Annotated in this window: 483 protein-coding genes, 8 pseudogenes, 5 riboswitches and 2 other annotated features (2 of these 498 only partly in view); of the genes and pseudogenes, 343 read left to right on the top strand and 148 right to left on the bottom strand. The window is 44.5% G+C overall.

The window, feature by feature from the left end; all coding sequences use genetic code 11:
* From ybaK to DMO16_RS09825, 8 genes are all read left to right on the top strand, one after another.
* On the top strand, positions 1-438 hold the 3' portion of the coding sequence (ybaK, locus tag DMO16_RS09860) for a Cys-tRNA(Pro) deacylase (RefSeq protein ID WP_129477145.1). Its footprint begins 39 nt before the window's first position; the window shows 438 of its 477 coding nt (coding positions 40-477); the start codon falls outside the window, past its left edge; its stop codon occupies positions 436-438.
* A gap of 129 nt (positions 439-567) precedes the next feature.
* Positions 568-1131 (top strand): undecaprenyl-diphosphatase, encoded by a 564-nt coding sequence (locus DMO16_RS09855; RefSeq protein ID WP_061967886.1) that lies wholly within the window; start codon positions 568-570, stop codon positions 1129-1131.
* Positions 1132-1242: 111 nt separating this feature from the next.
* On the top strand, positions 1243-1665 hold the full coding sequence (locus DMO16_RS09850; RefSeq protein ID WP_129480361.1) for a GNAT family N-acetyltransferase: 423 nt from the start codon (positions 1243-1245) through the stop codon (positions 1663-1665).
* A 14-nt stretch (positions 1666-1679) separates the two neighbouring features.
* Entirely contained in the window at positions 1680-2696 is a 1017-nt protein-coding gene (locus tag DMO16_RS09845; RefSeq protein WP_129477142.1) for a S66 family peptidase, read from the top strand.
* 71 nt (positions 2697-2767) lie between these two features.
* On the top strand, positions 2768-3280 hold the full coding sequence (locus tag DMO16_RS09840) for a YbaK/EbsC family protein (RefSeq protein WP_129477140.1): 513 nt from the start codon (positions 2768-2770) through the stop codon (positions 3278-3280).
* Positions 3281-3391: 111 nt separating this feature from the next.
* Positions 3392-3943: a sigma-70 family RNA polymerase sigma factor gene (locus DMO16_RS09835; RefSeq protein WP_129477138.1), complete on the top strand. Its 552-nt coding sequence runs from the start codon at positions 3392-3394 to the stop codon at positions 3941-3943.
* A 1-nt stretch (position 3944) separates the two neighbouring features.
* Positions 3945-4598 (top strand): hypothetical protein, encoded by a 654-nt coding sequence (locus tag DMO16_RS09830; protein ID WP_129477136.1) that lies wholly within the window; start codon positions 3945-3947, stop codon positions 4596-4598.
* Positions 4595-4918 (top strand): hypothetical protein, encoded by a 324-nt coding sequence (locus DMO16_RS09825; protein ID WP_129477134.1) that lies wholly within the window; start codon positions 4595-4597, stop codon positions 4916-4918. Before DMO16_RS09830 ends, DMO16_RS09825 begins: the two co-directional genes overlap by 4 nt.
* A gap of 86 nt (positions 4919-5004) precedes the next feature.
* Here DMO16_RS09825 and DMO16_RS09820 read toward each other — a convergent pair whose 3' ends face one another.
* Positions 5005-5736, bottom strand: coding sequence for a class I SAM-dependent methyltransferase (locus tag DMO16_RS09820; RefSeq protein WP_129480360.1), 732 nt, complete (start codon positions 5734-5736; stop codon positions 5005-5007).
* Between the two features lie 333 nt (positions 5737-6069).
* Here DMO16_RS09820 and DMO16_RS09815 point away from each other — a divergent pair, with 333 nt between their 5' ends.
* The 5 genes from DMO16_RS09815 to wrbA all read left to right on the top strand — a co-directional run bounded on the left by DMO16_RS09815 (position 6070) and on the right by wrbA (position 10479).
* Complete coding sequence (locus tag DMO16_RS09815) at positions 6070-6927, top strand: alpha/beta fold hydrolase (protein ID WP_129477132.1); 858 nt, start codon at positions 6070-6072, stop codon at positions 6925-6927.
* A gap of 112 nt (positions 6928-7039) precedes the next feature.
* Positions 7040-7900, top strand: a complete 861-nt coding sequence (locus tag DMO16_RS09810) for a dimethylarginine dimethylaminohydrolase family protein (protein WP_129477130.1) — start codon at positions 7040-7042, stop codon at positions 7898-7900.
* Between the two features lie 120 nt (positions 7901-8020).
* Entirely contained in the window at positions 8021-8719 is a 699-nt protein-coding gene (locus DMO16_RS09805; RefSeq protein WP_206738173.1) for a YqcI/YcgG family protein, read from the top strand.
* A 250-nt stretch (positions 8720-8969) separates the two neighbouring features.
* Positions 8970-9731 carry a rod shape-determining protein MreC gene (gene mreC / locus DMO16_RS09800; RefSeq protein ID WP_206738086.1) on the top strand — a complete coding sequence of 254 codons (762 nt, stop codon included), beginning with the start codon at positions 8970-8972 and terminating at the stop codon, positions 9729-9731.
* A 136-nt stretch (positions 9732-9867) separates the two neighbouring features.
* Complete coding sequence (gene wrbA / locus DMO16_RS09795) at positions 9868-10479, top strand: NAD(P)H:quinone oxidoreductase (RefSeq protein WP_061967905.1); 612 nt, start codon at positions 9868-9870, stop codon at positions 10477-10479.
* A gap of 58 nt (positions 10480-10537) precedes the next feature.
* Here wrbA and DMO16_RS25410 read toward each other — a convergent pair whose 3' ends face one another.
* On the bottom strand, positions 10538-10864 hold the full coding sequence (locus tag DMO16_RS25410; RefSeq protein ID WP_425590026.1) for a hypothetical protein: 327 nt from the start codon (positions 10862-10864) through the stop codon (positions 10538-10540).
* 112 nt (positions 10865-10976) lie between these two features.
* Positions 10977-11780, bottom strand: a complete 804-nt coding sequence (modA, locus tag DMO16_RS09785) for a molybdate ABC transporter substrate-binding protein (protein ID WP_129477124.1) — start codon at positions 11778-11780, stop codon at positions 10977-10979.
* A 134-nt stretch (positions 11781-11914) separates the two neighbouring features.
* Between modA and DMO16_RS09780 the strand changes: the two genes are divergently transcribed.
* The 3 genes from DMO16_RS09780 to DMO16_RS09770 all read left to right on the top strand — a co-directional run bounded on the left by DMO16_RS09780 (position 11915) and on the right by DMO16_RS09770 (position 14763).
* Positions 11915-12820: a substrate-binding domain-containing protein gene (locus DMO16_RS09780; protein WP_129477122.1), complete on the top strand. Its 906-nt coding sequence runs from the start codon at positions 11915-11917 to the stop codon at positions 12818-12820.
* A gap of 402 nt (positions 12821-13222) precedes the next feature.
* Positions 13223-13405: an aspartyl-phosphate phosphatase Spo0E family protein gene (locus DMO16_RS24225; RefSeq protein ID WP_162264537.1), complete on the top strand. Its 183-nt coding sequence runs from the start codon at positions 13223-13225 to the stop codon at positions 13403-13405.
* Positions 13406-13512: 107 nt separating this feature from the next.
* A complete protein-coding gene (locus DMO16_RS09770) occupies positions 13513-14763 on the top strand; it encodes a helix-turn-helix transcriptional regulator (protein WP_164988889.1) in 1251 nt (416 codons plus the stop codon).
* Positions 14764-14803: 40 nt separating this feature from the next.
* Here the strand turns inward: DMO16_RS09770 and DMO16_RS09765 are convergent, their stop codons facing one another.
* Both DMO16_RS09765 and DMO16_RS09760 read right to left on the bottom strand, forming a co-directional pair.
* Entirely contained in the window at positions 14804-15454 is a 651-nt protein-coding gene (locus DMO16_RS09765) for a DUF2306 domain-containing protein (protein WP_129477118.1), read from the bottom strand.
* Between the two features lie 99 nt (positions 15455-15553).
* Entirely contained in the window at positions 15554-16000 is a 447-nt protein-coding gene (locus tag DMO16_RS09760; protein ID WP_241840520.1) for a cupredoxin domain-containing protein, read from the bottom strand.
* 153 nt (positions 16001-16153) lie between these two features.
* Between DMO16_RS09760 and DMO16_RS09755 the strand changes: the two genes are divergently transcribed.
* Positions 16154-16525, top strand: coding sequence for a DUF4440 domain-containing protein (locus DMO16_RS09755; RefSeq protein WP_241840518.1), 372 nt, complete (start codon positions 16154-16156; stop codon positions 16523-16525).
* Between the two features lie 41 nt (positions 16526-16566).
* On the opposite strand, the gene DMO16_RS09750 is transcribed toward DMO16_RS09755, so the two are convergent.
* Positions 16567-17337 carry a SurA N-terminal domain-containing protein gene (locus tag DMO16_RS09750; protein ID WP_061967923.1) on the bottom strand — a complete coding sequence of 257 codons (771 nt, stop codon included), beginning with the start codon at positions 17335-17337 and terminating at the stop codon, positions 16567-16569.
* 129 nt (positions 17338-17466) lie between these two features.
* On the bottom strand, positions 17467-18879 hold the full coding sequence (locus tag DMO16_RS09745) for a hypothetical protein (RefSeq protein WP_129477114.1): 1413 nt from the start codon (positions 18877-18879) through the stop codon (positions 17467-17469).
* A 151-nt stretch (positions 18880-19030) separates the two neighbouring features.
* Between DMO16_RS09745 and DMO16_RS09740 the strand changes: the two genes are divergently transcribed.
* The 18 genes from DMO16_RS09740 to DMO16_RS09655 all read left to right on the top strand — a co-directional run bounded on the left by DMO16_RS09740 (position 19031) and on the right by DMO16_RS09655 (position 44134).
* Complete coding sequence (locus DMO16_RS09740; protein WP_061971448.1) at positions 19031-19780, top strand: DUF2161 domain-containing phosphodiesterase; 750 nt, start codon at positions 19031-19033, stop codon at positions 19778-19780.
* Positions 19781-19906: 126 nt separating this feature from the next.
* Positions 19907-22822, top strand: coding sequence for a type I pullulanase (pulA, locus tag DMO16_RS09735; RefSeq protein WP_129477111.1), 2916 nt, complete (start codon positions 19907-19909; stop codon positions 22820-22822).
* Between the two features lie 153 nt (positions 22823-22975).
* On the top strand, positions 22976-23965 hold the full coding sequence (eutB, locus tag DMO16_RS09730) for a hydroxyectoine utilization dehydratase EutB (protein WP_061967931.1): 990 nt from the start codon (positions 22976-22978) through the stop codon (positions 23963-23965).
* Between the two features lie 83 nt (positions 23966-24048).
* Positions 24049-25749, top strand: a complete 1701-nt coding sequence (locus DMO16_RS09725) for a PucR family transcriptional regulator (RefSeq protein WP_129477109.1) — start codon at positions 24049-24051, stop codon at positions 25747-25749.
* A gap of 425 nt (positions 25750-26174) precedes the next feature.
* Positions 26175-27368, top strand: coding sequence for a M24 family metallopeptidase (locus DMO16_RS09720; protein WP_129477106.1), 1194 nt, complete (start codon positions 26175-26177; stop codon positions 27366-27368).
* 14 nt (positions 27369-27382) lie between these two features.
* The gene (locus tag DMO16_RS09715) at positions 27383-28387 is read left to right on the top strand and encodes a cyclodeaminase (RefSeq protein ID WP_061967936.1); all 1005 of its coding nucleotides are present in this window, start codon (positions 27383-27385) and stop codon (positions 28385-28387) included.
* Between the two features lie 15 nt (positions 28388-28402).
* Complete coding sequence (locus DMO16_RS09710) at positions 28403-29599, top strand: cystathionine gamma-synthase family protein (RefSeq protein WP_061967938.1); 1197 nt, start codon at positions 28403-28405, stop codon at positions 29597-29599.
* Between the two features lie 34 nt (positions 29600-29633).
* Entirely contained in the window at positions 29634-30869 is a 1236-nt protein-coding gene (locus tag DMO16_RS09705; protein WP_129477104.1) for a M20 metallopeptidase family protein, read from the top strand.
* Entirely contained in the window at positions 30859-31914 is a 1056-nt protein-coding gene (locus DMO16_RS09700) for a homoserine dehydrogenase (RefSeq protein ID WP_061967942.1), read from the top strand. Before DMO16_RS09705 ends, DMO16_RS09700 begins: the two co-directional genes overlap by 11 nt.
* Positions 31915-31933: 19 nt before the next feature.
* Entirely contained in the window at positions 31934-33373 is a 1440-nt protein-coding gene (locus DMO16_RS09695; protein ID WP_129477102.1) for an aldehyde dehydrogenase family protein, read from the top strand.
* Positions 33374-33430: 57 nt separating this feature from the next.
* Complete coding sequence (locus DMO16_RS09690; protein ID WP_241840516.1) at positions 33431-34912, top strand: MFS transporter; 1482 nt, start codon at positions 33431-33433, stop codon at positions 34910-34912.
* A 167-nt stretch (positions 34913-35079) separates the two neighbouring features.
* On the top strand, positions 35080-36531 hold the full coding sequence (locus tag DMO16_RS09685; RefSeq protein WP_241840514.1) for an MFS transporter: 1452 nt from the start codon (positions 35080-35082) through the stop codon (positions 36529-36531).
* A gap of 141 nt (positions 36532-36672) precedes the next feature.
* A complete protein-coding gene (locus DMO16_RS09680) occupies positions 36673-37137 on the top strand; it encodes a GNAT family N-acetyltransferase (protein ID WP_129477100.1) in 465 nt (154 codons plus the stop codon).
* Positions 37130-37615, top strand: coding sequence for a DinB family protein (locus tag DMO16_RS09675; protein WP_129477098.1), 486 nt, complete (start codon positions 37130-37132; stop codon positions 37613-37615). The genes DMO16_RS09680 and DMO16_RS09675 overlap by 8 nt, the downstream gene beginning before the upstream one ends.
* Before the next feature lie 151 nt (positions 37616-37766).
* Positions 37767-38291 carry a hypothetical protein gene (locus tag DMO16_RS09670; protein WP_206738085.1) on the top strand — a complete coding sequence of 175 codons (525 nt, stop codon included), beginning with the start codon at positions 37767-37769 and terminating at the stop codon, positions 38289-38291.
* Between the two features lie 225 nt (positions 38292-38516).
* On the top strand, positions 38517-41003 hold the full coding sequence (locus DMO16_RS09665) for a transglycosylase domain-containing protein (protein ID WP_164988888.1): 2487 nt from the start codon (positions 38517-38519) through the stop codon (positions 41001-41003).
* A gap of 119 nt (positions 41004-41122) precedes the next feature.
* A complete protein-coding gene (locus DMO16_RS09660; protein ID WP_129477092.1) occupies positions 41123-42781 on the top strand; it encodes an alpha-keto acid decarboxylase family protein in 1659 nt (552 codons plus the stop codon).
* 78 nt (positions 42782-42859) lie between these two features.
* Positions 42860-44134, top strand: a complete 1275-nt coding sequence (locus tag DMO16_RS09655; RefSeq protein WP_129477090.1) for a cytochrome P450 — start codon at positions 42860-42862, stop codon at positions 44132-44134.
* Between the two features lie 217 nt (positions 44135-44351).
* Here the strand turns inward: DMO16_RS09655 and pepF are convergent, their stop codons facing one another.
* Both pepF and mnmH read right to left on the bottom strand, forming a co-directional pair.
* A complete protein-coding gene (gene pepF, locus DMO16_RS09650; protein WP_129477087.1) occupies positions 44352-46139 on the bottom strand; it encodes an oligoendopeptidase F in 1788 nt (595 codons plus the stop codon).
* Between the two features lie 127 nt (positions 46140-46266).
* Positions 46267-47319, bottom strand: a complete 1053-nt coding sequence (gene mnmH, locus DMO16_RS09645; RefSeq protein ID WP_129477085.1) for a tRNA 2-selenouridine(34) synthase MnmH — start codon at positions 47317-47319, stop codon at positions 46267-46269.
* A gap of 168 nt (positions 47320-47487) precedes the next feature.
* Here mnmH and DMO16_RS09640 point away from each other — a divergent pair, with 168 nt between their 5' ends.
* The gene (locus DMO16_RS09640; protein WP_061967967.1) at positions 47488-48558 is read left to right on the top strand and encodes a permease; all 1071 of its coding nucleotides are present in this window, start codon (positions 47488-47490) and stop codon (positions 48556-48558) included.
* A gap of 455 nt (positions 48559-49013) precedes the next feature.
* Positions 49014-50741, top strand: a complete 1728-nt coding sequence (gene abc-f / locus DMO16_RS09635) for a ribosomal protection-like ABC-F family protein (protein WP_061967972.1) — start codon at positions 49014-49016, stop codon at positions 50739-50741.
* A gap of 25 nt (positions 50742-50766) precedes the next feature.
* On the opposite strand, the gene DMO16_RS09630 is transcribed toward abc-f (DMO16_RS09635), so the two are convergent.
* Positions 50767-51258 (bottom strand): hypothetical protein, encoded by a 492-nt coding sequence (locus DMO16_RS09630; RefSeq protein ID WP_129477083.1) that lies wholly within the window; start codon positions 51256-51258, stop codon positions 50767-50769.
* A 187-nt stretch (positions 51259-51445) separates the two neighbouring features.
* Here DMO16_RS09630 and DMO16_RS09625 point away from each other — a divergent pair, with 187 nt between their 5' ends.
* From DMO16_RS09625 to DMO16_RS09590, 8 genes are all read left to right on the top strand, one after another.
* Positions 51446-51997: a tyrosine-type recombinase/integrase gene (locus tag DMO16_RS09625; RefSeq protein WP_061967977.1), complete on the top strand. Its 552-nt coding sequence runs from the start codon at positions 51446-51448 to the stop codon at positions 51995-51997.
* A gap of 44 nt (positions 51998-52041) precedes the next feature.
* Positions 52042-52527 carry a cation:proton antiporter regulatory subunit gene (locus DMO16_RS09620; protein ID WP_061967979.1) on the top strand — a complete coding sequence of 162 codons (486 nt, stop codon included), beginning with the start codon at positions 52042-52044 and terminating at the stop codon, positions 52525-52527.
* 13 nt (positions 52528-52540) lie between these two features.
* Positions 52541-53767 carry a cation:proton antiporter gene (locus DMO16_RS09615; protein WP_061967982.1) on the top strand — a complete coding sequence of 409 codons (1227 nt, stop codon included), beginning with the start codon at positions 52541-52543 and terminating at the stop codon, positions 53765-53767.
* Between the two features lie 206 nt (positions 53768-53973).
* On the top strand, positions 53974-54318 hold the full coding sequence (locus DMO16_RS09610; RefSeq protein ID WP_240482193.1) for a PadR family transcriptional regulator: 345 nt from the start codon (positions 53974-53976) through the stop codon (positions 54316-54318).
* Positions 54305-55285 (top strand): HAAS signaling domain-containing protein, encoded by a 981-nt coding sequence (locus DMO16_RS09605; RefSeq protein WP_129477081.1) that lies wholly within the window; start codon positions 54305-54307, stop codon positions 55283-55285. The genes DMO16_RS09610 and DMO16_RS09605 overlap by 14 nt, the downstream gene beginning before the upstream one ends.
* A 312-nt stretch (positions 55286-55597) precedes the next feature.
* Positions 55598-56089 (top strand): DUF2243 domain-containing protein, encoded by a 492-nt coding sequence (locus DMO16_RS09600; protein WP_129477079.1) that lies wholly within the window; start codon positions 55598-55600, stop codon positions 56087-56089.
* Positions 56079-56897, top strand: a complete 819-nt coding sequence (locus DMO16_RS09595) for a cytochrome c oxidase assembly protein (RefSeq protein ID WP_129477077.1) — start codon at positions 56079-56081, stop codon at positions 56895-56897. Before DMO16_RS09600 ends, DMO16_RS09595 begins: the two co-directional genes overlap by 11 nt.
* Positions 56848-57360 carry a VOC family protein gene (locus DMO16_RS09590; protein ID WP_241840512.1) on the top strand — a complete coding sequence of 171 codons (513 nt, stop codon included), beginning with the start codon at positions 56848-56850 and terminating at the stop codon, positions 57358-57360. The genes DMO16_RS09595 and DMO16_RS09590 overlap by 50 nt, the downstream gene beginning before the upstream one ends.
* A gap of 37 nt (positions 57361-57397) precedes the next feature.
* On the opposite strand, the gene DMO16_RS09585 is transcribed toward DMO16_RS09590, so the two are convergent.
* Entirely contained in the window at positions 57398-57916 is a 519-nt protein-coding gene (locus DMO16_RS09585) for a DUF3231 family protein (protein WP_061967994.1), read from the bottom strand.
* Between the two features lie 211 nt (positions 57917-58127).
* Between DMO16_RS09585 and DMO16_RS09580 the strand changes: the two genes are divergently transcribed.
* Positions 58128-58436, top strand: coding sequence for a WGxxGxxG family protein (locus tag DMO16_RS09580; protein ID WP_129477075.1), 309 nt, complete (start codon positions 58128-58130; stop codon positions 58434-58436).
* Positions 58437-58477: 41 nt separating this feature from the next.
* Here the strand turns inward: DMO16_RS09580 and DMO16_RS09575 are convergent, their stop codons facing one another.
* The 3 genes from DMO16_RS09575 to DMO16_RS09565 form a co-directional block, all read right to left on the bottom strand.
* Positions 58478-59236, bottom strand: a complete 759-nt coding sequence (locus tag DMO16_RS09575; protein ID WP_129477073.1) for a MerR family transcriptional regulator — start codon at positions 59234-59236, stop codon at positions 58478-58480.
* 110 nt (positions 59237-59346) lie between these two features.
* Complete coding sequence (locus DMO16_RS09570; protein WP_061968001.1) at positions 59347-60294, bottom strand: nucleoside hydrolase; 948 nt, start codon at positions 60292-60294, stop codon at positions 59347-59349.
* A 339-nt stretch (positions 60295-60633) separates the two neighbouring features.
* Entirely contained in the window at positions 60634-61080 is a 447-nt protein-coding gene (locus DMO16_RS09565) for a hypothetical protein (RefSeq protein WP_129477071.1), read from the bottom strand.
* Positions 61081-61230: 150 nt separating this feature from the next.
* Between DMO16_RS09565 and DMO16_RS24220 the strand changes: the two genes are divergently transcribed.
* Positions 61231-61407, top strand: coding sequence for a hypothetical protein (locus DMO16_RS24220; RefSeq protein ID WP_156412549.1), 177 nt, complete (start codon positions 61231-61233; stop codon positions 61405-61407).
* Between the two features lie 550 nt (positions 61408-61957).
* On the opposite strand, the gene DMO16_RS09560 is transcribed toward DMO16_RS24220, so the two are convergent.
* Both DMO16_RS09560 and DMO16_RS09555 read right to left on the bottom strand, forming a co-directional pair.
* On the bottom strand, positions 61958-63478 hold the full coding sequence (locus tag DMO16_RS09560) for an FAD-dependent monooxygenase (RefSeq protein ID WP_129477069.1): 1521 nt from the start codon (positions 63476-63478) through the stop codon (positions 61958-61960).
* A gap of 41 nt (positions 63479-63519) precedes the next feature.
* On the bottom strand, positions 63520-64719 hold the full coding sequence (locus DMO16_RS09555; RefSeq protein WP_129480357.1) for a YhgE/Pip domain-containing protein: 1200 nt from the start codon (positions 64717-64719) through the stop codon (positions 63520-63522).
* A 168-nt stretch (positions 64720-64887) separates the two neighbouring features.
* Between DMO16_RS09555 and DMO16_RS09550 the strand changes: the two genes are divergently transcribed.
* The 9 genes from DMO16_RS09550 to DMO16_RS09510 all read left to right on the top strand — a co-directional run bounded on the left by DMO16_RS09550 (position 64888) and on the right by DMO16_RS09510 (position 78079).
* Entirely contained in the window at positions 64888-65526 is a 639-nt protein-coding gene (locus DMO16_RS09550) for a TetR/AcrR family transcriptional regulator (RefSeq protein WP_129477067.1), read from the top strand.
* A 432-nt stretch (positions 65527-65958) separates the two neighbouring features.
* On the top strand, positions 65959-67845 hold the full coding sequence (locus DMO16_RS09545; protein ID WP_206738084.1) for a glycoside hydrolase family 3 protein: 1887 nt from the start codon (positions 65959-65961) through the stop codon (positions 67843-67845).
* A gap of 138 nt (positions 67846-67983) precedes the next feature.
* Complete coding sequence (locus tag DMO16_RS09540) at positions 67984-68358, top strand: PaaI family thioesterase (protein ID WP_129477065.1); 375 nt, start codon at positions 67984-67986, stop codon at positions 68356-68358.
* A 231-nt stretch (positions 68359-68589) separates the two neighbouring features.
* On the top strand, positions 68590-70005 hold the full coding sequence (gene gndA, locus DMO16_RS09535; RefSeq protein ID WP_129477063.1) for an NADP-dependent phosphogluconate dehydrogenase: 1416 nt from the start codon (positions 68590-68592) through the stop codon (positions 70003-70005).
* A gap of 180 nt (positions 70006-70185) precedes the next feature.
* Positions 70186-71205: an ROK family transcriptional regulator gene (locus DMO16_RS09530; RefSeq protein WP_129477061.1), complete on the top strand. Its 1020-nt coding sequence runs from the start codon at positions 70186-70188 to the stop codon at positions 71203-71205.
* Between the two features lie 13 nt (positions 71206-71218).
* Positions 71219-72451, top strand: coding sequence for an MFS transporter (locus DMO16_RS09525; protein ID WP_129477059.1), 1233 nt, complete (start codon positions 71219-71221; stop codon positions 72449-72451).
* Positions 72452-72536: 85 nt separating this feature from the next.
* Positions 72537-75704 carry a DEAD/DEAH box helicase gene (locus tag DMO16_RS09520; RefSeq protein WP_129477057.1) on the top strand — a complete coding sequence of 1056 codons (3168 nt, stop codon included), beginning with the start codon at positions 72537-72539 and terminating at the stop codon, positions 75702-75704.
* A 272-nt stretch (positions 75705-75976) separates the two neighbouring features.
* On the top strand, positions 75977-77224 hold the full coding sequence (locus tag DMO16_RS09515) for an MDR family MFS transporter (RefSeq protein WP_206738083.1): 1248 nt from the start codon (positions 75977-75979) through the stop codon (positions 77222-77224).
* A gap of 78 nt (positions 77225-77302) precedes the next feature.
* A complete protein-coding gene (locus tag DMO16_RS09510; protein WP_129477053.1) occupies positions 77303-78079 on the top strand; it encodes an alpha/beta fold hydrolase in 777 nt (258 codons plus the stop codon).
* Positions 78080-78124: 45 nt separating this feature from the next.
* Here the strand turns inward: DMO16_RS09510 and DMO16_RS09505 are convergent, their stop codons facing one another.
* Both DMO16_RS09505 and DMO16_RS09500 read right to left on the bottom strand, forming a co-directional pair.
* The gene (locus DMO16_RS09505) at positions 78125-78304 is read right to left on the bottom strand and encodes a hypothetical protein (RefSeq protein ID WP_061968028.1); all 180 of its coding nucleotides are present in this window, start codon (positions 78302-78304) and stop codon (positions 78125-78127) included.
* 110 nt (positions 78305-78414) lie between these two features.
* Positions 78415-78666: an anti-repressor SinI family protein gene (locus DMO16_RS09500; RefSeq protein ID WP_241840666.1), complete on the bottom strand. Its 252-nt coding sequence runs from the start codon at positions 78664-78666 to the stop codon at positions 78415-78417.
* A 541-nt stretch (positions 78667-79207) separates the two neighbouring features.
* On the opposite strand from DMO16_RS09500, the gene DMO16_RS09495 reads away from it, so the two are divergent.
* Positions 79208-79870: an O-methyltransferase gene (locus DMO16_RS09495; RefSeq protein WP_129477051.1), complete on the top strand. Its 663-nt coding sequence runs from the start codon at positions 79208-79210 to the stop codon at positions 79868-79870.
* Positions 79871-79873: 3 nt separating this feature from the next.
* Here DMO16_RS09495 and DMO16_RS09490 read toward each other — a convergent pair whose 3' ends face one another.
* Positions 79874-80395: a YfiT family bacillithiol transferase gene (locus DMO16_RS09490; protein WP_061968034.1), complete on the bottom strand. Its 522-nt coding sequence runs from the start codon at positions 80393-80395 to the stop codon at positions 79874-79876.
* Positions 80396-80546: 151 nt separating this feature from the next.
* On the opposite strand from DMO16_RS09490, the gene DMO16_RS09485 reads away from it, so the two are divergent.
* Positions 80547-81143: a kinase gene (locus DMO16_RS09485; protein ID WP_129477049.1), complete on the top strand. Its 597-nt coding sequence runs from the start codon at positions 80547-80549 to the stop codon at positions 81141-81143.
* A 14-nt stretch (positions 81144-81157) separates the two neighbouring features.
* Here DMO16_RS09485 and DMO16_RS09480 read toward each other — a convergent pair whose 3' ends face one another.
* From DMO16_RS09480 to DMO16_RS09470, 3 genes and pseudogenes are all read right to left on the bottom strand, one after another.
* The gene (locus DMO16_RS09480; protein ID WP_129477046.1) at positions 81158-81901 is read right to left on the bottom strand and encodes an alpha/beta fold hydrolase; all 744 of its coding nucleotides are present in this window, start codon (positions 81899-81901) and stop codon (positions 81158-81160) included.
* 323 nt (positions 81902-82224) lie between these two features.
* A pseudogene (locus DMO16_RS25405) lies at positions 82225-82543 on the bottom strand (transposase); the annotation flags it as partial.
* 493 nt (positions 82544-83036) lie between these two features.
* The gene (locus DMO16_RS09470) at positions 83037-84362 is read right to left on the bottom strand and encodes an Nramp family divalent metal transporter (protein ID WP_129477042.1); all 1326 of its coding nucleotides are present in this window, start codon (positions 84360-84362) and stop codon (positions 83037-83039) included.
* 85 nt (positions 84363-84447) lie between these two features.
* Here DMO16_RS09470 and DMO16_RS09465 point away from each other — a divergent pair, with 85 nt between their 5' ends.
* The 6 genes from DMO16_RS09465 to DMO16_RS09440 all read left to right on the top strand — a co-directional run bounded on the left by DMO16_RS09465 (position 84448) and on the right by DMO16_RS09440 (position 90134).
* Positions 84448-84837, top strand: coding sequence for a hypothetical protein (locus tag DMO16_RS09465; protein ID WP_129477040.1), 390 nt, complete (start codon positions 84448-84450; stop codon positions 84835-84837).
* 329 nt (positions 84838-85166) lie between these two features.
* Positions 85167-85871, top strand: a complete 705-nt coding sequence (locus DMO16_RS09460; RefSeq protein WP_129477038.1) for a GntR family transcriptional regulator — start codon at positions 85167-85169, stop codon at positions 85869-85871.
* Positions 85872-85937: 66 nt separating this feature from the next.
* Positions 85938-87035, top strand: coding sequence for an amidohydrolase family protein (locus tag DMO16_RS09455; RefSeq protein WP_061968052.1), 1098 nt, complete (start codon positions 85938-85940; stop codon positions 87033-87035).
* Positions 87036-87072: 37 nt separating this feature from the next.
* The gene (locus tag DMO16_RS09450; protein WP_129477036.1) at positions 87073-88188 is read left to right on the top strand and encodes an amidohydrolase family protein; all 1116 of its coding nucleotides are present in this window, start codon (positions 87073-87075) and stop codon (positions 88186-88188) included.
* Between the two features lie 7 nt (positions 88189-88195).
* On the top strand, positions 88196-88633 hold the full coding sequence (locus DMO16_RS09445) for a Rieske (2Fe-2S) protein (protein ID WP_061968057.1): 438 nt from the start codon (positions 88196-88198) through the stop codon (positions 88631-88633).
* A 133-nt stretch (positions 88634-88766) separates the two neighbouring features.
* A complete protein-coding gene (locus tag DMO16_RS09440; protein ID WP_061968059.1) occupies positions 88767-90134 on the top strand; it encodes an FAD-dependent oxidoreductase in 1368 nt (455 codons plus the stop codon).
* 276 nt (positions 90135-90410) lie between these two features.
* On the opposite strand, the gene DMO16_RS09435 is transcribed toward DMO16_RS09440, so the two are convergent.
* From DMO16_RS09435 to DMO16_RS09395, 9 genes are all read right to left on the bottom strand, one after another.
* Positions 90411-91160 (bottom strand): haloacid dehalogenase type II, encoded by a 750-nt coding sequence (locus DMO16_RS09435; RefSeq protein WP_206738082.1) that lies wholly within the window; start codon positions 91158-91160, stop codon positions 90411-90413.
* A 37-nt stretch (positions 91161-91197) separates the two neighbouring features.
* A complete protein-coding gene (locus DMO16_RS09430; RefSeq protein ID WP_129477032.1) occupies positions 91198-92880 on the bottom strand; it encodes a thiamine pyrophosphate-dependent enzyme in 1683 nt (560 codons plus the stop codon).
* The gene (locus DMO16_RS09425; protein WP_241840510.1) at positions 92877-93569 is read right to left on the bottom strand and encodes a GntR family transcriptional regulator; all 693 of its coding nucleotides are present in this window, start codon (positions 93567-93569) and stop codon (positions 92877-92879) included. Before DMO16_RS09425 ends, DMO16_RS09430 begins: the two co-directional genes overlap by 4 nt.
* Positions 93570-94053: 484 nt before the next feature.
* Positions 94054-95208, bottom strand: a complete 1155-nt coding sequence (locus DMO16_RS09420) for a hypothetical protein (protein ID WP_206738081.1) — start codon at positions 95206-95208, stop codon at positions 94054-94056.
* A 446-nt stretch (positions 95209-95654) separates the two neighbouring features.
* Positions 95655-96080: a Rieske (2Fe-2S) protein gene (locus tag DMO16_RS09415; protein ID WP_129477028.1), complete on the bottom strand. Its 426-nt coding sequence runs from the start codon at positions 96078-96080 to the stop codon at positions 95655-95657.
* Between the two features lie 36 nt (positions 96081-96116).
* Positions 96117-97187, bottom strand: coding sequence for an amidohydrolase family protein (locus tag DMO16_RS09410; RefSeq protein WP_061968072.1), 1071 nt, complete (start codon positions 97185-97187; stop codon positions 96117-96119).
* 316 nt (positions 97188-97503) lie between these two features.
* Positions 97504-98484: a 2-hydroxyacid dehydrogenase gene (locus DMO16_RS09405; RefSeq protein ID WP_129477026.1), complete on the bottom strand. Its 981-nt coding sequence runs from the start codon at positions 98482-98484 to the stop codon at positions 97504-97506.
* Positions 98485-98744: 260 nt separating this feature from the next.
* Positions 98745-99029, bottom strand: a complete 285-nt coding sequence (locus DMO16_RS09400; protein ID WP_129477024.1) for a hypothetical protein — start codon at positions 99027-99029, stop codon at positions 98745-98747.
* Positions 99030-99054: 25 nt separating this feature from the next.
* On the bottom strand, positions 99055-99684 hold the full coding sequence (locus DMO16_RS09395; protein ID WP_129477022.1) for an FAD-dependent oxidoreductase: 630 nt from the start codon (positions 99682-99684) through the stop codon (positions 99055-99057).
* A gap of 193 nt (positions 99685-99877) precedes the next feature.
* On the opposite strand from DMO16_RS09395, the gene DMO16_RS09390 reads away from it, so the two are divergent.
* Positions 99878-100141 (top strand): hypothetical protein, encoded by a 264-nt coding sequence (locus DMO16_RS09390; RefSeq protein ID WP_061968080.1) that lies wholly within the window; start codon positions 99878-99880, stop codon positions 100139-100141.
* Positions 100142-100206: 65 nt separating this feature from the next.
* Positions 100207-101421 carry a dicarboxylate/amino acid:cation symporter gene (locus DMO16_RS09385; protein WP_205728266.1) on the top strand — a complete coding sequence of 405 codons (1215 nt, stop codon included), beginning with the start codon at positions 100207-100209 and terminating at the stop codon, positions 101419-101421.
* A gap of 60 nt (positions 101422-101481) precedes the next feature.
* On the opposite strand, the gene DMO16_RS09380 is transcribed toward DMO16_RS09385, so the two are convergent.
* Positions 101482-102078 (bottom strand): YczE/YyaS/YitT family protein, encoded by a 597-nt coding sequence (locus DMO16_RS09380; RefSeq protein WP_129477020.1) that lies wholly within the window; start codon positions 102076-102078, stop codon positions 101482-101484.
* 231 nt (positions 102079-102309) lie between these two features.
* Here DMO16_RS09380 and DMO16_RS09375 point away from each other — a divergent pair, with 231 nt between their 5' ends.
* The 6 genes from DMO16_RS09375 to DMO16_RS09355 all read left to right on the top strand — a co-directional run bounded on the left by DMO16_RS09375 (position 102310) and on the right by DMO16_RS09355 (position 106973).
* Positions 102310-103524: an MFS transporter gene (locus DMO16_RS09375; protein WP_129477018.1), complete on the top strand. Its 1215-nt coding sequence runs from the start codon at positions 102310-102312 to the stop codon at positions 103522-103524.
* Positions 103525-103966: 442 nt separating this feature from the next.
* Positions 103967-104131, top strand: a complete 165-nt coding sequence (locus DMO16_RS24215) for a hypothetical protein (RefSeq protein WP_156412550.1) — start codon at positions 103967-103969, stop codon at positions 104129-104131.
* A gap of 114 nt (positions 104132-104245) precedes the next feature.
* Entirely contained in the window at positions 104246-104674 is a 429-nt protein-coding gene (locus DMO16_RS09370) for a VOC family protein (protein ID WP_061968090.1), read from the top strand.
* Positions 104675-104831: 157 nt separating this feature from the next.
* Positions 104832-105656: a pentapeptide repeat-containing protein gene (locus tag DMO16_RS09365; RefSeq protein ID WP_129477015.1), complete on the top strand. Its 825-nt coding sequence runs from the start codon at positions 104832-104834 to the stop codon at positions 105654-105656.
* Positions 105657-105733: 77 nt separating this feature from the next.
* The gene (locus DMO16_RS09360) at positions 105734-106726 is read left to right on the top strand and encodes a DUF4003 family protein (RefSeq protein WP_129477012.1); all 993 of its coding nucleotides are present in this window, start codon (positions 105734-105736) and stop codon (positions 106724-106726) included.
* A 19-nt stretch (positions 106727-106745) separates the two neighbouring features.
* Positions 106746-106973, top strand: a complete 228-nt coding sequence (locus tag DMO16_RS09355; protein ID WP_241840508.1) for a hypothetical protein — start codon at positions 106746-106748, stop codon at positions 106971-106973.
* Between the two features lie 127 nt (positions 106974-107100).
* Here the strand turns inward: DMO16_RS09355 and DMO16_RS09350 are convergent, their stop codons facing one another.
* A complete protein-coding gene (locus tag DMO16_RS09350) occupies positions 107101-107613 on the bottom strand; it encodes a GNAT family N-acetyltransferase (RefSeq protein ID WP_129477010.1) in 513 nt (170 codons plus the stop codon).
* Between the two features lie 7 nt (positions 107614-107620).
* Positions 107621-107974, bottom strand: a pseudogene (locus DMO16_RS09345) (EamA family transporter); the annotation flags it as partial.
* A gap of 375 nt (positions 107975-108349) precedes the next feature.
* On the opposite strand from DMO16_RS09345, the gene DMO16_RS09340 reads away from it, so the two are divergent.
* From DMO16_RS09340 to DMO16_RS09290, 11 genes are all read left to right on the top strand, one after another.
* Positions 108350-109426: a hypothetical protein gene (locus DMO16_RS09340; RefSeq protein WP_129477008.1), complete on the top strand. Its 1077-nt coding sequence runs from the start codon at positions 108350-108352 to the stop codon at positions 109424-109426.
* A gap of 68 nt (positions 109427-109494) precedes the next feature.
* Complete coding sequence (locus DMO16_RS09335) at positions 109495-110184, top strand: response regulator transcription factor (protein ID WP_061968100.1); 690 nt, start codon at positions 109495-109497, stop codon at positions 110182-110184.
* Complete coding sequence (locus tag DMO16_RS09330; protein WP_129477006.1) at positions 110168-111580, top strand: HAMP domain-containing sensor histidine kinase; 1413 nt, start codon at positions 110168-110170, stop codon at positions 111578-111580. Before DMO16_RS09335 ends, DMO16_RS09330 begins: the two co-directional genes overlap by 17 nt.
* 123 nt (positions 111581-111703) lie before the next feature.
* Positions 111704-112279, top strand: coding sequence for a LysE family translocator (locus DMO16_RS09325; protein ID WP_129477004.1), 576 nt, complete (start codon positions 111704-111706; stop codon positions 112277-112279).
* 24 nt (positions 112280-112303) lie between these two features.
* Positions 112304-113080: an AraC family transcriptional regulator gene (locus DMO16_RS09320; protein WP_129477002.1), complete on the top strand. Its 777-nt coding sequence runs from the start codon at positions 112304-112306 to the stop codon at positions 113078-113080.
* Positions 113077-113298, top strand: a complete 222-nt coding sequence (locus DMO16_RS09315) for a hypothetical protein (protein ID WP_241840507.1) — start codon at positions 113077-113079, stop codon at positions 113296-113298. The genes DMO16_RS09320 and DMO16_RS09315 overlap by 4 nt, the downstream gene beginning before the upstream one ends.
* Before the next feature lie 141 nt (positions 113299-113439).
* On the top strand, positions 113440-113886 hold the full coding sequence (locus DMO16_RS09310; protein ID WP_129477000.1) for a GNAT family N-acetyltransferase: 447 nt from the start codon (positions 113440-113442) through the stop codon (positions 113884-113886).
* Between the two features lie 75 nt (positions 113887-113961).
* Positions 113962-114333, top strand: coding sequence for an iron chaperone (locus tag DMO16_RS09305; RefSeq protein ID WP_129476998.1), 372 nt, complete (start codon positions 113962-113964; stop codon positions 114331-114333).
* A 183-nt stretch (positions 114334-114516) separates the two neighbouring features.
* The gene (locus DMO16_RS09300) at positions 114517-114999 is read left to right on the top strand and encodes a DUF2975 domain-containing protein (protein WP_129476996.1); all 483 of its coding nucleotides are present in this window, start codon (positions 114517-114519) and stop codon (positions 114997-114999) included.
* A gap of 10 nt (positions 115000-115009) precedes the next feature.
* Positions 115010-115234: a helix-turn-helix domain-containing protein gene (locus DMO16_RS09295; RefSeq protein WP_129476993.1), complete on the top strand. Its 225-nt coding sequence runs from the start codon at positions 115010-115012 to the stop codon at positions 115232-115234.
* A gap of 30 nt (positions 115235-115264) precedes the next feature.
* Positions 115265-116062, top strand: coding sequence for a DUF817 domain-containing protein (locus DMO16_RS09290; protein ID WP_129476991.1), 798 nt, complete (start codon positions 115265-115267; stop codon positions 116060-116062).
* A gap of 413 nt (positions 116063-116475) precedes the next feature.
* On the opposite strand, the gene DMO16_RS09285 is transcribed toward DMO16_RS09290, so the two are convergent.
* A complete protein-coding gene (locus tag DMO16_RS09285; RefSeq protein WP_164988886.1) occupies positions 116476-117414 on the bottom strand; it encodes an aldose 1-epimerase in 939 nt (312 codons plus the stop codon).
* A 157-nt stretch (positions 117415-117571) separates the two neighbouring features.
* Complete coding sequence (locus DMO16_RS09280) at positions 117572-117907, bottom strand: YmaF family protein (protein ID WP_061968122.1); 336 nt, start codon at positions 117905-117907, stop codon at positions 117572-117574.
* Between the two features lie 334 nt (positions 117908-118241).
* On the opposite strand from DMO16_RS09280, the gene DMO16_RS09275 reads away from it, so the two are divergent.
* Positions 118242-119444, top strand: a complete 1203-nt coding sequence (locus tag DMO16_RS09275; protein WP_129476987.1) for a macrolide family glycosyltransferase — start codon at positions 118242-118244, stop codon at positions 119442-119444.
* 74 nt (positions 119445-119518) lie between these two features.
* Here the strand turns inward: DMO16_RS09275 and ppsA are convergent, their stop codons facing one another.
* Together ppsA and DMO16_RS09265 are read right to left on the bottom strand one after the other, a co-directional pair.
* The gene (gene ppsA / locus DMO16_RS09270; protein WP_129476984.1) at positions 119519-122119 is read right to left on the bottom strand and encodes a phosphoenolpyruvate synthase; all 2601 of its coding nucleotides are present in this window, start codon (positions 122117-122119) and stop codon (positions 119519-119521) included.
* 363 nt (positions 122120-122482) lie between these two features.
* Complete coding sequence (locus DMO16_RS09265) at positions 122483-122968, bottom strand: hypothetical protein (protein WP_129476982.1); 486 nt, start codon at positions 122966-122968, stop codon at positions 122483-122485.
* Between the two features lie 209 nt (positions 122969-123177).
* A riboswitch (cobalamin riboswitch) is annotated at positions 123178-123364 on the top strand.
* Between the two features lie 197 nt (positions 123365-123561).
* Here DMO16_RS09265 and DMO16_RS09260 point away from each other — a divergent pair.
* The 17 genes and pseudogenes from DMO16_RS09260 (at position 123562) to DMO16_RS25155 (ending at position 139149) form a co-directional block, all read left to right on the top strand.
* On the top strand, positions 123562-123951 hold the full coding sequence (locus DMO16_RS09260) for a (2Fe-2S) ferredoxin domain-containing protein (protein ID WP_129476980.1): 390 nt from the start codon (positions 123562-123564) through the stop codon (positions 123949-123951).
* Entirely contained in the window at positions 123951-124649 is a 699-nt protein-coding gene (locus tag DMO16_RS09255; protein ID WP_129476978.1) for a cytochrome c biogenesis protein CcdA, read from the top strand. Before DMO16_RS09260 ends, DMO16_RS09255 begins: the two co-directional genes overlap by 1 nt.
* A 1-nt stretch (position 124650) precedes the next feature.
* A complete protein-coding gene (gene cobJ / locus DMO16_RS09250) occupies positions 124651-126258 on the top strand; it encodes a precorrin-3B C(17)-methyltransferase (RefSeq protein WP_129476976.1) in 1608 nt (535 codons plus the stop codon).
* Positions 126259-126269: 11 nt separating this feature from the next.
* Entirely contained in the window at positions 126270-127169 is a 900-nt protein-coding gene (locus tag DMO16_RS09245; RefSeq protein WP_129476974.1) for a sirohydrochlorin chelatase, read from the top strand.
* Positions 127166-127942, top strand: coding sequence for a precorrin-6A reductase (cobK, locus tag DMO16_RS09240; protein ID WP_129476972.1), 777 nt, complete (start codon positions 127166-127168; stop codon positions 127940-127942). The genes DMO16_RS09245 and cobK overlap by 4 nt, the downstream gene beginning before the upstream one ends.
* Positions 127943-127947: 5 nt before the next feature.
* The gene (locus DMO16_RS09235; protein ID WP_129480351.1) at positions 127948-128595 is read left to right on the top strand and encodes a precorrin-8X methylmutase; all 648 of its coding nucleotides are present in this window, start codon (positions 127948-127950) and stop codon (positions 128593-128595) included.
* A gap of 2 nt (positions 128596-128597) precedes the next feature.
* Complete coding sequence (locus tag DMO16_RS09230; RefSeq protein ID WP_129476970.1) at positions 128598-129701, top strand: cobalt-precorrin-5B (C(1))-methyltransferase; 1104 nt, start codon at positions 128598-128600, stop codon at positions 129699-129701.
* A complete protein-coding gene (gene cbiE / locus DMO16_RS09225) occupies positions 129698-130900 on the top strand; it encodes a precorrin-6y C5,15-methyltransferase (decarboxylating) subunit CbiE (RefSeq protein ID WP_129476968.1) in 1203 nt (400 codons plus the stop codon). The genes DMO16_RS09230 and cbiE overlap by 4 nt, the downstream gene beginning before the upstream one ends.
* A gap of 1 nt (position 130901) precedes the next feature.
* Positions 130902-131603 carry a precorrin-2 C(20)-methyltransferase gene (gene cobI / locus DMO16_RS09220; RefSeq protein ID WP_129476966.1) on the top strand — a complete coding sequence of 234 codons (702 nt, stop codon included), beginning with the start codon at positions 130902-130904 and terminating at the stop codon, positions 131601-131603.
* Positions 131603-132376: a precorrin-4 C(11)-methyltransferase gene (gene cobM, locus DMO16_RS09215; protein WP_129476964.1), complete on the top strand. Its 774-nt coding sequence runs from the start codon at positions 131603-131605 to the stop codon at positions 132374-132376. Before cobI ends, cobM begins: the two co-directional genes overlap by 1 nt.
* Positions 132373-133500, top strand: coding sequence for a cobalt-precorrin 5A hydrolase (locus DMO16_RS09210; protein ID WP_129476962.1), 1128 nt, complete (start codon positions 132373-132375; stop codon positions 133498-133500). The genes cobM and DMO16_RS09210 overlap by 4 nt, the downstream gene beginning before the upstream one ends.
* Before the next feature lie 21 nt (positions 133501-133521).
* Complete coding sequence (locus tag DMO16_RS09205; protein ID WP_129476960.1) at positions 133522-134898, top strand: cobyrinate a,c-diamide synthase; 1377 nt, start codon at positions 133522-133524, stop codon at positions 134896-134898.
* Entirely contained in the window at positions 134891-136396 is a 1506-nt protein-coding gene (locus DMO16_RS09200) for a cobyric acid synthase (RefSeq protein WP_129476958.1), read from the top strand. The genes DMO16_RS09205 and DMO16_RS09200 overlap by 8 nt, the downstream gene beginning before the upstream one ends.
* A 15-nt stretch (positions 136397-136411) precedes the next feature.
* Positions 136412-137182, top strand: coding sequence for a uroporphyrinogen-III C-methyltransferase (gene cobA, locus DMO16_RS09195; protein ID WP_129476956.1), 771 nt, complete (start codon positions 136412-136414; stop codon positions 137180-137182).
* A 10-nt stretch (positions 137183-137192) separates the two neighbouring features.
* Entirely contained in the window at positions 137193-137729 is a 537-nt protein-coding gene (gene cobO, locus DMO16_RS09190; protein ID WP_129476954.1) for a cob(I)yrinic acid a,c-diamide adenosyltransferase, read from the top strand.
* Between the two features lie 202 nt (positions 137730-137931).
* Positions 137932-138189 (top strand): annotated as a pseudogene (locus DMO16_RS25160) (general stress protein); the annotation flags it as partial.
* Between the two features lie 375 nt (positions 138190-138564).
* The gene (locus tag DMO16_RS25155) at positions 138565-139149 is read left to right on the top strand and encodes a YsnF/AvaK domain-containing protein (protein ID WP_164989012.1); all 585 of its coding nucleotides are present in this window, start codon (positions 138565-138567) and stop codon (positions 139147-139149) included.
* 74 nt (positions 139150-139223) lie between these two features.
* On the opposite strand, the gene DMO16_RS09180 is transcribed toward DMO16_RS25155, so the two are convergent.
* Positions 139224-139643, bottom strand: coding sequence for an NUDIX domain-containing protein (locus DMO16_RS09180; protein ID WP_277873778.1), 420 nt, complete (start codon positions 139641-139643; stop codon positions 139224-139226).
* Between the two features lie 168 nt (positions 139644-139811).
* On the bottom strand, positions 139812-140525 hold the full coding sequence (locus tag DMO16_RS09175; RefSeq protein WP_129476948.1) for a Crp/Fnr family transcriptional regulator: 714 nt from the start codon (positions 140523-140525) through the stop codon (positions 139812-139814).
* 139 nt (positions 140526-140664) lie between these two features.
* Here DMO16_RS09175 and ric point away from each other — a divergent pair, with 139 nt between their 5' ends.
* Positions 140665-141366, top strand: a complete 702-nt coding sequence (gene ric, locus DMO16_RS09170) for an iron-sulfur cluster repair di-iron protein (RefSeq protein WP_129476946.1) — start codon at positions 140665-140667, stop codon at positions 141364-141366.
* 415 nt (positions 141367-141781) lie between these two features.
* On the opposite strand, the gene DMO16_RS09165 is transcribed toward ric, so the two are convergent.
* Entirely contained in the window at positions 141782-142351 is a 570-nt protein-coding gene (locus DMO16_RS09165) for a hypothetical protein (protein WP_129476944.1), read from the bottom strand.
* A gap of 479 nt (positions 142352-142830) precedes the next feature.
* Here DMO16_RS09165 and DMO16_RS09160 point away from each other — a divergent pair, with 479 nt between their 5' ends.
* Both DMO16_RS09160 and DMO16_RS09155 read left to right on the top strand, forming a co-directional pair.
* Positions 142831-143157 carry a nucleoside triphosphate pyrophosphohydrolase gene (locus DMO16_RS09160; protein ID WP_129476940.1) on the top strand — a complete coding sequence of 109 codons (327 nt, stop codon included), beginning with the start codon at positions 142831-142833 and terminating at the stop codon, positions 143155-143157.
* Positions 143154-145586 carry a DEAD/DEAH box helicase family protein gene (locus tag DMO16_RS09155; protein WP_129476938.1) on the top strand — a complete coding sequence of 811 codons (2433 nt, stop codon included), beginning with the start codon at positions 143154-143156 and terminating at the stop codon, positions 145584-145586. Before DMO16_RS09160 ends, DMO16_RS09155 begins: the two co-directional genes overlap by 4 nt.
* 60 nt (positions 145587-145646) lie before the next feature.
* On the opposite strand, the gene DMO16_RS09150 is transcribed toward DMO16_RS09155, so the two are convergent.
* On the bottom strand, positions 145647-146285 hold the full coding sequence (locus DMO16_RS09150) for a GntR family transcriptional regulator (protein WP_129476936.1): 639 nt from the start codon (positions 146283-146285) through the stop codon (positions 145647-145649).
* A gap of 201 nt (positions 146286-146486) precedes the next feature.
* On the opposite strand from DMO16_RS09150, the gene madL reads away from it, so the two are divergent.
* Genes madL through DMO16_RS09110 form a run of 8 tightly spaced genes read left to right on the top strand, consistent with a single transcriptional unit; the run spans position 146487 to position 153734 of the window.
* Complete coding sequence (gene madL, locus DMO16_RS09145; protein ID WP_129476934.1) at positions 146487-146894, top strand: malonate transporter subunit MadL; 408 nt, start codon at positions 146487-146489, stop codon at positions 146892-146894.
* A complete protein-coding gene (madM, locus tag DMO16_RS09140; RefSeq protein ID WP_129476932.1) occupies positions 146891-147655 on the top strand; it encodes a malonate transporter subunit MadM in 765 nt (254 codons plus the stop codon). The genes madL and madM overlap by 4 nt, the downstream gene beginning before the upstream one ends.
* A 27-nt stretch (positions 147656-147682) precedes the next feature.
* Positions 147683-148612, top strand: a complete 930-nt coding sequence (mdcH, locus tag DMO16_RS09135) for a malonate decarboxylase subunit epsilon (RefSeq protein WP_129476930.1) — start codon at positions 147683-147685, stop codon at positions 148610-148612.
* Between the two features lie 22 nt (positions 148613-148634).
* Positions 148635-150287: a malonate decarboxylase subunit alpha gene (mdcA, locus tag DMO16_RS09130; protein WP_206738080.1), complete on the top strand. Its 1653-nt coding sequence runs from the start codon at positions 148635-148637 to the stop codon at positions 150285-150287.
* On the top strand, positions 150287-151159 hold the full coding sequence (locus tag DMO16_RS09125; RefSeq protein ID WP_129476928.1) for a triphosphoribosyl-dephospho-CoA synthase: 873 nt from the start codon (positions 150287-150289) through the stop codon (positions 151157-151159). Before mdcA ends, DMO16_RS09125 begins: the two co-directional genes overlap by 1 nt.
* Positions 151140-151445, top strand: a complete 306-nt coding sequence (locus tag DMO16_RS09120) for a malonate decarboxylase subunit delta (protein WP_129476926.1) — start codon at positions 151140-151142, stop codon at positions 151443-151445. The genes DMO16_RS09125 and DMO16_RS09120 overlap by 20 nt, the downstream gene beginning before the upstream one ends.
* Positions 151432-153117 carry a biotin-independent malonate decarboxylase subunit beta gene (locus tag DMO16_RS09115; RefSeq protein ID WP_129476924.1) on the top strand — a complete coding sequence of 562 codons (1686 nt, stop codon included), beginning with the start codon at positions 151432-151434 and terminating at the stop codon, positions 153115-153117. The genes DMO16_RS09120 and DMO16_RS09115 overlap by 14 nt, the downstream gene beginning before the upstream one ends.
* Positions 153108-153734: a malonate decarboxylase holo-ACP synthase gene (locus tag DMO16_RS09110; protein ID WP_164988885.1), complete on the top strand. Its 627-nt coding sequence runs from the start codon at positions 153108-153110 to the stop codon at positions 153732-153734. The genes DMO16_RS09115 and DMO16_RS09110 overlap by 10 nt, the downstream gene beginning before the upstream one ends.
* Positions 153735-153778: 44 nt before the next feature.
* Here the strand turns inward: DMO16_RS09110 and DMO16_RS09105 are convergent, their stop codons facing one another.
* The 3 genes from DMO16_RS09105 to DMO16_RS09095 form a co-directional block, all read right to left on the bottom strand.
* Complete coding sequence (locus DMO16_RS09105) at positions 153779-153904, bottom strand: YfhE family protein (RefSeq protein ID WP_129476920.1); 126 nt, start codon at positions 153902-153904, stop codon at positions 153779-153781.
* Positions 153905-153990: 86 nt separating this feature from the next.
* Positions 153991-154458, bottom strand: coding sequence for a GNAT family N-acetyltransferase (locus DMO16_RS09100; RefSeq protein ID WP_129476918.1), 468 nt, complete (start codon positions 154456-154458; stop codon positions 153991-153993).
* A gap of 9 nt (positions 154459-154467) precedes the next feature.
* The gene (locus tag DMO16_RS09095; protein WP_129476916.1) at positions 154468-154821 is read right to left on the bottom strand and encodes a VOC family protein; all 354 of its coding nucleotides are present in this window, start codon (positions 154819-154821) and stop codon (positions 154468-154470) included.
* A gap of 124 nt (positions 154822-154945) precedes the next feature.
* Between DMO16_RS09095 and DMO16_RS09090 the strand changes: the two genes are divergently transcribed.
* Together DMO16_RS09090 and DMO16_RS09085 are read left to right on the top strand one after the other, a co-directional pair.
* The gene (locus DMO16_RS09090) at positions 154946-155593 is read left to right on the top strand and encodes a YdeI/OmpD-associated family protein (RefSeq protein WP_129476914.1); all 648 of its coding nucleotides are present in this window, start codon (positions 154946-154948) and stop codon (positions 155591-155593) included.
* A gap of 70 nt (positions 155594-155663) precedes the next feature.
* Positions 155664-156290, top strand: coding sequence for a YczE/YyaS/YitT family protein (locus tag DMO16_RS09085; protein WP_129476912.1), 627 nt, complete (start codon positions 155664-155666; stop codon positions 156288-156290).
* A 224-nt stretch (positions 156291-156514) separates the two neighbouring features.
* Here the strand turns inward: DMO16_RS09085 and DMO16_RS09080 are convergent, their stop codons facing one another.
* Both DMO16_RS09080 and DMO16_RS09075 read right to left on the bottom strand, forming a co-directional pair.
* A complete protein-coding gene (locus DMO16_RS09080) occupies positions 156515-157123 on the bottom strand; it encodes a YdeI/OmpD-associated family protein (RefSeq protein ID WP_061971475.1) in 609 nt (202 codons plus the stop codon).
* Between the two features lie 152 nt (positions 157124-157275).
* Entirely contained in the window at positions 157276-158199 is a 924-nt protein-coding gene (locus DMO16_RS09075; protein WP_129476910.1) for an ArsR/SmtB family transcription factor, read from the bottom strand.
* 361 nt (positions 158200-158560) lie between these two features.
* Between DMO16_RS09075 and DMO16_RS09070 the strand changes: the two genes are divergently transcribed.
* The 5 genes from DMO16_RS09070 (at position 158561) to DMO16_RS09050 (ending at position 163912) form a co-directional block, all read left to right on the top strand.
* Positions 158561-159829 carry an extracellular solute-binding protein gene (locus DMO16_RS09070; RefSeq protein ID WP_129476908.1) on the top strand — a complete coding sequence of 423 codons (1269 nt, stop codon included), beginning with the start codon at positions 158561-158563 and terminating at the stop codon, positions 159827-159829.
* 167 nt (positions 159830-159996) lie between these two features.
* The gene (locus DMO16_RS09065) at positions 159997-160842 is read left to right on the top strand and encodes a carbohydrate ABC transporter permease (protein WP_241840662.1); all 846 of its coding nucleotides are present in this window, start codon (positions 159997-159999) and stop codon (positions 160840-160842) included.
* A 13-nt stretch (positions 160843-160855) separates the two neighbouring features.
* Complete coding sequence (locus DMO16_RS09060) at positions 160856-161692, top strand: carbohydrate ABC transporter permease (protein WP_061968218.1); 837 nt, start codon at positions 160856-160858, stop codon at positions 161690-161692.
* Between the two features lie 12 nt (positions 161693-161704).
* On the top strand, positions 161705-162121 hold the full coding sequence (locus DMO16_RS09055; RefSeq protein ID WP_129476906.1) for a DUF4064 domain-containing protein: 417 nt from the start codon (positions 161705-161707) through the stop codon (positions 162119-162121).
* 21 nt (positions 162122-162142) lie between these two features.
* Positions 162143-163912: a glycoside hydrolase family 2 protein gene (locus tag DMO16_RS09050; protein ID WP_129476904.1), complete on the top strand. Its 1770-nt coding sequence runs from the start codon at positions 162143-162145 to the stop codon at positions 163910-163912.
* A gap of 36 nt (positions 163913-163948) precedes the next feature.
* Here the strand turns inward: DMO16_RS09050 and DMO16_RS09045 are convergent, their stop codons facing one another.
* Positions 163949-164572 (bottom strand): LysE family translocator, encoded by a 624-nt coding sequence (locus tag DMO16_RS09045; protein WP_129476902.1) that lies wholly within the window; start codon positions 164570-164572, stop codon positions 163949-163951.
* Positions 164573-164747: 175 nt separating this feature from the next.
* Between DMO16_RS09045 and DMO16_RS09040 the strand changes: the two genes are divergently transcribed.
* From DMO16_RS09040 to DMO16_RS09025, 4 genes are all read left to right on the top strand, one after another.
* Positions 164748-167183 carry an SH3 domain-containing protein gene (locus DMO16_RS09040; protein WP_129476899.1) on the top strand — a complete coding sequence of 812 codons (2436 nt, stop codon included), beginning with the start codon at positions 164748-164750 and terminating at the stop codon, positions 167181-167183.
* Between the two features lie 111 nt (positions 167184-167294).
* Positions 167295-167693 (top strand): YybH family protein, encoded by a 399-nt coding sequence (locus tag DMO16_RS09035; RefSeq protein ID WP_129476897.1) that lies wholly within the window; start codon positions 167295-167297, stop codon positions 167691-167693.
* On the top strand, positions 167690-168238 hold the full coding sequence (locus DMO16_RS09030; RefSeq protein ID WP_129476895.1) for a GNAT family N-acetyltransferase: 549 nt from the start codon (positions 167690-167692) through the stop codon (positions 168236-168238). The genes DMO16_RS09035 and DMO16_RS09030 overlap by 4 nt, the downstream gene beginning before the upstream one ends.
* 54 nt (positions 168239-168292) lie before the next feature.
* Positions 168293-168607: an alpha/beta fold hydrolase gene (locus tag DMO16_RS09025; RefSeq protein WP_206738078.1), complete on the top strand. Its 315-nt coding sequence runs from the start codon at positions 168293-168295 to the stop codon at positions 168605-168607.
* A gap of 65 nt (positions 168608-168672) precedes the next feature.
* Here the strand turns inward: DMO16_RS09025 and DMO16_RS09020 are convergent, their stop codons facing one another.
* Positions 168673-169107, bottom strand: coding sequence for a VOC family protein (locus tag DMO16_RS09020; protein ID WP_129476891.1), 435 nt, complete (start codon positions 169105-169107; stop codon positions 168673-168675).
* Between the two features lie 190 nt (positions 169108-169297).
* Here DMO16_RS09020 and ddlA point away from each other — a divergent pair, with 190 nt between their 5' ends.
* The 3 genes from ddlA to DMO16_RS09000 all read left to right on the top strand — a co-directional run bounded on the left by ddlA (position 169298) and on the right by DMO16_RS09000 (position 172473).
* On the top strand, positions 169298-170392 hold the full coding sequence (gene ddlA, locus DMO16_RS09015; RefSeq protein WP_129476889.1) for a D-alanine--D-alanine ligase: 1095 nt from the start codon (positions 169298-169300) through the stop codon (positions 170390-170392).
* Positions 170393-171171: 779 nt separating this feature from the next.
* Positions 171172-171972: an ABC transporter ATP-binding protein gene (locus DMO16_RS09005; protein WP_129476887.1), complete on the top strand. Its 801-nt coding sequence runs from the start codon at positions 171172-171174 to the stop codon at positions 171970-171972.
* Positions 171973-172218: 246 nt separating this feature from the next.
* Positions 172219-172473 (top strand): hypothetical protein, encoded by a 255-nt coding sequence (locus DMO16_RS09000; protein WP_061968245.1) that lies wholly within the window; start codon positions 172219-172221, stop codon positions 172471-172473.
* A 41-nt stretch (positions 172474-172514) separates the two neighbouring features.
* Here the strand turns inward: DMO16_RS09000 and DMO16_RS08995 are convergent, their stop codons facing one another.
* Positions 172515-173879: an amino acid permease gene (locus tag DMO16_RS08995; protein WP_129476885.1), complete on the bottom strand. Its 1365-nt coding sequence runs from the start codon at positions 173877-173879 to the stop codon at positions 172515-172517.
* Between the two features lie 75 nt (positions 173880-173954).
* Positions 173955-174186, bottom strand: a binding site (T-box leader).
* Positions 174187-174340: 154 nt separating this feature from the next.
* On the opposite strand from DMO16_RS08995, the gene DMO16_RS08990 reads away from it, so the two are divergent.
* The 4 genes and pseudogenes from DMO16_RS08990 to DMO16_RS08975 all read left to right on the top strand — a co-directional run bounded on the left by DMO16_RS08990 (position 174341) and on the right by DMO16_RS08975 (position 176340).
* Complete coding sequence (locus DMO16_RS08990; protein WP_129476883.1) at positions 174341-174889, top strand: hypothetical protein; 549 nt, start codon at positions 174341-174343, stop codon at positions 174887-174889.
* Positions 174890-175070: 181 nt separating this feature from the next.
* Entirely contained in the window at positions 175071-175319 is a 249-nt protein-coding gene (locus tag DMO16_RS08985; RefSeq protein WP_061968252.1) for a hypothetical protein, read from the top strand.
* A 32-nt stretch (positions 175320-175351) separates the two neighbouring features.
* Positions 175352-175543 (top strand): annotated as a pseudogene (locus DMO16_RS08980) (5'-methylthioadenosine nucleosidase); the annotation flags it as partial.
* 191 nt (positions 175544-175734) lie between these two features.
* Positions 175735-176340 carry a dihydrofolate reductase family protein gene (locus tag DMO16_RS08975; RefSeq protein ID WP_129476880.1) on the top strand — a complete coding sequence of 202 codons (606 nt, stop codon included), beginning with the start codon at positions 175735-175737 and terminating at the stop codon, positions 176338-176340.
* Between the two features lie 58 nt (positions 176341-176398).
* Here the strand turns inward: DMO16_RS08975 and DMO16_RS08970 are convergent, their stop codons facing one another.
* Positions 176399-176710: a hypothetical protein gene (locus DMO16_RS08970; RefSeq protein ID WP_061968258.1), complete on the bottom strand. Its 312-nt coding sequence runs from the start codon at positions 176708-176710 to the stop codon at positions 176399-176401.
* A gap of 182 nt (positions 176711-176892) precedes the next feature.
* Between DMO16_RS08970 and DMO16_RS08965 the strand changes: the two genes are divergently transcribed.
* The 11 genes from DMO16_RS08965 (at position 176893) to DMO16_RS08915 (ending at position 184779) form a co-directional block, all read left to right on the top strand.
* A complete protein-coding gene (locus tag DMO16_RS08965; protein ID WP_061968260.1) occupies positions 176893-177363 on the top strand; it encodes a DinB family protein in 471 nt (156 codons plus the stop codon).
* 106 nt (positions 177364-177469) lie between these two features.
* Entirely contained in the window at positions 177470-177850 is a 381-nt protein-coding gene (locus DMO16_RS08960) for a hypothetical protein (RefSeq protein ID WP_129476877.1), read from the top strand.
* Between the two features lie 105 nt (positions 177851-177955).
* Entirely contained in the window at positions 177956-179158 is a 1203-nt protein-coding gene (locus tag DMO16_RS08955) for an iron-containing alcohol dehydrogenase (protein WP_129476875.1), read from the top strand.
* 126 nt (positions 179159-179284) lie between these two features.
* The gene (locus DMO16_RS08950) at positions 179285-179812 is read left to right on the top strand and encodes a DinB family protein (RefSeq protein ID WP_061968269.1); all 528 of its coding nucleotides are present in this window, start codon (positions 179285-179287) and stop codon (positions 179810-179812) included.
* Between the two features lie 261 nt (positions 179813-180073).
* Complete coding sequence (locus DMO16_RS08945; RefSeq protein WP_129476873.1) at positions 180074-181267, top strand: hypothetical protein; 1194 nt, start codon at positions 180074-180076, stop codon at positions 181265-181267.
* A gap of 27 nt (positions 181268-181294) precedes the next feature.
* On the top strand, positions 181295-182095 hold the full coding sequence (locus tag DMO16_RS08940; RefSeq protein ID WP_061968274.1) for a hypothetical protein: 801 nt from the start codon (positions 181295-181297) through the stop codon (positions 182093-182095).
* A 26-nt stretch (positions 182096-182121) separates the two neighbouring features.
* Positions 182122-182583 carry a DUF5085 family protein gene (locus DMO16_RS08935; protein WP_129476871.1) on the top strand — a complete coding sequence of 154 codons (462 nt, stop codon included), beginning with the start codon at positions 182122-182124 and terminating at the stop codon, positions 182581-182583.
* On the top strand, positions 182580-183041 hold the full coding sequence (locus tag DMO16_RS08930; RefSeq protein WP_129476869.1) for a DUF5085 family protein: 462 nt from the start codon (positions 182580-182582) through the stop codon (positions 183039-183041). Before DMO16_RS08935 ends, DMO16_RS08930 begins: the two co-directional genes overlap by 4 nt.
* An 82-nt stretch (positions 183042-183123) precedes the next feature.
* Positions 183124-183543 (top strand): VOC family protein, encoded by a 420-nt coding sequence (locus DMO16_RS08925; protein ID WP_129476867.1) that lies wholly within the window; start codon positions 183124-183126, stop codon positions 183541-183543.
* Positions 183544-183557: 14 nt separating this feature from the next.
* Positions 183558-183959, top strand: coding sequence for a DUF1801 domain-containing protein (locus DMO16_RS08920; RefSeq protein WP_129476865.1), 402 nt, complete (start codon positions 183558-183560; stop codon positions 183957-183959).
* A 130-nt stretch (positions 183960-184089) separates the two neighbouring features.
* Positions 184090-184779, top strand: a complete 690-nt coding sequence (locus tag DMO16_RS08915) for an N-acetylmuramoyl-L-alanine amidase family protein (protein WP_129476863.1) — start codon at positions 184090-184092, stop codon at positions 184777-184779.
* 44 nt (positions 184780-184823) lie between these two features.
* On the opposite strand, the gene DMO16_RS08910 is transcribed toward DMO16_RS08915, so the two are convergent.
* The gene (locus DMO16_RS08910; RefSeq protein ID WP_129480348.1) at positions 184824-186026 is read right to left on the bottom strand and encodes a PLP-dependent aminotransferase family protein; all 1203 of its coding nucleotides are present in this window, start codon (positions 186024-186026) and stop codon (positions 184824-184826) included.
* Positions 186027-186225: 199 nt separating this feature from the next.
* Here DMO16_RS08910 and DMO16_RS08905 point away from each other — a divergent pair, with 199 nt between their 5' ends.
* Positions 186226-186975 (top strand): alpha/beta hydrolase, encoded by a 750-nt coding sequence (locus DMO16_RS08905; protein ID WP_129476861.1) that lies wholly within the window; start codon positions 186226-186228, stop codon positions 186973-186975.
* Here the strand turns inward: DMO16_RS08905 and DMO16_RS08900 are convergent.
* Complete coding sequence (locus DMO16_RS08900; protein WP_129476859.1) at positions 186972-188450, bottom strand: flavin monoamine oxidase family protein; 1479 nt, start codon at positions 188448-188450, stop codon at positions 186972-186974. The two genes, DMO16_RS08905 and DMO16_RS08900, sit on opposite strands and share 4 nt — an antisense overlap.
* A gap of 169 nt (positions 188451-188619) precedes the next feature.
* Between DMO16_RS08900 and DMO16_RS08895 the strand changes: the two genes are divergently transcribed.
* The 7 genes from DMO16_RS08895 to DMO16_RS08870 all read left to right on the top strand — a co-directional run bounded on the left by DMO16_RS08895 (position 188620) and on the right by DMO16_RS08870 (position 194795).
* Positions 188620-189378: a type II toxin-antitoxin system SpoIISA family toxin gene (locus DMO16_RS08895; protein ID WP_061968295.1), complete on the top strand. Its 759-nt coding sequence runs from the start codon at positions 188620-188622 to the stop codon at positions 189376-189378.
* Positions 189363-189551 (top strand): hypothetical protein, encoded by a 189-nt coding sequence (locus DMO16_RS08890; protein WP_061968297.1) that lies wholly within the window; start codon positions 189363-189365, stop codon positions 189549-189551. The genes DMO16_RS08895 and DMO16_RS08890 overlap by 16 nt, the downstream gene beginning before the upstream one ends.
* Before the next feature lie 95 nt (positions 189552-189646).
* A complete protein-coding gene (locus DMO16_RS24200; protein ID WP_156412551.1) occupies positions 189647-189796 on the top strand; it encodes a hypothetical protein in 150 nt (49 codons plus the stop codon).
* Between the two features lie 109 nt (positions 189797-189905).
* Complete coding sequence (locus DMO16_RS08885) at positions 189906-190118, top strand: DNA-directed RNA polymerase subunit alpha C-terminal domain-containing protein (RefSeq protein ID WP_420889632.1); 213 nt, start codon at positions 189906-189908, stop codon at positions 190116-190118.
* Between the two features lie 394 nt (positions 190119-190512).
* Complete coding sequence (locus DMO16_RS08880) at positions 190513-191661, top strand: iron-containing alcohol dehydrogenase (RefSeq protein WP_129476857.1); 1149 nt, start codon at positions 190513-190515, stop codon at positions 191659-191661.
* A gap of 20 nt (positions 191662-191681) precedes the next feature.
* Entirely contained in the window at positions 191682-193313 is a 1632-nt protein-coding gene (locus DMO16_RS08875) for an ATP-binding protein (RefSeq protein WP_129480347.1), read from the top strand.
* Between the two features lie 30 nt (positions 193314-193343).
* A complete protein-coding gene (locus DMO16_RS08870; RefSeq protein WP_129476855.1) occupies positions 193344-194795 on the top strand; it encodes a sigma-54-dependent transcriptional regulator in 1452 nt (483 codons plus the stop codon).
* A 44-nt stretch (positions 194796-194839) separates the two neighbouring features.
* Here the strand turns inward: DMO16_RS08870 and adhP are convergent, their stop codons facing one another.
* The gene (gene adhP / locus DMO16_RS08865; RefSeq protein ID WP_061968306.1) at positions 194840-195850 is read right to left on the bottom strand and encodes an alcohol dehydrogenase AdhP; all 1011 of its coding nucleotides are present in this window, start codon (positions 195848-195850) and stop codon (positions 194840-194842) included.
* A 292-nt stretch (positions 195851-196142) separates the two neighbouring features.
* On the opposite strand from adhP, the gene DMO16_RS08860 reads away from it, so the two are divergent.
* From DMO16_RS08860 to DMO16_RS08830, 7 genes are all read left to right on the top strand, one after another.
* Positions 196143-196700: a peptidoglycan-binding domain-containing protein gene (locus DMO16_RS08860; protein ID WP_129476853.1), complete on the top strand. Its 558-nt coding sequence runs from the start codon at positions 196143-196145 to the stop codon at positions 196698-196700.
* Between the two features lie 117 nt (positions 196701-196817).
* Positions 196818-197288, top strand: a complete 471-nt coding sequence (locus DMO16_RS08855) for a DinB family protein (RefSeq protein WP_129476851.1) — start codon at positions 196818-196820, stop codon at positions 197286-197288.
* A 127-nt stretch (positions 197289-197415) separates the two neighbouring features.
* Entirely contained in the window at positions 197416-197841 is a 426-nt protein-coding gene (locus DMO16_RS08850; protein ID WP_061968314.1) for a DMT family transporter, read from the top strand.
* Positions 197842-197868: 27 nt separating this feature from the next.
* Positions 197869-198567, top strand: coding sequence for a Crp/Fnr family transcriptional regulator (locus DMO16_RS08845; protein WP_129476849.1), 699 nt, complete (start codon positions 197869-197871; stop codon positions 198565-198567).
* Between the two features lie 20 nt (positions 198568-198587).
* Positions 198588-199055 (top strand): DMT family transporter, encoded by a 468-nt coding sequence (locus tag DMO16_RS08840; protein WP_061968319.1) that lies wholly within the window; start codon positions 198588-198590, stop codon positions 199053-199055.
* Positions 199052-199759 carry a YjjG family noncanonical pyrimidine nucleotidase gene (locus tag DMO16_RS08835; RefSeq protein ID WP_061968322.1) on the top strand — a complete coding sequence of 236 codons (708 nt, stop codon included), beginning with the start codon at positions 199052-199054 and terminating at the stop codon, positions 199757-199759. The genes DMO16_RS08840 and DMO16_RS08835 overlap by 4 nt, the downstream gene beginning before the upstream one ends.
* Positions 199760-199859: 100 nt before the next feature.
* Positions 199860-200303, top strand: coding sequence for a DUF6376 family protein (locus DMO16_RS08830; protein WP_129476847.1), 444 nt, complete (start codon positions 199860-199862; stop codon positions 200301-200303).
* Positions 200304-200356: 53 nt separating this feature from the next.
* On the opposite strand, the gene DMO16_RS08825 is transcribed toward DMO16_RS08830, so the two are convergent.
* Positions 200357-200584 (bottom strand): YozQ family protein, encoded by a 228-nt coding sequence (locus tag DMO16_RS08825; RefSeq protein ID WP_129476844.1) that lies wholly within the window; start codon positions 200582-200584, stop codon positions 200357-200359.
* Between the two features lie 161 nt (positions 200585-200745).
* On the opposite strand from DMO16_RS08825, the gene DMO16_RS08820 reads away from it, so the two are divergent.
* Both DMO16_RS08820 and DMO16_RS08815 read left to right on the top strand, forming a co-directional pair.
* Positions 200746-201588, top strand: a complete 843-nt coding sequence (locus DMO16_RS08820) for a manganese catalase family protein (RefSeq protein WP_061968330.1) — start codon at positions 200746-200748, stop codon at positions 201586-201588.
* Positions 201589-201695: 107 nt separating this feature from the next.
* Positions 201696-202130: an NUDIX hydrolase gene (locus tag DMO16_RS08815; RefSeq protein ID WP_061968332.1), complete on the top strand. Its 435-nt coding sequence runs from the start codon at positions 201696-201698 to the stop codon at positions 202128-202130.
* 58 nt (positions 202131-202188) lie between these two features.
* Here DMO16_RS08815 and DMO16_RS08810 read toward each other — a convergent pair whose 3' ends face one another.
* Positions 202189-202944 carry a YqjF family protein gene (locus DMO16_RS08810; RefSeq protein ID WP_129476842.1) on the bottom strand — a complete coding sequence of 252 codons (756 nt, stop codon included), beginning with the start codon at positions 202942-202944 and terminating at the stop codon, positions 202189-202191.
* A 159-nt stretch (positions 202945-203103) separates the two neighbouring features.
* Complete coding sequence (locus DMO16_RS08805) at positions 203104-203337, bottom strand: hypothetical protein (protein WP_129476840.1); 234 nt, start codon at positions 203335-203337, stop codon at positions 203104-203106.
* Between the two features lie 249 nt (positions 203338-203586).
* Between DMO16_RS08805 and DMO16_RS08800 the strand changes: the two genes are divergently transcribed.
* The 9 genes from DMO16_RS08800 (at position 203587) to DMO16_RS08760 (ending at position 213171) form a co-directional block, all read left to right on the top strand.
* The gene (locus DMO16_RS08800; RefSeq protein WP_061968339.1) at positions 203587-204294 is read left to right on the top strand and encodes a FadR/GntR family transcriptional regulator; all 708 of its coding nucleotides are present in this window, start codon (positions 203587-203589) and stop codon (positions 204292-204294) included.
* A gap of 29 nt (positions 204295-204323) precedes the next feature.
* The gene (locus DMO16_RS08795) at positions 204324-205730 is read left to right on the top strand and encodes an FAD-binding oxidoreductase (protein WP_129480346.1); all 1407 of its coding nucleotides are present in this window, start codon (positions 204324-204326) and stop codon (positions 205728-205730) included.
* Positions 205723-207036 (top strand): (Fe-S)-binding protein, encoded by a 1314-nt coding sequence (locus DMO16_RS08790; protein WP_129476838.1) that lies wholly within the window; start codon positions 205723-205725, stop codon positions 207034-207036. The genes DMO16_RS08795 and DMO16_RS08790 overlap by 8 nt, the downstream gene beginning before the upstream one ends.
* A 20-nt stretch (positions 207037-207056) precedes the next feature.
* Entirely contained in the window at positions 207057-207521 is a 465-nt protein-coding gene (locus tag DMO16_RS08785; RefSeq protein ID WP_061968345.1) for a DinB family protein, read from the top strand.
* Positions 207522-207734: 213 nt separating this feature from the next.
* On the top strand, positions 207735-207917 hold the full coding sequence (gene tatA, locus DMO16_RS08780; RefSeq protein WP_061968348.1) for a twin-arginine translocase TatA/TatE family subunit: 183 nt from the start codon (positions 207735-207737) through the stop codon (positions 207915-207917).
* A 59-nt stretch (positions 207918-207976) separates the two neighbouring features.
* On the top strand, positions 207977-208723 hold the full coding sequence (gene tatC, locus DMO16_RS08775; RefSeq protein WP_129476834.1) for a twin-arginine translocase subunit TatC: 747 nt from the start codon (positions 207977-207979) through the stop codon (positions 208721-208723).
* Between the two features lie 323 nt (positions 208724-209046).
* Positions 209047-210795, top strand: coding sequence for an alkaline phosphatase D family protein (locus DMO16_RS08770; RefSeq protein ID WP_129476832.1), 1749 nt, complete (start codon positions 209047-209049; stop codon positions 210793-210795).
* Positions 210796-210916: 121 nt separating this feature from the next.
* The gene (locus DMO16_RS08765; protein WP_129476829.1) at positions 210917-211960 is read left to right on the top strand and encodes an ArsR family transcriptional regulator; all 1044 of its coding nucleotides are present in this window, start codon (positions 210917-210919) and stop codon (positions 211958-211960) included.
* Positions 211957-213171, top strand: a complete 1215-nt coding sequence (locus tag DMO16_RS08760; protein ID WP_129476827.1) for an MFS transporter — start codon at positions 211957-211959, stop codon at positions 213169-213171. The genes DMO16_RS08765 and DMO16_RS08760 overlap by 4 nt, the downstream gene beginning before the upstream one ends.
* Before the next feature lie 20 nt (positions 213172-213191).
* On the opposite strand, the gene DMO16_RS08755 is transcribed toward DMO16_RS08760, so the two are convergent.
* Positions 213192-214058, bottom strand: a complete 867-nt coding sequence (locus DMO16_RS08755; protein WP_129476825.1) for an MBL fold metallo-hydrolase — start codon at positions 214056-214058, stop codon at positions 213192-213194.
* Positions 214059-214351: 293 nt separating this feature from the next.
* On the opposite strand from DMO16_RS08755, the gene DMO16_RS08750 reads away from it, so the two are divergent.
* The 4 genes from DMO16_RS08750 (at position 214352) to DMO16_RS08735 (ending at position 217820) form a co-directional block, all read left to right on the top strand.
* Positions 214352-215005 carry a futalosine hydrolase gene (locus DMO16_RS08750; protein WP_129476823.1) on the top strand — a complete coding sequence of 218 codons (654 nt, stop codon included), beginning with the start codon at positions 214352-214354 and terminating at the stop codon, positions 215003-215005.
* A gap of 10 nt (positions 215006-215015) precedes the next feature.
* On the top strand, positions 215016-215864 hold the full coding sequence (locus DMO16_RS08745) for a 1,4-dihydroxy-6-naphthoate synthase (RefSeq protein WP_129480345.1): 849 nt from the start codon (positions 215016-215018) through the stop codon (positions 215862-215864).
* A gap of 23 nt (positions 215865-215887) precedes the next feature.
* A complete protein-coding gene (locus DMO16_RS08740; RefSeq protein ID WP_129476821.1) occupies positions 215888-216448 on the top strand; it encodes an isochorismatase family protein in 561 nt (186 codons plus the stop codon).
* A gap of 139 nt (positions 216449-216587) precedes the next feature.
* On the top strand, positions 216588-217820 hold the full coding sequence (locus tag DMO16_RS08735; RefSeq protein WP_129480344.1) for an alkaline phosphatase: 1233 nt from the start codon (positions 216588-216590) through the stop codon (positions 217818-217820).
* Positions 217821-217926: 106 nt separating this feature from the next.
* On the opposite strand, the gene DMO16_RS08730 is transcribed toward DMO16_RS08735, so the two are convergent.
* Together DMO16_RS08730 and DMO16_RS08725 are read right to left on the bottom strand one after the other, a co-directional pair.
* The gene (locus DMO16_RS08730) at positions 217927-218490 is read right to left on the bottom strand and encodes a hypothetical protein (protein ID WP_129476819.1); all 564 of its coding nucleotides are present in this window, start codon (positions 218488-218490) and stop codon (positions 217927-217929) included.
* Between the two features lie 101 nt (positions 218491-218591).
* The gene (locus DMO16_RS08725; RefSeq protein ID WP_129476817.1) at positions 218592-219764 is read right to left on the bottom strand and encodes an MFS transporter; all 1173 of its coding nucleotides are present in this window, start codon (positions 219762-219764) and stop codon (positions 218592-218594) included.
* Positions 219765-219905: 141 nt separating this feature from the next.
* On the opposite strand from DMO16_RS08725, the gene DMO16_RS08720 reads away from it, so the two are divergent.
* Positions 219906-220664, top strand: coding sequence for a TrmB family transcriptional regulator (locus tag DMO16_RS08720; protein WP_061968370.1), 759 nt, complete (start codon positions 219906-219908; stop codon positions 220662-220664).
* Positions 220665-220773: 109 nt separating this feature from the next.
* Positions 220774-221529 (top strand): gamma-glutamyl-gamma-aminobutyrate hydrolase family protein, encoded by a 756-nt coding sequence (locus DMO16_RS08715; protein WP_129476815.1) that lies wholly within the window; start codon positions 220774-220776, stop codon positions 221527-221529.
* A 46-nt stretch (positions 221530-221575) separates the two neighbouring features.
* Here the strand turns inward: DMO16_RS08715 and DMO16_RS08710 are convergent, their stop codons facing one another.
* From DMO16_RS08710 to DMO16_RS08695, 4 genes are all read right to left on the bottom strand, one after another.
* Positions 221576-221848: a DUF2188 domain-containing protein gene (locus DMO16_RS08710; RefSeq protein WP_129476813.1), complete on the bottom strand. Its 273-nt coding sequence runs from the start codon at positions 221846-221848 to the stop codon at positions 221576-221578.
* A 75-nt stretch (positions 221849-221923) separates the two neighbouring features.
* A complete protein-coding gene (locus DMO16_RS08705; protein ID WP_276203850.1) occupies positions 221924-222172 on the bottom strand; it encodes an OsmC family protein in 249 nt (82 codons plus the stop codon).
* Positions 222173-222196: 24 nt separating this feature from the next.
* Positions 222197-222397, bottom strand: a complete 201-nt coding sequence (locus DMO16_RS08700; protein ID WP_061968374.1) for a hypothetical protein — start codon at positions 222395-222397, stop codon at positions 222197-222199.
* A gap of 46 nt (positions 222398-222443) precedes the next feature.
* Complete coding sequence (locus DMO16_RS08695; protein WP_129476811.1) at positions 222444-223346, bottom strand: diacylglycerol/lipid kinase family protein; 903 nt, start codon at positions 223344-223346, stop codon at positions 222444-222446.
* 317 nt (positions 223347-223663) lie between these two features.
* Here DMO16_RS08695 and DMO16_RS08690 point away from each other — a divergent pair, with 317 nt between their 5' ends.
* The 4 genes from DMO16_RS08690 (at position 223664) to DMO16_RS08675 (ending at position 225990) form a co-directional block, all read left to right on the top strand.
* The gene (locus DMO16_RS08690) at positions 223664-223873 is read left to right on the top strand and encodes a hypothetical protein (protein ID WP_129476809.1); all 210 of its coding nucleotides are present in this window, start codon (positions 223664-223666) and stop codon (positions 223871-223873) included.
* A 198-nt stretch (positions 223874-224071) separates the two neighbouring features.
* A complete protein-coding gene (locus DMO16_RS08685; protein ID WP_129476807.1) occupies positions 224072-224593 on the top strand; it encodes a competence protein ComK in 522 nt (173 codons plus the stop codon).
* 136 nt (positions 224594-224729) lie between these two features.
* Complete coding sequence (locus tag DMO16_RS08680; RefSeq protein WP_129476804.1) at positions 224730-225527, top strand: polysaccharide deacetylase family protein; 798 nt, start codon at positions 224730-224732, stop codon at positions 225525-225527.
* 103 nt (positions 225528-225630) lie between these two features.
* Positions 225631-225990, top strand: a complete 360-nt coding sequence (locus tag DMO16_RS08675; RefSeq protein ID WP_129476802.1) for an SET domain-containing protein — start codon at positions 225631-225633, stop codon at positions 225988-225990.
* A gap of 54 nt (positions 225991-226044) precedes the next feature.
* Here DMO16_RS08675 and DMO16_RS08670 read toward each other — a convergent pair whose 3' ends face one another.
* Positions 226045-227277 carry an MFS transporter gene (locus DMO16_RS08670; protein ID WP_129476800.1) on the bottom strand — a complete coding sequence of 411 codons (1233 nt, stop codon included), beginning with the start codon at positions 227275-227277 and terminating at the stop codon, positions 226045-226047.
* 77 nt (positions 227278-227354) lie between these two features.
* Positions 227355-227831, bottom strand: a complete 477-nt coding sequence (locus DMO16_RS08665; RefSeq protein WP_129476798.1) for an Lrp/AsnC family transcriptional regulator — start codon at positions 227829-227831, stop codon at positions 227355-227357.
* A gap of 162 nt (positions 227832-227993) precedes the next feature.
* Here DMO16_RS08665 and DMO16_RS08660 point away from each other — a divergent pair, with 162 nt between their 5' ends.
* The 6 genes from DMO16_RS08660 to DMO16_RS08635 all read left to right on the top strand — a co-directional run bounded on the left by DMO16_RS08660 (position 227994) and on the right by DMO16_RS08635 (position 235075).
* Positions 227994-228926, top strand: a complete 933-nt coding sequence (locus DMO16_RS08660) for a DMT family transporter (RefSeq protein ID WP_425590025.1) — start codon at positions 227994-227996, stop codon at positions 228924-228926.
* Positions 228927-229020: 94 nt separating this feature from the next.
* Positions 229021-230757 carry a helix-turn-helix domain-containing protein gene (locus DMO16_RS08655; protein WP_206738077.1) on the top strand — a complete coding sequence of 579 codons (1737 nt, stop codon included), beginning with the start codon at positions 229021-229023 and terminating at the stop codon, positions 230755-230757.
* A 108-nt stretch (positions 230758-230865) separates the two neighbouring features.
* Positions 230866-232170, top strand: a complete 1305-nt coding sequence (locus DMO16_RS08650) for a Zn-dependent hydrolase (protein WP_129476791.1) — start codon at positions 230866-230868, stop codon at positions 232168-232170.
* A 27-nt stretch (positions 232171-232197) separates the two neighbouring features.
* Positions 232198-233382 carry an amidohydrolase gene (locus tag DMO16_RS08645; RefSeq protein WP_241840506.1) on the top strand — a complete coding sequence of 395 codons (1185 nt, stop codon included), beginning with the start codon at positions 232198-232200 and terminating at the stop codon, positions 233380-233382.
* A 20-nt stretch (positions 233383-233402) separates the two neighbouring features.
* Positions 233403-233603: a DUF3311 domain-containing protein gene (locus DMO16_RS08640; RefSeq protein WP_061968401.1), complete on the top strand. Its 201-nt coding sequence runs from the start codon at positions 233403-233405 to the stop codon at positions 233601-233603.
* A complete protein-coding gene (locus DMO16_RS08635; RefSeq protein ID WP_061968403.1) occupies positions 233600-235075 on the top strand; it encodes a sodium:solute symporter family protein in 1476 nt (491 codons plus the stop codon). Before DMO16_RS08640 ends, DMO16_RS08635 begins: the two co-directional genes overlap by 4 nt.
* Here the strand turns inward: DMO16_RS08635 and DMO16_RS08630 are convergent.
* Positions 235070-235525, bottom strand: coding sequence for an SgcJ/EcaC family oxidoreductase (locus DMO16_RS08630; protein WP_129476789.1), 456 nt, complete (start codon positions 235523-235525; stop codon positions 235070-235072). The two genes, DMO16_RS08635 and DMO16_RS08630, sit on opposite strands and share 6 nt — an antisense overlap.
* Before the next feature lie 187 nt (positions 235526-235712).
* On the opposite strand from DMO16_RS08630, the gene DMO16_RS25150 reads away from it, so the two are divergent.
* The 3 genes from DMO16_RS25150 (at position 235713) to DMO16_RS08620 (ending at position 237024) form a co-directional block, all read left to right on the top strand.
* The gene (locus tag DMO16_RS25150) at positions 235713-235844 is read left to right on the top strand and encodes a hypothetical protein (protein WP_276203837.1); all 132 of its coding nucleotides are present in this window, start codon (positions 235713-235715) and stop codon (positions 235842-235844) included.
* Positions 235845-236149: 305 nt separating this feature from the next.
* A complete protein-coding gene (locus DMO16_RS08625) occupies positions 236150-236485 on the top strand; it encodes a hypothetical protein (protein ID WP_129476787.1) in 336 nt (111 codons plus the stop codon).
* Between the two features lie 128 nt (positions 236486-236613).
* On the top strand, positions 236614-237024 hold the full coding sequence (locus DMO16_RS08620) for a hypothetical protein (protein WP_129476785.1): 411 nt from the start codon (positions 236614-236616) through the stop codon (positions 237022-237024).
* Between the two features lie 46 nt (positions 237025-237070).
* On the opposite strand, the gene DMO16_RS08615 is transcribed toward DMO16_RS08620, so the two are convergent.
* Positions 237071-237499 (bottom strand): acyl-CoA thioesterase, encoded by a 429-nt coding sequence (locus tag DMO16_RS08615; protein WP_129476783.1) that lies wholly within the window; start codon positions 237497-237499, stop codon positions 237071-237073.
* A 203-nt stretch (positions 237500-237702) separates the two neighbouring features.
* Here DMO16_RS08615 and DMO16_RS08610 point away from each other — a divergent pair, with 203 nt between their 5' ends.
* The 4 genes from DMO16_RS08610 to DMO16_RS08595 all read left to right on the top strand — a co-directional run bounded on the left by DMO16_RS08610 (position 237703) and on the right by DMO16_RS08595 (position 241047).
* Positions 237703-238245, top strand: a complete 543-nt coding sequence (locus tag DMO16_RS08610; protein ID WP_129476781.1) for a helix-turn-helix domain-containing protein — start codon at positions 237703-237705, stop codon at positions 238243-238245.
* Between the two features lie 320 nt (positions 238246-238565).
* Entirely contained in the window at positions 238566-239147 is a 582-nt protein-coding gene (locus tag DMO16_RS08605) for a helix-turn-helix domain-containing protein (RefSeq protein WP_129476779.1), read from the top strand.
* Positions 239128-239541 carry a MerR family transcriptional regulator gene (locus DMO16_RS08600; RefSeq protein WP_129476776.1) on the top strand — a complete coding sequence of 138 codons (414 nt, stop codon included), beginning with the start codon at positions 239128-239130 and terminating at the stop codon, positions 239539-239541. Before DMO16_RS08605 ends, DMO16_RS08600 begins: the two co-directional genes overlap by 20 nt.
* Before the next feature lie 162 nt (positions 239542-239703).
* Positions 239704-241047 carry a glucoamylase family protein gene (locus tag DMO16_RS08595; protein ID WP_129476773.1) on the top strand — a complete coding sequence of 448 codons (1344 nt, stop codon included), beginning with the start codon at positions 239704-239706 and terminating at the stop codon, positions 241045-241047.
* Positions 241048-241092: 45 nt separating this feature from the next.
* Here DMO16_RS08595 and DMO16_RS08590 read toward each other — a convergent pair whose 3' ends face one another.
* From DMO16_RS08590 to DMO16_RS08580, 3 genes are all read right to left on the bottom strand, one after another.
* Positions 241093-241965 carry a carbohydrate ABC transporter permease gene (locus tag DMO16_RS08590; RefSeq protein ID WP_425590024.1) on the bottom strand — a complete coding sequence of 291 codons (873 nt, stop codon included), beginning with the start codon at positions 241963-241965 and terminating at the stop codon, positions 241093-241095.
* A gap of 10 nt (positions 241966-241975) precedes the next feature.
* Positions 241976-242860, bottom strand: coding sequence for a carbohydrate ABC transporter permease (locus DMO16_RS08585; protein ID WP_129476767.1), 885 nt, complete (start codon positions 242858-242860; stop codon positions 241976-241978).
* 83 nt (positions 242861-242943) lie between these two features.
* On the bottom strand, positions 242944-244203 hold the full coding sequence (locus tag DMO16_RS08580; RefSeq protein WP_129476763.1) for a sugar ABC transporter substrate-binding protein: 1260 nt from the start codon (positions 244201-244203) through the stop codon (positions 242944-242946).
* Positions 244204-244599: 396 nt separating this feature from the next.
* On the opposite strand from DMO16_RS08580, the gene DMO16_RS08575 reads away from it, so the two are divergent.
* The 3 genes from DMO16_RS08575 (at position 244600) to DMO16_RS08565 (ending at position 251193) form a co-directional block, all read left to right on the top strand.
* Complete coding sequence (locus tag DMO16_RS08575) at positions 244600-246759, top strand: glycoside hydrolase family 3 N-terminal domain-containing protein (protein WP_129476760.1); 2160 nt, start codon at positions 244600-244602, stop codon at positions 246757-246759.
* 27 nt (positions 246760-246786) lie between these two features.
* Complete coding sequence (locus DMO16_RS08570; RefSeq protein ID WP_129476757.1) at positions 246787-250134, top strand: GH36-type glycosyl hydrolase domain-containing protein; 3348 nt, start codon at positions 246787-246789, stop codon at positions 250132-250134.
* A 96-nt stretch (positions 250135-250230) separates the two neighbouring features.
* A complete protein-coding gene (locus tag DMO16_RS08565) occupies positions 250231-251193 on the top strand; it encodes a LacI family DNA-binding transcriptional regulator (RefSeq protein ID WP_129476754.1) in 963 nt (320 codons plus the stop codon).
* A gap of 61 nt (positions 251194-251254) precedes the next feature.
* Here the strand turns inward: DMO16_RS08565 and DMO16_RS08560 are convergent, their stop codons facing one another.
* Entirely contained in the window at positions 251255-251881 is a 627-nt protein-coding gene (locus DMO16_RS08560) for a glycosyltransferase (protein WP_129476751.1), read from the bottom strand.
* A 319-nt stretch (positions 251882-252200) separates the two neighbouring features.
* Here DMO16_RS08560 and DMO16_RS08555 point away from each other — a divergent pair, with 319 nt between their 5' ends.
* The 5 genes from DMO16_RS08555 (at position 252201) to DMO16_RS08535 (ending at position 256225) form a co-directional block, all read left to right on the top strand.
* Entirely contained in the window at positions 252201-253451 is a 1251-nt protein-coding gene (locus DMO16_RS08555) for an MFS transporter (protein ID WP_061968427.1), read from the top strand.
* A 71-nt stretch (positions 253452-253522) separates the two neighbouring features.
* Positions 253523-253753 (top strand): hypothetical protein, encoded by a 231-nt coding sequence (locus DMO16_RS08550; RefSeq protein ID WP_129476748.1) that lies wholly within the window; start codon positions 253523-253525, stop codon positions 253751-253753.
* A gap of 16 nt (positions 253754-253769) precedes the next feature.
* Entirely contained in the window at positions 253770-254633 is an 864-nt protein-coding gene (locus DMO16_RS08545) for an aminoglycoside 6-adenylyltransferase (RefSeq protein ID WP_241840505.1), read from the top strand.
* 49 nt (positions 254634-254682) lie between these two features.
* The gene (locus tag DMO16_RS08540) at positions 254683-255645 is read left to right on the top strand and encodes an aldo/keto reductase (protein ID WP_061968434.1); all 963 of its coding nucleotides are present in this window, start codon (positions 254683-254685) and stop codon (positions 255643-255645) included.
* A 64-nt stretch (positions 255646-255709) separates the two neighbouring features.
* Positions 255710-256225 (top strand): GNAT family N-acetyltransferase, encoded by a 516-nt coding sequence (locus tag DMO16_RS08535; protein WP_241840504.1) that lies wholly within the window; start codon positions 255710-255712, stop codon positions 256223-256225.
* Positions 256226-256358: 133 nt separating this feature from the next.
* Here the strand turns inward: DMO16_RS08535 and comJ are convergent, their stop codons facing one another.
* Together comJ and DMO16_RS08525 are read right to left on the bottom strand one after the other, a co-directional pair.
* Positions 256359-256730, bottom strand: a complete 372-nt coding sequence (gene comJ / locus DMO16_RS08530) for a competence protein ComJ (protein ID WP_129476740.1) — start codon at positions 256728-256730, stop codon at positions 256359-256361.
* Positions 256731-256771: 41 nt separating this feature from the next.
* Positions 256772-256918: pseudogene (locus tag DMO16_RS08525) on the bottom strand (NucA/NucB deoxyribonuclease domain-containing protein); the annotation flags it as partial.
* 79 nt (positions 256919-256997) lie between these two features.
* On the opposite strand from DMO16_RS08525, the gene DMO16_RS08520 reads away from it, so the two are divergent.
* Positions 256998-257501: a GNAT family N-acetyltransferase gene (locus tag DMO16_RS08520; protein WP_129480342.1), complete on the top strand. Its 504-nt coding sequence runs from the start codon at positions 256998-257000 to the stop codon at positions 257499-257501.
* Between the two features lie 22 nt (positions 257502-257523).
* Here DMO16_RS08520 and DMO16_RS08515 read toward each other — a convergent pair whose 3' ends face one another.
* Entirely contained in the window at positions 257524-258435 is a 912-nt protein-coding gene (locus DMO16_RS08515) for a DMT family transporter (RefSeq protein ID WP_061968439.1), read from the bottom strand.
* A 142-nt stretch (positions 258436-258577) separates the two neighbouring features.
* Here DMO16_RS08515 and DMO16_RS08510 point away from each other — a divergent pair, with 142 nt between their 5' ends.
* From DMO16_RS08510 to DMO16_RS08495, 4 genes are all read left to right on the top strand, one after another.
* Positions 258578-259135, top strand: a complete 558-nt coding sequence (locus DMO16_RS08510) for a GNAT family N-acetyltransferase (protein ID WP_241840503.1) — start codon at positions 258578-258580, stop codon at positions 259133-259135.
* Positions 259136-259323: 188 nt separating this feature from the next.
* On the top strand, positions 259324-260649 hold the full coding sequence (locus tag DMO16_RS08505; protein WP_061971497.1) for a GntP family permease: 1326 nt from the start codon (positions 259324-259326) through the stop codon (positions 260647-260649).
* Positions 260650-260792: 143 nt separating this feature from the next.
* On the top strand, positions 260793-261287 hold the full coding sequence (locus tag DMO16_RS08500) for an Lrp/AsnC family transcriptional regulator (protein WP_061968441.1): 495 nt from the start codon (positions 260793-260795) through the stop codon (positions 261285-261287).
* Positions 261284-262459 (top strand): aminotransferase, encoded by a 1176-nt coding sequence (locus tag DMO16_RS08495; RefSeq protein WP_061968442.1) that lies wholly within the window; start codon positions 261284-261286, stop codon positions 262457-262459. The genes DMO16_RS08500 and DMO16_RS08495 overlap by 4 nt, the downstream gene beginning before the upstream one ends.
* Before the next feature lie 45 nt (positions 262460-262504).
* On the opposite strand, the gene DMO16_RS08490 is transcribed toward DMO16_RS08495, so the two are convergent.
* The 4 genes from DMO16_RS08490 to DMO16_RS08475 form a co-directional block, all read right to left on the bottom strand.
* Positions 262505-263371 (bottom strand): NAD(P)-dependent oxidoreductase, encoded by an 867-nt coding sequence (locus tag DMO16_RS08490; RefSeq protein ID WP_129476737.1) that lies wholly within the window; start codon positions 263369-263371, stop codon positions 262505-262507.
* 101 nt (positions 263372-263472) lie between these two features.
* Positions 263473-264156, bottom strand: a complete 684-nt coding sequence (locus DMO16_RS08485; protein ID WP_240482199.1) for a DUF2642 domain-containing protein — start codon at positions 264154-264156, stop codon at positions 263473-263475.
* A gap of 16 nt (positions 264157-264172) precedes the next feature.
* Positions 264173-265501 (bottom strand): arsenic transporter, encoded by a 1329-nt coding sequence (locus tag DMO16_RS08480; RefSeq protein WP_129480340.1) that lies wholly within the window; start codon positions 265499-265501, stop codon positions 264173-264175.
* Positions 265502-265703: 202 nt separating this feature from the next.
* Positions 265704-266690 carry an NAD(P)H-dependent flavin oxidoreductase gene (locus DMO16_RS08475; protein ID WP_129476734.1) on the bottom strand — a complete coding sequence of 329 codons (987 nt, stop codon included), beginning with the start codon at positions 266688-266690 and terminating at the stop codon, positions 265704-265706.
* A gap of 209 nt (positions 266691-266899) precedes the next feature.
* Between DMO16_RS08475 and DMO16_RS24865 the strand changes: the two genes are divergently transcribed.
* From DMO16_RS24865 to DMO16_RS08450, 7 genes and pseudogenes are all read left to right on the top strand, one after another.
* Positions 266900-267151, top strand: coding sequence for a hypothetical protein (locus tag DMO16_RS24865; RefSeq protein ID WP_241840502.1), 252 nt, complete (start codon positions 266900-266902; stop codon positions 267149-267151).
* Positions 267145-267306: a hypothetical protein gene (locus DMO16_RS24860; RefSeq protein WP_241840501.1), complete on the top strand. Its 162-nt coding sequence runs from the start codon at positions 267145-267147 to the stop codon at positions 267304-267306. The genes DMO16_RS24865 and DMO16_RS24860 overlap by 7 nt, the downstream gene beginning before the upstream one ends.
* A 275-nt stretch (positions 267307-267581) precedes the next feature.
* A complete protein-coding gene (locus DMO16_RS24855; protein ID WP_241840499.1) occupies positions 267582-267779 on the top strand; it encodes a DUF1731 domain-containing protein in 198 nt (65 codons plus the stop codon).
* Between the two features lie 94 nt (positions 267780-267873).
* Complete coding sequence (locus tag DMO16_RS08465) at positions 267874-268779, top strand: ABC transporter ATP-binding protein (protein WP_129476731.1); 906 nt, start codon at positions 267874-267876, stop codon at positions 268777-268779.
* Positions 268779-269516 (top strand): ABC transporter permease, encoded by a 738-nt coding sequence (locus DMO16_RS08460; protein WP_129476728.1) that lies wholly within the window; start codon positions 268779-268781, stop codon positions 269514-269516. The genes DMO16_RS08465 and DMO16_RS08460 overlap by 1 nt, the downstream gene beginning before the upstream one ends.
* A gap of 6 nt (positions 269517-269522) precedes the next feature.
* Complete coding sequence (locus DMO16_RS08455) at positions 269523-270662, top strand: sensor histidine kinase (protein ID WP_129476724.1); 1140 nt, start codon at positions 269523-269525, stop codon at positions 270660-270662.
* Positions 270659-271138 (top strand): annotated as a pseudogene (locus DMO16_RS08450) (response regulator); the annotation flags it as partial. The gene DMO16_RS08455 and the pseudogene DMO16_RS08450, both read left to right, overlap by 4 nt.
* Positions 271139-271174: 36 nt before the next feature.
* On the opposite strand, the gene DMO16_RS08445 reads toward DMO16_RS08450, so the two are convergent.
* A protein-coding gene (locus DMO16_RS08445; RefSeq protein ID WP_129474832.1) for an IS3 family transposase occupies positions 271175-272523 on the bottom strand; the annotation gives its coding sequence in 2 pieces (ribosomal slippage) (positions 271175-272064 and positions 272064-272523; 1350 coding nt in all).
* A 53-nt stretch (positions 272524-272576) separates the two neighbouring features.
* Between DMO16_RS08445 and DMO16_RS08440 the strand changes: the two are divergent.
* Positions 272577-272702, top strand: a pseudogene (locus DMO16_RS08440) (response regulator transcription factor); the annotation flags it as partial.
* 31 nt (positions 272703-272733) lie between these two features.
* Here the strand turns inward: DMO16_RS08440 and DMO16_RS08435 are convergent.
* Together DMO16_RS08435 and DMO16_RS08430 are read right to left on the bottom strand one after the other, a co-directional pair.
* Positions 272734-273090 (bottom strand): hypothetical protein, encoded by a 357-nt coding sequence (locus DMO16_RS08435; protein ID WP_129476716.1) that lies wholly within the window; start codon positions 273088-273090, stop codon positions 272734-272736.
* Positions 273091-273181: 91 nt separating this feature from the next.
* A complete protein-coding gene (locus tag DMO16_RS08430; protein ID WP_129476713.1) occupies positions 273182-275632 on the bottom strand; it encodes a DUF6359 domain-containing protein in 2451 nt (816 codons plus the stop codon).
* A gap of 318 nt (positions 275633-275950) precedes the next feature.
* Between DMO16_RS08430 and DMO16_RS08425 the strand changes: the two are divergent.
* Positions 275951-277005 (top strand): annotated as a pseudogene (locus DMO16_RS08425) (fatty acid desaturase family protein).
* A 96-nt stretch (positions 277006-277101) separates the two neighbouring features.
* Here DMO16_RS08425 and DMO16_RS08420 read toward each other — a convergent pair.
* Entirely contained in the window at positions 277102-277638 is a 537-nt protein-coding gene (locus tag DMO16_RS08420; protein ID WP_061968453.1) for a hypothetical protein, read from the bottom strand.
* A 231-nt stretch (positions 277639-277869) separates the two neighbouring features.
* Here DMO16_RS08420 and DMO16_RS08415 point away from each other — a divergent pair, with 231 nt between their 5' ends.
* Both DMO16_RS08415 and DMO16_RS08410 read left to right on the top strand, forming a co-directional pair.
* Complete coding sequence (locus DMO16_RS08415; protein WP_061968455.1) at positions 277870-278517, top strand: C40 family peptidase; 648 nt, start codon at positions 277870-277872, stop codon at positions 278515-278517.
* Positions 278518-278728: 211 nt separating this feature from the next.
* Positions 278729-278959, top strand: coding sequence for an ATP-binding protein (locus DMO16_RS08410; protein ID WP_129476710.1), 231 nt, complete (start codon positions 278729-278731; stop codon positions 278957-278959).
* 28 nt (positions 278960-278987) lie between these two features.
* Here DMO16_RS08410 and DMO16_RS08405 read toward each other — a convergent pair whose 3' ends face one another.
* A complete protein-coding gene (locus tag DMO16_RS08405; protein ID WP_129476707.1) occupies positions 278988-280223 on the bottom strand; it encodes an aminopeptidase in 1236 nt (411 codons plus the stop codon).
* Positions 280224-280329: 106 nt separating this feature from the next.
* Between DMO16_RS08405 and DMO16_RS08400 the strand changes: the two genes are divergently transcribed.
* Positions 280330-280737 carry a VOC family protein gene (locus DMO16_RS08400; RefSeq protein WP_061968464.1) on the top strand — a complete coding sequence of 136 codons (408 nt, stop codon included), beginning with the start codon at positions 280330-280332 and terminating at the stop codon, positions 280735-280737.
* Here DMO16_RS08400 and DMO16_RS08395 read toward each other — a convergent pair.
* The 3 genes from DMO16_RS08395 to DMO16_RS08385 all read right to left on the bottom strand — a co-directional run bounded on the left by DMO16_RS08395 (position 280722) and on the right by DMO16_RS08385 (position 283815).
* Entirely contained in the window at positions 280722-282080 is a 1359-nt protein-coding gene (locus DMO16_RS08395) for an FAD-binding oxidoreductase (RefSeq protein WP_129476704.1), read from the bottom strand. The genes DMO16_RS08400 and DMO16_RS08395 overlap by 16 nt on opposite strands.
* Before the next feature lie 137 nt (positions 282081-282217).
* Positions 282218-283327 carry an AI-2E family transporter gene (locus DMO16_RS08390; RefSeq protein WP_061968469.1) on the bottom strand — a complete coding sequence of 370 codons (1110 nt, stop codon included), beginning with the start codon at positions 283325-283327 and terminating at the stop codon, positions 282218-282220.
* A 41-nt stretch (positions 283328-283368) separates the two neighbouring features.
* Positions 283369-283815 carry a DUF4385 domain-containing protein gene (locus DMO16_RS08385; protein WP_129476701.1) on the bottom strand — a complete coding sequence of 149 codons (447 nt, stop codon included), beginning with the start codon at positions 283813-283815 and terminating at the stop codon, positions 283369-283371.
* Positions 283816-284028: 213 nt separating this feature from the next.
* Between DMO16_RS08385 and DMO16_RS08380 the strand changes: the two genes are divergently transcribed.
* The 5 genes from DMO16_RS08380 (at position 284029) to DMO16_RS08360 (ending at position 287403) form a co-directional block, all read left to right on the top strand.
* On the top strand, positions 284029-284217 hold the full coding sequence (locus DMO16_RS08380) for a hypothetical protein (protein WP_061968473.1): 189 nt from the start codon (positions 284029-284031) through the stop codon (positions 284215-284217).
* A gap of 27 nt (positions 284218-284244) precedes the next feature.
* Complete coding sequence (locus tag DMO16_RS08375; RefSeq protein WP_129476697.1) at positions 284245-285180, top strand: nucleoside hydrolase; 936 nt, start codon at positions 284245-284247, stop codon at positions 285178-285180.
* 2 nt (positions 285181-285182) lie between these two features.
* Positions 285183-285620: a GNAT family N-acetyltransferase gene (locus DMO16_RS08370; protein WP_129476694.1), complete on the top strand. Its 438-nt coding sequence runs from the start codon at positions 285183-285185 to the stop codon at positions 285618-285620.
* A 185-nt stretch (positions 285621-285805) separates the two neighbouring features.
* Positions 285806-287185: an L-cystine transporter gene (locus DMO16_RS08365; protein WP_129476691.1), complete on the top strand. Its 1380-nt coding sequence runs from the start codon at positions 285806-285808 to the stop codon at positions 287183-287185.
* Positions 287185-287403, top strand: a complete 219-nt coding sequence (locus DMO16_RS08360; protein ID WP_061968483.1) for a hypothetical protein — start codon at positions 287185-287187, stop codon at positions 287401-287403. Before DMO16_RS08365 ends, DMO16_RS08360 begins: the two co-directional genes overlap by 1 nt.
* A 50-nt stretch (positions 287404-287453) precedes the next feature.
* Here the strand turns inward: DMO16_RS08360 and DMO16_RS08355 are convergent, their stop codons facing one another.
* A complete protein-coding gene (locus tag DMO16_RS08355) occupies positions 287454-287828 on the bottom strand; it encodes a hypothetical protein (RefSeq protein ID WP_061968486.1) in 375 nt (124 codons plus the stop codon).
* A gap of 194 nt (positions 287829-288022) precedes the next feature.
* Here DMO16_RS08355 and DMO16_RS08350 point away from each other — a divergent pair, with 194 nt between their 5' ends.
* Both DMO16_RS08350 and DMO16_RS08345 read left to right on the top strand, forming a co-directional pair.
* Positions 288023-290782 carry a response regulator gene (locus DMO16_RS08350; protein ID WP_129476688.1) on the top strand — a complete coding sequence of 920 codons (2760 nt, stop codon included), beginning with the start codon at positions 288023-288025 and terminating at the stop codon, positions 290780-290782.
* Between the two features lie 12 nt (positions 290783-290794).
* Positions 290795-291649, top strand: a complete 855-nt coding sequence (locus DMO16_RS08345) for a CheR family methyltransferase (protein ID WP_129476685.1) — start codon at positions 290795-290797, stop codon at positions 291647-291649.
* Between the two features lie 39 nt (positions 291650-291688).
* On the opposite strand, the gene DMO16_RS08340 is transcribed toward DMO16_RS08345, so the two are convergent.
* The gene (locus tag DMO16_RS08340) at positions 291689-292849 is read right to left on the bottom strand and encodes a SpoIIE family protein phosphatase (RefSeq protein WP_061968494.1); all 1161 of its coding nucleotides are present in this window, start codon (positions 292847-292849) and stop codon (positions 291689-291691) included.
* Positions 292850-293042: 193 nt separating this feature from the next.
* Here DMO16_RS08340 and DMO16_RS08335 point away from each other — a divergent pair, with 193 nt between their 5' ends.
* Positions 293043-293498, top strand: a complete 456-nt coding sequence (locus DMO16_RS08335; protein WP_129476682.1) for an OsmC family protein — start codon at positions 293043-293045, stop codon at positions 293496-293498.
* Between the two features lie 30 nt (positions 293499-293528).
* Here DMO16_RS08335 and DMO16_RS08330 read toward each other — a convergent pair whose 3' ends face one another.
* Positions 293529-294065 (bottom strand): GNAT family N-acetyltransferase, encoded by a 537-nt coding sequence (locus tag DMO16_RS08330; protein WP_129476678.1) that lies wholly within the window; start codon positions 294063-294065, stop codon positions 293529-293531.
* Between the two features lie 166 nt (positions 294066-294231).
* Between DMO16_RS08330 and DMO16_RS08325 the strand changes: the two genes are divergently transcribed.
* The 10 genes from DMO16_RS08325 to DMO16_RS08280 all read left to right on the top strand — a co-directional run bounded on the left by DMO16_RS08325 (position 294232) and on the right by DMO16_RS08280 (position 308946).
* Positions 294232-294759 (top strand): DinB family protein, encoded by a 528-nt coding sequence (locus tag DMO16_RS08325; RefSeq protein WP_129476675.1) that lies wholly within the window; start codon positions 294232-294234, stop codon positions 294757-294759.
* 88 nt (positions 294760-294847) lie between these two features.
* Entirely contained in the window at positions 294848-297019 is a 2172-nt protein-coding gene (locus DMO16_RS08320; RefSeq protein ID WP_129476672.1) for a type IA DNA topoisomerase, read from the top strand.
* A gap of 63 nt (positions 297020-297082) precedes the next feature.
* Positions 297083-297760, top strand: coding sequence for a ribose-5-phosphate isomerase RpiA (gene rpiA, locus DMO16_RS08315; protein ID WP_129476669.1), 678 nt, complete (start codon positions 297083-297085; stop codon positions 297758-297760).
* A 60-nt stretch (positions 297761-297820) separates the two neighbouring features.
* Positions 297821-298045 (top strand) — a binding site (T-box leader).
* A gap of 327 nt (positions 298046-298372) precedes the next feature.
* Positions 298373-300292, top strand: coding sequence for a threonine--tRNA ligase (thrS, locus tag DMO16_RS08310; RefSeq protein ID WP_129476667.1), 1920 nt, complete (start codon positions 298373-298375; stop codon positions 300290-300292).
* A gap of 314 nt (positions 300293-300606) precedes the next feature.
* Positions 300607-301959, top strand: coding sequence for an aspartate aminotransferase family protein (locus DMO16_RS08305; RefSeq protein WP_129476664.1), 1353 nt, complete (start codon positions 300607-300609; stop codon positions 301957-301959).
* Between the two features lie 7 nt (positions 301960-301966).
* Positions 301967-303472, top strand: a complete 1506-nt coding sequence (locus DMO16_RS08300) for a pyridoxal phosphate-dependent decarboxylase family protein (protein ID WP_129476661.1) — start codon at positions 301967-301969, stop codon at positions 303470-303472.
* Positions 303466-305229, top strand: coding sequence for an IucA/IucC family protein (locus tag DMO16_RS08295; RefSeq protein WP_129476659.1), 1764 nt, complete (start codon positions 303466-303468; stop codon positions 305227-305229). The genes DMO16_RS08300 and DMO16_RS08295 overlap by 7 nt, the downstream gene beginning before the upstream one ends.
* A complete protein-coding gene (locus tag DMO16_RS08290) occupies positions 305219-305812 on the top strand; it encodes a GNAT family N-acetyltransferase (RefSeq protein ID WP_129476656.1) in 594 nt (197 codons plus the stop codon). The genes DMO16_RS08295 and DMO16_RS08290 overlap by 11 nt, the downstream gene beginning before the upstream one ends.
* 37 nt (positions 305813-305849) lie before the next feature.
* Entirely contained in the window at positions 305850-307157 is a 1308-nt protein-coding gene (locus DMO16_RS08285; RefSeq protein ID WP_241840660.1) for a lysine N(6)-hydroxylase/L-ornithine N(5)-oxygenase family protein, read from the top strand.
* A complete protein-coding gene (locus tag DMO16_RS08280) occupies positions 307144-308946 on the top strand; it encodes an IucA/IucC family protein (RefSeq protein ID WP_129476650.1) in 1803 nt (600 codons plus the stop codon). The genes DMO16_RS08285 and DMO16_RS08280 overlap by 14 nt, the downstream gene beginning before the upstream one ends.
* A gap of 215 nt (positions 308947-309161) precedes the next feature.
* Here the strand turns inward: DMO16_RS08280 and DMO16_RS08275 are convergent, their stop codons facing one another.
* The gene (locus tag DMO16_RS08275) at positions 309162-309323 is read right to left on the bottom strand and encodes an AGE family epimerase/isomerase (RefSeq protein ID WP_164988884.1); all 162 of its coding nucleotides are present in this window, start codon (positions 309321-309323) and stop codon (positions 309162-309164) included.
* A gap of 236 nt (positions 309324-309559) precedes the next feature.
* Here DMO16_RS08275 and DMO16_RS24850 point away from each other — a divergent pair, with 236 nt between their 5' ends.
* Positions 309560-309730 (top strand): hypothetical protein, encoded by a 171-nt coding sequence (locus DMO16_RS24850; protein WP_241840497.1) that lies wholly within the window; start codon positions 309560-309562, stop codon positions 309728-309730.
* Between the two features lie 199 nt (positions 309731-309929).
* Here DMO16_RS24850 and DMO16_RS24195 read toward each other — a convergent pair whose 3' ends face one another.
* Genes DMO16_RS24195 through DMO16_RS08260 form a run of 3 tightly spaced genes read right to left on the bottom strand, consistent with a single transcriptional unit; the run spans position 309930 to position 311465 of the window.
* Positions 309930-310085: a hypothetical protein gene (locus tag DMO16_RS24195; RefSeq protein WP_156412552.1), complete on the bottom strand. Its 156-nt coding sequence runs from the start codon at positions 310083-310085 to the stop codon at positions 309930-309932.
* A gap of 52 nt (positions 310086-310137) precedes the next feature.
* Positions 310138-311169 carry a glycosyltransferase family 2 protein gene (locus tag DMO16_RS08265; protein ID WP_061968535.1) on the bottom strand — a complete coding sequence of 344 codons (1032 nt, stop codon included), beginning with the start codon at positions 311167-311169 and terminating at the stop codon, positions 310138-310140.
* A gap of 32 nt (positions 311170-311201) precedes the next feature.
* Positions 311202-311465: a hypothetical protein gene (locus tag DMO16_RS08260; RefSeq protein WP_129476644.1), complete on the bottom strand. Its 264-nt coding sequence runs from the start codon at positions 311463-311465 to the stop codon at positions 311202-311204.
* A gap of 153 nt (positions 311466-311618) precedes the next feature.
* On the opposite strand from DMO16_RS08260, the gene DMO16_RS08255 reads away from it, so the two are divergent.
* Both DMO16_RS08255 and DMO16_RS08250 read left to right on the top strand, forming a co-directional pair.
* Positions 311619-312245, top strand: coding sequence for a LysE family transporter (locus DMO16_RS08255; RefSeq protein WP_129476641.1), 627 nt, complete (start codon positions 311619-311621; stop codon positions 312243-312245).
* Positions 312246-312300: 55 nt separating this feature from the next.
* Positions 312301-312639: a DUF5658 family protein gene (locus DMO16_RS08250; RefSeq protein WP_206738076.1), complete on the top strand. Its 339-nt coding sequence runs from the start codon at positions 312301-312303 to the stop codon at positions 312637-312639.
* A gap of 96 nt (positions 312640-312735) precedes the next feature.
* Here the strand turns inward: DMO16_RS08250 and DMO16_RS08245 are convergent, their stop codons facing one another.
* Positions 312736-314004 (bottom strand): DHH family phosphoesterase, encoded by a 1269-nt coding sequence (locus tag DMO16_RS08245; RefSeq protein ID WP_129476638.1) that lies wholly within the window; start codon positions 314002-314004, stop codon positions 312736-312738.
* Positions 314005-314142: 138 nt separating this feature from the next.
* Here DMO16_RS08245 and DMO16_RS08240 point away from each other — a divergent pair, with 138 nt between their 5' ends.
* From DMO16_RS08240 to DMO16_RS24190, 3 genes are all read left to right on the top strand, one after another.
* Positions 314143-314982, top strand: coding sequence for a DUF4037 domain-containing protein (locus tag DMO16_RS08240; protein WP_129476635.1), 840 nt, complete (start codon positions 314143-314145; stop codon positions 314980-314982).
* Positions 314983-315221: 239 nt separating this feature from the next.
* Positions 315222-316196: a S8 family peptidase gene (locus DMO16_RS08235; protein ID WP_129476631.1), complete on the top strand. Its 975-nt coding sequence runs from the start codon at positions 315222-315224 to the stop codon at positions 316194-316196.
* A 33-nt stretch (positions 316197-316229) separates the two neighbouring features.
* Positions 316230-316367, top strand: a complete 138-nt coding sequence (locus DMO16_RS24190) for a hypothetical protein (RefSeq protein ID WP_156412553.1) — start codon at positions 316230-316232, stop codon at positions 316365-316367.
* 45 nt (positions 316368-316412) lie between these two features.
* Here the strand turns inward: DMO16_RS24190 and DMO16_RS08230 are convergent, their stop codons facing one another.
* A complete protein-coding gene (locus DMO16_RS08230) occupies positions 316413-317627 on the bottom strand; it encodes an Ig-like domain-containing protein (RefSeq protein ID WP_129476628.1) in 1215 nt (404 codons plus the stop codon).
* A 164-nt stretch (positions 317628-317791) separates the two neighbouring features.
* On the opposite strand from DMO16_RS08230, the gene DMO16_RS08225 reads away from it, so the two are divergent.
* The 7 genes from DMO16_RS08225 (at position 317792) to DMO16_RS08195 (ending at position 325466) form a co-directional block, all read left to right on the top strand.
* Positions 317792-318349, top strand: coding sequence for a cysteine hydrolase family protein (locus DMO16_RS08225; protein WP_129476624.1), 558 nt, complete (start codon positions 317792-317794; stop codon positions 318347-318349).
* A gap of 154 nt (positions 318350-318503) precedes the next feature.
* Positions 318504-319196: a response regulator transcription factor gene (locus tag DMO16_RS08220; RefSeq protein ID WP_061968555.1), complete on the top strand. Its 693-nt coding sequence runs from the start codon at positions 318504-318506 to the stop codon at positions 319194-319196.
* Positions 319174-321408 (top strand): sensor histidine kinase, encoded by a 2235-nt coding sequence (locus DMO16_RS08215; RefSeq protein ID WP_129476621.1) that lies wholly within the window; start codon positions 319174-319176, stop codon positions 321406-321408. The genes DMO16_RS08220 and DMO16_RS08215 overlap by 23 nt, the downstream gene beginning before the upstream one ends.
* A 125-nt stretch (positions 321409-321533) precedes the next feature.
* Positions 321534-322475: a magnesium transporter CorA family protein gene (locus DMO16_RS08210; protein WP_061968560.1), complete on the top strand. Its 942-nt coding sequence runs from the start codon at positions 321534-321536 to the stop codon at positions 322473-322475.
* Positions 322476-322699: 224 nt separating this feature from the next.
* The gene (gene coaA / locus DMO16_RS08205; protein WP_074440454.1) at positions 322700-323665 is read left to right on the top strand and encodes a type I pantothenate kinase; all 966 of its coding nucleotides are present in this window, start codon (positions 322700-322702) and stop codon (positions 323663-323665) included.
* A gap of 257 nt (positions 323666-323922) precedes the next feature.
* Positions 323923-324564 (top strand): methanogen output domain 1-containing protein, encoded by a 642-nt coding sequence (locus tag DMO16_RS08200; protein WP_241840495.1) that lies wholly within the window; start codon positions 323923-323925, stop codon positions 324562-324564.
* A gap of 116 nt (positions 324565-324680) precedes the next feature.
* The gene (locus tag DMO16_RS08195; protein ID WP_129476615.1) at positions 324681-325466 is read left to right on the top strand and encodes an alpha/beta fold hydrolase; all 786 of its coding nucleotides are present in this window, start codon (positions 324681-324683) and stop codon (positions 325464-325466) included.
* A gap of 43 nt (positions 325467-325509) precedes the next feature.
* Here the strand turns inward: DMO16_RS08195 and cspD (DMO16_RS08190) are convergent, their stop codons facing one another.
* Positions 325510-325707, bottom strand: coding sequence for a cold-shock protein CspD (cspD, locus tag DMO16_RS08190; RefSeq protein WP_053354963.1), 198 nt, complete (start codon positions 325705-325707; stop codon positions 325510-325512).
* 223 nt (positions 325708-325930) lie between these two features.
* Here cspD (DMO16_RS08190) and DMO16_RS24185 point away from each other — a divergent pair, with 223 nt between their 5' ends.
* Positions 325931-326299: a LapA family protein gene (locus DMO16_RS24185; RefSeq protein WP_164988883.1), complete on the top strand. Its 369-nt coding sequence runs from the start codon at positions 325931-325933 to the stop codon at positions 326297-326299.
* A gap of 52 nt (positions 326300-326351) precedes the next feature.
* Here DMO16_RS24185 and DMO16_RS08180 read toward each other — a convergent pair whose 3' ends face one another.
* The 3 genes from DMO16_RS08180 to DMO16_RS08170 all read right to left on the bottom strand — a co-directional run bounded on the left by DMO16_RS08180 (position 326352) and on the right by DMO16_RS08170 (position 328335).
* Positions 326352-327329, bottom strand: a complete 978-nt coding sequence (locus tag DMO16_RS08180) for an aldo/keto reductase (RefSeq protein WP_129476610.1) — start codon at positions 327327-327329, stop codon at positions 326352-326354.
* Between the two features lie 331 nt (positions 327330-327660).
* Positions 327661-328065, bottom strand: coding sequence for a DUF2512 family protein (locus tag DMO16_RS08175; protein ID WP_129476608.1), 405 nt, complete (start codon positions 328063-328065; stop codon positions 327661-327663).
* Positions 328066-328125: 60 nt separating this feature from the next.
* Complete coding sequence (locus tag DMO16_RS08170; protein WP_129476605.1) at positions 328126-328335, bottom strand: hypothetical protein; 210 nt, start codon at positions 328333-328335, stop codon at positions 328126-328128.
* A gap of 156 nt (positions 328336-328491) precedes the next feature.
* Here DMO16_RS08170 and DMO16_RS08165 point away from each other — a divergent pair, with 156 nt between their 5' ends.
* Complete coding sequence (locus DMO16_RS08165) at positions 328492-328734, top strand: hypothetical protein (RefSeq protein WP_061968580.1); 243 nt, start codon at positions 328492-328494, stop codon at positions 328732-328734.
* Positions 328735-328781: 47 nt separating this feature from the next.
* On the opposite strand, the gene ade (DMO16_RS08160) is transcribed toward DMO16_RS08165, so the two are convergent.
* The 8 genes from ade (DMO16_RS08160) to DMO16_RS08125 form a co-directional block, all read right to left on the bottom strand.
* Positions 328782-330521, bottom strand: a complete 1740-nt coding sequence (gene ade, locus DMO16_RS08160) for an adenine deaminase (RefSeq protein ID WP_129476602.1) — start codon at positions 330519-330521, stop codon at positions 328782-328784.
* Positions 330522-330588: 67 nt separating this feature from the next.
* The gene (locus DMO16_RS08155) at positions 330589-331938 is read right to left on the bottom strand and encodes an NCS2 family permease (protein ID WP_129476599.1); all 1350 of its coding nucleotides are present in this window, start codon (positions 331936-331938) and stop codon (positions 330589-330591) included.
* A gap of 184 nt (positions 331939-332122) precedes the next feature.
* The gene (locus tag DMO16_RS08150; protein ID WP_241840493.1) at positions 332123-332440 is read right to left on the bottom strand and encodes an XdhC family protein; all 318 of its coding nucleotides are present in this window, start codon (positions 332438-332440) and stop codon (positions 332123-332125) included.
* Positions 332422-333246 (bottom strand): XdhC family protein, encoded by an 825-nt coding sequence (locus DMO16_RS08145; RefSeq protein WP_061968588.1) that lies wholly within the window; start codon positions 333244-333246, stop codon positions 332422-332424. The genes DMO16_RS08150 and DMO16_RS08145 overlap by 19 nt, the downstream gene beginning before the upstream one ends.
* Entirely contained in the window at positions 333243-335537 is a 2295-nt protein-coding gene (locus DMO16_RS08140) for a xanthine dehydrogenase family protein molybdopterin-binding subunit (protein ID WP_129476596.1), read from the bottom strand. Before DMO16_RS08140 ends, DMO16_RS08145 begins: the two co-directional genes overlap by 4 nt.
* On the bottom strand, positions 335518-336411 hold the full coding sequence (locus tag DMO16_RS08135; RefSeq protein WP_061968593.1) for an FAD binding domain-containing protein: 894 nt from the start codon (positions 336409-336411) through the stop codon (positions 335518-335520). Before DMO16_RS08135 ends, DMO16_RS08140 begins: the two co-directional genes overlap by 20 nt.
* Positions 336411-337010, bottom strand: a complete 600-nt coding sequence (locus DMO16_RS08130; protein ID WP_129476593.1) for a nucleotidyltransferase family protein — start codon at positions 337008-337010, stop codon at positions 336411-336413. Before DMO16_RS08130 ends, DMO16_RS08135 begins: the two co-directional genes overlap by 1 nt.
* A 3-nt stretch (positions 337011-337013) precedes the next feature.
* Positions 337014-337496: a (2Fe-2S)-binding protein gene (locus tag DMO16_RS08125; protein WP_061968599.1), complete on the bottom strand. Its 483-nt coding sequence runs from the start codon at positions 337494-337496 to the stop codon at positions 337014-337016.
* Positions 337497-337672: 176 nt separating this feature from the next.
* On the opposite strand from DMO16_RS08125, the gene DMO16_RS08120 reads away from it, so the two are divergent.
* The 15 genes from DMO16_RS08120 (at position 337673) to DMO16_RS08050 (ending at position 350559) form a co-directional block, all read left to right on the top strand.
* Entirely contained in the window at positions 337673-338995 is a 1323-nt protein-coding gene (locus DMO16_RS08120) for a nucleobase:cation symporter-2 family protein (RefSeq protein ID WP_129476590.1), read from the top strand.
* A gap of 92 nt (positions 338996-339087) precedes the next feature.
* Positions 339088-340560 carry an allantoinase AllB gene (allB, locus tag DMO16_RS08115; RefSeq protein ID WP_129476587.1) on the top strand — a complete coding sequence of 491 codons (1473 nt, stop codon included), beginning with the start codon at positions 339088-339090 and terminating at the stop codon, positions 340558-340560.
* A gap of 14 nt (positions 340561-340574) precedes the next feature.
* Positions 340575-341165 carry a cysteine hydrolase family protein gene (locus DMO16_RS08110; protein WP_061968606.1) on the top strand — a complete coding sequence of 197 codons (591 nt, stop codon included), beginning with the start codon at positions 340575-340577 and terminating at the stop codon, positions 341163-341165.
* A 6-nt stretch (positions 341166-341171) separates the two neighbouring features.
* Positions 341172-341741 carry a UbiX family flavin prenyltransferase gene (locus DMO16_RS08105; protein WP_129476585.1) on the top strand — a complete coding sequence of 190 codons (570 nt, stop codon included), beginning with the start codon at positions 341172-341174 and terminating at the stop codon, positions 341739-341741.
* Complete coding sequence (locus DMO16_RS08100; RefSeq protein ID WP_129476582.1) at positions 341738-343078, top strand: UbiD family decarboxylase; 1341 nt, start codon at positions 341738-341740, stop codon at positions 343076-343078. The genes DMO16_RS08105 and DMO16_RS08100 overlap by 4 nt, the downstream gene beginning before the upstream one ends.
* 18 nt (positions 343079-343096) lie before the next feature.
* Positions 343097-343360: a BMC domain-containing protein gene (locus DMO16_RS08095; protein WP_276203838.1), complete on the top strand. Its 264-nt coding sequence runs from the start codon at positions 343097-343099 to the stop codon at positions 343358-343360.
* Between the two features lie 15 nt (positions 343361-343375).
* Entirely contained in the window at positions 343376-344242 is an 867-nt protein-coding gene (locus tag DMO16_RS08090; protein WP_129476579.1) for a hypothetical protein, read from the top strand.
* Positions 344243-344254: 12 nt separating this feature from the next.
* A complete protein-coding gene (locus tag DMO16_RS08085) occupies positions 344255-344572 on the top strand; it encodes a BMC domain-containing protein (RefSeq protein ID WP_129476577.1) in 318 nt (105 codons plus the stop codon).
* A gap of 66 nt (positions 344573-344638) precedes the next feature.
* Positions 344639-344917: a BMC domain-containing protein gene (locus tag DMO16_RS08080; RefSeq protein WP_061968615.1), complete on the top strand. Its 279-nt coding sequence runs from the start codon at positions 344639-344641 to the stop codon at positions 344915-344917.
* 2 nt (positions 344918-344919) lie between these two features.
* Positions 344920-345645 (top strand): hypothetical protein, encoded by a 726-nt coding sequence (locus DMO16_RS08075; protein WP_061968617.1) that lies wholly within the window; start codon positions 344920-344922, stop codon positions 345643-345645.
* 12 nt (positions 345646-345657) lie between these two features.
* Complete coding sequence (locus DMO16_RS08070) at positions 345658-345936, top strand: EutN/CcmL family microcompartment protein (RefSeq protein ID WP_061968619.1); 279 nt, start codon at positions 345658-345660, stop codon at positions 345934-345936.
* Between the two features lie 4 nt (positions 345937-345940).
* The gene (gene ade / locus DMO16_RS08065) at positions 345941-347761 is read left to right on the top strand and encodes an adenine deaminase (RefSeq protein ID WP_129476574.1); all 1821 of its coding nucleotides are present in this window, start codon (positions 345941-345943) and stop codon (positions 347759-347761) included.
* The gene (locus DMO16_RS08060; RefSeq protein ID WP_061968624.1) at positions 347761-348444 is read left to right on the top strand and encodes a cyclase family protein; all 684 of its coding nucleotides are present in this window, start codon (positions 347761-347763) and stop codon (positions 348442-348444) included. Before ade (DMO16_RS08065) ends, DMO16_RS08060 begins: the two co-directional genes overlap by 1 nt.
* 11 nt (positions 348445-348455) lie before the next feature.
* Positions 348456-349082, top strand: a complete 627-nt coding sequence (locus tag DMO16_RS08055; protein ID WP_129476571.1) for a DUF1989 domain-containing protein — start codon at positions 348456-348458, stop codon at positions 349080-349082.
* A 14-nt stretch (positions 349083-349096) separates the two neighbouring features.
* Positions 349097-349199: riboswitch (purine riboswitch) on the top strand.
* A 22-nt stretch (positions 349200-349221) separates the two neighbouring features.
* On the top strand, positions 349222-350559 hold the full coding sequence (locus DMO16_RS08050; RefSeq protein WP_129476568.1) for a 5'-deoxyadenosine deaminase: 1338 nt from the start codon (positions 349222-349224) through the stop codon (positions 350557-350559).
* Between the two features lie 175 nt (positions 350560-350734).
* Here the strand turns inward: DMO16_RS08050 and DMO16_RS08045 are convergent, their stop codons facing one another.
* Complete coding sequence (locus DMO16_RS08045; protein WP_129476565.1) at positions 350735-351769, bottom strand: NlpC/P60 family protein; 1035 nt, start codon at positions 351767-351769, stop codon at positions 350735-350737.
* A 171-nt stretch (positions 351770-351940) separates the two neighbouring features.
* On the bottom strand, positions 351941-352237 hold the full coding sequence (locus DMO16_RS08040) for a hypothetical protein (RefSeq protein ID WP_061968639.1): 297 nt from the start codon (positions 352235-352237) through the stop codon (positions 351941-351943).
* Between the two features lie 134 nt (positions 352238-352371).
* Between DMO16_RS08040 and DMO16_RS08035 the strand changes: the two genes are divergently transcribed.
* The gene (locus DMO16_RS08035) at positions 352372-352737 is read left to right on the top strand and encodes a winged helix-turn-helix transcriptional regulator (RefSeq protein WP_061968641.1); all 366 of its coding nucleotides are present in this window, start codon (positions 352372-352374) and stop codon (positions 352735-352737) included.
* Between the two features lie 69 nt (positions 352738-352806).
* On the top strand, positions 352807-353469 hold the full coding sequence (locus tag DMO16_RS08030) for a VOC family protein (RefSeq protein ID WP_129476562.1): 663 nt from the start codon (positions 352807-352809) through the stop codon (positions 353467-353469).
* A 39-nt stretch (positions 353470-353508) separates the two neighbouring features.
* Here DMO16_RS08030 and DMO16_RS08025 read toward each other — a convergent pair whose 3' ends face one another.
* The 3 genes from DMO16_RS08025 to DMO16_RS08015 are packed head-to-tail and all read right to left on the bottom strand — an operon-like array spanning position 353509 to position 357234.
* The gene (locus DMO16_RS08025) at positions 353509-354591 is read right to left on the bottom strand and encodes a Ger(x)C family spore germination protein (protein ID WP_129476559.1); all 1083 of its coding nucleotides are present in this window, start codon (positions 354589-354591) and stop codon (positions 353509-353511) included.
* Complete coding sequence (locus tag DMO16_RS08020; RefSeq protein WP_061968649.1) at positions 354584-355681, bottom strand: GerAB/ArcD/ProY family transporter; 1098 nt, start codon at positions 355679-355681, stop codon at positions 354584-354586. Before DMO16_RS08020 ends, DMO16_RS08025 begins: the two co-directional genes overlap by 8 nt.
* Before the next feature lie 35 nt (positions 355682-355716).
* Positions 355717-357234 carry a spore germination protein gene (locus tag DMO16_RS08015; RefSeq protein ID WP_061968651.1) on the bottom strand — a complete coding sequence of 506 codons (1518 nt, stop codon included), beginning with the start codon at positions 357232-357234 and terminating at the stop codon, positions 355717-355719.
* A 146-nt stretch (positions 357235-357380) separates the two neighbouring features.
* Here DMO16_RS08015 and DMO16_RS08010 point away from each other — a divergent pair, with 146 nt between their 5' ends.
* Complete coding sequence (locus DMO16_RS08010; protein WP_241840490.1) at positions 357381-357827, top strand: GNAT family N-acetyltransferase; 447 nt, start codon at positions 357381-357383, stop codon at positions 357825-357827.
* A 16-nt stretch (positions 357828-357843) separates the two neighbouring features.
* Here the strand turns inward: DMO16_RS08010 and trhA are convergent, their stop codons facing one another.
* The 6 genes from trhA to DMO16_RS07980 form a co-directional block, all read right to left on the bottom strand.
* The gene (trhA, locus tag DMO16_RS08005; protein ID WP_129476554.1) at positions 357844-358485 is read right to left on the bottom strand and encodes a PAQR family membrane homeostasis protein TrhA; all 642 of its coding nucleotides are present in this window, start codon (positions 358483-358485) and stop codon (positions 357844-357846) included.
* Between the two features lie 87 nt (positions 358486-358572).
* Positions 358573-359283, bottom strand: a complete 711-nt coding sequence (locus tag DMO16_RS08000; protein WP_129476551.1) for an amino acid ABC transporter permease — start codon at positions 359281-359283, stop codon at positions 358573-358575.
* Positions 359284-359297: 14 nt separating this feature from the next.
* Positions 359298-359951, bottom strand: coding sequence for an amino acid ABC transporter permease (locus DMO16_RS07995; protein WP_061968662.1), 654 nt, complete (start codon positions 359949-359951; stop codon positions 359298-359300).
* Between the two features lie 63 nt (positions 359952-360014).
* On the bottom strand, positions 360015-360770 hold the full coding sequence (locus DMO16_RS07990; protein ID WP_129480338.1) for a glutamate ABC transporter substrate-binding protein: 756 nt from the start codon (positions 360768-360770) through the stop codon (positions 360015-360017).
* A gap of 68 nt (positions 360771-360838) precedes the next feature.
* The gene (locus DMO16_RS07985) at positions 360839-361567 is read right to left on the bottom strand and encodes an amino acid ABC transporter ATP-binding protein (protein ID WP_129476548.1); all 729 of its coding nucleotides are present in this window, start codon (positions 361565-361567) and stop codon (positions 360839-360841) included.
* A gap of 233 nt (positions 361568-361800) precedes the next feature.
* Positions 361801-362223: an organic hydroperoxide resistance protein gene (locus tag DMO16_RS07980; protein WP_061968666.1), complete on the bottom strand. Its 423-nt coding sequence runs from the start codon at positions 362221-362223 to the stop codon at positions 361801-361803.
* Between the two features lie 180 nt (positions 362224-362403).
* On the opposite strand from DMO16_RS07980, the gene DMO16_RS07975 reads away from it, so the two are divergent.
* From DMO16_RS07975 to flgM, 4 genes are all read left to right on the top strand, one after another.
* Positions 362404-362643: a hypothetical protein gene (locus tag DMO16_RS07975; protein WP_061968669.1), complete on the top strand. Its 240-nt coding sequence runs from the start codon at positions 362404-362406 to the stop codon at positions 362641-362643.
* Between the two features lie 155 nt (positions 362644-362798).
* The gene (locus DMO16_RS07970; protein WP_061968671.1) at positions 362799-363140 is read left to right on the top strand and encodes a hypothetical protein; all 342 of its coding nucleotides are present in this window, start codon (positions 362799-362801) and stop codon (positions 363138-363140) included.
* A gap of 193 nt (positions 363141-363333) precedes the next feature.
* Positions 363334-363573, top strand: coding sequence for a hypothetical protein (locus DMO16_RS07965; protein WP_061968674.1), 240 nt, complete (start codon positions 363334-363336; stop codon positions 363571-363573).
* Between the two features lie 18 nt (positions 363574-363591).
* Complete coding sequence (gene flgM, locus DMO16_RS07960) at positions 363592-363852, top strand: flagellar biosynthesis anti-sigma factor FlgM (RefSeq protein WP_129476544.1); 261 nt, start codon at positions 363592-363594, stop codon at positions 363850-363852.
* A 36-nt stretch (positions 363853-363888) separates the two neighbouring features.
* Here flgM and DMO16_RS07955 read toward each other — a convergent pair whose 3' ends face one another.
* A complete protein-coding gene (locus DMO16_RS07955) occupies positions 363889-364305 on the bottom strand; it encodes a phage holin family protein (RefSeq protein WP_129476541.1) in 417 nt (138 codons plus the stop codon).
* Positions 364306-364573: 268 nt separating this feature from the next.
* Between DMO16_RS07955 and DMO16_RS07950 the strand changes: the two genes are divergently transcribed.
* The 3 genes from DMO16_RS07950 (at position 364574) to DMO16_RS07940 (ending at position 367505) form a co-directional block, all read left to right on the top strand.
* Positions 364574-364849, top strand: coding sequence for a hypothetical protein (locus DMO16_RS07950; RefSeq protein WP_061968683.1), 276 nt, complete (start codon positions 364574-364576; stop codon positions 364847-364849).
* A gap of 153 nt (positions 364850-365002) precedes the next feature.
* Positions 365003-366037 (top strand): YkvI family membrane protein, encoded by a 1035-nt coding sequence (locus tag DMO16_RS07945; RefSeq protein WP_061968685.1) that lies wholly within the window; start codon positions 365003-365005, stop codon positions 366035-366037.
* 124 nt (positions 366038-366161) lie between these two features.
* Positions 366162-367505 (top strand): APC family permease, encoded by a 1344-nt coding sequence (locus DMO16_RS07940; protein ID WP_164988881.1) that lies wholly within the window; start codon positions 366162-366164, stop codon positions 367503-367505.
* A 198-nt stretch (positions 367506-367703) separates the two neighbouring features.
* Here DMO16_RS07940 and DMO16_RS07935 read toward each other — a convergent pair whose 3' ends face one another.
* From DMO16_RS07935 to DMO16_RS07925, 3 genes are all read right to left on the bottom strand, one after another.
* Positions 367704-368645, bottom strand: coding sequence for a YecA family protein (locus DMO16_RS07935; RefSeq protein WP_129480336.1), 942 nt, complete (start codon positions 368643-368645; stop codon positions 367704-367706).
* 143 nt (positions 368646-368788) lie between these two features.
* Positions 368789-369019, bottom strand: a complete 231-nt coding sequence (locus DMO16_RS07930) for an IDEAL domain-containing protein (RefSeq protein ID WP_061968693.1) — start codon at positions 369017-369019, stop codon at positions 368789-368791.
* 129 nt (positions 369020-369148) lie between these two features.
* On the bottom strand, positions 369149-369388 hold the full coding sequence (locus DMO16_RS07925; protein WP_129476538.1) for a hypothetical protein: 240 nt from the start codon (positions 369386-369388) through the stop codon (positions 369149-369151).
* Positions 369389-369548: 160 nt separating this feature from the next.
* Positions 369549-369651, top strand: a riboswitch (TPP riboswitch).
* Between the two features lie 82 nt (positions 369652-369733).
* Between DMO16_RS07925 and thiD the strand changes: the two genes are divergently transcribed.
* The 9 genes from thiD to DMO16_RS07880 all read left to right on the top strand — a co-directional run bounded on the left by thiD (position 369734) and on the right by DMO16_RS07880 (position 376873).
* Positions 369734-370540, top strand: coding sequence for a bifunctional hydroxymethylpyrimidine kinase/phosphomethylpyrimidine kinase (gene thiD / locus DMO16_RS07920; RefSeq protein WP_129476535.1), 807 nt, complete (start codon positions 369734-369736; stop codon positions 370538-370540).
* Positions 370537-371367, top strand: coding sequence for a hydroxyethylthiazole kinase (thiM, locus tag DMO16_RS07915; RefSeq protein ID WP_129476532.1), 831 nt, complete (start codon positions 370537-370539; stop codon positions 371365-371367). The genes thiD and thiM overlap by 4 nt, the downstream gene beginning before the upstream one ends.
* The gene (thiE, locus tag DMO16_RS07910) at positions 371354-372034 is read left to right on the top strand and encodes a thiamine phosphate synthase (protein ID WP_129476529.1); all 681 of its coding nucleotides are present in this window, start codon (positions 371354-371356) and stop codon (positions 372032-372034) included. The genes thiM and thiE overlap by 14 nt, the downstream gene beginning before the upstream one ends.
* Before the next feature lie 64 nt (positions 372035-372098).
* Entirely contained in the window at positions 372099-372341 is a 243-nt protein-coding gene (locus DMO16_RS07905) for a hypothetical protein (protein WP_061968706.1), read from the top strand.
* Between the two features lie 115 nt (positions 372342-372456).
* Entirely contained in the window at positions 372457-373059 is a 603-nt protein-coding gene (locus tag DMO16_RS07900; protein WP_241840488.1) for an ArsR/SmtB family transcription factor, read from the top strand.
* Complete coding sequence (locus tag DMO16_RS07895) at positions 373056-373307, top strand: hypothetical protein (RefSeq protein ID WP_061968708.1); 252 nt, start codon at positions 373056-373058, stop codon at positions 373305-373307. Before DMO16_RS07900 ends, DMO16_RS07895 begins: the two co-directional genes overlap by 4 nt.
* Positions 373308-373331: 24 nt before the next feature.
* Entirely contained in the window at positions 373332-373913 is a 582-nt protein-coding gene (clpP, locus tag DMO16_RS07890; protein WP_061968710.1) for an ATP-dependent Clp endopeptidase proteolytic subunit ClpP, read from the top strand.
* Positions 373914-374030: 117 nt separating this feature from the next.
* A complete protein-coding gene (locus tag DMO16_RS07885) occupies positions 374031-375554 on the top strand; it encodes an MDR family MFS transporter (protein ID WP_129476526.1) in 1524 nt (507 codons plus the stop codon).
* 92 nt (positions 375555-375646) lie between these two features.
* On the top strand, positions 375647-376873 hold the full coding sequence (locus DMO16_RS07880) for an MFS transporter (RefSeq protein WP_129480334.1): 1227 nt from the start codon (positions 375647-375649) through the stop codon (positions 376871-376873).
* Between the two features lie 40 nt (positions 376874-376913).
* Here the strand turns inward: DMO16_RS07880 and DMO16_RS07875 are convergent, their stop codons facing one another.
* Positions 376914-377141 carry a hypothetical protein gene (locus DMO16_RS07875; RefSeq protein ID WP_061968715.1) on the bottom strand — a complete coding sequence of 76 codons (228 nt, stop codon included), beginning with the start codon at positions 377139-377141 and terminating at the stop codon, positions 376914-376916.
* A 203-nt stretch (positions 377142-377344) separates the two neighbouring features.
* Between DMO16_RS07875 and DMO16_RS07870 the strand changes: the two genes are divergently transcribed.
* The 4 genes from DMO16_RS07870 to DMO16_RS07855 are packed head-to-tail and all read left to right on the top strand — an operon-like array spanning position 377345 to position 381152.
* On the top strand, positions 377345-378064 hold the full coding sequence (locus DMO16_RS07870) for a ThuA domain-containing protein (protein WP_061968718.1): 720 nt from the start codon (positions 377345-377347) through the stop codon (positions 378062-378064).
* A 24-nt stretch (positions 378065-378088) separates the two neighbouring features.
* Complete coding sequence (locus DMO16_RS07865) at positions 378089-379126, top strand: Gfo/Idh/MocA family protein (protein WP_061968720.1); 1038 nt, start codon at positions 378089-378091, stop codon at positions 379124-379126.
* The gene (locus DMO16_RS07860) at positions 379123-380187 is read left to right on the top strand and encodes a Gfo/Idh/MocA family protein (RefSeq protein WP_061968722.1); all 1065 of its coding nucleotides are present in this window, start codon (positions 379123-379125) and stop codon (positions 380185-380187) included. Before DMO16_RS07865 ends, DMO16_RS07860 begins: the two co-directional genes overlap by 4 nt.
* Positions 380184-381152, top strand: coding sequence for a sugar phosphate isomerase/epimerase family protein (locus DMO16_RS07855; RefSeq protein WP_129476523.1), 969 nt, complete (start codon positions 380184-380186; stop codon positions 381150-381152). The genes DMO16_RS07860 and DMO16_RS07855 overlap by 4 nt, the downstream gene beginning before the upstream one ends.
* A 34-nt stretch (positions 381153-381186) precedes the next feature.
* Here the strand turns inward: DMO16_RS07855 and DMO16_RS07850 are convergent, their stop codons facing one another.
* From DMO16_RS07850 to sspL, 4 genes are all read right to left on the bottom strand, one after another.
* Positions 381187-381705, bottom strand: a complete 519-nt coding sequence (locus tag DMO16_RS07850; RefSeq protein WP_129476521.1) for a YtxH domain-containing protein — start codon at positions 381703-381705, stop codon at positions 381187-381189.
* Positions 381706-381720: 15 nt separating this feature from the next.
* Entirely contained in the window at positions 381721-381906 is a 186-nt protein-coding gene (locus DMO16_RS07845) for a cold-inducible protein YdjO-related protein (RefSeq protein WP_061968729.1), read from the bottom strand.
* A 69-nt stretch (positions 381907-381975) separates the two neighbouring features.
* Positions 381976-382944: a helix-turn-helix transcriptional regulator gene (locus DMO16_RS07840; RefSeq protein ID WP_129476518.1), complete on the bottom strand. Its 969-nt coding sequence runs from the start codon at positions 382942-382944 to the stop codon at positions 381976-381978.
* 154 nt (positions 382945-383098) lie between these two features.
* Positions 383099-383236: a small, acid-soluble spore protein L gene (gene sspL, locus DMO16_RS07835; RefSeq protein ID WP_061968733.1), complete on the bottom strand. Its 138-nt coding sequence runs from the start codon at positions 383234-383236 to the stop codon at positions 383099-383101.
* Positions 383237-383368: 132 nt separating this feature from the next.
* On the opposite strand from sspL, the gene gnd reads away from it, so the two are divergent.
* Positions 383369-384265, top strand: coding sequence for a phosphogluconate dehydrogenase (NAD(+)-dependent, decarboxylating) (gene gnd, locus DMO16_RS07830; protein WP_061968736.1), 897 nt, complete (start codon positions 383369-383371; stop codon positions 384263-384265).
* Positions 384266-384337: 72 nt separating this feature from the next.
* Positions 384338-384856, top strand: coding sequence for an acyl-CoA thioesterase (locus DMO16_RS07825; protein WP_061968738.1), 519 nt, complete (start codon positions 384338-384340; stop codon positions 384854-384856).
* A 156-nt stretch (positions 384857-385012) separates the two neighbouring features.
* Here the strand turns inward: DMO16_RS07825 and DMO16_RS07820 are convergent, their stop codons facing one another.
* Positions 385013-385219 (bottom strand): alpha/beta-type small acid-soluble spore protein, encoded by a 207-nt coding sequence (locus DMO16_RS07820; protein ID WP_061968741.1) that lies wholly within the window; start codon positions 385217-385219, stop codon positions 385013-385015.
* Positions 385220-385439: 220 nt separating this feature from the next.
* Here DMO16_RS07820 and DMO16_RS24175 point away from each other — a divergent pair, with 220 nt between their 5' ends.
* From DMO16_RS24175 to DMO16_RS07805, 4 genes are all read left to right on the top strand, one after another.
* The gene (locus DMO16_RS24175) at positions 385440-385868 is read left to right on the top strand and encodes a hypothetical protein (RefSeq protein ID WP_164988880.1); all 429 of its coding nucleotides are present in this window, start codon (positions 385440-385442) and stop codon (positions 385866-385868) included.
* Complete coding sequence (gene yidC, locus DMO16_RS07815) at positions 385780-386568, top strand: membrane protein insertase YidC (protein ID WP_061968743.1); 789 nt, start codon at positions 385780-385782, stop codon at positions 386566-386568. The genes DMO16_RS24175 and yidC overlap by 89 nt, the downstream gene beginning before the upstream one ends.
* Before the next feature lie 109 nt (positions 386569-386677).
* Positions 386678-387457 carry a Cof-type HAD-IIB family hydrolase gene (locus tag DMO16_RS07810; RefSeq protein WP_129476515.1) on the top strand — a complete coding sequence of 260 codons (780 nt, stop codon included), beginning with the start codon at positions 386678-386680 and terminating at the stop codon, positions 387455-387457.
* 129 nt (positions 387458-387586) lie between these two features.
* Positions 387587-388462 (top strand): patatin-like phospholipase family protein, encoded by an 876-nt coding sequence (locus DMO16_RS07805; protein ID WP_129476513.1) that lies wholly within the window; start codon positions 387587-387589, stop codon positions 388460-388462.
* Positions 388463-388500: 38 nt separating this feature from the next.
* Here the strand turns inward: DMO16_RS07805 and DMO16_RS07800 are convergent, their stop codons facing one another.
* From DMO16_RS07800 to DMO16_RS07790, 3 genes are read right to left on the bottom strand one after another with little or no spacing between them, the layout of a single operon-like run.
* Entirely contained in the window at positions 388501-389463 is a 963-nt protein-coding gene (locus tag DMO16_RS07800; protein ID WP_061968751.1) for an ABC transporter ATP-binding protein, read from the bottom strand.
* Between the two features lie 16 nt (positions 389464-389479).
* Complete coding sequence (locus DMO16_RS07795; RefSeq protein ID WP_061968753.1) at positions 389480-390268, bottom strand: ABC transporter permease; 789 nt, start codon at positions 390266-390268, stop codon at positions 389480-389482.
* Positions 390265-391044, bottom strand: coding sequence for an ABC transporter permease (locus DMO16_RS07790; protein WP_061968755.1), 780 nt, complete (start codon positions 391042-391044; stop codon positions 390265-390267). Before DMO16_RS07790 ends, DMO16_RS07795 begins: the two co-directional genes overlap by 4 nt.
* Positions 391045-391253: 209 nt before the next feature.
* Between DMO16_RS07790 and DMO16_RS07785 the strand changes: the two genes are divergently transcribed.
* Positions 391254-393314, top strand: coding sequence for a peptidoglycan D,D-transpeptidase FtsI family protein (locus DMO16_RS07785; protein WP_061968758.1), 2061 nt, complete (start codon positions 391254-391256; stop codon positions 393312-393314).
* 131 nt (positions 393315-393445) lie between these two features.
* On the opposite strand, the gene DMO16_RS07780 is transcribed toward DMO16_RS07785, so the two are convergent.
* The gene (locus tag DMO16_RS07780; protein WP_074440456.1) at positions 393446-393538 is read right to left on the bottom strand and encodes a YjcZ family sporulation protein; all 93 of its coding nucleotides are present in this window, start codon (positions 393536-393538) and stop codon (positions 393446-393448) included.
* 235 nt (positions 393539-393773) lie between these two features.
* Here DMO16_RS07780 and DMO16_RS07775 point away from each other — a divergent pair, with 235 nt between their 5' ends.
* The 12 genes from DMO16_RS07775 (at position 393774) to DMO16_RS07725 (ending at position 402578) form a co-directional block, all read left to right on the top strand.
* Entirely contained in the window at positions 393774-393869 is a 96-nt protein-coding gene (locus DMO16_RS07775) for a YjcZ family sporulation protein (protein ID WP_074440457.1), read from the top strand.
* Between the two features lie 117 nt (positions 393870-393986).
* A complete protein-coding gene (locus DMO16_RS07770; protein ID WP_061968763.1) occupies positions 393987-394529 on the top strand; it encodes a copper resistance CopC family protein in 543 nt (180 codons plus the stop codon).
* Between the two features lie 22 nt (positions 394530-394551).
* Complete coding sequence (locus DMO16_RS07765; protein ID WP_129476507.1) at positions 394552-395070, top strand: MogA/MoaB family molybdenum cofactor biosynthesis protein; 519 nt, start codon at positions 394552-394554, stop codon at positions 395068-395070.
* A gap of 144 nt (positions 395071-395214) precedes the next feature.
* Positions 395215-395388 (top strand): hypothetical protein, encoded by a 174-nt coding sequence (locus tag DMO16_RS24170; RefSeq protein WP_156412554.1) that lies wholly within the window; start codon positions 395215-395217, stop codon positions 395386-395388.
* 133 nt (positions 395389-395521) lie between these two features.
* Complete coding sequence (locus DMO16_RS07760) at positions 395522-395935, top strand: CBS domain-containing protein (RefSeq protein WP_061968768.1); 414 nt, start codon at positions 395522-395524, stop codon at positions 395933-395935.
* Between the two features lie 59 nt (positions 395936-395994).
* A riboswitch (cobalamin riboswitch) is annotated at positions 395995-396195 on the top strand.
* A 130-nt stretch (positions 396196-396325) separates the two neighbouring features.
* Entirely contained in the window at positions 396326-398593 is a 2268-nt protein-coding gene (locus DMO16_RS07755; protein WP_129476504.1) for a ribonucleoside-diphosphate reductase subunit alpha, read from the top strand.
* 10 nt (positions 398594-398603) lie between these two features.
* Complete coding sequence (locus DMO16_RS07750; protein WP_129476501.1) at positions 398604-399641, top strand: ribonucleotide-diphosphate reductase subunit beta; 1038 nt, start codon at positions 398604-398606, stop codon at positions 399639-399641.
* 131 nt (positions 399642-399772) lie between these two features.
* On the top strand, positions 399773-400168 hold the full coding sequence (gene crcB / locus DMO16_RS07745) for a fluoride efflux transporter CrcB (protein WP_061968775.1): 396 nt from the start codon (positions 399773-399775) through the stop codon (positions 400166-400168).
* Positions 400169-400173: 5 nt separating this feature from the next.
* Positions 400174-400521 carry a fluoride efflux transporter CrcB gene (gene crcB, locus DMO16_RS07740; RefSeq protein WP_425590067.1) on the top strand — a complete coding sequence of 116 codons (348 nt, stop codon included), beginning with the start codon at positions 400174-400176 and terminating at the stop codon, positions 400519-400521.
* Between the two features lie 41 nt (positions 400522-400562).
* Positions 400563-401153: a DedA family protein gene (locus DMO16_RS07735; RefSeq protein ID WP_129476493.1), complete on the top strand. Its 591-nt coding sequence runs from the start codon at positions 400563-400565 to the stop codon at positions 401151-401153.
* A 92-nt stretch (positions 401154-401245) separates the two neighbouring features.
* On the top strand, positions 401246-401428 hold the full coding sequence (locus tag DMO16_RS07730; protein ID WP_061968779.1) for a hypothetical protein: 183 nt from the start codon (positions 401246-401248) through the stop codon (positions 401426-401428).
* 82 nt (positions 401429-401510) lie between these two features.
* Positions 401511-402578 (top strand): NAD(P)H-dependent flavin oxidoreductase, encoded by a 1068-nt coding sequence (locus DMO16_RS07725; protein WP_061968781.1) that lies wholly within the window; start codon positions 401511-401513, stop codon positions 402576-402578.
* A 41-nt stretch (positions 402579-402619) separates the two neighbouring features.
* Here DMO16_RS07725 and DMO16_RS07720 read toward each other — a convergent pair whose 3' ends face one another.
* The 5 genes from DMO16_RS07720 to DMO16_RS07700 form a co-directional block, all read right to left on the bottom strand.
* Positions 402620-402916 (bottom strand): DUF948 domain-containing protein, encoded by a 297-nt coding sequence (locus DMO16_RS07720; protein ID WP_061968783.1) that lies wholly within the window; start codon positions 402914-402916, stop codon positions 402620-402622.
* Between the two features lie 84 nt (positions 402917-403000).
* On the bottom strand, positions 403001-403759 hold the full coding sequence (locus tag DMO16_RS07715) for an IucA/IucC family C-terminal-domain containing protein (RefSeq protein WP_206738075.1): 759 nt from the start codon (positions 403757-403759) through the stop codon (positions 403001-403003).
* Positions 403752-404573, bottom strand: a complete 822-nt coding sequence (locus DMO16_RS07710; protein ID WP_129476487.1) for an ABC transporter ATP-binding protein — start codon at positions 404571-404573, stop codon at positions 403752-403754. The genes DMO16_RS07715 and DMO16_RS07710 overlap by 8 nt, the downstream gene beginning before the upstream one ends.
* Positions 404574-404584: 11 nt before the next feature.
* A complete protein-coding gene (locus tag DMO16_RS07705) occupies positions 404585-405631 on the bottom strand; it encodes a FecCD family ABC transporter permease (RefSeq protein ID WP_129476485.1) in 1047 nt (348 codons plus the stop codon).
* On the bottom strand, positions 405628-406635 hold the full coding sequence (locus tag DMO16_RS07700; RefSeq protein ID WP_129476482.1) for a FecCD family ABC transporter permease: 1008 nt from the start codon (positions 406633-406635) through the stop codon (positions 405628-405630). The genes DMO16_RS07705 and DMO16_RS07700 overlap by 4 nt, the downstream gene beginning before the upstream one ends.
* A 197-nt stretch (positions 406636-406832) precedes the next feature.
* On the opposite strand from DMO16_RS07700, the gene DMO16_RS07695 reads away from it, so the two are divergent.
* From DMO16_RS07695 to DMO16_RS07680, 4 genes are all read left to right on the top strand, one after another.
* Positions 406833-407750: an ABC transporter substrate-binding protein gene (locus tag DMO16_RS07695; RefSeq protein WP_129480333.1), complete on the top strand. Its 918-nt coding sequence runs from the start codon at positions 406833-406835 to the stop codon at positions 407748-407750.
* Between the two features lie 205 nt (positions 407751-407955).
* Positions 407956-408843 carry a permease gene (locus DMO16_RS07690; RefSeq protein ID WP_129476479.1) on the top strand — a complete coding sequence of 296 codons (888 nt, stop codon included), beginning with the start codon at positions 407956-407958 and terminating at the stop codon, positions 408841-408843.
* A 14-nt stretch (positions 408844-408857) separates the two neighbouring features.
* On the top strand, positions 408858-409700 hold the full coding sequence (locus DMO16_RS07685; protein WP_061968796.1) for a TIGR03943 family putative permease subunit: 843 nt from the start codon (positions 408858-408860) through the stop codon (positions 409698-409700).
* A 100-nt stretch (positions 409701-409800) separates the two neighbouring features.
* The gene (locus DMO16_RS07680) at positions 409801-410115 is read left to right on the top strand and encodes a hypothetical protein (protein WP_129476476.1); all 315 of its coding nucleotides are present in this window, start codon (positions 409801-409803) and stop codon (positions 410113-410115) included.
* A gap of 115 nt (positions 410116-410230) precedes the next feature.
* Here the strand turns inward: DMO16_RS07680 and DMO16_RS07675 are convergent, their stop codons facing one another.
* A complete protein-coding gene (locus DMO16_RS07675) occupies positions 410231-410863 on the bottom strand; it encodes a deoxynucleoside kinase (RefSeq protein WP_164989011.1) in 633 nt (210 codons plus the stop codon).
* A gap of 208 nt (positions 410864-411071) precedes the next feature.
* Between DMO16_RS07675 and DMO16_RS07670 the strand changes: the two genes are divergently transcribed.
* Both DMO16_RS07670 and DMO16_RS07665 read left to right on the top strand, forming a co-directional pair.
* Positions 411072-411695: a DsbA family oxidoreductase gene (locus DMO16_RS07670; protein WP_129476470.1), complete on the top strand. Its 624-nt coding sequence runs from the start codon at positions 411072-411074 to the stop codon at positions 411693-411695.
* A gap of 517 nt (positions 411696-412212) precedes the next feature.
* The gene (locus DMO16_RS07665) at positions 412213-413451 is read left to right on the top strand and encodes an MDR family MFS transporter (RefSeq protein WP_074440458.1); all 1239 of its coding nucleotides are present in this window, start codon (positions 412213-412215) and stop codon (positions 413449-413451) included.
* 172 nt (positions 413452-413623) lie between these two features.
* Here DMO16_RS07665 and DMO16_RS24560 read toward each other — a convergent pair whose 3' ends face one another.
* Positions 413624-413992, bottom strand: coding sequence for a hypothetical protein (locus tag DMO16_RS24560; RefSeq protein ID WP_206738073.1), 369 nt, complete (start codon positions 413990-413992; stop codon positions 413624-413626).
* A 223-nt stretch (positions 413993-414215) separates the two neighbouring features.
* On the bottom strand, positions 414216-414785 hold the full coding sequence (locus tag DMO16_RS07655) for a hypothetical protein (RefSeq protein WP_061968806.1): 570 nt from the start codon (positions 414783-414785) through the stop codon (positions 414216-414218).
* A 413-nt stretch (positions 414786-415198) separates the two neighbouring features.
* Between DMO16_RS07655 and DMO16_RS07650 the strand changes: the two genes are divergently transcribed.
* Positions 415199-415411 (top strand): hypothetical protein, encoded by a 213-nt coding sequence (locus tag DMO16_RS07650; protein ID WP_061968808.1) that lies wholly within the window; start codon positions 415199-415201, stop codon positions 415409-415411.
* Between the two features lie 38 nt (positions 415412-415449).
* Positions 415450-416703, top strand: coding sequence for a sensor histidine kinase (locus DMO16_RS07645; protein WP_129476467.1), 1254 nt, complete (start codon positions 415450-415452; stop codon positions 416701-416703).
* A gap of 55 nt (positions 416704-416758) precedes the next feature.
* On the opposite strand, the gene cspD (DMO16_RS07640) is transcribed toward DMO16_RS07645, so the two are convergent.
* Entirely contained in the window at positions 416759-416959 is a 201-nt protein-coding gene (gene cspD, locus DMO16_RS07640) for a cold-shock protein CspD (RefSeq protein ID WP_061968810.1), read from the bottom strand.
* Between the two features lie 243 nt (positions 416960-417202).
* Between cspD (DMO16_RS07640) and DMO16_RS07635 the strand changes: the two genes are divergently transcribed.
* The 9 genes from DMO16_RS07635 to map all read left to right on the top strand — a co-directional run bounded on the left by DMO16_RS07635 (position 417203) and on the right by map (position 425785).
* On the top strand, positions 417203-417904 hold the full coding sequence (locus DMO16_RS07635; RefSeq protein WP_425590023.1) for a GntR family transcriptional regulator: 702 nt from the start codon (positions 417203-417205) through the stop codon (positions 417902-417904).
* Positions 417905-417941: 37 nt separating this feature from the next.
* On the top strand, positions 417942-418865 hold the full coding sequence (gene hpaI, locus DMO16_RS07630) for a 2,4-dihydroxyhept-2-ene-1,7-dioic acid aldolase (protein WP_240482275.1): 924 nt from the start codon (positions 417942-417944) through the stop codon (positions 418863-418865).
* Positions 418865-419656: a fumarylacetoacetate hydrolase family protein gene (locus DMO16_RS07625; protein WP_061968812.1), complete on the top strand. Its 792-nt coding sequence runs from the start codon at positions 418865-418867 to the stop codon at positions 419654-419656. The genes hpaI and DMO16_RS07625 overlap by 1 nt, the downstream gene beginning before the upstream one ends.
* Positions 419640-421154, top strand: a complete 1515-nt coding sequence (hpaE, locus tag DMO16_RS07620) for a 5-carboxymethyl-2-hydroxymuconate semialdehyde dehydrogenase (protein ID WP_129476465.1) — start codon at positions 419640-419642, stop codon at positions 421152-421154. The genes DMO16_RS07625 and hpaE overlap by 17 nt, the downstream gene beginning before the upstream one ends.
* A gap of 25 nt (positions 421155-421179) precedes the next feature.
* Positions 421180-422655, top strand: a complete 1476-nt coding sequence (hpaB, locus tag DMO16_RS07615; protein ID WP_129476462.1) for a 4-hydroxyphenylacetate 3-monooxygenase, oxygenase component — start codon at positions 421180-421182, stop codon at positions 422653-422655.
* An 11-nt stretch (positions 422656-422666) separates the two neighbouring features.
* Positions 422667-423650, top strand: coding sequence for a 3,4-dihydroxyphenylacetate 2,3-dioxygenase (hpaD, locus tag DMO16_RS07610; RefSeq protein ID WP_129476458.1), 984 nt, complete (start codon positions 422667-422669; stop codon positions 423648-423650).
* A gap of 15 nt (positions 423651-423665) precedes the next feature.
* Positions 423666-424124 (top strand): pyridoxamine 5'-phosphate oxidase family protein, encoded by a 459-nt coding sequence (locus DMO16_RS07605; protein WP_129476455.1) that lies wholly within the window; start codon positions 423666-423668, stop codon positions 424122-424124.
* Between the two features lie 194 nt (positions 424125-424318).
* Positions 424319-424921, top strand: a complete 603-nt coding sequence (locus DMO16_RS07600) for a TVP38/TMEM64 family protein (protein ID WP_061968826.1) — start codon at positions 424319-424321, stop codon at positions 424919-424921.
* Between the two features lie 117 nt (positions 424922-425038).
* Positions 425039-425785 (top strand): type I methionyl aminopeptidase, encoded by a 747-nt coding sequence (map, locus tag DMO16_RS07595; RefSeq protein WP_061968828.1) that lies wholly within the window; start codon positions 425039-425041, stop codon positions 425783-425785.
* Between the two features lie 181 nt (positions 425786-425966).
* Here the strand turns inward: map and DMO16_RS07590 are convergent, their stop codons facing one another.
* On the bottom strand, positions 425967-426815 hold the full coding sequence (locus tag DMO16_RS07590) for a bifunctional 5,10-methylenetetrahydrofolate dehydrogenase/5,10-methenyltetrahydrofolate cyclohydrolase (protein WP_129476451.1): 849 nt from the start codon (positions 426813-426815) through the stop codon (positions 425967-425969).
* A gap of 54 nt (positions 426816-426869) precedes the next feature.
* Positions 426870-426959, bottom strand: a riboswitch (ZMP/ZTP riboswitch).
* Positions 426960-427102: 143 nt separating this feature from the next.
* Here DMO16_RS07590 and mgtE point away from each other — a divergent pair.
* From mgtE to DMO16_RS07575, 3 genes are all read left to right on the top strand, one after another.
* Positions 427103-428449 carry a magnesium transporter gene (gene mgtE, locus DMO16_RS07585; RefSeq protein WP_129480330.1) on the top strand — a complete coding sequence of 449 codons (1347 nt, stop codon included), beginning with the start codon at positions 427103-427105 and terminating at the stop codon, positions 428447-428449.
* Between the two features lie 175 nt (positions 428450-428624).
* A complete protein-coding gene (locus DMO16_RS07580; RefSeq protein ID WP_206738072.1) occupies positions 428625-429203 on the top strand; it encodes an NAD(P)H-dependent oxidoreductase in 579 nt (192 codons plus the stop codon).
* A 46-nt stretch (positions 429204-429249) separates the two neighbouring features.
* Positions 429250-429513, top strand: a complete 264-nt coding sequence (locus DMO16_RS07575) for a hypothetical protein (protein WP_061968836.1) — start codon at positions 429250-429252, stop codon at positions 429511-429513.
* A gap of 62 nt (positions 429514-429575) precedes the next feature.
* On the opposite strand, the gene DMO16_RS07570 is transcribed toward DMO16_RS07575, so the two are convergent.
* Complete coding sequence (locus DMO16_RS07570; RefSeq protein WP_061968838.1) at positions 429576-429995, bottom strand: MarR family winged helix-turn-helix transcriptional regulator; 420 nt, start codon at positions 429993-429995, stop codon at positions 429576-429578.
* Positions 429996-430384: 389 nt separating this feature from the next.
* Here DMO16_RS07570 and DMO16_RS07565 point away from each other — a divergent pair, with 389 nt between their 5' ends.
* The 13 genes from DMO16_RS07565 to DMO16_RS07510 all read left to right on the top strand — a co-directional run bounded on the left by DMO16_RS07565 (position 430385) and on the right by DMO16_RS07510 (position 449435).
* Positions 430385-431029: an N-acetylmuramoyl-L-alanine amidase gene (locus tag DMO16_RS07565; RefSeq protein ID WP_129476445.1), complete on the top strand. Its 645-nt coding sequence runs from the start codon at positions 430385-430387 to the stop codon at positions 431027-431029.
* Positions 431030-431122: 93 nt separating this feature from the next.
* On the top strand, positions 431123-431245 hold the full coding sequence (locus DMO16_RS25145; protein ID WP_276203840.1) for a hypothetical protein: 123 nt from the start codon (positions 431123-431125) through the stop codon (positions 431243-431245).
* Between the two features lie 152 nt (positions 431246-431397).
* Positions 431398-433008 (top strand): ribosomal protection-like ABC-F family protein, encoded by a 1611-nt coding sequence (gene abc-f / locus DMO16_RS07560; RefSeq protein ID WP_241840486.1) that lies wholly within the window; start codon positions 431398-431400, stop codon positions 433006-433008.
* A gap of 90 nt (positions 433009-433098) precedes the next feature.
* Entirely contained in the window at positions 433099-433932 is an 834-nt protein-coding gene (locus DMO16_RS07555) for an STAS domain-containing protein (RefSeq protein WP_129476442.1), read from the top strand.
* Between the two features lie 112 nt (positions 433933-434044).
* The gene (locus DMO16_RS07550) at positions 434045-434248 is read left to right on the top strand and encodes a hypothetical protein (protein ID WP_074440460.1); all 204 of its coding nucleotides are present in this window, start codon (positions 434045-434047) and stop codon (positions 434246-434248) included.
* A 24-nt stretch (positions 434249-434272) separates the two neighbouring features.
* On the top strand, positions 434273-434641 hold the full coding sequence (locus tag DMO16_RS07545; RefSeq protein ID WP_061968846.1) for a hypothetical protein: 369 nt from the start codon (positions 434273-434275) through the stop codon (positions 434639-434641).
* A gap of 46 nt (positions 434642-434687) precedes the next feature.
* Positions 434688-435326 carry a serine/threonine protein kinase gene (locus DMO16_RS07540; RefSeq protein WP_129476439.1) on the top strand — a complete coding sequence of 213 codons (639 nt, stop codon included), beginning with the start codon at positions 434688-434690 and terminating at the stop codon, positions 435324-435326.
* Positions 435327-435442: 116 nt separating this feature from the next.
* On the top strand, positions 435443-438940 hold the full coding sequence (addB, locus tag DMO16_RS07535) for a helicase-exonuclease AddAB subunit AddB (RefSeq protein WP_129476436.1): 3498 nt from the start codon (positions 435443-435445) through the stop codon (positions 438938-438940).
* Entirely contained in the window at positions 438937-442698 is a 3762-nt protein-coding gene (gene addA, locus DMO16_RS07530) for a helicase-exonuclease AddAB subunit AddA (RefSeq protein WP_129476433.1), read from the top strand. The genes addB and addA overlap by 4 nt, the downstream gene beginning before the upstream one ends.
* A gap of 28 nt (positions 442699-442726) precedes the next feature.
* A complete protein-coding gene (locus DMO16_RS07525) occupies positions 442727-443902 on the top strand; it encodes a metallophosphoesterase family protein (RefSeq protein ID WP_129476431.1) in 1176 nt (391 codons plus the stop codon).
* Positions 443899-447297 (top strand): AAA family ATPase, encoded by a 3399-nt coding sequence (locus tag DMO16_RS07520; protein WP_129476428.1) that lies wholly within the window; start codon positions 443899-443901, stop codon positions 447295-447297. Before DMO16_RS07525 ends, DMO16_RS07520 begins: the two co-directional genes overlap by 4 nt.
* Positions 447298-447537: 240 nt before the next feature.
* Positions 447538-448251, top strand: coding sequence for a YIP1 family protein (locus DMO16_RS07515; RefSeq protein ID WP_129476425.1), 714 nt, complete (start codon positions 447538-447540; stop codon positions 448249-448251).
* Between the two features lie 14 nt (positions 448252-448265).
* Positions 448266-449435, top strand: coding sequence for an efflux RND transporter periplasmic adaptor subunit (locus tag DMO16_RS07510; protein WP_164988878.1), 1170 nt, complete (start codon positions 448266-448268; stop codon positions 449433-449435).
* Between the two features lie 146 nt (positions 449436-449581).
* On the opposite strand, the gene DMO16_RS07505 is transcribed toward DMO16_RS07510, so the two are convergent.
* Both DMO16_RS07505 and DMO16_RS07500 read right to left on the bottom strand, forming a co-directional pair.
* Positions 449582-450799 (bottom strand): IS110 family transposase, encoded by a 1218-nt coding sequence (locus tag DMO16_RS07505; protein ID WP_129476419.1) that lies wholly within the window; start codon positions 450797-450799, stop codon positions 449582-449584.
* 243 nt (positions 450800-451042) lie between these two features.
* Complete coding sequence (locus tag DMO16_RS07500; RefSeq protein ID WP_425590066.1) at positions 451043-452812, bottom strand: B12-binding domain-containing radical SAM protein; 1770 nt, start codon at positions 452810-452812, stop codon at positions 451043-451045.
* Positions 452813-452968: 156 nt separating this feature from the next.
* Here DMO16_RS07500 and DMO16_RS07495 point away from each other — a divergent pair, with 156 nt between their 5' ends.
* The 4 genes from DMO16_RS07495 to DMO16_RS07480 all read left to right on the top strand — a co-directional run bounded on the left by DMO16_RS07495 (position 452969) and on the right by DMO16_RS07480 (position 456497).
* Positions 452969-453262, top strand: coding sequence for a 4a-hydroxytetrahydrobiopterin dehydratase (locus tag DMO16_RS07495; RefSeq protein WP_061968866.1), 294 nt, complete (start codon positions 452969-452971; stop codon positions 453260-453262).
* Positions 453263-453282: 20 nt separating this feature from the next.
* Positions 453283-454179 carry a fumarylacetoacetate hydrolase family protein gene (locus tag DMO16_RS07490; RefSeq protein WP_129476413.1) on the top strand — a complete coding sequence of 299 codons (897 nt, stop codon included), beginning with the start codon at positions 453283-453285 and terminating at the stop codon, positions 454177-454179.
* Between the two features lie 68 nt (positions 454180-454247).
* Positions 454248-455672 (top strand): NAD-dependent succinate-semialdehyde dehydrogenase, encoded by a 1425-nt coding sequence (locus DMO16_RS07485; RefSeq protein WP_129476410.1) that lies wholly within the window; start codon positions 454248-454250, stop codon positions 455670-455672.
* Positions 455673-455708: 36 nt separating this feature from the next.
* Complete coding sequence (locus tag DMO16_RS07480) at positions 455709-456497, top strand: SDR family oxidoreductase (RefSeq protein ID WP_129476407.1); 789 nt, start codon at positions 455709-455711, stop codon at positions 456495-456497.
* A gap of 213 nt (positions 456498-456710) precedes the next feature.
* Here the strand turns inward: DMO16_RS07480 and DMO16_RS07475 are convergent, their stop codons facing one another.
* On the bottom strand, positions 456711-457904 hold the full coding sequence (locus tag DMO16_RS07475) for an ornithine--oxo-acid transaminase (RefSeq protein ID WP_206738071.1): 1194 nt from the start codon (positions 457902-457904) through the stop codon (positions 456711-456713).
* 147 nt (positions 457905-458051) lie between these two features.
* On the opposite strand from DMO16_RS07475, the gene DMO16_RS07470 reads away from it, so the two are divergent.
* Entirely contained in the window at positions 458052-458414 is a 363-nt protein-coding gene (locus DMO16_RS07470) for a DUF1516 family protein (RefSeq protein WP_061968878.1), read from the top strand.
* A gap of 65 nt (positions 458415-458479) precedes the next feature.
* Here DMO16_RS07470 and mtnA read toward each other — a convergent pair whose 3' ends face one another.
* A protein-coding gene (gene mtnA, locus DMO16_RS07465) for an S-methyl-5-thioribose-1-phosphate isomerase (RefSeq protein WP_129476402.1) crosses the window boundary here: on the bottom strand, positions 458480-458649 show its final stretch. It continues 877 nt past the right edge of the window; only the last 170 of its 1047 coding nucleotides appear in the window; its start codon lies beyond the right edge, outside the window — the gene reads right to left on this strand; the stop codon is at positions 458480-458482.

Raw genomic sequence — 458649 nt, 5'->3', positions numbered from 1 at the left:
AAGGAAAAAATCGACTATGAATCAATGAATTACAGTACGGATGATGGAAAAATAGATGGTGTGTCTGTCGCCCGCAAAATCGGAAGAGAGCCGGGAACCGTTTACAAGACACTGGTCGCACAAGGGGCAGGAAAAGAATATTACGTTTTTGTAATCCCAGTGGAAGCGGAGCTGGATTTGAAAAAAGCAGCAAAGGCAGCTGGCGAGAAAAAAGTAGAGATGCTGGCGGTTAAAGACCTGCTTCCTGTCACAGGATATGTTCGTGGCGGCTGTTCACCGATCGGGATGAAAAAGCTCTATTCCACAATTGTAGAAGAGCAAGCAGCCGAGCTGGAAACGGTCATTGTAAGCGCGGGAAAAATCGGTCATCAAGTAGAATTTTCTCCTCAAAATTTAATGAAGGTAACAAATGGCCGATATGCGGATGTATCTAAATAGTTGGAAAGAGGACCTTACAACATTGTGAGAAAGTTGTAAGTTGTCTCGATGTCGAATCACACACTTTTCTTATAAATTAGAAAGAGAAAAAAGAAAAAGGATATTTTAAAAAATTACAGGGGGTACTAAATGGATTTTACTCAATTTAATAATGAGACGTTTCGAAGCATTAATCAGCTTGCGGATCCTTTGTCTGCTTTAAATCCCTTTATGGTGTTTATGGCAGAGTATGTGTTGTATATTCTGGGAATCGTGTTATTCGGTTTTGTTTTGACCCGTTCCAAGCGCAATCGGGTGATGGTGGTTTTCGCAATCGTAAGCTGTCTGGTGGCAGAGATCTTCGGGAGGCTGGCAGGGCTGTTCTATTCTCATCATCAGCCGTTTTCCGTACTGCCGGATGTGAACCAGTTGATTGAACACGCCATTGATAACTCCTTTCCAAGCGACCACTCGATTATTTTTTTCTCCGTCTGTATGGTTTTGTTGCTATTCAAAAGGAAGACAGGAGCGATCTGGATGTTCATCGCGTGCTGCGTGGCTCTCTCCCGGGTCTGGGTTGGAGTGCATTACCCCGTGGATGTGGTGACAGGCGGGCTGCTAGGTATTTTTTCTGCAGTATTTGTAGTGAAAACCATGTCCGCTATGCCTTTTGCCAAAATGGATGCTTCAAAAAAGGGAGTCGAATATCTTTAAAATGTAGCGGTTCAATTAAACAACTTGACCGTTTTTTTTGCTATAATAGACGGAATATTTCGCATTGCGAAAGAGAAAGGAAGAACCAAAGTGTCGCTCACCACTGTTTTAATGACCCATGAGAATGTGGATCGCTGTGTTTCGCTTTATCAGCAGGTGTTCAACCGTGAACCCTGGAACGAGAGCTGGACAAATGAAACGGCAGGGGAAAGACTGCGCGATCTTGTGAATACCCCGAAGTTTTTCGGATTTATGTATTATGAAGGAGAAGAGCTGGTGGGATTCATTGCAGGCAACAGCAAGAGAACCTTTCAGGGACTCACGTACTATATCGCGGAATGCTGCGTGAACTCAGAGGTTCAAGGAAAAGGCTATGGATCAAGAATGTTAAAACTCCTTGAAGATGAATTAAAAGGAAGAGGAGTACGGAGTATTTATTTGTTAACCGTATCAGAGGGGCTTGCCCAAACGTTTTATGAGAAAAACGGATACCACGTGAACGAAAACCGGCTGGTCATGAATAAAAGCCTTTAAAAGGAGGAAACCACATGATTACCTATCCGTCTTTAGAAAAAGGGACAACAATTGGTGTTACCGCCCCATCCTCAGGTCTGTCTGACGAGCTTCACCCTTTGCTGAATCAGGCAATGGAGAGAATGGAAAAAGAGGGTTACAAGGTGGTTTGCGGAAAAACACCATGGACGCAGCATAAGGCAAAGTCAGCGGATGCAAAAGTAAGAGCCGCAGAATTCAATGACATGATGAAAGGACAGGACATCGATATCATTATCCCTCCCTGGGGCGGGGAGCTGTTGATCGAAATGCTGCCTTTTGTAGATTATTCCATAAAAAAACCAAAATGGATCCTCGGTTATTCTGACATAAGTGTTTTGCTGCTGGCGATTACTTTAACTACAGGAATGGCAACGGCACACGGTACAAACCTGATCGATTTGAGGGGAGAAGAAACGGATGCCACAACAGCGATGTGGGAAACGGTATTGTCCGTACCAGAAGGTGATTCGGTGCTGCAACATTCCTCTAGGAAGTATCAGGAAAAATGGGATCACGAAAATCCTTCTTCTCATGTCTATCATCTGACAGAAAAGACCGAATGGAAAACGGTATCCGGTCAGAATGAACAAATAAAAGGTCGTCTATTGGGGGGATGTATTGATGTCATCCGTCATCTGGTTGGCACTCCATTTGGCCATGTTGAAGGTTTTAAGAAAGAACATATTCCTGGCGAACCATTGATTTGGTATTTGGAAAATTGTGAGCTGAATACGGCCGATCTTCGACGCTCATTGGTGCAAATGAAGCTGGCCGGCTGGTTTGACGGGTGCTCTGGAATCTTATTTGGCCGAAGTGCTGCGAATGAACCAGTGGGCGGCTACACTGTTGAAGATGTTTATCAAGATCTCGCAAAAGAGCTGCAGATCCCGATCATCTATGACATCGACTGCGGACATATGCCGCCGCAGGTTACATTAATTAACGGTGCCTGGGCAGAAGTGGAGGTATCCGGAGGGAAAGGGACCGTCCTGCAGCACTTTAAGCCTTGATCCGCTTTTTTCGATATATTTTAATAAAAATCATAAGATGCTAGAAATATCTATTTGAAAGGATGATAGAAATGGCCATTGATAGTGTTAGACGACATTTCAAACAATTCAACCGTGAACAAGACGTAATGGAGTTTGACGCATCCAGTGCAACGGTGCAAGAGGCGGCTGATACGATAGGCGTTATTCCTGCACGGATTGCGAAAACCCTTTCGTTCAGGGGAGAGGGCGATCAGGCAATCCTTGTTGTGGCAGCAGGAGATGCCAAGATCGATAACAAGAAGTTCCGCCAGCATTTTGGATTCAAGGCCCGGATGCTTTCACCAGAAGAGGTCCTGGAACAAACCGGACATGCGATCGGAGGAGTTTGTCCTTTCGGTTTGAAAAATGATCTCGATGTGTATCTCGATGAATCCATGAAGCGCTTTAAAACGCTCTTTCCGGCATGCGGCAGCTCAAACTCTGCCATCGAGCTGACCTGTGAGGAATTGGTTACATACGCCTCAGCCAAAGAATGGGTGGATATCTGCAAAGGCTGGGAAAGCGAAGAAACCGAAGCAGAAAAAGTAAAAAGCCATTCTTAAAAGTAAGGATCCTGATCAGGGTCCTTTTTTTTGTGGGATTTATTAAAATTATCAACTTTTTCCAAGTGTTCTTCGTCTATAGTTATAGAGAGGGGTAGAGGGAGTGAAATTATGCACATACTGTCATTTGATAGAAAGCCAGACTTTACAGCAGCAATGACACAGGAAGAAATGATGGAACAAGTCATGAAGGACTATGGAAACGAAGTACTGTATCTTTGCTATACCTATGTGAAGGAATGGAATCTGGCCGAGGACCTGGCGCAGGATGTTTTTTTGAAGGTCTATGAAAAGGCAGATACGTTTAAAGGGGAGGCCAAGCTGAAAACATGGCTGTACAAGATCGCAGCCAACCACTGCAAGGATTATATTAAAAGCGCGCATCACAGGTATTCTATGGTGACGCATAAAATCCAAATGTACATAAAAGGAACATCCTCTTCTGTGGAGGAAATCACCGTATACAGAGATGAGAAGAATATGCTCTATCGGCACATTTTTAAACTGCCATTAAAGTACCGTGAAGTTATTTTTTTATACTATTATGAAGAACTGACCCTTCAGGAAATCAGCGATACACTTAATGCCAATCTAAGTACGATCAAATCCAGATTAACGAAAGCGAGATTGCTGCTGAAAGATGCGATCAAAGGAGGGAAGTAAAATGGAAGAGCTCAAAGATTTACGGAATCATATGAAAACCACGGTCTTTAACGGCCATGGTTTTGATAAAAGTAACCGGAGGATCGTCCATCAGCGATACAAAAGCATCAAGATGGAAAAAAGGACAAAACGCCGGCGTCCAGAGGTTATGACGGCTGTCAGTCTGGCTGTTTGCGCCTTGCTCTTCTTTTTATCGACCTCCATCATGACGGATCATAACGGCAAACTCGACCCTTCTTCAGGAAAAACGATAACGAAAACCGAGATGAAACAACAACAAATTGTGAAACAGGCGACTAAAAAGGGAGAAGTAGTGTCGTATTTAAATGAAAAGTGGATTCCTGACAGCAAAACCAAGAATCTTGAGTACATGCTGCGTCTCAAGAAAAAAGCAGAGCAGGGCAAGCCTTTTAAAACCACTATCCATTATTTCCTGGGAGAAAAGGTGTACCAGAATACACTTGAATACAACGGAAAACAAATCATTTACAAAAATACGGTGCCTGCTCTTGGAGAACCGAAAACGTATGAATGCAAAGCCTTCAGTGACTCCACAATACAGCTCGAAGGCTGCACGGGAGTAAAAGAAGGATATGATGTTATTGTCGTGCCTGTCACGTTATCAGATATGAGGTATGCGGAGGCGAAACAATGAAGAAACCAATCAGCGCGTTTATCGTTACGTTAATTGGGATCATCGTACTCAATTTTGTCTGTTCATGGGCGGCAAAGGTTTCATTTATTGATGTGGCGTTTATCACAGGCTTGGCATCAGCCGTCATACTGAAATTTTTTACGTCAAGCGGAGGTTTCTTCTCCAACTCGGCGAGACTTCAGGCACAGGCGCAGACAGGAATTAAAGGAGAAGAGGAGAAAAAGGCTTTTTCTCCCGGTATTTCCTTTTATACAGCAGTTGGTTATACGATCTGTTCGGTCATTGCAACGGCAATATATTATAGGGAGTATTTTTTATAGAAGAAAACTTGAAAGCACTGCGACTGCAGTGCTTTTCGTATTTTGAATTCAGAATAAAAATCTTGTGAAATGCCTGCATATCGACTTCATTTTTCATTTAATCGGGCTATAAAAACGTATTCTCGTCCTTGGCGGTCTGGAGCTTCTCTTACATCTTCAACAGACAATCCTGCATCATTCAGTGTTTTGATTATTTCCTGAAGACTTCTAAATCGCAACGTTGAATCAGAGGTGATTACCGTACCATCTCTTTCGAAAACATAGGTCCATCGAAAAGACACCAAGGAGTCACGAACTTCAGTAACATCTGCCCATCCATTTACAATGCCACAGTGAGGGACAATCAACCGCTGATAGGTTTTTTCTTTATTCCATTCTAACCATGCTTGTGACTCAGGCCTTCTTGTTTCAAACACCAATCGTCCACTTTGATGCAAAGTGTCTCGGATGGCAAGTAATGTTTCACTCCACTCTTTATCAGTAAGGAAGACTTGAGCTACATTAGCTGTCATCGTGACAAGATCAACCTTCAAGTGTGGGAGATCCAGGGCATTTCCATGAATCCATCTTACACGGTCAGCACCTTGTTTTGTTTTAGCCACATTTAATGAAGCTTCAGCAGGGTCCAGTCCAATAACCTTGATGCCTTTCACTGCCAGACGACAGGCAAACGTTCCGGTGCCGCAACCGATATCAAGTACAGTGTGAGCATCAAATTCATTAACCATAGACTCGTAAACATCTAAATCAGAACGGTCAGAGTCAAAAGGATCATAAATAGATGCGAGTCTTGGATTCTCAAATATTTCATCAGCCATCAAAAAAACCCCTCCCGTCCAAAACCAAATCCTTCTTAAAGTGCCCCGCCTATATCTATTCTTTTGAGATTATGATTAACCTTTAAGAGTAATCTCAAAATTGACCATAGAATAAAAAAAAGCAAGAAATAATTGGATTATTTTCCCGGAGACCATGATATAGTGAAAGGGGGATTTCCCCGTTAGTATTCAGTAAAAGGAGGCTGCCACGTCATGATTATCAAATGGATGAGAGTCAGATAATGATAGGTGCAGACCTGCTGCTCCGTTACGAGTAAAAGTTCTGCGCCTGATTGACCCGGCGTTGAATACCAAAAGTACGGAGGGATCGTTATGATGGAAAAAATAATTTCATGTAATGGAATAGCTATTTGTACAGAAAACGTTGGAAATCCGGAGGATCCGCCCATTTTACTGATCATGGGAGCCATGTCCTCGCTTGATTGGTGGGATGAAGATTTCTGCTCAGCATTGGCTGCGGAGGGAAGATATGTTATCCGGTACGATCACCGTGATTTGGGCAAATCTGTTGTGTATGAACCGGGGACGTCCAATTACACCATTACCGACCTTGCTGATGATGCCATCCACGTGCTGGACGCGTATGCTTTGGAAAAAGCTCATGTTGTCGGCATGTCCATGGGCGGAATGGTCGGTCAGATTCTTGCCGTTCGGAATCCAGAGCGCGTCCAATCACTGACGCTCATTGCTTCAAGTGTGTTTGGAACAGAACAGGAAAAGCTTCCGCCAATGGATCAAAAAATTCTTGATCACCATGGAAAGGGTTCTTCCTTAGACTGGTCCGACCGGGATGCGGTTATTTCGTATCTGGCAGGAGGCTGGAGAACACTGGCCGGCTCCAAGCCCTTTGAAAAAGAACGGATGTACCGGTTGGCAGGAAGAGAAATGAACCGGGCACGGCAGCTGCAAAGCAGGTTCAATCATGCGCTGCTGGGTGGTGGAGAAGAATTTTACGACCGAATGGGTGAGATTGCGGTTCCGGCAGTAGTAATCCATGGTACGGAAGATCCTGCTCTTCCTTTTGAGCACGGGAAGGCGCTTGCGAGGGCCATTCCTCATTCTCAATTGATTTCTCTTGAGGGCTCAGGCCATGAACTGCATCGTACAGATTGGGATACAATCATAGCATCCATTGTAAAAACAAGTTCTCTGATAGAAAATAATAGATAAACTGAAATAGAGCAGCTGTCACTTTTGACAGTTGCTTTTCTTTGGTCTGATGTTTAAAGCGAAGCATACAACGGGAAATAAAAAAGAAACGTTACAGAATCGGAGGAACCACATGTCTATCGCATTGAAGCCAACAGAAAGCATCAGATGCCAAAGCGAATATGATTCCCTTGCCCGTGTCATTGTATGTGAACCACAGTACATGTCCATCTCAGAGGTTATCAATGAAACCCAACGGCATTATGCTGCAGAAAATATAAACAGAAGCTTAGCCTCCGCACAGCATAAAGAGTTTGTACTCGCGCTTCGCAATCAAGGTGTGGAAGTTGTTGAATTGCCACCAGATCATCAATATCCGGAACAAGTATTTACCCGTGATATCGGATTTACCATAGATTCCACTGTTTTTCTCTCTACGATGGAAAGCTCTATTAGAAAAGGTGAAGTAGAAATATTGAAGAAATGGCTCATTTCCCAAAAGGCAACGATGCAGCCGTTGCCTGATACGAAAATTGAGGGCGGAGACGTAATCGCCGACGGGGACAATGTGTTTGTCGGGGTAAGCGGCCGGACATCAGATATTTCCATCCAGACATTACGCAACCATCTACCGGAAAAAAACATGATGGCCATTCCTTTTGATAAAAAGTATCTGCATCTGGACTGTGTCTTCAATATTCTTTCTCCCCGGAAAGCATTGATTTACCCTCCTGCTTTTCAAGAAAAAGAACTGAACATTCTATCCAAAATGTACGACACCATTGAAGTAAGCAAGGAAGAACAGTTTACCATGGGCACCAATGTTCTTTCCATTGGGAATAAGAAGGTATTCAGTTTGCCCGTTAACAAGAAGGTTAACAGCCAGCTCCGGGAAAGAGGCTATGAAGTCATTGAAGTGGATTTATCGGAAATCATTAAATCCGGAGGCTCTTTCCGCTGCTGCACATTGCCTCTGGTAAGGTATGCCAATTAGCATGCTTGCCGTTTAACTAACTGGGTATAAGGGAACGACTCCTGTGTAACGATAAATAAATTTTTACTTGGGAGTGGTAAGTTGAAAACAGCCAATCGATACCTATTAGAGAAAGACGATATGACAAAACCTGAAATCGTGCCAAAATGGGTGATTGAAGAGTATAAGAACTTTCATCAAACGGTAACAGACAAGACCTTTCCCTGCTATTTCGGGATGAGTGCCGAAAAAAAGGGTGAGCTTCGTTACGCATATGTCAGCCAGAACGATTGGTCCAACCTGCCGGGCGCTGTCGAAGAATTCATGGAACTGTTCGATGCACCGAAACTGATCCGTCACGGATTATTTGTATTTGTGGAGCCGGAAACTGAAGAGAAGTCCATTCCTTACTATAGAGAGTATTTCTGGAACCTGCTTCAATATATGCATGAAGAGGATCATGTTCCCTGGCCTGAGGATAAACCCATCGATCCCGATCACTATTTGTGGAACTTCACGTTTGCAGGAGAGCCATTCTTTGTGTTTGGAAACGCACCTGCCTACAAACAAAGAAAAACGCGGGATCTTGGAAACAGCCTTGTGCTGGGATTTCAGCCCAGACGTATCTTTGAAGGGCTGGAAGGAACGTCAAAGGGAGGAATCATGTCCCGGGAAAAGGTAAGGGAACGGGTAGAGAAATGGGACAACCTGCCAACACATCCCAATATCAGCCATTACGGAGATCCTGAACACAAAGAATGGAAGCAATATTTTATCGGCGACGATGTCAAACCCATTGAAGGCAAGTGTCCTTTTCATCATAAATCAAAAGAAAATTAAAGTGTCAGCATACGCAATGGTGCCGGATCATCGAATTTCCAAGATGGCTGGCACCATTTTTCTTATTTCATGGTACAATGGTAGAAGTTTTACCGCGGAATTTGAACGTTGTGTGTAAAATCATTCGATAATGGAGAAATTTCCCGGCGTTTTCGCTAGGATATAACGTATGTGAAGAGCGTTTTTCGTTTATGAGATTTATAGACAGATAAATGTGAAAGGTGAAGTTTCATTCATGAGATTTTTTAGTTTGCGATTTTTACTGCTGTTGGTTTGTGTCGCTGTCTTGGCAGTCATGCTGCTCTATTATTTTACGAATCTTACTATTCCGGGGCAGCGATCCGTTTCAGGTATTGTCCAAAATGTTAAAGACATGGCTTCCATTGAAAAAGAAAATAATGTGTTAAAAGCCAAACTGGAGGAACAGGAAACTCTTTCTGTACAGCAATTGGAGTTAAAGCGGGAAAATAAAAACCTTCAGGCTGTTGTAGATAAAACGAAAGAAGTGGAACAATATAATCCTATGCAGGCGAGTGTGATGCACCGGGATGCAGATCCGGCAAACTGGTATGAAACGGTTATTGTTGACAAGGGAAGCAATGATGACGTTCAGGAGAACATGGCCGTAGTGACCAAGGATGGATTGATCGGCAAGATCACACAGGTTAAACCTACATTTTCTGAAGTAAAACTGCTATCCAGCAAAGATAAGAGATACCGTATTTCCGCGACGATTCAAGGCAAAAAAAATGTAAACGGCATACTGAACGGCTTTGACCCGAGCAATAAGTATTTAATGGTCCGTGACATTCTGAATAAGAATCTTAAAAAGGGTGAAAAGGTAGTCACTTCAGGTCTGGGAGAAATATTGCCTCCGAACCTCGATATCGGAACCATTGTTAAAGTGAAGCCCGATCCTTATGGACTGACAAGCATCGCCTATATTAAGCCAACGGCGGACTTTTATGATATCAATCAGGTGATCATTCTCAGAACAGGGAAAAAGGCATAAAATCATTTCCAAATATATTAAAGGCACATACTTACAAATACTTATTAACTAAAAATAGAGGTTTAAACTATTTTTTATAGGATATGTTAAGGATAGTAAGAAAAGTAGTGTACTCTTTAATAGGGAGATGAAACGAATGGCTGCAATTAATTTGGCTGTTATCTATTACAGCTCGACAGGAACGAACTACCAACTGGCGAAGTGGGCTGCCGAAAGTGGAAAAGAAACAGGTGCTGAGGTCAAAGTATTGAAGATTCCTGAACTGGCTCCTCCTGAAGCAATTGAATCCAATGCTGCCTGGAAAGCTCATGTCGAGGAAACGAAACATGTTCCGGAAGTATCGTTAAGCGATTTAGAGTGGGCGGATGCGATTATTTTCAGTGTTCCAACCCGTTTTGGTAACGTTCCGTCACAAGTTAAGCAGTTTCTTGATACGACAGGCGGACTTTGGTTCCAGGGTAAACTGGTTAACAAGGTAGTCAGTGCAATGACTTCTGCTCAAAATCCACACGGCGGACAGGAAGCCACTATATTAGCTTTATACACCACAATGTATCATTGGGGTGCGATTGTGGCCACACCGGGATATACAGATCCTGTACTCTATGGAGCCGGAGGAAATCCTTACGGCACAAGTGTTACCGTCGATCAGAGCGGCAATATGGTTGAAGATGTTCAGGGTGCGGTGAAGCACCAGGCGAAACGTACCGTAAACGTAGCTCAGTGGGTCAAGCAGGGCAACCAATAATTGAAAATGAAAAAGGTAAAAGCTGGTCTCCTACTATGGAAACCGGCTTTTACCTTTTTTACGTTCGGGCAGGTGCACCTCCGCTGCCAGCAGAAGGTGCAGGAGGGGCGGTTCCTCCAGATGGAGGGGCTGCAGCAGGAGGAGCAGGTGTCAATGGAACGGACGCCCCTGTTTCAGGAGGTGCGGTGCTCTGACTGGCAGGCTCAAGTGTACCCTGAATGGGCACAAGAAGAGGGCCTACCACTAGAGAGGTGGGGGGAGTATCGAAGGTGGATCCGGCGGAGATGGATTCAGCATCTCCGATCAGTAAAACAGAAGATATGCTCACACCTATGATATTGAACTCATGAACAGCTAGCATCCGGTTGATAATTTTCACATTCACGGACGTCACCTCTCAAAGGAAAATCCCTATTGCCTCTATGTGTATGGAAGGGACAGAAACTTTATGTATACCGCAAAAAGCAGTTCACCCCATCGTGAACTGCTTTTTGTTCTCAGCTGTTTTTTTTGAAGCCGTAGTCTTCCAAGGTTTTTACGGTTGAAGGTTTTTGTAAGTATTGGTAAAACGCTTTTGCTTCTTTTTTGTGTTTGGTGTCTTTAATGATGCCGACGGGATAAACGATTGGACTGTGGGTCTTTGGATCAGCCGAAGCAACAATTTGTACTTTCTTTGAGATCAGGGCATCTGTTTTGTATACAACCCCGGCATCAACATTTCCGGTTTCCACATAGGAAAGAACCTGGCGAACATCTTTGGCATACACAAGCTTGGACTGTAGAGTATTCCAGAGCCTCATGTTTTTAAAGGATTCCTTGGCATAGGATCCGGCTGGCACGGCTTCAGGTGTTCCAATGGAAATCTTTTTTATGGAAGACTTCGAAAGATCGGTGAATGTCGAGATCTTTGCCTCTGAATCCTTCGGAACAACCAGTACAACATCATTACCGACAAGGTTGATGCCTTCGCTCTTTTTAATCATTCCTTCCTTCACCAGCACATCAAACTTATCTTCTGCGGCGGAAAAGAATAAATCTGCAGGAGCACCTTGAGAAATTTGCTGCTGAAGGGTGCCGGAAGCTCCGAAATTGAAACGGAGCTTAACGTTTGGATGCTCTTTTTCATACGTTTTCTGTATGTCAGTCAGGGCATCTTTAAGGCTCGCGGCAGCAGAGATCGTCAGCTCTGTCGTTTTCTTGCTGCTTGCGTTTTTGTCGTTAGACGGATTCTCTCCGCAAGCGGACAAAATTGAAAATAAAAAAAGAAAGAGAACGAGATAAACCGTTTTTTTCAAGTCCATATCCCTCATTTCAAATAAAGTAAGTTTATTATAACTTATTATAATTAGTTATAACTAGTTATAACTAAGATATTAAGGCGAAAGAGAATACATTTTCCCTAAAATTAGATACACTAATAACGTGGAGGGATCGTATGGATAAACCAGTATCATATACCATAGAAGAAGTAGCCGACCGGTTAAGAGTTTCAAAGCTTACCATCTATGATCTGATCAAAAAAGGCGAGCTGCCGGCTTATCGGGTCGGCAGGCAAATGCGAATTGATGACCAAGATCTTGAAACCTATAAAAATAGCTCAAAGACCGTGCAGAAGCCACAAAAAAGCCAGGAGCCTCCATTAAATAGAGAACAGCTGGTCATCAGCGGACAGGATATGGTGCTTGATTTTCTTGGCAAGCATTTAGAACCGAAGCTTGGCACGTCTCCTTTAAGGTGGTATACAGGCAGTCTGAACAGCTTAATGGCCATGTACCAGGGACAGTGCGATATTGTGAGCGTCCATTTATTTGATGGTGAAAGCGGGACCTATAACGTGCCTTATGTGAAGCGCATTTTAATCAGCGAACCTTTTGCCTTGATCAACCTGGTATGCAGAACTGCCGGCATTTATGTGAAAAAGGGGAATCCCCTTGGAATTAAAACCTGGAGTGATCTCGCCAAACCGGGTGTAACCATCGTTAACCGTGAAAAGGGAGCGGGTGCACGGGTGCTGCTGGATGAACAGCTGAGGCTCGCCGGGCTATCCCGTGAATATATTTCAGGATACAACACCGAGTACACCAGCCATTTTTCAATTGCCTCTGCCGTTGCAGGCGGACAGGCGGATGCCGGGGTAGGAATTGAGAATGTAGCCAAGATGGCTGAAGTGGATTTTATTCCCATGATCCAGGAACAATACGATCTGGTTGTGCTAAAAGACAACCGAAACCTCCTTAAGCTCGTGAGGGACACCATCACTTCACACGAATTTCAAACCCAGGTTAGCCAGTTAAAAGGCTATAACCTGCACCTCTCAGGAGAAATTGTATATGAAACCTAACTAAACCCAGATATCCGTTCAACGGAAATCTGGGTTTTTATTTTGTTTTACGAACTTAAGGAAGAGTTAAGCTTGCTTCTCTAAACTATCCATAACGGTGGTTCAAGCAGGAATGGTTTTTCTGGAAGTGATCCTGCACTTACGCCACAAAGCCTTGAAAAGATGGTCAAAGCAGGAGAGATTAAATATTTCTTAATTTCAGGAGGCAGCAACCGCCGAATGGGAGGCAGAGGGAATTAGGAGGACTTTTTTAATTTGGTTGAGAAACTTCCCGTGAAATCACCCTCAAAAGAGGGGGTTTTTCGCTCTATTTTCTCAACATGGAAATGTCGAATTTTGCTACTAATGGAGTATATTTTGATTTATCATGGGGGGAGAAACGATTATTTAGGAGTGAAAGACATGAGCCCGGTTTTGAATCAAGAATTAATAGAATTAATTGAACATAAGCGTGATGAAATGATTCATTCAGCCAGGGAGACGGGTTTTCAAAGTGTAGAAACGATTACTCGTGGAAATGAGCTAAATGAACTACTAAACTGCTATCAAAAGCTGCTATCCATTCCAACCCATAATAAAATGTAGCCTTCTTTTACATAGTTTTGATTTGCGAAGTGGCTGCTTGGTATAAGTTGTGGTAATATTTCTACTAGGAAAATATTATCTGCTCTGAAAATTTAAGGGGGAAGCCATTGATCGACGGCAAGAAGGTATTCTTTTACAGAATCAAAAAGGGATTAACACAAAAGGCAGCCTGTGAAGGGATTTGCTCGGTTTCTTATTTAAGTAAAATTGAAAACAACAGCATAACCCCAAGTCCGGAAATTCTGGAATTGTTATGTGAGCGTCTGGGTATTGAATATTCTTATGTTAGTGAAGAAGCCATAAATAACCTGAAGAAGGAAATGCATGTCTGGTATAAGGACATAAAATATAGAAATAAAGAAGCGGCTGACCAAAAGTTTAATCATTTTCAATCGCGTATCATGAATATGGATGACACAGGATTGATTAATCTATTCATGGCAATGTCAGCTCGCTATTATATTTTTATTAATGATATGGTGAATGCCAAAAGATTATTGGACAAATTAAATGAAGTAAGAAAAATATCGACGTCCGAAATTCAATACTACACCATTCAGTTTACAGGACATTATGAATATTTACAAAATAATTACAAAACATCATTGGATTATTTTAAACAAGCCTATCTTTTATCGAGGAAACTTGGAATACAAGATGAAGAATTATTTTATTTGATGGGAAATATTAGTACAAGACTCGGATATTTTTCCCAATCGATATATTATATTAAAACAGCGCTTGAAATTTTTAATGCAGATGCTAATTTTGCCCGCAGCATTGATTGTCATATCCTACAAGGTATGAATTATAGCCGTTTAAGGGATTTTGAAACAGCTCATTCGCATTATACTATAGCACTAAATGCATCACACTTTAATCCAGCTTTACAAGGCATGTTGTCAACCGTCCTGCATAATCTTGGTCATTCCTATTTACAGGCTGAGCAATATGAAGAAGCACTTTCGGTTTCAAAAAAAGGTCTCCGAGAGAAGAAAGGTGAAAATATAGGTAATACGATTTGTCTCATTGCTGATATATATTACCATACAAATAGATGTAAGGAAGCTATGTTGTGGGTGCGAAAGGGATACAAAGCAATCAATAATGAAGCAGTAACCCCAACGTATCTTCGGCTAAAGACGCTGGAATTCAAAATAAATGATCAAATTCATGATGAAGCTTATCAGCAGTTTATCGAAGAGGAAGCATTGCCATTTTTGGAAAAGACGCAGGACCGGCTGCATCTGATCGAAATGTATGAAGAGCTGGCTGCTTATTACTCGGCAAAGTTTTCTTATAAAAATGCCAACCACTATTATGCAAAAGTAAATCAGTTGTATAAAGAATACCTATAGAATGAAGGAGAAAAACAAACCTGTTTTTCTCCTTCATTTTTTATGCGGAAATGTTTGGCTGTATGGACCGGCTTTTCTTTCTCCGAAGGTGCCATTCCGCCCATCCGAGGTTAACCGCCATTGAAAAATAGATGGACAGTGGGAACGATAAAGAGATAGGCAGGCCAGCCAGGGTAAGCAGCGGAAGAAAAACACGGAATGTCACAAAAACGAGTGTCACAGCATAACTGCGAAGCATCCATTCCTGATGGCTGGTCACCTTTTTTTCGCGGATTCGCTTCAAGCCGACAAAAGCGGTCATAAACCAGGCCACATCCAGAACAATAAATCCGATCGAAGAGGCAAGACCGCCTGTGGCATACAACGCCAGATAAATGCCAGCCGGGACACTGACGAAAATGGATATCCCATAGATTCTGCCCATGATTCTGTGGACAGAAATCACCTTCCGGCTGGACCTTAAGAATTGAAAGGGACCTGTAAGCAAGGCGATGGATCCAGTGGCGATGTGTACAAAGAAAAAGACCTGCCACGTGCTGTAAGGAAATCCGGGAATCGAAAGTTTCCCCGAAACAATCCCTGCCTGTTTTGGCCCAAAGACCAGATATTGAACAACGATATACGCAATAAAAAGAGCAACGATTACATAACAACCTGCTACAGCATAATTCTTTCTCGTTCGCCCTGTCACAAAAGCCCTCCCTCTTTTTTGTTATAGATTACCATATAATGTATATAAATGGAATATGACAAAAAAGAAAGCATTCAGCTTCGAATGCTTTCCATTGAATCAATCAACGGCCAGATAGGCAATCATGGGACCGTTGTGGGAAATATCTGCGTGTGTTTTACAGATCAGCCGGTAGATGCCCTCCTTTTTAAAGCGAAGATGCAGGACCGTTTCCTTGCCTTTTACCACGTTGCCCTTCACATTCGTTCCCTCGATGTAAAAAGGATGTGCTTTGCCGTTTACACCATAAATGCTCAAGGTCACCGGCTGATCACGCGGGATATAAATCGTCCCTGGATCCCAGCGGTAGGCTTCAATCTCTTTTCCGTTATCCAGCGTAGATTTGAATTCCCCTGTGACCATGTTAATGGTCAGCCGCTTTGCATTGGCCGGTGATCCCGTCGTTTCAACAGCATCAGGCTTTACAACATACCACGTGCCAAGTCCGATACAAATACATAAAATAAACAATAAAATCCATTTTCTCGGAACAAACCATATTTTCAAATGTTCCACCTCCATCAGCTTGTCTTTAGACTATATGTGGACAGGATGGATTTCTTGTTAAAAAAATAGAGGGGAAGCGCAAAGGACAACCCTTTTACAAGAAGAATGGTTAAAGGAATACGGAAAAAAGGGATGAGATAAATGGAAAAGGCGATGAAAGAACAGATGAGAGAGCTGGAGGAGAGCCATTTGCGGCCCGATGTTCGAACTTCATTCGAAAAGCTGGATGAACTGCTTGCCGATGATTTCATGGAATTCGGCAGTACCGGTTCTCCCATACGAAAAGAAGATTGTTTGACAGGAGATCTTGATGTGGATGATTTTTCTCTTTTAAATTTTGAAGCTCGGCTGCTGGCGCCTGACATCGTATTAACGACGTATATCATCCGTAACCGGACAAAAGACCGAAACACATTGAGGAGTTCCTTATGGAAGCACATGGAGGGGAGATGGCAGCTTTATTTTCACCAGGGGACTGTAACTCCGTTGGATCCTTCAGATTCAGCTATTCATTTTAAACCATAAAAAAGGATGGACCTCCAGGAGGCCATCCTTTTGTAGTGCAGTTAGATTTTCACATTAATCTTGGCGTTCTTTTTCAGATCTTGAACTTTTTTAACGAGTTTTTCCTGTTGCTTTTGTTGTTCAAGCTGCTGTTTGATTTGAGGTTTTACTTCTTCTAGTTTTGGTGCTTTTTGATCTTTTCCTGTGCTTTGCTTAGCATATTTGTTGTAGTAATCCTGAATTTCCTTGTCTGACACTTTGTCAGCAGGAACTTCTTTTTTAATATATTTTTGGGAAGCAATGCCGTCCGCAATTTGTCCCTTAAGATCTGACTCGCTCAGGTTCGCTTGTTTAAGAGCGGCTGCGAATTTCTTTTCATCTTTATATTGCTTTTTGGTTTGAGACAACTGATCGTTCACTTCTTTATCTGATGCTTTGTATCCTTTTTTCTCTGCATCCTGTAGGATAAGGGATTGTCCAATCAGGCTTTCAACCGTCTGGTCTTTAATTTGCTTTGCAGCGTCTTTGGAGGAAGGGTCTTGTCCCATTTGCTGCATTTGCATTTGTGAAGAAGAAAGCGCCATGTTGTAATCCTTGCCGATGATCTTCTCATCATTTACCGTGGCTACTACTTTCTTGTCATCCACTTTTTGTGCATCCATTTTCTTCTGCATTTCTTTCATTTGCTCTTCTTGCTTTTTCTGATTTTCGGCTTGAGATGTTTTTGCCTTGTCTTTACTATCTGAAGCCTTTTTGTCTTTATCATCCGAACCGCAAGCTGTCAATGCGATGGCAAGCATTGCGATCATTAGTATTGAAATAATCTTTTTCATTATTTCACTCCTTTCAAAATTGCCCTTGGGGCGAATTATAACGGATTTGGCGCGAAAATGGAAATGAAACAGGAATTTGTTTTGCAAATGTAAAGAAGAAGACCCACTCTTGGAGCCTTCTTCTTACAGTCAGATCAAGAACATGGCGACAATAGTGGTCACCACGAGACCAATCGCAACAGGGAGCAGGTTTCTTCTGGCAAGTTCGAAAGGATCGACTCCGCAGATAGCCGCTGCGGGAATCAGGGCCCATGGCACCAGCGTGCCTCCGCCAACCCAAATGGCCGCGATTTGACCGAGGGCGGTCAAGGTAGCCGCTCCAGCACCAATAGCATGGGCAAACAGTGCAGCAATGGACCCGGCAAGCGATATACCGGAGAAGCCCGAGCCGTCGAGACCGGTGATGGCCCCAACACCCGTTAAAGTGACTGCACCGATTTCCTTAGTCATTGGAACAACTGATGCGAGTGATACACCTAGGTCGTTCACAATTCCGTGAGAGTGTTTGGGCAGAAGGTTCCCAATGATGGTGTTAAATCCGGCATCACCCAGGTAAAAGAAGGCAGCAATCGGGATAACGGGACCAAAGACTTTAAAACCGAACTGAAAGCCTTCAATAAGATAGCTTGTTGTTTTCTCCAGTCCTTTTCCTTTGTGCCCTGCCATCGAGATGAGAAGCAGAATGACAACAGAGGTTCCTCCGATCAGTGCGGTCGCATCGCCGCCCTGTAGTTGAAATAAATACATGGCGACAACATCCAGGGCAAATAAAACAGGAACGAGTAACGCGAAAAAGCGTTTTTGGCTGGAGGAAAGCAATGCAGGGTCTCCATTTTGAAGAGTGCTTTCCTTGGAGGAAGCGGCAACCGTGGCCAATCCTGTGCCGCTTGTGAGCTTGCCGTTTTTTAAATCACGCTTTAAAAAGTAGAAGGCACAAACGGTCGTTACAGCACCCATGACGATAACCAGAGGGATACTGGCATGGATGACCTGGCTGACGGGGAGGCCGGCAGCGTCTGCCGTCAGTTTGGGTGCGCCCTGAATGACAAAGTCGCCGGACAATGCAATCCCGTGTCCGAAGAGGTTCATGGCCATGGCCACACCGAGAGCAGGAAGTCCGGCCCGGATGGCAACCGGAAGCAGAACGGCTCCCATCAAAGCAACGGCGGGAGATGGCCAAAAGAAGAAGGAAATAACCATCATGAGCAGGCCGATCGTCCAATACGCGAGGGCCGGCGAGCGTATGAGCTTTGAAAAAGGCGAAATCATGACATCATTAATCCCTGTAACAGTTAGTGTTTTACTCATGGCCACAATGATTGAGATGACGAGGATCGTGGAGAGCAGCTCGGTTATGGCATAGGCGAAGCTGTTGAATATGCTGCTTACCGAGGCGCTTAAAGAGCTTGTAGCAGTAAGTGCAATCAAGAAAATCCCCAAAATGCAAATGAGGGTTGTATCTCTCCTTGCGACCATAAAGCCGATGATGAAAAAGATAAAAAGGACATAAATCCAATGAAGCGCTGTTAGCTCAACGCCCATATCTTTTCTCTCCCTTCCGATTCATGTACCGGGCCAATGGACAGCCGCCCGGTGATTACTAACAGAATATGTAGGGAATGAAAAGTGGTGAGATAAAAAGCTTTCCAAAGATATGGGAACCGATTATAATGGGCACCAAAGCGAGGTAGTTATGAAGACGAGTAAAGAAAAACGCTATGAAACTGATCTGTATATGCCTGTTAGGGACTATTTTATGGAAAAAGGATATGAAGTGTACGGTGAAGTCCATCATTGCGATATCGCCATGATGAAAGAAGACGATCTCGTGATTGTCGAACTCAAGCTCACCTTAAACGTGGACCTGCTTGTACAGGCCACAAACCGGCAACGGCTGACCGACTTTGTTTATATAGCGGTTCCAAAGCCCAAATATAAAAGGAATTCAAAAAAGTGGCATGATGTTTTGCACTTAATCAAAAGGCTGGAACTCGGGCTGCTGCATGTTTCCTTTACCAAAAAAGGCGCGACGGTGGAAACCATTCTTAATCCCGGGGCCTTTGACCGCAAGAAAAGCCAGCAGCGATATAAAAAGAGACGGACGAAGCTGCTCGAAGAAATCAAAGGCCGGAATGGGGACTACAATGTCGGCGGAAGCAGCAAGACCAAACTGATCACGGCCTACATGGAAACCTGCATTTACATCGCCTGCCTGCTTCTGGAATTCGGTCCGCTGACCCCCAAGGCACTGCGAGGGTGGGGAACGGGAGACAAGACGCTGTCCATTTTAAGCAAAAACTATTATGGATGGTTTGAAAAAATTTCCCGGGGTATCTACTCCATAAGTGAAAAAGGAAAACAGGAATTGGGAATCTATCCCGATCAGGTGTGCTATTATCAAAACAAAATAATAGAGCTGCAGGAAGAAGCTGAAAAAAGCTGATGTTCTCTTTTCGGTTTTTTTGTGCCTTTTGACCTATCTGTTATGCAAACGCTTTCAATTGTTCCTTTATCGTGGTAAAGTTGTGATAGCAATCCAAAATTTTCATGTTAAAGGGAGGACGGGAATATGAAGGGGATCAAGATCAAGCGGTTTATTTCTCTTGTTTCCATTTTTACAGTGCTGATGGGAATCTTTTTTTCATTCCATTCTGTGCAATCGTTTGCAGAAACGAATTCTTCATCAGGGAAAACAAAAGTAACCATTCATTACAAGCCATCAGAGGGAAATACGAAGGACTGGAACTTATGGGTTTTTCCTGAAGGCGGAGAAGGGAAAGCCTATCCGTTTACCGGGGAGGACAAATTTGGAAAGCTGGCTGAAATTGAGCTCGATGGTACATACAAAAAGGTAGGCTTTATTGTACGCACTGACAGCTGGGAGAAAGACGGAGGCGACCGTTTCATCGATATTGCTGGAGGTGAAGGGGAAGTCTGGGTCAAGTCAGGGGATGACAACACGTATACCGAGCCGCCTGATGGCGAGTACCGTGACTTACCTGCCTATGAAAAGTTCAATGTGAAAGTGCACTATTTCCGTTACGACAATCAATACGACGGATGGAATCTATGGACATGGCCAGAGAATGGTGAAGGAAAAGCGGTTCAGTTTACAAAGGATGATGCATTCGGCAAAGTAGCTACAATTCAAATGGAAAACCTGAAGGATGTTCATAAGCTTGGATTTATTGTAAGAAAGAGCATACCAGGCAATGATTGGGCCGAAAAAGAATTCAACGACCGTTATGTAACAAAGTTCAAGGAGGACGGTTCTGCCGAGGTATGGATTGCTCAAGGACAGGAGCGCCTTTATTACGATAAAGATTTGGTGGACCGTACACCGAAAATCGTAAAGGCATCCATCGATGGTTTTCGTGAGATTACATTTGAAACGAATTTTCCGTTTGATATAAAAGAGCATGGCATCAGCCTTACCGGCTGTGCATCCATCAAACAAGTTGTTCCCGCTGACAATCAAGGGGGAGACTTTACAAACAAGGTGAAGATCATCACTTCCAAAGATTTGGATCTCACTAAAGTGTACAAGGTTTCCAAAGAAAACTTTGGAGAGGCAGAGGTACAAACAGGCAAAGTTGTCCGCACGCCGGAATTTGACAATAAGTTCTTTTATGGTGGAGATGATTTGGGCAACAGCTATTCCAAAAAAGAAACAAAGTTCCGGCTTTGGGCACCAACCGCCAGTGAGGCAAAGCTTGTTATGTACAAATCATGGCAGGACGAAAAGGGAACCGATCTGCCTTTGAAAAAAAGCAAACGCGGAACGTGGAAATTAACACTAAAAGGCAATCATGAAGGGCTGATCTATACGTATAAGGTGAAAATCGGCAACCAATGGAGCGAGGCGGTTGATCCCTATGCCCGTGCGGTAACCGTAAACGGCCAAAAAGGAGCCGTCATCAATTTGGATAAAACCGATCCAAAGCACTTCCATAAACGGATGAAAGCTTTCACTCCGGAAGATGCCATCATTTATGAACTTCACGTCAGAGACCTTTCCATGCATCCGAAAAGCGGAATCAAGCATAAAGGAAAGTTCCTGGGAGTTGCTGAGGAAAACACAACAGGACCAGAGGGTGTCAAAACAGGATTGAACCATATCAAGGATCTTGGAGTCACGCATGTACAGCTTTTGCCGATCTATGATTATAAAACCGTAGATGAAACCAAGCTCGATCAGCCACAGTTTAACTGGGGCTATGATCCACAAAACTATAACGCACCGGAAGGATCTTACTCAACAGATCCCTATAAGCCGGCTGTGCGGATCAAAGAAATGAAGCAAATGGTAAACATCCTGCATCACAACAACCTGAGGGTGATTATGGATGTTGTGTATAACCATATGTTCTCGGCAGACGAATCGAATTTTCAAAAGCTCGTGCCGGGTTATTACTTCCGGTATAACGATGACGGAACACTGGCAAACGGAACCGGAGTCGGAAACGATACGGCTTCAGAGCGCAAGATGATGAGGAAATTCATTGTGGAATCCGTCAGCTACTGGGCCAAGGAATACAATCTGGATGGCTTCCGATTCGACCTGATGGGTATTCATGATGTAGAAACGATGAATCAAGTCAGAAAGGCATTGAATAAGATTGATCCATCGATCATCGTGCTCGGTGAAGGATGGGACCTCAATACTCCGCTTGATCCGTCATTGAAAGCCAATCAAAAGAATGCCGGAAAAATGACTGGCATCGCCCATTTTAACGATGGAATCCGTGACAGCTTAAAGGGGAGCGTATTTGAAGATACCGACAAAGGGTTCGTGAACGGAAAACCCGATACCGAAGAGGCAATCAAGGAAGGGGTTAAAGCAGGGATCGATTATTCGAGCACGATGGCGACCTATAAGGATCCGGAACAGGTGATCACGTATGTCGAAGCTCACGATAACCACACCCTGTGGGACAAGCTTCAATTGACAAATCCGGAAAGCTCGGTGGATACCCGGAAAAAGATGCATAAGCTCGCGTCATCCATCATCCTGACATCACAAGGTATCTCCTTCCTTCATGCCGGACAGGAATTCATGAGAACGAAAGGCGGCGACCATAACAGCTACAAGTCACCTGATGCGGTCAACCAGCTCGACTGGCAGCGCCGTGCCGATTTCAGAAAAGAGGTAGACTATATGAAAGGCTTGATTAAGCTTCGAAAAGGCCATCCTGCCTTTCGGATGAGAACGGCCGCTGACATCCGCAGTCATTTCAAGTTTCTGCCCGCACCAAAAAATACAGTTGCCTATGATCTGAAAGGCCATGCGAACAACGACAGGTCAAAGGATCTGGTCGTGGTTTATAACGCCAACACAAGCGTTCAAACGATCTCACTTCCAAAGATCGGACCATGGCGAGTCCTGGCGAATGGCGAAGACGCGGGGAACAAACCTCTTGGAATCGTAATGGGCAAAACCATTCAAGTACCTGCGCTCAGTACCATTGTTCTGGATGGACGATGAAAATAATGGAAGAAACCGCTGGAGGAATCCGGCGGTTTTTTATCATTCTGTAGTAAAAGTTTTACCTGTTCCTAGTCACTTTTCACAATAGATTACAGAATATTGTTACTATATAATCCGAAGTAGAGATGGTTTTAAGAGGGAGGGACAAAAATGAAAGAGCTAAAAACGAATGTGACGATACAAAACGTATGGGAAGCAAGAAAGAGGATGAGTTCAATAATCAGCAAAACACCGGCTGTTGAATCTTTTATTCTATCAGAAAAGGTGGGCCGCCCGGTCTATTTAAAACTGGAGACCGTGCATGATACAGGGGCTTTTAAGGTACGGGGTGCGGCCAATAAAATCCTCAGCTTGACTGAGGAGGAAAGAAAACGGGGTGTAGCAACGTATTCCACCGGAAATCATGGAATGGCAGTGGCCTATGTCGCTAAAAAGCTGGGAATTAAAGCGACCGTTTGCATCTCGAACCGGGTACCAAAGGCAAAAGTAGATTCATTGAAAAGGCTTGGAGCTTTCATTGAATTTTGCGGAGAGAGCCAGGATGAAGCGGGCGAACGATGTCTGGTGCTGGAAAGGAAGCATGGGTTAACCGTTATTGAGCCCTTTGATGATCCAGAGGTCATTGCCGGTCAGGGCACCATCGGCCTCGAGCTGCTGGAGGATATCCCTGCTTTGAAGGACGTTGTTGTCCCTCTCTCAGGCGGAGGACTGCTGTCAGGAATCGGTATGGCGCTGAAGACGAATGACCCTTCAATCGGGATCACTGGCGTTTCCATGGTAGAATCAGCCGTGATGTATGAAAGTTTACGAGCGGGCAAACCAATTAAGATGCCGGAAAAGGATACGCTTGCCGACAGCCTGCTCGGCGGCATTGGAATGGATAACCGTTACACCTTCGATATGGTCCAGAAATATATGGACCGGGCGGTATTGATACCTGAAGATGAAATCGCACAGAGTATGGCATTCATGATCGACCATCACCGAATGATCCTCGAGGGGGCAGCGGCGACCGGAATTGCTGCGTTGCTGGGAAATCATATTGAGTATAAGGATGGAGCTATTGCCGTTATTATCACTGGCCATAATGTGGATCTGACTGTTGTTCAGCGTATATTGAATACGTATAATCCTGCATAATGCTCCCCGCCTGCTGCAAGTTTTGGTATAGTTAACTATATGAATATTTAGAAAATAATCTTGCGGCCAGAGGGGGAGAGCGGTTGAAGTTAGCTGTGAATGATCTGTTAAGCTTGGAAATTATGGAAAATGCCAGGGTGCGTACCGGGAGCTCCCATCTTAGAGAACGGTATGTCCAGTGGATTTCTGCCATTGAAATGCCGGTGGAAAATTTTGTGCGTAAGAACGAAGTTGTCCTTAGTACGGCCATCGGCTGCGGGCATGATGTTCAATTATTTAAAAAGTTTGTGGAGGATATCATCCATTCCGAAGCCTCGGCACTGATTATTGCACTGGGGCGTTATATCTTTGACGTTCCAAAAGAAGTGGTGGAGCTGGCTGAAAAGCATCAATTTATCATTATGGAAATCCCGTGGGAAGTCAGGTTTTCCACCATTATAGAAGAAGTGCTGAGGGAGCTAAACGACATTCAGCATAAAGAACGGGAGAAATCGGAAAAAGCCCAGCAGGAACTCCTCCAGCTGATTCTCAAGGAAACGAGCCTCAGGGAGATTTCCGATTATATTCAAAATCAGATCGGCTGCCCGATCGTCATTACCGACTGTGCAGGAATCATCCAGGACCGTACGGAAGCGGGGGATCCGGATGACAAATGGAAGTACTATAACCTGAAGGATGGAATCTCCATAAAAAAAACATCATCCCTTTTGCCACAGGATCCCATGTATCAAAAGTTTCAAATGATTGAGCTCGGCGGTGAGACCATTTTGCGGCTGCCGATCCTGAACGCTTCGGGAGATGTCCAGGGATATTTATTTGTACTGTTCCCAAATGATTGCGAGCTGGAAGAATTTTTAACACAATACCGGGTGAATGTGCTTGAGCATTCGGCTACCACGATCGCGCTTTGGCTGTCGCGCCAAAATGCCATAGAAGAAACCGAAATGCGCCTTCGCAGCGATTTTATACAGGAATTAGCCAAAGGTGAATTTACTTCTGATGAACAAGAGGAGTCCAGAGCCAAACTGCTTGGATTTAATCTTAAGGTTCCTTATGTCTGTATTGCGGGTTATCCCGAGAACCTGGAGCTCTTGTTTAAAAAAAGAAAGCAGTATGACCTTTCGTACGAGCATTGGCTTGACAGCATGATCCGCTACATTGAGGAAGAAATTTACTATGCTGCCGGGTCGCTTGAGAAAGAAGTAATGATGACCTATCAGGGAGATAAATTAACCCTTTTTGTGCAGGCAAAAAACAATGAAAACCCTGCTCATCATTTTTTGGACCTGGTGGAAAGGCGGCTGCGGAATTTGCTGCCTGATGTGGTCATTTCTTGGGGAATTGGAGGGGCGCAAGAAACAATCGCAGGATTCAAAACAGGCTTTGACCATGCACAAACGGCCCTGCAAATCGGCAGAAAGAAAAAAGGGGCCGGGCACCGGGTATTGTATGAGAATACAAAGGTGGACCGGGTGCTGTTGACCCTGGCCCAAAACAAGGAAATGAAAGAAATCATCGTCTCTGCTATCGAACCGCTCATCCAATATGATCAGCAGCGCAACATGGATTTGATCGGCACCTTCAGCACCTACAACGAGTGCCACGGAAACGTCAGCCAAACCGCCCGCCTGCTTAACCTTCACAGACAGTCTCTATTGTACAGACTGCGCAAAGTTGAAACATTAACAGGCCTTTCTCTCATCGATACCGATGATTTATTTCTGCTCGACCTCAGCATTAAAACGTGGAAACTGGGCATAACTGAAACCCCGGTTCATTCATAATGAAAAAAAGACCCTGAAAAGGTCTTTTTTTCTTAGTCGTCCTCCTTCTTGTAAAAAACATCAAACTGTTCCCAAACATCTTCCAGTTTATTGAAGCGGCCCTACAAATGAATCGAAAAACGTAGGAAGATGACTGGAGGCCAGCAGGACAACATCAGCATGGGAAACAAGGGGCGAGAACGAAATCAATCGTACGCTGGAAGCTTATGATTATGCACTATCCAAAATGAGTTAAATAAATGAGCGGGGACTGTCTATCCTGTCGACGGTCTCTTTTTATGTAATATGATAATTTGGCTAAAATTTTTACAAAAACTTCATACATTTTTGCAGATGAGAGAAAACCATCTTTTCTTCTATACTAGAGTCATAGATTAATTATTCTTAAAATTCAAATAATAACTGCGTTAGAGAGGGTGGGTCCGATGTCATTCGGAACAACTGAATATCAGAAGAGAATTGTGAAAACGAAACAAAGGATGGTGGAAAAAGGAATCGAGGTCCTGCTGATCACGGATCCCGCAAATATGAATTACTTGTCCGGCTATGATGGATGGTCCTTTTATGTTCATCAAATGCTGATCGTCATTGATGATGAAGACCAGCCAATCTGGATCGGCCGGAACCAGGATACAAATGGAGCCAAAGCCACATCCTGGCTTTATCATGAGAACCTGATTCCTTATCCGGATGATTACGTTCAATCCGATACGAAGCATCCGATGGATTTTGTTGCTGATATTTTAAAGCAGATCGGACAGGACAAACGCGCGGTCGGCGTAGAGATGGACAACTACTATTTTACTGCCAAATGCTATGAACAGCTGAGAAAGGGACTTCCGAACGCTGAATTCAAGGATGCAACGCTGCTCGTCAATTGGATCCGCCTCATTAAATCCGATACCGAAATTCAATATATGAAGCGGGCTGCAACCATCGTGGAAAAAGCCATGATGGACGGAATCGGGATGATCAACGAAGGCGTAAGGGAATGTGATGTCGCGGCCAAGATTTTTCATACCCAGATCACAGGAACCAAGGAATTCGGCGGCGATTACCCAGCTATCGTACCCCTGTTGCCATCAGGGGAAAAAACATCCACTCCCCACCTGACCTGGACAGATGACAGATATAAGAAAGGCGACTCCGTCATCCTGGAGCTGGCAGGCTGCTACAAACGGTATCATTCACCTCTTGCCAGAACGGTCAATATCGGACAGCCGTCTGAACGCTTACAAAGTCTTTCCGGGATTGTGGTCGAGGGATTGAATGCGTGCCTGGATATGATCAAGCCTGGCATTGCCTGTGAAGAAATCGAAGAAACGTGGAGAAAGACCATTCATAAAAGCGGGATCGTGAAGGAATCACGCCTCGGTTATGCGATGGGGCTGAACTATCCGCCTGACTGGGGCGAGCATACAGCGAGTATCCGGAAAGGGGACAAAACGATCCTCCAGCCAAATATGACGTTCCATCTCATTCCGGGCATCTGGCTTGACCAGTATGGGTTTGAAGCGAGCGAAGCCCTTCGGGTAACAGCAACTGGCTGCGAAACGTTCGCATCCTTGCCAAGACAGCTCGTGATTAAAGAAGGTGCCCTTGAAACCAACTTCAATTAAAAGGGGAGCTGCAGATGTACATTTTTACAGAACAAGAGTTAAGGCAGCATATATCACTTAACCATGAAGCGCTATCGGTGGTGGAAGACGGATTTTCAAGCCTCGCCGAAAAGAAAGCGGTCATGCCTCCCATCATGCGGGTGGATGTTCATGACCACAATGGTGAAGTGGATGTGAAAACGGCCTATATCAAAGGCAAAGACAAGTTTGCGATCAAAGTGTCTTCCGGCTTTTTTAACAACTATCAGCTGGGTCTGCCGAGCGGAAGCGGTCTGATGATGCTCGTTAGTGCAACTACGGGAGTTCCGGAGGCGCTGTTGCTCGATAATGGATATCTCACAGACGTTCGGACGGCTGCCGCCGGGGCCATCGCATCGAAATACATGGCAAAGGAGGACATCCATACCGTCAGTGTGATTGGCTGTGGCAGCCAGGCCCGGTATCAGGTAAAAGCGCTTCAGTTGGTTCGGAATTTTAAACGGGTGATCGTCTACGGAAGATCACCGGATCGAGTAGCAGCGTATGTGAAGGAAATGACCGAAGAGCTTGGAGTGGAAGTTCAGGCGGCTGAAAGTGCAAAAGAAGCCGTCATCCAGAGCGATCTTGTCATTACAACCACACCGGCAAGCGAACCGGTAATCAAAGCAGAGTGGCTTCATCCCGGACTCCATATCACGGCGATGGGTTCGGACGCAGAGCACAAACAGGAGATTGAAGCAGATGTTTTGGCGAAAGCGGATGTTCTGGTCTGTGATACGGTCGCTCAATGTGAGCGGCTGGGCGAGCTTCATCATGCGCTCTCTCAGGGCGTGATTTCAGAAACAAGGTCGATCACTGAAATCGGTGAGCTTACCTCACGAAAGGTTGCAGGACGCCAAAATGATGAGCAGATTACGGTGTGTGATCTGACAGGCACGGGTGTTCAGGATACGGCGATTGCTCTGTTCGCTTTTCAGGAAATGGTGAACCGGGGACTGGGCCTGAAAATTGAAAATAAAAAACCAGCTCTAAAAAACTAAAGGAGGAGTCATCGTATGACACAGAATGCAAAAGCAGGAACACAATCCGTTTGGGCAGGGGAAAAAGACTATTTGGTGCACGGGGCAACTCAAGTGCCTGTAGTGTTAAGCGTAGCCTATGGCTATGACGATATGGATGAATGGTATGACGTGGCCATCGGCAAGAAAAAGGGACATATTTACGGAAGGAACACGAACCCCACCGTTCAGGCGTTTGAAGATAAGGTAAAGATTCTTGAGGGAGCGGAAGCCGCAACAAGTTTTTCAACCGGAATGGCTGCGATCAGCAACACGCTGTCCACGTTCCTTGTACCAGGGGACCGAATTGTGTCCATCAAGGATACATACGGCGGAACGAATAAAATTTTTACTGAATTCCTCCCCCGTCAGCAGGTAGAAGTGGTTCTGTGTGAAACGGGCAACCACGAGCAAATTGAAGAAGAAGTAGCCAAAGGATGCTCCATTCTTTATCTCGAGACTCCAACCAATCCGACCGTGAAGATTACTGACATCGAACGAATGGCGAAGGCCGGCCGTGAAGCTGGAGCACTCGTGGTGGTGGATAACACGTTTGGAACGCCAATTAATCAAAACCCACTTGCTCTTGGTGCAGATTTGGTCATTCACAGTGCGACCAAGTTCCTTGGCGGACATGCAGATGCACTTGGAGGTGTTGTATGCGGTTCAGATGAACTGGTGGAAAAAATCTATCATTTCCGTGAGATTAACGGAGCGACCATGGATCCGATGGCAGCCTATCTTATCCTGCGAGGAATGAAGACTCTCAAGCTTCGTGTCCGCCAGCAAAGTGAAAACGCAATGGCACTGGCCAAGTTCCTTGAAACACAAGAACTTGTCGAGGGCGTTTATTATCCTGGGCTTGAAACCCATCAAAACCATGAAATAGCGAAGAAGCAGATGAGAGGGTTTGGCGGAATGCTCAGCTTTGCAGTAAAAGGCGGAGTGGAAACGGTACGGGACCTTCTTCCAAAATTGCAATATGCCAACCGGGCGGCAAACCTTGGTGCTGTGGAAACAACAGTCGGGCCGGCACGGACCACAAGCCATGTGGAGTGTACACCGGAAGAGCGGGCAGCCATGGGCATCCCGGAAGGATTAATCCGGATCTCCTGTGGCATTGAAGATATTGAGGACATTATTGCCGATTTCGAACAAGCCTTTCAGCATGTGGAAAGCGGGTTGAAAGTTTAAGGAAATTTTCCGGGTTTGAGGAGATGAGTGATCTATGAAACATCCGGAAAGTATAGGAAGCATGAAAGAAAAGCTTATGACCTGGCGGCGGCAGATTCATCAAAGGCCGGAACTCAGTTTTCAGGAGTTTGAAACGTCAAGCTATATTGCTAATGCTTTGAGACAGATGCCGGGAATGAAGACCAAGACGGGAATAGGCTGGGCTACCGGGGTAGTGGGCACACTCTCTTACGGTGAAGGGCCCGTGATCGCGATCAGGGCAGATATCGATGCCCTGCCGATTACGGAGGAAAACAAAGTGAGTTACTCTTCCGGAAACGAAGGGGTGATGCACGCCTGTGGCCATGATGCGCATACCTCGATTGTCCTCGGCGTGGCCTCATTGCTCTCGGAACAGTTCGAGCGCGGTGATATACAGGGAACCGTGAAATTTATTTTTCAGCCGGCAGAAGAAAGTATCGATGAAAACGGGCTATCCGGCTCTCCGTATATGATCAGAGCCGGAGCGTATGATGGGGTGGATGCAGCTATTGCCCTTCACATGTGTCCGTGGCTGCCCGTCGGTTCCATGCAAGTGAACGACGGGTACAGCATGGCCAATGTCGACGTGTTTCAAGGCAAAATTAAGGGGACCGGCGGACATGGGGCCTACCCGGAGCAGGGCACAGACCCGATATGGATGCTGGGCCCGGTGCTGCAGGCTCTTCATGGCATTGTTGCAAGGAAGCTATCGGCATTGGATTCGGCTGTTGTCAGTATTGGAGAGGTACACGCGGGTTCAGCAAGCAACATCATTCCTACCGAAGTCTCCATAACTGGCACCTTGCGCAGCTATTCCCCGGAAGTGCGGGATAAGCTGGCGGTGGAACTGCAGCGGGCGTTTTCCATTGTTGAACCGCTCGGCGGAGAGTATTCCTTTCGAATCGACCGCGGCGAGCCGGCATTGAAAAACGATCCGGCGGTGAACCAGTGGTTTATTGAGGCGGCTCAACAGTGGTATCCAAAAATCAATATTACAAGAGGGCCCTTCGGAATGGGCGGGGAGGATTTTGGATACGTAACGGAACGGGTACCGGGTGCGTTGTTTTTTCTGGGATGTGCTGAACCTGGCGGTGAGCAAAGGGATTTACATACCCCGATATTTGACATTGATGAGGAGTGCCTGCCGATGGGTACGGCAATCCTGGCACAAACAGCGATCAATTATTTAAAGGGCGAGGCAGTTTTGCCAAACCGTAAAAAGGTGGAGGTCGACATTCATGGCACATAAACTCGCATTTATCGGGTTTGGGACGGTCGGTCAGGGGCTGGCTGAAATTTTAAAAAATAAGAAAGAGCAGTTAAAGATGAATGAACAATTTGAAGCTGAAATTGTCGCCATATCAGATTTTAAAAAAGGTTCCATCTATCACCCAAGAGGCCTTGATATAGAAACCGCGCTTGAAGTGCTCAAGGAAACCGGAAATCTTGAGAACTATCCTTCTTCACCGGGTCTTGTAACGGGATGGGACAGCCTGACGACCATCCGGGAATCCAATGCGGATACCATTGTGGAGGTTTCCTATACCGATGTCCAAACCGGGCAGCCTGCGATTGACCATTGCCGCACTGCCTTTCTGGCCAAAAAGAATGTGGTGATGACAAACAAGGGTCCGGTCGCACTGGCCTATCAGGAGTTATCACAGCTGGCTGAAAAGCAAGGTGTTCATTGGGGTTTTGAAGGCACGGTGATGAGCGGGACACCATCCTTGCGCATGCCAATTGCTGCTCTTGCCGGAAATGAAATCTATGAAATCCGCGGCATTTTGAACGGGACGACCAACTATATCCTGACAAAAATGGAGGATGAAGGCGTTACGTATGAGGAAGCACTGAAGGAAGCTCAGGCGCTTGGATATGCGGAAGCCGATCCGACCAGCGATGTGGAAGGATTTGACGCGCGGTACAAGATTGCCATTCTTGCAAACTATGTCATGAAAGAGCCGCTTTCTGTAGAAGAAATCTCCTGCAGAGGAATCACGAATATTACCCGGCATGATATTGAAACGGCGAAGGCCCAGGGCAAGCGGTGGAAGCTTCTTGCGAAGGTACGAAAGGAAAACGGAAGAGTCATCGCTTCCATTGCTCCTGAAAAGGTGGAGATAACGGATCCGCTCGCATCCATTAAGGGAGCGGTAAATGCCATTGCTTATGAATGTGACCTGTTAGGTACGGTAACCCTGAGCGGAGCCGGCGCAGGCAAAGTGGAAACGGGGTTCTCTCTGCTCATTGATTTGATCAACATAGACCGTGAACGGAAACTGGTAAACATCTAAACGAGAAAGGCGGGAAAATATGACCATTCAGCTTGCTGGCCAAAAGATGTTTGTAGGAGGCTCCTGGGTAAATCGCGAAAACGTCATTGAGGTAAGGGACCCGCAGGATAACACAGTGATTGATACCGTTCCCGCGGCTTCTAAGGAAGATATGCTGTCCTGTATCGAACTGGCAAAAGAAGGAGCAAAGATCGCGGCCGCCATGCCGGTATACGAACGGATGGCAGTCATTCACAGAGCGGCTGATTATATCGAAGCGAACAAGGAAAAATACGCTTCAATCATCGCTCAAGAAGGCTCGAAAACCATCCGGGAAGCGGCAAAGGAGACGGCAAGATGCATTCAGACTCTCCGGATCAGTGCCGAAGAGGCAAGACGTATCCATGGTGAGACGATTCCGTTTGACCAGATGGAAGGCAGCCAAAACCGTGTGGGCTACTATCAGCGGTTTCCCATTGGCATCATCGGAGCGATCACTCCGTTTAATGATCCTTTGAACCTGGTGGCCCATAAAGTGGGACCTGCCATCGCTTCCGGAAATGCCATCATTGTAAAACCTGCTACCGTTACGCCTCTCAGTGCGTTGCTGCTTGCCGAAGCTTTTTCACAAAGCGGCCTTCCGCCCAAGGTGCTGTCCGTGATTACTGGGCATGGAAGCGAAATTGGCGATGTATTGGTCACACACCCGGCGGTCCGCATGATTTCATTTACAGGCGGTGTAGAAGCGGGGGAAGAGATCGTCAAGAAAGCGGGATTAAAAAAGATCAGCATGGAGCTTGGCTCCAATTCCCCTGTTATTGTCCTTGAGGACGCAGATCTTGGAGAGGCCGTGGATTCAACAGTTTCGGGAGCGTTTTGGGCCGCAGGACAAAATTGCTTGAGCGTCCAGCGAATTTACGTCCAGAGGAGTGTGATGGAAAAATTTGAGGAAGAATTCGTCCAACAGACCAACCAGTACCGTGTGGGTGACAAGCTGTCAGAGCTGACAGATATGGGGCCTCTTATTACAGAAAAAGAGGCCATTCGTGTAGAGAATCTCGTAAATGAAGCCATTAAAAAAGGTGCTGAGCTGCTGACTGGCGGAGAAAGAAAGGGTGCCTTCTATTCACCAACGGTATTAAAAAACGTTCCTGAGCATTGCTCCATTGCCAGGGAAGAAATTTTTGGTCCGGTCGTTCTTCTTTTTGAAGTGGAGAACGTGGATGAGGCAATTGAAAAAGCGAATGCAGTTAGCTATGGCCTGCAGGGAGGCATCTTTACCAAGAATATGGATCAAGCCCAAAAAGCCATCGCCAACATGGAAGTCGGAGGCATCATGATCAATGACAGCAGTGATTACCGGATTGACGCTATGCCATTTGGCGGGGTGAAAAAATCGGGTCTTGGAAGGGAAGGCATCAAGTTCGCGATCCAAGAGATGACAGAGCCAAAAGTTGTTTGCTACAAATTATCAAATTGAAAAGTGAAAGAGGGTTTTGGAAAGAGGCAAAATTACGGTAATAAGAGGAGGTACAGTGTGGAAAGAGGACAAATCAATAAGCTGACCAAGGAAGATATCACGGTTGTAGATACGAAAATAGCGAAGAAATCCATATTTGGAACGTCTCTCGGCAATGCCATGGAATGGTTTGATTTTGGGATTTATTCCTATCTGGCAGTAACGATTGGCAAAGTGTTTTTCCCTGAAATCGATCCTTCTGCCCAGTTGATCTATGCTTTTGCAACGTTCGCTGTCGCATTTATTGCCCGGCCGATCGGCGGTCTGGTCTTTGGAATGCTGGGTGACCGTTTAGGCCGAAAGAAAGTCCTTGCTATCACACTGATCATGATGGCCGTTGCCACCTTGAGCATCGGCCTGATCCCCGGTTATGCCACTATTGGTGCAGCCGCTCCGGTTTTACTGCTGGCTGCCCGCCTGGTTCAGGGGTTTTCCACAGGCGGCGAGTATGCTGGTGCCATGACGTTTATTGCTGAATCCACCCCTGATAAAAAGCGGAGCTTTATGTCCAGCTTCCTTGAAGTAGGCACTCTTGTCGGCTTTATTGCCGGCTCGGGCCTTGTAACATTGCTTACTTTTCTGCTGGGATCTGAAACCATGCTGGCATGGGGCTGGAGAATTCCATTTTTCATTGCAGCTCCATTAGGCATGATTGGCTTGTATTTCCGTTCACATCTGGAGGAAACGCCTGCATTTAAAGAAATGAAGGAAACCACCAAGGAAAGAAAGGATCAAGCCTCCCTGAAGAAGATTTTTACAGAACACTGGCGGTCTCTGCTCATCTGCATTGGTGTGGTTTTCTTTTATAACACCATTAACTATATGATTCTTACGTATATGCCATCCTACTTATCAGAACAGATTGGTTTTGGAGAAATGAAAGGCCTTGTGCTCATCCTGTTTGTCATGATCGCGATGATTCCCTGTGTTTTGCTCATGGGACGCTGGGCTGACCGTATTGGCAGGAACCGGCTGATCATAACGGGATTAGTCGGCACAATCGTTCTCAGCATTCCGGCATTTTACCTGATGGATACCGGTTCAAGCGTGGCAGCATTTATTGGTCTATTGGTGTTAAGCTGTTTATTCACAGCCTTCCAGGGGACACTGCCGGCCGCACTGCCATCCTTGTTTTTTACAGAGGTCCGGTACGGTTCATTGGCACTTACCTATAATGTATCCACCTCCATTTTTGGTGGTACAACACCTCTTGTGGTCGCATGGCTTGTGAAAGCAACCGGCATAAATATGCTCCCTGCTTACTTTTTGATCGGTGTATGTGTAATTGGTCTCTTTGTTGTCACTCTGTTCGTAAAAGAAACAGGTGGCCGTTCATTGAGAGGATCCAAGCCTACAGTGGAGCACGAGAGTGAAGCAGCAGAACTCGATTCCCAATCCGGTTTCTGGTGGAAGGAAGAAGTCGCGAAAAGACAAGAACGAGCAGGAATTACCCCTGGATTATTGGGATCTCAGCAGAAAAATGTAAGCAAAATTCAATAATGGAAAAGGCTGCCGGAACATCAGGCAGCCTTTCTGTTTTATATGGTGGGTCACTAGGCTTACTGGATGATTGGAGCGTCAAGCTTGCTTAATGATTAATAAAATTTAGTTTGGGGAATTGGTTTAGTAAAGTAACTAAATTTTTAAGAAATTGAAGGAGGCACGCTGTGGGTAAAGGAGTTAAAAGGAAATTACAAAAAGGGGATATAACAGTAGTAGATAAGAAAATTGCGAAGCAGTCGATTTTGGGAACTTCCCTTGGCAACGCGATGGAATGGTTTGATTTTGGTATTTATTCTTATTTAGCAGTGACCATCGGCAAAGTGTTTTTCCCGGAAGTTGAACCTTCCGCCCAGGTCATTTATGCATTTGCGACCTTCGCGGTCGCATTTATTGCCAGGCCGATCGGCGGAATTGTATTTGGAATGCTGGGTGACCGGCTCGGCAGAAAAAAGGTGCTGGCCATTACATTGATCATGATGGCTATTGCCACTTTAGCTATCGGGCTGATTCCTGGTTATTCGTCCATTGGTATAGCGGCACCCATTCTCTTACTCGTTGCCCGGCTCGTTCAAGGATTTTCCACAGGAGGAGAATATGCGGGTGCCATGACGTTCATTGCTGAATCCACTCCTGATAAAAGGCGAAGTGTGATGTCGAGTGTCCTCGAAGTCGGAACACTGGTTGGTTATATCGCGGGCTCAGGCCTGGTGACGTTGCTAACGTTCATTCTCGGGTCAGACACCATGCTTGAATGGGGCTGGAGGATACCGTTCTTTGTTGCTGCGCCACTGGGGCTGATCGGCCTCTATTTCCGTTCCCATCTTGAAGAAACGCCAGCATTTAAAGCCATGGAGGAAGAAAAAGAGGAAAGTAAAAGCAAGTCTTCCCTCAAAGAAATATTCGTTAATCACTGGAAATCTCTATTGATCTGTGTGGGGGTTGTATTGTTTTATAATACAATCGTTTATATGGTATTAACCTATATGCCGTCTTATCTTTCGGAACAGCTCGGGTATGGGGAGACAAAAGGATTGCTGCTTATTCTTATCGTGATGGTCATCATGATTCCGTTTGTTATTGGAATGGGTTATTTGGGTGACCGGATAGGGCGGAATAAGATCCTGATTTCAGCTCTGATTTTAACGATCATTTTAAGCATCCCGGCATTTATGCTGGCAGGAAACAGCAATGGGATCAACGCCTTTTGGGGAGTACTGATCCTGGGCTGCCTGCTGACCGCCTTTCAAGGAACACTTCCCGCGACCCTGCCATCTTTATTTTTCACAAATGTACGGTATGGCTCGCTTGCATTAACCTACAATGTGTCCACTTCCATATTTGGAGGAACCACACCGCTGATTGTCGCCTGGCTTGTTAAAGAAACAAATAATAATATGGTACCCGCCTATTATTTAATGGCAGTCTGTATCATCGGAATTATTGTCGTTGCCTTTTTCGTCAAGGAGACAGCTGGCCGCTCACTCCGCGGTTCACTGCCGGTAGTGGAGGAACCGGCGGAAGTAGAAGAAGTGTTGAAAAATCCGGAAGAAGCCCTGTGGTGGGAGGAAGAAGTAACGGATAATACTCCAAGACATGTGAAAAGTATTAATCAATAATCAGTAAAGGCTGCCGAGACTGTTCAGGCAGTCTTTTTTATGAGATAGTTTTGAACCTTCACTTAAAAACAGAAAAGGATTTAAGCCTGACGAGCAGAATAAATGGCGTAGAACAACTTAAAGAGAAAGGGAACGAAATCCATGAAGCTGGAAACAAAGCGATTAACGATCATGCCGTGTACACGTCCGTATGTGGCCTCATTGTCAGAGAATGAATATCCCCTGGGCGGGCATATCACCACACACTTGAAAAAGCTGGATCAGGATCCCGAGGAATACGGCTGGGGCGTGTGGCTGATAACGGAAAAAGAAACCGGCCGAATTGTGGGAGATATCGGATTCAAAGGAAAGCCGGATGCAGAAAAAAAGGTGGAAGTCGGGTACGGGTTTGATCCATCTGCCCGCAATCAGGGATATGCCACGGAAGCAGTTGAAAGACTAATCCAATGGGCATTCACCTCCGACGGTGTCGAAAGGATTATTGCTGAATGCCTCAGTGACAATGGTCCATCGATACGCGTATTGGAGAAGCTTGAAATGAAACGTACCGGACAAGAGGGAGATATGGTGTATTGGGAGCTGAAGAAGGAGGAGAACAATGAATAAATTTGAACTGTTAGTGCGTGAGATGAGGCACGCGTATGATCAAAGAGATTGGTATGCCCCGTTAAAGCCCGCGCTCGAAGGTTTGTCAGCCCAACAGGCAAGCTGGCGGCCAGAAGGGGACGGTGTGAACACGATCTGGGAGACAGCCAATCATTTGCTGTATTACAAGCGACAGCTCCTGCATTATTTAAAAGGTGTGGAGATGTCAAATTGCTCACAAACCAACAACGAAACGTTTAAAGTAGACTATCCTCATGATGAGGAGGCCTGGCGGCAGACTGTTTCACAGATAGAAGAAGTTCAGCAGGAATTGCTCAATATCGTAGGAACCAAAAATGACGAAGATTTTGATACCCTTCTTGCTGATGGTGATCCAATGGGGAATTATATTTCGAGCCTTGTAAGGCATGATTCGTTTCATACCGGACAGATCATTCAGCTGCGAAAACTCCAGGGTTCATGGCCTTCCAAACGATAAATAGCCTGAAGAAGTCTTTCTTACAGAAAGGCTTCTTTTTTTACAATTTATAGGGAAATTTGTGGTAAAATGAGGAATGGAACAGGAGGATGAAAAAACATGGGATTTCTCTTGAATTTGTTTGGACAGGGAAGTTTAATGATGGTTGGATTTGGAAGTTGGTGTGAACTATAAATGGCTCATAATATTGCTTATTGTTTTGGCCGTTCCTTCCCTTTACTTAGCTGTTGTCCATTTCAGGTATCAGTCAAAAAGTGAGGCGCTGAAATCGGCGATTAATAAGGAAGCAGAAGAACTCAATACAAGAAACTATCAATCTGTACCTGGTGAAAACAGTCCTTATTCGCTCGCCATCACAGATACTCCTCACCAAATTTATGTTTTTAAAATAACAAAACATTTCAGCAGATATCATGCTGACCTGGCTCAAGTGAATAACCTGTATGAAAGCACCACTAAAGATTCGATGGTTTACGATAAAAATAGGCTGGCATTTGGTTTTGACAATGAGAAGCCGAGGGATAAGGATATTTGGATAGAAGGCGAGAAAATGAAAACGATCCCGCTGAATTCTTTTTTTAAGAAAAGCCGTTATGCCTGGAACTATCGCAATCTATCATTTTATTATCCTGTACACCCGCTGCGGGCCACTGCGGACCAGCCGGAATATCATTAAAGCACAAACGGAACATGACCTCATCCGTTCTTGTTCTTTTTTTAAACGCATATTATGTAAGCAGTTGGATAAATCTAGTGCTTCTTACCTGTTTGTAATAAAGTTGTAACATTTCCGGGTGATATTCGTATGATTTTCTATGAAAATAGTATAAAATTGGTGTTCAGGATAATATTAACTATTTCAGCATAGGGAATAACATGGAACAATTTAAGGAGAGTTATGATGGAAAAGAATAATTCAGCTTCAAGAATGGAAAGAAGAAAACAGAACAAAAAGCCACCCAAGCGTTTTCGAAAATTCCTAACATACACTGCAGTAACTTTTCTTGTTCTCTTTCTTGTCATAGTCGTTGGCGGCGGCATCACAGTCTTCTCAATGATCAAAAATGCCCCGGAATTGAATGCACAAAACTTAAAGTATGCAAGCTCTTCTACCGTGTATGATATGAACAGTAAAAAGGTCATATCGATCAACGGCAAGGAAAAACGGGATTATGCATCAATCAAGGACATTCCACCCCGCGTGAGAAATGCCTTTATCGCGACAGAGGATGTCCGCTTTTATAAGCACTCAGGGATTGATCCCAAACGTGTAGCGGGTGCGATTATGTCAAACATTACACACGGCTTTGGATCAGAGGGAGCAAGTACCATTACCCAGCAGGTCATCAAGAACTCCTTCCTTTCACCGGAAAAAACGGTAACACGAAAGATTCAGGAGGCCTATCTCGCCTTAAAGCTTGAGCGGGAATACTCCAAAGATCAGATTCTCGAATTCTATTTAAACAAGATTTATTTTGGCCATGGAGCATACGGTGTTAAAACAGCTGCTAAAGTGTACTTTGATAAGTCACTCGATCAACTGACAACCAGCGAGATTGCGCTGCTTGCGGGATTGCCGCAGCGCCCGAACGGCTATGATCCTGTTAAACGTCCGGATCTGGCGAAAGATCGTAGAAATGTCGTTCTGTCACTTATGGAGAAGAATGGATACATTTCAGAGCAGGAAAAAGAGAAAGCACAGTCTGTGCCAATAGAAAAGATGGTTGTTAAACAAAAAGAAGAGACGGGTCCAAGATATGAAGCTTTCCTTCAACAGGTAATTGATGACGCTGAAAAGGAAGGCATCTCTGAAAAAGATTTGTTTGAGGGCGGTCTGAAAATCTACACCACACTGGACCCGGATGCCCAGTCACAAGCTGAAAAAATCCTGAGCACCGACGATTATGTTGTGTACCCGGACAAACAATTTCAAGCCGGTGTCGTACTTCTTGATACAAAAACCGGAGAGATCCGTGCGATCGGCGGAAACCGTCTGAGTGAAAAAGAACAAGTGTCGAGAGGATTCAACTATGCCACAGACACACAGAGACAGCCTGGCTCAACCATTAAGCCGGTGTTAGATTACGGTCCTGCGATTGAATACCTGAAGTGGTCCACGAACACACCAATCAAGGATGAACCGCTTGAAATCAACGGTAAGCAAGTGCAGAACTGGGATAAATCCTACCATGGTACCCTTACGATGAGAGAAGCGCTTGTGCAATCCTACAATATCCCAGCCATTAAAGCCTTCCAGGCGGTTGGTGAAGATAACGCGAAGAAGTTTGCCAATAATTTGGGGCTTGGATTGGATAAGATTTACCCGTCGTATGCGATCGGCGGATTTGAAACCGGTGTGTCGCCATTGAAGATGGCAGGTGCATTTTCCGCCTTTGGAAACCAAGGGGTTTATAATCAGCCGACAACCCTTCGAAAGATTGAATATCCTAATGGTAAAGTCCGCGAGATTAAACATAAACCGAAAAAAGCGATGAGCGATTACACCGCATATATGGTAACCGACATGCTGAAGAGCGTAGTGAGCAGAGGAACCGGCCGGATGGCCCAGATTCCTGGACTGGATGTTGCCGGAAAAACAGGAACGACCAACCTGCCGCAAGGTGTGTATGGCAATGGTTCGAGTGACTCCTGGTTTGTCGGCTATACGACCCGCTATACAGCAGCGGTATGGACCGGGTATGACAAGACCGGATCAAACATGTATGTACGAAAAGACGATCAGGTAATCGCCAAGTTGATTTTCAAGCAGCTTATGTCCCATGCTTCCCAAGGGAAAATGACAGCTGATTTTGAAAAACCGGGTTCAGTGGTAGCCCGCGGCTCTGAGCTGTATGTTCAAGGTACCTCTGTACCGGCTTTAGCTCAGCCGAAATACGCAAAGAGTGATGAAGATACATCGAAATCGGATCAAACCGAAGAGGCGAAAAAGGAAGAAGACGTCGCTAAAGAAAAAGATAAAAAAGAAGAAGAAAAGAAAACGGATCAAGAGAAGCCAAAGGATGATGGAACAACCACCACGACTCCTGATACCCCGGCCACACCGCCAAAGGATGATCAGGGCGGCAGCGATCAGGGAGGAAATGGAGACAACGGGCAAGGAGGATCCAATCAGGATGGCGGCAATAACCAGGATGACGGAACCAATCAGGACCATGGAACGGATCAGGGAGGAGACAACGGGCAGGACGGTGGCCAGCAGGATAAACCTGACACACCAGTCACACCGCCAAAGGACGATAATAAACCAGACAAACCAGCCAAGCCAGAGAAACCAACCGAGCCGACCACACCTCCGAAAAAAGATACGATTCAGTCAAACAGCGTAAGCAGCAACCGCAGTAAAGCCCAATCAGATACGAGCAATTAAACGATAGAAGCAGATTTCCAATTACGGAAATCTGCTTTTTTTATAGGCAGAGTGTGGGATTAGCATAAAAAGGTTTGGGTATATACATAGAGTAGAGATGAACGATTAAAGGAGTGAGCATGTTGGCAGAAAGCAAGACATTAGGATTGTATTTACTGGATTGCTTAAAGAAAGAAGGAATTCAAGATATTTTCGGTGTACCGGGAGATTACAACTTTTCCCTGCTTGATACGCTGAAAGATTATGAAGGGATTCAATTTGTAAACAACAGAAATGAATTGAACGCTGGCTATGCGGCAGATGCCTATGCCCGGGTGAACGGAATCTCAGCTCTCATAACGACGTTTGGAGTGGGAGAGTTGAGCGCATGCAATGCGATTGCGGGTTCATACAGTGAAAGCGTCCCGGTAATCCACATTGTTGGTTCTCCCAAGTCAGCCATGCAGGAGGAAAAGGCACTTGCCCACCATACGCTGATGGACAGTGACTTTGATGTGTTCAGGAAAGTGTATGACAACCTCACTGCTTATACAGCGGTTATGACACCGGAAAACGCCGCACGGGAAATACCGGCTGCCATTGAGGTAGCGAAGAAAAAGAAAAAACCAGTGTATCTAAGTGTTGCCATTGATCTGGTCACACAGCCCATCATCCCTTCCGAAAAACAGACCATTGAGGAGGGCACAAAGGACTCTGCTTTAAAAGCGGCGATCGCCCACACCAATACGTTGCTGGCTGGCGCAAAAAATGCCGTCATTCTGGCGGACATGAAAACGATCAGATACGGCCTGCAGGATCTGGTACAGCAGCTGGCTGAGCAATGGAACGTTCCCGTCACCTCTTCCATGCAGGGGAAAAGCGCCTTTGATGAGAGCCATCCACAGTACATAGGAGTATACGGCGGGGCGTTTGGAGATCAGGAAGTCACAAACATTGTAGAAGGTGCTGATACGGTCATCGCGGTCGGAGCATTATGGTCAGATGTGAACACATCCAAAAATACCATCAAGCTTGATCCGCTCAAAGTGGTGGAAATACAGCCGGACTCCGTAAAAGTGGGAGAAGCAAGCTATATGAAGATCCAGGCTGCCGATTTTATCCGGGAATTAGGCGGTATAGGATTCAAGCAGGAAGGTAAGCTGCCTGAGACTTCGTTTCCGTATGACACTGTTACAGGAGGAGCAGAGGAACCAATCAGGGCGGCCTCCTATTATCCAAGGATTCAGCACATGCTGAAGGAGAATGATGTCATCGTAACGGAAACAGGCACCTTTTCTTATGGGATGTCACAGGTGAGGCTACCAAAAGGTGCAACCTATATTGCTCAGGGGGGCTGGCAAAGCATAGGTTACGCGACACCGGCTGCTTTTGGGTCATGCATCGCCGCCAGGGACCGGCGAGTCCTGCTCTTTACAGGGGATGGTTCACTTCAGCTGACCGTCCAGGAAATCAGCTCGATGCTTGAGAATGACTGCAAACCCATCATTTTTGTTTTAAACAATGACGGCTATACGATTGAAAAATACCTGAATGTCCAAGTGAAAGTGGAAAAACAAACCTACAATGAAATTCCGATGTGGAACTATACGAAACTGCCGGAGGTATTTGGCAGAGACGTGTTTACCGCACAGGTAAAAACAAACGCTCAGCTGGATGAAGCCATTTCACAAGTGGAAAAATTAAACGGTGAACAATTCTGCCTGATCGAGCTCATTGTGGACGACCCGATGGATGCACCGGCCTATCTGCAAAAGATGCGGGAGGCAATGGAACAGTAACGCTGTAACCCTTGATTGCAAACTTAAAAACGAGGGTATCATTTAAAGAGAATTCCGATGGAAAGGATGTGGAAGAACATGAGCAAACAATTAAACATACCAAAGGAAGAAGGATTGGACCACAGTTTGGCTCTCATACAGGAAGGATATCAATATATTACGAGCCGCCGGACGAAATTCAAGTCGGACCTTTTTGAAACCCGCCTTCTGGGGCAGAAGGTCGTCTGCATTGGCGGACAAGAGGGGGCCGAGCTTTTCTATGACAACGAAAAGTTCGAAAGGAAAGGGGCCGTGCCGAAGCGGATTCAAAAATCTCTTTTTGGAGAAAACGCCATCCATACGCTGGACGGAGAAGCGCATGAACATCGCAAGCTTTTATTTATGTCCTTGATGACGGAAGAAAGGCTGGAGCTGCTTGCCGAACTGACGAGAGAAGAATGGAGGCTCGCAGCGGCCGAGTGGGCGAAGATGGAACAAGTCGTCCTTTTTGACGAGGTACAGCAAATACTGTGCCGGGTGGCCTGCAGGTGGGCAGGTGTTCCGATTGATGCCATTGAGGTTAAGCCGTTGGCCAGAGATTTTATTGCGATGGTCGATGCATTTGGCGCTGTCGGGCCAAGGCATCAGAAAGGGCGCAAGGCGAGAAAGAAGATGGAAGATTATTTTAAAGGGCTGATTATTGAAATACGTCATAGAAGAATAGAGCCGATTGAAGGCACGGCGCTTCACAAAATAGCATGGCATCGCGATCATAAGGAGAAGCATCTGGACGAACATACCGCTGCAGTCGAGCTATTGAATGTCCTGCGTCCGATTGTAGCGATTACGTACTTAGTAACGTTCGGTGCCCTTGCGCTGTTTGAGCATAATGTGTGGAAGGAAAAGCTGCAGAGCGGTGATGAAGAGAGCGTTCAGATGTTTGCTCAGGAAGTGAGACGCTTCTATCCGTTTGCTCCTTTCCTTGGTGCGAAAGTGAAGAATGGATTTGAATGGAAGGGCCATACATTTGAAAAAGGGCAGCTTGTTCTCCTCGATGTATACGGGACTAACCATGATAACCGGCTTTGGGAAGAACCTTATGTGTTCAACCCTGAACGATTCAGGAACTGGAACGGGGGAATGTTTGACCTGATTCCCCAAGGCGGGGGAGATGAGTACACTGGACACCGCTGTCCGGGTGAAATGGCAACCATTCAGGTTATGAAAACAAGCTTTTCGTTTTTAACTAACGAGATGATCTACAATGTACCAGTGGGCCAGGATTTAAGCTACAGTCTTTCTCGAATGCCCACTTATCCGGAGAGCGGGTTCATCATTCAGGGAGTCAGCATAAAAAGCCAAACAACGGTATAAAAAAGAGAAGTAAAGCAGAAAACAGCCCATTTCAGGGCTGTTTTTGTGTGTTTTATAGAATTGAGAGCATCGAGCCTGGATGAAATCAGGACAGGGAGCCATTTACAAGCCGGTTTGGAAGATTTACTTTCCCAAACGAAGAACTTACTGGCCGAAATTCGAAATTTACTGGCCAAACACAGAATCCCTCTGTCCAACTCCTTATTATGTTAACTGCTTATACTCGTGAAAATTCCTCAACCAGATCTCCAAAGCGGTTCAGCGCATTCACGATAGGCTCCGGTGTCGAAAGGTCGACTCCCGTCTTTTTCAAGAGCTCAAGCGGATAGTCGGAGCTCCCGCTTTTCAGAAACTCCAGGTACGCTTCAAGGGTTTTTAAATCTCCTTCAAGGATCTTTGTTGCGAGATGAATGGCAGAGGCAAACCCGGTTGCGTATTTGTATACATAAAACGGACGGTAAAAGTGAGGAATTCGTGACCAGCCATATTTTACTTCCTCATCGAACATTACGGTTTCTCCGTTGTATTCCCTGAACAGCTGTTCATAGACCTGGCTGAAAACCTCAGCATTCAGCGGCTGCCCCTGTTCGGCAAGCTCATGGGTTTTCATTTCAAACTCTGCAAACATGACCTGCGTAAAGAGCGTGCCCTTGAATTGGTCGATAAAATGGTTCAAAAGATGCTTACGGATTTGAGGATTTTCTTCTTTATTGAGCAGGTAATTGATCAGCAGCACTTCATTGACCGTGGAAGCCACCTCCGCCACAAAAATGCTGTAGCCTGCCGTGATCTTCGGCTGATGCTTGTTGGAATAATAGCTGTGCATGGCGTGGCCCATCTCGTGAGCAAGGGTAAACAAGCTGTCCAAATCGTCCTGATGGTTGAGCAGGACAAACGGATGCACACCGTACAATCCGAGGTTGTAGGCACCAGACCGCTTTCCGGGCGTTTCCCGGACATCAATATACCGTGCGTCTTTAAATTCCTTGAGCTTGATCACATAATCACTGCCTAGCGGGGCGAGCGCTTTCAGCATCGTTTGATAGGCTTCTTCATAAGAGATATCCAGCTTGACGCCAGCAACTAGCGGCGTGCTCAAGTCATATTGGCGCAGTTCATCGAGTCCAAGCTTTTCTTTTCGAAGCGCACTGTATTGGTGCATGGAACCGATGTTTTCTTTGGTCGTGCGAATCAGGTTTTCGTACACTTCCTTTCGGACATTATCACCGAACAGTCCTTTTTCAAGAGCGGACGGGTAGTTTCGGATTTCTGCAACGGCTACATTGTTTTTGATGGCCGCCGAAAGCGTCGAAGCAATGGTATTTTTAAGAGATAAGTAAGGCTTGTAGTAAGCTTTGTACGCTTCTTTCCGTACATTGCGGTCCTCATCTTCAATTAATTTGGAATACATGCCCCGTGTCAGTTCTACTTTTTCTCCATCTGGCTTTGTGACCTCGCCAAATTGGATGTCGGCATTGTTAATCATGTTAAATGTACCGCTTGGGGAAGAGAGAGCTTCTCCGAGGCGGGAGACAACCTGTTCCTGCTCTTTGCTCAGGATATGGGATTTGTAGCGGAACGAATCAAATAGATCTTCTTCAAAATAGCGCAGTCCTTCTTCTTCTGCGATGTACGCTTTTAGTTGTTCCTCGTCGAGGCTTAAAAGGAAAGGCATGAAGAAGGAGGTAGCCGAACTGATTTTTACCCCGGCATGCTTGGCCCGGTCGAGCAGAGACTGAGCTTGGGAATCACGGGTATCGACATCCACGCTCAGCATGGCATAGACATAAACCTTGTTAAACATGAGAGAAAGGCTTTCCTGCTTTGTAAGAAACTCCAGCAGGGATTTTGCAGAATTAATGTTTCCATCATAATTCTTTAATTCTTGGGCTTGTTCTTTTACCGTTTCGAAATCCTTCTCCCATTCAGGAAGGGAAGGGTAAATATCGTTCAGGTTCCACTTTTCTTGAACGGGTACCTCTTTTCTTGATAGGTAGGTTGTCATAAACATAGCTCCTTCTCCTGTAAGTTATCCTTATTCCTTTAAGTGTATTATAGGCAGGGCAAAATGAGTATCAATATGCTGAATGAGTGTGGGGAAATGTAAGAAAAGCCGGCCGGAACCGTAAAAATTACAGTACCGTATGAGCCGGCTGACGCTTTTCAATAATCTCTTTAATTTTTACAATGGCCTCGCTGCTGTTTTGGACACGCAGGTTGATCCGTTTATTCTCATCATAATTATTTTCATGAAATTCGTATCGTGGATCGTAATAATGCTCCAATAGCAGTCGGACCGCAGCATGATAGTTTCCGCTCTTCAAATCTTCTTCAATTTGGGCAGCAATCGGAGTATGAATTCTCCGTTTAATACGCATGAAAGCTTCCAGGCATTCCTCGTGATGCTCCCATGGAAGGTAATCCTCCAAAATATGGTTCACGCGTTCGCTGATCGGCATGTCGATAAAAATATGCAAGCCCTTTTGTTTCTTCTGAGACACAAACCCGGGCAGAACCACCTTGCCCACTCGTTTGCTTTCGGCTTCCATCAGGATATAAGGTGAAGATTTAAGCTTGTCCAACTCATGAAAGAGAAGGGATTCGAACATTTTTTGGTTGTTGGGCTCAAGGCCGATCTCACCAAAAATCGAACCTCTGTGGCCGGCAAGGCCTTCCAGGTCCAAAACCGGATACTCTTGTTTCGCCAATTCCTGGAGAATCAAAGTTTTTCCTGTTCCAGTATTTCCGTGCAGGACATAAGCTTCGGGTGTAAAATCGATAGCATCAAGCTGTTTGACAATCCATTGCCGATAAGTACGAAAGCCCCCTTGCAGGCGTTGCGCATGAATCCCCATAAGATCGAGTACAGTTGCTGCCGTCCGGCTTCTCATGCCCCCGCGCCAGCAAAACACGGCTTTTGGACCGTCGATCGCGGCAAAGGTTTTAATGAAATGAGGAAGCTTGGCCGAAAAGATTTCAAGCCCTCGTTCTTTAGCCGCTTCCGAGCTCTTCTGTTTATAGATGGTTCCCACTTCTGCCCGTTCTTCGTCATTAAAAAGGGGAATGTTCAAACTTCCCGGTATGGTGGAATCTTTATATTCCGATGGAGACCGCACATCGATGAGAGTAATCTCATTATTATTGTAAGCAGCCATTAATTCTTCGATTGCAATATCTTGAAACACTGGCTTTTCCGCCTTTCTTTTTAAAACGTCTATTTAATATTATAAAATATTTTTACATAAAATGCATGTTCGCCCGCATGACAATCCTTTATCTGTCAAAAAACTAATTGCTTGTGATATAATGAGGGGTGTTGAATAAAGACTGTAAATAGTTAAGGTGGGGATAAAATGTCTCAAATAAATCATTCTGTTCAACAAGGGCGTTCCAGAAACAAGGAAGCCATCTGGGCTCTTGTTATTTTTTTGATAGTGGCCGCAGCGGGTCTTCTCTATGTGAAGTGGTGGCCGTACCTTCAAAAAGCCATTAGTTCATCTGCTACACATACCATTGGGCCATCCATATTGGGCGATCAGTCAGCTTCAAGTTCGCCATGGGCATCTGCCTGGGATTATGCGAAGGTTTATTTTCTGTCAGTATGGAAAGCCGCCGCACTCGGAATTCTTTTAGGTTCTTTGATACAAGTGCTTCTGCCTTCAAGGTGGCTGCTTAAAGTACTGGGAAAAACAACGTTTGGTAGTACGGTTGCTGGAGGACTGGCATCTATTCCGGGCATGATGTGCACGTGCTGTGCTGCCCCGATGGCAGTCGGCATGCGCAAAAAGAAAGTCTCCATCGGCGCAAGCATAGCGTTCTGGCTGGGCAACCCGACCATCAACCCAGCAACCTTAATTTTTATGACTTTTGTGCTGTCATGGAAATTTACGGTGCTTCGTCTGGTCTTCGGACTCATCCTTGTATTTGGTGTCAGTTATCTTGCCAACCGATTTGCTAAAGACGCTGAACCCGTGAATTTGGAAGATGTACCGGAAAGTGAGACCTTTGAAGAGGAGCAGGGACCATTTTTCACAAGATGGATGAAGAGCCTTGGAGCCATGCTGCTTCATATCGGTCCAGCGTATATTCTTTCCGTCCTATTGCTTGGTGCTGCCCGAATTTGGCTGTTTCCGCAGCTAAGTGAAACGGCGTCAAACAGCTTGTTTGCGATCATCGGTTTTGCGCTCGCCGGAATGCTGTTTGTGATTCCGACGGCTGCTGAAATTCCAATCATTCAGACATTCATGCTTGTCGGGTTGGGAGAAGGACCGGCCGCGGCCTTGCTCATTACGCTTCCTGCGCTCAGCCTGCCTTCATTGTTGATCGTAGCTCGCTCCTATCCAAAGCGTGTGCTTGGGTTTGTTACAGCTTCAGTAGTGGTTTTGGGAGTACTGAGCGGCATTGCAGGTATGCTTTTCCTTTAAGGTTTTTTTGTCACCTCTTTTGCTCTTGCAAGTAGTTGATTTCCGTTCCAACCTTTAGAATTCTAACGATAAAAGGCCATCGCTGAATAAGTGGTGGTTTTTTAATATCCGAAAAGCCCATTCACTTTTTTCTGGAAACTGTGATATACTAACAGCAACAAAAAGAAGGAGGTATCCAATTAGACACGATGTGGAACTAATCCCTTTGTCGATCATGAAATTTGATTGCATGGCAAAAGAGCTCTGCGGCTGCGGAGCGGGATGGGATACGTCTGTCTATGGATATACTCGGGATTCGGTTTGTCCGTTTGTGTTACGAAGCGGGAGGTAGTCCGTTGTATTTCTTGTATCTTTTTTCGCTTGGCTGAGACCGCAGAAGCTTCTGCGGTCTTTTGTGTATTCAAATTTCATATGTCCACTTAAGCCTGTAAATGATGATACAAAGCGGTGATCGTATGGAACTCATTAAATGTTATGAAGTACAAAAGGAATTCGGTGAGCAGAAAGTGCTCAGCAATGTAACGATGGAGATTGGCCAACACGAAAAAATAGGGCTCGTCGGGGCAAATGGTGCGGGAAAGACCACGCTCGCGAATATTATTTTCGGATCCATGCAGCAGGATGGGGGCACGGTAACAAGGTTTAAAAATTCGCTGAAGGTCGGCTATCTTAAGCAATCCACCTCTTATACAGCAAATACGCTGACAGACATGGCCAATGAACAGAAGGATTTTCTTCAGAACACAAGCCGCCTCGGACTCCAAAAAGTGAATGAATGGAATGAAGAAAGGTATGAGGGTTTAAGTGGCGGAGAGAAGACCAAGATGGCCATCGCTCATATTTGGTCCGATAATCCGGATATTTTGATTCTTGATGAGCCGACCAACCATCTTGATTTTCAAGGAGTGGAATGGCTGATCAAGGAGCTGAAATCGTTTCAGGGAGCCGTGCTGATTATATCCCATGACCGGTACTTCCTGGATCAAACCGTGGAGCGGATCGTTGAATTAATGGATGGCCAGTCTCATGATTTCATCGGGAATTATACCGAATATCGCAAAGAAAAGGAACGACGGTATCAGGCACAGCTCCATGATTACGAAAATCAGAAAAAATATGAGCAAAAAATTCAGGAAGAGATCAGCCGTCTGAACAACTGGTCCTCCAAAGCCCACAAGGAAGCCGGTAAAACCGGAAAGATGGCGGATATGCGCGGGACAAAGGAATTTTACAGAAGCAAAGCGAAGAGCATGGATAAACATATCAAATCCAGAATTAAACGGCTGGAAAATTTGGAGCTTGAAGGTGTCGAGCGTCCAAAAGAGGAAGCGAAGATCCAATTTGGGTGGGAGGATCCCGAAAAGCGGGGGAAACGTTTGGCGGCGGCATCCGACATCTCAAAATCCTTTGGAGAGAGGCTCCTGTTCCAAAACAGCTCTTTCTATATTCAACGCGGGGAACGGATTGGCTTAACAGGGCCGAACGGATGCGGAAAAACAACGTTCCTTAACATGCTGACAGGAAAGGAAACTTCAGATTCGGGCGACCTTTGGATCAGTCCCACAGCGAAAATCGCGTATCTGACCCAAGACGTGACGGATCTTAAACCTGAAAAGACAGTGCTTTCCCTCATACAGGATCTCTTTGAAATTCGGTCAGAGGCAGCGAAAGCGAGAACACTTCTGGCCAATATGGGATTTCATGAAAATATGCTGAAACAGCCCATCAAGACGCTAAGCCTTGGTGAACGAATGCGTGTGAAGCTCGCGCTGCTGATCCTGCAGCAGCATGATCTGCTCATTCTTGATGAGCCCACCAATCATCTGGACCTGGCGAGCAGGGAGCAATTGGAGGAAGCACTGCTTTCATTCAGCGGCACTTTGCTGGTTGTGTCACATGACCGCTTTTTCCTCGAAAAAACATGTGAGAAGCTGTTGGTTTTCCGTGACCAAACCATTGTCAAAACGGAAGAAGGATTTAAGGAATATATTGAGGGGAAGCGTCAAAGCCCTCGTATTAAAAAGGAAACAAACGATGAAAAAGAGGAAAGGAAAATGGTCATTGAGACTCGGATCACAGCCATATTGGGGGAACTCAGTGTGCTAGTGCCCGGTCAAAAGGAATATGTGCAATTGGATGAGGAATTTAAAGAATTGATGGCTGAAAAAAGAAAGCTTCAATAAGCCTGGGCGCCTGCCCGGGCTTTTTTTAATCGGACGGCAACGGCTTCTTTAAAAAGGTCAAATGATCCGATACAGTAATCACTTCATCGTGATATTCTGAATCCTTTGTTTGCCAGGAGATGTAAAACTCCGTGTTGTGGAACCACTGTTTGATTTCCTTGTTGGAGGTGCTTTTTGTATATAGCAGTACATTGGCCTCATAGATATCTTGATCGTTTACGTTCTTCCAATAAGATCCGGTCACGTAGTTTTTTCTGGGGATGCTCCTCCGGATGATAAAAGGATTTATGTCAAGGTCTTTGATTAAATCTCGGTTCACAATTTTGATTTTCAAGATGAGCCTTCTGTAATCTTTAGCTTTGTACTTAAGACCTGCTTCTATAACTTCCTTTTCGGATAAAGGGCGAACCTCAAATGTTGGCATTGAAAAGGGTTTAATCAGCTTGGGAACTTCACAAGAAGTTAAAAGGGTGCTTAACAGAGCAAGCAGTACGATTATTTTCAACCATCTCTTCATACAAACTCTCCCTTTTCAGTGGAAATAAGTTTCTAATTATTCTATTGTCTAAAATCGTGCTTATGACAGAGAATACCAATGAAAAAAAGAAAATGTTATGAAAATGTGACAGATAATGCAAGTTATTTAATGTTACATAATCATATGTTAAAATGATGTTAAGTAACATAAAATAAGGTGATGACTAATGGAATATGTAGAAGCGTTACGGGATGTTAAACAGATCAACATGATGAAAAGGTATTTGAAGAAGCATTCGGAGAGGGATTATGTTCTGTTCGTCTTTGGCATCAATACCGGCCTTAAGATTACCGAGATGCTGGAAATCAAGGTAAAAGAGGTAATGGAGGAAGGCAAGATGCTCGACTTCTTCCGGCTACCAGGCAGCAAAGCAGAAATTTATCTCAACCAAAAAGTGAAGAACGCGCTGCTCCACTATATTGAAGCCAGTGACCTTTCGGGAGACAGCTTCCTTTTCTCGTCAAGAAAAACAAAGCTTCCGATTACCCGCCAGCAAGCATACCGGGTCATTCATCAGGCCGCTGAAGCTGTGGGAGTCAAGGGGAAGATCGGAACCAACTCGATGAGAAAGACCTTCGGCTACCACGCGTACCGACGGGGAGTAGCGATATCCTTGCTGCAAAAGCATTTTCACCATGCAACTCCCTCGGAAACGCGTAAATACCTTGGCATCCAAAAAGATGAAAACATCCGTACCACAATTGATGTCAATCTGTAGTGTATTGCCTTAACTGTGTTACACCATTACAAGGAGGAATGAAATTGGATATTCGAGAGGGCGAGTTACCGGGTATTGGACGGAAATTTGAGATTATTACTAAAGCGGGAGAAAAAATTGTGGTTGTTATTCATGATGACGGGCGGCGTGAGCTGTACCATTTTGACTCCGATCATGAAGAAAGCATCTCAAGTGTGACTTTTAATGATTCGGAGGCACGGCAGATTGCTTCCATCATTGGTGGTATGGTCTACAAGCCACAGGCAATCGAAAGCATGGAAATGGCGCTTGAAGGCCTGGTCATTGAGTGGTATAAGGTTGAAGCTCAAGCGTCGGCTATCGGTGCAACGATCGGCGGAATCGATATTCGCAACAAGTATAATGTTACCGTCATTGCGATGTTAAAGAAGAACATGAAAAAGCTGTTCAACCCTGGCCCGGAAACCTTTATTGAGGCAGGGGACATGCTGGTTCTGTCCGGAGAAAGGCATGATTTGAAAAAGCTGATCAGTGATCGATTATCTACTTAAGGGGTGATAACTATTGGATCATTTAGTATTTGAAGTCGGAACGGCTCTGTTATTGGTAGCATTTGCGGCCATCATTGCAGGCAAGCTCAAGTTTTCCATCATCCCGTTTCTGATTATCATCGGAATGCTTGTCGGACCGCATGCGCCGCACATTGGTGTGATTAGCCTGAAATTTATCGAAAGTGAAGAGATCATTGCGTTTCTTGGCAGGATCGGCGTATTGTTCCTGTTATTCTACCTGGGCCTTGAATTTTCAGTGAAAAAGCTCGTGAAGTCCGGAAGATCCATTGTGGTCGGAGGAACCATCTATATTGCGATTAATTTCACAATGGGTGTATTGTATGGAATGGTTATGGGCTTCCCGCTGCTGGAAGTTTTGATCGTTGCAGGGATTATCACGATTTCTTCGAGCGCGATTGTTGCAAAGGTTCTTGTTGATCTCCGCCGGACGGGTAACAAGGAAACCGAATTGATCCTGGGAATTATCATGTTCGAAGATATCTTCCTCGCCGTCTATCTGTCCGTTGTATCCGGGCTCGTATTGGGTGACTCCACCTCGCTCGGGGGCTCTGTTATCTCCATTTTAACTGCACTTGGTTACATGCTCTTGTTTTTCATCGTCGCCAGAAAAGCGACGCCGCTGCTCAATAAATTATTAAACATTTCCTCTAATGAAATCTTTATCATTGTTGTGTTTGCCGTATTGTTCTTTGTTGCTGGTTTTTCAGAAACCATTCATGTCGCAGAAGCCATTGGTGCATTGCTCCTGGGTCTGGTCTTTTCAGAGACCGAGCATAGCGACCGCATCGAACACCTTGTTGTTCCATTTAGGGATTTCTTTGGAGCCATCTTTTTCTTCAGTTTTGGACTGAGTATTGATCCGTTCGCCCTTGGAGGAGCGGTGTGGCTCGCGTTGGGTGCAGTTTTCATTACCATCCTTGGTAACTTTATCGCAGGAATGATTGCCGGAAGGAGAGCCGGTCTTTCGCATAAAGCGTCAGCGAACATTGGATTGACCATCGTTTCACGAGGCGAATTTTCCATTATTATGGCCAACCTGGGTATCGCTGGAGGCCTCATGCCAATGTTGAAACCATTCTCCGCGCTGTATGTCCTGATCCTTGCAATTCTTGGTCCGCTCATGACAAAGGAATCGAAAAAAATCTACCTCTTTTGCGATAAAATCTTTAAATGGAGTAACAAACAAGAGAAAAAGAAAGCAGAACCATCCTCTTCTTAAGGGAAGGGAGCGAGAAGTGAAAAAGAAAGAGGAAAGCCTCCATGCTTTCCTCTTTCTTTTTTGTTTTGTGAAATGGGGGTAGAAAAAATAGGTAAATTCTGTTGTTTTAATAGTCACAATAGTGTATGAAACACAGTATGATATAGTGTACGATATACAGTATCGTTAGTCGTACAACATTAAGTAACAAAGAAATGAGGTGTCCTGTGACATTACTTCAATCTTTAACAACAGAACTAAGAAGAGGAACACTTACACTGGCCGTTCTTAGTCAGCTCCGGAAACCGCAGTATGGCTATTCTCTCGTACAATCGTTGGAAGCATCAGGAATCAGCATTGATCAGAGCACATTATATCCATTGCTTCGCAGACTGGAGAAGCAAGAGCTTGTCACTAGCAGCTGGGACACATCAGAAAGCAGACCGCGCAAGTATTACGTGTTAAGCGAGTATGGAACGGAGATCCTTCAGCAGCTGAAAGAAGAGTGGAAGAAAACATCAGATGAACTTTCGATATTGTTAAAAGGAGAGGAAGAGGATGAATCTGATTGAGCTTTACATTCAAGAAGTGACCCGCCGGCTTCCGGAAAAAAGCAGAAAAGATATTGGGTTGGAACTTCAGTCAACCATCGAAGATATGCTTCCTGAAGATTTTACGGAGGAGGATGTAAAAGAGGTATTGAAAAAGCTCGGAAATCCTGCTGTGCTGGCAAGCGGATACCGTGATCGTCCACAGTACCTCATCGGACCGGAAATCTATGATATTTATATTTCGCTGTTAAAAATGGTTCTTCCCATAGCAATAACCATTTCCGTTATGGCATTGGTGGCAGAGAAGGTAATGGGCTATTCGGGCAACGAATCGGTCATGCAAGTGATCCTTTCCGTAATCGGAAAAGGGATATGGAATGCCATCTCCACCGGTATGCAAGTGTTTTTCTGGATTACACTGGTCTTTGCGATCCTTGAACGTACCGGTACAGGTATTGCCCAGTATTCGATGACAACATGGCGGAAAGAATGGAAGCCGGAAGATTTAAAGGATATCCCATATGTCCCAAAGAAAAAAGCCATCACCAGATGGGAGGTCTCAGGAAGTGTGATCTGGACGGCGATTTGGGGAAGCCTTTATTATTACGCATCAAATTTGGTTGGTGTTTATAGAAGCGGGGACAACGGGCTCGAACTGACCACTCCAGTCTTTAATGAACACGTTCTTCACTCATATTGGCCGCTGGTGGTCATTGCCATATTGTTGGAACTCCTTTTGGCGATCTCCAAATTCAGGATAGGAAAATGGACGATGCGATTGGCCTTTTTCAATCTGAGCACCCAGTTCATCGCCTTTGTCATATTAATCATCATCTTTACCAATAACCAAATTTTTGCCACAGCGTTCATGGATTTATTGTCCATTGTTTCTGCGGGACAAAAGGAACTGATCGGTGCTGTAATTATCATCTTCGGTATATCTGCTGCCATCGATGTATTCAGTGGATTCAGGAAAGCAAGAATTTAAAATGAAAAAAGTCAGGAGCCTTTCATGAGCTTTCTGACTTTTTTGGTTTACCATGTGATTATAAAAGGCAATCACAGTGGAGATAAGCTTTAGTTTCGTGATTTATTTAAAGGGTATGAATACCATATATATCAAGATGACGAAAGGGATTCTGTTTCATGTGGTTCTTTGGTATTTTACTCGTGATTTTATCGATATTCTTTGTCCTTTATGAGGAGTTGTTTTTAGCTGGGGCTTCATTTTTATTTGGTTTATTTGAAATAGTGAAAAGTAAATTCAGATAAAATTCTTTACAGGTAAGGGGAGGATACCATGGAAGGTGAGCAGTTTGTACATAATAATTATTTAACACGAAATGTTTGGTCGGGTGTGTTTTTTGGCCTTGGCCTGATTGCCTTTATTGATGAAGGGGTATTTCATCAACTGTTGCACTGGCATCATTTTTATGCTAAATCCACCTTGGAAGTCGGCCTTGTGTCTGATGGTTTTTTTCATGCGTTCAGCTGGTTTGCTACAATTGCAGGACTGTTTATGGTAGCGGATCTCCGCCGGCGCCGAGTGTGGATCGTCAAACGGTGGTGGGGCGGCGTTCTTTTGGGTGCCGGCCTTTTCCAGCTCTATGATGGTCTGATTCAGCATAAAATATTTGGTCTGCACCAGATCCGTTATGTGGATAATGTTATCTATTATGACTGGGTGTGGAATGTGATAGCCGTCATCATGATTGCAGCAGGAGGGATGCTCCTGAAGGCGACCGGCAAAATGCCTCAGAATAAAAGGGAGAAGAAGGTCCATGGAGCATGAGCATTCGTTTCTCTGGAATTCAGGAGATACACTCATTCTGTTATTAGCCGGGATCATTTGGACAGGCTACTTTATGGCCGGTATTGTATCAAACAGACATAGGAGCCTTCAAAAGTGGCCTCGTTACCGGTATGTGTTATGGACTGCTGGAATCCTTTGTGCCGGAGCAACGGTGGTTGGGCCTCTTCAGAAGCTTGCTCATCATGATTTCACCTTACATATGGCGGGGCACTTGCTTTGGGGCATGCTGGCACCACTGCTAATCGTGCTCGCTGCGCCAATCACCTTGATGCTGCGTACACTTCCGGTTTCTATGGGCCGGCGTTTGTCCCGGCTCTTGCAGCTTACCTATTTTCATTGGGTTATCCATCCTGTTATGGCTGCCCTTTTGAACACCGGTGGACTTTGGCTTTTATATACAACAGATTTATTTATGTTAATGCATAAGAAAGTTTGGATTAACCTTTTGATCCATTTCCATGTGTTTATGGCAGGTTTTGTCTTTACAATGTCCTTCATTTACATTGAACCCGTTTCCCGCCGCTATAGTTTTAAGTACCGTGCGATTGTTTTAGTGACAGCGCTTGCGGGGCATGGCATTTTGTCCAAATATTTGTATGCCCATCCACCTGCAGGGATAGAGAAAACGGATGCGGAGACCGGCAGTATGCTGATGTACTATGGCGGGGATGTGATTGATGCATTGCTGATCATCGTATTTTGTTATCAATGGTATCAAGCAGCCCGCCCACGGGTATATGAAAATTTCCCTTCTCAGCAAAAGGAGGCAAAAACAAGACTGCCATAACCCACATTGGATTAGCGGTGCCGATTTGGAAGGTGCCATCAAATGGTATGAAGAAGTATTGGGCTTTACGCTGCTCGAAGGACCCTACATGTTTAACGCAAAGACCGCCGGAGAGCCAAACATGACGAATGATGTATTAGGTGCGCATATCAAAAAAATGAAAAACGCCCATCTGATGTCTGAAAATCAAGTGGGCATTGAGCTGTTTGAATTTGTGGAGCCAAAAATGCCGGAAACTAAAAACGGGGTATACAGCGGTTTTTTTCATGTGTGTGTCATAGCGGAAGACCTTGAACAAAAGGCGGAAGAGATTGTTGCCGCTGGAGGGAAGAGACGCAGTGACAGATGGAATACATGGAAAGGGAAACCGTACCACCTGATCTATTGTGAAGATCCTTATGGAAATATTATCGAATTGTACAGCCACTGTACGGCCGTGATGTATGCCAATAAAGACGGATAAAAAAGAGCCCGCAACGTTAGTAGCGGGCTGTTTTTTTTTATGCGTGGATTGCTTCTGGCATTTCCATGTGAAGCGGTGGAGGGATCAACCATCCTTTTTCTTTCATGATACGAAGAAGTCGAACTCCATATTGGGCTTTTGCCATGTGAAATTGGCCAAACATCGCTCCAATGTCTTCACGGATGGATTGTCCCATAATCTGGCTGCATGCAACAAGTCCGGCTGCACCATCCTTGGCAACAGATGCTGCAATTTCCGCGTCATTAAAACGGGCACCGGCAGGAATGCTTTCCAAGGATGCAGTTGGACGTTCAGGTGGAGCTGGAGGCAAGGCGATACCGTTAGCTTTTAAGATTTTTTCCACCTGTTCAATTTCTTGTTTCATGGCTTGAACAGAATCTTCCAGGAATTTTTTCAAATCACCGTCACCGGTATGGTTGATCAGTGTTTCGTATCCTGCGACATATCCCTTATTTCCTGCAAGATAGCTCCATAATGCGAAAACTTCTCCGTAATGCATTGGTTCATTTTGTGGATTTCCGCTTAAAATGCCCATGATTGTCCTCCCCATAGAGATCAAATTAGTTGCACGCAATGTGGACCACCCTTTCTGTTTCGTCGTTTGGCCACAATCTTTAGATTGTCTAAATGCGAGGAGACTATCCGCAGAATGCCTTCTAAATAAAAGGTAAATTTTATGTGGCTGGCTGCCGCATAAGTACTCTTTTTCAGGAAAAATTAAGGCGTACGGAAGGAGGGAAAATCACATGTCAAAAGTAACAGCATTGGTGTGTATGCTTATGGTATCTCTATTCTTGTTCAGCATGCCGGCGTTTGCCGATCGTGCAAGTGACATGGTGGACCGCGGAGACCGGATCACTACGGACCGTGGAGCGGACTTGAACAACGGCAACCTCAACTATAATGATACTAATTATAACGACCGCGGCCCTGCGACACGGAACGTGTCCACCGCAAATAACAACGATGATGACACGAACTGGGAATGGCTCGGTCTTTTAGGGCTGGTTGGCCTTTTCGGCCTTAAGCGCCGGGACAGGGAAGAAGTCCGTTAAAATAAAATCCCTTGCAGCCGTTAAGTCTGCAGGGGATCTTTCTAGTTGCTTGTATAAACATGAATAGCATCTCGTAAAAATTCCGCAGTTCCTGGCTGGTTCTTGTCATAATGCTGTCTGAAACGTTCATCGTCTACATACATTTGTGCGAGTCCTCTATGGGCTTCTTTGCTGTAGCTGTCCCAATAAAAACAAAGCCATTTCTTGTGGAGTTCTGCTGCTTTTTGTGCGAGATCTCCAGCTGGATCACCTGTTTTGAAGGCCTCACCCAATGTTTCATAAAGTTCGTCAGCCAGGCGGGTAAGTTCCTCATGTTCGTGTGCGGTCATCCTTTTTAGTTTATCGTTGGAGCGGTTAACCGCATCCTGTCCATATTTTTCCCGGATTTCTTTTCCGTACAATTTTTCATTCTCCTCAATGAGCTTCTCTTTGAAGCCTTCAAATTTCTCCTGGTCGGTCATCGTTATTCCCCTTTCGTTTGCAGCAATGGACTTCTCCACATTTGCAATGAGAAGGTCAAGCTGCTCCTTTTTGTTCAGGAGGTTCTCATGATGATCTTTTAATGCCTTTGTACTGTCAAAGTCTGGATCGTTCATAATATCGCGAATCTTTTCCAAATGGAGTCCAAGTTCCCTGTAAAATAAGATTTGCTGGAGCCGGTTCACTTCTTGCTGGCCATAAATACGATATCCCGATGAATTGATCCTTGCCGGTTTAAGGAGCCCAATTTCATCATAATACCTGAGGGTCCGTGTACTGACACCTGCGAGCTGTCCCAGTTTTTGAACAGTATATTCCATGTCATCACCTCCTGACAGTTTAACCTTACACGTTGACGCTGCGTAAAGGTCAAACCCATTTTTATTTAAAATATTTAAAACCCGTTCTTTTCTGGAGCGGGCATCGGATATTACATGAGTTCACCGGTCATGATTGACATAAAATCATGATAGAAGACTTGATAATCAAAATTAAAGGCGATTCTGTGTTTGCTTTCCAAATTATTAAGAGTAGCATACGGCCGGATATCAGCAATGGTCTGTCCCTTGGTAACGGTGCCATTTGGGCTAACATGAACTGGAAGCGATTGGTACGAACACATCGAGGGTTTGATGGTTGCCATCAAAGTAAGAGCATCATGTACAGGACTTCCCTTTATCGCGGGATTTCGTTTTTTATAAAACTCATAATAAAAGTCGAGAAGAGGCTTAATGATCTTTGCCTTGCCCTTGGATTGAATATAATCCACCATTCGAGGGGTTACAATCGCGCGTTCCGTGACGTTCAACGGGATAATGGTCAGGTTTCTGGCGTAACGGAATACGATATTGGCCGCAATCGGATCACCATGAATATTCGCTTCCGATACAGCGGTAACATTGCCTGGTACCCAAAACGCGCCCCCCATAACATATACTTCTTTCACTTTTTTCATGAGATCATTGAACAAGATATACATACTCGCAAGAGAGGTAAGCCTGCCGGTGTTCACAATGACGAGTTCTCCTGCGTACTGGTTGATTAAATTTACAACTTCATAGAAATTTTCGGTAAACCCGCCTTCTGGCAAGTCCGGTGGCTTGATGTATCCTAGTCCGTACTGACCATGTATCTCTGGGTAGAATACGGGGTCTTCGCCCGTCATCGGTTTCTCAGCTCCGAGGACCACTTTTGTCTGATTGGCTATATTGAAAAGGTTAATTAAATACGAAATATTGCGCAAGCCCATCTGCCGCGGGACATTGCCATAATCCGCCACCACTCCGATCAGATCAACCTGTCTGCTCAAACATCCATAAATCAGAGCGATTGTATCATCGATCCCCACGTCAGCGAAAAGCAGTACCTTCTTGGCCATATTATCACCTGTTTAAAGAATTTATACAGCTTATGACCGTTCGATATGTAAAAGAATGGGAATTGGAAGAAGTGTGTCTTTTAGCCTGTATTAGGAGGACACCGAACGTTCTGTTCGTTTCGGTTCCTATTACAGCGACTGCAAGCGAACGAGAAAAAGCATCTGAAAAAGCGGTGCATATGTAGCACTCGGAGATTCCAGCACCGCAGGAGGTAACGCCATATGTTGAGATCGGTTAAAGCTACTCGATTTTCGTCAAGAACTTCACTTTTAAACAAAATACATTATCGTACATTGTATGTATGATTATATCTATTTTCTTACATAACGAGCCTATCCCTATAGTATTTTATATTTTCGCAGTAGTTTATAATAAATAAATACGACCAAATATCCAATGAAATAACTAATTGCCGTGAAACCGATATTCCAGCCGTTTCTATAGATAATTTCCCCTTCTTTTAAAGCCCAGAATTCAATCAATGAAGTGAAAATTGTAAACAGGATTAGCGAAAGAAATGTATTAAGTTTCGTGTAGTGAATCGAGCTTATGAACAAGCATCCCAAAATGGGAAACAACCCTATATTATATGGGACAGAAGCGAGCGATAAGTTTTTATATGAATGTTTCAATCTCCAGAAGTAATTAAAACCCCAATCATTAATTAAAAATGCAGTTGAAATGCCAATTGGAACAATCATTAGCATAAATTTAGGTTTCTTAAAACAAAGATAAGTACCCACCATCCAAGGAATGATAAGACCTACGATTACTTGATATATCATTTCTTACACTCCTTTATTTGAATGTTAACTATTATGTCCCTAATTTCTTGGTTGGTGTACCATCATTAAATAAATTTAATTCGACAATTAATCAAGATTTAGGATACTATTACAGGGTATTACATAATGAAGTTTATGGAGTGTTTAAACATGATAAAAGTTCAAGGAGAAAGAATCAAAGGGTTTTTATATGATTCTCTAGAAACTGCACAGAGTGACTTAGAGGTTAATGAAGTCATTGTCACGAATAATCCTGGCACGTTTGTCATTATTAATAGGATGGATTTAGATAAGGTAAAGACTATTGGATATGCAGAGGTATACTAAATCTAAATCTTGTATTCCTTTTTCCTATATAATGTATTTAAGGGAAATTACCGATTGATCCCAACGGGTGGAATAAAGGGTGAAAGAGCTCTGGATCACCTCCCTTTCTTTTTTTAAATCCTATTTTTAATGACTTATATACATGCTTTTGTAGGCTGTTGATTGGGCATTAAGCAGTAATCATTTCATGATGGATGAAATTAAAAACAATTACATCTTGCGTTTGGGCTTGTGCAAATACTTCCTTATAAGGCGAATTTAGAAAGGAGAGTGCACTGTTAATGCACCTGGGGGTTTTACAGTCGAGGTTTTATGTCCAGCTGACAATATTCCAAACTAGGTAAATATATAAATGGTACAGTACTTGAAATAGATGGAGGCATTTTATTTTAATTGAAGTAGGTATGTACTTTGACGTACAGATGACGAAAATCTTATGAGGACATCTTGTCAGCCGCCAAAATGATCACTCGGATGGAGAGTATCCCGAAAAACGGTGAGTAAATTTAAAAAAAGCACAGGCGCGGTCAGCCTGTGCTTTCCTATTTCTTTAAAAAAGAGAAGAAAGATTAAATTCTTTAAGGTATTGCTGCAACACCATGAGATCCTGTGCGCCATCCGCAATGGCAACATAGCCGTCGGGCCTGACGAGATACGCTGCATTTCGTTTCAGGTCTGCCTCATCCATTGATGCTTTCCACGGAAAGATGTGAAGGGGAAGGCCGGCGCTTTCACAAAATCTCTTATAATCCGGTTTTGCTTCTCCATACACGTGGACCTGCCAATCCAGTGACCGAAGAGCATCGAAATTGTTTCCCTGGATGGTCCGGCACCAGGGCAAACGGTCTCCACCATGTACTTTTCCAGCTTTGCCCTTGCTTAATGCGCTGTCTTGATATTCGATCCCGAGCTGGGAAACCATGCCGAAAAAGATTCTTCGCGTCATGCTGAAGCCAAACAGAAGGGGAGCGGCGTACGGAATCAGGACAGTACGGGCCAATCTATTGGGAAAGTTCTTGCCCACCATAACCTGAAATGCGCGGTCCGTAGTGGAAATCAGCGTGCGGGCAAATGCAATCCTTTCCGTTTCATACGTATCCAGAATAGAAGGATCCGCTTTCTCCTGAAGCACCGCTGCCAGTTTCCAGGCTAAATTAATAGCATCGGAAATTCCTGTATTCATACCTTGTCCGCCGGCGGGACTGTGAATGTGCCCGGCATCTCCGGCAATGAAGCAACGGCCTTTTCTGAAATGGTCACTGACCCGATGATGCACGCGGTACGTCGAAAACCAGTTCACACCGGTCACCTGGATCCCAATTTGTTTCTCGGCGACAGGCTGGACATCCTGAAATTGAAGGGATTCCCGGTCCTTCAATTCCGGGGGAACGATGCCGATCAGCCGCACCATCCCAGTTGTCCTTACCGGCATGAAGATGCACAGGCCATTGTTGCTTAAATGAACTTTTAACGCATGTTCTTGCGCTTTTACATCAGAGGATTCCACATCGGCCACGTAAAAAAGTTCTTCATAGGTTCCACCCGAGAAGCCGAGTCCGAGACCTTTTCGGACGATGCTGTGCGCCCCGTCGCATCCACAGAGATAAGCAAACTCCGCCTCTTCCTTCACTTCATTCTTGATTAAAACCGTCTTTACGCTTCCGCCTTCATCAGAAAATGAATACAGCTCGGTGTTCCATTCGATTGTGATTCCCATTTCGTCCAGCTTCTTCACAAGGTATCTTTCATGAACATCCTGTGCCAGACAAAGAGCGAACGGGTAGGGGCTGATGTCCTTTTTCAAATCACTGAATTTCAACTGAGCTTTTTCCTTTAATCCTTCATGAAGCTGCACCGAATCCAACGGAATTCCAAGGTCAACCACTTCATCTGTAATGCCAAGCTGCCGGTAGAACTCCAGAATACGGGAATGGACGACCAGGGCCCGGGAAGCTTCCCCGGGTCCGGAATGTTTTTCAACGATACGAAAAGGTATGCCAAAATGGGCGAGCTGCAGAGCAAGGACAAGGCCGGTTGGCCCTGCTCCGGCAATAAGTATTTTTGAATTCATGATATCGCCCTCCCTCAATTTCTTTGATTCCTCTCCCGCTTTTATGAAACGGAAACCTTCTCTTCGGCATCAGCCGGGATTTTTTGTTTTTCATTTTGAATCAGGGCTGACAGCAGCAAAAGTACAAGGCTTGTGATGCCGATCCCGCAAAGGACTTGCACGCTTTGATCCCAGCTCAGTCCGTTTCCAAAAAAGAAAAGGTGTCTTAGCCCGTCTGTCATATAACGCATCGGGAGCCATGGATAAATCCAGTTCTGATAAAACTCCGGCATGATTTCCGGTGCCATTGACAGCAAGGGAGCGCCAAAAAACAGAAGAAGCGCAAAGAGCGGAAATCCTTTCATTCCAATCCATGATACGACTGCGAGCATCATTAAAAGAAAGCTGAGATACGCCATCGATAAAAAGATCGCCGTGTCCATTTTGGAGGGGATATCAAGCTCCAGAATCCCATCGGCAAACCATGTAATTCCCCATCCGGACAATGCGGCCAAAAAGATGCCAACAAGGAACTGTTTCGTGATGAACTGAAACTTTTCCTTTCTACTGATGAAAACTGTTTTTTTCATCACCACAAACAATAAAACAGCCCCAACAAGGCTTCCCATCCAGAGTGGCTGAAAAAGGGAAACCGGAGAGTTTCCATTTGCACTGTGAGTACCGAATGCATTGACATTCATGGTTTCTTTTTTGATCGGTGTGGCGAGAACTGAAACAGTATCAATGGAAAGTGGATCTTTTTTCTGTTTCAAACCACTGATGATTTGTTCCCGCACCTTACCATTAATTTGATCGACCACTCCGTTCAGCAGTTGGCTTGCCATGGCTGAAGCAGAACTGTTCATGCCCTGATTCACCAGAATTTGCAGCTTGGGGGAAGAGGGAGAAGCAGTCTGCAGTGAAACAAGGTTTTTGCTGAAATCCTTCGGAAGAATGAGCGCACCGTAATACTCTCGCTCGTTCATCCCTTTCATGGCTTTACTTTTCTCGTTAAGCTTAACCCATTTAACAGGTTGCTGGCCTTCTTTTTGAGAGAACGCCTTTTTTGACATGGCAGTCACTTGATCACCCATATTGATGTTGGATTTGTCAGGGAGCACAGCGCCCTCATCTTCGTTCACCAATGCAATCGGTAGTTCACGGGGGACAGGGTGAATCGAAGGGAGACTGGCAAGGCTAAACAGCAAACCCACCGCAAGAGTTATTATTGGCGACCATAACAGCAGCTTGTTTTTTAAAATCATTTATTGGACACTCCTTTCATTATTGAACAGACTGTTGATTAGTTGATTTAGAGTTTATTATAATGACATTAGAAGGAATAACAATAATCAATATTTCTCAACCTGTTCCATACTCAACAGATAAAGCGAATGTGTTGAGTAATGTTAAAAAAAGGAGTTGAAGGGATGTCGTTGAACAACACCGACCGGCGGATCCGGCGAACCAAACAAATGATCAGGGATGCGTTAAACGAACTGATGGAGGATGTAGGGTTTGATGCCATCACCGTCAGAGATTTAACGGAAAAAGCGGATATCAACCGGGGAACCTTTTATTTGCACTATAAGGATAAATTCGATTTGCTCGAGCAATGTGAGAGAGAAGTGCTGGATGAGCTGGCACAAGTCCAGGGACATGTAGAGGGACTTCAGCTGGAGAATTTCTACGAGCATTTTAACAGAGGCGAGCCCTTGCCTTTCATTGTAAAATTATTTGAGTACTTGAAAGAAAATGGAGCATTTATGAGGGTGATTCTGGGACCAAAAGGAGATCCCTTGTTTCAAGTGAAGTTAAAGGAAATGCTGGCTGAACACCTGCTGAAGCACATGGTAAAGAAAGCGAGAATCGAAATGGCTGTTCCTTTTGACTATTTTAAAGCGTACGTCATTTCTGCTCACCTCGGCGTCATCCAGGAATGGCTGTTCAGCGGGATGAAGGAATCACCAAAAGAAATTGCCATGACCGCGTTTAAGCTGACCTTTCTGGGACCGAGACGGGCAGCCGGCCTGATATCCGATGAACCAAATGAAAAAAACTCGCCATAAAAGAACTGTCAGACACCAGAGCGTTCTTAGGGCGGGTTTTTTATTTTTTATGAATCATGGTTCCGCCAATGATAATGAGAAACAAACCGGCTAAAGCACTAAGCAAAGGGTACAGGAATGGAAAGAAAAGAGCAGGATAGAATTCAACAGCGTTACGTTTATAGCCAAGGGTTATGGGTGAAATACTGCCAGCATTAATGATATCCGTATGCTGAGAGAAGGAAGAGCAAGATTCCGAGTAAAAATGGCAAATTTGTTTTCATAAATAAGCCTCCCTCTTCAGAATAAACAAAAACCCAATAAAAGGAAATGAGAACCACAAAATAATCCGAAATTTTGCAAAAAAATACAGATGATGAGTGAATTCTTTTCATTTTTTAAATGGTACTCTTTTTGTAAGCGTATTCAACCCATCTTATAGGAGGGCAAAGAATGAAAAGACATTCGGCGATGTACAAAGTTCTTACCTGCCTCATGATTTTTGCATTGGCGTTCAGTGTGAGTTTTACCGGAAGCAAGAATAATGCAAACGCACAAGGAACGAAGCCTCTCTACAAAAATCCAGATTATCCAATCGGCATCCGGGTGACTGATCTATTAAACCGGATGACCCTTGATGAAAAAATCGGGCAAATGGTTCAGCCAGAGCGAACTTCTGTAACACAGGATGACATCCGTGATTATGGTATTGGCTCTGTCTTGAGTGGCGGTGGTTCTGTTCCACAGCAGAATACGCCACAAGGCTGGGCAGATATGGTCGATAACTTCCAAAAAGGCGCGATGACCTCCCGGCTCGGGATTCCGATCATTTACGGAGTAGATGCCGTCCACGGACATAACAACGTAAAAGATGCTGTGATCTTCCCACACAATATCGGTCTTGGAGCAGCGAACGATCCTGCGCTGATGAAGAAAATCGGAAGTGCGACAGCAGAAGAAGTGCGCGCAACAGGTATCAGCTACACGTTTGCACCATGTCTCTGTTCTCCGCAAAACATCCGCTGGGGAAGGACATATGAAGGATACAGTGAAGATCCCAAGCTTGTTGGAAAATTGGGAACTGCCATAGTGAAGGGACTGCAGGGTAATCAAAACAGCAAAGGATTCTTGAAAGGGGATAAGGTCGTTTCCTCGATTAAGCATTTTGTCGGTGACGGTTTGACTGAAAACGGACAGGATCAGGGGAATGTAACGGAGTATTCCGAAAAGGAACTTCAAAAGTACATCAAGCCTTACCAGAAAGCGATCAAGGCCGGGGCACGAACCGTGATGGTGACCTACAGCAGCATCAACGGCCTTAAAACCCATGGTGACCGCCACATGATTACGGACGTTTTGAAAAGAGATCTTGGATTTACAGGATTTGTGATCTCTGACTATAACGGTCCGCAGCAGGTTGTTCCTGGAGATTTCAGAGCATCCATGAAGCAAAGCATTAACGCAGGTATCGATATGTTCATGATCCCGAATGACTGGAAACAGTTCCTCACTGTTACAAAGGATCTGGTCCAAAAGAAAGAAATCTCCGTGAACCGTATCAATGATGCTGTAACCCGGATTTTGCGCGTGAAATTTGAAAACGGTCTGTTTGAAGAGCCGTATGCTGACCCCGATCTGGTGGCTAAAGGGGTCGGCACACAGGAGCACCGTGAAATCGCACGTGAAGCCGTACGAAAATCACAAGTGTTGCTCAAAAATAAAAATAAGTTCCTTCCGCTGAAAAAGAACGGACAACGCATTTTTGTTGCCGGAAAGAAATCGGATAGCATCGGCTACCAGGCTGGAGGATGGACCATCAGCTGGCAGGGCGGATCTCCGAACTGGGGAGGAGCACCGGAAGCTGATCTTACTAAAGGTACAACCATTTATGAAGGGATCAAAAACGCAGCCGGTAAAAACACCACAGTGGATTACAGTGCAGATGGAACCGGAGCAGCGGGCCACGATGTTGCCGTAGTGGTCATCGGTGAACCGCCATATGCAGAAATGTATGGAGACCGAACCGATCTTGGTCTTCTTCAGGAAGACATTGATTTATTAAACAAGGTAAAAGCTTCAGGTGTGCCAATGATTGTTCTTTTGCAATCCGGCCGCCCGATGATCGTTACCGATCAGGTAAAAGATTGGGATGCATTTATTGCTTCCTGGCTGCCAGGAACAGAAGGCGATGGAGTGGCAGATGTCCTCTTCGGCAACTACCAGTTCACAGGCAAGCTTTCTTACACCTGGCCGCGCAATATGGAGCAAATCAACACACATGACAAGAGCAACCCTCTCTATCCAATTGGATATGGATTGACAACTAAAGGAAGGAAATAACGAAAAAAGGGAAAGACAAGGATTTTTTTAATAAAAACAGGAATTTTCATTGCGAAAATTCCTGTTTTTATTTGAAGGGAATTGGGTGAAAGAGTCGAATTCTCCATCAGGAAAACGTAAAAAAAGAGGAGTGCATCCATGTTTATTAAGCAAGCATTAGACGAGTTTTTAGGGTTTGAATATACAAGGATGAATGAAACGCAAGTACAGCTGCGATTGCCGGTACAGGAGTTGTTTGTGAACTCGGCAAGTGTGATTCATGGGGGAGTAATCTCCTCATTAGCTGATGTTGCCATGTCCAATCTGATACCAGCGACAGGGAACGGGATTCAGCAGGCGTTAACTGTCGATTTAAATGTTTCTTTCTTAAAAGCGGCAACCGGGGAATACCTGATTGCTCATGCGAAAATAGAGAAACAGGGCCGAACGCTCATCCATACAGAATGCGAGATTTTCAACGATAAGGAGGAACTGGTAGCGAAATCCAGAGCGATTCTTTTCCGAAAGGTGTGAGCTTCCTTTTTAAAATCCAGCCGCTTCTCAGCTAAGCCTCAAATAATACAAAAGTACAGGAGGCTATGAAATGAACCACTATACCAAGCATTTGAACCCGTTTTGCTCCAACTCGTATAAAACACAGTTTTTTCAATGTTTTCAGAAAAAGGACCTTGTGCTCAAGAACGATTATGGTATAGTCAAACAAAAGCTTAACAGGCTTAACCAATAATGAAAGGATAAGTGATCATGGCCAAACAACAAATCGGAGTAATCGGATTAGCAGTCATGGGAAAGAACCTCGCACTTAATATTGAAAGCCGGGGCTATTCTGTCGCGGTGTTTAACCGTTCCTATGAAAAAACAGAAGACTTTTTAAAAAATGAGGCAGAAGGCAGAAACTTTTTTGGTGCGACTTCCATAGAGGAATTCGTAAATGCACTGGAAAAGCCACGTAAAATTTTGCTCATGGTCAAGGCAGGTGCGGCAACGGATGCGACGATTGATTCGTTAAAGCCTTACCTCGATAAGAATGATATTTTAATAGATGGAGGAAACACGTTCTTCAAGGATACGATTCGCCGTAATCATGAGCTCGAGGATTCAGGTATTCATTTTATCGGGACAGGCGTTTCCGGAGGAGAGGAAGGCGCACTGAAGGGACCTTCTATTATGCCTGGCGGTCAAAAAGAGGCGTACGAATTGGTTGAGCCGATTCTAAAAGCCATTTCTGCCAAAGTCAATGACGATCCTTGTTGTACATATATTGGACCGAATGGCGCGGGCCACTATGTAAAAATGGTTCACAACGGCATTGAGTACGGAGATATGCAATTAATCTCCGAAGCTTATTTTATTCTGAAAAATGTTCTGGGATTAAGCGCAGAAGAGCTTCATGAAGTGTTTGCGGAGTGGAACAAGGGAGAGCTCGACAGCTACCTTATTGAAATCACAGCTGACATCTTCACGAAGAAGGACGTGGAAACGGGCAAGCCTCTTTTGGATGTGATTCTTGATACAGCAGGCCAGAAGGGAACAGGAAAATGGACAAGCCAAAGTGCCCTCGATCTCGGGGTTCCGCTTCCGATCATTACCGAGTCTGTTTTTTCCCGCTTTATTTCCGCCATGAAGGAAGAGCGAGTGAAAGCAAGCAAAGTGCTGTCCGGACCAGAGCGCCAGGCTTTTGCAGGGAACAGGGAGGAGCTCATTGAAGCGGTCCGCAAAGCGTTGTACATGAGCAAAATTTGTTCGTATGCACAAGGATTCGCCCAAATGAGAGCAGCATCAGATGAATATGACTGGAACCTTCAATATGGAAATATCGCAATGATTTTCCGGGGTGGCTGCATTATCCGTGCCCAGTTCCTGCAAAAGATTAAAGAAGCGTACGACCGGGATGCAGGTCTTACCAATCTATTACTGGATTCTTATTTTAAAGATATTGTTGAAAACTATCAGGGCGCATTGCGCGAAGTGCTCAGTCTCGCCATTCAATCCGGTATTCCGGTACCTGCCTTCTCAAGTGCACTGGCGTATTATGACAGCTACCGCACAGAAACGCTGCCTGCCAATCTATTGCAGGCTCAGCGCGATTATTTTGGTGCCCACACGTATCAGCGGTTGGACAAGGAAGGAATCTTCCATACCGAATGGCTTCAAAAGTAATGAAATGAGGTAAGGGACTGGCTTTTGGTCAGTCTCTTTTTTCTTATCTTTCTTGTGGCCTATTGTTGATGAAAATGGAATATGCTATGGTAAACAGGGCTTATTAAAGGCGTTTAATAAGTTTTATCATAAACACTTATTAAAGACGTTAAAAAAGTAATAGAACAGGAAGGAGAAGCAATGGAATCCCTATTTACGACTCCGGAATCAAAGAAAAAAGCCATCCTGCTTGGGATTCGCAAGGCACTTCTGGACATGGGAAGCGCCACCAAAGCCGAACTCAGCGAGAAGCTGGGCATCAGCTTTCCAACCGCGAGCAAATTTCTTTCGCAAATGGTAAAGGACGGCGAAGTTTTAGCGATGGGGCTGGATCACTCCAGTGGCGGAAGAAGAGCGCACCGTTACCGGTATAATCCGGAGCACATGCTCGGTTTGGCCGTGTTTTTGGAGAAAACAGAAACGGTCTATACCATATTTAATTGCCTCGGTGAAGTGAAGGAGCAGGGAACTGTGTCCAGCGTACTCTCCGAATCAGCACTGGAATCATTTACTCATTTGTTGGATGGACTCCTTCAAAAGCATCCCAAAATCAGTGCGATGTCCATTGGCGTTCCCGGTGCGGTTAACCAGGGGCATGTCATTTATATACCGGGCTATCCACCGTTTCAAAATAAGGATATCAAAGGATATTATGAAGAACGTTTTTCCATACCGGTTGTGGTGGAAAATGACATGAACGCAGCGGTGCTCGGGTATTCCAACACGAAAAAAATGATAGATAATCCGTCACTTGTGTATCTGTGCTTCGGTCAAAATGGACCCGGTTCAGGGATCTTGATCAACGGTGATGTGGTGAGAGGCAGCACATTTTTTACAGGGGAGATTTCGTTTGTTCCGCAATATGATCATCAAAACTTTCTGCAGGCTCTCCAGAACCAGGAACAGAGAATTGACGCGATCAGCCGGCTGATTGCCTCATTTACAGCTATTCTTAATCCGCACAGAATTCTGTTCAGCCAGGAGGAAATGACATCATTCATGCTTCGTGACATCCAAGAAAGAAGCTCACGCTATATTCCGGGGGAGCACCTGCCAGAGCTGGTTGTTAGTGATTGGAAGCAGGATTATTTGAATGGACTACAAAGTCTTGGGCTTGAACTCATGATTTTTACTACTTCTATAGGAACCAACACTACATAAAAGGAGGCACCACATGGCAACATTTTTCCTGGTCATTATTTATTTGGCGTTTATCAGTTTAGGTCTTCCCGACTCCCTGTTGGGCGCTGCCTGGCCTGTTATGCAACGCGATTACGGCGTGTCCCTTGACACTGCCGGTTTGCTGTCCATGTCAATGGCAGGGGGTACAATCATTTCAAGCCTGGCGAGCGGAAAAGTTATTGGCCGTTTCGGAACAGGCAAGGTCACCTTTGTCAGTGTGCTCATGACCGCTGTCGCACTGCTCGGTTTTTATTTCTCGCCCTCGCTTGTTTGGTTATTCATCTTCGCGATTCCGCTCGGTTTAGGGGCAGGATCGGTGGATGCCGGACTGAACAACTATGTCGCAACTCACTACAAAGCACATCATATGAGCTGGCTTCATTGCTTTTGGGGTGTAGGGGCAACGATGGGTCCAATCATCATGTCGCAGTTTATCTCCACACAGAATTCATGGAGAAACGGTTATCTGACGATCTCTCTTATCCAGTTCGCGCTTGTTGTTGTTCTCTTTTTAACTCTTCCTTTATGGAAAAAAATCGGCGGGGCAGGGATGGTTGACGATACAAAGGAAGTACCAGCTACCACTCCACAAGAACCGGGTGAACAGCTGAAAAAGGCAAACCCGCTGCGCATCAAGGGTGTAAAGCTGGCGATGGTCTCCTTTTTGCTGTATTGCGGTGCAGAAGCTGCTGCAGGCCTTTGGGGAAGCAGCTTTCTTGTGGCGGTGAAGGATCTGCCTGCAGGTGTGGCCGCACAATGGGTTTCCCTCTATTATGGGGGGATTACAGCGGGACGGCTTATTACCGGTTTTATTACGTTTAAGATGAGCAACATTGCATTAATCCGTTCAGGTCTATTGGTCGCCATGTTCGGTGCCGTACTTGTCATATTGCCGCTGCCGTCCGTTTTTCTTCTGACTGGCTTTATTCTGATTGGCATGGGATTCGCCCCTGTTTTTCCATGCATGATCCATGAAACACCCGTCCGGTTCGGCAAGGAACATTCCCAGGCCATCATCGGCTATCAGATGGCATTGGCCTATACGGGAAGTACATTCATTCCTCCTTTACTCGGCTTGATGGCAGCCCACATCACCATTGGAATCTTTCCATATTTCATCGCCATACTGGTTGTCGCTCTGTTTGCCTGCTCAGAGAGATTGAATATTCTTGTGAAAAAAGGGATACTTTTTAAGGGAACAAAGAGAAACACGACGGCGATGTAGAACGTGCTGCTCGCATCAGACTGCAATTTTTACTATGATAAAGGAAGAACTCAAGAATCTCCCTCAGGAAAGGAGCCGAAGCCAAGTGAATATTAAGGTAAACCCATCCATCATCAAAGAGCGGTGCGGGGCGGTCTCCTTTAAAAAGGGAGACTCTTTTTATCGCAATGGAAAAGTAGAGATTACCCGTTTTGAACCAGATGTTTGCGAAGCGACGGTAAGAGGCACAGAAGACTTTCATGTGACGGTCGAACAGGAAGGTGAAGCAAGCTTTCGCACTACCTGTTCTTGCCCCAAGCTTGCTTCCTTTCAAAAAGAATGCCAGCACGTCGCTGCTGTTTTGCTGAGTGTAGCTGAACGTCAAAAGACGGGCGGCAATGAGAGGCTGACAGAAGATTTTCTGAACTTGTTTGAAAACAAGAGAAGAATCTCTAGCGGCCAACAGCTGTATTTTGAAAAAAGAAAAGTACTGAATGCGGTCTTTACCTGCAGACCGGTAAGAGTGGATCAAGATCAGCATTTGATGGAAGTTGAGGTTAAGGTGGGGCCCTACCCGGTAAAAAATATCCGTGAGGTACTCAAGGAATGGAAGAAAGGAGTTCCAAGCCCCATTTCTCTCTCGTTCACCTTTGATCCCCATCAGCATTGTTTTGAAAAAGAGACGAATGAAGTTATCGAGCAGCTGATCCATGTCATGCAGGATGAACGGGTGTACATGGAAAGCATGGGATCATCCAGAATGGCACTTCAACCGGACACACTCGTTATACCGCCGTCTTCCTGGGCGAACCTGCAGCCGCTGCTGGAAAAAGCGCCCTATGTGAAGCTGCAGCATGCCGTTACAACCTATGAAGGTATAAGGACCGTGAGCGAACCCCTCTCTTTATCGTTCGTTTTCTCCGAGGCAGAAGGCGGCCGGTATCAGCTGAAGATTCAGGGGTTAAAACAAATGGTGGTGCTGAGTGCCTACGGGCTCGTTTTGTCGCACGGTAATCTGTATTCGTTAAGCGAAGAGGACTGCCTGCGCCTGTCAGAACTTAAGCGCATGATGAAAGCTTCCGCGACAGAAATCATTCCCATTCCCAAACCACAGATGGCCATGTTTTTGGAAAAAGTAGTTCCGGGGCTGAAGAGGCTGGGGGAAGTGAAGCTGTCAGACGCTCTTGCCAAACAGTTCGCCAAAACTCCTTTGACGGCGAAGCTCTACTTGGACCGGGTAAAAAACCGTCTCCTGGCGGGAGTGGAATTTCACTATGACCATGTGATCATCAATCCGCTGGAAGAAAACAGTCAAAGAGAACATTCAACTATTATCCGCGATCTTGAAAAGGAAAATCGAATCCTTAAGATTATGGAAGAGAGCCAGTTTGCCAAAACTGACGGCGGCTATTATTTGCACAATGAAGAATTAGAGTATGAATTTCTCTATCGCGAGATGCCCCGGCTTCAAAAGTTTGTCCAAATCTATGCGACCACGTCGGTACGAAACCGAATCATTCGCAAAAGTCCGCCTCCCCAGATCCGGGTTAAGCATAAAAAGGAGCGGACCAACTGGCTGGAATTCAAGTTCGATATTGAGGGCATCCCGCAAAAAGAAATCAGTGATATTCTTTGGGCACTCGAAGAAAAACGAAAATATTACCGGCTGAAGAACGGGGCTCTTCTTTCATTAGAAACAAGGGAATATGAAGAAATCCAGCGGTTTTTGCATGCTGTTCCTGAACAGAAGAAAGACCTTGAAAAAGGGTTCGAAGTCCCGGTGATCAAGGGGCTGCAGCTGCTCGATGCCGCTGATGACTCGGCTTTTGCACTTGAAAAGTCGTTTACCTATTTTCTTCATCATCTGAAAAATCCGGACCGGGATCTATTCGATCTGCCAGAAGGGTGGGAAAGCGTTCTGAGGGATTACCAAAAACAGGGCTACCAATGGATGAAAACGCTGGCCAGCTTTGGATTTGGCGGTATCCTTGCCGATGATATGGGGCTGGGGAAGACGATTCAAAGCCTGGCGTTCATCGTTTCAGAATTGCCAACGATCCGGAAAACGAAGAAACCAGCACTCATCGTCTGCCCGTCCTCTGTAACCTACAACTGGCTCAATGAATGCCGAACGTTTGCACCAGAGTTTCAAGCGGTTGTCGTGGACGGCAGTCAACAGGAGAGAAGCCGGATCCAAAAAAACACCGAAGGCAAGGACGTAATCATTACTTCGTATCCACTGCTGCGCAAAGATATCGGATGGTATGAAAAGCAGAGCTTTCATATCGCGTTTTTTGATGAGGCACAGTACTTTAAGAATCCGATCACCCAAACGGCACGGGCAGTTCGGAAGATTAATGCGAACCACCGGTTTGCCTTGACCGGTACGCCCGTAGAAAATTCAATCGAGGATGTATGGTCGATCTTCCATATCATTTTTCCGGAGCTTCTGGGCGGATTGAAGGATTTCAGCCACCTTACGCGAAAGAAAATGTCCCGGCGGATTTCACCGTTTCTGCTCAGGCGGATCAAAGAGGATGTTCTTGCCGAACTGCCTGGAAAAGTGGAATCAAGTGCGGCATCTGAATTGCTGCCGGAACAAAAGAAGCTCTATGCCGCATACCTGGCCAAGCTTCGCCATGAAACACTGAAGCATCTGGATAAAGATACCTTCCGGAAGAACAAGATCAAGATTCTTGCGGGACTTACGCGGCTTCGCCAAATATGCTGCCATCCGGCCCTGTTTGTGGACGGATATAAAGAGTCGTCCGCAAAATTCAATCAGCTTCTTCAGATCGTGGAAGAAGCGAGGGTTTCAGGGAGACGGGTGCTGATCTTCTCCCAATTTACAAAAATGCTCGATTTGATCGGCAGGGAGCTGGATACCAGAGGGCTTTCCTTTTTCTATCTGGACGGACAGACTCCGTCCATGACCCGGGTGGAATTGTGCAATCGGTTCAACGGGGGAGAGAGGGGCATGTTTCTCATTTCTCTAAAAGCCGGAGGAACCGGTCTTAACCTGACAGGTGCGGATACGGTCATCCTTTACGATCTTTGGTGGAATCCGGCGGTGGAAGAACAAGCGGCAGATCGTGCCCACCGGATGGGTCAGACTCAAGCCGTGCAGGTCATCAAGCTTGTTGCCAAAGGCACAATCGAAGAGAAAATAAATGAATTGCAGGATAAAAAGAAGAACCTCATCGAGGAGCTGATTGGTGAGAAACCGTCAGCCTCCCTTACCGAAGAGGATATACGGGACATACTGATGATCTGAGCAAAAAGCCTGGAAAGTGATTGTTCATCCACTTTCCAGGCTTTTTTTAGGCATAAAAAAAGCACCCTCCAATGAGCGCTGGTTTTGTATTAAAAGAACACATGTTCGTTTTATGCCACATTTAAACGACAAGGTCGTATCCTTGACTTTCATATTAATATTATAAATCATCTGAAATTATAAGTCTATTTCTTTTTGAAAAATTGTTCTATAGTATCTATACCTGGCCGGGAAACGTATGAATGACACTGCATCAGAAAAGAGGGGTTTTTGTGGGGAAGTTTATTTGGGATACTAACCTGAAAGTCAGGTTAATCGGTGAAGGGCTGTTCAACCTGTTGTTTTGGATGTACTTTCCCTTCATCACCATGTATTTTGGGGAAGCGTTGGGATATCAAACAGCAGGTTTGTTAATGGCCGTTCCTCCTGTGTTCACTATGCTCGGAAGTCTGCTCGGTGGAGCGTTGGCGGACCGGCTGGGACGGCGTCCGGTCATGCTGATCGGAACTGTGCTTCAAACGTTGATGTTCGCCTGCTTTGCGCTGTCACCGTCATATTGGATCGACTATATCTCATTCATCGGTATCGGAATTGGAGGCGCGATCTACCGTCCAGCCAGTTCTGCCATGGTCGCTGACCTTGTGCCGGCCCAACACTTGCGCCGGGCCTTTGCCACGTTTTCAACTTCAAATAATGTGGGAGCTGTCCTTGGGCCTGTGCTTGGAGCCATCTTCTTCTTTCATTACCGCCAGGAACTTTTGTGGACTTGTACCGTCATATTATTTTTATATTTTATTGCGATCAACCATCTGGTTCATGAAACATGTCCTTCCTCTTTAAACAAAGAGCGTGAACCAAGTTCTGTTTTACACGTTTTTAAGAAACAATGGCATGGATATGGCATCATTTTCCGGGATAAAGTGTTTTTGGTTTATATTGTTGCCGGTATTTTTGCCCTCATTCCGATTATGCAGCTGGATATGTATCTGCCCGTGTACGTCCTGGAGCACGTGCCCCCACAAGCAATGTTCTTTTGGAAAGGAGATTCCTTTATGCTGAGCAGCAAGGAGATCTTCGGATGGCTGGTAGGGTTTAATGGTCTGCTTTTTGTACTTTTCATCCTGCCTGTCACGAAATGGTTCCAGCATTGGAAAGAGCGGAATGTATTTATCCTGTCCTCTTTGCTGGCAGGTGCAGGAACATTCCTCGTTGGGGTGAACAGCAACATATGGTATCTGTTTTTTATCACCATCATTTTTACCTTCGGGGAATTGGTCCGTTCACCCGTGACACAAAGCTTCATCAGCCGCTATGCCCCGGGACACGCAAGGGGACAATACATGGCAGCTGACAGCCTGCAGAACACCATCGGTAAGTTCTTGGCACCCATTACCGTTTTTCTCTCCAGCTGGGTTCCGCCTATGGGAATATTCAGCTTTATCCTTGGCTTTTCATTGATTAGTATCATGTTATATATTCAGCTGTTTCAAATGGATGTGGAGCGAGGAATCAGTGCATAAAATGAATGGTTTTTCTGTGGACCGCATGATCTTTGGGATTATAATGGAAATGAATTGAAAACCAGAGGAGGAGATGAAATGCCGGAAATAAACGTAAACGGAGTACAGCTGTATTACGAAGAGTACGGCAGCGGGGAACCGTTTATCCTGCTGCATGGGCTTGGTGGCGATCATCATATGTTCGAGGGCGAAATCAATGAGTTAAAGAAATCGTATCGGGTCATCGCTCTGGATTCCAGGGGGCATGGCAAGTCGGAGAAAGTTCCTCATTATACGCTGGATGATCATGTCCAGGACGTCATTGCGTTTATGGATGAACTGAACATCGAGAAAACCAATCTGTTAGGTGCTTCCATGGGAAGTTATGTGGCGCAGGGAGTGGCAGTTTCCATTCCGAATCGGATAAAGAAAATGATTCTGGTTGTTGCAAAAGCTTATGGAAAAACATCATCCACCGCAAGGCTTCAGGCTGAACATGCGGATGAACTAAAAGGCCTCACGGAGGAAGAACAGATGTATGCCCTCTCCAAGTATATTTTTCATAAACTGGAGGCGGTCGGGGAATGGTCACAGCGGGTGGCCGTTGATGTGCCTGTCCTTACACCGGAACAGCAGGAAGCGGCCAGAAAAGCACTGGTGAACTTCGATTTTCGCCCCCAATTACATAAGGTTACAGCAGAAACGCTAGTCATTAATGGGAGATATGATGGACTTAATCCGCCAAAAGAGGGCAGGGAAGTTGTCAAATTCATACCACACGCTACGTTTGTTGAATTTGAACATTCAGGACATGCGCCGAGTGTGGAGGAACCGGAAAGATTCAAGCAAGTGGTTACGGCATTTTTGGCTGGGTAGTAAGAAAAGGCGGCATTAGTGCGGCCTTTTTTGTTGGATATGTATTCAATTACTTATCGGCTTTACAGTCATCAGTACCATAAAAAAAACAGCCGCAAAGAGTGCCCCTTGGATAATGTAATGATTTTTCGGCTTAATGCCTTTCTTCCTGTCCCCAAGATAGGAAATGAACGGAAAAAGAATACCTCCAACGATCGCTGTAAAAAGCGTTAGCAATATGACCATGGACTCTCCTCCTTTCAAGAAGAACGCTTTAGCATTGTATCACAGATTGAATATGAAGAATGTCGGTTCGATAAAAAAAATAAAAACAAGACCTGATGGCCTCGTTTTTTTTAATGGGTGGGGCATTGAATGAAGGAGCGGACCTCATCAAGGCTGAGTCCCATCTGTTTTGCTTCATGAATGAGTTTTACCCACTCCCGATCTAAAAACAACTCAGGTTTTTTTCTTATTTTATAGGCTAACAATCTGGAATGCTGTGCAGTAGTTTTGTTGATTGACAAAAGGCGATGTGATGGTTGGGTGGCCACTATTAACTTCTTATGTAGAGCTTTTGTTTTTGCAACCATATACTGTTGTTTCATCACTGGTTTTACTTCCTTTCGTTTTAAAGGGTTAGATGGTTTTATAAGGTATTGCTTATGATATGTGACTCCCGAAATCTCTCTTTAAAACTGGTTTCTCTGGCACTTTCGTCAACCTTCGTAAATTCTTAATAGGACTTTCTGCCTTTTCTAATAATAGATTAGCATATATGGAATGTTTTTGAAACTATTAACTTTTTATGTAAAAAATGAAATTGATAATTTATACCTATAAAAGTCAGATTTGTTAGGTATATAGCGTTATTTCGGTATCATCAATGAATAAATTAATAGTAAGTTAGACCTGATTTAATTGCTTTCTACTGTTTTTGAATAATTGGTAAAAAAGAATAAATTTGCGTGATTAGCGAATAATTGAGCAATTTTATTCAACTTTACAAAAATATTAAACATTGAATATTCGCTAAAATTAATCACAAAGACCTATATGCCGACAAATGTAGCTTTTTTTGTAAAAAGAAGGAAACGTAAGAATTGGGAGCGAATGTATATGAGTTGCGGTAATAAAGGAGGGAGCAGAATGAGAGAAATATGGGGCAATGTGGATGAGTATTTCATATCAAATCTCCACCCACAGGATATGGTTCTTGAACATGTCCTGCAAGCCAATCATGAAGCCGGTCTGCCATCGATCGATGTTACGCCCACCCAGGGAAAGTTCCTCTATTTGCTGGCAAAATTAAAAGGAGCAAAACGTATCCTTGAAATTGGTACACTTGGTGGTTACAGCAGTATCTGGATGGGCAGGGCACTTCCTGAGGATGGGAAGCTGGTTACGCTGGAATACAGCCAGAAACACGCAGAGGTTGCGAGGGAAAACATCAAAAAAGCGCGGTTGGAACCCAAAATTGAAATCATGGTGGGACCAGCTCTTGAATCGCTACCCACGTTAAAAGATAAAGGATATCCCTCTTTTGATTTCATTTTTATTGATGCCGATAAACCAAACAATCCGCACTACCTAAAGTGGGCTCTTGCTTATTCGCAGCCAGGTACCGTTATTATTGGAGATAATGTTGTTCGAAACGGAAGAGTGGCAGATCAGAACAATGAGGACCCTGATGTAAAAGGATCTCGCGCCCTCATTGACCTATTAGCCAAAGAGAGCCGGATTGAAGCCACAGCCCTGCAGACGGTTGGAAGCAAGGGCTATGACGGTTTTGTGATGGGGGTTGTGAAATAAAGGTTACCATCCTTCACGTGTACAAAGAGAAGTAATATGGGAAATATGATGCCTGCTGTGCCAGGAATAGAGACCAATATTTTGGGCGAGTGTTACCACACCCGAATCCGGATGAGTAAATGTTTTGGTCAGATCATGTGGTGATAGTGATTTGAGAAGCACAACCCACCGGGCATGCAGGTTTTCAAGTAAAGGAAGCGAGATTTCTATGGGAAGCCTGGAGTCAGGAAGTTCCGCCCATAAAGCCTCTTCGTAGGGTTTAATCACAGGATTCTCTTCTGTAAGTGCAAGCTTGAAACGGATATAGCTGTTCAGGTGGCTGTCTGCCAGATGGTGAACAACTTGCCTTACTGTCCAGCCGCCGGGACGGTAGGGGGTATCCAATTGAAGGCCGTTCAGGTTTTTAACCGCTTTTTTCAATTCTTGTGGAGCGGATTCAATGTCTGAGGTCCACTGGTTAATCTCTTTTGACGTGATTTCCTGGTTTATATTAAACAATCCAATCGGATAACGCAAATCCATCATTTGAACGTTTCCCTTCTCTGATCAAATATACATATTCCCAGGGCCAGCCGTTGTGACATGCTGGGTTTTTAATGTTTGCTTGCGGTTCAATTCGAATATCATTAGTTTATCATTAAAAGCTGATACAGAGCAGGGGGCAGAACACGATAGAATGAACGCCTATTTACAGGGGCTTATAGCTCATATACCACCCTTAGATAAAGGCCAGCGGTTTATTCTTGGAATTGATGGATTAAGCCGTTCAGGTAAAAGCACACTAACCAGGGCGTTGGAAGAACACATGCACAAAAAAAATATTCCGTGCTTTACCATACATATAGATGATCATATTGTTGAGAGGAAACATCGCTACAACACGGGGCAAAAGGAATGGAGAGAATACTACTTTTTACAATGGGATATAGTTGGGCTCGCTGAAAACTTGTTCCATTTGGTTAAAACCGAAACTCAATTAACTCTTCCTTTTTACCATGAAAAACTCGATTTGCAGATTATGCGTGAGGTAAGGATACCTGACAAATGTGTAATTGTTATAGAAGGTGTGTTTTTGCAAAGAAAAGATTGGCGGTCGTTTTTTGATTTCGTTGTGTATCTTGAATGTGACAGAGAATTAAGGCTATCGAGGGAAGCGGAAGAAACAAAAATAAACATTGATAAATTTTCAAACCGTTATTGGCCGGCTGAAGATCATTATTTGGCTGAAGAGCAGCCTTTACGCAAAGCTGATTTGATTTTCAAAATAGGTTAAAGAACCAGCGTTCATCAACGCTGGTTCTCTTTATTCAGCCAGGAGAGAATGGTTTTAAAAATTTCCTCCTGCTGTTTTTTATTTGAAATCTTGGCTTTTTTGTCACCTGCTTGTGTACCGTACATTCCGAACTGCGCGTGGTTTCCGCCTTTTATTTCATGATAGGTGGTATCGGTGGGATTGAATTTTTTGCTTCCCTTAATTTTGGCCGGTGTACTGAGGCCATCCCGTTCTCCCGTAATCGAGAGGAGAGGGAAGTTAGCTTTTGATAAATCCGAGCTTTCGGTCGTGTATGAACCTAAGAAAATCAAGCCCTTGATCTTCTCCTGATGTTTTAGGCTGTAGGAGGCAGATGCAGGACCACCGAGAGAGTGACCGCCAATATACCATTTTTGGATGGAAGGGTACAATTTCATCGCCTCTTCTGCTTTATTTTTCCCCAATAGCGCCAGATTCAGCGGCATTTCAGGGATGATTATGAGATAGCCTTCGTCTGAGAGTTTTTTCGCCCAATAGGAATAAGCTTCAGGTTCTACCTTAGCTCCGGGATAAAAGATAAAGCCGTCTTTTATGTCTTTGGATTTCGGCTTGTAAATATATAGATCGTCTTTATGCTGTACTTCCTGCTTTAGGTTGACCAGATGGTTTAGCTGCGAAGTCGGTTTAAAGGTCTGTTTTGACCAAATTAAAAAGCCGCCCGCATAGACAATAAGCACAACCAACACAATGATTAACGCAAATTTTAGCTTCTTATTCAAGTGAATCCTCCAGATGTTTTTCCACTTAGGAAAGTTAATACCTATTCTAGTATGGACAAAATTCAAACTTCTGACAACAAAAGAGTCCAATTGCCGAGGCTATCATGATGTGCCGACACGGAAACTTTTAAAGGCGGAGTTATCATTAAAAACGTCTGGTAATTGTATAATGTTATTCAACTCCCCCGGTAACTAAGTACTAACGGAACGGGTCTTAGCCCTTTTGTTGAATACACCCAGTACTCCGTACATATTTGAGATTCTGCGAATACATCAATATTCAATAATATAGTGTTTGTCATTCACTTAAAATAAAGATAGTTTTAAGCAGCTTGTAAGAGATGTATCTTTTCCGGATTATAAACTTTTTGATTCTTGGCATTCCAACGAGAATACGAGCGAACTTACCAAGCAGCTTCATCAACGATTTCAATCTGCGCATACCCCTTTCTTTAACATTATAGATATGTCTTGGTTTGAACTCCTGATTGTTGTTGATTAAATTCATTTTAGCCATGTAGAGAACGTTCGTAATCGTGACCGTCCTCTTTTAGAAATTACCGTTTGTTCACGCCACTTTCCTGAACTGGCTTCCACGGGATTGAGTCCGGCAAGTCTTAATAGGGCATTCCCATGAGAAAACTGAATAAATATAATGAGGACAAAACTTGAAAAAGTCACAACTTGTCAACCTTGACATAGGATAGTAAATAGGAGAAAACACGCAAAAATAAAAGTTCGCTACCTTCTATTTTTAGAGCTTCATTTATATATTTCCCAACGAAAAAACCCTGAATTTAGGTTTGTTCCGCCGAATTCAGGGTTTTGTTTGGTTGTTGCATTTAAACCAGAGGTAAGTTTAATATTATCATAAATTTGATCTAACACTCTGGGAGTAACAAATCAAGATCACATTATCCGCTTGAAGAACATGTCGACGGTAAAATCAGTGTTGGCTATATCTAAGTCTTGTACTTTATGTCTTATTCAGTTAATTCTTCACCGGTTACAAACTTATCCTAATCATCCTCAAAACTAGTAAAAAACCACCGCCTTATTAGCATAAGGCGGTGGTTTTTACGGTACGACTATTTTTGTTTAATTACGATGATCCAAACGACACCTCTCAGGGTATTTAACTTAGAAAATCAATAGCCAGCTTGATAGAGGACCAAAGGGCAAGAACGGTACAAGCGACTAACAGCACATTTTCATACCATTTGTTGACATACTGCCCCAATGACTTTTTCTGATTCGTCATAATCAGAAGGCCTACGGATATTACTGGTAAACCAACCACGGATAGTATATTTATAAATACGACCAAACTAACGAACCCAGGCATACCTGGAATCGACCATATGACCGGAGTAATAAGGATAAACATACTAAACCATTTGAACAATGGATCGTTTTGGGGTTTGTCACCGTATTTTTTCTTACGTTCTTTATTCGCGGTATGAAGACCATCAATTGCGACTTTCGGAAATACCGTAGCAAAGGCAACCGCACTACTAAATAACCCGCCGATGACACCAAGATAGAACACAACAAATCCGAAAGTGCCTAGATGAACAGCAAGGGCTTGAGCGAGATCTTGAAGACTAGTGATTCGAATACCGTTTGGTTTTAATACCTCCGCTCCAACCACCCATACGGCCAGGTCAAGAACGATAGCCACACAAATCGCGAATAACAAGTCTCTACGTTGAAATTTTAAATGAATAGGTTTCGTCCATCCTTTTTCCTTAAAACCATATGGGTAGATAAAATTCGCAATAGAGCCAGAAACAGCACCTACAAGTGAAATCGCCATTAGAAAGGCACCGTATACACCAACGTCTTTTGGGATGCTAAAACCAACTGTTCCTTTTGCAATGGCACCCACATCCGGTGTCGCCATAATGGCTACCAGAATTAAACAAAAGGTTTTGAGTGCGAGTAATAACTTCATCCCATTTTCAAGCGTATTATATATACTACGTCCAATTAGAATAAAACCAGCGAGAACGATAATAATGGCCCACATAAAAACATTGCCAAAGCCTAAAAGATGAGTTAATCCCTCAGCAGCACCCTTGATCATGTAAGAGTTAAATAAATGGCCCATAATGAGGGCATATCCTCCAAGGAAATAAGGATAGAACTTGTGAAGGCGGCTGAAACCTTGTATAAGAGTAAGGCCTTCTACGTTACATAGTGTGTACCGTGACATGATGGAGACGATTACATAACGAATGATTAAAGAAAGGGCGAGGACCCACATGAGGGCATATCCGTAGTGGGCTCCAGCAATGGAAGAGTCAACGAGGTCGCCGGCTCCAAGCCATGCTAGAACTGCAATAACGCCCGGTCCAAATGAAGCCAATAATTCTTTAAATCTTTGTAATCTAGATTTCGCTGGAAATGCGGTTGACGTTTCAGGCGATAACTCAAGATTCGAATTTGGCTGATTTTCCATTCAACTAATCCTCCCTAAAGTTGATGTTCTAACCATATTTTTTTCAAACTCTTGAAACCGCTTACAATTTTCAGGTGGTATTAAAATGAATTTGTACCTACTCAGCTCTACAATCTACATTAACAAAATAGAGGCAATTACAGAGCCAGAAAGAAACTCAGCAAGCCAAAAATGGTCAGCGTATGCAGATACGGTTCGTTTTGGATATGAGGTTAAACTTCTTCTGGAAATGCCTTGCGTTCATTCTCATTGCTTTCTATTTCAAAGTGGAGAAGAGGTAAAACAAGAATACAAAAGAAACTACCAGGAAGAAGTTACAATATCTATGTATGTTCTAAAAAGAGTGTTTGATAGATGTACGCTAAGTCAAGCCATTGCCTGGCTTGTACCCTTTCGTCTGGCACGACCATTTTTAATGATGATGTATAACTTCTCTTATTTTTCTTCAATATCTGATGATATCCCTTTTTACTGAATGGTCACAAAGCTAACTTGGACCCCTCAACCCCTTTTCTGTAACCCCCTTTCGTTTAAACATACGAAAACACTGAGCTTACGAACGTTTCTACTTCCTAAAACAGGGTGTTAGAGTACGTCATCGTAATCATGACAGTTACCCGTCTTCACTGATTAGTAGTAGACGTTTACATAAACCATTGCAAATAGTCGTGATGTCTTGTATACTTGTACTCAAAGTTTATTTTATATTCAGAATATTGTCAAATTAATATTTTTTTTGGAATTTTAATTGCTCAGTTCAAGATATTCAATAGCAGATTTAGAAAAGGTGGGAGGAAGCTCACAATGACGAACAGCCCTTTTAAACTGAGTTATACAGAAGACCTTAACCTGGACCCTTTAGATCATACTCAAGCGTTTATCCCCCTTGGTGAAGCTGTGTATCAAAAATTGAAAACAGCCATTGTACAAGGTCACTTAATACCAGGACAGCTATTAAGCGAAAACAAGATTGCAGAAAAGTTAGCTGTGAGTCGTACACCTGTCCGTGAAGCCATTCGGGTATTGGGATCTAAAAATTTAATTACGTTTCTGCCAGGGAGAAAAGTTATTGTCTCGATCCCGACGGTCCAAGACATTAAAGAAGTTTTCGAAATTCGCCTGCTTTTAGAAACAGAAGCATTGAGGAGAATAACGAACCAACATACAAAAATCATCGAACAAATGGATGAGTCCGTCCAAATGGGGGAAGCGTACCGTAAACAAGGGGATCTTGTAAAAATGGGTGAGATGAACACTCGTTTCCATCTCACCATTATCTCTGCTCTTGAAAACCAAAGAGTGCAACGCTTTATCGATTCACTACATGAAACCATATCCCGGTTACGTTCTTATTCGCTAACAGCAGAGTGGAAGATTGATAGGGAAAAAGAACATAAGGAAATTGTTACGCTCGTAAAAAAGGGCTTTACGGAAGAAGCAGTATCCGTCTTAAAGCAGCATTTAACCACCTCTCAAGAAAATTTACTGACTTTATTTGCGCAGAAATAAGAGGAAAAAGCTGTTTTTAGTTGTATACATGTATACAAATTACTATAGAGCAAAGGAGAATAAAACATGGATGATGCCATAACACTGGAAAAGGAAACCTTGGGCAACCGAGCCAAGACTGCTGTAATCGACTGTGATGTACATAATGCCGTTCCTTCCATACAGGCTCTTTTCCCCTATCTACCGGACAGGTGGCGCGATTATGTGGTGGAACACGGAATTAAAAGCTTAGAACCCAATTATTACCCAAGGGGAAGTTCCTTATCTGCAAGGCCCGATTCGGTATTGCCAAACGGCGATCCTCCGGGTTCGGATCTTGAGGTTTTGCAACGACAGGTGCTGGAACCCTGGAATATGGAATATGCGATCCTTAATTGCCTTTACGGCGTACAGATGATCCACAATGAGGATTGGGCGGCAGCCATGGCCCGCGCGGTAAACGATTGGCAGATCGCTGAATGGTTGGATAAAGAACCAAGGCTGCGTGCCTCAATCGTCGTTGCCAGTCAGAATCCGGAGCAGGCGGCGGAGGAAATTCACCGGTTAGGCAAACATCCCGGTTTCGTACAAGTTCTTTTGATGGTACGTTCCGAAATGCTCTACGGAAAAAAACATTTCTGGCCGATTTACGAAGCAGCCCAGCAGTATGGGTTAGTGATCGGAATTCATGCGGGTGGGGTTACCGGTTATCCAACGATGCCTGTCGGTTGGCCTTCTTATTACCTTGAGGATTACGTCAGTCAATCACAAGCCTTTCAGTCGCAAATCGTCAGCTTGGTATGTGAAGGTACCTTCCAAAAGTTTCCTCGCCTTCGAGTCGCGCTTCTTGAAAGCGGTTTCACATGGATGCCCGCACTGATGTGGCGATTGGATAAGAATTGGAAGGGCCTACGCCGAGAAATTCCATGGGTGGACCGGTTACCATCAGAGATTATAAGGGAACATTTTCGGTTGACGATCCAGCCGCTAGATGAATCACCAAAGCCCGAACATTTGCTGCAAACGATGGAACAAATGCGTTCCCAAGACATGCTGCTCTTTTCAACCGATTATCCACATTGGCACTTCGATGAGAAAGAAGAGGCTCTCCCAGCCAATCTCCCGCCAAGCCTGGAGAAGAAGATTCTATCGGAAAACGCCCGCTCTTTTTACCGTTTTGATTGATAAATACAGGGATTATCCCTAGTGAGGAGGAACATACATGCCCATTGTAAATACTAAGTCGATAGAGGACAAGCGAAAAACCGCAATCCGTTTCATTGACTGTGATATTCATAATGAAGTTCCGTCAAACGAGGTGCTTAAACAATATCTTCCGACACGTTGGAAGAATTATATGGACATGGTCGGCCTGCGCGGCTACCATGGCTTTGTTCAAAATATTCCATATCCAAAAGGGAATCCGGGTGGGACACGGGCAGACGCCTGGCTGCCGAACGGTCAAATCCCCGGCTCCGACCTAAAGTTCATGCAAGAACAGCTATTGGATCCTTTGAATATGGAGATCGGTATCTTAAACTGCCTGTATCGTGTCGGGGAACAGCTGAACGATGAATACGGAGCAGCACTGGCCCGCGCGGTCAACGATTGGCAGATGGCCGAATGGCTGGACAAAGAACCGAGGTTGCGCGCATCCATTGTCATCCCGTACGAGAACGCCGATCTGGCGGTAGAAGAAATTAATCGGCGCGCTAGCCATCCTGGTTTTGTGCAAGTGTTATTCATGCCCCGTACCCGGGAACCGATGGGTCGTCGCAAATATTGGAAAATCTTTGAGGCGGCGGAAAACCACGGACTACCAATCGCGATTCATTTTGGAGGTTTGGGTGGAAACGCAATCACCTCTTCTGGATTTCCTTCGTTTTATATCGAGGATCACACCGACATGGCTCAGGCGTTCCAATGCCAGGTCATTAGTATGGTTTGTGAAGGGGTGTTTGAACGGTTTTCCAACCTGCAAACTGTGATGCTCGAAGGCGGGTTTGCTTGGGTGCCTTCCTTGATGTGGCGGCTCGACAAGCACTGGAAGCGACTGCGTGAAGAAGTCCCTTTCTTGAAGCGAAAGCCATCCGAATACATTCGAGGGCATATGCGATTTACCACCCAGCCGATAGAGGAGCCGCCGGTTCAGGACTATCTCCTTCAGGTAATCGATCACCTGGGATCCGATGACATGCTCATGTTTGCTACTGATTATCCGCACTGGGATTATGATGCACCCGATCATACTTTTCGAGGGAAGTTTCCAGAAACCCTAAAACAGAAAATCTTTTATGAAAACGCTCGTTCTTTATACCGATTTCCGGAGAAGGAGTGATGAATCTATGAAAAAATACTTTGTGGCAACTGTCGATGAGATCCCACCCGGTCACCGAAAGATCATTTCTATTGCCGGGAGGTCTATCGGTATTTTTAACATAAACGGTGAATTTTTTGCCATTCGAAACCGGTGCCCTCATGGAGGGGCCCCGCTTTGTGAAGGAGAATTGTCCGGTTTTGTTCATTCCCCAGTCCCGGGGGAATACACCTACACTCGAAAAGGAGAGATTATCCGCTGTCCATGGCATCAATGGGAATTCGACGTCAAGACCGGACAATCATGGTTCGATCCAGTCAAAACCCGTGTTCGTTCTTACGACGCGAAGGTCGAACAAGGATGCGCTATCGCTGAATCTACCGGGACCAAATTGGAAGAAGGGCCCCACGTGGCGGAAACCTTCCATGTTTCCCTGGACAAAGATTATGTAGTGCTTGAGATGTGACCTTAAACGTTAAAGGTGAAATTTAATGAAGGTTCCATCGCGTAAACCGTGGGGTTTGGAGAGATTTTAGTAAGGAAGGTTATAACGGCTTACTAGCATACTGTTTTGAAAATAAAAAAGGAGGTCACAAATTATGTTGGACATGGATTGTGATGTATTAGTTATTGGAGGTGGCGTAACAGGCGTAGCCGCGGCGACCGCTGCCGCACGCAATGGTGCCAATACGATTCTGCTTGAATCCAAGCCGTTTCTGGGTGGTAATGCGACAACAGGACTTTGCTTACATAATTTTATTACACGATACGGTCGTCAAGTTGTGTTCGGAATCGCCCAGGAAATTGTGGATCGATTGATTAAAATGGGAGGCGCTGTCGGACATATTCCATATGGGGGATTTGTTCATTCTGTCACTCCAGTGGATGGAGAACTATTCCGAATCCTGTCCACTGAGTTATTAGATGAAGCAGGGGTTACTGTATTTTTAGGGGTAAATGTAGTTGGAACTGTGCGTGACCGAGGAAATGTCACGGGCGTTCAAGTTGCGGTAAAGGGTGGGATACGAACCATTAGAGCCAAAACGTACATTGACGCAAGTGGAGATGCTGATGTTGTAGCAGCTGCCGGCGCAAACTATACGAAGGGCGATCGAAAAACTGGAAAAATGCAGCCTGTTTCGATGGTCCTTCGCTGTTATGGAACCAACAATAAGGAGATCGCTCAAGCCATCGCCGTCTCTACACCTGCAATGGCCACACGAGCTGACCATCCCGAACCGATTCCTGTTTACTTTAATGGGGCATTCAGTCAATGGAATGATATCATTCGTGAGAATCAGATCTTCCCGAATGAAGATCACAAAGTGTTTTTTAATACGGTTTGGCCGAATCACATTAATGTTAACACTTCTGCGGTGGTGGGTATTGATGGTACGGATCCCCTTTCGTTATCCCGCGCTACAGTTGAATTAACAAAACAAGTATATCGAATTAGTCAATTTCTAAAAGAAAATGTTCCCGGGTTCCAAAATGCCTACTTTGTTCCTTCGGCATTTGCAGGTGTAAGGGAAACACGAAGAATTGAAGGACTCTATGAGATTACGGACGAGGATGTTACCATAGGACGAAAATTCGAAGATACCATCGGACAAATTTGCTTCCCTGTTGATATTCACGATCCCGATACGGGTCAGGCTTCTTTTTACCAAATCGGAGACGATGGAGCATTTGATATTCCGTTCCGGGCATTAATTCCAAAAGGCCTGCAAAATATCCTGGTGGCAGGGAGATGCGTTTCAGCTACATCTTTTGCCAACGGAGCCACTCGAAATATGGCGCCGTGTTTAGTAATGGGGCAGAGTGCCGGCGTCGCAGCCGCTATGGCATCTCAGCAAAACCTGACTTTTACACAATTGAACATTCATAAACTTCAGGAAAACCTTGAGGAACAAGGTGTCTATTTAGGAGAACGAAGCAACAAAAGAGTTACACATCCCACCATCTGACTTTAAAAGTAAAAAAAGGAAGATAGATAGTCTGTAAAAGACAAAAAGGATAGAATTGAGGATGAATCCCACCATCTTTTGTACCCCTTTTTTTGCAATTGGTAGATGATTACAATGGGAGGCCACCAAAGCCGTTTTTACAGTATAGGGAGGACAAGCTGATTGGAAGGGGAAAAGGTCCTCCATTTTTCCAGCTCAGCAAATCCGAACGAATAATAGATACTGGCAAAACAACAATCGAGGAACCATTATTGGTTCCTCGATTGTTGTTTTGATTCAAGCACCTAATTGTTGGGCTAAATCGATGAAATCTCTTGCTACCACATCATAGTTTTCTTCAGGCATTAGATTAGGGATTGCCTCACATCCATACTCCAATGGTCGAAAAACATAAGCTGTTTTCATCCCTAGCTTTTTGGCTGCCTGTAAGTCATGTTGATGCGCCGCAACCATCATGACTTCATTGGGTTGAAGATCAAGAAAGTCGATAGCCATGTGGTAAACGTTTGGATCGGGTTTGTAACTTTTGATCATTTCAGGGGACAAGATCAAATCCCAAGGTAGTCCACTATGTTTTGCCATATTGGTGAGTAAAGATACATTCCCGTTTGATAGTGGACTGATTATGAATTTTTGTTTCAAGCGTTGAAGACCTGGAACCGCATCACCCCATGGCTCCAAACGATGCCAGACTCGATTGAGGTGAATGATTTCTTCCTCTGTTAGATGGTTGATCTCAAATTCATCAAGAAGCTTTCGTAATACCATCAAATGCAATGAATCCAAATTCATCCACGAAAGCTCGCCGCTTAGAATACGATCCAAGTTGGGACGATAAGCCCCTCGCCAGGCATCAGCAAACTTCGGCGAATTCAGCTCAAGGTCTTTCATCTCATTCAATTTTTCGCATTCTTTAATGATCGATGATCGATAATCTACAACCGTTCCAAACACGTCGAAGGTAAGTGCTTTAAGCCCGTTAGTTTTCATGTCATCATCACCATCCTTTTTTATGAATAGATCCATACATTAACAAGAAGTATAGAGATGTTTCACTCTATTACTACGCTTTTAATAACTGCACCTTTGCTTTTCGTAAATCCTCTATTGTAGCGGAAACTGAAATTTGTTCAGGGCTTATCGCCACTTCAATAATGGAAGGTTTACCTGACTGGAGTGCTCGAGTAAACGCTGCCTCAAATTCTTCGTTAGAATCGATGTACTCACCATAGCCACCAAACAATTTAGCCAATTGGGCGTAGTCAGGATTTGTGAGCAACGTCCCGGAAATTCGCTCAGGATACTCGCGTTCTTGGTGCATCCGAATGGTTCCGTACATATTGTTATTAAAGACTAACGCGATAACAGGAACCTTATAACGAACGGCTGTTTCAAATTCTTGCATGGTCATCATAAAACCGCCATCACCGGATAAGGAAACCACAACACGATTGGGATGTGCTAATTTAGCTCCAACTGCAGCGGGAAAACCATAACCCATGGCACCATTTGTCGGGCCAATATAGGTTCCAGGTTGTTCAAACTGGTAAAATTGGTGTAGCCAGCCACAAAAGTTTCCTGCATCGTTTGTTATAATGGCATCTGCAGGCGTTAGACGCTGAAGATCGGCTAAGAGTTTCTTCATATTTAATTTGCCACTTTGATCTAATTCGTCATGAATCCATTGACCGTACAAACGGCGACGCTCGGAAATCCAATCCAGACGTTCTTTTTTAGTTTCTGGTTGATATTGGTTAGAAGCTTCAACTAACGCATTTAGCGCTTCTCCTGCATCTGCTACAATACCAAGAGCTGGATTATATACTTTACCGATACTATTTGGGTCAATATCAATATGAATCATCGTTTGCTCCGTTGAAAATAACGAGTACCCTTGTGTCACAATTTCTGAAAAACGCATCCCCACTGCCACAATCAGATCAGCAGTTTTCACTGTTTCTAATATATTCTTAGGCGTACCCAGTCCAATATGGCCTAAATACTGCGAATGGTGGTTTGGAAATACATCATGGCGGCGGAAAGACGATAAAACAGGTAAAGCCATGGATTCCGCAAATTGAATCAATGGTTCGTGTGCGCCGCTACGAACTACACCGCCACCAGCAATCATAATAGGATGCTTGGCCTGAGAAATGAGAGAAAGTGCCCGAGCCACTTCATCTTTGCCTGGAGCTGGCTTTGGAATAGTGATGACTTGGCCTATTTCCATTTCCACTTCTGCATCGATGACATCCACTGGCAATCCGACCACAACCGGACCCGGTCTACCGCTTTTAGCAATCCGAAAAGCCCGTTGAACCAGCTCAGGAATTCGATGTGTGTCCGTAATTTCAATGGTCCACTTTGAAATCGGTGCAAAAAAGTTTTCTTGATTAACCTCCTGGAACCCTTCCCGTGTCCGAAAATGACTATGGACTTGTCCTAAAAACACCACCATAGGGGTTGAATCTTGCATAGCGGTATGGACACCGATAGAGAGGTTGGCTCCGCCTACACCTCGTGTAGCCATACAAACGCCGGGCTTATTTGTTGCCTTCGCATATCCTTCTGCCATAAAACTGGCTCCGCCTTCGTGGCGAGCGGAAATCAGGTTTATTTCCTCCGTTTCATAGATTGCATCTAATACACTTAGATAGCTTTCGCCTGGCACACAAAAAACTTGATCCACGCCTTCTCTTCGAATACATTCAACCACCGCTTGAGCACCAGTCATTTTCTTTTTCATTTTTCGTTCACTCCTTGTTTGTTCTCTTTGCAAAACGAGAGGGTACGTCGTATATGGTTACGCATCGCTTCTTCAGCACCATCCGGATCGTTTGAACCAACTTTGGTAAATATTAAATGATGCTCTTCATAGGCACGGTCAAGTTCATTGACATTAGCTAATGCGTGCTTTCTAACGACATTAGCAAAAGCCTTTAGGGAAGTTATCTGTTTTTCGATATAATCATTTTTCGCTGCCTTGATAATGAAGTGATGGAATGCTTCATTACTTTTCCTTAATCCATCGCTGTTTTTATCCATCGTATAAACTTCCATTTGTTCTATGATGGTACCCAGCTGTTTTTTTTGCTCCTCTGTAATCTTGGACGCGGCCAAGCGGGCAGCTACTCCCTCAAGCGAGGATCTCGCTAACGTGATCTCTTCCACCGACTTCATAATTTGGGTGGAAACAAAGGTACCCCTTCTTGGACGAGTATAGACCAACCCTTCCAATTCCAGCCTGCGAAGCGCTTCTTTTATAGGAGTTGTACTAACGCCCAATTGTTCCGATAACGCTCGTTCTTTTAAATGCATTTCTGGTGAAAGTTGTTCAGACAAAATGCCGTTTTTAAGCGTTTCATAAACAACGTCTCTCACTGAACGCGTTTGTTTATGTATGGTTTCATTCATCATGAAATTGTGAGCATTCATGTTTATCGATCTCCTTTTTAAAGTCATTCAACAACCAAAAACCTTATCTTCATTGCGTAATCCATGAAAAACTGACTGGATCTTAGATGCGAGTAAACGTATCTTATTTAAATGGCTGAAAACGGTGTGACTTATATTTTGTTTACTTGTTTTCACCTTTTTTAAGGAACTTGAGGTCTGATATATCAGTCTTTTTATTGTAATGGCAAGCTCAGTAAAGTTAAGGTGTCAACTGAATATTTTTTATTTTTTTAAATCTTTAAATAAATTAATGCTTAATCAAACAATAAGGAGTTTTAGAATGAAATTCAAATCAAAAACGGGAGTACCGACGATTTAAAAATAAATACCCGCCGAATCACAGAACATACATATTGGCTTTTTCCACTTTCATTGCACTTTAAAATAAGAGTGGGCCAGGAGCGGAACAGGGCTAAACCCTTTGAAGATATTGTTTTGGACATGTGTTTACTAGATACAAACTTCACGAAATAAAGTAATTAATGATCGTTAGGAAGGTGGTACTAAACAGCATGAATCCAAACGCATAGCCGGCGTTCATCAATAAACCGATTTGTACAGGTTTCACATTCGCCAAACGGCTTATGATCATATTTGCAGCAGAAAAGGGAGAAATCATGGATGCGAGGGACCATGAAATTAATATCACCATCGCATAAATGACCGGTTGAATTCCGAGCTGTTGCCAGTGAACAGAAGCAGTAAATAGCGTAATGGTCACTAAATGATGAATGCCAAAAAAGGCTATAAACACGACAAAAAAAATAAAGAGAAAAATGAACAGCCAAATATAACCGAGGGATACACTCGACCAGGCGGGCAGTTGTACCTTCCAATCGAGCCATATAAGGGTATGAGAGAAGAAACCAACCGAAATAAATAATAAAGCTTCAAATCGTATATTGGGTAAATCCCGCTTAGCAAAATGACGGAGTCCATGTAAAAACTCTTTCACCGTTCCCTGTAACAATGTCCAAGAAGCGGAATAGAAGATACTGAGGAGACAGATGATGGCAATGGTGTTTATCGGCGTTATATACTCTATGAGTAACAAACTGCCGATTAATAAACCGTAAAAGGATAATAAATGTACTATTTTAGGATTAAATCGGGTTCTGTTACCTGGAGGAATATCTTGTTGCTGTTTTAGTTTCATTAGCCCGGGCATGACGGTAGCAAGCAATATAATACAACATAGCGTTAAGCCAAGCAAAATGAGGGATCCCGGATTTCCCTTGCTATAGGAAATGGCTACTGAAAAAGCAGCAAAGTAAGGGGTCCAACAAACTGCCAAGTTAAATGAGCGGTTCAGATAAGCGCCATATTTGTTTGGGTTCTCATTCATTCGGCTATCTTTAAACTGGTCAACCAGCCGTATAGAGGCTAAATTTAAAAAAGAACTCAGAAAAAAATTAACCGCAGAAATGGCATAAATAAAGAATCCCTTGTTTTTTACTGTTAATAGATTCCTGATTTCCTCTAAGTAATTTCCTTGATCAATAGGTATTTTAAGAAGCGGTATACAAACAAACAATGAAATAAATATGGTATTCGAGTTTAAATGATCAACAGCAACGGAATAAGGAATATGATAGTGCCAGGTTAAAAAAATACTCATGATAAAAAACAAACTATAAACAATCCTAGGTATTCCATTGGTACAAAACAGAAGAATGACAAACATAAAAAGGACGCTAATCCCCAACATGATTTTAATCAAATAAAAATCAAATAGGGATAATACAATGCTTAACGCAGCGATTGCCAGAAGGAGGCAAGTATGTAGTTTATTTATCATCATTCCATCTCCCTCAATTTAAACAAACTCTTGAAGAAAAAAGCAAAGAATGCCATATTTGAATCCAAACATGGCTTCCCTGACTCCAGGGCTGTGCTAAAAACAGCCTGGATAAACATTTTTTAGCTGTTCCAAATGAGGACTGGCTTCCTCTGGAAGACTGATGTTAACCGAAATTTTTTCATTCCATTCCGAGATAGCGCTTAAGATAAGGTTTTAGTTCCATCTTAAGAAATGAATCATAGGGACACCGCAAACTTGATTATTTATGTATGAACAATGATAGAATTGAAGTTGACCGTAACAGGATACGTTTCTACCTGAGCAAGTGCCTTTTCTGATTCCATTATCCCTACAGTTACCTTATAGGTTTTTACCAAGCAGCCATCTGGATCAAATATGGATTTCCCCGTTTTAATATCAAATTCCCAACCATGCCATGGACAACGAAGAATTTCACCCTTTTTTATAAATTCAACCTCACCCAATTTCCCTATGTTTTTTTCCCTACAAACCGTCATGCCACCAACACTCCCTGAACACACCGGTGCTCCTTGATGTGGGCATACGTTCCGCAATGCGTAAAACTCCCCGTTCACATTGAATACAGAAATTGAACGTCCTTCTATTTCTACCGTTTTACTCTGGCCAACGCCGACTTCGTCAATGGATGCCACAACATGCGCACTCATGTATCATCACACCCTCCACCAAATCTATTTTATTTTTTAATCCAGGTTATACAATGCCCGTGCATTCTCGAAAAAAATACGTTTTTTTAACTCCTCCGGTAATTTAGGAAATGACCTGGTCGGAGAATCGAAATCCCAATGCGGATAGTCTGAAGAAAACATAAGAATATTTTTGGCGTCCATCATTTCAAACATCTGCAAGAGATGCTCCCTATTATCCGGATTTTCTAGTGGTTGAGATGTAATTCGGACGTGCTCAAGAATATATTCACTCGGTCGTTTTTTAACCCATGGAACTTCTTCCCTCAACGGTTTCCATTCGGCATCTAAACGCCAGAGAAGGGGAGGCAACCAAGCGGATCCGCCTTCCACGAGAACGAGTTTTAAACCTGGAAAACGTTCAAATACCCCTTCAGTAATAAAGCTGATGAGATGGGCTTGAAATGAGAGCATTAAGCCGGTGTGCCATTCTATGTAAGTAGTGGGGTATCCAGGTGTCATTATTTCATTAGGACCGACACCTTCAGTTCCGGGGTGAAGGGCGATGGGAAATCCATTGCGTTCACATGCCTCGTATATCGGGTAATATTGTCTTTGTCCAAAAGGAGCGCGTGCTCCGGAATCCATCATCACTTGTACCATGTGGGGGTGTCCTGCCCAACGATCAATCTCTTTAGCCGCAGCTTGGGGATCTTGGTGTGCAACTGTGATCGACCCTTTGCAACGGCCATCTTCGTTGTTGTTATCCAACCAGACATCTGCCAGCCAATCATTAAAAGCAGATGCCACCACCGTAGCAAAATCCGGACTCGGGTATTTTGTCGCAAACGCGCGAGGTAATAATATGGCATAATTTATCCCATATTCATCCAGTAACTGTTCACGCATATATGATGGATCAGAACATGGATATCCACCGTGGGGTGTTACTGAATCTAATCGGTTTACATGTATGGGATTATCATATATGCCCCTTTTCCCATTCCCATTAAATCGGCTACGCCAAGGTTCTGACATATACGACTTTATGACATTATAATCGCTTGGATGTGGATGTACATCACAGTCAATAATATCGTTTAATTTTTTCACGTTCGACTTTTTCATACAGCATACCTCCTGAATTTCCCAAAATAAATGACGTATCTTATTCCATTTTTGCTGATGGCCGTACAACATATTTTGATAATATTGAAATTTGAGGTCTGATATTTCACACTTTATGTTTTTATCATAAATTTGGAAATAAGGTAATGTCAACATTAAATTCAGTATTTTTAGAATTGTTTTTATTTTGCGTCAATTTTGATTTAAAATCAGGGGAGGTAAAAAATCCTATAGTCAACTTTCAATCGAAGAATTAACCATTGACAGAAAACGGAAAGGGAAGATATTAACTTAAGTATTTACCGTTTTACGCGTGTTATTTTGATAAGACATTGGCATTTACTAGATTTTTTGGGATGTCTCCAAATAAAGCTGTCAGTAAATTCTCGGCGGCCAAACGGGCCATCTGCATGCGGGTGTGAAAACTGGCACTTCCAATATGCGGGAGTGTTACGACATTGGACAAGGTAAATAACGGATGATCCATGGAAACTGGTTCTTGTTCGAAGACATCGAGTCCGGCTGCCCAAATTTCCTTTTCTTTCAAAGCGTCATACAATGCTTCCTCATCGACTATACCTCCGCGAGCTGTATTAATCAGCACAGATGTATTTTTCATAAGAGACAGTTCCTTACGTCCGATAAGGTGACGTGTTTCTGGAGTGAGGGGTGTCAAGATACAGATAAAGTCAGATTCCTTTAAAAGCGTTTCCATGTCAGTATATTGGATACCTAATTGTTTTTCTGCCTCTAGCTTTCGACTGCGATTGTAATAAAGAACACGCATATCAAATCCTTTGGCGCGTTGAGCCACTGATTCTCCAATCTGACCTAATCCGATAATACCAAGTGTTGAGCCATATACGTCCTGTCCCGTAAGCAACATAGGAGACCAGGTTTTCCATTCACCCCTGCGAAGAAAATCAGATGATTCCACTATTCGGCGAGATGTGGCCATTAATAACGCAAACGTTAAGTCAGCCGTTGTTTGGGTTAATACACTAGGTGTATTGGTGACCATGATTCCCCTTTCGGAAGCCGTCTCGATGTCAATGTTGTTATAGCCCACTGCCATGTTGCTTATCACTCTGAGTCTAGGGGCATTATCAAGCAAGTCACTGTCGATGTTTTCTGTTAAAAGGCAGTATAATCCATCGGAATCAGCCAACTCCTTTTGGAGAACAGGCCTTGGGACAGGAATGTCTTCTTCTTCCCACATTCTCACATAACAGACTTCAGCTATCTGTTCTGCCACTTCTTTCGGAATTTTTCTCGTTATATATACCTTAGGTTTCACTTTTTTGAGCTCCTTTCATCCATTATGAAGATAGATTTATAGCCAGCATGTTCAATCTGTTAACGCTAATTTTGTTTAACTAGTTGGATGAACAGTCATTAGTGATCATTTTGAACTCGTGCCGGTTCGACAATAATCTTCTATGCAAGTTCCAGATCTCCTTCAGATAAAAAAATTTAACATCATGACATAACTGCTCCTTTCTACCCTTAATAAGGTTGAGAAAAGATGATATGAAATATGATAAGAATTTTCCAAAGTTACAAATATAATGGAGATGCCAGTATGATTAACACTGAAACCGAACGACTGATAACAGAAGAGCCATCTTCGCTTACGGATGCCGCCCGGGATTGATTGGTAAAGAGAATATGCTGATCGATGCCAATGGCGAATTGTTCATTAGGATGTGGAAGATGAAGTAAAGAGACATCAAGACAGGCGGCATAAACGGGTTTGACGCGTTTCTTCCATGTATCTAAGGATGTTTCTTCCGCTCCTCCCACTAAGGAGGACGTTTGTTCAGGACCAACGGTTGAAATCACGTAGGAAGCATCAAGTTTCTCCCCGTTATTTAGGGAAAGGATAAACTGGTTTTTTTTTTACAGAATCTACGGATTGATGATTCATAACAATTACACCAGCGTCGATGGCCAATGTTTTTAACGCATCAGCCATGGTTTGCCATCCGCCATCAATGTACAGCACTCCTTTTAATCCTTTTTGCACCCGGGCAAGCACATTTTGGGCTCTCAGTCTTTCCGGTTCAATGCAATAGGTGGATGTTCTGCATAAAGCGTAAAATGTATGTCTGACCATGGGATCGGTTATTTCAGTCTCTGCCCATTCACGCAGGCTTATTGTGCCGACCGCTTCCCGTATTAATTTGGTAAGTTTCATCCTCACTTTGCCAAATTCCATTATGCCGATCCAGGAAAAGAGCTTTGTGAAAAAAAGGGAAGAAAGGTGATGGGGCAGTGGAAGGAAGGACTGTTTCCAAATGCCGCTTTCCTTCGTTCCTGGCATTCCTCCGTAAGGTTTAATTCTAAGTTCATGCAATATCGCTTCCGCTTCGCCTCCTTTATAAAGAGCATGTGCCCCGAGATTTAGATAAGCCCCTTTTTTCTTCACGGTTTGTGCCCGGCCTCCCACGTCTTTTCCTTTTTCAATAATAACAGTGTGAATACCGGCTTTTGCCAAGTTAAACGGCTGCCGTCAGCCCGGAAAGCCCTCCGCCAATGATGGCTGCTTCACTATTTTTTCAATATAAAATACCTTCTTTCTGTTTTATAAATAAGACGAGAAAGAAGGGATCGTTGTGACACAAGAAGGAAACTTTTTTCGAGGAACGGGTAAACTATACCCATCAATCATATTGAACGGAGTGTGGATTATGGAGATACACGGAAACATTCTTTTGGGAGATCTGGATCAGGGGACAAACGAGTTTTCACTGCAGCAGGTAAAACACTTTATGACGCAATCGATACTATCTTCTTCTCAGCTCGAGAAACTTTACAACTATTTGCAAAAACACCAGAATGATGCAGGGGGCCAGGTGATCTCGCTGTATGATTCTATGCTGGTGAGACTAAGCCAGCAGGAAATCAGTATGCTGTTGAAGGATTTGGAGAACATTCAGTCGCATTATCATTGATAAGCACTTCTGTTGGAGGAATGCTTCGTTTATTGTATAGTAATCCTATGATTTAACTATGAATAGTGGAGGGAATAGAACTGAAATTATCAACAAAGATCCTAGCGGGGCTCGTACTGGGTATTATTGCAGGTGCTCTGTTAAATGCCTTTTTACCTGGACAAGTGAAAGCAATCGATCATTATGTCCTGTCACCGGTAGGACAAGCATTCATTCGTATCATTCAATTTATTGTTGTGCCCGTCGTTTTTACATCCTTGATCATCGGATTAACCAGTCTGCAGGGCACAGGAAAAATCGGCTCATATACTCTTAAGCTGCTGCCCTTATATATCATTACAAGTGCTGTTGCCTTGGCGATCGGCATGGTTACTGCGTATCTGTTAAAACCGGGTACTGGAGTTTCCATCACCGATGTTGGTCAGGGACCTGGCAAAGCACAAAAAAGCCAGTCATTAGTGGATTGGCTCGTCAGCATCGTACCGACCAATCCGTTTGAAGCTTTGAGCACGGCCAACCTGCTGCAGGTGATCATTTCAGCGATACTCATCGGGGTGGCCATGAATCTTGTAAAAGAGAAAGCCAAGCCTTTTTTGGCTCTTGTTGAAAGTGTTTATTCGATTGTCGAGAAAATCCTGCAAATCATTCTAAAGGTGGCACCACTCGGAGTGTTTGCGCTCATGGCTTCAGTAATCGCTACTCAGGGCTTTGGAGTAGTAAATAAGCTTTTAATGTATATTCTGGGGCTTATTCTTGCTTTAGCCATCATGGGAGTGGTCTATTACCTAATCCTTCTCATGGTTGGAGCACGGCCAAACAACTTCTTTAAAAGCTTCTTTCCGTCGTTTTCCTTGGCGTTTGGAACAGCGAGCTCGAATGCCGCTCTTCCTGTAGCGATGGATAATGCGGGTAACCGTTACGGGATGAAACGGGAGATTGCCAGCTTTGCTCTGCCGTTTGGAACCGCCTTAAAACGGGATGGAGCAGCCATCTTGCAGGGCTTCAATGCCTTGTTTGTTGCTCAATTTTTTGATGTGCACATCACTGCTTCACTTATTATTGCTGTATTTGTCAGTGCACTTTTGGTTTCCTTTAGCACAGCAGGTGTACCGGGAGCAGGGATTATCATGATGACCACCGTTTTAACCGCAGCCGGACTCCCGCTCGAAGGCATTGCGATCGTAGCCGGTGTTGACCGGTTAACCGACGGGTTCAGAACCGCGTTAAATGTAATTGGAAATGTGGCCAATGCTGCAGTCATTGACCGCTGGAATAAATGAAGTCATTAAAAAAAGGCCTTTTCGGGCCTTTTTTTGTGTGCTGCGGCAGAATCTCGAACTTTACTCCCGATACAGTCTTTGAGCACGCGGCATAAAAAGAGAAAGAATCCAGCCGTTGAATAGAGCGGTCATTAGGGTGCCGACTCCAATCGGCCCATGGAGGAAATAAGCGAAAGAAAGCACAATCATACTGATCAGGAGGCGGGAGGTGCTAAGGGTGAGGCCGAGTTTTTCCTGAAGAATTAGCATGAGCCGGTCCAAAGGGATGGGAGCAATATTTCCCTGTAAATAAAGGGCCGTGCCTATGCCGATCAAAAGCATGCCCAATATGAGCAAAAGAAGCTTGATAAGAACAGTGTCTGCCAACATCCACCCCCTTAGAGAGAAGTACCAGGCATCGATTCCTGCACCAGTCACAATCGCAGTTCCAAGCGCGAGGAATTCCGGTCGTTTCCGCAAAAGAACGCCGTTCATGCCCATCATCACCAAAGCGATAATAATCTCCCAGGAACCAACAGTGAGACCAATGGTTCTGAATAGACCAACCAGGAAGGCATCATAAGGGGAAGTACCGAGATTCGAAATAATGGATAAGGCAATCCCAAGCGTTAAAATTAAAATTCCGATGAAATAAAAAATGAAGCCTTTGCAGGTCATTTGTCCGCTCCTTTAATGAAGAAAGACCCTGAAAACAAATGTCCAAGGTCCTTTACCTCAATCTATGCAAATAGCTGTTAACACTCACTCATCAGATGCGGATTTATTAACCCAAATTGATACCGTATAAACATGAGAATTATGATTCAAAAGACTATCCTGATTCTCAGCGTCTCATGCTAAAATATGGTTGTTGTTTAAATTGAGGGTGTGGGGAAGAGGGGAAGCAAGATGTGGGGCAATAAAAACTTTATATTATTAATGTTTGGGGTAGCGGTTTCAAGCACAGGGTTATGGGTTGGGATTATCGGTAACCTGGAATTTTTGCAAAAGAACGTAGATTCCTCGTTTTTACAGGCGCTGATTCTATTATCGGGATTTCTTGTCGGCGTGTTTCTAGCTCCGATGGCAGGAAGGATCATTGACCGGGGAGACAAAAAGAAAATCTTGATCTATTCAGGTTTTGCCAGGTGTCTGGCCATTGGTTTCATGTATATGGCAATCGCTTACAATAATGTATGGTGGATGCTGATCTACACGTTCGTGATCGGTATCTCAGGAACTTTTTCCAATCCGGCAATGCAGACCCTCATCCCGTTGATTGTGAAAAAAGAAGAGCTGCTGCAGGCGAACGGAGTATATATGAACCTGTTTACAGGGGCAAGGATTGCAGGGACGGCACTGGGAGGAGTCATGCTGGTTGGCATGTCACTATCTGCTCTATACACTGTGACACTGATTTCCTATGTTATCTTGCTGATTGCCACGTTCTATATGAGAGTGGTCGTAACACCGAGAGAGAAAACGGAAGGCGGCAAAAAGGAAAGTTTCTTCGGCACATTAAAGGATCTGTATCCGATCGTGAGGGACCAGCACAAAGTGGTGTATGGCATCCTTTTATTGATTCCTCCCTATCTGTTTCTTTCTGGATTTAATCTTATGGTGATCGAGATCAGCCAAATCCAGCACTATCCGGGGATCAAAGGGATTCTTTACACCACCGAGGGATTGTGCGTATTTCTGGGGACGTATCTCGCCAAGCGGTTTTTAAAAGAAGCAAAACTGCCCTATTTATTTGGCATTGTTTTTATAAGCGCTCTGGCCCATATTTCTTTGTTTATGGCCAGCCATCTGGTCATGTCGGTCATTTCATTCGGTTTCTTTGGCTTGGCAATGGGGCTGCTGTTTCCGGTCACAACCACTATTTTTCAGACCGATATTCCGGCAGAATACCACGGCCGTTTCTTCTCAATTAAAGGCATGACTGACAACATTATTTTCCAGATTTTAATGCTATTAACCGGTCTGTTCCTTGATACGATTGGATTTGAAAAGATGGTCATCACGTTTGGCGTTTGTTCGTTTATCATTGCTTCACTTATCTTTTTGCAATACCGAATCCGTGAAAAGCAGAACAGCAGAAAACCGGTTGCGGCTGCAAAATAAATTTGTTTTCAAGAAGGAAGATGAACAAAAAGATAGAAGATTAATAATGCAATAAAAAGCAATAAGGTAACAGGAAGTTGGGGCAGCATGAAATTTTTGGGGTTATTTCTTGGAATGACTTTTTTAGGTTATTTTTTAATGTTTCTTACCACCCACTCTGAGTTGAGAATCGTTCTTTGTTTTGCGTTCTTTTCAGCCTTGCTCCTTCGCATCATAATCATGCTGTCGGATATTAAAAGGGAGATAGGCAGACAAAACAGTATGCTGGAAGTTGCCAACAAACGACGAGTGAAAGTGGAGAGGAAGTTGAACCAGTAGAAGTTGAACCAGTAGTTTTTAAAGGAGCAACGTTGCATCAGATAAGAGAAACCAAGCGTTATATCGCTGCCCGGGAACTCATATGCATGTTTAGTAGGAACATTATTAATGAGGGGGTATTCTTATGCTTTGGTTATTGCTATTGTTGGTTGCCGCTGCGGTTATGGTCGGAATTTTGGTGCGTATAAGCAAAAGCCACCAAGACTCGGAACCTGAAACTCTATCCACTCCATTGCTTGAAACTGAAAAAATAGAAAGCAGCAGCACGCTGAGCGGAGGACCGATGTAAGATCGGTTCTCTTTTTAAGGGGAAAAATGAAAAAAGTGGTTGCTTACATAGTAAGTGTGTAGTAAACTGGTAAAGAACACATGTTCGTATAAAAACTTAAAATGAGGTGTCGTGATGATTAAAGGTATTTATCCTTATTTGGTGACGAATGGAAACGGTCAGGAAGCAGTAAAGTTTTATGAAAAAGCGTTAAACGCAAAGGTGCTTGGAGTCCAAACGTTTGGTGATATGCCGGATAACCCGGAACACCCAACACCGGAAGAAGCGAAAAATCGCGTAATGAATGCCCATCTTAAGGTAGGCGATACAGATTTGATGCTATCCGATACATTCCCTGGAATGCCTTATCAAACAGGAGACCAGGTAACGATTGCCTTGATCACCGACGACATCCCATCATCGAAAGAAATTTTTGAGAACCTTCGTGAAGGCGGAAACGTCATCATGGAAATGCAGGAAACCTTCTGGAGTCCTTCATACGGCCAGATCACGGATAAATATGGCGTCACCTGGCAAATTTCAGCCATGGGCTCAAATCAATAAATGATTATGGATAAAAAAAGCTGCTTCGGCGGCTTTTTTTATTGGGAAGAGGAAACGGGCTTAAGCTGAAGAATGTCTCTTGGAATCAACTACTTTCGCTACTTTTCAAAAATTTGGTAAGCTGGAGAAAGAACCAAGTAACAAAGGAGTGCCTGATATGATTCATCATGTAAAGGAAAGTGCAGAAGGACTTGAAGAGTTAAGGGCTGATTGTGATCAGTGCTTTGGGCTCTGCTGTGTGGCCTTGCCCTTTGCCAAGTCTGCTGATTTTGCCCTAAACAAAGACAGTGGAACGCCATGCCCCAACCTTCAGCACGATAATAAATGCGGCATTCATCAAAATTTAAGAGAAAAAGGCTTTAAAGGCTGCACTGTCTTTGACTGTTTTGGTGCAGGACAAAAAGTCTCCCAATTGACGTATAAAGGACTGGATTGGCATAAGGACAAGGAACGTGCGCAGGAGATGTTCAACGTTTTCCCGGTTATGCAGCAGCTTCAAGAAATGCTCTATTATTTAAAGGAGGCACTGAACAGGGAAGAAACCCAATCCATAAAAACGGATTTACAAGACCGCTATGAAACGATCGAAAGTCTTACAAATATGAAGCCTGAGGCTTTGTTGCTCCTGGATGTACAGGTTCATCGAATTCAAGTGAACGATCTTCTGCTTCGTACCAGTGAACTGGTAAGGAAGAACCAAAATAGATCAAAAAAGACAAGCAGCAGCTATTTGGGTGCAAAGCTGCGAAAAGCGGATCTTAGAGGAAGTGACTTTAGAGGTATGCTGCTCATTGCCGCTGATCTGAGGGATACGGATTTACGAAGATGTGACTGGATTGGTGCAGACCTCAGGGATACAAACTTAAGTGGGGCGGATATAAGAGGAAGTATTTTTCTTACGCAAATTCAGGTAAACGCCGCAAAAGGGAATCGTAAAACAAAGCTTCCTCCTCACTTAAAGCATCCGGAGCATTGGATGTAGTTTTAATCCGAAAATTGGAACTTATGGATCTGTCCGATCGTTATAGGATTAGAAGGAATAAAGAGAGGAGATGACAGATGGTCCCCCCATTTCTGGAACAAAAACTTCAAGCTTACCGTGATACATATGAACAGTTAAAAGTAGCGCTTAAATGGAAGGTCAGTGACCAGCGAACGCTGATGATGATCGCTTCCATGTATGTGGTCAACAACAAGCCTTTTCATTTACAACAATTTTTGAAGGTAAGTGACTATATCAAGGATAACGTCGGTGCTTTTAATACACTGAAATCAACACCCCGATTTACCATTGGAGCTATGTTGGATGTGTATTTTGACGAGCCGGAAAAAAAGTTTCACGAACTAATTGAGATTTACGAGCAAATGGTCGATGAACGGTTCAGCCGCGGAGCTTCCACCTACCTGGCAGCACAGGTGTTACTTGGTCAGAAGGAAGAAGGCAATTCCATTCCCATTGATCGTGTGATGAAGGTGTACAAAGGGATGTCGTCCCATCATTTCTTCCTTACCTCAAGTATCGATTACCCGCTTGCGGTCCTGTTAGCCGGAAGAGATGGAACCGTGGATGAAATAATGGATCATGTAGAGCATTTTTATAAGGAGCTCAGCAAGAATGGCTTTTCAAAAGGAAATGACCTGCAGTTCTTAAGCCATATTTTATCTATTGATAGTGAAACAAATCCAGACGAATTGGTCCGGCAATCCATAAAGGTATACGACACCTTTAAAACGTCATGGAAGAGGCCAAAGGGAATGCATTACCCGCTGGTCGGTCTTCTCGCTCTGCTAAAAGACGGGGAAAATGAAGTGCTGACCGTATTAGAGGCCACCGACCGTTTAGGCAGCGAAAAACCGTTCAGGTGGCATAAAGATATGAACCTGATCATGGCGGCCAACTTAATCATGAGTGAAAAGCTGGATAACCCTGCATTACTAGGAACGGGTATCTATGCTGCAGTGGATGCCATCATCCAGGCGCAGCAAGCGGCCATGATTGCGGCTGTTTCAGCTGCAACGGTGGTGAGTTCCTCTGGTGATGGAGGGAGTTAAGAGTGGAGGAGTGGGCGATATGGGCAGTTTTAGTTTGAACTATGATTATAAACACAAGGAAAAGAAAAACGGGAACAGTTTTGTTTCTGTTAGAGATAAAGGTGAAAATGCTTTACTGGAAGTTGAGAAAAAGGGAAATCAAATTGAACTGGTCACCTACTGGCAGAATGATAAAACCACTAAGTTTAAACTCCCGTTGGAACTGTTTAAGAAAATGTACAAAGACATGATTCAAGACCGTGACTAGATCACTTTTTCTCTAAAAAAATGAAAGGGAACCCGAATTGTTCCCTTTCACCATTCTCTAAACCAGTTACTTGAGTAAAATGGAGACGGGCACATTTGCGGAGGCGCTCCATGAAGGTTACTCCAAATTACTCTTCTGTAGGGTTTTTAGGCCCGTTAAGTTCCAGTTGATAAAACGCTAAATCTAACCATCTATTAAATTTAAATCCTGCCTTTTTTATTGTACCAGCATGAACAAAGCCGAAGTTTTTATGTATGGCGATGCTTTTCTCATTTGCTGCATCAATTCCGGCAATTAAGGTAATATACTCTCTTTGCCTGGCAATTGCGATTAATTCTTTCAGTAGGGAAGTCCCGATTCCTTTTTTTCGGTACTCTTTATCCACATACACAGAATGCTCAACTGAATATTTGTAAGCTGGCCAGGCTCTGAAAGGACCGAATGTGGCAAATCCGACCACTTTGTTATCTTGTTCGTATACAAGTATTGGGTAATTCTCATCTCTTTTTTGTTGATACCAAATTTGCCTTTTCTCGAGGGTTTGAGGTTGATAGGCGTATACTGCGGTAGTATTGAGAATGGCGTCATTATAGATAGCTAGAATATCCTTTAAATCGTTCGAAGTTGCTTCCCTGATCATTCTTTTCTTCCTTTCCTGCTAAGCGAGCGAAAATAACCATAAATGCCGGGGGCGAAGAAGTGATTATGGCTCCCATTTGTGCTGTAGAAAGCATCGTACCTGTTTCCTGAGCAACAATAGTAATGGCGTTGCCAATGATCCCGATGGCGATAATGGTGAAAAAATATTTCTTCTCGATTCGCCACTTTTGTCGTGTGATCAAACCGATAATCAGAAGGGCTAATATAACCACTACATATCGCATCCATACAAGTTCTAAAGGGGGTATGACTTCTACTACTACTTTGACAACGGCATACATCGCACCCCAAATGCTGGAAGTTAAAATTAAGTATATAGAACCTAATAAAGTGTTTTTCATTTTTATTCCCTCCGCTTTTTATTCAGGTCAGAAATGCCCCTAACGGAGAGATGCAGTCACCTTCACTCCATTATGAGCAGAAGGATGCTGCTGGTACATCATTTTCAAATAATGGGGCCAAAAACATTTTGCTTCACCTCGCGTCTATTCAAACTCTAATTGTGTTTGATTATAGCAAAGATTGTACGGCTTGACTTCAAGCTGACACAATAAACAGAGGAGTAATCCACTCAATCGCAAATTTTCAATAATGAGGGTCACTTTTAAAAAAAATTACCTTGCAACTGACATTCTCCTGACATATTCGCCCGGTAAAGTATGGGTATAAGGTTCAGACAGCAACGATCCTTATCCACATACTTAGGAGGAATAGAAATGAAAATGAATAAGTCAGTTTTAACGTTTACCCTTGCTGGATCGGTTTTGGTTGGAGGTTATGCTGCATCCACGGCATTCGCGGCGAGCAGCAATACATCAAAAACAGAGCAAAGTGCATCACCTTCACAGTCCACGTCTGATCTGGGTGGCATGAGACATGGCCATGGAGGATTTGGGAAGTTTGGTGGCCATGGAGGCTTTTTTGGCGGAAATTCAGACGAGCTTTTGGCTAAAGCAAAATCCCTGGGGATTTCCACTTCCGGTAAAGATGCTGAAACATTAATGAAAGAAATCAGCGAGATAACCTTGAAACAGGAAGCGAAGAAGCTTGGCATTAGTACTTCCGGAAAAACAACGGATACGCTTGTTCAAGAAGTGCAGCTGAAAAAGCTTCAAAATGAAGCTAAGAAACTAGGGATTTCAACAAAAGGCAAAACAGCGGACACCCTTATGGGCGATATTCGCTTAACAGAGCTGAAGAAGGAAGCGAAGTCACTTGGAGTGGCCACATCTGGCAAGGATGAGCAAACATTGCGACAGGATGTGCAAAAAGCAGCGTTGACAAAAAAAGCAAACGAACTTGGAGTGGCCACCTCCGGTAAAGATTTGCAGACCCTGCAGCAAGATGTGTTCACGGCACAAGTGAAGAAGGATGGTAAAACGTATAGCATTTCCGTATCGGGTAAAGATATCCGCCAGGTGGCGCAGGAAGTACAGTCAGCGAAAGCAAAAGCCGAAGCTAAGAAATTAAACATTACAATTGACGGAAAGTCCATCCGTCAAATTCAATCTGAAGTGACAGATCAGAAAGTGAAAACACTAGCAAAGGAACTGAAAATCTCAACGACAAATAAAACAACCAGAGATTTGATGGAAGAAATTAAAGATAAAAATCCGGATAAATTGAAAGACATGGTTGGTGACAATGGCTTTGGCTTGAAAGGATTTGGCTTTGGTGCTGGCGGGTTTGGCAAAGGACATGGTCATGGCGGTCCCCGCCATCGAGATGGCAGCCAGGAAGGCAGTAATACTCAAAACCAAAACGGAACCTCATCAACTGCTGCAGGCCTTTAATTCACAAGAATCCCTGGTATTTCTCACCAGGGATTTTTCTTGTATAGTGAATGTTAGAGGAGGACGCCATGAATAAAACGATATTAGTCGCTGAAGATGAAGAAACGATATCGAGAGTTTTGACTGTTTACTTGAAGCATGAGGGCTTTATTGTGCAGCATGCATTTAACGGTCTTGAAGCTGCGACCAAATTCAAAGAGCACTCGCCCGACCTTGTGCTCCTTGATGTGATGCTTCCTGAGCTTGATGGCTGGGGTGTTTTGGAGGAAATCCGGAAAAGCAGTGTCTGCCCGGTCATTATGCTGACGGCTCTCGGGGATATTGATTATAAATTAAAAGGATTGAACCAGGGAGCCGATGACTACATTTCCAAGCCTTTTGTCGGAGAAGAGGTAATTGCCAGGATCCATGCGGTATTGCGCCGTTCGTCCAAAGTACTGGAGTCAGATAATCACTGGCAATTCGGTAACTTGAGCATTCATCCCAAATCCAGCCAGGTAAAAGTTGATGGGGAATCCGCCCTGTTGACGCCAAGGGATCTGTCCCTTCTTCTTTTCCTTGCCGGGCGGCCGAACCGGACATTTACAAGAGAAGAACTCCTTGACCAGGTGTGGGGCATGGATTATGAGGGCAGTGACAGGGCCGTTGATCTTGCAGTAAAACGGATCAGGCAGGCGCTTTCCGGCTGGTCTCGGGACTGTGGTGAAATCCGGACATACAGAGGATTGGGGTATCAGTTCAGTGTCTACGAAAAATAACAAGCGGACGAGTCTATTAACCTATTGGACAACCCGTTACCTGGTCTCTCTTTGCATCGGCCTTCTTCTTCTCGGCATCGGATCTTTTTGGTGGATCCGGTATACGACGATAGAAAATCGCTTAAACCTGTTGCAATATCTGGCGGAAGAGACAGCTGACCGGATTGCCCAATCATCGGGAGGAAACCAATTTAATGCATTTGACAGACGCTTTGACAAGCGATCGGGCGTGCTTGATATGGAGCAGCAGCCCCTGCTTTTCATTACAGATGCAGAGGGGAATGATATTGGACGAAGGGGAGGCGGTGGTGGGAAAAGCCATAACCGCACAGACCCTTTTCAGCTAAAATTGCCAGCTCGAATCATATCCAATTCAAAATCTTTTCAAACTCTTGAGGCTGGTGGCGAAAAGCTCTATGCCGTGAAGGCTCCCATTAATGGAGGCAGCCAGAAAGGGTGGGTTGTCGTCATGCAGGATGAAGAGGAACTTGCAAAAGTGAATCAGGAATACCGCCTTCTGGTTATTTTGCTTGTGGGACTCGGACTTCTAGGCTGGCTGGTCATTTACTTTCTGTCCAAAAAAATTGTTAAACCGATTCAGGAGGTTGCCATTGCAGCAGGCGGCATAAAAGATGGACAGTATGATGTAAAACTGAACAAGGATGTAAGGGAACAGGAAATCTATGACTTGGTCACATCGTTTGAAGATATGACCAAGCGCCTGACACAGCTTGAGAAGCTTCGGGCAGAGCTATTGGCCGGTGTTACACATGATCTGAAAACACCTGTTACTTCAATCAGCGGCCTGGTTCAGGCAGTGAGAGACGGAGTGGTCACAGGTGAGGAACGGGAGGAATTTCTCGATATTACATTGAAAGAAATTGACCGTCTCCAGACCATGATAGCGGATTTGCTCAACTTCAATTCCATTTCCGCAGGTGCTTTTACGCTTTATCCAGAAACCTGCAATTTGAATGAACTTATTCCTGCAATCATTCGGGAGTGGAGTGTTACCCAGCAATCCAATGTAGAGTGCGCCGTCCTTGTGACGGAGGAAATCATCTATAAAGAAACAGATCCTCTCCGCTTGCGGCAGATATTGATCAACCTGCTGAATAATGCGGCTCAGGCCATGAGCGGAAGAGGGAACATCACCGTCAATGTTTCCGATAAAAGGATTGATGTGGCGGATACCGGTTCAGGCATATCTGAAAACGAGCAGCCCTACATTTTTGAACGTTTTTTCCGAGGCGAAAAGAAAAAGCTAAAGGTACGCGGACTTGGACTAGGGCTTCCTTTCAGCCGAATGCTCGCAAAGGCGCTTGGCGCCAATCTGGTGTTAAAGGAAAGCAGCCCGAACGGAAGTACATTTTCGATGGTTTGGAATATGGATTAGCCGAATTCTTCTGTTTTTCTTACTGAAGACTTTCTACTCCCTTTTTAATGCAATAATGTACTACATGTCACGAAATTTCCAGATGTATATTTAGATGAAAACATTGAAAGGGGAGTTTTCATCATGGATATTGCATCTTTTATCATTTACTGTTTGATTGTCACTTTCACTCCTGGGCCAACAAATATCGTCATCTTATCGACAGTGCATAATTATGGATCAAAAAAAGCAATCGAATATACCTATGGAGCAACGATTGCTTTTGGTTTATTACTTGGTTTATCTGCGATGTTGAATACGATGCTGATCGCGGTCCTGCCAAAAATTTTAATAGGGATGCAGATTATCGGAACCATTTATATGTTATATCTCGCTTATCAAATATACACGATGGATACATCAAAGCCGGCCGACAACCATGCTGGTACTTTTATTTCGGGCTTCCTTATGCAGTTTTTAAATCCAAAAGTGGTACTATTTACAATGACCGTCATTCCTAGCTTTATTTTACCCTACTTTACCGACATGCCAGCTGTGACAATAAGTGTTTTTGTTATAACGGTCATTGGATTCTTAGCATTTCTTGCGTGGATTCTTTTCGGTACAATCTTCAAGGAGTTTCTACAAAAGCATGATAGGGTTGTCAATGTAGTAATGGCTCTTTCTTTGGTTTATGCTACACTGATGATTTGGAAATAGGCAGTGCTTAAAGAGGTGAAATAAATGGATAAATTTATATATAAAAAGGCAGCAGGTATTACGGCATTGTCAGCGAGTATGACTGATTTTAAGTATAAAAAGCACTATCATAAAGAATATGCAATTGGTGTGACATTACGTGGTGTTCAACATTATACCTTGGATGGGAGTTTACAGCTGTCCTATCCAAATGGTGTTATGCTTTTTAATCCTGAACAAGCACATGATGGAATGGCGCATAATAGGAATGGTCTTGAGTATGTGATGGTATATATTGATCCAGAATTGCTTTTAGAGGTCGCCGAGAAAAAGGATATTGTATGCTTTTCAACCCCAATCGTATACGATTTTGAACTTGAAAAAAGAGTATTAAATCTAGCTAATGCAATCTTAGGTGAAAAAGATGAGGCTTTCTGCAGCGAACAACTCTTGGCGCTTTCTGATGGACTGATTCAAACGGATTTATCTTTAGATGGTAAAAAGGATAATGCCCTTATCAGAAAAGCAAAGGATATACTGCATGCAAACTTAAACCATGTGCTTATACTCGAGGAGATTAGTATGGAGCTAGGTTTATCTAAATTTCAGTTTATTAGATTTTTCAAGACTCATACTGGAATTACACCATACCAATATCATCTTAACTGCAAACTTGAACGTGCCAAGCACTTAATCGATAAAAATCGAGATATTTATGCAGCAGTAGCTGAATGTGACTTTGTTGATTTAACTCACTTAAACAAACACTTTAAAAGAGTTTATGGAATAACAGCGTTTGAATACATGTCATATTTAAATTGAGAAAGGAGGAGATTTATGTCTTTGACATTAGGTTTGAGCGGACATTTACAGTAAGGGATGTTGAATTGTTCACAGGAGACACCATCAATTGTGAAGTTAAGATTGAAGAATACAAGATAAAAGAAAATAATAGAACATCTATTGCTGCATTCTTTTTATGTGAAAATCAGAACGGAAAAGAAGTACTAAAAGGTGTTTTTTCAGGAGTAATCTTATAAAATTTTTAACTTAACCATGGATTGGCGCCTATCCATTACAAGATGGCGCTTTTTTGATGGATTAAATGCGTTAACAAGGATTGTCCGAGCGTGATGAAGAAGAGATATGTAAATATTGCTAGAAATAGGAGAACAAATTACATGGCGATTAAGTATATTCATTTTAATACATATCCCGATCGCAAGACAGTAGAGGGCATCATCCAGTTACATAATAAAATCTTTGGCGGGTCGGATGACCTGGCTGGCCGAATGAAGGAAAAACCTGACTTGCAAATTGATGTGGCAGTGGATGGAGAAAAGAGGGTCGGCTATAAGATAGGATACGCGCTAAATCGGGAACAGTTTTATAGCTGGTTGGGAGGGGTGGATGCTTACTACAGGAACCAGGGGATTGCCTCAAAATTAATGGAGCAGCAGCATCTTCATGCTAAAGAAAGTGGTTACAAAGCCGTACAAACAAAAACCAAAAATAAGTGGAGAAGCATGCTGATTTTAAATATTAAAGCCGGCTTTGATATTATTGGCACATACACGGATGACGAAGGAGAACCGAAAATCATTCTTGAAAAGAAACTTTCGAAGTAAGAAACACATCAAAGATAAAAATTAAACTGGAAGAATCAATAGGAGACATTAGCATACCAGTAGAGGAGGATGAGGATGGACGTTTTCGTAAAATATATAGATGGCATTGATCACCCGGACCATCGCAGCCGAACGGAGGAAATATTGACGTGGATCGCGAATCAATTCCCCCATTTGGAACCGCAGATTAAGTGGAATACGCCCATGTTTACTGATCATGGCACCTTTATCATCGGCTTTTCTACAGCAAAGCATCATTTGAGTGTGTCACCTGAAGAGGCAGGCATTACTCACTTTGCGGATGATATTGCGCAAGCCGGCTACAGCTTTACAAAAGGCTTGTTCCGGATTCCTTGGAAAGAGCGGGTTAATTACGAATTGCTGAAAAAAATGATCGAATTTAATATTCAGGATAAAGCAGAACATACAACCTTTTGGCGGAAATAACATACTTAATTTCAACTATTGGGCACCTATCTTTATGAAGATAGGCGTCTTTTTTTATTTTATTACATGCCAGGGATATTTATTTAACAATAACAATATAATAAATAACAATAATGATTTATTGTAAAACGATAAATAGTGTGCTAAATTCAATTTGACAATAAAAAAGTGAGGTGACTTTTTATGAAACGGGTATCAACACTCTTTTTAAAAATAGCTGTTTTCCTTATTGGACTTCCGGTTCTTGCTATGTGCATCTTTTTGGTGCCAGAGATTGCGAAATATATCGCAGAATTAAATCCAGATCATCCTTATTTGAAATATCTCGTTTTTATCGACTTATATGGATCGGCTATACCCTTTTACTTTGCTCTCTATCAAGCATTCAGGCTTTTAAGTTACATCGATAAGAATATAGCTTTCTCTGAACGATCGGTAAGAGCTTTAAAGAATATAAAATATTGTGCAATTACAATCAGTGTCTTGATCGGATTGGGGATGCCAATCTTTTACCTCATAGCGCAGATGGATGACGCCCCAGGTATCATCGTAATCGGACTGGTGATTATATTTGCTTCAATCGTAATTGCAGTCTTTGCTGCTGTTCTTCAAATGCTTTTAAAAGATGCCATTGATATAAAATCAGAAAATGACTTAGTAGTCTGAGGTGACTAACATGGCAATTATAATCAATATTGATGTGATGCTCGCAAAACGGAAAATGAGTGTAACAGAACTTTCGGAGAGGGTTGGAATTACAATGGCTAACCTTTCTATCTTGAAAAATGGAAAGGCAAAAGCGATTCGATTAACCACTTTGGAGGCGATTTGTAAAGCGTTGGAGTGTCAACCCGGAGATATTTTGGAGTACCGAAATGATGAAGAGACCCAGGATCAATAAATGAAACATTCAAAAAGGGAGGCACAAATCATGGGAGCACTAAAACAACTCATTCGTTTTGGTTGGGAGCAGGCCCTGTCATGTTTATTTCCAGTTGTTATTTTTGCCTCTTTGGCTTTTACAAAAATCGTTGCACTTCCCTTCATGGCAAGGTACGACTGGTTGTTAATCATCTGCCTTCTGATGCAATGGGCAATGTTACGCTCCGGGCTTGAAACACGGGATGAACTGAAGGTGATCACCTTGTTCCACTTGATCGGACTCACTCTTGAACTTTTCAAGGTACATATGGGTTCCTGGGCCTATCCAGAGGAAGGGTTTTTCAAAATTTTTGGAGTGCCTTTGTATAGTGGATTCATGTACGCGAGTGTAGCGAGTTATCTTTGCCAGGCGTGGAGAAGGCTTAAGGTTGAACTGGTAAACTGGCCGCCATTTTCGGTGGTGGTATCTCTTGCATCTATGATTTATCTAAACTTTTTCACCCACCATTATTGGATGGACTTTCGCTGGTGGTTATCTGGACTTGTGATTATCGTCTTTTGGCAGTCATGGGTAACTTATGATGTGAACGGAACCCGGTACCGTATGCCTCTATCATTATCGTTTGTACTCATCGGTTTTTTTATCTGGATCGCTGAAAATATCGCAACGTTCTTTGGAGCCTGGCAATACCCAAACCAAACCAATGCATGGAGTCTCGTTCATCTGGGAAAGGTGAGCTCGTGGCTCTTACTCGTGATCGTTAGCTTTCTGATCGTAGCAACGTTAAAGCAGATTAAGGAAAAAACGCCAGTGGGTACTGTTCAATCTGTTAAGACAACACTTTAAACGTAAATGTGAACGGTAAAGAATTGATAAAATCACCGTAATTTTTTCACTTTAGTCATGGGACCTGGGGCTCATTTTTTCAAGACCGTATCGTAGAGGAATATAGTACCATTTAAATATGGATTATGGAAATCCCGGTAATAAATTGAAGCGATGTAATGAGTAAATGTGGTAAGAGTTTCATTCTGCATGTCTTGTTCAAGAAGTAAGTTTGAAGTGAAGTGTTTATCCCCTGTTTATACAAAAGAACAGTTAATTGGTTACTATTGTGAAGATCATTATGACGAAGCAATGTTGTTTCAAAAAAGACGGCATTCAATCAGCGATAAAAAGAAGGTCAATTTATCGTTTTAGCTGAAGAAGTAATTGAGCAAAAAAGGAGCCATCCTTCAGAGAGCAGCTCCTTTTTTGCTTTATTTACGCTTGATTTTAAACCGGGACACATAATCTTTTTTCTCTTTCGGCTGTATATCATCCAAGCCGGTCAGCCGCTTGGGCAGCTGCTTTAAATTTGGTGCATTGGTCACCCAGGAATAAGGCTCGATGGCCAGCAAATTTTCATTGCCGCTCGCTGTGAATAACACCCATTGAGTGAACCGGTCGGAAACAGAATAGGAGACATCAAGACCAGGTAAATCAATCGCTGCGGTCTTGTTCTCGGTCATGACGAACACATCATCCAGTGCAACTCCAGATAGCCGGGTTCCTTGTGAGAACTCATCCTTGTTTTGGACGTTTTCCAATTCGCCTGTTGGCAGGTGACGTTCATTTAAACGCCATCGTTCCTGGACGTCAATGCGTAATTCCGCTGAATCAGGAAATTGGAAGGTGGTATGGTAGCCGATCCCGCATGGCATGAGGCTGTCCCCGTTGTTTGTGATCTCTATCGTTTGAATTACTTCTGTTCCCTGAATCTCAATCGTCATCGTGATGGTAAAGTCATGCGGGAACTGGCTGAGAATACCTGGGTGCTCTGACGAACGAATCTCTGTTTTGATTCGCGGAATGGTGTCATCTGTCTCAAGGACTGTCCATTCCTTGTCATGTACAAAGCCATGAATATGAACATCCTCTTTGGCCCTGTTCATCTCCAGTTCGTAGACCCGGCCATTGTATTCAAATGTGGCATCTTCAATGCGGTTGGGAGGAAAGAGCACCGGTGTTCCGAATACCATTTTCCGTGTTTCATATTCCTCTTTCGTTTTCGGTGTTCTGAGGATCTCGGTATCGGTCTTTTTATCACGGATGGAAATTAGGTTACTTCCTTGAGAGGGGAGGACAATCACTTCAACTTCTTCATTTTCTAGTGAGTAGGCAGCTTCATTCAGGAATTGAATTTTTTTCACGCTCATTTTGAGTACCTCCATTTTTCATTACAGCATCGGTTTTAAGTATTCCCCTATAGATTACAATGCAAGCCTTTTATTTGAAAGGTTTAAGTAACTTAATAACTATTACACAAAAAGAGGAAGCTGCACAAGACAGCCTCCTCCTATTTTAATGATGTAGTTAGCGATTGCCTGGCGCTGGCTGGTCTACGCCCCGCACATGGTGGCGATGACCATCATTTTCCGTTGTATAAAAATCATAATAGTGTACATGCATGCCGTTTCCTACGGGGATGGCGGGGCCGGAATACGCCTTGTAGTGGTGGTTGTGCCCGTCCTCAAACACCACATAGCCTTCTGTATAATGGATGTGGCCTTGTTCGTGCTGGATGGGAGGGGAAGTCACATCCAGACATTGATGGACATGTCCGTCGGCTATTGCGGTGTAATCCACTGAACCGTGATTATGGTGGGGTACAAAGCCGTTTACAAAATCATCTTTACCTACTTTGGCCATTCTTTCACACCTTCCTATGTTCTTTTACCTGTCGATAGGCCTTGTTGTGGCTATATGCCAAGTATATTTTGAACAGATGAAAAATATGATGTAGCATGAACGGTATTCCTGTAAAAAAGGGTTTTACCGAGCGAAATAAAAAAGAAGAGAAAAAGCTGCCGAAGAAGGCGGCTTTTTCGTTGCGAAAGGAAGCAGTTTTTTTGCTTAATTAGGGTATCATGGTGATGATTCTTAGGCAAAATGATAGATTGTTTTTTAACAAAGGGCATGACACCATTGATTTAATATTATTTTTGCAAATCACGTCATCAATTTATAGGGAGTGAGTCAATCTATGACACGTGTTTTGTTTATTAATGCTGGGTCTGAAGGACATATCAATCCGACGATCGGAGTGGTGCAAGAGCTGATTTCGCGCGGGGAAGAGGTCGTTTATTTTACTGTAGAAGCCTTTCGGGAACGTGTGGAGAAGACTGGAGCGACTGTCCTGACATTTGACGGAGAAGCGTTCATCAAAGCCTTTCTCTCGGGAGGGCGAACGTATTTGCTCGAAAGAATCAATGGCCTTTTGCAAACGGCAGATGTTGTAATCCCAAGCGTATTAGAGCAAATTGAAGGGGAGCATTTTGATTACATGATCCATGATTCCATGTTTGGCTGTGGACGGTTTCTCGCACAAATTCTCAAACTTCCCGCCATTAGTTCGTGTACCTCTTTCGCACATACGAAAGACTCCTTCGAGAGAATGCTGGAACACCTTTCGAAAGATATCCCACCAAAAACACTGGAAGCGATTCGCGAGGACTACCGAATCATAACAACTAAATTGAAGGAAAACTATGATGTTGAAATTCGTTCTCCATATGAAGTGTTTTGTAATCCTGCACCATTGACTATTATTTATACGACCAGGGAGTTTCAACCCTCCGGGGACACATTTGATCCTTCTTATAAATTTGTGGGTCCATCCATTTCTCTCCGGTCATCGAAAGAAAACGTCGGCCAATCTGCCATAAAGGGGAAGGATCTCATTTATATATCTCTGGGTACGGTCTTTAACCAAGCCACAGAATTTTATAAACTTTGTTTTGAGGCCTTTGGAGACAGTGAACATACTGTGCTCATGTCCATTGGGCAAAGAACGCAAAAGGCAGCTCTTGGCGAGATTCCGAAAAACTTCATCGTGGAAAATTACGTTCCACAGACGGAGGTGCTGAAAGAAGCTGATTTATTCATCACCCACGGAGGAATGAACAGTGCCAACGAAGGCCTTTACTACGGAGTGCCTTTACTTGTCATTCCGCAGAGCGCAGATCAGCCGATGGTTGCTCAACAAGTGGTCACAATTGGAGCTGGAAAGAAACTGCAAATGGAACACTTAACAGCGGCTCAACTGCGTGAAGCTGCAGAGGCTATTATGAATCAGCCTTCTTTCCGTCAACATGTTAAGAAGATCAGCGAATCTTTTCAAAAGGCGGAAGGGTATCAGCAAGCAGTGGATGAGATCTTTAAATTTAAGGCTGAAATCGGGATATAACTTTCAACCACAAAAGAAAGGGCTGACACCAACGACTCTATGTGAGCGTTTGGGACAGCCTCTATTTTTTCACATCACAATACTTCGATATAACCTTCCGTTCCATTCACCCGAATGCGCTGTCCATCCTTAATCAACTTGGTGGCATTTTCCACCCCGACCACTGCAGGTAACCCATACTCACGGGCGATCACGGCCCCATGAGTCATCAGTCCGCCAACTTCAGTAACCAGACCTTTTATCGATACAAACAATGGAGTCCAGCTGGGATCAGTAAAGGAGGTGATTAAGATATCTCCTTCTTCCAGATCAGCATCTTCCATGTTTACAATCACACGGGCCCGTCCCTCGATCACTCCGGTAGAAACAGGCAGACCGACAATGGCATCGGCCGGTAGATTTTCTCGTTTGTATTGACCTGCAGGGATTTCACCCTCCGACGTGATCACACGCGGGGGAGTCAGTTTCTCGAATAATTGATACTCGTCTTTCCGTTTGCTGATGATCTGGTTATCCAATTGGTTTGTACGCACAACCTCGCGTAGTTCTTCAAACGTGAGGTAGTAGATATCTTCTTTTTCATGAATGACATTGTTTTGTACCAGTTGATCAGCTTGTTTTAGCAAAGCCTGTTTATAAATAAAGTAGCGGTTGACCATGCCATATTTCGGATATTCACGATAACCGATGAAATTACGAAGGATACGAATCTTTCTTTTTGTCTCTTCGGCCTTTTGTTTACCGTCTGGCAGCATCATCAATCGCTCTACTAACTCTTGTTCTTTTTGTAAGGCAGCCTGCCGTCCTTGCTCAAATCTTCGGCGGCTTTCATTTGGCTCTAAGTTTTTTATATTACTGAGAATCAATGGAAGGAGTGCAGTAGGTTTTTCGCTCCATCGGTCTCGTGTAATATCGATTTCACCCGCGCATCTCATGCCATACTTGCTGAGAAAATCATAAATAGCCTCCCGGGTTTGTTGTCCTCCTTCAACCTGATCCAGTTCACTCAAGAAATTCTCACCTTTTACATGTTGGAAGAACGCAATGACTTCTGGATAGGGTCGAATTACATCGGCAACATCCAATAAAGCCAGACCCATTTCTGACGTGATATTGTGTGGCACCGATTGAGAAAGCGTGTCCGCTGCGTTTTTCTCACCCAGCCATTCATCCATGTGCTTGTTGAGCCAAGCTGAAGCATCGAAAGCTGCCATAAATACAGCTGTACTTTGTGGATCAAATAAGATTCTCTTTAATTCCTGAATATCTTCCAGAATAAAATCGATTAAATCTGATCCGGATTTAGCCTGGATGGTGTGTTTTAACTCTTCGATCGATGCTTGGCTTTTCTTGATCAGCTCCGTAACGACGGTCGGGTCATTTTCGTTTGGTGCTGGAACAGGTGGACCAGGTTTTCTTTGACCTTGTGCATTTTCGTCATCTGGTACCGATTTTATGAAATGTTCTCGCTCGATGACGTTCATCAGCGCATCTTTTAACAACGGATCGTGCTGTCCCATGGCCTGTAAGAACCCTTTTTGACTGCCAGGAGAAGCCAGCCGTTGGGTAACATCAACAAATAACCTTCCGCCAGCTTTACGCATCGGGGCGGGAGTGACTAACAGGAAAAACGATAATCCCAATGGTTTGATGGCATCGGTCATCATCTGCTGATGGCCGACCGATATATAGACGCGATTTTCATCATCAGCCTCTTCCGGGATGGGGTATAGGGTCGTAATGGGGCGGCTTTGTACGATGTAGAATGTATCATCAGCCAGGCACCATTCGATATCTTGCGGGTATGAAAAATAAGCTTCTATTTGTCTGCCAATGTGTGCGAGTTGTAAAATTTGTTGATCTGTAAGGGTTTGAAGGGTTTGATGCTGAGGATCTATTTGTTGTGTAACGGTCCCGCCTTCTTCTAATGCATAGATGGCCAGTTTCTTGGCTGCGATCATTTTATCCGTAATCTTATCTTCTTTTACCTTGTAGTTATCCGCAGATACTAAGCCGGAGACCAGTGCTTCTCCTAACCCAAAACTGGCATCAATGGAAAGCACCTTCCGATTGGATGTTACCGGATCGGCCGTAAATAAAATGCCGGAAGCCTGCGGGAAAATCATTCGCTGCACGATGACAGAGAGAGAAACCTGGCTGTGATCGAATCCGTTTTGCATCCGGTAGAAAATGGCGCGGTCCGTATACAGAGAGGACCAGCACTTACGAATGTGCTTCAGAATCGCATCACTGCCAATGATATTTAAATAGGTGTCATGCTGCCCGGCAAACGAGGCGTGCGGGAGATCCTCAGCTGTCGCGCTGGAACGTACAGCATACGCGTGTTCCTCACCAAACTCGGACAGATAGCGATGGACAGATGTTATCACCTCAGAAGGAAATTTGACGTCCTCGATGATTTGCCGGATCTTTTGACTCATCTCACTGATTTTTTCCCGGTCGTTTATTTGAAGCATTGTGAGTTGCTGCAAATGCGTGTGGACCGCTTCGTTTGGTTCGAGAGCTTTTTGAAAGGCCTCTGTGGTAACACAAAATCCTTCTGGTACCTGTATTTCTTGGATGTTCGATAATTCCCCTAAATTTAACCCTTTTCCTCCAACGAGCAAAAGCTGGGTTTTTTCGATTTCCCGAAAATTGAGCACATAGGAACTCATTCACATCTCTCCTAACCTTAACGATTCTTAGGGTTTTTAGACCCTTGCTCTGATTATTTTATAGAAAAAATAAACGATTAACAGTCTTATATTATTTTCCTTTATATGGTATGATAAAGATGGGAGATAACATTCAAATGTTGATTTGAAGAAAAAACCATACATAAAAACATCTAAGCAGCGAATCAAAATAAGGTTGGGAGCATTTCTTCAATAAGAAGGAATGCTTCCTTTTCGTTAAATGACTTTGTTACATAAAATGAGACGGTGTATGAATTGGAAAGGAAATCGTAATCAGGTAATAGCTTCCATGGGTATGGTGTAATCCAGCTGACACTAAAAAAAGAACTGCCTTAGCAGTCCTTACTTTCCCGTATGCCGTTCCAGAAAATCATTGATTTTATAGGTCTCTTTTCCTCCGTATGTATAGCTGAATCCGTAAAGTGAAGCCTGGTTGGCGAGATCGCTCAGGATGCGGTAAAGATAGACGACTGCTCTCGGCTGGTTATCATTTTTGACTAAATGCTGGAGCTGGTTGATGTTGGAGATGTCTTTTGTGATTTTGGGGTCAGGAATGTTAGCGGCAAGCACTCGTAAACTCCCAAAATCGATATCGTTGAACTCGCTCCTGAAAATGGGAATATTTTTGATTTGGTGGGCAGTTGAAAGATAGCTGATTTGGTTATAGGTTTGTTGAATTTGTTTGGTTAACAGCAGTTCTGAAAAGTAAATGCGTTCTTTATACGGTGTGGGCTTAAGTATGGAGTGGCTTGCCGTGGTGCAGAGCATCAGGATGAAACAAGAAATGAGCAGTGTTCCTGTCGTAAGGGAGAGTGTGAGTTTTTTCAATTTGGCTCTTCATCTCCTTCGGTTTCTTTTTTTAAAGCCTACCAAGATTATCCTTGGAAATCAAATAATAGATGGGAGTTTTGTCAGGGGTGGCAGGGGCAGAAGGAACTAAAAAAGTAACTTTTCAAACAAAAAAGCAGGGATCTCCAACAAAATGACTATTGTGCATTTTCTGAAAGTATAGTAGGTTATGTTCAACACGATTTTTAACTGAATAGGTATTTAAAAGTGCTCAAGTGAACCTTGGGATAATAGGGAAACCGGTGTAAATCCGGTGCAGCCCCCGCTACTGTAAGCATTGATGGACTGTCGATATAGCCACTGGCCAAGAGCTGGGAAGGTGACAGATTCAGGTGATGTGCGAGCCAGGAGACCTGCTTTTAAATGAGTCATACAATTCTCGGAGGGAGGATGACGTCGTTTCTATGTTGCAATATAATCCATTTTGTAAAATGGTTTACATTCGCAGTTACAGGGTGGCCGCGTGTCAATCAACCTTCCGTTTACGTTGTTTAATCAACGGAATTTCTTAAAGGGGGCTGACATGAGAGGCTGCCCTTTTTTGCGTGGAAAAAAGTAGAGGAAGTGATGTTATGACGACATGGAACTTAAACGGAACAATGAGCCATGTGCTCATCTGCAACGGATCAAGCTGTATGAGAAAAGGCGGAGAGGAAGTGACTCAGGCGATTCGCGACGAAATTAAAAAGCTGAAGCTTGACCAGCAGGTGCACACGACCCGGACCCGCTGCAACGGACGGTGCAAGGACGCCTGTGTAGCGATCATCTATCCGGAAGGAACATGGTACAGCGTGCGGGATGAAGAGGCAGCAAGGAAACTTGTCACTAATCACTTGGGAAAAGGTGAAAAGATGAAACAGCATGTGATCTATGAATACGGCGAAGAAGGATTCTGTATGGAGGCAGAAAACGGCTGGACAACCGGCGTTGAGAAAGTGAAGGAAAAGGAGGCCATGAAGTAATGGAATTAATGACCTTTGCGGTGCTGGCGATTTTTATCGGCATGCGCCACGGATTGGATGGTGATCATGTCGCTGCGATCGCGGATATGGTGGGAAGCGAACGTAGACGAAAAAGACAGCTGACGCTGGGGGTCATGTATGCCCTCGGCCATGGAGCTATCGTCTTTTTGATCGGGCTTTTGTCCATCTATGTTGGGGCGAAATTGCCAGAAGGTGCGCAGAGCTATCTGGAGCTCGCCGTCAGTGTAACGCTGATTATTCTGGGCTTGATTATCATCCTGTCTATCTTTCAGCGGAAGAAAGACTATGAGTACAAAAGCCGATTAATGATTGTCATGGATTACATACGAAAACTGACCGGTTCAAAAAAAGAAACTTCAGATCTAACGAAATTTGGTATCATCAGCGCCTTTATCATCGGCGTTATCCATGGAATCGGAGTGGAAAGCCCGACCCAGATCGCAGCCGTTACCCAGGCGGCTGGTCTTGGCAGTGTCACAGGCGCCACCATGCAGCTCGTCCTGTTCGTAATCGGACTTTTAGCTTCCACCATCTGTGTAACATTCTTGTTCACCTGGGGCTTTATGAAAGCGAGCATGAAGAAAGGATTTTACATCGTACTGGGTTCCGTGACCGGCGTGTACAGCGTAGGGCTCGGGCTCTATATGATGGCCGAACTGTTGAAAGGAGGTTTTTAACATGAAAGGAAAGCTGCTCATTATCGGATTCGGACCTGGAAGCTATGACCACATTACCGAACGGGCAAAGCAGGCGATCCAGGAAAGTGACTGTATTGTCGGCTATAAAACGTATGTGGAACTCATCAGCGGCCTGATCACCGACCAGAAAATCATCAGTACCGGGATGTCAGAAGAAGTCAGCCGGGCTCAATCCGCTGTAAAAATGGCGGAAGATGGGCAAAAGGTGGCGGTCATCTCAAGCGGGGATGCCGGCGTTTATGGGATGAGCGGCCTCGTGTACGAGGTGCTCGTGGAAAAAGGCTGGAAGGAAGCAACCGGGGTGGAAGTGGAAGTGATTCCGGGGATCTCGGCGATCAATTCCTGTGCCTCCTTGCTCGGCGCTCCGGTCATGCATGATGCGTGTACGATCAGTCTGAGCGACCACCTGACGCCATGGAAGCTGATCGAAAAACGGATCGAAGCCGCAGCACAAGCGGATTTCGTCATCGCCTTTTATAACCCGAAAAGCGGAAGGCGCACAAGACAGATTGTTGAAGCTCAAAAAATTCTCCTGCAGCACCGTTCGCCGGAGACCCCGGTCGGTCTCGTAAAAAGTGCATACCGTGACCGGGAGAGCGTGGTGATCTCAAACCTGAGAGATATGCTCGACCATGACATTGGCATGCTGACGACGGTCATCGTCGGAAACTCACAAACCTTTTTGTATGATGAAAACAAACTCGTTACCCCAAGAGGTTATCAGCGAAAATACACGCTGAATACAGAAAAGCAGCGATTACGCCCGCATGAACGATTGCGCAAGGAAAATGAACCATGGGCGCTGCCGGACGAAGAGCCGGTGAGTGAAAAGGTCGAAGCTCAAGCTAGTGCTCTTCAGCTGGCGAATGAAGCGCTAGCTCTGGCGACCGGTAAGCAGGAGGAAGAGCCTGCAGAAGATATCATTCCATCCCGCATTGAATCCATTCTGGAATTTGGAGTGAGTCCCGGGCTGGTAAATAAAAAGTTTACGTCGAAACAACTCCTTACTTTAGCCGAAGTGGTCGGCGAGCATGGAGAGATGGAATACACACCGCACCATCAGATCAAGGTGCACCTGTCGACGGACGAGCCCGACCTCGTTACTGAAAAGCTAAAAGCGGAAGGCTTCCTGCTGCTTCCGGCGGGAGACGTGCTTCAGATCAAGGCGTGTGACTTTTGTGACGGAGAAAAGTACGATTCCATTCCGTACGTGGAACAGCTGCAGGAAGAACTTGGCGGACGGGCGCTTCCAAAGGAATTAAAGCTTGGATTCAATGGCTGCGGAATGGCTTGCTATGGAGGTGTTCAGGAGGATATCGGCATCGTGTTCCGCAAAGGCAAATTCGATCTGTTCCTCGGTGGCAAGCCGCTCAGCCGGACCGCGCATTCAGCCCAGCCAGTCATGGAAGGGATCGAACCGGATCAGCTGGTGGGCATCGTTACGGGTATCATCCAGGAATATGAAGAAAAAGGGCATCCAAATGAGCGGTTCTTTAAGTTCTTCAAACGCGTGCAAGAGGTTGGCGGATTCAAACATAAAGACATGGCTCCGGTCATTCAGCTCGAACCGGCTCCATGCGGAGATTAAGGAGGAAAAAAATGAAGGCAATTTTAATGGTAGGCCATGGCAGCCGGGATCCGGAAGGCAATGAGCAGGTTCGCACCTTTATCGACGAAATACGGACAAAGGTGGATTCCGGACTGCTGGTCGAAACGTGTTTTCTGGAGTTCGAAAGTCCTGATATTCATGAGGGGATTGAGAGTTGTGTTCAAAAAGGCGCCACTTCGGTAGCCGTGGTGCCGATCATGCTGCTTCCGGCAGGTCACTCCAAGATTCATATTCCAGCTGCGATCGATGAGGCGAAGGAAGCATACCCGCATATCAACTTTTCATATGGACGTCCGATCGGTGTCCATGAAGCGGCACTCGATATTCTCACTCATCGTCTGCAGGAGATCGGCGAGAATCCAGCTTCTCCTGATGAGGATACTGCGGTCATTCTTCTCGGGCGCGGAGGCAGTGATCCGGACGCCAACAGTGATCTGTACAAGATTACGAGACTGCTGTGGGAGCGTATGAACTATAAGATCATTGAACCTTCCTTTATGGGAGTGACCGATCCGCTCGTTGCCGAAGGAGTGGAGCGATGCATCAAGCTTGGCGCCAAAAAGGTCATTATCCTTCCGTACTTTCTGTTTACCGGCATCCTGATCAACCGGCTGGAGAAGATGGTGGCCGGTTTCAAACAGCAGTATCCGGACCATGAGTTCCAGCTGGCTCAGTATTTCGGTTTCCATCCGGATCTTCAGAAAATCCTTATCGACCGGATGGAGGAAGTACTTCAGGGAGAAGTGAAGATGAACTGCGATACGTGTCAGTACCGCCTGGATGCCATGGAGCATATCGACCACCACCATCATCATGATCACGATCATAGTCATGAGCATCATCACCACCATGACCATCACCATCACGGGCGGGAGGAACAGAAGGTATGATTCTTTTTCTTGCGGGAACGAGTGATGCGCGGGAGCTTGCACTCACCATAAAGGAAGCTGGCTACCCGCTTCTTGTGACAGTGGTCACGGAAAACGCCGCAATGGAGCTCAGAAAGAATGGATTGAACGTACATACGGGCCGGCTCAATCAGGAAGAAATCGAAAATTTTATCGAGCAGCACGGCGTGACGATGGTCGTGGATGCGTCTCATCCATTTGCAGAGGAAGCGAGCAAGAACGCGATGGCGGGAGCAAAGGAAAAAGGCGTATTGTACCTCCGTTATGAGCGGGACCGGCAGGATTATGAGCATAAGCATCTTCTGGCAGCAGACACGTATGAAGAGGCGGCCGAAAAGGCAGGGGAACTTGGCGGCGTCATTATGCTGACGACCGGAAGCAAGACATTGCAGATTTTCACCGAAAAACTGCTGAACCGGTCCGATGTTTCCTTGATCGCCCGCATGCTGCCGAGGAAAGACAACATGGAAAAATGCGAGCAGCTTGGCTTTCCGCAAAAGAGTATCGTGGCCATTCAAGGGCCGTTCACGAAAGACTTCAACAAAGCTTTGTTTCAGCAGTTCAAGGTGGATGTGATGATCACCAAGGAAAGCGGCAAACAGGGAGCCGTGGATGAGAAAGTGGAAGCGGCACTTGAGATGGGGATTCAGGTGGTTATGATCAAACGGCCGAAAATCGCCTATGAAAACCAGTATTCAGATTTTGCGGATATCCTGCAGCATATTTCCCGGGAATGGAAAGGAGTTTTAGCATGAGCATGATGGACTTTAGAACGGAATTTAAACCAACCACGGTTCAGCCCCAGCAGATTGAAGGAAGAAGCTTTGAAATGATTGATGAGGAAATCGGTGAGCATCCGTATACGGAGGAGCAGTATCCGATCGTTCGCCGGGTCATTCACGCCTCGGCGGATTTTGAGCTCGGAAAAAGCATGGTTTTTCATCCGGACGCTATACAGGCAGGCATTCAGGCGATCAGAGGCGGCAAGAAAGTCGTGGCCGATGTGCAGATGGTTCAGGTGGGCGTGAGCAAGAACCGCATCGAAAAGTACGGAGGAGAAGTGAAGGTGTACATTTCGGATCCGGATGTGATGGAAGAGGCAAAAAAGCTGAACACGACCCGTGCGATCATCTCCATGCGCAAAGCGATCAAGGAAGCAGACGGGGGCATTTTCGCCATCGGTAACGCACCGACTGCGCTTTTGGAACTGATTCGTCTCGTGAAGGAAGGGGAGGCAAAGCCAGGTTTGGTGATAGGTCTGCCGGTTGGTTTCGTTTCGGCTGCAGAGTCGAAGGAAGAATTGGCGAAGCTTGATATTCCATATATTACGAATGTGGGCCGAAAAGGCGGAAGTACCGTTACGGTGGCCGCGCTGAACGCGATTTCCCTTCTTGCTGAACAGGTATAACCATGAAAAGCAAGACACCAGAAAAGGAAAAGAAAAACCTTCGGCAGGGCTACACGACTGGGGCCTGTGCCACGGCCGCCACAAAGGCGGCACTGACGGCCCTCATTACGGGCGAGCCGCAAAGCGAAGCGACCATCTACCTGCCGGCTAAAAAGTTCGCCACCTTTCAGATGGACAGCTGTATTTTAAAAGACGGAGCGGCGGAAACCGGAACGATCAAGGATGCCGGTGATGATCCGGATGCAACCCACCAGGCACTTATCAAATCAGAGGTTTCGTGGGTACAGGAACCCGGTATCATCCTCGACGGAGGAATTGGCGTCGGCCGGGTGACCAAGGAGGGTCTTCCGGTCGCTGTAGGTGAAGCGGCGATCAATCCGGTGCCGCGAAAAATGATCCAAGAAACCGCCAAAGAGGTGCTGGAATCCTTCGGGATAAAGAAGGGCATCAAGATCGTCATCTCCGTGCCGGATGGGGAAGAAATCGCAAAGAAAACCTTGAACGGCCGGCTGGGCATCATTGGCGGCATCTCCATCCTCGGAACCCGGGGCATCGTGATCCCGTTTTCCTCGGCCGCCTACAAAGCAAGCATCGTTCAGGCAATTTCGGTTGCGAAGGCAAGCGGATGCAGGCATGTCGTCATTACGACAGGCGGAAGAAGCGAGAAGTATGGAATTAAGGAATATCCGGCATTACCGGAAGAAGCCTTCATCGAAATGGGAGACTTTGTCGGTTTTACCCTCAAGGAGTGCAAGCGGCAGGGAATGGAACGCGTGTCGATGGTCGGCATGATGGGTAAGTTTTCAAAGGTTGCACAGGGCGTCATGATGGTTCACTCCAAGAGTGCGCCGATCGACTTCAACTTTTTGGCCGGGGTGGCCGAGCGGGCTGGCGCTTCGTCTGATCTGGTGGAACAGGCAAGAGAGGCGAACACCGCTTCCCAGGTTGGTGAACTGATGGCGGCAAACGGTGTGAACGCGTTTTTCGATGAGCTCTGTGCGAGCTGCTGCGAGAATGCCCTTCACGAGATGAAAGGTGGCCTGTCGGTAGCCACCAGCCTGTACACGTTAAAGGGAGAGTTTTTAGGAAAGGCGGAAACAGAATGACACGTATTCAAGTAATCGGCATCGGGGATGGAGGAAGAAGTGACCTTCTGCCAAACAGCCAGCAGATGATCCAGGAAAGTGACCTGCTCATCGGCGGGGAACGCCAGCTTTCCTTTTTCCCGGAGTATGAAGGGGAGAAGCTCGTCATTAAGGGCGGATTGAAAGACCTGGTTCAGCGGCTAAAGCAGGAAAAGAAAAAGACGGTGGTGCTCGCTTCTGGTGATCCGCTTTTTTACGGGATCGGAAGTTATCTTTCCAAGCATGTGGAGGTCGAGATCCATCCGTACCTCAGTGCCGTCCAGCTCGCCTTTTCCAGGATGAACGAAAGCTGGCAGGATGCCCATGTGGTCAGTGTTCATGGCCGGAGCATGAAGGGGCTCGCACAGAAAATCGACGGACGGAAAAAGGTGGCGCTTCTCACTGATCAGGAGAACTCACCGGCCGCGATTGCGAACTACCTTCTTCAATTTGAAATGAGAGAATATACCGCGTTTGTGGCGGAAAATCTTGGCGGAGAAGAAGAACGGTGCACATCGATGACGCTCGAGGAAATGGCATCCTGGGAAGGTTCCCACCTGAATGTTGTCATTTTAATACAGGAACGGCCGGGACCGTCCTGGCATTTTGGCATTGAAGATCGTGAATTCTCGCAGCGGAAGCCGGAAAAAGGGCTGATCACGAAAAAGGAAATCCGGACGCTGAGCCTTGGTGCTCTGGCCCTTAAGGAAAACAGCATCGTCTGGGACATTGGCATCTGTACCGGCTCGGTTGCCATCGAAGCGGCAAAGATCGCCCGTGAAGGAGAGGTTTACGGCATCGAGAAGAATGAACATGATCTCGTGAATTGCTGTGAAAATATGAAAAGGTTTCGTGCTGACCTGACTGTTGTGCAGGGGAAGGCGCCCGAGAGGCTCGATGAGTTCCCTGATCCCGACGCGGTTTTTATCGGCGGAACGGCGGGGGATATGAACGGCATCCTCGATGTTTGCTGCAGCAGGCTGAAAGACAACGGCCGGATCGTCCTGAACGCGGTGACGATCGAGAATCTCGCCCAGGCGGTTGACGGCTTTAAACAGCGAAACTATGAAACCTCGATTACGCTTGCGCAGGTGTCCAGAAGCAAGCCCATTTTAAATTTAACAAGATTCGATGCATTGAATCCAATTTACATTATAACTGCCACGAGAAAGGAAGACTAATATGGTTGGAACATTATACGGCCTTGGCGTTGGTCCGGGAGACCCGGAGCTGCTGACGGTCAAAGCCTTTCGCAAGCTGAAGGAATCCCCGGTCATCGCCTATCCGAAAAAGAGAAAAGGCACGAAGAGCTATGCCCACCGCATTGTGGATGTGTATTTGAACCAGGAAGAAAAAGAGATGCTAGGCCTCGTGTTTCCGATGACAAAGGATCCCGTTATCCTTGAGCGCGAATGGTCAAACACCGTTGAGCAGGTCTATGAAAAACTCAGCGAGGGGAAAGACGTAGCTTTTGTAACCGAAGGCGATCCTCTCCTGTACAGTACCTTTATACATATGATGAACATGATGAAAGAACGCCACCCCGATGTGGCGATCCGCACGGTTCCCGGCATTTCCTCGATCAACGGCACGGCCTCGGCTCTCGGTCTTGCCCTTGCTGAGGGAGACGAGCATGTAGCAATTATTCCGGCGAGAGACGACTATGAAACCATGAAAAAAGCAATCGTGGAAAACGACTGCATCTTTTTCATCAAAGTTGCCAAGGTGATGCCGCTCATGCTGAAAATATTGCGCGAACTGGATTTGGTGGATAAGGCACAGGTGGTAACGAAGGTCACGTCAGAGGAAGAAGTCATCTGGGATATGAACGAGCTCGATCATGCCGAGCTTGAATACTTAACATTGATGGTGGTGAGAAAATAATGAAGGTAACAATTATTGGAGCGGGCCCTGGGGATCCGGATTTGATTACGGTTAAAGGGCTGAAGGCCATGCAGGAAGCGGATGTGGTCATGTACGCCGATTCACTTGTGAGCGAGGAACTGATTGAGCGGGCCGGTGACCATGCGAAAATCATCAAGACAGCCGGGATGCATCTGGAAGAGATGGTGGAGTCCATGGCTTCTTTTGTAAAAGAAGGAAAAAAGGTCGCGCGCGTGCATACCGGGGACCCAGCCGTGTATGGGGCGATCCTTGAGCAGATCACGCTCCTAAAAGAAAAGAACATTGAGGTAGAGATCATTCCCGGCGTCAGTTCGGTGTTCGCATCGGCTGCGGCAGTGGGAGCTGAGCTGACGGTGCCTGATTTGACGCAGACAGTGATCTTAACGAGGGCGGAAGGGCGCACGAAAATGCCGGAACGGGAAAAGCTGAAGGATCTCGCAAGCCATCATTGCACCGTGGCACTGTTTTTGAGCGCGACGTTAACGAAGAAGATCGTGAACGAGTTTTATGCAGCAGGATGGAGCGAGGATACGCCGGTCGCTGCCGTTTATAAAGCGACATGGCCGGACCAGAAAATCATCCGCACAACGCTTGCGCATCTGGACGAGGACCTGAAGAACAACGGCATGCGCAAGCAGGTGATGATCCTTGCCGGCTGGGCGCTTGATGAAAACATCCATGAAAAAGATTACCGCTCCAAGCTCTATGACAAGACCTTTACTCACGGTTTCCGGAAAGGGGTACCGTCATGACCTACCTTCTCGAGGAAAAAGTGGACCCGCCGATTAAGACGTCTCATGACTATGCGCTCGTTGCGATCACCAAGCATGGTGTGACCCTGGCAAGAGAGCTTCAAAGAAAGTTTGGTGTCACTGATTTGTACTATATGAAAAAGTTTGAAAAGGGCGATGAAGAAGAAAAGAATATCCAGATGTTTGAAGGCAGTGTGCGTTTGCTCCTGCCTTCTCTTTTCAAACATTACAAAGGCATCATCCTCATTATTTCGTTGGGTGCGGTCGTCCGCATGATCGCTCCGATTTTAAAGGACAAAAAGACGGACCCTGGTGTTGTGGTTATCGATGATAAAGGTCAGTATGTCATCTCAGTACTCTCGGGGCATTTGGGCGGGGCGAACGAGCTGACGAAGGAAGTCGCCGCACTGATTGGCGGCCAGCCGGTCATCACGACTGCTTCCGATGTGCAAAAGACGATTCCGGTGGATCTCTTCGGTAAACGGTTTGGCTGGGAGTGGGAATCAGCGGAAAAACTGACGCCAGTCTCCGCTTCTGTCGTCAACGAAGAGCGGGTCGCTATCGTCCAGGAGTCAGGAGAGCGTGGCTGGTGGGAGCATGACCGTCCGCTGCCGGGAAATTTCATGTGTTATTCTACGATAGAAGAAGCATTGCAACATGACCATGATGCGGCACTGGTGATCACCCACCGGAACCTGGAGCCACAGGAAGAACAGATTTTACATAACGGGGTGCTTTACCGGCCGAAGGTAATCGTGCTTGGCATGGGCTGTAACCGGGGCACTTCCGCTCAGGAAATACAGGATGTGATCCAGGAAACGCTGGACGAGCTCGGATTCTCCATCAAAAGCGTGAAAGGAATCGCCACCATTGACCTGAAAAAAGACGAAGAAGGATTGCTCGAGACCGTATCGAAGTATAACTGGAACTTTACCTGCTATCGTCCAGAGGAATTGAATGCCATTGAAATCATGGAGCCTTCTCAAACGGTCTACAAATACACGGGCGCTTATGGTGTGAGTGAGCCGGCAGCAAGGCTGGCGAGCGGCGCGGGAACACTGGAACTGGTAAAAAAGAAATCCGGAAACGTGACGTTATCCGTTGCGGTCATTCCCTTCCAATAGAAGAAACGGGAGATGAGGAACATGAGTCAACGAAGAATTGTAATTGCGGGTACCGGGAGCGGTGTTGGGAAAACGACGCTGACCATCGGCCTGATGAGCGCTTTTCAGAAGCGGGGCTATAAAGTACAGGGCTTCAAGTGCGGGCCGGATTATATTGATCCGACATACCATACCGCGGTTACCGGCCGGGTCTCCCGGAACCTTGACAGCTGGATGCTGCCAGAGAATGTCGTGAAAGAGGTGTTCACGAGGGGAAGCGAGGGCGCAGACATTTCCATCATCGAGGGCGTAATGGGCTTTTATGATGGAAAAGACCCAAGATCCAACCGCGGAAGTACAGCGGAAATCGGTATGATTACTGAGAGTCCGGTTCTGCTCGTCGTCAATTGTGCGAGCATGGCGAGAAGCGCGGCCGCGATTGTCAAAGGCTTTCAGATGCTCGCCGAAGGGCCGAACATTGCTGGAGTCATCGCTAATCAGGTGGGCTCGAAAGGCCATTTTGAACTGGTGAAAACCGCGATTGAACAGGAATGCGATGTGCCGGTCATCGGGTATCTTGAGCGGAACGAGGAGCTCTACATCCCCGAACGCCATCTGGGATTGATTCCGTCGATCGAGCGCGGCGACCTGGACCCGTTTTTTCAGAAGCTCGGGACACTCGTTGAAGCCACGATCGATCTTGATCACCTCATGAAAGTGGCGGAAGCGCCTCCGACTGAAGTGGTAGCCAAAGACTCCCTTTTTCAAAAAAGAGATACAGAACCGGTGAAGATCGCCGTGGCGAAGGACGCGGCCTTTAACTTTTATTATCAGGAAAATCTGGATCTGCTGGAGGCATACGGCGCAGAGCTTCAGTTCTTCTCACCTTTAAACGGAGAGACCGTACCACAGGATGTGAAAGGCCTTTATTTAGGCGGAGGTTTCCCGGAAGAATTTGCACAGGAGCTTAGCGAACAAACGGCGGTTCGAGCATCCGTTAAAGAGGCGATCGAACGCGGGGTGCCAACACTTGCGGAGTGCGGCGGATTCATGTACCTCACCGAGGAGCTTGAAACGTCTGATGGAGAAGTACATCAGATGGCAGGCATTATCCCTGGTAGAGCGGTCATGCATACGAAGCGGGTGGCGCTCGGCTACCGGGAGATCAAAGGCAAATTCGGCAACTATCTGCTTAAAGAAGGCGATACGGCCAAGGGCCACGAGTTTCATTACTCCACCTTTCAAGCAGAAAAAGAAATTCCTTACGCCTTTGAGACCAAAGGTATGAGAGGGATTAAGAATGAGGGCTATATGAAAGGAAATCTCATCGCAGGCTATACGCATTTCCATTTTGCATCATTCCCGGGCATGGCCGAAAACTGGATCAAACAATGTCAGGAGAACAAACAGCATGTCTAAGCCTCTTTCACTCATGATCCAGGGGACGCATTCGGATGCCGGAAAAAGTGTGATCACGACCGCGTTCTGCCGGATTTTTGCCCAGGACGGCCATCGAACCGCTCCGTTCAAATCCCAGAACATGGCCTTGAACTCATACGTGACCATCGATGGCAAAGAGATCGGACGGGCACAGGGTGTCCAGGCAGAGGCGGCGGGTGTGGAAGCAACAACTGACATGAATCCCATCCTTATCAAGCCGAGCCGGGAAAACGACGCGCAGATTGTCGTTCACGGCAAACCGTTTCAGAACATGAACGCGTTTGATTACCGCAAGTCTTTTTACGAGATGGGACGGGGCCTGATCAAGGGCTCGCTTGCAGCTCTCTATGAGCAGTATGACTGTGTGGTAATTGAAGGAGCGGGAAGTCCTGCCGAGGTGAACCTGAATGACCGGGAAATCGTCAACATGTCTGTGGCCCGCATGGCCAACGCGCCCGTCATCCTTGTGGGTGACATTGAAAAAGGCGGCGTGTTCGCCAGCCTTGTTGGAACGCTACAGCTTCTGGAAGAGGAAGACCGGGAGCGGATCATCGGGGTCATCATCAACAAGTTCCGTGGTGATATCTCACTGCTGAAATCAGGACTGGACTGGTTTGAAGAATACAGCGGAAAGCGTGTGCTTGGCGTGATTCCCTACCTGCCAGGTTTGAACATCGAAGCAGAAGACTCGGTCGTCTTACAGCGATACAGCACACGACGGGATGAAACAAAGGGCCTGGATATCGCGGTCATTCAATACCCGATGATTTCGAACTTCACGGATATCGATCCGTTTTTTGCCGAAGAGGATTGCTCAGTACGGTTTGTCACCACTGCGAGCCAGCTCGGGCAGCCGGATCTCATCATCCTGCCCGGCAGCAAGAATACCATCGAAGACCTTCTCTTTCTTAAAGCAACGGGGCTGTTTGAGAAACTCCAGAAAAGTGAAGCCGTGATCGTCGGTATTTGCGGAGGCTACCAGATGCTCGGGGTTTCGGTCAGCGATCCGGAGGCGGTGGAAACCCCGCATGAAACCGAAGCGGGGCTGGGCCTGTTGCCGGTCGAGACGGTGATGGATATCGAAAAAACAACCGTTCGTTCACAGGGAATCGCCACGTTTAGGGGAAAAGAATTTGCTATTAAAGGCTATGAAATCCATATGGGGCGTTCTTCCTCCTCGGAAAGGATTCCGTTCATGGAAACCGGAGTGGGACTCACTGATGGAGCTACAAGTTCGGACGAGCGCATCATCGGCACCTACTTTCACGGGTTGCTCCATAATGACGAGTTCAGGAGCGCTTTATTGAATTCCATCAGAAAAGTGAAACAACAGGAAGAACAAACGGAGATTATAAGGTATAATGACTTAAAAGAAAAAAGCTTTGATACGCTCGCCGATCATGTGCGCAAGCATGTGGATCTGGCTGCGATATATAAAGAAATGGAGAGATACAGTGGGCCGCGCATGCCGGTCTAGAGAGGTGGAGTGAAGATGGAGAGAGGAAAGGTGTATCTGGTAGGAGCAGGACCCGGGGATCCGAAGCTGATTACGGTGCGTGGACTGGAATGCATTAAGGAAGCAGACGTCATCGCCTATGACCGTCTGATCAACAAGGAACTGCTGGAATACAGCAAAAAGGATTGCGAGCTGATCTTTTGCGGGAAGCTGCCCGGAAAACATGAACTGATCCAGGAACAAATTCATGATTTGCTCGTGGAAAAGGCGCTGGAAGGAAAAGTCGTCACACGGCTCAAAGGCGGCGATCCGTTTGTATTCGGCCGTGGCGGGGAGGAAGCGGAAGTCCTTGCGCAGCATAAGATCCCGTTTGAAATCGTACCCGGCATCACGTCCGGAATCGCGGCACCTGCGTATGCAGGTATCCCTGTTACTCACCGTGACCACGCCGGTTCCTTTACGATCGTTACGGGACATGGACGCAAGGAGAAGGGACAGGACTTTATCAACTGGCGTGCACTTGCCGAAGGAAGCGACACGATCTGTTTTTACATGGGAATCGGCAACCTGAAGCATATCTGTTCCGAGCTCATCGCACACGGAAAGCGTTCGGATACGCCAGCTGCGGTGATCGAATGGGGAACGACCGAAAACCAGCGGACCGTCACCGGAACTCTTGAAACCATACTGGACAATGCCCAAAAAGAAAACATCACCCATCCGGCCATGGTCATTGTCGGCGATGTCGTGAGAATGCGCGAGAAGATCAGATGGTTCGACCGGATCGAAGCGGCGCTCACGAAGTAGGAGGGGAAAGATGACACAAAAAGGGATGACCCTCGTGTACACGGGAGACGGAAAAGGCAAAACCACCGCCGCCCTCGGACTGGCCATCCGGGCCGCCGGAAGAGGAAAGAAGGTGGTGATGCTTCAGTTCATCAAATCACCTTCCCGCACGTATGGGGAGAAGCTGATGTTTGATAGGATCGGCATCGAGATGATCCAGACGGGTGTAGGGTTTACATGGACAAAGACACCAGAAGAACACCGCACGGCGCTAAAAGCTGCCTGGCAGCTCGCCAGGGAAAAGCTGTTCGATGAGCAGTTTGACATGGTCATTTTGGACGAGATCAACAATGCCCTGGCCATCGATAAATTTCCTGTCGGTGATGTGCTGCCGCTGAATGAAGTGGTAGCGGCTTTGAAGAACCGACCGTCAGGGATGCATGTCGTGCTTACCGGCCGGAGCGCCAGACAAGAGATCAAGGACCAGGCCGACCTGGTCACGGAAATGAAGCCGGTCAAACATTACTATGATGAAGGGATCGGCGCCATCAAAGGAATCGAATTTTAAAGAAAGCCGCCTCGGACGCAGGTGGCTTTTTTACTGTTCTCATAAAAATAAACCTCAAAATTTTATCGATTTTTGTTTACAAAACGTTTATCGGGGTATTTTAGTCCCTGAGCAAAGATATCATTGACGAGGAGGAATTTACTATGAGTAAACAAGTCATCGGAGTATATGATTCTGAAGAGGCAGCGTAACAGCAGTACAGCAACTACAAAACAAAGGGTACGACACGGATGATATCTCTGTCGTAACAAACCATGAACGCAACCATGATTCTATTGAAATGAGAACCGGTGCAGAAGTAGACAATCTAGCAGAACTGAACAAAGAAGAAGAGACACTATTCGATAAAATAAAAAACGCATTTACAGATGATGAATCAAGAAGAGACAACACCAACCTCGGAGAACGCCTGGAGGATCTCGGCCTTCCAAGTTCCACTGCATCCTCTTATGCAACAGATGTGGAAGCCGGAAAAATTCTGTTGGTCGTGGATAGCGACAGAGACATCGATGACCTGAACAATGATGATCCTTTAAATGATGCAGCGACAGGAACCACAACCGGATACGGAACATCCACCGCGACAGCAGGTGACTTCAGAGATGATCTGACCGACAGGCCAAATGACCTGGGACGCGACGACTATGGCAACAATTTGGATGTCGACCGCGAACGGCCGATCGATTCCCGTGACAACCTGAATACAGACTTTGACAGCAGCCGTGATGATGAGCTTCTTAGAGGAAATCGTGCGGATACGAATGTTGGGACAGGTCTTGACCTGGACAACGATGACACACTCGGTAATCGAAACGATGTGGACGAAGAGCGCAGGATGAAGCTCCGGGAAGAGCAGTTGGAAATCGATAAACGGCGCGAACAAACAGGTGAAGTAAACGTTAATAAAAATGTAATTGAGGAACACCAAAGTGTAGACGTTCCGGTTGAACATGAAGAAGTGTATGTGGAACGCCGTCCGGTGAATGATGCTGATCGAACAGACGCAGAACCGATTGGCGACAACGAAGAAATTCGTGTTCCATTGACCGAAGAGCGTTTAGAAGTGAACAAAAAGCCCGTAGTTTCAGAGGAAATTGTAGTAGGCAAAAAGAAAGTAACCGAGAACCAGCGTGTCGATGAAACAACTCGACGAGAAGAAGCTGACATCGACCGTGACGGTGCCCTTGGCTCAAGAAATGGTCTCAAGGGAGGCGGACTAGCTGCCGATGATGAACTCCCTGAGAACGAACGCAGTCTCCGGGCAGATTCCGATCTCGCCGACCGCGATGCACGTCTAGGAACGGATTCTGATATCAATTCTCGTGATAACCGTGATAACGACCTGACCGATGTTGATGATGAACTTAGAGACCGGACACGCCGTACGAAGCGTAATTCGGATGATGATGGGTTGTTTTAAGAAGTAAAATGATGAATCCCCGGGATGAATGAGATCCTGGGGATTTTTTTATTTAAGTAGAAATCTTATGTAAACTATACTTTTTTCCTTCTAGATATGTGCTGCATATCTGTAAAAAAGAAGGGTTTCTGTTCGGTCATAAAATTAGAGATGAGTTCTGGAACGGAGCGGGATAAAACGTTATGATTCTCCAGATTTTCTCTTGTTGGAGCAAGCCAATAGAATTGTAGATGATCTTCCTTGGATTGAGGATGCGGATAATGATTTTCCAATTCGCTTGAGGGGCAATTTACTTCAAAAACATGGGAAACTGAATGGATGACCTTTTCATTCTCAAGGTAACTGTCTTCCATTACACCCATAAACCTACTAGCAGTAATACTTTTTAGCCCCAGTTCTTCAAACAGTTCCCGTTGAAGTGCCATTTCACAGCTTTCACCTGTTTCAACCCTGCCTCCGGGCAGAAAAGAATGTGCACCTTTAAGTTGGGCGATGAGAATTTTGTCTTGGTATGATATGATGCTCTTGCCACATGCCGATATACAGTTTCCATAAATTCAGCTCCTATAGGATATTTCGCTGTTAAATAATAACAATACCTAAAAGAATACCTATTAAAATAAGCGTACCGGCCATCCGCCGATACGCTTTTCTTCTATATATTATATTCTGCACACCTGCACCGGGCAGTCCTCACAATTGCACATGTCCTTTAAATAATTTAAATCCTTAATAATCATGCTGCCGTCCTTTGCCTGGTCGAGGACTTTATCTTTCTTCAGCACACTGACCATCCGACTGACGGTTTCCCTTGAAGTCCCGACGAGTTCAGCCAGCTCTGTATTTGTCAGCTGAAGAGAAAGGAGGATTCCTTCTTCGGTCATTTTCCCATACGAGTTCGCCAGGCGGATCAGGGTGGAGCAGAGTGCGCCATTCTTTCCGTATAACATTAGATCGCGAAGCTTGGAGCGGGTGATCTGGTGCATGAGGCTGGTCCAGCGGACAAACTCCACGGCCATCTCGCCATTGCTGCGCATCATCTCTTCCAGTTCGGGCTGATGAATCACACCGACCGTGCTTTTTGTGGAGGCCACAGCACTGAACGAGTGCTTTTCGTTTCCTAGTGCGTTAAGTTCCCCTATTAAGTCTCCGTTTTGGAAGATGGAGAGCACGAGCTCCTTGCCATCCTCGGTCATCTTCGTTCCTTTAATCATGCCTTCCTGGACAAAATACAGCTTGTCGGCCGGTTCATTGTCCATGAAAAGCATTGTTCCTTTATCTATCGTACATGTCATCATGATTTCTTCGAGTATCTTAAGCGTTGGTTCGGAGAAAAACTCTGTTTGTTGAACGGCTTCTTTCCCCCGAGTTTTCATCTTGTTCCCTCCAGTATCTGCCACATCTTACGCATAGTATATCAAACAATCCTCACCTATTGATGTGATATCTGTCACAGAGAAATGAATTTCAGGAGAATACAGTAAAGGTAGAAACCAGTCAAAAGGAGGAGTCCTGATGAAGAGCGTATTTGATCCAACGGTCCAGACCCGTGAGGTTGTCATGAAATGCCCAAGAGCCGGAGACCTTCTGAAGAATTATCGGATTGATTATGTACGAAACGGCAGCCTGCCGATTGGGGAGGCGATCAAGGAACGGAATCTGAACTCCAGTGATGTGCTGAATGAGCTGAATACATTGTACGAAAAGAACAGGGACCATCAGCGGGGAATGACCAAATGGGAGAAACAAAAAGTGAACGCTTTGATCCAATACATTATCGACGCCCACCATTCGTATTTGTATATGGTATTACCGAAGCTGCAAAGTATGATCACCACCATCTTTAACAAGCACGTTGACACCCATCCCGAGCTGTCCCATGTTCACTACTTGTTCTCCATTCTGAAAATCGAACTGGAACAGCACATCCTGATCGAAGAAGAGCTCATTTTTCCAAAGATCCTGGCCTACGAAAAGAAACCCACGCTCAATGCTTTAATCGACATCAAGGAATTCGTAGAAGATCTAAAAAGAGAGCACGAACACATCGGCCAGTTCTTAAAAGACTTAAGGGAATTGACGAACGATTATAAAGCACCAGAAGATGCCTGTGATACCTACCGCCTGGCTTATGTAAAACTGGATGAGTTGGAATCGGATTTGTTTCAGCATCTGCATTTGGAGAATAATGTGTTGTTTTCAAGAGTGCTTGGCTGACTCTATTGGAAGTTGTACTCAGATGTATGGGTAAACAACTCGGGAAAGATTTTTTGAGATCATGTAATGCATGAAAAAGTACTTTTATAATACGGACTCAATCAAGCAAGAATTTGAGGAATACGTATTCTTGTAAGTTTCAGAAATTATTGCTGCTTCTAACATTCTTCTGAGGGAGATAATATAAACCTTTGTCCTACTAACATAAAAAACAGCCATTTCGTTAAGAAATTGCTGTTTTGTTTTCATTAAAAATCCGATATTTAGTTTAATGCATTCTACCTGTTAGTTAACGTAAGACAAGCACATAATCTTTACGTACAAATAAAGCCTATTTAAACCGCTTCTAAAACCCTCTCTTTTTCTAGTATGACGCTTTGCCTATATTCATCGGCTTCTGCTAGTTTAGTAAATTCTACTGTCTTATTATGATTGCTCTTAAGATTAATTTAACGGTATCAAGAATAAATTCTTTACCTTTCTTCTTGTCGTCTCCAATAGCCCAATCTAATCGGTGTAAGGTTGCAACCTTTTCCTTAACCATTTGTTTTTGTTGTTGACGGATGTCCTTTAGTGTAGCTTGGAAGGCTTCAAAATTTTCAAACCCGTACTTAGGGGTATAGAAACCGAACGATTGGGTATCCAATTCATCATTCATAAACATTATCTCTTTACTCAATTTATCCATGTCACTATTTAGTAGGGATTTCTTTGTCTCTAGGGGATGAATGTCATTCCTAATTGTTTCCTTTGATTTTTCTAAATCTAATAAACTGGATGTATCAGAAATTTGCTTAGAAAGAGTATCCTTTTGGTCGTTTAATTCCTTAATTTTCTTTATTAGTTCTTTCTTAATTTCTGATGCGTCCATAACCGGTTTGAATGATTCCAGTTCCTTTTCAATTTTTTCCTTGCGGCTCGCTAATGCCATCATTTCCTTGTTAAGCTGTTGGATTTTCCCTTTAGTGTTTATAACCTCGTCCAAGCTGTTTTCCTTCCAGTACGCTTCCGCTTTCTTTAATTCCTTATTGCGGCCAACGATAAGAACGATTGCGAATATGGGTGGAATAATAAAAATCCAAAACGCGATCTGGTTATGTAGGGTTAGGGGAAGTAAAAGAATAAGCGGTAATGGTTAAGGATTTGATTTTTTGGTTAACGGGGAAAGATTATTAGAACAAAATCTGAGGCAACAGCTATTGGAGAAAATAGTGATAATCCCGACTTTGCAGATTGGGCAGTCAAAGTTGATTGGATTAAAGCCTATGATAGAAACAATGCTAAGTGGAAGACTGGAGGATTTGCAAATCAGAATATAGTTTGTAAGTTAAGGGATGAACGAACATTGGGTTGGTTGAAAAAAGATTTTCCTTTGACAATAGGGTAAGGCGTTAGAGACTGGTTAAAGAATAAGGTACAATAATACTGTAAAACAACTAGATTTTTTGAAAAGAGGTTAGATAAATGCCAACCTACAACAAACTCGTCCGAGATAAAATACCAGAAGTGATTGCAAACACAGGTAAATCCTTCAATACCACTTTGTTAGAGAATAATGAATACATAAAAGAACTGAAGAAAAAGTGCTATGAAGAGCTCGATGAATATGCTTCGGCTGAGTCTGATGAGCATGCAATTGAGGAACTGGCGGATCTGCTGGAGTTGATGCATGCCTTAGCCAAAGTTAATGGAGCTGATATTTCTGAAGTGGAACGTGTCCGTCAGGAGAAAGCGGAAAAGCGCGGAGGTTTTGAAAAGCGTATTTTCCTAGTGGATGTTGAAGATGAATGAAACCTATTAAACTTGTAACAGGTAACTTGAAAGAGGAATTGTCAGGTTTATTAAATGATGCAAGTTCAATCTATATTTTAACGTCATTTGTTATGAAGTCCGGAGTCAGCTTGCTGGCTCCTTTTTTAAAAGAAGCTGTCATTAGAGGAGCAGAAGTGAAAATCTGTACCGGCGATTATTTGTATGTTACCCAACCTGATGCCCTTCAAAAACTGCTGGACATCGATCCCAAGATTGAAATTCAACTGTATCGAAGCAATGGACGCTCCTTTCATCCCAAGGCCTATCTATTTCAAAATGAAGATGGACATGGCTCTTTTATTATTGGCTCCTCTAATCTTTCCAGATCAGCGCTAACGAGCGGTGTGGAATGGAATTTGGTTGTGAATGAAGAGATCAATCAGGATATCTATCAGGAGGCGCTTGATGCTTTTGTTAAAACCTTTCACCATGAACAAACGATTCCGATAAATGCCGAGACCTTAAAGGATTATCGGGAGGCTTACGATCGGTATCACAACCGTCATCCCAACTTGCTAAAGGAATGGACAGAGGCAGAAGAAGAGGAGTTAACCCTTCCAGCCCAAACAGAACCGCAAGTAATAATGGAAATTCCAACACCTTTTACTTTCATATCTCCAAGACAAGCGCAACAGGAAGCATTGGAGATGCTTAATAGCACCATGGAGGAAGGATACACAAAAGCCATGGTAGTGATGGCAACAGGATTGGGGAAAACCTACCTTGCTGGGTTTTTTGCTCAACAATTCAAACGGATCCTTTTTGTGGCGCATAGAGAAGAAATACTAGGACAGGCAAAAGAGTCCTTTCGTAAGATCATGCCGGAGAGAACAATGGGTCTTTTCTATGGAAGAGAAAAGGAGGGAGATGCGGATTGTATTTTTGCCTCCATTTATACACTTGGCATCCACCGTCACATTGCCAGCTTTAAACCGGATGATTTTGATCTGATTATTGTGGATGAGTTCCATCATGCCGCAGCAGCTTCCTATAAAAAAGTCATCAATTATTTTGAACCACAGTTTTTACTCGGCATTACTGCTACACCAGACCGTATGGATGGGAAGGATGTCTATGCAATTTGTGATGGTAATGTAGCCTACCAGCTTCATTTTATTGAGGCCATTCAAAAACAATGGCTGGCGCCCTTTCATTATTACGGTGTGTATGATGAAACCGATTATTCCCAGATTACCTGGCTTGGAACCCGGTATGATGAGGAGGAGTTGGCTTCTTTCCAACTGAGGGAAGAGATGGCTGAAAAAATAGTAGAGGCATGGAAAACTTACAAACAAACAAGGACGATTGCCTTTTGTTCCTCCATACGGCAAGCCAACTTTTTATCAAATTACTTTAACACCCAGGGGTATCAAACGGTAAGTTTAAACTCTCAAACAGTTGGGGTTACTCGTGGAGAAGCAATACGCCAACTGGATCAAGGGAACATCGATATTATATTTACGGTAGATCTATTCAATGAAGGAGTAGATATTCCTTCTGTGGATACGCTCCTTTTTGTTCGTCCGACGGAATCATTGACTGTATTTACCCAGCAGGTAGGAAGGGGTCTCCGCTTATTTGCTGGCAAGGAACATTGTGTCATTATCGATTTGATCGGCAACTATCGAAATGCGGATATTAAGCTGCAATTATTTAATACAGAGCCTCAGGAAAAAGGTAACAGCAAAAGAATGGGAATACCAGCCGTTCCTCCTGGCTGCGAACTGAATTTAGAATTAGCAGTTATCAATCTATTGAATGAAATGAAAAGAAAGCGGCAGCCGAGAAAAGATAAGCTGCATGCAGACTATATTCAGCTTAAAAAGGAGTTGGGAAGAAGACCGACTTATTTAGAGCTTCATCTTCATGGGAAATCAAATAGCACTGAATATAAGCAGGAGTTTAAGTCCTACCCGGGTTTTTTATACTGGGCAGGTGAGTTAAGTGAGTTGGAACAGGACGCATTCCTTCGTAATGAAGAGTTGTTTATGGAAGTTGAAAGAACGGGTATGGCCAAAAGCTATAAAATGATCGTTTTGGAGTATATGCTGACCAGAGGGCAGGATGAGTGGTATAAACCGGTAATGCCGGAAGAAGTCGCACCATTTTTTCATCAATATTTGACTGAGAAAGAATACAGAAAGCGAATCGATTTTAACGATAAAGCCTCCAGACGGCTGTGGGATTATGATGAAAAGAAGGTGGCTTCTCTGATAGCAAGTATGCCGATGTCGAAGTGGAGTGGGAGTTCGAAGGGGCTTATTGAATTTCAGGGTAGAACATTTTCAATTAATATAACATTTGTCGAAATGTTCAGGGAGATTATTTACGAATGGACAAAGCAGATTTGTAATTATCGGTTACATTATCATTTTGAAAAAAGAGAAAAGGTGACTATATTAAAATAATCAATATTCTTGCAGACTATTTTTTTCAAAAGCAGAGCTATATTAGCTCTGCTTTCCAATTTAACCTTTAAACCCCACAACCACATCATGGTTATGCTTCTCCAGCAATCCTTTTGCCTCGTCCAGCTTCTGGCTGCGGAGAAGATGGATGAGGAGGGAGTGTTCCTCGATGGATTTTTCGATGTTACCTTCGTAGGAGAAGGAAATGCTCTGGATGGTAAGGAGCGGCGTGGTGAGACGGTTGTAAATGGTCTTGATCGTTTCGCTCTGGCTCATCTCGATGATGTATTTGTGAAAGAGCTGGTTGAGCTGGGCGTAATGGTTCACGTCCCGTTCCTCCTGCATGGTGTCGAGTAGGCTGTTCATCTTTTTGATGATGGCCGAATCTACGCCATGCTCCTTGATCCGTCTCATCGCCATGGATTCCAACATGTTTCGGATCTCCAGCAAATCATAGATTTCATTGGGGGAGTAGTGTTTCACGACGGCTCCTTTTCTCGGAATCTTCTCCACAAGTCCTTCGATTGTTAAAAGGTAGATGGCTTCGCGGATGGGCGCACGGCTGATGCCGAACTCCTCGGCGTACAGGTTCTCCACGAGTTTTTCCCCTGGCCTCAGTTCTCCTGTGATGATCTGGTGTGTAATTTTTTCGGCAATACGGTTGGAAAGGGCGTGTTTATCGAATTCTGAAGTGGCCATCATATTTGCTCCTCACATTTTTTTCATAAAAGGGTTGTCGACTGTTGCCTCTTCCTATACAATAAGCTTAATATTCAGAAAAATCAACAGATAGAGCAGCTAGAGCACGACCCACCATGTTCAGTCACCCAGATTTAGAAGCAAATTGTCGACAGTATCCATTATTTTGTTAGCGCTTTCAAAAATCAGGAGGTGTTTCAGTTGGTGATTTATGGTGTTGCGTTGCTGGCAATCTGTACATTGGTTGGTGCATTTGTGGGGGACCTGCTTGGAATCGTGCTGGGCGTTGAGTCCAATGTCGGCGGTGTCGGGGTAGGTATGCTTTTGCTCGTTCTCATCGTGGATGCGTTAAAGAAGAGAGGAAAGCTGGAGCTGAAATCTCAGGAAGGCTTGAACTTCTGGAGTTCGATGTACATTCCGATCGTTGTGGCGATGAGTGCCCAGCAGAATGTAGTGGCGGCGGTTAAGGGAGGGCCTCTTGCACTCATCGCCGGGGCAGGTGTGGTTGCAGTCAGTTTTCTGCTCGTTCCGGTTTTGAGCCGGATTGGCCAGAAGCAAAGAAACACTGAGCCCATTACGCCGGACTATAGAGAGGAGCCGGTACGATGATGGATACCCTCGTTTCTGTTTTCAAGAACAATGGCCTCCTTCTCTCCTTTGCGTTGGTCGGTGTTATCATGTATGTATCGTATTTTCTTTCAGCAAAGCTGACGAGAGGGCGCATCCACGGATCGGCGATTGCTATCATCCTCGGGTTGTTTGTTGCCTATCTTGGAGGGCTCAACACGGGCGGTGAGAAGGGGCTGGCTGATATCGGCATCTTTGCCGGCATCGGTATTATGGGCGGCGGCATGCTCAGGGATTTTGCCATCGTGTCGACCGCGTTTGGTGCGAGCTTTGACGAGATTAAAAAGGCGGGAGTCGGGGGCGTGATCTCCTTATTCCTGGGCGTTATCGTTTCTTTCGTTTTCGGTGTCGTTATCGCGCTTGCGTTCGGGTATACCGATGCGGTGAGTCTGACTACGATTGGAGCTGGAACGGTCACCTATATCGTCGGACCGGTGACAGGCAGCGCGATTGGCGCCAGTTCAGAAGTGATGGCACTGTCCATCGCGGCCGGTCTCGTAAAATCGGTGTTCACCATGACGTTTACGCCGTTTGTTGCTAAGTACATCGGGCTGAATAATCCGCAGTCTGCACTCGTGTTCGGCGGGCTGCTCGGGACCACGAGTGGTGTGGCAGGCGGTTTGGCTGCGACCGATCCGAAGCTCGTTCCGTACGGAGCTTTGACAGCTACCTTTTATACCGGATTAGGCTGTCTGATCGTGCCTTCACTTTTCTTTATCGTCATGAAAGCTTTTTTTGCTTAAAATTTTGAAAAGAACGGAGGGGATTCAGTGAGCATCGCGTTTCTTTTTCCCGGACAGGGTTCACAGGTACCGGGAATGCTTCACGAATTGCCCGATCACCCGCTGATTCATCAAACGATTACTGAAGCGGGTGAGATCCTCGGGATCGATGTTCTTACGTTCGATACCGAGGAAAAACTTCAATCCACGGTTTCCGTACAGCTTTGCTTGCTGGTGGCGGAGGTGGCCGTGGCAAGAGTCCTTCTGGAGGAAGGCGTGAAGCCGGAGATGGCAGCGGGTCATTCGGTTGGTGCGTTTGCCGCTGCCGTCATTGCCGGTGCGATGGATTTTCCGTCGGCACTTACTACGGTTAAACGCCGGGCGGAATTAATGGAAGCAGCGTATCCAAAAGGCTATGGAATGGGAGTCGTAACCGGGTTAAAGCAGGATAAAGTGTTAAAGCTGACAGCTGATGCGTTCAGGGAAGACAAGCCGGTTTATCCGGCCAATCTGAACGCATTAGATCAGGTCACACTGGCAGGGGACAAGCGGGGTATTGAGCATGTTCTGGAGCTGGCCAAGCAGGAGGGAGCACGGAAAGCATTTCTTCTGCCGGTCAGTGTTCCTTCCCATTGTGAACTGCTCCAAGGGGTGTCACATGAGCTGGCAGCCGAGCTGGACAAGATTTCTTTTATGAACCCGTCCATTCCATGCCTCAGCAATTCAACGGCACGTGCGCTCAGAAAGGGTGAGGACATCCGGCACGATTTGGCGGTCAGCATCGCCCGGCCGGTCAAGTGGCACGAAGCGACGCTGCTTATAAAGGAGATGGGAGCGACGCTGTTTCTGGAAATGCCTCCGGGCAGGGTGCTCACTGATCTGGCGGGCGCCGCGCTTCCATCAGTCCGCTCCTTGTCGCTTTCGGAGAGCGGCATAAAGTCCGCTGTTTTATTAGGTAAAAGATATAGAAATGGTTGATAGCAGGAAGGGAGAGAATCATATGATAAACGAAGCAACCGAAGAACGTTCATGGACGACGAGAAGGGATAAAAAAGCGAAAAAGATTTTACAAGTAAGTCAGCTGGCTGAAGATAAAATCCTTCCGTCGGAAAAAATGGTGGAAGCCCTTGAAATGCTGATCTCTCCGGGAGACCGGGTGGTGCTGGAGGGAGACAACCAGAAACAGGCGTCCTTTTTGTCGGACGTGCTGACCCAGCTGGATCCCCAAAAGGTGAACCAGCTGCATATGATTATGTCCAGTATCTCCCGTCCGGAGCATCTGGATATTTTTGAATACGGCATCGCCGAGAAAATTGATTTTGCCTATGCCGGTCCGCAAAGCCTCCGGGTTGCGCAGATGCTGGAGGACCGCAAGCTGAAGATGGGTGAAATCCACACGTACCTGGAGCTGTTCGGCCGTTTGTTCATCGACCTCATTCCGAACGTTGCCCTGATCGCTGCAGATCAGGCGGACGTGTATGGCAACCTTTACACAGGGGCCAACACGGAAGAGACACCAACGATTGTCGAAGCTGCGGCCTTTAAGGACGGCATCGTCATCGCCCAGGTGAACGAACTGGTGGACGAGCTGCCGCGTGTGGATATCCCGGGTTCATGGATCGATTTTGTCGTCGTAGCGGACAAGCCGTATCAGCTGGAGCCGCTGTTCACCCGTGATCCCCGCCATATTACCGATCTGCAGGTGTTGATGGCCATGATGACGATCCGCGGGGTGTATGAGCGGCATCAGGTTCAGTCCTTGAATCATGGGATCGGGTACAATACGGCGGCGATTGAATTGTTGCTGCCAACGTATGGGGAGTCACTGGGATTAAAGGGGAAGATCTGCAAGCACTGGGCACTCAATCCGCATCCGACGTTGATCCCAGCAATCGAGAGCGGCTGGGTGGAAAGCATCCATTGCTTCGGCGGAGAAGTCGGGATGGAACAGTATGTGGCAGCGCGTCCAGATGTCTTTTTTACCGGAAGAGATGGAAGTCTTCGCTCGAACCGCGCGATGTCCCAGGTGGCTGGGCAGTATGCGGTCGATCTGTTTGTCGGTTCCACTCTGCAGATGGACCGGGACGGCAACTCTTCAACGGTTACGTCTGGAAGGCTCGCAGGCTTTGGCGGAGCACCGAACATGGGACATGACCCGCGGGGACGCCGGCATTCCACACCGGCATGGCTTGATATGAGAACGAGCAATGACGAACTTGCACGGGGAAGAAAGCTTGTCGTTCAGATGGTGGAAACCTTCCAAAAAGGAAATGAGCCGGTGTTCGTGGAATCGATGGATGCAGTGAAGGTGGGACTGGATGCGAATCTGGCGACCGCTCCGATTATGATCTATGGCGATGATGTGACCCACGTGGTGACGGAAGAAGGGATCGCTTACCTCTATAAAAGCGACAGTGTGGAAGAACGGCGACAGGCGCTGTCAGCGGTGGCTGGAGTGACGCCGATCGGTCTGCAGCATGACACGAAACAAACCGCGGCTTTACGGGAGAAGGGGCTTATAGCTTTCCCAGAAGATCTTGGTGTGAACCGGACAGAAGCCAAACGCTCTCTGCTTGCGGCAAAAAGTGTGGAAGAAATCGTCGACTGGTCCAAAGCGCTCTACAACCCGCCGGCAAGCTTCAGGAGCTGGTGATGGATCAAAAGACCGTGGTGGCAGAAACCCTGGCAGAACTGGCAGTTCAGGCTTTATTGGATGAAGTGAACCTCACGCCAAAGCCGGGACTTGTTGATCAGGAGAACAACGGCGCACATTATGATCTGACACTGAAGTTGATGCACCGGTCGGCGGAGAGCTTGAGACCTGTTTTTGCTGAAATTGCGGAAGCTTCTTATGAGAGGGTACCGAGCCAGGAGTTGCGTGAAGAGATCGCAGCGATTGGAAGAAATGGTGAGCTGGTGATGCTAGGTATTACCGGTGGCGTCAACACCCACAAAGGGGCGATTTGGTCCTTGGGATTGCTGGTTTCAGCCGCTGCAGGTGATGCTAAATTATCTGATCCTGAATTTTTGGCAGAGCGGGCAGGCAGAATCGCCCGTTTTCCAGACCGCTATTGTCCTGTCGCATCCACCAACGGCTCAAAGGTGAAAGCCGCCTATCAAGTGCCGGGAGCGAAAGGTGAAGCTCAGCTCAATTTTCCGCATTTGTGCAAAGTGGGTTTGCCATTTTTACAAAACGCACGAGAAAAAGGAATTTCGGAAACCAACGCCAGGCTAGATACACTTTTGGCGATCATGAGTGAACTGGATGATACTTGCATCCTGCACCGGGGCGGAATGAAGGCACTACAAGCGGTCAAAAAAGGTGCCAGTGATGTATTGGATAACGGGGGCACATCGAAAAACGCAGGACGTCTGGCACTATTCGGACTGGATGAAACGATGATGGAGTTATTTATTTCCCCGGGAGGCAGTGCTGATCTGCTGGCCGCGGTGTTGTTTTTGGATGCCTTGCAAAAAGAGAGAAGCTTAAAAGGAGGAGTGGCAGTTGGAAACGTTACATTTTGAATATGAAGCAAAGGAAGAATGCCACAAACGGGCGCATGTTGGTGTGGTAGCATCCGGTGACCTGGAAGTGCTGCTGGAGCCGTCATCCGATCAAAAAGCCAGCGTGACCATTCGGACAGGCAGTGACGGGTTAGGAGATACATGGGATAAGGTACTGGAACGCTTTTTTGCATCCCATCCGGTAGCGGCAAACATTGAGATCAATGACTTTGGCGCGACACCCGGCGTCGTATCGATCCGTCTGGCACAGGCATTGGAGGTGAGCCGTAACCATGAACCTGCTTAAACTGAGTTTGGCCGAACTGAATGCAAGAGAGCGGGTACAGGCTTTGCTTGATGAAGGTACGTTCCATGAGCTGCTTGATCCGTTTCAGCGAGTGAAATCGCCTCACCTTGAGCCACAGGGAATCATCCCGCAAAATGATGACGGGGTCGTTATTGCCCAGGGAGAGATCGATGGCAAACGAACGCTTGTGATTTCTATAGAAGGCGCGTTTCAAGGCGGGGGAATTGGAGAAGTTTCCGGAAGCAAGATTGCCGGTGCGCTGGAGCTCGCCAAAAAAGATAACCAGGAAGGTCACACCATTTATCCGATCATCCTCTTTGATACCGGTGGCGTCCGGCTTCAGGAAGCGAACTACGGCCTGATGTCCATCGCGGAAATTGGTTCCGCTATCGTGGAACTGCGTGACTCGGTCCCTGTAATTGGAGTGATTCCTGGAAAAGTCGGCTGCTTTGGCGGGATGTCCATCACAGCAGGCCTTTGCTCAAAGCTTATCATGACACGGGAAGGCCGCCTGGGCTTAAACGGGCCTGAGGTCATTGAGCAGGAAGCAGGACTTGAGGAATTCGATTCCACTGACCGTCCGCTCATCTGGGGAACGATCGGCGGGGAACAGCGCGTCGCCACCGGGCTTGCCGATCTGCTGGCAGACGATGATATAGAGATTATAAAAGACGGTATCGTTTCCTTCATGCAGACAGAAGATGATGAGCCTCGTAGTGCACAGGTGGAAAAGTATCTTTCTCTCATCAAAAGCGTGGATCCGACAGCAGAATGGAGCCCGGCAAGTGCGAGGGAAATCATCAATCAGCAAGGTTCCGGATCACCAGCGTTTGAGCATGTACCTTCAACTTCTGAAGAAGAAATAACGAGCAGGGGACGAACATGGTTTGAAGCGCTAACAGGTAATCAGCCATCCTTGAGTGAGGATGTTCGATCTGTTTTATGTGCAGATGCGAAGCTCGGAGATGAAACAGCGCGGTTCCTTTCGATCGTTCCGGATGTTCACCACCGCTTTCCCCGGGTTCGTCATGGGGAAGTCGGTCTTCTTGAAGGCTGGAGCATCGCTCGTTATGTTCGGGAATCAATGGAAGCCGATCAAGGCGGGACTCCTCGTCCGATTGTGGCTATCATTGATGTTCCAAGCCAGGCATACGGACATAAAGAAGAGCTTTTTGCGATCCATCAGGCGTGTGCGGCTGCAGTCAATGCATATGCATCGGCAAGGCTGAATGGCCACCCGGTCATTGCCCTGATAGTCGGAAATGCAATTTCCGGGGCTTTCTTGTCCCACGGCTTCCAGGCGAACCGCATTTTGGCCCTCGATGATGTTGGAGTGAATGTGCATGCCATGTCCAAGCAATCTGCTGCACGAGTTACACGCCGGACGATTGAGGAACTGGAAGAAGCCACGAATAAAGTACCGGCCATGGCCTATGACATCAATTCCTTCAACAGCCTTGGAGTGCTCTCTTCACTGATCAGCGGAATCGATGCTGACTCACCTTCACAAGAAGAAGTGGAAGCCGTTCGAAAGAAACTCGAGGAAACGGTGGAAAACATTAGAGAATGCGGACCAGATCTAAAGAACCGGCTAACCTCGGAAAATGCAGTAAATGGTGGGAGAAAAGCTTCAATCAAAGTGAGAAAAAAGCTGGCGGAACAATGGAAATAAGAACGCACGACCTCATTCGCGTTGACGACATTTCAAAACTGGTCTGTTTGACCGAGGTGCCGGAGTGGGTGACCGGGGAACTCACCGATAAACCATTTGTTGTGGTCCGACGGGCTGCGGGACTCGAAGGCAGGGTACCGGTTGGCATCAGGGGAGAGACGCGCAACCAGCGGTTCGGCTGTTTTTTACCAGAGGAAGAATGTTCCATCGTGATTTCACCGGAACAGCTGACAAAGGAGAAGCCATGGAAACAGACCGATCGAAGACTTTCGATTGTGGCGATCGAGGTGCTTGATCGGGTGGACGAGTTAATGACGTCAGAGGAGATGATCTGGGGACCGACCGGGAGTGTTGGGTTTGAGCTTGCCTCCGGACTCGATACTGCCCATGCTGGCAGCGATCTTGATCTGATCATTCGCTGTGAACAACCGCTGCCAATGCACAAGGCACAGAGGCTGGTTCAGGAGCTCAGCCAGTTTCCTGTTCATATTGATGTTCAAATGGAAACGGGGAAGGGCGCCTGCTCGCTGGCTGAATACTCCCGAGGACAGGATTCCCTGCTTCTGAGAACGGTGAACGGTCCGATGCTCGTGAAGGATCCGTGGAGTGAACACTAAAAACAGGCTGCGACCTGAGTCGCAGCCTGTTTCTGTTTTCTTTATTACTTATTACTTTGATCAGCCTTTGCGGCCTTCTTAAACGCTTTTTTGTAGAGAACCTCTTGTGTACTGAATAAACCATTATTTTTGTCGGTAAAATCGCGATAAAGCTGATTCTTAGCCTTCATTTCAGTTCTCCCTTCATCATTGATGTCTTATCGTATTTTAATTCTCTGCATCAAAAGAAGAAAACGTCACTGGCCAAGCCGCTTGCTTAAAAAAGATAAGAATACGTTGGGTCTCCATAAGTAAGGGTGCCGTCGTCCCTAAAACCGAACTTTTTATAAAAGGATTGTGCTGACAGGTTCTCTATATGGACCGTCAGGCGCAGACGGTGGGCAGAGGGATGCTGCTGCTTCAGTTTTTTGATGACTTCATTTAATGCCTGTGCCCCAAAGCCGCTTCGCTGGAACCTTTTATCGATAAAAAAGTGAAAGATCCAATAATCGTCCTGACTTTCGGGCGTATAATGAAGGTTCAAGAATCCTACTAACTCGTCGCCGTTATAGATGCCATAGGGCTCAACCACCCGGTTCTCTGGCCGTATGTAGGCTTTCGCGAGCGCCATGGCAACCGGCGGAGTAGCCGATGAAACAAACCTTGCCTGATCGGGATGGACAGACAGCTCCAGGGCTTCGCGGTAGTTTTCTGCGTTAATTTCGATTAGCTGAATCAAAGACATAAATCCTCCTTAGCAATTACAAACCATGAGGCAGTTGCCGTCCGGGTCCTGAAAATTAAAATAATGCCCATGCTGGATCTCGGTTAATTCATCTACGTTCTTGTTTAACATATAGGCATGGGCTTCTTCAATGTGATGAGTATTGAAATGGAACAACGGTGTTTTTGAGATGAGGTCCGGCGAATAAATCTTGCTGTCCAGTACTATTCCCGAACCTTTCATCGGAAGAACATAAATATGGCCAAACTGTACTTCATCATCTGCCGGCACACCCAATAGATCGCAGTACCAATCCCGTGAACGTTCAATGTTGCTTACAGGAATAAAAACCGTTCCAATTTCGTTTAATACAGGGCTGTACATATAAAATCCTCCTGACTTGGTAGCTTCCAATCTATTACATTCCTCATTTTGTCCGGTAATCCTCCTGCAGGTTATTATATAATCGAAGTATCATCATTTAACAAAGAATACGAAGGAGCTGCATATGACCATCATCGATAAATTAAAACTATCAAAGTACCAGAACATGGCTGTCGTTAATCAGCCAGAGGATTATGATGTGTTCACCAATCAGCCTACTAAGATTACAAAAGAGCATGATGCCATTTTTATTTTTGTTGAAACGTTGGAGGAGATGGTGAAGCATATGGAGGCCATCATTCAACAGGAACCATTAACCGAGAAGGGATATCTCTTTTTTGCTTATCCGAAAAAGGGGAACAAGCGATATTCAACGTTTGTCCACAGAGATGAACTATTTCCGGCAATGAATGTCGGTGAGGACGGATATGTGGGGAGCAGTGATATCAAATTTGCACGGATGGTCAGTATGGATGAGGTTTTTACGGTTGTTGGATTGAAGCGGGAGAAAAAGAAAAACGCAAAGTCCAAAGCAAGCCAATCGGTTTCGGATTACGAACAGTATGTGAAAGATATTGAGCAATTGCTCGCTAGCCATCCAAAGGAACTGGACTTTTATCAAAGCTTGACACCGGGCTACCAAAAAGATTGGGCACGGTATATCTTTTCAGCGAAGCAGGAGCAGACCCGGAATAAGCGTTACCATCAAATGGTCGATATCCTTTCGAAAGGGTACAAATCGCTCGACCTGTTCAGGCAGAAAAAGAAGTAAGCAAGATATTATATTTTTCTGAAAATACAACGTATAATGTGACATTAAAAAGGGATATGGGGAGAAGAAGATGAAGGGGTTGCGTATCGCCAGGCTTATATTCGGTCTTTTTTTGTTTGCGCTGGGTTCGGTGTTTGTCATGAAAGGCAATTTGGGCTTTGGTCCGTGGGAGGTATTTCAGGCAGGGCTTACATACTGGATGCCTCTCACGATCGGGCAGGCGACGGTCCTTGTAAGCGTCGTTATCGTGCTGTTGATTATACTCTTGAAAGAAAAGATCGGTATCGGGACGCTTGCAAACATGGCGCTGATTGGTTTATTCATGGATTTTATTTTATGGACGAATCTCATTCCAAAGGCGAACAGCTTGCCTGGAAGTTTGGGATTTGTGATGCTCGGTTTGTTCACCACGGCACTCGGCAGTTATTTTTATATCGGTTCAGGGTTTGGAGCAGGCCCCCGTGATTCGCTCATGGTCTCGATCCGCAGGAGAACCGGACTTCCAATCGGGGTATGCCGATCATCGCTGGAATGCTCGATCGCTGTTATCGGATGGCTGCTCGGCGGTCCATTGGGGCCGGGAACCGTGATCACCGCTTTTGGTCTCGGATTGTTTGTCCAGCTCGTCTTTCGGATGTTTGCCTTTGAAATCACCGCTGTAAACCATGAAAATTTGAGGGAAACGTTTAAAGTTTAATAGGAATAGTGTTAAAGCCTCTGCCCAAAAAGGGAGAGGCTTTTCTATTTGGCGATAATTGAGCGAAACTTGATGGGAATTGAGCGGAAATGAGAGTTGATTGAGCATAATTTTAAATAATTGGGCGGAATTAGATGATATTAAGCATAACTGAAGATTCAGACTTCTGCCCAAGGGCTGACCAACAAAAAAACAGAGCAATTTGCTCCGCTTTTTACTCAAAATTACTTATCATTTAATCCCTTTCCCTCCAGGATATGTTGCGTATATTTCTCCACTCTGGACAGTCGGGTTTTGGGTTGCTTGGCCTGGGAGAAATAAAGCACATAGGCTCGTTGGCGTCCCGGGGTCAGGTCTTGAAAAGCTGTCTTCAAGTCAGGATTTTCATCGAATTTCAATTGAAGTTCTTCTGGGATGGTGAATTCTTTACTCTCTTTAAAGTCAACTGACAAACCGGCTTTTTCTACCTCAATCGCTTGTTGAATATACTCCTTTATGAAGGGCTCCAATTCAGCTATCTCTTGCACATTGGTGAAACGAATCTGCCGTGCTGCCTGGACATTTTCTGTTTGCTGTATGAGAATCCCCTGGGGATCCTGCAGAAGGGCCCCTTTATGAAACAGTAGGGCACAATATTCCTTAAACCCGTGGATTAACACGACATTTTTTCCCTCAAACGTGTAACAGGGGTGCATCCATTTAAAATCTTCGGTCAACTCTTCACAGCTAAGAGCGATACTTCTCAGCTTCTCAAATTCTTCCTTCCACTGTTTCGATCGACTAAAAAATGCTTCAACCTTGGGATTTGTCATCGAGAAACACTCCTCTTCCATTTTTCGATTGCAGTCAGTAAAAATCATTTACGATTGGTGTCTAATTTATAATGTGACAGAAAATGGTATTCTGTCAACCGGATTTTGGATGAGAAGTTTAAGCCATTCTCTCAACTTGGAGAATGGCTCTTTTTGTTTTTCTGATATAACATTTATGAATACAAAATCCTCATCAAGATATCCTGCGGGTAATCGCCGAGCATGTTTCCGAACAGGTTGATTCCGCCGATATTTACAGCGTCTGATTTGATGCCCACTCTGAAGTTCAAGTGCTTCTGTTTATCAACAAGAACGTCTTTTAATTTCACATCGGACACCCGCACTTCGTCCAGAAAGCTTCCTTCCCAGTTGATTTTCCACGTCTTCAAAAGTCCGTATTGGGTGTGCCCGTCGGTTGGGAACCAGATCGGGTTCAGGATTCCTTTTCTTTCCCCGAAATCCCCAGGACATGTCCAGGTACAGATTTCTTTGTTGTTTACCCAGATGGTGATATCAGAAGGCCACTCATGATTGTATTGAGGGGCTTCCGAACAGATCTCCATGGAAAATTGCACGGATTGGATGTTCGCCTTTGGCGGCAGCTGCAACGGAAACCGGTAGTCTACGTATCCTTTTCGAAACCAGACCAGCTGGGCGTTCACCCGCTCGGGATGGTAAAAAAGCTCTGGCTCATCAAAAGGATCGAGCACCCCGTTTTTTGTAATGATGCCGCAGGTGGGCGAGATGTCCGAATCGGTATAATGGCCAATCGGCATCTCCAGTTCATAGACATTTTCCTTAATCTCGTAATTGAAATTCATCCTGAGGTCCATGTGAATATCATCAAATACCCTTGAACATACTTTCATGGTTCCCCTCGTTGCCGGAAGCACTTCTGTGTAGATGATCCCCGCTTTTTCCAAAACCCGAACGTTTAGGGCAATGGTGGAGACCGCCAAATTGAGTTCTTCGGCAATTTCATTCACATTCATTTTCTTTTGATTTAATAATTTTAGAATATCAATTCTGACTTTGGATGAAAGCGCATGAGCGACTTTGATCAGTGTATCGGATTCATCAATGGTTAGTTCCAGCAATGTAATGCAACCCCTATCTGTTTGGTTATGAACACGTTCACTTATGGGTCAATCATAAAATATAAATACGATTGTACAAAGACAATTTTAGAGTTTGAATAATAATTTACTAACTAAAAAAGATATTGACTTATCAAAAAGAAAGGTTTATCTTAACAATTAATACAGATATTATGTTTCAAACAAGATATTTGTATTGATTATATGCAAAATAACAAACAGGATCTGCAACCAAGACTGGCACCATATATTATCGGAATATTAAGAAAAGGAGGACGGGGTTACAGAGTAAATGAGAAGCTGTTTTTTTAGTATGCCAGTAATGTAAGCGCTTTAATTAAAAAGATAAGGGGAGATCAATATGAATAAAAAAGTAAGAGTGATCGTCAGCGGTTTCGTTTTACTTGTTTTACTGCTTTCCTTAGGAGCGTGCAGTTCGAAGTCTTCATCGGGCTCAGCCGGAGGGAAGAACGAGATCGTTTTCTGGAACCCGTTCACAGGACCTGACGGAAAAAATATGAAGGCAATGGTCGATGCCTATAACAAAACCAATCCCAAGTATAAAGTAAAAAACATCTCACTGGCAGAAGGCGATATGTATGCCAAAATCCCAACGGTGGTTAACTCCAAAAGAAACATTCCTGATTTGAACATTGTTCATGCGGAGCGGATCAAGCAATTCGTGGACAAGGACATGCTCGTCCCGATGGATGATTATCTTTCCAAATATCCTGACATTAAAGCGGAAAATTATATTAAAGCAGGCTGGGATATCGGCAGTCTGAATAATAAACGATACAGCGTTCCGTTGGATGTACATAGCTTTGTCATGTACTACAACAAAGATCTGGTGAAAAAATATGCTCCGAACGCTCTGGATGACAACATCGTAACCTACGATGAGATCAAGGCAGCGGGTGCGAAAGCGAAAAAGGACAAAATTATTGCTATGCCGGTCACCTGGATGAAGCCAACCTTCCTTTCGGTGTACAGCCAAATGGGCGGCAGTATCACAAGCGATGGCACACAGCCTACTTTGGACACGGACAAAGCAGCCGACACCCTCAAGCTATACAATGACATGGTCAAATCAGGCATTACCAATAAAGACGGCCAGGATGCGGGGCAGACCTTCAAGTCAGGTAAAGCGATCTTCTATCCGGAGGGCATCTGGATGCAGAATGATGTGAAGACTGCCAAGAATCTTAATTGGGGTATGACCAACTTCCCGCAGCTAAGCGATGACAAGAACAAGATGGTGAACTGGAGCTCTTCTCACCAGTTTGTTTTGTTGAAAAATCCGGAACGCGACAAAAAGAAAACAGAAGGCGTCATGAAGTTCATTGACTGGGTAAAGGATAATTCACTTCCATGGGCGGAAGCGGGACAAAACCCTGCAGCCCTGGCAACTCTTGATAACCCCGATTATCAAAAAATGCCGCAGTCGTTCCTGGTGAAGGATGCGACAGAGCAGAAGTCGCTCAAAATCTTTGACTACAAATACAACGGCTATGTCTCTGAACAGCTGGACAAGATCGGCAATGATACGGTCTTCGGAAAACTAGATATTCATAAAGCATTGAAAAGTGCGCAAAAAACAGTAGAAGACAAGATTGCCCAGGATAAGTAACCAGCCGGGTCTCTGCGAGGGGGCGATTGGGGGAGTCCCTCTATCGCCCTCTACTAAACGAGAACAGGAGAGTAAATATGGATGTAAAACTAACAGAAAACAAGAGAGTCGACGTTCTGTCACCAGTCAGCCTGAAGCCGCGCCGAAAGGGATTCAACGTGATGCCAATGGTTTTCATTGGGCCGCATCTGTTGCTGTTTGCATTATTTTTTCTCATTCCGATCTTTTTTGGCGTGTATATATCGTTTACGAATTGGGACTTGATCAACACTCCGGAGTTTGTGGGGCTGGATAACTATAAGGAAATCCTTTTTAACAAGGAATCCACCTTTTACACCCAGCTGCATACGGGGCTAGGGAACACGTTCAAGTTTGTGATCTTTACGGTTCCAGCGTGTATCATTATTCCTTTGCTGCTGGCAGCGGCCCTTCATGTGAAGCCGAGAGGAAGCAAGGTGTTCCAGGCGATTTTTTACCTGCCTGTCTTGTTCTCCATTTCGGCAGTCATGATCATCTGGTCCATGTTGTTTAATGTATCGTTTGGTCCGATCAATCATTATTTTGATTCTGCCCCCAACTGGCTGGGCACACAGCCGTATGCGTGGATCGCGCTCGTGGTCGTAACCGTCTGGTGGGGAATCGGAGGAAACATGATCATCTATCAGGCGGCTTTAAACGGGGTGTCCAAAGATTATTATGAAGCAGCTTCCCTTGATGGAGCTGGCAGGATCCAAAAGTTTTTTCACATCACCTTACCAAGCATCAAGAATCAGCTCTTGTTCACCGTGGTTATCACCACGATTGCGCAGTTTAACGTTTACGGACAGGCGCTCATGCTGACCAAGGGCGGACCTTCCGGCACAACAACGGTACTCCTCATGTACATCAAGCAGAATGCGTTTGGCTCCGGCCAATCCATTGCCGGAATCGGTTCGGCGATGGCAGTCATTCTCGGGCTCTGTATTATGGTGGTCTCGATCATTCAATTCTTCTTATTGAGAGAAAAGAAGTAGGAGGCGGAACAGCTTGAAAAAATTAAACATCTCCACCCTTATTTCCTTCATATTTTTGCTGTGTATGACATTAATCTGGATCTTTCCTTTGGCCTGGGCCTTTTTTTCATCCTTTAAAGACGAGATCGATATCCAATCGTATGGCTTCAGTATGCTTCCCGTTCACTGGGTGATTACCAACTATCAGGACCTTCTTTTTGATAATTCAAGTACGCCCGTCGCCAAGTGGTTCATGAATTCGATGATCATATCGGTGACACAGACGGTCCTCGTTCTGGTGGTGGTTTCCATGGCTGCCTATGGATATACCCGGCTGCGATTTAAAGGAAGGGACTGGCTGTTTTCCTTGCTGCTGGCATCCATGATGTTTCCGGCAGTCGTGAACCTGATACCGCTCTATAAAATCATTGATACCCTCGGATGGGTGAACACGTATTGGGCGGCAATTGTGCCGGGAGCAGCAGCCGTCTTTAACGTTTTTCTCGTTCGTCAATTCATGATCGGCATCCCCTTGGAGCTGGATGAATCCGCCCGGATCGACGGCGCGAATGATTTTCAGATCTACACAAAGGTGACCCTGCCACTCATCAAACCGGTTCTGACGGTTGTGGCGCTGTTCACCTTTACAAGTTCCTGGAACGACTTTTTGTGGCCGTCCATCGTGTTCAACGATATTGACCGGATGCCGATCACACCGGGCTTGCAGCTGCTGCAGGGAATGTATGTCACGGATATCGGACATGCGATGTCAGCGGCACTCATCGCCATCGTGCCGACTTTTATTCTGTATCTCTTTACACAGCGCTATTTCCTGCAGTCCATGTCACTAACATCTGGCGTAAAAGGATAGGAGGAATCCGTTTTGAGCCGAAAACTGGAACGGAAGCTCGTCGTCATTGGATCCAGTTGGCAGATTCTTTCGGGTCTGCTTACCATTTTTGCGTATGGATCGTATATCAAATCAAAGGGCAGCAGCATTCATGACACAAGCTTTGCGCAGGTGAAAGCCATGCAGTCCTTATTCGGAAGTTTATATAGCTTTACTGTCACCTTTGGCATGCTTTTCGTGATCCTGGGCATCGTCAATCTTTATCTTGTCCGGTCCCTGAAGGATGACAAAGTGGAGGTCAAGCGCTCGATCTGGTTTCTCGTGCTGGGTGTCTCATCCTACTTTTTGATGGATTTTATCGGTGCCGTCCTTTTTCTCTCTGCGGGAATATTGGCACTCGCCAAAAACAAATCCATTTCGAGGCTGAACCTCTCCTCTAAACCCTACTAATCAATCAAGGAGCTGTTATCAATGGAAGCAACTGTACGAAAGGAATATCCTCGTCCACAATTTCAACGAAACGATTGGCTGAATCTGAATGGAGAATGGAACTTTCAATTCGACCATCAGAATGCGGGTGAAAAAGAAGCATGGTACAAGAAAACCGATCTTAATCAGAAAATCATCGTGCCTTTTACATATGAAACGAAGGCAAGCGGCATCCATGAGGAAACGTTTTGCCCTTATGTCTGGTACCAAAAATCGGTTGATGTACCCAAGGAATTTGCCGGCCAGCGCGTCCTCCTTCATTTTCAGGGCGCGGACTATGTGACGAAGGTGTGGGTGAACGGTATTTTTGCCGGCGAGCATAAAGGGGGGTATACAGCCTTTTCTTTTGACATCACGAACTATATTAATGAAGAAAAAGAAAATAATCTGGTGGTGAAAATAGAAGACAGCCTGAGTGAACATCAGCCGAGAGGGAAGCAGCGGTGGATCGATAAAAATTTCGGCTGCTGGTATGTACAGACCACAGGGATCTGGCAAACTGTCTGGCTTGAATTTTTGCATGAAACCCATATTCAATCCGTGAAAACCACACCGGATGTGGATAACGAATCAGTGGAATTCGAGTATAAGCTGGTTCATGCCGGCCAGCAGCAACATCTAACCTTGAAAACAGCGATTACGTTTGATGGGAAGCCTGTTAAAGATTTCAGTTTGCAGGTAGACCGTGAGCACGCCAGTATGAAAGTGAGCCTCGCCAGTGAAATCCATGAATGGAAAGTGATGCAGTGGAGCCCTGAGCATCCGCACCTGTATGATGTGGAATTCACTCTCTTTGACGGAGATCGGGAGCTCGACAGGGTGCAGTCCTATTTCGGCATGCGAAAGATATCCATTCAAAATGGGAACATTCTATTGAATAATGTCCCGATCTATCAAAAGCTGCTTCTGGATCAGGGGTATTGGGAAGAATCCCATTTAACTCCGCCGTCAGAGGAAGCGATCATCCTGGATATTGAAAAAACGCTTGAGATGGGGTTCAATGGTGTAAGGAAACACATGAAAGTGGAAGACCAGCGCTTTCTTTACTGGGCGGACAAAAAAGGGTTGCTCGTTTGGTCAGAAATGGCGGCAACCTACGCGTTCTCTGACGATGCAGTTCAACAATTTACAGAAGAATGGCTTGAAGTTGTACGGCAGCAGTACAATCATCCGAGCATTATTACGTGGACTCCGTTCAATGAATCGTGGGGTGTTAAGAACATTTTTACCAATGAGAAACAGCAAAAGTTTACTGAAGGTATCTACCACCTTACGAAAGCGATCGACAGCATGCGGCCGGTTATCGTGAATGATGGATGGGAGCATACGGTATCTGACATCATCACGCTTCATGACTATGTGGAGTACGGAGACGAGTTCCTTAACCGGTATCGGGATAAGGAAAAAGTGGTGGGCAATGAGATCGCCTTTAATAAATCCAAGCATGCCATGGCCGAGGGGTACGAATATAAAGGACAGCCGATCATCATCAGTGAATATGGCGGTATTGCATTCACTTCCGAAGAAGGCTGGGGTTATGGAGACCAGGTGAAGAACGAGAAGGAGTTCCTCGACCGCTATGCGTCTATAACTGAAGCCATCATGAGCCTGGATTATATATGCGGATTCTGTTACACCCAGATCACGGATGTCCAGCAGGAAGTGAACGGGCTGCTGACAGAAGACCGAAAGCCGAAAGTCGATTTATCCAAAATTAACGAGATCAATAGAAACAAACCCGTTTCGGTTTGAAAAAATGCACCTCCTTTATAACAGGAGGTGCATTTCTTATCTCTGACTAAAAGCAATCTTAAGACCGATCAACGTAAATAAACTTCCTTGAATGAAGTTAATCTTGCTTGATACTCTCGGATTTTTACGTATAAAGCTTCCGGCTTTTTCAGCAAAGATGCTAATAAGCGTAAAAAGCAGCAGAGCCTGAAGCAGAAAAAGAATTCCGTAAGTGAGCATTTGCAATGACACATGTCCGCTGTGATAATTGACAAACTGTGGCAGGAAGGCAAGGAAGAACAAAGAGACTTTAGGGTTTAACAGGTTCATAATGATGCCCCGTTTGTACAGTGCTGTGTAATTCAGTGTATCTGCACTGGTGAGGGTAAACGGACTGTTTTTTTCCCGAAACGACTTATAGGCCAGGAACAAGAGATACGCAGCCCCCGCATATTTGATGATCGAGAAAACAACCGCTGATTGGTAGATGACGGCGGATAAACCAGCAGTCACGGCACTAATATGTACGATGAGACCGGTGCAAAGGCCGAGGGCGGTGCTGATTCCGGCCTTTTTACCTTTGTCTATGCTTTGAGCCAAAACAAATAAATTATCAGGCCCGGGCATAATGGTCAGCACGATGGCTGCGGCTAAAAATGATAGTATGGATACAACTTCCATTGGATGTACCTCCAGGATAAATTTTCACTAGTTTACCACACAAAAAGATAATTTTTATGGTAAATTATTCTCTATTTTTCTAGTTTTTTCATTAAACTCTGCCAAAAGTTACCGATATGAAGGGGAGAATCAGATTTTCTTCTGATTCAAGACTACATAGGCAGAGGAGAATGAAATGAAGAAATTAGTCATCCCAGGTTTTTGTTTCGCCGTGCTTTCTACCACAGCCTTATATCAGGCAATCGAGGCGGATCCCGCATCGGCTCAGGAAATTAAGAAGAAGGTCGTGAATGTCCGGTCAGGTTCAAGTCTGAACGTTCGCAAAAGCATCAACACCAGATCTCCCATTATTGGAAAGCTTGGTAAAGGAGTAAAGGTAACTGTTTATTCAGAATCAAAAGGATGGTCCAAGCTTAAGGTAGGGAGCAGCTATGGCTATGTCAGCTCCAAGTATTTGATCACCTTGGCCACCACCGCCACCAAAGTTGCAACCACCACCAAGTACGTTAAGGTGAGTGAAGGTTCTTTGAATTTACGTAAGAGTGCATCCACAGGTGCGTCTGTCATAGCTAAATTGGCAAAAGGGACACAGGTGACGGTATTTTCCGAAACAGGTGGCTGGGCCAAAATTAACGCAAACGGCAAGAATGGCTATGTAAGCTCAAAGTATCTATCATCTTCCAAACCATCGAACACGGTTTCAAAGGGTTCAACAAGCAAGCCTGCAGCAGTTTCCTCATCTAAAACGACAACCAAATATGTGAAAGTCAGCGGAGCTTTAAACTTACGAAAAGCAGCCACGACCAATTCGGCAGTCATTAAAACGCTGAAAAACGGAGTAACCGTCACTGTTTATTCCGAGTCCAAAGGGTGGGCAAAGGTAAAAGCTTCCGGCAGCACCGGCTATGTGAGTACAAAATATCTCACTGCAACAAAGCCTGGTAGTTTGTCAAAGCCAAAACCTGCTCCAACTCCAGCACCTGAACCGGAAACCACCACAAAGTATGTAAAGGTAAGCGGTGCCCTGAATTTAAGAAAAGGTGCGACTACCAAATCTTCTGTCATCAAAACACTCAATGATGGAGAAAAAGTGACCGTTTATTCGGAGTCCAACGGATGGGCAAAAGTAAAAGTTTCCGGCAGCACCGGCTATGTGAGTACAAAATACCTCACTGCCACCAAGTCTGGCAGTACGTCAAGGCCGAAACCAACTCCAGCACCCGAAACGAAAACGACCACAAAGTATGTAAAAGTAAGCGGCGCATTGAACTTAAGAAAAGCCGGGACGACGAATTCGGCAGTCATCAAAACGTTAAAAGACGGGGAGGAAGTCACTGTTTATCATTCCGAATCCAACGGCTGGGCCAAGGTAAAAGCCGGCAGCAGCACGGGTTATGTGAGCACAAAATATCTCACCACGACTAAGCCAGGCACTGCCAAACCGTCACCAGCTCCAAAGCCTTCTGAACCTGAAACGGTCGTTCGGTTTGTCGATGTAGAAGCTTCTTCAAGTCTCAACGTGAGATCAGGTCCAGGGACAACGTTTGCAGTCGTTACAAAGCTGGCAAGAGGTACAGCGGTTACGCTCCTTTCCCAATCTGGCAGCTGGTCCAAAATCTCTGCCAATGGCAAGACTGGCTATGTGAGTACCTCTTACCTGAAGGAAAAGCTAGGTTCCCCCGACGGCATAGCGGTTTCTGAAACGGGGCAAAAGTATAATCTCACTCTCGACGAGATGGTCAAGCTTCAGTTGGGTGCTTCTCCACAAACCGACCAAAAATATAAAAGCTATATCCGTGAAGACGCTATTCGAATGACAAGCTCGATTTATGGCACGGTCCTTGGAGATTGGAACATTCGTGGTGGAGCTGGAACGAACTACTGGAAAATCACAACAGTGAGAAGGGGAGAACAGCTGAAGGTCCTTTCCCAGGTGAAAGGTTCGGACGGCCATATTTGGTATCAGGTGGATATCAAGGATACCTGGGTAAATGCCAGTCCTGAGGATGTAAAGTACTATCTGGATCCGAACAACTTTAAGGACGATCCTGTAAAATCCTATCAATTTGTGAAACTGTCTCAAACCGCCAACTTGAACACGGCAGAAGTAAACCAGCGCATTCTTTCCGGTAAAGGAATTTTAGAAGGCAAAGCTTCTTCTTTTATCAAGGCAGGAAACCTTTACGGCGTGAACGACATCTATTTGATTTCGCATGCGTTGCTTGAAACAGGTAATGGCCGGTCACAGCTGGCCACAGGAGTCCTATATAATGGTAGAACCGTGTATAATATGTACGGAATCGGGGCCAATGATGGCAACGCAGTGCAAAACGGTGCAGCCTATGCGTATAATGCCGGCTGGTTTACCCCGGAAGATGCGATTGTCGGCGGAGCGCGCTTTATAGCCATAGGCTACATCAACAAAAAGCAGGATACCATTTATAAGATGCGATGGAATCCATCGGCTGCAGAAGCACTGGGTTATCCATCCCATCAATACGCAACAGATATTGGGTGGGCGTCGAAACAGGTAAGACAGATTTATAACCTGTACAGTTTGTTGAACAATTACAGCATCAATCTGGAGATCCCGGTTTATAAAACAAAATAGCAAGCAAGTGTTGAGGCGTATCGCAAAAGCGGCGTCTCTTTTTTTATATAGATTTTCTTTCCTTCTAAGGATTATAATGGATGGAACTATGGAGAGTCAGGAGGAAAGAAAATGGATCATGAATTAAAAGAAATCATCAGGAAGTGTGATCTCGCCATCAAACAGGAGGATTTCGATTTCCTCATGAACTACTATACGGAGGATGCGGTTCTAGTAGTTAAACCGGGAATGGTGGCAAACGGGAAGGCTGAAATCAAAAAAGCATTCATCGCCATTGCCGCTTATTTCAAAAACAGCATTGAACCCAAACAGGGAGAGATGATGATCTTGGAAGCGGGAGACACCGCGCTCGTTCTTTCCCAAACAATTCTCGCCTCGGATAAAGAAGAAACTACCTATTCCATGGAGCGAAAAGCGACCTATGTGTTCCGAAAAAATACAGAGGGTGAATGGTTGTGTGCGATTGATAACTCGTATGGGACTGAGTTGATCGGAGTAGATAACATATGAAGATCGAGCCAAAGGAATGTTCAGTACGTGATATAAAGTACATCATCCGATCCGCCGAGGAACACGATGCAAAAAGCCTATCAGAGGCGCGTGTACAAATCGATGGCGAAACCGAGAACATGGACCGGGAACAAGGGGAAGGGTACATTGATGAGGCGGGTTTCCTTTCGATCATAAAGAAGGATACTGAAGCCCTCAATCATTTGTTTTTGGTGGCAGATGTGGGTGGAAGAATTGCTGGATTAGCCAGATGTGAAGGGAGCCCTTTACGGCGGCTTTCGCATAAAGTTGAGTTCGGTGTTTGTGTGTTGAAAGAGTTTTGGGGATACGGGATCGGTAAGATGTTCCTGCAGGAAACGATCAACTGGGCTGATGCACAGGATATCAAAAAAATATCGCTCTCCGTTTTGGAGACGAACACTAAAGCAATAGCACTTTATGAAAAATTGGGGTTTGAAACTGAAGGGGTCTTGAAATACGATAAGCGCTTATCCGACGGAAACTATTATAATACCATCCTGATGGGGAAACTATTAAATCATTGATAGGGGGGACAGCATGAACATTTTAATGGATGAACTGGCAGGGGAAGAAGAAATATGGACATGTGGGAGGTAAGTAGCCTGGTGAATACAGGTCTTATGTTTAAGGCATTACAAAAGTTCCCACTTTCCATCCCTTTAATAGATCGGCTGAGAGACATATCACAACAAACCTTGATTATGACAGGTGTATTTGATCGTAATACAGGAATTCCGATTTCAAAACTCATTCACAAAGAACTAAGCAATAGTGAACTTGTGTTATTTCATCATAGTGCACATTTCCCTGATTTAGAGGATCCCGAAAAATTTAAAGAAACGGTTTTAGCCTTTTTAGAAAATGAACGGCTTCATATCCAACTTGTATATTAAATAAATGAAAAAAGCACATTACAGCCACTTTTCCTTTGAAAAGTGGCTGCTGTCCAAAAGGCTATTTACTTGAGTTTCTCTGCCAGCTCTAAAATAATTCCCTCTGGTCCACGTACGAAACATAACTTATAGCTGTCTTTATATTGCTGAATCTCACCAACAGTTTCCGTGCCTTTCTTTTTCATTTTGGCAACAATACCTTCAATGTCTTCAACGGCAAATGCTATATGCGTAATACCCAACGTGTTCAAAGACGGCTGAATCCCTTTTTCAGATGAGGGCGTATGAAATTTTACCAGCTCCAGCTTTGTCTCGCCGTCTGGCATCCCAAACATAACAACCGTCTCTCTAACGTCTGTAAGTCCAATAATCCGTTCGGCCCATTCTCCTTCCACTTCAGCTTCCCCCAGCATCTCAAGTCCAAAATCGAGAAAAAACGCTTTGGCCGCTTCCAGATCATTTACGACAACACCCACATGGTCTATTCTTTGGATCTTCATAGCCACCATCTCCTTTATTCCTTTTTTTTGCCGATCACATGATTCTTTAAAGGATTCTATTCGACTGTTTACGAATCCTTCTTATTTTCAGGACGGGGTTAGCGGTTATATAATAGAAACTGGAAACGAATTTTTAAAACGAACAAAATAAAATGACGATGATATAAGATTCCTGACAGGTGGTGTTTGAATGGAGAAGAAAAAGGTTGGATTGATCTTTGGAGGAAAGTCTGCTGAGCATGAGGTCTCCTTACAGTCGGTGAAAAATGTGCTCGAAGCAATCGATCAGGATCAATATGAAGTCACGTTAATCGGCATTGATAAGGAAGGAAGATGGCATTTAAATAATGCTTCTCAATTCCTGCTCAACGCAGACGATGCAAAGTTAATTGAACTAAATAAAACCAATCATGGCATTGCGGTCGTTCCTGGAGAAAGCGAGAATCAGTTGATAAGTTTAAATACAACAAAAAGCTTGAGCCAACTTGATGTTGTATTTCCCATCCTTCACGGGACATTAGGGGAGGATGGAAGCATTCAGGGAATGCTCCGGATGGCGAACATCCCTTTTGTCGGCTCCAATATTCTTGGCTCTGCAGTTTGTATGGATAAGGACATAGCGAAACGGCTGCTAAAAGATGCCGGGTTAAAGGTCGCTAAGTCACATACGTATACACGAGCAACAAAGAACAAAATAAGCTTTGATGCAGTAGTAGAGGATTTAGGATTGCCGTTATTTATAAAGCCTTCCAACCAAGGTTCTTCAGTGGGGGTAAGTAAAGTGCAGTCACAAGAGGAATTTACACGAGCAGTGGAAGAGGCGTTCCAATTCGACCATAAGATATTAATTGAAGAAGGAATCAATGGCAGAGAAATCGAGTGCTCGGTGCTCGGCAATGAAGAGCCTTTGGCTTCTGTACCCGGAGAAATTGTTTCCAACGGAGAGTTCTATTCGTATGAGGCTAAATATATCGATGAAAACGGAGCGGTATTGGAAATTCCAGCAAAGCTGAGTGAACCGTTAACAGCAAAGATCCAGGAGACTGCCATTCAAGCCTTTCAGGCGTTAAACTGCGAGGGCTTTGCAAGGGTGGATTTTTTCGTCAATGAACAGGACATCATCATTAATGAAGTAAACACGATCCCCGGCTTCACGAAAATAAGCATGTATCCCAAGCTTTGGGAAATAAGCGGGATTCCTTACAGTCAACTTATCGACAAATTGATCGCCTTGGCGATTGAACGACACGAAAGAGATGCGCTGCTGAGGAATTCTGTGAACTGAGTGGGATCTGCTCAGATCCTCAATCGATAAAAATAGCCCTTCCGTTTTGAGAAGGGCTATTTTTATACTAAATCTTTTTCACATACTTTTAGCGGAGTATTTAATGTACCACATGGAATTAATGCTACACTGTTACCATTTGTTATTAGATTCAATTTACCAGCATGCCCTGACAAAATGGTAGACATGGCAAAGGCATTAGGTGAAAAGACTGATGGGATTCCTGTTAAAGAAGAGCAGAACTAGCAATTCAGGCTATTATAAAATTAAATAACACATTAAATATCCCTTCAAATATAAAAGACCTTCATGTATCGTTAGATGTGTTGCCAAAACCTGTTGAAGACTCAATGAGAAGTGGAAATGTTTTAATAAGTCCAAGATTGACCAGCAGCAAAGATATAAAAGAAATAATTGAAAACGCATATAACGGAATCCTTTAATATTCAATGTTCAAACAGTCATTTACGATTGGAGGAAAAGACGAACCTTATATTGCCTAGGTTCGTTTTTGTATTCCTCAGATTTTTGGCTGAGAATAATGAAGGTGAAATAACCTATTAAGGTGCTGAGTATTGAACGGAGCTTATTCTTATGAATTTGTGATTTACTTTTTTAAAAATAATCAATACTAATTTAAACTTAAGGTTGAAAACTACATTATTTTCGGTTTATGTTAACTTTGAAATATGTAAAAGAGAAGATGAACAGGTTTATACGGTCCAAGAGATAGTCATGTTCTTTGATGCAAAACACATTACATTTGGAGGTGATATGGCGTGGAGAGAGTTATTAGCTTTGAGGATGTATCATGGAGAAGAGATGGCCAAAATATACTGAGTGAGATTAATTGGGAAGTAAAAACAAATGAGCATTGGGCCATTCTGGGGTTAAACGGTTCTGGTAAAACTTCATTATTAAATATTGTGACAGGCTATCATTTTTCTACTACAGGGAAGGTTACCGTCCTGGAAAATGAATTTGGAAAGACCAACCTGCCTAATCTGCGAAAGAAAATAGGGTATGTGAGCAGTTCGTTAGAGAAATTTTCACAACTGTTAGAGCAGGAAACTGTGGAAGAAGTTGTGGTGAGTGGTAAATTTGCTTCCTTTGGTATATATGAAGAAGTTACGGATGAAGACTGGGAAAAAGCAGGTTCTTTACTTACTGTACTGCGTTTAGATTATTTAAATGGGAAGACCTTCAACAAATTATCACAAGGAGAAAAACGAAGAGTCCTCATTGCCCGTGCGTTAATGTGTGATCCTCAAATTCTCATACTCGATGAACCGTGTACAGGATTAGATGTGCTTTCTCGTGAAGAAGTGCTAGGTTTAATGGATGACATCGTCCAAAAAAATAGCCATTTACTTTATGTGACTCATCATATTGAGGAAATTTCCGATGTGATTACGCATGTCTTATTACTTCGTGATGGGCAAATCGTTGCATCGGGGCCGAAACAAGAAGTGTTAACAAGTGAATCCTTATCCGAGACCTATAAAATGCAAGTAAATGTACATTGGGAGGAAAATCGACCTTGGCTAACGATCCAGCAAAGGAGATTTTCACTCAGCTAAATGGTTAACAACTACATTAAAACATCTTGAAAAAGCACGCTCCATTCAGGCGTGCTTTTCTTAAAAAATGTCATGGAAGAGGCGGATCAGAAGGAAAGGTATATGAAGGGGGAACGGTATCGAGAGAGCTCATGAAGCCTTTAGATATCTGAAGCCCAAGTATCGTGTAGATACGGTCATGCTCGTTGATCATGACTTTAAGATTGAAGAACAAATGGATACACGTTTTAAGCAGTAGGAGGAACAATGGAAAGAAAAGATACTAAGAACTTTTTTCAAAAATACCGAGACACAGCCTTTTGTGTAGGGATAGCTTATCTTATTGTAAGTGTTACACCTCAGCAATGGGCCTTGTGGTGGTTAATGCTTCCTGTATTGTTTGTTGCATTTTTTGCTGCAGGAAAATTCGAGAGATCAAAAATACCGGCCGGTCTCAAAACAGGGATCTCCTATTCTATGCTGATCATAGGTTTTTCCCTTTACAACATCTATAGAGGATAAACAGCAAAACGTCCCCAACCGAGGACGTTTTTTCACTGCTGTTAAGCCCCTATCCGTTGTATGGAAGAAAGAGTATCTCTTCTTATTACATAGGTCAAGGAAATCAAAAGATAAATCCCGAGTGTCACGCCTGTAATGATAAGTGACGTTGTCATAATGATTCCGACTAGAATCGCCAATAGGGCAATAATCGCCACCCATGTGGTATATGGAAACCATTTTACATAATAGCCTGAAAGCTTCTCTGTACCTTTTCGAGACTTGAGGTGAGCAAAGGCGATAATCAGCCAGATGAACAGCACCGTATAACCAAGGGATCCCATTAAGTAGTTGAAGGTCTGGCTGCCGGCAAAAATTGAAATCAAAACACCGGCATACAGGGAAGCCGTACACATCAAGATGGAATACACAGGAACCTTTTTCGATGACAGCTGTGCGAAAATCTTAGGCACCCGCCCGTCAACAGCCTGAGTATAAAGAACACGGGAGGAACCATAAAGCCCTGAGTTCATTGAGGAAATGATCGCAAGCAGGATGACAGCGTTCATGACATGGTCGGCTCCCGGGATCCCGATCAATTGAAATACCAGGACAAACGGACTTTCGTTCACTCCGTTTACCTTGTCCCATGGAATCAAACCCACAATGATAAAGAAAGGAAAAATATAAAAGGCAATAATGCGGGTCAACGTGCTGCGTACCGCTTTAGGTACAACCTTTTCCGGATTTTTCGTTTCGGCCAGGGTCACACCGATGATCTCCGTTCCGCCATATGAGTAAATGACGACGAGCATGGCGGTGATCAAACCTGTCGATCCATTTGGAAAGAATCCGCCTTGTCCGGTTAAGTTGGAGAAGGAAGGTGCGACGTGGTGACCAAAGGATGCAAACAATAACAGAATTCCGGCAAGGATAAAGATGACAATGACGCTGATCTTGATCAAAGCAAGCCAGTATTCGGTTTCCGCAAAGATCTTAACGGATAGCAAATTGACGACTGTAACGGCCACCGAAACCAAGAGAGCGAGTACCCAAATCGGGGTTTCTGAGAACCAATACTGAAGGAAAATTGCTGCTACGACAGCTTCAGCCGCAATATTCAGTACCCACATTTTCCAATAGACCCAATCTAAAAAGTAGGCTGGAAATACGCCCAGCACCGATTGAACGAGATCACGAAACGTACGGGCTCCGCTGTTTTGTACCGCCATTTCAGCCAGTCCCTGCATAATGAATAATAGAATAATGCCTCCGATTAAATAAGCCAATACCACAGCGGGGCCAGCCGTATCAATGGCTGCACTGCTGCCTTTAAATAATCCTGCTCCGATGCTGCCGCCCAATGCCATCATCATAATATGGCGCGAAGTCATGGTGCGCTGCAAACTCTTGGTGTGTTTTTCCATCTTCCTAACCTCTCCCTCTGCAATCTGAATCCTAACCATTAAAAAAGGCTTACCATCTCTTTCTCATGGACTGAGAAAAGAGACGATAAGCCTTGGGCTGACCGCGGTGCCACTCTTGTTGATTCTAAAAAAACAGAATCCTGCTTGAAAACCTGATAACGAAGGTTAGTCGTCAAAACATAAGAATAGATTCTTTCTGTCCTGCTGCTCCCGGGCGAGTTCAAAGGATTCATAGTCTGCGTTCCACCAACCCGCAGCTCTCTGCCTCTACTTCATCACTTTTACTGCTCCCGTTCATTGCGTTTAAAAGTACGTTGTTTAGGATAATGGTAAATATCATAACCGCTCTATGCTAAACCTGTCAACCTAGTTTTCTGAAAAATAAAATTCAGAAAAATTGGAATATTGGGTCTATTTGGGTACAATGAAAGTATAACTTATTTCCCACAGGAGACTATTTTATGACGAAACCCGGTGTTAGCATTCAAGTGAACAACAATGAATTTGTATGGAATCAGGAAAATGGGCTTCTGACGTTTGATGGAGCTCCTTCCCTGCTATTCTGGGATTCTGCGATTGAATTGTTTTTAAAAACGATTGAAGAAGTATCTGGCAAAGATGTCTCTCGAACGGTTTATGAGACCACAGGATACCGAATGGGCAGCCTGGTTACATCGTACTACAGCGGGAGAAGGGGAATTGAGCATCTTTCTGCCGGATACAACAATATTTACAGGAATGCTGGCTGGGGAAATTTTGAGGTTATCCATCTTTCACTTGAGGATCAAACAGCTGTTGTCCGGCTGACAAACAGTTGGGAGCATCGTATTTTTAAAGGGAACAAAGGTGTGTTATTGCCCAGCCATTGGGCTGGTATCTTTTCGGGAATCTTCGAGCGGGATATGTGGTACAAGGTAAAAAGCAGTGCGGTTTTGGATGGGAAGCAGTTGAGGTTGTCGGAATCGTTGACGGATATCCAGGTCCGGATCAAAAGCAATATTATATGGTGAAGAAGCTGTAAATTCGAGAATAACAGGAGGATTGGTACCGGCCAGTGCTCCTTTTTTTTATGCTGAAAAGAGGACTTTTGACACATTAATTGCCATTTATTATATGTTATTGTAAAAAGGGGGATATTTTCACTATTTAAATATTATAAATCGAAATTTGTAATATTTGGAGGTGGTCCAATTGAATTTGATAGAAATGAAAGCGAAGTTGCTGGATTTAAAAAATAGCCAGCTCGTTCGGTCGCGTATTACGTACACGATTCGCTACAAGTCGGAATCCTGGATGACCATTTATTATGCTGCTGATCAGATGAGGTATGAGATGCTTTACCACAGGGACTACAAAAGAAAATCCTTCACGAATATTAACCAGGTATGTGAAGCGATCCAAAAAGAAATTCATAAAAATGTCAGGGAGAGCAAGCCCTGACATTTTATTTTTGTTATTCCTTTGCTCCGACCGGAACTTCGGTTGAGGAGATGGAAGGGGCATCAGCTGCTCAGATTGCAAAGGCTTACGATGCTCCGTTTCTCGGAATTCGTGTTCTTTCCAACAATAAGGTAAATGGCGGAAAATACAGCCCGGATACAGCTGCTGCTTGTCAGGAATATGTGTACGAAGTGGTGAAGAAATACATTAAAGCCAGCCGTTAAAACAAAATAAATGCCTTAAGAAATGACGTGTTAATTGGAACACGTGATTTTTCGTATGAGCAGCCATATGCCTTTCTTATTTATGCGGAGGAGTTTAGTGGAGACAAGGAATTATACTTTGGCCGTTGAAATGATAACCCTAAAGACGTTTTTTTACATTCCTAAGTTATTTGGAAAGGATGAAAAGGAACATGGGAAAACTGGTTGTGCATATGTTCATGACGTTGGATGGGGTTATTCAATCCCCGGGAGGAATTGATGAAGATCGCGAGGGAGGGTTTGGCTATGGAGGTTGGCAGGCACCGTATGTCGATGCTGAGGCCGGAAAACTGATCGCGGCTGATTATGCGAGGCTCGACGCGCTGCTGCTCGGCCGCAAAACGTACGAAATCTTTGCGCCATACTGGCAGCAGGCTCCGGACACCAACCCGTTCACCAAGCTGTTTAATGAGAAGCCTAAATATGTCGCATCTCGAACATTAACGAGCGTCGATTGGAACAACTCAAATCTGCTTGATGGAGATGTGGCCACAAGTGTGCCATTGCTGAAGGAGAGGTATTCAGAAGTGCACGTCGCCGGCAGCAGCGACCTGCTTCAGACATTGCTGCGTCATGAGCTGATTGACCGCATGAACATCTGGCAGTTTCCGGTATTGCTTGGAAAAGGAAAACGGTTCTTCGATTCCGGGACGATTCCAGCCGCCCTTCAATTGCTTGAATCCAGAACGTTCTCAAGCGGGTCCGCTCTATTACGCTACGAGGTTGCGGGAAAACCGACCTTCAGCAATATGGGGTAGGCCTTTAAAAGAACTGTATATGAACAAAGAAAACTCGCCTACAGGCGAGTTTTCTTTGTTATTTTGCGGGATTTGTCTGTTCAATTTTTTCAACAAACATATTGTAGACATTGCGTTTATCTTCCAGCTTTTTTAACTGAGCCTTGAGTTCATTGTATTTCTCTTCGAAAGGCTCCTGATAGGTGGCTTTAATATTTTTAATCATTTCTTCATTGATCGTCGACTGAAGAACTTGTTTGGTAATACCGAATTTATAGGAATAGAGCTGGAGTTCCGTCTTTACTTTTTCATATTCTTCATCAATGTCTTTCTTTTGGCCCTGCAGCTCTTCTTTCCATTCCTGCAACGCATCTTTTACATAGTCGTCCATCATTGAGCCTCCTTTTGTCCGTGTCTTACAACCCCACATATGTACTCTATAAATAATTGGTAATATACAGGTCGTTTATGGGGGTGAATTTTTTACAGAAACAAGCAGGTGTTCAGTTTGTTCATCGAGAAAGTAAGATTTGCACAAAACGGAAGGTAAGATAATCAAAGGAGGAGATAGTTTTGAACCGTATGGATCTACTATTAAATGTTTTGGATACCACGTACGACAAAGAGAGCTGGTATGCCCCGTTTAAGGATGCGATTAACGGAATAACGGCTGAGCAAGCGAGGTGGAGGCCTCCTGGTGAAGCAACGAAATCCATTTGGGAGAACGTCAATCATCTCATTTATTATAAAGAGAGGACGGCTGCAAAAATGGAGGGACGTGAATGGACACACAACCTTGATGGGGAAGAAACGTTCTTGCTTACCGAACCTTCCAGTGACGATCAACAATGGAAGAATGTTGTGGAGCGTGCCGAACGTGCTCAACAAGGGTTACGGCGTGTACTTAGTGAAACGCCGGTTGAGGATCTAGGTCAAGATTCGCTTGAGGCGAAGCTGCTGGACATCATGCTGCATGATGCTTACCATACGGGACAGATTCTTCTAATCAGAAAGATGCAGGGTTCCTGGCCGTCCCGTCGTTAATAATTCGTTAATAATTTTAATCTAGTAAAAAGATTGCTTATTCCTGTCTATCGCCGTATAGTTGCTATGGAAACCATTTATCATGAGGGAATAGGACAGGAGAACCATGAAGAACATTGCAGGAATCATCTATTACAGTCTATTTTTTATTGGGTTAATCGGCACGTTTTTATTTGCGAATAAAGGCTTGGATAGCACGTTTTCCTTTGCTTTTGTTATCGGCTTCCTGCTGCTTCTGTTTCTCTCCTGTATATATTTTATTATTAAAATCCTTTTGAATCTGAAAAGCCTGACACTTAACCAATGGGCGAGGAGGCTGCTGAAGTTTCTCGTGCTTGCTTCTTCTTTTAGTCTCGGTTGTTGTGTGTTGAACATGGTGTTTCAACGACCGGATCCCTTTGACGTTTCCCGTCTGGGAGTGCCGGTTGGAACAGCACTCGGCATTGTGTTTTGGGATATGATGTTTTTGAAAAAAGGAGAAAAGTAAAGGCGGAGCATCCATTTCGATCTCTGCCACCTTTTGAAAGGGTTTTCAAAGGTGGCTCGGTTCTTGCAAGAATAATTAAGTAGAAAAATTGAAAGGAGGAAGAGCATGAAGAAATTTGCAGAATTTCGAATGCCCAATGCCTTGTATTATGGTCGGGATGCCCTGGATAAATTGGGACAGGAGGCGTCCGGACTGGGCACAAAGGTGTTATTGATCAGTGACCGGGTGATGGAGAAGATTGGCCATGTAAGAAAGTGCGAGGGATTAATTGAAAAGCAAGGTCTTCCCTTTGTTTCTTACCTGGATGTGAATACAGAACCGACCGATCTGCATGTAAAAGAAGCCCTTGCCTTTTGCCTTGAAGAAAAGTGTGATGTCATTGTTGCCATCGGCGGAGGCAGCTGTATGGATACCGGAAAAGCGGTTGCCGTTGTGGCCGCAAATGGTGGATATATCGGGGATTACAGAGGAGGAGCCAGAAAGATTTCACAAAAACCGCTTCCGTTTATCGCCATTCCTACCACCGCTGGAACTGGGTCGGAAGTAACCGACGTCACAGTGATTACCAATACAAAAGATGATATTAAGATGATGATCAAGGATCCCAACTTTCTGCCGTGTACCGCGATCGTCGATCCATTTCTTACACTTTCTACACCCAAGAATGTAATCGCTGCCACCGGAATCGATGCCCTTTGCCACGCGATGGAAGCGTTCATTTCAAAAAAGAGCCAGCCGCTCACGGATGATTTTGCCCGTTCTGCAATAGCCTTAATTACCGCAAATTTGCGTACCGCTTACCATCATCCTGAGAATATGGATGCCAAGGAGAAAATGGCATTGGCGGCAATGAAGGCGGGGCTTGCCTTTTCCAATGCTTCGGTTACCCTTGTACACGGCATGTCACGGCCTATTGGTGCTTTGTTTCATGTACCACATGGCGTCTCCAATGCCATGCTGTTACCGGCTGTCCTGGAGTTTAGCAAGCGCGATGCGGTGGATCAACTGGCAGCCATTGCCCAAATCATCAAGCCAGAACTGGGCAAGCAGGATAAAGAGGAGCTCGCGGATTTCGCCATTGAAGAAATCAAAAAGCTGTGCGCCGATCTTCAAATTCCCAACCTGAAGAGCTGGGGAGTGGATCAGGAAGCGTTCGAACAAGTCGTCTCCAAAATGGCCACCGATGCGCTTGACAGCGGAAGCCCGGGAAACAACCCACGGGTACCGACGCACGAAGAAATCATCGATTTATATCGTGTGTGTTATGATTACGATTTCAGTACCATTTCTTCTATGATGCAATCTTAAGGTTCTTAAGTGGACTATGAAAATTAGTAATAGTCACTAAACCTCTATTTGAAAAAGGAATATGACAGGTTTTTCTGGAATAGATAAAGAGTTAGGAGTGATCAAAGCAAGGGGAGGTTTGATAGGATGAAGAATCATGCACGTGAAATGTATGATTATCATGCTTGGGCGAACGCCAGAATCTTTGAAAAGCTGCGGGAACTTCCAGAGGATTTATTCAAAAGGGAAATGAGGCAAAGCATCTTTCCGTCTCTTTCAACTGTTATGGTACATATGTATTTAACCGACAATTTGTGGTTGAAAATCATGCAGGGGGTGGATATGCAAGAGGGGTTGGCTGCTTCGGACACATTGAGAAAAGAGGCTGAAGCAGAAACACTGCTCGAAATGGAGAAACGGTACAAAAACCTGGCAGAAGAGTATAAGGATTATATCGATCACCATGACATGGAAAAAGTATTCGCGGTGGATAATCCATATGCGGGACAGTTGGATACCACCCCAATGGAAACCATCTATCATATTTCCACTCATGGAAACTATCATCGCGGACATGTGGCGGCTATGATCCGGCAAACGGGAAATACATCCGTTATGCAGGATTATGGACTGTACCTTTATACGAAGAATGCCGACTTTGTGAGTCCGGTATAACCTAAGCAAGAAATTAAAATCTGCCTCCTGTGGAAAAAGGAGGCAGATTTTACTGTGTACACCAGGTAATTACTTTTGTAAAATAGTTGGTAAGTTTAATAGGAGAGTAATTTTGATGAGTGGTAAACCCTTTGTTTTAACCTATCATGGTGTGAGTAGGACCTTTTTCATCTGAATTATCTAAAATTTGGCACGAATTGGTTTTAAGGCAAGGTAGAAGGGTAAAAAGGAAGTGGGCTATTTAGGAGGAAAGTCCAGTATATGGAGTCCTACTTCTTTTTTAGAATAGAGAGTAGAAAGGCAGGAGAAGGAATGAGTCGTGTAAACGTCGTACCAGACGAACTAAAAGCGCTCGCTTCGGATGTAAAAAAGCTGGAAGCGAAGAGCAAGGCTATCAAATCGAATCTGCAAATGAACTATTATTCTATGCAAAGCCACGGAGGCGGAATTAATCTGTCCGCCATCAATCCCCTCTACAACAGTCTGATTCAGCAGCTCGATCATTACGGGTCTCTATTAACTGGAGCGGAAGAAGTTGTAAAGCGCACGGAAACCAAGTTTCGAGAAGCGGACCAGAAGCTGTTTAACGCTGACAGTTTTACCGCTTTCTTGAGTGGTACTGTATTTGCTGGAGTAAGACAAGGGGTTACAAGCGTAAGTAAAGGGATTAAATATGGCAGAATTACTACGGCCTTGTCCATTAGCCAATATCTTAAATGGAAATATGATTTTAAGGCTATTTTTGACCCCGCTGGCCGAAAAGGTCGTGGAGCATATACGTTATCTGCAAAGAATACCAAAGACATTGTAGCTATTTCTAGAATGCTAAAACTAAATAAAGATGATGATGCTTTATTCAAATATATAAAGAATGGTTTCAAATTTGATGACTTGAAGACGACCAAATCACAAATAAAAAAGGCAAAGACATCGATCTATAAATTGCCGGATTTTCAAGCACATCAAGAGTTTAAAACTGATTATGAAAAAAAAGGACTTGTTAAAGCTTTAGGAAAGCAAGGAGTTAAAGGTTTTAAGTCTTCTTATGCAGACAGTATAAAAACAATAAATCCAACGAAGTGGAAGGATACATTTAAAGAGGTGGGCAAGGTAGGAAAGGTAGTTAAAGGTTTAGGAGTAGTAGGATCAGCCTTATCCATTGGCAACAATGTGGTAGAGGCACAGAAGGATGGCTGGCAAGCTCATGATGCAGCTGACATTGTAACGGATTCAGCTGTTGACTTAGGGGCAATTGCTGCTTCAGCTGGAGCTGGGGCTGCTGTAGGTTCTTTATTTCTTCCACCGCTTGGAACAGTAGTCGGTGCTGGTGTAGGTATTGCTGCTTCCACATTGTTAAATACTAAAACTTCTTTGTTTCATGGGGAAAGTGCGGTTAGTGGTGCAAAAAAGTTGGTTAAAGGTGTAACACATAAAATTGGATCGATATTTTGGTGATCTTGGTAAGGTGGAGATAACAAGACAATGTGGAATATAACAGAAGAAAAATTAACTGATTTTAAACAGACTGCCAAAAACAGGTTAAGTCCTGATAATAGTGTGGCGTTTATGTTCGGAACGATGATTTGGTGTAGTATTGTAATGTTTTTTATAATATTTGGTTTAATTAAATTTGGATGGTCAGCCTTTCCGAGTACTTTTGAAAAGGTAGTTGTTTCTCTAGAGGTAGTATTTTATGTTCTGCAAATTGGGTTATTGTTTATTTTTACAAAACCTAAGATGTTTATAAAATATCAAAAGTCACTTTCCGTTTTAACTTTGTTCTATGCTTTTCAACTGGGCACCATTGGATTTGTTTCTGTCATTATTAAAAAAGCTTTTGACTATCCAAATGACAGTCTTACTTTAACCTATGTGGGTCTGCTAATAGCCGGAGCTGTTTTAGCGCATATTCTTTGTACGGTAAGTATCTTTAAACAAGCTGAGCATGGTAAATTCAATGGGGAAGACTCTTCAGGATTTTTCTTTGATAAGACCATTATTTTCACGATGCTCGGTTCTGTTATTTATGTTGTCGTTTTACTAATTTTGCTGACAGTGCATCTGTTTGGTGAAAGCTCATTGGATAAAATTTTCTTTTACTTTATTTTGTCAGTTATTCTTTATGCTGTTGCCATTGGAGCGGCGGAGTTTCAATTATTGGCTTACTGCAAATATAAATTTCCTTCCTTTAATATTTCTTGGCATGATTATGATCGTGAGAAAAGAAAACGATTGAAAAAGTATGATCGCAATGCAAACAAAAAGAAGAAAAAAATGAGCTAGTTTGAAAAAGGAGAGGAGAGATAGGGTTGAAAGTACAATATAAATCTTTATCCATGCTAAACTTGGTTAGCATTACGCAAGTGGTGAAAAAAGAAGACTGGCTTTTGCCTGCAATCGCCCTAAGAAGTCAGGTTGTAAATAATGGCATCTATCCAGTGGGACCGGTTCTTTTCCAATTTAAACCGTTGGACAATGACCCGACTTCCGGAGAGTTTACATACAGTGTTCCAGTTAATGACCGCGTTGAATTGGAGAAAGGTTCAGCATATGAATATATTGATATTTTAGTGATTGAAGAAGCCTTATGTGTCCGTTTTACAGATGAGGATGGGGGAATTGAAGAAGCCTATCAGTTCATTCAAGAAACCGCAAAACAGAATCAAATTACCTTGGATCCTAGCTTTTATCATGTATGTCTGGATGTTTTCGGAGAAACGTGGCTTGATGTGTATGCGCCGATTGTAGAAGTGGGAGAACCTGTCCGATGATTGCTGTGGATCAAAGCATTGCCTATACCAATGTCATCTCCAAAGAATACTTTTTCCATTACAGTGAGATGGAACAGGTGATCGAAGACTTCATTTCTGAGATTGGAGAAGCAAATTTAACGATTAAAGGACCCATGTTCTATGCTTTGAAAAACATTCCAAAAGATGAAGACATGTACATTGAATTGTTCATGCCTGTTCATGAAGACAAGATTCCGTCTACTGAGTCTTTGAAATATAGAAGTTATTATTATGTGGATGAAATGCTTATGAAGCGGTTTACAGGAAACTATGAAGCTCTGACTGAATTTGTTTACGCAGAGCTGCTTCAGTATATCGTTGACAACGATTTAAATCTGGCATCACCCATCTATCATGTTTTTGGTGGGGATGAATCCATTCAATATGTAGATGTTAAGGTTTCGGTTTTAGTGAATAATAGAAAAAACAAAAATTAATTTTTTCATCAACTCTGATCTTTTTAACAAAAAAAGGATCAGAGTTTCTTTTATTTAACAAGTATGTAAGGAGGGATTTGCCATGAAACCTAGAATTACGGTTATAACGTTAGGTGTGGATGATTTAGCAAGAGCAGTGACATTCTATCGTGATGGTTTGGGCTTTAAGACAGAGGGCATCATAGGCACTGAATTTGAGCATGGGGCTGTCGCTTTTTTTGATCTGGAATCCGGTTTGAAGCTTGCGCTATGGCACCGCAAGGATTTGGCTCACGAGGCAAAGGTTCCCAAGTCTGTTTCGAGTTCAGGCAATTTTACACTCGGGCACAATGTCAACAGCAAGGATGAAGTGGATCAGGTGATGGAGGAAGCCGAACGGGCGGGAGCCGTTATTTCTGATCGAGCACATGAGGCGTTCTGGGGCGGGTATTCCGGCCACTTTCAAGACCCTGATGGCCATTTATGGGAAGTCGTTTACAATCCGGCCTGGGAGGGAGAATAAGGAGGAGAAGGACGATGGTAACCAAGAAGAAGTCTGGTCAGGAAGAAGTACTGACGTTTATGCAAGTATTGGATCATCCGCTCAAACAGGAAATTCAACGTGTTCGGGAAATTATACAGGATACGCACCCTGAGTTAAACGAACAAATCAAATGGAATGCTCCCAGCTATTGCTTACGGGGGGAGGATTGCCTGACGTTTAATTTGCATGGAAAGGGATTCTTTCGTCTGATCTTTCATTGCGGGGCTAATAGTAAAGAACCCAAAAGCATGAGACTCCTTGTCAAGGATAAAACGGGATTGTTGGAATGGCTCGCCGATGACCGCGCGATGGTTAAATTTTACGATATGAATGATGTAGAGGCTAAGGGCGAGAAACTGGGGGATGTCATCCAGACTTGGCTTCAGGAATCCTGACACGAATTTGCAAAATGCTGTTTACGTAAACCAAAAGATATAACCTCTACTAAATTACTGCATATAATGATAGAGAGAATAAGAGTATTCTCTTGTCTCAAGTTTTTTTACAACAAGGAGTGTTTGGTAGATGGTAAAAATATTTATCGATCCGGGGCATGGGGGCAGTGATTCAGGAGCCACAGGAAACGGCTTACGGGAGAAGAACATTACCTTGCAAATTGCCACGAGGATCAAAAATATTCTCCTTACAGAGTACAACGGTGTTGAAGTCATGATGAGCAGGACGACGGATGAGTTTGTATCATTGAAGGACAGAACGGATGCAGCTAACCGATGGGGCGCTGATTATTTATTGTCCGTTCACATTAACGCTGGGGGCGGGACAGGCTTTGAGAGCTATATTTACCCTGGTACCACAGCGCCCACAACAACCTACCGGAACAATATTCATGATGCTGTTCTTGAATTGGTGGACTTTAGGGACCGTGGAAAAAAAACTGCTAACTTTCATATGCTGAGAGAATCAAACATGCCGGCCGTTTTAACGGAAAACGGTTTTATAGATACAGATGCAGATGCGGACAAGTTAAAATCTGCTTCATTTCTTACCAGCATTGCACGCGGCCATGTAGATGGGCTGGTAAAAAATTTTAACCTGAAAAGGAAGCCCACAGCGGTTTATCATACTGTTGCTCCGGGGGATACGGTGTATTCTCTTAGTAAAACGTTCAAATCGACGATTAATCAAATTAAGAAGTGGAACGATCTGGATAAGAAGTATACGATTTATGTTGGACAAAGCCTGCGGGTGAAATAATAGAAAAGGAACCTCCTTTTAAAAAAGAGAGGTTCCTTCTTTTTTTATGATAAAACTGCGTTTTTCTCTAGTGATTCCTTAAACAAATCAGTCAGAATAGTGATGCCGCTCTCGATTTGTTCAATGGTTGGATGGCTGAAATTCAAGCGCATCGCGTTGGTTTTTGGCAAGGAAGCGAAGAACGGTTCGCCTGGTACATATGCGACACCGCGGGAAACAGCTTCTGACAATAGTTCAGTCGTGTTAATATGCTCATCTAGCTCCAGCCAAAAGAACATGCCTCCTTTTGGTTTGTTCAGTTTGAGTCCAGGAAGATTGGCATTCTTCAAACAGTTGTGCATGGCATTCATCCGTTTTTCGTATTCTGCGATCAGCCGATTGATGTGCCCATCCATATCAAAGCCTGTGCAGAAATGGTACAGGGCCTGCTGAGACAATGAATTGGAATGAAGGTCATTTGCCTGTTTGGCTTGAGACATCATGCGGACAATCTGGAACGGACCTGCAACCCACCCGGTGCGGAGGGCTGGGACAGCCGTCTTGGAAAACGTGCTTGTATACAGAACACAGCTTCCGTCATCAAGTGCTGCGAGAGGAGTGTATGTTTCCTCACGATTAAATTGAAGATCGCCATACGGATCATCTTCAAGAACAATAATGTTATGTCGGTGCGCTTCCTGAAGCAGCATTTTTCGGCGTTCCAATGACCAAACCTTTCCGGCCGGATTGGAGAAGGTCGGAACCACGTAAATACATTTTGGTTTGTATTCTTTAATTTTGGCTTGCAGGTCATCCGGAATCATGCCATCTTCATCAGAGGCAACACCAATTACTCTTGCTTCATAAGATTTGAACACCTGAAGGGCAGCAAGGTAGGTGGGATCTTCTGTTAAAATGACATCCCCCGGATTCAACATCACGCGGGAAAAAAGATCGATAACCTGCTGGGAGCCAGTTGTCAGCATAATGTCTTTGGTTGTGTAATTTGTAATGCCTTTTCGCGACATACGTTCAAGAATCACTTCACGAAGGGGCAAATATCCTTCAGTTTCACTATATTGTAAAGCATGTTTTCCGGAAGCGAATACTTTGGAAAATGCTTCTTCGATGGCTTCTGCAGGAAACAACTGATCATCAGGCAAACCGCCTGCGAACGAAATGACACCTTCCTGATTGACAACTTTTAAAATATCTCTGACAGCAGAAGATTGTAATGAATAAATTCGATTGGCAAATGCGTACTTCAAAACGGACACCTCGGTTAAAGTTTTAATGAACATTTTACTCCTTCTATAGCGAATGTCAATGACAATTCTGAAAATAGTTCTAAATTTTGTGTGAATTTTCTAATAAAATACATTTGCGGAAGGTTTTTGGGCCGTTTCTTTTTCGATTTATGGTCCTTGTGATACAGTAATTAGAGTTAAAATGATCGGAGGCATCAGGATGAAAATAGTACCAGCAAAGCCTTTTTTCTTTGAAGGAGGGAAACGGGCAGTCCTGCTACTGCACGGATTTACCGGGAATACGGTGGATATACGGGAGCTGGGACGCTATCTGAATGATAAGGGTTATACATGTCTTGGACCGTTGTATGAAGGGCATGGCGATACGCCTGAACGACTGGTGACCACAACGGCTGAACAATGGTGGAAAAGCGTAGAAGAAGGTTATCAATCGTTAAAAGAAAAGGGATATGAAGAAATCGCCGTGATCGGACTTTCTCTCGGCGGTGTGTTCGCCATAAAGACAGCCTATACTTATCCAGTAAAAGGATTAGTATCCATGTGTGCTCCTGTCAAACCCAAGAGTACGGAGGATCTTGGCCTGCATGTCAGTTCTTTTACCAAAAGCTATAAAAAGATTTTACGAAAACCAGCTGAGCAAATAGAAGCGGAATGGGAAGAGCTAAAGCCGCAGTCGGATGAGGCGGTCAAGTCATTGCAAGCCGTGATTGAAGAGGTCGGTCCGCGCCTTGACCGGATTTACTGTCCGGTGCTGGTGGTGCAATCTGGGAAAGACCATCCCACCAACCAAGAGAGTGCGCAGATTATTTATGACGAAGTTTCCACACAACATAAATCCCTTGTTTGGTATGAAAATTCTCCGCATCTTGTAACAAGAGGCCCTGGCAGAGGAAAGCTTCATAATGAGGTACTGCAGTTCCTGGAAGGATTGGAATGGAGTGGGAATTAGCAAGATCTTGGAAGATTCGTTACTTCGTATGCAACGCGTATCCCTGATTGAATCGCTCCTTCAATCCAGGCAGGTGCCGTTGAAGTATGCTCACCAGCGAAATGCACTCTCCCTTCCGGTGTAGGAATGAAGGGGAATAATTCGGTCTCCTGTGAAGGCTTGAACATTGAAAAGGCTCCACCTGAAAACTGATATTGGGACCAACTGTGCGAAGCCCCGGTTAAAAAATCATCATAAATGTATTTTCCATGTACTGTGGCCAGATTATCCAGAGCATTTCTTATCCGATCACCTTCAGGAAGGTTATCCCAGGATAGAGTATCATCCTCCCATGTGTAGCTGGCCAGTATAATTCCAGAACCGGAAGTTCCAATAAGATGACTTGGATAGTATGCAAATCGAATGGGAAGGTCTGTCATCAATTTTCCTCCCGCAATACCTTCCTTTTCCCAAAAACGCCTTTTAAATTGGAGACCAATCTTTGTGGAAGCCACATAGTGCAGTTCCCTTATGGCCTTCCACTTGTTATGGGAAATTGAACTTCTCGGTTCGATTTCCACAAAAGAAAGCAGCGAGAAGGGGATTGTAATAATGGCGAGATCGCCTGTGACGGTGAGTGGCCGCTGACTTTTTGTGTGTCTGGAGTGAATGGTTACCTGCCCGTTGTGCTGAACAATTTTTGTCATTTGGTATCCAAAGTGCAGGTTCTCTTTTAAGAAGGGCAAAAATGATTTGGGAAGACGGTCATTTCCTCCTTCAACTTCATAAAACTGGATATCCGGGCTAAATAGGGGGAGAAGCTCTCTTAAAATTGCTGGGAACGATAACTCGGGAAAGCCCTCCAGTCCAACCAAGACTTTAATACTTTCAATCGCACCGGGGGAAAGACTTGGACCAACAGGGTTATTGCGGAGGAAAAAAGACATTGGGTATTTATCAAAGTCTCTTACGACTTTGTTCCAATTCTCAAGGGGGTTTTTCCTAATGAAATCGGCGACTGGTTTGATAGCCATCATTAATAGCTGTTCAGCGGATTTTCCTCGTTCATGGGGTTCTACAGGGTAATGGAGAATATCGGGATTCCGCTGATACTCTTTTTGATTGGTTTTTATTCCATTAGCGTAAATGAGGTCATTTGAAGTAGCATTCAGAAATTTGTTTGCTTTTAAATTGAACTTCTTTATATACTCCAGTACTAAGTAGTGGTTTTGCGGGATACGCATAGCCCCAACATCCAAATACAAATCGTCCATAAAAGGGCTTCTCATGGTATAGACACGGCCGCCTACTCTTTCTGTCGCTTCCAGTACGGTTACATCATGTCCCGCCTGCTTTAATAACGAGGCTGAGACAAGACCGGACATGCCGGCTCCTACGATAATTATTTTCTTTTGAACCTGTGATAAACCAAGGCCATTCCGTATAATGGAAAGCATTTGCTCCGTAGGCAATTGGAGCAATCGGCTTGAAGGCATAGGAGTCCTCCCCGTTCTTGTTTTTTCACGAAAGAGTCAAATTCCATTACTAATATATTTTATTATTCAATCCATATGAGACATTCGTCACAAGAATGCTTTTTTAGCAGGATTCTTCCCGTTTGTAATGGAATTTAAGGTAGACAGCAGGGGACAGGAGGGAGACGCGTTGATCTGGTTTTTTCGGGTGGTCGTTTGGGTTGTATTTGTAGGAATTGGGGCTTATCTTATCTTTTATTGGCGGGATGAGGAACGGGCCGAGCAGAAGTTGGATGCAATCCGGAAATTATGGTATGTGCTGTACATATTTGGCGCCCTGATCTACTGGACGGGGAATCCGCACAGCATCTTTACCAATTGGGATCACTATCTGGTGGTACTGATGGTGTTTGTGCTGATTGATGCCTTCATTTTCCTGAGTTTGTACTTAAAGAAAATCGGGAATAATGAACTAGCAAGAATTACAAAATCCGTGGAAAACAACCAGATGCTGCTCGACGATTTGCGGGCCAAAGTAAATAATGCGCTGTATATCTTGAAAACGGAAGGAATCACGGCGTATTATGGAAGTAAGGAAAATTATTTATACGGACTGAAACTCGTTCTTGAGGCGTATGTTGAAAAAGAAGGGCATAGTTTTACGATCCTGCCGTTTACAACACCTCAGGAAAAAAACGAAGCTCTGGCGATGTATTCGAACGCCAGCTTGATTCAATCGACATTATCACGGGCGGAAGCCTACTACAATAAAGAAGATAACTTTGCGTTTTATCCATTTAATATTGAAGATGAAACCTATGTGATTCGTATTTCTTCAACAGCAAAAGTCAGCGATGTAGATTGTTCCTTGATGGGCATCCTGCTCGCCACGTATGATATTTTAGTACAGGCACTGGAAAGGAGTGAGGAGGCATGGCAAGAGGATTAGATGTGTTGGGCAGCCAGCCGGTTTCGCTGAAAAGCGATCGTAAGGGAGTCACACTGAAACCGAGAATTGAGTTCCCGAAAGTAGGAATCAGCCATCACACCTTGCAGGTGATGGAGGAGAACGAACGGATTATACAAAAAGGGCAGCGGCGCGGTACATTCAAGCATAGATAGACCTGGGCAGCGGATATTTCCGCTGCTTTTTTGTATGAATCTCCAATTGGATTGCATATACTAAAGCAAACATCCATGAAGCTGGAGGGAAGTTTGTGAAAAGCAAACGGTTTGTGTCCCGGATTCAAGGTCCCAAACCGACCTTGTCCCATTTTGAAAAAGCGTTAAAGGAAGAGAATCATTCCATCGTAACGTTTTTAAATGAACTTCGGAAAAAGCGGTGGACTTTTTTCACCGGTAAATAATAAAGCAAGAAAGAAAGGGGCTCCCTTTCTTTTTTTGTGTGTTTGGAGATACTGCAGGAATGGAGAAAGAATTAGCGAAAAGTGTACGAAAGTATACATTCGAGAGGGGGTGAGGAAGTTGGCGCAGACAATTGAGGAGCAATTTCCTCCGAAAATGGCCAAACCGGCACAACGCGCTTTAGCCGGTGCCGGCATTACCAGTTATCAAGAACTTTCGAAGCATAGCGAAGAAAAAGTATCCAAACTTCATGGGATGGGTCCAAAAGCAATGAACCAATTAAAAGAAGCACTCGAAAAACAGGGGCTCAATTTTTCCGAATAGAATGATGACCGGATGCACCTTCTTTTTACAATTCCCTAAAATGAGGGCACATCATAGAGCCATTCGTTTGGCCGCTCAAGGCCTGAATCGCTATTAACAATAAGCCGGTTACCGGAAAAAAAGTACTGCTGGCAGGTCCAGCAGTGCTTTTTTGATTTTCGGAAAATGAAAATGACTTGATATGCAACTATTCCTTGTCAACCGCAACTAAATCGTGTCGAACCGCAAGACTAGCCCTCTTTATTCTCAATAGCATGAGACGTAATACATGTTTTTCGAGAGAAAGGTGTTGAGGAAGCCGATTTTCTATGGTATGTCTAATTAAAAGATAATTCTGTTATTTATTGAAATATCTATTATCAGCATAAATATTGCCATGGAAAAGGAGCGCCGAATGAACATCAATAAATTTGTTATGCCGGAAGTTATTTTTGGTCATGGTTCAAGGGATCAGGTTGGAGAAAGCTGTCTTCGGCTGGGAGCTAAAAAAGTGCTGATCGTAACCGATCGGGGTGTTATGAATGAGGGGTGGCTAGAGAATGTGATTGAAAACTGCAAAAAGGCAGGGCTGCTCTTTGCTACGTTTTATGATATTACGACCAATCCAAAAGACTTCGAGGTTGAAAAGGGGAAAGAACAGTATATTGCCCATGAGTGTGATGCTGTCATTGGCGTAGGAGGAGGGAGCGCGATTGATACAGCAAAAGCAATCGCCATCCTGGTGACAAATGGCGGAAGTATTCATGATTATGAAGGTGTGGATAAAATCAATGAACCATTGCCGCCAATGGTTATGATCGCCACCACGGCTGGTTCGGGCTCTGAAGTCTCCCAGTTCTCTGTTATCGTTGACTCAAAAAATAAAAAGAAAATGACCATTGTATCGAAATCATTAGTTCCGGATATTGCGATTGTTGATCCTCAAACACTGACGACCAAAAGTCCTCAATTGACCGCTTCAACCGGATTGGATGTATTAACCCATGCGATAGAAGCCTATGTAAGTATAGCAGCCACACCTTTGACAGATGTACAGGCCAAAAATGCGATCCAGCTTGTGGCAGAACATCTCCGTCCATCCGTTGCTTCGAAAATTAATATGGAATCCAAGTATCATATGGCGATGGCTTCCTTACAGGCAGGATTGGCTTTTTCGAACGCCATATTGGGAGCCGTGCATGCCATGTCACATGCCATTGGAGGCCGGTTTCCATTGCTTCATGGTGAGGTAAATGCCGTATTGCTGCCGCATGTCATGGAGTTCAACTTTCTTGCTGTACCGAAAAAATTCAGCACGATTGCTGAATTGTGCGGAGAAAGCGTTCAGAGCCTGTCAAATATAGAGGCAGGAAAAAAAGCTATTGATTATATTAAACAATTATCCCTGGATATCGGAGCACCACAGCGGCTATCGGAAATGGGACTTACTGATGAGGGGATTTCTGAAATGAGCCAGGTCGCATTGGAAGATGCATGCATGATAACCAATCCTCGTGATATTAAAATAGAAGATGTCATTCAGCTTTATCGACAAGCCTTGTAAGGGGGTTGGAAAAATTGTCCATGCGGCACCAATTAATCGAACAGCTTACGGGTGTTCAATCCTCAAAGCGTAATTACTACACCGAATTGAAAAAAACAGTCATGAAGATGCAGAAGAAAAATCTTCAGCTAGAAATTATTAATGATATGATGAAAAGCTTGAATGTGGAAATGCCGATGGATGAGATGCTAAAAAACATACTGGATAAATTGAAAACCATGTATGAATTTGATTCGATCAGCTTGTCCATTTGTCAGGGTGAAACACTCATATTAACAAATTTTTATCCAAACGAACATGACGCAATGAATCATCAGCTTCATGATCGATCGATTTATGGAAGAGCATTGGATAGCGGTAAAATGCTGTACCATACCTTTAAGGAAGAGACTGAAACCATTTCAGCTTCGGGTCAGTCATTAAAAAGTATGCTGGTTTTCCCTCTGTACAGCAAAGGGACGGTGATTGGAGTTCTTGGCATTGGAAGCAAGGGGATCATCGAATATGATAAGTCAGATGGTTCTTTTCTTCAGCAGCTTTCCGATCATTTTTCGGTCTGTCTGGAAAACGCCAGACTTTACAACGAGGTTTTAAACGCCAAAAAAGAATGGGAAGATACGTTTTCAGCAGTGACTGATTTGATTTTCGTGCTTAACTTAAAGGGTGAAATTTTGAAGGTCAATGCATCTGCCAAAGACTATTTACAATTAAAAGATGCAGAGGAAACGGGGAGAAACATTCGACGTTTTCTCAATCATAATGAAATAGAAGCCCTGATGGAGGATTGTCTTCAAAAGAAAAAGGCTGCACTGCAAGAAATTCGACGAGCAGACGGACAAATATTTGAAACAACTATTTCTCCGGTGCTAAATGAAAAAAAACAAATGTATGGGTTGATCTTATATTTACGAAATGTTTCTGCAAAACGGAAAATGGAAGCCCAGCTTGTACAATCCGGCAAGCTTGCAGCAATCGGGGAGTTAGCGGCAGGTGTGGCCCACGAGCTGAACAATCCGTTAACCGCTATCCTGGGGAATTCACAATTGTTGTTAAGAACAGCGAATAAAGATGAACCTTCATACCGACTGTTAACCGACATCGTGAACTGTGGAAAAAGGAGCAAGAGTATTATTCAAAATTTGTTAACATTCTCGAGACAGGATGAATATTTTTTTGAGGAATGTTCCCTTAACGAGGTGATTGATCAATATTTAAGCTTAATTGTGTACCAGATTGAGAAGCAAAATGTAAGAGTGGAGGTAGTAAAACAATCACCGCTTCCCAAAATCAACGGAAATCAGAAGCAAATCGGCCAGATAATGATCAATTTATTACTAAATGCAAAGGATGCGCTTGAGAACAGAAGCGAAAAAAATAAAAAGGTTACCATATCTACAGCCTCCTGTCTGGTAAAGGGAAAAGAGTGGATTTGCCTGTCGGTTACTGACAACGGGATAGGAATCAGTGATAAACAGATCCAGGAGATTTTCCATCCCTTTATCACCACAAAAAAGGAAGGGAAAGGCACAGGCCTTGGTTTATCTGTGAGCCTGGGAATTGCCCAGGCTCATGGTGGAACGATTGAGGTCAAAAGCGAAATGGGGCGGGGGAGTACATTTACTCTTTTCTTGCCTGCAATAATGGATGAATAGATTTGAATTGAGAGCTAAGGCGGGGATAGCATGATTAATATTTTAATCATTGATGATGAACCGGAAGTAGGGCATTTTTTATCGTATTTGTTATCCAGTAAAGGTTACACTGTTTCCCTTGGAGGGAGCGGTAAAGATTTTTACCATTTAATCAGGGAGCGGGTCTATGATTTGGCTCTGCTGGATATTCGACTGCCTGATGCCAATGGTCTCGATATTCTTAAACAGCTCAAGAAAACATGTCCCGGGTGCAAGTCCATTGTAATGACTGGTTATAGTACGATCAAAACCGCAGTGGATGCTATTAAATTGGGGGCAAATGATTACATTGAAAAGCCGTTTGAAGATATTGATGAATTGGAGTCTTTAATTGATCGCCTGCTTCATCATAACCAGACGGTCAATGACAGTGAAATACATAGAATTGCAAAACAAACAGGATTGGTTATTGGCTCCGGCAAGGAAATGCGGCATTTGATTATGCTTGCTTATAAAATTGCAAAGAAAAATATCAATGTGCTGATTGAGGGAGAGACAGGAACAGGTAAAGAGGTGCTTGCTCATTTTGTTCATCAAGCCAGTTTAAGATCCGACAATCCCTTTCTTGCAGTGAATTGCGGTTCGCTTTCAGAATCTCTTTTGGAGAGTGAGCTTTTTGGCCATGAGAAAGGGGCATTTACCGGAGCCATAAAAGAACGAAAGGGAATATTTGAAATTGCCAATAAAGGAACAATATTTTTGGATGAGATTGCAGAAGCCTCTTTATCTACCCAAGTAAAGCTGCTGCGAGTGCTTGAATCAGGAGAGTATATGAGAGTTGGTGATGAAGCTGTCAGGAGAACGAACACACGAATAGTGGCTGCATCTCACGTGGATCTTGCTGGGGCCGTGGAACAAAAAATGTTCAGAGAAGACCTGCTCTATCGACTGGAGGTTGTAAAACTGACTATTCCTCCTCTTCGTGACCGTAAACAAGACATTCCGGAACTATTAACCTATTTTCTTGAAAAACAGCAATCCCAGCTCTCTTTTTCAGAAGAGGCGGTAAATCTATTACAGCACTATGAATGGCCAGGAAATATACGAGAGCTTGTGAACGTTGTAAAACGTGCAACCGCTTTGGCTGAAGGAGAAACCCGGATGATTACATCCGAATATCTACCGGATAAACTAAGAGCTGCCACCTATGATAGGACTAGTTCTCGCGCCTCCATTATTCCTGCCTTAGGGAAATCAGAAAAGGATCTGCAATTTTACCTCGAGGACTGGGTCAAACATATACATCAATTATGGGCGGCTGAACAGGACGTAGGGCTTGATGAAATTATTCAACAAGTGAAAGAGTTGGAAGTTCGTATCGGCAGGGCATTTGTTACAAAGATGCTGAAAGAAACGATGGGAAATCGAAAGGAAGCGGCGGAACGGTTAGAAATCACGACTCGTCAGCTGCGTTATTTTTTAAACGAAAAAAAGGGAGGCTAGCTCGTTCTCTTTGAGCTTTGCCTCCTTTATGCTTTTCGGCCGTTCTACATGGTTAGTACATATCGTCCGTTGATTTCTCCTTTTTCCATCTTGTCAAAAATTTCATTAATCTGGTTGATCGGTGCTGTTTCAATATTCGTTTTTACTTTTCCTTGGGCAGCGAATGCAAGAGCTTCCTGCATGTCTTTTCTGGTTCCAACTATGGAGCCTTTGACTGAAACTCCGTTTAAAACGGTATCAAAAATCGGGATGGGCAGTTCATCGGCAGGTAGTCCAACCACAACCACCGTGCCGCCGCGTTTTACAGAATGATAGGCTTGTTCGAAAGCAATCCTTGAAACAGCCACACTGATGGCAGATTGAACGCCGCCGGTTTTCTCTTTAATGACTTGGACAGGGTCGTTATTTCTTCCGTTAACCGTTAGATCAGCGCCTAGTCTTTTTGCAAGTTCCAGCTTTTCGTCCTGGATATCGACTGCTATCACATTGAATCCCATTGCCTTTGCATACTGCAAAGCAACATGGCCGAGTCCTCCGATTCCATAAATGGCTACCCAGTCACCAGGTCTTGCTTCGGAAACTTTTAATGCTTTGTACGTAGTCACACCTGCACAAAGAATCGGGGCGATTTCCACAGGGTCAACGTTTGGAGGGATTTTTGCTACATAGCTGGCAGGTGCTTTGCAGTACTCGGCATATCCGCCATCCACCGAATATCCGCCGTTCAGTTGGTCGGGACAGAGTGTCTCCCTGCCGGTTAAGCAATATTCACACTCTCCGCAAGCAGAATACAACCATGGAATCCCTACACGGTCACCAACTTTTACAGAAGTAACTCCTTCTGCAATTTCTTCTACAATCCCGACTCCTTCGTGTCCGGGAATGAGGGGGAGCTTTGGCTTGACCGGCCAATCGCCATGGGCGGCATGGAGATCGGTATGGCAAACGCCGCAAGCTTCAATTCTGACAAGCACTTCCCCAAATTCCAACTTCGGTTTTGGAACATCTTTAATTTCCAACTTGTTTTTAAATTCATTAACAACAGCTGCTTTCACACAAGTTCCTCCTTTTATGAATAGACTTCATCTCTTACTAGTGCAAGATTTGTGCCAACTCTATTTATCGTAAAACCGCTTACAAAAATCATAATGGCCTTCAGGGTGTGCCGATTTTTCGGCAAATTCACACAAAAAAACGGAAAAGAAGGTCGAGTGGTCGTCCGTAGCATTATATAAATATCGGTAATTTTTCCTGTTTAGGTAATGTGAGGTTGTTAGGGACAAACGGCAGGGTATAGATTAATGTTGTGTTTTTTTTTCCAATAACTTGTAAGGGGGCCATCGTTATATGAGTTTGAAGAAGTTTGTTATCTGCTTGACCGCTGCAGGGTTTCTGGCCGTTACACCTTTGTTTCCAACTCAATCGCATGCTGAATCACAAGTAAAATCACAACAATTGAGCACACCTGAACCGTATCCCGGACATGTCATTAAATATGGGGATCGAGGTTCAGATGTGAAGAAGGTCCAACAGCAGTTAACACGAAATTTGATTCCGACCACAGCTGATGGAATCTTTGGAAAAAAGACGCTCGAAAACGTCAAGCTGTTTCAGCACTACCGTTTTTTGACGGAAGACGGGATCGTGGGGCCAACTACATGGAATACCTTATATCAAACCAGTTTGCCATATCCAGGCCATGTCACCAAAAAAGGTGACAAAGGCGAGAATGTGGTCAACATTCAAAAACGGTTAAAAGTTGTGGTAGGCAATATTACAGTGGATGGGGATTTCGGTACCAAAACGGAAGCCAAAGTCAAAGAATTTCAAAAGAAAATGCACCTTCAGGTTGATGGCACTGTTGGCCGGGAAACATGGGAAGTGCTGTTTAACTATCAAGAATAGAAATGTTTCACAGGGAAAGCAGTCTGTTGTTTTCCCAGTTTTTTAGGGCTTTTGCAGAGGATATTCCGCTGAGCTGTAGAAAGATGTTTTGATGTGACTAAACGTGAGGGGGAACATATGAAAACCTTGTTTCAATATAACTGGCAAGTCAGGGAAGACTGGTATAAGTGGTGTGAAGACGTACCGCTTAAAGAGCTTCTGAGGGAACGGACGGGAGGAGTAGGCGGGATTCTTCATACCCTGTTCCATATCGCGGATGTGGAATGGAGCTGGATACGGGGCATGAAGGGGGAACCTGACTTTCAGGAAAGTTTTGATGGGTATCGATCCCTGGAAAAGGTCAGGAGGCTCGACACCGAGTTTAAACCGGATGTTCAGAACTTTGTGAACGCCTGGAACGACAGCATGGAACATCAACTCATGGAGGAACCCGGAAACGTCCGTTTTACCCATGGTGAAATTATGAGGCATATGATTGCCCATGAAATCCATCATATCGGTCAACTCTCTGTTTGGGCGAGGGAAATGGGAAGAGAACCGGTCACAGCCAATCTTATTCGCCGGGGGCTGGGAGTCATAGTTGGTTAATGAAAAAGCTGGGAAACCAGCTTTTTTATTTTTACTTAATTTACTATAATGAGGACATATGTCCTTTCCTTTGCTTATGTCTTTCCCTGATAATGAGTAATGGAAAATGAAAAAAGGGAGAGATAGGATGAAAGGGATTTTATTTGCACTCTTGGGCGGATTTTTTATCACCCTGCAAGGGGTAGCGAATTCCAGAATCAGCGAGGATATTGGCACCTGGCAGGCCACGACCCTGACGCAGGGTACAGGTTTTGTGGCGGCTTTGCTCTTGATGCTGGTGTTCCGGGATCATACATGGAAACAGTTTCGCCGGGTAAAACCCCTTTACCTGGCTGGAGGATCGTTCGCAGCGATCGTCATTTTCAGTAATGTGACGGCGATCCATTTGATTGGCGTGACCGTATCGATTTCTGCGCTCCTCATTGCACAGTTGAGCATTGCTTTTTTGACGGACAGCTTCGGTTGGTTCGGTGTAACCAAACAGCGGATGAAGCTGCCTCAGTTTATCGGCATCGGCATGATGATTGCCGGTGTACTGATACTGAGTTTTTAGGGGAAATGGCGAAGGGAAGGTGATAGAATGGAGGAGTTGAAGGACACAGACAGGCTTACCACCTATTTGCGCACAAACGGAATCGAATCGCTATTCAATACCAGCCTGCAGCCGCATTTAACGCTCTGTACGTTTGAACAGGGCGAAAAGATATGTTCCCAGGGCGAACCCGCAGCCTATCTGTATGTTCTGGTTGAGGGAAAAGTGAAAGTGTATACCACTTCGCCGGAAGGGAAGACGTTAATCCTTTCGTTCAAAAACCCGCTGGAACTGATCGGTGATATTGAATATGTACGAGGAACAGAGACGGTCAATACGGTAGAGGCTGTATCACAGGTCACCATGATTGGTGTTCATCACCGCTGGTTGAAAAAATACGGAAGCAGCGACCCCGCATTTTTAAATTTTTTACTGAAAATTATCACCAATAAATTCTATATTAAATCTAATACATTGCGGTTTAACCTGCTGTATCCGGTGGAAGTCCGGCTGGCAAGCTATCTGCTGTCTGTTTCGTTTGATGCGTCGAATGGATTGTTAAACGGAAAGCACAGTACTGCGAGTCTGAAGGATGCCGCCAATCTGATTGGAACAAGCTATCGCCATCTGAACCGGGTGATCCAGCAGCTGTGTGCAGAAGGTCTTGTCGAGCGGTACAGCGGAGGAATACTTGTGAAAGATCATGAAGGGCTGAAGAAACTGGCGAATGATAATATTTACGAGTAAAGAAAAGGAGTAGGTGCTTTATGCTTTTGGGAATTCTTTTGGCATTGATTGCGGGTTCGCTTGTCGGGATGCAGAATATATTTAACAGCAAAGTAAACGAGCATGCAAATTCCTGGGCGACAACAACATTGGTGTTGTGCCTTGGCTTTCTTGCATCCCTGACGCTCGGATTTGTCTTTGAGGGCAGCAGAATCCTTGCATTTCATCCGATGCAAACGTGGTATTGGTTCAGCGGGCTAATCGGTGTTGGAGTGGTTACGTGTGTCGTTCAGAGCATGAAAAGGCTGCGGCCAACTGTTGCCATTTCAATTGTCATGGCTTCTCAGCTTGGGTTTGCTCTGCTGATGGATACGTACGGTTTTTTAGGTTTGAAACCTGTGCCGTTCACAATTAAACAGCTGATTGGTGTGCTGATCATTATTGCAGGAATCGTTTTATTTAAATCCAACAGCAGAGAAGAAAACCAGCAAAAGGAGATGGCCTCATGAGAACCTACAAAACACTGTTATTTGATGCAGATGATACCCTTTTGGATTTTAAAGCAACGGAAAAAGCGGCATTGCGCATGCTGTTTGAAAAAGAAAAGCTTCCATTTTCAGATGAAATGGAAACGCATTACAGAGAGCTGAACAGAAGCTTATGGAAGGCGTTTGAAGAGGGAGAAATCGAACGGACTGAACTGCTGAACACGCGCTTTGCCCTTTTTATGAAAGAGTATGGTCATGAAGCCGACGGTGTTTCCATGGAAAAAAGCTACCGTGCTTTTCTGGATGAGGGATTTCATCTTGTAGACGGGGCGATTGAATTGATCACGGAGCTGAAGGACCATTATCATGTTTACATCGTAACGAACGGTGTTTCGAAAACGCAGGATAAACGTCTGCGAGGATCAGGTTTGCACGGATTGTTCAAAGGGGTTTTTGTTTCAGAAGACACCGGGTATCAAAAGCCGATGAAGGAGTACTTTGATTATGTGTTTGAACGGGTTCCGGGATTTACACCGGAAGAAACTCTGATCATTGGGGATTCCTTGCATTCCGATATTAAAGGTGGCCAGCTGGCAGGTTTGGATACATGCTGGTTTAATCCTGAAGAGAAACCAAACGATTCGGGAATTGTGCCCACGTATGAAATTTGTAAATTCGATGAGCTGTATTCCATCCTGAATAGGAAAGCGGAAAAGAAACTTTAAACGAAGTTTCTTTTTTTGTGTCAAATTTCTATAAATGAAACTTAACCTAAAGCTGTTACGTAAGGATCTATGAGGATGAAACCAGCCAAGGAGGAAAAGTATGCTTTTAAAAAAGATCAGTCTGATTGCAGGATTACTTGCTCTTACTGGGTGTTCAGCCGTTACAGATACAGCCAACACAGTCAATTATGTAAAAGAGGCCAAAGAGTTTGCAGGGGAAGTCTCCACTTTCAGCAGTGAGACGACAGACCTTGTCAAGCAGGCAGTGAATGATGAAAGTAAACAAAAAGAATTGGAAAGCCAGTTGAAACAGATGAAATCAGACGTTCAGGAATTTAGCGGTTTGACACCTCCGGATAACCTGCAGGAGCTGCATGGACAGATGGAGTCTAAAGCCCAGTCGCTCGAAGTTGGAATTGATCTGTACCTGAAAAACATCAAGGAAGGAAAGCTGGATACTTCCTTTATCGAGGACCATCCCCTCATGAAACAGGTGAGCGACATTAATCAGATCTACCAGGACATCAAGAGTTTGGGAAATTAAAGTGAAAAGCCTGCAGGCATCGATTGGTGATGTTTGCAGGCTTTTGTCGTTTCTTATTTCTTTTTATAAATGTCATGGCCTTTGCCTTGGAGCGGGATATCTTTCCCCTCGACGTTTTCCATTACACCATCAATGGTACCTTCCATATAATCATCACTAACTTGCTCATGGGTAATGGCAAGGCCTTGATCAGTTTCCGACTGGCTGCTGTAATCAGAGGGTTCATAGTTTTTTTTCGCAACTTCTTCGCTGTTGCTCTTTGAGTTCTTTTTTTGTTCCATGTCCTGCATCCTTCCTTGTAAGCTATCGTTAGTGTTTATTGGAACTCTGGGAATTATTCAAAAATCTGACTAAGAACAGGTGAATCCTTAGTTTTGTCTTCGGAGGATTGGGGTAATTTGACCGTGGAACCAAATAAACCCATTTTAAAGGAGGACGAACAGTGTTTAGACATCAAAAAGAACTGCAATTTGAAGTAAAGGTTGAACGTCCAGATCCAATGCTGGCGAAAAGGGTACAAGAGGTGCTCGGCGGCCAATTTGGAGAAATGACCGTCATGATGCAATACCTCTTTCAAGGCTTTAACTGCAGAGGCAATGAGAAATATAAAGATATGCTGATGGACATTGGTACAGAGGAAATCGGACATGTTGAAATGCTCTGTGCGCTCATCGGCCAATTGATGGATGGTGCTACACCAGAGGATCAGTCAGAAGCCGCAAAGGATCCGCAACTGGCAGCCATTATGGGTGGCGTCGATCCGCAGCATCTGATCGTCAGCGGTCTTGGCGGAATGCCGATTAATTCAAATGGTGTTCCTTGGAGTGGGGCATATATTGTGTCGAGCGGAAATTTACTGGCGGACATGCGATCAAACCTGCATGCGGAAACACAGGGCCGGTTGCAGGTCGCTCGACTCTATCATATGACAACGGATGAAGGCGTAAGGGCCACGTTCCGTAAAATGCTGGCACGTGACCGTTACCACCAGTATCAGTGGATGGCCGCAGTAGCTGAATTAGAAGAAAAGAACGGTGTTGTTGTTCCGGCTTCATTCCCTCCGGAAGCGGAGATGGAAGCTCAGGAGCATGGACTGGAATTCTGGAATCTGTCTGATGGACAAGAATCATCTGAAGGCCTTTGGGCAACGGGCAGTGCACCGGATGGCACAGGCGATTTCAAATATTTAGAGAACCCTGAACCTCTTGGCAATATTCCAAGACCAGAAGTACCTGCGACACAGGTTCACCATGACCTGGATCGTGACTTTGTGAATAAAAAATAAAATATAAAAAACCCACTTCAGTGGAGTGGGTTTTTTAGTGGAAAGAAGGGCTTCCTTTCAATTTGAAGAATAGTAAAATGGACCAACATTTGAGAAGGAGTCTACTCATGAAACGAGTTGATGTAGTATATGTTTTGTTGTTTGATGAAACGAGCGAAAAGATATTGATGGTTAAAAACTTTGGGGATGAATCCTCTTATTATACGCTTCCGGGAGGAGCAGTAGAGGATGGGGAAACGCTGGAGGAAGCAGCGATTCGTGAGATAAAAGAAGAAACAGGATTGGAAATCGACGTGCGAAATGTTTTTGGGATTAGTGAGCAGTTCTTTGAAGCAAGAGGACATCATGTGGTTTTCTTTGTGTTTACCGGGAAAATAACAGGGGGAAAAATTGAAATTCAGTTTCCTGACGAGATTGAGGAAGTATTATGGATGCCGGTAGAGATGGCAGAAACATTTATACCAGTACCCTTGGGTGTGAAAGATCGTATAAAGAAAAACACAACAGTTACCTATCTTCCGCCGGAGAACCTGGTGCACTAAATAGTAAAAAGGACTGTCGGAAATCAGTTGTGCACTTGATTTCCCGGATAGTCCTTTTTTAAAGTTCCATCTGGCGCAAGGGCCAAAATAGAACCTTTTGGGTTTTGGAATAATGGAGCACAGGTTGAGTAGATGGCAGCTCAATGCCGGAGCTTGCGGTGACTACCGAGTTCACCTGAATTTCAGCCTCTGTCTGTTGAAGAGCCCATGGCTGATGATGGATATCTAGATAATACAGTTTGTTGGTGTGCTCGTTATAAAAGCGATATCTCTCAGCCAGCCAATAGTCGAGAGACTCCTTATTGCTGTAAAAAGGGGCTGATACTGGCTTGTAGTGGGCAAGGAAATCTGCTTTTGTACCTTCATTTTCTTGCCGTCTGCTCAAGTAATGAACACGTTCTTCAGCGACCTCAATGTTCATTTTGGCATAGCGGTACGGCAAATGAAAAAAGGAACGGGCACCTTTTACAGCCAGGTGGCTGCCGGCATCCAAACTAAAAAAGTAGATGCCTGGTATTCCTTTGTATATCACATATGTTCGCACATTCAGCTCGGGAAACGCATGTGCAAAGGGAAAAGGGGGCAGGTATCTTGTACGGAATTCATTAAGGTAAAAAGGGATTACGCCAATCCATGCTTGGTTGTCATATGTATCAATCTCCATGCAGGAGGGTATTTTTTCACGAAGGACGGAAACAGGGACGGGCCAATGGGCATAAAGAAGGTGGTTCCACCTTTGGGTCATGATCCAAGGGCCAGAAGGAAGAGGGAACGGGCGGTGGTCCGTTTGTTTTAAGATATGTTTGAAATTCATCGTACAAACCTCCAAATAGAGATGTAGTATGGTTATTCCCATTAAGCGACTTCAAAACACGTGTGAAAAATGGCCATTAATGAAAAATTTCTTAAAGCCAGGTGAATTGGATAAAAAAGAAAAAGCCATCCCAAGCTGCCGGGAAGCTTTTTCAACCGTTTACGTACCAAAGATATCTTCCTGCTCAGCAGAAATTAGGTCTGTGGCGGCTTTATTCATCTTGCTTCTCATGACCATCAGCATGTGAAAGGTAACAATCATCATGGTACTTAAAAAGACGAGACCGCTAAAGGTGCTCCCGGTAGCATCCTTCAATGCACCAATGGCATAGGGTCCTAAAAACCCGCCTAGATTTCCGATCGAGTTAATAACAGCAACGCCTACTGCCGCCATCGCTGGAGTTAATAGTTTAGGAGGCAGAGCTCAGAAAGGTCACAAGTAACTCTTCCTTAGTTAGTGCTTTCAAATTCAGAACTTGCAAATTTGTAATACAAATTTGTTGAAAAAACTTGAAAATTATGTATGTTTAGATTAGTATATAGGCTAAAGAAACCTTTGTAAACCCTTTCATGGGCTGTTTTATATTTTTAGAACCATAAAAACACCTTAGATTTGTATTACAAAAAATAACCAGGAGTCGACATGTCTAAAAAAGAGAAAATATCTCAGATTATCTCTCGGGAACTTCTGCAAATGATAGAGTCGGGACATTATTTGCCCGGTGACAAACTTCCAACAGAAATGGCACTATCCAAACAGTTTGGAGTAAGCCGTATTTCTGTCCGGGAGGCGCTTAGTGTATTGAGAGCATCAGGGCTTATTACCTCAAGGCAAGGCGGAGGAAGTTATATTGAAGAGAATACGCAGTCCCAAATCTTGCGCAGTATTCATATGAAAAGTGATGATGTGGAAAGCATTAGGCACTTATTTGAAATGAGAAAGATTATGGAGCCGGAAGCGGCTTATTTAGCTGCCACAAGACGGACAACGGAACAGCTTTCTTCTATGAAGCATGTTTTGGATAAACTTGAATACGGGTCATTGAATGCGGATCAAAATCATTATACAAATGATATTGCGTTTCACCGGGCCGTCATATTGGCAACTCATAATCCCGTTATGATTCATATGATGGAGAATTTAGCAGATTTATATGAAAAAACGCTAAAAGTTACGCTTGAACCGAATAAAGAACTCAAACAAAAAAGGGAATCTGTTTATCAAGAGCATCGCAGAATCTATGAAGCTATTGAGTTGGAAGAGCCAGAACTCGCAAAAGTTCAAAGTACCATCCATTTAAGAAATGCTGAGAAAAAATTAAGCCTATTCTTGCAAAATTATGAAATATGAAGGCATGAGGAGATAAGAAGATGAAGGTTATGACATCTGCACATGAACAAGAGCTCCAGGCCATCTTTGGCGAAAATAGAGTTTTGCTTGAAGAAAGTGACCGCTTGAGTTATTCGTTTGATGCATCGTTTGGCACGTATATGCCGGATGCCGTTGTACAGCCACGCTCAACGGAAGAAGTGGCTAAAGTAATGAAACTTGCCAATCGTGAGGGCATCCCTGTCTACCCTCGTGGCCAGTCGACCTCTTTAAGTGGCGGGCCACTGCCAGTGAATGGAGGAATTGTCCTTGACTGTTCTCAGTGGAACGATAAGCTTGAGATTCGCCCCGAGGATATGATCGCAGTGGTCTCGCCAGGTATATTAACAGCCAGAATTGATGAAGAAGCGGAACAATGGGGGCTGATGTACCCTCCAGACCCAAGCAGTTCGCATGTTTCCACCATTGGCGGAAATCTGGCTGAAAACTCCGGAGGACCTAGAGGATTGAAGTATGGAGTAACGAAGGATTATTGCATCGGTTTGGAGATTGTGACACCGGAAGGCCACGTGATGAGGACAGGAGGAAGAACCATCAAGAATGTGACTGGCTACGACCTTACTAAACTCATTATTGGCTCCGAGGGCACGCTTTGTGTGATAACAGAGGCTACGCTGAAGCTTGTTCCAAGGCCTAAGGCCTACAGGACGGCAATGATCATTTTCGATGATTTGGTAACGTCCGGACAGGCCATCACAAAAGTGCTCACCTCCGGAATCCTTCCCTCCAAATTGGAGTTGATGGACCAGGCGTGCATACTGGCCGTGGAGGAGTATAAGCCTTTAGGACTTCCCGTGACCGCAGAAGCCATCGTACTTATTGAGTTGGACGGGCATCCGAAGGCAATCGAAGAAGAAATTGAAAAGGTGGCTTTCATCTGCAGGGAGGCAGGGGCTCATTCTGTCAATGTTGCAGGCAGCAGTGAGGAGGCCGCAAAGCTGTGGCAGGCGAGAAAGCTGGTCTCACCGGCAATTGTGAGGAAGAAACCGACGAAAGTTTCAGAAGATGCCACCGTGCCAAGAAGTAAAATTCCCGAGATGTTTCAACGGCTCAAAGAAATCAGGGACCGGTTTCACGTCGATCTTGTCGTATTTGGACATGCAGGAGACGGGAACCTTCATCCCAACATCATCTGTGATAAAAGAGATTTGGAAGAAATGGATCGTGTAGAGCAGGCCGTGGAGGAAATTTTTAAAGCAGCGATCGAGCTGGGCGGCACGCTTTCAGGTGAGCATGGGATTGGAACGATGAAAGCTCCATTTATGGAGATGGAGGTCGGTCCCATTGGCCTTGACATGATGAAGCGTATGAAGAATGCATGGGATCCCAATCAAATCATGAACCCGGGCAAGATTTTTCCTGAACCGGGGAAAAAGCTGGTGTTGCGAGATGAGTGAAGCTGCAAATCGGTTAAAAAAACAACTGCATTATGAAAAGACCTTCGATTGTGTCCAGTGCGGTTATTGTCTGCCTGCTTGTCCCACCTATGAGACGATGGGTAAAGAAACCCACTCACCAAGGGGCAGAATTAATTTGGTGAAAATGGTGGCTGAAGGAAAAAGCAGTGTGGAGAACATGCGGGAACCGATTGAAAAGTGTCTGGGGTGCAGAGCCTGCCAAACCGTTTGCCCGACGAATGTACAGTATGGAGAGATTTTAGAAGGAGCCAAATCGGTGCTGGAGGATCATGAAAAGAAAACGAAAAAACAGCAGGTAACAGAAGACTTTATATTTAATGGGCTCTTCCCCTCGAGAAAATGGATGAATGCGATAGGAAATGCGACCTGGTTCTATCAAAAGACAGGTTTGCAGGCAATCGCTCGCAAATCGGGAATGACCGCTATGGCTCCGCTTCATCTCGACAAGTTCGAAGCGGTGCTGCCTAAAGTTGCCTCCCCATTTGAAAGAAGAAACTCGCCTCGCCTTGTAAAGGCGAAACGTAATCCAAAAATGAGAGTAGGCTTCGTCAGCGGCTGTGTCATGGACAGTATGTTTCATCAGACCAATAAAAACACAATTGAATTGCTTTCAAGAGCCGGAGCAGAAGTGGTGATTCCAAAAGCCCAGACATGCTGCGGTGCACTTCACGCACATACGGGCAAGCTTGAAGAGGCACGCCAACTCGCCAAACAAAACATTGAAGTGTTTGAGAAAGAAAATGTTGATTATATCGTAAATAATGCGGGCGGCTGTGGAGCTATGCTTTTTGAATATGACCATTTACTAAAAGATGAGCCGGACTGGAATAGGCGGGCTGAACAATTTTCTAAAAAATCTCGGGATGTGACTGTCGTTTTGACGGAGCTTGATGGTCTGGAATTTCGTCATTCAATGAATGAGAGGGTGACCTACCAATCCTCTTGTCATATGACACACGTTCAGAAAGTAACATCCGAGCCTTTGGCACTGTTAGAGGGGATACCGGGTATTACCTACAGGGAAATGGCCGGTTATGACCGCTGCTGCGGCTCTGCGGGTATCTATAACATTGTGAACTATGAGGATTCCATGGAGATTCTTGATGTTAAAATGGAAAAGACCAGAAGAACAAAAGCAGACACGATTGTGACGACAAATCCCGGATGTCTTTTGCAAATGAAACTTGGCATTCAACGAGCCGGTCTGGAAAAAGAGGTACGGGCAGTTCATCTGGTAGATTTTTTGATGGAAGCCGATCCTCAGCCGAAAGAATCACGAAAGTAAAAAGAGAGGATATCATATATATGAATAGGATAACTCCGATTCTCCGCCAATTGGAGGTTGCTAATCGTTCCATTCTTAATCTTATAGACTCGATGGAAGCGAGTGATTTGGATATCTCTTTAGGACAAAATAAAAGAAATGTAAGAGAGTTGTTGACTCATATAAGCTCGATTTATAAAGCGGACGTGTTAATCATGAATGAGACAGGTCAAAAAGAGATAGAGAAATTTTATTCTGGGCATGATCCTCAAACGAGCGGACAGATCAAGGAACGGCTCACTTCAAACTTTGAATATCTGAAGGATAGCATTCGCCACTACCGGGAGGAAGACTGGTTAGTAGTGACAACCTCCTGGTGGGGTGTTTCATATTCCCGTTATGAATGGATGCTAGAAATCCTGGCACATACATATCATCACAGGGGCCAGCTTCACACGGCTTTAAGCATGAACGGAAAAGATCTGGCTGTTCCGCTTTTTGAGTAACCGCTGTTTAATCAGCGGTTTTTTTGTTATGTAAATCCTCTTCCTTCCGGTTTTTATAATTTGTTAAATTTTTCTTTATATTGCCTCAATAATCTTTGTTTAAGGTGGAGGAGAAGGATACATAAGCGGGAGGGGTTAAATAGAGAATCAGCGTGACGAACCGCGGCTTCTGTGGAGGGCATTACAGGATTTACATTCTAAGGAGGGCTTTCTATGTTCCAAAATATTGGTATTCCCGGATTGATTATTCTACTTGTTATTGCGTTAATCATTTTTGGACCTGCTAAACTGCCTGAAATTGGACGGGCATTCGGAAGCACGCTGCGAGAGTTTAAAAATTCCGCCAAGGACTTAATGAATACTGATGAAAAGGAAGAAAAAGCAGAGCAAAAATAATAGAGCGGGGGATGGCGGAAAGCAGTCATCTCCTTTCTCTTATATGATGAGGTGAAATTATGAAAGATGCAGAAATGCTTCTTATTGATCATCTGGGAGAATTACGAAAGCGGATTATTATCACACTGCTTACGTTCGCGGTATTTTTCATTGTTTCGTTTATCTACGTTCAGGATATCTACCATTGGCTGATTCGTGATCTCGATGCCAAACTGGCCGTTTTGGGACCGAGTGATATTCTTTGGGTCTATTTTATGATATCGGGGGTCATTTCCATTGCATTGACGATTCCGGTGGCCGCCTATCAAACGTGGCTTTTCGTCAGCCCGGCGTTATCCAAAAATGAATCCAAAACTGCACTGTCATATATCCCTGCTCTTTTCCTTTTATTTATTGCCGGGCTCTCCTTCGGGTATTTTGTGGTTTATCCGATGGTGCTTGATTTTTTAATGAAGCTGTCAGACGGTCAGTTTCAAACGTTTTTTACATCGGAAAAATACTTTAAGTTTATGATCAATCTTACCTTGCCGTTTGGCTTTTTATTTGAAATCCCGCTGGTCGTCATGTTTCTTACATCGATTGGACTGGTGAATCCGAAGCTTCTGTCCAAGGCAAGGAAACTTGCTTACTTTGGTCTTGTCGTGGTCGCTGTTCTTATTACACCACCTGATTTTATGTCTGATTTTCTTGTAACGATCCCGCTTTTGATCCTATACGAATTCAGCATTACGCTTTCCAAAATTGTTTACAGGAAGAAACAGAAGAAGCAGGAAAGCAACGTCATAGAATTAAAAAAACCTTCATAAACAACAGATTTTGGTCAATAACCACCAGGTGGCCTACACTGCCTGGTGGTTATTTGGTTTCCATATGTTAGTTTATTTTGAAGCGAATGTTAAAAAACGTGTGACTTAAGCCCTGTTAACCACTGCAGAAAATTTTTCTTTTCTCGATAAAAACCACCAAATTGAATGGATAAATTGCTGAGAAGGAAAATAGTCCTGCGATTATTGTCCTTTTTTGTTTTTTTGTTGTTTCATGCAGGTTTACACATCTTAATAGCAGATTCATATTCACGTTTTATACTGACTTTCGTACGCTACTTTTTCATTAAGAGAGGGGAATTGTTATGGCAGACGAAAGGCACGTGGAGGATTTGATCAAGAAATTGACTGAGGAACATGAAAACAAAAAATTCGACCGCCGCAGCTTTCTTAGAGGAACCGGTAAAATTGCCGGGCTGTCTCTCGGGGCAGTTCTTGCACAGTCGATCGGTGGATTTGAAGTAAACGCCGCTCCAAAGTTCGAAAGCTATCCCTTTACACTCGGTGTAGCATCAGGTGACCCGCTTTCCGATGGCGTGGTGCTCTGGACACGCCTTGCACCCGATCCCTTAAATGGCGGAGGAATGAAACGCCAGGCGGTTCCAGTGAGATGGGAGATCGCAAAAGATGAACGTTTCAGAAATATTGTCCAGAAAGGAACTGAACTCGCCAGACCGGACCTTGGTCACTCCGTTCATGTGGAAGTCACTGGCCTTAAGCCAAACCATGTGTATTACTATCGTTTCAAGAGCGGATATGAATTAAGTCCTGTAGGCCGCACCAAAACCCTTCCTGCCCCAGGTGCATCTGTCAAAGAACTCAAGTTTGCGTTCGCTTCCTGCCAGCAATATGAGCATGGTTTCTATACTGCCTATAAACATATGGCTGAAGAGGATCTTGATCTGGTATTCCACCTTGGGGACTATATTTACGAATATGGTCCAAATGAATATGTAGCAGCGACAGGAAATGTTCGAACTCACAGCAGTGCTGAAATCATGTCATTGAATGACTACCGCAACCGTCATGCCCAATACCGTTCAGATGCAAACCTGAAGGCCGCCCATGCTGCGTTCCCTTGGGTAGTTACTTGGGATGATCATGAAGTAGAAAACAACTATGCAAATAATATTCCTGAAAAGGGCCAATCTCCGGAAGCCTTCATCATTCGCCGGGCTGCGGCTTACCAGGCCTATTACGAGCACATGCCTCTTCGCAAGTCTTCTTTACCTAACGGGCCGGACATGCAGCTATACCGCCATTTTGATTATGGTGATCTGGCTTCCTTTAATGTGCTTGATACACGGCAGTTCCGATCCGATCAGGCGAATGGAGATGGAAACAAGCCACCTTCAGAGGAATCTCTGGATCCAAGACGTACATTGATGGGGCAAGAACAGGAGCAATGGCTCTTTAACAATCTGAGCGCCTCCAAAGCACACTGGAATGTGATGGCTCAGCAAATCTTCTTTTCGCAGTGGAACTTCGGGACGAAAGCTGCACCGGTTTACAGCATGGATTCCTGGGATGGATACCCAGCGCAGCGCCAGCGTGTCCTTGATTTCGTCAAATCCAAGAACTTGAACAACCTGATCGTATTGACTGGGGACGTTCATGCGAACTGGGCAAACAACCTGCTTATCAATTTTGATGATCCGAATTCAAAGGTGTTTGGTGTTGAATTTGTGGGGACCTCAATTACTTCAGGAGGCAACGGCGCAGACAAGCGTAAGGATACCGATCATATTTTGGAACAAAATCCGCACATTAAATTCTTCAACGATTACAGAGGATATGTCCGCTGCCGTGTAACTCCTGCACAATGGCAGGCGGATTACCGTGTGGTCCCTTATGTGACGGAGCCTGGCGCTTCTGTTTCTACAAGAGCTTCCTTCGTTTATCAAAAAGATCAAATGGGCTTAAAAAAAGTAGCTTCTGCCATGGTCGCCCATGGTATGAAAATGTCCGAACAGGTCGAGGAAGACCGTTTTACCGCCCATACGCACGCGCATAAAAAGCAAATTCAACAAAAAAGAGAAAAAGTAGAGCAGTAAACGCACGAAGAGCACAAACGCCATCCCGGTGTTTGTGCTTTTTTGGATTTTAGTTTCGAAAATAATTGAATTTGTTATTCGTATAATTTAGAATAACACTCAACGAGAGGAAGTGATGAACATGAACTATCTGTTAGCTTCCCAGCCGGCAGAGACCGTGAATGTAACGGTAGAATCGTCACAGGTTTGGGAGGTCCTTCTTGGCATCTCAGGTTATACATACGCGCAACTCAGACATACATTTGAACTTGATGAACAATGGAAAACATGGAAGAAGACCATGAGTCCGGAGCTTCTTCTGGCACTAAAAGAAATACACGAAACGAATTTATGGTACGGCATGCTGCTGCTTCAAAATCATTGGAGTGCCATTTCTATTCAGGATTTTTTGAATGCATTGGATCAGGAATCACACCAAACTTTATATGAAGTTCTGCTTCCTTATCATAATCAAAAAACAGAGGGCGATCGGAAAGACACTGTGCTCAACTATACGGATAAAGCATGCTTTACCCGGTATGCAGAATTTTTTAAAGGACACGACTACCTGGAGGGCTATGTCAGGCTGCTGGGAGAGTGGGCCATTGAAGATATCCTTTCCTTAATGAAGACAGTGACGAAGGAATGGCATGATTTTATCCGCACCCAGCCGGTATGGGAAAAATGGATGCAGGCCCTTAGGTTTGAGGAAAACGAAAACCAGAGATTGAACCGGGAACAACCGGTGGATGAAATTCAACGGGTCACCGGAGGAGCTGAGTATCTACCCGAGCCATCCGTCTGGCATGTGAAGCTGGTGCCTCATGTCTCGTACCGCCCATGGGTACTTTCGCTTCGCACAGTGGATACAAAGCTTTTATTCTACCCGGTGAACGAAGAATATTTAACCGAATCCGGCCAGCCTTCTTCGGTCCTCATCAGGGGGCACAAAGCTTTAGGGGACGAGCTTCGTTTAAAGCTATTGCTTACCCTTGTGAAAGGGCAGTTATCTCTTCAGGAATTGAGCGGTCAGTTTCAGATTTCCAAAACCACGCTTCATCATCAGCTCTCCATCTTGAAGTCGGCAGCGTTTGTTTCTGTTGAAAAAGGGGTTTACCGGGCTAATACAGATACCATCCAACGATTTTCCGGTAAACTGAATGAGTACTTGGGATTGAAGGGATGAGAAGGTATTCCCGCTCCTTTTATGCGCTATGGACAGGGGAGATGATTTCGGAATTTGGAGGGGCAGCAGGTGGAATCATTAATGGCCTGCTGCTGTTCGAATTAACAGGGTCAAAAGAATGGATGGGAGCACTGTGGCTCGTGTATTTTATTCCTTCTCTTGTGCTGCAGGGGATCAGTGCTCCTTACTTGAACCAGGTCAATAAAGGGAAGGCATTGAAAATTATTCAGCTGGTTCGGATGGTAGGCTATCTGCTTCCCTTGGCTGGCTGGCTTTTTCAATCACATACCAGCATGATTGCCGGACTGGTGATCCTTCAATGCAGCCTAGGTTTGCTGCAGCCAGTGTATGCCAGTCTGTCTTTTTCCATTTTGCCCGAGCTGTGCGAAGAAAGGAAGCTCGCTGAAGCCAACGGTTTGCTTGATGGAACCATGAGGATCATGAGTTTTCTTGCGCCAGGAGCTGTCTCATTGTTATTGCTCGCCTTTCCGCTGCCCGTGCTCTATGCTCTTTCTTCTGCTTTGTTTTTCCTCAGCTTTTTCGCTTTGAGTGCTATACAATCACAATCAATAACAAAAGCAGCCATCTGGACGAAGAAGTTTTGGTGGTCTGAAATGAAGGCAGGTTACCATTCGTTTTTCCGGCAGCCCCAATTGCTAAAGCTGACCTTGCTGTCATCCAGTGTGCAGTTTGCGGTGGGAGCCTCACTTGTGCTAAGCGTTCCTTTTATTCGGGGAGAAATGGGAGGAGAACGATGGGAGTATGCCGTATTTTCCGGTGCTTTCCCCGTTGGCTATGTGATTGGAAGTCTTCTTCTGTCCCGGCTTCCTAAGAATCCGGTTATCATGTATACAGGGTTGGCAGGAGGAGGACTCTCTTTTTTACTGCTGTTTCCAGTGGATCACGTATGGCTTGCCTGGGGATGCGAACTTTTCGGCGGTTTGGTTTTTCCTCTCTTTAATGCCCAAAGTTCAGCTCTGTTCCAGCAGGAAGCAAAGCGTGACCGACTTGCCCAGCTGAGTGCCGTACGCTTGCTGATGATGCGTGCAGCAATGCCTCTTGGGATATTATTTGCTTCCACCGGATATTTGCACCTTACCACACGCCAGAGTTTTGCAGTAGCAGGAACTGTTATTTTCATTCCGGGCCTCTATTTTCTTTTTACATCAATAAGAGCAGAACAAGAGGTGGCAAAAAGAAAAACAGGCTGAAAACAGCCTGTTTTTACTCTCTATTGCTCGAGTTGGTTGCCTTGCACATATTTTCCATAGTCTGGGATCGCAATCCGGTCAAACTCCCGGGCCAATTTCGTAAGGTTTTCGTCAAGCCATTCCCGGGAGACCGGCCGGCCATGTCCGGTTACGGCGGTATGGGGATTCAGAGAGTGCAGTTTTTTTACCGACTTCCAGGCTTCCATCCAGTCGGGAGTAAAGTAACGCGGTGGCCCGCTGATTTCGAGATGCTGGGTGATTACACTGTACAGATCTTCCTGCTTGACGGTAATAAAAGCATCTCCCGCAATCAATGCCTGGTCAGCTTCACGGAAAAGAGAGATATGGCCCTCCGTGTGACCGGGCGTGTGCACCCAGCGCCATTCCGGAAGTTCGGGAACTGAGCCGTCTTCAGGCAGGGGATGCACCTGTTTATCCAGGTTGATCGCTTTATTGGGAAATAAAAAAGACATTCTTGCTACCATCCCGCCTTCTACTGACGGATCGGGTTTGGGATAATCTTTTTTGCCAGTCACGTACGGAAGTTCCAGCGAATGTGCATAAACTGGGACGTCCCATCGGTTCAACAAACCGATAATTCCTCCAATATGGTCGAAGTGGGCGTGTGTGAGGATGATCGCCTTTGGCACGGTCTCTTTTCCAAAACGCTCTTCTGCTTCTGCGATGATCTTTTCTGTGCTATCCGGCATGCCGGCATCCACCAGCACCCAGCTGTTTTTACTTTTCTGATCTTCAACAAAACACAAATTTACGATTTGATTGGTGTAGCAGTAAAGGCCAGGTGCCACTTCTTTTCCTTCCCCGGACGTGACCGAGCTTACAGGTATGTATTTGTTGGTAGAAGCGCTTCCTTCCACATGATCCATGACAATACCTCCGAATCCATCATTTTCTATACGACATTAGCGTCTTCCAAACGGTATAATTTATGCAGATGGATAAGGTCCAAAAAAGCATCAAAGTGGAAAGAAAACACGATTAAGTGCTACCTTTTAAACGAGGACTTTTTCCTGGAAGCTTGTAGTTGTGGAGATCTTTTTGTATTAAAATCTTTTTTGACAAGTTGATTGGAGTGAAAGGTGCGAGACTCCTCTGCAAGAACAACATAGATTACCTTAACAGCCAACGGGAAAAGCATTTAAAGACAGGAGGCGAATACATGAATAAATTAAATGGCCGTATTCTTGTGATGACTTCTGTACAACAGGAAAAAGAAGCCGTAGAGCGAGGGTGTCAGGACAACAGGGTTGATGTGGTCTTAGCCGGAGTCGGTCCGGTCGCTGCAGCCATTAATACCATGAAGGCATTGCACGCCAACACATATGATCTGGTAATCAATGCGGGTATTGCGGGCGGATTTCCGGATCGTGCGGAGGTGGGTTCCCTTGTCATTGCCGAGGAAATTGTCTGTGCCGACTTAGGTGCCGAATCCCCTGAAGGATTTCTTAGTTTAGATGAACTGGGATTCGGCTCATCCACACGGATTCCGGCAGAGAGCAGCCTGGTGCTCGCATTGTCTTCTGCCATGGCAGATGCGGATTTGCCCGTACATACTGCTCCAATTCTCACGATTTCTACGGTAACCGGCACGCAAGATACGGCTGACCGGCTGGCGGAGCTTGAACCCCATGCGGCTGCTGAAGCAATGGAAGGCTATGGTGTTGCATTTGCTGCCAGAGAATACAATTTGCCTGTACTGGAAATCCGGGCGATATCCAATGCTGTGGGTCCCCGTGATCGTGGAGCATGGAAACTGAAAGAAGCCCTCGGGGCATTAACGTCAGCAAGTAAAGTTATGATGGAGGTACTTTAAATTGAGTAAAATGAATATTGCTTTTTCACCGTGTCCAAATGATACGTTTGTCTTTCATGCCCTGGTGCATGGATTGGTGCCGGGAGCTCCCGAGTTTGATGTTACCTATGCCGATATTGACATCACGAATGGATTGGCCGCTCGCCATGAGGGCCCGGAAATCTTAAAAATCTCTTATGCTGCCCTGCCATGGGTGCTGGATCATTACGATTTGATTCCATGTGGCGGAGCGCTGGGACGCGGCTGTGGGCCTCTTGTTCTCGTAAAGGAAGAGGGACAGGTAAGCCCGGAAATGCTGACGGGAAAAAAGGTAGCTGTTCCGAGTGAACGGTCAACTGCCTATTTGCTGTTCCGTTTATGGGCGGCTCAAAATGTACCTGGCGGAATTGGTCAGATCGTGATTATGCCGTTCGATCAAATCATGCCGGCGGTAAAGGCGGGAGAAATCGATGCGGGCCTTGTTATCCATGAAGCACGATTCACGTATCAGAATTACGGACTTAACCTGCTGGCAGATATGGGGAACTGGTGGGAAGAAGACACCGGATTGCCGATTCCGCTTGGAGCCATTATAGCCAAGAAATCCATGGACATTGAATCCATTACAAGCTGGATTCGTTCATCTGTTGCCTTTGCATGGGAATTCCCGGAGTCATCAAGAGGGTACGTGATGCAGCATGCAAGTGAACTTTCCCATGATGTTGCTCAGCAGCACATCAACTTGTATGTAAATGAATTTACGGCTGATCTTGGACAAGCGGGGTACGAAGCAGTTGTTTCACTTCTGACCCGTGCGGCAAAGGAAGGGCTGGTACCGGATCGGGATTATGCAAGGCTTCTTCATGCATCCGAAAAATAAGAAGCCATTAAGGAGGAAATGGGATGAGTGCATTACAACTTGATTTTAATAAAACAGCATTGGTGATTATTGATCTGCAGAAAGGCATTGTGCAGATGCCCGGGGGAAAAGAGGTTGTTGAAAAAACGATTCCACTCGTGAAATTGTTCCGTGAGAATGAAGGATTCATTTCTTTTGTCAATGTGGCATTTCATGATGGAAAAGACGCGTTGCAGCCTGTAACCGATGCCCCTGCTCCTTCTGGTGAACGGACAGCAGATTGGGCTGAATTTGTTCCTGAACTTGGTGTTCAGCCGGAAGACTACACAGTTACCAAACGGCAGTGGGGTGCTTTCTTTGGCACTGATCTTGATCTTCAGTTGCGCCGCCGGGGCATTGATACGATTGTATTATGCGGGATTGCCACGAATATCGGCGTAGAGAGCACGGCAAGGGAAGCCTTCCAATTGGGCTATAACCAGATTTTTGTCACGGATGCCATGACTACATTCAGCCAGGAAGCACATGACGCCTCATGTTCCTTTATCTTTCCAAGAATCGGGAAGGTCCGTACGCTCGAACAATTTCTTTCAAACGTCCGTTAATAAATAATTTATATAATCAACAAAGTGTATGGTAATTTTTACAAAACGATCATTTTACATTCATACTACCTTTACAATGATTGTCTAACCTAGTAGATATCAATCGAATGAGGGAGTGTACCAATTGAAAAACAAGAAAATGCTCGCTGGCGTCACTTTATCTTTAGCACTTATTGGGTCCATTGGTTTTAATCAGATAGCTGATGCAAAAAGCAGCAACCATTATACCAATCCAAAAAAGGCGAAAAATGTCATTGTTTTTGTAGGAGATGGAATGGGAGCTTCTCATCGGGAAGCGATCCGATTGGCAACAAAGGGATTGACCGGCGACCTCAGTATGAACAAGATGCCTTACGTTGGTAATGTACATACGAGTTCGACTTCAGTGGTAACCGATTCAGCCGCTGCAGCTACCGCAATGGCTTCCGGTGTAAAAACTTATAATGGAGCAATAGGGGTTAATCCTGATAAGAAACCGGTTAAAACGGTGCTTGAGATGGCGGATAAAGCAGGGAAATCAACAGGGCTTGTGACCACCAGCCAAATTACGGATGCTACACCAGCTGCTTTTGGTGCTCATGTGGAGGATCGTTCCAAACAAAGTGATATCGCCAAACAATACCTTGAAAACAGCAGAGTGGATGTCCTGCTCGGTGGCGGAGAAGACTTTTGGTATCCTGCAGGCAACCCAGGAAAGTTCCAGGATAACCCTGCCAAGGATGTTAAAGAGCAGAGCAAAGGAACACAAGGGAACCTGGTGGCCGAAGCAAAGCATATGGGATATAAATATGTAACAGATAAAGACGGACTAATGAAAACAAAGAATGACAAAATTCTTGGCCTCTTTGCCAACGAAGAAATGTTTGAACAACGTCCGGAGGGTGAAGGAGACCTTTACAATCCTGTAGTATCACTCCCAGATATGACAAAAAAAGCGATTGATACGCTATCTCAAAACAAACGCGGGTTTTTCCTGATGGTTGAAGAAGAAGGCACCGATGAAATGTCTCATGAAAATAACGGCAAGCTGATGATTAAAGCCGGACAGCAACTGGATAAATCGGTTGAGGCGGCTAAAAAGTTTGCGCAAAAACATCCGGATACCCTTGTACTCGTAGTGGCGGATCATGAGTGTGGCGGATTGTCCATCGAGGAAGTTAACGGCAGTGACGAGAGCGGAGATGGCATTTCCAAAGAAGATGGACCATTTACAGTCGCTCATTCCAACGATCAGTTTACATTGGATTGGACGACTTCAGGCCATGGCGGGGTCAGTGTTCCTTTAACCGCGATGGGACCTGGAGCTGATCAGCTGGCAGGAACTTATGAAAATACGAACATTTTCAACGTGATTAAAAAGGCGATGAAATAAGTAAAAAGATTAGTAAAAAGGAGTTCCGTTTTCGGAACTCCTTTTTGATATGTGACCTGCATGGCCCAGAACACCCCTAAACACCGGGTAGTGATTTGCAAATTTTTTAAAGTATAATGTTCCATCGTTTTTTCAAAATAAGCAAAGTGAACTCAGTCCATGCAAAGCTATAAGCCAAAGAAAACAAACAGAGGCCAGGTAATAGAATACTGTCTTTAGGATAAGGGAAGTCAGCGCCGAATAGAGGAAATGAAAATCCGTAAAGCATTGTACACATACCTGAAAAAAGAAAGATACAGCCTGAGAGGGCAATGAAAAAGCGCCGTTTCAGTTTATTAAACCCCAAGCCCAGGCCAATGCCCAGCAAACCAGTAGTAAACGTGAATATTAATATTTCTGCAGGCTGAATGAATACGAGAAGAATAATAGTTAATGTGTAAGTATAGAGCCCGTATAAGCGAGATATTAACGTCATTCCAATGATAGGCAGCGTGGAAAGAGGGCTGATGAACATTCCTGCGACAGGAATGGCTCCTCCTGCCGTTTGCAGGAGGGCAGTAATGGCAGAAACCAGGGATACAAAAACAATCCAGGAGGTGGCAGGAAACAACGTTCGGATGTCAGCTGCTTTTTTCTGTAAAGGAACAGTTGGTTTATTAAATAAATCCAAAGCATCCTCCCAATACTTTTATTTGTCACTATACCAATATAGTCGTAATCTTCGGGAGAATACCTAAAAAAGACACCTCGTTTAACGAAGTGTCTTTCACCTTACATATGATGTTTAATTGGGGATAAACGCCTTTTTCGTTCCGCCATGGAAATAAGAGCGGCAGCGAGGGCAATAATAATGAAACAACCGCCGACGGTCGCATTGGATTCAACAGAAGACTGTTCGATGACAAAGCCGCCAATGGCAGAACCAAATGCAATTCCAAAGTGCAGGGCGGTGTTGTTCAGGCTTTGCTGGATATCCGATGTTTCTGGCGTCGAGGATTCAATAAGATAACTTTGCATGGCGGGAGTGATCGCCCAGCTCAGCATGCTCCAGAGCACCATAACGCTTAAAAAGAGGGGCAGTGAAAACGTCGTATAAGGGATGACGAACATGGTGAGGCCAAAAATAACAATAAAACCAATGATGGACTTCCGTGTTCCGATCCGGTCAGCCAGTGTTCCCCCAACACCTCCTCCGGCTACTGCGGCACAGCCGAAAATGAGATAAACAATGCTCACCCAGTTTCCGTTCAGACCCAGAGCTGTTTTTAGAAACGGCGTTAAATATCCATACAGCGTCAAATGTCCGGCCAAAAAGAGAAATGAAGTTAATTGGGCGAACAGCAGCCGGCGGTTTTTTAGCGTTCTTGGCTGTTTCATAAGGGAAACAGCTGGCTTTGAAAACATGGTATCCATAAAAAAATAAACACCTGCCATGGAAAGGAGCGTTAATCCTGTAATCAGAACGAAGGGAGCTCTCCATCCAAAGGCGTTCCCAAGCATTAGTCCGATCGGAACACCGAGCACAAGGGAAGCGCTGATTCCCATGAATACCACACCGATAGCTCTGGCACGATATTGTTCAGAGACAATCGATGAAGCGATGGTAATACATAAAACGACCAGCAGCGATCCGCTTGCTGCCGAAACAATACGAGCGATCAACAACATACTGTAGGACGGGCTGAAGACCACAATGGCATTTCCGATAAAAAAGATCAGGAGAGAGATCAGCGTCAGTTTCTTCCGCTCAATCTTTGACGTCATCATCAACAACACAGGTGAAGCGACTGCAAACACAAGAGAAAAGACCGTAATCAGAAAGCCTGCTTTCCCGATACTGACCTGTAAATCCTTTGCGACCAAGTCTAAAATTCCACCTATGATCAGTTCGACCATCCCTACAACAAAGGAAACAATGGTCAATAAGTAAACACGTTTATTCAAAGTACTCATCCTTTATTAAAAAGTTACCACTGTAATAGTAACATTATTTATGAGAAAAACAAGACAAAAATGCTGATGTGTAGAAAATGGAAGGCACTATGGTATGATTAGCTTACGAAATTGAGGCAAGGAGTTAGAAAAATGCTGCAGCAATTTGGATTTACGCAATATGAAAGCCAGGTGTATCAATCGCTGGTCACCTCTGACCAACCCCTTGATGCCACGGGTGTTGTCAAGGGTTCTGGTGTTCCCCGCGCGAAGGTGTATGAGGTGCTTCACCGTCTGGCCGAAAAGGGAATGATTTTGGAGTCAACTGTTGAAAAAAAACGCCTCTATTCAGCATTGCCGGTTGAGTCTGCCATTGAAAAACTTAAAGCAGATTTTGAGACGAATGTGCAGCAGCTGAGAGAGGCCAAAAGCAAACAAACCATAACAGACGACAGGGTCTGGACGTTGAAGGATAATCAATCGATTCAGTCGTTGATGAAAGGCATGCTGGATGGCGCTGAACAGTCTGTTATTCTTTCCGGCTGGTCCGATGACCTGAGTTCCCATTTACCGCTGCTGGAGAAAAAATATAACGATGGTATCGATGTCAAAATCCACGTAATCGGCGAGCTTTCCACAGTGATTCCCGACGTTTCCACATTATTACCTGATACCCAGCATGGAACGCTTGAACGAAGCCGAATCCTTATTATTGATCAGCAGGAAATGCTCTTTGCGGGCATCGAAGATACCGTTTGGCAGGCGATTCGCACGCGATCCAAGCCGCTTGTAAAGTTTTTTACTGAGTTCTTCTACCATGATGTGGCTTTAACAGAAATTACGAGAAAATATAAAGATATGGTGATGGAAGATAAAGCTGTACGGGATGTGCTCTTGAATTTGAGGTATTAAGGAAAACCCCTATGAAAGCGGGTTTTTAAATGGATAAAATTTACGTGTTCACAAAGCAGAGATTTAGGGTAAAGTTCTGTATGACAAATACAGAACGGGAGTTGCTAGAATGGAAAATAAACGACCGGTGATTGGTATCACCTGTTCCACGAAGGATATTGGGGGTCTTGAAACGGCCTATCTTCATTACAGTTATACAACATCAGTAATGAATGCCGGCGGAGTGCCTGTTATCTTGCCAATGGCAGATAAAGAGATAGCCAGGGAATGGGCAGCGCTGTGCGATGGTATTCTGCTCAGCGGTGGCGAGGATATGGATCCCCAGCAAATCGGTGCCGAACCTCATCCAAATCTCGGCAAGGTCATTCCGGAAAGAGACAAGACAGAAATGGATCTCATTGAGTTTGCCAAGGAGCAGAAGATTCCGATTTTCGCCATTTGCCGGGGAATCCAGGTGCTTAATGGTGCACTTGGCGGTACTCTGTACCAGGACGTGTATGACGAAATGGAAAAGGTCATTAAACATTATCAGGATGGTGCAAGGGACGCTGCGACCCACTCCATCTCGATCGAGGAAGGCTCATTGCTGGCTGAAATTATCGGAAGCAACGAAACTTCGGTCAACAGCTTTCATCATGGAGCTGTCCAAGAAGTGGCACCTGGCATGAAAGTTACCGCCAAGGCACCGGATGGTATCATTGAAGCGATTGAAAGTGAAGACTTTAATAAAAATTGGATCGTTGCTGTTCAGTGGCATCCCGAGGATATGACCGAGGTGAGCGAAGAAATGCACCGATTGTTTACCTATTTTGTTAAAGCGGCAGAGGAACGTGCTGGGAAGAAAGAAACCGTATCCTCTTCATAGAAATCATCAAAAAAGCGGTGGATTGCTGAAAATCCACCGCTTTTTTCTAATTTTCATAGTTATGCTGTTCTTCAATTCGTCCATGTTCGTTATGGATGATGGCCATGGTGCCGGCTTCTTCCGCCATGCGGTTGGCTTCTTTTACCGCTTCGGATTTGGAGCCGGTTGTGTGTGCTGGCTCGTCTTCTCCTTCTTTCTTTACAGCCCAGCCTTCTTGTTCATGAGGAACCACATGGAAGTGGGCTTTATCTGTGCCTGCTCGGTCCTCGAAATATTGGTCGCGCTCTTCATTTCCAAATCGATTGTTATTTTGTGCCATGATAAACCCTCCCGTTAGATGAATTAATCAATGTACTATACTCTACCCGCATTTTTAGATTTAAACACAGGTTGTTTAACTTAGTTCTTCAACGTCCCAGGTGTTTTCAATGGCTACAGCTCCCTTAAGGGTTTGGGCCACGGGGCAGTTCCGTTCAAAAACGGAGAGAGCCCGAATCGCTGCTTCTTTTTTGCCCTGGGGAACTTTCAGGTTAAAGTGGCATGAAATTCTTGTGATTTTCAAAACACCCTCCGGCGCCTCAATCATGCCTTGGACGTTAGCGGATAATGTGTCAGGAGATGCTGGTATGTGACGCGCATCCAGCGCGCCTGCTAATGTACCGGTCAGTCAGCCACCGGCAGCGGCAACAATATGGTCGAGGGTGGACGGGTATTCCACCTCAGGATCCACACCGTAAAATTGTTTAACTCCGCCATGTACGCCATAAAAAACAGGATCAGGAAATTCTCCGATATACGCTCTGCGGACCTTGTTTTTTGTGTCATCCTGAAAGATGGTAATGCTGGTTAACGCAATAGGATCACTCATTATTTACCGCCTCCTTATCTTCCTTAATATCCGTGCGGTTCGTGTTTCAAACCTTTTCCTCTTCGTTGGGCGGAACAAAAACAGAAATGTGGCGGGAGAGGACAGAGGCGGTAAAAGGCAAGGGTTCTCCTTCATCTCCGTCAATATTGACAGCCATCGTTTCGGAAGAGGATACATCAAGGGATGAAGACTGTATGTATGTCACATCGGAATGCTCTTGCAGTTCCCCTTTGAATAATTTTGGAAAAAGCTTCAGGGTACCGGGTAGTGAAATATTTTTTATGATATATACGTGAAGTCTGCCATCATCCACCTCAGCCTGGGGAGCAAGCTTTTCAAAGCCACCGACAGAGTTGGTCATCGCGGCGACCAAAAGGTAGGCATTTCCTTCCCAAGTTCCCTCGTCGTGGGAAATCTTTAATGAAAACGGCGTTTTATTCGCCAGTGCTTTCATGCCTTCCACAAAATAAGCAAGCGGACCAAGTTTTGTTTTTTGGTCAGTGCTTACATTATACGAGGCTTCAGCAATCGCTCCCACAGCGAGGACATTCATAAAGTATTGATGGTTAATTTTGCCGATGTCGGCTTTTCTGAATTTTTCATAAGGAAGAATTCTTATGGCCTCCTCGGCATCAAGCGGAATTTGAAGAGCTCTCGCAAAGTCATTGACCGTTCCAAGGGGAATGATGCCAAAATGTGGCCGATGTTCCTGCTCGGCCAGGCCATTTACCGCTTCATTTACCGTTCCATCTCCGCCCATTGATAGTACAGTATCATAATGTTGCTCACAGGCATTCTTGGCGAATGCAGCAGCGTCGCCTTCCTTTTTAGTTTCACAGACCAGAACTTCATCATGAAACGTCTGAAGAACCCTTTCAGCTTCTGGAAGGAGCTCCATGGCTTGTTCTTTTCCTGAAGAAGGATTTACGATGATCATGGCTTTTTTCAATGGATTTAATACCCCCTTTTAGTGATCCGTCTTCTGAAAAATACCCGTTTTAGGACGGTTTCTAACCGTTTGGCTAAAATAGTCGCGGGGGTCAACTGGTTACCCGCCTTAAATAGGGAAATACTCGCTATAATCTAACATTTACAAGCCATTTCACGATTATGGTAAACTGCAGCAAAAAAAGCGGATGCAAAATATACAATGGCGTTCTTAATCCTGCCATTCATTACCATTTCATAATGAATGATTTTATATTGTAATCTTCATCCGGCCAACATAAAATAGGAACATACGTTTGTTTTGATGGAGGGAACCAAATGGAAGAGGAATTAAGGTATTTTTTCATGTATAAAGAACGCATGGCAATGACCAATGATGTTATCATCCAATTCATGGATTTTAAGGGGAAGCGCCTTGTACGGGCGACGGTACAGGATCTGAATACAACCACCAACAAAAAGTTAAAAGAAGATGCCCGGATTCAATGGGAGCAGATCAAAAAGGCAGATACACTTCAGCAAAAATAAAAAGAAGGACTATAGAAACGCGTCTTTTGTCACAGAAATTTGTAAAATAATGTAGAAATATTCCGAATTTTTGTTATACTAAAGAAAGTGGATAAACATATCCGCAGAGAAGGAGGGATGCGATTGTCTTAACCTGGATTCAAGAGGAGTAACCAATGGGGGCTGGATTACTTCCAAATGTGAGAGGGGAACGGGTTTATGGACAAAAAGGCAGAAAATCAGGGGAATCAGTACGAAATCCATGGAGACACCATGGCATTGCTTCCTATTTATCAGGAGTATGGAGAATTACTTACGAAGGTTCTTGAAAAACATCAAACACTGGTAACAAGTGAAAAACCTAAAGGTGTCATACAGTATAATTGCCGTTATTATGGTTCAAGCTACCGGGGCAGAAAGGATGGGGCTACTGCCATTATGGGTTACCGGAAACGGGCACCGATTTTGATCAGTGAGCATCTGGGCATTTTCTTCATACCTCTGGAATCACCAGATAATGAATCCTGCATATGGATTGCCCAGGCTCATGTAAAACAGGTCAAACCCACCTCGCCAGACACCTCAGACATCATTTTTTCGAATGACACCTTCATTTCAGTCAACCAGGGGAAAAGCGCCCTTGAAACAAAAATCCATCGTGCCACACATTATCGTTTTGTATTGGAATTGCGGATCAAAGAGAAAAAAACACCCTATTCCCGCAGTTTTATTTTGCCATAAACATATAACCGTAATGCCCTGGGAGCTGAGATGCAACCAGGGTTTATTTAGTGTTCTTTCATTGGTTGTGTTTACGCTGGAATGATATTGCTGCTTTGGCTTCATACTAATAGCGAGCAGGATGGAGGAAGCTGCGATGAAAAAACGGACACTAAACTGCCTGTTCATGCTGGTTGTTTCGGCAAGCATTCTTATGCTTCAGCTTCCGGATACAGCACAGGCTTACAAAATTGAACGAAAATATTATGAAAAAAAGGGGCTGGTAATCTGGGATGTTCCCTCTCCACAAAAGGAAGTGGCCATAACGTTTGATGATGGGCCAAACCCTCTGTATACACCGGCGATTCTGGATGTTCTAAAAAAATATCATGCAAAAGCAACCTTTTTCGTTGTTGGCAAGCACATCATACGGAATCCGGAAATCGTGAAACGCGAAATAAGAGAAGGCCATGAGCTGGGGGATCATACGTACACACATCCCCACAATTTTTCCTATGCTTCCAAAAGGCTGTTTGCAAAAGAAGTAACAAAAACCGAAAAGCTGATTGAAAAAGTACAGAAAAACGAAGTGAAGCTGTTTCGTCCTCCAGGTGGAAACCTGAATAAACAAATCATCAAGTACTCAAATAAAAAAGGATACAAAATCATTTTGTGGTCCTGGCATCAGGATCCAAAAGACTGGCGAAATCCGGGAGCAGGCTCCATTTCCCGCCATATTCTGTCCAATGTGAAAAACGGGGATATCATTTTGCTGCATGACTCCGGAGGGAACCGCAGGCAAACGATCGAAGCATTGAAGATTGTATTGCCCGAACTGCAGAAACGGGGTTTTAAATGCGTAACGGTATCCGAATTATTGCAAAATGATCCGAAGTTCACCCCGCTTTTTCCCGCGCAATTGGAACCCTTTAAACTATTTGATGCACCTTCCTGATGGGCTTTCTTAATTGAGGGCCCGTTTTCTTATATTTCCGTACCTGACCTTTGCTTAAGGAATAGTATAGGGTATCACGGGAAAAGAGAAGGGTTGTGAACTAATGATTAAAGTAGGGCGTTCACAGTTTGGCAGAGGTATATTTGCAACCCGCGATATAAAAAAAGGAGAGCTGATTCATGAAGCTCCCGTCATAGCGAGTCCGAAAGAAGAATGCAAATATATGCTGAAAACGGTATTGGCAGACTACGTATTTAATTGGGATGACGGATACGCAATCGCTTTGGGATATGGATCCTTGTTTAACCATTCGTACAAACCAAATGCCAGGTATAAATTAAAAAAGAAGGACTTGGTTATTCGGTTTTATGCCTATGAAGACATTGCAGCCGGAGAGGAAATCCTCGTCAACTACAATGGCGATCCAACAGACAAACAGAAGTTATGGTTTGAACCGAAATAAATTTCTCCAGACGAAAGCCCCTTAATCAAACGATCAAGGGGCTGTTTCTTGTTTCTATTTCGTGTGGTTTTGGGAAAAAGAGGGACTGCTTGAGTGCTGTTGCTTTTGATGGTTCGAATTTTGCCAATCCGACCGCCATGCCACAGCCATTGCGATCAAGAGAAATACTCCGGTCACAAGGAAAACGCTGTGAACGGTAAAAATGCCTCCGATGAATCCGCCGAGCATTGGACCAATCATTCCTCCGATTTGGTTGGCCGTCTGGTTCAATCCGAAGGCTCTTCCTCTGAAATCATCAGGTGTTACTTTTACGACAAGGCCATTAATGGCGGGGAATACCGCACAGAAGAAAATGCCGTAGACAAAGCGGATGATGGAAAATCCCCAGATGTCGTGAAACAGCAGCTGAGCGAGAGTACCAATCCCGCCGCCAAACAGCCCGATGATCAATACGGTGCGAAATCCGATTCTGTCTCCAAGCTTGCCCCAAAAGGCTCCGAACAAGACACTGGCAATCCCGGGCAACGAAAAGATAACCCCCGCCAAAAAAGAGACATTATGCTCAGCGCTTCCCAGTTTTTTTATATACAGCGGAAGGACAGGCTCTATGGTCATAAGAGAACATACGGTGACCATCGTAAGCAGCAATACGATCATAAACGGGCGGTTAGAAGCTGCGGTTTTAATATCCTTCGTAACCGATCCTTTCACCTTATTGGGAGTAAAGTTGTCTTCAGTCACTAAGAAGATGACGAGCAGGGTAGAAATGAGCACCATGAAACCACCGCTCGCAAAGGACCACCGGTTTCCGACGAGCGCTGAAATACCCCCACCAAGCAACGGGCCAACAATCCCGCCCGAAGCCGTTGCCGTAGAAATCATTGCCAGAGCGTAGCCAACATGTTTTTTGGGGGTATTGGTTCCGAGCAATGCAATGGAACCAGGTATAAATCCGGTCAACAGCCCCTGCATAATTCTTAGGGCCAGAAGCTCATAGGCATTGGTAACAAAGGCGGTAAGCGTATAAATCACAAAAAGTGCAATTCCTGCGCGGATGATCATTGGCTTTCGGCCATACCGATCCGCAAGCAAACCCCAATAAGGGGAAGAGATGGCGCCGGCTAAAAAAGCGGCACTGAACAACACTCCTGACCAGATTTCGATATTTTCACGCACACCGATCTCCAGAAGAAAGAGAGGCAAAAACGGAATGACCATTGAATAACTGGCCGAGGTGAAAAATACACCGATCCATAACACCCACATATTTCTTTTCCAACGTTCCACTAACATCCACTTCTTTCGCTCTTAACTAACATTTAGCTATTATAGCATTAAAGTTTATGAAATAACCTGCGAAAGTCTTACTCTTTTTTTCCAAGAGGAAGCGTGGTGGAATGCTTGATTTCTTTTAAAGCCAGGCTGGTCTGGATTCGAGAAATGCCAAGCTTGTTTAATTTTTTTATAAAGCTTTCCAAATCCTTGCGCCCTTTATTGGCAACTTTTAAAAGGTAATCATATTCTCCTGTCAGGCAATAGCATTCCAGCACTTCCGGCATGTCATGCAAGGCCGCTTCCAGCACCTCTAGCTTGTCGGTTTGATGAAGGTTGGTGCTGATAAAAATAAAGCAGAGCAAGTCGAACCCGAGTTTCTCCTGATTGAGAATAGCGACTTGGCGTTCAATATAGCCTTCCTGGGTCAGCCGTTTAATCCTCATATGGACAGCCGGAGGGGATAAATTAATCCGCTTTGCAAGCTCGGCATTACTGATCCCGTTCACTGTTTGCAGGATATTTAAAATCTGCAGGTCCACGCTGTCCAACGCTCTGATTTCATCCATTTTTTCACTTCCTAATTTTATTTAGCAGAAATAGGTAAGGTCGGCATTTGGGATTAATATAATTTAAAAATTTAGATATAATTATGAACTTTATTTTAATTATACCATATTACTAAAAATATTATTATCCAAATTGTTATTTCGTGTTAACATTTTAAATAAATGATTTGCAGGGAGTGTTTCGTTGTGTCAAAGATCTATGTATGGCTACTTCTGTTAACAAGTTTGTTCTGGGGTGGCAACTTTGTAATCAGTAAATCGCTGATCGGTCATGCTTCGCCAATGACATTGACCAGTTTACGGTGGATGATTGCGATCGTATGTCTTTTTCCGATTGTATGGCGGAAAGAAAAGAGACTGCTGCCTCCAAAAGCAGCGATCATTCCTATTTTCTTGATGGGCATGACGGGCGTTGTTCTTTTTAATGTGTTTCAGTTTGTGGCACTTCATGAAACAACGGCTACCAATGCAGGGTTAATCTCTACGTTAAATGCGTTTTCCATTGCCGTATTTTCTTCTGTGTTCTTAAAAGAACGATTGAATAAGCTGCAGTTTCTGGCCATGCTTCTATCACTTCTAGGTGTTCTTCTCGTTTTGACGAAAGGAGAGATTCATTCTCTTCTATCCCTGACATTTAACAGAGGTGATCTATGGATGGTGGGAGCCGTATGTATCTGGGGAATCTATTCGATATTCAGCAAGTGGGCTACGATGAAAGCTTCTCCTCTGATCTGTACGCTGTATTCCGGTGTGTTCGGCCTGATCATTTTACTCCCGTTTAATGCGGGGGACTTTACGGTAACAGAATGGAATGCTTCCTTTACCGTATCTCTGCTTTATACAGGTGTGGTCTCAACGGTTTTATGCATGCTTTTTTGGAATATTGGAGTGCAAAAGCTCGGGGCTGGTGCATCGGGAATCTTTTTGAATTTCAATCCTGTTTTTACGTCTGTACTTGCGTATTTCCTGTTAGGTGAGCAACTGACATGGATACAGGGAGCCGGCAGCTTGCTGGTTATCGGGGGCTGTCTTCTCTTTTCATTAGTTAAGAACGTTTCTATAGAAGAAATAAAGCAACAAGAGTCTTTGGCATAAGAAGGTTCCGTAAGCGGCCGAGTTTGCCTATAATAGTGACAAGCTATTTATTGAGTGAAGGAGGTGCCCGCTTTTGGAATCGGAAAAACAATTAATGAGTTTAATCAATGCGGCCCGTGTCCTGACGTCCACGCTGGATCTGGACAAGGTGCTGCATCAACTCATGCGGGAAGTCGTACGGGTGATTGAAGGAGCGAATTCCGGCATTCTGTTCATTTATGATGAAAACAGGAATAAGCTTGTCGTAAAAAGCGGGATCGGCTTTGACCTGGAGTACCTGCAAAAAATAGCGCTCCATGTGCATGAAGGGATGACGGGTAAAACCTTTAGTACAAAAAAGGGGCAAATCTTCCGGCATATGAGGGATACAACGCGGGCGATGGAGAATATCCAAAGCGAGAATCAGAATCTGTTCAATAAAGCGGTCGGTGCCCATCAATATCCGGTGAGCACTATTTGTGCACCGCTTTTGTCCAAGGAAGGCTGTATTGGTGTGCTGACCATCGACAGTTTTTCTGAAGAGGTTTATTTCAATTCACGTGATCTTCTGCTTTTGGAAACCTTCGCGGCGCAGGCGACCATCGCGATTGAAAATGCCAGTCTGTTTGCTCATCAGGAGCGATCAGAACGCATTCACTCGGAAATGGCTGCAGCCTCCCTGTCCCATACAGGGATGAATGGAATCAACACGACTCTTTCGCGGCTCGTCCAAAAAGAAACCTGTGTGTATAATGAGCACCTTGAGATCGCGGCAAGTTCTTCAGATGAAGCAGAAAACAGAGGCAATGAACTCAGAGTCCATCACGGAGAAGAACTAAAAGATGTTATGTATAATCTTCACGGGATCTCCACCCGGCATGAAGCAGACGGGACTGCTTTTTATATGTTTCCTATACAAACGGATACCATCACCATCGGAATTCTCGTTGTATTTGCCATAGATCTGGACACACTTGATCAGCTTGCGATTGATTTGGGCTGCAGTTTATTTGCCCGTGAGATGATGGGGCAGGAGCGCATAAGAACCGATCTCTATAACTATGAAGGGTATCTTCTTGAACAGCTGTTCGATCAAAGAATAGATATGTTTTCTCTCCCCCAGCGAAGTCTTGTGGGCATTTCGGAAAAAAGCCGGTTTTTGTGCATTAATCTCCTAATTTCCAATGATTTTCTGCCTTTCCATGAACTTAACCGGAAAAGGCAGGTGTTCAATCGGCTGCTATACCGGGAAGTCAAAAATTTACACGATAAAGTTTTGATATTGGACCGAAACATGGAGTATGACTTGCTCGTTATCATCAATGACTCAAGAAATGAAGGTCAAATTCTGGAGGAGTTTATACGATTTTTCAAGAACTTTAACGAAAAAATTCAGGGGCTTATGACGTTTGTTTTTCATGCGGGGCTTGGAAGGGTCTTCGGGCAGATCTCGGAAATTCAAAGCTCTCACCGCGATGCCAAGCGTTGTGCCCAGTACATCCGCTCAACGAATAATGACGAAATCATTTTTTCCTATAAAGATCTAGGAATCTACCGTCTTTTTTTAAAACACGAAAGAGATGAATTGCAGGAATTCGTCACCGATATGATTGGGCCGCTCCTGTCTTATGATGAAAAACATGACTCCGAGCTGTTCAAAACCTTAAAAACGTATATTGAATGCAATCAGAATATGACGTCAACCGCGAAAGCTTCGTATGTTCATCTGAATACGATCAAATACAGGCTGCAGAATATCAGGGAACTGTTGGGAAAAGACAGCATGGAGGGCAAACGGATCTTTGAACTGCAGATGGCCATTTATATGAGAGAGTACTTGGCTTCTTCATAAATTGTCAACATTGGACAAAAAGGGACAATCCTTTTTGTCCTTTTTCTATATATTAATAATTGACTGACTATTCTATACTTTCTAATAACAAATCGAAGGAGTTTTCATATGGCTGTATTACAAAAAGATAAACTCAAAGAACGACTGTTGGAAAACTATTCGGATGAGCTGGATCATTCCGGGGTTTCAGGGGAAAGGATGGCAAGCCGTCTCTCTCTGTTATCAGAAATCGGAGTCACCGCGGACGGCGGATCCTGCAGAATTGGGTTTTCAACAGAAGAACGACAGGCGAAGAAGCTCGTAAAAAGCTGGATGCAGGAAGCTGGCCTGGTGGTCAGAGAGGACGAGGCAGGAAACATCATTGCCGTTTTTGCCGGCATCAATCCAAATGAGCCAGTGGTGCTGTCTGGTTCCCATCTGGACACTGTTCCAAACGGCGGACATTTTGACGGGCCGTTGGGCGTCCTTTGTGCCTTGGAGGTAGCAGAGGCCTGGAAAGAAAGCGGGTACCAGCCGCATCGAACCTATGAAATGATCATCTTTTCGGATGAAGAGGGAGCAAGGTTCAACGGTGGCCTGACAGGCAGCCAAGCCTTTACGGGTGAGCTGGAAATGGAACAGCAGCTCAAGTTGAGAGACGGAGAAGGAAAGCCGTTTGAACAGGTGGTCAGGGAATACGGACTGGCGGCCAACCGTTTTTTAGATGCAAAAAGAGATATTACAGAGATCGCTGCTTTCATAGAGGTCCATATTGAGCAAGGAAAGGTCCTGGAGAATAAAGATGTTCCAGTCGGTGTGGTAACAGGCATCGCTGGTCCAAAGTGGATCAAGTTTTCGTTTAAGGGGTCGGCAGACCATGCAGGCAACACACCCATGTACGACAGAAAGGATGCGCTTGTCGCTTCCAGTTGGTTTGTGTATGAGCTTTCAGGCATCCCGAAAGAGGTAAGTCCTACAGCGGTGGCAACAGCGGGGAAAGTGGAAGTTTTCCCGAACGGCATTAATGTGATTCCGGGCCAGGCAGACGTATATGTCGATATGCGGGATATCAGTGAAGAGTCGGTAGCGACTTTAAGTGAAAGGATTATTCAAAAGGCACATGAGGCAGCACAATTGCATGGCATTGCGGTTGAATACAATGAAACGCTTGATGTGGCTCCGGTCCCTATTCAAATGGAGATGCAGCATTTGCTCCTGCGGGCTGTGGAAGAGATGAAGCTGACGCCAGTGCTTCTCCCCAGTGGAGCGGCACATGACACCATGGTACTCGCAAGGTATGTTCCTGCGGCCATGCTGTTTGTCAGAAGCCAAGGAGGCATCAGTCAACATCCGGATGAGTGGACCACACTGGATGATTGTGTACAAGCGGTACATGTATTAAAAAAGGCAATTGAATCGTTAGTATCCAGATAGAAAATCAAGAAAAGTGGAGTGATCAGCATGGAAGTACAGACAAAATCAATGGATCTTTTGGTGGATGAAGTAAGAGAAAGCGTAGTGAATTGGAGAAGGCACTTGCACGAGCATCCCGAGCTTTCGTTTGAAGAAGTGAATACCTCGAATTTTGTGTACGATGTACTGAAGTCATTTGGCACCATTGAACTGTCGCGTCCGACAAAAACGAGCGTGGTTGGCAGAATTATCGGTTCGAGGCCAGGAAAAGTGCTGGCCATACGGGCGGACATGGACGCCCTTCCTATTCACGAAGAAGTAGAATCCGAGTTTTCTTCCGTTAATGCGGGAGTGATGCATGCCTGCGGACACGATGGACACACAGCCATGCTGCTTGGAGCAGCCTCTGTATTTTCTGAATTAAAAAATGAGATTCAAGGAGAGATTCGCTTTCTCTTTCAGCATGGGGAAGAATTATTCCCTGGAGGGGCAGAGGAAATGGTAGCAGCGGGAGTGATGGATGGTGTTGATACCGTGATTGGAGCGCATCTTTGGGCACCGCTGGAAATCGGCAAAATCGGAATTGTGTACGGAGCGATGATGGCTGCCCCGGATACCTTCACGATTACGGTTAAAGGAAAAGGTGGCCACGCTGCGCTGCCTCATCAGACCGTGGACAGCATTGCGGTTGCTTCTCAAGTCGTGACGAACCTCCAGCACATTGTTTCAAGAAATACGGATCCGCTTGATCAGCTCGTGCTTTCTGTCACAAAATTTATCGGAGGTACAACCCATAACGTGATCCCGGGCAGCGTTGATATCATGGGAACGGTCCGAAGCTTTGATGCCTCACTTCGGGAATCCGTGCCAGCTACCATGGAACGGGTGATCAAAGGCATAACAGAAGCTCACGGAGCAGGATACGAGTTTGGTTATGAGTTTGGATATCGTCCTGTCATCAACGATGAACAGGTGACAGCTGTTATGGAAGAAACGGTACAAGAGCTTTATGGAGAGGAAGCCGTTGACCGTATGAAACCGAATATGGGCGGAGAGGATTTCTCTGCGTTTCAACAAAAAGCAGCAGGCGCTTTTATTTATATCGGAGCAGGCAATGAGGAAAAAGAAGCGGTATATCCTCATCATCATGCGAAATTTTCCATTGACGAAGATGCACTGGAAAAAGGGGTGCGGATCTTTGCCCACGCAGCAGTTAAGCTGCTGAATTCATAAGAGAAGAAGGAGAGATTGTCATGAGTTTAATCAAATGGCTGGCGCTCATTCCGTTTATCGGGTTGCTCGGCGGTACATATTTTGCCAATAAAGTTACACCGTATATTTTTGGAATGCCTTTTTTACTTGGTTATTGCGTGATATGGGTAGTGATTACAACCGTTATCATGGTGATCATCTATAAGTTGGATCCAAGGAATAAGGAGGGGGATGTACAATGAATGCAGCATTGATTATAATCTTTGCCGTGATGATCATGTCCATTTTTCTCGGAATCCGGGCAAAGAAAGGAAAGGATATGGACCTGGAGCAATGGTCTGTCGGCGGCAGGGGATTTGGAACCATCTTTGTGTTCCTTTTGATGGCAGGTGAAATTTATACGACCTTCACGTTTTTGGGCGGAAGCGGATGGGCTTATGGAAAAGGCGGTCCAACCTATTATATTATCGGGTACGGGTGTCTGGCCTATATTATGTCCTATTTCCTTCTGCCGAAAATCTGGAAGTACGCCAAAGAGAATCGATTATTATCGCAATCTGACTTTTTTGTGAGCAAGTACAAGAGCCCTTATTTGGGTATACTCGTTTCACTTGTTGGCGTTGTAGCCATGATTCCTTATTTTGTTCTTCAATTGAAAGGGCTTGGCATCATCGTTTCAGAATCTTCCTACGGGACGATTTCACCTACAGTCGCGATCTGGATCGGCCTGGCGGTAGTGACCATTTATGTTATGGTTTCAGGAATTCACGGATCGGCCTGGACAGCCGTTGCCAAGGATATTCTCATTCTGGTCGTTGTGCTATTCTTGGGAATTTATCTGCCAATACACTATTATGGCGGCATTCAGCCAATGTTTGAGGCGGTAGAAGCGGCCAAGCCGGGATTCCTGGCACTTCCGGACAGCGGTATGAGTCCATCCTGGTTTGTGACAACTGTCCTTCTGACCGCGCTCGGATTTTACATGTGGCCGCATACCTTTGGCTCCATTTATTCAGCACAAAACGAAAAAGTGTTCAGAAAAAACGCGATTTTTATGCCGATTTACCAACTTGTACTGCTGTTTGTCTTCTTTGTTGGATTTGCAGCCATATTGCAGGTGAAAGGATTGACAGGGGCGGATGCAGACCTTGCTCTGCTCAGACTGTCCATTCAAACGTTCGATCCCTGGGTAATTGGTGTGATCGGAGCGGCGGGAATTTTAACCGCGCTTGTTCCTGGGTCCATGATCCTAATGGCCGCTTCTACCATTCTGGCCAAGAATGTGTACAAAGTGATAAAACCGGATCTTTCCGATGCGCAAGTTACACGTACAGCACGCTATCTTGTTCCGGTTGTTGCCCTTATCGCCGTTTTCTTTACCTTTAAAGGTGGCAACACGCTTGTTGCTCTTCTGTTGATGGGATACAGTCTTGTTACTCAGCTTTTCCCAACCCTTGTGTTCAGCTTGATGAAAAATAATTTTGTGACCAAAGCCGGTGCCTTTGCCGGTATTGGTACGGGTGTGGCAACAGTGACATATATCACCATTACGGGTAAAACAGTGGGTTCCATTTTTCCTTTTCTGCCACAGGCCATTCAGGACTTTAATGTAGGAATCATTGCCATGATCGTGAACTTGATTGTCTTGTTTGTCGTATCGGCAGTTACAAAATCCACTGCAGTGGTGAATACAAAAACAGAAAAAGCATTATAGGATGGAAGGAGAATGACGTAATTCCTCGGTCATTTGTTCGACAAGATCTGGACGGCCATGGAATTGGGCAGGCGTATTTTGAAAAAGCTGGATCTTCCAGGTGTTATCCTTTTTTACAGCAATAAGGGTTTGATGGGCGTTGAGCGCAGGATTCAACGCCTTTTCCCCGTGAGGGACCATACCTGCTATGGCACGTAAAAGAGCGCTGTTTTCGCTTAACAGTTTAATCGCCTTTACCTTGCAGGTAAACGGAGGAGTGGGGTGATCGTTGAATATCGGTGACAGGTGAGTGCGGATGTCTTCCCGGCCAATGATCTGGCTGCCGTCAAATCCAATCATTTCCCCGTCTTTTAAAAATTGTGCGGCCATTTCAACAGCATCTCGATTGTTCCAGGAACTAATCAGTGTTCGATAAAGCTTTTTGATATCTTGCAGGTTTGAAGAATTCATGAATCTACCTCCTTCTTTTCTACCTCTAGCTTGCCCTTCCCTAAGGGGTATCGTCAAGAGCCTGCGTAAAAAAATGGACAGCCCATTTCTATTAAAAAGGGTGTCTGTACAAGATGATCCTGATAGAATCGCATAAGATGTGGTATAAGGGTCCTCCCTTATTATCCTTGTAAGAGGAGGTGAGGGAATGTCTATCAATCTTGTATCCATCGTTCTTGCATTACTCCTTTTGCTTGCGTTGTTAGTGGCTGTGCTCTTGGGAACTCCTGAACAGCAAGCAATTATCCGGGATGCATTAACAGCAATTCTTGGTGCTTAAATGTAACCATAGAATGATGGTTGTACCCCTTATATGAATCTTCGGAGACCTGTTCTCAGAAGATTTTTTGTTTTGATTTCTTTAATGCTTGTGATTGGAAAATCAACGGATAAAACGATAAAATAGGTTTCTACACGAAATGATGGTTATCGTTTTGTTTCCCCAATAACTCCTGATTCTGATGCGGTTTTTGATCGGAATCGTACGAAATAATACGAAAAGAATTTAAAGGAGTAAGGGAGCAAAACGTCAAACCTATCATGTGTAGTTGCCAATTAAAAAAATTTGGTGCAGGAGGGATCAGCATGAAACGCATTGTAACATACGAGCCCAATAAGCCCGACGCAACAGATATTGCAGATATTATTAGAGATGCAGCGGAATACACGAACGAGGATTCATACAGAACGGACTTGCTTTCAGTAAATCATATTAAAATCCTGCTGCATGTGATTGAACTGCTGCAAGAGGAGAAGCAGGAGCAGGTTCATTACGCAGATCGGCATTTAAGAAAATGGAATGAACAATGGGAAGAAGGGGACCTTCGCTTCGTCCCTGAGGTGCTTACTATGCTCAATAGCCTGGTAGAAAATCCATCTCCGCTTTTGGAGCGGGTGGGCAGCTTGGCCTCCCATGAATAAAACGTTTAAAAGCAGCATTCTGTAATTCCGGAATGCTGCTTTATTATGCCGTAACATCCTCCGCCTGTTTTGCATAGGCTGTAAAGCAATAGCCCAATTCATATGGGGAACAGAAGGAGCGGATCGGCATGGCAGAGGAAAAGAACCAACCCACTCATCAGGAAGATGAGGCAATGGATGAAAGGAATGAAGCGCTCGACATAAACGGGATCATGAATCTTGCCGGAAGCGTATTGAATAATAAAAAAGACGACGAGGTGCTCGATCTCGGGGGCATGATGATGATGGCGGCAACCCTTCTCAAAGATGAGAATCTTCTCGGAAATCTTGGTTTTGCTCAACAAACCGAATTGTTGGGGGAAGATCAGCCAGACAGCGAAATGGAATGGCTTTCCCGGCAGCTGCATGATTTAAACCTTCAGAATGCGGAATTAAAGGGAGAGCTGGTGGCGATTAAAGAGCAAATTTCTGAAACAAAAGAAGCGATTTCCCGGTTGGTTGAAGCATCTCAAAAGAAACGCTGGTGGCAATTAGGATGAATCGTATGATTGAAAGAAGGAAGGCCAAATCTCAGGTCTTCCTTCTTTATTGTTTTTTAATCTCCTCATATTTTTGAAACCACTCAGGAAAAGCTTTGTTAAACGGCACAGGCCGGAAGTTTGTTCCATTTACTACAATATGAGTCGTTGTTCCGGTTGCACAAAGGTGTTCCCAGTCATCATTTCTTTTTACAATTTCAAAACCATAGACTGTTTTTGATCGTTTGTTTTCTTCCACCCATGTTTTCACAAACACCTGATCACCAAAGCGAATTGGTTTTTTATAGGTAATTTCAAGGTTGTATACCGGAGCATAGTAGCCTTGTTTCTCCATCTCAAGATAATCAAAGCCGGCATCAGCGATTAGTGCGGATCGGCCTAGCTCCAAAAATTTAACATAGTTCCCATGGTAAATGACACCCATCATGTCGGTATCTGCATAAGTCAGTTGAATCGGTGCAGTTGATATGTACATACTACAGTCTTTCCTTTCTCTGTGAGTAGACGTCTTCTTTATTGTACTTTCTTGACCAAAAAAGAGGGAGCAAATATACTTGTATAGGATTTTCTAACAGGTCTTTTGGCAGAGGAAGTCCATGTTGTGGCATTTAGCCACAGATAATCGTTGTGTTGTCAGTTATTATTAATATAACTCTAAAAAAATAGACGGTGAAATATATGCGGCATTGGTTAGGAAAACTAAGAAAAGATAAAGGACTCACACAGGCATATGTAGCGAGGGAGGCGTTTATTGACAGAAGCTACTATGCCCAAATAGAAAGCGGGAAACGAGATCCAAGTTATGAAGTATCGGCGAAAATCTCAAATGTGCTTGGATTCCATCCTGCCGTTTTTTATTCTGATAGTATAAGCGAGCCATTTAACAGTGCATTGGATAATTCTCCGGTAATTGTTGCTCAATGTGACCTGAATTTACGCTATACGTGGCTGTTTAACTCACATAGTGATTTCAGCAATGAAGAAGCGATCGGCAAACGTGATGATGAACTTGCAGTCAACAAGGGAACGGCAGATTTAATGGAATTAAAGCAACAGGTCATCTCAACAAAGCGATCAGCCAGAAAGATTATAACCTTTCCCTTATCAAATGGCCAAATCTCCTACGATGTTTATTGTAAGCCATTACTAGGGGAAGATGGAAGTGTAATCGGCGCTGCTACCATTTCAACAGAACTGAGCGGGTATTATACAGAGAAATAATCCTTTGAAGAACCTCTACAGGTTCTTTTTTTAAAATTTTTAACAAATCTGTTGTAAAACCGTTGTTTAAGGAAAAAATACCTACTGTGGCTAAACGCCACATCAATTTTTAAGGGTTTTATACATACGTTGAAGAAATATAAAGATAAGAAAAACAAGCAGACACCTATACTATTAAACCTTTATTAAGGCTAGATTTAGATATTACATGTTATTAACTAATTTTCTAGTAAAAAATATCTAATAGTGGCTAAAAGCCACGTCAAGTGTGTAGAGGTTTTGCGTAAGATAGAATTAATACAAGATTAGATGGTGAGCAAATGAGAAAATGGTTAGTGAATTTGCGGAAAGAAAAGAACATGACACAGGCACAGGTGGCCGCAGCGGCTTTTATTGACAGAGGGTATTATGCTCAGATCGAAACGATGAAACGACACCCGAGCCCCGAGGTTGCGCTTAAAATTTCCAAGGTACTGGGCTTCAATCCTGCAAATTTTTATTCCGAACACTTTAGTGAGCCCTTTAATATCACATTGGAAGATTCACCGGTAACAGTGGCTCAGTGCGATCTGGATTTACGGTATACGTGGATTTTTAATCCGCCGCCTGATTTTGCGCCATTTTCTGCAATTGGAAAACGTGACGATGAATTGGGTTACTATCCCGGCTCCATGGAATTTATGGAATTAAAACGACAGGTGATCCAAACAAAGGCTCCTTTGAGAAAGACCATTCCCTATTCGTTATCAGACGGGCTTCATACGTATGATATATTCGGCAAGCCTTTGTTTGATTCAAAAGGGAACATTGTAGGGGCAGCCATGATTTGTACCGATCTGACCCAAATCTTAAAAGATAATGACAGAGATAGGGGAGAGGCAAATGAGAAGGTTGAAAATTGATGAAGTGGCTCAGTTGACAGGTCTTACAAAACGAACCATCCGTTATTATGAAGAGATTGGCCTGTTTCGGACACCTGAGCGAAGCCATGGGAAAATACGGCTGTATACCGAAGATGATGTGAAACATATCAAACGGGTAATGGATGCAAAAGAAATCCTCGGTTTTTCCCTTCAGGAACTTCAGCAGTTTTTATCTTTAAAGGAGCGGGTCACTTCTCATAAATTTCATTATCAGAAGGCTTCAGAACAGGAGGATAAAGAACAGGATCTGGCTGCAATGGCTGCAGGCCTGACAGAGCAAGCATCCATGCTGGAAGAGAAAATGAAAAAAATGCTTGCTTTTCATCAAGAACTGACGGAGCTTATTCAGAAAGTTGACCGACTTTCTTCATAAATGACGAATCAGAAGAATCCGGCGTGAGCCGGATTCTTTTTCGTTATCGGGAAAAAATCTAAGATCGAAAAATGGAACAGAAGGCGGATGTACGGTAAGGGTATCTTCTGTTAAAATTGTGGTGAAACGTTTCGATGAAATCAATTTTGCAAAGGAGATCCCATGAAAAAAATTGCCTTCAATACTCTTGCCGTAATATTTGCTCTGTTTTCTGCTCTGCCTGTTGGTGATGTTCATGCCTCGGAACAAAGTAAGTCTTCTTTTCTGAAAGAATTGAAAGCGATTGCAAATGATACCTACAGCTTCTTTGAAGAGTATACCGATTCCGCAACGGGACTGACGAGCGATATTGTCCGATTAAATGATGGAAAAGTGGAAGAAGCAAAGCATACATCGCCAACCAATATTTCCATGTACATGCTCAGTACCATTTCGGCAGAAAAAATGCACATGATTTCAAGGAAGGAAGCGGTTCTGCGCCTAAAGACCACACTCCACACCCTTGACCGGCTGAAAAAATGGAATGGCCTGTTCTATAATTGGTACAACACGGATGGAACCTTGAAAACCGATTGGGGCCAATTTATTTCACAAGTGGATAACAGTTGGCTGACCGCCGGGCTTATTACTACCGGACAGGCTTATAAAGAGCTTTATCCTCAAACAAGCAGGCTTGTGAAAAAAATGGATTATTCGACTCTCTATGATCCTGAGGTCGGACAGTTCAGGGGAGGATATGATGTAGTGACCGGAAAGTTAACGGATCACCACTACGGAATGTTTTACACAGAACCACGGCTGGGAAGCTATATCGCTATTGGCAAGGGAGATGTGCCGAGTGACCATTGGTGGAAAATGTTCCGCACACTTCCTAAGGAATGGGACTGGCAATCACAAATTCCTGAGGGGCCGACTGTCCAATATGATGGGGTTCCTGTATATGAGGGCCATTATGAATACAAGGGAATAAAATATGTACCAAGCTGGGGCGGCAGCATGTTTGAAGGCCTGATGCCCGGACTGGTACTAAATGAAAAAAAATACAGCAAAAACGCACTTGGCTTGAACAATGCACGACATGTACAGCTTCAACTTGCATTTGCCAAAGAAAAAGGATACCCGGTTTGGGGGTTTTCGCCATCGGCCACTCCGGATGGCTATAGTGAGTTTGCGGCAACACCGCTTGGTACATCAGGATATAAGGATGATGGCACAGTGACGGCTCACGCGTCCTTTTTAGCACTTGATTATGCTCCTGATGCAGTAGAGAAAAATATACATGAACTTCGGAAAATGAGGGCATATGGCAAGCATGGCTTCTTTGATTCATTAAACGTGAAGAGCGGGGAAGTCGCTAAAGCGTATTTGGCGCTTGATCAGGGGATGATCATGGTTTCCATTGCCAACCATGTCAAACACGATGTGATCCGTAATTATTTTCATAGCGACCCGATCGCCAGGAAACCAGTTGATCTGCTCAAAAGAGAAGTCTTTTCCATAAAGTAATAACGATTAAAGCGCAAACCACGTAAGGTTTGCGCTTTTTTAACTTTATTTCATTCCCGAGATGGTGTAGCCCTCGATAATGTGCTTTTGGAACAGCATGAAAATGATAACGATAGGAACGACCATAAACGTTGAACCTGCCATCTGAAGGGCGAAGTTTCCGCCATACTGTCCTTTGAGCAAGGAGAGCCCGACAGACAGGGTATACAGGTTTTCGTCGTTTGCAATGATCAATGGCCATAAAAAGCTGTTCCAGCCAGCAATGAAGGTAAGAATGCCCTGAACCGCCAAAATCGGTTTGGAAATCGGAAGAATGATTTGAAGAAACAGCCTGAATTCACTTGCTCCATCAAGCCTCGCTGCTTCGAGAAGCTCATCAGGGATGGTCGACATGAACTGGCGGAACAAGAAGATGCTGAACGCTCCAACCAAACCGGGAAGTACAATCCCTGCCATAGTGTTGGTCAGGTGAAGCTGGTTTAAGATCAAATAAACAGGAATCATGGTCACCTGTCCAGGGATCATCATCGTGGCCAAAACAAGATAAAATAATTTTTCTCTGCCCTTAAATTTATATTTGGCAAAGGCGTAACCGGCCATGGCATTTAAAAACAAGCCGACGAAGGAACAAAGCACCACGATAATGGTGTTGCGCAGGTAAATGGTAAAATTCATGTTTTCGAACAGGTTAACAAAGTTCTCTAGCGTAAATTCCTTTGGCAGGAAGGTTGGAGGAATCTGCATGACTTCCATTTCTGGTTTAAAAGCGGAAAGGATCATCCAGATAAAAGGGATCGAAATAAGAAATCCACCGAGGGCGAGAATAATTCCGGTAACCCATTGCTGTACCTTATTTGCTCTGCGTGCTTTTGCTGATGATTTCCTTTGCGGGCTTGCCTTTACAGAATTAAGCTTCATGGTTTCCATATTAATAGTCCACCTCTTTTTTCTGCAATCGGAATTGAAGCAGCGTTATGACGATAATGGCGATAAACAGGACGAACGATCCTGCTGAAGCATATCCGAAATTGCTGAGCTGAAAGCCGTTTCGATAGATGAATAAAGCGACGGATGTGGTGCTGTCCAACGGACCGCCCTTGGTCATAACAAGGGGTTCCTCGAAGAATTGAAGCCAACCGATCATCGTCGTGATGGAAACGAAAAAGATGGCATAGCGCAGGAGTGGAATCGTAATTTTCGTCAGCTGTTTCCAGTTGGTTGCCCCATCCAGCTGTGCGGCTTCATAATAGGTTTTCGGGATGCCTTGCAGAGCGGCCAAAAAGATAATCATGTTCACTCCGATGCCTCTCCAAACGGCGAGTGCGATTAATGAAACCTTGGACATGGTCGGATCGGTCAGCCATGGAATGGAAGGCAGGTGAAGAAAATTCAGCACGTAATTAAACAAACCAAGCTGTGGATTGTAAAGATAGCTCCAGACCACGGCCACAGCCACGACGTTTGTAATGGAAGGCATATAAAAGATGACACGAAAGGCTCTGAAGATCCGCGCCTTACCGAAATTAATCAAAAGCGCGATAGCCAATGAACAAATGATGACCAAAGGGACGCCAATAATGACATAAAACAGGGTATTAAACAGGGATTTCATGAAAATAGGATCTTTAAAAACCTCGAGGTAATTTTCAAGGCCGACAAAGCGAATGCTTGACCAGTCCCCAAGGCTTTCAAGGCTGATATCGGTAAAACTGATGACAAGAGCCACCACAATGGGGAATAGAGAAAACAAACCTAAAAGAAGCAGGGCCGGTGCAATGAAAAAATATGGTGTTTTTGTATTCAGAGCTTTCATTATGAGCTCCTTTCTTTACAAGGTTTCTATGATAGTAAAGGGATAACTAGCAGAAGCTTCTGCTAGTTATCTTGTTTGAGAGTTTATTTATTTAGTATTTCTTCTGACTTTTTGTTAAAGGCGTCCATTTCCTTTTTGGCGGTTGTTTTGCCTCGATAGATTTTTTCAAAAGAGCTCAAGTAAGCCTGAGCGATTGGCTCCCATTGCTTGATAACAGGCATTGGCTTTGAATCCCTCATCTGTTCACCAAATGTTGTATAGAATTTATCTTCAATCAATGACTTGTCTTCCCAGGCTTTTTTCGCAGCAGGCAGGGAATTCGTCATCTTCATCCACTTAAGCTGGGTTTCTGGTTTGCTCATGAATGAAAGGAATTTCAGTGATGCATCCTTTTGCTTCGTATACTTGAAGACAGACAGGTTGGATCCTCCGAGTGATGACAGGTTATTTTCTTTTTTAGGGAGAACGGCAGTGGCCCATTTTCCTTTAAGATCAGGCGCCTGGTCATTAATCAGCTTTACCATCCACGGTCCGCTGATGAACATTGGCAATATTCCATCGCCCCGGAAGCCTTGCACGATATCAAGACCAGAATCTTTTGGTGCCGAACCGTTTTTAAAGAAACTGTTTAAATAGTCCACTGCTTCTACAAATTTCGGATCATTAAAATGCGGCTTACCCTGACTGTCCAATAATTCAGCTCCGTTTTGGCGGGCAAACATGAAGCCTAAGCTTTGTTCCTTCGTGTCGAGGCTGATACCATACTTATTATCTCCACGTTCCGCCAGTTTTTTCGCAGCTGCACTAAGTTCTTCCCACGTCTTTGGAGCCTCATTAAAACCGGCCTTCTTTAACAGGTCAGTACGGTAAAATAGAACACGTGTATCTATGTACCAGGGAACGCCAACTGTTTCATTTTTGTATTTTGTTGTTTCCACAGAACCATCATAGTAGTTTGCCGGGTCAAGCTCAGGATACTTTTTCACATACGGTTTTAAGTCCAACAGTGCATTGGCTGAACCAAACTCTGGAATCCATGTGGTTCCCATTTGCACAACATCCGGTCCTTTTTTCGCTGCAACTGCTGTCAAAAGCTTATCATGGGCAGTTTCCCAAGGAATCGCCTGAACCTTTACATCGATCTTGGGATTTTCCTTTTCAAATGCTACGGCTATCTTCGGCAAGGACTTGGCTTCTTCACCCATTCCCCATACATTAATGACGGTTTTGCCGTTGCTGGATGAACCGGACGAACAGCCTGTAAGTGTTCCGGTCAGTAACAGGGTGCCGGTCAATGAACCAACAATCAGCTTTTTATTTAGTTTCGGTAACCAGTTTTTCATATTTTTGTTCCCCCTATATGGTTGTTTTTTACATAAAGCTCATAAATGACTTTTTGAAAAAATTAACAAAAGAGTGAAACGTTTCTATAAACGGTAAAAAAATATATTCACTTTTTTGAGCTAAATTATTGAAACGTTTCGACAGGGCTATTATAATCCAATGTGTAATCGTTTACAACAACAAATTTTATTTTTCGATTTAAAGAAAATAAAAATTCAAATTATTTAGTTTTGGCTATGCCTTATAGGGCAAGGGATTGAGCGATTCCATATGGTGAAACGTTTCAATTGGGTTATTGACGCTGATTCTCAACAACCGCTATAATCCACTATGAATGAATATCGAAACGTTTCTATCATAGAATTACAATATATAGAGGACAGGGAGGAACAAGGATGGCCGATCACTCGTTGCATTCAATTCTGGAACAAATGACATTAGAGGAAAAGATCGCACAGCTTATGCAGCTGGCTACTCCTTTTTTTGAAGGAGCAGAAGAACAGGGAGAAATTACAGGCCCTATGGCAGAAATGGGGATTACAGAAGAAATTGTTAGAAACAGCGGGTCAGTTCTTGGGGCATCTGGCGCAAAAGAGGTCAGGAACATCCAGGAAGCTTATCTGAAGCACAACCGTCTCGGAATACCACTCCTGATCATGGCAGACATTGTACACGGGTTTAAGACGATCTTCCCTGTTCCACTCGGAATCGGTTGTTCATGGGACATGGAACTTGCGGAAAAAAGTGCCGAAATCGCCGCAAAAGAGGCCTCCGTTTCGGGTGTCCATGTAACGTTTGCACCGATGGTTGACCTTGTCCGCGACCCAAGATGGGGCAGAGTGATGGAATCAACGGGTGAAGACCCTTTCTTAAACAGTGAGTTTGCAAGGGCCTTTGTAAGAGGCTTTCAAGGAAGAAATCTCTCGGAAGACACTGACCGTGTTGCAGCGTGTGTAAAACATTTCGCCGCTTATGGAGCAGCTGAAGGAGGGCGTGACTATAATACGGTGGACATGTCCGAACGCCAGCTTCGTGAAACGTATTTTCCAGCTTATAAAGCGGCATTGGATGAAGGCTGTGAAATGGTCATGACGGCGTTTAATACAGTGGACGGAATTCCGGCATCGGGGAATAAAAAACTGATGCGGGATATTTTACGAGATGAATGGGGATTTGAAGGAATTCTCATCTCCGACTGGGGAGCGGTTAAAGAATTGATCCCTCATGGTGTTGCGTCCGGTGAGAAGGAAGCTGCAGAGAAAGCATTGAATGCTGGTGTCGACATTGAAATGATGACAACGTGCTATGTACATCATCTGAAGGAACTGGTTGAAAGCGGAAGTGTTTCAGAAGATTATATCGATGAAGCTGTACTTCGAATCTTAACGCTAAAAAAGAAGCTCGGCCTTTTTGAGCATCCGCATCGGGGAGCTGATGAAAAACGGGAACAAGAATTAATCATGAGTGAGGAACACCGTGATGCGGCAAGACGACTTGCTGCCAGGTCATGCGTCTTATTAAAGAACGACAATATTCTTCCACTGCAGGCGGACAAAAAAGTCGCTTTGATCGGTCCGTTTGCAAAACACGGAGATATTCTTGGTCCGTGGGCATGGAAAGGATCAAGAGAAAAAGCGGTACAGCTTTATGAAGGAATGGTAAAGAGAGCAGGCTCCTTATCTGTAGCCAAAGGGTGTGATGTTGCAACAGGTACTGAAGAAGAACTGGAGGAAGCTCTTGCGGTGGCGGCGGAAGCTGATATTGTGATCCTCGCCCTCGGGGAAAGTTCCGAGATGAGCGGAGAGGCTGGAAGCAGAAGTGATATCAGAATGCCGGAGATTCAAAGGAAACTCCTTGCAGCGATCAGCAAACTAGATAAGCCGACCGTAGCCGTCCTGTTTAATGGACGCCCGCTGGATTTGACGGAAGTATCTCAGCAAGCCGATGCGATCCTCGAAGCCTGGTTCCCTGGAACGGAGGGAGGCCATGCCATAACTGATCTGTTGTACGGAATTGAAAACCCGTCAGGAAAGCTGACCATGTCATTCCCGCACTCTGTCGGACAGGTGCCAGTGTATTACAACTGTTTTAATACCGGCAGGCCACAGGGAGCACCGGATGCCCAGGAACGTTATGTTTCACAATACCTCGATATACCAAATGAAGCGCTCTATCCATTTGGATACGGGCTCAGTTACTCTTCTTTTACATATGATGAACCTGTCCTGTCGAGCACTACATTTAAAGTTGGTGAGACCATCAATGTTACGGTGCAGATACACAATACAAGTGAGCGTGAAGGTGAGGAAACTGTGCAGCTTTACGTGAGAGACCTTTCAGGTGAGGTGGTTCGGCCACTGAAAGAACTGAAAGATTTCGCAAAACTCACATTTAAACCCCATGAAACGAAGGAAGTTACCTTTACACTGAAAGAAGAACAGCTTCGATATCATCATTCTGATTTGCAGTTTACGAGCGATCCCGGTGAGTTTATCGTTTATGTCGGCCCGAACAGTGCCGAACTGAGAGAACAGCCTTTTAAGCTAGTCAAATAACTTTAGAAGATTTGAGGGGAAGTCGTCATGACCACCAAAAGAAAGTCTACTTTTAAGATCCAGGCAGGAAACACTACTTTTACCTTTTTAAACAGCGGTGACTTGTTCGAAGCAGCAAACCAGGGGATTATGATTAACCAATGGCAGTCAAACCCCATTGACGGAGGATTGAACAACCTCTATTTACGGATTCACAAAACGGAAGGGATAAGCGCTTTTCCTCTGCTTGGTAGCCTGTCAAAGAGCAGGGTAAAGCATTCGGACTCTCAGGTGATCTGGGAGGGAACCGCAGACGGGATAGCCTACGCCGTTACATTTTCTCTGACAGACAAAGGCATTTGGTTTTGGGAAGTTGAAGCAGAAGGCGAAGCGGCTGAGATTGACGTGATCTATGCACAGGATATTGGTCTTGCCGATAAAGGTGCTGTCCGGACAAACGAAGCGTATGTTTCTCAATATGTGGATCACAGTGTATATGAGGACGAGGAAAAAGGGTTTGTTGTATGCTCCCGGCAAAACCAGCCCAGTTCGTCAGGATTTCCTTATCTGCAGCAAGGTTCATTAACAAAAACATCCGGCTATTCCACAGACGGCTTTCAATTCTTCGGCCTATCCTATAAGGAGAGCAATGAGCCTGAGGCGTTAAAAAAAGAAGGGCTGGCAAATGAAAACTATCAATATGAATTTGGGTACACAGCGCTCCAATCGGAACGAGTGCCACTCTCAGGAAAAGAACGTTTTGTTTTTTACGGGCTTTTTAAAGAGAATCACGAAAACGCGGTAACACAGCTGGAGTACATGGAAGAAATCGAAGACGCCTGGAGGAATGTTCAATCGCTTTCTTTACCAAGCTTTGATGTGGCTGGTGTTTCTGAACCGTCAACAGCGTTTGGCCTGCCGCTGCAAACCTTGCCGATGAGTGCTGCCGATATAGACGAACTCTATCCTGAGCGGCAGATGGAAGAATACGAGGGGGACCAGCTGCTTTCTTTCTTTACGAAAACGCATGAACATGTCGTGCTTAAAGAAAAAGAGATGATGGTAGAACGCCCGCACGGCCATATTCTTGTTTCAGGAAACAACGTGGGGATTACAGAAGAAGTGATCACCTCCACTTCTTATATATATGGAGTATTTAATTCTCATATTGTAAAAGGCAACACGTCTTTCAATAAAATGATGACAAATACAAGAAATCCATTGAATGTGATTAAAACATCCGGTCAGCGGATTTATGTGGAACGAAATGGAGAATTCCAGCTGCTCACAATGCCGTCCCTTTTCGAAATTGGGTTCAACTATGTGCGCTGGTATTACAAAACAGACAATGATACGCTAAAAATTACGAACTATACAACTGTTTCTTCCCCGGAAATCAACTTGGAAGTGCAGTCATTGAGTGGAGAGGCTTACCGATATCTTGTTACCAACCAAATTTCCATGAACAATAATGAATATGAAGTGGATTACAGTATGGAAATAAACGGGAATGTTCTTACGTTTAGGGCGGGAAGCGAAGCTGACAGCGCAAACGTTTATCCTGGCCTGAGATATGATCTGCAGGTCACGGGGACTGATTTTTCAGTGAGAGATGAACAGGTGTTTGGAAATGAGTTTGAGCCTGGATGCAGTTCCCTGGTCGTACTGGAGCTTCAGAAGGCAGCGAACTGGAAGCTATCTGTTCAGGGACAGCTTCATGGCGGAGAACCGGTGTTTGAAAAACGAGATATAGATGAAGAGATTCAAGCTTTCCGGGAATTTTATAAATCAATAACCAATGGCTTTCACTTGAGTCTACCAGGGAATGACACCGAAGAGATCCAAAAGGTCAACTCCATCTCCTGGTGGTACACGCACAATATGCTCGTCCATTATTCTGTACCGCACGGTTTGGAACAGTATGGCGGAGCGGCGTGGGGAACTCGGGATGTCTGCCAGGGACCTGCTGAATATTTCCTGGCGACACATAACCATAAAGCGGTTCGGGAAATTATTCAAACGGTTTATTCACATCAGTATGAAAGCACAGGCAACTGGCCTCAATGGTTTATGTTCGACCGCTATTCACATATTCAGCAACACGAAAGCCATGGCGATATTATTGTCTGGCCGCTGAAAGCCCTCAGTGATTATTTAAAGGCCACCACCGATTTCGGACTGCTTGAAGATTTGGTCCCGTATACAACAGAGAAAGGTGATTTTACAGAGAAGGCGGTTCCGCTTTATGATCATGTGAAAAAGCAATTGGCCTATATCAAGGATCATTTTCTGCATGGAACGTTCCTGTCTTCGTACGGAGATGGCGACTGGGATGATACACTGCAGCCTGCCAATGCACAGTTGAAACAATACATGGTGAGCAGTTGGACGGTTTCTCTTACCTACCAGGTTCTTTCGCAATTCTCTTCCCAGCTTCGTTCTGTCAATGAGGAAGAGGCTGCCTTCCTGGAAAGCATCGCTGAAGGAATTAAACAGGACTTTAATACGCATATCCTTTCTGCTGGCACCATCCCTGGATTCCTGTACATGGAAGAACCGGGAACAGTGGAATGGATGCTGCATCCGACGGATGAAAAGACAGGTATTCAATATCGTCTTCTACCAATGACGCGCAGCATGATCAGCGAATTGCTGAGTCCGGAGCAGGCTGCCCATCATTATGAGTTGATTGAAGGCAACATGCTCTGCCCGGATGGAGTGAGACTGATGAATCGTCCTGCCCACTATGCAGGCGGTGTGAGTACCCGGTTTAAACGGGCCGAGCAGGCCGCGAACTTTGGCAGAGAAATAGGGTTACAGTATGTGCATGCCCACATTCGCTTTGTGGAAGCCATGGCGAAGCTTGGCAAATCGGAGCATACATGGGATGGTCTGGCAACGATCAACCCGATTACGATTCAGCAAGTCGTCCCAAATGCAGAAAGACGGCAAAGCAATGCCTATTTCAGCAGCTCGGACGGTAAATTTAATACACGTTATGAGGCTCAGGAACGGTTTAATGAATTGAAAGATGGCTCCGTTCCCGTCAAAGGCGGATGGAGAATCTATTCAAGCGGCCCGGGAATCTTTATGAACCAGCTTATTTCCAATTGCCTCGGCATCAGGCTGGAAGATCGCGCGCTTATTATTGATCCGGTGTTGCCTGACAAGCTGGATGGTTTGGTCTTTGACTATCATGTCAATGGTCTTCCTGTCTCCTTCCGTTATGATTTAAGCGGAAGACAAAAGAGCGGTATTAGGATTAACGGAAAGGAAGCGGGGACAGAAGTCCTTTCCAACCGTTACCGTACAGGTGGTTTTAGAATCAGTCTTGACGAATTCAATGCGGCTTGCGATTCAGCCAAAGAAATCAATATTATTGAGATCAGAAAATAAGGGGCATCAGTGCCCTTCAATGACATAAATGACCATAGGTGTGAGAACATTGTATAATAGAGATAACGTTTTCACGATAGATTGGAGTGTGCCCGGGTGGTCAGTATTAAAGATATTGCGAAACAAGCTGGCGTTTCCATTTCCACGGTTTCGTATGCGTTAAATGGAAGCCAGAAAGTAACACAAGAAACTACAGCGAAAATTTTAGCCATTGCAAAAGAATTGAATTATATCCCCAATGCAGCGGCACGGACACTGAAGAAACGGGAAACCAAGATTGCCGGGGTATATTTAACCAATTACAGCGGTGCCTTTTATGGTGAACTTCAGCAAGGCATGCTCGATCAGCTTGCTCATCATGGATATGAATTGATTGTTTGCAGCGGAAAGGAATCTCACCGGTTTCTCCCGGAAGGTATGATCGACGGGGCTATTATTCTCGACGCCCATTTTTCCAACGAGGAATTGCTCAGTTACGCAGACCGTGGACATAAACTTGTTGTACTTGACCGCGAGCTGCAGCATGAAAATATCACCCAGGTGCTGTTGGATAACAAAACAGGAGCAAAACTTGTAGTTGATCATGCGGCGGAACTTGGCCATAGGAAGCTCTATATCGTGACAGGTCCGACCGGTTCCTTTGATTCCAGTCAGCGTCTCCAGCAGGCTTTGCTGACGGCTGAAAAGAACGGGATAGAGTGTTCGGTCATTCAGGGGGACTTTAACAAAGCTTCTGGAGAACAAGCGGGTAGAAAAATTATCGAAGAGTATTCCGGACCGGTCGCGGCATTTTGCCTGAATGACGAGATGGCCATCGGCATGTACAATGCCTTATCAGGCACAGCCTATAAAGTTGGAAAACATGTTCATATTATCGGCTTTGATAACATTGAAGTTGCGCAATATACTCATCCACGCCTCACCACAATTGATTATTCCAAACGTGAATGGGGAGCAGCAGGGGCTGAACAGCTCATCAAACTGATTAAAAAGGAATCATCTTCACATAAAAAAGTGGGGGTCACCTTGTCCGAGGGTGAATCCCTCTGCCGGCTATAATGGGAAAAGGAAGGTACAGGGAGTACCTTCCTTTTCTGATTTAAAATTGATTGGGAAACTGTTAAACGATTCTTTCAGTAAAGGTACCAGCCATTTTAATAATATGGTCTTCGCCCAGGTCGTACGCTTTAATATCGCCTTCCCAGTTCTGCTGCTGTCTGGCGATCACCTGATCGGTAACAAATTTAAGGTGGGTGTATATCAGATCCTTCAATGCGCTTTCTGACCAGTTTGGATTGGCTGAGCTCAAGAAGCGTGCAATGTCATCCGCGTTTTTATACCATTCTGTATTGTATTTTTTTGCGTTGGCCTGGTTCCCTGGTTTGACGGCATCCACCAGTTTTCCTGCAATGAGGATATGGTCTGTCAGAAGGATGGCGAGCTTGTTCCCTGCTTTTTCACCATAGTAAGGCTTAATTGCATTTCCCAGATCTTTCTGGTTTTGCAGGAGACGTTTCAGTACGAGGTCCTGATCTTTCAGTCCGGCAAGGGCGCTGACAATATAGCTTCTTGTCCAGATGGTATGGTCAATCCACAGCTTACGCAAATCCCCATGCAGTTTGACGTGTTTTGGACTAAGACATTCCTGCTGGGCGCGCTCAGGGGCTTTGGCATGGGCTAAGATAGGTGAGAGAATTAGCAGGGCAGCAAGCAACGGAACCAGGGTGTGAATGAAGGGTTTCTTCATGATTTTACTCCTCCTTTTGTGTGAAGTGCATTTATTTTGGGAAATTTCTCCTGTTTTTATGAATGATTATTGAGTTTTTGACTATAATTGGATACTATGTAAGTAATTCAATTCGGAAGGGTGAATAAAGGGCGATGAACAACTAATCTTATTCTTTAAAAAATTCGTATCAGTCATTACGTTAATTTTTTTCTGGATAGGATTCAGTTTGGCCTTTTATTGGTTGCCCAAAAGGAAACATACGATGAACCCGTGTGTACTCTGCCTTTTTGCGACATAAGAGCCTCCTGTCCAGAAAAACGGATCAGGAGGTTTTTTTATGAACGAAAATACAGTCCAAGAAAAAGCGGGCATGGGTGCCCTGTTTCAAAACAGGGTGGTGCGCACCATTCTTCTCTCAGTGTTCTTTCTTCAGATTGGAATCTGGGTAAGGAACTATTCCATCCTGTTATATGTTATTGAAAAGACGAATGAAAACCCGGTTGCCGTTTCTCTGATCTCGGTTGCTGAGTTTGCCCCGATCTTTCTCTTTTCGTTTATCGGGGGAACATTTGCCGACCGGTGGAAGCCAAAACGGACGATGGTATGGTGTGACCTGTTAAGCGCCATTTCTGTTTTTGTGGTTTTATTGACGCTGCTGTTCGGCAGCTGGAAGGTCATTTTCTTTGCGACACTTGTTTCATCGATCCTTTCGCAGTTTTCCCAGCCATCCGGCATGAAGCTGTTTAAGATTCACGTGCCTTCTGAGCTGGTCCAAATGGGCATGTCGATGTACCAGACCATTTTTGCGTTGTTTATGATTCTAGGTCCTATCGTGGGAACCTTCGTTTACCAGCATTTTGGCATCATGACAGCCATTGGGGTAATGGGCGTGGCCTTCTTATTATCCGCTGCCGTTCTTCTCATGCTTCCCGCCGATCGGACAGAAAAAGAAAGCGGGGTAAAAACAACATTGGTGCAGGAGATGAAAGACGGGTTTCGGTATGTGTTGAAAAGCCGGCCGCTGACTCTCCTTGGCGGATGTTTCGCGGCAGCTGGCTTAGCGATCGGCCTTACACAGCCGCTCGGTGTCTTTATTATTACTGAACGCCTTGGTCTTCCAAAGGAAGAACTTCAATGGCTGATGGCGGCTTTTGGCATCGGTATGATTCTGGGCGGGGGAATCACCATGGCCCTTTCCAAAAAAATGCTGCCGCAGGTATTGCTGGCTATCGGGTTGGCTGCAAGTGCCATTGGGTTTATCGGGATGGGGTGGTCCACATTTTTTTGGCTTACGCTGTTCGCCCAGTTCTTTTCAGGATTGTTCATGCCGTGCATCCATATTGGAATCAACACCATGATTCTGCAGAATACGGAAGAAGCTTTTATCGGGCGTGTTAACGGCATACTGAATCCGCTGTTTATGGGAGCGATGGTCATTACCATGTCAGCCGCCGGCTGGATGAAAACGCATTTGTCCATTGTCCTGATTTATCAGCTGGGTGCGCTTCTTCTGTTTGTGGGAGTGGTTACTTTACTTCCGATTATGAAAAAGCGTATCATTCAGCAGGAAATCAAGGGAGAACTATAGAAAAATGGAACGCCTGGACCTTTGTCCGGGCGTTTTTACAATTGCAGACTGTAAGATAAGGGGTGTGCACGATGAAGCACGATCAGTTATATAAAGTTTGGATCTGGTTGTTCGTTTCCACGTTTATCATTGGATTGCTTACGGTATGGATCGATACGTCTTGGATTAAAAAAGGATTATGGGGGGTTCTCGTTCTTTTCAGTCTGGCAGCGAGCATCGCGATAATTCCCAAATCAGATAATCGTGAAAAAAAGCAGTCTAAGGTGATTGATATAAAAGAAATTCAAAAAAAAGAAAAGTAAACAAGGAGCTCGAATGATGCTGGAGAAACTACAAACCTTTGCAAAAAATGAAGAAGAGATTAAGGCGTTAATCCTGAACGGCTCCCGGGTGGATGAAAAGATAAAACATGATATTTTCCAGGATTATGATGTGATCTGTCTAACGACGAACGTAGCTTTATATCGCGAAAACCGGCAATGGATCAAGCAGTTTGGGGAAATTATGATTATGCAGACACCCGATGATATGGGAATAAGCAGCTCAGACGAAAAAACAGGAAAGTTCACGTTTCTGCTTCAGTTTGCGAATGGCCAGCGTCTTGATATTACTTTTTTCCCGATGGACAACATACATAGCATGCAGCATGAAAGTTTAAGCAGGGTTATCCTTGATAAAGAGGGTCTGCTGGGTGAATTGCCGCCCTCAAGCAATAAGGATTACATTACTCTGCCTCCTTCGGAAAAAGAATTTAATGATTGCTGCAACGAATTCTGGTGGGTGAGCAACTATATTGCGAAAGGGTTATGGCGAAAAGAGCTGCCGTACGCCAAAGCCATGTTCGACGGCCCGGTTCGGGATATGCTGATTCTAATGCTTCGCTGGCACATTGGCCAAAAGCATAATTTTACGGTGGATTCAGGAAAGTCCGGCAAGTACTTTGAAAACTATCTGGAAAAAGAAATATGGAATCAATTTGTGAAAACTTATCCGGATGGCGATTATGAGAATATATGGGATGCCCTCTTTGTAATGGGGAGCCTGTTTCGAAAGCTTGCCCGGCCCCTGGCTGATGAGCTTGGCTTTTCCTATAATGGGGAAGAAGATACCAGGGTGACGGCTCATTTAGAGCATGTCAGGAGACTCCCTTCAAATGCCAATTATATGTATCCGGACAAATAATTTTAACATTCTGAACAAATGTGGTAGAACAAGAGTAAGAGGTGATAGCATGCAATATAAAAAACTCGGTAAAACAGGGCTGGATGTGTCGTCCATTTGTTTGGGAACTATGGCGTTTGGACGCTGGATTGACGAAGAAGCGTCCCGCAGCATCCTTTATCAGGCGATGGAAGAAGGGATTAATTTTATTGATACTGCCAACTACTACGGCAAGGGGCAGGACACAGAAGTACCCTATGGGACGGGTGAATCGGAAGAAATCATCGGCCGGGCATTAAAGGGAAGAAGAGATGCAGTTATACTGGCTACCAAGGTCGGTATCCGCATGGGTCATGGGAAGAATGAATCAGGCCTTTCCAGATCCCATATCCTGAAGGAGATTGACCGATCCCTTCAACGCCTTCAGACTGATTATATCGATTTGTATCAGGTTCATTTGTTCGATCAGAACACACCGCTTGAAGAAACTTTGCGAGCGCTTGATGATGTTGTACGGAGCGGAAAAGTGCGCTACATCGGCTGCTCCAACTATGCCGCCTGGCAGATCATGAAAGCCCACGGAATCAGTGAAAAAATGAATCTCGAAAAATATGTTTCCGTTCAGCCGCAGTATAACTTGCTGTCAAGGGAGATCGAACAGGAGCTGCTTCCGTTTTGCGAGTCTGAAGGAGTAGGGGTTATGGTATACAGCCCCATGGCCAGAGGAATGCTTTCAGGCAAATATAAAAGTAAAGACGATGCCCCTGCTGAAAGCCGTGCGGCCAAGGGAGAACGCCTCATCCAAAACTATTTCACGGACCGGAATTTTGGCCTGGTCAGCAAATACCTTGAATTGGCCGAGAGGAATGAGGTCAGTCTGTCACAATTTGCTCTGTCCTGGGTATTAAATCAGCCGGCCGTTACATCCGCCATTGTTGGTGCCAGCAAGCCATACCATGTCACAGATGCAGTGAAAATCAGTGACTGGAAGTGGTCCGATGAACTAGTAAACGAAGTAGAGAATATTAACTAGTTCAAGAGGAACATATAGAATGAAATTTAAAACATTTCCCGAAATAGAAACCAGGCGGCTATACATGCGAAAGATGACAGTGGAGGATGCGGCTGCCGTTCTAAGTATTTATTCCGATCCGCTGGTGGTAAAAGATATGGGAGAAGAGCCTCTCAAAACTATCGATGAAGCAGAAGAAATGATTACCTTCATGAATGATTTGTTTGATGAAAATGCCGCCTTCCGCTGGGGAATTGTTCGTAGGGAAGATGATACTCACATCGGTTCCTGCGGCTACAATGGCTGGGAAACCGTACGGGGCTCCAGGGGAGAGATCGCTTATGACCTTGGCCGGAAGTACTGGCGGCAAGGATACATGAGCGAGACACTTGAAAAAATGATAGAGTTCGGCTTTTGTACAATGGAACTTTACCGAGTGGAAGCTTTTACGAATGTAAAGGCACTGCCATCCATGAATCTTCTTGAAAAGGCAGGGTTCGCTCAGGACGGCATCCTTCGCGGCTATGCATCGTTTCATGGTCAATTTTATGATCAGCAGGTCTATTCCCTGCTTAAACCTGATTGGGAGAAAAGAAAATAGAAAGGACGAACGGCCCACTACTTAATTCGTAGTGGGTCGTTTTATATGCCTGGATTATTATTGTTGTTATTTTTTGAGGTGCATTCTACTACATCTTTTTAGCTCTTGTTTGGTATAAACTGCAGATCATATTTTACTTTAAATAAACGATTCGATTTTGGCGTTTCAAGTGGAGTGGAATCCACGTAAAGTTATAAGCTCCTTTAGGGACAGAAAACTCCAGAGGATTTGCGCCTACACTTGAGACGATAATCCCTTCTTCCACTGTTGAAAAGGGGAGAGAAAATGTACGCGTTGAGCCAGATGGTTTTTCATAGAGGGAAGGGGAGGATTCATTAATTTCACATTTGTAATCGGCGAGGGCTTCAAATGAGATCACGCCATCTTTTTCAATATAACCGCGCTGAATATCGGCATCTGTCCAATCTAAGAAGGGTTTTTCAGTTCCTTTGTTGTATACAATTAATTGGGAATACGAAACAGTTAGTTCATTCACCATTTGCATGTGTGCCTCCTTAACGTATCCAGGATTATTGTTCTATTACCTTATTGAACAATAAACAAAACCTTTGTGCCGTCAGGATAGTTTTCCACTTGATGGCCTACCCAGGCTCCTGCTCCGCGGTTATCAGAAGGAGAGATGTAGCGGATGTCTGCTCCGTATCCGCCTTCTTCACACATGGCCATTGGCCATAGTATCTTGTTTGGACAATGGTGCTTCCGACAATGACCCAGTATACGTAAATGTTAATTTTTAAAAGGAGGAGAAATGATGAAAGTCCGCTTACTTACTGCGTCAGATGCAGAAGAATATTGGAAATTAAGGCTCGAGGCGCTCATGTTTTCACCGGAGGCCTTTGCCTCCAGCTATGAAGATGCTGTGAAAAGGAAGAATGCGATTGAGCAGGTTAAGGAAAATTTTAAGGCGGAAGGAAGTTATACCTTTGGAGCATTCTCAGATGATGTCATGATTGGCATGGTTACACTGGTTCAGGAGAGTTACAAAAAGATGAGCCACAAAGCGAATATCTTTGCCATGTATGTGACTTCGCGCAGCCGGGGGCAGGGGACTGGTAAAGCCTTAATGCATGCTGCGATCTCCAAAGCAAATGAAATGGAAGGCGTTGAGAAGCTGAACCTTACCGTTGTATCAAGCAATGACAAGGCAAAAAAAATGTATGAGCGATTAGGATTTACTGCTTATGGAACGGAAACAAGAGCCTTGCAGGTAGATGGCGTTTTCTATAATGAAGATCATATGGAATTGTTTGTCTAAAATGAAAAGGAGGCATCCGGAGTTAGCGGGATGCCTCTTTTTTCTGTATGGTGGTGAGTGTTTCTTTATTTCTCTTTTTTTTCGAAGACAGGTATACTCCTGCAAAAATGATAAGCAATCCTACGATCAGGTTTGGTGTGACAGGCTCCTTGAGGAGAACATAGCCCCAGATCATGGCACTTGCCGGAATCAAGTACGTGACCGTGGCTGCGAACTCCGGACTGCCGTTTTTATTCAAATAAAAATAAATGAGCTGTCCGAGTCCGGAACCGAGACAACCGAGACCCAGAACCGCGAGCATAGGTTTAAGCTCAAGCAGTTGTCCAATATGCACCGGTTCTGTCAGCAAGACACCGACAAGGCCGGTAGCCGCTCCTGTAAGCAGCGTGAAAAAGGTAATCGTGACCACCCCTACACCAGACAAATACCGCTTTGTGAGCTGCCCGGATAAACCGTAGCAAATGGCAGCAAGCACCATGGTGCCGATTCCGACAAATTGGGCGCCGAACAGATGGCCGATTTGAAAATCCATAAGAACCAATATGCCAAAAAAGCCAATAAGGATACCTATCCACTGCTGTTTGTTCAATCGGTAGGAAAAAAGGAAAAAACCAAGCAATCCGGTCCAAATGGGAGTGGTGGCATTTAAGATGGAGGCGGTATTGGACTGTATCACGGTCTCACTCAGGGAGATCAGCCCCCATGCCAGTCCGCAGTTGAAAAATCCTGTGATCAATAGCCATTTAATCGGAAGTTTTTTAGTAGAATCGGTTGTTTTTCTTAATACTAAGGGTAAAAGAATAATGGCACCAGCCAAGGTGCGAATAAAAACGACTCCCCATATGCCAGCTGGTTCCAGCAGCCATTTCATAAAAACAAAGGAGAGTCCCCAGATCAGGCTTAAACCGACCAGAGCTCCATACAAACGAATCATGTTCTTCCTTCTCTCTTTTAGGTATTAACTTATATATCCTAATGGAAAAAATTAAAAAAGGAAAGGCCCCTGGTCTTTTTTACAAGGAACCCTGTGGTGGTGTAAAATGAGAGGATTCTAGTACGTGGAGGAGGGACTCTTAGTGGTACGACCTTTAATCCTCGTAAAGACAACTCACCGCCTCCTTATCCGGCCCTATTTTGTTCATGATTATTCCAATTGGTGTGCTTCGTATGAAAGCTGTGGTAAAGCCCGCAACCGTTTCGATGAAGGTAATATGGATATGTCTGATTTTACTCATTCATGGTTCGATCAGATGGTGAAAAAACACCAACTTGCAATGGAACATGATAATGCCTATATTTTGGGTGTGTTCAAAAAAAGCGATGGCAGCCACATTGGTGTGTTGGATATATCCACATTGTTACGGGACGGATTTCAGTGGGGCAGAATAGGTTATACCATTCTAAATCTATACTGGGGGAATGGTTATGGCCAGGAAGCGGTAAAGGGTGTGCTGAATTTGGCGTTCTCGCAGCTCGGATTCCACCGGATTGAAGCACATATTCATCCGGACAATGTTCCCTCCATCCAATTGGCAACAGCTGTCGGAATGAATTATGAGTGTGTGAGGAAGGGATTTACACTGGATAACGGCAAATGGACTGATCACCTTATTTACTACAAAAATGATACCTAAGGGAGGCCGAAGCCCTACCTTTCCTGATCAGGTAAAAAAATCCATAGAGCAAACGGGTAGGCAAACGTTATCTTTTTTTGGTAAGATGAACAAAGTGAAATTTTAAAGTGCTACTTTTTTCATAGGAATGAGGTAGTGTGAAACCGACCTTTCATATGAAAGGGGTTTCTAAGAAAGGTGGAAAGAAGTTGGACGCTTATTTGCTTATTATTACTTTAGCAGCCATTGCCCTTGTTATTGTCGGGGTTTCTGTTTTTAAGTGGCATGCGTTTATCAGTTTAACGGTCGCCAGTTTATTCCTGGCCCTTACAGCCGGTCTATCACTTGACAAGATTGTAAGCGCGTACGAAACCGGGGTAGGAGGAGTCCTTGGACACCTTGTTGGAATTCTGGCGCTCGGAACGATTCTTGGGAAGATGATGGCTGAGTCAGGCGCCGGTATGCAGGTCGCCGATTTTTTTGTCCGTAAATTCGGTGTGAAAAAATTGCCTTGGGCCATGCTATTCTCCGGATTTGTTATCGGAATCCCCGTTTTCTTTGAAGTAGGGATCTTGATTGTATTGCCGCTCGTGATTTCGATTCAAAAGACCACAAAACAAAACATTCTTCTGATTGCGCTTCCTGTGATCGCAGGTTTGTCCATTGTTCACGGATTGGTTCCTCCACATCCGGGTGCACTTACTGCAATCAGCATTTATAAAGCAAACCTTGGTCATGTTTTAATTTACTCTCTGATTATCGCCATTCCGGCAGCCATTATCGCAGGCCCGCTTTTTGCGAAATGGGTGCACAAACGTGTGGTTCCTCAAGGGGAGCCGGAATTGATTCGTTTCAATACAAACTATAAGAAACTTCCGAGCACTGGGATTTCGTTTTTTATCATTTTGCTGCCCGTTATCCTTATGGTTCTTGCTGCAGTGGCTCCTTACATGTCCATGCCAAAGGGATTTGAGAAATTTTTAGCATTTATTGGAAGTCCGGTAATTGCCCTCTTGATCTCTGTTTTTGCGGCTTTCTACTTCCTGGGCATCCGTCAGGGAATGGATAAAAGTATGCTGAGAAAGTTTTCGGAAGACAGCTTGCTTCCTGTAGGTTCCATTATTTTGATCATTGGGGCCGGCGGCGGATTTAAACAGGTTCTCATCGACAGCGGTGTCGGCGATACGATCGGCCAAATGTCGGAGAACTTGTCACTTTCCCCGCTTGTTTTGGCTTTCCTGATTGCGGGTCTTATCCGGATTGCAACCGGATCAGCGACCGTTGCGCTGACCACGGCCGCCGGAATTGTATCACCAATTATCGAGCATATGTCCGGGGTTAACCTTGAGCTGCTAGTTATTGCAACCGGAGCAGGTTCCTTGATGTTCTCCCACGTCAATGATGCCGGTTTTTGGATGGTTAAGGAGTATCTTGGATTGACCGTTAATGAAACGTTCAAAACGTGGACAGTCCTTGAGACCCTGCTTTCTTTTGTCGCCTTTGCGGGCGCGCTGATTCTCAATGCGTTTATTTAACTGACAGTAACAAGCCGCCAAAGATTAAGGCGGCTTGTTTTGTTTTTAGCACGTATACGGAAAAGGATGAAAAAAACTAATGGCGCAAACCTCAGGATTTGTTATAATGTTCATCATATTATATTGCAAAGTGAGTGATAGAAATGGATGCGAAGGAACGGGAATTGCTGCAGCTCATTGAAAAAAACGGCCGCCTTGAAAATTCAACCATTGCAAGACTAATGGGGATCTCTGAAGATGAAACGAAACAAATGATAGAAAAGCTTGAGAAAGAAAAAGTGATTCTTGGATATTCTGCCATCATTAATTGGACAAAGGGCACCGATGAGGGTGCGGTAACAGCCATGATCGATGTTAAAGTAACGCCAAAGCGGGGAGTAGGATTCGATAAAGTAGCGGAGAGAATCTATCGTTTTCCAGAAGTGAAAGCGGTCTATCTCATGTCCGGCGTTTATGATTTGTCGGTATCCATTGAAGGAAAAACGATGGCAGAGGTTGGACGGTTTGTCTCTGAGAAATTGTCTACTCTGGATTCTGTTCTTTCGACAACAACTCATTTCATTTTGAAAAAGTACAAGCATGATGGTCTTGTGTTCAGCGAAAATGAAGAAGATAAACGAATTGTGGTGTCGCCATGATTACCGAACAGCGATCTAAGTATTTGTCTGATTCTGTTGAATCCATACAGCCTTCGGGGATCCGCCGTTTTTTCGATCTGGCTTCTTCCATGGAAAATGTCATTTCACTTGGTGTGGGTGAACCGGATTTTGTGACACCATGGAACGTAATTGAAGCGAGTTACCATTCATTGGAGCAGGGGTATACCGCATATACAGCCAATGCCGGGTTGCTTGAACTGCGAAAAGAAATCACCCGGTACATGAGGCGGCGCTTTGGGGTGACTTACAATGCGGAAAATGAGATGGTCGTCACGGTAGGGGCTTCACAGGCGATTGATATTGCACTGCGTGCAGTGGTCAATCCTGGCGAAGAAGTGATTGTTGTGGAACCGAGCTTTGTTTCCTATGCTCCGACCGTAACGCTGGCTGGAGGGGTGCCTGTGCCGGTACACACATACAGCAAAAACGATTTCAAGCTTCAGCCGGAACATATCGAGGAGGCTGTGACTGAAAAGACAAAGGCCATCCTGTTATGCAGCCCGAACAATCCAACCGGTACCGTGCTGTCCAAGACAGATTTGCAAAAGATTGCGCAAGTGGTGGAAAAGCATGACCTGCTCGTTATTTCTGATGAAATTTATGCGGAGCTGACATATGACGAACCGTATACGAGTTTTCCTTCTGTAGGAAACATGCGGGAAAGAACTATCTTGATCTCCGGATTTTCAAAAGCATTCGCCATGACCGGCTGGCGGTTGGGCTTTGCCTGCGGACCAAAGGACATCCTGCAGGCCATGCTCAAAATTCATCAGTATACGATGATGTGCGCACCAACGATGGCCCAGCATGCTGCACTGGAAGCATTAGTCAACGGACAAAAAGATGTCATCAGGATGAAGGAAAGCTACCGCCAGCGAAGAAGTCTCGTAACCCATGCCCTCGAAGAGATGGGGCTCTCATGCCATATACCGGGCGGTGCCTTTTATGTATTTCCTTCTATTAAGAGTACAGGGCTCTCCTCAGAAGAATTTGCGGAACAGCTGTTACTGAAAGAACAGGTCGCCGTCGTTCCAGGAAGTGTGTTTGGTGAAAGTGGAGAAGGGCATATCCGATGTTCTTACGCCACATCCATCGCCAAGCTCGAGGAAGCAATGAAACGGATTAAGCGGTTTATTGAAAACAGGGAATAAGGGTACAGAAAAGCACCGATCCAAGAAGGATTCGGTGCTTTTCGCTTATTTATGCGGCGTACGCAAAAATTCATAGATGGCGGAGAAATCCTCTTTCCCCAGTCCGTATTGATTGGCCAAACTATACATTTCTTTTGTTACATTTGCAATGGGAAGGGAGCTTCCGTTCTGATAGGCTTCGCCTGCAATGAGATTTAAGTCTTTTTGAATATGCTCCAGAGGAAATTCGGTATCATATTGATTGGTTAGGAGCTTGTTCTTTTTACCGCCGATAAAGGCCCCGGTGGTTGGCCCTCCAATCAATGTGTTAAGGATGGTTTCTTTTTCAAGCCCGAGAGACTCTCCGAAATTGAGAGCTTCTGCAAAAACGGCCATGGACTGCGCGAGTGTCAGATTCACCACGAGTTTCATCGATGTACCGCTGCCATGCTCTCCCTGGTGATGAATGGCTTTGCCCATTACATTCAGGTTCGTACGGACTTCTTCCAGAACCCCTGCGTCTCCACCCACATGGAATACCAATTCCCCATTTTCTGCAGGCTTTAGCGATCCGGCGACCGGGGCATCCAAAAAGCGGATATCAAATCGGCGGGCTTCATCCGCCATCTGTCTTGAAAAACCAGGATTAACCGTGCTGCAGTCCACCCAGATGGAATTCTTGGGAAGGTGCTGCAAAAATCCTTCATCTCCCAAAGCTACAGATTCTACCGCTTTCGGATTGGTAAGCATGGTAAACAGTACGGTGGATTGCCTTGCTGTTTCAGCAGGGCTTTCCCCCCAAACTGCGCCTTTGTCGAGCAGGTCCAGGGCTTTTTCTTTGGTACGGTTGTAAATGACCAGTTTGTTTCCTGCCGAAAGCAGGTTGGCTGCCATCCGGCTTCCCATAATGCCTAATCCAATAAATCCAATCATGAAATCCCTCCTTGTATGCCCCTATTTTAACGTTAGCGTGCATGGACTGCTAATAATCAGGCTCAAAAAAAACACCGATTCAAGGGAATCGATGAACAAAATCATAAAGCATATATGATTTTAATGTGGTGAAGGTTCCAATAAACAGTATCTCCTTCAGCATTCACAAGGGCGAGTTTGTTTTCGAAAACATTTTTCAGCAATCCTGTTTTTTGCAGATGATCTCCCAAATCAAGAACCACCATTTGATCTTCAAGTTTTTTGCATTGTTCTTCAAAGCTTCGCGACAAAGGTAAGGAGTGATGGCTGACTGGCAGTTTTTCGGAGCTTAAGGTGTAAGGGGTAACGGAGTTATTGTAGGGAATCAGCCATTTCAGATGGCTGAGGGTGATAAACATGGTTTTATAAACAGGCGAGTAAAAAACAAAGTAATCATTCATCATGCTGGTAATATAGCCATGAAGTGTTTTATCCCCCGTTACATAAATTTTGACAAAGCGCCCTTTTGCATTCATGAGAATTTTCCGGAAGGACACTCTGTCTGTGTGGTGGTCGATGGGTGCCTGGATACCTGCAGTGTTGGCTTCTTCTATAAAAGTACTTGATTTTCGAAGGTTGTGCACGTGAATGGAAGGGATATAAAGATAGTCCTGTCCATTAAATAGGACATAGATATCCGTGCCAATATCCACTAAAACACCAAGATGAACGTTGCCTCCGGAAACCTCCATTTCGACGAAGGTGTTTAAAAGGTTCATATATTCAGTTGATAATTCATTTTTCATTCATTTTCCTCCATAACTAAAATAACCAATGAACCCAATAGTACAGGCAAATCAAGGTAAATACGAGGGTTGGCGGTATGACGACAATCGTGACTTTAAAGTAGTGCTTCCAGCTTAGCTTCACGTTTCCTTTTTTGAGCAAATGCATCCACATCAATGTGGCAAGTGTACCGATTGGAAGGAGCAGGGAGCCGATGTCGCTGCCAATCACGTTTGCCAGGTATGCAACTTTCAAGGTAAGCGGATCCAGGTTCATGTTGGTAAGGGTTAGTGTGCCTACCATCAGGGCGGGGTGATTGTTGAATAGATTGGATAGAACACTCAGGGTACCGCCCATCAAAAGGCTCGCATACAGGTGATGTTCGGAAACAAATGGCATCAGAACACCAACAAGTGCCTCCGTTAACCCGATATTATGGAGTCCATAAATGATCACATACATGCTAAAGGCAAAGATGAGAATGTGCCAGGGTGTTTTCTTGAGCATGTCCAGCGGATTAATCTTTAAATAGACCCACCGCCATACGAGGAGAACCAGAGAACCAAGCACAGCCATGACTTCAACCGGAAGGCCGACATATGAAGCAGCAAACAGGCTGAGCCTGACACATAACACAAACAGCAATATTTTGTACATGAACGCATTCTTGTTTTTTATCGGTGAGTCCTGGATAGGCTTTAGCGGGTGTGAGACCGGTTGCGAAAGATCGAACGTAACCTGCGGGAGGCGGCGGGGCAATGTTTTTCTGAAGTATAGAAACAGCAGCAGCACCAAAAAAGCCAATCCGAGAGTTGCCGGAACAAACATCATTGCCGTATGCATATAAAGGTCCATGTGTACAATCTTTAACGCAATCAGATTTACAATATTGCTTACGCCGATGGGGGCACTTGAGGCTGTCGCAATCAAAGCGCCTGAAAGTAGATAAGGGATCTTCTCGTGATTTTTTAAGCGGAAATGTTTAAGCAGAAGAATTAAGATCGGGGTGGTAATGAGTATACTTCCATCGTTATTAAAGAAAAGGGTCATAAAAAAACAAAGCAGATTGACATTCCAGAAAAGCCGGATTCCAGAACCTTTTGACTTTTCTGCAAGCAGCTGTGCCATCCAGGTAAAAAAACCAAAGCTTTCGAGTACGATTGCCATTACAATGGTAGCTATTATGGTGATGGCAGCCCCACTGATCGTTTCTGCGATTTTTCCGAGATCCTGAAGGGATATGGAACCACATGCCAACACGAGTACAGCCCCTATGGTCGCGGGGACAGCCTCGTTCATATCAAAAGGCCGCCAAAAGATAAATAGTAAGGTTAGGAGAAAGGAAAGAACAGTGACAGACACCATTATTTCAGTCAAAACTTCACTTCCTTTAAAGCAATCTTAGATGGGAAAACTAGTGAAGTTAAATGCGGCAGCATGCATCACTAAGGTACATCTATACTTAAAGTATATGTGTCTAGCAAAAAACTTGTCCTAAGCCATTCACACATTTTGCTAGAAATGCGCAAATGACCCTCAAAAAAAGAAGCTTTCATGAAGCTTCTTCTTACAGGGTTCTGGTTTTTCCATTCTTTTTCAATAGACGTTGTAGGCTTTTGTCATAATCTCTTTTTAGCTCTGAGACGATCTCTTTAACAGGAGCCACTTCTTTGATGGAATTTACGCCTTGCCCGGCAGACCATATATCTTTCCACACTTTTGCCTCCGAGGCATCAAGGTGTGAAACGTCCACTTGTTCCTTTCGTTTCAAGTGGTCAGGATCAAGACCTGCATTTCGTATACTTGGTGTTAGGTAATTGGCATTCACTCCGCTAAATGCATCCGTGTAGACCAGGTCTTCAAAAGAAGAATCGATGAGCATGGTCTTGTAATCCGTACTGGCAAAGCTTTCTTCCGACGCGATAAAACGGGTGCCCATATAAACCATGTCTGCTCCCAATGCTTCTGCAGCCAAAATATCTTGCCCATTGTTGATGCAGCCAGCCAAAATGGTTATGCCATGCCAGAATTCTTTGACCGCCCCCATGAAGGCGATGGGGTTGATGGTGCCAGCATGGCCGCCGGCACCATTGCAGACCAGGATTAATCCATCAACCCCTGTCTGTGCGGCTTTCCTGGCATGAACAAGGTGAATGACATCTGAGAATACAAGGCCTCCATATCGGTGAACGGTTTCAACTACTTCCCCCGGATGGCCAAGCGAAGTAATAACAACGGGAGGCTGATATTTGCGAATCAGCTCCAAGTCCTGTTTATAGCGTTGGTTGCTTTTATGTACAATGATGTTTACAGCCCATGGAGCAACCTTTGTAGGTTGTTTATCATTTTTCGCCAATTCGAGTTCTCCGGCGATCCGTACCATCCATTCTTCGAGTATCTCACTGGTACGGGCATTTAGGAGAGGAAAGGAACCAATAATTCCTGATTTACAAGCCTCAATGACAAGCTCAGGACTTGATACAAGGAACATGGGTGCAGCGATAACGGGCAAACTTAATTTGTTTACAAACTCTTTTGTCATTTCATCCGGCATAACGATTCCTCCCTTGGTGATTAAAATGAATGAATTCTCATTCATTTTTTGGACGTTAAATTACCCTTCTTTCTTTAAAGGTACTTTATGGATTTTCGGCGGTCAAGAGAAAACGCTATATTTCTATGATAGAATGGGAATATCTACTAATTTAATAGATAGGAGAATAAAATGGCCAAAAAAATCGTGCTCGCTGGAGGTTCAGGGTTTTGGGAGAAAACCTTGCTGATTACCTTCAGAATCGAAATTATGACATTGTCATTTTGTCCCGGCAGCCTGAGAAGGTCGAAAAGGGAATCCGGTATGTCCAGTGGGATGGGCGCCGCATGGGTTCATGGGCATCTGAACTGGATGGATCTCATGCGGTGGTTAATTTTACGGGAAAGAGTGTCAATTGCATCTATACGAAAAAAATAGGGAGGAAATTATATCCTCGCGGATTAATTCTGTTCATGTGCTGAAGGAGGCTCTGGGCAGCTGCAGCCGTCCGCCCCAAGCATTTATTCAAGCTGGTTCACTTGCGATCTTTGGAGACACCACTCTTTTATGTGATGAAGGCTCCCCGCATGTTAGTGGAGGTGGAGGTGTGCCAACGATGGGAAGAGGAATTCTTTAAAGTTCAACTACCGGACACCCGTCAAGTGTTATTCAGGATTGGTTTTGCATTGGGGAGAAATGGCGGTGCACTTAGACCGCTGCAAAAAATGGCATCCTTCAATCTGGGCGGAACAGTGGGTACAGGTAAACAATACATAAGCTGGCTTCAAATGGAGGATCTCAACGCGATGTTCTTATATGCCATCGAATCTGAACGTTTTTCAGGCATATATAATGCGACAGGCCCCCAGCCGGTAACGAATAAAGAATTTATGAAAACTCTCAGGGCTTGTAATGCGCAAAGGCTGGGCGCCACTAGCTCCGTCTCCTTTTGTTTGGTTTGGCGCTTATACCTTTATGAGGACCGAGCCGAGCCTTGCGCTTACCGGACGGAATTGTGTGCCGGGGAGGCTGGTGGAACAAGGGTTTGAGTTTTCGTATACCCGTCTTGAAGAGGCACTCCGTGATTTACTTCAGCCTGTTTCAAAATAACATGACATTTGTCACTTCATTTTAATGACACATACGACTGAGCAACGACTTTTTTACTTCGTACAATAATACTATCAAGTGGAGGTGGACGAAGATGAATGAGGTCGTTTCATTAAAACATGTCTCAAAGTCTTTTAAAAATGAAAAAGCGGTTGATGATGTATCCTTCAGTATTCATGCGGGTGAAATTGTTGCCATTCTTGGTCCCAACGGTGCAGGTAAAACGACAACGATCCTAATGATGCTCGGTCTCATGGAACCGGAAACGGGTTTTTCCACATTATTTGGAAACGATCCAAAAAGCAAAAAGGTTCGTGAAAAAATCGGAGCCATGCTACAGGAAGTAAGCGTAATGGACGGTCTGACCTGCAGGGAAGTCATTACTCTTATACGTTCGTATTATCCAAATCCGCTTCCGGTAAACGAATTGATTGATTTGACCGGGCTCGAAGAAAAGGATTTAAAGAAGCGGGCAGAAAAACTGTCAGGCGGACAGAAAAGAAGGTTGAATTTTGCTCTTGCACTGGCGGGAGACCCCGATCTTATGTTCTTTGATGAACCGACAGTGGGAATGGATATTTCTGCACGCAAATCTTTTTGGAATACGGTCCGCCTGTTGAAGGAGCGGGGAAAAACCATCATTTTTACGACTCACTATCTGCAGGAAGCAGATGATGTAGCTGAACGGATCATCATGTTTCATAAAGGCAGAATCGTGGCCGATGGCAGGCCAGATGTGCTGAAAAGCAAGCTTGCCAGGCAAACCGTCTCATTTGTTGCAGAAAACAGGATGCCTCTTGACGAGTTTTGGAAGCTGCCAAACGTTCGGGATGTTTACCGCCTTGGAGAACGGATTTACATTCTTTCGGATGATTCGGATCTCGTGCTCGAAGCTCTGTTTCAAAACAAATGGAACATCCGGTATATCCAGACGGAGCAAGGGAAACTCGAGGAAGCGTTTGATCAACTGACACAAACCGGTGAAAGGGAGATAGTGTGATGAACATGTGGATTGCCCAGTGTAAAGCAGAAATCAAACGAATGCTCAGGAACAAGTATTTTGTTTTTTGGTCGCTCTTCATGCCCATCCTGTTCTACTATATCTTTACAAGGGTGGTCAATACAGGCGCTGCCGACCAGGAAGCCTGGCAGGCTCATTACCTGATGTCGATGACCACGTTCAGTGTAATGGGCTCCTCCATCATGTCGCTTGGTATCCGGCTTGTACAGGAGCGAACACAAGGGTGGACACTCTATATGAGAATCACGCCGCTTTCCCACACTGCCTATTTTTTTGCAAAAATGGCCAGCCAGACGCTGATACATCTGTTTTCCATTCTTGTTATATTTATCGCTGGAATCTTGATTAATGGGGTCAGTTTGTCCGTTGGCGTTTGGATCATGAGTGCGCTCTGGATAGTGGCGGCCTCCACCCCGTTTTTGGCATTAGGGACTCTTGTGGGCACGATGAAGCGTGTGGATACAGCTTCCGGGGTCAGTAATGTGATCTACATGGTACTTGCGGTATGCGGCGGTATGTGGATGCCGGTTGAAGTTTTTCCTGATCTGATGCAGCGCATTGTCAAATGGCTGCCATCCTATAATTTCGGAAACGGAGCCTGGGAAATCGTGGCCGGAAACCTTCCGGCCGGAAGCAGTATTTTCATTTTAATCGGTTATTCTATCATCTTTATGATGGTATCCAACTATATTCGAAGGAAACAGGAAGCGGTGTGATATGAAATGAAGCGGAAGGGAAAAAAGGTGAGAATTTTTCCGGAAAGATACGGCTTTTTTCCGTACATGTTTCTTGTATATGTCAGTCTGCCTGCGTTTTCCATTGCGGTCGAATCCGGTCTCAAACTTATCATCGGATATAGTCTTTTGCTGCTGTTCCTCCTGACCTACCGGCAGCTTTATTTCTCCGAAGGGGAGAAGGCTTTTACCTACTGGCTTGCGGTACAAATGCTGATCATCTTAGTGATGAGTGTGTTTTACAGCCCGAATAATCTGTTCATGGGATTTTTCCCTGCAAACTTTATTGGCTGGTACAAAAAGAACAGTTCATTTTACCTGGCGCTTGTTGCCTTTGCTGTGATGCAAACGGTACCTCTTGTTCTGGGCATCCTGAATCAGGGCTTTACTGATATTGTGTACTTTCTTCCCTTCTTCGTTATTATGCTGATGTCCCCGTTTGGAATCCGTTCCATGAATAAGCGGCAGGAGCTGGAGAAACAGCTGAGCCAGGCGAATGAACAGATCAAGAATCTGGTAAAGAGGGAAGAGCGGATGAGAATTGCCAGAGACCTCCATGACACACTCGGCCACACACTTTCACTAATTACGCTGAAAAGCCAGCTGGTTGAAAAGCTGGTGGCCAAACAGCCGGATAGGGCTCGGACGGAAGCAAAGGAAATTGAAAAAACCTCAAGGACCGCTTTAAAACAGGTGCGTGAGTTGGTTTCTGACATGCGAGCTGTAACGGTGGCTGAAGAACTTGTTAAAGTACAATCCATACTAGAAGCGGCGGGAATAGAGTATCAATTCAATGGAGACAGTGGACTTGATGAAGTGCCCTATCTTTCCCAGAACATATTAAGCTTATGTATTAAAGAAGGAGTTACCAATGTGGTCAAACATTCGAAAGGGAAAAATTGTACCATTCACATCAGCCAGGATCCGGGAGAAGTCGTATTAATGATCAAGGATGACGGAGTCGGGCTGGATGAAAGAAAAAAGGATGGGAATGGCTTAAAAGGAATGGCTGAGAGGCTGGCATTGATTGAAGGAAAACTGAACGCTTATTCCAACAAAGGAACGGAACTCATCATTACTATCCCGGTTGTTGTAAAACAAAAGAAAGACGAGGCTGCACTGCTATGATACGAGTGTTGATTGCCGAGGACCAGGGCATGCTGAGAGGAGCACTCGGTGCCCTTTTGGATCTTGAAGAAGATATTGAGGTTGTCGGTCAGGCGGAGAATGGGGAGAGAGCCTTGTCCCTGATTACTTCACTGAAACCGGATGTTTGTCTTTTGGACATTGAGATGCCCTTGATAAGCGGGTTGGAAGTCGCTGAAGAACTGAAGAAAAAGAAGCTGGATTGCCGCGTTATTATTGTCACGACATTTGCTCGTCCCGGGTATTTTGAACGTGCCGTGAAGGCTGATGTACATGGGTATTTATTAAAGGATGGATCAAGTGAAGATCTTGCGGCATCCATCAGGAATATCATGAAAGGCAAACGGGAATACGCCTCTGAACTAGTGTTCGGAAGTGTGAGGGGAGAAAGCAACCCACTGACCGAACGGGAACGGGAGGTACTAAGACTAGTTGGTGAAGGAAAAACAGCCAAGGAAACTTTGATCTGAACCCAAAAAGTTAGACACGAAATTTTAAGCAGCTACTTCGGCATGAGTCCGGTATTGAACCGGGCTCATGCCTTTTAATTTTGCTTTTATCCGTTTTTTATTGTAGTAATCGATATACTGTTCCAATTCTTTTTTAAAGTGTTCCATACTTTCAAATTCTTTGAGATAAAGCAATTCACTTTTCAATAAGCCAAAGAAACTCTCCATGGCGGCGTTATCAAGACAGTTGCCCTTACGGGACATGCTTTGTGTTATATTTTTTTCTTTCAATGCATGCTGGTACCGTTTCATTTGATAATGCCATCCCTGATCAGAGTGAAGGATGGGGGCATCGTTCTCTTTCAATTGTTTGAATGCCTTATCCAGCATCTTTGAAACCAAAGAGTAAACCGGACGGTGTTCCATCTGATAGGCAACGATTTCTCCATTATATAGGTCAAGAACTGGCGATAAATATAGCTTTTCACCATGTAATTGAATTTCCGTCACATCGGTTACCCACTTTTCATTCGGTTTCGCTGCTTGGAATTTACGTGCTATAACATTTGGAGCGATTTTTCCAACATTTCCACGATAGGAGCGATATTTCTTCACCTTCACCAGAGACTTGATCTTCATTTTATTCATTAAGCGACGGACAGTTTTATGATTAAGTGAATAGCCTTGATTTTGTAATTCCCATCGGATCCGACGATAGCCATATCGACCTTGGTGCTCATTAAAAATCTGTTGAATAACAGCTTTCACTTCATGATATTTATCTGCACGATTCTTTTGTTTCATCCAGTAATAATACGTGCTTCGTGGAATGCCTGCGACCTCAACGAGGTCAATGACTTTATATTCATGCCTTAACTCATCAATCACTTCCGCTTTGACTTGTTCTGTGATTTTTCCTCTTCTTGAATTAAGGCTTGTAACTTTTTTAAGTATGCATTCTCCATACGTAATCTCTCATTTTCAGCTCGTAGAGCTTCGACGGATCCTTCTGATGGCTGCTTTCTTTTTGAATCTTTTTTCATGGATGAACGCCCCTTTATCTTTGATCGAAGAGCCTCAATCCCTTGCGTTTCAAAAAGTTGATACCAATTCCAAACGGTGCTGGGAGAAGCCACGTTGAAATGGGCGGCAGCTTCTGAGATAGATACTCCCGTTTCGTTTATATAGTGAAGTACGTCCATTTTAAACTCGATAGAATGATTTGTATATGATTCTTGAAAAGCCATTTCTCCGTGTTTTCGAAACTTGGCCACCCATTCTTTTAACATTGATGAAGTCACACTGTGTTTATAAGCGGTTTCTTTAAAGGAATCTCCCCCCTGAAGATAAGCATGAACAGCAGCTAATTTAGTTTCCAAAGAATACTTGGTCATGAAAAAACAGCACCTCCTATTGTTAGATGTGTCTAACAAAAGGGGTGCAGTTCATTTCGAATGAGCTGTTTTTATCTGCAGGAACGGTACGAAATTACATTTCTGAAATTCTTGCCAAGCTGCAGGTGAAAAGCAGAATTGAAGCCATTACATTGGCTGAGGAAAAAGGATGGATGTAAAAAGCAATCCAATTTTGGATTGCTTTTTTCGTTACACCCGGGTCAGCAGGTTCTCAATTTTATTTTTGGCCTCTTGTGGTGATTCAAGCTCCAGAACGATTTTCTTGTATTCAAAATTATCAAGGTCGAGAATCAGCACGTTTTTGTGATTGGAGAAGGAAAGGAAGACCCATCCATTTTGATATAGGAAACGCCCGTGTTTTATGTTACGCGTGATGCCTGAAGTACCAATACGGAAGGCGACCGGGTTAATTTTAAAGTCCCCGACACGGACGGAGGAAATAGCGGTGAGGGGAACGGTGATTTCTTTTTTCAGTGCCGCAGCCGCTGTTAGCCCTGTGAAATTTATGATTAAGCGGTCGCTTGCGAATTCAATATGTCTGCTCATATGAAAAACTCCTTTTTGTAACTAAGACGTATGAGGCAGCAAAAAGGTTCAGTGAATCATAAAAAAAGAGTGCCCAAAAGGCACCCTTTTATTAATTGGCTTTTTTCAATTTCACCTGAACCACAACAGGATCATGGTCACTCGCTCGTCCGTGCTGCTCCATGAACTGGGAGTTAATGTGCACGATATCTACCTTAGTGCTGTTCTTAAGGTTATTGGAAACAAGAATGTGATCCAGTACTTGAGCATTTCCCTGATAAGAGTAGGAATAGCGCTCAAAGGAAGGCACTTCTTCAATCATGTTGGATAATTCTTTTCCTTTTACCTTTTCAAGAGTGGAGCTGAATTCGAAGTCATTAAAGTCACCAGTCAGAACGACATTCGCGTTTGGATCGTCGGCTTTAATGTTTTTTACAAAATGGTTCACGATATCTGCAATCTTATGGCGCTGAATTTCACTGCTTAATACAGGCGGCTGGTGCTTGCCAAACAATGGCTCATCTCCGCCTTTTGAGTTGAAGTGGTTGGCAATGACTACAATCCTTTCTCCATTGAACTCAAATTGTGCCGCAAGAGGTTTTCGGCTGTTGTCAAATGCCGGATTTGTCGGATCGATGCGTCCTGGGTTTAAAGACAATTTGCCGTCATTATATACAACTGACTGGGTAGCTGTTCCTTTTTCTCCTGAAACAAGGGAAACACGTTCCGGATTATAAATGAAAGCCACGCGGATGTTCCCCCCTGGAATTCCGCCGTCTTTTCCGTTGACAGGGGCAATATCAGTGAACTTGTATGCTGGACCACCATTGGCCTGAATGGCTTTAATAAGGCGCTCGGCACTTTCCTTTGAATCGGTTTCTCCGTTATTAACGGGACCATTGCTGTCCTGAATCTCGGTAAGTCCAATAATGTCAGGAGACTTTAGGTTATGGACGATGGAATCTGCAATTCGCTCCGCCTTTTCGTCACTTGTTCCGTCTGCGCCTTCTTTATTAGCTGAGAAGTTTTCAACGTTAAAGCTGGCAATGGTAAGCTTTTTCTTTTTGCCTTTAAGCTTTGTGACTTCACGTTCTGTTTTTCCTTCAAAGAATGCTGGAAGTTCATCTTTGTTGGCAAGGACTTTATAGTTGCTGAAGCTGTAGCTTACAACACCCGTAATGTTGCCTTTGAAGTAATCCCCGGATTTTGCTACAAAATTATTGTCATTGATGTCTACAAAGATACGTTCAGGATTAAAATCCTTTTTTGTAATATTGATGGCTCCTGATGAATTGAGCGGAGAGTTACCTTGATTCTTGACCACTACAGACAATTCACCATAGCTTTGGGGAGCGATTACTCGTGGGTCTTTTAATTGGATTCTCATACCTTCAAGGCTTTCGTAAAAATCGATTCCGTCTTCTTCTGGATCAAACTTGCCAAAGTTATCATTATCAATTACCAGTGTCGGGATGTGTCTTCCGCCGAAACCAAGGAGAACGGGAGCAGGAAGTGCATGCCCGGTTTCTGTCAAGGTTACCGAACCGCCGGTATCCGCATTGATTTCTGTAACGGGAAGGTCGGTTTTCAACTTTTCAGAATAACCGTCCAGTACCCATTCTTTTACTTGCCCTGTGGTTTTGACCACATCACCAGCTGATAATCCATGTCCCTTTTTATATACAAGAATTCCTTCTGATGTTTTTTCGTTTTTGTCTGGCTTTAGATCCTGCATGTAGAAATTATTGCTGTCCACGACATGTGTGACGATTCCTTCTACGTTTGCTACGGGTTTATTAGCAAATGGTGACTGCTGGGAAGCTCCCTGAATATCATGGATTCGCAATCCGGTGAGAGCGACTGTGTATGTAAAAGTAGATGTCTCACTGTTTTTTAAGCCGTCCTTTACGGCTATTGCTTTGATGGTCGTGTCTTCATTGATGGTGATCGGTTCACTGTACTTTGTGCTCTCGGCAGATGGATCGCTTCCATCGACTGTATAATAGATGTCTGCATCTGGTGTGGCTGTTGAGAGTGTAACCGTCGAGCCGCCTGTCACAATCCCTTTATCTGGAGTTGCCGTAACAGGTTCTGCCTGAGGATCCTGTGGAGTGTCACCCACAAATGTATAGCTTTTGGCATTCTTATGTCCTGGTACCGCAAAATAGGCGGCCAAGTCACCCGTAATTTGAATTTTTTTGCCAAGGTTTTCAGGGTGATCTTTTAAATTCAGATCCTCTCTTACAGCATTAGCTGGAAGTTGTACCGGCAAAATTTTGGTTTTTTCGGTTTCTGTTGGCGAATCAGCGATGGCCAGATTGGTATTTGCGGAAAAAGGTGCGGAGAATTGGTAAGAGATTGATGTTCCGCTTCCTCCCCTGACCGTTCCTACAATATAGCCTTCCACAGTCTTATTACTGCCGCTGTTGTTGGCGATGGCATCCTTAACCGAAATAACATCGGCAGCAGTTGCTGTCTTTACAGCGACAGGGGATAACAAGCTGACAATAAAAAGGAGAACCATTGCCAGGCTTAAGCCCTTATTGTACGCTTTCGTACGCATGTCCTTTCACCCTTTACTTTAAAATTTTAAAACAGACCCATTACCTCGTATCATCCAATTATTAAGAAATGAGACGAATAATGTAAATATATCATGTAAAAACGGCTACAAAAGACTTATGTGGAAAAATGAGGAATTGTGCCCTGAAATTCGTTTTTACTTAGTATAAACGTCCTTAAAATATTAAGCCCGCTAAATGATTTCTAGATATACCCATTTTTGCGGAAAATTCAGAATGCTGTCATAAATTTCACTTGTAACTCACTCTATAGTCTTATAAGCTTAGAGGAACTTGCAGTAAAGAAAGGGGACCTTTATATTAAAGACCTTCATTCGTTTGGGTGGTACGCTGCCCGCATTACACCGCATCTATCAAAAACTATGTTTAAACCTGTTCCATCCCGGCTGTGGGGAGGATTCGCCTATCTTCTCGTTATCGGAGCCGGCTTTTGGGGATTGGTTTCTTTGATCTTCATATTGTGTTCAATATAATGATTGCCGGGGTTTTGGGCGCTTGTTTTGCCGCCATGGGATTTTTAGGGCATGAAATCCTTCATGGAACAGTTGTTAAAACAGCCTGGCTGCGCAACTTTCTTGGTGCTGTTGCTTTTTGGCCGTTAAGTACTGGCCCGAGACTATGGAGAAAATGGCATAACATGAATCATCACGTTCATACCCAGCACGACGAAAAAGATCCGGATGCCTGGCCCGCTCTAGAGCGGCTTGTCCAAAATTCGTTTCTTCGGGTTATTTACCGACTGCCTTTTGGGCTGCGTGCATTCTTCAGCTTTATATCCCTAAGCATTCAATTTACCATGCATGGTCTGAAAATGTTTTTTGAATATATAAAGGATTTCAATCCACGAAATCGCCCGGCTGTTCTACTGCAAACGGTTCTTCCATGGGCGACCTGGATTGGTTTGTTATTCTGGATCGGACCGGTTAAATGGCTTTTCGCGTTTTTCATACCTTTGCTGATCGCTAATTTCATTGTCATGAGCTATATTTCAACCAATCATAGACTGAATCCATTGACACCGGTTAATGACCCGTTGGCTAACAGTCTGACAGTAACCGTTCCCAAATGGGTGGATGTACTTCACTTCAATTTTTCTTATCATACCGAGCATCATTTGTTTCCAAGCATGAGCCCGAAGTATTATCCTGTGGTCAAGCAGCATATTAAAAAAATGTGGCCCGAACGATATCATGAGATGAAAATGAGCAAAGCAATGAAAGCCTTATGGAATACACCGAGAGTCTATTTTAAAGGAAATGAGCTGATTGATCCGAATAAGGAAACACTGTTTGGAACACTGGGGAATGGTTTGTACAAAGATTCGAAAACGAAGAGTTATAAAAAATCAGTATAAGCTGGAGCAACTTGCAAAAAATCCGCCTTCTCTTTTAAAAGGTGGATTTTTTTGATTTACTCTTTTTTCATGATTGGAAGGACTTGTGTCTAACGATTATAGGACCTCAGGATGCATGGGAGATTCTTCTTTTTTTAGCCCATTACCCTTTTTTAGAATATAAGCATTAAAGCCGATGTAATAGGTTCCTAAAATAAAAAAGACGAAAGCGGTTAACGGGTCGGTAGTAAAATGCTGTCCATACTGCATGTTCTGCATCGATTGCCAGTCGGAGCTGCCCGCCAAAATGAGGAATCGGTATAAAAAGCGTCCCAAAAAGAGGATAAGGACGGTGGCTTCAATCCATTTATGCGTTCGATAATACAGTTCGTTATTTTTCCACTGAAATTTACTGTGCAGCGCAGCATAACGGACAAGCACAACTCCGATCAGAATTCCGGGCACTGCATAAAAAAGAGTACGTGGATGAAGTGCTGCATTTGCTAAAAAGCCGATAATAATTAAAGTAAAAAGAATCATTCGAAAGATAAGCCTTCTTGGTTTGAAAAATTGAAAACCGATCGTACGCTGGGTTCTTCGGTAAATGACAAACGCCATTACAAGCAGGGGTATGGCCATTTGCTGAATGTGCATACCTTGTTTCACCTCTTCTCTATATATCCTTTCCGTTAGTATAACACCTGCTTTGAAAAGGGGAACGGTTGGTGTCTATCCATTGATTTAGTTAGGTTTTTAAAATAATAAAAAAGGGTAAAATTATAGTTTGGCCTAGATTGTTATCTCATTGTAATGTTCTTAACATCCTCATGTCATATTGCCTTGTTAGAATGAGCAGGGAATTCAGATATACAGGAGGATGTTATTTTGAAAAAATTAGTTTCAGGAATGATCGCGGCTGGCGTTCTTGCACTAAATCCCGTAGCAGGCCATGCAGCTCTCGGAGATGAGACACTTAAACCAAAAACCACAGATTCAGATGTTCAGGACCTCCAGGCTTTATTGAAAGATAAAGGATATTTTACATATCATAAAACCACAAATTATTATGGTTCATACACCACTTCAGCAGTAAAAAAACTTCAGGAAGATAAAGGGCTTGCGGTTGATGGCGTCGCTGGAAACTCGGTGTATAAAGCGTTGGGTGTGTTCAGCAAACAGGCAATTGTGGATGAGGCAAAAAAATATACCGGCACACCTTATGAATGGGGTGGTGAAACACCGGACGGATTCGATTGCAGCGGCTATTTAAACTACATTTTTGACCGTGCAGAGAACATTGACCTTCCTCGCACCGTAAAAGACATCCATAAAGAAGGAAAATCTGTGGATTCTCCTCAGGTCGGGGACATCGTGTTCTTTGATATTAACGGAAACGGAGAACTTTCCCACGCGGGAGTATATGTTGGCGACGGTAAATTCATGCACGCATCTTCCTCAAAGGGAGTCACCACATCCGAGCTGGACAGCTCGTATTGGTCTCCGCGCTATGAAGGTGCAAAACGATATCGTTAGTCCTACAAAAAACGCCAGCTTATCTCATCAGGGGATAAGCTGGCGTTTTTTTGTTTACTCTTTATATAAGTTTTATTAAAAGCTTATTGCTTTAGGCGGAAGAAACTTCATTGACAAGTTGATTGGAGTGCAAGGTGTAAGACTCCGACGGGACATGCGTGACAGGTGAGACACATAGGCGCTTGCGCCTAAGGGGCTCAGCTCATGCCCCTTGGAAAGCGAGCATCCTGAAACGCAAATCAACCACTTACAAGAGCAACAAGAGATTCGTATTAAGAAACTTGAACGTTTCTACCAAAGTGACCAGTCAAGAAGTGATGAGGAAGGACTTGGTCTTGGTTTATCCATAGCGAAATGGATTATAGAGAAGCATGAAGGCAAGATAAAAGTGGAAAGTGAACGCGGCCAAGGAACCGCCTTTATCATGAATTTTCCAAAATAAAGACGAAGGGCTTCAGCCCTTCGTCTTTTTATATTGCCCAGTTTCCGTTGGTGAACAATGGAATTCGTTTGCCGTCATGATACTCGGCTTCAATTTCAAGGTCGGCAGAGCCAATCATAAAGTCGGTGTGCCCATGGCTTTGGTTGACGCCTTTTGATTCCAGTTCTTCCTTGCTTAACTTGTCCGCACCAGGAATGTTCATGCTGATCGTCATGCCCAGTGCCAGGTGACAGGATGCATTTTCATCAAACAGTGTGTTGTTGAACACAATCCCTGCGTTCGAAATAGGGGAATCATACGGAACAAGTGCAACTTCTCCGAGGTATTTCATTCCTTCGTCGATGTTAAGAAGCTGTTTCAGCGTATCTTCGCCTGTTTCCGCTTTAAGATCCACGACTTTTCCATCTTTAAAGGTAAGTGTGAAGTTGTCGATGATATTCCCCATGGCGGATAACGGTTTTTTACTGGTTACGGTGCCATTTACACCTTCTTTAAGGGGAGCGGTAAATACTTCTTCTGTCGGCATATTGGGTATGTAAAAGGTGTTAAAGGTGGAGTGATGGCCGCCGCCAATCCAAACATGCTCTGGATGAAGGTCAATGCTTAAATCAGTGCCTTCGGATTTGTAATGAAGGGTTTTAAACTTCTGTTCGTTCAGATAGTTTACTTTTTCCACCAATGTTTGGCCGTGTTCTTTCCATGCCGCTACAGGATCAGGCTGATCGACGCGAACGGTTTTAAAGATGGCTTCCCAAAGTGCCTCAATGGCATCGGTTTCATTTTTTTCCGGAAAGACACTTTTGGCCCAGCCTGCTGTAGGTGCACCTGCAATCAACCAGGGAACTTCTCCTGCCAGCCTTGCTTTGGATACTTTCTCAAGGCGCTCGCCGGCGTTTTTTTGCACAAACATTAGTCGTTCAGCTGGCACACCCTTAAATCCATTCGGATCACTGCCTGTGACCATGAGCATGCAGTCATTGTTTTCAACTAAACTTTCATGCATGTCAATTTGCCACTGTGGAAGGTTATCTTTCAATACTTCTTCTGAAGCGTTGTTTAAATGGATTCGGTTCGTTTCTGTATCTGTCCACTCCACAAAAACACGCTTGCAGCCATTTTTATAGGCATGCTCGGTTACCTTGCGGGTGAACGGTGCCGCTTCAATTGGAGAATTGATCAATAATCGCTGGCCTTCCTGAAGGTTAAGTCCTACTTTGACCACGATTTCTGCATATTGGTCGAGCTTTTCTTCAAACGTTTTCATGAAATATCCCTCCTATATTGTTCATTCTACTACAGTCATGCCAGGAGGTGGTATTTTAAAGAATTGGGCTGGAACGGTATACTATGCATAGAAAGGAGGGGACACGATGAAAATCGATCATACAGGCATTGCGGTCCGCCGTATTGATGAAGCCATCGAGTTTTACACAGTGATGCTTGGAGGAAAACTGCTTCACCGGTACACAAGCGAAAAGCCTGGTGTGGAGACTCATATCGCCGTCATTGAAATGGAAAATCAAATCATTGAACTGCTGGAGCCAACGAGCAAAACATCTCCCATTGAACGCTTCATCCGGCAAAAAGGAAAAGGTGTCCACCATATTGCCTATCAAGTGGACAACCTTGAAGAAGCGATCAAAGATTACGAGAGTAAGGGAATCACCTTTTTAAAAGAAACGTACCGGATCAATCCTTATGGCAGAAGGCTCATTTATATCAACCCGGTGCACACTCAGGGAACCATCATTGAGCTGTGTGATTATAACGGCCAATAATGCCCGTTTGGGGGATAAGGGCGAATACTTTGGGAGAAGCGGAAAACATTATACGGATCATATTCGGTTTTTACTTTACGAAGCCTCTTGTAGTTTGAACCATAGTAGGCGCACGGCCAATTTTTTATGGCGTTGTCCGGCCAGTTCACATAGTCACCCTTGGTGTATGGCTTCAGTGCGTTCCTTATCCCTTCTACCCAACAGATATTTTCGTGCTTCTGGTCCTTGCACGTCCAGGAAGTGTTATACTCTTGGGCAATCATAGCCTTTCGGTGAAAAAAAGCGGTCTCTTTAGGGGCATATTCCTTTACAGCTCCGCCCAGAGCCTGCTGCCAGATGGTCGTTTGCTGATTAGGTGCATTTTCAAGAAATTGTTTCATGGTTTCAATGGCTTTATCAGGTAGTGGCTCATAAACAAATGAGCCCGAACGCTTGAAGGGAGCAGGGAGATTTCCAGCCGGGGAATTAAAGAAGCTTACAGCTTCTATATAAGGGATGGACTGAATCATCACATTTAAAGGTGTACCGGTCTCCAACAGAGGTTTAATCAGCTCTTCCAGTTCCTTTGGGGAACCGAGGAATTCACCTGAGGCAGTAGTGGTTCCTGAAGCAAAGAGTTCGATTTGGGATGTCAGACGGCTGTCGGTAAACGGAGCCCAGTTTTGCCAGGAGTTATAGGAGGCATGGAAGTCTTCCCAATTCCAGGTGATTGAGAAAATGGATACGTTGGCCACAGGATATACTTTGAATTTAAAGGCTGTAACAATGCCGAAGTTTCCGCCACCGCCACCGCAGCATGCCCAAAATAAATCACAGTTTTTCGTTTGACTGGCACAAATGATTTTTGCGCCATGTTTTTCGCATGGAACGACTATCTCTATTTCTTCAATGCTGTCACATGTTAACCCATAGGCGCGGGTAAGCATACCAATTCCCCCGCCGAGTGCCAGTCCACTGAGACCTACGTTATAGGATGTGCCTGCAGGGATCGTTACTCGGTTGTCCCACAGTTGCTGATAAACCATCCCCAGTTCAGCGCCTGCTTGAATATAAGCCATTTGCTGCTCTGGATGATACACAATATCTTTCATTTCACTGACATCAATAATGAGCCCCCGGTTTACTAGAGAAAAATTTTCATAGCTGTGCCGCCCGCTTCGGACGCGGAAAGGGGTTCGCTGTTTTCGTGCCCACTTTAGAGCGTTTTTTACATCGCACCGGTTTTGGCAAAAAACTATGATGCAAGGATATTTTTGAATGCTAAGATTCAAGTTTTGCCTGTCTTTACGATAGGAGGGACTTCCTGGTACAACGATTTTACCTGTTAGTCTTGTCCGGCTCAATTTTTCATTCTCCTTGTTCACATGTATTGAATAAACCTAGACCTATGGTATGTGAGCAAGAGAAAATTGGTTTGGACAGCTTGCATGGTTGACGCACGCAAAAGCCCGCCGTTCATTTGGCGGGCTTTTCGGTTTTATTAGTCTACAATTTTTATGCCATTGTGTTCTTTTTCTCTGTTTAGTTGATACAGCCGGTACGTATGACTCACAACAACTTTTAACAGCGCATAGAACGGAACGCCGAGAATCATTCCGAGGAATCCTGCCATATTTCCTGCAACCAGAAGGATAAGGATTACTGTTAGCGGATGGACATCGAGTTTTCTTCCCATAATTAGCGGGGAAGTAACATTTCCATCGATCTGCTGTACCACAATGACCACGATGGCTACCTTCAAGGCCATGAATGGAGACATAATCAATCCAATAATTAAGGCTGGAATGAAAGCGATAAAGGCGCCAAGAAACGGTATAATATTCGTAATCATGGCCGTAATGGCAAGGATGAGTGAATAATCCAGGCCGATGATGCTGTAGCCGATATACATCATCACTCCAACAAGAAATGCAGCAATCGCCTGGCCCTGTATATAGGAACTGAGTGCTTCGTCCATGTCTTTTAAAATTCGTTTCGCTTCAGAAGCCTGCAAATAAGGCAGTACGTTTTCCACTCGGCTTCCGATCCCTTCACTGTCTTTCAGCATATAAAAAACGATGAATGGTACGGTTACAATCACTGTCGCAATGCTGGTAATGATTCCGATTAAACTGGTAATCTTGTCACCGAGGTTACTTGAGAAATCCTTAGCGTAATCACTTGCTTTCTTAGTGATGCTGTCAATGGTAAGATACTCGTTTTGCTGAAAGCGCGAAAACCATTCATTCTGCTTCAGTCCGTTGATTTTATCATTGAGTGTGTCCACAATTTGCGGCGTATTTTTAATAAGTCCCTGAAACTGGTTTTGCAGCTGCGGCCCCAAAAGAAATACAAGAAGAGTGCCAAGCCCGATAAATAAAAGATAGATTAACAGGATGGATAAGGCTTTGGGCACACGATGTTTTCCAAGGTAATAGACGATGGGTCGAAGCAAATAAAAAATAACTCCGCCAATTAAAAACGGAAAAAACAAGGTTGTGAATATGATTTCAAGCGGCCGGAAGATAAAGCTTACTTTGGTCGAGAGAAAAATAATGATTAGAATAATAATAATACCGTATCCAATTCGAAAATATTTTGAGTTTGGCATTTGATCACCTCTGATTTAAATGGTATGTCGTTGAATGGGCTTTAACCATAGCGGCGTTGGTGTTCTTTTTTAAATTTAAGATATTCTTCGTCTTCCCTGGCCATTTTCCATTTTTCCATGAAGATGGCTGCCGATTCTGCTTTGGTTTCATCGATTTGTCTTTCGTTTACCTTGCCTTCTTTATCGTATTTCCTCCCACCCTTATAATTCGTGTATCGTCTGGCCCGGGTATAGCCCATCTGCAAAAATTTTCTCGCCATATCCATTCCAACAAGATCATTCTCCTCTTTGTATTCCAAAAAAAGCTGATAGATTTTCTCGGAGGACTCTTTTGCAATTTCGGGAGTTTTGAAACGCCAGTGTGAGAGAATTTCACTCTTGTATGGTTCGACGAGCAGGACTCCTTGCTCTCCTCTGCCTACTTTGTATTTTTCCGGGTGCTTGAGGAAATCAATGTGCTTAAAATCAAGATCATAATCGAACCCCATCTGCAGCGCCTCCTCCTAATATCACCATACTTCCCGTTTCTCTCCATTCTTAAAACGCTTAAGGAAAGAGCGGTATAGCAGGCATGGTGAAATTTCATGAACCGAAACTGTCGGTATATTGAAAGTTTATTGAATATTATTCCTCCACTATTGGCTTTTTGGGTTCCCTGATTTACCATAAGGGATAGGTAAGTAAGGAAAGAGGGGATAAGGATGGGATATATCATAACAGCTCTCATCGCAGGTGTGGTGATAGCCGCTCTAACGATATTTATTGGTCTGCAAAAGGACGCAAAGTATGGTTCTTCAACAAAAAGCAATTTAACCCGACTCACTGCCATATATATTGCGTTGATTGTTTTCTGTCTTATCGGACTTGGGCTGTACATAGGAAATCTTTGATCAATTTTTAGGAAAGGAAGAGCATAAATGAAATTAACCATACTTGATGTCGATACGGGAATTGATGATGCATTGGCCATTGCCTATGCTGTAAATTCTCCTGAGTTGAATATCCTTGGCATTACAACCGGATTTGGGAATGTTTCCGCTGACGAAGCGACAAGAAATACGTTCCAGGTTCTTCAGCTTCTGTGCAGAAGAGATATCCCGGTAATAAAGGGTGCGGATCAACCGTTTCGAAGAGAAACGACACGGCATAGAGCGTATGAGGTGCATGGAAAGGACGGACTCGGAAATATAGGACTTCCAGATCCCGCGGCAATTGTCCCGGATACCCATGCCAGCGATTACATCATATCCATGGTGAAAAAGTACCCAAATGAAGTTACCCTGGTGACTGTCGGGACTCAAACGAATATGGCATTGGCGATAGAAAAGGACCCTTCGATCATTACTATGGTGAAAGAGGTCATTATCATGGGCGGCGCGGTCACTGTCCCGGGAAATGTTACGTCTTATGCTGAGGCTAATTTCTACGCTGATGCGGAAGCAGCTGATTATGTTCTGCGTTCAGGACTGCCTATTACACTGGTGGGACTCGACATTACGATGCAAACTCTTTTGAAAAGAGAGTCTCTTGAAGATTGGAGATGCCGGGGGATTGAGATTGGAACGGCTTTTGCAAACATGTGCAGTTTTTATATGGATTTTTATGAAAAAAACAATCCGCATCTTGGCGGATGTGCTCTGCATGACCCGCTCGCCGTTGCGGTGGCCATTGAGCCATCCTTTATTAAAACAAAAACCATGCAGGTGCATGTTTCAACGGATGAACACACCCTGGGACAAAGCATTGGAAAAGCTACAGGACATGGTATTGAGGTAGGGCTGGAAGTGGACAAAGATGTTTTTACGTCCCACTTTCTTAATCGTGTTTTGTCCTTTGAAAAGGAGCAGCTATAACAATGAACATAAAAACAATTCCACCAGAACAAACTTATCCGGTAAGGCACAACATCCTTCGGCCGAACCAGACCATTGAGGATTGCCACTTTCCGGGAGATCATGAACCGGACACCTTTCATTTAGGCGCATTTATCGGAGAAGAACTGATTTCCATTGCTTCTTTCTATAAAGAAAAACATCCTGATCTCGACGGTCTTGTGCACTACCGCTTACGAGGCATGGCAACATTGGAAAACTTCCGTAAAGAAAAAGCAGGGAGCAGTCTGCTCGCTAGGGGCGAAGAAATCCTTAAGCAAAGGAAATGTGACCTCTGGTGGTGCAATGCCAGAACAGGGGTGGCAGGATATTATAAAAAAATCGGTTTGCAGGAGAACGGAGAAGTTTTTGAACTGCCTGGAATCGGTCCGCATATCGTGATGTACAAGAAACTTTTATAACCCGGTGCACATAGAGGAAAGCATCCTAGCATATGATGTAAAAAATCCATACCGCACAAGAATTTGCTGATCAGACATGCTGAAGGCTCGCTTTTTTAATGAAGTGGGTCTTTTTTTGTATAGAGGGGAGGAAGGGTAAAGTTCTGCGGTAAGGATACTGGCATATAACAAGGAGGAAAAGTACAATGACCGTTTTCTTAATTGTTGTTAATATTGCCGTTTTGCTGCTGATCGCAGGCAGTCTTTATTACTTGCAGAAAAAAAAGGTTTCTTTTTCCAAAAGAGTGTTTACAGCCTTGGCCGCCGGTATCATTTGGGGACTTATTCTACAGTTTATTTATGAGCCTTCTTCTTCAGTGCTTACCCATTCAACCGACTGGTATTCGATTATCGGGGGAGGCTATGTTAAATTTCTGCAAATGGCCGTGATGCCGCTTGTTTTTGTGTCTATTCTGTCAGCATTCACCAAGCTGAAACTGACGAATAATGTTGGGAAAATCAGCGGCTCGGTGATTGGAATCCTCATCGGAACTACTGCTATTGCCGCTGCCATCGGGATTGCGGCAGCTCTTTCCTTCAACTTGGAGGCAGTTCAAATTTCAAACGGCAGTGCAGAAGCGGCCCGGGCGGCAGAACTGCAGACCACATTTGAAACGGTGAAGGATAAAACCTTGCCTCAGCAGGTTCTTGACCTCCTGCCCGCAAATCCTTTTCTTGATTTTACAGGTGCAAGGCCAACTTCCACCATAGCAGTCGTTATTTTCGCAGCCATACTGGGAGTGGCTTATCTTGGTGTGAAAAGGAAGCAGGAGGACCATGCGGCTCTTTTTGCAAGCTTTGTTGATGCTATTCACTCCATCGTTATGAGAGTGGTAACGCTCATTCTCCGGCTGACGCCCTATGGTGTGCTTGCTTTGATGACAAAGACCGTGGCTTTAAGCAATCTGGACGCGATTGCCAAACTGGGTAAGTTTGTGGTTGCCTCGTACGTTGCTCTGGCATTGATGTTCGTGATTCATTTGCTGTTTATTGCTTTTTCCGGGCTGAACCCGCTCACCTATATTCGAAAGGCTATACCGGTGCTTTCGTTTGCCTTTACATCTAGAACGAGTGCCGGGGCGCTTCCACTGAACATCAGTACCCAAAAAAGTCTCGGAGTACCTGAAGGCATCGCCAACTTTGCGGGTTCCTTTGGACTTACCATCGGGCAAAACGGATGTGCAGGTATTTATCCGGCGATGCTGGCGGTGATGATTGCTCCGTCTGTGGGAGTCAATCCGCTGACCCCATCCTTTATTCTTAGTCTGATCGTGATTGTTGCCATCAGCTCTTTTGGTATTGCCGGAGTGGGAGGAGGAGCAACATTTGCTGCACTTCTCGTTCTTTCCTCCATGAATCTTCCGGTCGCTTTGGCAGGGCTGCTCATTTCGGTTGAACCGCTGATTGATATGGGCAGGACCGCATTAAACGTAAGCGGAGCCATGACGGCGGGAATATTAACCAGCAAAGCCCGAAAAGAACTTGATACCTCCGTTTATCATTCTCCGGTTCATGAGTTGGAGTGATGGGAAGCAAAAAACCTGGAGATACAGTTCTCCAGGTTTTTGCTATTTTTACTCTTCCGCCGCTTCAGCTCTTTGAAGAGCTCGAGAATCAGGAATATGTTCTCGCTCCATATGAATCGTTTTGGAAAGCCCATTTTACCAGGGTAGTGGAAAGTGTTCTTGATGTTGTACATTTAAGTTTTGTTCACAAAGATTCATCTGTTCATCTTGATGATTAAAAAGAGGAGCCGGAATCCTTTACAGGAGATGCCGGCTCTTTTCATATATGTTAGTTAAAAATGATTTGTGGCGTATAAATCATCTCCGAGACTTCTTCCACAGAAAAAACTTCTTGATGTCTCTCTTCTCCTGAAGGAGTCCACGTTTCAGTGAGCTGCAGCCTCCCGTCGGGCAGAGTGTGCGGAACAGCGGTGCATTTCCCTCCTCTGATTTCATGGTCCTGGTTGATGTGGCTGTAAGTCATTTGAATGCTCCCGTTTTCATCAACCATCCCTACCATATTTCCCTTCAGGATATCACCGCCAGAGTAGGTTGCAGTAAGGATTGATCCCTCTTGTTTATAAGAAAAATAGGTTTTGGACGAAACCTCACCTTTTTTTGCTTGTCGAATAGTTACAAACTGTCGGTTATTGTAATCAATCATTTAACGCGTCCTCCCTTTAAAGTTTTAAAGATAATGATATCAGAAGAGAAAGGAAATTAAAACAGAAAATTCTGTTTTTTATTATTTTTGGGAGGATTTTGTGTTCGTCTGATGAATAAGTTCTTGCTGTCTTTATTGGTAATACTTGTTTATAATAGATTAGTGAATATGACTTTAAAAAGGCGGATGATAGAATGATAGGGAGAAAGAGATTCGGTATCCGGGGTAAGATATTTACCGGATATCTCATCATTATTCTGTGTCTGGTCGTTTCAATAATCGCAGTAAACAATCAAATTTCCTCCATGCAGACGGAGCGGAATTATATTATTAACCACGACATTGAAGTGCACGGGCTTACGAATGAAATTGAAAAGCAAGTTTTGGATATGGAAAACGGCCAGCGTGGTTTCATCATTACAGGAGATGAAAGTTATCTGGAGCCCTATAGCCTGGGTGCAAGTGATTGGAAGGATAATTACAACAAATTGTATGATTTAATTTCCGATAATCCATCACAGCAAAAAAGGCTGCAGGATATCCGCGATGATATCAATCAATGGATTCAATATACGGCTGAGCCATCTATACAGATGAAGAGAGATGGACAGGATGGGAATGTCCTTTCTCTTTTCAAGAAAGATACCGCCCGGAGCAAGGGAGTAGAAGACATCCGCACCCAGTTCGATACGTTCCGCACAACAGAAAAAGGGTTGACCAAAGAGAGGGCGGACAAGCTTGATAACCAAAATGCTGTATTGAAGACAAGCTTATATGTACTGTTGTTCTTTGTTGTCCTTATATCTGCAGCAATCGCTGTGTTTGTATCCGGTTCCATTGTTAAGACCGTAAATGCGGTTGTACGATCCATCTCCGCCATGTCATCGAACGGTGATGTCACCCAGAGGATCCATGTCAAAAGCAGGGATGAAATCAGAGATTTAGCCGTAGCCACAAACAACCTGCTTTCCGTTGTTGAAAGCAGAGAATGGCTACAGTCAAGCACGAATGAGGTAGTAGAGCGATATCAGGGAACGTCTACGATTAAAGTACTTGGTGAAAAGTTTATTACAGGAATTGCCCAATTTGCGAATGCATCCACGGGAGCCATTTATATTCGTGAAGGGGAAGGCGGTAAGGCTTCTTTTATCAAGAAAGGTACCTACGCTGCGCCGATGAATTCGGCTGGACGGGAATCCTTTAAACTTGGAGAGGGGCTTATCGGCCAATGCGCCGCTGAAAAGCGCCTGATGGTTATTGATCACCTTCCGGACGATTATCAGCTGATTGGGACTGGCCTTGGAGAGGTGCGCCCAAGAAGTTTGCTGATTGCACCGGTGATGTTTGAGAATGAAGTCATTGCGGTCTTGGAGCTTGCTTCTCTTGAAGCATTTACACAAGAACATATCGATCTTGTGGAAAACACTACCAAAACATTCGGTCAAACCATTGACAGTGTTATTCGCCGAATGGAAGTTGTGCGCCTGTTGAAGGAATCCCAGGCCATGACCGAAGAGCTCCAGGCTCAATCGGAAGAAATGCAGACGCAATCCGAAGAGCTGCAAATGCAGTCTGAAGAATTGCGCATGATCAATGAGCAACTCGAACAGCGCTCCATTGAAGCAGAAGGGAAATCAGCAGAACTTCAGCAGGCAAAAGTTGAACTCGAAGAAAAGGCGAAACAGCTTACATTAAGTTCCCGTTATAAATCTGAATTTTTGGCCAACATGTCCCATGAGCTGCGTACGCCGCTGAACAGCATCCTGATTCTGTCCGAAATGCTTGCCGAGAACTCTGCAAAAGGACTTTCCTCGGAGGATGAGGAGTTTGCACGGGTCATTCATTCATCCGGACAAGACTTGTTGAACTTGATTAATGATATACTGGATTTATCCAAGGTGGAGGCAGGCAAGCTGGAAATGCATTTCAGCGAAGTCAACATGAGCGAATTTCCTTCACAGATTGAACGCAATTTTGGCCATATGGCCGACAAGAAAGGGTTAACCTTTGAGGTAAAAAAAGATGCGGATGTTCCGGATATTTTTTATACCGATGAAAAGAGGTTTCAGCAGATAATCAAAAATCTGCTATCCAATGCGTTCAAGTTTACAGAGGAAGGCAGTGTGTCGCTGCATATAGCGAAAGACAAGGCATTCCATCCGCAGGTGGGCGCCGGCCACTGGCTGAAGGTCTCAGTGAAAGATACAGGGATCGGAATTCCGAAGGATAAGCATGATCTTATTTTTGAAGCCTTCCAGCAAGGGGATGGGGCGACCGTTCGAAAATATGGAGGAACCGGTCTGGGTCTCTCGATTTGCCTGGAATTTGTTAAGCTGCTTGGCGGGCAGCTGGAGCTTGAAAGTGAAGAGGGAGAAGGAAGCACCTTTACGCTTTACATCCCGAGTCTGCCGAACGGGCTCACTCAACACGCTCCGATGCTCGTGATGGAGGAGTCAGAAAGCGAGGTTGCTGCTGCCATTTCGGACGACGCGGCACTCGCTGAAGAACTGAAGGAAATTGATGAGCACACCAGCCATCAACAGGAAGATACCCCTGTTAAAGAGGAAGACAGCTCATTTAAAGGGAAAAAGGTATTGATTGTCGACGATGACCACCGAAACATTTTTGCGTTAAAAACGGCTCTGGAAAATGAAAAAATGAACGTCATTACGGCGGAAAATGGTACACAATGCCTGGAAATGCTAGAAAATGAAAATGATGTGGACTTAATTTTGATGGACATTATGATGCCGGTGATGGATGGGTTTGAAACGATGAGAAGAATCAGGGCTAATGAGCGAGTGGCTGGTGTCCCAATCATTGCACTGACCGCCAAAGCCATGAAGAGTGACCGGGAAAAATGCTTGGAAGCTGGGGCTTCGGACTATATCAGCAAACCGCTGAAAATTGAACAGCTGTTTTCTGTCATGAGAGTCTGGATATTAAACAAGTAAGGAAGAACACGGATGAACAATCAAGTAATGTTAAGTGAGGAAGAGCTGGACATCGGGTTGGTGGAACGCATTGAAGTCGATTTGCTGCTTGAAGCGATTTACCGACTGTCTGGTTTTGATTTCAGAAAGTACATGAAGTCCTCCATCATCCGGCGGATTCAAAACCGGATGAGACAGGAACGTATTGGCACGATTACGGCCCTTCAGGAAAAAATGATTCATGAAAAAGGATTTTTGGAAAAGATCCTCAATGATTTTTCTATTAATGTAACCGAAATGTTTCGTGACCCTACATTCTTTCGTTCATTTCGCCAAAAGGTGGTTCCTGAGCTGAGGAAGCTGGAGAGCATACGCATTTGGCATGCAGGATGTGCAACCGGTGAGGAAGTCTATTCCATGGCGATCCTGCTCGAAGAAGAAGGGCTTGCGGATAAAACAACAATTTATGCCACTGATATGAATGAAAATGTACTGCAAAAAGCAAAACAAGGAACCTTTTCTTTGGTGAAAATGCAGACCTACACGAAAAATTACATGCAAGCTGGCGGAACAGAGGCGTTTTCGGAATACTACACAGCTGATGACCACTTTGCTTATTTCCGTCCTTCTCTTTTGAAGAACATCAGTTTTGCGCAGCACAACCTGGTAACGGACTCCTCATTCAATGAATTTCATGTGATCATTTGCCGGAACGTGTTGATTTATTTTACAAGCGAACTTCAAAACCAGGTTCAAAATTTATTTTATGAAAGCTTATGCCCTGGCGGTTTCCTTGGTCTGGGTGACAAGGAATCACTTCGTTTTTCAGAAAAGACGCCACATTACATGGAGTTCGACTGCACAGAAAAAATATATCTAAAACGATAAAAGACGGGCCGATGGCCCGTCTTTTTCTGTTTCTATTTTTTATAAAATGGAAGTCACTTTGCTTGCCTGCGCCTGAATCATCAGAATGCACATATCGTCTTGCTGATTACCAAGTTCTTCTTCCGGGATCACCATGTGGATCGGAGACGTAATCGTTTGATTCCACTTTTGTGAAGCGATGTACTGCAGCTTTTCGAGCAGCAGGTTTTCATCTTTATTCGCTTCTACCACTCCGTCTGTAAAAAGAAGGAGCTGGATGTCGTTCTCAAATTGAATGGTAGATTTTGTCACCTGCATCTGGTCAAAAAAACCAACAGCACAGCTGCCTCTTTCTAGCATGCAAAGTTCGGAATCATCGACTAACACATAGCCTGGAGGGTGGCCGGCATTGACATATTCCACTGTCTTGCTTTCTGTGTCGATCACCAGATAAATGGAAGTAAAATAATAATTGTAAAAGTTTTTTTGATTATAAAGAAGCGCCATATACCGGTTCAGCTCTTTGATCACGAGTTCAGGATCTTCAAGCATCTTGATCGCATCCCTCATGACAGAAGAGATGTACATGCAGACGAGAGAAGAGGACAAGCCGTGGCCCATCATATCCAACAGAATCACGCCGTATCGATGGTCATTGAAACGGTGCCAGTAGTACATATCACCAGCCAGCTTAAAAGAAGGCAGATGGGATACATTGATTTGAATATTTTCCTGAAGAAGAGGGGGATTCAAGAGGCTCCGCTGCACTTGCATCGCCAAGTCCAGTTCATCCCTGATTTTTTTCTCCTGCTCCATGTGCCAGTCTTTTTCATACTTTAAGCGGAGGGCGACACGAATACGGGCGAGAAGCTCAACCTTATTAATCGGTTTTGTTATGTAATCCATACCCCCAACATCCAACGCCTCAGCCAGTTTATTGGCGTCCTCCAAAGCAGTAATAAAGATGATGGGGATATCTTTTAACCGCTCAGCTTCCTGGATGCGCCGGCAAGCCTCGATCCCGTCAGTTTCCGGCATCATGATATCGAGAAGAATCAAATCAACGTCTGGCTTTGGAGCCTGGGGTTTGTCAATTTGAAGATAATCAAACAGCTGGCCGGCCGATGAGAGAGACACCGTATTTTCATAGCCGGCACCTTTCAATATTTTATCAATCACAAATAGATTCACAGAATTATCATCTACCATAAGAATGGTCATGGACGGTTTTCTCCTTCAAATTAATCTTATCTATTCAACAAAATGCAATAAACATCCCGTCATATTCTATTATTATACTAAAAATGTGAAAGAAGGGTATCATTTACCCTTTTAGCATGCAAAAACCATGAGATATCGATGATCACCTGATAAAATGATATTATCGGTATGCATGTAAGGAGGAGGAACTATAGTGGCACAGCATTCGTTTCACTTAAAAGCAAACTGGCCCGGTCTCCGCAATGATGTAGGCGAGATCGAGGCCGGAAATTTAAAAACAAAGATATCCATCCCGCCGGAAATGGAGGGTCCCGGTGTAGGAACCAATCCGGATGAAATGCTCCTTGGAGCTGCGGCAACCTGTTATATTATTACGCTCGCTGCCATGATGGAGCGCAGCCAGCTTGAAAAAGAAAGTTTGACCATGGAATCAGAAGGAATTGTTGAGGTGACCAAAGGAGTTATTACCTATAAAAAAATTATTCACCGCCCTCTTATTGTGTTAAAGGAAGATGCCTCACAAAAGGACAAGGGGCTGGCGCAACGTCTTGCCGAAAAAGCAGAAACATCCTGCATGATCACGAGGGCCATCCAGGGTAACGTGGAAGTCAGCCTGGAAGCAAAGGTAATCACAGGGCAAAATCAATAAACCAGCACAATTGTGCTGGTTTTAATTTGTTTACATACCAGCCCATTCGTGTTTCAGGATACTGTAAAGAAGTGAATCCCGCCAGCCGTTCTTCATTTTTAAATCTTCTCGCATCGTCCCCTCTTTTGTCATTCCGAGCTTTTCCAAAACGCGGATGGAGCCGGAGTTTTCGGGGTGGCATGTTGCGTAGATCCGGTGAAGGTCAAGAACGGTATATCCTAAATGAAGAAGAAGGGCACCTGCTTCTGTGGCGTACCCGCTGTTCCAGAAATCAGGGTGGATGATATAGCCGATTTCCCCGATCTTATTTCCGAAATCTCGTATGTTCAGCTCTGCTACACCGATTAATTTTTCCTTTTCCTCCTCAATGACCGCGAATGCGAACCGTGACCTTGGGCTCTTTTTGGTATCCCTGATCGCCTGGCTTACAAACTTTAATGTATCTTCTTCTGAATTAGGCCCCCAAGGCTGATAGCGGCAGGAGATGTCGAGGCCTGCATAGGAATGGATAGATCTCCAGTCTGTCTGCCTTAATTCACGCAAGCGGATTCTTTGTTGAATGGCCATGATTGGTGGTCCTCCAATATAAGAAATGGTTTACTTAATAGAATAGTTCTTCACAGAAAGATGGTTTCCTGTTTCATTGAAGTATATGACCCAGTAGAGCAGGAAGATCTTTACTCTTATCGAATCCATTATGGGTATCTATTAAACGAAAAAGGGTGATGGAAGAATGGAAAATTATTCTTTGAAAATCATGGATTATCATCACTGGGCCAACCAGAAATGGTTTGAACACTTAAAAAAGCTTCCTGAAGGCATACTGACTCAAAAAATCACCAGTGTATTTCCAAGTCTGATGGATACACTTTTTCATATGCTAAAAACGGATTTTATCTGGCTATTGACCATTTCAGGCAAGGAATATGAAGAAACCATAGGAATGTTAAATGAATTCAATGAAAAATTGAAGGGCATCTCCCTGACCGAACTGGAAAAACAGTTTGACGCGATTACCGGAAAATATGTAACCTTTCTGAACGGAATTGAAGATCCGCAACAGACCATTACCATTGCTCATCCGAAATTTGGTGAGGCCAAGGCACCGCTGCAGGACCTAATTGGCCATGTGGTTAATCATGGCACCTATCACCGCGGCAATCTGACGGCCATGCTCAGACAGATGGGTGAGGCAGGGGCTCCAACCGATTATATTTTTTATTTGTATGAAGAACAGGCATTATTCGCTCCGAAACATTGAAGCATTTGAACATTTCTATTCTTTAGGCTAGAGTGCTATAATAAAAAGGAGTACAGACGTTCGAAGTTCTCGTTTCTAGGAGTGAAACATGAAGTTAATTATTGCTGAAAAACCATCACAGGCCCAGGCACTTGCAGGGCCTTTTTCTAAAGTGAAAAAACAAAAAGGCTTTTATGAGATTCCTCCTCAGGATCCCTTTCCTGACGGAGCTTATTTAACCTGGTGTGTGGGGCATCTTCTGGAACTGGTACCGCCCAAGGAGTATAAACCTGAGTGGGAAAAGTGGAAGCTCGACACATTACCGATGATGCCCGAGCGGTTCCGGTACAAAGTATCTCCCTCCAAATGGGATCAGTTTCAAATCATTAAAAAGCTGGCATTTGATCCAAAAGTAACCGGGATTATTGGAGCGACGGATGCAGGGCGGGAAGGGGAGCTCATTTACAAGTCGCTTCTGATGAACATGAATTGCAAAAAGCCGGTGATGCGTCTTTGGATATCCTCCTTGACCAAGAAAGCGGTCCTTGAAGGATTCCGACATTTGAAAAGCGGGCAGGAAACGCTGCCTGTCTTTTTTGAGGCGTATTCCAGGGCATGTGCTGACTGGCTCGTGGGATTAAACACAACAAGAGCCTACACGCTGCTCATGCAGAAAAAAGGAATAAGAGAAACCTTTCCAACCGGAAGAGTCATGACTCCTACTGTTGCTTTGGTAGTGAAACGCGAAGCCGAAATTGAAAACTTTAAACCAGAGCCTTTCTTTGAAGTCATTGGGGAATTTGATGTGAACGGAAATCAGTACAGTGGAAAATGGCAGGAAAAGGAAAACATCCGTCTCAAGACAAAAGAGGAGGCGGAGGTGATCGCCGAACGAACCAAAGATCAGCGCTGTGCGGTTGCCGATGTTAGAAAGGACCGAAAAGAATATCATCCGCCCATGCTGTATAACCTTTCTGCCCTGCAGGCAAAAGCCAATCAAATCTACAAATACTCGCCTGAAAAAACGCTGAATATTACAAGTGAGCTGTACTTAAAAAAGATAGTCAGTTATCCGCGGTCAGACAGCCCGTATATTACGGAGGAAGAAGCAAAAACGTTGCCAGGTATTTTACAAAAGCTTGCCCAACAAGAAAGCTATAATCATTTGCTGCCCGCCCCCAAACGTTCTCTGATGGGAAACCCGCGCTTTGTGAATGCCGCAAAGGTTTCTGACCACTATGCCATTATTCCCACGGAAAATGTGGCAAGCCCTGAAAAACTAAGCAGGGATGAGCGGAATATCTATGACCTTATTGTGAGAAGCGTAATCGCTGCCCATTATGATAAAGCCGTTATGGATACCACTACAATCGTAACGAAAGTCAATAACCACGATGAATTTGTATCCAAGGGAAAAGTGATTATACAGGAGGGCTGGCGCAAGGTCCTGTTTGAAAAGAACACTAAAAAAGCAGACAACAAAGACGATGAAGAAAACACTGTATTACCTGATGTTCAATCAGGGGAAACGGGTACAGTGGAACAGGTAAGCATTCGGGAAGGAAAGACGCAGGCCCCGAAACGGTATACCCTGGGAAGCCTGGTCACTTTAATGAAAACAGCAGGAAAAACGATTGAAGATGAAGAGCTGAGCAAGGTGCTGAATCAGGTCCAGGGGCTGGGAACGGAAGCCACGAGAAGCAGTATCATCAAAAAAATTGAAGAACTGGACTATATCCGTGTTCAGAAAAATCAAGTGTATGCGACCGAAAAAGCGAAAGCATTAATCACGGCGATCGGTGAGGATTCCATTTTAACCTCGGCGGAGACAACAGCTCTCTGGGAGCAGCGCCTGCACGAAATTGGTAAAGGCAGAGCAGACGCAAAGCAGTTTATCGATATGACCAAGAGAATGACAGAGAAAGTGATTCAGGATGCTATTGCAGCGTCTGGAAGCTGGAAAGTGGAACCCTTGCCCGTATCCAAGACGGCGAAAGCGGAAAATGAGCGTCTCGGAACGTGTCCGTTTTGCGGAAAAGATATCATCCATATTGCCATTAAACGCAATGACTTTTACGGCTGCAGCGGCTATAAGGAAGGATGTAAATTCACAATTTCGGGCAGAATTGCCAAAAAGAAGCTGTCACCCGCACAGGTGAAGAGGCTTCTGGAAAAGGGTGAAACGACTAAGCTCAAGGGGTTCAAAAGCAAGCAGGGCAAACCATTTGCTGCTGCTCTTGCCCTGAACAAAGAAACCGGAAAAATTGAGTTTAAAATGTAAGTCGAAGCGTGTATCCTAGAGTCAGAAGGGCAGACGAAACCAAACCCCAAAGGAGACAGGGCCATGAATCAAAAACAACTGGCAGGCGAAAAAGCAGCCGATTACATCGAAGACGGGATGACGGTCGGACTTGGCACAGGCTCCACCGTGTTTTATACCATACAAAAGGTGGGAGAGGCCGTGAAAAACGGTCTTCGGATAAAAGGTGTATCAACGTCAGCTTCTACGACCAAGCTGGCTCAATCTCTTGGTATTCCGCTGATTTCCATTGATGACGTGGATAAGATCGACCTGACCATTGATGGTGCGGATGAAGTGGATCCCAACCTTAATGGCATTAAAGGAGGAGGCGGGGCACTTTTGTTTGAAAAAGTGGTCGCTAATGCCTCGGCAAAAGTGATTTGGGTGGTGGACCCCGCCAAGAAAGTACAAACATTGGGAAAATTTCCTCTTCCTGTAGAAGTGATTCCGTTTGGAGCACAGCGATTATTTCGATATTTTGAAAAACAGGGTCTTTCGCCAGTGATCCGGGACAAAGAAAATGCTCCTTATGTGACAGACAGCGGCCATTATATTATTGATCTTCATTTGGAGGAGATTCGTGAACCCGAGCAGCTGGCAACATGGCTAGACAGCCTGACGGGTGTAGTAGAGCACGGCCTGTTTTTGAATGGTGCCGATCTCATCGTGGTCGGTGAGGCTGAAGGTCCCGAAATCATCGAAAAAAATAGGAACTCTTAAAAAATTTCTTGTATCCCTTTGGAATATGCTGTATATTGTATTTTAATAAAACTGATCGGTTAAAAAGCATTGAAAGGAACATGAGCCATTCTGTACGGTTGCACAGAGAGGAAGGGTGCTGAGAACTTCCCAACGCAGCGGAACGGCTTACCATCCTTGAGCTGTATGGGTGAACACAGTAGCTCATACCGCAGACGCTGCGTTAAAGCCAAGGAGCCATCAAATAGCCATGCTGTTTGATGGGAATCTGGGTGGAACCACGGGTAAAACGCACTCGTCCCTTTTGTTTGGGATGAGTGCGTTTTTTCTTTTTCTCATCTCCTAAATTAAAAATAGTGTTGAACAGGACAATATCCATTGCCAACCGGTCATACAGAGAAGGAAGGAGAGCTGAGAACTTCCTGACAAAGGGGCACGGATTACCGCCTGGGAGCTGAATGGGTGAACTGGATTGATTAGCTTATTCCGCAGATGCTGCGTTAAAGCAAATGGAGCCGCCATTGATCGGTAATGGCGGGAACCAGGGTGGAACCACGGGTAAAAGCACGCTCGTCCCTAGATGAGGGATGGGTGTGCTTTTAGTTATTTAAAAACAGAATGGAGAGATGAAAAATGAAAGCAAACGAAATCAGCCTTCAGTTCCCCGACGGTTCCCGGCACAGCTATCCGCAAGGTGTATCTGTTCATGAAATTGCGGCTTCCATCAGCCCAGAATTAAGCAAAAAAGCAGTTGCCGGCAAGGTAAATGGACGGCTTTCAGATCTCAGCACACCTCTTGAAAAAGATGCAAACATCGAAATTATTAGTCTGCAATCCCCTGAAGGCGAAGAGGTTTTAAGGCATAGCGCAGCCCACGTTCTTGCACAGGCGGTTCAACGGATTTACGGAGATGTGAAGTTTGGGGTCGGTCCTGCCATTGAAAATGGGTTTTATTATGATTTTGATCTGCCAGTTTCCATCTCCAATGAAGATCTTTCCGCCATAGAAGCCGAAATGAAGAAAATCATTGCCGAAAATTTACGGATTGAGCGGTTAACGGCAACAAGAGAGGAAGCCTCCCGCTACTGGCAAGATAAGGAGGATGAGCTCAAGCTTGAATTGTTGCGTGATATTCCTGAAGGAGAGCTGATCACTTTTTATAAACAAGGCGAATTCCGGGATTTGTGCCGGGGGCCTCATCTACCTTCAACAGGGCGGATTAAGGCATTCAAATTAACTTCGGTTTCTGGTGCCTACTGGAGGGGAGATTCCAATAATCAGATGCTGCAGCGGATTTATGGTGTGGCGTTTTCTTCTAAAAAGAAGCTGGATGAGCATCTGCAGTTCTTGGAGGAATCTGCCAAACGGAATCACCGGAAGCTTGGTAAAGAACTGGAGTTGTTTATGTTTTCCGATGAAGCTCCAGGAATGCCGTTTTTCTTGCCGAAAGGACAGGTGATTCGAAAGGAACTCGAAGGATTTTTACAGAAATTCCAGGATATGAGTGGGTTTGAAGAAGTCAGGACTCCGCTGATGATGAATCAGAGGCTGTGGGAGAAGTCGGGCCACTGGGGGCATTACAAGGATAATATGTATTTCACAAATGTGGATGACGCAAGTTTTGCATTAAAACCAATGAATTGTCCCGGACATATGCTCATTTACAAAAATAAGCGGCGCTCCTACCGAGACCTGCCGCTCAGGCTGGCAGAGTTTGGACAGGTGCACCGCCATGAATACAGCGGTGCGTTGAATGGGCTCTTGAGAGTCAGGACGTTTTGCCAGGATGACGCTCATATTTTTGTAACACCTGAGCAAATTGAAGAGGAACTTACATCTGTTTTACGAGTTGTCAATGAGGTCTACAGCACATTTGGCTTTTCTTTCGAGGTCGAGCTTTCCACACGGCCGGAGGATTTTATGGGAGATGAAACGCTCTGGAATCAAGCTGAAAGCGCTCTGGCAACTGTATTGCAAAAGGCAGGTTTCTCTTACCGGATCAATGAAGGAGACGGCGCATTTTACGGCCCGAAAATTGATTTTCATATCCGAGATGCCATAAAGAGAAGCCATCAATGTGCAACGGTCCAACTTGATTTTCAAATGCCGGAAAAGTTCGACCTTCATTATGTGGATGAGCATAATGAAAAGCGGCGTCCGGTAGTCATTCACCGTGCGGTTCTTGGCTCCATTGACCGCTTTTTGGGCATACTGATCGAACATTATGCCGGGGCTTTCCCGGTTTGGCTTTCTCCGGTGCAGGTTAAAATTATCCCGGTGTCGCTTGATGCGCATTCGGAAAATGCAAAGGAACTCCTGCAACAATTAAGAGGTGCGGGAATCAGAGCAGAAGCAGATCTCAGAGAGGAGAAACTGGGGTATAAAATCCGTGAGGCGCAAATCCTGAAAACTCCGTATACACTCGTAATCGGTGATGAAGAAGTCAAAAACAAAGGAGTCAGCGTAAGAAGGTACAGCGAAAGGACATCTGTGTTTATGAAACCGGAGGCTTTTCTAAAAAAACTCAAGGTAGAAATTGAGAATAAAAAATGATGGAAAAGAGAGAATTTCTCATGCAAATGAGAAGTCTCTCTTTTTTTATTCACATCTATCAGTACAAAAGCACTATTATTTATCCTTCGACAAGTGAAGAAAAGTGTTTCAGAACGGTTGCCCTCAAAAAGGGCTGAATCCATGGCATGTAAGGAATTTAAGCATACTCGGCAACAAGATAGCCGTATTGTTGGCAGATGAAAGTTAAGTGATAATGGTTCTCAAGTATGATTGACGATGAGAATGGTTTTCATTTAGAGTAAAGGCTGTAAATGTTAATGAAAATCATTATCAATTAAAGGGGTTTGATATAGATGGCTACTCAACAATTAACAAAGAATGAGTTTCTTCTAAAACAGCAGGCGGACAGAGAATCCAATGCCCGGTCGTATCCGCGCAGAATTCCTATTGCGATCGAAGAAGCAGAGGGCATTTTTGTAAAAGACGTGAACGGAAAAACCTATTATGACTGTTTGGCCGGCGCGGGAACTCTGGCGCTCGGACATAACCACCCTGTGGTAATCGAGGCTATACAACAAGTGATCAAGGACAAGCTCCCTCTGCATACGCTTGACCTTACTACTCCGGTCAAGGAAGAGTTTGTCACCGAGCTGTTTGACAGCCTTCCGAAGGAATTTGCCCAAAAAGCCAAGATCCAATTTTGCGGACCGACGGGTGGAGATGCCATTGAGGCAGCCATTAAATTAACAAAAACGGCAACAGGACGGCAGAGCATTCTATCCTTCCAGGGCGGGTATCACGGGTCCACCCATGGCACGATGGCACTCAGTGGCCACCTTGGGCCAAAGGAGAAAATAAGAGGCCTTATGCCTGATGTTCATTTTTTGCCATATCCATACACCTACCGGGATCCGTTCGGTATTGGTGGAGATGAGTCACATCGCATCAGCTCGCAATACATCGAGAATCTGCTCGATGATCCGGAAAGCGGAATCCTTGCACCAGCAGCCATGATCCTTGAAGTGGTTCAGGGGGAGGGCGGCAGTATTCCAGCACCAATTGAATGGGTTCAGGAGATGAGAAGAATCACCAAAGAACGGGGCATACCTCTCATCATTGATGAAGTGCAGACAGGAATCGGAAGAACAGGGGAATTCTTTGCCTTTGAACACGCCAGAATTGTACCGGATGTACTCGTTCTGTCAAAAGCCATCGGAGGGAGTTTGCCACTATCCGTTGTGGTTTATGATAAGGCACTCGACCAATGGTCACCGGGAGCTCACATTGGTACGTTCAGAGGGAACCAAATGGCGATGGCAGCTGGCACAGCCACCCTTAACTTCATCAAAAAGCAGAACTTGTCCGGGCATGCGAAAAGGATGGGAGAGCTTCTTAGTGAAAGGCTTGAGCAAATTCAGTTATCTTATCGGCAAATCGGCGATGTGAGAGGGAGAGGATTGATGATTGGCGCGGAAATCGTCAACCCGGAAGGAAAGAAAGGGAAAAACGGAAGTCTTCCTGCTGCTCCATCGCTCGCCAGTGCGATCCAGCGTGAATGCTTTCATCGCGGGCTAATCCTTGAAGTCGGCGGACGCCATGGCAGTGTGGTTCGTTTTCTGCCGCCGCTTATTATTACAGAAGAGCAAGTCCTGGATGTAGCCTGGATTTTTGAACAGGCCATACAGGCAGCTGTAAATGGAGAGTAATTCACAAATGACTACAGTTGTTAATCTAAAATTTGATGACTTGTTTATCAAGGAGGGGATGAGCGGCCAGGATGCCTACCTTCAGGCGATCGATCAGACAAAGAAGGTAGTTGCGGATGTGTCGGTTCAAGCGAGAGGGCCCTTTTCCGGAGAAACGCCACAGATGATTCAACGTGCGGTTAAAGAAATGAAACTGGCTACAGAAAAAGGCCAGCCGCTTGAAGTGGTATTGGAGGATGTGGCGACATTGCTTCTTCACAGCATCCAGGTGAATCATAAAGCATGCATCGGGCATCTTCACTGTCCTCCGCTCGTTCCTGCCCTTGCGGCTGAAATGGTGATCAGTGCGGCCAACCAATCTCTGGATTCATGGGATCAAAGCTCAAGCGCCACCTATCTTGAACAAGAGTTGATTGACTGGCTTTGCAACCGCCTTGGATTGGGAGAAAACGCGGATGGAACGTTTACGAGCGGAGGAACACAATCGAACTATATGGGCCTTCTGCTCGCAAGGGATGCATTTTGCGAAAAGCAATGGAACTGGAATGTACAGAAGAAGGGCTTGCCCCCTGAAGCTCGCCGGTTACGGATTCTATGCTCGGAAGCCGCTCATTTTACGGTGGAAAAATCCGCTTCACAGCTGGGCCTTGGTGAAGACGCAGTGATACTGGTGAGCACCGACCGCCATCAACGAATGTCTCTCACAGATCTGAAAGAGAAACTTCGAATCTTGAAAGCTGAAAATCTGCTGCCTTATGCACTGGTCGGGACGTGCGGGACTACCGATTTTGGAAGTATTGATCCACTTCTTCACATGGCAAAAGCAGCGAAGGAAAACGGCTTATGGTTTCATGTGGATGCAGCCTACGGAGGAGCTCTCATGCTAAGCCATAATGATCATCACCGGCTTCGAGGAATAGAACAAGCCGATTCGATCACCGCCGATTTTCATAAACTCTTTTTTCAGCCGATCAGCTGCGGTGCTTTTTTGTTAAAGGAACGGAAGCAATTTAAACATATCAGCTACCATGCCGATTATTTGAATCCTGAACAGGACGAGGAGGAAGGATTGCTCCACCTTGTCAATAAGTCGGTCCAGACAACCAGAAGATTTGATGCCTTAAAACTGTTTATGTCCCTCCGGGCGGTGGGATTGGATCTTTTTGGAGAGATGATCGACCATACCATTGAACTAGCAAGGAAAACAGCACAGCTTATGAAGGAAAGCAGATTCTTTAAGGTTATAAATGCCGAACCTGAAATTAACGCGGTTGTTTTTCGCTATGAACCTTCGTTTCTTAAAAACAACTTTGATGCATTAAACAAACAGATTCATAGCGAGCTTCTTCAAGGCGGAAGAGCCATGTTGGCGAAAACCATGCATGAGGGAGAGCTGTATCTTAAATTTACATTGCTTAATCCACGAGTAACCATGGAAGACATGAAGAAATTGATCGCCGACATTGCTGAATTGGGCGAAACCATACATAGAAGGGAAGGGAAATCATCGTGAACAGCAAGCAGCTTGCAGAGCAGGCGACCATACAAAGCTTTCTGAACTGTTACTTGCGTGAGACGGGAGATTCGAATGAAAAGAAAGCGGGCATGATCTGGATCAGCACGTTGGAGAACCAAAACATTGAGGTCTTGATTCCAGTAAAGTATTGGTCTCCGACAGGAAGGCACCTTTTTTCGTTTCCCATCATGTATCAAAGCAAAGGAGGAGGGAAACCTGTTCCGGCTGATTACCTCAGTCTGGTTTCACTGCTCGCTAAAGAGCTCTTGCTGAGGCAAGGCAGAGAAGATGCGGGAGACGAGCTTGTTCTTCGCGTCATACTGAGCTGCAAGAATATGAAGGAGACGATTCAACAGAGATTTGCTGATGCTGGGAAGTTAACAGAAGAGGAGTTTATGTTTATTGAAGCGGAACAATCCCTTCTTCTGGGCCATCTGCTTCATCCTACACCCAAAAGCAAACAAGGGATGCTTCCCGGGGAGGAAATGATCTACTCACCAGAATTTAAGGGAGAATTTCGGCTGTATTACTTTAAGATCCATCGTTCTCTCGTTCTTCAAGATTCCACGTTGAGCCATTCTGCGGTGGAACTTGTAAGGCGCATGCTTCTGGATGATCCTGCCGTGCCCCACGAATTTGTAGTGGAGCATTGTATGGATGAGGACTTCCATCTCGTGCCGTCCCATCCGCTTCAGGCAAGAGAGTTAGTTGTTCAGCCAGCTGTCCGGAAACTGATTGAGCAAGGCAAGATTGTTGATGTCGGCTGTACGGGAAGTCCGTTTACACCCACATCCTCACTGAGGACGGTGTACCGCAGGAATTTCAAGTACATGTTTAAGTTCTCAGTGCCTGTCAAGATTACCAATTCACTAAGAGCCAATAAACCGAAAGAGCTTGAACGGGGAGTCGAAATATCCCGCCTGCTGCATACGGAACTGGGGACTGAGCTTAAAAATTGTTATCCCGGTTTTCGAATCGTTGAAGACCCAGCCTATCTTTCTGTTCGGGCAGGAGAAGAGGAATCAGGGTTTGAAGTCGTCATTCGGGAAAATCCTTTTTATCAAAATGAACGGAATGCCAGCCTGATCGCGGGGTTGTGCCAGGATCATCCATACGGCAGGAAAAACCGGTTGTTCTCGATCATACAATCGATCGCACAAAAAGAAAGCCGAACGACAGAAGAAGTCAGTACCAATTGGTTTGAAACCTACTTAGCTCTTTCTCTGGAACCGATGCTGTGGCTGTATAAGCAATACGGGTTAGCGTTGGAGGCACATCAGCAAAATTCCATCGTCCAGCTTTCGGATAACGGGTATCCAGCTGCGTTTTATTACAGAGACAACCAGGGTTACTATTATGCGGAATCCAAGGCACACAAACTGAAGCAGCTTCTTCCCGGTTTAAACCGCAAAAGTGAAACCATCTGCTCTGACGCCACGGCAGAGGAGAGATTTCGATACTATCTCATTTTTAATCATCTATTTGGATTGATCAACGGATTCGGAACGGCAGGACTTGCAGATGAAACAGCCTTACTTGATATTCTGCGAAAATCTCTCGCCCGCCACAAAGAAAACGGAGCGGGTCAGCTGGTGAAAAGCCTGCTCAATGAACAGGTCCTGCCGTGCAAAGCCAACCTGTTGACAAGACTTCATGACAAGGATGAGCTTGTCGGAACACTGGAGGAGCAATCGGTATATGTAAATGTAATCAATCCAATTGCACAAAAGGCAGGGGTCACATATGGTGTATGAATTTGAAACATTCGACGATGCGCTCAAAAACCGGATCTCCTTCCGGCGCGTGAAATTTGAAAAAGACGCCGAGCTTCTTCATAAGTGGATGAACGAAGAGCACGTAATTCCTTTCTGGAAGCTCGACGGACCAAGAGAAATCTACTATAAGCATTTGGAAAAAGCCCTTTCACATTCGCACCAAACTCTCTATATCGGATGTATAAACGACAAGCCGATGAGCTACTGGGAAGCGTACTGGGTAAAAGGAGATGTGGTGGAAAACGCGTATCCATCCGCTCCTTTTGATCAGGGCATTCATCTTTTGATCGGAGAGAAGGAGGATTTGGGCAAAGGGTATTCGTTGCCTCTGCTGAAGGCGATGGTAAGGCGTCAGTTTCAGGAGCCGGACACAGAAAAAGTCATTGCGGAACCGGATATTCGGAATAAGAAAATGATACATGTTTTTGAAAAATGCGGTTTTCGCGCAATCCAACCGATCGAGCTGCCGGATAAAACGGCGCTGTTAATGATTTGCACAAAAGACGAATTTCACAGGAGGTGGAGCTACCTTGCCAAGGAAAGAGCAAAGGCACATCTATGATGCTGTTGGAATTGGAATCGGCCCGTTTAATTTAGGAATGGCAGCATTGGCTGAAGGAACCGGGCTTGATTGCCTGTTTTTTGAACAAAAAAGTGAATTTAACTGGCATGAGGGAATGCTGATCGAAGGGACTACCCTTCAGGTGCCGTTTCTGGCAGATCTGGTCAGTATGGCCGATCCGGCGAATCCATTCAGCTTTCTTTCTTATCTCCACGAGCAGGGTCGTTTATATCACTTTTATTTTCTGGAAAAGTTTCATATTCCGAGAAATGAGTACAATCATTACTGCCAGTGGGCAGCCCGTAAGCTATCGTCCTGCCGATTTGGCATGAAGGTGGAGGAAGTACTGCCATTTGGATCGGAGGACGGCTTTCTCTATAAAGTCTATGTACGGGACGAAAAGACGGATCAAGTAAGATCGGTACTCGCACGCAACCTGGTCATGGGAATCGGGACGAAGCCTTATCTGCCGCCACATGCGGAATGGTTCTCAGGCAAATCAGTCTTCCATTCATCACAGTATTTAAAAAGAAAAGACGAAATGCTTGGCGTCAGTTCCATCACAGTGGTGGGATCCGGACAGAGCGCGGCCGAAATCTTTCTTGATATTGCCCGCAGCATAGACAATGGGGCATGTCAGCTTAACTGGCTGACCCGTTCAAAAGGATTCTTTCCCATGGAATATTCGAAGCTGGGACTTGAATATTTTTCACCGGACTACATTGATTTTTTCTATGCTCTTCCTCAGGAGAAACGGGATGCGCTTCTGGCTCAGCAGGATCTGCTGTATAAAGGCATCAGCGCAGAAACCATTGGTGAAATCTATGATCTGCTTTACGAAAAATCAGCAGCTGGAAAAGAAACCTCTTTCCATCTCCAGCCCATGGTGGAGGTCACGGGAATCGATCAATCGGATTCCACTCACGTGCTTCACTGCCGGCAATGGATGACGGAAGAAGTCTTCCAAAAGCAATCAGACGTGGTCATTATGGCTACCGGCTATAAACCGGCAATCCCATCCTTTCTTAGTGGACTGGAAGATTATATTGAATTTGACGATCAGGGAAGATTCCAGATTGAACGGGAGTACTGTCTGAAAACCCACCTGCATACAAAGAACGAGATTTTTATTCAAAACGGAGAAATGCACACACACGGAGTGGGATCACCTGATCTTGGACTTGGTGCTTACCGCAATGCAGTGATATTGAATGCCATTGCGGAAAAGCCGTTGTATCGGGTTGAAAAGAAAAATATATTTCAACAGTTTATGGGTGAAACGACGCAAAAAGCCGGACCAAAAGATCCAACCAGCAGAGGAGGACACACGCATGTTTTTTGTTGAAGAGCTAAAGCAAAATCTGAATCGCGAGAAATGGGTTGATGCCAACCAAAGGCTGCTCGCCAAGATGATCGCCGAATATATGTATGAGGATATGATTTATCCTGAACAGGTCGAAGGAAACACCTATCTATTAAAGATCGGCGAGTGGGTTCCATACCGGTTTCAAGCAGAGCCTCGTTTGTTCAACAGCTATTCCGTAGACTGCAAAACTATCGAAAAATACAGCAATAACAGCTGGGAGCCGGCAGACAGTGCCGTGCAGTTTATCCTAGATATTCAGCAATCCATTGGGATGTCAGCAGAAACAGCAGGACACTTGATCAAAGAATTGAACGCGACACTGCTTGCTGATGTGAATCTTATGGTCAATCATACAAAAAGTGCGGACGAGCTGGCTGAACTGGGCTATGAAGAGCTGGAAGGGGAAATGACAGGGCATCCATGGATTACTTACAATAAGGGCAGAATCGGCTTCGGATATGATGATTATTTGATGTATGCGCCGGAAAACCAGCAGAAGGTACAGTTATCCTGGATCGCTGTTAAAAAGGAGAAAGCTTCCTACCAATCGGTTGCAGGCGCAGATTATGATTCTCTGTTGAAGTCTGAACTTGATCAAGAGACACTCCATTCCTTTCATGAGCGTCTAGCGGCAGAGGGCTGTGACCACAGTCAATATTTCTATATGCCCGTACATGAATGGCAATGGAAAAACGTGATCATCCAGAATTTTGCACATGAACTGGCTGCAAAGATCATCGTTCCTTTGGGAGATGGCCCGGACCAATACCTTCCGCAGCAATCCATCCGTACGTTTGTTAACACGTCACAAAAAATGAAGCAACATGTGAAGCTTCCGATGAGCATTTTGAACACGCTCGTATATCGTGGATTACCCGCTGAACGAACGGTGATTGCCCCCAAGATTACTGAGTTTATCAAAGGCATAGCTGATCAAGACCGATTTTTAAAGGAAGAGTGCCGGGTAATTCTTCCCGGGGAGAATGCCAGCATCAATGTGGATCAATATCATTTTTCAGAGTTAAAGGGAGCCCCTTATCAATATCTTGAAATGCTTGGTGTGATATGGAGGGAAAGCATTCATATGTATACAGAGGAAGGTGAGCGTCCGATTACGCTGGCGGCGCTGGCGCACGCTGATGCTTCAGGCAAGCCATATGTGCAAAGCCTGATGGAGAAATCAGGATTATCTCCGGAGGAATGGATCAGGCAAATGTTTCATGTGGTTATGCCGCCGCTGCTTCATTACTTGTATCAGTATGGCACCGTTTTTTCTCCGCATGGCCAGAATACGATCCTTGTACTGAAGAAATACAAGCCTCACCGTCTTGCGATTAAAGATTTTGTCGATGATGTGAACATCAGCGACCAGCCATTTGCAGAGTTGGAGTCTCTTGGGCAGGAGCTGAAAGCGGTATTGCGCAGCGAGCCGCCGGAAGGGCTGACTCAATTTATTTTCACAGGGTTGTTTATCTGCCATCTTCGTTATTTGGCGGATCTGCTTGTAAAGAACGACCTTCTAAAGGAAACATCGTTCTGGCGGCTTCTTGCTGAAGAAATTTATGCCTATCAGGATAGATTTCCACACCTGCAAGAACGGTTTGCACTGTTTGATTTCTTTCAGCCCAAACTCACAAAACTCTGCCTGAACCGGAACCGGATGGTGGATTACGGGTATGGAGATGGAGAGGACAGGCCGCATGCCTCAGAATTCGGAAAAGTCAGCAATGCATTACACCTGTTTGCCAGGGAGGAAGTTTCCTTATAACATCAAAAAAGCCGGTGATCTCGATTGGATCGCCGGTTTTTTCTATTAAAGCGTTTTAATGATTTCATAAAAGGCGGATACAGGATGGTAATCTGTTTTGGGGGCCGTTGATTTCTTATCACTGATTTCTGGTTCTCCCTGTTAAGCAGCTTGTACCAGCCGCCATGTTCATGATCCATAAAGTTCTGGGAGGCATAGGACAACACGTTTCCCTATCATTCTTTAAATTCCGCTTGTCCAGTGCGTCGGGCAAACGGAGCAGAGGCAGATAAAGTCTCTGCAACGACCCAATGATTCTTGCCATGGTCTATTGGCTGTTTGTTTGGATCGAGAGAATAAAAGAATCCTCCATACTGCCTATCCCATCCTCTGTTCATACCTTCCCTATAAAAGCTCAAGCGCTCTTGGGAGCATCCAACCCTGAATTGGAAACAGGAGCTGAAAGAACAGAATGCTTCCATGCAAAAAGAGATTAAAAAAGAGACGATGATGAAAAGCCACTATGAGCGGAATATCGCAATTAACGAATATCGTGTCACCCATAATATAAAGCCCATGGATACAAATAAGCTATGCGGGCGGAAAAGTGATTGAGGAAAACATGATATGGCACATGTGGAAAGAATATGGATTTGCGAGCATTCTGTTGTTAATGATGGCAACCTTTGCTTTCATGATGTCCACCATCTTCCGCAATAGCTCGCTGGCCATTGGATTCTCTATCTTTTTATCGATGTCAGGCACCGTAGCGGTCCAGCTGTTGTCCAAGTACGAATGGATGTAATATATCCTGTTTGCCAACGTGGATTTAAAGCAATATTTTGATGGAACACCTCTGACAAAGGGAATGACCCTGAATTTTCCTTGGCAATGCTCGCGGTCTATTTTGTACTGTTTGTAGCGCTTTCCTTATTCAAAAAAAGAGATGTTGCTGCATAATCAAAGAAAAGGGAAGCTGGCACAATTGGCCAGCTTCCTTTTTTTCATTCTTTATTTTCCTCGTCTTTTACGGCATCTTCTATCTTACGGGCATTGCCCTTGGCATTGATCATTTCAAGAACCTCATTAAGTCCTGATTCCTCACTGCGATTTTCTGTTTCCGGTTGGTTTATCATGTTTTCTTCTTTTTTATCTCCCATTAAATAAACTCCTTTTTTTCGTAATACCCTCTACCTTCAAAGCCTACACCGATTAAGAGAGCTTTCTGCTTGATCTCAGTCTGGTCCGCAGCGGAGTTTCTGATGTTCTTTTCTGATGAAGTGCTGTGCGGTGGAGGCCGCTTTCAATACAATAACGTGGTCTTTTCTTCACTTCTTTAAATACTTTTCCCACGTATTCACCAATGAGCCCAATCGCCATCAGCTGCAGTCCGCCGATCAGCCAGAGAGAGAGGACAATAGATGTCCATCCGGGAACCGTATATCCGTTCATTTTTTGAAAAAGGGCGAAGAGTCCCGCAGCCGCACTGATGAAAAAAAACAAGAAGCCGCAAGCGGTAAGAAAGCGGATCGGTTTGATGCTGAAAGATGTTATTCCATCAAATGCAAAAGCAAGCATTTTACCAAGGGGGTACTTTGATTCTCCTGCGGCCCTTTCTTTTCGGTCGTAATAGACTTGGGCAGAGGGAAAGCCAATAAGAGGAACAATGCCCCTCATAAAAAAATTCCTTTCATCGTAGCGTTCAAGTTCCTTGAGAGCCCGCTTACTGAGGAGACGGTAATCCGCATGGTTGTAGATAAGTTCAACGCCCAATTTACTCATCAGCTTATAGAAAACTTGTGCTGTCTGTCGTTTGAACATCGTATCACTTTTGCGCTGACTCCGGATTCCGTAAACGACATCATAACCATCCCGGTATTTCAGGATAAATTCGCGGATGACATTAACATCATCCTGCAGGTCGGCATCAATGGAAATAATGCAGTCTGAAAAATTTTTGGCCTGATCCATTCCCGCGAGCAGAGCGTTTTGATGGCCTGCATTCTTTGCCAGCTTGACCCCGCTGACATGCCGGTTGGTTTTATGCATGGCGGTGATGAGCTCCCATGTTTTATCCTGGCTGCCATCATCCACGAAAAGAATGGCGCTCTCCATGGAAACCAGCGATTCTGATATCATCCCCTGAACGACGGCTGTCAGTTCCCGTGCGGTAATCATAAGCACTTCTTCTTCGTTGTAGCATGGAACGACGATGGCAAGGACCGGGGGTTTATTTTTCTGCATGTGTCATTTCTTCCTTCCTCCACGCGGCGGGATTATTCATAACGGGTTGCTTCAATGGCGTTTGTTGTTTCCTGAAGATGGCGAAGGTGTTCATGGGCATGAAACAGCTTTTGGGCATGTGTCTCTGATAATCCATCGGTTTGGCGCATTTGCTGTACCCTTTCATGGGCTTGTTCGAGAAGTTGTTTGGCCTGCTGGAATTCTGAGGGGTTGTTGCTTCCTTGTGCATCTTCGATGGCTTTTCTCGCATTTTCCACACTTTCTAAAGCTTGGGTGTACAGGTGTTGATCGTCCATTTACACTTGGCTCCTTTTCTTCTTTATCATTAACATGCGTTTTGGAGAAATTTGTTATTCGTTCTTTCCCAATTTCCTTTTCAAAAAAGGTCGTACAACCTTCTTGGCTTGAATAGACTTGTATTAATTCAAAAAAACAGGCGGAGGGCTGAAGTGGGAATATTGATAAAATATATGCTCTTGGGACTATCATTGGCTGCACCAATCGGGCCGATTAACGCTGCTCAAATGGATAAAGGCATTCGCAGCGGGTTTTGGCATGCTTGGATGGTAGGGCTGGGTGCTACCACCGCAGATGCCATTTATATGGCATTGGTTTATATGGGGCTGGTTCATTTTTTGGAAGCGCCGATGATAAAGGCCTTTCTATGGTTGTTTGGGTGTTTTGTTCTGATTTATACCGGGATTGAGAGTTTCAGGAGTTCGGCAGTAATGGTACATTCCAAAAAAAAAGAACAGGAAAAAATGAGAAAATGCTTTTTTTCCGGCTTCTTTATGTCATTAACCAATCCGCTTACCATTTTGTTTTGGCTTGGAATATACGGATCGGTCCTTGCGGAAACCGCTGCCGTTTCTCAAACGGAGCAGCTTATTCTGCACAGCTCAGCAATTTTTGGCGGCATTTTATTATGGGACTTTACGATGGCGCTGGTTGCCAGCGGTTTTCGCCGGTTCCTTGCCGATACACTTCTTAGCATGATCTCCCGTCTTTCGGGTATATCATTAATTGGCTTTGGCATTTATTTTGGATATCAGGCATTTAAGTTTCTATGGAAGTAATGCGTTACCCATAAACCATTTGTGATAGTAAGAAGCATCTGAGAAAATGAAAGAAATGCTGATGAGATGCTTTGGGGCAGTGGGAGGAGTGGCGCAGCCGATGAAATTGTACAAGTGGATCTGCTATTTGCTTGCCGTGTTTAATGTTGCGGATGCGTTTTTAACGTTCAGGCTGCTCGAACGGGGAGGAAGAGAGTTAAACCCGATTATGAGGCTTCTCTATCATTTTCATCCTTTGGCGTTTTTGGGAGTAAAGCTTCTATTCTCGATGCTCGTTATTCTTTTGTCGTTTCTGCCGCTTCGCGGCAAGTACAGCATCTTTGTGTATCTTGCTTTCGGTGTCTATCTGCTTTTGATGGGATGGCACATTTATATACTGGCTTTTCTTTCATAGCAATAAAACAGCGCACCAGCTATGAACTGCACCCCCAATTTTAGAGTGTGTCTAAAATTGGGGGTGCAGTTCACTATTGCCGGTGCGCTTTTAGATTTATGCTTTGTTGAGATGAGATCGGAAACGATCCAGCATTTCACTGTAGTTTGCCGATGTCTCTTCAAATGGTATATGAAGCCGGTTGCTTAAATATTCGACCGCTTTGTCGTCATTTAAAAGCCATGAACTGTATTGACGTTTCACGTAGTTTTCTGCCGATTGAAAATCAGAAAAAGTTTCCGAAGCAGGCTGATGATGATGAATAAGTTTCCATTGTTGATCGCTGTCCCTGAAAACGATCGTTGACTCTTTTTTATGGTTAATGAAAATGGTTCCTTTTTCATTTTCTTTAACATTTTGTTCGTTGTCATGTGCATCGGGCCGACGTGGCGGAATTTCAAAAGCGGGGAGAACAAACCTTTGAAACCCTTCAGGTGTAAGTGTGCAGCCTGAAGCTTTTGGATGTCCGCCTCCTCCAAATTGCGCTGCATATTTGGATACATCCACATGATCATAAATGGTACGGAATCCTGCTCTTTTGCCCCCGATGTTCAGGATCACGATTAGATCCAGATGGGGATTTTCACGATTCAATTCATTACCCAGCTCCGAGTGATGGCTTTCTGCATGAACGATGCCGATTCGGTAAGGTTCGCTCCCGGTTTCGTATACCGAATCCCATGTTTCAGCCATTTGCCGCTGCTTTTTCTTGATATACGCTTTTCTGCTGTCTTCCTCAAGCTGAAGAATGGTTTCTTCGGTTTGTGAAAAACGGAAGTGCTCTTCTGTTTTTAAACGTTCGATCATATCCTTTTCGAATTGTCCTTGAGGAAGAAGGAAAAACAAGTCGTTCAGACGCTTGGCATCCTCATTTTCATTCTCAAACCATTCCCAGGTATCATATTGTCTGACGAGTTCAACAAATTCCTTTAGCGCCCCTCCGTCTTTCAGAAGTCCCTTTTCAATAAAATGCTCATAAAGAAGTGAAGTGGCAGAGGTAAGCTTTCCGTCCTCCTTTTTTGCTTCAACAAAGCCCCACTCATAGCCGTTAAAGTGGTCGGCAGTAACATGGTGGTCGATCAGCTGAATTTCCCGTCCGTCTTCAAATTCCTCTTCCAGCTGGCGGGCCACCTCGTCATTCACTGCGATATCCGTTATGTAAACAGGAGTATTCTTGTGTTGTTCCAATTGTATATAATTGGCCACACGACGATTGATGTTTTCGTGTGAACAGTAGAAGGTCTCTACATTTTCCTCTCCGATTGCAAGCATTGCCACGATGCCGCAGGATTTTCCATCCAGGTCATTATGTGAAAAAAGTTTCAATTCACTAACGCCTCCTTTCTATTTCCCTATTCAATAGTATAGGCACGGGGCCTTTCTTTCAACCCAAGAAGGAATTTTCAGAAGATACCCGAATACAAAGTAGAGCAACTTCTATTATGGCTTGAAAGGAAAGAGAACATGCTATCATTAACAAATCGTGCCGATAAAATGGCAGAGATCTACCAAAAAAATGAAAACATCGCAGGTGTTTTACTTGCCGGCTCGGTTTCACGTGGCTGGGATGACAGCCATTCTGATATTGAGCTCCATATTTTGTGGAAGAAACCGCCCAGAGACAGAGATCGTCTTCAGCCCATTGAAAAGGTAAACGGCGAGATCATTGATTTTCATCCATACGAAGAAGAAGAGTGGGCGGAAACTTATATTGTCGATGGCGTAAAATTTGAAATCAGCAGCTTCCTTGTAAGTACCATTCAGGAAGTTCTTCAACAGGTCGTTCAGCAGGCAAATACAAACTATGATTTTCAATGTCTGGCTGCTTCACTTAAAGACGGAAAGATCCTGTTTGAGGAAGAACGAACGCTGTCTGCGTTAAAAGAAGAAGTGACGGCTTACCCGGCGGCACTGGCTGAAAATATGATCATCGAAAACCTTGAGTTGGGAAGCCGGTGGAATAACCGCAAAGCCCTGCTGGCTCGTAAAGATTGGCTCATGTATTATGATTTGATGACAGCGGTTCAAAAACGAATGCTCGGCATTTTATTTGGTTTGAATGGCATGTATGTTCATCATCCTGCATTCAAATGGCTGAAGCAGAGCACAGATGAAATGAAAATCGTGCCCGATCAATTATATGAAAGGTTCACATCGGTTCTTACAGACAGCCCGGAGGAAAGCATTTCTACTCTTGAAGGAGTTGTTGGGGAAGTGTATGCACTTGTCGAAACGCACTGCCCTCATCTGCCTGTAACAGAGGGTAGAAAACAGGCTGCATTTACAAGACCGGTGCATCCTTGATGTTACTGTAACTAATTACCTAGTTGAACAGAATTGTACGCGCTAATTTTCTTATCTGTCATTATTTAGCATGCATCCAATTTCTCATTTTTCTGAAATTTATTGTTTTTATCTACTTAGGGTGCTACAATCAATGCAAACACCTATTCCCCTTTCTTTGAAACTATCATTTGGGAAAAAGGCGGTTTAAAAAAATCTTTACCTGTTTTACCATCATCTTTTTAAAGGAGGAAGGACGAATGAGTGAAGTTCATTTAATTCCTTTTAAGTTAGAAGAAGTTGTACAGACAGCTGGTGAAGAAATTCCGTACGGTATTCAAATGATCAATGCTCCTGCTGCATGGGAGCAGGGATACAAGGGGAAGGATGTGGTCGTCGCGGTTCTTGATACAGGCTGCGATGTAAACCATCCGGACTTGAAAGACCGAATTATTGGAGGAAGAAATTTTACGAGTGATGATCCTGAGGACTACTTGGATGGTCACTATCATGGAACACATGTAGCAGGTACGATTGCCGCTACTTTGAACAATAAGCTAGGGGTTGCAGGCATAGCGCCGGAAGCCAAGCTTTTGATTCTCAGAGTCCTTGGAAAGAACGGAAGCGGTAGCTACCAGGGAATTATTGATGCCATCAACTATGCCGTGGAATGGCGGGGCGACAATGGCGAAAGAGTTCGGGTCATTTCCATGTCACTTGGCGGACCGGACGATATCCCCGAAATGCATGAAGCCATTAAAAACGCCACTCAAAACAATGTTATGGTCGTCTGCGCAGCAGGCAACGAAGGCGATGACAATGAAAGAACTGATGAGCAAGCCTATCCAGGGTATTATAAAGAAGTGGTCCAGGTCGGTGCTGTAGATGAACAAAAGCACTTGGCCGAGTTTTCAAATACGAATGATGAAATCGATCTTGTAGCTCCGGGAGTCAATATCCTTTCCACCTATCCTGGTGAAAAGTACGCCAAGCTCTCAGGTACATCCATGGCTACACCTCACGTTTCCGGTGCCGTGGCTGTCCTTATCCTGAAAGAGGAAGCTGAATTCGGCCGGGAGTTAACCGATCCTGAAATTTATGCCCAGCTTTGTAAGAACACCCAAACGATTGGCCTGACGAAAAAAGGAGAAGGCAACGGGTTGCTTTACTTAAAGATGGGTGAAAGAACTGATTCCGGCAACAAAACAGAAGAAACAACTACCGTTCAAAAGTAAAGCGGCTCCCAATTTTAAGAGGGGATGTTGACCATGGCGGTTTATCATGTATTGTCCTTAATGATTGGCTTTGCCACGCTGACACTAAAACTGGTGGAGGAGCGAAACCGCAGACACAGAAAAACATCACTTCCTTCCAAGAAGGAACAACCGAAACGAAAAAAAGCCTGACTTTTAAATAAAGCTGATTCTCACAAGAGAATCAGCTTTATTGTCTTATTTTGCTGTTACTTTAACTGTGGCAGCCGGGCTTACCGCATTCTTTGAATCTTTATAAGTCACCTTTAATACGGTCCCTGCTTTTTGTAGGGGAATCTTCATGGTAAACGATCCGGTCGAATTCGCTTTAACGGCACCCAGGCTCGTACTTCCTCTTTTAACGGTGATTGTGCTCAATTTTATCGCCTTTCCTGAAATCTGTCGGCTCTTGCTGTTCACAGGCATAACCGTTGGCTTAGAAAGCATTTTGGTGATATAGGGGGAGGCTATGTACCATGTGCCCTTTTGTCCGGGAACGGAAACGGGATACCAGACAAATGGGTTGGAACTGCCATTAGAACGGTCGAAGGTATATGGTCCGGCAATTGCGAGCTGGCTTCCTTTTTTTATCCACTTGAATGAACTATCAGTAGAAGGTGCTTTGCGGATCCTTACCTGGGTAAGAGAAGAATTCTCCCAGCTGGCAATTACTTTATCGTTCTTTTTGAGTCCGTATCTTGTCTCATGAAGCAGGCTGGACAGTGTATACGTTTTCTTCAGAAAACCGATATTGGCTGTGCTTTTAGGGTTATATTTAAAATCTTTAACAGAAAAAGAGGGTTTGCGAATGTTTGTATCCCCTATGAAACTCTCACTGTTCAGGTGTGTCCAGACTTTTTCCTGGTACGCATTGGTGTTCACTTTCCCGGTGCTCTGATAGAGCGGGCTGTTGACGGGCTTGGTTCCATTGTATGCCATGATCGCAAAATACCACGTTTCAAGCACGGCTTTATCCTTTGGCAGGATGGAAGGAAGATCGGACCTGTTATACATATCGTTCAACAAATCCGCACCTGCTTTCAAATTATAAGGAATATCGTACTTTAGTTTTTCGATATCATACCGCTTTTGGTTTGTAATTTGCATTACGCCAATTCCGTGGTCAGATGAAATGGCCGGTTTTCCTTTTTTATCAAATTGTTTCCATGAGGTGTTTTCCTGGGTGGCAACTGCTTTCATAATTTCGGGCGGAATACCTGCTTCAATGGCTGTCTGTGTCAGAAGACAGTTCATATGCTGTGTGGATGGGTTGGTACCTTTTTTTAAGGTGCCCAACGAGCTGCATTTCGCCTGAACATTGGAGCTCGATGCTGCCAGGGCGTGATCCTGAAAAAGTGGCAGTCCGAGAGCCAGGCAGCCCGCCAAACAGGCTTTTATAAACAAAGATTTCATAGTCAATCCTCCAAATCTCGTAATCTTCTAAATAATACCATATATTACAAGGTGAATGGTGTAAAATAATAGAATATTTTGGAATGAAGGTAAATGCGTATCCTCTAAAGAATAGATAGAGCAGAGTATGTCAAACCGAGAGAAAATAAACAGGAGATGATGGTTTGAAGCAAGCCTTGCTAATTATTGATGCACAACAGGAATTAATGGACGGAAACACAGAGAATGAGGAAGTCTATCAAAAAAAGGAAGTCATTTACACTATAAATAAGGTCATTCTTAAAGCCGGGCGTTTAAAGGTACCTGTATTGGCCGTGCGTGACCTGGACGTAGCCGGGGGGAGTGGTGATGGGTTTCTTGTTCACAGCGAGATTCAATTGCCGGCAGATACGCCTTTCTTTGACAAAAGCGCCACCAGCGCTTTTTATGGAACCGGATTGCTGGAGCATTTACAAAAACAAGAGATTGAGCATCTTGTGATTGCGGGATGCAAAACCGAGCATTGTATTGATACCGCTGTTCGCATGGCAACTGTGCTGGGGTTTGATGTCACCTTGATCAAGGAAGGACATTCCACCACATCCTCAAAGAGCTTGCGTGCCGAAAAGATTATTCAGCATCATAATGAAATTCTTCATGGACATTACAATGTGGACCATTTTTCCATGGTAAGAAGTGCCGATGAAGACGTATTCGAACCGCTTCATTACAAGTACCGATAATAGCAAACGAAAAAAGAAGACCTCATCGGGGTCTTCTTTTTTATATTAAGAAAGTCTTAAGAATTATGCTGACTGATTGTTAAGATTTACAGGTTAAGATACAGGTAATCCACAAAACAGGGCATGGTATAATTTTGAAGGGAGCGTGAGAAAAATGAGCGAATTTACAGTATTGGTTGTAGATGATGAAAAAGAGATCAGAGATGCCATTGAAATCTATTTGAAAAACGAAAAGATGAATGTCCTCCAGGCATCAGACGGCATAGAAGCCATTGAACTCTTGAATGAAGAAGTCGTTCATTTAATCATACTGGATATTATGATGCCGCGCCTTGATGGCATAGCGGCAACGTTTAGGATCAGGGAACAGAAGAACATTCCGATCATTATGCTTAGTGCAAAAAGTGAGGATACGGACAAAATCCTTGGACTTCAAATTGGAGCCGATGATTATTTGACAAAGCCTTTCAATCCCGTTGAACTGATTGCCCGGGTGAAATCCCAGCTGAGGAGGTATATGACACTGGGCACATATGAGGGAAAGAATTCGATCATAAACCTGAGCGGCCTTACTCTTGACAAGGATGCGAGAGAAGTGGCCATTCACGGGGAGGCTGTTAAGCTGACTCCAATCGAATACAGGATTGTAGAGCTTTTGATGTCCTATCCTGGGCGTGTATTTTCGATTCATGACATTTATGAACGAGTATGGCAGGAGCCTTGCTATAACGCAGAAAATACAGTGGCCGTTCATATCCGGAAAATCAGAGAGAAAATAGAGATTGATCCAAAAAATCCAAGATATTTAAAGGTGGTATGGGGTGTTGGGTACAAAATGGAAAAGTAAGCTGAGTTGGGGTGCATGGCTGCTCTTGTTTACCATCGGGTTGAGCGGTACATTAACCTTCTTGTCTCACTGGGATGCCTATCTGGGAAAGAGTTACTTTGATACGGATGAATTCCAAAGTGAGTACAATACGTTTCTGGGATATCTCCATATTTCCGAAGTCAGCAATTTGACAGGGGATGAGATGAAAGAAAAAATTACGGTTTCCGATGAAGAAATGGAGGAATACCGCTTCAGATACGGTGAGTTATCTGATCAAATCAATAGCATCCAGGAACAGTACAGACCGCAGCTGGATGAGGCGAGAGCGGATCATAATCAAAAACTTGAAAGTTATTATCAAAAGCAAAGAGACAAAAAGATTGAAGACATTCAGAAGAATTTTGAAAGTGACAAATATGTAAAAGAGAAAGTAAAAAAAGAAAAAGAGAAGCAAATCGATCATTTTATTGAAAATAAAGAAGAGGTAAAGAGGCAGTTGAAGCAATGGGATTCTTCGTTTGATTACTATTTGCAAAATAATGAGAGCGCTGAAGTATTTACCAATCTCTCCTCTTCAAATAAGCAGGATGCCTATCAAAAGTTAAACAATAGCAACATGCAGTTTGTTCAGGAATACAAAAGTGCAAGGGATCTGTCCATCTCAGATTACATGCCGCCATCGGACGATATTGGAGAGGGTCCAAATTATGATAATACTGTTACTGATGTTTTATCAGATGAAAAACCGGTGCTGATCGGAAAAATTGGTGTGCCGAAATCCTTGCCAAAGACCAGCATGATCTACGAGCAGTATCATATGTACCAGATCAATCAGCTCTTTTTTTACCTCTACAGTACTGTGGGTGTGTTTGGTTTAGCTATAAGTATCTGGCTTGCAAGAAAATACCGTTTGCTGGCTGCTATTGGTGAACTGCCAATTAAAAACGTTTACCGAAAAGTGCCGATTGATCTAAAAGTAGCATCCTTACTTTTATTTGTTTTTGTTCTCATGGTATCCGTCGGTAACATTTTTACTTTTACTTTATACGGCGACTATTCAGTTATGATCAAAAATACGCTTTTTGATATTTTATTTACAAGCATTGTTGCAGGGCTGATCTTGATTCAAGTGGTTTGCCTCCGTGAAGAGATAAAAGAAAACGGCCTGACTAGAGCAGACTTGAAGCATTCTCTTATTTACCGGTTATGGATGGATGTGCTGAAGGCTTTTCATTCATTAGGATTTGCTTTTCAAATTCTAGTTTTGCTTGGTATTGTATTTGCCTCCGGCTTTGGTGTGGGCTTCATTATGTACAACGACCAGCTTATCGGACTCTATCTAATACTCTTTGTGGTGGTTACGGTACCGCCATTGTTACTGTTGCTTCGGAAGATTTCTTACTTAAACCGGATTGTTATTTATTCTTCCGATTTGGCTGCCGGGAAGATGGAGCCGGATTTGAAGGCCAAAGGAAATTCTCCGCTCGCCGCGCTGGCAAGGAACATTAACACACTGAAGCATGGTGTAAAGGCATTGCAGAAGTCCGAAGCAAAAAGTGAACGGCTGAAAACAGAGTTGATCACCAATGTAAGCCACGATTTACGAACACCGCTCACCTCGATCATTTCTTACACGGAGTTGTTAAAAACACCGAATCTCGATCAGGACAGCCAAAAGGCGTACGTTGAAATTATTGATAGGAAATCAAAACGGCTCAAAGTCTTGATTGATGATTTGTTTGAAGCATCAAAAATGGCGAGCGGAAATATTGAACTTGTCCGAACAAAAGCAGATATCGTTCAAATGCTGCAGCAGGCACTTGCTGAAAATGATGAAGCCATAGAGAAATCCAATTTGCAGTTCAGACTGTCATTTTCTGAGCAGCCAATCCATGCAAATGTCGATGGACAAAAAATGTGGCGTGTATTTGATAATCTGATCGGAAATGCGTTGAAATATTCCCTAGATCGTACGAGAGTATATATCGAAATTGAACAAAAACAGGATGAAGTGATCATCTCGTTTAAAAACATTACAAAATATGAGTTGGGGGGCAACACGGAGGAGCTGTTTGAACGGTTCAAAAGAGGGGACACCTCACGACATACGGAAGGATCAGGCCTTGGCCTGGCGATTGCCAAATCGATCGTTGATCTTCATGAAGGCCAGATGGACGTGGAAGTGGACGGAGATTTATTTAAAGTGATAATCCGGCTGGATGCGGTATAAAATGAAAGATAGCTAAAGAAGCGGACGATGCCGCTTCTTTTTGATATCCGGAAAAATCTTTTGTTTACATTTCTATAAGGTTCTGTTTTATTATAGGAATAGACTGAATGTAAGAGGTATAACTTATGCTAAATGTTTATTACACTGACACCGCAAACCAACTAACAGAAGTGGAAGACATTCAAAAAGGATGCTGGATCAATCTTATTGCACCGACCAATGAAGAAATTAACTGGGTGGTTGAGAAAATTGGAATCGATCCGGACTTCCTGAGAGATGCCCTGGATGAAGAAGAACGTTCCAGGGTAGAAAAAGAAGCAAATACCGTAAGTGTTATCGTGGACCTGCCGATTTTGGATTCAGACGAGAACGGAGTACAGTATGATACCTTTCCGCTTGCGATGATATCCACCGATTCTCATTTTATAACGGTTTGCCTGAGAGAAAACCCGATTCTGGAGCTGTTTGCCAAGCGAAAAGTAAAAAACTTTTACACGTATAAAAAAACGCGTTTTGTGTTTCAGCTGCTTCAGATGATTGCTACTTATTATTTGCGTTACCTGCGGCAAATCAACCGGAAGACAGAGCAAATCGAATATGAATTACGGCAGACACTGAAAAATGAGGATCTCTTTGAACTGCTCAGGCTTGAGAAATCTCTCGTGTATTTTGCCACTTCCCTTAAATCAAATGATGCTGTACTTGAAAAATTGCTGAAGGTCAGCTACTTGAAAATGTATGAAGAAGACAAGGATCTGCTTGAAGACGTTATTATCGAAAACAAGCAGGCGATTGAAATGAGCCTTATATACAGAAATATATTAAAAAGCCTTATGGATGCTTTCTCTTCGGTAATATCGAATAACCTGAACGTAGAAATGCGCTTTTTAACGTCCATTACGATTATCCTTGCTTTGCCTACCATGGTAGCGAGCTTTTATGGAATGAACATTCCGTTGCCGTTTCAGAAATATCCGCATGCGTTTTTTGTAAGCCTGTGTGTTGCTTTTACCATATCGGGATTGGTTGCCTTTATCTTTTGGAAAAAGCGCTTCTTTCGGAAATAGAAAATCATTCTGCGGAAGGGAACTTTTCTCAATAAAGTTCTCTTTTTGTTCGCTTGATAGCGAAAACGCTTTCCTATGGAAGGGTAATGGGTTTACAATCAGGTTATCTTATCTTTAAAATTATGTTAACATTGTAAAGCGATATGATACTTAAATTGAAGTGTATCCTATGAACGATGATATAGAATATTAAGCATAGTGATCCAAAAAAGGAGATGCCAGCAATGAGCCAGACCATGTTAGAGAATGAGTCGCTGTCTCCCTACCTTTCTTTTACCAGGGAAGAATGGGCGGGCTTGTATTCGGCCGATATACAACCGTTAACAGAATGGGAAGTGTCGGAACTTCAGGGAATCAACGAAAATGTATCCCTCAATGAGGTCTCGTCCATTTATTTGCCATTGTGCCGGTTGCTTAACCTATATGTCACCTCTTCACAGCAGCTTCATCTGCAATCGAATGCATTTTTGCGCAAGCAAATGAAGAAGCCACCGTTCATCATCGGGATTGCCGGAAGTGTAGCGGTAGGCAAAAGCACAACGTCCCGGATCATTCAGGCGCTTCTGTCCAGATGGCCCAACACGCCAAAGGTTGAACTTGTTACAACCGACGGCTTTCTTTATCCAAATGCTGTTTTGGAGCAAAAAGGGCTGATGGGGAAGAAAGGATTTCCAGAAAGCTACGATTTAAAAGGACTGATCCAGTTTTTGTCCCAATTGAAATCAGGAAAGCCGGTCGTGGAAGCTCCCATCTATTCTCACTTGGAATATGATATTTTGCATGACCAGGTACAAACCATTTCTGAACCCGATATTGTTATTGTAGAAGGTATTAATGTACTGCAGGTTCCGAAACAAAAAAGAAGCAAAAAACAAAATACACAAATCTTCGTTTCAGATTTCTTTGATTTCTCCCTTTATGTGGACGCGGACGAAGAGGAAATCAAGCAATGGTATGTGGATCGATTTAAAATCTTGAGAAACACCGCTTTTCAAAGCCCGGTATCCTATTTCCACCGTTATGCCGATCTGAATGATGAGGAAGCGATTGAATTTGCACTTAATATTTGGAATACCATTAACGGATTGAATTTGCGTGAAAACATCCTTCCGACCAAGTATCGGGCGCATCTAATTCTGGAAAAAGGAAAAAATCATTCCGTATCCGGGGTTAAAATGAGAAAAATGTAGTCAAAAAAGACGGCAAACGCCGTCTTTTTTGATGAACTCTTTGGAACGAGACATAGCGTGGAAAGAAACAGGGTATACAGTAGGAGTCGACCGAAAATTGAGCCTATATTACAAAATTTGTATCTATTTTCTCATTTTTATGAGAGGTGATATAGAGTATGGTAATAGTACAATACTTACTAAAAAGTAACTAATTATCTTTTGGCGACTAAGCAGCAACTACTTTTAGAATGAATACCCGCATGGGAGCTGATGTTGTGAAAGATTCCGAATTGAATAAACATGTCTTTTTGGCCAAACTGATTACACAGTATGCAAGAGTTCATCGGAAAGCAGTGGGTCCTGTTGCCGAAGAATATATCCGTCAGATTGGTATACGAACGGGAGAGTGGATAGAGGGCTATTACAAGGGTTACAGCAGCCCGTGGACTATTGAGCAATATGTGGATATTCTGATCGATTTGAAAAATAAAATAGGCGGTCAGTTTGAAATTTTATCCATAGATGGTGACCGAATCGTGATGAAGGCGATTCAATGTCCCTTTGGAGATGACGTAACTCATGCGCCCCACCTTTGCATGATGACGTCCAGCGTATTCGGCGGGATTGCTGCAAGACATTTCGGTTACGGCAAAGTTTCACTCAGGAAACAAATGGCTCTTGGACACGAAAATTGTGAAATTGCGATTTATTTATCGCCAGATGATTCGGAAGAGGGGATTGAGTATAAAGATTTGGCCATTTCCCCCGCTCAGGCAGATCCTTTCCTCTGGGAAGAAGAAACCATCACCATGCTGAACGAAGAGCTAAAACGGACGGATGAATTAATGATCAAATTACTTGACGAGTTGGAAGAATTAAGGGGAAAAGTAAAAGAGGATGGAAAAATGAAGAGATAGAGAATTCAGAATGTTAATGCGTGTGGTGATAAACAGCACGCTTTTTTTATACACCAGAACGTTTGAAAGAAAGTATGAAAGGTTAAGGAGAACTATAGGAAAAGGAGTGGAGTAATGTGAAACTCAAAACAGCTAACCTAGACAAAAGGAAACTCGCTTATATTGATGAAGGAAAAGGAGAAGCCATCGTGTTGCTTCACGGTTTTTGTGGAAGCCATGAATATTGGGAGGAAGTGGTCCCCAAGCTTGCTAAAGAATACCGTGTAATTGCACCTGATTTGCGTGGGCATGGAAAATCATCGGTCAGTGATTCTGCATGTGCCGTGGAGGATTTTTCTGAGGATATCAAGGATTTGCTCGGGCATTTAGGATTGGATAAAGTCACCATGCTGGGACATTCACTGGGAGGTTATATTACTTTAGCGTTTGCTGATCATCAAAGCAACCGGCTGAAAGGGTATGGACTGATTCATTCCACTGCCTTTCCAGACGATGAAGCCGGCCGGTTGAAGAGAGACCGTACCATTGAGCAAATACAGGAAAACGGAATTAACTCAGTGATTGATCCATTGATACCCAACCTGTTTGCACCCGATACTACGCTGACTGATAAAATAGAGAAGGCGAAACAAATCGGATATGATACTCCGCCTGAAGGAGCCATTACTGCGTCCATTGCCATGAAAAACAGGCCCAATCGCAATGACGTCCTCCAGAACTCAAATATTCCGGTTCTATTGGTGGCAGGTGAAAGTGATCAAGTGATTCCACCAGAGAAAACATTTTCAGTTTCCAAGGAGAATATTACCCAAGTGACCTTACCAAGGACCGGGCACATGGGAATGTATGAAGCCACAGATGCTCTGATCGAAGAAATCACCGAATTTATGAAAAAAATATAATAAAAAAAGGCTCCTGATAATTCAGGAGCCTTTCATGTATTCCTTACTTTTGAACGTTAGCAGCTTGAGGTCCGCGAGCACCTTCAGTGATTTCAAACGTTACATCTTGACCTTCTTCAAGTGATTTGAAACCGTCGCCTTGAATAGCAGAAAAGTGTACGAATACATCGTCTTGGCCTTCAACTTCGATGAAGCCGAAACCTTTTTCTGCGTTGAACCATTTAACTTTACCTTGTAGCATAGATGTTCCTCCTGTGTGGATAAAACCCACGATTTATTACTATTCCTGCTCAAATATCATTCAAGACGCAAACCACTGCGAAGAAGTCATGTACCGAACAAAAATAACTGTTACTACTGTAACATTCTTTAACCGAATACGCAAGGGTGTTAAGTTTTTAATCATATTTTTATTTAAAAGTTTAAAAATAGGGAATAAGAGAGCTAAGAAGGAGGAGGATAGAATGAAGGCACAAGGATACTTAATCTTTGGATTGCTGTTTGCCTTATTGATTGCGGTTTTTGCTGTTGTTAATGGCAATGATGTAAGTTTTAATTATATTTTTGGGACAGTCAAATGGCCGTTGGTTCTCATCATTCTCGGTTCAGCAGCTGTTGGTGGATTGGCTGTGGGGTTTTTTGGCATTCTGAAAGTGGTTCAGCTGAGAAACCGGGTAAGGCGGCTTGAATCTCAGTTGAAAAAGCAAGAATCCCTGCAAAGGGAGACCATTGTTGATGATCATCCGAAGGAATTGATGAATGAAACGATCGATGAACCTCAGCGCAGGTACCGCGCTGCCGAGGAACCAAAAAGAAGCCGGTCTCAGATCTAATTCTGAGCCGGCTATTTTTGAGCATTCCTTTAACTCTATAGGAAAAATGGTTTTAAGGCAGCTTTACACCTCTGGAAGACACATAGAGTTCATACCACTCTTCCCGGGTCATGATTTCAGAGATACGGACGGCATCGGCTGAATCCTTGATTCGCTGAACATTGGTCGTACCGAGAACGGGCTGAATCTTTGCGGGATGGCGCATTAGCCAGCCAAGAACGATGGCTTCAAGCGTGGTTTCTTTTTCAGCCGCCATTTTGGCTACCAAATCCTTGGTTTGTGCTTCTGCTTCTGTTAATTCTATGGAACTGTTGCCGGAAAAAATGCCTTTAGCCAGCGGGGACCATGCTTGAACTTGAATATCCTTTTTCATGCAATGCTCCATCAGACCACTTGTGAAATGAACGGACAAACCAGCTTCCTGATTGACGTGAACCCCTTCATCGGCAAAATCCACTTTGTTTAAACTCATTTCAAGCTGGTTAACTATCAGCTTTTCATCCATAAAGGCTTCCAACAGTTCTATCTGAGACTGGTTCATATTGGATACGCCGAAATGGCGCACTTTACCTGAGGATTTCAACTTTTCAAAAGCTTCCGCCACTTCTTCAGGTTCCATTAGCGGATCCGGGCGGTGAAGCAGGAGAATATCTAAATAGTCGACAGTAAGCCTTTTCAAAATCTCGTCCACAGAAGTAAGGATATGTCTTCTTGAAAAGTCATACCGCCCTGGGCCAATATCATCCGCAAATCGAATTCCGCATTTGCTCTGGATTACCATTTGTTCACGCAGACTCGGATTTCCCTGGAGTACGCGCCCAAAGGCCTCTTCTGCTTTGCCCTTCGTATAAATATTTGCATGATCAAACATGGTGATACCGGTTGAGAGTGCCGCATCCACACCCTTTTCTGTTTTTAATACTTCATCATCCGAAAGGGGGCTTCGGTCCCAGCTTCCGCCAAACCCCATACAGCCCAGTGCCAGTCGGCTGGATGTAATTCCTCGCTTTTCCAAAGGCATTTTGCGCATTATGTAACCTCTTTTCACTTGGATAATAACTATCAAGAACATTGTAGTCAGGCTTGGCCAAAAACTGCAACTATTACGATTAGGCAGAACAAAAGCCTGCTGTTGGCTACAGCAGGCTTTTTTCTAATTATGCGTTATGCTAATCAGAATCTCCCCAGCATTCCACGTTTTTTTAACCAGGAATACTGTTTTCGGTAAACACTGGATCTTTTCCTTGCTTCTTTTGTTCTTTGTGGAAATGGTGTTAGCCTGTACGGAATTAAAGGCAAGACCGAATGTGATGGAAATAAGAATAGAGAAAATGATTCGAAACCTTACATATATAGCTGTTCTATACGAAAAAAACTACATCTCCCGATGCCGGAGATGCAGTCTGATTTAGCTGTAAGAGTGTCTCATATGGTCGGATACGATCTATCTGCTTGTGGATCAGGAGTTCCACCAGAGAGTACACAAGAGCAATCAGAAACGCGCCCCAAAGTGAAACATAAGCACCAGCCATAAACGAGCTGATCACATAAACCAGCAGATACGAAAGAACAAAATCTGCGATAAATGTTAACCAAAAGGATAAACGGGGCAAAAATATATATTCCATAAGTACAGCAAGCGGAGCCAAAATTATTGTGATGATCAGAAAGGGAAGCGGCTTGTTGAAGCTCACTCCTTCAAACCAAAAAGTGCACAGAAGAAGAATCAGCGGAATACTGATTATCTTGAGCAATAAACTTTGCATAATGACAATCCTCCTTTGTCCACCTTTATTTTTGACGTATAGTTTAAAATTATGCTGATACTACAGATTATTGTTTTGCTGGCTGATTTCTCCTTCGTCCAAATAAAGGTTTACCAGTTCCAGGTTTTTATGTTCGTTAACTGAATCCCCCGCTATATAATCTTCTGATCCAAGTGGATGATCGGCGGATCTTCCAGCAGCAATTGTCATTTCTTCTTCTTTGGGAGCATTGGAAAGCATTTTTTCAGTAACGGTCGGTTTCTTTTTCATAATGGCCTCCTTGCAGCAGCTGTTTCAGCTATTTTCATTTAGCGTACTCTGTATCATCAGTCTCTATTCCACTGAAAAAGGATTGGACAAAACTAACATAAAATAAAAAGATACGGGGTATAACTTAATTATCTTGAATGGAGGAGGTCATTGCCCGTGGAGTACTCTTTGTATAAGAAAGATGGAGCCTTTCCCTGCGATGTAACGATTGATGTGGATAATAACATTTATACTGTCCGGGACAGCGATACAACTGGCCAGATCTTCCAAAGTGCACCAGAAGTCGCCTCCTGGATTAAACAAAATTGGGCACCGGATCAGTTCGAGAAACCTGATGATTATTATGATTTAGTCAATACACTCGAGTCATCACTGCAGGAAGATGAACTGGGAATATAAAAAGGAAGCCAGACGATGGTCTGGCTTCCGCTTTTTATGGTGGAGCCTCATTCGGTTACAGAAATAAAATTAAAGGATTGAACGTTGAATAATCCTCCATCGGTCAGTTTCAGTTCAGGGATGACAGGAAGAGCTAAAAAAGAAAGGGTAAGAAATGGATTATAATCCTGTGAGAAGCCAATGCGGCGTAATGCTAAATTTAGCTGCTTCAGCTGTTTATAAACTTCGGTATGGCTTTGGTTACTCATTAAACCGGACAATGGAAGTGACAGGGAAGCAAGAATGTCTCCATGCTCGACCACAGCCAGCCCGCCTTTCATAGAATCCACGGCTTTTATCGCTGCAAGCAAGTCTTGATCGTTTGTCCCGGCTGCGACAATATTGTGAGAGTCATGAGCAACGGTGGATACAATCGCTCCTGAAGTGAGACCGAGCCCTTTTACAATTCCACGGCCTATGCGGCCAGTGGCATGATGGCGTTCTGCAACAATAAGCTTTAATTGGTCTTTATTCACATCCGGAATGAATACGCCGTTTGAGGAACTCACGTGTTCCTGCACATGCTTCGTTACAATACGGTTGGGGATGATTTGAATAATATTCGCTTTCTTCTTACCAGAGATGTGAATCGCCAAATCCTCGCTGCCAACTGGTTTCAACTGTACGCTGTTGGTGATGGTTAAGGGTGGGGATATGGCCTTTGGAGAAGGCTGAATCATTTTCCCTTCGGAAGCCACTTTTACTCCCTTCTTATAGACATCCTTAATCTGAAAACTGGTAAGATCGGTCAACAAAATAAAGTCGGCATCAAATCCCGGGGCAATTGCTCCTTTTTCCTTCAATCCAAAACATTCAGCGGCATTGAGAGTAGCCATTTGAATGGCAAGCAAAGGACTGAAGCCTTTTTCAACCGTGAGTCTGACATTATGGTCAATACTGCCATGGTCCATCAGATCATCAAGATGTTTATCATCAGTGACAAAAAGACATCGCCGGGCGTTTTTTTCTGTCACTGCATCAAGCAATGCTGTTAAATCTCTTGCTGCTGATCCTTCACGCAGCATGACATACAGCCCTCGGGACAGTCTGTCACGGACTTCCTGGGGAGTCACGCATTCATGGTCTGTACGAATGCATGCCGTTCCGTACACATTGATTCCATCGGCAGGAATCCCTGACGCGTGGCCATCGACGTGTTTATTATGTAGCAATGCATCTTCAATTTTCCTTGTCATTTCCTTTTCACCGGAAAAGACGGCAGGATAGTTCATAACCTCGCCAAGACCGATGACACGCTCATGCTTGTAATAGGGATAAAGATCTGAAGCGATTAATTCTGAACCTGCATGTTCAAATGGGGTGGCAGGTACACAGGAAGGTAGCCCGATAAACACATCAAGAACGATGTTTTCTGATGCTCTTAACATGTAATCGATCCCATCTTTTCCGCTCACATTTGCAATTTCATGGGGATCGGCCACAACGGTAGTCACCCCATGCGGGACAACGATATCGGAAAACTCCTCTGGCGGAACCATGGCTGATTCAATATGAACATGCCCATCAATCAGGCCTGGACAAAGATATGCACCCTCTGCATCTAGTTCTGTTTTGCCTTCATATGTTCCAATTCCAACAATTTTACCCTGGGTTACCGCTACATCCGCCTCAATGACTTCAAGATTAAATACATCGATAATTTTGCCATTTTTAATGACCAGGTCGGCAGGAACCCTTTTAGAAGAAGCGGCAATCAATTGTGAAAGAGGGTATTTTTTATTTTTCATGGTTTTGGCTCCTTCCGAACGGTATTGGACCGGGCAGCAATCCTTGCACCCGGCCCAGGATGAGAAATTAATGGCTTCCCCAGATAAAGTTGATAATAAATGCGAGACTGATCACATACATCATCCAGTGCATGTCTTTATGCTTCCCAACCGCAAGTTTTAAAACCGTATAGGAAATAAATCCGAAAGCAAGTCCTTGGGCAATGCTGAAAGTCAGCGGCATGAGGATAATGGTCAAAAAAGCAGGGATGACATCCGTAAAATCGTCAAAAGAAATAGATTTAATTTCGCTGAGCATCAAGGCACCAACCAAAATTAAAATGGGTGCAGTTGCTACGGATGGAACAAACGCGATAAGGGGAGTGAAAAGAAGACTCAGGAAAAACAGGATGCCTGTTGTTAAAGCTGTCAGTCCCGTGCGGCCGCCCTCTGAAATGCCTGTCGCATTTTCGACATAGGCGTTCATAACTGTACCACCCATGGCTGCGCTTGCCATGGTGCCGATTGCGTCGGCTTGCAGGGCTCGGTCCAGGTTTTCAATTTCCCCATTTTCATCAGCAAGTCCGGCTTTATTGGATAGGCCAATGAGGGTTGCCAGATTATCAAATAATTCAACGATGGTAAACGAAAATAGAATTGACAGGATGCCATATGCAAAAGCGCCTTTCAGGTCCATGGCAAGGAACGTTTCTGAGAGGCTTGGGAGGGACAGGGAAGCAATGTCTTTCACACTGTGCGGGTAGTCAATAAAGCCCGTAACCATGGCCGCTATGGAAGTCACAAGGATGCTGATCAATAACGCGCCTTTCCATTTCTTTGATAGTAAAAACGAGGCAAAAAGCAATCCGAACAGCGCAAGCAGCGGTCCGGCTTCTGTTAATTTGCCCAGGCTGACAAAGGTATCTTTGTTGGCAACAACAATCCCAGCATTTTTTAAACCAATAAAGGCGATAAATAAGCCGATTCCGACAGAAATGGAAGATTTCAGGAGCGGAGGGACACCGTCAACAATCCGTTGGCGGACACCGGTGATTGTCAAAATAAAGAACACCAGCCCTGAGATAAACACCGCTCCGAGAGCAGTTTGCCAGCTTAAACCGGCGCCAAGCACCACTGTATACGTAAAAAAAGCGTTCAATCCCATACCAGGTGCCACGGCAACAGGGAAGTTGGCCCAAAGTGCCATTAACAGTGTACAGAACACACTGCCATAAATCGTTGCTGCCAAAGCAGCTTCCTTCGGGATACCTGCGTCCGCAAGAATGGAAGGATTGACGAAGATAATGTAGCTCATTGTGAGGAAGGTGGTGATGCCTGCAAGAATCTCCGTCCTGATAGTTGTTTTTCGTTCTTCCAGCTTAAAAAAGCGGTTCAAAGAAAATTCTCTTCCGGCTCTTTCTTTTCCTGCTCCTGACATAAAAATACACCCCTTTTCTTTTAGTAGAATCCATTAACCCTAAAATAATTAACCGGCTTGAAGGGGAGGAATTCCTGTGATGAAGAAAGCTCTTTCAATGCAGTGGGGGTGAGACAGGTTAATTTGTACATCCTATGTAAAAAAAACAGGAATATTCTCCTGTTCTTTAAGTGCAGCAGAGGTCCTACTGAAGCGGTTCAATAAAAACGTTCATGATTCCTCCGCAAATTCCGCCGTCTTCATAAAGAAGACCGCTTGTCAGATCGACGTTATGTGTAACCGGTTTTCCTGTTTTAATCACTTCAAGTGCTTTTTTGATGACCTCACCTTCACCGCAGCCTCCACCAATGGTTCCGATGAGGGCTCCTGTTGACGTGATGATCATTTTTGACCCCGTTTTACGTGGAGTCGATCCTTTGGTAGAGACAATAGTGGCGAGCGCGGCCCGTTTCTTGATTTGCAAAAACGTGTGAATCACGTTGATCATTTCGTGTTCCCGCAACGTGTTGTCCCCTTTCTGAACCCCTTTTTGGCCAACTCACGGATATGGGAACTGAGCGGTTCTCCGCTCTTTTTGTTTCTCACGGCAAGGATTTCAGCGAAAATGCTGACTGCAATCTCTGCTGGTGTCTCTGCTCCGATATCCAATCCAACAGGGGTGTGGATGTGGGTAAATGTTTCTTCGGGAAAATCATTGCGGAGTTGTTCAAAAACACCTGCAATTCTGCGTCTGCTTCCGATCATACCGATATAAGCTGGGCGATCCTTTCTGGACAATAACTGTTGCAGGATCAGCACATCGAACTGATGCCCTCGCGTTAACAGCAGAATGTAAGTGGAATTTTGCAGGGGAACATTTTGAAAGTAGGAATGAAAAGATTGGCAGCACAGTTCGTCTGCACAAGAAAAGCGTTCCTTATTCACAAAGGAAGGGCGGTCATCAACCACAGTCACCGAGAAGCCCAGCATGTTTCCCATTTGTGCGACCGGTTCCCCGACATGGCCCGCTCCTGCAATGATAAGATGCGGAGAAGGAGGGAAGGCTTCATGAAAGATGGTGTACCGTTTATTTTGCCATTGAAAATCAAGGGAAGACGTGTTCTGCTTTGAAAAAGAAGGGGCGCAAAATGCAGCGGTGGCACGTATCAAATCATCGGACACCCCTTTTTCTCCATAAGCGGTTTCTGATAAAAGAAGGATCCGTTTGCCGATCAGTTCAGGACTTGCTTCTGTGAATGTCACAAGCGAAACCGTTGTCCGGTTTAAGATGGCTTCTGAAAGTTTATGGTACAGGACTTCTTTTTTCATTGGCGCACATCCCGGGATTTCAGCGCCTGATAAATTCGTTCGGGTGTGGCTGGAAGATGCATGATTCGTACACCTGCTGCGTCATAAATCGCATTCATGATGGCGGCGATAATGGGGATCATCACAACCTCTCCAATACCCTTTGCCCCAAAAGGCCCGGTCTCTTCCGTGCTTTCAACCGGGAAGGTTTCGATAACGGGAGTCTCCCTGATGGTGGGTATGATGTAGTTTGTAAAATTAGCCGTTTGGTGATAACCGCCTTCCATTAATACATCCTCATACAGCGTGTAGCCGATCCCCATGACAGCACCGCCTTCCGCCTGCCCCTCAAGACCCTGAGGATTCAGCACTTTTCCGGCATCGGGTATGGAAACGACACGAAGAACTTCTGTTTCACCGGTAAGTGTATCGACTTCAACTAAAGCAAGATGAGTTAAATATCCGTATAAATGATGAGGAGCGCCTCCTGATCCGGGAAGTTCTTCTTTTTCTTTTGGAAGCATGAAATGGCCCTCTACCTTTGTTGAAAGCCGGTTTTCTTGTAGGTAGGCATAGAGATCTTTATAGGTTGAAGCTTGTTCCCCATTCTCTGTTATTGCGTAATATTCATTTTCACCAATCAGTATATTTTCCGGCTCCACCTTATGCAGGGCAGAAGCTGCTTCAGTCAGGAGACGGAACATATGGGGAACAGCAGCTGCGATCGCTTTGCCTCCTGTATATGTGGAACGGGAGGCGGTAACAGTTCCGCTGTCGAGCGTTTTTGCTGTATCACCCTGGATGACTGTTATTTTTTCAATATCACAGTTTAAAAGCTCTGCTGCCACCTGGGCATATACTGTGCTGTTGCCTCCTCCAATATCCTCACAACCGACCCCAATCTTAAACGTCCCATCCGGCATCAGTTCAATGGTGGCTGCCCCATAGTCTGGCAGACCGATTCCCATGCCGACCGCATGAAAAGAGGTGGCTACTCCGATTCCCCGTTTTTTCCACGGTTCGCTGCTGTTTTTTTTATGAGTTTCCCTGTTTTTCCAAAGCTCGCAGTTTTCAGCGGTCTCCAGTGTTTTTAATGTACCTACGCTGGTTTTTAATTCGTGCCCGATGCTTGAGCGGTCTCCTTTTTCATAAGCGTTTTTCTTTCGAAGCTCAATGGGGTCCATGCCGAGTTTTTCGGCGATCATATCCATGTGGGTTTCTATGGCTGCACACACCTGATTAACGCCGAAGCCTCTGAATGCTCCGGAGATTCCGTTATTGGTATAGACGCAAAATCCTTCCAGGTCAACATTCGGAATCTTGTAGGGGCCGCAGCAATGTTCGATCGCCAGCGCGATGACCGCACCTCCAAGCGAGGCGTAGGCTCCCGTATCGGCAACTGCGCGCACCTGATTGGCAAGCAGGGTGCCATCCTTTTTTGCTGCTGTTTTCATTTGTACCTTGAACGGATGCCGTTTGATGCCGGCAATCACGGATTCTTCACGGGATAAATGTATTTTAACCGGTCGGCCGCCGGTATGAAGGGCAAGAAGGGCCAGGTAAATTTGAACCGTGATTTCATCCTTACCTCCGAATGCTCCTCCTATCGGATGCGAAATCACCCGGATTCTCGCGGGATTCATCGCGAGCGCGCGGGCAATTTGCAGGCGATCTCTGTACGCATACTGCCCGGGGCAGCGAATGGTCAGCATTCCGTCCGGCTCCACGACTCCCCATCCGCCTTCTGTTTCAATAAAGGCATGCATCTGGCGTGGAGAATAAAAGGTGTTCTCCAAAATCACATCCGCTTCTTCAAAGGCCGCGTCCGTGTTGCCGTTTTTAATGATGACATGACTATGAATATTACCGTTTTCGTGCAGGGAGGGAGCATCGGAAGACATGGCAAATTCCGCATCAGTCACTGGGTTAAGCCGTTCATAATTCACTTCAATGAGCGAGAGAGCATGTTCGGCGATTTCCTTTGTTTCTGCCGCAACCAAAGCAACCGCATCTCCCGTACAGCGAACCACATCACGGGCGAGAACAGGCTGATCCGGCACAACAATGCCAAATCCGTTAAAGCCCGGAATGTCTTTATGGGTTAAGACACAGACAACACCCGGTAATGATTCCGCCTTTGACGTATCGATGGATTCGATTCTTGCATAAGGATACTTGGAACGAAGGACTTTCCCCCAGACCATCTGTTCAAAATGGTAATCTGTCATATATTTTAGCGTGCCTGTTACTTTTTCTGGTGCATCCATCCGGGGGACTCGTTTGCCAATATATTTAAAGTGGTTTTCTTTCATTGTCTGCCCACCTTTTCATTAAACGGTACAATCCTCTTTCTAAAAGGGCACTCGCCATATCTCTGCGATAGGACGCCGAGGCACGGATATCGGAGATCGGCATGACTTCCTTCCACGCGACGCTGCTTATATTCGATATCATGTCATTTGATAGTTCTCCGAGAGAGAGCATAGCTTCACACTTTTTCGCTCTCAGGACGGTAGGACCCACGGAACCGAAAGCGATTCGGCCGCCTAAACACTCCTTTGTTCCTTCCTTCATGGACAGGCTGATCGCCACATTCACGATGGAGATGGATTGGGCTTTGCGCGGACCGAGTTTTTGAAAAATACCGATGTCATGTTTACCACGGATTTTAAAGGAGATTTTCGTGATGATTTCATTAGGGAAGGCCACTGTTTTACCTGGCCCGATAAAAAAATCTTCTGCGCTGACTTGCCGTTTTCCGGTTATTGAGGTCAGCTCAATGCTGGCTCCTAACGCAAAAAGAGCGGGTATTGTATCGCCAGCAGGGGAAGCGGTGCCAATATTTCCGCCGATTGTGCCCATATTTTGCATCTGGGCTGCCCCGACTTCCCGGCTGGCTTGTACGAGGACATCGGCATGGTCCTGCAACAGGGGAGACGAGATGATTTCTGAATGGGTGGCCAACGGCCCGATATGGATTTCATCTTTTTCGATAGCGATAAATTTTAATTCATCGATGTTGTTCAAATTCAGCCAGCAGTCATGCTGCCATTTTCCTTCCTTCATGCGAACAACCGCATCGGTTCCCCCGGCCAGCAGCCTAAAGCTGGCTTTATCATTTTCAAGAAGGTAAAGGCATTCCAGGAGAGAGTGGGGTGAAAGCATATCTATCTCTGAAACATACATTACAGATCCTCCCTATAAGCAGCTTCATAATCGTCCGGCGTGTTCAAGTTTAAAAGAATGCGAGGGTCAACGGTTTTCAGCAGTTTAACCCTTTTATGGTGCTTTTTAATGATGCTCCGCAATCCTTCCGTCTCTTCTGTAATCAGTAGCAGCTCGGAATAAAGAAGGCTTGGCAGAAGAATCGGATGCCCCCGTTTCCCGTTATGGACAGGGATGATAATAGATTCTGGATCGGATTTATGAAGCTTGTCCATTTGGCAGAGAACCTCAGACAAAAGAGGCTGATCAACCGCAGCAATAAGGACACCGGTCGAATTCTTATCCATGCCATGCCATCCGATTCTGATGGATGAGCATTTTCCAGAAGAATAGTCGTTATTCTTTACTATTTTCACAGAGCTGCCATTCAATTCCCTGCTTAATTCAGCGGCTCCAAAGCCGAGTACGGCCACCACATCCTTAATCCCTGCGTTTTGAATGGTTTTAACCTGATAAGCGATAAGAGATAGCCCCTGCCATCGAAGAAGAGCTTTGTTTTGGTTCATACGGGAAGACCTGCCTGCTGCAAGCAGAATACAGGATAGGCTGGAAGCGGTCATGCTCTAAAGTTCCCTGAACGTCAGTTGTTTTTCAGCTGCTGTTTGAACGGCCTTCAGTATTTTTGTATAGCCTGTACAACGGCAAAGGTTGCCGCCTAGTGCCTGCTTGATTTCGTCCAGGCCGGGCAGGTGGCCGATGCTGTTCAAATAAGATCTTGCAGATACAATCAGACCTGGCGTACAGTAGCCGCATTGGGTAGCCCCCTCATCCATAAACGCTTGCTGGACGGGATCCATATTTTCCGGTGTGCCAATGCCTTCCACTGTAATGATGTTTTCCCCATGAACCTGTCCGGCGAGCACGAGGCAGGAACAAACTGGCAGGCCGTTTAGCGACACGGTACAAGAACCGCATTCTCCCTTGCCGCAGCATTCCTTACTGCCGGTTAAACCCGCATCTTCCCGGAGAACCTCCAGAAGTGTTTTCGAAGGACTGCATGTAACCGAAATCTCTGTTCCATTTACGAAAAAATCAATGGTCTTCATTGTCCGACCTCCCAATATAATTTTAGGACAAATCAACATGCTCTTTTGGGCTAGCACTAAATGAAGTTTGTACAAATATAGTAGGTTTTTTCAAAAACATTCCTATTTTCATAGCTTTTAAGGGAGGTGATGTTGAGAAATTCACAAGAATAACAAACATCTGGGAGGGAAGCAGAATGGCTCAATTGAAAACGTGGAAAGTAGGAGTACTTGGGCTGCAGCATGTTCTTGCCATGTATGCCGGAGCAGTCATTGTACCGCTCATCGTTGGACCGGCCATTGGGATGAATGCCCAGCAGCTGGCCTATCTGATCTCTATTGACCTGTTTACCTGCGGAATTGCCACCCTGCTGCAGGTTATTGGCGGTAGGCATTTTGGTATCAGGTTACCGGTCATTCTCGGCTGTACATTCACAGCTGTGGCGCCCATGATTGCAATTGGAAAACTTGAAGGAATTACGGCGATTTATGGCGCGATTATCGCCTCGGGACTGGTCGTCATGGTGCTTTCACAGTTTGTCGGCAAAATCCTTAAATTTTTTCCGCCGGTTGTAACAGGTTCAGTTGTACTCATTATCGGGGTGTCGCTGATCCCGGTTGCCATGAACAATGCGGCAGGGGGACTTGGATCGAAAGGATTTGGCAGTCTGGAAAATTTGGCACTTGCAAGCTTTACATTCTTGCTGATCATTTTAATTAACCGGTTTTCCAGAGGCTATGTCCGGGCGATCTCTGTATTGTTATCTCTGATCGCGGGAACCGTTCTTGCTTCCTTTATGGGGATTGTGGATGTCACCCCTGTTAAAGATGCGTCCTGGTTTCATATGGTACAGCCGTTTTATTTCGGAATGCCTGAATTTCACGTTTCGGCCATACTCACCATGTCTATTGTCGCCATTGTGAGCATGATTGAGTCTACCGGTGTATTTCTCGCGTTAGGGGACATTTGTGACCGGAAGCTTGAATCCCGGGACATTAAGAAAGGCCTGAGGGCAGAAGGATTTGCTATTGTGATTGGCGGAATTTTTAATTCCTTTCCCTATACGTCCTTCTCACAGAACGTTGGGCTTGTGGCATTGACAAAAGTAAAAACAAGAAATGTGGTCATTGCCGCTGGCGGCTTTTTAATACTTCTGGGCCTGCTTCCCAAGATTGCGGCTCTCACCACCATTATTCCAACGGCAGTCCTTGGCGGGGCGATGGTACCGATGTTTGGAATGGTCATTGCTTCAGGTGTGAAAATGCTGTCACAAGCCGATTTTTCAAGCAATGAAAATCTTCTGATTGTCGCTTGTTCGGTAGGAATCGGGTTAGGGACTGCCGTCGTTCCCATGGTGTTCAGCGAGCTTCCGGACGGTGTAAGGCTCCTTGTGGAAAATGGGATCGTCATTGGAAGTTTAACGGCGATTTTGCTGAATCTAGTATTTAATTTCAAGTCTATGAATATACATGAGCAGGAAAGGATGAAGCAGCTGAAAGCCGATGGGGACGCAATATAACAGCTTATGGTTCGGGGGCGGCGATCTGGCCCCCTGCCAGTACCGTTCCTTATCACTGTTTTGTTCTAAAAAAGTCTAAAGGAGAGTCGGAAATGGATCTGATTTTAAAAAATGCAATGATCCCACAAGGAGACCGGACGGTAATCACCAACATTCTCGTTCAAGAGGGCAGGATTACCGGCTTTTGCAATGATATTCAAACCTTAAATGCGGACAAGGTACTGGACATGGAGGGCAAACTGGTGGTTCCAGGCTGTATTGATCCGCATACTCATTTTATGGATCCAGGGTTCACCCACCGGGAAACGTTTGCGACAGGTTCACGGTCAGCGGCAGCGGGAGGATTAACGACCATTATTGATATGCCATGTTGTTCCAAGCCTTCTGTACGAGATGGGGAGAGCTTTCAGAAAAAAATCGCTCCAATCCGGGGACAGGCGTATATTGATTATTGCTTCTGGGGCGGCATGACGGGAGAGGATGCCCGCAATGGCTGGATCGATAACATCTATCCACAAATCGATGAAGGTGTTGTAGCGTTCAAGGTATACATGACGCCATCCGTGCCAACCTTTCCGAAAGTGTCCGACGGCGAAATGCTGGAGATTTTTCAAAAAGTCGCAAAAACAGGAATGCCAATCGGGGTTCATGCGGAGAACTATGATATTTGTACCTTCTATACAGAAAAGCTGAAGAATGAAGGAAGGGAAGATGGCCCGGCCTGGGCAGAAGCACGGATGGCGCTTGCGGAAAAAGTAGCCATTGAACTTATTATCAGCTATGCAGAAGCCACGGATGCGCGTGTTCATGTCGTTCATATGAGCACCAAAGAAGGCGTTAAACTGGTACGTGAAGCGAAAAAACGCGGTGTTAAGGTGACATCGGAAACGTGTCCTCATTACTTGATGCTGAATGCACAGGACTCCATGACCGAAAGAGGAACCTTTGCCAAAATCGCTCCTCCTCTGAGAGGCAAGGAAGATAACCAGGCTCACTGGCAGGCATTGGCGGATGGAACTATTGACTTTGTAGGCACAGATCATGCGCCATATGAAATCGCAACTGAAAAGGCCGCAGCCGATTCTTCCATATGGAACAGCTTCCCTGGCATTCCGGGTGTGGAGACCATGGTTCCGATCCTGGTCAGCGAGGGACTGAACAAAGGACGGCTGTCGCTATCCCGTTTTGTTGAAGTAACAAGCAAGAATGCCGCGGTTCATTATGGCATCTATCCGAAAAAAGGAGCCATGGAAATCGGCAGTGATGCCGATTTTACGGTTATTGATCTTGATCATGAGTGGGTCATTGATGAAAAACAGACAGAGTCGATGGCCAAATACAATCCATTGCACGGAATCAAGCTCAAAGGGCGCCCGGTGCAGACGATCTTAAGAGGAACCGTTGTCTATGACTATGAAAAAGGCGGAATTACAGGTACAGCCGGATACGGAGAATACGTGAAACGACAGAGCATCCAGCGCCTTGAGCGAATGCTGAAGTATGAAAACTATGAAACGGCAAATCAGCCATCAGCCGCACGGCAGCAGCTGGAAAAAAGCAAATAAGAAAGGAGATGCCTATGGAATTGAGGGGAAAGAAGCATGTGGTTGTGGTCATTGACATGCTGAATGACTTTATTGGGGAAAAAGCGGCACTTCGCTGTGAAAATGGAGAGAAAATCGTTCCAGCCATTAAAGAGCTCGTGGACTTTTGCCATGAAGAGAATATACAGGTTGTGTTCGTCCAGGAAGCTCACCGGCAAAATGACCGTGATTTCCGGGTCCGTCCTGTTCATGCGATAAAAGGAACATGGGGCTCGCAGTTCATTCCCGAACTTCAGCCGGATGAAAGCAAGGGAGATTATGTGGTTCAAAAAAGAAGACACAGTGCATTCAGCTATACCGATTTTGATTTGTTCTGCCGGGAAGAGGAAATAGATACCGTCGTGCTGACAGGGGTATGGACCAATGTGTGCGTGAGAAGCACCGGTTCTGACGCGCTTTATCATGGCTACAACGTGATTTGCCTGTCGGATTCCACAGCCTCCAAGGATGATTCAATGCATGAATCCGGACTTCGGGACATTGATTTATTCGGAGACATCATGACAACGAAAGAGTACATGGAAGCGGCAAGAAAAAAGTTCTCGAATAACAACCAGGTCGTATAATCTGCCATGGGCCAAAACAAACGGATCATTGTCGGTGTAACAGGAGCGAGCGGTGCTCTGTATGGCTACTCGCTCGTCCGGGCCCTGCATCAGCTGGGAATCGAAACGCACCTGATCGTTACCCAGATGGGAGAAAAGGTGCTGCAGTTTGAATGCGGGATCAGCATGGAAGCACTGAAGCCGTATGCTGAGATCCACAGCAATAAAAATTTATTTGCTTCCATTGCCAGTGGATCTTTTTTAACGGATGGAATGGTGGTTGTCCCTTGCTCGATGAACACGCTCGGTTCACTCGCTAATGGTGTCGGTGACACATTGCTCAGCCGTGCTGCGAGCGTCGTGCTGAAGGAGAGACGGCAGCTGATCGTTGTCCCAAGGGAAGCTCCTTTTCATCTCATCCATCTTCAGAACATGACGAGGCTTGCGGAGGCAGGAGCCTGCATTATGCCCGCTTCACCAGGTTTTTATCATAAGCCGAAGGAGATTTGGGAGCTGGTGAACTTTATGTCCGGGAGAATTCTGGACATGTTGGGAATTGACCATGCGCTTCTGGAGCGATGGGGGGAGAAAGAATGAATCCAGCCACACTTCGTTCACTGCTGGACCAGTGGGAATCCGAACAAAAGCTTCTTCGTGTAAAAAGAGAGGTGGATCCGCTTTATGAACTGGGAGCCGTCCTTAAATCAAAACAGGGAAAGCAGCCGTTTTATTTTGAAAACGTAAAAGGCTATCACTCTCCCATGGTCGGAGGCCTCGGAGGAGACCGCCAGCTTGTAGCGGATAGTATCGGTGTTCCTGTCAACCAGCTTATTCCAAAAATCATCCAGTCGATTGTATCTCCCATCCCAACCCACTTGGTGGCCTCCGGACCAGTGCATGACAATGTCATTCTCGGCTCGTTCGATTTGGATACTCTTTTCCCCATCCCTACGTTTCATGAAGAAGATTCAGGTTCTTATTATGTTTCAGGAATTCTTGTGGTCAAGGACCCTTCAGGCCTAAGACGCTACACGTCCATCAGAAGGATGCAGTTTCTCGGAGAGAACAAGACCAGTGTTCTTATTACTTCCCCCGAATTGCTTCATCAATTTTATGATTATGAAAAGCGGAATGAACCGATGGAAGTTGCCGTTATGTTTGGTGTTGTTCCGGCCGTGGTTCTCAGCTCACAAATCAGCACGCACCTGTACCATACCGACAAGCTGGATGTAGCGGGAGCATTGATCGGCCAGGCGCTGGATGTGGTTCAGTGCCGGACGGTCGATCTGGAAGTTCTTGCTGAAGCCGAGATTGTGCTGGAAGGAAAGGTGCTGCCTAATGCAAGGGAGTTAGAAGGGCCGTTCGGTGAACTGGCCGGATATTATGGAACCCGCGCATTGCAGCCTGTAATTGAGTTTTCTGCGGTTACGTACCGTGATCAGGCCATTTGCCAGACGATTTTCCCATCAAGTTATGAAGAACGGCTGCCCATGGCGCTCGTACGTGAAGCCACGCTGTTGAGCACGGTCAGACAGACCGTGCCCAATGTAAAAAAAGTTCATATCACCATGGGTGGTGTGGCCAGGTTCCACGCGGTGATTCAAATTGAAAAGGTAACAGAAGGGGACGGGAAACAAGCTGCTCTTGCAGCTTTTGCCAGTGATAAGGATCTGAAGCATGTAATTGTCGTGGATGAAGATGTGGACATCTTTAACCCGGAAGATGTGGAGTGGGCGCTGGCGGTAAGGGTGCAGGCCGACCAGGATATTTTCATTGTTCCGGGTGCAAAGGGCTCGCCTCTTGAAGCCTCTCACAACCTTAGAGGGGTCACGGCGAAGATGGGTGTGGATGCAACTGTTCCTTTGGACAAAAAAGAGGTGTTTAAGCGGACCTCTGTTCCGTTTGGTCCGATTGATTTAAAAGATTATTTGTAAACAAGGAGGAACGCAGGATTGAATGCGATCGGCATGATTGAAACACGGGGGCTGACGGCTGCTGTTGAAGCGTTGGATGCGATGGCTAAAGCGGCAAATGTTCAGTTGACCTCATTTAAAAAGGTAGGTTCAGGATTGGTTACAGTCATTATAGAGGGAGATGTGGCTGCCGTTTCGTCCGCCATTGAAGTGGGCAGGCAGGCTCACATTCAAACAGGGGGAGAGCTCATCTCATCGAATGTAATTCCACGGCCACATTCCGAACTGGCAAAGATTCTGTAGGGGAGGTGGGAGCTCGTGTCAGAATTTATGCGTGCGATTGTTCAAGAAGTGCTTCGCCCGGCTGAACGGCCGCCAAAAAAGGAAAAAGAGCCTCCTGCAGTTCATCAGAAGCTGCACCGGCCAAACTATCAGAATGCCATGCGGGAAAAACGGTTGAACGAGTTGAAGGGAAATAATGAGAAAATCACATCTCCAGATGATGAGCTCGTTTCCCGGTTGAATATCCTGACACTTGCCCAGGGAGCTGAGAGAGGAATAACTGTACCTGCAAATCATCGGACCGAAAACACCGCCGCCGGACAACCGTGCGGCCGGCTGATCGGATCAGCCCCATCGGGTCTGGCCGCCTGGCTCTATACCAATCTTCCGCATGAAAGGCTGGAATGGTTTCATCGCCCAATTCCCGCCCAGGGAGTTGCCGTTTTCTCCGCTCCTGTATCATCTCCCGGACAGCTTGTCATTCTTCAGGAGGAATTAAGCCGTACGGAGGATATGAAATATTTCATTCAATGGGACAAAAACGGGAAGACAGCCTTTCTTTTGGAACTCTTTCATAACGATTGCAGGTTACTTGAAACTACCGCAGAAAACATGTGGCAATCTCTAAACCGTCAAACGAAAAAAAAGAATAAACTTTTTTACTTGGAGCAGCCGGGATCATGGCTGTTGAACCAGCTGGAACTCACGGGAATAAGAGGGGCTGTTGCCATTATGGAAGGTCTTGGCCGGTATGAATCCTATTCTCTTCTTTTGCCGGTGCTGCAAGAGCTCGCATCAACCAATATCAGATACAGGATTGAGGAGAAATATCTGGTTCTTTATGGTGCTCATGAACAGCTTGCCAGCTATTTGCCCGGTTTTTTCGGAGAAATCCAACAGTAAGGAGTGAGAAATGTGCATGCATTGGGCATGATTGAAACCGTCGGATATTGTGCCGCTGTATCCGCAGCAGATGCCGCTGTAAAAGCCGCTGATGTGAAGATTGCCGCGATCGAAAAAGTAATTGGCGTTCAGGGGGCATTAGGTGTCACCCTTCACCTCAGCGGAGATGTAGCCGCCGTGGCCTCAGCGGTTGATGCAGGGAAAAAGGAGGCCGAACGGGTGGGGAAGGTCATCTCAGCCCACGTTATTCCAAGCACTCACAGCAATGTGGCAGAAAAACTCCTGTCCCGGTTTAAGCTGAATGCAGATAAAGAAACGGAGAGGGGTTAAATGTCTGAAGGTAATGAACAAAAAGCATCAACGGTGCCAATCCAAGAAAACAGGAGGAATAATAGAATGGGCGAAGCGTTAGGCTTGATTGAAACAAAAGGCCTGGTCGGTGCAATTGAAGCCGCAGATGCCATGGTGAAAGCTGCCAATGTGGAAATCTGCGGGTACGAAAAGGTAGGATTCGGTCTGGTGACCGTCATGGTAAGAGGGGACGTTGGTGCGGTAAAGGCGGCTACAGAGGCGGGGGCAAGTGCTGCGAGCCGTGTGGGAGAATTGGTATCTGTACATGTCATTCCTCGCCCCCACAGTGAAATTGAAAGAGCGCTGCTGTCTAAAGGAGAATAAGAGTGTATGGCGCCAGGCAGAGTACGGTCGTAAAAAATACCCTGCTTGAACTGCTTTTTTCGGAGAATAAGGAAGTTCCGCGTGTCCTTTCACTCTTAACCTATCACTTCACAGGGATGGAGCAAGGTTGGACACTGCTCAGGGAAGCGGGGAAAAAGAGAATCCGGATGGAAATCGTTGCAGAAGGAACGCTGCTGCAGCATATTACGATTGCCAGTCTGGCCGCAGAGTGCCGTCACGACGCCCTGTATCCGGAATCCTTTTTAACAGGGGATGTTCTTCGGAGAACCGACTATGTCCTCATACCGGTTCTATCATTTTCTTTAGTTTCCGACCTTTTGCGGTTTAATGACCAAAGAACCTTGGTACGCTTTATTTTGCAGGCATTGCTTAACGGTAAAAAAGTAGTTGCACTGTCGTGCGGTGCAAATCCTTTTCATCCGGTGTTTGCCAATAAAAATTTGAACCTCGGAACAGATCACTTAAACGATAAGCTTTACAGCCAAATGACTCAGCTTAAAAAGATGGGCATCAAAGTAGAGGGCTCAGATAACAGCGTGCTGTCCTGGCTGGAAGAAAAGAAAAAAAACGCCTTGATTACAGAAGCGGATGTGCTGCAGGCTTTAAAAAAGGGCCGGAAATTCATTACTGCAGAGAAGCATGAAATCATTACACCGTTGGCAAGGGATGCGGCAAAACAACACAAAATTTCGATTGCCAGAAAGTAAGGGGAAGCGAATATGTATATGGGCGTGGTGATTGGAAGAGTAACAGCTACACGAAAGGATGATAAATTGATAGGCACAAAACTGCTGATTACACAGCCGATCGGCATGGGTGAATCCCAAAGCGGCATGCCGATCATTGCTGTAGATACGGTAGGTGCGGGTGTAGGAGAGAAGGTTCTTTATGTTACGGGAAGCATGGCGTCCCGGGCGGCGGCCAATAAGGATGCACCCATTGATGCAGCCATTGTGGGCATCATTGACAGTCTCGATTGGGAAAGGCAGGGAGGTTAGGAATATGGACACAAAAGGTATTAAAGAAGCCATTCAATGGAGGAAACTCATTGATGTGCTGCTTGATGCCAACCAGTATGCAGACACCATTTTAAAGGGCGGCCAGTTTATTAATGTCATCACACGTGAAATTTATCCAGCCGATGTGGCCATAAAAGGAGAATATATTTTATTGGTCGGGGATTGCACAGACCTGGAAGGACCTTCAACCAAAGTGGAAGATGTGGAAGGTAAGTATATCTGCCCTGGTTTTATTGATTCTCATATGCATTTTGAAAGCGCAATGCTTACAGTTACTGAATTTTCCAGGCTGTCTATCCCCACCGGAACGACCACGATTGTTGCTGATCCACATGAAATTGGTAATGTGCTCGGAGTGCATGGCATACAGGAAATGATTAAAGAGGCAAGGAGACTGCCCAACACGGTCTATTTTACCGTTCCCTGTTTAACGCCGGATGCTCCCGGACTGGAGACAGCAGGAAGGGACATTGGATCAGGGGACATGGCAGAACTGCTAAATGATCCTCTCGTACAGGGGATTGGTGAGATTCAGGGTTTCAGCAATGTCAGACCGGTCTACCAGCATGCTCCTGAACTCATTGATGATCTTATAGCGTCTGTTTCCTACGCAAAAAGCATCAACAAGACGGTGGAGGGAAATGCACCAGCTTTGTTCGGAAAAGAGCTCGCGGCCCATATTATTAGCGGAGGAACCCACATTTCCTGCCATGAGACGACGACCAAAGAAGAAATGATGGAAAAGCTGCGCAACGGTGTCAGTGTGTTCATGAGAGAAGGATCATCCCAGCGGAATATGGCAGAATGCATCCGGGCAATCACGGAAGAAGGAATGGATTCCCGGCGTGCGATCCTCGTTTCAGATGATGTGGTACCGGAAGACCTTATGGAGATGGGCCATATGAATGACATTGTCAAAAGAACCATTGCACAGGGAATCGATCCGGTCGAGGCGATCCAGATGGTGACCATCAATGCCGCTGCCCATTTTGGGTTTAAAGAAAGTGGTGTGCTTACTCCAGGAAAAAAGGCCGATATTGCTGTCATAAATGATCTGATGAACATGACGATTGATTCAGTCTATCTTAAAGGGAAAAAAGCTGCACAGCAAAAGGAACTAATCATCGATCTTCCTGCTTACAAATACCCTGAAATTGTCAAATGCTCTGTCAAACGCAAATCGGTAAAAATAGATGATTTGGCCATTGAAGCTTCTGGATCCAGGGCACATGTCCGGGCCATTAAGGTGATCCCGGATCAAAATCTAACTGGTTCGGCACAATTCCAGTTATCGGTTCGTGATGGAAAGATCCAGCCTTGCCTCCAGCAGGATGTATTGCCCCTATTGGTTCTCGAACGGCACGGCCGATCAGGTCGTATCGGAAAAACCTTTCTTCACGGGTTTCAGTTGAAACGAGGCGCGATTGCCGAAAGCGTAGCGCATGACACGCACAATATCATCGTTTGCGGCACCAATTACGAAGATATGGTAACAGCGGTGAACAGGGTAATTGCGATGAATGGCGGAATTGCACTGATTCATGACGGACGAGTCGTCGGCGATTTGCCACTGAACATCGGAGGATTGATGACCGACGAGATGACAGGGCAGGAAGTCAGTACCCGAATTGCTGAACTTCACCGGCTGGCAGAGGAGGAATTAGGGTGCGCAATCCATGTTCCTTTTATGCATCTCTCTTTCTTGTCGCTGGTAACCAGCCCGGAATGGAAAATAACTGATATGGGATTGATCGACGTGGATTCCTTTACGGTTATTCCTACTGTATTGAAGGAGGAAGGCTGATGGGGGTGAAACTTGTTGATTTGTCGCAGGAGATTTACCAGGGCATGCCCGTCTTTCCTCTTCATCAAAAAACAATGATTTTTCCCAATCTTTCTCATGAGGAAAGCATTAAAAAGATCGGTTTCCCCTTTGCCACAAACAACCTTCTCATCAATGAGCACGGACCGACACACAGCGACGCCACTTACGAGTATGATCCCGGCGGGAAGTATATTGACGAAATGCCGCTTGACTATTTTTACGGTCCAGCCGTTTGTCTTGATCTCTCCCACATTCAGCCGGAAGACTATATCACACCAGTTGAACTGGAAAATGCTCTGGACCGTTCGGGACAGCTCCTCCAAAAGGGAGATATATGCCTTCTGTATACAGGGCATTATAACCGTGCCTATGGAACAGAGGAATGGCTGAACAGGTATTCCGGCCTGGATTATGAAGGTGCCCGATGGCTTGCTGAAAAAGGGGTGGTAAACATCGGAATTGATGCGCCTGCTATTGACAATCCGCTGGATTTGGACTACTCGGGACACCTGATCTGCAAGGAATACGGCATCACCAATACGGAAAACCTCTGTAATCTTGATCAGGTCGCAAATATGCGGTTCCTCTATTTTGGCCTCCCACTAAGAATCCGGAATGGAACGGGGTCGCCAGTGCGGGCTGTAGCTGTTTTTATTGAATAGGAGGAGTAGCCATGTCCATTCACGATACCTACCGAATTAAGGAGGAAATCTTGATTCCGGCTTATGAGGGCAGAAGCGCCCTCATAAAAGCAGGGGAGGAGCTTATCATTATTGATGTGGATGGAAAGCAGGTTGGGGACTTTGTCTGCTTTTCACTGCAAGATCCGGATGAATATGTTTCGCCTGTTCATATGAGGGCCAGCTTAGGCAGTATTTCACTGAAGGCAGGCGATCTGCTGTACAGCAACCGCCGGCGGCCGCTCATGCAGCTGGTTCAGGATACGGTGGGCAAGCATGATTTTTTCTTTCCAGCCTGCGACTATTACCGGTACAAAGTAGACTTTGGACTCGAAGACCATCCGAACTGCCATGATAATTTAAACAAAGCGCTAGCCTATTATTCACTCGGTCATCTTCCGGTACCTGATCCGATCAACTGGTTTATGAATAATATTCTTGATGAAAATGGAGATTACGTTATCAGTGAACCGCTTTCCAAGCCAGGAGATTTTGTACGGTTAAAAGCACTGGATGATGTCATCGTTGCCTGCTCCACTTGTTCCCAGGATCTTGCACCGGTGAACGGCTTTAAAGTAACGGAACTAAAACTTCAGATTTTAAATAAAGCACGTATTTAACATTAGGGATTTTAGAAGTAAACCCATATCGATTTCATATAGTTTCGATAATACGGATCGAAAGTATCTACTGGAGTACCTTAAATATTCCATGCTATGAAATCATTCTTTTCTTTTTGCCCCGATAAGGAGGAAAAGCATGTCTTCATTGATCATAAAAAACGCTGAAATCATCACAATGAACGAAAAGGAAGAAATCGTACATGGCGACCTTTACGTTGAGGACAACCGAATTAAAGAGATCGGGCCGGGGCTCGACCGCCATGCGGATGTCATCATTAATGCGAAACATAAAACGGTTATTCCCGGTTTTGTCCAAACGCATATTCACCTGTGCCAGACCTTATTCAGGGGACAGGCAGATGATCTCGAATTGATGGACTGGCTCCGGCAAAAAATATGGCCGCTTGAAGCTTCCCATGATGAAGAATCGATCTATTATTCGGCATTGCTGGGAACGGGTGAACTGATACAGAGCGGCACAACCACCATCGTGGATATGGAAACCGTCAATCATACGGACGCTGCATTTCAAGCGATCGCACAAAGCGGCATACGGGCTCTGTCGGGAAAAGTAATGATGGATAAGGGAACGGATGTTCCAAGCCCCTTGAGGGAAAGTACGTCAAAGTCGCTGCAGCAGAGCGCTGACCTGCTGGAAAAGTGGCATGGGAGGGAAAATGGCCGTATTCAATATGCTTTTTGCCCACGTTTTGTTGTTTCCTGCAGTGAGGAGCTGCTCACCGAAGTGCGTAATCTTTCAAAGCAGCATGGCGTGTTTGTACATACCCATGCGGCAGAAAACAAGGGTGAGATCGCCATTGTCGAACGGGAAACGGGAATGCGAAATGTGATGTATCTCGATCATATCGGACTTGCAAACGAAAAATTAATTCTCGCTCATTGTGTGTGGCTCAATGAGGAGGAAAAAAGCATCATCAAAAAACGCAAAGTGAAGGTAAGCCATTGTCCGGGCTCCAACTTGAAACTTTCTTCCGGCATTGCAGAGGTGCCGCAAATGCTGAGGGAGGATATTTTCATCAGCCTGGGTGCAGATGGAGCCCCGTGTAACAACAATCTGGACATGCTAAATGAAATGAGGCTTGCTGCTCTCATCCAAAAACCGATTCACGGTCCAACCTCGATGAATGCAAAAACCGTGTTTAAAATGGCCACCATCGGCGGAGCAAGAGCAGTCGGCATGGAACATGAGATTGGAAGTCTTGAAGTGGGAAAAAAAGCGGACATGGCCATTCTGAATCTTAATGATTTTCATATGTATCCATCCTATGGAACGGACCCCATTTCCCGTATCGTTTATTCAGCTACGCGGGCGGATGTCGAGACGGTGATTATTGATGGAAACATCGCGATGGAAAATCGCATGATGAAAAGGATGGATAAACATACGGTTCTCCATGAATCGAACAAATGTATCCGGCGGCTGCTGAAACGGAGCGAAGGAGTCTATTCGTAGCGTTTAAATGATCAATCAATAATGCCCTCTTTTACTGGCTTTATCCTTGCTTTATATCAAGAAGTGATGTGCAAATTCATATACGCAAAGAAAAAACACGAGTTTTTTCACAAGAAAAAGCACGAGTTTTTTCAAAAGAAAAAAACACACGGCTTGTTAGGCCGTGTGCTTCATTTTAATTTTGTGGAAGATAGCGTCTTGCTCCCGCATATTCTTGAGCATAGATTCCTTCAATTTTATCGATTCTTACAGTGGTACTGGAGTTTGGTGAATGGATCATCATGCCATTTCCTGCATACATGCCGACATGGTGGACACTGCCCGTTCCATTGTTATAGGCGAAGAACAGCAGATCTCCAGGCTGCAGGTCTTCCCATGCGACTGGTGTTCCTGAACGGGATTGTGGGCCTGAATCCCTTGGAATGGTAATGCCGGCGGCTTTATAAAGGGTGTGTGTAAAACCGGAACAGTCAAATCCGAATCCGGAGGTTCCCGCCCAAAGATACGGCAGTCCGAGGAATTTCTTGCCTTCATTCACCAGGTCCTCGCCTGTAGGGGTGGGAATGGATTCATCCGTCAGGTAAACTCGTACGTCCTTGCGGTCAAGATAACGCGTTTTTCCTTCTGGTGTCACTACCCCAATTGATGTGCTTTTTACTTTAGAGATCGGAAGTCTCGTATTATAGCTGATTTCAATTTGTTTTGTTTTTAAAGAAGCGTTCTTATACAGCCAGGTGGTAGGACTTTTAACGAGCGCGAAAGGCTTTGTTGCTTCTTTCATTTTAGCGAACTTTTTGTTGTACACGAGCTGTGATTTCGGCATCCAGCCGGGATAGCCGGCTTCCAGTCTTGGTGTTGGCTGCCCGTCGACTGCTACTTTTACCCAATCTCCCTGCTGATCGGTAATGGTGACTTTGTTCCCGTACAAAGCCTGCGTTTCGAGTGGACCCACAAGCCATAGTTTATCCTCGTACGTCATGCTCGTTGTCCATTTTCTCAGATCAACGGGATTGCTCAGTGAAGGTGCGTCCAGTGGCCTGGTTTGTGCAGGCTTTGTCCAAAGCGTTGCTGCAGCTACATCCACATAAGCCGTCGTAGGAGATAGGTCCTTTGTCTGCGGGGTATCTGCACCTTTTGCTGTTCCCGTAAACATTGAGAAAATTAATCCTGCTGCAAAAAGTGTTCCTGTCCATTTTTTTATGTACTTCATGTTGAGCCTCCTTTTTCTGTAGATAATAAAAAATTCCGTTAAAGGAGAACCGTTTCCTTTTTATCAGAAATTTTTCGTTCGAAAGTCATGGATCGGAAGAAGGGGATAGTAAAAAAGTAAGTGCTTTCCTTCAACGAAAAATCCTTGCAGGATCTTTTCAGACAGCAAGGATTATTTTTGATATGAAAGTTGGATGTTAAGGGAATGTGCGAGATTTTTAAATGTATAGGGACCAAAAAAAAGTGTTTCATTGGTTGATTTATTTACACTTAGTATGGTTTCTCCTACAACGGAAGTGGCCGTACGGTAGGCCAATATATCATCGAAATATTCTATTTTTACCGCTAACCCTGCCTCTGACGCGGAGTGCAGCAGATTAAGGACGGCAGGAAGATCATCGGGGTGGACATAGGTTTTTCCTGCTTTATTAAGCAGGGATATTTTAAGATGAAAATTTTCTTTCTTCATACATTTTCCTTTCATGGAATCTGTTCTATACTAAGTATACTGGTACATTGGAAATTTAAATAGTATGTACTTTTTTGATAGGTAGTTACTTTTTGGATACCATGGATCACTAAATAATCAGGGGGATTGGATTCATGAAGGAAAGAAAAAAGCAGTATTTTCACCCAATAGAAGTGACATTGGATGTGGTCTGTGGGAAGTGGAAGGGAGTCATCCTTTGTTTACTGCAGGAAAAGGATTATCGCTTTGGGGAGTTGAAGGATCAGCTCTTTTCTGTTACTCCAAAGGTTTTGACGCAACAGCTGCGGGAACTTGAGGAAGACGGCCTCATTACCCGGACCGTATATCCTCAAGTGCCTCCCAAAGTGGTCTATTCACTTACACCATACGGAAAGGATCTTGAAGATACACTGCGGATGATGGAGAAATGGGGACAGTCGCACCAGCAAAAAGTAGGGGACAACTTCAACGAGGAAGTAAGCGAAGCAGAGCTGTCTTAAAGAAGCAGATTAACTCCTAAGAGCAAAAAGGTTACAAGACTAGCCTTTATAAAGATGGGAGGTACCTGAGTGAAGATAAAAGAAGTGATCCTCCGCACCTGTTGTATGGAAGATCAAAAAAACTTTTACCATGATGTGCTGGGTTTGCCTCTGCTGAAGAGCCGTTTACCCGGTTCCTTAAGAATCGCCGCAGGTGATTCGGTGCTCACTTTTCTTGAAGGGACAGAGGAATCGTATTACCATTTTGCGTTTACCGTTCCTGATAACCAATTTTCGCAGGCGAAGAAATGGGCAAGTGCCCTTGTCCCTTTAAATACGGTTGAAGATAAGGATGAAATATATTTTACCAATTGGGATGCGCATGCCTGTTATTTTTACGACCCTGCAGGCAACATTGTCGAGCTGATTGCCCGGCATACGCTGAACAATGGCACTGAGCATCCATTTACTAGCCGGGATATCTTGAATATCAGCGAGATCGGCATGCCGGTGGATAATGTAAAACAAGCAGCAGATCATTTGAAAAAGGAATTAAACCTGAATATATACCATAATGACAGTGCATCGTTTGCCCCGCTTGGGGACGCAGACGGCTTGCTGATCCTGTCCGATAAAAAAAGAAATTGGCTCGGTTCAGGCAAGAAAGCAAACATTTATCCGGCAGAAATCATTTTGGAAGAGGGCCGGATGAAAACAAGCCTGAATGGGTATCCATATACTTTGATGAGTTAAAAAGAGCCGGCACATGTAAAATGATGTGCCGGCTTTTCTTTATTCCACAATACCGGCCTGTGTCACTTCTATATTGGCTTTCACATGAACAGGGATGTTTGGGTACTTCTGATTCCATTCTTTAAAATTAAAACGCCTTGCGCTGCTTCTGGCTCTATCGCCCAGGCCAAGGGGATCGATTCCCTTTTTTTGAAAACGGTCCACCATCTTTTCCGCGTCATGTTCTGTTTGTTTTTTGATGGTTTTTTCAATCATTTCAATCGTTTTCCCTTGATACAGCGGGGTTCCAGCCGCATCATTAACCTTACCTCTCACATGGATGGTGATATTAATTTTTGGGTTGGTATTAGCATTGTAAATATCATAATTGACGTGTGATGACAAATTTTCAAGCGTCAGGTAATTGTCTTTTCCGAGCTTAAATTCATGAGATCCCTGCCGGAAGCTTTGGTACATCAGTTTAAAAATAAAAGAATCTTCAAAGCTGATATGGTCAACGTATTTGGAATGGTCAAAGAGGGCTACACCGGCAATGCGGATATGGCCATGCTTTGTATCAAGGAGCGGCATAAATGAATCGCTTCCTTTTCCATAATAGCTGTAATTGAAATGATGGAAATTGGCTCTTGGAAAGGTAAGCTCCATGTTTTGCTCAATCATCTGTTTCAGGTAGGCAGGAACTATCTCACCTACTGGATATTCTTTTGATAACATGTCCTTTGTCGACCCTTTGGCCACTGCGAGGTAGATGTTTCTTCCGACAGATGGGTCCCGCTGCAGGGAATCGATGATCTTGGTGATTCCGCGGCTCGCAAGTTCTTCGTTAAATATGATCACAGAAACCCTACCGGACGCAAAAGGCTTGGGCGATTCCGCCTGCAGGACCTGCCGGATATTTTTGCTTGTATGGGATCGGGCCGAATAAGTGGTGCTCGATAAGACCGCCTGATCGCTCCCGCCTTCGGTTGTCGGTACGGAAACCGTGGCTTGAATTTTATTTCCGTCGACATAATCGTAGCCAACCACACCGATAAGCTGAATATCTTCTAGTACTTGCTTTTGCGGAGTGCACCCAGCAAGGAAAAGTAAAATGGCGGCCGTCATCAGTTTTGATTTAGGCATTTTGTTTCCTCCTGACTTTCAGAACGAGCCAATGCAGTACAAATAAAAGAGGAATATAAAAAAAGATAATATAATAGCCTGCTTTAGAAACCAGGCTGTTTAGAAGGTCAATTTCCTGCCGGTCTTTGAAAAAGAGGGTCCCCGCAAATATCAGAATCAGCACGGGAATGAGCGTATGTTTTTGTTTGATCGAATAGACGCGTTTAAATCCTCTCGTGACACACCAGACGGCGATACAGATATTGGGAAGCACGACAAACAGCCATATGGAGATCCCAATGTATTCAAATCGTTCAACAAAAGGCAACTCAACAATTTTCCAGAGCGTAAGTGTCGCCCAGATGGTATGCTTCAACTGGCCCTGGCTGTAATAGGCAAACGATTCAACCGCTGTGATGAGATACAGTAAAATGCTGAAAAACACACCCCATTGCGACCATTTCTCCGACTTTTCGGGATGTTTGATAAATGGATAGTACAGCAAAAGCATTTCGAAGCCAAGGTAGTTCAAGGTCATCGTTTTTGTTGCGACAAAATAATCGGTTACGGAATGGTCGAATAAAGGCAGGATGTTATAAATATGAGAATCTTTGACGGCAAAGTATTTTAAAAAGATAAGCGGTGTCCCAAGAATAAAGCTAAAAAACCCAATTGCAGTAACAATACGGAAGCCGCCGCTGACAAAATAATAGACAACGCCCAATAGAATCAGGGAAATTCCCCATGTATTGATGTGCGGAAACATCCATACCTGGATGACTTCAATGTATGTTCTTAGAACGGTAAGGGCCAAGAAGCCCGAATACACAGTGAATAAGGTGCTTAATACACCGCCGATGGCTTTGCCGGCAATGTCCTCATGTACGGCCACAAGGTCACCATCACTGTTTTTCAACATGCGGTAGCTCATCCATACAAGCAGGTGAATAAGAATTCCACCGGTGATGACTGCCATCCATGCATCATGTCCGGCCGATTTGGCAATATATCGTTGAAATCCCAGTACGCCTACCCCAACCTGCATCGTATGAATCAGGTAAAATGCAAAATAAGGGGAAACTAATCTATTTTCTTTTGGCTGCAGATTCATGGTCCCACCCTCTTTTGTATGTTTCGTGAAGCGGATTACTCTTCAATGTCATTTTTCTGTTTGCCGCGTTGGGAATTAAAACGTACCGGATCCGCTGGCCGCATCTGCATCGGACGGAGACTTTGGCGGTTAAATGGGAGCCGGAATAACGCATCCTTTAAATCGGTGATCCTTAAAGGGAACAGCGGAGCGAGATATGGCCGTCCAAGGGATGTAAGACGTAACATATGCCCTAAAATAAAGGCAGAACAAATGGCCACACCAAGCATTCCCCAAAATTGGGCAAAAATTAAAAAAGGAAAACGGATCAAACGAATGGTATTACTCATCTGGTAAACGGGTGTCGTAAAGGATGCCAGAGCAGCGAGTGCTACGATGATCAGCAGGACGTTGCTCGTTAACCCTGCCTGTACGGCGGCTGTTCCGATAACGATACCTCCAACAATCCCGATCGTTTGTCCGACCTTTGATGGCAGACGAGCACCAGCTTCCCTTAAAAGCTCAATCGACAATTCGAGAATAATGGCTTCCACGATCGGGGGAAAGGGGATGCCAGAACGTGAGGCGATCAAGGTGCCCAGAAGGTCGGTCGGTATCATCTCATAATGAAAGGTTAGAACAGCTACATAAAGTGGTGTGGACAGAACGGAAAAGAGAACGCCAAAAAGGCGGATCATCCTGAAAACAGAGGCAATATGCCAGGATAAAAAATAGTCTTCAAATGCGGAAAAGAATTCAACTAGCGTTGTTGGCCCAGTCAGGGCGCTTGGGGAACCATCGACGAGAACGGCTACTTTCCCTTCTGACAAAACGGCAGCTACCCGGTCCGGGCGTTCCGTATTGATAAGCTGTGGAAACGGGGAGTATTGGTCGTCCGATATCATTTGAAGAATGTAAGTACTATCCAGAATATGGTCGTATTCAATGTCTGAAATCCGCTGTTTCAGTGTATTGACGTTTTCCATATTCACAATCCCGTCAATATAAAGAATGACCACGCGCGTTTTTGACAGCTTGCCAACTGTTACTTCCTTTACGTGAAGTTCAGGTATCGGCAATCTTTTACGAACCATATTGATGTTGACTTCGAGAGTTTCGATAAACGCCTCTTTTGGTCCCACAACGCTGAATTCTGTTTCGGGTACAGAGATCTGCCGTTTTTCAGCGGTAGCAGCCGGAATTAGCAGGCAATCTTTTTTTCCCGGACGAGACTGAACAATGACTGAGCCAGTCAGCACGCTGTCCATTATAGTCTGGACATCGCTTGTATGTTCAATGTTTTCCACAGGAATTTCCTGAGAGAGCTCTTTCAACGATAAGGAAGAACAACTGGTTAAATAAGGGATGAGATCCTTATGAACCAGTTCAGGATTTACCATACTTTTATAATAAGAAATCGTAAATGGATGCTTATCGCTTTTTGTAAATGAAACAAAATCCTTTGAGGCCCTGCATTTTTCCATCAGCTGTTCGAAGGTAAGCTGGGTTTTAGCTTGCCCGGAAGACTGGTTTTGTGAACGATCCTGTTTTTTTTGCCGTCGTTTCCCGAACATAAAAAGACTCATTCCCTCGTTTTAAGTATGTCTATTTGTATATCATTCCAATTGTGCAGCTCTCTATTCAACCAAAAAAACAAGGGCAAATCCATTGATCTTTTATTATACTTGTAATAAGAAGTAAGCGCTTGGGGGTTATGAGAATGGAATGGAAAAAAGAGAATTATTTGATTTCTACCGATAAAACATTGCTGGATCTTCCCATGATTCATGAGTTTTTGTCACAACAGTCATATTGGGCAAAGGGGATTACGAAGGAAAGGGTAGAGAAGGCCATCAAAAATACACTTTGTTTTGGGGTGTACGAGATGAAAGATGGGAAGCCTGTTCAAGCCGGTTTCGCGCGGATTTTAACAGACTACGTTACAACTGCCTATTTATGTGATGTGTTTATTGACAGAAGGCATCGGGGGAAAGGGCTTTCCAAATGGCTGGTCCAAACAATCATTTCTTTTGATGAACTGAAGGAAGTAAGAGGGATGCTGCTGGCCACAGAGGATGCGCATGGACTCTACAGCCAATATGGATTTGAAGTGGTGGATCCTGGACGATACATGAAAAAGAAAATAAAAGAAGAACAGCAGAACTGATATCTGCTGTTCTTTTTTACGAGAGCTTTAATATATACAGCATGAGTATAAAATGAGAAGCACTGCCGGCAAGGACGAACAGATGCCAAACTGCATGGTTATAGGGAAACTTGCGCCAAACGTAGAAAAAGGCACCCACGGTATACAAAATTCCTCCGGCAAACAGCCAGGCAAGAGCTTCTTGTGAAAGGTTGAGTATCACACGGTTAAAGGCAAATACAATCAGCCACCCCATCAGTACGTAACCAATGGTGGAAAGAATCACAAATCGTTTGGTAAAAAAGATTTTAAAGGCGACTCCGGCAAGGGCGATTCCCCAGACCGTTCCAAACAATGACCAGCCCAAGGCTCCTTTAACGACAAGCAGAAGGATAGGGGTGTAGGAACCCGCTATAAACAGATAGATGGCGGAATGGTCCATGATCTCAAAAATATCTTTGACTTTGCCTTCAGGAAAGCTGTGGACAAGGGTGGACGCTGTATATAAAAGCAGCATCGTTACCCCGAAAATGGCAAAACAGGTGATAGCAAACGGTGTTCCCTGTGCACTGGCAAATACAATAAGAAGAATCAGCGCGATGATGCTAAAAACCGCTCCGATTCCATGGGTGATGGCATTGATGATTTCTTCACGCTTCGTATAGGTGAAAGCCTCCATTTTTTCACTTCCTTTATTCCGGACTAAAATGATGTTTCAATCATTCTAACACAGAAAAAGGGCTCAAGTGAATTTGAGCCCTTGTCTTTACATCATTTCTCCGGTCTGCTGTTTGGCAGGCAATACTTTCCCTGTCGATTTCCCGTTGGTGCGCTCTTTCATTTCAAGGCGTCTTGCAACCAAAGACAAGGAATAGTTAACAAGAAAATACATCACGGCGATCAGAAGAAAAATGGGGATAACATAATTAACATTCTTTCCATTTACAATCTGTGCATTGTGAAGCAGCTCTGGCAAGGAGATTACAACTGCCAGTGATGTATCCTTCAACAAGGAAATAAACTGGCTGACAATCGGGGGAACCATACGGCGCAGAGCTTGTGGGAGAATAATATGCTGCATGGTCTGCATATACGTGAGACCCGACGACCGTGCGGCTTCAATCTGCCCTTTTTCAATGGAATTCAGTCCGCTTCGAACAATCTCGGAAAGCATGGCGGATTCAAAAATGATAAGAGCTGTGATGGCAGCCATTGTTACGCTTAATTTAATTCCGACCTCAGGAAGGGCGAAAAACGTGAAGAAAATGATCAGCAAGAGAGGAAGGTTTCTGATCACTTCCACGCAGACCGCAACAATTCTTGATAGAACAGGAATCTTGGCATAACGCAGGATGCCAAGGATGCTTCCAATGAGAAAGCTGAAAATAATAGCGATAAAAGCGACGAGCAGCGTTGTACCCAGACCTTTCAACAAAAAGAGCAGATTCCCTGAGGAATAAGCACCGATAAAATCCATAGAGCTCCTCCCCCTTATCCGCTTACAGCCAGGCGCCGTTCAAGGTATCCGACGAACAAGCTGAGCGGAATCGTTAATATGAGATAGAATACGGCGACAAAGATATACACGTCGAACACGACATAGGTGGCTGATGAGATGGAATCGCCAAAATACATAAGATCCAATCCGGCCACAACTCCCAGAATCGATGAATTCTTTACAAGATTAATAAACTGATTGCCCAGGGGCGGAATAACTATCTTAATTGCCTGCGGCAAAATGATGTATCTCATCGTCTGAATATAGGTGAGGCCCGACGACCGGCCGGCTTCCATCTGGCCCTTGTCCACCGAAAGGATGCCAGCGCGAATGGCTTCGGCAATAAATGCCGCTGTATAGATGGAAAGGGCAATGGTCCCAGCCTGAAATCCGGAAAGTTCCATCCCCAGGGTCGGCAATCCATAGTAAAAAATAAACAGAATAAGAATAAGGGGAATATTACGGACAAATTCAACATATGCAGTTCCAGCACCCTGTAGCACTTTCATGGGGGAAATTCGCATTACCGCAATGATAACACCGAGAATAAAACTAAAAATTAAAGCGAGGAGGCTTGCTTTCAGTGTATTTCCGAACCCTTGCAAATACGTGTCAAGGTTATTTGTGAGAATGGTAAAATCAAGCATGTTTTCCCTCCTTTATGAAAGAAGAAGAGATGGACACAGGGGTCCATCCATCTTCACCGGACTTTATTGTTCTTTAATCCATTTGCTTTTGATTTTGTCATATTCTCCGCTGTCCTGAATTTCCTTAATAAAGTCATTTACATATTTAGTGAATTTGTCATCGCCTTTATTCAGGGCGATTCCATATGGTTCATCGGTAAATGGCTCACCTACCAGTGTATAGCTGGGATCCTGGTCTGCCATGCCGTACAGGATAGCGTTGTCGGTGGTCAATGCATCACCTTTGCCGGCTTTCAGAGCGGTGAATGCTTCCGCGTAGTTTTCAAATTCCAAAACCTGTGCTTCAGGAGCCTTGTCTTTAATGTTCTGAACAGAAGTGGAGCCTTTTACTGCAAGGACTTTTGTACCTTTTTTAATATCGTCGATGCCTTTGATCTTACTACCTTTTTTCACGAGAAGGGACTGGCCGGCTTTAAAATAAACGTCAGAGAAATTCACTTCTTTTTTACGTTCAGGGGTGATGGTCATGGTTGCAATGATAGCATCGATATCACCGTTTTTAAGCATTTGCACACGTGTTTTTGAAGTGACTTCCTTGAGCTCCAGTTTTTTCTCATCACCAAAGATTTTTTTTGCAAGTGCTTTGGCGATATCAATATCAAAGCCTTCCACTTTGCCGCTAGACGGATCCTTGTAGCCGAACAGGTTGGTATCATATTTGACCCCGACGACCAGTTTTCCACGTTTCTTTATTGCGGAAAGCGTATCCTTGGATTCTTTTCCTCCTGTTTTATCAGAACTGCCGCATGCGGAAAGCATGCTGATGATCAGTACAAGAATAAGTGCAATCAGCCAGTTTTTCTTTGTTTTCAAATGGTTCAGCTCCTTTAATGGTTTAATACTCTGCTTAAAAATAAGCGGGCCCGGTCTTCTCTGGGATTGGAAAAGAAGGCAGCAGGCTCGCTGTCTTCAAGAATCCGGCCATGGTCCATAAATACGACACGGTTCGCTACTTCTCGGGCAAAACCCATCTCATGCGTAACCACGACCATCGTCATGCCGTCTTTCGCAAGTGTTTTCATCACATCGAGTACCTCGCCGATCATTTCGGGATCAAGAGCAGAGGTTGGTTCATCAAAAAGCATGATATGAGGTTTTAAGGCAAGACCTCTGGCAATGGCCACGCGTTGCTGCTGCCCCCCGGAAAGCTGGGATGGGAAGGAATCTGCCTTGTCCGGAATTCCCACTTTATTCAAGTAGAACATTGCGGTTTCATTTGCTTCTGCTGTGGAAATACCTAGGGCTTTTCTTGGAGCGAGGGTAATGTTTTCAAGCACAGTCATATGAGGATACAAATTAAAATGCTGAAAAACCATGCCGATTTCTTTACGAAGGTCGTTAATGTTTGTATCTTTGCTTTTTAACACTTTTTTGTTAACAATGAGTTCACCGTCCGTAATGGTCTCAAGACGGTTGATGCAGCGAAGCAGGGTGCTTTTCCCTGACCCCGACGGGCCAACGACAACAACAACTTCTCCTTCTTTAATCTCCAGGTTAATATCAGTGAGAACCTGAAAATCGCCGAAATGTTTATTCACATGCTTAAATGAAATCAATCCAATCCCCCTTTTTATGTATTAAAACTCAGGTAGTTGTATTCCTGAAGTTTTTCTCAGGTTTTTATTTCAAGAATCTTTTGAATATATTTCGACCATCAGTTACAAAATTCCTTTTTTTTCTTCTTATTATTTTTGGAAAGGATTTTTTTGGAAGGAATTTTTACATAGGAAAAAAGGGGGAAAGAAGCACAAAAAAACTGGTCCCCTTTACGGGAACCAGTGCTGAATGATTAAACTGCCTTTATTTCAACGTCGATATTTCCGCGTGTTGCCTTGGAATATGGACAAACCTGATGGGCTTCATCGGCCAGCTTTTGTACATTGGCTTGTTCCTGTCCCGGTATGGCGACTTCTAAAACTACCGCAAGTTTGAATCCGCCATTCGGCTGGTCTTTGCCAATCGTTACATTGGCTGTCACCTTACTGTCGGAAACATCCACTTTCTGCTTTTTGGCGACCAGCTGAAGTGCACTTTGGTAACAAGCCGCATATCCGCAGGCGAAAAGCTGTTCTGGATTGGTTCCTTCTCCTCCTGAGCCCTGCAGCTCTTTTGGCATGCTGAGTTTAAGATCCAGCTTGCCGTCCTCGCTGGAAACATTTCCTTCACGTCCGCCCTGTGCTGTTGCTCTGGCTGTATATAAACCTTGATCCATGCTTCATCACTCCTTGTATTCGGTGGCAGCAAACTGCCCCAATTTGTTCTACACACCTAAACATTATCTTTTTTCTATCTTTTTAAACCTCTAATTTGAAACAGCATCTTAGCTGCAGTGGGAGTTTATGAATTCATAATTTGGGAAAATATGAACTAAAGAACTGTTGGAGGGAAAGGCATGGAAATTAATGAACATATTCGCAGCTTAATGGAAAATCCGGAAAAAGAATTTGAGTTTCTTCAGGAAACCAACCTGCCTGGAGCAAAAAACGATCTTGTGCGAATAAGGTATGTCCCACAGGGAGACAATGGCTTTTTTCAGGCCACCTTTTATGATGATGAGAGAGAAATTGTGGGATCTAGGGTTTTTGACGAAGTGGAGGATGCGATCGTTTTTATCGAGAAAAATAAAATATGACTTCTAAGACTCTTGGTTCAAGCACACCAAAAACAAATTTAAGAGGCTCCCCATCAAAGGGAGCCGCTAAAAATAATTGTTTATAGCATACAGGTTTAAAGGGCTGCCGCTAACGGGAATTACATCTAAAAGAAGCCAAGGAGGGAGCCTTTGCGATGGATGAAAGGAAATTAACATTCTATGTTAACCCTAAAGGGGATATAAACACTGTTCCTGCCGATGAAAGCATTCACCTTTTTGAGGTTCATGCAAATGAAGGGGAAATTGAACAGCTGCGCGGCCTCTTTCAAAAATTGCATGAACACAACAAAAAAGAAGGGAAAGATCTCTTTTCTTCGAGTACTCATTTTAATGAATTTTACGGCGATCTCGACCGAAGAGAAGATAATGAGCTCATGTTTGAAATTTACCGCCAGATCTATATGCTTGGTACCGAAAAGACGAAGGCAGAAGTGGAAGAAATGGGAGTTATTCCAAAGCTGAATGAATTGCGCTAGACGTTCATCTTACGGAGATGGACGTTTTTTATACAAAATTTACTATTTTTTTTATAAGATACCCCTTATAATATAAGAATGATTCGAAGACTATGAGAAAAATATCTTTTTATGTGTTTACAGCAGTTTTTCATGGGGTATTTTCATACATTTATCCATCACTATACACAAAATGGGGTAAGGGAAGAGTAATATGAAAACGGTTAAACAAGAAGATATTCAACAATGGGTCGAAAACCATCTTGAAGATTATAAAAATTTTACTCCTTATTTATTTACACAGGAGTATATTCACTTTTTTTGTGAATCCAGGCAAAATGAAAAAGAATTTGAAATAAAGTATGATAAGAGCGGCCAGAAACTGTATATGCGTTATCTGGAGCCTTCTGAAATTGAAGATGACTGGGTATGTGTAGGAAATGTATGCATATAAAATAAAGGGGTTAACAGCATGAAAATCAATGGCATTCAAAGGGTGGATCAGCCGTATAAAACCACCGAAGTAATGAAACCTCAAAAAGTTTCAAAGCCATCTTTACAAGATTCCGTGGAAATCTCGCGGGAAGGGCTGCTATTAAATCAAACAACGGCCGGAATGCCAAGTGAACGGCTGGCAAAGGTAGAAGAACTTAAACAAAAAATCAATGCAGGGGAATATCAAATCGATCCGGAGAAAATTGCGGCTAAGATTGCTTCTTATTATCAGAAATAAAACCAGATTCATACCGAAAAACAGATTGGCAGAGAGCTAGTCTGTTTTTTTTTCTTTCTCCTCTTCCTTTTGTTTTAAAACCAGGAACGCTTTTCTGATCACAGGGGGCAGGGGAATGTTTGTCCGGCCCGCATTTTCAATGATGGACAGCAATTCATTGGATAAATAAAAAAATATCGTGGCATCACGAATGTAATGACCGCCAAAAAGAGTATCGAGTGAGTGGGCAACAGCTACAATGCAAAAAATAGCGATTTTCTTTAAAATTCCTTTGAAGCCGAACGAACTGGAAAGTTTTCCTTCATAGGCAGAAGCAATAATACCTGTCAGATAATCAAGTATAGCTAAAATTACAAGAGCATTGATCAATGGCGACATCGGACCAAAAAAATAACCTGCATAAGCGCCTGCCAGTGCAGAGCAGGATTTAAACAGTATTTGAACTCTACTCATGTAGATCCACCTCATAGTTTCCAAAATAAAAATCTAGTATTGACTATTAGAATATGATAGAACGTAATAATTGGTTCCTTTGCTGAAAATTTGTGCCTGATAGTAACTTTTTTGTCGTTTATGTAACAACATTTGAGGGTAGGTAAAGTTTATTGAAAAGTAAATATAATATTTAAAAAATTTTAAAAAATCAAAGAAAAGACACGCGCATTTCTGTTACAATGAAGAAAATCTTTAAATGAGAAAATCTTTATAGGAGGTTTTTAATGTGAACAAAATTACCCTTGGTCTTCCTCCACATTGTCACAAAGTTTCTTTTGACGGAAAGGTTTTTAAAATTAAAGGATTTAACAATGAAAAAATGGTCGTTCCGGTGTCAGGTACGGAAAGTGCAGAAGTGAGACAGGTCAATGAGGAAACCGGAATGTTAAATATAGTTGGAAAAGACAGGATATTAATTTCGATGGAAATGCCTTTACGCTTTTGCGAAATCGGCAAAGGCTGGCTCCTTGATAAATTGCCGAAACGCAAAAAGAAAAAATAGGAAAAGGGCACGTGAGTCGTCTCTCAGACGGCGAATCACGTGTCCTTTTTGTTTGGCTTGCTGATCCCCGCTTTGCTTTGCCCGATGTCCTTCTAAATTCCCGGTACAGGCCATACATATTAACGAAGAGGACGTGCGGAGCTGGAGGAGATTATGCAAAAAAGAAAAAAACAGGTTATTCAAATCGGTGCAACCTATATCGGCACTATCGTAGGGGCAGGTTTCGCGACGGGAAGAGAGATTGTTGAATTCTTTACCATACATGGTTCGGCGGGCTTTGCCGGCATTTTGATCAGCGGTTTTTTATTTATCTTCCTTGGTACAAAAATCATGCTCCTTGCCCGAAAGATCGGAGCGGAAACGTATGAGTCGTTAAACACGTATCTTTTTGGAGAAAGATTTGCCGCAGGGATTAATTTACTTATGTTTGTGATGTTGTTTGGTGTAACAGCTGTCATGCTGTCTGGTACTGGAGCATTATTTACTGAACAGCTTCATTTGCCGTTTCATGCCGGAATACTGCTCACCGTTTTATTATGCTTCATCGTTATGCAACGGGGGATGGAAGGTATTTTATGGACTAATTCGGTCATTGTCCCCATTATGATTCTTTTCTCCATTATTATATCGGTGTCCATGCTTTTTTCACCGATTGAGGCACCTCTGATCCGGACCGAGGATTTTACCGGGAATTGGAGATGGCTGTTCAGCCCGTTTACTTATGCTGCGTTTAATTTGACTTTGGCACAAGCGGTTCTTGTGCCACTTAGCCGGGAAGCTGAGGATGAATCAATCATCCGGTGGGGTGGTTTTTTAGGAGGGCTTGGATTGACCTTCATCCTGTTAAACAGCCACTTTGCCCTTTATCTGGTGCCGCAATCCGTTCAATATGAAATCCCTGTTGCCGAGATTATCAGCCGGCTCGGAATCTTTGTGCATTTGTTGTTTTTGCTCGTCGTATATGGTGAAATCTTCACTACGCTGATTGGAAACCTGTTCGGGCTTGTCGCTCCTTTGAAAAAATCATTCAAGCTTTCATCCAATTTCATTTTGCTGTTGTTAATGAGTGGGGGGTACTTAATCAGTTTGTTTGGCTATTCTTCACTTCTTCACTATCTTTATCCGTTGTTTGGATTGGTTGGGCTCGCTTATATGCTGGTGATTACGTTAAAAAAGGATTTTAAATAAAGAGATTTTTTTGAATAGAATTACTATTTTTGGTTATAGTGACAGGACTTAAACGCTGTGATAAAGTTTTAAAAAAGAAAGTCCTTCTAGAGTAGACAAAAATAGTTTGGGAGTGGACAGCAGCGTGAATACAGAAGCAGATCTGAAAAAAGATATCGGCCTTTCCGTAGCGATGTCTATTGTTATTGGTACAGTAATCGGTTCCGGGATCTTCATGAAACCGGGAAAAGTCATTGAATATGCAGGAGGATCAAGCATGGCACTCCTGGCCTGGCTGCTCGGTGGACTTATCACTCTGGCAGGAGGCCTGACCATTGCTGAAGTAGCCACGCAGATTCCAAAGACAGGCGGACTGTATGTTTATTTGGAAGAGGTGTATGGAAAGATTTGGGGCTATCTGAGCGGCTGGATGCAAACGGTGATTTACGGTCCCGCCATCATAGGAGGTCTCGGTCTATATTTTGGCTCTTTGCTTGCCCACTTGTTTGGATGGAACGATAAAACAGGACCGTGGATTGGTATTATTACGGTTGTTTTCCTAGCTGTGGTCAACAGCTTTGGCACTAAGTATGGTGGCATTGTACAAAACATAGCAACGATCGGAAAATTGCTCCCGATCGTGTTAATCGTTGTGTTTGGCATTTGGAAGGGAAATGAACAGGTTTTGAATGCAGGAAGCGGCTTTACAGGAGAAATCAGCATGGGAGCGGCCATTCTGGCAACATTGTTTGCTTATGATGGGTGGCTGATGGTCGGGTTTGTCGCTGGTGAAATGAAAAATCCTGCTAAAATACTACCTAAAGCGATCATTGGCGGGATTCTTTTTGTAACAGTCGCTTATCTGCTGGTAAATGTGGCCATGCTTCATGTACTACCAGCAAGCCGTATTGTTGAATTGGGAGAGAATTCAGCCGGAACTGCCGCTTCCCTATTGTTCGGTGAGATGGGCGGAAAATTGATTGCTGTGGGTATTGCTGTTTCCATTTTCGGTTGTTTGAACGGAAAGATCTTAACGTTTCCGCGTGTAACCTACGCAATGGCACTTCGCAAGCAGCTGCCGGCATCCCGCCTCTTTGCTTCTGTTTCTGAAAAATTTGGAACACCGATTCCGGCTACCGGGCTGCAGGTGGTTTTAGCTGTTGGCCTCATGCTGGTATCGAATCCGGATTACCTGTCCGCCATGGCGATATTTGCCATTTATATTTTTTATATATTTGCGTTTTTTGCTTTGTTTGTTTTGAGAAAACGAAACAAAGGGAAGAAAAGGTCATACAGTGTACCTCTGTTTCCAATCGTTCCGGCGTTTGCCATCATCGGCGCCAGTTATATTGTGATAGCTACGATAATTGATAATCCTGCTGACAGCCTAACGGCAATTGCTGTCACACTGGCAGGATTGCCCTTGTACTGGTACCTTAACAAAAGAAACCAGACGGAACACGAACCGCAACTGCAAAAGAAAGCGTAATATATTCCCGTAAAAAGCTCTGCTGATTTTCAGCAGAGCTTTTTCATTAGGTGCAAAAATTGAAACAGTCAACCAGCAAAAAAACCGAAAATATTAAGACCCTTTTTTGGCTAATCTCTCTGTAATATACGTTCAACGATTTGCGAAAGAAAAACAAACCAGCAGAAAGTTAAAAGAACCTGCCATTGGCAGGTTCTCTTATTGAATGATATTTTTCAGCTGCCGATATTTGGCGGATAGACTGGATGCTGAAATATCATAATAGGCAGCTGTTTCAGCCTGTGATGTGCCTTCTTCCAAAAGATGCTTGCTGACAAAATAATGCAGTGCTGCAGCGAAAAGCTGTTCTTTTCGAACGGTCAGCTTTTGGCTGTTGTTCCATTGATCCCAAAGGGGAATGGCCTTTTCATAAATTTCGGAAGAAGCTGTGTTTTTCAGTAGAGCTAAAACCGAATCATTGACCGGAACAGCAGACTTGTTGGACAAAAGAATGTGAAGAACATTTGGAAAATCGTCCTTCATTGTTAATTGTTCAGACTGAATGGTTTGCAGTTTCTCTGATAGATCGGAAGCGGAAACCGGAATTTTTGCATAATCAATGTAAAATTCTTGATGTTCCCCTGTAGCGATCAGCGAACCTGCAACAAGTAATTCCACTTCAGGAAGGGATTCTGAATGGATTTCAACCGTATGTTCCTGATGAGTGAAATAATCTCTCAGCTTATAAACGTTCCGGTTTAGCTGTTCCTGAACGGTATACAGTGAAGGGGTGGTGTTCTTCCATTCTTTCACTACTTCGTAGACCTGACGCTCTTCTTTTTCTTTTTGTTCCATAAGGTACAGTTCTACGGGTGTTTTACCGTCCTGAACCGCTGAATGAAAAATGAGCCAGCATACCATCAAGTTTGCGTATGTTTCCACCTGCTCATTATCAACATTAAATTGTTGGATAAAATTCCGTGTTTTTTTTTCCATGTCTTCATGAAAGTTGTCAAAAGCAAACTTTGCCAGCCCTTCCAGGTGACGGCTGATTTCAACCATTTGTTTCATCTTTGTTGTTGTCAGCGACCGTTGACAGCAATGTTTATATTTTTTCCCGCTTCCGCAAGGACAAGGATCGTTTCGTCTTACTTTACTCATGTTACCCTCCGTACATACTTCTCATGTTGTAAATAATCACCTTGTAAATACTAGCATAAACGCATGATAATGCAACTTTTTGCACTGCCGCACAACTGGGAGAGGGCAAAAAAAAAGAAATCAAACCAAAAAGGTTTGATTTCTTACCCCAGGAAGCGAAGGTATTCATCGGTCAATTTCATGAAACTTGCTTCATCTCGTTTCTCAAGGGCTTCATCTATTTTTTCTTTATAACGTTTAATTTGATGGGCGTGCAAGGACTCATCAAGGATCATCTGAGCAACCATATTAAAAGCGAACGGTTCATTTTTCTTCTGAAGTTTGTATTTCACAAGATCGTTCATATCTTTATTATACGACGTATTATCTTTCATGCTCTATTCCTCCTTGAATATTTTTGCAAAAGCTTGGGTGATTAAAGCTAATGCTTTAGTGGGTTTTTACTAGTATACTTATCCTATGAGATAATAGCAACTATTTAATTCTGAAAATTTAGATTTATTTTATTCGTTTTCCAGATTTAAATCAGCCAGCACCTCGTCAACAGAGTGGAAAGTTTTACTTTCCAGCTGCTCACCGCCTTCCATGTCAAAAACTCGCATTTCATAAACTTCTTCTGTAGGGTTATATTTGACTTCGACTGGATTGGTGTAATTTCTTGAGAAGGTTTCTTCTGACTGAGCGTGACTATAAACATCTTCTGGGTTGTTTTTTAAATTTTGCAGTTTCTCTCTTATATTCATAATTTCTCTCCCTCCAGAGTTTCTATCGGGTGTTGTATAAAATATGCCCGTAACTCGCTCTTTTTAAACGCTGTTCACTAACTTTTCGACATATTTCATATTTCCAATTTGACGCTTTTAAATTTGTCCGATACGATAGAGGGTAAATAATATTTATAGTACTAACCACTAGGGGAGCTTATGGAAGCTGAGAAAAGAGTGAACTTTGACCCTTTGAACCTGATACGGATCATACCGTCGTAGGGAAGTGGCTTAAACCGACGACCAGCTGAATGATGATGTTTAAGCCGCCTTCTTTTTGAGGGCGGCTTTTTATATGAAGTAAAGAAAAAAGGAGTTTTTCTAATGTCCAATACACCAAAAGCATTAACGATAGCAGGATCGGATTCTGGGGGAGGAGCGGGTATACAGGCCGACTTGAAAACTTTTCAAGAATTAGGCGCATATGGCATGTCAGTTATTACCGCTGTCACCGCACAAAATACCAAGGGTGTCCAAAATATCCATGCTATACCGGTTGAAATGGTGGTAGACCAACTGAAAAGTATTGCAGACGACCTCAGGCCAGAAGCGCTGAAGACAGGCATGCTTTTCAGTGCCGAAATTATTGAGGCGGTATCCTCACTTATTCAGGAATATAAATGGACCAACGTGGTAGTTGATCCGGTGATGATCGCGAAGGGAGGGGCAGAACTGCTTAAGAAGGATGCAATTGAAGCTCTAAAGAAACACCTTCTTCCAATCGCAGATATACTGACTCCAAACATTCCAGAAGCCGAGCAACTGACCGGAAGAAAGATTGAGGACAAACAGGGCAGAGAAGACGCAGCCAAGTTTCTGCATGGTTTGGGAGCAAAGCAAATCGTCATCAAGGGCGGTCACCTTCCCCATGAAAATGAACCAGTGGATCTGTATTATGATGGGGAACAATTGATTGAATTTGAAGGGAAACGCATTGAAACATCACAAACCCATGGAACAGGCTGTACATTTGCTGCTGCAATAACAGCCGAACTGGCTGTTGGAAAATCTCCGATTGAAGCCGTTGAAACCGCCAAAGCCTTTATACAGGAAGCCATCAGCGTACCCCTTCATCTGGGAAGCGGCCATGGACCGACCAACCACTGGGCCTACAGGAGGAAATACCAATGACAAAATTACCAAATCTTTTAAAAGATATTCGCTTGAAAAAACCGCTGATTCATCATATGACCAATCAAGTAACAATGAATTTCCTGGCTAATGGAATTCTCGCTGCAGGAGGAAGCCCAATGATGGCCCACCATTATGAAGAAGCTGAAGAAGCTGTAATGGCTGCCGATGCTCTTATATTGAATATCGGAACGGTTGAGCCGGATTTGGTGAAAGGGATGATCCTAGCCGGGAAAAAAGCCAAATCCAGTGAAATTCCGGTTGTACTTGATCCGGTCGGTGCGGGATTATCATCGTTAAGAAAAACGGCTGTTTCAGAAATTATTGATGAAGTCTCTCCAAATGTGATCTGCGGCAATGCGGCAGAGATCGCCTTTTTAAGTGGAGAACAATGGAGTGGAAAAGGCGTAGACGGGAGCCTGGCAGAGGACAGTTCGGAACTGGCCCGCTTTGCGGCCAATCAGTTGAATTGCTTGGTATCGATTACAGGCAAAGAGGATATCTTGAGTGATGGGGCAGAAACCATGGTAATAAGAGGAGGGCATGAGATGCTTTCCTATGTGACGGGGACGGGCTGCCTCTCCACCTCTTTGATCGGGTTGTTTCTAGCCAAATCGGTAACGACTGATTTGACTTCATTCGAACGGATGGCCGGAGCGCTTACTTACCTGGGTCTTTGTGCTGAACGTGCGGTTTCCGCTGCGCGCGGGCCTGGGAGTTTTCAAACGGCTTTTTTGGATGAGCTATATCTATTAAGTGCTGAAGAACTTGACGAGACAGGAAGATGGGAAACGGTTCACGGAGGGAAGAGCAATGAACAAAGCTGAGCTTCAAGATCGTATGAAGGTATATTTTATTATGGGAAGCACTAATTGTTCAGCAGATGCCGAAGAAGTTCTGGAGAAGGCGCTCATTGGTGGAGCAACAATTTTCCAATTCCGTGAAAAAGGGGAGGGTTGTCTGGAAGGAAACGACCGGATAGAACTTGCCATGGCCCTTCAACAAATATGCGGCCGATTTAACGTTCCATTTATCATTAACGATGATATTCATTTAATGAAGAAGTTGAATGCAGACGGACTGCATGTCGGACAGGAAGACGGAGATCTCGAGGAAATCCGTAACGCCGTTCCGGGAAAACTATTGGGTGTTTCGGTCCACAATCTGAATGAAGCGCGGCTTGCGCTTGAAATTGGTGCCGATTACCTCGGAGTCGGTCCGGTTTATCCGACAGGAACAAAAACGGATACAAGGCCGGTGATGGGGTATTCGGTGATTCGTGAGCTTCGGGACAATGGAATAGATGCCCCTATCGTCGGAATTGGCGGTATCAATAAGGACAACGCATCAGGAGTCGTTCAGGCAGGCGCAGATGGGGTAGCTGTAATAACGGCCATCAGTAACCATCTAAAACCTGCGGAAGCTGCTGGGGAACTTCTAAAAGCGGTAGAGAATGCCAAACAGAATAACTCTTTAAACAAAATTATCAAATAGGAAGGGCACTGTTTTCATGCGTGTTCCGTACAATAAATCGACGATGCATGAAAGAGGTGTCTCTATGAAAAAACGGAGCAAAGCCTGGTCATATGCAGAGATGGTGCTTTTACTGTTGAGCTTTTTAAGTGCACTCTGGAATGGCATTTATGTAAACAGCCCTTCCGTCCTTTTTGCCATCCTCGCTGTTGTTTTTTTGTTCAGGGCAGTGGAACGTTATTATTTTAAACTGAAAATAGAATTCTATTTTAATTCAGGCATGGTGCTGGTTTTTATTATTCTGGCGGCTCTGCCGTTCATCAATTGACAGAAGCCTTTCGCTTCTGTTTTTTTTTGTTTAAAACTTGAAAGGTTTGACAAAAATAAGCCTAACGTAATAAAATAATTTTACGTAATACATTTATTTTAAGTGAGGTGAAGCTGTGAACCAGAAGGCCCGAATAGAAGAAACGTATTTGGTCACATTGCCGGAGCAAGCTGCAGCCCTTTTGCATCCCATTCGTTCGGAGATTGTAGCTGCCTTGAAAGTCCCCGCTTCAGCCACCGAAATTGCCAAAATGCTAAACGAAACACCGCAAAAAATAAATTATCACTTGAAAGCACTTGAAAAAGTAGGGCTGGTGCAAAAGGTGGGCACAAGGAATGTCAGAAATTTGGTAGAAGTACTATATCAGGCAGTGGCAAAAACCCTGATTTTGTCTGAATCACTTGGCTTGTCACCGGAGACTTCACAAAAGTTGCAGGATCAGCATGCCCTGGCTCATGTATTATCATTGACTGAAGCAATAAAAAAAGATGCCCTGCAGCTCATGGAACAGGCAGAAAAAGCACAAATTCCAAGTGCCGTTCTTCAGGCTTCCGTCAGTTTATGCGGAGAAAAACAGCGGAATGAATTCATGAACGAATATTTCTCACTGCTTCATCAGTTAATTGAAAAATATCAATCAGGAGAAAAGGAAAACGGCGAGGAGTACCAGGTGTCTATTGCTATTTATCCAAAACCTGAAGGAGGAAAACAGGGATGAGCGACGTGAAGAAGCAGACTTCTCTTGTATGGGAAAAGAACCGGAAACAAAAACTGCGGGATGAAAAAGTGATCAACCTTCATGAAAGAAAAAATGAGCAAGAAGAGAAGAACAGGGAAGAGCTGCGAACGGAAATCATGATTGAAACAGAGGGAAAAATGCCATCAAAGGTTGTCTACATTACATCCGGATTTGGAAAAATCGCTGCTGGCAGCACGGGATCTTCGCCGTACTGCATGGCAGCGTAAGAAACGTACAGGAGGAAAAAGGTCATGAACTTAGTGCCAATGGTTGTTGAAACCACGAACAGAGGCGAACGCTCGTATGATATTTATTCAAGGCTTTTAAAAGATCGAATTGTCATTATTGGCAGCCCAATTGATGACAATGTTGCCAATTCTGTAGTCGCTCAGCTGCTATTTCTGGCAGCAGAAGATCCCGAAAAAGATATATCCATCTATATTAACTCTCCTGGGGGATCTGTTACTGCTGGTTTGGCGATTTATGACACGATGCAATTTATTAAACCAGACGTGTCAACGATATGTATCGGGATGGCGGCATCCATGGGCGCTATCCTGCTGATCGCCGGAGCAGAAGGAAAACGGTATGCGTTGCCGAATGCAGAAGTCATGATTCACCAGCCGATGGGCGGGACAGAAGGTCAGGCGGCAGACATGATTATCCACGCCAAACGAATTATTCAAACGCGGGAGATTTTAAATAAAATTATCTCCGACCGCTCAGGTCAGCCGATGGAACGGGTGGAAAAGGATACAGACAGAGACTTCTTTATGACAGCGCAGCAAGCACTGGACTACGGCATTATTAACAAAGTGATTGAAAAACTATAGGTGTAACGGAAAGAGCTCATAAGCTCTTTCTTTTTTATTTCACCCTGGCAGGTATTGCCCTATCCAAAGAGAAAAGAATAGAGCTGTCCATTAATTAATGACAAGGAGAAAGAATGTATGGTGAATCAACAAAGAAGCAAAAAGTTTGTCGTCGCGGGCCTTTTGCTGGGAATTTTGATGTCAGCCATGGATAATACCATTGTGGCTACGGCGATTGGAACGATTGTTGCGGAATTAGGGGATTTTGAGAAATTTATCTGGGTAACTTCCGCATACATGATTGCTTCTGTGGCAAGCATGCTGATTTTTGGAAAGCTGTCTGATATGTATGGCAGGAAAAAGTTTTATATTACCGGACTGGCTCTTTTTATTCTCGGATCGGTTCTTTGCGGGATCGCAGACACCATGACACAGCTGAGTCTTTACCGGGCGATTCAGGGAGTTGGAGGCGGCGCGCTGATGCCGATTGCCTTCACCATTATTTTTGATATTTTTCCTGTTGAACAGCGTGGAAAGATGACCGGGCTGTTTGGAGCGGTCTTTGGCATGTCCAGTGTTTTTGGTCCGCTTCTTGGTGCGTATTTGACAGATTATCTGGACTGGCGCTGGATTTTCTATGTGAATTTACCGCTTGGACTTCTATCCCTCTTTTTCATTATCAAGTTCTATTTTGAATCTCTGGAACACCGTGAACAGAAAATTGATTATCTTGGTGCGGTTTTGCTCGTTTCTTCGCTTGTCAGTCTGATGTTTGCCTTGGAATTTGGCGGAAAGGAGTATGCCTGGGATTCGGCGCTAATTCTTTCCCTGCTGGCCGGGTTTGCCGTTCTTTTCGTTCTGTTTATTCTGGCTGAACGCCGGGCGGCTGATCCAATTGTTTCCCTGGCCCTTTTTAAAAAGAGGCTCTTTCTCTCCAGCCAGGCGATCGCTTTCTTCTATGGTTCTGTGTTTATTTTGGCAACGATGTATATTCCTATTTATATTCAAGGTGTTTTTGGCGGGTCAGCGACGAATGCCGGTCTGATATTGATGCCCATGATGATCGGGGTGGTAGTGGGAAGCCAGACCGGAGGACGAACGGTGATCCGCTCTTCCTATCGCAAGGTCATGATGTTCTCGGGTGTTATTTTTCTGATTGGCGTTTATTTGCTCAGTACGATGGATCCGGGCACTTCAAGAATGCTGGTTACGCTGTATATGGTGCTTGCCGGAATCGGAGTGGGCTTTTCCTTTCCTGTGCTCAGCATGGCTTCGGTTCATAAGCTGGACGCCAGACAGAGAGGCTCCGCCAATTCCCAGAATGCATTTTTCCGCCTCATCGGCATGACGCTGGGCATCACGATTTTTGGAACCATTCAAAACAATTTGTTAAGTGATCGGCTGAAGGATGCCCTGCCTCAATTTGGTCAGTTTCAAAAGTCAGTGGACTCAAGGGCGTTATTGCAGCCGGAAGTGCGGAAACAAATCCCGCCTGAGGTTTTGGACAAGATGACGGATGTTTTGGCAAACTCTATTGCCGACACGTTTAGCTATTCGCTGATTTGTGTTGTTGCTGCGCTGCTGTTTATCTTTTTTATGGGGCAGGCCCGCGTCAAGGAATCGGATGAATCAATGAGTAACGGAAGAGTATCAGAGGGGTAACCTCTGATACTTTTTTACTGTTAAAAAGGAGTAAACCATGCTAATATTTTACAATATAAATAGTTTACAGAAAGAAGGAAGAAAGAATGGCTATGGCTTCCGTTAAAAAAGAAGCTTCCGCAACGGAAACGATTTACAAGGTTTTATTTGCGATTAGTTTTGTCCATTTACTGAATGATGCGATGCAATCGGTGATTCCAGCCATTTTTCCGATACTGGAACAGTCTATGAATCTGTCGTTTGCACAGCTCGGATGGATCGCGTTTACACTAAATATGACCTCATCCATTATGCAGCCCGTTGTCGGGTGGTACACCGATAAAAAAACATCACCTTTTTTGCTTCCACTGGGCATGGCTTGCAGTCTGGCTGGGATGGTGGGGATTGCTTTTTCCAGCCATTTTTCATACATACTGCTCTCCGTTGTTTTTATCGGACTTGGTTCTGCAGTATTTCACCCGGAGGGGTCACGAGTGGCCTATATGGCAGCAGGAAAACGGAGGGGGCTTGCCCAATCCATTTATCAGGTGGGAGGGAATACCGGTCAATCGCTGGCACCGGTTATGACCGCGCTGGTTTTTGTACCGTTTGGCCAATTTGGCGCCATCTGGTTTACGTTGGTAGCTGCTTTGGCGATCGCAGTGCTCATTTTTGTGTCTGGCTGGTACCGTTCAAGGCTGGTTGCTTTTCCGCGTGTTGCCAACAAAAACAGAAAGAAGGCGGCGAACCCCAAACGAAAGAATCAAATTACGTTTGCTGTGTGCCTTCTTGTTTTTCTTGTCTTCGCACGTTCCTGGTATGTATCGGGTATTTCTAATTTTTACCAGTTCTATTTGATTAAAAACTATCATCTGTCCATTTCTCATGCGCAGTATTACATCTTCGTCTTTTTGGCTGCAGGTGTGGCCGGTACTTTTTTTGGAGGTCCCCTTGCCGACCGTTTCGGAAAACGAAACATGATTTTCTGGTCCATGCTCGGTTCCGCACCTCTTGCCATGCTGCTTCCGCATGTCAGTCTGCTCTGGGTTTATCCGATCTTTTTGCTGCTTGGTTTTATCATCATGTCCAGTTTTTCAGTGACCGTCGTTTACGCCCAAGAGCTCCTTCCTGGCCGTATCGGAATGGTCTCTGGTCTTATTGTTGGGCTGGCTTTTGGGATGGGAGCTTTGGGCTCTGTGATTTTGGGGAATTTAGCGGATTTGTACAGCGTACGTTTTATTATGTTGCTGGTGAGTTTCTTGCCATTTGCAGGAGTATTGACCTTTCTCTTGCCAAACGATCAAACGGTCAAGGCATGGGAGATGGAACAAATCAGGTAACACGAGAAGAGCCGGCGCCATAGGCGCCGGCTCTTCACGTTTATCGTTTTCCTTCTGGAGGATTAAGGTTCTTTTCGGAAGAAGAGGTACTTTTCGTTTCTTCCTTGTTCCGTTCTTCTATGCTTTCATCTTTTATGTCTTCAAGAGGGAGATCGTCGGTTGGCATGACGAGCTGATCACGTTCCAGCTGTTTCTTCTGGCTTTTTTCAAAAGCTTCATTTCTATCATTCCGGTCCAGTAATTTATCTTGCTTTTTATCATTATCCATATGAAATCTCTCCTTTTTTTGTATGTACTGTAGTAATAGCCTTTCCGTGATTTTTAAAACCTTTTTTATTTTAGTAATTGACAAAAACGCAATGTCCATTAAAATATAGGTAAACGTTTACATCAGTTGTTCTTAGGAAATTACGTAAACGTTTACCCTTTTGAAAGAACAGGATTTCTACATAAATCAAAGGAGTGTAACCAATGAAGGTAACCATTTGGAACGAGAACCGCCATGAAAAAAAGAATCCGGCAGTACGCGAGGTGTACCCGGATGGAATTCATGGAGCTATTCAGCAATTTTTAGAAAATGAAGGAATTCAGACAGGAACCGCTACATTGGATGAAGAAGAGCATGGCTTGAGCCAGGAAGTGCTGGACAATACCGATGTTCTTATCTGGTGGGGCCATATCGCCCATGATGAAGTATCGGATGAAGTAGTGGAGCGGGTCCGGCAAAGGGTGCTGAATGGCATGGGACTGGTTGTCCTTCACTCAGGGCATTTCTCTAAAATTTTCAAAAAATTAATGGGCACGTCATGTGACCTCAAATGGCGCGAAGCAGATGAAAAGGAACGCCTTTGGGTCGTTGATCCATCTCATCCGATTGCAGCCAATATCGGACAATATATCGAACTGCCAAAAGAAGAGATGTACGGAGAACATTTTGACATTCCAACTCCGGATGAACTCGTATTTGTCAGCTGGTTTGAAGGTGGGGAAGTATTCCGCAGCGGCTGCACATACAAGCGCGGCCAAGGTAAAATCTTTTATTTCCGCCCGGGGCATGAAACCTATCCGACCTATCATAAAAAAGAAATTCAGCAGGTTATTGTCAATGCCGTTCAGTGGGCAAAGCCTGCAGCGAGTGAAAAGCCAGTCTACGGAAATGCCAAGCCGCTTGAAGCTATTGGCTCAAAGTAATTTAAACAAGGAGTGAACCAAGAAATGATTAAAGTAGGAATTATTGGATGTGGCAGTATTGCCCAGCACCGACACTTGCCAGAGTACCAGCAAAACCAAGAGACAGAAATCGCCGCTGTATGCGATATCAATCAGCTCCGCGCTGATCAAATCGCTAAAGAATATGGAGCAAAAGCCTATTATTCCTATGAGGAACTCTTAAAGGACCCGGAAATTGAAGCGGTCAGCGTATGCACTCCCAATTACCTGCATGCACCAATTACCATTGCTGCCCTGAACAGCGGCAAGCATGTATTATGTGAAAAGCCGATGGCCACCTCTCTTGAAGAAGCAGAACAGATGATTATGGCCAGTGAAAAAAACGGCAAGAAATTAATGATTGCCCACAACCAGCGCTTTGTTCGCTCACATGAAAAGGCGCGTGAAATTCTTGAAAAAGGAGAGCTTGGTAAGATATACAGCTTCAGAACCGCGTTCGGCCATCCGGGACCAGAAACATGGAGTGCCGATGGGACAAACAGCTGGTTCTTTAAAAAAGAACAAGCCTTTATTGGAGCGATGGGGGATCTTGGCGTTCATAAAACGGATTTGCTTCGCTTCCTTTTAGGAGAAGAAATCGAGGAAGTCGCTGCTTTTGTGGAAACGTCTTCAAAAGAAAACGCTACGGTGGATGATACGGCCGTTTGTGTATTAAAAACGGAAAGCGGAATCATTGGCACACTTGCCGCAAGCTGGTCCTATGTTGCCAAAGAAGATAATTCTACAATCATTTACGGTGAAAAAGGGATTCTACGCATGGAAGAAAGTCCTGAATATTCATTGGTTGCACAGTACAAGGATGGTTCTGTAGTTAATTACTCACTGGGTCAAATTCAGACGAACGACTCCGGAGGACAAATTGATTCCAGGGTCATCGCTAAATTTGCAGAATGTATTTTAAATGATGAGGAGCCAGCTGTTTCCGGAGAAGAAGGTAAACGCTCACTTGCGGTAATTATTGCCGCATTAAAAGCCAGCGAAACGAAAAAGAATGTGAGCCTTGCCAACGGAGTACTTGCATGAATATGCTGAAAATCGGTTTTATCGGAGTCGGCGGGATTGCAGAATCGAGGCATATCCCAGCTGTGCGCAAATTGGCCGAGAAAGCAGTCATAACGGGTGTAAGTGATGTTAATCATCACCGTGCCCAACAGATCGCAGAAACGTATAATATTCCGGGAGTTTATGAGAATTATCATGATCTTCTGGAAAACGTGGATGCTGTATTTATTTCAACGCCGAATAAATTTCACGCAGAAATCTCGGTGGCAGCGCTAAAAGCAGGAGTGCATGTTTTTTGTGAAAAGCCGATGGCACTCTCCACCAAGGAATGTGATGAGATGATAAAAGCTGCCAAGGAGTCCGGTAAAGTGCTGTCTATTGGCTATCATTACCGCTTCATGAAAAATGCCCAGGCAGCTAAGAAAGTTATGTTGGAAGGCGAAATTGGCGAGCCGCTCGTCATCAGGGCACAGGGCTTGAGGCGTCGAAAAGTTCCCGGCTGGGGTGTTTTTACCAACAAAGAACTGCAGGGCGGCGGCAGCTTAATCGATTATGGGTGCCATCTTCTGGATTTGGCACTCTGGCTGATGGGGGATTCAGTGCCGGTGGAAGTGATGGGTTCCCAATACAATCTGCTGAGCCGTACTCCTGACCAAGTGAACTTGTGGGGAGATTTCGACCATAGCACCTTCGAGGTGGATGATCATGTAACAGGCTATGTCCGGTTTGAAAATGGAGCTTCTTTGTTATTGGAAACCTCCTGGTCGGCCAACATCAAAGAGGACCTGGAGAATGTGAGCATTTCCGGTGAAAAAGGCGGTCTTGATGTTTTTCCTTTTCACTTGAATCAGGCCAAACATGGGCTATTGCTGAATTCGGAAGCCGCTTTTATCCCGGGAGATGATAATCCTGGAAATCCGCAGGCGGAAAACTTTGTGGAATGCTGCCTCGGGCTGGCAGAGCAGGTAGTAAAGCCAGAAGAAGCAAGAAGAGTGTCAATGCTGATTGAAGCCATTTATGAAAGTAGTTTAATTGGAAGCAGTGTGAAATTAAATGAGCGAAAGGAAGTGGAGAGTCGATGAAGTTAGGTGTATTTACGGTATTGTTTTCTGAAATGTCCCTTGAACAAATGCTCGATCATGTGAAAAAAGAGGGAGTAAAAGCGGTTGAAATCGGAACGGGGAATTACCCGGGAAACGCTCACTGCAATTTGGACGAACTGTTAGACAGTGAAGAAAAAAGAAAAGGTTTCCTTCACCAGATAGAGTCAAGGGATTTGATGATCAGCGCATTGAGCTGCCATGGAAATCCTCTTTCTCCAGATCAGGAGTTTGCCCGTGTTTCTCATGAGACTTTTGTTAAAACAGTAGATTTGGCCAGTATGCTCGGAATTCCGGTTGTCAACTGCTTTTCTGGTGTGCCTGGGGACCATGAAGAAGCTAAGTACCCTAACTGGCCGGTTACCCCTTGGCCAAACGAATATGGTGATATCCTGAAATGGCAGTGGGAAGAAAAATTAATTCCTTATTGGCGGGAATGGGGACAATATGCGAAAGACAAGAACGTGAAAATTGGACTGGAATTGCATGGCGGATTTCTGGTACATACCCCGTATACCCTATTGAAATTGCGTGAAGAAACCTGTGATGCCATTGGTGCCAATCTTGACCCAAGCCATTTATGGTGGCAGGGAATTGATCCTGTGGCAGCGATTAAAATTCTTGGCAAAGCAGATGCGATCCACCACTTCCATGCCAAGGATACGTATATTGATCAGGATAACGTGAACATGTATGGATTGACGGATATGCAGCCATATGGGGAAGTCAGATCCCGGGCCTGGAGCTTCCGTTCTGTTGGCTGCGGCCATAGCGTCCAGGAATGGTCCGACATGATCAGCGCATTACGAACCTATGGCTACGATTATGTGGTCAGCATTGAGCATGAGGACCCGCTCATGAGCATCAATGAAGGGTTTGCCCGTGCCGTGAAGAATCTGAATGATGTAATGATTGAAGAGACTCCTGCAGAAATGTGGTGGGTGTAAAATAAAAGAAACGAGCCTTAGGGGCTCGTTTCTTTTATTCGCCAAGAGTGGGTTTGGATGCTTCAGGAGAAGGGGGAAGCCCAGGCTCTGATTCAACAGTAGGCGTATTATCATTTTTCTTGTTTTTCATGGAGCTTACTTTTTCTTTTGCCTGTGATGTTACCTGGTTTGCTTTATCCTTTACTGATTCCATCATATTTGATGCTTTCTCTTTGCCGGCCATTGTTCCCAATTGCGTTTGAAGTTTGGCTTCATCTTTCATTTGCATGGTTTTTTCTTTCAGATTCGAAGCTTGGCTGGATATGCCGACTCGCATCTCTTTGCCGGATTTTGGTGTTAATAAAAGAGCAGTTGCGGCTCCGACCAAGCCCCCAACAAGAACACCTGTGGTAAATCCGGATTTTTCTTTGCTGTTATTAGTTGTAGTTGTGTATTCTTTGTTCATTGTCGAACTCCTCCTTTTCATAGTTTTTCTATACCCTGCCTTAAATAATGATAAACCTTTAGCCTGACAAGAAAAAGGACCATATGCCTCTCGCTTATTGCGGGGCATATGGTCCTCATCTCTTTATTTCAGCTCAGGGAGCATGCGGATTTCCAGAGTCATTTTTGACTTGCAAATCGGGCAATCAGGTGTTTCTTTCAGCGAGTAATCAGCTCTCATCCAGCATGTGCACTCTTCATTTTCACATGCCCAAACTTTAGTTTCTACATCAGGAACTGGTTCGATCGGGTTCTTGGAAAAAAAGGCCATGGGTATCCCCCTTAAGTGTAATACTTACATTATACTCCTTTTTGGCGAATTTTATGAGTAAAATAACTTTCAAACTTTCGGAGCTGCTGTTATCGTTTCATAGATTTGGGCCATTTCGTCTGTTTTTGCACGTAAATAATCCACTAATTCAGAAGGGCTGACCACATAGGCATCAGCTCCGAACGCCCATATCCACTCTGCATAAAGGGGGAGAGCCTCCCGTGGAATAATGGTTTGAATTTGTCCTGAGCGTTTGGAGGATAATTTGGTGTTTCTGCATAAAACAGGGTGATTCAACGCTTTGTTTGCTCCGTTATTATTAAGCGTCACATGCAGGTTGAGATTCTTTTCAGGAGAAACAAGCACATTCCATTGACTGACGGGGAGAGCTGAATATTCGTTTACATGGTGGCATTCATTTTCGATTACTGCAGTCTTTATGTTTTTTAGATTCAACAGTTGAACCGTTTTTTCAGCAGGGTTATAACAGGGAGAATACCAGTTGTGCCCATTCTCAATAACTCCAATCGGTTGAAGGATGCTAATTCTGAGATCTCCTAACCATTCGTACTCAACATTGATTATGCGCTGTTCCATGGCCGCCTGGAAGAACAACGGCAAATGAACTGGAACCTGGTCAGAAAGTGGCCTATTGCCTTGCCACTTTTTTTCAATGTTGCTCAATTGTTTTATGCCGTCATCTGACAAATAATTCATCAGCTTTTCTCTAGCGGAATGGGCATCCTTGGCATAAGGGAAAGAATCACTCTCTCCAAGCCATTGAAGGGCAAATAAAAAAGACAGGGCTTCCGATTCGGAGAATCCGATTGGGGGAAGTATTTTCTCTCGCATCAGCGTGTAGCCGCCATGCGGACCATATTCAGATAGGATGGGGAGGCCCCGATCCATTAAATGCAGCAGGTCGCGTTGGATGGTCCTTGCAGAGACCTTAAATTCATCAGCCAGTTCCTTCAATGTAAACTGCTTTTTTTGGTTAATAAATAATAATAGCTGTTCTAGCCTTTTTGCCTTTGCCATTGCTTCGTCCTTTATTCTGAAAGTAGTTGTTCTAGTATTTATATCGTTCAGGACTTCAATTGTTTTACATTACTTTTATATTACTTTCCAGCAATGTGTACAAAAAAAGCACGGAAGTATACGTGTGATACACCGTGCATAAATTTCCTTTGAATTAACGTTTCGTATTGCTTTTTTTTGCCCGGTTTTCAAGTTCGGTTTTCGGGTCTTGAGCGAATTCAGCATCCTCACTTGTTCCTTGTGGCGTTACTCCTGTTGCTGCCCGCCCTTTTCCGCTGCTTTTCTTTGTCATACGATCACCTCCCTTTCTTAGCGTGGCCAACCACAAAGGAATCATTCGTTAAATTCTTCAGGTTAAAGGTTATCCTTTTGTGGAATAACTAGTGGAATAGGAAAGCCAAAGAATACAGAGGAAGTGATGTAAATGGAAATCGGTCTAGTTGGTTTGGGAAAAATGGGTTTTAATATTGCCCAAAATATGCTTGATCACGATTTTAAAGTGATCGCTTATGATACGAATAAGGAAACCGTTGATAAAATATCTTCTCATGGTGCTACCGGAGCCCATTCTCTTGAAGATTTGACTAAAAGCTTCACCGGCCGCAGAGCCATCATTCTGCTTGTTCCTGCGGGACCTGTTGTTGACAGTGTTCTCGGAGAGATTGTTCCTTATCTTGATTCAGGAGATATCATTGTTGATGCAGGTAATTCAAAATACAAGGATACACTGAGAAGGTATGAGGAATTGAAGGAAAAAGGAATTCACCTGGTGGATTGCGGAACGAGCGGCGGTACGGAAGGTGCACGTCACGGAGTTTGTGTTATGGTTGGTGGAGATGACGAAGCCGTGGAGTATATCGCCCCCCTTTACGAAAAAATTTCCATCGAAAACGGATTTATGAAAACCGGGAAAGCGGGAAGCGGTCACTTTTTGAAAATGGTCCATAACGGAATTGAATATGGCATGATGCAGGCGATTGCTGAAGGGTTTGAAATCCTGGATAAAAGTGACTTTGACTATGATTATGAAGCAGTTGCGAAAGTATGGAATAATGGCTCGGTTATTCGTTCCTGGCTCATGGAGCTTATGGAGAATGCATTTTCCAAGCAGCCGAAGCTGGAAGATATCCGGGGTGTCATGCATTCGTCAGGGGAAGGCATATGGACCATTGAAGCTGCGCTTGATTTTCAGGCAACAGCTCCTGTTATTGCATTATCCCAATTTATGAGGTTCCGATCACTTGAGGACGATACATTCCATGGGAAAGTAGTAGCAGCACTTCGTAATGAATTTGGCGGGCATGCTGTCGTGAAAAAGTAAATCATTGAAAACCTTTGCTTTATTGCAAAGGTTTTTTTTATATAATGTTATATAGGAGTGTGATATATAAGCATGATAGCAGAGAAATTTGTAAGAGAATCGAGAACGGTCAAATCAAGTGTGGTGCTGCCCCCGGACACCAATAATCATGGCACATTATTCGGGGGCAAATTAATGGCCTATATTGACGATGTGGCCGCAATATCTGCCATCCGGCATGCAAGATGCAATGTGGTTACCGCATCAACGGATTCTGTGGATTTTCTACTTCCCATCAGGGTAGGGAATTCCGTATGTCTGGAATCCTTTGTCACGTGGACACATAAAACCTCAATGGAAGTATTTGTGAAGATTATTTCTGAAAACCTGTTTACAGGAGAACGAAAAGTGTGTGCCGTTTCTTTTTTAACCTTTGTAGCGCTTGGGGAAGACGGTAAACCGGCGCCTGTTCCACGGGCTGTGCCGGAATCCGCAGAAGAAAAATGGCTTCATCAGGGAGCCGGCGAACGAGCGGTTAACCGAAGGAAGAGAAGAGAGAACAGTAAAAGGCTTGCCGAGGAATTTGGCACTCAAAAACCATGGGAGCAATAAAAATATTTTTTCGAAGAAAGTCTTTTCTTTTTTAATTGGAGTTCATCGTGTTATAATGAAATTACCTTTTTCCAGCCAGGGATACAAGAACCCTGGCTATTTTTGTGCACAAAAAAGAGCGGGAGCTTGTCCCACTCTTACTTAGGAGAGTAAAGATTAACGACGGAATCCGCCACCAAGTTGTTGTTCAGCCATTTGTACAAGACGCTTAGTGATCTCACCACCAACAGATCCGTTAGCGCGAGAAGTAGTGTCTGCACCTAGTTGTACACCAAATTCAGAAGCGATTTCATACTTCATTTGGTCAAGAGCTTGTTGAGCTCCATTCACCAATAATTCGTTAGAGTTGTTGTTTCGTGCCATATGTATCACCTCCTTGTACTACTAGTTTGTATTACTACTTTGAAAATATGCATGGAACTTTAAAAATTTTTCAGTCACATTTTATAAAGATTTTCGTATAGTATGTTATCCCCCTATACTTTATCAGGCGCCGTGATGACCTCCCACACGGCGCTTTATTTCTGTTGATTCTTTGACACTCGCTCCAGGTGCTATCTTTTTAGTCTTTAAGGAGTTATACTTGTATCAAAAGGGGGTGAGTCCGATCGAACCGATTCTTGAACTAATGTGTGAAATGGATGTTATGCTGATCTCATTGGGCCTGACGCTGGCGCTGCTGGGTATCAGCAGGCACCTGATCATGCAGTGTCCTGATACTATAAAGCGAAGCAGCCAGTTAAGAATTTCAGAGACAGCCTGCACGCACAAACTTCAAAATACACCAAGCACTGTTCAAAACTTTTGTTTCATGAGAAACCGGATTGCTCTTCGGAAATACCGAAAAGAAGCACCGGATGATAATGACAGCCATTCCTTCTTATTCTTTTTCATAGATGGACAAACAACAAGGAGGAAATGGAATGAAACAAAAGAAACAACGATCAGGACTCTCACACGGATTAAAATTTTTAATTGCTATTTTGGGAATATGGGTGCTTGCCGGCTGTAGCCGAGCACCGGTTAATGCACAAAGTCACGGCGTTTGGAGCCATTATTTTGTCTATCCGTTCTCTGAAGTGATACAGTTTGTAGCTACTTTTTTTAACGGGAATTATGGACTGGCTATCATTTTCTTGACCATTATCATTCGCTGTCTGTTATTGCCATTCACCATTTCGCAGACAAAAAACCAGCAAAAAATGAAAGAGCTTCAGCCGGAAATGAAGCGCATCCGGGAAAAATACAAGGGAAAAGACAAAGAAACCCAAGTGAAAATGCAGCAGGAAGTTATGGCATTGTATCAAAAGCATGGCGTAAACCCCGTTTCAATGGGATGTATGCCGCTGTTAATCCAGATGCCGATCCTTTTAGCTTTTTACTATGCGATCATTCGTACAAAAGAGATTGCAGCACATAATTTCCTTTGGTTTAATCTTGGGACACCTGATCCCACACACATCCTGCCAATTATTGCAGCCATTACAACTTTTATTCAATACAAAATCATCAACAGACAGCTCGAGCAGGTCAATCCGCAAATACAGATGATGGGCTATATTATGCCGATGATCATCGTATTCTCGGCATGGAAGTTATCTGCTGTATTGCCGCTGTACTGGATTGTGGGTAACATTTTCATGACAGTCCAGAGCATTGTGTTGAACCGTAAACGCAAAAATATGCAGACTGCAGCGAATCCAAATTCCTAATATGTATGAACCCTTCGAGGATCGGAGGGTTTTTCTTTTTGGATTCAAGGAGTTGACAGACGGCGTGTAAAAATTCATCATATAGGAAGAGAAATAAGGAGTGGTAGAGATGAGAGATAAAATGGTGTTCTTTGATATTGACGGAACATTGATTGACGAAACTACCGGAATGATTCCGGATTCTACAAAAGAAGCTCTTCATAAATTAAGGCAAAATGGCGTTCATACAGGAATTGCAACCGGAAGGGCTCCTTTTATGTTTGAACATCTGTTGAAAGAATTGGAAATGGATTCGTTTATCAGTTTTAATGGTTCGTATGTTGTTTTTGAAGGTGAAGTGATTTATAAAACTAACCTGGATGTTGAACGGTTGAAGCAGCTTGAGAAGCTTGCTGTGGAAGCAGGGCATCCTCTCGTTTTCCTCGATCATACCAGTGCGACAACGAATCTTGAGTATGCAGAAGTCGTTTATGAAAGTACGAAACATCTTCTGCCGGAGTATCCTCAGTTTGATCAAACCTACTATCATAGCAATGATGTTTATCAGGCTCTGTTGTTCTGTGATGAAGATTTTGAGCAGCCCTATCGCACCGGATACAAAGGGACGTTTGATTTTATCCGCTGGCATCAGCATGCAATTGATGTAATGCCATATGGAGGATCTAAAGCGAAAGGAATTGAAGAACTCCTGAAGCGCACCACCATTCATAGAGAAAACACCTTTTCCTTTGGTGATGCGTTAAATGACATCGAAATGCTTCAATCATCGGGAATGGGAATTGCCATGGGCAACGGAAGATCGGAAGCTAAACGTGCAGCGAACTATGTAACTAAACCGGTTGGGGAAGACGGAATCTGGCATGGCTTAAAATATGCTGGTTTAATCTAAGGTAAGGGGCGGGTGTGCTTTTTGAGTATATCCGCTTTTCAAATATAAACTGGGGGCCAAAGCATAACATTGGCTTTTTTCTTTTTTATTACATATAGTGTACTATTATATAGAAAAGAGTGATTTAGGATGAATGGAACAGGTCTTGTCCTCGAAGGCGGAGGAATGAGAGGCGTTTATACGGCGGGAGTCCTGGATTTTTTTATGGACAAGGAACTTTATTTCCCTTATATCATTGGTGTTTCTGCCGGTGCTTGCAATGCCACTTCCTATCTCTCCAGGCAAAGGGGAAGAAACCGGGTAGTGAACATTGATTTTGTTCGCCATCCGCAATATATTTCCTATAAAAACTGGTTGCTCAGGGGCAAAGGTCTTTTTGGGATGGATCTCATTTTTGATGAAATTCCGAATATCCATGTACCGTTTGATTTTAAAAGATTTAAAGAGGCGAAAGAACGTTTTGTGATCGGAACGACAGACAGTGAAACAGGAGAGCCAGTATATTTTGAAAAGGCCGACCATGAAAAGGAAATACTTACGGTCCTGCGGGCTTCGGCTTCTCTGCCTTTTATGGCTCCTGTTATTGAATATCAGGGAAATAAATTGTTTGATGGCGGTGTAGCTGATCCGGTTCCCATTCTGAAAGCGAGAAAAGATGGAAACCTGAGCAATGTCATTGTGTTGACCCAAAACGAAGGATACCGAAAAAGTAAAACCAGGATGGAATGGCTGGCTAAGAGAATCTACAGCAGGCATCCTGGAATGGCTGAGGTACTGCTGAAACGTTATGAACATTATAATGAGACGATGGAATACATTGAAGATCTTGAGAAGAAAAATGAGGTATTTGTCATTCGGCCAAAAGAAAAAATGGAGGTTGGCAGAGCCGAGCGGAATCCGGTAAAATTAAATGCCCTTTATGAGCGTGGAGTTGAGGATGCCATGAACATGTACGATCAGCTTGAAGAATGGCTCTCCGAAAAAACAATCTCTAAATTATCATAAAAAGAAAGAAAGCACCGCTTGCCCGAGCGGTGCTTTTTTTAATAAAAGTATTGTATAACTTCTTCAATTTCGGGCTCTTTCATCTGAATGTCCTTTGGGGTACCCCATTGGGAGATCTCCTGCAACAGAGCCGGAGATGTGATTTTTGAACGATCATACAAAATGGTTAATTCGGAGTCGATCTGCTCTATTTTTTCAACTCCGATTATGTTCTTCGGGTTTACGCGCTCATCAAAAAGGACTTTTAGAATGCTTGGCAGTCCAATATGGTTTTTCAGCTGTTCCAAAGAACCATCCAGTACGGTTTTTCCCTGATTAATCACTATTACTCGGCTGCATAACTGTTCAATATCATCCATATCATGTGTGGTCAGAATAATGGTTTTTTGATGAGACCTGTTCATTTCTTTCAGGAATTCCCGGATGTTTTTCTTGGCTACTACATCCAGGCCAATGGTCGGTTCATCCAAAAAGAGGACGGATGGATTGTGAATCATGGCTGCTGCGAGATCAGCGCGCATCCGCTGGCCAAGAGACAGCTTTCTGACAGGAGTTTCAAGAAACCTGCCGATTTCAAGGATGTCATCATACTTCTTCAAAAAGAGCCGGTAATCTTGTTCACTAATCCTGTACATCGCTTTCAGGATTTCAAACGAATCTTTAACGGGGAGATCCCACCATAGCTGAGTTCGCTGTCCAAAAACGATTCCGATGTTCCGGGCAAGCTGTTTCCGTTCCTTTTGTGGGTTGATGCCTAGAACAGTAGCTGTTCCTGAACTGGGATGAAGAATTCCTGACAGCATCTTAATCGTTGTGGATTTGCCTGCACCGTTAGGACCGATGTAGCCTACAAATTCCCCCTCATTTATTTTAAATGAAATGGCATCCACCGCATGTTTGATCTCATACTTTGCGGAAAATAAAGAACGCATACTGTTCAGGATTCCGCGTTTTGACGGGTACATCTTGAAGCTTTTTGTAAGCTGGTTAGCTTCAATCATTTAAGATCTCCTCCTTTTATGTTCCGGTACTATGATAAAAACGGATTCCAAAGTTCCAAAAAGCCAATGCCAAATAAAAAAATAATAATGCCACAAGAACGGGCAGGAGCAGATAATAGATGTTTCCACTTTTGTTCAGTAAAAACAGCATAGGAACATAATTGATAAAAGCCACAGGGATGACAGTGAAAAAAATAAATTTCAGCCAACCGGGATAAATGTTCATTGGATAATTAGCGGCATAAAAGGGGGCGTACAAGGTGAACGTTTGAAAATCCTTAATCCGCTGGGTCCAAAATGCAATGGTTGCCGTCACTAAAGCGAGCGAAAACGAGATCACCCAACCGCATACCAGGATGACGGGAAGATAAATGAGCAGTAGCGTGATGGAATGTGTGTGGCTGACGTGGTACAGCGAAAGAGCTATGATGATCATTCCTTGCAGGGCCCCTCCAATTCTTGAAAGGTCGAGGTTCTTTGAAAGCAACAGCACAAGAGGGGATACCGGCCGGATCAGCAAACTATCAAATTCCCCTTCAATCATATACTTTTCAAACTCATGAATTTCAGGAGCGACGGTTCGGTACAGGGAAAGCGAGACAGAAGAAATGCCGTAAAGAATGCCGACTTCATACAGATTCCAACCCTTGACTTCATTGAAACGGTTTAATATAGCAGCGAGCATCAAAAAATCAATCATCATAACAATTCCGTAGGAGACCATGGAAAAAACAAAGTTCATCTTGTACTGCATCCGGGAGCGGATGCTCGCACTCACAAGTTTTATGTATAGCTTCAATTTCATCCCCCCTGGATTTCGACTTTTTGCCGTGCGGCAGCGGTTATCCAATGATTTGCGAAAAAAAGAACAAGCAGCCATCCCGCTTGCAAAAGCAGTACCGAATGATCCGCTTTTTCCAGGAAAATAAGAACCGGGTAATATACGACACCGGCAAAAGGGAGCCACTTTGCCAGCTGGGACAGAAATTCAGGCAGAAACGTAAGCGGAACCATTTGTCCTCCAAGAGAGAACATTAAGGTGAGAATAATAAAATGAGCCCATGATATTTCTGTGGTCCAGCAAGAGCTGATGCCAATCAAATAAAAGATATTCAGTGAAATGCCGATGGCGAGAAGAAGGGAAAGCAGGCTGTAACCAAACGTGGTCCAGTGGGAGGGTACATAAAAACCAACTGTCATTGAGAAAATCAGTCCAATGGGGAGGCTTCTGAATAAGGCATTGTAGGCGATTCTTCCAGCCTCCTGGGATACAACATAAAAATAATAGCTGACCGGCCGTGCAAGTTCAATTGATATGGCGCCGTTCCGGACACCGAGCTGGATTCCCAGTCCTGCAGTCAGAAAGACAGTCATCCACAAGATGCATTGACTGGCACCCATATAATATGTCATGTCCAATATGCTGTACGGGCTTTTTTGCTCTTTGCCCGTCAGGACACCGGTCCAAATGGCAATATACACGAAGCCAAAGATCGCCGATGCAGCATTGTTGATCAAGTGTGAAAGACGATATTGCATATTGCAGGCAAAACTTTTTCGAAAAAGATGCCAATAAACCATCCGCTGCCTCCTTTATCATGTTTTTTGCGAACAGGGTTATTAATATAGCAAATTATATGAATCGAAGCAATAGGCTGAATATTACGTTGAACGGATATTTTTTAGAAAGAAATTCCTATGAAAAACTTGGAATTCCTATTAATATTTAGTAATCTATGAGTGGAAGGTTCTGTAATATTATTGTAAAAATATCCTGGGAGGACAGATCGATGGAGACACAAACCAAAAAGAAAAAGAATCATCTCCCTTTTCGGCTTAATATCTTATTCATTGCAGTTTTTTTACTTTTTTCCATCTTGATTCTTCGTCTAGGCGTACTTCAGATTGTTAATGGTGAGGAAAAGAGGCAGGAATCCGAAGCCATTAAAAAGGAGGAAGCAAAGAAAGAGGCGCCCCGCGGGAAAATATTGGACAGGTATCAGCGTGTTGTTGTGGATAACAAGCCCTATTTCACACTGACTTATACCAAAACGAGCAGCACGAAGCCCGAGGATACTTATTGGGTAGCGAAATGGCTCTCACAGCACATAAAGGTCGACAGCAAAAAAATTCCGGAACGGGATAAAAAGGACTTTTTTATCGTAAAGAACGGGGTTGCAGAACTGCTGAAGGAAAGGCTCACTGTGGCTGAAATCAAAAAATTAAACAATGAAAAAGAGTACAAGCTGCTGGTTGAGCGGATCACCAAGGAGGATTTACATACACTTACCAAAAAAGATCTGGAAATACTTGCGATCAAACGGGAAATGGACGCCGGGTATGCCTATTCTGCTTCTCCGGTAAAGAAGAACCTGACCGATCGGGAAATTTCCATCATTTCCGAGAATCTGAATCAGCTGCCGGGCATTGATATCATGCCGGATGCCGACAGGACCTATCCGTTTGGAGATTCGCTGAAAACGATTTTTGGACGCGTGAAACAAATGCCCAAAGAGCAGCAGGAATATTTCGGTGCCATGAATTATGACCTGACAGACCAGGTTGGTGTCAGCGGTCTTGAAGCACAGTATCAGGAGACCCTGAGGGGAACGAAAGAAAGAAGTATCTTTCTTACCAACCCCAAAACAGGAAAAACGCTGGGTGAACCCAAAGTCATCCCAGGCAAACGCGGAAAAGATCTGGTGCTGACCATCGATATGGATCTGCAGGAAAAGATGGAAAAAATTCTGGAAGAAGAAATAAGGAAAGGCAGGGCTGACCGCGGAAATGAAATGATGAGGTCTGCCTACATCGTTATGATGAACCCGAAAACGGGAGAAGTCTATTCCATTGCCGGGAAAAAGATGGACAAGAATGGATCATTTGTGAATGATTCTTATGGTGCTTTGTTCGATGCCTATGAAATGGGTTCAGCTGTCAAGGGTGCAACCGTGTTGACGGGACTTCACAAAGGGGTGATTCATCCTGGGGAATACATCTATGACGCTCCTTTGAAATTTGGATCATTGACGAAAAAGTCGCATGCGAATATGGGCAGCATCAATGATTTGACCGCTTTGAAGCGATCATCCAATGTCTATATGTACAATATTGTCATGCGCCTCGGTAAATTCAGTTACAGTTCAAAAAGCTTTTATGGAGACAACCGTTATCTTGGGTTTGACGTGATGCGCTATTATTTCAGCCAGTTCGGTCTGGGAGTCAAAACGGGTATTGACTTTCCAAACGAATCTACAGGATATAACGGCGGCTACACCGACCAGCTCGGTAATATGATAGATATGGGAATTGGTCAGTTTGATACGTATACCCCCATCCAGATGGTGCAATATGTGTCCACGATTGCGAATGGCGGATACCGCGTACAGCCAAGACTTGTTAAGGAGATTCGTGAGCCTCAAACGGAAAATCATCTGGAAGGTAAGCTCGTCAAACGCTTTGAACCGAACGTCCTGAATGAATTGGATATGGATAAAAGCTATATCGAACGGGTGCAGGAAGGATTCTGGGAGGTTTACCATTCGCCCGGCGGGACTGCGACAACGTACTTTGGTAATAATCCGAAGTACCATAATCCTGCGGGTAAAACAGGTACGGCACAGGTGAAGAAATATGACAGCAACGGGAATTTTATCGCTGATAAGGATAATTTGACGCTCGTCGGCTATGCGCCTTTCGATGATCCGGAAATTGCCTATGCAATCATTGTTCCTGACGCCTCTCCCTATAGCGGTACACAGGCAGTCAATAAGCACATTGGCCAGCGCGCCCTCGAAACCTACTGGGGGCTCAAAGAAAAAACAAAGAACACGGAAGAAAATAACGATTAACAACAAAAAGAAGCACTGGGCAATCGCTCAGTGCTTTAAAAATGGGTTTTGGGTTATTGGAAAAAGATTTGCGTTAATCGTAGTTCATCAATGCACAAGGAAAAGAAATGCATCTTTTCCTTGTTCGTTTGTTAGCAGAACGCACATGCACAGCCAATGATGATAAGAAGTACGAACAGTACCACGATCAAGGCGAAACCACTGCCACCTGCAACGAATCCCATAGTATTTACCTCCTTTTTTATAAACTCCAACATTTCCCTTACAGTATATGGAGTCTTGTCATTTATGTATGGACAAATGCGGATAAGCATCAAAAAAGGGCGCTAAAAACAGATCAGGAATTCCATGGATTTGTTTTTAAAAAATAGACTCTTGTACTGTTTCACATAGCCCGGCCGCATCATATGTTATGGATGTAGATCATTAAATAAATATCTCGAAAGAGGAGGTAACAAAATGTCATTTGGACACGGATGTGGAAATGGATTCGCTCTTCTTGTGGTGTTGTTCATTTTGTTAATAATCATAGGTTGTGCATGCTCGTTTTGCTAAGCCCTAATCAGGCATAAGTCCGATAAGACCACTCAGATTACTGGATCTGAGTGGTCTTTTTTTTGGATTTACTGTACAGTATATAAGGTATGACAAGCACACAAAAGGAGAGTTCACATGCAAAAATACATATGGCTGCTGGCAGCAATTTTCTTTTTCTCAACTGCTTCCAGTGTCTCTGCACACACCGGTCTGGAATCCTCTGATCCGAAAGAGGGCGATGTAGTCCAAGAAGATCTCAATAAGATCACTTTAACGTTTGAAACTAAAATCGAAAATTTAAGCACCATGAAAGTAACTAGAGATGGTAAACCGGTAGATATTAAAACAGCTGTAAACGACAGGGTTTTGACGGGCACTTCACCGGATCCGTTTGAAAACGGAAAATATAACGTGGATTATAAAATCATTGGTGCCGATGGACATGTGATTGAAAAGGGATTTACTTTTACCGTAGATCAACCGGAAGAAAAGAAAGAAGCGAAAAAAGAACCAGAAAAAAACACTGAAAAAGCGCCAGCAACCAAACAAAAGGAAAAATCAGAACAAAAAGCAGAGAAAGCAGAAAGCAAAACCAATTCATCTGCCCCGTTATTTATCGTTATTGTCGTCATCGTCATTGCCATTGCGGTATGGCTGATTAAAAGAAAAAAGAAGTAGAATGGCGGAAAGGGGATATGAAATGAGTGTTGAAGAACATAAAAAAGAATCACCTTCATCAGTAAGCTGCAAAGTGATTACAGTGAGTGACACAAGGACTGAGGAAACCGATAAAAGCGGCATCTTAATAACAGATCAACTCGTTCAAAATGGACACAGCGTTTCGCAGTATGCGATTGTAAAAGACGAAGTAGATGAAATTCGGTCCGCTGTTCTTGAAGGCTGCCAGGCAGAAGACGTAGAGGTTATTCTGATCAACGGGGGAACTGGAATTGCCAAACGGGACGTAACCATCGAAACGCTGGAGCCCCTGTTTACGAAGGAAATACCGGGATATGGAGAGTTATTTCGCATGCTGAGTTATACAGAAGACATTGGTTCTGCGGCAATTATGAGCAGAGCCGTTGCAGGCGTCATTGATTCCACCGCTGTTTTTGCAATGCCTGGATCATCCGGCGCGGTATCTTTGGCCATGAAGAAACTCATCCTTCCTGAAATCGGACATGTTCGAAGAGAAATCAATAAAGATTTGCCTAAGTAACAGATCATTTCCTTGTTCTGCCTATCTCATGTCATAAAAGGGTACAGCTGCCAATAAATTTAGTTAAGCGTGACAGACGCTGAAACTTTTTATTCGGCAGCTACGTATACTAGATTATGAAAACGCTTTATCGGGAGGTTTCAGATGGGCGGGATATTGCGGAAAGCGATTGAAGAAAGAAAAAAATTTTTGATTCAGATGCTTAAAAAGGCCGGGATCAGCAAGGAGCTGGAATCGCCATTATCCGAACTTGAAGAAGAGTATAAAAGCTGGCTCTATCAACAGGATGCTGTCATAGAACCGGGTAAAAAAGTTTAACACCTTCTTAGTGTGGGAATAAAAATAAAGCATAAGAGTCCTTCTCAGGGCTTTTTTTGTGTGAAAGAAGACCATCCTTTTTGCTATAGTATATAATGAACAGCTGCAATTAAGGGTTAAAGGAGATCACAGCATGAACATCGCTTTTTATCTATTGCCTAAAGATGAGGTAAAATATTTGAATCCTGAATCGACCATTAGGCAGGCTTTGGAAAAGCTTTCGTATCACAAATATACGTCTGTTCCCCTCGTTTCTGAGGAGGGACAATATGTCGGGACTTTGACAGAGGGGGATTTGCTGTGGAAACTGAAAGAGGCTTTTGATCTTGGTTTCCATGACGTAGTGAAAACAAAGTTAAAGGATGTACCGCAGCGGGTGAATAATATTTCGGTTTCCATTAATTCAAATATGGAAGATTTAATCACGCTTGCAACCGACCAAAATTTTATACCTGTAACGGATGATGACGGCCATTTCATCGGCATTATCCGGCGAAGGGATATTATAAAATATTGTGCACGTACCATCTGGGATAACAATAAATAAAGAAAAGGTATTGACAATTACTATATTTAGTGTGAAAGTAGGATTTAAGGAACTAAATATAGTATTATGAAACAATAGGTGTCTGTTAAAGACTTAATAGGGAATCCGGTGCAAGTCCGGAGCTGTCCCCGCAACTGTCATGTGGACGAAACGGAGATCCACTGTGTAAAGAACGCGCACAAAGCTGTGGCTTTTACATGGGAAGGTCCGGAGTAGGATGAAGCAGTAGCCAGTAGACCTGCCATTTGTTTCACGGTTTTGATTCTTCGGGGAGTGAGAAACAAAAGCGGCACCAATCTGCTTTTTGTTTTTTACATACTACGTGTCGTTTTTGGGCTCATCCAATGGATGGGCCTTTTATTTTTGTTTGAAAAGAGAGGAGAGCTATAAATGGCTACAGATATTTCAAGAGTCCAGCAGATAATTGGTGAACTCCAGGAGATTTTAGAGGAATTTCCCCAGCTGAGGCACAGAAATGAATACATAGAAAAAGTCACCTATTTTGCCCATCAGGAGGAATCCACACAAAAGATGCTGAACATGGGGGTTCTTTATGCCCTTGAGAATATTTCCATGGAAGAGCCAGACTGGACCTATGTAGCAGCAAGAATCCACCTGAAAAAGCTGTACCGGGAGGCAGCAAAGAACAGAAACAATGAATCCGGACAACCTTATGGGTCACTGTATGAACTAATTGAGCAGTTGACCGGAATGGGGATTTACGACAGCAGCCTCCTGCGAATGTATTCCAGCGCCGAAATCAACGAGCTTGAGAGCGTAATTAATCCGGATCAGGATCATAAGTTTACCTATATCGGCATTCGGACCCTGGCAGACCGTTATTTGGCTCATTCACATGAAGGCGGCGTGTACGAGCTTCCACAGGAGCGGTTTATGATCGTTGCGATGACACTGCTCTCCAGGGAGCCTGAAGAAAAGCGTCTCGGCCTGGTGAAAGAAGCATACTGGGCGATGTCGAACCTTTACATGACCGTTGCCACACCGACATTGGCGAACGCAGGAAAAAGCTATGGACAGCTGTCCAGCTGCTTCATTGATACGATGGAGGACAGCTTGCGTGGAATCTATGATTCTACAACCGATGCAGCCACTCTTTCCAAAGGGGGCGGGGGGATTGCCGTATATCTCGGTAAAATCAGAAGTCTCGGCTCCGAGATCAAAGGATTCAAAGGAAATTCCTCCGGAATCATTCCATGGGCGAAATTGCTGAACCAGACCGCCGTCAGTGTAGACCAGCTGGGCCAGCGAAAGGGAGCAATTGCCATTTACTATAATGTGTTTGGCAAGGATTTGTTTTCATTCCTTGATGCCAAGCTGAACAATGGGGACGAACGGCAAAGGGTGCATGATTTGTTTCTCGGCCTTTGCATCCCGGATTTGTTTATGGAAAAAACAGAAGCTCGGGATGACTGGTATCTGTTTGATCCCTACATGGTCAAAAAGATAATGGGTTATGAACTGGATGACTATTATGATGAAGTGCCTGGAGAAGGAAGCTTCCGTCAAAAGTACCAGGAATGTGTCCGCGCTGCAGATCAGGGATATTTTGGTGAAAAGGGGTCCGGCGGCTATGATGTTGTGCCGGCAATCGAGATTTTCAAACGCATTATGAGAAGCCAGCTCGAAACAGGTGTGCCTTACATGTTCTACCGGGACACGGTGAATCGTGCCAATCCAAATAAGCACGAAGGGATGATTTACTGCAGCAATCTGTGTACCGAAATTGCGCAAAACGGGTCAGCCACAACCGTGGAAGAAGAGATTACCGAGGATGGAAAGATAATTATCACCAAACGGCCCGGTGATTATGTAACTTGTAACTTAAGCTCCATTTCTCTTGCCAGGGCTGTAAAGGCGGATGTACTTGAACGCCTTATTCCGATTCAAGTCCGGATGCTGGATAATGTGATTGATCTGAACGAAAACCGTATTGAAGTCAAGCAGGCCGTGCTCACTAATCAAAAGTACCGGGCAATCGGACTTGGCACGTTTGGCCTTCATCATCTTCTGGCTCTTGAAGGTATCCGCTGGGAATCGGAAGAAGCGGTTCAATATAATGATGAATTGTATGAAAAAGTCAATTACCTGACCATCAAAGCCAGCAATGAATTGGCAAAAGAAAAAGGCTCCTACCCGGCTTTTGAAGAGTCTGACTGGGAGACCGGGATTTATTTTGAGCAAAGAGGCTACCAATCTGAAAAATGGCTGAAGCTCAAGGAAGAGGTTCAGGCTTCGGGTATCCGAAACGCCTGGCTGCTGGCGGTTGCACCGAATGCGACAACAAGCCTGATCGCGAATTCAACTGCTTCTGTGGATCCCATTTTCAAAAAAGAGTACTCAGAAGAGAAAAAGGATTTTAAAATTCCGGTTACCGCTCCCGACCTGACACCCCTGACGAACTGGTATTATAAATCGGCGTATGAAGTGGATCAGCATTTCAGCATTAAACAAAATGCGGCAAGGCAAAAGCATGTGGACCAATCGATTTCCTTTAACTTTTATGTGAAGAGTACGATCAAGGCAAAAGAGCTGCTGGATCTTCATATGACCGCCTGGAAATCAGGGCTGAAGACCACGTACTATACGCGGTCAACATCTGTTTCGGAACTTGAAGACTGTGAAAGCTGTTCGAGCTAGGAGGATAAGGATGAAAACATTAAGCAAACGAGAATTATACGATGTAACAGCCCCGAATGCATCAACGAGAATTCTGAATGGCAGAAGTTCAAACGTACTGAACTGGGATGATGTCCGGTACAGTTGGGCTTATCCGATGTACAAGAATATGCTGGCTAATTTTTGGACTCCGTTTGAGATCAATATGTCCGGCGACGTAAAGCAATATCAGCAGCTTTCCGGCGAGGAGAAGGATACGTTTAACAAAATTATCGGGCTTTTGGCTTTTCTGGACAGCATTCAAACCGACTATTCTTCCAGGGCTGCCGGGTATCTCACCGATTCAAGCCTTTCAGCGCTGATGACTGTGCTTTCCTTCCAGGAGGTCGTCCATAACCAGTCCTATTCCTATGTGCTTTCAAGCCTTGTAAACAAGCAGAAGCAGGATGAAATCTTTGAGTACTGGAAGCATGATAAAGTACTGCGGGAACGAAATGATTTTATAGCAGAGGGATATACGCGGTTTACGGAAAATCCGACATCGAGAACATTTATGGAATCGATTGTCTATGATGTTGTCCTTGAAGGCTTGAATTTCTATACGGGCTTTGCCTTTTTCTACAACCTGGCGCGAAACCAAAAAATGATGAGTACGAGCACGATGATTAATTATATTAATCGTGATGAACAGCTTCACGTCCGGCTGTTTTGCCAAATCTTTAAAGAATTGCAGAAAGAAGTACCGGAATTGGACAATGAAGAAACGGAGCGTTTCGTACAGGAAACCTTTAAAAAGGGGGCAGAGCTGGAAATACAGTGGGCCCGCTACATCATCGGTGACCGATTTGCCGGACTGAACATGCCGGAGCTTGAAGCGTATATTAAATTTATGGCCAACAAAAGAGTGAATGAACTCGGGGTAGAACGGCCGTTCCAGGGATTCAGGGAAAATCCGATGAAATGGATCAGGGCGTACGAGCATGTGGACAGCGGCAAGAGTGATTTTTTCGAACAAAAGCCCCGGCAATATACAAAGGTATCGGATGCAAATGGATTTGACGATCTTTAAACATGATTGATTATTGTTCTCCTGAAAGTAAACATGATAAACTGAATAACGGAGATATTGAACTCCTGCAGGACTTCCTGCAGGAGTCTGTTTTGTTTAATGAGCGCGCATAAAGAAAGGATTGAAAGCTTGTGCTTTTGTATATATGGGTTGGGATTGCAGGTATGGCCGGAGCGCTTCTGCGCTATGGACTGGGCCTTGCGGTGAGTGATATCTCGGGAGGCGGATTTCCGCTTGCTACCTTCCTGACCAACATGGCCGGATCATTTGCGCTTGGTTATCTTACGTTCCGGCTCGGGAGACGCTCATCCGCAAATCCGTATACATCCCTGGTCGTTGGTACGGGTCTGATCGGTTCGTTTACCACGTTTTCCACCTTTAGTGTAGAAAACATTCAGCTCTTCCAAACCGGACAGACCGCTACGGCTCTTCTTTACATCTTGCTCAGTTTAATCGGCGGACTTTTCATGTGCTGGGCAGGTTTTCGTTTAGGAAGCAGAGTCGCCAAAGGAGGGACCGCATTGTGACTCACATGTTGCTTGTGGCTGCGGGGGGATTTTTTGGCGCTGTGTTCCGTTTCGGAATTGGCCAATGGGTGAAAAAACATACTGTTACTGCATTTCCCCTGGCAACGTTGTTTGTGAACATTACAGGCTCCTTTTTGCTTGGATGGCTTACTGGAATGGAACCTTCTGATTCTATCAGACTGTTTTTTGGAATAGGATTTATGGGGGCATTCACAACGTTCTCCACACTTAAGCTGGAGAACATTCAATTATATCGAAAAAAGCAATGGGACGTGCTGATTCTATATTTGGCACTGAGTTACATCGTCGGCATACTGGCTGCGTTGGCTGGGTTCGTGCTGGGCAGCCGGTAATACCGGACAAGCTATTACTATACAGAGAGTAGGTAAATGCAATGAAAGAAATGGTACTGTCACTTTTGGAGTGGATTGTGGGGCTTGGATATCTCGGAATTGCGCTTGGTCTTATGGTAGAGGTTATTCCAAGCGAGTTGGTTTTGTCGTATGCGGGCTATCTCATTTCGCAGGGACATCTGAGTTTTGCCGGTTCAGTTATTGCCGGAACAATCGGAGGAACCATCGCCCAGTTGTTTTTATATTGGATGGGATATTATGGCGGAAGACCCTTTTTGGAAAAGTACGGAAGGTATATCCTGATCAGTCAGAAACAGATCGATTTATCAGAAAGCTGGTTTGAGAAATACGGCAATGGTGTCATTTTCTTTGCCCGTTTCATTCCTGTTGTCCGGCATGCCATTTCAATTCCCGCAGGCATTGCAAAAATGTCATTTTCTAAATTCACGATCTATACGTTGCTGGCTATCATTCCCTGGTCGATTTTATTTATCTATCTGGGAAGCCAGCTGGGAAGCAATTGGGAAGACATTAAAACGATTGCCGCTCCATTTACGAGGGGGATTGCCATTGGCGCCATTGTCATCCTTTTCATTTTGATCGTCCTTAAAGTAAGAAAAGGAAAAAAATAAATCATACTGCTCGTAGAAAGGCCCTGTCTCAAGGGTCTTTTTCTATGTTTATGGTCATACATTTATCAAAAAAAAGCGGGCGGGTGAGGAGAATGGATGAGCTGGCGAGAAACAAAAAAATCAATGAGGTGCTTATGAGAATGAGAAGGGAACAAGAAAAAGAGGAGGTGGCCGACTGTATTTCCAGAGCCATGAGGGAATGCGGATACAAACAGGAGAATATCCAGCGGGTGATTGAGCAGGTCTATCGTCAGTTCAACCGAATGAAAACGTAAACATGCGGACAGTATGCATGTTTTTTTGTTACACTTGTTGGAGAAGTACATATCAAAAAAATAAGGATGGAGCGGTGTAGCTATGAATCAATCTTTTACTTCACTGTGCGGCATTCGATATCCTATTGTGCAGGCTGGAATGGCCGGTGGCCCGGCAACGCCGGAGTTGGCAGCGGCAGTTTCCAATGCCGGCGGATTAGGTACGTTGGGAGCGGGTTATATGGCGCCCAACGACGTAAAAGCCGCAATCAAGAGCATCAAGGAAATGACGGCCAAGCCCTTTGCAGTCAACCTTTTTCTGCCGGAGGAATTTACGTTTGACAGAGATCAGACTGAAAAAATGGAAGCAACACTCGAAGGATTTAAAGAAAGGCTGGGAATGGAGAAGTCGTCCAGGTTTACCGGATGGACGTCTCATTTTGAGGACCAGCTGGATGTGGTAATGGAAGAGAAAGTACCAGTCATCAGTTTTACATTCAATGCGCCGACCAAAGAAATAATCGACAGGCTGAAACAAGAAGGCGTGGTTACGATTGCCACTGCCACCACCGTGGAAGAGGCGGTCCGTCTCGAAGCAGTAGGCATCGATGCCATCTCGGCCCAGGGAAGTGAAGCAGGAGGCCATAGAGGGACATTTCTTGGAAGCGAAGAGCAGGCACTGATTGGCTCAATGACCTTGATTCCCTTAATTGCTGATGCGGTTTCTATTCCAGTATTAGCCGCCGGCGGGATCATGGATGCCAGGGGAATGGCTGCCGCCTTGGCGCTTGGGGCAAGCGCTGTCCAGCTGGGTACCGCTTTTTTAACAGCAGAAGAAAGCGGAGCTCATCATTTGCATAAAGAAGCCGTGCTGGAATCGAAGGAAACGGATATGAGGCTGACCAAAGCGTTTTCGGGCAAAATGGCAAGAGGCATTACAAATATTTTTATGGAAGAGATGACAGCGGTTGACAACCTTCCTCCATATCCCATTCAAAATGCATTGACTTCCGGCCTTAGGAAAGCTGCTGCCAGCCGGGGAGAAAAAGGGTATATGTCCCTATGGGCAGGGCAGGGTGCCCCGCTGGCCAAAAGAAGGCCGGCAAAGCAGGTGGTCCAAAGCCTCATCGAAGATTATAACCGGATTGCAGACGGTCTTGTAAAACTTTAAACATGTAAAAAGCCGCAGCCTCTGGACTGGGCTTGCGGCCATTATCGTTTTACGGTTTTAAACAACTCCGTCGCGTTCTCTTTTAATTCCTTTGCAGATTCTCCTACACTTTTGATGCTTTGTGTTTTATTGTAGACGTCGTATTTCAAATACTCGGTTTTTTGATTGAGCAGTGCGGTCTGGTTCGTGACGTCATTTACTTCCGCCTGCATCAGCTGAGTGGTACGGTTTAAGTTTTCGATGGTTGATTTGCTTGATTTCATTAGTTTAACAGCATAGACTCCAAGGAAGACCAATGCTGCGACAACAATTGCAATGCTAATCCAGATGATGACCAAAATAATGCCCTCCTTCAATCTCTTTATTCTTGTGATACCCATTATACTTATCATACAAACAAAAGCCGGCTGATATTCAGAAGATCAGTCGGCTTTTTTTAATGGGCATGTATTGCAGCAAGTGCCACCGTCTGTCCGGTAGTACAGGCAGCATGTTTTTCGCTGCTGAAATTGATGGTCTTCATATCTGGCAGCCAATTCGATGAAAGGATTGGAGGCTGTTCCAAAGTGAAAGCCTTGCGCCTGCTCCATAAGAAATTGGTAGTCGTCTATCAACCTTTCATGAATTTCAGAAGGATGGTTTTCGCCTTTCCACGTGTTATATAGCCAGGCGATATAAAGTAACGCATTCTCCCAAAGCATCGCTTTCGATGCTTTTGTGCTTGCAGCCAAGTAATCCAGCATCACCGATATGTTTTTGGCGAAAAGTGTTTCAACAACCGATGATCTCCAATTTTCCCGGTTTCCGGCCATAGGCATCCCATCACTGTTTTGCAGAGAAAAAGACGGCAGCCAGCTGTGTTCTTTTTCGCTATCTTCCTCTTCAATGATCACCACATTTTCCAGACGAATATCAAACTGCTTATTCAGCATTGACAAGGCATAAAGGGAAGAGGTGAGAATGCAGAAAACATAGCGCTTAAAGAACATAGACGCGATGACTCTTTTCTCTTTGGAACCGATTTTATCACCCACGGTTTCCATATAGGAAAGCATGCGTTCTTTATTTAATAGGAGAGAGGCCGGAAAGGCAGCCTTTTCATTTGAAAAATGGAATTTAAAGCTGGAGCGTTTTTCAATATCAGTCCTTTCCAAAAGGGACCAGCCGTTAAGGTTAGGCATATTGTGCTGTGGGTAAGCCATTTTTCGCGATTCTCCCCTTTCCGTATGGAATGCACATTGGTGTACCGAATAAAGGATCTTCAATAATTTTGCATGGCATATGAAAAACATCAGCAACCAGTTTTTCATTCATGATATCTTCAGGACAGCCTTGAGCGGCTACAGAATGATTCTGGATGGCCACAAGATGGTGGGCATACCGGCATGCCAGGTTAAGATCGTGAAGGACCATTACAATGGTGCGTTTTTCCCTTGCATTCAGCTCAAAGAGCAGATCAAGTATTTCAATCTGGTGTGTCATGTCCAAATAGGTAGTCGGTTCGTCGAGAAGGATGGTTTCCGTTCCCTGGGCAAGGGTCATAGCAATCCACGCACGCTGTCTTTGTCCTCCTGAGAGAGAGTCAACACTTCTTTCTGCAAATTCAAGCATATTAGTTGCCTTCAAAGCCTGTGTAACCGCCTCTTCGTCTTTCCTGGACCATTGTTTCAACCATGATTGGTATGGGTACCTTCCTTGTTTAACCAGCTGGAGAACAGTCAGGCCCTCCGGTGCTACTGGTCCTTGTGGTAAAATAGCCAGCTCTTTTGCCACGTCCTTTGTTGAACGTTTGGCGATGTCCTTCCCATTTAAAAGAATTGCTCCTTCTTCTGGTGCCAAAAGGCGCGCCATGGAACGCAAAAGTGTCGATTTTCCACACCCGTTACTGCCGATTAAAACGGTGATTTCCCCTTTTGGTATCGAAAGATTCAGGTCTTGAATCACAGGTTTTTTTCCATAAGATAATGTTAGAGATTCCGTTTCAAGAATGGACATGAGATCGCTCCTTAACCATGATTTTTAAATAGCAGGTAAATAAAATAGGGAGCACCGATGGCAGCGCTGAAAACTCCTGCTGGAACTTCCAGCGGCGAGAAAATTGTTCTACCGGCCAAATCAGCGAGCAATACGATAATGGCCCCAAGAAAGCCGGATACAGGAAGCAGTGCGCCGAAGGAAGAGCCAACCAGCCTTCTGGCAATATGCGGCCCAACCAGGCCAACAAATCCGATGGCTCCTGTAAAAGCGACGGCCGAGCCAGCAAGGGCCGTACTAATCAGCAGTAATAAAAAACGGTTCTTGTTCACGGAATGCCCAAGACTTGCGGACACGTCATCACCGAGCTCCTGAACGTTCAGTTTTCTTGCGAATGCAAGCAAAAGAGGTGTCAGGATAAGAAACCACGGCAATAGACTATATACATCTTTCCAGTTTGTCGCATAAACCGTACCAGTCAGCCAGATCGTTGCCTGCGGAGCAGCATAAATGGGTCCGAGTACGATCATGAGTGTTGTCAGGGCCTGGGCTGCGGTCATCAGGCCCACACCAATTAAGATCAGCCTTACCGGTGAAATTCCGCGTTTCCAGGCAAGCAGGTAAATCAAGGCTCCCATAAGAAATGCCCCGGTTACAGCAGCAACAGGCAAATAACCGATGCTCACTGTCAAATTGTTGCTTTGGCTGCTGAAGACCGTTATAAAGGTAACGGCGGCAAAGCCAGCGCCTGATGTAATGCCAAGCATATCTGGCGAAGCGAGTGGGTTTCGGATGATCCCCTGCAAAATGGCACCTGCCAGAGAGAGGGAAGCCCCTGCAATCACCGCAATCAGTATTCTGGGAAGCCTGAATTCATGTATAACAACATTGTTAATGCCAGCACCAGTCCCAGTTAATGACTTTATGACGTCCAGAGGAGATATATACAGCTCCCCAACCCCGATGCTTACCGACATGATGGCCATTGTTATAAAAATGAGAATCAGTGAAGTGAACAGGGTTTTTTTTTCTATTAGAAACGAAAATCTTTTGGACCTTGCTGTAATATACTTGCTCATTTAAACGATCCTTTTCGGGCGATATGAATAAAAAACGGCGTACCGATCAAGGCGGTCATCACACCAACCGGAACTTCTTCCGGAAGTACGATGTATCGGGCGCCAATGTCGGCAGTGATCAGCAGTATCCCGCCAAATACAGCGGAAAAGGGAATAACCCAGCGATGGTCATTTCCTACAAGATAACGGGCGAAATGAGGAACAACAATACCGATAAAACTGATTGGGCCCGCCACTGCGACGGATCCACCGGCAAGTAGCACAATCAAGACACCGGCCAGGACCTTAAAGAGCAGTGTCCGCTGGCCGAGGCTTTTGGCAACATCTTCACCAAGTAAAAAGGTATTAAGCTGGCGGAACATCAGCAAGGAACCGATCCAGGCAATCAGAAGATAAGGAAGCACCGGATATAGAAATTCCAGTTTTCTGCCCTGTATCGATCCTGCCAGCCAGAATAGTACTTCTTCCAGCGCTTTTTGATTGGCCACAAGCATTCCTTGTGTAAGAGAGGCAAACATTGCAGCAATAACTGCACCAGCCAGTGTCATTTTTATTGGCGTTAAACCGCTGCGCCCGGCAGAACCCAATAGGTATACGGCCAAAGCCGAGACAGTAGCACCAAGAAACGCAATCCAGGTGAATTGCTGAAGAGAACTGATTTGAAAGAATGAGACAGCCATTACAATAAAAAAACCAGCTCCCGCGTTCAATCCGAAAATATCAGTGGATGCAATTGGATTCCGTGTCACCGCCTGCAGCAGCACACCGGCCAATGCCAGTGAAATTCCAACTGCCGCACCGATCAAAGCGCGGGGAAGACGGGCATTTCGTATAATAAGATGCTGATTGGATCCATTAAAATCAGTGAATGCTGCAACAGCTGTTTTCCAGCTTGTGTCGGTGTATCCAAATACAACACTAAGTGCCATACAGACAGCCAACAAAAGAACTGCCAAAGCGAGAATGGCAATCTTCGCTTTTGATGATTGAATTACTCCGTTCATAAGGACCTCATTATTAGAAATTTACAATTATAGTTTAAAAAAGATAAAGCAGCATGTCAATGAATTTGAAAATCATTATCAATTACTGTTGACTTTTATTTTTACTTTCAGGTATGATTTGTCTGTAAATGAAATTCATTATCAATTGGGGGAGAAGAAATTTGAATACCGCAAAATCTACATATTCAAAATGGGGAATGATTATAGCCATTCTTTCGCTGATGCTTTTGGCAGCTTGCGGAGGGAATGATGGAAAGGAATCATCCGGAGAAGATTCTAAAGGATACAGTGTTAAGCATGCGATGGGGACAACCGAGGTAAAGAGCGCAAAACGCGTTGTTGTTTTGACGAATGAAGGAACAGAAGCGGCGCTGGCAATGGGGGTAAAACCTGCTGGAGCCGTTAAATCCTGGCTCGGCGATCCATGGTATGATCACATAAAAGATGATATGAAAGGTGTAGAGGTGGTTGGTGACGAAAGCCAGGTTAATCTGGAAAAGATCGCTTCCCTTAAACCGGATCTTATTATTGGAAATAAAATGAGACAAGAAAAAATTTACGATCAATTAAATAAAATTGCACCTACTGTTTTTGCAGAAGATTTGCGCGGCAACTGGAAAAAGAATTTCAAATTGTATTCCAAAGCATTAAATAAAGAAAAAGAAGGAAACAAGGTAATCAGTGATTACGATCAGCGCGTAAATAAGATCAGTGAAAAAGCGGGAGATAACCTGAACAAGGAGATATCTGTTGTCCGTTTCATGCCAGGGGTTTCCCGCATCTACTTATCCAACTCGTTTTCCGGTGTGATCCTTGACCAGCTTGGCTTTAAACGCCCGAAGGTGGAAAGCAAGGATAATTTTGCAGCAGAAGTAACGAAAGAACAAATTCCGCAAATGGATGGTGATGAACTGTTTTACTTTACTTATGAAGCAGGGGACGGAGGAGCGACCAAACAGGAAAAAGAATGGACCAATGATCCGCTCTGGAAAAACCTAAAGGCAGTGAAACAGGGCAACGTCCACAAGGTTTCTGATGCCATCTGGAATACAGCAGGAGGCGTGAAGGCAGCGAACCTGATGCTTGATGACATTGAAAAATATTTGGTGAAATAAGAAGAACAAATGAAGCTCGTGATGCCGTATCACGGGCTTTTTTTAATGTTCTGATAGCGTTCTGTGTAATAATTCACACGATGTTCTTCTTCAATCAGGAGGATTGATATAATGGAACGCGTCAATTTCCGGCATGAAACATATGGACGACTTGTCCATATTGCCGTATAGTAACTGCAGTAGTTTATCATCCAGGAGGCAAACTATGCTCTTTTTATCATTGCCGCAATCTTTTTTGCAGATGAATACCATTTTTATATCCATATTAATAGAAGCACTGCCCTTTGTAGTGCTCGGGGTTTTTATTGCAGGTATCATCCAAATCTTTGTATCAGAGGAACTGGTGGCTAGAATTATGCCGAAAAACCCGGTTCTTGCCGTATTGTTCGCCTCTTTTCTTGGCGCCCTTTTCCCTGCATGTGAATGCGGAATTGTGCCTATTGTAAGGCGCCTTGTTCAAAAAGGGGTGCCTATCTACGCCGGGGTTGCTTTTATGCTGACGGGTCCGATCATCAATCCAGTTGTTCTCTTTTCGACCTACGTCGCTTTTGGAAGCAACTGGTCCATGCCTTTATATCGGGCCGGAGGAGCTGTTGTCGTTTCTGTTGTTGTTGGTTTGATTCTCGCTTTCTTTTATAAGGGAGATGGCCTGAAAATTACACCAGAACATCATCATCACACGCATGAAAAGCTTTCCGTTAAACAAAAACTTGGTGAAACGCTAAATCATGCGGTTGAAGAATTCTTTTCCATGGGAAAATACCTGGTGATCGGTTCACTGATTGCTGCAGCGGTCCAAACGTATGTGAAAACCTCAACTCTTCTTGCCATCGGTCAGGGACAGGCTTCCTCGTCACTTGTCATGATGGGACTTGCGTTTGTTTTATCTCTGTGTTCAGAAGCTGATGCGTTCATCGCGTCTTCCTTCAGAAGTACCTTTTCCACAGGGTCGATCGTTGCTTTTCTAGTATTCGGTCCGATGCTTGATATGAAAAATTTATTGATGATGCTCTCGGCATTTAAAACAAAGCTGGTGCTCGTTACCGTTGTTTCATTGTCTGTTGTAGTGTTTTTATATTCGATGCTGTTCTAGGGAGGTGTAGCATTATGATGCGGGGATGCCTGTTAATGGGATTCACTTTTTTGATTATGCAGCTTCATGCGACCGGAAATATAAGTAAGTATATTAATATGAAATATTCGTACCTGTCATTCAGCGTTATGTTCGCACTGGCTCTTTTGACCATCGTGCAATTTCGGAATGCCGTGAAGGAAGATGAAGGCGGCCATAGCTGCGATCATTGCGACCATGATCATTCCGTTGAGGATACTTGGTATAAAAAATTGTTTGTATATACCGTTTTTGCTTTTCCGGTCATTACCGGTATCTTTCTCCCGGTTGCCACCATGGATTCAAATATTGTAAAAGCAAAAGGGTTTCACTTCCCTGTCAATCAGGAGTCCAAAGGGGATCCTTATGCACAGAATCAGTTTCTGCGTCCGGACACCAGTGTATATTATGGCCAGGATGCTTATGACAAGCTGATGAGGAAGGAAAAAAAGAAATATACGAAATATGATACCCTTGCTTTGAATGATACGAACTTTCTTAAAGGAATGGAAACGATCTATAATTATACGGGGGATTTTCAAGATAAAACCATCTCGTTTAAGGGTTTTGTGTACAATGATCCGGATACGAAAAAGAACCAGCTCTTTATCTTTCGGTTTGGCATTATCCATTGTGTCGCTGATTCGGGCGTATATGGAATGATGGTGGAAATGCCGGATGGCGTGAAGCTTAAAGATGATGACTGGATTACGGTAAAAGGCAAGATATCAGAGATCTATTATCAGCCGTTTAAAACGAATATTCCGTATGTTAAGGTCCAATCCTGGAAACAAACATCCGCTCCAAAAGAGCAATATGTATACCGGGGGAATAATTAAAGCAGATCCAACAGGATCTGCTTTTTTTGTTTTGCAGGGACTGATGGCAATGCATGTTTTTACAGGAAGTGAAACATGATAAAAGAAAAAAGCGGGAGTGATGATTCTGGAAAAGCAGCCGTATTATGTGAACGTGGAAACAGGAGAAGTTCATTCAGACAAAACGGTTTCCAGTTTTGAGTTTGAAATCGAAGCAACGAGTGAAGAGGTTAACCGTCTTACTAAGTTATTCAGGGCATGTGATGAAGCTGCCAGGGATACGTTTTGGCGATCTCACGTTCCTTATGTCCCTTATCATAACGATCCTGACAATCACCGTTATGACGAGGCGTTAAAAGACATTTACCAATTTATCCATGATCATGGTCAGCCCCTAACACGCGAACACATAGAATCCATGGGGATTCTTGACTAAAATGAAGCAAAAAAAAGCTGCTCTGCGGTATGGTTCTACAGAGCAATAGTCAGCTCCTCGTTTTATTGTTAGTACCAGTCTTTTTTAAGAAGGAGCTGATTATTCATTGTTCCAATTAAACGGCTACCGGTTCAAGAGAGAGGAGTTTTTCCTTAACCTGACTGAGGACCTTCTCGGCATCCTGTGGATCATGCAAGTCGTATTTCGTGCTGTCTATGATCAAAACCGGCGTTTTTGTATAGTGTTTGATCCATTCCTGATACTTTCCGTGCAACGTCTTATAATAGTCGAAAAGCTCAGGGTGGTTTTCAACCTGTTCATAATCACGTCCGCGGTTTTTGATGCGGGATAAAGCGGTCGGAAGGTCACTGTCCAGATAGATCAAAAGATCAGGGCGCGTGTCAGGTGATGGAGCACATTCCCGCATAAGCGTTTCAAGCAAGTCTTTATACGTTTCGAATTCCAGCTTGCTCATATTTCCGGCTTCATGATTCAATTCGGCAAATATCAGGTCTTCATACAGACTGCGGTCAAGCACATTGTCCTGTGCTTTTGATGCCTGCCGAATCGTTTTAAAACGGGTATTTAAAAAATAGATCTGCAGAGGGAATGCCCACCGCTTTGGATTCACATAATAATCAGGCAAAATGGGGTTGTCTCCCACACTTTCATAATATATCTCACTTCCCAGCCTTGAGCTGATCAGCTCGGCAAAGGTAGTTTTGCCTGTTCCTATCATTCCTGCCATTAAAATCACTAAACTTTTCCCCCTGTTTGATACTGTGTATATATGTATATATTTATCTTTATCTATATATAGTGCTATATGGGCAAAGACCTTCTAAATATATCACTTTTGCCTTAAGCTGAATAGTACATTTCTGTAGATAGCTCTGCTATTATATGAATAAGGACAGGGTAACCCCTTTCCGATTATCGCGAGGAAGGTGTGTCATATGACTGTGAAACTTAAAGTGTACTCTGATTTTACATGCCCTTACTGCTATCTTGCGGAATCTGTGATTCAGAGGGCCGCGGAAGGCAAGGATGTTGAATTAGAGTGGGTTCCATTGGAACTGCACCCATTTCCTTCGCCAACAAAAGAATGGAAAGATGTGAAAGAAAGCTGGAAGTCTTCCGTTCTCCCCTATGCGAAAGAATTGGGGATCACAATCAAGCATCCTGAAGAAACGTCCTTACCGTATACACATTTAGCCCTTCAAGGGTACATTTATGCAAAAGAACAAGGCAGAGCCCAAGATTATGTAAAACGTGTTTTTTCTGCTCTCTTTGAAGAGGGACGGGATATCGGCTCTAAACAAATCCTGACAGAGATTGCAGAACAATCAGGACTTGACCAAGATTCATTTCGTGCAGTTTTGGACTCTGAAGAGTATGATCGAAAATTGAACCAAATACGGGAAGAAGCTAAAACTGAAAACATTACAGCCGCTCCAACTATGGTCATTGGTGACCGAAAGTTAAAAGGGCTTTATCCTCAAAAAGCGATCGAAAAAGCCATTCGGTGCGGAATCAGAGACGAAAAGATGCAATTTTGTGAAGGCGATGAGTGCTACTAAACGTAAAAAGAGCTTTGCAGGTATGGCCTGCAAAGCTCTTTTTTTCATTCTACGATGAAAAAGGGGGTTGATAGGGATGAGTACAATATATCAAACCTGAAATAGAGAGAGTTGAATATGTGATTTTTTTGATAAGCATCAAAGCCCTTTTTGCTGTTTTTGAAGAACATAAAAAAACCCTGTGCTTTTTTTCTCAAACATAAAAAAACCCTGTGCTTTTTTTCAAAAACATAAAAAAAGCCTTGTGCTTTTTTCACAAACATAAAAAAAACCCTGTGCTTTTTTTCACAAACATAAAAAAAGCCTAATGTTTTTTTTGAGAAATCATAAAAAAAACCCTGGTCAGGGGCTTTTTTTATGTTCTATTTGAAAAAGGGGGTTACATTCTATTAGACGTGGGATACGTAAAAAAGGTTTCACTCTTTATAAGAGAAAATAAAAAGATAGGTAAGGAATGGAAGTCATGATAAATTAAAAAGAGAGGGCAGTTAACAAATAGGGACATGGGGTATGGAAAATGAAGAATAAGTTTTTTCGCCATTGGCATCCTGTAGTAACAACGATAATAATGGGGACCTTTTTTTCAAGGGCAGCTTTTTTTATGACGATGCCTTTTTTGGCTATTTTCCTTCACAAGGAGAAAGGAATGGAGCCGGAGACTATCGGCCTGATTATTGGGATCAGCGCGTTGACCGGGACGTTTGGCGGCTTTATCGGTGGCTATTTGTCCGACCGGATTGGACGCTTTCCGGTCATGATTATCGCCATCTTTACATGGAGTGCGGTCTTCGCTGGTTTCGCAGTGGCCGATACGGTGTGGAGTTTTTTCGTTTTGAATTCATTAAACGGATTGTGCCGGTCATGGTTTGAGCCGATTTCCCGGGCATTGCTGGCGGATGTGACCACAAAGGAAAACCGGTTGAGTGTGTTCAATGCCCGTTACTTTGCGATTAATGCAGGAGCGGCTCTAGGGCCTGTTACGGGAACCTATCTTGGCAGCTCAAGTTCCATGACGACTTTTTTTATTACCGCAGCTGTCTATTTTCTATATGCCCTAGTGGTAATGTTTCTAATGAAAAAATATAAAAACAGTCTTCAGCCACAGCAGGAAAAGAAACTAACCTTAAAAATGGCTGCTCATGTGATCAGCCGCGACAAAGTACTGCTGTATTTCTTGCTCGGGAATATTGTGGTGCTCATGGCACAGGCACAAATGGATTCCACGCTTGCACAATATATGGGAAGTTCACCGTTATTCCACCATGGAGTAACCCTGTTTTCCTACCTTATTGTAACCAATGCCGTTACCGTTTTAGTGCTTCAGTATCCCGTTACGAATTATGTAAAGAGATTTGATCCAATGTTTGCCCTGCGTATTGGAAGTGGCGCCTTCAGTCTTGCCCTTGTAGGGTTTGGCCTTTCGTCGAATTGGATATTCCTTGTTGTTTCAATGATAGTCTTAACGCTTGGAGAGATTATCGTATTTGTGGTCAGCGATGTCCTTCTGGATGATTTGGCTCCCGATCATATGCGCGGGTCCTATTTTGGGGCCATGTCGTTTCGCTCCATCGGTTTCAGTGCGGGGCCCTGGATTGGGGGATTGCTGCTTAAGTCGTTTGGTTTTACGCATGGATTCTATGTGTTTGGATGCCTGAGCCTTCTTTCTCTTCTGGCACTGCCCCTTTTTCAGATTGGACAGAAAGTGAAAAACAAAGCTGTGGGCAGCGACAACCATTCTACGTTTGGGACTACATAAAAAGAAGTGACCCTCTTTGGGTCACTTCACCTGTGTCGGTTTTTAATTTTTTTTATGACGTAAGGAAGGACTTTTCTTTTTCCTTCTCTGATTAAAAAGGCAACAACTGCACCTTTTATTCCGCTTTTTATACGAGACATGCGATCCCTCCTTTTGTTTACTTCTTTACCCCTTATTGAAGAGTGAACAAACCTCCGAAACCTCCGGCCAACTTTCTTCCAAACGTAGCCCGTTGCCTATACACATTGGACAGGAGGACATAGGATGTACGGTAGTACACATAAGGGAGATGAGACTTTGAATAACAGACAGTTTCAATTTCCAGGGAGCCAGGGAAGCCGGCAATTCCCGGGAGGTTTTCCACCAGGACCACCTCCTGGTCAGCAGCAGGGTCAGGGTGGCTTCCCGCCTGGACCGCCACCTGGCCAGGGAGGAAGCTACCCACCGGGACCACCGCCAACTTTTGTACCGCAAGCATCACCGGCATCACTGTCCGGGCAAGCGGGGACATTTGCTGTAGACCCTGGTGCCATACGGCCATGTTTGTTCCGGTATGTATACATCTGGCTAAACAATGGACAGGGATTTTGGGCATGGCTGACATTTGCCGGTTTTCGCTCGATCGCAGGCTTCCGGTGGAACGGCTTTAGATGGAATTACTTTGGCATGGATACAAACCGAATTTCATCCTTTGTCTGTACCTGAAAAAAAGCCGTGGAAACGGCTTTTTTTTGTTGTTATAAAAAGGAATAATTGCTCATTCATTACTGGCCAGCGGCCTGTGTCATTTCCAGGCTCATAATTGCCGTCCGATGACAAAGACCAGAAAGCAGCTGATTGGATAAATGGGTTTCACAAGGCAGATTTACAACAAATAGTCCAATTAGTTGTTGGGTTTCGTAATGATAAAAAGGGATGACACAATGACTGGCAAGCTCGGAGAGAAATAAGTGATCGCAGAATTCTTTGCTGATCGACAAGATGGTATGGATGGGAGGGGGAAGTCTTTTTTTTTCGTGTTGATTGACTGTGAGTGTTATTCCATTTAAGGATTGAATGTACCGGTCCGATTGGGAAGGTGAAGCTCCTACATAAAAACATTGCTTCTGCGGGTTGAACAGCATGATGGTACAACTGGTTTCACTGTACAGCTGTTCAATTTCCAAACACAATTGGTTCATCAATGACTGAACAGACGTTAAGCGACTTTGAAAGAGTGTCAGCCACCTCGTTCGTTCAAACGTATTACTTTGACAGGAATACAGCGCGATTGTTTTGGATTGAAACGGCTTCCTGTTGTACCCTTCCAGTTCAAAGAATTGATAAGGTCTCACAGGCAAAAGCTCCTTTAATTGTATTCTCGATGCTGTTTTTTTTAGGATACTAGTAACCGATTCCACAATTTTCGACATTTCAAACTTTAATATTCGACTAATAAAATATTTTAATAGAGAAATAGTGTGTCCACGTTTCCTTCCTCTGCATATGATGTTTATTATAATAAAAAAAGTTTCCCTGAGGAAAGAAAGGTCAAAGATAATGAATTGGAGCCAATTTAACCCGTTAAAAAGAGTGGAGAACTATACCATTTTTCTTCATCATCTGGGCTTGTTCAGTGAACAGGATAAGAATGAGATATTAAAAAAAATCATGCATTTTAATCAAAGACAATCTGATAAATAAAAGACAAACACAGGAATAGAGTGGAAGAATAAACTGTTAAAAAATGATGTGGGGGAGAGGCTTTATGCTGAAGTCCTGGTTATTCGACTTGTTGGCGTTGATGGCCATTATTTGTTTTCTTGGCTTCTATTTTATTCCTGGAGCCAGTTTTGGCTTTTACTTAATTTCTGTAGTGAGCGGTCTTCTGCTTATGATTCTTTGCTACAATGAAGTAAGGAAGGATTCCGATGAATATGCAAAGTTTGTCAAAAAAGAGAAGGGAAATGGAGAAACCTGAAGAAATAACTAAATAGGACTGGAGGGAGGAATATATAGATGATAGAACATTTGATCATAAATTTATTGGTCATCCTCGTTCCGCTTATTGCTTTGCAGTTTGTATTGTTTGCAAAAAACTCCAATGTCAAACGGCCAAAATCTTTATTTATGTTTAATATCATCAATGCAGGTGTCCTTCTTGTATGCATGAGTTTCCCAATTCCCTTTGCAAACGGTATATTTTTCGATTTGCGCTATGTCCCGCTGACCATTAGTTTTTTATATGGTGGAATTGTACCGGGGTGCCTGACGGCAGGATTGCTCATCATTTACCGGATCTATCTTGGCGGGGACGGCTTGGTGACTGCCGTCTTTTTTGCGTTGATGACCGGGTGGGTGTTTTTCGCTCAGTATAAAACGTATCATAGGCTTCCAATCCGGAAAAAACTTGTAAGAGTATCATTCATATTATTCGGACTTACGCTTACAAAACTGATTTTTCTTTATATTTATCTTTATTTCGCCGGAGGAGTGAAATGGGATGCAGTGAAAACAGCCGTTTATACCTTTTACCCGGTGTTGCAGGCAAGTGCGGTTATTGCTGTTGTCTCCCTGATTGAACGAATCAGACACACTTTGAACCTTCAGTTGCAGCAGTCAGAAATGCTTCATTCCGTCGGGCAGCTTGCCGCTTCAGTAACACATGAAGTTAGAAATCCGCTGGCGGTGGCAAGGGGCTTCATGCAAATTTTTCAAAAAGAAAAATACATACCCGAAGACAAAAAGATATTTTTAACAATGATGATTGAGGAAATCGACAGGGCACAAACGATTATTTCCGATTATTTATCACTGGTTAAAACAAATACGTCAAAGATTGAGCGGTTGAATATAACCGAATTACTGTCCTCTTTAAAGGGAGTGATGTATCCTTTTGCGTTATTAAAAGGTGTGGAGCTGGTGCAAAATGGACAAGAAGAGGTTCATGTTATCGGAGATCAGGGGAAATTAAAACAGATCTTGATGAATATCATAAAAAATGCCATCGAAGCTACACCTGAAGGCGGGGTGGTTACCTTGTCAGCAGAGAAAGGGAACCGGGAGATTATTATACATATATCGGACACAGGGATCGGCATGGGCAGAGAACAGCTGCGGATGCTGGGAAACCCGTTCTTTTCGACAAAATCAACAGGTACTGGTTTAGGATTAATGGCCAGCTATCGTATGGCAGCAGAAATGAACGGACGGATTGAAGCGACCAGCGAAGTGGGCAAAGGTACTCATTTTAAAATTATTTTCCCCGAATAATTCTATACATAAATAAAAAAGGACCGGCGTTACGCAGGTCCTTTTATTTATGGGTTTATCTTTTTACAACATTAGCAGCTTGCGGTCCGCGAGCGCCATCCACAATTTCAAATTCAACTTCCTGGCCTTCTTCTAATGTCTTGAAGCCCTCAGATTGAATTGCAGAAAAGTGTACAAATACGTCATCTCCGCCTTCAACTTCAATAAAACCAAATCCTTTTTCTGCGTTGAACCATTTTACCTTACCTGTTTGCATTCCTAGCCTCCTAAAACTTTGCACCCTGTGCCTTTTTATTACCATAGAACCTTTCAAACATTTACTACAAAGATACTGAATATGTAATCAAAGTCTAAATGGTTGGAATTACTATATCATAGAAAAGTTTTAGGAGCAAGAAATTTTGTCAGAAAAATTAAAATCTTTATTCAGACAGTTATTCAGTACAAATTTTGATTTCAAATCATATAGGATATAGTGAAAAATAGGTTGAAATCATATATGATTCTGAATTATCATATTATTATGAAAAACAATTACAAAATCAGTAAACAACAATATGCGTACAAAGTCATAAAATCAAGGATCCTCGATGGGCGTTATCAACCCGGATACAAAATTGTCATTGATCAGCTGGCGAGGGAGCTTCAAACAAGTGCTATCCCCGTAAGGGAAGCCATTCGAAATCTTGAGGCAGATGGTCTGATTCATTTTAGACCCTACAGTGGAGCGATTGTTACTCCATTTAACGAAAAAGAATACCTGGAGACACTTTCCGTGCTAGCCGTGCTCGAAGGTTATGCAACCGCCATCTCAGCACAGCATTTTCCTGCGGGCAGGATCAAGGAGCTTACAGCAATTAACGACCGAATGAAAGATGCTCTCGATGATTTTGATTTTCTAATGTTTGGCAATTGCAACAGGGAATTCCATAGCTTAACGTATCAATATTGCAATAATCACTTTTTGACCGAAAATATTAAATCCACCTGGAACCGCTTGGACCGGGTGAGGAAGATGGGAGCAGCGACGAAACCGGTCCGTGCAAAAAAGTCGATTGAGGAACATGAAGTAATAATTGATATGCTGAGAGGCGCCAGACCATTTGCAGAAATTGAAGCTTATGTTCGAACTCATAAGCTGAACACCGTACAGGCATTTCTGGAAGAAAAGAACGACAGGGAGCTAAGAAATTACACATAAAAGGACAATAGTTAAAGGAGAGATGAAGTTGAGTGAAATTCACTTTGAAGAAACAAAGCAAAGACTAAAGGGATCGATTGCCCCTGTGATTACTCCTTTTACGGAGGATGACAGCCTGGATCTCGAAACGTTGAGAGAGTTGGTCAATTGGCACATTGACAGTGGAAGCCATGGCATTTCAGTTACGGGGACCACGGGGGAGCCAAGTTCTTTAACGCTTGAAGAAAGAGAGCAGGTTATGGAAACGGCAATCTCTGCGGTTGCCGGAAGAGTGCCTTTTGTACCAGGTACTGGATCAACCAACCACCTTGAGACACTTCATTTAACGAAAGCTGCCCAAGAGATGGGAGCTGACGCAGCCATGGTCATCGTCCCTTATTACAATAAACCGTCCCAGCACGCCTTGTTCAAGCATTTTAAAGCGGTGGCCCAGGCCGTGGACATTCCGCTTATCGTGTACAACATCCCGGGAAGAACAGGTGTTAATCTGGAAGCAAAAACACTGGCCCGGCTGAATGAAGATTGCCCGAATATCATCGGGGTAAAGGAATCCAATAAAGATTTTGAACATGTGAATCGTGTGCTATTAAACTGTGGAAGAGATTTTCTTCTTTTCTCCGGAATTGAGCTGCTGTGCTATCCGATGCTGGCCATTGGCGGCAAAGGCTATATCAGCGCAACTGCCAATGTTCTTCCGGGGAAAGTCGCCGAGGTCTATAATGCCTGGGAAGCCGGGAACGTGGAAGAAGCCATGCAGCTGCATTATGAATTGATGCCACTGAATGATGTTCTGTTCAGAGATACTAATCCGGCGCCGGTGAAAGCTGCCCTTGGCATGATGGGGAAAATCAAGCCAAGGCTAAGGCTGCCGATGGATGTGCCAGCCAAGAGCATACAGGAAGAGATACGCACTGTATTAAACAGTTACGGACTGTTAAACCAAGTAAGGAGTGAATCGTAATGAAGCATGCACGCATTATTTTTGAAGGGCGTGAACGAACGGCAATGGTTCAGGACGATCGACTGTTGCTGAACTGTGGTCGCGTGATTGCCATGGACGAAGCAGAGGCATGGCTGCCTCCATTTATACCGAATAAAATGATCGGGTTGGCACTGAACTATGCCGATCACGCCGATGAACTCGGTTTGGAAAGACCTGCAGAGCCGGTCCTTTTTATCAAGCCGAACAGTTCTTTGGTCGGCCACAAAGCACCTGTTTACTATCCTGATGGAGCAACCTACATGCATTACGAAAATGAGCTGGCAGTGGTAATCGGCAAAGAAGGAAGAAACATTAAAGCGAATGATGCGCTTACTTTTGTAAGCGGTTACACAATTGCGAATGATGTAACCGTGCGTGACTTTGTCAATAACATGTACCGGCCGCCGGTCCGTGCCAAAGGGCATGACACGTTTGGACCGCTCGGACCGTATTTTGTGGATGCCGAAGATATTCCTGATGTGAATAACCTTGAGCTGCGCACGTACGTCAACGGTGAATTGCGGCAGCAGGGAAACACCAGGGACTTAATTTATGGTATAGCCGAGCTTATTGAATTTATTTCTTCTTTTATGACGCTTGAAAAAAATGATGTGATCTGGACGGGGACACCGAAAGGTATCTCTCATGTTCATCCGGGGGACACGGTACGTCTGGAGATTGATTACCTAGGCAGTCTGGAAAATAAGATTCTTGATGGACGAAGCAGGAACACGCCGTCAGGAGGTGCGGTTCATGAGCAGCAATCTTAAGAATCCGGTTCCGCATTATATTAATGGAGAGTTTGTTATGTCGTTATCCGGTGAGACATTTGCCAATATCAGTCCTTATTCCAATGAGGAATTAAATCAGGTCTCACAAGGGAGGAAGGAAGATATCGATGCAGCCGTTTCTGCAGCGAAAACAGCCTTTAAGAAGGGAAAATGGGGCACATTCAAACTTAATGAGAGACTGAAGTACATCTATAAGATTGCGGATTTGATTGACCGGGATATTGCCCAAGTCGCCCAACTTGAATCGCTGGATACAGGATTGCCCATCTCTCAAACAAAAAAAATGGTGGGAAGGGCTGCGGATAATTTCAGATTTTATGCGGAAATGGTTAAAAACCGGATGACGGGCGAGGCTTATCATGTTGACGATGAGTTCATTAACTACACCATGCAAAAACCAGTGGGGGTTGCCGGCCTGATCACCCCATGGAATGCGCCTTTTATGCTGGAAACGTGGAAAGTTGCTCCTGCCCTGGCAACGGGAAATACTGTAGTGCTCAAGCCGGCGGAATGGTCGCCGCTTACCGCCCATAAATTGGGTGAAATCATCCATGAGGCTGGTCTTCCACAAGGGGTTTTTAATATTGTGCATGGTTTTGGGGAAGAGGCCGGAGCCGAATTGGTGGCTCATCCGGATGTGCAGCTCATCTCATTTACCGGCGAGACGAAAACAGGATCAGAGATTATGCGGAATGGAGCAGATTCATTAAAGCGGTACTCGATGGAGCTTGGCGGCAAATCACCGATTATTGTTTTTGAAGATTGCGAGTTTGACCGCGCACTGGATGCTTGTGTATGGGGAATCTTTTCATTTAACGGGGAGAGGTGTACGGCCAATTCTCGGCTGTTTGTCCAGGAATCCATAAGTGAGAGATTTATAGCGGCTCTTAAGGAACGGGTGCGAAATATTATTGTGGGTGATCCGTCTCTCGCGGATACTGAGGTCGGCCCGCTCATTCACAGAGACCATTTTGAAAACGTTAAACGATACTTAACCATCGCTTCTCAGGAAGGGTGTGAAGTTTACAGCGGACAGATTCCAGAGCATCTCTCCAATGGCAATTTTGTTCCACCCACCTTGTTATTGAATGTGAAAAACGATATGAAGGTGGCACAGGAAGAGATATTCGGCCCAGTTCTGACTGTTATGACATTCCAAACGGAAGAACAAGTCATTGAGCTTGCCAACGATGTTCAATATGGACTTGCGGGCTACGTGTGGACCAGTGACCTGAAAAGGGGGCACCGCGTAGCAGGAGCGGTGGAAGCGGGCATGTTGTGGGTGAATTCCCAAAATGTTCGTGATCTCCGTATTCCATTTGGCGGTTCCAAAGCGTCCGGGATCGGGAGAGAGGGCGGCCATTATGCGTTTGAATTTTATACGGAAATGAAGGTCGTCCATGTGGCTGTGGGAGACCATCACATTCAGCAGTTTGGCAAAAAGAACAAAACGGCTTCAACCCATACAAAGGCCTGAAAACGAGAAAGAGGAGGGAACGACATTGCCTGCACGCACGGGAGAACAATATATAAATGGTTTGAAAGCGGCAAACAACAATGTGTGGATTCATGGAAAACGGGTGAGCGACGTAACTGATCACCCTGCTTTGCGAAATGTTGTACGATCCATCGCAAACCTGTTCGATCTCCAGTATAAAAAAGAAGATAAAATGCTCTATACCTCGGATACCACAGGGGAAAAGGTGGGCCTGTCTTTCATTGCACCAAAATCAAAGGATGATTTAATCGCACGGCGTGAGATGTTCACAGAGTGGGCCCGCTATACCGGCGGAATGATGGGAAGAACACCCGATTACCTCAATACGAGTGTCATGGCGTTTGGAACCGCAGACTCTTTCTTCGCCCAGGGAGATCCTATGTTTGCCGAAAACGCCCGAAACTATTACCATTATTGCCGTGAAAATGATGTAAGTCTTACTCATACACTCATTCATCCACAAACCAACCGCTCGAAAAAGCAGTCCGAGCAAAAGGATCCCTACCTTTCTGCGAGAATCGTAGAAAAGAACAAGGATGGCATTGTCGTAAAAGGTGCCCGTCTGTTGGCCACGCTTGGCGGTGTGACGGATGAGATCGTAGTATTTCCTTCTACTCTCAATAAAGCGGCTTCAGAAGATGATCCTTATGCAATGGCATTTGCTATTCCGAACAATACGGAAGGGTTGAAATTTCTGTGCCGTGAATCCTTTGATCAGGGCCGGAACCAATGGGATCATCCATTAAGCTCGCGGTTCGAAGAGAGCGATGCCATCGTCGTTTTTGATAATGTTCTTGTTCCCTGGGAGCGCGTTTTTGTTGGAGGAAGTTCCGATATTTGCAACCGGACCTATGTGGAAACGAACGCAATCGTGCATATGGCCCACCAGGTGGTGGCAAAGAATACGGTTAAAACAGAATTTGTTCTCGGAATCATTCTCAATATTATGGACGCGATTGGTATAGATGTTTTCCCTCATGTAAAGGAAAAAGCTTCCGAGGTAATGCTGATCCTTGAAACGATGAGATCCCATTTGTTCCGGGCCGAGCAAAATGCTTCTCTTGATGCCTATGGGAACATGACGCCGGACTTTGCACCGCTTAATGCGGCAAGAAACTGGTTCCCGAAGATGTATCAGCGTATGGTGGAGATCGTCCGTATCCTCGGAGCATCGGGGTTGATGGGAATTCCGACGGAAGCAGATTTTCAGGCACATGATATCGGAGAACTTGTGCATCGTTATACGCAGGGGGCAAATATCAATGGCTACGAGCGTGTCCAGCTTTTCCGCCTCGCCTGGGATGTATGCATGAGCTCATTCGGCGGCAGGCAGGCCCTTTATGAATACTATTTCTTTGGTGACCCGGCGCGAATGTCTAACATTTATTATGATGGGTTCAATAAGGAACCTTACAAAGAAATGGTTCAGGAGTTTTTGAACCGAGTGAAAACGTCTGACCACAATTATGCCGGTATTTAAGGAGGCGTGTCATGGATTTTAATATTCTTCGTGTGGCCCGGGTCGTCATGAATGTTACAGATTTGAATAACTCGCGTGACTTTTACGTTAATGCTCTTGGCTTTATTGAAACAGAAAGTGATGACCAGCACATTTATTTAAGAGGACTTGAAGAACATTGTCATCATTGTCTCGTGTTAAAAAAAGCGGTGAAACCAGGTGTTCATTCCATTGGATACAAGGTTTGGCATGAAGATGACCTGGAGAAAATTGAAAGCCTTTTCAAAAAGAAGACACTTCATACGGAATGGGAAGAAGCGGGTGCTCAGAAAGCTCTTGGCCGTACGCTCAAAGCGACTGACCCGGACGGAATACCATTGGAGTTTTTTGCGAGAATGGAAACGGTGGAACGGTGCCTGCAGAAATACTATTTATATAAAGGTGCCCGGATGCAAAGGATCGATCATGTAAACTGCATGGTGCCTGATGTAGGGAAAACAGTGGCCTTTTACAATGATGAACTGGGCTTCCGCTGTTCGGAATACACTGCGACTGCAGATGACAGCATTTGGGCAGCCTGGCTGCACAGAAAACCCTCCGTCCATGATGTTGCCTTTATGAATGGGGAAGGACCGCGTTTGCATCACATTGGCTTTTGGCTGTCTGATCCGTTGAGCCTGATTCATGCTTGCGATGTTCTGGCGAGTATGGGGCATGCGGATTGCATTGAAAGAGGGCCGGGCCGCCATGGGATTTCCAATGCTTTCTTTCTGTACATCCGGGATCCGGACGGAAATCGCATAGAGCTGTATAACGGTGATTATCTGACATGTGACCCCGATTTTGAGCCGGTGAAATGGGATATTAACGATCCGAGGCGCCAGACATTTTGGGGCCATAAAGCGCCAGACAGCTGGTTTTCGGAAGCCACTGAATTTATTGATTCGGCTTCCGGGCAGCCAGTTATCCAATCTAAAGCGGTACTGGCACAGCAAAAGCCTGATTTTGTCACATGATAAGGAGCAAATAACATGGCGAAAATGGACGTACCTGCCCAACTCTCAAGTGAGCTTTTTGAGTTTTTACAAGGAGACAAACTGGTTCTGCTGGGAACGGTGGAAGCCAATTCAAAGGCTCCTGGTGTTTCGGCCATCTCCTGGGTAAAAAGCTGTGACGAAAAAAGAATCCGGTTGTCGGTGACAACCAATTCAAGAATCATTGCCAACATCAAGGCCAACCCCCAGGTTGTTTTAACGGTTGTAGGGCTTGAAACCGTCTATTCCATCAATGGGAATGCGGCCGTACTGGAAGAGGAGATGAAAGGTGTACCTCTTAAACTGGCAAAGATTGAAGTGGAAATCCAGCATGTGTATGAAAGTATGTTTTGGGGAGCGAAGATTGTTCAGGAACCCCGATACGAGAAGACCTATAACGCTGAAAAGGCAAAGGAACTCGACCTGAAAGTTTATAAGGCATTAATGGATGAATGAAAAAATCCCCATTTTGGGGATTTTTTTGTGAGGATGACTCGGCTCTGCAGGTACGTGTTACTAGGACGAATGGCGTAAATATGGTAAACTATTTAAAAATCTGTCTAATTTTGGCGACATATAAAGAGATCCGCCATGGGATTAAAATAAGCTGAAATGGAAATTATGATGCTATAAAGAAGGGAGACCGGGCTATGAATTGGAGTGAGTGGAAATCGTATTTAACGCAAGAAAACATTCTGCATTTTTTAGAGCAATACCGGGATTTAGGTTTTTTGCCCGGCGTGCTTCTCCCCTTGCTGGAGGCGATCATACCCGTATTGCCGCTTTTCATTATCGTAGCTGGTAATGCAGCCGCCTATGGGTTTTGGCTGGGGGCGCTTTTATCGTGGCTGGGAGCAGTGCTCGGGTCACTGGTCGTCTTTTTTCTTGTACGGAAATTCGGACAAAAGCGATTCCTTCACTTTGTCACGAGGCATCATAAGATTGCGAAGCTGCTGAGTTGGATGGAACGCCATGGATTTGGAACTCTTTTTCTCATCTATTGTTTTCCGTTTACCCCTTCTGCCTTAATTAATGTGATTGCAGGGCTGTCAAGAGTCAACCAAAAGACATTCATGCTTGCGGTGACCCTTGGAAAACTGGTGATGATCGCGATTATATCTTTTATCGGCTATGACTTTTTGGATGTAATAAAAAATCCATTAAAACTGGGACTTGCGGTATTCGGCATCCTTGTTCTCTGGCTTGGAGGCAAGGTGGTGGAATCAAGAATGAAACAAAGCCACCAGGCGTAAATCAATCATTGATTTGCGCCTGGCGCTGTTTTTAAGCATCCGATCAGGGGAACAAATGCAGAAACCAAGAATATAGTAAGTTAACCTACTTATCATGCAGGATGGAAAGGAAAACACATGATTATTTATAAGTCAAAACGTGAAATTGAAAAAATGAACGAGGCAGGAACTCTTTTGGCAGAGTGCCACAAGGAGATCAAAAAAATCATTAAACCGGGGATTTCAACGCTCGAAATCGATGCGTTTGTGGAGCATTTTTTAAAGAAGAATGGAGCCACTCCCGAGCAAAAGGGCTATCAGGGATATCCGTTCGCGACATGTGCATCTGTAAATGATGTCATTTGCCACGGTTTTCCGAATAAGAAAAAGCTAAAATCGGGAGATATCGTAACGATTGATATGGTTGTAAACCTAAATGGATGGCTTGCAGACTCGGCATGGTCCTACACAGTGGGTGAGGTTTCGGAAAAAGCACAGCATCTGTTGGAAGTCACAGAGAGATCCTTATACCTCGGCATTGAGCAGGCAGTGATCGGAAACCGGATCGGCGATATTTCACATGCAATCCAGCAATATGCGGAAAGCGAGGGGTTATCGGTAGTGCGTGAATTTATCGGCCACGGTATTGGCCGTTCGATGCACGAAGACCCGCAAGTCCCTCATGCTGGCCCGAAAGGAACTGGTCCGTTGCTAAAAGAGGGTATGGTGCTGACGATTGAACCGATGTTAAACACCGGTAAACGCTATGTGAAAATTGATGATGACGGCTGGACAGCAAGGACGTTTGACGGTTCCCTGTCCACACAATATGAGCATACCCTGGCGATCACGAAGGATGGCCCGCTTATTTTGACAGCACAGTAAATGAGCTCTTGCAAAAAACGGGACTTCAGGACCGGTCTTTACTTAATACCCGCCATTTTAATTTTCAGATACCCGCGGAAATTCGTCATTTACGCGCCAAAACACTTGTTATGTAAACTAAAAACGGATATCAGACACAAAAAAAGAGCCATGCGCAAGGGTGCATGGCTCTTTTTTATTCTTATTGCTGATTTAGTTTCTTTTCGGCTGCATCAACGGTGTGCTTCAGCAGCATGGAGATGGTCACAGGGCCGACTCCGCCAGGAACAGGGGTGATGGCACCTGCGTTCTTTTCACATTCTTCATAATCCGCGTCACCAATGTTGCCAGGATTGTAGCCGGCATCCATGACAACGGCTCCTGGTTTGATCCAGTCACCTTTAATAAATTTTGGCTTTCCAACGGCAGCGACAACAATATCTGCCTGCTTAACGATTTCCGGCAGGTTTTGTGTGCGGGAATGGCAGGTTGTTACGGTAGCGTTGCGGTTCAGCAGAAGCATGGAAACCGGTTTTCCAAGGATAGGGCTTCTGCCGACGATAACCGCGTGTTTTCCTTCGATAGGGACATCATAGTAATCCAAGATTGCCATAATGGCCGCAGGGGTGCAGGACGGATAGCTTCCAAAGCCGAATGACGTTTGTCCGAATCCCCAGCTTGTTACACCATCCACGTCTTTTTCAATGTCAATGGCTTCAAAGGCTGCCCTCTCATCAATGTGTGAAGGTACCGGATGCTGCAGCAGAATTCCGTGTACCGCCTCATCCTCATTAAGTTCATGAATGGTTTTTAACAGGTCTTCTGTAGTGATTTCGGCAGGAAGGTGAATTCTTTTGGACAGGATGCCCAATTTTTCACACGCGTTGCCTTTCATTTTGACGTAAGTGGCCGAAGACGGATCATCGCCGACAAGAACTGTAGCCAGACAAGGGGTTACGCCCCGGCTTGTCAGCTCTTCCACTCTTCCTTTCAATTGTTCCTTGATATCGGTTGCGACACGGGTGCCATTGAGTAATAGCTTGTTTTCCACTCTGATTACCTCCTGAGAATAGAAAAGAGGCAAGGAATAGATACACGGATCCCTTACCCCTGCCCAGACGAACGGCTTTTTAGGTGATTCTTGCAGCTTCCTTGTGGTCAATTCCACACGCTCTCGTCAGTTGCTGCTTTTATTTATTCTGTTTAGATTATACCCTAAGCTTTCAAAAAGATTCAACCCTGCAAATCTTGATAAATATTATGTTGCATTCGCAGTTTCTTGGAGATTCTTATATAATAGGAACATTAATAAAGGGGGTGACATTCGTGTTCAAGGAAATGACGGAAAATCAGATTCTGCTTTTTGTGATTAAAAGCTTGAAAGAACTGAGGAAAAAAGAGTTTCAGGGATTAATGGATGAACTGCATCCATATGATATGGCGGAAGTCTATAAAACGCTGCCGGAGAAGCACCGGCATAAATTTCTCACCTTCCTGACCACCAGGCAGCTTGCCTCTCTTATTCAGGAGCTTGACAGCGATCTCCAAATAGAGATTTTGCACAAATTGGGCATTGAGCGATCATCTCATATCATGAACGAAATGGAAAATGACGATCTGGCTGACCTTCTGAGCAATTTTTCATTTGATGAAATTCAGGATTTTCTCGCATCCATGAGGGCGGATGAGTCCCGGACGGTTCAATCTCTCATGCAGTATCCCGCCGATAGCGCCGGCGGGATTATGACCAACCGCTTTGTTTGGATTCCGCAAATGTTTACTGTACGGGATGCGGTTGACAAATTGAAGACATTTGCTGGCTTTGCGGAGAACATTTATTATTTGTATGTCATTAACGAAGAAAAGCAGCTTGCAGGAGTTGTATCCTATCGGGACCTTCTCCTTGCGGATATCAATGACAAAATTGAAGAGGTGATGTTCACCCGTGTCATTTCGGTTCCAGCCGAAATGGATCAGGAGGAAGTGGCAAGGACCATCGAACGCTATGATTTTATCGCAGTCCCTGTTGTTGACGAAAATGATGTGCTCTTAGGGATCGTAACAGTGGATGACGTACTCGACGTTTTAATCGAAGAGGCAAACGAAGACATAGAAAAGCTCTCTGCTTCTGGTAAATCAATCGATTTTAATACAAGTGCCTTTGTTGCGTCCTACCGGCGGCTGCCATGGCTGATTCTGTTACTGTTTATTGGTATTATTTCAGGAAGCATCATTTCTGCCTTTGAGAGTACTCTTTCTAAAGTTGTTTCGCTCGCCTTTTTCATGCCAATGATTGCGGGGATGACAGGGAACACTGGCACACAGTCGCTGGCCGTCGTTGTTCGCGGACTGGTTTCGAATGATGTTGATAAAAAAGTGATGCTGCGTCTCATCCTGAGGGAACTTGGTGTGGGACTCATCATTGGCACCACCTGTGGTATTCTCATTGCACTTGTCGCCTATTTTTGGCAAGGGAATGCCATACTGGGCTTGGTGGTTGGAAGTTCATTGTTTTTGACCTTAATTATCGGAACGTTGTCAGGGACGTTGATCCCGCTCCTGTTGTTCCGTTTCAATGTGGATCCGGCAGTGGCTTCCGGTCCGCTCATCACCACGCTTAATGATATCTTTTCGTTGCTCGTGTATTTTGGTACCGCATCAATTTTTATTTCACACTTAATCTGAAAACAACAAGCAGCCGTCCAGTCTTTTATGCACTGGACGGCTGTTTGTGTTACCGGGTTTCTACAAGCCTGTATACAAAATCCCCTGATATTGGTAATCAAATATCTTTTTTTACTAGTGAAAAGGATTTTAAAAGGACGGTGTCGTATAGGAGTTGGGAAGGAGGCGAGACATGATGAATCATCTTTTACTGTACTGTCATCTGTCGAATCACAGCTTCAATCATGCCTTGCTCGAGGTATATTCGAAAGAACTGGAGAAAAAGGGCCATCCGGTCATTGTAAGGAATCTGTATGACCTGGCCTTTGATCCGGTTCTGACTGAATGGGAATACGAGAATTCGCTGGAGGGTCAGTATGAGGTGGATGTGCTCAACGAACAAAAGCATATCGCCTGGTGTGACTGCATTACATTGATCTATCCGGTTTGGTGGGGTGGCATGCCCGCGTTGCTGAAGGGTTATATAGACCGCGTATTCAGCTATGGCTTTGCATATGAGCTGGACGGGGAAGATCCCATTCCACGGCTAAAAGGCAAAACGGCGATTACGATTTGCACGACCGGAACCCCTTCTGAAATATACGAGGAGAACGGGATGCATGACGCCATGAACGTGGCGCGCAACCTTAGTATTTTTGAGTTCTGCGGCATACAGCCCATCCAGTCACTTTATTTTGGCAACGTGATATTGGCCGGTGATGAAAAAAGGCGGAGCATGCTTGAGGAAGTACGGTACCTTGCGCAAACGCAGTAATAAAGAGAAAAGATACATTTGAAAACGATGAAGGTGAAGAAGCAACATGATTGTTAAAGCAGACGATACTTTGAATGAACAGATTTTGGATTATCTCGATGAGGAAAAGGCAATGAATCTATTCATCATCGGTGATATTGAGAACTTTGGTTACGATACGGATTTTCAGGATATCTGGGTGGATCTTGGGAAGCAGGGAGAGATACGGGGGATTTTGCTACGGTACTTTGGAAACTATCTTCCAAGAGCGGGATCCATCTATAAACGAATCGGTTTTAAGGATATCGGCATGTGGAGCATGTATTCCTAATAACCATCACGTTCTTAAAAAAGGCAAAAACACTAGCGTATGTGTTTTTGCCTTTTTGTGTGCTACGACATGCGGTTTAAGTAGTCAATCATATTTTCCATCTCTTGATCTGAAAGGCCCGAAAATTTCTCTTTATAATAATCACGGCGGATCGCTGACAGCTTTTCAGCAACTGCCTGGCCTTTTTCTGTGATTTTTACATAAACGATTCTTCGGTCGGTCAAGGATCGTTCTCTGGTTATTAAATCTTTCTTTATTAAACGGTCGGTTACACCTGTAATATGACTTGATGAAACCTTCATTTCACCCGCTAGCTCAGAGGCTGTAAGATATTCTTTATCCTTTAATAGATTAAGGACGCCAAACTCGTTGGCAGGCACATCATCAGAGAAAAGGTCGTTAATGTCTTTTCTGAAGGTCCGAAAAACAGTCAGGAAGCTGTTCTCAAGTTCTGCGATCCTATTTGTGCGGTTATCATTCATAGCAATCACCTATTCTACATTTTAATAAGTATTAGTTATCGACACTCCTACTTACATAGTATACTTTGCACGCCAATTACTCAAACATTTATGGGGTTTGGACACAAAATCTCCTGATTTTTCGCTTTTTTTCTCTTTTTTTGTATGTTACCCTCGAAGTGGAAATGAACAGGGATGGGGTTGGACGATGAAAAACAGCACACTATGGTTTTTATTGCTTGGTTTAGGTTTCCTGGCAGGGGTTATTTACTGGACCGTGGTCTTTGCTACAAATTGAGAATAGACACATAGAGAACTGTGGGGACAAAAATTTGTATCCACAGCTCTTTTTTTGCCTCTTTTATGGATTTTATTTCTACTTATGGATAAAAAGTGAAAGAGGGATGATTATGGGAGCCAACTATAAAATAACCACTATGCTGCTTGATCAGAGATGGAATCAGCGACCGGGAGGAAACCGGATTCCAAGGTATGCAGTCGCTCATGATACAGGAAACGAAGGGTCCACCGCTAAGCAAAATTACAAGTACTTCAACAGCAGGAATTTGGAAGCTTCCGCTCATGTGTTCATTGATGACCAAGAAATTCTATTGATCATCCCTCTGAGTGAAAAAGCATGGCATGTCAGGAGTCAGGTTTCAGATGCCAATGACTGGGCATTAGGTGTAGAACTGTGCCATGGAGGCAACATCATTTGGAAAGAAGCCTATAAACGGTATGTTTGGTTTTTTGCATGGCTGTGCCGGCACTATGGATGGATTCCTGAACATTCGATTAAAGGCCATTTTCAGCTGGATCCTGCCAGGAGAACAGATCCAGTAAACGCCTTTAAGAAATATGGAGTAACATATCAGCACTTTCTTCAGGCAGTTGAAGCTGAGTTGACCACGATGGGCCCAGTAGATGATGAGAAAGAACAGGGAACGCTATACCGGGTGCAAATTGGAAGCTACAGACAACCGGAAAATGCAGTGGAAATGGTAAAGCTGGCGAAAAAAGCGGGTTTTGATGCCGTCATTATCAAAACAAAATGACAGATTTGATTTATTTTTCTGTAAATTGTTATTGATAAGGTTCTTTATACGGTGATATACTATTTGTATCTAATAAGGAAAGGAGGGGTTGGAATGCTGAATGGTGTACGTTGTATGGTTGATTGGCTGACAGTTGAAGTCCGTTCGATAACACATGAAATGACTGATCACGGGAGAAGTCTGTCCAATTTTCATACGCTAAGCGTACATCAGTAAGTTTTTCCATACCCATCCTTTTATTACGGACAAACCATGGGCAGGAGTACTTGCTCATGGTTTTTTTGTTTGCAAAAGGTTATGCAGCAGCTGTTCCAGCCAGTGTTTGACCCTTTGGGATGGGTAACCACCAAATTTAAGGAGTGTTACCTATGATGCTATGTTCTGCATACAGCCTGGCAAAAAGTTTTGGCGGCCATGCTGTTTTTAATAACTTATCATTGGAGATTCACGAAGGAGACCGTATCGGCCTGGTGGGCCGTAATGGAACCGGGAAGAGTACCTTGTTTAAACTGCTGACAGGGGCCGAGCAGCCGGATGGAGGAGAGATACATCTAAAAAAGGGAGCGACTGCAGGTTATCTGGAACAAATCCCGGTTCAATCCGATCAGGCTGCTGTATATGATGTGTTTATGCAGTCGTTTTCCGAACAGCGTGAGATACAGGAAAAAATCCATGCTTTAACTGAAAAAATGAAGAGTGATTGTGATGAAAAGCAACTGGGTAAGTGGCTCAACCAGCTTTACAGCTTGCAGGAAGCCTACGAGGCCATGGGTGGCTATTCCATTGAGTCCAAAATTAACGGCATTCTAAAAGGGCTCGGACTGGAAGAGATTCAAGACCAACCGTTTTCCTCCATCAGTGGAGGTGAAAAGACCAAAGTGGGACTCGGCTGCCTTCTCCTGCAGGAGCCTGACCTGCTTTTGCTTGATGAACCAACCAACCATTTGGATTTGCGGACAATGGAATGGCTTGAGGATTATTTATTAAAATACAAGGGGGCAGTGGTTTGCATTTCCCATGACCGTTATTTCTTGGATCGTACAGTGAACAAGGTCTATGATCTCGAGGATGGTCAACTGACTCTCTATCACGGCAACTATACCGCTTTTTCAGAGGAAAAAGAAAAGCGCCTCCTCGCCGAGTTTGCTCAGTATCAGGAGCAGCAGAAGCGAATAAAAAAAATGCAGGAAGCGATTAAACGGCTGCGTGAATGGGCCATTCGGGGCGACAATGGTGATCTCCACCGCCGGGCACGCAGTATGGAGCGCGCCGTCGAGCGAATGGACAAGATCAAACGCCCCATTCTGCAGCGCCGAAAAGCAGAGATGGCCTTTCAAATGAAAGACCGCAGCGGTAAGGATGCTCTGTCTTTGGTCGAAGTGGGAACGATCATTGGAGGAAGAGAGGTTTTAAAGCAGGTAGACCTTTTTATACGATTCGGGGAGAAAGTCGCTATCGTGGGCAATAATGGTACAGGAAAGTCCACGATGCTAAAAGCCATCATGGGGTGGCACAAGACAACAGGATCAATAGAAGTCGGAACCTCTGTTAAGTTCGGCTACCTCTCGCAAAGCGGGATAAGTCATCAGCCGGAAGATACGGTTCTCTCAGCCTTCCGTGATGCGGTAGCTGTTGATGAAGGAATGGCGAGGCATCTCCTGTCGAAGTTTTTATTTTACGGACAGGATGTGTTTAAAAAGGTAAAAGACCTCAGTGGGGGAGAAAACACCAGGCTCCGGTTCGCACAGCTGGTTCATCAGGATGTGAACTTTCTTCTCCTGGATGAACCGACCAACCATCTGGATATCGATTCAAGAGAAGCTCTGGAAGATGCGATTGAGGAATTTACCGGAACGGTAGTGGCCGTTTCTCATGATCGGTACTTTTTAAATAAGCTGTTTAACCGGATTGCGTGGCTGAATGAGGGCTATATCGATGAATATCTTGGATCGTATGATCAGGCGAGGCAGCAGCGTTAATCGGTTTTCCCTGTTTTGTTTCATTGGATGGCGGGGATAGTGTATGTGATAGATACAATCATACTGCAAGACATGAGGGGTTAGTTACTTATGGACAAAGAGTTAAAGGAACTTGGACGTTTCATCATACAGCATAAAGAGGAACTTGCGGCCATTGTCACTAAAAACAGAATCCAAAATGGCATCAACCCATCGGACGATGGACAAAAGCAGCTTTTGATCGATTGGAGGATCGAACTGTTTCAATATTTAGGTGAAGCATTGTTTTCAGACCTTGCCCAATCTGAAAAAAAGTTTTTGGACTGGGGTAAAAAAAGTGGAGAAGTTGCGGTGAAGATTCAATTGTCACTGGATACTGCTCTTGATACTACCCGCTATTACAGATCGACCATATTGGATTTCATCAGCACGGAAGTGGCAAAGCACGGATATACTGGCCAAACGGCGATGAAAGCTGTTCAAATCATTGATCCTCTACTGGACAAAGTGGTGTATTCCTTTAGCGTCGCCTACGTAGACTATAACAATCATTTGCTTGGCCTGGCCCGGGAAGCACTGGAAGAGCTTTCTGTTCCTGTGGTGCGCCTCACGGATTCAGTCGGTATCTTGCCTCTTGTCGGATCTATTGATACTCACCGTTCGAAGCTGATCATGGAAATCGTATTGAACGAATGCGTAGAAATGAAAATCGATCACCTGTTTATTGATCTTTCTGGTGTTCCGGTGATTGATACTATGGTTGCGCATAATCTGTTTCAGGTCATTACTTCACTGAAGCTCTTGGGTGTGGCCGTTACATTGACCGGTATGCGCCCTGAACTCGCACAGACGGTGGTTTCCTTAGGGATAAGTTTTGAAGGGTTTTCCATAGCGGGGAGCCTGCATCAGGCGCTCCAGCAAAAGAAGTTGCTTCAAAACGTATGATCACTATGGAAATATGCCTATCCTTATGAAGGATAGGCATATTTTTCTAGTTGCATAAAGAACGTTTGTTCGCATATACTGTAAATAAATAACGAACAAGGCGGTGGCTGTTATGAATTCATTGCTGGCGCGTTATGTTTCTGAACGAAATCCTTTTATGATTATTTATCAATCTGGCCGCGGTCAGTTTACTCAGCGTATGGTTTATCCCATTTCCTGTGACAAAGAAACATTAACCGCTTTTTGCTGTCTGCGCAGGCAAATACGAACGTTTAAAGTATCGAATATATTGTCTGTGGCAAAAAATACGGCTTAATACAGATGGTGGAGGAAGCGGAAGATGTTATATGGTGATGAAACGGACCGAGTATTGGTGGATAAGTATATTATGTACCCCATGCTCCTGACCATTTTTAATCGGGATTTAAAAGTGATCGCACAGTCCCCCTTTAAATTAAGGCAGCCCTATATTACCTTGGTAGAGAATGTAATGAATGCCATCAGTTTTGAGCTGAGGGACGTGAAAAAAGAGATGTTGCAGCGGAAGATCAAAGTAGCGGATGGGAGGCCGGTTGATGATATGACCGAATATCAGATTTTTATCAGAGGCTATCAGGAAGTTATGAGGTTTCCCAATGTACATCTCCGGAATAAGGCAGAATTGCTGATGAAACACTTTCTTTTTGGTACGCTGGTAGAGCGAAAATAGCAAATCAGGCTTGACGCCGGAGACTGAATGATCGGCAAGGTGGACCATGAAAACGTACATGAAGTTGGCAGAGGAATTAACGAAAAACACAAAAATAGTCAGCCGGGATCCGGGCGACCCTGTAGAAGTGCTCACTCATCCCGAACCATGGAAAGTGGTAGGATGCGGAAATTATGCTGCTGTTTTTCTTCATCCCGAATTTCCGGACCTCGTTGTTAAAATTTACGGCAGAAATCCTGAAGGGCTGCGGGAAGAGATCCTTGTGTACGAGACCCTTGGTGAACACCCTGCCTATTCCCAATGCTATGGCTATGGTGAACGCCATTTGATTCTCAAAAGGATCAAAGGAGTAACACTCTATGATTGTCTTCATAAAGGAATAAAAATTCCGCAAACGGTGATACGTGACGTGGATAACGCCCTGTCTTACGCACGGGGCCTTGGTCTTTTTCCCCGGGATGTGCATGGCAAGAACGTTATGCTGCTGGATGGGCGGGGCATCATTGTGGATGTTTCCGACTTTTGCAAACGAGAAAAATGCTCGAAATGGAACGATTTAAGAAAAGCTTACTATAGAGTGTATCTTCCTGTTTTTTATAACTATCCTGTTAAACTGCCTTACCCTGTTCTAAATGCAGTCAGGATCGGCTACAGGTGGTACAAAAAATGGAAACGAAGCAATTAATGCCTGCTCTATTACGCAAAACCGGAGCAGGCTTTTTAGGGTGTCCCTATCATTCTTTTACAGGCCGTTTTATGAGATAATAACTATAAGATTAACAGTTTGACAGAGGTGAGTTTATGAGTTTGCGGTTTATTCTGGGAAGGGCTGGAAGCGGAAAGACGGAACGCAGTCTGGGAGAGATCCGAGACTCTCTTTTTGAACAGCCACAAGGCCGGCCGATTATCTATTTGGTACCAGAACAGATGACGTTTCAGTCTGAATATGAATTGGCAAAAACACCTGGTCTCGATGGTATGATGCGTGCCCAGGTGTTCAGTTTTTCCCGTCTGGCATGGAAGATCCTTGGCGATGTCGGCGGGATGACGCGGCTTCATATTACAAGTGTCGGCATGAACATGATGCTCAGAAAGATTATCGAAAATAAAAAGCAGGAACTGAAAGTATTTAAGAAGGCTTCGGAACAGAATGGCTTTTATTCGCTGATGGAAACCATGATTACGGAATTCAAGCGGTACTGTGTGAACCCGGAGCAATTGGAATGGAATGCACAAACTCTTTTGAGTTTCTCGGGCACTGATGAAGGTAGTGTGCTCAGGGATAAACTTTCAGATCTGGCCCTTATATATGGAGAGATGGAAAAGGCGTTAATTTACAAGTACATGGATAATGAGGATTATTTGAGGCTGCTTGCTGAAAAAATCCCTCACTCGGAATACATTCAACAGGCGGATTTTTACATAGACGGCTTTCACCAATTTACACCTCAGGAACTGGAAGTGCTGAGCATGCTTCTAAAGCATGCCCGCCGTGTCACCGTGGCACTGACCCTTGATGCAGGGAAAAGTACTGAAAATCCGCATGAGCTGGATCTTTTTTATACCCCGAAAAAGACCTCCTCGGTTATCCGCAAGATTGCCAAAGAAGAAGGTGTGATGGAAGAGGAGCCGGTTGTCCTTGAGGAGTGTCCGAGGTTTAATGGCAGCCCCTCGCTCGCCCATCTTGAAAGCCAGTTTGAGCAGCGGCCTGCGCTGGAATTTGGTTTTTCCAATGATATATCCATTTCTTCAGCGGTCAACAGGCGTGCGGAGGTAGAGGGAACTGCACGGGAAATCCTTACCCTGGTACGTGACAAGGGATACAGATTTAAAGATATCGCTATTTCAATCCGAAACATGAATGAGTACCAGGATCTGATTGAAACAGTTTTTGAAGAGTATGAGATTCCTGTCTTTCTGGATCAAAAGAAACCGATGCTTCACCATCCGCTTATTGAACTGATCCGTTCTTCTCTTGAAACGGTTACGGCCAATTGGCGTTACGAATCCGTATTCCGTGCGGTTAAGACGGACTTGCTCTATCCGGAAAACAGCGAGTATACCTCCTCGGAGCTTAGGCATGAAATGGATGGGCTTGAAAATTATGTTCTGGCTTATGGCATACAGGGCACACGTTGGATGGATAAAAAGCCCTGGAAGGTGCAGCGTTTTCAGGCGCTTGAAGAACATCAATTCGTTCAGACCGACGAAGAGGTCCAAAAACAGGAAGTTTTGAATGAAGTTCGGCATATGATCGTGTCACCGTTGGACAAGCTATCCCGGGATCTGAAAAAGGCGGAAACGGTAAGGGATTATTGTGAAGTGCTGTTTGTTTACCTGGAACGTCTTCATATTCCGGCCAAGCTGGAGCGTCTCAGCCGCAAAGCCCAGGAAGAGGGAAGGCTTCGCATGGCGCGCGAACATGATCAGGTTTGGGATGCGGTCGTTGAGCTTTTGGATGAAATGGTTGAAATTACAGGAAGTGAAGCGATAAAGCTTGAACTGTGGATCAAAATGCTCGATACAGGCCTGGAAAGCCTGAAGTTCGCACTTGTTCCTCCGGCGATCGACCAAGTGTTGGCCGGTACCATGGACAGGTCCCGTTATTCGGGTGTGAAATGCCATTTTGTACTTGGTGTGAATGACGGTATACTACCCGCCAAACCAAAGGACGATGGCATCTTGTCAGAAGATGACCGCGATCTGCTCGAAAAGAACGGGGTGGCGCTTGCGCCAGGTGCGAGACGGCAGCTCCTTGATGAGCAGTTTCTGATCTATCTGTCGCTGTCGAACGCAACGGACAAGCTGTATATTTATTATCCGCTTGCTGACGAAGAAGGAAAAAATCTTCTTCCTTCCATGGTGATCAACAGGGTCAAATCTCTCTTTCCCGGAATTACGGAAACCTTTATCCAAAATGATCCGGAGTATGGCAATGATCTTTCCTACATCCATCATCCGCAAAAGGCAATTTCCCACTTGAACACCCAGCTGCGGGAGTGGAAGAAGGGGTACCCGATTTCAGCACTGTGGTGGGATGTATACAATTGGACGACAGGACAAGACCAATGGAAGTGGCTTGGACAAACGGTGCTAGGCAGTCTTTTCTATTACAACCAGGAGAAAAAACTGTCTTCTTCCGTCACGAAAGAATTATATGGCGATGCAATAACGGCGAGCGTATCACGAATGGAGCTTCAGAAGTCGTGTGCATTTTCGCACTTTCTTTCATATGGGCTGAAACTTCAGGAACGAAGGCTGTACCGGCTTGAAGCTCCCGATATCGGCCAGCTTTTTCATGCGGCATTAAAAAACATGGACGACTATTTGGGAACCCATCAAATGACCTGGCGTGATCTGTCCATGAAAGACTGCTACAGGCTTGCGGGAGAAGTGGTGGACAGCCTTGCATTAAAACTGCAAAGCCAGATTCTGCTATCAACCAACCGCCATCTGTATATCAAAAACAAACTGAGTGACATCGTGGGCAGAGCATCTCATATGCTGAGCGAGCATGCGCGGGTGAGCGGGTTTTCACCGGTGGGTCTTGAACTGGGATTTGGAAAACAGCAGCCGCTTCCGCCTCTTAAATATACACTTCCAAACGGAACTTCCATGGAGATAATCGGAAGGATCGACCGTGTGGATTCAGCGGAAGGATCCCAGGGGTTGATGCTTCGAATCATCGACTACAAATCAAGTTCAACCGGTTTGAACCTTTCCGAGGTGTATTACGGGATTGCCCTGCAGATGCTGACATACCTTGATGTTGTGATCAGCCATTCCGTGGAGTGGCTTGGAAAAGAAGCGCATCCCGCAGGAGTGCTGTATTTTCATATTCATAATCCGTTATTGTCACAAAAGAAATTGCTCACTCTTGAAGAGGTACAGCAGGAGCTTTTCAAACGGTTTAAGATGAAAGGCCTGGTACTGGCCGATACGGAAACGGTCCAGCTGATGGATACCGTCTTTGAAAAAAAATCGGACATTATTCCTGTTTCCTTGACGTCAAAAGGATTTCACCCGACGCATTCTTCGGTCGCGACCGAAGAAGATTTCACCACCATGACCCAATATGTCCGCAAGGTGATCAAAGAGGTGGGCACAGACATTACCGAAGGTGTCATCGATATTGCGCCATATCAAATGAAAAACAAAATGCCTTGCACATATTGTTCCTACAGATCTGTGTGCCAGTTTGATCAGTCACTGGAAGAAAATCAGTATCGTCTGTTAAAGCAGGAAAACGATGATGAGATCCTGGCCAAAATGCGTGAGGAAGGAGGAGAAGGCGAATGATTAAAATTGCGGAAAAACCAAAAGACAGCCTGTGGACGGATGATCAGTGGCAGGCCATTCAGGCGAGAGGGCAGGATATTCTTGTGGCCGCAGCCGCCGGTTCCGGTAAAACAGCGGTGCTGGTTGAACGGATTATCACCATGATCAAACAAGAAATTGCTGATGTAGACCGTCTGCTGATTGTAACGTTTACCAATGCTGCAGCAGCTGAAATGAGGAAAAGGATTGGGGATGCGATTGAAAAGGAGCTTTCCCTTCATCCTGCTTCGCTTCATCTGCGAAGACAGCTGGGACTGTTGAACAAAGCCTCGATTTCAACGCTGCATTCCTTTTGCATTGAAGTCCTGAGAAAGTATTACTACCAAATTGATCTTGATCCGGGATTTCGTATTGCCGATGACACAGAAGCAGAGCTGATCAGGCAGGAAGTCCTGGAAGATCTGTTTGAAGAGGAGTACAGCAAAGAAAATAACCAGGTGTTCTTTAATGTAGTGGATGCCTACAGTTCAGACCGTAACGATGCAGAGCTGCAGCGCCTCATCTTAAAACTGTATGATTTTTCGAGAAGCCATCCAGACCCGGACCTCTGGCTCAATCAAATGGCTGCTCAGTATGACGTGAAAGCAGAGAACATTGATGATCTGCCCTGGACAAAAGAGCTGCTTGAGGATGTGGCGATGCAGCTAAGAGGTTTGGGAAATGTTCTGGACCGTGCGTTAAAAGCAGCCCGTTCACCGGAAGGTCCTGCGCCATATGGCGAAACCCTCGAAAATGACCTCGCCTATTTAAAACGCCTGGAAGAAGCGGCGGGGCAATCCTGGCAGGACTTGTATGATGTATTCAGTGACGGCTCGTTCGCAACCATGAAGCAGGTTCGAGGAAAAGAAGTGGATCCCGTTATTAAAGAAAATGTCAAAAAAATGCGGGATCAGGTGAAGAAAAGGGTCAATGCCATAAAAGACGATCTATTCAGCAGGCCGCCGGAGTCCTATGTGATTCATCTGGAGGAAATGGCGCCTGTCGTCAAATGTCTTGTAGAGCTTGTACAGGAATTTGGCATCCGTTTTTTAAGAGAAAAGCAGGAAAAGGGGCTGCTGGACTTCAGTGATCTTGAACATTTTTGTCTGGAAATCCTGAAGCAGCCATCTTCAACGATCGAGAATCCTGTACCCACCCCGGCAGCGCAGGAATACCGGAATCGCTTTGTGGAAGTACTGGTGGATGAATATCAGGATACCAACCTGGTACAGGAAACGATTGTCCGGCTTGTGAGCAAAGGAAACACGGCTCAAGGCAATTTGTTCATGGTAGGCGATGTGAAACAGAGCATCTACAGGTTCCGCCTGGCGGAGCCTGGTCTCTTTCTTTCAAAATACAAGCAATTTGGCAAAATCCCGGGTGAAGGTGCGGGCTTGCGGATCGATCTGGCAAAAAACTTTCGAAGCCGAAACGAAGTGCTGGACGCCTCCAACTATATCTTCAAACAAATCATGAACGAATCCGTGGGCGAAATTGAATACAGCAGTGAAGCTGCCTTGTCTTTCGGTGCGGAGTATTATCCGGAAGCTGAGAGTGCAGAAGCAGAACTTCTCTTGATCAATAAAAGCTCTCCTGTAAGGGATGAAGATGGAGAGGCAACCGGCGAAAGCGAAAAATCAGACAGCGAAACCGTCATCCTGGAAGCGAGGGTGATGGCGGAAAAAATCAAACAACTCATCGGGACTGAAGGAGAATTGCCGTACCAGGTGCTCGATAAAAACACCGGTGGAATGCGGCCGGTAAAATATAAAGATATTGTCATCCTTCTTCGCGCCACAAGAACGTGGGCCCCTATTATCCTGGAGGAATTTAAACGGCAGGGAATTCCGGCCTATGCGGAGCTCTCGACCGGATATTTTGAAGCCATTGAGGTCAATATTATGCTGTCTTTGTTGAAGGTGATTGACAACCCGCTGCAGGACATTCCGATTGCCTCGGTACTGCGGTCGCCCATTGTCGGTTTGACAGGAGACGAGATGGCGTCTGTGCGACTTGCTGACCGCAAGGGAACTTATTTTGATGCCCTTACTGAGTATCTAAACAGCGGTGAAAGTGAAAATATCCGCAGTCGAGTGGCTCATTTTACGAAAAACCTGAGCCAATGGAGAGAAGCTGCGCGGCAGGGGTCTCTGGCCGATCTCATTTGGCGGATCTACAGGGAAACGGGATATTTTGACTTTGTCGGCGGCCTTCCGGGAGGCAAACAGCGCCAGGCCAACTTGCGGGCGTTGTACGATCGTGCCAGACAGTATGAAAAAACGTCGTTCCGCGGGCTTTTCCGCTTTCTTCGATTTATTGAGCGAATGCAGGACCGCGGAAGAGACCTCGGAGCTGCCCGTGCGCTTGGTGAACAGGAAGATGTTGTCCGGGTGATGACCATTCATAAAAGTAAAGGCCTGGAGTTCCCCGTTGTTTTTGCTGCAGGACTAAATAAGCAGTTTAATACGATGGATCTCAAGGAAACTGTTTTGCTGCATAAAGAACTTGGACTGGGAACCCGGTATATCAATCCAAGGTATAGAGTCGCCTATCCGACACTGCCCCAGCTTGCCATATTGCGCAGAAAAAAAATGGAGCTGCTCGCTGAAGAAATGAGGGTGCTCTATGTGGCTCTGACGCGGGCAAAAGAAAAACTGTATCTTCTCGGTACGCTTAATGACCTGGAAAAGTCCGTTGGACAATGGGCAGATGTACTGGAAAGCGGAGACTGGGTGCTGCCGGACTATGAGCGCTCGCAGGCGAAAACATACCTTGACTGGATTGGCCGTTCTGTCATTCGGCACAAGGATGGCGGAGAACTCAGGAAGCTGCTCCCGGCTGCTCAGACAGGAAGGGGAGAAGTATACACAGATCCCGCCAAATGGAAGGTCAAGACCTTTGATGCCGCTCATTATGAAGAAGAAAGTGAAGGAAGAAAAGCTCTTCAGGAAGAGATTCTTTCTACGATCCGGGAGTACGATCCGGTGGCGATCACTTCTAAAGAACAAGAGGAAGTGGACCGGCGTTTGAATTGGAAGTACGAGCATCAGGCCTCCACTGCCATCTTGTCAAAACAGTCCGTGACAGAACTGAAGCGTCAGTATCAATACATGGATGATGAATACAACGGCAGTAAATTAACAGGGGGATTTTCCTCCACCCAGGCGAGCCGTCCACGGTTCATGCAAGAAAAAACGCTGACGGCTGCCGAACGGGGAACCGCCATGCATGCGGTCATGCAGCACATCAATTTATCCCGTCCGGTAACTCCGGACCATGTGAACGAGCTATTGGAAGAGATGGTGGCAATGGAGCTGCTGACAAGGGAACAGGCAAATCATGTTGATGCCTCTGCAATTTCGGCCTTTTTTGAAACCGAGATCGGCAAAAAAGTAACACAAGCAACGGAGGTTATTCGCGAGATGCCGTTTAACATGGCTCTTCCTGTAGAGGAAGCGGCCTTGAGCTGGAATGAAACAACAAATGAAAGAATTCTTGTACAAGGGGTCATTGACTGTCTTGTTCCTGAAGAAGACGGCTTTCTTTTAATAGATTATAAAACCGATGCTATTACGAACCGTTTTTCAGGAGGGTTTGAAGGGGCAAAGCCCGTTTTGCTTGAAAGGTACAGAGTGCAGCTTGAACTGTATGGCAAAGCCATTGAACGTATTTTGAAAAAACCGGTCAAGGCAAGCTATTTGTATTTCTTTGATGGGGCACATTTATTAGAAGTTAAATAGAGTTTTTACGAGAAAAGGAGGAAGCGCAATGAGGCTGCTTCATACGGCTGACTGGCATCTGGGAAGAACGCTGGAAGGCCGCAGCAGGCTGGAAGAACAACAGCAGTTCCTTGATGAGCTGGTACAGATTGCAGAGGAGGAAAGGGTGGATGCCATCATCATGGCAGGCGATGTATTTGATACGGTCAATCCGCCGGCGGCGGCGGAGCAAATGTTTTATGACGGCATGGCCAGGCTGAGTGACCGCGGCAGACGCCCTGTGATTGCCATTGCTGGAAACCACGATCATCCCGACCGGCTGGCGGCTTCTTCCCCGTTGTCGGGGAATCTGGGAATTACACTGGTGGGCCTTCCAACAACACAGCTTTATTCATATGGAATTGAACGGACACAGGAAAAGCTCAATATCTGTGCGCTTCCCTATCCGTCCGAATCTCGTTTGAAGGAAGTTCTGTCAGATACAGGAGAGGAGCTGCATTTAAGAAATCAATATGACAACTGGGTCGGACAGTATTTTAATAGGATGACAGAATGGTTTGACCCCCAGGCTGTGAATATTGCGATGAGTCATTTGTATGTTGCAGGCAGCAACGAAAGTGACTCGGAGCGGCCTGTACATATTGGCGGAGCCTACACCGTTGCTGCAGAAACGCTTCCCCAAAAGGCGCAGTATGTTGCGCTCGGTCATCTTCACCGGCCTCAAAACGTCAAACGGGCCAAAACAGCCGCCCGCTATTCGGGATCGCCGTTAAGTTACAGTTTCTCTGAAGCGGGACATACAAAGTCTGTAACCATAGTGGATCTGGCACCTGGCAAGGAAGCGTCCATCAGGGAAATACCGCTCACATGCGGACACCCTTTGATGGTTTATCATGCGAACGGTGTGGCAGACGTCCATCAATGGCTGGATGAAGTCTGTCCGAGCAAGGCATGGGTAGATCTGTCGATTACTGTAAAGGACAGTATTGCAATGGAGGACATTCAAGCCATCCGGAAAGCGCATAAAGGAATTATTCATATTAAACCTGCATTTGAAGGAACAAGGGAGCCGGAGACGTCTGTACAAAAGAATCTGCCAATCGATGAGCTGTTCAAAACGTTTTACGAACGGCAAACCGGAGGCGGTGTGCCTGACGAGAACGTCCTGTCCTTGTTTCTAGAACTGATCTCGGATGAGGATGAGGAAAGGAGTGCAGCAGAATGAGACCGGTAGGATTGCAGGTTGCAGGACTTCAAAGTTTTCGGGAAAAACAGACGATAGAGTTTGATCAGCTGTGCGGCGGTGGGGTCTTTGGGATTTTCGGTCCGACCGGAAGTGGCAAGTCGAGCATACTTGATGCCATCACACTCGCGCTCTACGGCAAAGTCGAGCGGGCCGCAGGCGGAACTCAAGGGATTTTGAACCACGCAGAAAATGAGCTGTCGGTGTCCTTTGCCTTCGAACTGGGTGCCGGAGAAAACTTATCACGGTACAGGATTGAGCGGAATTATAAGCGAAGCGGAGATCATACGATCCGGACAAGCACCTGCCGGCTCCTTTTTTTGGAAAATGGGGAGTGGACGGTGCAGGCAGATAAGGAACGGGATGTTACACAGCAGGTTCAGGAGCTCCTGGGATTGACGATTGAGGATTTTACCCGGGCAGTTGTCCTTCCTCAAGGCAAGTTTGCTGAATTTTTATCTCTGAAGGGTGCAGAGCGGAGACAGATGCTTCAGCGGCTTTTTCAGCTCGAAAAGTACGGAGACCAATTAAATCAAAAGCTGAAAAAACGGGTGGAAAAGTCCAGGACGGAAATGGAACATCTGGCCGCTGAACAGGCGGGTCTTGGCGACGCATCCAAGGAAGCGCTGCAAGAAGCTGAGAAGCTCTGGAAAGAGGCAAAGGAAGAAGTAGAACACAAAAGAAGCCATGCTGAGGAAGAAGAACGAAGATATGAAAAGAACAAGCAAGTATGGCAGGCTCAAGAGCACTTAAAAGAGGTTGAAGATGAGGAAAAAAATCTTCAGCAAAATGCAAGCCTAATCCAGGGTCTTGAACAAAAGCTGGAGAGGGCAAGGCTTGCCGACTTGTTGAACCCATATGGTGATGAAGCTGAAAAAGCTCAAAAGGAAGCGGAAGACTGCAATAAAAAAGAGCAGGATTTAAGACAGGCAACAGCAGAGGCTAAAAGCATTGCGGATAAAGTTCAGAAAACGTATGAAGCTGCAAAAAAAGAAAAAGATGATCAAGAGCCTTCACTGATTTCCAGGCGGGAGCAGCTGCTTTCTGCCATGGAAATGGAAAAGGAAGCGGAAAAGAAAGAACAAGCGGCAGGGGAGAAGGAACAACAGCTCAACGACCAGCTGCAGAAGCTGGAAGCGGTAGCGTCCAAACAAAAGGCTGCCGAGGGTCTGCTGCATCGAGCGGTCGATAGACAGAACGAACTGCAGAGACAATTAAAGGAAACGATCATTTCTTCAACAGAACGGGACAAAATCAACCGGGCACAAGAAGCGGCATTGAACTTGGAGTATGAAGCAAAGCAGGTATCAGAAGCGCAGAAAGCGGTGGATCAAGCCGGATTGCTGCATCAAAGCTCCATTGACGAGTTTCACAGGTTCAAAGGCAGGAAAGAGCAGCTTGAAACAAAAATTCACCAGTCCAGCTCGAAGGTTCTTGCTGTTTTTCATGAGGTGTCGGAGGTTCAATACGTCCAGGAACAAATGTCTTACCATGCTGCTCAATATGAAGAACAGTTGGCAGAACGAAGAGAAAAGGATCAGGTAAGGGAGCTTGCATCCCGTCTGTCTCAGCAGCTAGCCGCCGGGCAGCCATGCGCGGTGTGCGGTTCAACCGATCATCCAGATCCCATCCTGCACTATGAACCCGATCAGGAGCCAGAACAACAGATCCGTAAGGTGAGGGAAATCCAAAACCAGGCGGGCTCATTAGAAAAAGAAATCTATATGATGAAAAGCACGCTGGAACGATTGTCAGAGAGCCTTCAGCAATACATGGAAGAGCCGGAAGCCGCTGCAAGCAGCCTTCCTTCTCATTCTCCATCCGTACCTCCGCAATCACTCTCACAACTGGAAGAGTGGCTGACCCAAACGTTAACTCAAGTGAAAGGATTACGTCAGGATGTGCTTGAGGCCGATGAAGCGGTAAAAAAAGTTGGAGCAGAATATAGAGAGCTTTCTTCCCTTGAAGCCACGGTGAAAGCCCAGATGTCTTCTGCTCAAAAAGAAGACCAGGAACGCCGGCAAAAACTGGAAAAAACAGAGAAAGCCTTGGAAGCACTGCAAAACAAGTGGCAAAAAGAATTTCCCGATTTTCCCGTTAATCAGGTAGAAAAAGAAAAAGAGCGCATTCGTACACTGGATGCCCAACGCGAAAAGATTGAGGAAGGATTGGTTAAATCCGTTCCCTTTATTGAAGAAAAAGAAAAAATCATCGAAACGTGCAGACAGCATGTTGCAGAGATTGAAAAAGATATCGCTAAGCTGGAATCAGGGCTTGCGAGTTTACGCGAAGACAGCCGTGGTTTACGAGCAAAAGTGAACCGGATCGCAGGAGATCAAACATGTAAGGCAAGGCTTGCTGACACAGAGAACAGCATCAAACGTTTGACAGAACAGGTGAATCAGCTGGAAACCAGCCGTCAGAAGGCGATCGATGCTTACCATGCTCTGGACAAAGAATGGCGTTCGGCGCAGGATGCAAAAGAAAGAAGCGGTCAACGGAAAACAGAAGCTTTGGCGATTTGGGAGGAAAAAAGAAGTTCTTCTCCGTTCACAGATATGCCAGACTTAAGGAGAAGTCTGGCAAATCGTTTGAAACAGCAAGAATGGCAGACAGAAATCGAAAGGCACTTTGACAGTTTCAAGCGAAATGCTTCCGAAAAAGAAAAACTGCTGAGACAGCTGAACGGGCAAACCTTAACAGAGCAACAATGGAACGGACTGACATCATCTCTAAAGGCTATGAAAGAAGACTTGCAGAATGCTGTCCAAAAATTGGGTGAAACGGGACAATACTACAAGACACTTGAAACCAAGCATGAGCGTTATCAAGTGCTGGAAAAGGAAAGAAAGAAAACAGAAGACCAACTGAAAACGCTTGGAAAGCTTCAAGCGGTGTTCAGGGGCAATAGCTTTGTCGAGTTCGTGGCAGAGGAGCAATTGATTCAGGTGTCAAGAGATGCTTCCAATCGTCTTGGACAGCTGACCAGGGGCAGATATGCAATCGAGGTTGATTCATCCAATGGCTTCGTCATCAGGGACGATGCCAATGGAGGGGTGAAACGGCCGGTATCTACACTATCCGGCGGTGAAACATTCCTGACCTCCCTGGCACTGGCTCTTTCGCTTTCCACCCAGATTCAACTGAGAGGTAAATACCCGCTGGAGTTTTTCTTTTTGGATGAAGGCTTTGGAACACTGGATCAGGAACTGCTTGATACGGTCGTTACCGCGCTGGAGAAACTTCATATGAATGCCTTGTCGGTCGGCATTATTTCACATGTTCCGGAATTAAAAGCAAGACTGACGAAAAAGCTGATTGTCACTCCGGCCAACGGCGAAGGCAACGGCAGCAGAGTCGCTATAGAACAAACATAGAAAAAACGCACTTGGTCGTAATCCAAGTGCGTTTTTAATTGATGCTTCCGTGATCGACGATGTTGACGGTCACTTTGTCGACCATTTTTTCCTCGAATTCATGATGATGCACTCCTAGTTGAAATATGGTTTATTGCTAGTTTGTGGTGATTGTTTAAAATCATTCAAACAGTGACCGTTTGTAACAATAAAATTACGTTATTTGGCAAATCAGGACAAAATATTGGATTAAATTGTGCTATGATGGAGAAAAAAGAAGAAGTAGAGGGGGACCATGCGTTGCCGGGTGAAGTGCATCTTATAAAAAGTCTGGTTAGGCCAAGGGAGCAATTTGGGTATTTCCGCCGTTTCAACCAAACGGAAGGTTTTTTTCTGCGTTTTTTAATGATTTGTATTGTGAGTGCTCTCATTACCGCAATAAGTTACTTTCTTTCCTCAGATCATCTTCTCGACATGCCTATCGTCAAGGACGTTCATCTGACGGAAAACAAGCTTGAGGCAAGCAAATACCTGCTTTTTATAGCCGGATTGATTATCGGTTTGGTAAAGCCAGTAATTGCGGTTGCTTTTATGGCAATTGTGTTTCTTCCCTTTTTCAGGGATGTGGGCTTTAAAAAGCTCTTTATCCTTCAATCTGTCGTGTATTGTGTATTTATGATCTCTGCTGTTTTCAAGCTTCCTTTTCAAGGATTTCTGAATACGGATGAAGTATGGAGCCCGTTCAGCCTGGGTGTGGCAGCGAACTATTTCTCCAATAATGCCTTTTTAATCTCGGTGCTTGCTTTTTTGTCGGTGTTTACAGTTTGGGCCTTTTATCTGACGTATTCGGGACTGAAACAGGCAAGCTATAAGTCCAAAACTTATATTTTTGCTGCTGTATCGCTTTTATACATAGGGTTTATGCTGTTGTCCTCAATAACCCATGCACTGCAGTATGGCCAGCTGACATTATAATGGAGGCAATCAACATGAGAAAAAGAATTCTGATGACAGGTCTTGCTGTATTTTCATTATTGTTGCTTGCATTCAATATCTGGATTTTTTCCAAGGACGAGGGTGCCTTTGCCCGTGCGCAGAATGTTCACCTTGCTCCTGCGAGAGTAATGGATATTAAACGAGCCATTGTAGCCGAGGGAGCCGTTGTACCTTCGGAAAATGAAAAATTTTACGTGCAAGAAAAACTTGGCTATGTAAAAGAAATTGCGGTGAAAGAGGGAGACGAGGTAACACCGGGCACTGTGCTGTTTGTGTATGGAAATGCCGGGCTTGACGATAAAATCGCGGACTTGCAGCAAAAAAAAGAGGAATATACCGTTAAAGAAAAACACTATCAGGAAATGCAAACCGAGCTACAAAGCCAGGCAGATGCATTGCCGGTTGATGAACACGATTCGGTGAAAAAGAAAGCAGATTTGGAAAAAGAACAATCAGAAGCGGCAATGAAAAGCGAGCTGGCAACAACTCGTGCCGCAGCTGTCGATACCCAGCTGATCCAGCTGAATGAAGAAAAGGAAAATCTCTCCATCAAGAGTAATACAACCGGAGTAGTCAAGTCGGTTAACCAGGGGTCATCCGATACAGGCTTACCGGTCGTAGAGGTGGTTTCAACCGATGATGTTCAAATAAATGGAGAGCTGGATGAAAAAGATTCTATGCTTGTCCAATCTGGTGAGAAAGCCACGATTGTTTCCCCTGCATTACCAGGAAAGAAATGGGAGGGGACGCTTGCAGAATTTCGCGAGGCAACAAAAGTAAAAGGAAAAGCCATCTTCCCTTTTACCGTCAAATTCGACCAGGAGCATCCATTTAAAACAGGACAGGCCGTAAAGATTGAGCTGAAGCCAGTGATCAAGGAAGATGCTGTTGTTATTCCGGAAACTGCCCTGATGAAGGAAAAACAAAAAACCTCCGTCTATATGGTGGAAAAGGGCTATTTGAAAAAAGTTCCTGTAAAAACCGGCTTGGAATATGGCTCATGGATCGAAATCACATCAGGCATCAAATATAACAACAGCGTTGTTTCCAACCCGACACCTTATCTGACCGAAAATACCGAAGTATTTACCTCCGAAACGAAGAGAGACGATACCAAAAGAAAAGAACTCGTAAAAGACACAAAAAAGGCTGCCAAACAATAGGGGCAGCCTTTTCTTACGATTAGTCAATAGTTTTTTAGGGAGTCATTAAGCCTTCGGTATTGTCACTTTATTTAAGGCATTCTAAATACCCCTAGTTGTAGCTGTTTTTTAAACTAGGGGAGAATTATGATATAATAGTCAAAACATTACTTACCAGCTGCTATCTGGTAATCGTAATGCAAATTGTGTGTAATAAGGTGGAATAGGCATTTCAATAACTTATTCACACACGCGATGGACGCGACTTTATGACGTTTGTTATAAGGTTGCGTTTTTAGTTTGTCGTAGTAATCTACAAAATGGTTATCCCCAAAACGCCTCTGTTTAATCATATTTTGAATGGTAAGATACAGGATCTTTCGTAAATGTTTGTTCCCTCGCCTATTGATTTTATCTTTATACAAGATGGTGCCGGATTGAAAACGCCGAATATCAATACCGGCATAAGCGTTCAGTTGTTTGTTGGTTTTAAAACGGTGAATGTCACCAATTTCAGCGATTAAACGCACAGCTGTGTTGGTCCCAATGCCAGGAAAACTCATTAACACTTGATAATCTTTTCGTTCTTGTGAAAGGTCTGCCATCTGCTTAATCACTTCTTCACGTTGTCGCAGAATAGCCAAACAGCGTTTGGCATAGTACTTTAACTGCTCGCATCTTATATCATCTTCATCTACAGCTGGATAAGAATACTCAGCGATTTCTAGAAGTTGTATGGCTTTCTTCTCTGCCGTTTTGGGGGCAAGCTTTTTACTGGTATTGGCAAGCAACCGATTTCGAATGACCGTTTTCGATCGTTGCTTTACACAATCCGGATGAGGAAACAGTTGTAAGATGTTCAAAAACAACTCCGATTTTCCCGTAAATAGTGTTTCTATCTCTGGAAAAGTAAGCTGAAGCAGGGTATGTATACGACTTCTGACCAATTTTAATTCCTGATCCAGTTCATGATAATAACGGGAAAGAGAGCGCATTTGATCATAATAATCGTCTTGTGCGATTTTATTTTTTCTGTCCGAGGTAAAATGAGTTTGAGCGAGCCGATGGGCATCGCTTTTATCCGTCTTATGCATTCGCATAGAAGCCGTTTGAAGTTTAGATTCGAGAGGATTTAATAAGCAATAAGGAAAACCATGATCGTTCATAAATCGCTCTAATTGGCGGGAGTAAACTCCTGTGGCTTCAAAGACAATTTCTGGTGTATGTCCATCCTGCTGAACAAGTGCGACAATGCGCTGATACAGTTTCTCAAAATGAATCTTATTATGTAGTATTTCTCCTTCAAAAACACAACACCTCGAGGTGTTGTAAATCACCATATAACTTTTTCCCATACTTACGTCAAAAGCAATAATACTCATCATTACGTTCCTCCCTCAAAACGATTGCAGAAGTCCTCACCTATCCCTATCGATTCCATTTTCTTTTACACGATCTCAACGGATCCAACATACTGAAACTGATTCATATAAGGACGGTGAAGTTGGTCTGTTTTGCGTGCGAACTTAAAGTTCCGGGGCTGCCTCGACCTATTCTTCACCTCTACAAAAAAATAGTAGCACAAACCATGGCCGTGGTTTGTGCTACTAATCTTAGTATGTTTTGGTTTAACTTAAAGCAGAACGTTCTTCCAGCTGAATTTGATTCAAAGAAATACTGTAGTGCTCGGGTTCGTGTGTTTTGGGATGATAGTAGACCAGGGACAGAACCTGGTCTTTTTTTACTTCCCCGGTTGTTAAATAATGGTTCAGATCAAATGGTAAAAGGTCCAGTACCGTGTGCTTCATTAGATCCTTTTCACTCAGACTGTATGATTTGAATGCGTCAGAAAGACGTTCTGGATGGTGCTTCAGCCAGCGGTGATAGTGTTCGAGATCACTTTTTGAAAGTGTTTCCTCCCACCATGAACGGTGAGGACGGTGTTTTTTTCGTGAGAAGTAATCGTACTTCATAAGAGCTTCTATGATTTCATTATGGGTGCCGCGCTGCGTTAAAAACTCCTTCAGGCGGGCGAACAGATCCTCCAGCTGATGGCCAATTCTGGACCAGCCTTTGCTCTCCCAGTAATCTCCAAACTCCTGGAAGAAATCAAATGGAGAGTGGAACACATGGTAGATTAAGTAGTTCAGTGTGGCGTCCATCCGGTGGTCATTCCAGTACTTTTCAAGCACATCTTCCACCCGCTTAATTTTGATAATATCATCAAAGCTTAGCACATTGTTGCCCAGAATCTCATAAGGCGAGTGATTCATATATACATAGTCATGCCGATCAGCTGTCAGGCGCAGGCCGGTACCGCGCAGCATTTTTAAGAATCCGAGCTGGACTTCTTCCACGCCAAACGCGAATACATCATTAAAGGTTTTTCGGAAGGACTGGTAGTCCTCATCCGGCAAACCGGCGATCAGGTCCAGATGCTGGGCAATTTTTCCGCCCTCTTTTACGGTCATGACCGTTCGCGTCAGTTTCTCAAAATTCTGCCGGCGCTGAACAAGCTCGTTGACATGATCGTTTGTTGATTGCACGCCGATCTCAAACCGGAACAACCCGGCGGGGGCGTGTTCATTTAAAAAGGCAATAACTTCCGGACGCATGATATCCGCGGTAATTTCAAACTGAAAAACAACACCCGGTCGTCTGTTATCAATTAGAAATTGAAACATCTCAAAGGCATAATCGCGTTTGATGTTAAACGTACGGTCCACAAATTTAATCGTTTTCGCGCCATTGTCCATCAGAAAAATAAGATCGTCTTTTACTTTCTGGATGTCAAAGTACCGCACACCGACTTCAATGGAAGAAAGGCAAAAGGCACAGGAGTAAGGACAACCGCGGCTCGTTTCAAAGTAGGTTACCCGTTTGGAGAGCTGATCCAGGTCCTCTTCAAACCGGTAGGGAGTTGCGACCGTCTTAAGATCCAATTTTTCCCTTGGCGGGTTGATTGTTGGTTTCCCATTTTTTCTCCAGGCAAGCCCGGCCACTTTTTCATAGCGCTTTTCCCCTGAATGTTCGGCAAGAAAATGCTTAAAGGAAATCTCGCCTTCATTGACGATGATGAAATCGGCATCCGGAATCCGGTCCAGCCAGTGAGGAACATCATAGGAAACCTCCGGGCCTCCGAGAACGATGGCTGTTTCTGGGCTGATTTTTTTGACCATCTCAATTACTTTTATGGTTTCTTCGATGTTCCATATATAACAGCTGAAGCCAAGTACATCAGGCCTTTTCATATACAAGTCACTTACGATGTTAATGGCAGGGTCCTTGATCGTATACTCGGCCATTTCTACGTGAAAATCCGGTTCACTGTACGCTTTTAAATACCTGAGGGCCAGACAGGTATGAATATATTTTGCATTGAGTGTGCTCACTACAATGTTCATGGCAATCCCTCATATCTGCTAGATTTAGTCAACATATAATTTTAGCATAGTTGATCATGGAAATAAAACGCTCTTGTTAACCGAATATTTTGACGTCTCAATTATTCGCGAGGTATAGTTTTACTATAGGCTAGGAAAGGAAGAACAGAAATGGCTGAACTGCTTACCCTTCAGGAAATCGACCGTTTTGCCAACAGATATCCCGAATGGAAACTGATTCCGGGGAAATGGATGGTGAAAAAGTACAAGTTTGATAACTATTTAGACGGAATTGAATTTGTTAGTGAAGTAGGACAGCTGGCCGAAAGCTTTCAGCATCATCCGCATATTACCATCAATTACAAACTGGTTACCCTGAAATTAAGCACATGGAGTGTAAACGGGCTGACCCAGGCGGATCTTAAGATGGCTGTTTTATTTGACGAAGCGTTCAGTAAACTTTAAGTATTAAGGAGAGGTTTGAGATGAAATTAGTAACTGCCAAGTATCAGGGCGACATCTTTTTAGGTAAGCTGATTGAGGAGGAAAATGTAGTATTTAATCTGTCGCTCGCTGCCCAGGAGAAAGAAATGGAATTTCCGGATTCCTTGTTGGAAGGACTTCAGCTTGAAGAGAAGTTTTTGGAAAAGATTCATGAATTATCGGAATCCTATCATGAGAATTTATTGTTTACATATGGTTTAACCGACCCAGATCTGGAGTGGATGGCTCCCATTCCAAGACCGGCGAAAAACATATTTTGTGTAGGAAAGAACTACAGAGATCATGCGGTTGAAATGGGTAGTGAAGCAGATATCCCCGAGCATGTGATGATTTTTTCGAAAGCGCCTACAACGGTTATCGGCCATCAAGCGGATGTTTTGCGTCATAAAGAGGTAACCGATGAATTGGATTATGAAGGCGAACTGGCCGTTATTATTGGTAAAAAAGGCAAGGGGATTACCCAGGATACGGCCATGGACCATGTATTTGGCTATACGATCATCAACGATGTTACTGCCAGGGATCTTCAGAAAAAGCATAAACAATTTCTAATCGGAAAAAGTCTTGATACTTCCTGTCCAATGGGACCTTGGATTGTGTCGAAAGAGGACCTTCCAAATCCGCATGAACTGACGATTACCACCAAAGTAAATGGAGAAGTCAGACAGGACGGCAATACAAAGGATTTTATCTTTACCATTCCAGAAATTATTGAAGCGCTGTCAAAAGGAATGACCCTTGAACCGGGAGATGTAATCGCGACCGGTACACCTGCAGGGGTAGGCAAAGGATTCAAGCCGCCAAGGCTGCTGAATAGTGGGGATACCATTGAAATTACAGTCGAAGGCATTGGAACGCTCGTCAATAATGTGGTTTGATATGTTTTAAGTCACTCGGTAAAAGGAAAAGTAGATAGGTATTCTTTGTTCAAGGGAGGCCATAAAACATGGACAAGTTGTTATATATCAATGGAGAATGGACAGGTAATAACCTGGAGAAGATCAAGGTGCTGAATCCAGCGGATGGTGATCTCGTTGGTACGGTAGCTTCTGCAGGAAAGGAAGAAACGAGAGCAGCTATTGAAAGTGCGCATGAGGCATTTGGTCCGTGGGCCAAATTAACGGCTTACGACAGAGCCGCCTATCTGGATAAACTATATGATTTGATGATTGAGCAAAAAGAGGAAATTGCGGAACTCATGACAAGGGAAATGGGTAAACCAATGAAGGAATCTCTTGGTGAAGTCCAGTATGCCGCATCTTTTATTAAATGGTTCGCAGAGGAAGGAAAGCGGGTATACGGCAGAACCATCCCGGCGTCTGCGGAAAATAAACGGATGCAGGTTTTGAAACAGCCGGTTGGCGTTGTTGCTGCGATCACACCATGGAACTTTCCCGCTGCGATGATCACTCGCAAACTCGGTCCTGCGCTTGCAGCCGGTTGCCCGATTATCATTAAACCGCCGAAGGAAACACCGCTTACCGCCATCAAACTGGTGGAGCTCTGTGAAGAAGCAGGATTTCCAAAGGGAGTCGTCAGCCTTCTTACCGGTTCATCTTCACTCATTGCGGGTGAAATGATGGAAAGCGACATAGTGAAGAAAATTACCTTTACCGGATCTACAGAAGTAGGAAAAATGCTCATTGAGCAAAGCGCGAAAACGGTTAAGAACGTGTCCATGGAACTTGGCGGACATGCACCTTCGATTGTTCTTGAGGATGCCGATCTTGAGAAAACGGTGCAAGGGATCATTGCCTCCAAATTCCGAAATGCGGGTCAAACGTGCATCTGTATTAACCGTGTGTATGTTCACGAAAAAATATATGATGAGTTTACGAAAAAGCTGGTTGAAGAAACTAGCAGGTTAAAGGTCGGCAATGGATTGGAAGAGGGCACTGATATCGGCCCTATTATCAATCGGGACGGCTATGAAAAAATTAAAAAGCATGTCGACAATGCCGTTGAAAAAGGGGCAGAATGCTTGCTTGGCGGCAAAGGGCAGGATGAAGGAAATGCGTGTTTCTTTGAACCGACCGTTTTAAAAGATGTGAATCATGACATGCTCATCATGAACGAGGAAACCTTCGGACCGGTGATTCCGGTGCAAAAAATTACATCAGATGAAGAAGGCATCAAGCTTGCCAACAGCAGTCCGTTCGGCCTCGCTGCTTATATTTATACTGAAAGCATGTCACGAGGCACACACTTGGTGGAAGGATTGAACTACGGAGTCATCGGCTGGAATGACGGTGTTCCGTCTGCTGCCCAGGCTCCATTCGGCGGTCTGAAAGAAAGCGGTATTGGAAGAGAAGGTGGAACAGAGGGCATGGAGGCCTATCTGGAAACCAAATATGTCAGCATCGTCATCTGATTTTGGCAAATATAAATTCAAAGGGGGAAAAATGAGATGGATTTGGGGCTAAAAGATAAAGCGGTAGTGGTTCTTGCTTCCAGCAAAGGGCTTGGGAAGGCAACGGCCATGAGATTTGCAGAAGAAGGGGCAAACGTCATGATCACAAGTCGTGATGAAGCAGCATTAAAGGCCACAGCAGAGGAAATCAGTGAAAAAACAGGCAGCAGGGTTGAATATAAGAGGTGTGATATCACCAAAAAAGAGGAGATCACCAGTCTGGTCAGTGCGGCTGCGGAGGCGTTTGGCACCATTGATGTATTGGTGAATAATGCCGGAGGTCCGCCTGCGGGCAACTTCGATTCCTTTAATGACGAGGAATGGGAATCCGCTTTTCAGCTCACCTTGTTAAGCCTCATCCGAACGGTGCGTGAAGTTCTGCCGCACATGAGAAAAAATGGAAGTGGCCGTATCATCAACATCGCTTCCTCATCCATCAAGCAGCCAATTGATGGATTGACGCTATCCAACACCTTCAGAACGGCGATCAGCGGGTTATCCAAAAGCCTGTCACAGGAGCTGGGTAAAGACGGCATCCTGATCAATACAATCGGGCCGGGACGAATCGGAACCGACCGTCTGCAGGAACTGGATGGTAAAATCGCCGAGCAGCGTTCCATAAGCAAAGAACAGGTAAAGGAAGAAATGGTGAAAAACATTCCGCTTGGCCGGTATGGAACGCCGGAAGAATTTGCGAGGACCATCGTTTATTTGGGTTCAGAGGCCAATACGTACATCACCGGACAATCCTTTTTGATTGATGGCGGCATGGTTAAGGCATTATAGAATAAAAGAGCTTCAGCACTGCGAATTTGATGCAGAGCTGAAGCTTTTTATGGAGAATTCAGCAGGTTTCAAATTTATTAAGCTAAAAGTGAAGATATTGGGGGGAAAGAAATAATTGGACATAACTGAATAATCAGACAACTCACTCCCCACCGATTAAACCACAAAAAACAGGCTGGATGACTTCCAGCCTGTTTCTGTTTGCTATAACACTTATACCGACAAGACTTTTTTGATACGTTCGATCGCCCAGTTGAGGTCCTCTTCAGAAATAATGAGAGGAGGTGCAAACCGGATGACATTTTCATGGGTTTCTTTGCAAAGAAGACCTTCTTCTTTCAGCTTCTCACAATATGGACGGGCCGCCTCGCTCAGCTCCACGCCAATAAATAACCCTCGGCCACGTACTTCGGTAATCTTCGGATTCTTAATAGACGTTAACTCATTCAAAAAGTGCTCGCCGAGCTCAAGGGAACGGCTCACCAGGTTTTCTTCTTCTATAACCTCCAGTGAGGCAATGGATACCGCTGAAGCCAGTGGGTTGCCTCCAAATGTGGAGCCATGGCTTCCTGGATTGAACACCCCAAGAATATCGTTGTCAGCAGCTACGCAGGAAATTGGCATTACCCCGCCGCCCAATGCTTTTCCGAGAATGTACACGTCAGGAACAACATCTTCCCAGTCGCAGGCAAACAGCTTTCCGGATCGTCCCAAACCAGATTGAATTTCATCCGCGACAAAAAGGACATTGTTTTCCCGGCAAAGCTCACGAGCTTGTTTCAGGAAGCCTTCAGGAGGAATGACAATGCCGGCTTCTCCCTGAATGGGTTCCAAAATAAAAGCAGCCGTATTCGGTGTGATGGCTTGCTTCAACGCTTCGAGGTCACCGTAAGGAATCAACTTGATTCCTGGCAGCATCGGACCAAATCCTCGTTTGTACTCTTCATCAGAAGACATGGAAACGGCCGTCATTGTACGTCCGTGGAAGTTTCCTTCGCAAGCAATGACTTCCGCCTGATTGGCTTGAACACCTTTCACGTCATACGCCCAACGGCGGACCGTTTTAATTGCGGTTTCAACTGCTTCTGCCCCTGTGTTCATCGGCAATACCATATTTTTGCCTGTGAGTTTCGTTACTTTTTCATAAAAGTTTCCAAGCTGGTCATTATGAAAAGCACGTGAAGTCAGGGTGATGCGGTCTGCCTGGTCCTTTAACGCCTGAATGATCTTCGGATGCCGGTGCCCCTGGTTCACGGCTGAATATGCGCTCAGCATATCCATATATTTGTTGCCTTCCGGATCATAAACCCATACGCCTTCGCCTTTGGAGATGACAATTGGAAGTGGGTGATAATTCTTCGCCCCGTATTGTTCTGTTTTGGAGATGATGTTTTCTGTTTTAATCATATCTCTCACTCCAATCTTAGTATTGTGAATTCTTTTACATTATAGCAATGAAAAGGCTTTCTTCCTAGCCTTACTTCCGCTCGTGAAGCGCGCCGGCACGCTTCATGGTATAGTAAAGTGAAGGATTATACACAGGAGGAAATAAATATGTTACACTTCCACGTTTTTTCATGGGCGGCTGCGCTTGTTTTATTTTTTCTGACTTATACCCTATACAAAAGAAAAAATAAAAAAATTTCCCGCATTTTGCATATGATTCTCCGTCTTCTGTACATAACTACCATCTTTTCTGGTGGGATGCTTATCTATCAGTGGATCCAGGCAGGTGCGGTAAATATGGGACCGCTCATTATTAAAGGGATCCTGGGTCTGGCAGTTATCGGCTTGTTTGAAGTGATGCTGCTGGGTGCAAAACGAAATGAGGATAAAAAGTCCCGCTGGATTACGCTCATTTTGGCATTGGCCCTTGTCTTTTATTACGGATATTCAGTTTTGCCAATGCATTTTTAAAAAAAAAGAAAAAGTTCGTACCCCCAGGAACTGTCATGAAGGAGTACGAGCTTTTTTGTATGTGGTTATTTTTTTAATTTCGCCAGTGCTTTCTTATAATTCCCGCGGGCAATGCCTTTTTCCGTAATAATGGCTGTGATGTACTCGTGAGGCGTTACATCAAAAGCTGGATTGAAAACTTTTACCCCTTTAGGTGCAATAGGCACACCTTGTACATGGGTGATTTCCTCTGCAG

Origin of the sequence: Fictibacillus sp. S7, from assembly GCF_004127935.1 — a bacterium.
GTDB classification, from domain to species: domain Bacteria; phylum Bacillota; class Bacilli; order Bacillales; family Fictibacillaceae; genus Fictibacillus_C; species Fictibacillus_C enclensis.
The sequence above is the reverse complement of the archived record's forward strand: the minus strand, read 5'-3'. Positions and strand labels throughout refer to the sequence as shown.

Excerpts from the sequence above, each read along its gene's own strand:
- cobM (WP_129476964.1), top strand. The coding sequence starts at position 131,603 with ATGAAGGTAACAATTATTGGAGCGGGCCCTGGGGATCCGGATTTGATT.
- DMO16_RS08840 (WP_061968319.1), top strand. The coding sequence starts at position 198,588 with ATGCTTTTGGGAATTCTTTTGGCATTGATTGCGGGTTCGCTTGTCGGG.
- DMO16_RS07695 (WP_129480333.1), top strand. The coding sequence starts at position 406,833 with ATGATTATAGCCATTCTTTCGCTGATGCTTTTGGCAGCTTGCGGAGGG.
- DMO16_RS08220 (WP_061968555.1), top strand. The coding sequence starts at position 318,504 with ATGAGCGAATTTACAGTATTGGTTGTAGATGATGAAAAAGAGATCAGA.
- DMO16_RS08665 (WP_129476798.1), bottom strand. The coding sequence starts at position 227,831 with ATGGATGAAATCAGAGCGTTGGACAGCGTGGACCTGCAGATTTTAAAT.
- DMO16_RS07865 (WP_061968720.1), top strand. The coding sequence starts at position 378,089 with ATGATTAAAGTAGGAATTATTGGATGTGGCAGTATTGCCCAGCACCGA.
- DMO16_RS08370 (WP_129476694.1), top strand. The coding sequence starts at position 285,183 with ATGAACATAAAAACAATTCCACCAGAACAAACTTATCCGGTAAGGCAC.
- DMO16_RS08515 (WP_061968439.1), bottom strand. The coding sequence starts at position 258,435 with ATGATTCGTTTGTATGGAGCTCTGGTCGGTTTAAGCCTGATCTGGGGA.
- DMO16_RS08955 (WP_129476875.1), top strand. The coding sequence starts at position 177,956 with ATGAAGAAATTTGCAGAATTTCGAATGCCCAATGCCTTGTATTATGGT.
- DMO16_RS08825 (WP_129476844.1), bottom strand. The coding sequence starts at position 200,584 with ATGGAACAAAAAAAGAACTCAAAGAGCAACAGCGAAGAAGTTGCGAAA.
- DMO16_RS07930 (WP_061968693.1), bottom strand. The coding sequence starts at position 369,019 with ATGAAAGATAATACGTCGTATAATAAAGATATGAACGATCTTGTGAAA.
- DMO16_RS09175 (WP_129476948.1), bottom strand. The coding sequence starts at position 140,525 with ATGAAAACTCGGGGGAAAGAAGCCGTTCAACAAACAGAGTTTTTCTCC.
- DMO16_RS09755 (WP_241840518.1), top strand. The coding sequence starts at position 16,154 with ATGAAAGAACAGATGAGAGAGCTGGAGGAGAGCCATTTGCGGCCCGAT.
- DMO16_RS24190 (WP_156412553.1), top strand. The coding sequence starts at position 316,230 with ATGGCGGTTTATCATGTATTGTCCTTAATGATTGGCTTTGCCACGCTG.
- DMO16_RS08155 (WP_129476599.1), bottom strand. The coding sequence starts at position 331,938 with ATGTCAGGAGCAGGAAAAGAAAGAGCCGGAAGAGAATTTTCTTTGAAC.
- DMO16_RS08385 (WP_129476701.1), bottom strand. The coding sequence starts at position 283,815 with ATGGGGTTCGATTATGATCTTGATTTTAAGCACATTGATTTCCTCAAG.
- DMO16_RS07850 (WP_129476521.1), bottom strand. The coding sequence starts at position 381,705 with ATGCCCCGCAATAAGCGAGAGGCATATGGTCCTTTTTCTTGTCAGGCT.
- ade (WP_129476602.1), bottom strand. The coding sequence starts at position 330,521 with ATGAAAAATAAAAAATACCCTCTTTCACAATTGATTGCCGCTTCTTCT.
- DMO16_RS09280 (WP_061968122.1), bottom strand. The coding sequence starts at position 117,907 with ATGGCCAAAGTAGGTAAAGATGATTTTGTAAACGGCTTTGTACCCCAC.
- DMO16_RS09065 (WP_241840662.1), top strand. The coding sequence starts at position 159,997 with ATGGTTTTCATTGGGCCGCATCTGTTGCTGTTTGCATTATTTTTTCTC.
- DMO16_RS09430 (WP_129477032.1), bottom strand. The coding sequence starts at position 92,880 with ATGAAAAAGAAAATGACTGGTGCTCAAGCGGTGGTTGAATGTATTCGA.
- DMO16_RS09750 (WP_061967923.1), bottom strand. The coding sequence starts at position 17,337 with ATGAAAAAGATTATTTCAATACTAATGATCGCAATGCTTGCCATCGCA.
- DMO16_RS08700 (WP_061968374.1), bottom strand. The coding sequence starts at position 222,397 with ATGAGTGATCCTATTGCGTTAACCAGCATTACCATCTTTCAGGATGAC.
- DMO16_RS07690 (WP_129476479.1), top strand. The coding sequence starts at position 407,956 with ATGCTCTTTTTATCATTGCCGCAATCTTTTTTGCAGATGAATACCATT.
- DMO16_RS09380 (WP_129477020.1), bottom strand. The coding sequence starts at position 102,078 with ATGACCTGCAAAGGCTTCATTTTTTATTTCATCGGAATTTTAATTTTA.
- DMO16_RS07990 (WP_129480338.1), bottom strand. The coding sequence starts at position 360,770 with ATGCTTTCCGCATGCGGCAGTTCTGATAAAACAGGAGGAAAAGAATCC.
- DMO16_RS07805 (WP_129476513.1), top strand. The coding sequence starts at position 387,587 with ATGAATGGAACAGGTCTTGTCCTCGAAGGCGGAGGAATGAGAGGCGTT.
- DMO16_RS08355 (WP_061968486.1), bottom strand. The coding sequence starts at position 287,828 with ATGATTGATTACAATAACCGACAGTTTGTAACTATTCGACAAGCAAAA.
- tatA (WP_061968348.1), top strand. The coding sequence starts at position 207,735 with ATGTTCCAAAATATTGGTATTCCCGGATTGATTATTCTACTTGTTATT.
- DMO16_RS08860 (WP_129476853.1), top strand. The coding sequence starts at position 196,143 with ATGAGTTTGAAGAAGTTTGTTATCTGCTTGACCGCTGCAGGGTTTCTG.
- DMO16_RS08420 (WP_061968453.1), bottom strand. The coding sequence starts at position 277,638 with ATGCACATTCAGCAAATGGCCATACCCCTGCTTGTAATGGCGTTTGTC.
- DMO16_RS09305 (WP_129476998.1), top strand. The coding sequence starts at position 113,962 with ATGGACGTTTTCGTAAAATATATAGATGGCATTGATCACCCGGACCAT.
- DMO16_RS09630 (WP_129477083.1), bottom strand. The coding sequence starts at position 51,258 with ATGAAGAGATGGTTGAAAATAATCGTACTGCTTGCTCTGTTAAGCACC.
- DMO16_RS08770 (WP_129476832.1), top strand. The coding sequence starts at position 209,047 with ATGGCAGACGAAAGGCACGTGGAGGATTTGATCAAGAAATTGACTGAG.
- DMO16_RS09835 (WP_129477138.1), top strand. The coding sequence starts at position 3,392 with ATGCACATACTGTCATTTGATAGAAAGCCAGACTTTACAGCAGCAATG.
- DMO16_RS07490 (WP_129476413.1), top strand. The coding sequence starts at position 453,283 with ATGAAATTAGTAACTGCCAAGTATCAGGGCGACATCTTTTTAGGTAAG.
- DMO16_RS07505 (WP_129476419.1), bottom strand. The coding sequence starts at position 450,799 with ATGATGAGTATTATTGCTTTTGACGTAAGTATGGGAAAAAGTTATATG.
- DMO16_RS09045 (WP_129476902.1), bottom strand. The coding sequence starts at position 164,572 with ATGGAAGTTGTATCCATACTATCATTTTTAGCCGCAGCCATCGTGCTG.
- DMO16_RS08105 (WP_129476585.1), top strand. The coding sequence starts at position 341,172 with ATGGGCCAAAACAAACGGATCATTGTCGGTGTAACAGGAGCGAGCGGT.
- DMO16_RS08765 (WP_129476829.1), top strand. The coding sequence starts at position 210,917 with ATGAACTATCTGTTAGCTTCCCAGCCGGCAGAGACCGTGAATGTAACG.
- DMO16_RS08535 (WP_241840504.1), top strand. The coding sequence starts at position 255,710 with ATGCGAAAGATGACAGTGGAGGATGCGGCTGCCGTTCTAAGTATTTAT.
- DMO16_RS09705 (WP_129477104.1), top strand. The coding sequence starts at position 29,634 with ATGAAACATCCGGAAAGTATAGGAAGCATGAAAGAAAAGCTTATGACC.
- DMO16_RS09235 (WP_129480351.1), top strand. The coding sequence starts at position 127,948 with ATGGACTTTAGAACGGAATTTAAACCAACCACGGTTCAGCCCCAGCAG.
- mgtE (WP_129480330.1), top strand. The coding sequence starts at position 427,103 with ATGACGGAAAATCAGATTCTGCTTTTTGTGATTAAAAGCTTGAAAGAA.
- ric (WP_129476946.1), top strand. The coding sequence starts at position 140,665 with ATGAAGAGCGTATTTGATCCAACGGTCCAGACCCGTGAGGTTGTCATG.
- DMO16_RS08480 (WP_129480340.1), bottom strand. The coding sequence starts at position 265,501 with ATGGTGTCTGTCACTGTTCTTTCCTTTCTCCTAACCTTACTATTTATC.
- rpiA (WP_129476669.1), top strand. The coding sequence starts at position 297,083 with ATGAATCAAAAACAACTGGCAGGCGAAAAAGCAGCCGATTACATCGAA.
- DMO16_RS09530 (WP_129477061.1), top strand. The coding sequence starts at position 70,186 with ATGGAATCCCTATTTACGACTCCGGAATCAAAGAAAAAAGCCATCCTG.
- DMO16_RS08320 (WP_129476672.1), top strand. The coding sequence starts at position 294,848 with ATGAAGTTAATTATTGCTGAAAAACCATCACAGGCCCAGGCACTTGCA.
- DMO16_RS08735 (WP_129480344.1), top strand. The coding sequence starts at position 216,588 with ATGCTCGCTGGCGTCACTTTATCTTTAGCACTTATTGGGTCCATTGGT.
- DMO16_RS08135 (WP_061968593.1), bottom strand. The coding sequence starts at position 336,411 with ATGTATGTTTCAGAGATAGATATGCTTTCACCCCACTCTCTCCTGGAA.
- abc-f (WP_241840486.1), top strand. The coding sequence starts at position 431,398 with ATGATGCTATGTTCTGCATACAGCCTGGCAAAAAGTTTTGGCGGCCAT.
- DMO16_RS08845 (WP_129476849.1), top strand. The coding sequence starts at position 197,869 with ATGGAGGAGTTGAAGGACACAGACAGGCTTACCACCTATTTGCGCACA.
- DMO16_RS08485 (WP_240482199.1), bottom strand. The coding sequence starts at position 264,156 with ATGAAAAATGAATTATCAACTGAATATATGAACCTTTTAAACACCTTC.
- abc-f (WP_061967972.1), top strand. The coding sequence starts at position 49,014 with ATGGAACTCATTAAATGTTATGAAGTACAAAAGGAATTCGGTGAGCAG.
- DMO16_RS09450 (WP_129477036.1), top strand. The coding sequence starts at position 87,073 with ATGCCCATTGTAAATACTAAGTCGATAGAGGACAAGCGAAAAACCGCA.
- DMO16_RS07780 (WP_074440456.1), bottom strand. The coding sequence starts at position 393,538 with ATGGGATTCGTTGCAGGTGGCAGTGGTTTCGCCTTGATCGTGGTACTG.
- DMO16_RS09570 (WP_061968001.1), bottom strand. The coding sequence starts at position 60,294 with ATGGCCAAGAAGGTACTGCTTTTCGCTGACGTGGGGATCGATGATACA.
- DMO16_RS07625 (WP_061968812.1), top strand. The coding sequence starts at position 418,865 with ATGAAGCATGCACGCATTATTTTTGAAGGGCGTGAACGAACGGCAATG.
- DMO16_RS24170 (WP_156412554.1), top strand. The coding sequence starts at position 395,215 with ATGGGCGGGATATTGCGGAAAGCGATTGAAGAAAGAAAAAAATTTTTG.
- DMO16_RS09420 (WP_206738081.1), bottom strand. The coding sequence starts at position 95,208 with ATGAGTATTTTTTTAACCTGGCACTATCATATTCCTTATTCCGTTGCT.
- DMO16_RS09355 (WP_241840508.1), top strand. The coding sequence starts at position 106,746 with ATGGGCAGTTTTAGTTTGAACTATGATTATAAACACAAGGAAAAGAAA.
- DMO16_RS08605 (WP_129476779.1), top strand. The coding sequence starts at position 238,566 with ATGAGAAAATGGTTAGTGAATTTGCGGAAAGAAAAGAACATGACACAG.
- DMO16_RS09700 (WP_061967942.1), top strand. The coding sequence starts at position 30,859 with ATGGCACATAAACTCGCATTTATCGGGTTTGGGACGGTCGGTCAGGGG.
- DMO16_RS07965 (WP_061968674.1), top strand. The coding sequence starts at position 363,334 with ATGAAAACGGTTAAACAAGAAGATATTCAACAATGGGTCGAAAACCAT.
- addB (WP_129476436.1), top strand. The coding sequence starts at position 435,443 with ATGAGTTTGCGGTTTATTCTGGGAAGGGCTGGAAGCGGAAAGACGGAA.
- DMO16_RS09590 (WP_241840512.1), top strand. The coding sequence starts at position 56,848 with ATGAAAATTTCCCTTCTCAGCAAAAGGAGGCAAAAACAAGACTGCCAT.
- DMO16_RS08590 (WP_425590024.1), bottom strand. The coding sequence starts at position 241,965 with ATGAAGCTTAATTCTGTAAAGGCAAGCCCGCAAAGGAAATCATCAGCA.
- DMO16_RS08300 (WP_129476661.1), top strand. The coding sequence starts at position 301,967 with ATGACTACAGTTGTTAATCTAAAATTTGATGACTTGTTTATCAAGGAG.
- DMO16_RS08400 (WP_061968464.1), top strand. The coding sequence starts at position 280,330 with ATGAAAATCGATCATACAGGCATTGCGGTCCGCCGTATTGATGAAGCC.
- DMO16_RS08555 (WP_061968427.1), top strand. The coding sequence starts at position 252,201 with ATGAACGAAAATACAGTCCAAGAAAAAGCGGGCATGGGTGCCCTGTTT.
- DMO16_RS09660 (WP_129477092.1), top strand. The coding sequence starts at position 41,123 with ATGTTGGCAGAAAGCAAGACATTAGGATTGTATTTACTGGATTGCTTA.
- DMO16_RS09360 (WP_129477012.1), top strand. The coding sequence starts at position 105,734 with ATGGTCCCCCCATTTCTGGAACAAAAACTTCAAGCTTACCGTGATACA.
- DMO16_RS08015 (WP_061968651.1), bottom strand. The coding sequence starts at position 357,234 with ATGTTCGGGAAACGACGGCAAAAAAAACAGGATCGTTCACAAAACCAG.
- DMO16_RS08550 (WP_129476748.1), top strand. The coding sequence starts at position 253,523 with ATGAAGCACGATCAGTTATATAAAGTTTGGATCTGGTTGTTCGTTTCC.
- DMO16_RS07810 (WP_129476515.1), top strand. The coding sequence starts at position 386,678 with ATGAGAGATAAAATGGTGTTCTTTGATATTGACGGAACATTGATTGAC.
- DMO16_RS08575 (WP_129476760.1), top strand. The coding sequence starts at position 244,600 with ATGGCCGATCACTCGTTGCATTCAATTCTGGAACAAATGACATTAGAG.
- DMO16_RS07980 (WP_061968666.1), bottom strand. The coding sequence starts at position 362,223 with ATGGATCAAGGTTTATATACAGCCAGAGCAACAGCACAGGGCGGACGT.
- DMO16_RS08760 (WP_129476827.1), top strand. The coding sequence starts at position 211,957 with ATGAGAAGGTATTCCCGCTCCTTTTATGCGCTATGGACAGGGGAGATG.
- addA (WP_129476433.1), top strand. The coding sequence starts at position 438,937 with ATGATTAAAATTGCGGAAAAACCAAAAGACAGCCTGTGGACGGATGAT.
- DMO16_RS08500 (WP_061968441.1), top strand. The coding sequence starts at position 260,793 with ATGGATGCGAAGGAACGGGAATTGCTGCAGCTCATTGAAAAAAACGGC.
- DMO16_RS08020 (WP_061968649.1), bottom strand. The coding sequence starts at position 355,681 with ATGAATCTGCAGCCAAAAGAAAATAGATTAGTTTCCCCTTATTTTGCA.
- DMO16_RS07510 (WP_164988878.1), top strand. The coding sequence starts at position 448,266 with ATGAGAAAAAGAATTCTGATGACAGGTCTTGCTGTATTTTCATTATTG.
- hpaD (WP_129476458.1), top strand. The coding sequence starts at position 422,667 with ATGGATTTTAATATTCTTCGTGTGGCCCGGGTCGTCATGAATGTTACA.
- DMO16_RS09300 (WP_129476996.1), top strand. The coding sequence starts at position 114,517 with ATGAAACGGGTATCAACACTCTTTTTAAAAATAGCTGTTTTCCTTATT.
- DMO16_RS07765 (WP_129476507.1), top strand. The coding sequence starts at position 394,552 with ATGAGTGTTGAAGAACATAAAAAAGAATCACCTTCATCAGTAAGCTGC.
- DMO16_RS07605 (WP_129476455.1), top strand. The coding sequence starts at position 423,666 with ATGGCGAAAATGGACGTACCTGCCCAACTCTCAAGTGAGCTTTTTGAG.
- DMO16_RS08380 (WP_061968473.1), top strand. The coding sequence starts at position 284,029 with ATGGGATATATCATAACAGCTCTCATCGCAGGTGTGGTGATAGCCGCT.
- madM (WP_129476932.1), top strand. The coding sequence starts at position 146,891 with ATGATGGATACCCTCGTTTCTGTTTTCAAGAACAATGGCCTCCTTCTC.
- DMO16_RS09080 (WP_061971475.1), bottom strand. The coding sequence starts at position 157,123 with ATGGAAGAGGAGTGTTTCTCGATGACAAATCCCAAGGTTGAAGCATTT.
- DMO16_RS08050 (WP_129476568.1), top strand. The coding sequence starts at position 349,222 with ATGTCTTCATTGATCATAAAAAACGCTGAAATCATCACAATGAACGAA.
- DMO16_RS08240 (WP_129476635.1), top strand. The coding sequence starts at position 314,143 with ATGCTATCATTAACAAATCGTGCCGATAAAATGGCAGAGATCTACCAA.
- DMO16_RS08055 (WP_129476571.1), top strand. The coding sequence starts at position 348,456 with ATGTCCATTCACGATACCTACCGAATTAAGGAGGAAATCTTGATTCCG.
- DMO16_RS08970 (WP_061968258.1), bottom strand. The coding sequence starts at position 176,710 with ATGGACGACTATGTAAAAGATGCGTTGCAGGAATGGAAAGAAGAGCTG.
- DMO16_RS09290 (WP_129476991.1), top strand. The coding sequence starts at position 115,265 with ATGGGAGCACTAAAACAACTCATTCGTTTTGGTTGGGAGCAGGCCCTG.
- ade (WP_129476574.1), top strand. The coding sequence starts at position 345,941 with ATGGACACAAAAGGTATTAAAGAAGCCATTCAATGGAGGAAACTCATT.
- DMO16_RS09845 (WP_129477142.1), top strand. The coding sequence starts at position 1,680 with ATGATTACCTATCCGTCTTTAGAAAAAGGGACAACAATTGGTGTTACC.
- DMO16_RS07485 (WP_129476410.1), top strand. The coding sequence starts at position 454,248 with ATGGACAAGTTGTTATATATCAATGGAGAATGGACAGGTAATAACCTG.
- DMO16_RS07545 (WP_061968846.1), top strand. The coding sequence starts at position 434,273 with ATGTTATATGGTGATGAAACGGACCGAGTATTGGTGGATAAGTATATT.
- DMO16_RS09245 (WP_129476974.1), top strand. The coding sequence starts at position 126,270 with ATGAAGGCAATTTTAATGGTAGGCCATGGCAGCCGGGATCCGGAAGGC.
- DMO16_RS07770 (WP_061968763.1), top strand. The coding sequence starts at position 393,987 with ATGCAAAAATACATATGGCTGCTGGCAGCAATTTTCTTTTTCTCAACT.
- DMO16_RS24185 (WP_164988883.1), top strand. The coding sequence starts at position 325,931 with ATGAAGGCACAAGGATACTTAATCTTTGGATTGCTGTTTGCCTTATTG.
- eutB (WP_061967931.1), top strand. The coding sequence starts at position 22,976 with ATGAAAGAGCTAAAAACGAATGTGACGATACAAAACGTATGGGAAGCA.
- DMO16_RS07475 (WP_206738071.1), bottom strand. The coding sequence starts at position 457,904 with ATGATTAAAACAGAAAACATCATCTCCAAAACAGAACAATACGGGGCG.
- DMO16_RS08830 (WP_129476847.1), top strand. The coding sequence starts at position 199,860 with ATGCTTTTAAAAAAGATCAGTCTGATTGCAGGATTACTTGCTCTTACT.
- DMO16_RS08230 (WP_129476628.1), bottom strand. The coding sequence starts at position 317,627 with ATGAAATCTTTGTTTATAAAAGCCTGTTTGGCGGGCTGCCTGGCTCTC.
- DMO16_RS07955 (WP_129476541.1), bottom strand. The coding sequence starts at position 364,305 with ATGAGTAGAGTTCAAATACTGTTTAAATCCTGCTCTGCACTGGCAGGC.
- DMO16_RS08870 (WP_129476855.1), top strand. The coding sequence starts at position 193,344 with ATGATTAATATTTTAATCATTGATGATGAACCGGAAGTAGGGCATTTT.
- DMO16_RS09025 (WP_206738078.1), top strand. The coding sequence starts at position 168,293 with ATGGACATGTGGGAGGTAAGTAGCCTGGTGAATACAGGTCTTATGTTT.
- DMO16_RS09285 (WP_164988886.1), bottom strand. The coding sequence starts at position 117,414 with ATGAGCGTGAAAAAAATTCAATTCCTGAATGAAGCTGCCTACTCACTA.
- DMO16_RS07730 (WP_061968779.1), top strand. The coding sequence starts at position 401,246 with ATGGATGAGCTGGCGAGAAACAAAAAAATCAATGAGGTGCTTATGAGA.
- DMO16_RS08100 (WP_129476582.1), top strand. The coding sequence starts at position 341,738 with ATGAATCCAGCCACACTTCGTTCACTGCTGGACCAGTGGGAATCCGAA.
- DMO16_RS09100 (WP_129476918.1), bottom strand. The coding sequence starts at position 154,458 with ATGTCTTTGATTCAGCTAATCGAAATTAACGCAGAAAACTACCGCGAA.
- DMO16_RS08405 (WP_129476707.1), bottom strand. The coding sequence starts at position 280,223 with ATGAAAACGTTTGAAGAAAAGCTCGACCAATATGCAGAAATCGTGGTC.
- modA (WP_129477124.1), bottom strand. The coding sequence starts at position 11,780 with ATGGACTTGAAAAAAACGGTTTATCTCGTTCTCTTTCTTTTTTTATTT.
- DMO16_RS09110 (WP_164988885.1), top strand. The coding sequence starts at position 153,108 with ATGGAAATAAGAACGCACGACCTCATTCGCGTTGACGACATTTCAAAA.
- DMO16_RS09375 (WP_129477018.1), top strand. The coding sequence starts at position 102,310 with ATGTGGGGCAATAAAAACTTTATATTATTAATGTTTGGGGTAGCGGTT.
- pulA (WP_129477111.1), top strand. The coding sequence starts at position 19,907 with ATGAAGGGGATCAAGATCAAGCGGTTTATTTCTCTTGTTTCCATTTTT.
- DMO16_RS09000 (WP_061968245.1), top strand. The coding sequence starts at position 172,219 with ATGGAAAGAAAAGATACTAAGAACTTTTTTCAAAAATACCGAGACACA.
- DMO16_RS09275 (WP_129476987.1), top strand. The coding sequence starts at position 118,242 with ATGACACGTGTTTTGTTTATTAATGCTGGGTCTGAAGGACATATCAAT.
- DMO16_RS08570 (WP_129476757.1), top strand. The coding sequence starts at position 246,787 with ATGACCACCAAAAGAAAGTCTACTTTTAAGATCCAGGCAGGAAACACT.
- thrS (WP_129476667.1), top strand. The coding sequence starts at position 298,373 with ATGAAAGCAAACGAAATCAGCCTTCAGTTCCCCGACGGTTCCCGGCAC.
- DMO16_RS07750 (WP_129476501.1), top strand. The coding sequence starts at position 398,604 with ATGAAAACATTAAGCAAACGAGAATTATACGATGTAACAGCCCCGAAT.
- DMO16_RS08465 (WP_129476731.1), top strand. The coding sequence starts at position 267,874 with ATGAATGAGGTCGTTTCATTAAAACATGTCTCAAAGTCTTTTAAAAAT.
- DMO16_RS09310 (WP_129477000.1), top strand. The coding sequence starts at position 113,440 with ATGGCGATTAAGTATATTCATTTTAATACATATCCCGATCGCAAGACA.
- DMO16_RS08930 (WP_129476869.1), top strand. The coding sequence starts at position 182,580 with ATGATTGCTGTGGATCAAAGCATTGCCTATACCAATGTCATCTCCAAA.
- DMO16_RS08795 (WP_129480346.1), top strand. The coding sequence starts at position 204,324 with ATGACATCTGCACATGAACAAGAGCTCCAGGCCATCTTTGGCGAAAAT.
- gndA (WP_129477063.1), top strand. The coding sequence starts at position 68,590 with ATGGCCAAACAACAAATCGGAGTAATCGGATTAGCAGTCATGGGAAAG.
- DMO16_RS08540 (WP_061968434.1), top strand. The coding sequence starts at position 254,683 with ATGCAATATAAAAAACTCGGTAAAACAGGGCTGGATGTGTCGTCCATT.
- tatC (WP_129476834.1), top strand. The coding sequence starts at position 207,977 with ATGAAAGATGCAGAAATGCTTCTTATTGATCATCTGGGAGAATTACGA.
- DMO16_RS09585 (WP_061967994.1), bottom strand. The coding sequence starts at position 57,916 with ATGGGCATTTTAAGCGGAAATCCACAAAATGAACCAATGCATTACGGA.
- DMO16_RS09415 (WP_129477028.1), bottom strand. The coding sequence starts at position 96,080 with ATGAGTGCGCATGTTGTGGCATCCATTGACGAAGTCGGCGTTGGCCAG.
- DMO16_RS07480 (WP_129476407.1), top strand. The coding sequence starts at position 455,709 with ATGGATTTGGGGCTAAAAGATAAAGCGGTAGTGGTTCTTGCTTCCAGC.
- DMO16_RS08940 (WP_061968274.1), top strand. The coding sequence starts at position 181,295 with ATGTGGAATATAACAGAAGAAAAATTAACTGATTTTAAACAGACTGCC.
- DMO16_RS09745 (WP_129477114.1), bottom strand. The coding sequence starts at position 18,879 with ATGGGCGTTGAGCTAACAGCGCTTCATTGGATTTATGTCCTTTTTATC.
- trhA (WP_129476554.1), bottom strand. The coding sequence starts at position 358,485 with ATGGAGGCTTTCACCTATACGAAGCGTGAAGAAATCATCAATGCCATC.
- flgM (WP_129476544.1), top strand. The coding sequence starts at position 363,592 with ATGAAAATCAATGGCATTCAAAGGGTGGATCAGCCGTATAAAACCACC.
- DMO16_RS09640 (WP_061967967.1), top strand. The coding sequence starts at position 47,488 with ATGTCTCAAATAAATCATTCTGTTCAACAAGGGCGTTCCAGAAACAAG.
- DMO16_RS08435 (WP_129476716.1), bottom strand. The coding sequence starts at position 273,090 with ATGAGCAGACATATTGAATTCGCAAGCGACCGCTTAATCATAAATTTC.
- DMO16_RS09435 (WP_206738082.1), bottom strand. The coding sequence starts at position 91,160 with ATGGATCTATTCATAAAAAAGGATGGTGATGATGACATGAAAACTAAC.
- DMO16_RS09680 (WP_129477100.1), top strand. The coding sequence starts at position 36,673 with ATGAAGCTGGAAACAAAGCGATTAACGATCATGCCGTGTACACGTCCG.
- DMO16_RS07555 (WP_129476442.1), top strand. The coding sequence starts at position 433,099 with ATGGACAAAGAGTTAAAGGAACTTGGACGTTTCATCATACAGCATAAA.
- coaA (WP_074440454.1), top strand. The coding sequence starts at position 322,700 with ATGAGCCAGACCATGTTAGAGAATGAGTCGCTGTCTCCCTACCTTTCT.
- DMO16_RS07755 (WP_129476504.1), top strand. The coding sequence starts at position 396,326 with ATGGCTACAGATATTTCAAGAGTCCAGCAGATAATTGGTGAACTCCAG.
- DMO16_RS08715 (WP_129476815.1), top strand. The coding sequence starts at position 220,774 with ATGGAAAATAAACGACCGGTGATTGGTATCACCTGTTCCACGAAGGAT.
- DMO16_RS07540 (WP_129476439.1), top strand. The coding sequence starts at position 434,688 with ATGAAAACGTACATGAAGTTGGCAGAGGAATTAACGAAAAACACAAAA.
- DMO16_RS08585 (WP_129476767.1), bottom strand. The coding sequence starts at position 242,860 with ATGAAAGCTCTGAATACAAAAACACCATATTTTTTCATTGCACCGGCC.
- DMO16_RS09495 (WP_129477051.1), top strand. The coding sequence starts at position 79,208 with ATGAGAGAAATATGGGGCAATGTGGATGAGTATTTCATATCAAATCTC.
- DMO16_RS08035 (WP_061968641.1), top strand. The coding sequence starts at position 352,372 with ATGAAGGAAAGAAAAAAGCAGTATTTTCACCCAATAGAAGTGACATTG.
- DMO16_RS07650 (WP_061968808.1), top strand. The coding sequence starts at position 415,199 with ATGCTGAAGTCCTGGTTATTCGACTTGTTGGCGTTGATGGCCATTATT.
- DMO16_RS08990 (WP_129476883.1), top strand. The coding sequence starts at position 174,341 with ATGACGAAACCCGGTGTTAGCATTCAAGTGAACAACAATGAATTTGTA.
- DMO16_RS08455 (WP_129476724.1), top strand. The coding sequence starts at position 269,523 with ATGAAGCGGAAGGGAAAAAAGGTGAGAATTTTTCCGGAAAGATACGGC.
- DMO16_RS08685 (WP_129476807.1), top strand. The coding sequence starts at position 224,072 with ATGGACAAAAAGGCAGAAAATCAGGGGAATCAGTACGAAATCCATGGA.
- DMO16_RS08060 (WP_061968624.1), top strand. The coding sequence starts at position 347,761 with ATGGGGGTGAAACTTGTTGATTTGTCGCAGGAGATTTACCAGGGCATG.
- DMO16_RS07680 (WP_129476476.1), top strand. The coding sequence starts at position 409,801 with ATGATTCTGGAAAAGCAGCCGTATTATGTGAACGTGGAAACAGGAGAA.
- DMO16_RS08285 (WP_241840660.1), top strand. The coding sequence starts at position 305,850 with ATGGCAGCATTGGCTGAAGGAACCGGGCTTGATTGCCTGTTTTTTGAA.
- DMO16_RS08660 (WP_425590025.1), top strand. The coding sequence starts at position 227,994 with ATGATTTGCAGGGAGTGTTTCGTTGTGTCAAAGATCTATGTATGGCTA.
- DMO16_RS24195 (WP_156412552.1), bottom strand. The coding sequence starts at position 310,085 with ATGGGAGATAAAAAAGAAGAAAACATGATAAACCAACCGGAAACAGAA.
- DMO16_RS08690 (WP_129476809.1), top strand. The coding sequence starts at position 223,664 with ATGGAAGAGGAATTAAGGTATTTTTTCATGTATAAAGAACGCATGGCA.
- DMO16_RS09600 (WP_129477079.1), top strand. The coding sequence starts at position 55,598 with ATGGAAGGTGAGCAGTTTGTACATAATAATTATTTAACACGAAATGTT.
- DMO16_RS08495 (WP_061968442.1), top strand. The coding sequence starts at position 261,284 with ATGATTACCGAACAGCGATCTAAGTATTTGTCTGATTCTGTTGAATCC.
- DMO16_RS08680 (WP_129476804.1), top strand. The coding sequence starts at position 224,730 with ATGAAAAAACGGACACTAAACTGCCTGTTCATGCTGGTTGTTTCGGCA.
- DMO16_RS08815 (WP_061968332.1), top strand. The coding sequence starts at position 201,696 with ATGAAACGAGTTGATGTAGTATATGTTTTGTTGTTTGATGAAACGAGC.
- DMO16_RS09410 (WP_061968072.1), bottom strand. The coding sequence starts at position 97,187 with ATGAAAAAGTCGAACGTGAAAAAATTAAACGATATTATTGACTGTGAT.
- DMO16_RS08175 (WP_129476608.1), bottom strand. The coding sequence starts at position 328,065 with ATGCAAAGTTTATTGCTCAAGATAATCAGTATTCCGCTGATTCTTCTT.
- DMO16_RS07670 (WP_129476470.1), top strand. The coding sequence starts at position 411,072 with ATGACTGTGAAACTTAAAGTGTACTCTGATTTTACATGCCCTTACTGC.
- sspL (WP_061968733.1), bottom strand. The coding sequence starts at position 383,236 with ATGACAAAGAAAAGCAGCGGAAAAGGGCGGGCAGCAACAGGAGTAACG.
- DMO16_RS09155 (WP_129476938.1), top strand. The coding sequence starts at position 143,154 with ATGAAACCTATTAAACTTGTAACAGGTAACTTGAAAGAGGAATTGTCA.
- DMO16_RS09295 (WP_129476993.1), top strand. The coding sequence starts at position 115,010 with ATGGCAATTATAATCAATATTGATGTGATGCTCGCAAAACGGAAAATG.
- DMO16_RS09370 (WP_061968090.1), top strand. The coding sequence starts at position 104,246 with ATGATTAAAGGTATTTATCCTTATTTGGTGACGAATGGAAACGGTCAG.
- DMO16_RS09675 (WP_129477098.1), top strand. The coding sequence starts at position 37,130 with ATGAATAAATTTGAACTGTTAGTGCGTGAGATGAGGCACGCGTATGAT.
- DMO16_RS08235 (WP_129476631.1), top strand. The coding sequence starts at position 315,222 with ATGAGTGAAGTTCATTTAATTCCTTTTAAGTTAGAAGAAGTTGTACAG.
- DMO16_RS07635 (WP_425590023.1), top strand. The coding sequence starts at position 417,203 with ATGATTCTGAATTATCATATTATTATGAAAAACAATTACAAAATCAGT.
- DMO16_RS07845 (WP_061968729.1), bottom strand. The coding sequence starts at position 381,906 with ATGGCCTTTTTTTCCAAGAACCCGATCGAACCAGTTCCTGATGTAGAA.
- ddlA (WP_129476889.1), top strand. The coding sequence starts at position 169,298 with ATGGAGAAGAAAAAGGTTGGATTGATCTTTGGAGGAAAGTCTGCTGAG.
- DMO16_RS09460 (WP_129477038.1), top strand. The coding sequence starts at position 85,167 with ATGACGAACAGCCCTTTTAAACTGAGTTATACAGAAGACCTTAACCTG.
- DMO16_RS07905 (WP_061968706.1), top strand. The coding sequence starts at position 372,099 with ATGAAAAAACGGAGCAAAGCCTGGTCATATGCAGAGATGGTGCTTTTA.
- DMO16_RS09160 (WP_129476940.1), top strand. The coding sequence starts at position 142,831 with ATGCCAACCTACAACAAACTCGTCCGAGATAAAATACCAGAAGTGATT.
- DMO16_RS09540 (WP_129477065.1), top strand. The coding sequence starts at position 67,984 with ATGTTTATTAAGCAAGCATTAGACGAGTTTTTAGGGTTTGAATATACA.
- DMO16_RS08180 (WP_129476610.1), bottom strand. The coding sequence starts at position 327,329 with ATGCGCAAAATGCCTTTGGAAAAGCGAGGAATTACATCCAGCCGACTG.
- DMO16_RS09095 (WP_129476916.1), bottom strand. The coding sequence starts at position 154,821 with ATGTACAGCCCTGTATTAAACGAAATTGGAACGGTTTTTATTCCTGTA.
- DMO16_RS07575 (WP_061968836.1), top strand. The coding sequence starts at position 429,250 with ATGATTGTTAAAGCAGACGATACTTTGAATGAACAGATTTTGGATTAT.
- DMO16_RS08620 (WP_129476785.1), top strand. The coding sequence starts at position 236,614 with ATGGCAGAGGAAAAGAACCAACCCACTCATCAGGAAGATGAGGCAATG.
- DMO16_RS08635 (WP_061968403.1), top strand. The coding sequence starts at position 233,600 with ATGAATGCAGCATTGATTATAATCTTTGCCGTGATGATCATGTCCATT.
- DMO16_RS09510 (WP_129477053.1), top strand. The coding sequence starts at position 77,303 with ATGCCGGAAATAAACGTAAACGGAGTACAGCTGTATTACGAAGAGTAC.
- DMO16_RS08995 (WP_129476885.1), bottom strand. The coding sequence starts at position 173,879 with ATGGAAAAACACACCAAGAGTTTGCAGCGCACCATGACTTCGCGCCAT.
- DMO16_RS07520 (WP_129476428.1), top strand. The coding sequence starts at position 443,899 with ATGAGACCGGTAGGATTGCAGGTTGCAGGACTTCAAAGTTTTCGGGAA.
- DMO16_RS08280 (WP_129476650.1), top strand. The coding sequence starts at position 307,144 with ATGTTTTTTGTTGAAGAGCTAAAGCAAAATCTGAATCGCGAGAAATGG.
- DMO16_RS07550 (WP_074440460.1), top strand. The coding sequence starts at position 434,045 with ATGAATTCATTGCTGGCGCGTTATGTTTCTGAACGAAATCCTTTTATG.
- cspD (WP_061968810.1), bottom strand. The coding sequence starts at position 416,959 with ATGCAAACAGGTAAGGTAAAATGGTTCAACGCAGAAAAAGGATTTGGT.
- DMO16_RS09040 (WP_129476899.1), top strand. The coding sequence starts at position 164,748 with ATGAAGAAATTAGTCATCCCAGGTTTTTGTTTCGCCGTGCTTTCTACC.
- DMO16_RS09425 (WP_241840510.1), bottom strand. The coding sequence starts at position 93,569 with ATGAATGCTCACAATTTCATGATGAATGAAACCATACATAAACAAACG.
- DMO16_RS08045 (WP_129476565.1), bottom strand. The coding sequence starts at position 351,769 with ATGAAGTACATAAAAAAATGGACAGGAACACTTTTTGCAGCAGGATTA.
- DMO16_RS08950 (WP_061968269.1), top strand. The coding sequence starts at position 179,285 with ATGAAGAATCATGCACGTGAAATGTATGATTATCATGCTTGGGCGAAC.
- DMO16_RS24220 (WP_156412549.1), top strand. The coding sequence starts at position 61,231 with ATGATAAAAGTTCAAGGAGAAAGAATCAAAGGGTTTTTATATGATTCT.
- DMO16_RS09565 (WP_129477071.1), bottom strand. The coding sequence starts at position 61,080 with ATGATATATCAAGTAATCGTAGGTCTTATCATTCCTTGGATGGTGGGT.
- cspD (WP_053354963.1), bottom strand. The coding sequence starts at position 325,707 with ATGCTACAAGGTAAAGTTAAATGGTTCAACGCAGAAAAAGGTTTCGGC.
- DMO16_RS08710 (WP_129476813.1), bottom strand. The coding sequence starts at position 221,848 with ATGGCACAAAATAACAATCGATTTGGAAATGAAGAGCGCGACCAATAT.
- DMO16_RS08365 (WP_129476691.1), top strand. The coding sequence starts at position 285,806 with ATGACCGTTTTCTTAATTGTTGTTAATATTGCCGTTTTGCTGCTGATC.
- DMO16_RS09090 (WP_129476914.1), top strand. The coding sequence starts at position 154,946 with ATGACCATCATCGATAAATTAAAACTATCAAAGTACCAGAACATGGCT.
- DMO16_RS08000 (WP_129476551.1), bottom strand. The coding sequence starts at position 359,283 with ATGGATTTTATCGGTGCTTATTCCTCAGGGAATCTGCTCTTTTTGTTG.
- DMO16_RS07935 (WP_129480336.1), bottom strand. The coding sequence starts at position 368,645 with ATGAGTAAAGTAAGACGAAACGATCCTTGTCCTTGCGGAAGCGGGAAA.
- DMO16_RS08430 (WP_129476713.1), bottom strand. The coding sequence starts at position 275,632 with ATGCGTACGAAAGCGTACAATAAGGGCTTAAGCCTGGCAATGGTTCTC.
- DMO16_RS08645 (WP_241840506.1), top strand. The coding sequence starts at position 232,198 with ATGGAAGTACAGACAAAATCAATGGATCTTTTGGTGGATGAAGTAAGA.
- DMO16_RS09455 (WP_061968052.1), top strand. The coding sequence starts at position 85,938 with ATGGATGATGCCATAACACTGGAAAAGGAAACCTTGGGCAACCGAGCC.
- DMO16_RS08325 (WP_129476675.1), top strand. The coding sequence starts at position 294,232 with ATGGAAAATTATTCTTTGAAAATCATGGATTATCATCACTGGGCCAAC.
- hpaE (WP_129476465.1), top strand. The coding sequence starts at position 419,640 with ATGAGCAGCAATCTTAAGAATCCGGTTCCGCATTATATTAATGGAGAG.
- DMO16_RS08345 (WP_129476685.1), top strand. The coding sequence starts at position 290,795 with ATGAACAATCAAGTAATGTTAAGTGAGGAAGAGCTGGACATCGGGTTG.
- DMO16_RS07885 (WP_129476526.1), top strand. The coding sequence starts at position 374,031 with ATGGTGAATCAACAAAGAAGCAAAAAGTTTGTCGTCGCGGGCCTTTTG.
- DMO16_RS08025 (WP_129476559.1), bottom strand. The coding sequence starts at position 354,591 with ATGCCTAAATCAAAACTGATGACGGCCGCCATTTTACTTTTCCTTGCT.
- DMO16_RS08925 (WP_129476867.1), top strand. The coding sequence starts at position 183,124 with ATGAAACCTAGAATTACGGTTATAACGTTAGGTGTGGATGATTTAGCA.
- cobO (WP_129476954.1), top strand. The coding sequence starts at position 137,193 with ATGACACAAAAAGGGATGACCCTCGTGTACACGGGAGACGGAAAAGGC.
- DMO16_RS07495 (WP_061968866.1), top strand. The coding sequence starts at position 452,969 with ATGGCTGAACTGCTTACCCTTCAGGAAATCGACCGTTTTGCCAACAGA.
- DMO16_RS09840 (WP_129477140.1), top strand. The coding sequence starts at position 2,768 with ATGGCCATTGATAGTGTTAGACGACATTTCAAACAATTCAACCGTGAA.
- DMO16_RS08350 (WP_129476688.1), top strand. The coding sequence starts at position 288,023 with ATGATAGGGAGAAAGAGATTCGGTATCCGGGGTAAGATATTTACCGGA.
- DMO16_RS09325 (WP_129477004.1), top strand. The coding sequence starts at position 111,704 with ATGGATATTGCATCTTTTATCATTTACTGTTTGATTGTCACTTTCACT.
- DMO16_RS08740 (WP_129476821.1), top strand. The coding sequence starts at position 215,888 with ATGAGTGCATTACAACTTGATTTTAATAAAACAGCATTGGTGATTATT.
- DMO16_RS08305 (WP_129476664.1), top strand. The coding sequence starts at position 300,607 with ATGGCTACTCAACAATTAACAAAGAATGAGTTTCTTCTAAAACAGCAG.
- yidC (WP_061968743.1), top strand. The coding sequence starts at position 385,780 with ATGAAACAAAAGAAACAACGATCAGGACTCTCACACGGATTAAAATTT.
- allB (WP_129476587.1), top strand. The coding sequence starts at position 339,088 with ATGGATCTGATTTTAAAAAATGCAATGATCCCACAAGGAGACCGGACG.
- DMO16_RS09340 (WP_129477008.1), top strand. The coding sequence starts at position 108,350 with ATGAAAATGAATAAGTCAGTTTTAACGTTTACCCTTGCTGGATCGGTT.
- DMO16_RS08260 (WP_129476644.1), bottom strand. The coding sequence starts at position 311,465 with ATGGACGATCAACACCTGTACACCCAAGCTTTAGAAAGTGTGGAAAAT.
- DMO16_RS07880 (WP_129480334.1), top strand. The coding sequence starts at position 375,647 with ATGGCTTCCGTTAAAAAAGAAGCTTCCGCAACGGAAACGATTTACAAG.
- DMO16_RS09855 (WP_061967886.1), top strand. The coding sequence starts at position 568 with ATGGATTTTACTCAATTTAATAATGAGACGTTTCGAAGCATTAATCAG.
- DMO16_RS08855 (WP_129476851.1), top strand. The coding sequence starts at position 196,818 with ATGAAAACCTTGTTTCAATATAACTGGCAAGTCAGGGAAGACTGGTAT.
- DMO16_RS24855 (WP_241840499.1), top strand. The coding sequence starts at position 267,582 with ATGCGCAAAGGCTGGGCGCCACTAGCTCCGTCTCCTTTTGTTTGGTTT.
- DMO16_RS08390 (WP_061968469.1), bottom strand. The coding sequence starts at position 283,327 with ATGCCAAACTCAAAATATTTTCGAATTGGATACGGTATTATTATTATT.
- DMO16_RS08745 (WP_129480345.1), top strand. The coding sequence starts at position 215,016 with ATGAATATTGCTTTTTCACCGTGTCCAAATGATACGTTTGTCTTTCAT.
- DMO16_RS07470 (WP_061968878.1), top strand. The coding sequence starts at position 458,052 with ATGTTACACTTCCACGTTTTTTCATGGGCGGCTGCGCTTGTTTTATTT.
- DMO16_RS08140 (WP_129476596.1), bottom strand. The coding sequence starts at position 335,537 with ATGAAAGAAAACCACTTTAAATATATTGGCAAACGAGTCCCCCGGATG.
- DMO16_RS08460 (WP_129476728.1), top strand. The coding sequence starts at position 268,779 with ATGAACATGTGGATTGCCCAGTGTAAAGCAGAAATCAAACGAATGCTC.
- DMO16_RS09505 (WP_061968028.1), bottom strand. The coding sequence starts at position 78,304 with ATGGTCATATTGCTAACGCTTTTTACAGCGATCGTTGGAGGTATTCTT.
- DMO16_RS08610 (WP_129476781.1), top strand. The coding sequence starts at position 237,703 with ATGCGGCATTGGTTAGGAAAACTAAGAAAAGATAAAGGACTCACACAG.
- DMO16_RS09820 (WP_129480360.1), bottom strand. The coding sequence starts at position 5,736 with ATGGCTGATGAAATATTTGAGAATCCAAGACTCGCATCTATTTATGAT.
- DMO16_RS25145 (WP_276203840.1), top strand. The coding sequence starts at position 431,123 with ATGCTGAATGGTGTACGTTGTATGGTTGATTGGCTGACAGTTGAAGTC.
- comJ (WP_129476740.1), bottom strand. The coding sequence starts at position 256,730 with ATGCAAATGGTGAATGAACTAACTGTTTCGTATTCCCAATTAATTGTA.
- DMO16_RS08790 (WP_129476838.1), top strand. The coding sequence starts at position 205,723 with ATGAGTGAAGCTGCAAATCGGTTAAAAAAACAACTGCATTATGAAAAG.
- DMO16_RS08330 (WP_129476678.1), bottom strand. The coding sequence starts at position 294,065 with ATGGCCATTCAACAAAGAATCCGCTTGCGTGAATTAAGGCAGACAGAC.
- DMO16_RS08170 (WP_129476605.1), bottom strand. The coding sequence starts at position 328,335 with ATGAAAAAGAAACCGACCGTTACTGAAAAAATGCTTTCCAATGCTCCC.
- DMO16_RS25155 (WP_164989012.1), top strand. The coding sequence starts at position 138,565 with ATGAAGCTCCGGGAAGAGCAGTTGGAAATCGATAAACGGCGCGAACAA.
- DMO16_RS07825 (WP_061968738.1), top strand. The coding sequence starts at position 384,338 with ATGATAGCAGAGAAATTTGTAAGAGAATCGAGAACGGTCAAATCAAGT.
- ppsA (WP_129476984.1), bottom strand. The coding sequence starts at position 122,119 with ATGAGTTCCTATGTGCTCAATTTTCGGGAAATCGAAAAAACCCAGCTT.
- DMO16_RS07525 (WP_129476431.1), top strand. The coding sequence starts at position 442,727 with ATGAGGCTGCTTCATACGGCTGACTGGCATCTGGGAAGAACGCTGGAA.
- gnd (WP_061968736.1), top strand. The coding sequence starts at position 383,369 with ATGGAAATCGGTCTAGTTGGTTTGGGAAAAATGGGTTTTAATATTGCC.
- DMO16_RS08275 (WP_164988884.1), bottom strand. The coding sequence starts at position 309,323 with ATGAACAGAGGATGGGATAGGCAGTATGGAGGATTCTTTTATTCTCTC.
- DMO16_RS09335 (WP_061968100.1), top strand. The coding sequence starts at position 109,495 with ATGAATAAAACGATATTAGTCGCTGAAGATGAAGAAACGATATCGAGA.
- DMO16_RS09710 (WP_061967938.1), top strand. The coding sequence starts at position 28,403 with ATGACACAGAATGCAAAAGCAGGAACACAATCCGTTTGGGCAGGGGAA.
- thiM (WP_129476532.1), top strand. The coding sequence starts at position 370,537 with ATGACAAAATTACCAAATCTTTTAAAAGATATTCGCTTGAAAAAACCG.
- DMO16_RS07600 (WP_061968826.1), top strand. The coding sequence starts at position 424,319 with ATGAATTGGAGTGAGTGGAAATCGTATTTAACGCAAGAAAACATTCTG.
- DMO16_RS24560 (WP_206738073.1), bottom strand. The coding sequence starts at position 413,992 with ATGGCCGTATGGCACCAGGGTCTACAGCAAATGTCCCCGCTTGCCCGG.
- DMO16_RS08130 (WP_129476593.1), bottom strand. The coding sequence starts at position 337,010 with ATGACCGCTTCCAGCCTATCCTGTATTCTGCTTGCAGCAGGCAGGTCT.
- DMO16_RS09260 (WP_129476980.1), top strand. The coding sequence starts at position 123,562 with ATGACGACATGGAACTTAAACGGAACAATGAGCCATGTGCTCATCTGC.
- cobI (WP_129476966.1), top strand. The coding sequence starts at position 130,902 with ATGGTTGGAACATTATACGGCCTTGGCGTTGGTCCGGGAGACCCGGAG.
- DMO16_RS08120 (WP_129476590.1), top strand. The coding sequence starts at position 337,673 with ATGGCTCAATTGAAAACGTGGAAAGTAGGAGTACTTGGGCTGCAGCAT.
- DMO16_RS09050 (WP_129476904.1), top strand. The coding sequence starts at position 162,143 with ATGGAAGCAACTGTACGAAAGGAATATCCTCGTCCACAATTTCAACGA.
- DMO16_RS07570 (WP_061968838.1), bottom strand. The coding sequence starts at position 429,995 with ATGAATGATAACCGCACAAATAGGATCGCAGAACTTGAGAACAGCTTC.
- DMO16_RS08755 (WP_129476825.1), bottom strand. The coding sequence starts at position 214,058 with ATGGATCATGTGGAAGGAAGCGCTTCTACCAACAAATACATACCTGTA.
- DMO16_RS08615 (WP_129476783.1), bottom strand. The coding sequence starts at position 237,499 with ATGTACATATCAACTGCACCGATTCAACTGACTTATGCAGATACCGAC.
- thiD (WP_129476535.1), top strand. The coding sequence starts at position 369,734 with ATGTCCAATACACCAAAAGCATTAACGATAGCAGGATCGGATTCTGGG.
- DMO16_RS08890 (WP_061968297.1), top strand. The coding sequence starts at position 189,363 with ATGGCAAGAGGATTAGATGTGTTGGGCAGCCAGCCGGTTTCGCTGAAA.
- DMO16_RS09665 (WP_164988888.1), top strand. The coding sequence starts at position 38,517 with ATGGAAAAGAATAATTCAGCTTCAAGAATGGAAAGAAGAAAACAGAAC.
- DMO16_RS09560 (WP_129477069.1), bottom strand. The coding sequence starts at position 63,478 with ATGAATTCAAAAATACTTATTGCCGGAGCAGGGCCAACCGGCCTTGTC.
- DMO16_RS07785 (WP_061968758.1), top strand. The coding sequence starts at position 391,254 with ATGGAGACACAAACCAAAAAGAAAAAGAATCATCTCCCTTTTCGGCTT.
- DMO16_RS09490 (WP_061968034.1), bottom strand. The coding sequence starts at position 80,395 with ATGATGGATTTGCGTTATCCGATTGGATTGTTTAATATAAACCAGGAA.
- DMO16_RS09625 (WP_061967977.1), top strand. The coding sequence starts at position 51,446 with ATGGAATATGTAGAAGCGTTACGGGATGTTAAACAGATCAACATGATG.
- DMO16_RS24225 (WP_162264537.1), top strand. The coding sequence starts at position 13,223 with ATGAGCCCGGTTTTGAATCAAGAATTAATAGAATTAATTGAACATAAG.
- cobJ (WP_129476976.1), top strand. The coding sequence starts at position 124,651 with ATGAAAGGAAAGCTGCTCATTATCGGATTCGGACCTGGAAGCTATGAC.
- cobA (WP_129476956.1), top strand. The coding sequence starts at position 136,412 with ATGGAGAGAGGAAAGGTGTATCTGGTAGGAGCAGGACCCGGGGATCCG.
- DMO16_RS08545 (WP_241840505.1), top strand. The coding sequence starts at position 253,770 with ATGCTGGAGAAACTACAAACCTTTGCAAAAAATGAAGAAGAGATTAAG.
- DMO16_RS07710 (WP_129476487.1), bottom strand. The coding sequence starts at position 404,573 with ATGTCCATTCTTGAAACGGAATCTCTAACATTATCTTATGGAAAAAAA.
- DMO16_RS08040 (WP_061968639.1), bottom strand. The coding sequence starts at position 352,237 with ATGAAGAAAGAAAATTTTCATCTTAAAATATCCCTGCTTAATAAAGCA.
- DMO16_RS07790 (WP_061968755.1), bottom strand. The coding sequence starts at position 391,044 with ATGGTTTATTGGCATCTTTTTCGAAAAAGTTTTGCCTGCAATATGCAA.
- DMO16_RS09205 (WP_129476960.1), top strand. The coding sequence starts at position 133,522 with ATGAGTCAACGAAGAATTGTAATTGCGGGTACCGGGAGCGGTGTTGGG.
- DMO16_RS09255 (WP_129476978.1), top strand. The coding sequence starts at position 123,951 with ATGGAATTAATGACCTTTGCGGTGCTGGCGATTTTTATCGGCATGCGC.
- DMO16_RS24850 (WP_241840497.1), top strand. The coding sequence starts at position 309,560 with ATGTGGAAAGAATATGGATTTGCGAGCATTCTGTTGTTAATGATGGCA.
- DMO16_RS07775 (WP_074440457.1), top strand. The coding sequence starts at position 393,774 with ATGTCATTTGGACACGGATGTGGAAATGGATTCGCTCTTCTTGTGGTG.
- DMO16_RS08800 (WP_061968339.1), top strand. The coding sequence starts at position 203,587 with ATGTCTAAAAAAGAGAAAATATCTCAGATTATCTCTCGGGAACTTCTG.
- DMO16_RS07855 (WP_129476523.1), top strand. The coding sequence starts at position 380,184 with ATGAAGTTAGGTGTATTTACGGTATTGTTTTCTGAAATGTCCCTTGAA.
- DMO16_RS09085 (WP_129476912.1), top strand. The coding sequence starts at position 155,664 with ATGAAGGGGTTGCGTATCGCCAGGCTTATATTCGGTCTTTTTTTGTTT.
- DMO16_RS09740 (WP_061971448.1), top strand. The coding sequence starts at position 19,031 with ATGAAGACGAGTAAAGAAAAACGCTATGAAACTGATCTGTATATGCCT.
- wrbA (WP_061967905.1), top strand. The coding sequence starts at position 9,868 with ATGGCTGCAATTAATTTGGCTGTTATCTATTACAGCTCGACAGGAACG.
- DMO16_RS09230 (WP_129476970.1), top strand. The coding sequence starts at position 128,598 with ATGAAAAGCAAGACACCAGAAAAGGAAAAGAAAAACCTTCGGCAGGGC.
- DMO16_RS09580 (WP_129477075.1), top strand. The coding sequence starts at position 58,128 with ATGTCAAAAGTAACAGCATTGGTGTGTATGCTTATGGTATCTCTATTC.
- DMO16_RS08945 (WP_129476873.1), top strand. The coding sequence starts at position 180,074 with ATGGAGTCCTACTTCTTTTTTAGAATAGAGAGTAGAAAGGCAGGAGAA.
- DMO16_RS08595 (WP_129476773.1), top strand. The coding sequence starts at position 239,704 with ATGAAAAAAATTGCCTTCAATACTCTTGCCGTAATATTTGCTCTGTTT.
- DMO16_RS07840 (WP_129476518.1), bottom strand. The coding sequence starts at position 382,944 with ATGGCAAAGGCAAAAAGGCTAGAACAGCTATTATTATTTATTAACCAA.
- DMO16_RS09500 (WP_241840666.1), bottom strand. The coding sequence starts at position 78,666 with ATGAAACAACAGTATATGGTTGCAAAAACAAAAGCTCTACATAAGAAG.
- DMO16_RS09390 (WP_061968080.1), top strand. The coding sequence starts at position 99,878 with ATGGAGATACACGGAAACATTCTTTTGGGAGATCTGGATCAGGGGACA.
- DMO16_RS07715 (WP_206738075.1), bottom strand. The coding sequence starts at position 403,759 with ATGCCTAACCTTAACGGCTGGTCCCTTTTGGAAAGGACTGATATTGAA.
- DMO16_RS09035 (WP_129476897.1), top strand. The coding sequence starts at position 167,295 with ATGGATCATGAATTAAAAGAAATCATCAGGAAGTGTGATCTCGCCATC.
- cbiE (WP_129476968.1), top strand. The coding sequence starts at position 129,698 with ATGACACGTATTCAAGTAATCGGCATCGGGGATGGAGGAAGAAGTGAC.
- DMO16_RS09825 (WP_129477134.1), top strand. The coding sequence starts at position 4,595 with ATGAAGAAACCAATCAGCGCGTTTATCGTTACGTTAATTGGGATCATC.
- DMO16_RS08900 (WP_129476859.1), bottom strand. The coding sequence starts at position 188,450 with ATGCCTTCAAGCCGATTGCTCCAATTGCCTACGGAGCAAATGCTTTCC.
- DMO16_RS09485 (WP_129477049.1), top strand. The coding sequence starts at position 80,547 with ATGAACGCCTATTTACAGGGGCTTATAGCTCATATACCACCCTTAGAT.
- DMO16_RS07725 (WP_061968781.1), top strand. The coding sequence starts at position 401,511 with ATGAATCAATCTTTTACTTCACTGTGCGGCATTCGATATCCTATTGTG.
- DMO16_RS08360 (WP_061968483.1), top strand. The coding sequence starts at position 287,185 with ATGGGAAGCAAAAAACCTGGAGATACAGTTCTCCAGGTTTTTGCTATT.
- DMO16_RS09605 (WP_129477081.1), top strand. The coding sequence starts at position 54,305 with ATGAATCTGATTGAGCTTTACATTCAAGAAGTGACCCGCCGGCTTCCG.
- DMO16_RS08145 (WP_061968588.1), bottom strand. The coding sequence starts at position 333,246 with ATGAAAAAAGAAGTCCTGTACCATAAACTTTCAGAAGCCATCTTAAAC.
- mdcA (WP_206738080.1), top strand. The coding sequence starts at position 148,635 with ATGATAAACGAAGCAACCGAAGAACGTTCATGGACGACGAGAAGGGAT.
- DMO16_RS08960 (WP_129476877.1), top strand. The coding sequence starts at position 177,470 with ATGAAGAACATTGCAGGAATCATCTATTACAGTCTATTTTTTATTGGG.
- DMO16_RS07975 (WP_061968669.1), top strand. The coding sequence starts at position 362,404 with ATGGAAATTAATGAACATATTCGCAGCTTAATGGAAAATCCGGAAAAA.
- DMO16_RS09440 (WP_061968059.1), top strand. The coding sequence starts at position 88,767 with ATGTTGGACATGGATTGTGATGTATTAGTTATTGGAGGTGGCGTAACA.
- DMO16_RS08110 (WP_061968606.1), top strand. The coding sequence starts at position 340,575 with ATGGAATTGAGGGGAAAGAAGCATGTGGTTGTGGTCATTGACATGCTG.
- DMO16_RS08655 (WP_206738077.1), top strand. The coding sequence starts at position 229,021 with ATGAGTTTAATCAATGCGGCCCGTGTCCTGACGTCCACGCTGGATCTG.
- DMO16_RS09115 (WP_129476924.1), top strand. The coding sequence starts at position 151,432 with ATGAACCTGCTTAAACTGAGTTTGGCCGAACTGAATGCAAGAGAGCGG.
- DMO16_RS08720 (WP_061968370.1), top strand. The coding sequence starts at position 219,906 with ATGCTGCAGCAATTTGGATTTACGCAATATGAAAGCCAGGTGTATCAA.
- DMO16_RS07875 (WP_061968715.1), bottom strand. The coding sequence starts at position 377,141 with ATGGATAATGATAAAAAGCAAGATAAATTACTGGACCGGAATGATAGA.
- DMO16_RS08375 (WP_129476697.1), top strand. The coding sequence starts at position 284,245 with ATGAAATTAACCATACTTGATGTCGATACGGGAATTGATGATGCATTG.
- DMO16_RS09200 (WP_129476958.1), top strand. The coding sequence starts at position 134,891 with ATGTCTAAGCCTCTTTCACTCATGATCCAGGGGACGCATTCGGATGCC.
- DMO16_RS09550 (WP_129477067.1), top strand. The coding sequence starts at position 64,888 with ATGTCGTTGAACAACACCGACCGGCGGATCCGGCGAACCAAACAAATG.
- DMO16_RS09805 (WP_206738173.1), top strand. The coding sequence starts at position 8,021 with ATGACAAAACCTGAAATCGTGCCAAAATGGGTGATTGAAGAGTATAAG.
- DMO16_RS07515 (WP_129476425.1), top strand. The coding sequence starts at position 447,538 with ATGATGGAGAAAAAAGAAGAAGTAGAGGGGGACCATGCGTTGCCGGGT.
- DMO16_RS09125 (WP_129476928.1), top strand. The coding sequence starts at position 150,287 with ATGGATCAAAAGACCGTGGTGGCAGAAACCCTGGCAGAACTGGCAGTT.
- crcB (WP_425590067.1), top strand. The coding sequence starts at position 400,174 with ATGTTGCTTGTGGCTGCGGGGGGATTTTTTGGCGCTGTGTTCCGTTTC.
- DMO16_RS09150 (WP_129476936.1), bottom strand. The coding sequence starts at position 146,285 with ATGGCCACTTCAGAATTCGATAAACACGCCCTTTCCAACCGTATTGCC.
- DMO16_RS09210 (WP_129476962.1), top strand. The coding sequence starts at position 132,373 with ATGACCTACCTTCTCGAGGAAAAAGTGGACCCGCCGATTAAGACGTCT.
- DMO16_RS09850 (WP_129480361.1), top strand. The coding sequence starts at position 1,243 with ATGACCCATGAGAATGTGGATCGCTGTGTTTCGCTTTATCAGCAGGTG.
- DMO16_RS08580 (WP_129476763.1), bottom strand. The coding sequence starts at position 244,203 with ATGAAAAACTGGTTACCGAAACTAAATAAAAAGCTGATTGTTGGTTCA.
- DMO16_RS09070 (WP_129476908.1), top strand. The coding sequence starts at position 158,561 with ATGAATAAAAAAGTAAGAGTGATCGTCAGCGGTTTCGTTTTACTTGTT.
- DMO16_RS09105 (WP_129476920.1), bottom strand. The coding sequence starts at position 153,904 with ATGAAGGCTAAGAATCAGCTTTATCGCGATTTTACCGACAAAAATAAT.
- DMO16_RS08250 (WP_206738076.1), top strand. The coding sequence starts at position 312,301 with ATGCTGATGAGATGCTTTGGGGCAGTGGGAGGAGTGGCGCAGCCGATG.
- DMO16_RS07945 (WP_061968685.1), top strand. The coding sequence starts at position 365,003 with ATGCAAAAAAGAAAAAAACAGGTTATTCAAATCGGTGCAACCTATATC.
- DMO16_RS08290 (WP_129476656.1), top strand. The coding sequence starts at position 305,219 with ATGGTGTATGAATTTGAAACATTCGACGATGCGCTCAAAAACCGGATC.
- DMO16_RS07895 (WP_061968708.1), top strand. The coding sequence starts at position 373,056 with ATGAGCGACGTGAAGAAGCAGACTTCTCTTGTATGGGAAAAGAACCGG.
- DMO16_RS08340 (WP_061968494.1), bottom strand. The coding sequence starts at position 292,849 with ATGACCATTCTTATGGTAGATGATAATTCTGTGAATCTATTTGTGATT.
- DMO16_RS08520 (WP_129480342.1), top strand. The coding sequence starts at position 256,998 with ATGAAAGTCCGCTTACTTACTGCGTCAGATGCAGAAGAATATTGGAAA.
- DMO16_RS08630 (WP_129476789.1), bottom strand. The coding sequence starts at position 235,525 with ATGAATTCTTCAAACCTGCAAGATATCAAAAAGCTTTATCGAACACTG.
- DMO16_RS08640 (WP_061968401.1), top strand. The coding sequence starts at position 233,403 with ATGAGTTTAATCAAATGGCTGGCGCTCATTCCGTTTATCGGGTTGCTC.
- DMO16_RS07820 (WP_061968741.1), bottom strand. The coding sequence starts at position 385,219 with ATGGCACGAAACAACAACTCTAACGAATTATTGGTGAATGGAGCTCAA.
- DMO16_RS07870 (WP_061968718.1), top strand. The coding sequence starts at position 377,345 with ATGAAGGTAACCATTTGGAACGAGAACCGCCATGAAAAAAAGAATCCG.
- DMO16_RS08810 (WP_129476842.1), bottom strand. The coding sequence starts at position 202,944 with ATGAATTTCAAACATATCTTAAAACAAACGGACCACCGCCCGTTCCCT.
- DMO16_RS08265 (WP_061968535.1), bottom strand. The coding sequence starts at position 311,169 with ATGCAGAAAAATAAACCCCCGGTCCTTGCCATCGTCGTTCCATGCTAC.
- DMO16_RS09545 (WP_206738084.1), top strand. The coding sequence starts at position 65,959 with ATGAAAAGACATTCGGCGATGTACAAAGTTCTTACCTGCCTCATGATT.
- DMO16_RS07565 (WP_129476445.1), top strand. The coding sequence starts at position 430,385 with ATGGGAGCCAACTATAAAATAACCACTATGCTGCTTGATCAGAGATGG.
- DMO16_RS07925 (WP_129476538.1), bottom strand. The coding sequence starts at position 369,388 with ATGAATATAAGAGAGAAACTGCAAAATTTAAAAAACAACCCAGAAGAT.
- DMO16_RS24215 (WP_156412550.1), top strand. The coding sequence starts at position 103,967 with ATGCTTTGGTTATTGCTATTGTTGGTTGCCGCTGCGGTTATGGTCGGA.
- DMO16_RS08785 (WP_061968345.1), top strand. The coding sequence starts at position 207,057 with ATGAATAGGATAACTCCGATTCTCCGCCAATTGGAGGTTGCTAATCGT.
- DMO16_RS08560 (WP_129476751.1), bottom strand. The coding sequence starts at position 251,881 with ATGAAGAAACCCTTCATTCACACCCTGGTTCCGTTGCTTGCTGCCCTG.
- DMO16_RS07665 (WP_074440458.1), top strand. The coding sequence starts at position 412,213 with ATGAAGAATAAGTTTTTTCGCCATTGGCATCCTGTAGTAACAACGATA.
- DMO16_RS08010 (WP_241840490.1), top strand. The coding sequence starts at position 357,381 with ATGGAATGGAAAAAAGAGAATTATTTGATTTCTACCGATAAAACATTG.
- DMO16_RS09470 (WP_129477042.1), bottom strand. The coding sequence starts at position 84,362 with ATGGAAAATCAGCCAAATTCGAATCTTGAGTTATCGCCTGAAACGTCA.
- DMO16_RS07995 (WP_061968662.1), bottom strand. The coding sequence starts at position 359,951 with ATGCTTGATTTTACCATTCTCACAAATAACCTTGACACGTATTTGCAA.
- DMO16_RS09445 (WP_061968057.1), top strand. The coding sequence starts at position 88,196 with ATGAAAAAATACTTTGTGGCAACTGTCGATGAGATCCCACCCGGTCAC.
- DMO16_RS09350 (WP_129477010.1), bottom strand. The coding sequence starts at position 107,613 with ATGATCAGGGAAGCAACTTCGAACGATTTAAAGGATATTCTAGCTATC.
- DMO16_RS08850 (WP_061968314.1), top strand. The coding sequence starts at position 197,416 with ATGAAAGGGATTTTATTTGCACTCTTGGGCGGATTTTTTATCACCCTG.
- DMO16_RS08915 (WP_129476863.1), top strand. The coding sequence starts at position 184,090 with ATGGTAAAAATATTTATCGATCCGGGGCATGGGGGCAGTGATTCAGGA.
- DMO16_RS09780 (WP_129477122.1), top strand. The coding sequence starts at position 11,915 with ATGGATAAACCAGTATCATATACCATAGAAGAAGTAGCCGACCGGTTA.
- DMO16_RS08475 (WP_129476734.1), bottom strand. The coding sequence starts at position 266,690 with ATGCCGGATGAAATGACAAAAGAGTTTGTAAACAAATTAAGTTTGCCC.
- DMO16_RS08920 (WP_129476865.1), top strand. The coding sequence starts at position 183,558 with ATGGTAACCAAGAAGAAGTCTGGTCAGGAAGAAGTACTGACGTTTATG.
- DMO16_RS07760 (WP_061968768.1), top strand. The coding sequence starts at position 395,522 with ATGAACATCGCTTTTTATCTATTGCCTAAAGATGAGGTAAAATATTTG.
- DMO16_RS09595 (WP_129477077.1), top strand. The coding sequence starts at position 56,079 with ATGGAGCATGAGCATTCGTTTCTCTGGAATTCAGGAGATACACTCATT.
- DMO16_RS09815 (WP_129477132.1), top strand. The coding sequence starts at position 6,070 with ATGATGGAAAAAATAATTTCATGTAATGGAATAGCTATTTGTACAGAA.
- DMO16_RS09020 (WP_129476891.1), bottom strand. The coding sequence starts at position 169,107 with ATGAAGATCCAAAGAATAGACCATGTGGGTGTTGTCGTAAATGATCTG.
- DMO16_RS09695 (WP_129477102.1), top strand. The coding sequence starts at position 31,934 with ATGACCATTCAGCTTGCTGGCCAAAAGATGTTTGTAGGAGGCTCCTGG.
- DMO16_RS07970 (WP_061968671.1), top strand. The coding sequence starts at position 362,799 with ATGGATGAAAGGAAATTAACATTCTATGTTAACCCTAAAGGGGATATA.
- DMO16_RS07860 (WP_061968722.1), top strand. The coding sequence starts at position 379,123 with ATGAATATGCTGAAAATCGGTTTTATCGGAGTCGGCGGGATTGCAGAA.
- DMO16_RS07580 (WP_206738072.1), top strand. The coding sequence starts at position 428,625 with ATGAATCATCTTTTACTGTACTGTCATCTGTCGAATCACAGCTTCAAT.
- DMO16_RS08125 (WP_061968599.1), bottom strand. The coding sequence starts at position 337,496 with ATGAAGACCATTGATTTTTTCGTAAATGGAACAGAGATTTCGGTTACA.
- DMO16_RS09320 (WP_129477002.1), top strand. The coding sequence starts at position 112,304 with ATGGATAAATTTATATATAAAAAGGCAGCAGGTATTACGGCATTGTCA.
- DMO16_RS09465 (WP_129477040.1), top strand. The coding sequence starts at position 84,448 with ATGAATTTGTACCTACTCAGCTCTACAATCTACATTAACAAAATAGAG.
- DMO16_RS08210 (WP_061968560.1), top strand. The coding sequence starts at position 321,534 with ATGCTAAATGTTTATTACACTGACACCGCAAACCAACTAACAGAAGTG.
- DMO16_RS08080 (WP_061968615.1), top strand. The coding sequence starts at position 344,639 with ATGGGCGAAGCGTTAGGCTTGATTGAAACAAAAGGCCTGGTCGGTGCA.
- DMO16_RS08625 (WP_129476787.1), top strand. The coding sequence starts at position 236,150 with ATGAAACGCATTGTAACATACGAGCCCAATAAGCCCGACGCAACAGAT.
- DMO16_RS08880 (WP_129476857.1), top strand. The coding sequence starts at position 190,513 with ATGAACATCAATAAATTTGTTATGCCGGAAGTTATTTTTGGTCATGGT.
- pepF (WP_129477087.1), bottom strand. The coding sequence starts at position 46,139 with ATGACAACCTACCTATCAAGAAAAGAGGTACCCGTTCAAGAAAAGTGG.
- DMO16_RS09830 (WP_129477136.1), top strand. The coding sequence starts at position 3,945 with ATGGAAGAGCTCAAAGATTTACGGAATCATATGAAAACCACGGTCTTT.
- clpP (WP_061968710.1), top strand. The coding sequence starts at position 373,332 with ATGAACTTAGTGCCAATGGTTGTTGAAACCACGAACAGAGGCGAACGC.
- DMO16_RS08805 (WP_129476840.1), bottom strand. The coding sequence starts at position 203,337 with ATGGCGGCAGTAGGCGTTGCTGTTATTAACTCGATCGGAAATCTAGGC.
- DMO16_RS07800 (WP_061968751.1), bottom strand. The coding sequence starts at position 389,463 with ATGATTGAAGCTAACCAGCTTACAAAAAGCTTCAAGATGTACCCGTCA.
- map (WP_061968828.1), top strand. The coding sequence starts at position 425,039 with ATGATTATTTATAAGTCAAAACGTGAAATTGAAAAAATGAACGAGGCA.
- DMO16_RS07645 (WP_129476467.1), top strand. The coding sequence starts at position 415,450 with ATGATAGAACATTTGATCATAAATTTATTGGTCATCCTCGTTCCGCTT.
- DMO16_RS09655 (WP_129477090.1), top strand. The coding sequence starts at position 42,860 with ATGAGCAAACAATTAAACATACCAAAGGAAGAAGGATTGGACCACAGT.
- DMO16_RS08835 (WP_061968322.1), top strand. The coding sequence starts at position 199,052 with ATGAGAACCTACAAAACACTGTTATTTGATGCAGATGATACCCTTTTG.
- DMO16_RS08975 (WP_129476880.1), top strand. The coding sequence starts at position 175,735 with ATGGGAAAACTGGTTGTGCATATGTTCATGACGTTGGATGGGGTTATT.
- DMO16_RS07685 (WP_061968796.1), top strand. The coding sequence starts at position 408,858 with ATGATGCGGGGATGCCTGTTAATGGGATTCACTTTTTTGATTATGCAG.
- DMO16_RS25150 (WP_276203837.1), top strand. The coding sequence starts at position 235,713 with ATGTCTATCAATCTTGTATCCATCGTTCTTGCATTACTCCTTTTGCTT.
- DMO16_RS08875 (WP_129480347.1), top strand. The coding sequence starts at position 191,682 with ATGCGGCACCAATTAATCGAACAGCTTACGGGTGTTCAATCCTCAAAG.
- DMO16_RS09030 (WP_129476895.1), top strand. The coding sequence starts at position 167,690 with ATGAAGATCGAGCCAAAGGAATGTTCAGTACGTGATATAAAGTACATC.
- DMO16_RS08600 (WP_129476776.1), top strand. The coding sequence starts at position 239,128 with ATGAGAAGGTTGAAAATTGATGAAGTGGCTCAGTTGACAGGTCTTACA.
- DMO16_RS07705 (WP_129476485.1), bottom strand. The coding sequence starts at position 405,631 with ATGAGCAAGTATATTACAGCAAGGTCCAAAAGATTTTCGTTTCTAATA.
- DMO16_RS07795 (WP_061968753.1), bottom strand. The coding sequence starts at position 390,268 with ATGAAATTGAAGCTATACATAAAACTTGTGAGTGCGAGCATCCGCTCC.
- DMO16_RS08905 (WP_129476861.1), top strand. The coding sequence starts at position 186,226 with ATGAAAATAGTACCAGCAAAGCCTTTTTTCTTTGAAGGAGGGAAACGG.
- DMO16_RS08490 (WP_129476737.1), bottom strand. The coding sequence starts at position 263,371 with ATGATTGGATTTATTGGATTAGGCATTATGGGAAGCCGGATGGCAGCC.
- DMO16_RS09715 (WP_061967936.1), top strand. The coding sequence starts at position 27,383 with ATGTACATTTTTACAGAACAAGAGTTAAGGCAGCATATATCACTTAAC.
- DMO16_RS09525 (WP_129477059.1), top strand. The coding sequence starts at position 71,219 with ATGGCAACATTTTTCCTGGTCATTATTTATTTGGCGTTTATCAGTTTA.
- DMO16_RS07735 (WP_129476493.1), top strand. The coding sequence starts at position 400,563 with ATGAAAGAAATGGTACTGTCACTTTTGGAGTGGATTGTGGGGCTTGGA.
- DMO16_RS09810 (WP_129477130.1), top strand. The coding sequence starts at position 7,040 with ATGTCTATCGCATTGAAGCCAACAGAAAGCATCAGATGCCAAAGCGAA.
- DMO16_RS07675 (WP_164989011.1), bottom strand. The coding sequence starts at position 410,863 with ATGGCAGGAATGATAGGAACAGGCAAAACTACCTTTGCCGAGCTGATC.
- DMO16_RS08750 (WP_129476823.1), top strand. The coding sequence starts at position 214,352 with ATGAATAAATTAAATGGCCGTATTCTTGTGATGACTTCTGTACAACAG.
- DMO16_RS09720 (WP_129477106.1), top strand. The coding sequence starts at position 26,175 with ATGTCATTCGGAACAACTGAATATCAGAAGAGAATTGTGAAAACGAAA.
- thiE (WP_129476529.1), top strand. The coding sequence starts at position 371,354 with ATGAACAAAGCTGAGCTTCAAGATCGTATGAAGGTATATTTTATTATG.
- DMO16_RS08070 (WP_061968619.1), top strand. The coding sequence starts at position 345,658 with ATGTATATGGGCGTGGTGATTGGAAGAGTAACAGCTACACGAAAGGAT.
- DMO16_RS08650 (WP_129476791.1), top strand. The coding sequence starts at position 230,866 with ATGGCTGTATTACAAAAAGATAAACTCAAAGAACGACTGTTGGAAAAC.
- DMO16_RS09575 (WP_129477073.1), bottom strand. The coding sequence starts at position 59,236 with ATGGAATATACTGTTCAAAAACTGGGACAGCTCGCAGGTGTCAGTACA.
- DMO16_RS07700 (WP_129476482.1), bottom strand. The coding sequence starts at position 406,635 with ATGAACGGAGTAATTCAATCATCAAAAGCGAAGATTGCCATTCTCGCT.
- DMO16_RS08675 (WP_129476802.1), top strand. The coding sequence starts at position 225,631 with ATGATTAAAGTAGGGCGTTCACAGTTTGGCAGAGGTATATTTGCAACC.
- cobK (WP_129476972.1), top strand. The coding sequence starts at position 127,166 with ATGATTCTTTTTCTTGCGGGAACGAGTGATGCGCGGGAGCTTGCACTC.
- DMO16_RS09365 (WP_129477015.1), top strand. The coding sequence starts at position 104,832 with ATGATTCATCATGTAAAGGAAAGTGCAGAAGGACTTGAAGAGTTAAGG.